The organism is Fodinicurvata halophila (assembly GCF_042651425.1).
In the GTDB taxonomy this organism is placed as follows: Bacteria; Pseudomonadota; Alphaproteobacteria; order Kiloniellales; family DSM-21159; genus Fodinicurvata; species Fodinicurvata halophila.
The window spans coordinates 510,711-966,616 of the sequence record NZ_JBHSCW010000003.1 but is presented as its reverse complement, the minus strand read 5'-3'; the positions used below and the strand labels follow the sequence as shown (position 1 = coordinate 966,616).

General features: G+C 60.3%; 429 protein-coding genes, 10 tRNA genes and 1 riboswitch (2 of these 440 cut by a window edge). Of the genes, 229 read left to right on the top strand and 210 right to left on the bottom strand.

Translation table 11 applies throughout. The features are described 5' to 3' along the window. The 8 genes in view from ccoN to ccoS are tightly spaced (at most 47 nt apart) and all read left to right on the top strand, a layout consistent with a single transcriptional unit that may run on beyond the window. Positions 1-12: the 3' end of a cytochrome-c oxidase, cbb3-type subunit I gene (gene ccoN / locus ACFOW6_RS09385; protein ID WP_382422076.1), read on the top strand. The gene continues 1,650 nt to the left of window position 1, outside the view; 12 of the gene's 1,662 nt are visible here — the last part of the coding sequence; the start codon falls outside the window, past its left edge; its stop codon occupies positions 10-12. Positions 13-18: 6 nt separating this feature from the next. Then, the gene (ccoO, locus tag ACFOW6_RS09380) at positions 19-768 is read left to right on the top strand and encodes a cytochrome-c oxidase, cbb3-type subunit II (protein WP_382422075.1); all 750 of its coding nucleotides are present in this window, start codon (positions 19-21) and stop codon (positions 766-768) included. A 5-nt stretch (positions 769-773) separates the two neighbouring features. Continuing rightward, complete coding sequence (locus tag ACFOW6_RS09375) at positions 774-944, top strand: cbb3-type cytochrome c oxidase subunit 3 (protein ID WP_382422074.1); 171 nt, start codon at positions 774-776, stop codon at positions 942-944. Beyond that, positions 935-1,819, top strand: a complete 885-nt coding sequence (gene ccoP, locus ACFOW6_RS09370) for a cytochrome-c oxidase, cbb3-type subunit III (RefSeq protein ID WP_382422073.1) — start codon at positions 935-937, stop codon at positions 1,817-1,819. The genes ACFOW6_RS09375 and ccoP overlap by 10 nt, the downstream gene beginning before the upstream one ends. A 2-nt stretch (positions 1,820-1,821) precedes the next feature. Continuing rightward, complete coding sequence (locus ACFOW6_RS09365; protein ID WP_382422072.1) at positions 1,822-2,037, top strand: hypothetical protein; 216 nt, start codon at positions 1,822-1,824, stop codon at positions 2,035-2,037. Between the two features lie 47 nt (positions 2,038-2,084). Beyond that, positions 2,085-2,936 (top strand): DUF2189 domain-containing protein, encoded by an 852-nt coding sequence (locus ACFOW6_RS09360; RefSeq protein WP_382422071.1) that lies wholly within the window; start codon positions 2,085-2,087, stop codon positions 2,934-2,936. Continuing rightward, positions 2,933-5,287: a cation-translocating P-type ATPase gene (locus ACFOW6_RS09355; RefSeq protein ID WP_382422070.1), complete on the top strand. Its 2,355-nt coding sequence runs from the start codon at positions 2,933-2,935 to the stop codon at positions 5,285-5,287. Before ACFOW6_RS09360 ends, ACFOW6_RS09355 begins: the two co-directional genes overlap by 4 nt. Beyond that, entirely contained in the window at positions 5,284-5,439 is a 156-nt protein-coding gene (ccoS, locus tag ACFOW6_RS09350; RefSeq protein ID WP_382422069.1) for a cbb3-type cytochrome oxidase assembly protein CcoS, read from the top strand. The genes ACFOW6_RS09355 and ccoS overlap by 4 nt, the downstream gene beginning before the upstream one ends. Before the next feature lie 12 nt (positions 5,440-5,451). Here ccoS and ACFOW6_RS09345 read toward each other — a convergent pair whose 3' ends face one another. From ACFOW6_RS09345 to ACFOW6_RS09335, 3 genes are all read right to left on the bottom strand, one after another. Further along, the gene (locus ACFOW6_RS09345; RefSeq protein WP_382422068.1) at positions 5,452-7,074 is read right to left on the bottom strand and encodes an adenosine deaminase family protein; all 1,623 of its coding nucleotides are present in this window, start codon (positions 7,072-7,074) and stop codon (positions 5,452-5,454) included. A 104-nt stretch (positions 7,075-7,178) separates the two neighbouring features. Next, entirely contained in the window at positions 7,179-8,753 is a 1,575-nt protein-coding gene (locus ACFOW6_RS09340) for a gamma-glutamyltransferase (protein WP_382422067.1), read from the bottom strand. Positions 8,754-8,799: 46 nt separating this feature from the next. Next, positions 8,800-9,609 carry an IclR family transcriptional regulator gene (locus tag ACFOW6_RS09335; RefSeq protein ID WP_382422066.1) on the bottom strand — a complete coding sequence of 270 codons (810 nt, stop codon included), beginning with the start codon at positions 9,607-9,609 and terminating at the stop codon, positions 8,800-8,802. 153 nt (positions 9,610-9,762) lie between these two features. On the opposite strand from ACFOW6_RS09335, the gene ACFOW6_RS09330 reads away from it, so the two are divergent. The 9 genes from ACFOW6_RS09330 to ACFOW6_RS09290 all read left to right on the top strand — a co-directional run bounded on the left by ACFOW6_RS09330 (position 9,763) and on the right by ACFOW6_RS09290 (position 24,596). Then, positions 9,763-11,289 (top strand): M81 family metallopeptidase, encoded by a 1,527-nt coding sequence (locus ACFOW6_RS09330; RefSeq protein WP_382422065.1) that lies wholly within the window; start codon positions 9,763-9,765, stop codon positions 11,287-11,289. Between the two features lie 78 nt (positions 11,290-11,367). Further along, on the top strand, positions 11,368-12,984 hold the full coding sequence (locus ACFOW6_RS09325; protein ID WP_382422064.1) for an ABC transporter substrate-binding protein: 1,617 nt from the start codon (positions 11,368-11,370) through the stop codon (positions 12,982-12,984). Positions 12,985-13,075: 91 nt separating this feature from the next. Then, positions 13,076-14,017 (top strand): ABC transporter permease, encoded by a 942-nt coding sequence (locus ACFOW6_RS09320; protein WP_382422063.1) that lies wholly within the window; start codon positions 13,076-13,078, stop codon positions 14,015-14,017. Continuing rightward, on the top strand, positions 14,017-14,901 hold the full coding sequence (locus ACFOW6_RS09315) for an ABC transporter permease (protein ID WP_382422062.1): 885 nt from the start codon (positions 14,017-14,019) through the stop codon (positions 14,899-14,901). The genes ACFOW6_RS09320 and ACFOW6_RS09315 overlap by 1 nt, the downstream gene beginning before the upstream one ends. 4 nt (positions 14,902-14,905) lie before the next feature. Next, positions 14,906-16,570 carry an ABC transporter ATP-binding protein gene (locus tag ACFOW6_RS09310; RefSeq protein ID WP_382422061.1) on the top strand — a complete coding sequence of 555 codons (1,665 nt, stop codon included), beginning with the start codon at positions 14,906-14,908 and terminating at the stop codon, positions 16,568-16,570. 37 nt (positions 16,571-16,607) lie between these two features. Next, entirely contained in the window at positions 16,608-17,777 is a 1,170-nt protein-coding gene (locus ACFOW6_RS09305; protein ID WP_382422060.1) for a M20 aminoacylase family protein, read from the top strand. Positions 17,778-17,798: 21 nt separating this feature from the next. Next, complete coding sequence (locus ACFOW6_RS09300; RefSeq protein WP_382422059.1) at positions 17,799-19,223, top strand: amidase; 1,425 nt, start codon at positions 17,799-17,801, stop codon at positions 19,221-19,223. 147 nt (positions 19,224-19,370) lie between these two features. Next, complete coding sequence (locus ACFOW6_RS09295) at positions 19,371-23,348, top strand: PAS domain S-box protein (protein WP_382422058.1); 3,978 nt, start codon at positions 19,371-19,373, stop codon at positions 23,346-23,348. A 138-nt stretch (positions 23,349-23,486) separates the two neighbouring features. Further along, positions 23,487-24,596 (top strand): NADH:flavin oxidoreductase/NADH oxidase, encoded by a 1,110-nt coding sequence (locus tag ACFOW6_RS09290; RefSeq protein ID WP_382422057.1) that lies wholly within the window; start codon positions 23,487-23,489, stop codon positions 24,594-24,596. A gap of 15 nt (positions 24,597-24,611) precedes the next feature. On the opposite strand, the gene ACFOW6_RS09285 is transcribed toward ACFOW6_RS09290, so the two are convergent. The 4 genes from ACFOW6_RS09285 to ACFOW6_RS09270 are packed head-to-tail and all read right to left on the bottom strand — an operon-like array spanning position 24,612 to position 29,513. Beyond that, positions 24,612-25,136, bottom strand: a complete 525-nt coding sequence (locus ACFOW6_RS09285) for a hypothetical protein (protein ID WP_382422056.1) — start codon at positions 25,134-25,136, stop codon at positions 24,612-24,614. Further along, positions 25,129-27,987 (bottom strand): sarcosine oxidase subunit alpha family protein, encoded by a 2,859-nt coding sequence (locus ACFOW6_RS09280; RefSeq protein WP_382422055.1) that lies wholly within the window; start codon positions 27,985-27,987, stop codon positions 25,129-25,131. The genes ACFOW6_RS09285 and ACFOW6_RS09280 overlap by 8 nt, the downstream gene beginning before the upstream one ends. Next, positions 27,984-28,250, bottom strand: coding sequence for a sarcosine oxidase subunit delta (locus tag ACFOW6_RS09275; protein ID WP_382422054.1), 267 nt, complete (start codon positions 28,248-28,250; stop codon positions 27,984-27,986). Before ACFOW6_RS09275 ends, ACFOW6_RS09280 begins: the two co-directional genes overlap by 4 nt. Positions 28,251-28,259: 9 nt before the next feature. Next, positions 28,260-29,513 (bottom strand): sarcosine oxidase subunit beta family protein, encoded by a 1,254-nt coding sequence (locus ACFOW6_RS09270; RefSeq protein ID WP_382422053.1) that lies wholly within the window; start codon positions 29,511-29,513, stop codon positions 28,260-28,262. 127 nt (positions 29,514-29,640) lie between these two features. Here ACFOW6_RS09270 and dctP (ACFOW6_RS09265) point away from each other — a divergent pair, with 127 nt between their 5' ends. Genes dctP (ACFOW6_RS09265) through ACFOW6_RS09255 form a run of 3 tightly spaced genes read left to right on the top strand, consistent with a single transcriptional unit; the run spans position 29,641 to position 32,447 of the window. After that, the gene (gene dctP, locus ACFOW6_RS09265) at positions 29,641-30,639 is read left to right on the top strand and encodes a TRAP transporter substrate-binding protein DctP (RefSeq protein WP_382422052.1); all 999 of its coding nucleotides are present in this window, start codon (positions 29,641-29,643) and stop codon (positions 30,637-30,639) included. Positions 30,640-30,659: 20 nt separating this feature from the next. Next, positions 30,660-31,160: a TRAP transporter small permease gene (locus ACFOW6_RS09260; protein WP_382422051.1), complete on the top strand. Its 501-nt coding sequence runs from the start codon at positions 30,660-30,662 to the stop codon at positions 31,158-31,160. Further along, positions 31,161-32,447, top strand: coding sequence for a TRAP transporter large permease (locus ACFOW6_RS09255; protein ID WP_382422050.1), 1,287 nt, complete (start codon positions 31,161-31,163; stop codon positions 32,445-32,447). On the opposite strand, the gene ACFOW6_RS09250 is transcribed toward ACFOW6_RS09255, so the two are convergent. After that, a complete protein-coding gene (locus ACFOW6_RS09250; protein WP_382422049.1) occupies positions 32,441-33,082 on the bottom strand; it encodes a TetR/AcrR family transcriptional regulator in 642 nt (213 codons plus the stop codon). The two genes, ACFOW6_RS09255 and ACFOW6_RS09250, sit on opposite strands and share 7 nt — an antisense overlap. 125 nt (positions 33,083-33,207) lie before the next feature. Here ACFOW6_RS09250 and ACFOW6_RS09245 point away from each other — a divergent pair, with 125 nt between their 5' ends. After that, entirely contained in the window at positions 33,208-35,622 is a 2,415-nt protein-coding gene (locus tag ACFOW6_RS09245) for a GcvT family protein (RefSeq protein ID WP_382422048.1), read from the top strand. Between the two features lie 148 nt (positions 35,623-35,770). Here ACFOW6_RS09245 and ACFOW6_RS09240 read toward each other — a convergent pair whose 3' ends face one another. Then, positions 35,771-36,598, bottom strand: a complete 828-nt coding sequence (locus tag ACFOW6_RS09240) for a (2Fe-2S)-binding protein (protein ID WP_382422047.1) — start codon at positions 36,596-36,598, stop codon at positions 35,771-35,773. A 246-nt stretch (positions 36,599-36,844) separates the two neighbouring features. Here ACFOW6_RS09240 and ACFOW6_RS09235 point away from each other — a divergent pair, with 246 nt between their 5' ends. The 7 genes from ACFOW6_RS09235 (at position 36,845) to ACFOW6_RS09205 (ending at position 47,886) form a co-directional block, all read left to right on the top strand. Then, complete coding sequence (locus ACFOW6_RS09235; RefSeq protein ID WP_382422046.1) at positions 36,845-38,935, top strand: TonB-dependent siderophore receptor; 2,091 nt, start codon at positions 36,845-36,847, stop codon at positions 38,933-38,935. Positions 38,936-38,959: 24 nt separating this feature from the next. Then, positions 38,960-39,757: an ABC transporter ATP-binding protein gene (locus ACFOW6_RS09230; protein WP_382422045.1), complete on the top strand. Its 798-nt coding sequence runs from the start codon at positions 38,960-38,962 to the stop codon at positions 39,755-39,757. 34 nt (positions 39,758-39,791) lie between these two features. Beyond that, the gene (locus ACFOW6_RS09225) at positions 39,792-40,649 is read left to right on the top strand and encodes an ABC transporter substrate-binding protein (RefSeq protein ID WP_382422044.1); all 858 of its coding nucleotides are present in this window, start codon (positions 39,792-39,794) and stop codon (positions 40,647-40,649) included. Next, positions 40,646-42,625, top strand: coding sequence for a Fe(3+)-hydroxamate ABC transporter permease FhuB (fhuB, locus tag ACFOW6_RS09220; protein WP_382422043.1), 1,980 nt, complete (start codon positions 40,646-40,648; stop codon positions 42,623-42,625). The genes ACFOW6_RS09225 and fhuB overlap by 4 nt, the downstream gene beginning before the upstream one ends. A 195-nt stretch (positions 42,626-42,820) precedes the next feature. Beyond that, positions 42,821-44,476, top strand: a complete 1,656-nt coding sequence (locus ACFOW6_RS09215) for a serine hydrolase (protein ID WP_382422042.1) — start codon at positions 42,821-42,823, stop codon at positions 44,474-44,476. A 43-nt stretch (positions 44,477-44,519) separates the two neighbouring features. Further along, the gene (locus ACFOW6_RS09210; protein WP_382422041.1) at positions 44,520-46,205 is read left to right on the top strand and encodes a ShlB/FhaC/HecB family hemolysin secretion/activation protein; all 1,686 of its coding nucleotides are present in this window, start codon (positions 44,520-44,522) and stop codon (positions 46,203-46,205) included. 172 nt (positions 46,206-46,377) lie between these two features. Further along, positions 46,378-47,886, top strand: a complete 1,509-nt coding sequence (locus ACFOW6_RS09205; RefSeq protein ID WP_382422040.1) for a M81 family metallopeptidase — start codon at positions 46,378-46,380, stop codon at positions 47,884-47,886. A gap of 73 nt (positions 47,887-47,959) precedes the next feature. Here the strand turns inward: ACFOW6_RS09205 and ACFOW6_RS09200 are convergent, their stop codons facing one another. The 4 genes from ACFOW6_RS09200 to ectA form a co-directional block, all read right to left on the bottom strand. Continuing rightward, positions 47,960-49,423: an aspartate kinase gene (locus tag ACFOW6_RS09200; protein WP_382422039.1), complete on the bottom strand. Its 1,464-nt coding sequence runs from the start codon at positions 49,421-49,423 to the stop codon at positions 47,960-47,962. 31 nt (positions 49,424-49,454) lie between these two features. Further along, complete coding sequence (locus ACFOW6_RS09195) at positions 49,455-49,841, bottom strand: ectoine synthase (protein ID WP_382422038.1); 387 nt, start codon at positions 49,839-49,841, stop codon at positions 49,455-49,457. 7 nt (positions 49,842-49,848) lie between these two features. Continuing rightward, on the bottom strand, positions 49,849-51,138 hold the full coding sequence (gene ectB, locus ACFOW6_RS09190; RefSeq protein WP_382422037.1) for a diaminobutyrate--2-oxoglutarate transaminase: 1,290 nt from the start codon (positions 51,136-51,138) through the stop codon (positions 49,849-49,851). A 64-nt stretch (positions 51,139-51,202) separates the two neighbouring features. Beyond that, positions 51,203-51,739 (bottom strand): diaminobutyrate acetyltransferase, encoded by a 537-nt coding sequence (ectA, locus tag ACFOW6_RS09185; RefSeq protein WP_382422036.1) that lies wholly within the window; start codon positions 51,737-51,739, stop codon positions 51,203-51,205. 266 nt (positions 51,740-52,005) lie between these two features. Here ectA and ACFOW6_RS09180 point away from each other — a divergent pair, with 266 nt between their 5' ends. Then, on the top strand, positions 52,006-52,497 hold the full coding sequence (locus ACFOW6_RS09180; protein ID WP_382422035.1) for a MarR family winged helix-turn-helix transcriptional regulator: 492 nt from the start codon (positions 52,006-52,008) through the stop codon (positions 52,495-52,497). Between the two features lie 77 nt (positions 52,498-52,574). Here ACFOW6_RS09180 and ACFOW6_RS09175 read toward each other — a convergent pair whose 3' ends face one another. After that, complete coding sequence (locus ACFOW6_RS09175; protein ID WP_382422034.1) at positions 52,575-52,844, bottom strand: TFIIB-type zinc ribbon-containing protein; 270 nt, start codon at positions 52,842-52,844, stop codon at positions 52,575-52,577. 99 nt (positions 52,845-52,943) lie between these two features. Beyond that, complete coding sequence (locus ACFOW6_RS09170) at positions 52,944-53,435, bottom strand: methyltransferase family protein (protein ID WP_382422033.1); 492 nt, start codon at positions 53,433-53,435, stop codon at positions 52,944-52,946. A 179-nt stretch (positions 53,436-53,614) separates the two neighbouring features. Between ACFOW6_RS09170 and ACFOW6_RS09165 the strand changes: the two genes are divergently transcribed. From ACFOW6_RS09165 to ACFOW6_RS09155, 3 genes are all read left to right on the top strand, one after another. Then, complete coding sequence (locus tag ACFOW6_RS09165) at positions 53,615-54,616, top strand: TRAP transporter substrate-binding protein (RefSeq protein WP_382422032.1); 1,002 nt, start codon at positions 53,615-53,617, stop codon at positions 54,614-54,616. 65 nt (positions 54,617-54,681) lie between these two features. Continuing rightward, the gene (locus tag ACFOW6_RS09160) at positions 54,682-55,218 is read left to right on the top strand and encodes a TRAP transporter small permease (protein WP_382422031.1); all 537 of its coding nucleotides are present in this window, start codon (positions 54,682-54,684) and stop codon (positions 55,216-55,218) included. After that, on the top strand, positions 55,215-56,489 hold the full coding sequence (locus tag ACFOW6_RS09155; protein WP_382422030.1) for a TRAP transporter large permease: 1,275 nt from the start codon (positions 55,215-55,217) through the stop codon (positions 56,487-56,489). Before ACFOW6_RS09160 ends, ACFOW6_RS09155 begins: the two co-directional genes overlap by 4 nt. A 40-nt stretch (positions 56,490-56,529) precedes the next feature. On the opposite strand, the gene ACFOW6_RS09150 is transcribed toward ACFOW6_RS09155, so the two are convergent. The 10 genes from ACFOW6_RS09150 to ACFOW6_RS09105 all read right to left on the bottom strand — a co-directional run bounded on the left by ACFOW6_RS09150 (position 56,530) and on the right by ACFOW6_RS09105 (position 66,097). Then, positions 56,530-57,378: an aldo/keto reductase gene (locus tag ACFOW6_RS09150; RefSeq protein WP_449267358.1), complete on the bottom strand. Its 849-nt coding sequence runs from the start codon at positions 57,376-57,378 to the stop codon at positions 56,530-56,532. Between the two features lie 68 nt (positions 57,379-57,446). Further along, the gene (locus ACFOW6_RS09145; protein WP_382422029.1) at positions 57,447-58,388 is read right to left on the bottom strand and encodes a 3-hydroxyacyl-CoA dehydrogenase; all 942 of its coding nucleotides are present in this window, start codon (positions 58,386-58,388) and stop codon (positions 57,447-57,449) included. Between the two features lie 7 nt (positions 58,389-58,395). Beyond that, complete coding sequence (locus ACFOW6_RS09140) at positions 58,396-59,082, bottom strand: SDR family oxidoreductase (RefSeq protein ID WP_382422028.1); 687 nt, start codon at positions 59,080-59,082, stop codon at positions 58,396-58,398. Continuing rightward, the gene (locus tag ACFOW6_RS09135) at positions 59,079-60,125 is read right to left on the bottom strand and encodes a cyclase family protein (RefSeq protein ID WP_382422027.1); all 1,047 of its coding nucleotides are present in this window, start codon (positions 60,123-60,125) and stop codon (positions 59,079-59,081) included. Before ACFOW6_RS09135 ends, ACFOW6_RS09140 begins: the two co-directional genes overlap by 4 nt. 15 nt (positions 60,126-60,140) lie before the next feature. After that, on the bottom strand, positions 60,141-61,484 hold the full coding sequence (locus ACFOW6_RS09130) for a flavin-containing monooxygenase (RefSeq protein WP_382422026.1): 1,344 nt from the start codon (positions 61,482-61,484) through the stop codon (positions 60,141-60,143). 1 nt (position 61,485) lies between these two features. After that, a complete protein-coding gene (locus ACFOW6_RS09125; RefSeq protein ID WP_382422025.1) occupies positions 61,486-62,445 on the bottom strand; it encodes an NAD-dependent epimerase/dehydratase family protein in 960 nt (319 codons plus the stop codon). 257 nt (positions 62,446-62,702) lie between these two features. Further along, a complete protein-coding gene (locus ACFOW6_RS09120) occupies positions 62,703-63,344 on the bottom strand; it encodes a TetR/AcrR family transcriptional regulator (RefSeq protein ID WP_382422024.1) in 642 nt (213 codons plus the stop codon). 161 nt (positions 63,345-63,505) lie between these two features. Continuing rightward, positions 63,506-64,708: a 3-oxoadipyl-CoA thiolase gene (pcaF, locus tag ACFOW6_RS09115; protein ID WP_382422023.1), complete on the bottom strand. Its 1,203-nt coding sequence runs from the start codon at positions 64,706-64,708 to the stop codon at positions 63,506-63,508. A gap of 7 nt (positions 64,709-64,715) precedes the next feature. After that, the gene (locus ACFOW6_RS09110; RefSeq protein ID WP_382422022.1) at positions 64,716-65,393 is read right to left on the bottom strand and encodes a CoA transferase subunit B; all 678 of its coding nucleotides are present in this window, start codon (positions 65,391-65,393) and stop codon (positions 64,716-64,718) included. Next, complete coding sequence (locus ACFOW6_RS09105; protein ID WP_382422021.1) at positions 65,390-66,097, bottom strand: 3-oxoacid CoA-transferase subunit A; 708 nt, start codon at positions 66,095-66,097, stop codon at positions 65,390-65,392. The genes ACFOW6_RS09110 and ACFOW6_RS09105 overlap by 4 nt, the downstream gene beginning before the upstream one ends. A gap of 125 nt (positions 66,098-66,222) precedes the next feature. Between ACFOW6_RS09105 and ACFOW6_RS09100 the strand changes: the two genes are divergently transcribed. The 7 genes from ACFOW6_RS09100 (at position 66,223) to ACFOW6_RS09070 (ending at position 74,860) form a co-directional block, all read left to right on the top strand. After that, positions 66,223-66,981, top strand: a complete 759-nt coding sequence (locus tag ACFOW6_RS09100) for an IclR family transcriptional regulator (RefSeq protein ID WP_382422020.1) — start codon at positions 66,223-66,225, stop codon at positions 66,979-66,981. A 212-nt stretch (positions 66,982-67,193) separates the two neighbouring features. Beyond that, entirely contained in the window at positions 67,194-68,321 is a 1,128-nt protein-coding gene (locus tag ACFOW6_RS09095) for a DSD1 family PLP-dependent enzyme (RefSeq protein ID WP_382422019.1), read from the top strand. A gap of 258 nt (positions 68,322-68,579) precedes the next feature. Next, positions 68,580-69,656 carry a TRAP transporter substrate-binding protein DctP gene (gene dctP / locus ACFOW6_RS09090; RefSeq protein WP_382422018.1) on the top strand — a complete coding sequence of 359 codons (1,077 nt, stop codon included), beginning with the start codon at positions 68,580-68,582 and terminating at the stop codon, positions 69,654-69,656. 122 nt (positions 69,657-69,778) lie between these two features. Beyond that, entirely contained in the window at positions 69,779-70,321 is a 543-nt protein-coding gene (locus tag ACFOW6_RS09085) for a TRAP transporter small permease (protein WP_382422017.1), read from the top strand. Continuing rightward, on the top strand, positions 70,321-71,598 hold the full coding sequence (locus tag ACFOW6_RS09080) for a TRAP transporter large permease (protein WP_382422016.1): 1,278 nt from the start codon (positions 70,321-70,323) through the stop codon (positions 71,596-71,598). Before ACFOW6_RS09085 ends, ACFOW6_RS09080 begins: the two co-directional genes overlap by 1 nt. Positions 71,599-71,627: 29 nt before the next feature. Next, complete coding sequence (locus tag ACFOW6_RS09075; RefSeq protein ID WP_382422015.1) at positions 71,628-73,007, top strand: aspartate aminotransferase family protein; 1,380 nt, start codon at positions 71,628-71,630, stop codon at positions 73,005-73,007. 350 nt (positions 73,008-73,357) lie between these two features. Further along, complete coding sequence (locus tag ACFOW6_RS09070) at positions 73,358-74,860, top strand: DUF6538 domain-containing protein (RefSeq protein ID WP_382422014.1); 1,503 nt, start codon at positions 73,358-73,360, stop codon at positions 74,858-74,860. A 269-nt stretch (positions 74,861-75,129) separates the two neighbouring features. Here the strand turns inward: ACFOW6_RS09070 and ACFOW6_RS09065 are convergent, their stop codons facing one another. Continuing rightward, positions 75,130-76,041 (bottom strand): DUF2971 domain-containing protein, encoded by a 912-nt coding sequence (locus tag ACFOW6_RS09065; RefSeq protein WP_382422013.1) that lies wholly within the window; start codon positions 76,039-76,041, stop codon positions 75,130-75,132. Positions 76,042-76,272: 231 nt separating this feature from the next. Between ACFOW6_RS09065 and ACFOW6_RS09060 the strand changes: the two genes are divergently transcribed. The 4 genes from ACFOW6_RS09060 (at position 76,273) to ACFOW6_RS09045 (ending at position 79,424) form a co-directional block, all read left to right on the top strand. Continuing rightward, positions 76,273-76,818, top strand: a complete 546-nt coding sequence (locus tag ACFOW6_RS09060) for a recombinase family protein (protein ID WP_382422012.1) — start codon at positions 76,273-76,275, stop codon at positions 76,816-76,818. Between the two features lie 329 nt (positions 76,819-77,147). Further along, on the top strand, positions 77,148-77,321 hold the full coding sequence (locus ACFOW6_RS09055) for a hypothetical protein (RefSeq protein WP_382422011.1): 174 nt from the start codon (positions 77,148-77,150) through the stop codon (positions 77,319-77,321). Between the two features lie 470 nt (positions 77,322-77,791). Then, a complete protein-coding gene (locus ACFOW6_RS09050; RefSeq protein ID WP_382422010.1) occupies positions 77,792-78,235 on the top strand; it encodes a hypothetical protein in 444 nt (147 codons plus the stop codon). Continuing rightward, on the top strand, positions 78,228-79,424 hold the full coding sequence (locus ACFOW6_RS09045; protein ID WP_382422009.1) for an AAA family ATPase: 1,197 nt from the start codon (positions 78,228-78,230) through the stop codon (positions 79,422-79,424). Before ACFOW6_RS09050 ends, ACFOW6_RS09045 begins: the two co-directional genes overlap by 8 nt. A gap of 421 nt (positions 79,425-79,845) precedes the next feature. On the opposite strand, the gene ACFOW6_RS09040 is transcribed toward ACFOW6_RS09045, so the two are convergent. Then, a tRNA-Gln gene (locus ACFOW6_RS09040) sits at positions 79,846-79,919 on the bottom strand. 357 nt (positions 79,920-80,276) lie between these two features. Between ACFOW6_RS09040 and ACFOW6_RS09035 the strand changes: the two genes are divergently transcribed. The 7 genes from ACFOW6_RS09035 (at position 80,277) to ACFOW6_RS09005 (ending at position 88,081) form a co-directional block, all read left to right on the top strand. After that, positions 80,277-81,422 (top strand): Ppx/GppA phosphatase family protein, encoded by a 1,146-nt coding sequence (locus ACFOW6_RS09035; protein ID WP_382422008.1) that lies wholly within the window; start codon positions 80,277-80,279, stop codon positions 81,420-81,422. Then, on the top strand, positions 81,419-82,147 hold the full coding sequence (locus tag ACFOW6_RS09030) for an RlmE family RNA methyltransferase (RefSeq protein ID WP_382422007.1): 729 nt from the start codon (positions 81,419-81,421) through the stop codon (positions 82,145-82,147). Before ACFOW6_RS09035 ends, ACFOW6_RS09030 begins: the two co-directional genes overlap by 4 nt. A 126-nt stretch (positions 82,148-82,273) precedes the next feature. After that, complete coding sequence (gene guaB / locus ACFOW6_RS09025; RefSeq protein WP_382422006.1) at positions 82,274-83,731, top strand: IMP dehydrogenase; 1,458 nt, start codon at positions 82,274-82,276, stop codon at positions 83,729-83,731. Positions 83,732-83,779: 48 nt separating this feature from the next. Beyond that, positions 83,780-85,096 (top strand): RsmB/NOP family class I SAM-dependent RNA methyltransferase, encoded by a 1,317-nt coding sequence (locus ACFOW6_RS09020; protein ID WP_382422005.1) that lies wholly within the window; start codon positions 83,780-83,782, stop codon positions 85,094-85,096. Next, positions 85,093-85,638, top strand: coding sequence for a GNAT family N-acetyltransferase (locus ACFOW6_RS09015; protein ID WP_382422004.1), 546 nt, complete (start codon positions 85,093-85,095; stop codon positions 85,636-85,638). Before ACFOW6_RS09020 ends, ACFOW6_RS09015 begins: the two co-directional genes overlap by 4 nt. A gap of 87 nt (positions 85,639-85,725) precedes the next feature. Beyond that, the gene (gene guaA, locus ACFOW6_RS09010) at positions 85,726-87,273 is read left to right on the top strand and encodes a glutamine-hydrolyzing GMP synthase (RefSeq protein ID WP_382422003.1); all 1,548 of its coding nucleotides are present in this window, start codon (positions 85,726-85,728) and stop codon (positions 87,271-87,273) included. 208 nt (positions 87,274-87,481) lie between these two features. Further along, positions 87,482-88,081: a 2'-5' RNA ligase family protein gene (locus ACFOW6_RS09005; protein WP_382422002.1), complete on the top strand. Its 600-nt coding sequence runs from the start codon at positions 87,482-87,484 to the stop codon at positions 88,079-88,081. 142 nt (positions 88,082-88,223) lie between these two features. Here ACFOW6_RS09005 and ACFOW6_RS09000 read toward each other — a convergent pair whose 3' ends face one another. Beyond that, positions 88,224-88,532, bottom strand: a complete 309-nt coding sequence (locus tag ACFOW6_RS09000) for a hypothetical protein (protein ID WP_382422001.1) — start codon at positions 88,530-88,532, stop codon at positions 88,224-88,226. 85 nt (positions 88,533-88,617) lie between these two features. On the opposite strand from ACFOW6_RS09000, the gene ACFOW6_RS08995 reads away from it, so the two are divergent. Further along, positions 88,618-89,661, top strand: coding sequence for a threonine aldolase family protein (locus tag ACFOW6_RS08995; RefSeq protein ID WP_382422000.1), 1,044 nt, complete (start codon positions 88,618-88,620; stop codon positions 89,659-89,661). A gap of 7 nt (positions 89,662-89,668) precedes the next feature. Here the strand turns inward: ACFOW6_RS08995 and ACFOW6_RS08990 are convergent, their stop codons facing one another. Further along, complete coding sequence (locus ACFOW6_RS08990) at positions 89,669-90,307, bottom strand: LysE family translocator (protein ID WP_382421999.1); 639 nt, start codon at positions 90,305-90,307, stop codon at positions 89,669-89,671. A 198-nt stretch (positions 90,308-90,505) separates the two neighbouring features. On the opposite strand from ACFOW6_RS08990, the gene ACFOW6_RS08985 reads away from it, so the two are divergent. The 3 genes from ACFOW6_RS08985 (at position 90,506) to ACFOW6_RS08975 (ending at position 93,646) form a co-directional block, all read left to right on the top strand. After that, positions 90,506-92,200: a hypothetical protein gene (locus tag ACFOW6_RS08985; RefSeq protein ID WP_382421998.1), complete on the top strand. Its 1,695-nt coding sequence runs from the start codon at positions 90,506-90,508 to the stop codon at positions 92,198-92,200. Continuing rightward, on the top strand, positions 92,197-92,616 hold the full coding sequence (locus ACFOW6_RS08980; RefSeq protein WP_382421997.1) for a hypothetical protein: 420 nt from the start codon (positions 92,197-92,199) through the stop codon (positions 92,614-92,616). The genes ACFOW6_RS08985 and ACFOW6_RS08980 overlap by 4 nt, the downstream gene beginning before the upstream one ends. A gap of 115 nt (positions 92,617-92,731) precedes the next feature. Beyond that, positions 92,732-93,646 (top strand): MBL fold metallo-hydrolase, encoded by a 915-nt coding sequence (locus tag ACFOW6_RS08975; protein WP_382421996.1) that lies wholly within the window; start codon positions 92,732-92,734, stop codon positions 93,644-93,646. 89 nt (positions 93,647-93,735) lie between these two features. On the opposite strand, the gene ACFOW6_RS08970 is transcribed toward ACFOW6_RS08975, so the two are convergent. Further along, positions 93,736-94,080 (bottom strand): DUF2794 domain-containing protein, encoded by a 345-nt coding sequence (locus tag ACFOW6_RS08970; RefSeq protein WP_382421995.1) that lies wholly within the window; start codon positions 94,078-94,080, stop codon positions 93,736-93,738. A 283-nt stretch (positions 94,081-94,363) separates the two neighbouring features. On the opposite strand from ACFOW6_RS08970, the gene ACFOW6_RS08965 reads away from it, so the two are divergent. Genes ACFOW6_RS08965 through der form a run of 3 tightly spaced genes read left to right on the top strand, consistent with a single transcriptional unit; the run spans position 94,364 to position 97,712 of the window. Then, positions 94,364-95,008 (top strand): tetratricopeptide repeat protein, encoded by a 645-nt coding sequence (locus ACFOW6_RS08965; protein WP_382421994.1) that lies wholly within the window; start codon positions 94,364-94,366, stop codon positions 95,006-95,008. Between the two features lie 7 nt (positions 95,009-95,015). After that, complete coding sequence (locus ACFOW6_RS08960; protein ID WP_382421993.1) at positions 95,016-96,347, top strand: outer membrane protein assembly factor BamB family protein; 1,332 nt, start codon at positions 95,016-95,018, stop codon at positions 96,345-96,347. Between the two features lie 12 nt (positions 96,348-96,359). Beyond that, a complete protein-coding gene (gene der, locus ACFOW6_RS08955; RefSeq protein WP_382421992.1) occupies positions 96,360-97,712 on the top strand; it encodes a ribosome biogenesis GTPase Der in 1,353 nt (450 codons plus the stop codon). A 14-nt stretch (positions 97,713-97,726) separates the two neighbouring features. Here der and ACFOW6_RS08950 read toward each other — a convergent pair whose 3' ends face one another. The 13 genes from ACFOW6_RS08950 to rpsF all read right to left on the bottom strand — a co-directional run bounded on the left by ACFOW6_RS08950 (position 97,727) and on the right by rpsF (position 109,593). Next, complete coding sequence (locus ACFOW6_RS08950) at positions 97,727-98,488, bottom strand: SDR family NAD(P)-dependent oxidoreductase (RefSeq protein ID WP_382421991.1); 762 nt, start codon at positions 98,486-98,488, stop codon at positions 97,727-97,729. After that, on the bottom strand, positions 98,457-99,002 hold the full coding sequence (locus ACFOW6_RS08945; protein WP_382421990.1) for a DUF2937 family protein: 546 nt from the start codon (positions 99,000-99,002) through the stop codon (positions 98,457-98,459). The genes ACFOW6_RS08950 and ACFOW6_RS08945 overlap by 32 nt, the downstream gene beginning before the upstream one ends. 22 nt (positions 99,003-99,024) lie before the next feature. Further along, positions 99,025-100,497, bottom strand: coding sequence for an amidophosphoribosyltransferase (gene purF, locus ACFOW6_RS08940; RefSeq protein WP_382421989.1), 1,473 nt, complete (start codon positions 100,495-100,497; stop codon positions 99,025-99,027). A 2-nt stretch (positions 100,498-100,499) separates the two neighbouring features. After that, positions 100,500-101,147: a CvpA family protein gene (locus ACFOW6_RS08935; protein WP_382421988.1), complete on the bottom strand. Its 648-nt coding sequence runs from the start codon at positions 101,145-101,147 to the stop codon at positions 100,500-100,502. 9 nt (positions 101,148-101,156) lie between these two features. After that, on the bottom strand, positions 101,157-102,551 hold the full coding sequence (gene radA / locus ACFOW6_RS08930; RefSeq protein ID WP_382421987.1) for a DNA repair protein RadA: 1,395 nt from the start codon (positions 102,549-102,551) through the stop codon (positions 101,157-101,159). 5 nt (positions 102,552-102,556) lie between these two features. Next, a complete protein-coding gene (locus ACFOW6_RS08925; RefSeq protein WP_382421986.1) occupies positions 102,557-103,321 on the bottom strand; it encodes an ABC transporter ATP-binding protein in 765 nt (254 codons plus the stop codon). Beyond that, positions 103,318-104,091: an MlaE family ABC transporter permease gene (locus ACFOW6_RS08920; RefSeq protein WP_382422108.1), complete on the bottom strand. Its 774-nt coding sequence runs from the start codon at positions 104,089-104,091 to the stop codon at positions 103,318-103,320. Before ACFOW6_RS08920 ends, ACFOW6_RS08925 begins: the two co-directional genes overlap by 4 nt. Continuing rightward, the gene (gene alr, locus ACFOW6_RS08915; protein WP_382421985.1) at positions 104,091-105,197 is read right to left on the bottom strand and encodes an alanine racemase; all 1,107 of its coding nucleotides are present in this window, start codon (positions 105,195-105,197) and stop codon (positions 104,091-104,093) included. The genes ACFOW6_RS08920 and alr overlap by 1 nt, the downstream gene beginning before the upstream one ends. Next, entirely contained in the window at positions 105,187-106,710 is a 1,524-nt protein-coding gene (locus ACFOW6_RS08910; RefSeq protein WP_382421984.1) for a replicative DNA helicase, read from the bottom strand. The genes alr and ACFOW6_RS08910 overlap by 11 nt, the downstream gene beginning before the upstream one ends. Positions 106,711-106,819: 109 nt before the next feature. Beyond that, positions 106,820-108,049, bottom strand: a complete 1,230-nt coding sequence (locus ACFOW6_RS08905; protein WP_382421983.1) for a class I SAM-dependent methyltransferase — start codon at positions 108,047-108,049, stop codon at positions 106,820-106,822. A gap of 230 nt (positions 108,050-108,279) precedes the next feature. Beyond that, positions 108,280-108,903: a 50S ribosomal protein L9 gene (rplI, locus tag ACFOW6_RS08900; protein WP_382421982.1), complete on the bottom strand. Its 624-nt coding sequence runs from the start codon at positions 108,901-108,903 to the stop codon at positions 108,280-108,282. Positions 108,904-108,923: 20 nt separating this feature from the next. Further along, positions 108,924-109,181 carry a 30S ribosomal protein S18 gene (rpsR, locus tag ACFOW6_RS08895; protein WP_382421981.1) on the bottom strand — a complete coding sequence of 86 codons (258 nt, stop codon included), beginning with the start codon at positions 109,179-109,181 and terminating at the stop codon, positions 108,924-108,926. Between the two features lies 1 nt (position 109,182). After that, entirely contained in the window at positions 109,183-109,593 is a 411-nt protein-coding gene (gene rpsF / locus ACFOW6_RS08890; RefSeq protein ID WP_382421980.1) for a 30S ribosomal protein S6, read from the bottom strand. A 365-nt stretch (positions 109,594-109,958) separates the two neighbouring features. Between rpsF and ACFOW6_RS08885 the strand changes: the two genes are divergently transcribed. The 6 genes from ACFOW6_RS08885 (at position 109,959) to mltG (ending at position 114,847) form a co-directional block, all read left to right on the top strand. After that, complete coding sequence (locus ACFOW6_RS08885) at positions 109,959-110,189, top strand: hypothetical protein (protein ID WP_382421979.1); 231 nt, start codon at positions 109,959-109,961, stop codon at positions 110,187-110,189. A gap of 163 nt (positions 110,190-110,352) precedes the next feature. Beyond that, entirely contained in the window at positions 110,353-111,309 is a 957-nt protein-coding gene (gene fabD, locus ACFOW6_RS08880; RefSeq protein ID WP_382421978.1) for an ACP S-malonyltransferase, read from the top strand. 28 nt (positions 111,310-111,337) lie between these two features. Further along, the gene (fabG, locus tag ACFOW6_RS08875; protein WP_382421977.1) at positions 111,338-112,075 is read left to right on the top strand and encodes a 3-oxoacyl-[acyl-carrier-protein] reductase; all 738 of its coding nucleotides are present in this window, start codon (positions 111,338-111,340) and stop codon (positions 112,073-112,075) included. A gap of 210 nt (positions 112,076-112,285) precedes the next feature. Then, positions 112,286-112,519: an acyl carrier protein gene (locus ACFOW6_RS08870; protein WP_382421976.1), complete on the top strand. Its 234-nt coding sequence runs from the start codon at positions 112,286-112,288 to the stop codon at positions 112,517-112,519. Between the two features lie 69 nt (positions 112,520-112,588). Next, positions 112,589-113,854, top strand: a complete 1,266-nt coding sequence (fabF, locus tag ACFOW6_RS08865; protein ID WP_382421975.1) for a beta-ketoacyl-ACP synthase II — start codon at positions 112,589-112,591, stop codon at positions 113,852-113,854. A 9-nt stretch (positions 113,855-113,863) separates the two neighbouring features. After that, the gene (mltG, locus tag ACFOW6_RS08860) at positions 113,864-114,847 is read left to right on the top strand and encodes an endolytic transglycosylase MltG (protein ID WP_382421974.1); all 984 of its coding nucleotides are present in this window, start codon (positions 113,864-113,866) and stop codon (positions 114,845-114,847) included. A 5-nt stretch (positions 114,848-114,852) separates the two neighbouring features. Here the strand turns inward: mltG and ACFOW6_RS08855 are convergent, their stop codons facing one another. Continuing rightward, positions 114,853-115,632: an SDR family NAD(P)-dependent oxidoreductase gene (locus ACFOW6_RS08855; RefSeq protein ID WP_382421973.1), complete on the bottom strand. Its 780-nt coding sequence runs from the start codon at positions 115,630-115,632 to the stop codon at positions 114,853-114,855. Between the two features lie 89 nt (positions 115,633-115,721). Between ACFOW6_RS08855 and ACFOW6_RS08850 the strand changes: the two genes are divergently transcribed. Together ACFOW6_RS08850 and gmk are read left to right on the top strand one after the other, a co-directional pair. Beyond that, the gene (locus ACFOW6_RS08850; protein ID WP_382421972.1) at positions 115,722-116,621 is read left to right on the top strand and encodes a YicC/YloC family endoribonuclease; all 900 of its coding nucleotides are present in this window, start codon (positions 115,722-115,724) and stop codon (positions 116,619-116,621) included. An 11-nt stretch (positions 116,622-116,632) separates the two neighbouring features. Continuing rightward, positions 116,633-117,271, top strand: a complete 639-nt coding sequence (gene gmk, locus ACFOW6_RS08845) for a guanylate kinase (protein ID WP_382421971.1) — start codon at positions 116,633-116,635, stop codon at positions 117,269-117,271. 3 nt (positions 117,272-117,274) lie between these two features. On the opposite strand, the gene rsmA is transcribed toward gmk, so the two are convergent. The 4 genes from rsmA to ACFOW6_RS08825 form a co-directional block, all read right to left on the bottom strand. Then, positions 117,275-118,120 (bottom strand): 16S rRNA (adenine(1518)-N(6)/adenine(1519)-N(6))-dimethyltransferase RsmA, encoded by an 846-nt coding sequence (gene rsmA, locus ACFOW6_RS08840; RefSeq protein WP_382421970.1) that lies wholly within the window; start codon positions 118,118-118,120, stop codon positions 117,275-117,277. After that, a complete protein-coding gene (gene pdxA, locus ACFOW6_RS08835) occupies positions 118,117-119,154 on the bottom strand; it encodes a 4-hydroxythreonine-4-phosphate dehydrogenase PdxA (protein ID WP_382421969.1) in 1,038 nt (345 codons plus the stop codon). The genes rsmA and pdxA overlap by 4 nt, the downstream gene beginning before the upstream one ends. A 42-nt stretch (positions 119,155-119,196) precedes the next feature. Further along, positions 119,197-120,759: a peptidylprolyl isomerase gene (locus ACFOW6_RS08830; RefSeq protein WP_382421968.1), complete on the bottom strand. Its 1,563-nt coding sequence runs from the start codon at positions 120,757-120,759 to the stop codon at positions 119,197-119,199. Positions 120,760-120,908: 149 nt separating this feature from the next. After that, on the bottom strand, positions 120,909-123,167 hold the full coding sequence (locus tag ACFOW6_RS08825) for an LPS-assembly protein LptD (protein WP_382421967.1): 2,259 nt from the start codon (positions 123,165-123,167) through the stop codon (positions 120,909-120,911). 289 nt (positions 123,168-123,456) lie between these two features. Between ACFOW6_RS08825 and ACFOW6_RS08820 the strand changes: the two genes are divergently transcribed. Both ACFOW6_RS08820 and ACFOW6_RS08815 read left to right on the top strand, forming a co-directional pair. After that, positions 123,457-124,962 carry a leucyl aminopeptidase gene (locus ACFOW6_RS08820; RefSeq protein WP_382421966.1) on the top strand — a complete coding sequence of 502 codons (1,506 nt, stop codon included), beginning with the start codon at positions 123,457-123,459 and terminating at the stop codon, positions 124,960-124,962. Between the two features lie 15 nt (positions 124,963-124,977). Continuing rightward, positions 124,978-125,433: a DNA polymerase III subunit chi gene (locus ACFOW6_RS08815; protein WP_382421965.1), complete on the top strand. Its 456-nt coding sequence runs from the start codon at positions 124,978-124,980 to the stop codon at positions 125,431-125,433. Between the two features lie 33 nt (positions 125,434-125,466). Here ACFOW6_RS08815 and ACFOW6_RS08810 read toward each other — a convergent pair whose 3' ends face one another. Further along, entirely contained in the window at positions 125,467-127,353 is a 1,887-nt protein-coding gene (locus tag ACFOW6_RS08810) for an ABC-F family ATP-binding cassette domain-containing protein (RefSeq protein ID WP_382421964.1), read from the bottom strand. Positions 127,354-127,486: 133 nt separating this feature from the next. On the opposite strand from ACFOW6_RS08810, the gene ndk reads away from it, so the two are divergent. Then, the gene (ndk, locus tag ACFOW6_RS08805) at positions 127,487-127,909 is read left to right on the top strand and encodes a nucleoside-diphosphate kinase (protein ID WP_382421963.1); all 423 of its coding nucleotides are present in this window, start codon (positions 127,487-127,489) and stop codon (positions 127,907-127,909) included. A gap of 54 nt (positions 127,910-127,963) precedes the next feature. On the opposite strand, the gene ACFOW6_RS08800 is transcribed toward ndk, so the two are convergent. Genes ACFOW6_RS08800 through purM form a run of 3 tightly spaced genes read right to left on the bottom strand, consistent with a single transcriptional unit; the run spans position 127,964 to position 129,882 of the window. Then, complete coding sequence (locus ACFOW6_RS08800; protein ID WP_382421962.1) at positions 127,964-128,086, bottom strand: aa3-type cytochrome c oxidase subunit IV; 123 nt, start codon at positions 128,084-128,086, stop codon at positions 127,964-127,966. Positions 128,087-128,142: 56 nt separating this feature from the next. Further along, on the bottom strand, positions 128,143-128,841 hold the full coding sequence (gene purN, locus ACFOW6_RS08795; RefSeq protein WP_382421961.1) for a phosphoribosylglycinamide formyltransferase: 699 nt from the start codon (positions 128,839-128,841) through the stop codon (positions 128,143-128,145). 3 nt (positions 128,842-128,844) lie between these two features. Then, a complete protein-coding gene (purM, locus tag ACFOW6_RS08790) occupies positions 128,845-129,882 on the bottom strand; it encodes a phosphoribosylformylglycinamidine cyclo-ligase (RefSeq protein WP_382421960.1) in 1,038 nt (345 codons plus the stop codon). A gap of 107 nt (positions 129,883-129,989) precedes the next feature. On the opposite strand from purM, the gene ACFOW6_RS08785 reads away from it, so the two are divergent. The 8 genes from ACFOW6_RS08785 to ACFOW6_RS08750 all read left to right on the top strand — a co-directional run bounded on the left by ACFOW6_RS08785 (position 129,990) and on the right by ACFOW6_RS08750 (position 140,052). Beyond that, entirely contained in the window at positions 129,990-131,165 is a 1,176-nt protein-coding gene (locus ACFOW6_RS08785) for a DUF2066 domain-containing protein (RefSeq protein ID WP_382421959.1), read from the top strand. Between the two features lie 20 nt (positions 131,166-131,185). After that, complete coding sequence (locus ACFOW6_RS08780) at positions 131,186-131,755, top strand: CDP-alcohol phosphatidyltransferase family protein (protein WP_382421958.1); 570 nt, start codon at positions 131,186-131,188, stop codon at positions 131,753-131,755. Next, positions 131,752-132,849 carry an AI-2E family transporter gene (locus tag ACFOW6_RS08775; RefSeq protein ID WP_382421957.1) on the top strand — a complete coding sequence of 366 codons (1,098 nt, stop codon included), beginning with the start codon at positions 131,752-131,754 and terminating at the stop codon, positions 132,847-132,849. Before ACFOW6_RS08780 ends, ACFOW6_RS08775 begins: the two co-directional genes overlap by 4 nt. After that, positions 132,846-133,577, top strand: coding sequence for a DNA replication protein (locus ACFOW6_RS08770; RefSeq protein WP_382421956.1), 732 nt, complete (start codon positions 132,846-132,848; stop codon positions 133,575-133,577). The genes ACFOW6_RS08775 and ACFOW6_RS08770 overlap by 4 nt, the downstream gene beginning before the upstream one ends. Beyond that, complete coding sequence (locus ACFOW6_RS08765; RefSeq protein ID WP_382421955.1) at positions 133,574-134,353, top strand: SDR family oxidoreductase; 780 nt, start codon at positions 133,574-133,576, stop codon at positions 134,351-134,353. The genes ACFOW6_RS08770 and ACFOW6_RS08765 overlap by 4 nt, the downstream gene beginning before the upstream one ends. Positions 134,354-134,452: 99 nt before the next feature. Then, positions 134,453-134,908 carry a hypothetical protein gene (locus ACFOW6_RS08760; RefSeq protein WP_382421954.1) on the top strand — a complete coding sequence of 152 codons (456 nt, stop codon included), beginning with the start codon at positions 134,453-134,455 and terminating at the stop codon, positions 134,906-134,908. 130 nt (positions 134,909-135,038) lie between these two features. Beyond that, the gene (locus ACFOW6_RS08755) at positions 135,039-137,765 is read left to right on the top strand and encodes a methyl-accepting chemotaxis protein (protein WP_382421953.1); all 2,727 of its coding nucleotides are present in this window, start codon (positions 135,039-135,041) and stop codon (positions 137,763-137,765) included. A 187-nt stretch (positions 137,766-137,952) separates the two neighbouring features. After that, a complete protein-coding gene (locus ACFOW6_RS08750) occupies positions 137,953-140,052 on the top strand; it encodes a sodium-translocating pyrophosphatase (RefSeq protein ID WP_382421952.1) in 2,100 nt (699 codons plus the stop codon). Positions 140,053-140,149: 97 nt separating this feature from the next. Here the strand turns inward: ACFOW6_RS08750 and ACFOW6_RS08745 are convergent, their stop codons facing one another. Beyond that, entirely contained in the window at positions 140,150-140,716 is a 567-nt protein-coding gene (locus ACFOW6_RS08745; protein WP_382421951.1) for an outer membrane protein assembly factor BamE, read from the bottom strand. A 119-nt stretch (positions 140,717-140,835) separates the two neighbouring features. On the opposite strand from ACFOW6_RS08745, the gene ACFOW6_RS08740 reads away from it, so the two are divergent. The 10 genes from ACFOW6_RS08740 (at position 140,836) to cutA (ending at position 146,370) form a co-directional block, all read left to right on the top strand. Then, positions 140,836-141,408, top strand: a complete 573-nt coding sequence (locus ACFOW6_RS08740; protein ID WP_382421950.1) for a ubiquinol-cytochrome C chaperone family protein — start codon at positions 140,836-140,838, stop codon at positions 141,406-141,408. A gap of 94 nt (positions 141,409-141,502) precedes the next feature. Then, the gene (locus tag ACFOW6_RS08735; protein WP_382421949.1) at positions 141,503-142,069 is read left to right on the top strand and encodes a YceD family protein; all 567 of its coding nucleotides are present in this window, start codon (positions 141,503-141,505) and stop codon (positions 142,067-142,069) included. Between the two features lie 112 nt (positions 142,070-142,181). Further along, positions 142,182-142,367: a 50S ribosomal protein L32 gene (gene rpmF / locus ACFOW6_RS08730; RefSeq protein WP_382421948.1), complete on the top strand. Its 186-nt coding sequence runs from the start codon at positions 142,182-142,184 to the stop codon at positions 142,365-142,367. Positions 142,368-142,409: 42 nt separating this feature from the next. Then, entirely contained in the window at positions 142,410-143,462 is a 1,053-nt protein-coding gene (plsX, locus tag ACFOW6_RS08725) for a phosphate acyltransferase PlsX (protein WP_382421947.1), read from the top strand. Beyond that, positions 143,462-144,436: a beta-ketoacyl-ACP synthase III gene (locus tag ACFOW6_RS08720; protein ID WP_382421946.1), complete on the top strand. Its 975-nt coding sequence runs from the start codon at positions 143,462-143,464 to the stop codon at positions 144,434-144,436. Before plsX ends, ACFOW6_RS08720 begins: the two co-directional genes overlap by 1 nt. Before the next feature lie 90 nt (positions 144,437-144,526). Then, positions 144,527-144,820: an integration host factor subunit alpha gene (locus ACFOW6_RS08715; RefSeq protein WP_382421945.1), complete on the top strand. Its 294-nt coding sequence runs from the start codon at positions 144,527-144,529 to the stop codon at positions 144,818-144,820. 41 nt (positions 144,821-144,861) lie between these two features. Then, the gene (locus ACFOW6_RS08710) at positions 144,862-145,263 is read left to right on the top strand and encodes a MerR family transcriptional regulator (RefSeq protein WP_382421944.1); all 402 of its coding nucleotides are present in this window, start codon (positions 144,862-144,864) and stop codon (positions 145,261-145,263) included. Between the two features lie 118 nt (positions 145,264-145,381). After that, a tRNA-Pro gene (locus ACFOW6_RS08705) sits at positions 145,382-145,458 on the top strand. Positions 145,459-145,478: 20 nt separating this feature from the next. Then, positions 145,479-146,015: a TIGR01244 family sulfur transferase gene (locus ACFOW6_RS08700; RefSeq protein ID WP_382422107.1), complete on the top strand. Its 537-nt coding sequence runs from the start codon at positions 145,479-145,481 to the stop codon at positions 146,013-146,015. A gap of 28 nt (positions 146,016-146,043) precedes the next feature. Then, the gene (gene cutA / locus ACFOW6_RS08695) at positions 146,044-146,370 is read left to right on the top strand and encodes a divalent-cation tolerance protein CutA (protein ID WP_382421943.1); all 327 of its coding nucleotides are present in this window, start codon (positions 146,044-146,046) and stop codon (positions 146,368-146,370) included. A gap of 27 nt (positions 146,371-146,397) precedes the next feature. Here cutA and ACFOW6_RS08690 read toward each other — a convergent pair whose 3' ends face one another. After that, positions 146,398-146,844 carry a CoA-binding protein gene (locus tag ACFOW6_RS08690; protein WP_382421942.1) on the bottom strand — a complete coding sequence of 149 codons (447 nt, stop codon included), beginning with the start codon at positions 146,842-146,844 and terminating at the stop codon, positions 146,398-146,400. Positions 146,845-147,072: 228 nt separating this feature from the next. Here ACFOW6_RS08690 and ACFOW6_RS08685 point away from each other — a divergent pair, with 228 nt between their 5' ends. Beyond that, the gene (locus ACFOW6_RS08685) at positions 147,073-148,353 is read left to right on the top strand and encodes an MFS transporter (RefSeq protein WP_382421941.1); all 1,281 of its coding nucleotides are present in this window, start codon (positions 147,073-147,075) and stop codon (positions 148,351-148,353) included. Positions 148,354-148,379: 26 nt separating this feature from the next. Here the strand turns inward: ACFOW6_RS08685 and ACFOW6_RS08680 are convergent, their stop codons facing one another. From ACFOW6_RS08680 to ACFOW6_RS08620, 13 genes are all read right to left on the bottom strand, one after another. Next, on the bottom strand, positions 148,380-148,715 hold the full coding sequence (locus tag ACFOW6_RS08680; protein WP_382421940.1) for a HesB/IscA family protein: 336 nt from the start codon (positions 148,713-148,715) through the stop codon (positions 148,380-148,382). Between the two features lie 77 nt (positions 148,716-148,792). Then, positions 148,793-149,272, bottom strand: a complete 480-nt coding sequence (locus tag ACFOW6_RS08675; RefSeq protein ID WP_382421939.1) for an SUF system Fe-S cluster assembly protein — start codon at positions 149,270-149,272, stop codon at positions 148,793-148,795. Then, entirely contained in the window at positions 149,269-149,736 is a 468-nt protein-coding gene (sufU, locus tag ACFOW6_RS08670; protein WP_382421938.1) for a Fe-S cluster assembly sulfur transfer protein SufU, read from the bottom strand. Before sufU ends, ACFOW6_RS08675 begins: the two co-directional genes overlap by 4 nt. Next, the gene (locus ACFOW6_RS08665; protein WP_382421937.1) at positions 149,737-151,008 is read right to left on the bottom strand and encodes an aminotransferase class V-fold PLP-dependent enzyme; all 1,272 of its coding nucleotides are present in this window, start codon (positions 151,006-151,008) and stop codon (positions 149,737-149,739) included. Between the two features lie 3 nt (positions 151,009-151,011). Beyond that, entirely contained in the window at positions 151,012-152,343 is a 1,332-nt protein-coding gene (gene sufD / locus ACFOW6_RS08660) for a Fe-S cluster assembly protein SufD (protein ID WP_382421936.1), read from the bottom strand. Between the two features lie 18 nt (positions 152,344-152,361). Beyond that, positions 152,362-153,111: a Fe-S cluster assembly ATPase SufC gene (gene sufC / locus ACFOW6_RS08655; protein WP_382421935.1), complete on the bottom strand. Its 750-nt coding sequence runs from the start codon at positions 153,109-153,111 to the stop codon at positions 152,362-152,364. A gap of 32 nt (positions 153,112-153,143) precedes the next feature. Continuing rightward, positions 153,144-154,598, bottom strand: a complete 1,455-nt coding sequence (gene sufB, locus ACFOW6_RS08650; RefSeq protein WP_382421934.1) for a Fe-S cluster assembly protein SufB — start codon at positions 154,596-154,598, stop codon at positions 153,144-153,146. Positions 154,599-154,628: 30 nt separating this feature from the next. Continuing rightward, the gene (locus ACFOW6_RS08645; protein WP_382421933.1) at positions 154,629-155,090 is read right to left on the bottom strand and encodes an SUF system Fe-S cluster assembly regulator; all 462 of its coding nucleotides are present in this window, start codon (positions 155,088-155,090) and stop codon (positions 154,629-154,631) included. A gap of 111 nt (positions 155,091-155,201) precedes the next feature. Beyond that, complete coding sequence (locus ACFOW6_RS08640) at positions 155,202-156,506, bottom strand: uracil-xanthine permease family protein (protein WP_382421932.1); 1,305 nt, start codon at positions 156,504-156,506, stop codon at positions 155,202-155,204. A 70-nt stretch (positions 156,507-156,576) separates the two neighbouring features. Further along, positions 156,577-157,218 carry a uracil phosphoribosyltransferase gene (gene upp, locus ACFOW6_RS08635; RefSeq protein WP_382421931.1) on the bottom strand — a complete coding sequence of 214 codons (642 nt, stop codon included), beginning with the start codon at positions 157,216-157,218 and terminating at the stop codon, positions 156,577-156,579. Beyond that, the gene (locus tag ACFOW6_RS08630; RefSeq protein WP_382421930.1) at positions 157,215-158,378 is read right to left on the bottom strand and encodes an MFS transporter; all 1,164 of its coding nucleotides are present in this window, start codon (positions 158,376-158,378) and stop codon (positions 157,215-157,217) included. The genes upp and ACFOW6_RS08630 overlap by 4 nt, the downstream gene beginning before the upstream one ends. A 117-nt stretch (positions 158,379-158,495) precedes the next feature. After that, the gene (locus ACFOW6_RS08625) at positions 158,496-158,738 is read right to left on the bottom strand and encodes an Lrp/AsnC ligand binding domain-containing protein (RefSeq protein ID WP_382421929.1); all 243 of its coding nucleotides are present in this window, start codon (positions 158,736-158,738) and stop codon (positions 158,496-158,498) included. A gap of 52 nt (positions 158,739-158,790) precedes the next feature. Further along, the gene (locus ACFOW6_RS08620; RefSeq protein WP_382421928.1) at positions 158,791-160,323 is read right to left on the bottom strand and encodes a DEAD/DEAH box helicase; all 1,533 of its coding nucleotides are present in this window, start codon (positions 160,321-160,323) and stop codon (positions 158,791-158,793) included. A 214-nt stretch (positions 160,324-160,537) separates the two neighbouring features. Between ACFOW6_RS08620 and ACFOW6_RS08615 the strand changes: the two genes are divergently transcribed. After that, positions 160,538-161,104 (top strand): hydrolase, encoded by a 567-nt coding sequence (locus tag ACFOW6_RS08615; protein WP_382421927.1) that lies wholly within the window; start codon positions 160,538-160,540, stop codon positions 161,102-161,104. Continuing rightward, positions 161,101-161,808, top strand: a complete 708-nt coding sequence (locus tag ACFOW6_RS08610; RefSeq protein ID WP_382421926.1) for an alpha/beta fold hydrolase — start codon at positions 161,101-161,103, stop codon at positions 161,806-161,808. Before ACFOW6_RS08615 ends, ACFOW6_RS08610 begins: the two co-directional genes overlap by 4 nt. 21 nt (positions 161,809-161,829) lie before the next feature. Here the strand turns inward: ACFOW6_RS08610 and ACFOW6_RS08605 are convergent, their stop codons facing one another. The 6 genes from ACFOW6_RS08605 to corA form a co-directional block, all read right to left on the bottom strand. Continuing rightward, positions 161,830-162,327 carry a hypothetical protein gene (locus ACFOW6_RS08605; RefSeq protein WP_382421925.1) on the bottom strand — a complete coding sequence of 166 codons (498 nt, stop codon included), beginning with the start codon at positions 162,325-162,327 and terminating at the stop codon, positions 161,830-161,832. Positions 162,328-162,381: 54 nt separating this feature from the next. Next, a complete protein-coding gene (locus ACFOW6_RS08600; protein WP_382421924.1) occupies positions 162,382-163,506 on the bottom strand; it encodes an energy transducer TonB in 1,125 nt (374 codons plus the stop codon). After that, positions 163,506-163,913: an ExbD/TolR family protein gene (locus tag ACFOW6_RS08595; protein WP_382421923.1), complete on the bottom strand. Its 408-nt coding sequence runs from the start codon at positions 163,911-163,913 to the stop codon at positions 163,506-163,508. The genes ACFOW6_RS08600 and ACFOW6_RS08595 overlap by 1 nt, the downstream gene beginning before the upstream one ends. Positions 163,914-163,918: 5 nt before the next feature. After that, positions 163,919-164,341, bottom strand: a complete 423-nt coding sequence (locus ACFOW6_RS08590) for an ExbD/TolR family protein (protein WP_382421922.1) — start codon at positions 164,339-164,341, stop codon at positions 163,919-163,921. Continuing rightward, positions 164,307-165,095 (bottom strand): MotA/TolQ/ExbB proton channel family protein, encoded by a 789-nt coding sequence (locus ACFOW6_RS08585; RefSeq protein ID WP_382421921.1) that lies wholly within the window; start codon positions 165,093-165,095, stop codon positions 164,307-164,309. The genes ACFOW6_RS08590 and ACFOW6_RS08585 overlap by 35 nt, the downstream gene beginning before the upstream one ends. Positions 165,096-165,202: 107 nt before the next feature. Then, a complete protein-coding gene (corA, locus tag ACFOW6_RS08580) occupies positions 165,203-166,375 on the bottom strand; it encodes a magnesium/cobalt transporter CorA (RefSeq protein WP_382421920.1) in 1,173 nt (390 codons plus the stop codon). A 112-nt stretch (positions 166,376-166,487) separates the two neighbouring features. Here corA and mnmA point away from each other — a divergent pair, with 112 nt between their 5' ends. Both mnmA and ACFOW6_RS08570 read left to right on the top strand, forming a co-directional pair. Then, positions 166,488-167,639 carry a tRNA 2-thiouridine(34) synthase MnmA gene (gene mnmA, locus ACFOW6_RS08575; RefSeq protein WP_382421919.1) on the top strand — a complete coding sequence of 384 codons (1,152 nt, stop codon included), beginning with the start codon at positions 166,488-166,490 and terminating at the stop codon, positions 167,637-167,639. A 175-nt stretch (positions 167,640-167,814) separates the two neighbouring features. Next, a complete protein-coding gene (locus ACFOW6_RS08570) occupies positions 167,815-169,416 on the top strand; it encodes a CYTH and CHAD domain-containing protein (protein ID WP_382421918.1) in 1,602 nt (533 codons plus the stop codon). Here ACFOW6_RS08570 and ACFOW6_RS08565 read toward each other — a convergent pair. Next, positions 169,413-169,940, bottom strand: a complete 528-nt coding sequence (locus ACFOW6_RS08565; RefSeq protein ID WP_382421917.1) for a SixA phosphatase family protein — start codon at positions 169,938-169,940, stop codon at positions 169,413-169,415. The two genes, ACFOW6_RS08570 and ACFOW6_RS08565, sit on opposite strands and share 4 nt — an antisense overlap. A gap of 184 nt (positions 169,941-170,124) precedes the next feature. On the opposite strand from ACFOW6_RS08565, the gene ACFOW6_RS08560 reads away from it, so the two are divergent. Further along, positions 170,125-172,263, top strand: a complete 2,139-nt coding sequence (locus ACFOW6_RS08560) for an RNA degradosome polyphosphate kinase (RefSeq protein ID WP_382422106.1) — start codon at positions 170,125-170,127, stop codon at positions 172,261-172,263. A gap of 11 nt (positions 172,264-172,274) precedes the next feature. After that, the gene (locus tag ACFOW6_RS08555) at positions 172,275-173,825 is read left to right on the top strand and encodes a Ppx/GppA phosphatase family protein (RefSeq protein WP_382421916.1); all 1,551 of its coding nucleotides are present in this window, start codon (positions 172,275-172,277) and stop codon (positions 173,823-173,825) included. Positions 173,826-173,988: 163 nt separating this feature from the next. Here ACFOW6_RS08555 and rnd read toward each other — a convergent pair whose 3' ends face one another. After that, the gene (gene rnd / locus ACFOW6_RS08550) at positions 173,989-175,143 is read right to left on the bottom strand and encodes a ribonuclease D (RefSeq protein WP_382421915.1); all 1,155 of its coding nucleotides are present in this window, start codon (positions 175,141-175,143) and stop codon (positions 173,989-173,991) included. A gap of 124 nt (positions 175,144-175,267) precedes the next feature. Between rnd and aspS the strand changes: the two genes are divergently transcribed. Further along, positions 175,268-177,055, top strand: a complete 1,788-nt coding sequence (gene aspS, locus ACFOW6_RS08545) for an aspartate--tRNA ligase (RefSeq protein WP_382421914.1) — start codon at positions 175,268-175,270, stop codon at positions 177,053-177,055. A 104-nt stretch (positions 177,056-177,159) separates the two neighbouring features. Beyond that, a complete protein-coding gene (locus ACFOW6_RS08540) occupies positions 177,160-177,546 on the top strand; it encodes a hypothetical protein (protein WP_382421913.1) in 387 nt (128 codons plus the stop codon). A gap of 4 nt (positions 177,547-177,550) precedes the next feature. Here ACFOW6_RS08540 and radC read toward each other — a convergent pair whose 3' ends face one another. The 3 genes from radC to sfsA all read right to left on the bottom strand — a co-directional run bounded on the left by radC (position 177,551) and on the right by sfsA (position 179,915). Further along, entirely contained in the window at positions 177,551-178,240 is a 690-nt protein-coding gene (gene radC, locus ACFOW6_RS08535) for a RadC family protein (RefSeq protein ID WP_382421912.1), read from the bottom strand. Between the two features lie 17 nt (positions 178,241-178,257). Further along, positions 178,258-179,073 carry a type I methionyl aminopeptidase gene (map, locus tag ACFOW6_RS08530; RefSeq protein WP_382421911.1) on the bottom strand — a complete coding sequence of 272 codons (816 nt, stop codon included), beginning with the start codon at positions 179,071-179,073 and terminating at the stop codon, positions 178,258-178,260. A 128-nt stretch (positions 179,074-179,201) separates the two neighbouring features. Further along, positions 179,202-179,915 carry a DNA/RNA nuclease SfsA gene (gene sfsA / locus ACFOW6_RS08525; protein WP_382421910.1) on the bottom strand — a complete coding sequence of 238 codons (714 nt, stop codon included), beginning with the start codon at positions 179,913-179,915 and terminating at the stop codon, positions 179,202-179,204. 94 nt (positions 179,916-180,009) lie between these two features. Here sfsA and ACFOW6_RS08520 point away from each other — a divergent pair, with 94 nt between their 5' ends. Together ACFOW6_RS08520 and ACFOW6_RS08515 are read left to right on the top strand one after the other, a co-directional pair. Continuing rightward, positions 180,010-180,453 carry a hypothetical protein gene (locus ACFOW6_RS08520; RefSeq protein WP_382421909.1) on the top strand — a complete coding sequence of 148 codons (444 nt, stop codon included), beginning with the start codon at positions 180,010-180,012 and terminating at the stop codon, positions 180,451-180,453. Next, positions 180,450-181,205 (top strand): competence/damage-inducible protein A, encoded by a 756-nt coding sequence (locus tag ACFOW6_RS08515; RefSeq protein WP_382421908.1) that lies wholly within the window; start codon positions 180,450-180,452, stop codon positions 181,203-181,205. Before ACFOW6_RS08520 ends, ACFOW6_RS08515 begins: the two co-directional genes overlap by 4 nt. 18 nt (positions 181,206-181,223) lie before the next feature. Here ACFOW6_RS08515 and ACFOW6_RS08510 read toward each other — a convergent pair whose 3' ends face one another. From ACFOW6_RS08510 to ACFOW6_RS08480, 7 genes are all read right to left on the bottom strand, one after another. Further along, a complete protein-coding gene (locus tag ACFOW6_RS08510; protein ID WP_382421907.1) occupies positions 181,224-182,465 on the bottom strand; it encodes a hypothetical protein in 1,242 nt (413 codons plus the stop codon). A 193-nt stretch (positions 182,466-182,658) separates the two neighbouring features. Further along, a complete protein-coding gene (locus ACFOW6_RS08505) occupies positions 182,659-183,063 on the bottom strand; it encodes a VOC family protein (protein ID WP_382421906.1) in 405 nt (134 codons plus the stop codon). A 70-nt stretch (positions 183,064-183,133) separates the two neighbouring features. Next, positions 183,134-183,219, bottom strand: a tRNA-Leu gene (locus ACFOW6_RS08500). Between the two features lie 59 nt (positions 183,220-183,278). After that, on the bottom strand, positions 183,279-183,473 hold the full coding sequence (locus ACFOW6_RS08495) for a hypothetical protein (protein WP_382421905.1): 195 nt from the start codon (positions 183,471-183,473) through the stop codon (positions 183,279-183,281). Beyond that, entirely contained in the window at positions 183,470-184,576 is a 1,107-nt protein-coding gene (locus tag ACFOW6_RS08490) for an AbrB family transcriptional regulator (protein ID WP_382421904.1), read from the bottom strand. The genes ACFOW6_RS08495 and ACFOW6_RS08490 overlap by 4 nt, the downstream gene beginning before the upstream one ends. Positions 184,577-184,619: 43 nt before the next feature. Beyond that, positions 184,620-185,798, bottom strand: coding sequence for an acetylornithine deacetylase (argE, locus tag ACFOW6_RS08485; protein ID WP_382421903.1), 1,179 nt, complete (start codon positions 185,796-185,798; stop codon positions 184,620-184,622). 131 nt (positions 185,799-185,929) lie between these two features. Continuing rightward, complete coding sequence (locus tag ACFOW6_RS08480) at positions 185,930-186,853, bottom strand: transcriptional regulator GcvA (protein ID WP_382421902.1); 924 nt, start codon at positions 186,851-186,853, stop codon at positions 185,930-185,932. A 145-nt stretch (positions 186,854-186,998) separates the two neighbouring features. Here ACFOW6_RS08480 and ACFOW6_RS08475 point away from each other — a divergent pair, with 145 nt between their 5' ends. Beyond that, positions 186,999-187,238, top strand: a complete 240-nt coding sequence (locus ACFOW6_RS08475) for a DUF1127 domain-containing protein (protein WP_382421901.1) — start codon at positions 186,999-187,001, stop codon at positions 187,236-187,238. A gap of 72 nt (positions 187,239-187,310) precedes the next feature. On the opposite strand, the gene ACFOW6_RS08470 is transcribed toward ACFOW6_RS08475, so the two are convergent. Further along, entirely contained in the window at positions 187,311-188,087 is a 777-nt protein-coding gene (locus tag ACFOW6_RS08470) for an NAD kinase (protein WP_382421900.1), read from the bottom strand. Between the two features lie 120 nt (positions 188,088-188,207). Next, positions 188,208-189,254 carry a GTP 3',8-cyclase MoaA gene (gene moaA, locus ACFOW6_RS08465; RefSeq protein WP_382422105.1) on the bottom strand — a complete coding sequence of 349 codons (1,047 nt, stop codon included), beginning with the start codon at positions 189,252-189,254 and terminating at the stop codon, positions 188,208-188,210. A 162-nt stretch (positions 189,255-189,416) separates the two neighbouring features. Here moaA and ACFOW6_RS08460 point away from each other — a divergent pair, with 162 nt between their 5' ends. Next, positions 189,417-189,749: a hypothetical protein gene (locus ACFOW6_RS08460; protein ID WP_382421899.1), complete on the top strand. Its 333-nt coding sequence runs from the start codon at positions 189,417-189,419 to the stop codon at positions 189,747-189,749. Between the two features lie 9 nt (positions 189,750-189,758). On the opposite strand, the gene ACFOW6_RS08455 is transcribed toward ACFOW6_RS08460, so the two are convergent. Together ACFOW6_RS08455 and ACFOW6_RS08450 are read right to left on the bottom strand one after the other, a co-directional pair. Continuing rightward, positions 189,759-190,625, bottom strand: coding sequence for an NlpC/P60 family protein (locus ACFOW6_RS08455; RefSeq protein WP_382421898.1), 867 nt, complete (start codon positions 190,623-190,625; stop codon positions 189,759-189,761). Beyond that, positions 190,622-192,697 carry a 4Fe-4S binding protein gene (locus ACFOW6_RS08450; RefSeq protein WP_382421897.1) on the bottom strand — a complete coding sequence of 692 codons (2,076 nt, stop codon included), beginning with the start codon at positions 192,695-192,697 and terminating at the stop codon, positions 190,622-190,624. The genes ACFOW6_RS08455 and ACFOW6_RS08450 overlap by 4 nt, the downstream gene beginning before the upstream one ends. A 247-nt stretch (positions 192,698-192,944) precedes the next feature. Between ACFOW6_RS08450 and fdhD the strand changes: the two genes are divergently transcribed. The 11 genes from fdhD to ACFOW6_RS08395 all read left to right on the top strand — a co-directional run bounded on the left by fdhD (position 192,945) and on the right by ACFOW6_RS08395 (position 201,839). Then, positions 192,945-193,850: a formate dehydrogenase accessory sulfurtransferase FdhD gene (gene fdhD, locus ACFOW6_RS08445; protein ID WP_382421896.1), complete on the top strand. Its 906-nt coding sequence runs from the start codon at positions 192,945-192,947 to the stop codon at positions 193,848-193,850. Next, entirely contained in the window at positions 193,847-194,461 is a 615-nt protein-coding gene (gene mobA, locus ACFOW6_RS08440) for a molybdenum cofactor guanylyltransferase MobA (RefSeq protein WP_382421895.1), read from the top strand. Before fdhD ends, mobA begins: the two co-directional genes overlap by 4 nt. Positions 194,462-194,534: 73 nt before the next feature. Further along, the gene (locus tag ACFOW6_RS08435) at positions 194,535-195,074 is read left to right on the top strand and encodes a DUF3305 domain-containing protein (protein ID WP_382421894.1); all 540 of its coding nucleotides are present in this window, start codon (positions 194,535-194,537) and stop codon (positions 195,072-195,074) included. After that, a complete protein-coding gene (locus ACFOW6_RS08430) occupies positions 195,067-195,732 on the top strand; it encodes a DUF3306 domain-containing protein (protein WP_382421893.1) in 666 nt (221 codons plus the stop codon). Before ACFOW6_RS08435 ends, ACFOW6_RS08430 begins: the two co-directional genes overlap by 8 nt. A 153-nt stretch (positions 195,733-195,885) precedes the next feature. After that, positions 195,886-196,482 (top strand): TorD/DmsD family molecular chaperone, encoded by a 597-nt coding sequence (locus tag ACFOW6_RS08425; RefSeq protein ID WP_382421892.1) that lies wholly within the window; start codon positions 195,886-195,888, stop codon positions 196,480-196,482. Positions 196,483-196,523: 41 nt separating this feature from the next. Then, entirely contained in the window at positions 196,524-196,724 is a 201-nt protein-coding gene (locus tag ACFOW6_RS08420; RefSeq protein ID WP_382421891.1) for a formate dehydrogenase, read from the top strand. A gap of 50 nt (positions 196,725-196,774) precedes the next feature. Continuing rightward, positions 196,775-199,663: a formate dehydrogenase subunit alpha gene (locus ACFOW6_RS08415; RefSeq protein ID WP_382421890.1), complete on the top strand. Its 2,889-nt coding sequence runs from the start codon at positions 196,775-196,777 to the stop codon at positions 199,661-199,663. 26 nt (positions 199,664-199,689) lie between these two features. Then, a complete protein-coding gene (gene fdh3B, locus ACFOW6_RS08410) occupies positions 199,690-200,286 on the top strand; it encodes a formate dehydrogenase FDH3 subunit beta (protein WP_382421889.1) in 597 nt (198 codons plus the stop codon). Positions 200,287-200,305: 19 nt separating this feature from the next. After that, positions 200,306-200,488 carry a hypothetical protein gene (locus ACFOW6_RS08405; RefSeq protein ID WP_382421888.1) on the top strand — a complete coding sequence of 61 codons (183 nt, stop codon included), beginning with the start codon at positions 200,306-200,308 and terminating at the stop codon, positions 200,486-200,488. 49 nt (positions 200,489-200,537) lie between these two features. Further along, on the top strand, positions 200,538-201,665 hold the full coding sequence (locus tag ACFOW6_RS08400; protein ID WP_382421887.1) for a formate dehydrogenase subunit gamma: 1,128 nt from the start codon (positions 200,538-200,540) through the stop codon (positions 201,663-201,665). Between the two features lie 39 nt (positions 201,666-201,704). Next, positions 201,705-201,839: a hypothetical protein gene (locus ACFOW6_RS08395; RefSeq protein WP_382421886.1), complete on the top strand. Its 135-nt coding sequence runs from the start codon at positions 201,705-201,707 to the stop codon at positions 201,837-201,839. Between the two features lie 40 nt (positions 201,840-201,879). Here ACFOW6_RS08395 and ACFOW6_RS08390 read toward each other — a convergent pair whose 3' ends face one another. Next, a complete protein-coding gene (locus tag ACFOW6_RS08390; protein WP_382421885.1) occupies positions 201,880-202,776 on the bottom strand; it encodes a LysR family transcriptional regulator in 897 nt (298 codons plus the stop codon). A 123-nt stretch (positions 202,777-202,899) separates the two neighbouring features. On the opposite strand from ACFOW6_RS08390, the gene ACFOW6_RS08385 reads away from it, so the two are divergent. The 5 genes from ACFOW6_RS08385 (at position 202,900) to ACFOW6_RS08365 (ending at position 207,697) form a co-directional block, all read left to right on the top strand. Then, positions 202,900-203,601 carry an isochorismatase family protein gene (locus ACFOW6_RS08385; protein ID WP_382421884.1) on the top strand — a complete coding sequence of 234 codons (702 nt, stop codon included), beginning with the start codon at positions 202,900-202,902 and terminating at the stop codon, positions 203,599-203,601. Positions 203,602-203,719: 118 nt separating this feature from the next. Further along, entirely contained in the window at positions 203,720-204,766 is a 1,047-nt protein-coding gene (locus ACFOW6_RS08380) for a TRAP transporter substrate-binding protein (protein WP_382421883.1), read from the top strand. A 99-nt stretch (positions 204,767-204,865) separates the two neighbouring features. Beyond that, the gene (locus ACFOW6_RS08375; protein WP_382421882.1) at positions 204,866-205,414 is read left to right on the top strand and encodes a TRAP transporter small permease; all 549 of its coding nucleotides are present in this window, start codon (positions 204,866-204,868) and stop codon (positions 205,412-205,414) included. Next, the gene (locus ACFOW6_RS08370) at positions 205,411-206,697 is read left to right on the top strand and encodes a TRAP transporter large permease (RefSeq protein ID WP_382421881.1); all 1,287 of its coding nucleotides are present in this window, start codon (positions 205,411-205,413) and stop codon (positions 206,695-206,697) included. The genes ACFOW6_RS08375 and ACFOW6_RS08370 overlap by 4 nt, the downstream gene beginning before the upstream one ends. A 22-nt stretch (positions 206,698-206,719) precedes the next feature. Beyond that, entirely contained in the window at positions 206,720-207,697 is a 978-nt protein-coding gene (locus ACFOW6_RS08365; RefSeq protein WP_382421880.1) for a dipeptidase, read from the top strand. A gap of 75 nt (positions 207,698-207,772) precedes the next feature. Here the strand turns inward: ACFOW6_RS08365 and fdhF are convergent, their stop codons facing one another. Genes fdhF through ACFOW6_RS08350 form a run of 3 tightly spaced genes read right to left on the bottom strand, consistent with a single transcriptional unit; the run spans position 207,773 to position 212,473 of the window. Then, a complete protein-coding gene (gene fdhF / locus ACFOW6_RS08360) occupies positions 207,773-210,538 on the bottom strand; it encodes a formate dehydrogenase subunit alpha (RefSeq protein WP_382421879.1) in 2,766 nt (921 codons plus the stop codon). Continuing rightward, positions 210,535-212,253 (bottom strand): NAD(P)H-dependent oxidoreductase subunit E, encoded by a 1,719-nt coding sequence (locus ACFOW6_RS08355; RefSeq protein WP_382421878.1) that lies wholly within the window; start codon positions 212,251-212,253, stop codon positions 210,535-210,537. Before ACFOW6_RS08355 ends, fdhF begins: the two co-directional genes overlap by 4 nt. A gap of 16 nt (positions 212,254-212,269) precedes the next feature. Next, complete coding sequence (locus tag ACFOW6_RS08350) at positions 212,270-212,473, bottom strand: DUF3553 domain-containing protein (protein WP_382421877.1); 204 nt, start codon at positions 212,471-212,473, stop codon at positions 212,270-212,272. Positions 212,474-212,628: 155 nt separating this feature from the next. Between ACFOW6_RS08350 and ACFOW6_RS08345 the strand changes: the two genes are divergently transcribed. Both ACFOW6_RS08345 and ACFOW6_RS08340 read left to right on the top strand, forming a co-directional pair. Continuing rightward, the gene (locus tag ACFOW6_RS08345; protein ID WP_382421876.1) at positions 212,629-213,264 is read left to right on the top strand and encodes a histidine phosphotransferase family protein; all 636 of its coding nucleotides are present in this window, start codon (positions 212,629-212,631) and stop codon (positions 213,262-213,264) included. A 186-nt stretch (positions 213,265-213,450) separates the two neighbouring features. Next, positions 213,451-214,515: a Fe(3+) ABC transporter substrate-binding protein gene (locus ACFOW6_RS08340; protein WP_382421875.1), complete on the top strand. Its 1,065-nt coding sequence runs from the start codon at positions 213,451-213,453 to the stop codon at positions 214,513-214,515. 86 nt (positions 214,516-214,601) lie between these two features. On the opposite strand, the gene ACFOW6_RS08335 is transcribed toward ACFOW6_RS08340, so the two are convergent. Beyond that, on the bottom strand, positions 214,602-216,314 hold the full coding sequence (locus ACFOW6_RS08335; RefSeq protein ID WP_382421874.1) for an ABC transporter permease: 1,713 nt from the start codon (positions 216,312-216,314) through the stop codon (positions 214,602-214,604). Positions 216,315-216,574: 260 nt separating this feature from the next. Between ACFOW6_RS08335 and ACFOW6_RS08330 the strand changes: the two genes are divergently transcribed. The 5 genes from ACFOW6_RS08330 to ACFOW6_RS08310 are packed head-to-tail and all read left to right on the top strand — an operon-like array spanning position 216,575 to position 222,178. After that, positions 216,575-219,280, top strand: coding sequence for a hybrid sensor histidine kinase/response regulator (locus ACFOW6_RS08330; RefSeq protein ID WP_382421873.1), 2,706 nt, complete (start codon positions 216,575-216,577; stop codon positions 219,278-219,280). Beyond that, entirely contained in the window at positions 219,277-219,759 is a 483-nt protein-coding gene (locus ACFOW6_RS08325) for a chemotaxis protein CheW (protein ID WP_382421872.1), read from the top strand. Before ACFOW6_RS08330 ends, ACFOW6_RS08325 begins: the two co-directional genes overlap by 4 nt. Positions 219,760-219,792: 33 nt before the next feature. Continuing rightward, positions 219,793-220,158 carry a response regulator gene (locus ACFOW6_RS08320; RefSeq protein WP_382421871.1) on the top strand — a complete coding sequence of 122 codons (366 nt, stop codon included), beginning with the start codon at positions 219,793-219,795 and terminating at the stop codon, positions 220,156-220,158. 50 nt (positions 220,159-220,208) lie between these two features. After that, positions 220,209-221,348 carry a protein-glutamate methylesterase/protein-glutamine glutaminase gene (locus ACFOW6_RS08315; RefSeq protein ID WP_382421870.1) on the top strand — a complete coding sequence of 380 codons (1,140 nt, stop codon included), beginning with the start codon at positions 220,209-220,211 and terminating at the stop codon, positions 221,346-221,348. Next, the gene (locus tag ACFOW6_RS08310; protein WP_382421869.1) at positions 221,345-222,178 is read left to right on the top strand and encodes a CheR family methyltransferase; all 834 of its coding nucleotides are present in this window, start codon (positions 221,345-221,347) and stop codon (positions 222,176-222,178) included. Before ACFOW6_RS08315 ends, ACFOW6_RS08310 begins: the two co-directional genes overlap by 4 nt. A gap of 56 nt (positions 222,179-222,234) precedes the next feature. On the opposite strand, the gene ctrA is transcribed toward ACFOW6_RS08310, so the two are convergent. Continuing rightward, positions 222,235-222,948 (bottom strand): response regulator transcription factor CtrA, encoded by a 714-nt coding sequence (gene ctrA / locus ACFOW6_RS08305; RefSeq protein WP_382421868.1) that lies wholly within the window; start codon positions 222,946-222,948, stop codon positions 222,235-222,237. Positions 222,949-223,187: 239 nt separating this feature from the next. Between ctrA and fliI the strand changes: the two genes are divergently transcribed. Together fliI and ACFOW6_RS08295 are read left to right on the top strand one after the other, a co-directional pair. Next, the gene (gene fliI, locus ACFOW6_RS08300; RefSeq protein ID WP_382421867.1) at positions 223,188-224,555 is read left to right on the top strand and encodes a flagellar protein export ATPase FliI; all 1,368 of its coding nucleotides are present in this window, start codon (positions 223,188-223,190) and stop codon (positions 224,553-224,555) included. Then, entirely contained in the window at positions 224,552-224,977 is a 426-nt protein-coding gene (locus ACFOW6_RS08295; RefSeq protein WP_382421866.1) for a flagellar export protein FliJ, read from the top strand. Before fliI ends, ACFOW6_RS08295 begins: the two co-directional genes overlap by 4 nt. A 42-nt stretch (positions 224,978-225,019) precedes the next feature. Here ACFOW6_RS08295 and ACFOW6_RS08290 read toward each other — a convergent pair whose 3' ends face one another. From ACFOW6_RS08290 to ACFOW6_RS08225, 14 genes are all read right to left on the bottom strand, one after another. After that, entirely contained in the window at positions 225,020-226,411 is a 1,392-nt protein-coding gene (locus tag ACFOW6_RS08290) for a hypothetical protein (RefSeq protein WP_382421865.1), read from the bottom strand. Positions 226,412-226,417: 6 nt separating this feature from the next. After that, a complete protein-coding gene (locus ACFOW6_RS08285) occupies positions 226,418-227,197 on the bottom strand; it encodes a MinD/ParA family protein (protein WP_382422104.1) in 780 nt (259 codons plus the stop codon). Next, on the bottom strand, positions 227,197-228,174 hold the full coding sequence (locus ACFOW6_RS08280; protein ID WP_382421864.1) for a flagellar biosynthesis protein FlhF: 978 nt from the start codon (positions 228,172-228,174) through the stop codon (positions 227,197-227,199). Before ACFOW6_RS08280 ends, ACFOW6_RS08285 begins: the two co-directional genes overlap by 1 nt. A 27-nt stretch (positions 228,175-228,201) precedes the next feature. Then, positions 228,202-230,331, bottom strand: a complete 2,130-nt coding sequence (flhA, locus tag ACFOW6_RS08275; protein ID WP_382421863.1) for a flagellar biosynthesis protein FlhA — start codon at positions 230,329-230,331, stop codon at positions 228,202-228,204. A gap of 40 nt (positions 230,332-230,371) precedes the next feature. Beyond that, on the bottom strand, positions 230,372-231,757 hold the full coding sequence (flbD, locus tag ACFOW6_RS08270; RefSeq protein WP_382421862.1) for a sigma-54-dependent transcriptional regulator FlbD: 1,386 nt from the start codon (positions 231,755-231,757) through the stop codon (positions 230,372-230,374). Positions 231,758-231,796: 39 nt separating this feature from the next. Beyond that, positions 231,797-232,645: a motility protein A gene (locus ACFOW6_RS08265; RefSeq protein WP_382421861.1), complete on the bottom strand. Its 849-nt coding sequence runs from the start codon at positions 232,643-232,645 to the stop codon at positions 231,797-231,799. A 38-nt stretch (positions 232,646-232,683) separates the two neighbouring features. Beyond that, on the bottom strand, positions 232,684-233,040 hold the full coding sequence (gene fliN / locus ACFOW6_RS08260) for a flagellar motor switch protein FliN (RefSeq protein ID WP_382421860.1): 357 nt from the start codon (positions 233,038-233,040) through the stop codon (positions 232,684-232,686). 3 nt (positions 233,041-233,043) lie between these two features. After that, the gene (locus tag ACFOW6_RS08255; RefSeq protein ID WP_382421859.1) at positions 233,044-233,826 is read right to left on the bottom strand and encodes a hypothetical protein; all 783 of its coding nucleotides are present in this window, start codon (positions 233,824-233,826) and stop codon (positions 233,044-233,046) included. A gap of 22 nt (positions 233,827-233,848) precedes the next feature. After that, the gene (gene fliG / locus ACFOW6_RS08250) at positions 233,849-234,871 is read right to left on the bottom strand and encodes a flagellar motor switch protein FliG (RefSeq protein WP_382421858.1); all 1,023 of its coding nucleotides are present in this window, start codon (positions 234,869-234,871) and stop codon (positions 233,849-233,851) included. Positions 234,872-234,889: 18 nt separating this feature from the next. Next, positions 234,890-236,578, bottom strand: a complete 1,689-nt coding sequence (gene fliF, locus ACFOW6_RS08245) for a flagellar basal-body MS-ring/collar protein FliF (protein WP_382421857.1) — start codon at positions 236,576-236,578, stop codon at positions 234,890-234,892. 237 nt (positions 236,579-236,815) lie between these two features. Further along, positions 236,816-237,136 (bottom strand): CtrA inhibitor SciP, encoded by a 321-nt coding sequence (sciP, locus tag ACFOW6_RS08240; RefSeq protein WP_382421856.1) that lies wholly within the window; start codon positions 237,134-237,136, stop codon positions 236,816-236,818. 131 nt (positions 237,137-237,267) lie between these two features. Then, positions 237,268-237,978: a flagellar hook assembly protein FlgD gene (locus tag ACFOW6_RS08235; protein WP_382421855.1), complete on the bottom strand. Its 711-nt coding sequence runs from the start codon at positions 237,976-237,978 to the stop codon at positions 237,268-237,270. A gap of 14 nt (positions 237,979-237,992) precedes the next feature. Beyond that, positions 237,993-239,867 (bottom strand): flagellar hook-length control protein FliK, encoded by a 1,875-nt coding sequence (locus ACFOW6_RS08230; protein ID WP_382421854.1) that lies wholly within the window; start codon positions 239,865-239,867, stop codon positions 237,993-237,995. Between the two features lie 331 nt (positions 239,868-240,198). Beyond that, positions 240,199-240,585, bottom strand: coding sequence for a hypothetical protein (locus ACFOW6_RS08225; protein WP_382421853.1), 387 nt, complete (start codon positions 240,583-240,585; stop codon positions 240,199-240,201). Between the two features lie 312 nt (positions 240,586-240,897). Here ACFOW6_RS08225 and ACFOW6_RS08220 point away from each other — a divergent pair, with 312 nt between their 5' ends. From ACFOW6_RS08220 to ACFOW6_RS08185, 8 genes are all read left to right on the top strand, one after another. Next, complete coding sequence (locus ACFOW6_RS08220) at positions 240,898-241,725, top strand: flagellin (protein WP_382421852.1); 828 nt, start codon at positions 240,898-240,900, stop codon at positions 241,723-241,725. 345 nt (positions 241,726-242,070) lie between these two features. Next, positions 242,071-242,898, top strand: coding sequence for a flagellin (locus ACFOW6_RS08215; protein WP_382421851.1), 828 nt, complete (start codon positions 242,071-242,073; stop codon positions 242,896-242,898). Between the two features lie 81 nt (positions 242,899-242,979). Next, positions 242,980-243,810, top strand: coding sequence for a flagellin (locus ACFOW6_RS08210; RefSeq protein WP_382421850.1), 831 nt, complete (start codon positions 242,980-242,982; stop codon positions 243,808-243,810). Between the two features lie 230 nt (positions 243,811-244,040). After that, a complete protein-coding gene (locus ACFOW6_RS08205) occupies positions 244,041-244,868 on the top strand; it encodes a flagellin (RefSeq protein WP_382421849.1) in 828 nt (275 codons plus the stop codon). 136 nt (positions 244,869-245,004) lie between these two features. After that, a complete protein-coding gene (locus ACFOW6_RS08200) occupies positions 245,005-245,475 on the top strand; it encodes a flagellar biosynthesis repressor FlbT (RefSeq protein ID WP_382421848.1) in 471 nt (156 codons plus the stop codon). Further along, entirely contained in the window at positions 245,472-245,834 is a 363-nt protein-coding gene (locus tag ACFOW6_RS08195) for a flagellar biosynthesis regulator FlaF (RefSeq protein ID WP_382421847.1), read from the top strand. The genes ACFOW6_RS08200 and ACFOW6_RS08195 overlap by 4 nt, the downstream gene beginning before the upstream one ends. A 4-nt stretch (positions 245,835-245,838) precedes the next feature. Continuing rightward, positions 245,839-246,759: a DUF1217 domain-containing protein gene (locus tag ACFOW6_RS08190; RefSeq protein ID WP_382421846.1), complete on the top strand. Its 921-nt coding sequence runs from the start codon at positions 245,839-245,841 to the stop codon at positions 246,757-246,759. A 348-nt stretch (positions 246,760-247,107) separates the two neighbouring features. Next, a complete protein-coding gene (locus tag ACFOW6_RS08185; RefSeq protein WP_382421845.1) occupies positions 247,108-247,608 on the top strand; it encodes a GNAT family N-acetyltransferase in 501 nt (166 codons plus the stop codon). Between the two features lie 93 nt (positions 247,609-247,701). Here the strand turns inward: ACFOW6_RS08185 and ACFOW6_RS08180 are convergent, their stop codons facing one another. Beyond that, positions 247,702-248,775: a GlxA family transcriptional regulator gene (locus ACFOW6_RS08180; RefSeq protein WP_382421844.1), complete on the bottom strand. Its 1,074-nt coding sequence runs from the start codon at positions 248,773-248,775 to the stop codon at positions 247,702-247,704. A 73-nt stretch (positions 248,776-248,848) separates the two neighbouring features. On the opposite strand from ACFOW6_RS08180, the gene ACFOW6_RS08175 reads away from it, so the two are divergent. Next, on the top strand, positions 248,849-249,934 hold the full coding sequence (locus ACFOW6_RS08175) for a class I SAM-dependent methyltransferase (RefSeq protein WP_382421843.1): 1,086 nt from the start codon (positions 248,849-248,851) through the stop codon (positions 249,932-249,934). 332 nt (positions 249,935-250,266) lie between these two features. Here ACFOW6_RS08175 and ACFOW6_RS08170 read toward each other — a convergent pair whose 3' ends face one another. From ACFOW6_RS08170 to ACFOW6_RS08155, 4 genes are all read right to left on the bottom strand, one after another. After that, positions 250,267-251,478 carry an MFS transporter gene (locus ACFOW6_RS08170; RefSeq protein ID WP_382421842.1) on the bottom strand — a complete coding sequence of 404 codons (1,212 nt, stop codon included), beginning with the start codon at positions 251,476-251,478 and terminating at the stop codon, positions 250,267-250,269. A 54-nt stretch (positions 251,479-251,532) separates the two neighbouring features. Then, a complete protein-coding gene (locus ACFOW6_RS08165; RefSeq protein ID WP_382421841.1) occupies positions 251,533-252,492 on the bottom strand; it encodes a ketopantoate reductase family protein in 960 nt (319 codons plus the stop codon). A gap of 42 nt (positions 252,493-252,534) precedes the next feature. Then, positions 252,535-253,932, bottom strand: coding sequence for a hypothetical protein (locus ACFOW6_RS08160; RefSeq protein ID WP_382421840.1), 1,398 nt, complete (start codon positions 253,930-253,932; stop codon positions 252,535-252,537). 252 nt (positions 253,933-254,184) lie between these two features. Continuing rightward, entirely contained in the window at positions 254,185-254,466 is a 282-nt protein-coding gene (locus tag ACFOW6_RS08155) for a hypothetical protein (RefSeq protein WP_382421839.1), read from the bottom strand. A gap of 152 nt (positions 254,467-254,618) precedes the next feature. Here ACFOW6_RS08155 and ACFOW6_RS08150 point away from each other — a divergent pair. The 4 genes from ACFOW6_RS08150 (at position 254,619) to ACFOW6_RS08135 (ending at position 257,417) form a co-directional block, all read left to right on the top strand. Next, positions 254,619-254,705 (top strand) — tRNA-Leu (locus ACFOW6_RS08150). Positions 254,706-254,820: 115 nt separating this feature from the next. Next, positions 254,821-254,907: transfer RNA gene (locus tag ACFOW6_RS08145), tRNA-Leu, on the top strand. 121 nt (positions 254,908-255,028) lie between these two features. Further along, entirely contained in the window at positions 255,029-255,901 is an 873-nt protein-coding gene (locus ACFOW6_RS08140) for an alpha/beta fold hydrolase (RefSeq protein WP_382421838.1), read from the top strand. Between the two features lie 85 nt (positions 255,902-255,986). Further along, complete coding sequence (locus tag ACFOW6_RS08135) at positions 255,987-257,417, top strand: DUF502 domain-containing protein (RefSeq protein WP_382421837.1); 1,431 nt, start codon at positions 255,987-255,989, stop codon at positions 257,415-257,417. A 6-nt stretch (positions 257,418-257,423) separates the two neighbouring features. On the opposite strand, the gene recG is transcribed toward ACFOW6_RS08135, so the two are convergent. Next, entirely contained in the window at positions 257,424-259,505 is a 2,082-nt protein-coding gene (recG, locus tag ACFOW6_RS08130; protein WP_382421836.1) for an ATP-dependent DNA helicase RecG, read from the bottom strand. 83 nt (positions 259,506-259,588) lie between these two features. Here recG and ACFOW6_RS08125 point away from each other — a divergent pair, with 83 nt between their 5' ends. The 17 genes from ACFOW6_RS08125 (at position 259,589) to fabZ (ending at position 281,256) form a co-directional block, all read left to right on the top strand. Next, on the top strand, positions 259,589-259,867 hold the full coding sequence (locus ACFOW6_RS08125) for an FAD assembly factor SdhE (protein WP_382421835.1): 279 nt from the start codon (positions 259,589-259,591) through the stop codon (positions 259,865-259,867). A gap of 2 nt (positions 259,868-259,869) precedes the next feature. Further along, positions 259,870-263,364, top strand: coding sequence for a transcription-repair coupling factor (mfd, locus tag ACFOW6_RS08120; RefSeq protein WP_449267357.1), 3,495 nt, complete (start codon positions 259,870-259,872; stop codon positions 263,362-263,364). 116 nt (positions 263,365-263,480) lie between these two features. After that, complete coding sequence (gene proS / locus ACFOW6_RS08115) at positions 263,481-264,806, top strand: proline--tRNA ligase (RefSeq protein ID WP_382421834.1); 1,326 nt, start codon at positions 263,481-263,483, stop codon at positions 264,804-264,806. Positions 264,807-264,809: 3 nt separating this feature from the next. After that, the gene (locus ACFOW6_RS08110) at positions 264,810-266,057 is read left to right on the top strand and encodes a lipoprotein-releasing ABC transporter permease subunit (protein WP_382421833.1); all 1,248 of its coding nucleotides are present in this window, start codon (positions 264,810-264,812) and stop codon (positions 266,055-266,057) included. After that, positions 266,050-266,739 (top strand): ABC transporter ATP-binding protein, encoded by a 690-nt coding sequence (locus tag ACFOW6_RS08105; protein ID WP_382421832.1) that lies wholly within the window; start codon positions 266,050-266,052, stop codon positions 266,737-266,739. Before ACFOW6_RS08110 ends, ACFOW6_RS08105 begins: the two co-directional genes overlap by 8 nt. 67 nt (positions 266,740-266,806) lie before the next feature. Next, the gene (dnaE, locus tag ACFOW6_RS08100) at positions 266,807-270,280 is read left to right on the top strand and encodes a DNA polymerase III subunit alpha (RefSeq protein WP_382421831.1); all 3,474 of its coding nucleotides are present in this window, start codon (positions 266,807-266,809) and stop codon (positions 270,278-270,280) included. A 192-nt stretch (positions 270,281-270,472) separates the two neighbouring features. Next, positions 270,473-271,336 carry a 30S ribosomal protein S2 gene (gene rpsB, locus ACFOW6_RS08095; RefSeq protein WP_382421830.1) on the top strand — a complete coding sequence of 288 codons (864 nt, stop codon included), beginning with the start codon at positions 270,473-270,475 and terminating at the stop codon, positions 271,334-271,336. Between the two features lie 50 nt (positions 271,337-271,386). After that, complete coding sequence (tsf, locus tag ACFOW6_RS08090) at positions 271,387-272,313, top strand: translation elongation factor Ts (protein WP_382421829.1); 927 nt, start codon at positions 271,387-271,389, stop codon at positions 272,311-272,313. Between the two features lie 67 nt (positions 272,314-272,380). Beyond that, complete coding sequence (gene pyrH / locus ACFOW6_RS08085; RefSeq protein ID WP_382421828.1) at positions 272,381-273,112, top strand: UMP kinase; 732 nt, start codon at positions 272,381-272,383, stop codon at positions 273,110-273,112. A gap of 3 nt (positions 273,113-273,115) precedes the next feature. Continuing rightward, positions 273,116-273,676, top strand: a complete 561-nt coding sequence (gene frr / locus ACFOW6_RS08080) for a ribosome recycling factor (protein WP_382421827.1) — start codon at positions 273,116-273,118, stop codon at positions 273,674-273,676. Between the two features lie 4 nt (positions 273,677-273,680). After that, positions 273,681-274,421, top strand: a complete 741-nt coding sequence (locus ACFOW6_RS08075; protein WP_382421826.1) for an isoprenyl transferase — start codon at positions 273,681-273,683, stop codon at positions 274,419-274,421. Beyond that, positions 274,345-275,244 carry a phosphatidate cytidylyltransferase gene (locus tag ACFOW6_RS08070; protein ID WP_382421825.1) on the top strand — a complete coding sequence of 300 codons (900 nt, stop codon included), beginning with the start codon at positions 274,345-274,347 and terminating at the stop codon, positions 275,242-275,244. The genes ACFOW6_RS08075 and ACFOW6_RS08070 overlap by 77 nt, the downstream gene beginning before the upstream one ends. A 5-nt stretch (positions 275,245-275,249) precedes the next feature. Further along, positions 275,250-276,425: a 1-deoxy-D-xylulose-5-phosphate reductoisomerase gene (locus ACFOW6_RS08065; protein ID WP_382421824.1), complete on the top strand. Its 1,176-nt coding sequence runs from the start codon at positions 275,250-275,252 to the stop codon at positions 276,423-276,425. Between the two features lie 132 nt (positions 276,426-276,557). After that, entirely contained in the window at positions 276,558-277,754 is a 1,197-nt protein-coding gene (gene rseP, locus ACFOW6_RS08060) for an RIP metalloprotease RseP (protein WP_382421823.1), read from the top strand. A 62-nt stretch (positions 277,755-277,816) separates the two neighbouring features. Then, positions 277,817-280,102 (top strand): outer membrane protein assembly factor BamA, encoded by a 2,286-nt coding sequence (gene bamA / locus ACFOW6_RS08055; protein WP_382421822.1) that lies wholly within the window; start codon positions 277,817-277,819, stop codon positions 280,100-280,102. A 1-nt stretch (position 280,103) separates the two neighbouring features. Beyond that, entirely contained in the window at positions 280,104-280,673 is a 570-nt protein-coding gene (locus tag ACFOW6_RS08050) for an OmpH family outer membrane protein (RefSeq protein ID WP_382421821.1), read from the top strand. Between the two features lie 88 nt (positions 280,674-280,761). After that, positions 280,762-281,256 carry a 3-hydroxyacyl-ACP dehydratase FabZ gene (fabZ, locus tag ACFOW6_RS08045; protein ID WP_449267356.1) on the top strand — a complete coding sequence of 165 codons (495 nt, stop codon included), beginning with the start codon at positions 280,762-280,764 and terminating at the stop codon, positions 281,254-281,256. A gap of 76 nt (positions 281,257-281,332) precedes the next feature. Here fabZ and gltA read toward each other — a convergent pair whose 3' ends face one another. Both gltA and gltX read right to left on the bottom strand, forming a co-directional pair. Further along, positions 281,333-282,655, bottom strand: a complete 1,323-nt coding sequence (gene gltA, locus ACFOW6_RS08040) for a citrate synthase (protein WP_382421820.1) — start codon at positions 282,653-282,655, stop codon at positions 281,333-281,335. Between the two features lie 84 nt (positions 282,656-282,739). Beyond that, a complete protein-coding gene (gene gltX, locus ACFOW6_RS08035; protein ID WP_382421819.1) occupies positions 282,740-284,158 on the bottom strand; it encodes a glutamate--tRNA ligase in 1,419 nt (472 codons plus the stop codon). Positions 284,159-284,370: 212 nt separating this feature from the next. On the opposite strand from gltX, the gene ACFOW6_RS08030 reads away from it, so the two are divergent. After that, positions 284,371-286,506, top strand: coding sequence for a ComEC/Rec2 family competence protein (locus ACFOW6_RS08030; protein ID WP_382421818.1), 2,136 nt, complete (start codon positions 284,371-284,373; stop codon positions 286,504-286,506). A gap of 1 nt (position 286,507) precedes the next feature. Here ACFOW6_RS08030 and lexA read toward each other — a convergent pair whose 3' ends face one another. From lexA to ACFOW6_RS07985, 9 genes are all read right to left on the bottom strand, one after another. Then, positions 286,508-287,230 (bottom strand): transcriptional repressor LexA, encoded by a 723-nt coding sequence (gene lexA, locus ACFOW6_RS08025; RefSeq protein WP_382421817.1) that lies wholly within the window; start codon positions 287,228-287,230, stop codon positions 286,508-286,510. A gap of 99 nt (positions 287,231-287,329) precedes the next feature. Next, positions 287,330-287,731 carry a Na+/H+ antiporter subunit G gene (locus ACFOW6_RS08020; protein ID WP_382421816.1) on the bottom strand — a complete coding sequence of 134 codons (402 nt, stop codon included), beginning with the start codon at positions 287,729-287,731 and terminating at the stop codon, positions 287,330-287,332. An 11-nt stretch (positions 287,732-287,742) separates the two neighbouring features. Beyond that, positions 287,743-288,012 (bottom strand): K+/H+ antiporter subunit F, encoded by a 270-nt coding sequence (locus ACFOW6_RS08015; protein ID WP_382421815.1) that lies wholly within the window; start codon positions 288,010-288,012, stop codon positions 287,743-287,745. Next, positions 288,009-288,500, bottom strand: a complete 492-nt coding sequence (locus ACFOW6_RS08010) for a Na+/H+ antiporter subunit E (protein ID WP_382421814.1) — start codon at positions 288,498-288,500, stop codon at positions 288,009-288,011. Before ACFOW6_RS08010 ends, ACFOW6_RS08015 begins: the two co-directional genes overlap by 4 nt. After that, positions 288,497-290,119, bottom strand: coding sequence for a monovalent cation/H+ antiporter subunit D (locus ACFOW6_RS08005; protein ID WP_382421813.1), 1,623 nt, complete (start codon positions 290,117-290,119; stop codon positions 288,497-288,499). The genes ACFOW6_RS08010 and ACFOW6_RS08005 overlap by 4 nt, the downstream gene beginning before the upstream one ends. After that, positions 290,116-290,460 carry a Na+/H+ antiporter subunit C gene (locus ACFOW6_RS08000; protein WP_382421812.1) on the bottom strand — a complete coding sequence of 115 codons (345 nt, stop codon included), beginning with the start codon at positions 290,458-290,460 and terminating at the stop codon, positions 290,116-290,118. The genes ACFOW6_RS08005 and ACFOW6_RS08000 overlap by 4 nt, the downstream gene beginning before the upstream one ends. A 3-nt stretch (positions 290,461-290,463) precedes the next feature. Beyond that, positions 290,464-293,295, bottom strand: coding sequence for a monovalent cation/H+ antiporter subunit A (locus ACFOW6_RS07995; RefSeq protein WP_382421811.1), 2,832 nt, complete (start codon positions 293,293-293,295; stop codon positions 290,464-290,466). A 164-nt stretch (positions 293,296-293,459) separates the two neighbouring features. Beyond that, complete coding sequence (locus ACFOW6_RS07990; protein ID WP_382421810.1) at positions 293,460-294,227, bottom strand: ABC transporter permease; 768 nt, start codon at positions 294,225-294,227, stop codon at positions 293,460-293,462. Next, complete coding sequence (locus ACFOW6_RS07985) at positions 294,224-294,991, bottom strand: ABC transporter ATP-binding protein (protein ID WP_382421809.1); 768 nt, start codon at positions 294,989-294,991, stop codon at positions 294,224-294,226. Before ACFOW6_RS07985 ends, ACFOW6_RS07990 begins: the two co-directional genes overlap by 4 nt. Continuing rightward, positions 294,986-295,089: riboswitch (TPP riboswitch) on the bottom strand. It overlaps the preceding gene by 6 nt. 81 nt (positions 295,090-295,170) lie before the next feature. Between ACFOW6_RS07985 and ACFOW6_RS07980 the strand changes: the two genes are divergently transcribed. Together ACFOW6_RS07980 and ACFOW6_RS07975 are read left to right on the top strand one after the other, a co-directional pair. After that, positions 295,171-296,310: an acetoin utilization protein AcuC gene (locus tag ACFOW6_RS07980; protein ID WP_382421808.1), complete on the top strand. Its 1,140-nt coding sequence runs from the start codon at positions 295,171-295,173 to the stop codon at positions 296,308-296,310. Positions 296,311-296,320: 10 nt separating this feature from the next. Next, positions 296,321-296,779, top strand: coding sequence for a DUF192 domain-containing protein (locus tag ACFOW6_RS07975; protein WP_382421807.1), 459 nt, complete (start codon positions 296,321-296,323; stop codon positions 296,777-296,779). Positions 296,780-296,808: 29 nt separating this feature from the next. On the opposite strand, the gene ACFOW6_RS07970 is transcribed toward ACFOW6_RS07975, so the two are convergent. Beyond that, positions 296,809-297,474: an O-methyltransferase gene (locus ACFOW6_RS07970; RefSeq protein ID WP_382421806.1), complete on the bottom strand. Its 666-nt coding sequence runs from the start codon at positions 297,472-297,474 to the stop codon at positions 296,809-296,811. A gap of 42 nt (positions 297,475-297,516) precedes the next feature. Continuing rightward, positions 297,517-299,139: a peptide chain release factor 3 gene (locus tag ACFOW6_RS07965; RefSeq protein WP_382421805.1), complete on the bottom strand. Its 1,623-nt coding sequence runs from the start codon at positions 299,137-299,139 to the stop codon at positions 297,517-297,519. 134 nt (positions 299,140-299,273) lie between these two features. Between ACFOW6_RS07965 and ACFOW6_RS07960 the strand changes: the two genes are divergently transcribed. The 4 genes from ACFOW6_RS07960 to ACFOW6_RS07945 all read left to right on the top strand — a co-directional run bounded on the left by ACFOW6_RS07960 (position 299,274) and on the right by ACFOW6_RS07945 (position 300,636). Further along, positions 299,274-299,350, top strand: a tRNA-Pro gene (locus ACFOW6_RS07960). 73 nt (positions 299,351-299,423) lie between these two features. Beyond that, a complete protein-coding gene (locus tag ACFOW6_RS07955; RefSeq protein WP_382421804.1) occupies positions 299,424-299,729 on the top strand; it encodes an ETC complex I subunit in 306 nt (101 codons plus the stop codon). Between the two features lie 21 nt (positions 299,730-299,750). After that, positions 299,751-299,827: transfer RNA gene (locus tag ACFOW6_RS07950), tRNA-Arg, on the top strand. A gap of 50 nt (positions 299,828-299,877) precedes the next feature. Then, positions 299,878-300,636, top strand: a complete 759-nt coding sequence (locus tag ACFOW6_RS07945; protein ID WP_382421803.1) for a hypothetical protein — start codon at positions 299,878-299,880, stop codon at positions 300,634-300,636. A gap of 20 nt (positions 300,637-300,656) precedes the next feature. Here ACFOW6_RS07945 and ACFOW6_RS07940 read toward each other — a convergent pair whose 3' ends face one another. The 5 genes from ACFOW6_RS07940 to ACFOW6_RS07920 form a co-directional block, all read right to left on the bottom strand. Beyond that, a complete protein-coding gene (locus ACFOW6_RS07940) occupies positions 300,657-301,106 on the bottom strand; it encodes an anti-virulence regulator CigR family protein (RefSeq protein ID WP_382421802.1) in 450 nt (149 codons plus the stop codon). Between the two features lie 45 nt (positions 301,107-301,151). Beyond that, a complete protein-coding gene (locus ACFOW6_RS07935; RefSeq protein ID WP_382421801.1) occupies positions 301,152-301,310 on the bottom strand; it encodes a hypothetical protein in 159 nt (52 codons plus the stop codon). Between the two features lie 107 nt (positions 301,311-301,417). After that, on the bottom strand, positions 301,418-302,647 hold the full coding sequence (locus ACFOW6_RS07930) for a threonine ammonia-lyase (RefSeq protein ID WP_382421800.1): 1,230 nt from the start codon (positions 302,645-302,647) through the stop codon (positions 301,418-301,420). A 25-nt stretch (positions 302,648-302,672) separates the two neighbouring features. Further along, positions 302,673-305,039 carry a penicillin acylase family protein gene (locus ACFOW6_RS07925; RefSeq protein ID WP_382421799.1) on the bottom strand — a complete coding sequence of 789 codons (2,367 nt, stop codon included), beginning with the start codon at positions 305,037-305,039 and terminating at the stop codon, positions 302,673-302,675. Positions 305,040-305,063: 24 nt separating this feature from the next. Continuing rightward, complete coding sequence (locus ACFOW6_RS07920; protein ID WP_382421798.1) at positions 305,064-306,104, bottom strand: proline racemase family protein; 1,041 nt, start codon at positions 306,102-306,104, stop codon at positions 305,064-305,066. Between the two features lie 242 nt (positions 306,105-306,346). Here ACFOW6_RS07920 and ACFOW6_RS07915 point away from each other — a divergent pair, with 242 nt between their 5' ends. After that, complete coding sequence (locus tag ACFOW6_RS07915; protein WP_382421797.1) at positions 306,347-307,678, top strand: malonyl-CoA decarboxylase; 1,332 nt, start codon at positions 306,347-306,349, stop codon at positions 307,676-307,678. 115 nt (positions 307,679-307,793) lie between these two features. Next, positions 307,794-308,549, top strand: a complete 756-nt coding sequence (locus ACFOW6_RS07910) for an alpha/beta fold hydrolase (protein WP_382421796.1) — start codon at positions 307,794-307,796, stop codon at positions 308,547-308,549. A 12-nt stretch (positions 308,550-308,561) separates the two neighbouring features. Here ACFOW6_RS07910 and ACFOW6_RS07905 read toward each other — a convergent pair whose 3' ends face one another. Next, complete coding sequence (locus ACFOW6_RS07905) at positions 308,562-309,188, bottom strand: extensin-like domain-containing protein (protein ID WP_382421795.1); 627 nt, start codon at positions 309,186-309,188, stop codon at positions 308,562-308,564. Positions 309,189-309,359: 171 nt separating this feature from the next. On the opposite strand from ACFOW6_RS07905, the gene ACFOW6_RS07900 reads away from it, so the two are divergent. From ACFOW6_RS07900 to ACFOW6_RS07870, 7 genes are all read left to right on the top strand, one after another. Further along, the gene (locus ACFOW6_RS07900) at positions 309,360-309,791 is read left to right on the top strand and encodes a PaaI family thioesterase (protein ID WP_382421794.1); all 432 of its coding nucleotides are present in this window, start codon (positions 309,360-309,362) and stop codon (positions 309,789-309,791) included. 180 nt (positions 309,792-309,971) lie between these two features. Then, the gene (locus ACFOW6_RS07895) at positions 309,972-310,688 is read left to right on the top strand and encodes a type 1 glutamine amidotransferase domain-containing protein (RefSeq protein ID WP_382421793.1); all 717 of its coding nucleotides are present in this window, start codon (positions 309,972-309,974) and stop codon (positions 310,686-310,688) included. Between the two features lie 218 nt (positions 310,689-310,906). After that, complete coding sequence (gene rplM / locus ACFOW6_RS07890; RefSeq protein WP_382421792.1) at positions 310,907-311,368, top strand: 50S ribosomal protein L13; 462 nt, start codon at positions 310,907-310,909, stop codon at positions 311,366-311,368. Positions 311,369-311,372: 4 nt separating this feature from the next. Next, positions 311,373-311,858: a 30S ribosomal protein S9 gene (gene rpsI / locus ACFOW6_RS07885; protein ID WP_382421791.1), complete on the top strand. Its 486-nt coding sequence runs from the start codon at positions 311,373-311,375 to the stop codon at positions 311,856-311,858. 106 nt (positions 311,859-311,964) lie between these two features. Continuing rightward, positions 311,965-313,008 carry an N-acetyl-gamma-glutamyl-phosphate reductase gene (gene argC, locus ACFOW6_RS07880; protein WP_382421790.1) on the top strand — a complete coding sequence of 348 codons (1,044 nt, stop codon included), beginning with the start codon at positions 311,965-311,967 and terminating at the stop codon, positions 313,006-313,008. Positions 313,009-313,038: 30 nt separating this feature from the next. Then, positions 313,039-313,581: a gamma carbonic anhydrase family protein gene (locus ACFOW6_RS07875; protein WP_382421789.1), complete on the top strand. Its 543-nt coding sequence runs from the start codon at positions 313,039-313,041 to the stop codon at positions 313,579-313,581. An 84-nt stretch (positions 313,582-313,665) separates the two neighbouring features. Continuing rightward, positions 313,666-314,457: a response regulator gene (locus ACFOW6_RS07870; protein ID WP_382421788.1), complete on the top strand. Its 792-nt coding sequence runs from the start codon at positions 313,666-313,668 to the stop codon at positions 314,455-314,457. Between the two features lie 9 nt (positions 314,458-314,466). Here ACFOW6_RS07870 and ACFOW6_RS07865 read toward each other — a convergent pair whose 3' ends face one another. Continuing rightward, a complete protein-coding gene (locus ACFOW6_RS07865; RefSeq protein ID WP_382421787.1) occupies positions 314,467-314,934 on the bottom strand; it encodes a hypothetical protein in 468 nt (155 codons plus the stop codon). 52 nt (positions 314,935-314,986) lie between these two features. Beyond that, complete coding sequence (locus ACFOW6_RS07860) at positions 314,987-316,807, bottom strand: PHA/PHB synthase family protein (protein ID WP_382421786.1); 1,821 nt, start codon at positions 316,805-316,807, stop codon at positions 314,987-314,989. Between the two features lie 252 nt (positions 316,808-317,059). On the opposite strand from ACFOW6_RS07860, the gene ACFOW6_RS07855 reads away from it, so the two are divergent. The 7 genes from ACFOW6_RS07855 (at position 317,060) to ACFOW6_RS07825 (ending at position 324,258) form a co-directional block, all read left to right on the top strand. Continuing rightward, positions 317,060-317,869, top strand: a complete 810-nt coding sequence (locus ACFOW6_RS07855) for an OmpA family protein (RefSeq protein WP_382421785.1) — start codon at positions 317,060-317,062, stop codon at positions 317,867-317,869. Positions 317,870-318,003: 134 nt separating this feature from the next. Then, the gene (locus ACFOW6_RS07850; protein ID WP_382421784.1) at positions 318,004-319,296 is read left to right on the top strand and encodes a homoserine dehydrogenase; all 1,293 of its coding nucleotides are present in this window, start codon (positions 318,004-318,006) and stop codon (positions 319,294-319,296) included. Between the two features lie 66 nt (positions 319,297-319,362). Then, entirely contained in the window at positions 319,363-320,334 is a 972-nt protein-coding gene (glpX, locus tag ACFOW6_RS07845; protein WP_382421783.1) for a class II fructose-bisphosphatase, read from the top strand. An 81-nt stretch (positions 320,335-320,415) separates the two neighbouring features. Then, complete coding sequence (gene recJ / locus ACFOW6_RS07840) at positions 320,416-322,140, top strand: single-stranded-DNA-specific exonuclease RecJ (protein ID WP_382421782.1); 1,725 nt, start codon at positions 320,416-320,418, stop codon at positions 322,138-322,140. A 110-nt stretch (positions 322,141-322,250) separates the two neighbouring features. Beyond that, positions 322,251-322,928: a DUF1194 domain-containing protein gene (locus ACFOW6_RS07835; RefSeq protein WP_382421781.1), complete on the top strand. Its 678-nt coding sequence runs from the start codon at positions 322,251-322,253 to the stop codon at positions 322,926-322,928. A 111-nt stretch (positions 322,929-323,039) separates the two neighbouring features. Then, a tRNA-Glu gene (locus tag ACFOW6_RS07830) sits at positions 323,040-323,115 on the top strand. Between the two features lie 570 nt (positions 323,116-323,685). Next, positions 323,686-324,258, top strand: a complete 573-nt coding sequence (locus ACFOW6_RS07825) for an OmpA family protein (protein WP_382421780.1) — start codon at positions 323,686-323,688, stop codon at positions 324,256-324,258. A 79-nt stretch (positions 324,259-324,337) separates the two neighbouring features. On the opposite strand, the gene ACFOW6_RS07820 is transcribed toward ACFOW6_RS07825, so the two are convergent. From ACFOW6_RS07820 to ACFOW6_RS07740, 17 genes are all read right to left on the bottom strand, one after another. Then, positions 324,338-325,969 carry an NTP transferase domain-containing protein gene (locus ACFOW6_RS07820; protein WP_382421779.1) on the bottom strand — a complete coding sequence of 544 codons (1,632 nt, stop codon included), beginning with the start codon at positions 325,967-325,969 and terminating at the stop codon, positions 324,338-324,340. A 1-nt stretch (position 325,970) separates the two neighbouring features. Next, positions 325,971-326,690 carry an XdhC family protein gene (locus tag ACFOW6_RS07815; RefSeq protein ID WP_382421778.1) on the bottom strand — a complete coding sequence of 240 codons (720 nt, stop codon included), beginning with the start codon at positions 326,688-326,690 and terminating at the stop codon, positions 325,971-325,973. Beyond that, a complete protein-coding gene (locus tag ACFOW6_RS07810) occupies positions 326,687-327,031 on the bottom strand; it encodes an XdhC family protein (RefSeq protein WP_382421777.1) in 345 nt (114 codons plus the stop codon). Before ACFOW6_RS07810 ends, ACFOW6_RS07815 begins: the two co-directional genes overlap by 4 nt. After that, positions 327,028-328,206 carry a vWA domain-containing protein gene (locus tag ACFOW6_RS07805; RefSeq protein WP_382421776.1) on the bottom strand — a complete coding sequence of 393 codons (1,179 nt, stop codon included), beginning with the start codon at positions 328,204-328,206 and terminating at the stop codon, positions 327,028-327,030. Before ACFOW6_RS07805 ends, ACFOW6_RS07810 begins: the two co-directional genes overlap by 4 nt. 120 nt (positions 328,207-328,326) lie before the next feature. Then, positions 328,327-329,280, bottom strand: coding sequence for an AAA family ATPase (locus ACFOW6_RS07800; RefSeq protein ID WP_382421775.1), 954 nt, complete (start codon positions 329,278-329,280; stop codon positions 328,327-328,329). Further along, entirely contained in the window at positions 329,262-329,579 is a 318-nt protein-coding gene (locus tag ACFOW6_RS07795) for a YdbL family protein (protein WP_382421774.1), read from the bottom strand. Before ACFOW6_RS07795 ends, ACFOW6_RS07800 begins: the two co-directional genes overlap by 19 nt. Before the next feature lie 56 nt (positions 329,580-329,635). Further along, positions 329,636-329,842 (bottom strand): YnbE family lipoprotein, encoded by a 207-nt coding sequence (locus ACFOW6_RS07790; protein WP_382421773.1) that lies wholly within the window; start codon positions 329,840-329,842, stop codon positions 329,636-329,638. A 70-nt stretch (positions 329,843-329,912) separates the two neighbouring features. Next, positions 329,913-332,933, bottom strand: a complete 3,021-nt coding sequence (locus ACFOW6_RS07785) for an intermembrane phospholipid transport protein YdbH family protein (protein ID WP_382421772.1) — start codon at positions 332,931-332,933, stop codon at positions 329,913-329,915. Positions 332,934-333,030: 97 nt separating this feature from the next. Beyond that, entirely contained in the window at positions 333,031-333,825 is a 795-nt protein-coding gene (locus ACFOW6_RS07780) for an FAD binding domain-containing protein (protein ID WP_382421771.1), read from the bottom strand. Positions 333,826-333,839: 14 nt separating this feature from the next. Next, on the bottom strand, positions 333,840-336,200 hold the full coding sequence (locus ACFOW6_RS07775) for a xanthine dehydrogenase family protein molybdopterin-binding subunit (RefSeq protein WP_382421770.1): 2,361 nt from the start codon (positions 336,198-336,200) through the stop codon (positions 333,840-333,842). A 4-nt stretch (positions 336,201-336,204) separates the two neighbouring features. Next, positions 336,205-336,672, bottom strand: coding sequence for a (2Fe-2S)-binding protein (locus ACFOW6_RS07770; RefSeq protein WP_382421769.1), 468 nt, complete (start codon positions 336,670-336,672; stop codon positions 336,205-336,207). 156 nt (positions 336,673-336,828) lie between these two features. Further along, positions 336,829-337,572 carry a CoxG family protein gene (locus ACFOW6_RS07765; RefSeq protein ID WP_382421768.1) on the bottom strand — a complete coding sequence of 248 codons (744 nt, stop codon included), beginning with the start codon at positions 337,570-337,572 and terminating at the stop codon, positions 336,829-336,831. A 36-nt stretch (positions 337,573-337,608) separates the two neighbouring features. Beyond that, entirely contained in the window at positions 337,609-338,820 is a 1,212-nt protein-coding gene (locus ACFOW6_RS07760; RefSeq protein ID WP_382421767.1) for a molybdopterin molybdotransferase MoeA, read from the bottom strand. Continuing rightward, the gene (gene moaC, locus ACFOW6_RS07755; protein WP_382421766.1) at positions 338,817-339,296 is read right to left on the bottom strand and encodes a cyclic pyranopterin monophosphate synthase MoaC; all 480 of its coding nucleotides are present in this window, start codon (positions 339,294-339,296) and stop codon (positions 338,817-338,819) included. Before moaC ends, ACFOW6_RS07760 begins: the two co-directional genes overlap by 4 nt. After that, the gene (gene trpC / locus ACFOW6_RS07750; RefSeq protein ID WP_382421765.1) at positions 339,296-340,099 is read right to left on the bottom strand and encodes an indole-3-glycerol phosphate synthase TrpC; all 804 of its coding nucleotides are present in this window, start codon (positions 340,097-340,099) and stop codon (positions 339,296-339,298) included. The genes moaC and trpC overlap by 1 nt, the downstream gene beginning before the upstream one ends. Then, positions 340,096-341,121 carry an anthranilate phosphoribosyltransferase gene (gene trpD, locus ACFOW6_RS07745; protein WP_382421764.1) on the bottom strand — a complete coding sequence of 342 codons (1,026 nt, stop codon included), beginning with the start codon at positions 341,119-341,121 and terminating at the stop codon, positions 340,096-340,098. The genes trpC and trpD overlap by 4 nt, the downstream gene beginning before the upstream one ends. Before the next feature lie 25 nt (positions 341,122-341,146). Then, entirely contained in the window at positions 341,147-341,728 is a 582-nt protein-coding gene (locus tag ACFOW6_RS07740; protein ID WP_382421763.1) for an anthranilate synthase component II, read from the bottom strand. A 141-nt stretch (positions 341,729-341,869) separates the two neighbouring features. Between ACFOW6_RS07740 and cueR the strand changes: the two genes are divergently transcribed. Together cueR and ACFOW6_RS07730 are read left to right on the top strand one after the other, a co-directional pair. Then, positions 341,870-342,277 (top strand): Cu(I)-responsive transcriptional regulator, encoded by a 408-nt coding sequence (gene cueR / locus ACFOW6_RS07735; protein WP_382421762.1) that lies wholly within the window; start codon positions 341,870-341,872, stop codon positions 342,275-342,277. A 109-nt stretch (positions 342,278-342,386) separates the two neighbouring features. Then, the gene (locus tag ACFOW6_RS07730) at positions 342,387-343,421 is read left to right on the top strand and encodes a divergent polysaccharide deacetylase family protein (RefSeq protein WP_382421761.1); all 1,035 of its coding nucleotides are present in this window, start codon (positions 342,387-342,389) and stop codon (positions 343,419-343,421) included. Here ACFOW6_RS07730 and ACFOW6_RS07725 read toward each other — a convergent pair. From ACFOW6_RS07725 to ACFOW6_RS07705, 5 genes are read right to left on the bottom strand one after another with little or no spacing between them, the layout of a single operon-like run. After that, positions 343,368-344,123 carry a TVP38/TMEM64 family protein gene (locus ACFOW6_RS07725; RefSeq protein WP_382421760.1) on the bottom strand — a complete coding sequence of 252 codons (756 nt, stop codon included), beginning with the start codon at positions 344,121-344,123 and terminating at the stop codon, positions 343,368-343,370. The two genes, ACFOW6_RS07730 and ACFOW6_RS07725, sit on opposite strands and share 54 nt — an antisense overlap. Next, positions 344,120-344,809: a gamma-glutamyl-gamma-aminobutyrate hydrolase family protein gene (locus ACFOW6_RS07720; protein ID WP_382421759.1), complete on the bottom strand. Its 690-nt coding sequence runs from the start codon at positions 344,807-344,809 to the stop codon at positions 344,120-344,122. The genes ACFOW6_RS07725 and ACFOW6_RS07720 overlap by 4 nt, the downstream gene beginning before the upstream one ends. A 6-nt stretch (positions 344,810-344,815) precedes the next feature. Further along, positions 344,816-345,820, bottom strand: a complete 1,005-nt coding sequence (locus tag ACFOW6_RS07715; protein WP_382421758.1) for an amidoligase family protein — start codon at positions 345,818-345,820, stop codon at positions 344,816-344,818. A 53-nt stretch (positions 345,821-345,873) separates the two neighbouring features. Further along, complete coding sequence (trpE, locus tag ACFOW6_RS07710; protein ID WP_382421757.1) at positions 345,874-347,379, bottom strand: anthranilate synthase component I; 1,506 nt, start codon at positions 347,377-347,379, stop codon at positions 345,874-345,876. A gap of 21 nt (positions 347,380-347,400) precedes the next feature. Further along, on the bottom strand, positions 347,401-349,278 hold the full coding sequence (locus tag ACFOW6_RS07705; RefSeq protein ID WP_382421756.1) for a SurA N-terminal domain-containing protein: 1,878 nt from the start codon (positions 349,276-349,278) through the stop codon (positions 347,401-347,403). A 173-nt stretch (positions 349,279-349,451) separates the two neighbouring features. Here ACFOW6_RS07705 and tpiA point away from each other — a divergent pair, with 173 nt between their 5' ends. From tpiA to ACFOW6_RS07645, 12 genes are all read left to right on the top strand, one after another. Continuing rightward, complete coding sequence (gene tpiA, locus ACFOW6_RS07700; RefSeq protein WP_382421755.1) at positions 349,452-350,231, top strand: triose-phosphate isomerase; 780 nt, start codon at positions 349,452-349,454, stop codon at positions 350,229-350,231. A gap of 87 nt (positions 350,232-350,318) precedes the next feature. Then, positions 350,319-350,717, top strand: a complete 399-nt coding sequence (gene secG / locus ACFOW6_RS07695) for a preprotein translocase subunit SecG (RefSeq protein WP_382421754.1) — start codon at positions 350,319-350,321, stop codon at positions 350,715-350,717. A 149-nt stretch (positions 350,718-350,866) separates the two neighbouring features. Beyond that, positions 350,867-352,492: a CTP synthase gene (locus ACFOW6_RS07690; protein ID WP_382421753.1), complete on the top strand. Its 1,626-nt coding sequence runs from the start codon at positions 350,867-350,869 to the stop codon at positions 352,490-352,492. A gap of 19 nt (positions 352,493-352,511) precedes the next feature. Next, complete coding sequence (gene kdsA, locus ACFOW6_RS07685; protein WP_382421752.1) at positions 352,512-353,360, top strand: 3-deoxy-8-phosphooctulonate synthase; 849 nt, start codon at positions 352,512-352,514, stop codon at positions 353,358-353,360. A 60-nt stretch (positions 353,361-353,420) separates the two neighbouring features. Continuing rightward, on the top strand, positions 353,421-354,695 hold the full coding sequence (gene eno, locus ACFOW6_RS07680) for a phosphopyruvate hydratase (RefSeq protein WP_382421751.1): 1,275 nt from the start codon (positions 353,421-353,423) through the stop codon (positions 354,693-354,695). Between the two features lie 159 nt (positions 354,696-354,854). Continuing rightward, complete coding sequence (locus ACFOW6_RS07675) at positions 354,855-355,193, top strand: FtsB family cell division protein (protein ID WP_382421750.1); 339 nt, start codon at positions 354,855-354,857, stop codon at positions 355,191-355,193. A 298-nt stretch (positions 355,194-355,491) separates the two neighbouring features. Next, complete coding sequence (gene pdhA, locus ACFOW6_RS07670) at positions 355,492-356,499, top strand: pyruvate dehydrogenase (acetyl-transferring) E1 component subunit alpha (RefSeq protein ID WP_382421749.1); 1,008 nt, start codon at positions 355,492-355,494, stop codon at positions 356,497-356,499. Positions 356,500-356,550: 51 nt separating this feature from the next. Next, the gene (locus tag ACFOW6_RS07665; RefSeq protein WP_382421748.1) at positions 356,551-357,948 is read left to right on the top strand and encodes a pyruvate dehydrogenase complex E1 component subunit beta; all 1,398 of its coding nucleotides are present in this window, start codon (positions 356,551-356,553) and stop codon (positions 357,946-357,948) included. Between the two features lie 27 nt (positions 357,949-357,975). Further along, entirely contained in the window at positions 357,976-359,343 is a 1,368-nt protein-coding gene (locus ACFOW6_RS07660; RefSeq protein WP_382421747.1) for a pyruvate dehydrogenase complex dihydrolipoamide acetyltransferase, read from the top strand. 19 nt (positions 359,344-359,362) lie between these two features. Continuing rightward, a complete protein-coding gene (gene lpdA / locus ACFOW6_RS07655) occupies positions 359,363-360,763 on the top strand; it encodes a dihydrolipoyl dehydrogenase (RefSeq protein WP_382421746.1) in 1,401 nt (466 codons plus the stop codon). Between the two features lie 4 nt (positions 360,764-360,767). After that, positions 360,768-361,724, top strand: a complete 957-nt coding sequence (gene lipA / locus ACFOW6_RS07650) for a lipoyl synthase (RefSeq protein WP_382421745.1) — start codon at positions 360,768-360,770, stop codon at positions 361,722-361,724. Between the two features lie 118 nt (positions 361,725-361,842). After that, complete coding sequence (locus tag ACFOW6_RS07645) at positions 361,843-362,283, top strand: type II toxin-antitoxin system RatA family toxin (RefSeq protein ID WP_382421744.1); 441 nt, start codon at positions 361,843-361,845, stop codon at positions 362,281-362,283. A 9-nt stretch (positions 362,284-362,292) separates the two neighbouring features. Here ACFOW6_RS07645 and ACFOW6_RS07640 read toward each other — a convergent pair whose 3' ends face one another. The 4 genes from ACFOW6_RS07640 to ACFOW6_RS07625 are packed head-to-tail and all read right to left on the bottom strand — an operon-like array spanning position 362,293 to position 365,173. Then, positions 362,293-363,030 carry a CPBP family intramembrane glutamic endopeptidase gene (locus tag ACFOW6_RS07640; protein WP_382421743.1) on the bottom strand — a complete coding sequence of 246 codons (738 nt, stop codon included), beginning with the start codon at positions 363,028-363,030 and terminating at the stop codon, positions 362,293-362,295. After that, on the bottom strand, positions 363,027-363,521 hold the full coding sequence (locus ACFOW6_RS07635) for a CinA family protein (RefSeq protein ID WP_382421742.1): 495 nt from the start codon (positions 363,519-363,521) through the stop codon (positions 363,027-363,029). The genes ACFOW6_RS07640 and ACFOW6_RS07635 overlap by 4 nt, the downstream gene beginning before the upstream one ends. A gap of 6 nt (positions 363,522-363,527) precedes the next feature. Further along, on the bottom strand, positions 363,528-364,016 hold the full coding sequence (locus ACFOW6_RS07630) for a phosphatidylglycerophosphatase A family protein (protein WP_382421741.1): 489 nt from the start codon (positions 364,014-364,016) through the stop codon (positions 363,528-363,530). Next, positions 364,013-365,173 (bottom strand): bifunctional 2-C-methyl-D-erythritol 4-phosphate cytidylyltransferase/2-C-methyl-D-erythritol 2,4-cyclodiphosphate synthase, encoded by a 1,161-nt coding sequence (locus ACFOW6_RS07625; protein ID WP_382421740.1) that lies wholly within the window; start codon positions 365,171-365,173, stop codon positions 364,013-364,015. Before ACFOW6_RS07625 ends, ACFOW6_RS07630 begins: the two co-directional genes overlap by 4 nt. 175 nt (positions 365,174-365,348) lie before the next feature. Between ACFOW6_RS07625 and ccsA the strand changes: the two genes are divergently transcribed. The 10 genes from ccsA (at position 365,349) to hfq (ending at position 376,839) form a co-directional block, all read left to right on the top strand. Further along, positions 365,349-366,056 carry a cytochrome c biogenesis protein CcsA gene (gene ccsA, locus ACFOW6_RS07620; protein ID WP_382421739.1) on the top strand — a complete coding sequence of 236 codons (708 nt, stop codon included), beginning with the start codon at positions 365,349-365,351 and terminating at the stop codon, positions 366,054-366,056. A gap of 95 nt (positions 366,057-366,151) precedes the next feature. After that, positions 366,152-367,138: a tRNA dihydrouridine synthase DusB gene (dusB, locus tag ACFOW6_RS07615; RefSeq protein WP_382421738.1), complete on the top strand. Its 987-nt coding sequence runs from the start codon at positions 366,152-366,154 to the stop codon at positions 367,136-367,138. Continuing rightward, a complete protein-coding gene (locus tag ACFOW6_RS07610; RefSeq protein ID WP_382421737.1) occupies positions 367,138-368,253 on the top strand; it encodes a two-component system sensor histidine kinase NtrB in 1,116 nt (371 codons plus the stop codon). The genes dusB and ACFOW6_RS07610 overlap by 1 nt, the downstream gene beginning before the upstream one ends. A 7-nt stretch (positions 368,254-368,260) precedes the next feature. After that, positions 368,261-369,703 (top strand): nitrogen regulation protein NR(I), encoded by a 1,443-nt coding sequence (gene ntrC / locus ACFOW6_RS07605; protein ID WP_382421736.1) that lies wholly within the window; start codon positions 368,261-368,263, stop codon positions 369,701-369,703. 61 nt (positions 369,704-369,764) lie between these two features. Beyond that, positions 369,765-372,068 carry a sensor histidine kinase NtrY-like gene (locus tag ACFOW6_RS07600; protein ID WP_382421735.1) on the top strand — a complete coding sequence of 768 codons (2,304 nt, stop codon included), beginning with the start codon at positions 369,765-369,767 and terminating at the stop codon, positions 372,066-372,068. 1 nt (position 372,069) lies between these two features. Further along, positions 372,070-373,458: a nitrogen assimilation response regulator NtrX gene (gene ntrX, locus ACFOW6_RS07595; RefSeq protein WP_382421734.1), complete on the top strand. Its 1,389-nt coding sequence runs from the start codon at positions 372,070-372,072 to the stop codon at positions 373,456-373,458. A gap of 33 nt (positions 373,459-373,491) precedes the next feature. Then, positions 373,492-374,868: a Trk system potassium transporter TrkA gene (gene trkA / locus ACFOW6_RS07590; protein ID WP_382421733.1), complete on the top strand. Its 1,377-nt coding sequence runs from the start codon at positions 373,492-373,494 to the stop codon at positions 374,866-374,868. Between the two features lie 45 nt (positions 374,869-374,913). Then, positions 374,914-375,765: a D-amino-acid transaminase gene (gene dat, locus ACFOW6_RS07585; RefSeq protein WP_382421732.1), complete on the top strand. Its 852-nt coding sequence runs from the start codon at positions 374,914-374,916 to the stop codon at positions 375,763-375,765. Beyond that, positions 375,758-376,417: an HAD family hydrolase gene (locus ACFOW6_RS07580; RefSeq protein ID WP_382421731.1), complete on the top strand. Its 660-nt coding sequence runs from the start codon at positions 375,758-375,760 to the stop codon at positions 376,415-376,417. Before dat ends, ACFOW6_RS07580 begins: the two co-directional genes overlap by 8 nt. A gap of 155 nt (positions 376,418-376,572) precedes the next feature. Then, positions 376,573-376,839 carry an RNA chaperone Hfq gene (gene hfq / locus ACFOW6_RS07575; RefSeq protein WP_382421730.1) on the top strand — a complete coding sequence of 89 codons (267 nt, stop codon included), beginning with the start codon at positions 376,573-376,575 and terminating at the stop codon, positions 376,837-376,839. On the opposite strand, the gene ACFOW6_RS07570 is transcribed toward hfq, so the two are convergent. Next, the gene (locus ACFOW6_RS07570) at positions 376,836-377,030 is read right to left on the bottom strand and encodes a hypothetical protein (RefSeq protein WP_382422110.1); all 195 of its coding nucleotides are present in this window, start codon (positions 377,028-377,030) and stop codon (positions 376,836-376,838) included. The genes hfq and ACFOW6_RS07570 overlap by 4 nt on opposite strands. On the opposite strand from ACFOW6_RS07570, the gene hflX reads away from it, so the two are divergent. The 4 genes from hflX (at position 376,953) to ACFOW6_RS07550 (ending at position 381,256) form a co-directional block, all read left to right on the top strand. Next, on the top strand, positions 376,953-378,182 hold the full coding sequence (hflX, locus tag ACFOW6_RS07565) for a GTPase HflX (protein WP_382422101.1): 1,230 nt from the start codon (positions 376,953-376,955) through the stop codon (positions 378,180-378,182). The two genes, ACFOW6_RS07570 and hflX, sit on opposite strands and share 78 nt — an antisense overlap. A gap of 148 nt (positions 378,183-378,330) precedes the next feature. Then, positions 378,331-378,618 (top strand): co-chaperone GroES, encoded by a 288-nt coding sequence (groES, locus tag ACFOW6_RS07560; RefSeq protein ID WP_382421729.1) that lies wholly within the window; start codon positions 378,331-378,333, stop codon positions 378,616-378,618. Between the two features lie 68 nt (positions 378,619-378,686). Continuing rightward, positions 378,687-380,345, top strand: coding sequence for a chaperonin GroEL (gene groL / locus ACFOW6_RS07555; RefSeq protein WP_382421728.1), 1,659 nt, complete (start codon positions 378,687-378,689; stop codon positions 380,343-380,345). A 95-nt stretch (positions 380,346-380,440) separates the two neighbouring features. Next, on the top strand, positions 380,441-381,256 hold the full coding sequence (locus ACFOW6_RS07550) for an inositol monophosphatase family protein (protein WP_382421727.1): 816 nt from the start codon (positions 380,441-380,443) through the stop codon (positions 381,254-381,256). Positions 381,257-381,268: 12 nt separating this feature from the next. On the opposite strand, the gene ACFOW6_RS07545 is transcribed toward ACFOW6_RS07550, so the two are convergent. From ACFOW6_RS07545 to ACFOW6_RS07490, 12 genes are all read right to left on the bottom strand, one after another. Then, positions 381,269-382,045: an SDR family NAD(P)-dependent oxidoreductase gene (locus tag ACFOW6_RS07545; RefSeq protein WP_382421726.1), complete on the bottom strand. Its 777-nt coding sequence runs from the start codon at positions 382,043-382,045 to the stop codon at positions 381,269-381,271. A gap of 34 nt (positions 382,046-382,079) precedes the next feature. Further along, a complete protein-coding gene (gene mazG, locus ACFOW6_RS07540) occupies positions 382,080-382,904 on the bottom strand; it encodes a nucleoside triphosphate pyrophosphohydrolase (protein ID WP_382421725.1) in 825 nt (274 codons plus the stop codon). A 21-nt stretch (positions 382,905-382,925) separates the two neighbouring features. Beyond that, on the bottom strand, positions 382,926-383,765 hold the full coding sequence (locus ACFOW6_RS07535; RefSeq protein ID WP_382421724.1) for a trypsin-like serine peptidase: 840 nt from the start codon (positions 383,763-383,765) through the stop codon (positions 382,926-382,928). Beyond that, on the bottom strand, positions 383,762-384,181 hold the full coding sequence (locus ACFOW6_RS07530) for a DUF1499 domain-containing protein (RefSeq protein WP_382421723.1): 420 nt from the start codon (positions 384,179-384,181) through the stop codon (positions 383,762-383,764). The genes ACFOW6_RS07535 and ACFOW6_RS07530 overlap by 4 nt, the downstream gene beginning before the upstream one ends. After that, the gene (locus ACFOW6_RS07525; RefSeq protein ID WP_382421722.1) at positions 384,178-384,966 is read right to left on the bottom strand and encodes an MBL fold metallo-hydrolase; all 789 of its coding nucleotides are present in this window, start codon (positions 384,964-384,966) and stop codon (positions 384,178-384,180) included. The genes ACFOW6_RS07530 and ACFOW6_RS07525 overlap by 4 nt, the downstream gene beginning before the upstream one ends. Beyond that, on the bottom strand, positions 384,963-385,763 hold the full coding sequence (locus tag ACFOW6_RS07520; RefSeq protein WP_382421721.1) for a TatD family hydrolase: 801 nt from the start codon (positions 385,761-385,763) through the stop codon (positions 384,963-384,965). Before ACFOW6_RS07520 ends, ACFOW6_RS07525 begins: the two co-directional genes overlap by 4 nt. A gap of 1 nt (position 385,764) precedes the next feature. Beyond that, the gene (metG, locus tag ACFOW6_RS07515) at positions 385,765-387,327 is read right to left on the bottom strand and encodes a methionine--tRNA ligase (RefSeq protein ID WP_382421720.1); all 1,563 of its coding nucleotides are present in this window, start codon (positions 387,325-387,327) and stop codon (positions 385,765-385,767) included. Positions 387,328-387,390: 63 nt separating this feature from the next. Beyond that, positions 387,391-388,530 (bottom strand): DNA polymerase III subunit delta', encoded by a 1,140-nt coding sequence (locus ACFOW6_RS07510; RefSeq protein ID WP_382421719.1) that lies wholly within the window; start codon positions 388,528-388,530, stop codon positions 387,391-387,393. Next, positions 388,527-389,168 (bottom strand): dTMP kinase, encoded by a 642-nt coding sequence (gene tmk / locus ACFOW6_RS07505; RefSeq protein WP_382421718.1) that lies wholly within the window; start codon positions 389,166-389,168, stop codon positions 388,527-388,529. The genes ACFOW6_RS07510 and tmk overlap by 4 nt, the downstream gene beginning before the upstream one ends. Positions 389,169-389,174: 6 nt before the next feature. Then, the gene (locus ACFOW6_RS07500; RefSeq protein WP_382421717.1) at positions 389,175-390,317 is read right to left on the bottom strand and encodes a D-alanyl-D-alanine carboxypeptidase family protein; all 1,143 of its coding nucleotides are present in this window, start codon (positions 390,315-390,317) and stop codon (positions 389,175-389,177) included. A gap of 84 nt (positions 390,318-390,401) precedes the next feature. Then, entirely contained in the window at positions 390,402-391,343 is a 942-nt protein-coding gene (locus tag ACFOW6_RS07495) for a septal ring lytic transglycosylase RlpA family protein (protein ID WP_382421716.1), read from the bottom strand. A gap of 85 nt (positions 391,344-391,428) precedes the next feature. Further along, positions 391,429-392,577 carry a lytic murein transglycosylase gene (locus tag ACFOW6_RS07490; RefSeq protein ID WP_382421715.1) on the bottom strand — a complete coding sequence of 383 codons (1,149 nt, stop codon included), beginning with the start codon at positions 392,575-392,577 and terminating at the stop codon, positions 391,429-391,431. A gap of 305 nt (positions 392,578-392,882) precedes the next feature. Here ACFOW6_RS07490 and ACFOW6_RS07485 point away from each other — a divergent pair, with 305 nt between their 5' ends. From ACFOW6_RS07485 to ACFOW6_RS07465, 5 genes are all read left to right on the top strand, one after another. Continuing rightward, entirely contained in the window at positions 392,883-394,652 is a 1,770-nt protein-coding gene (locus tag ACFOW6_RS07485; RefSeq protein WP_382421714.1) for an ATP-binding protein, read from the top strand. 71 nt (positions 394,653-394,723) lie between these two features. Continuing rightward, positions 394,724-394,813 (top strand) — tRNA-Ser (locus ACFOW6_RS07480). Between the two features lie 21 nt (positions 394,814-394,834). Beyond that, positions 394,835-395,890 (top strand): type III polyketide synthase, encoded by a 1,056-nt coding sequence (locus ACFOW6_RS07475; RefSeq protein WP_382421713.1) that lies wholly within the window; start codon positions 394,835-394,837, stop codon positions 395,888-395,890. A 10-nt stretch (positions 395,891-395,900) separates the two neighbouring features. After that, the gene (locus ACFOW6_RS07470) at positions 395,901-396,401 is read left to right on the top strand and encodes an isoprenylcysteine carboxyl methyltransferase family protein (RefSeq protein ID WP_382421712.1); all 501 of its coding nucleotides are present in this window, start codon (positions 395,901-395,903) and stop codon (positions 396,399-396,401) included. Further along, complete coding sequence (locus tag ACFOW6_RS07465) at positions 396,398-397,954, top strand: DHA2 family efflux MFS transporter permease subunit (protein WP_382421711.1); 1,557 nt, start codon at positions 396,398-396,400, stop codon at positions 397,952-397,954. The genes ACFOW6_RS07470 and ACFOW6_RS07465 overlap by 4 nt, the downstream gene beginning before the upstream one ends. 76 nt (positions 397,955-398,030) lie before the next feature. On the opposite strand, the gene ACFOW6_RS07460 is transcribed toward ACFOW6_RS07465, so the two are convergent. The 8 genes from ACFOW6_RS07460 to wecB all read right to left on the bottom strand — a co-directional run bounded on the left by ACFOW6_RS07460 (position 398,031) and on the right by wecB (position 405,484). Next, on the bottom strand, positions 398,031-398,876 hold the full coding sequence (locus ACFOW6_RS07460; RefSeq protein ID WP_449267355.1) for an SDR family NAD(P)-dependent oxidoreductase: 846 nt from the start codon (positions 398,874-398,876) through the stop codon (positions 398,031-398,033). Positions 398,877-398,908: 32 nt separating this feature from the next. Beyond that, positions 398,909-399,988 carry an NAD(P)H-dependent flavin oxidoreductase gene (locus tag ACFOW6_RS07455; RefSeq protein ID WP_382421710.1) on the bottom strand — a complete coding sequence of 360 codons (1,080 nt, stop codon included), beginning with the start codon at positions 399,986-399,988 and terminating at the stop codon, positions 398,909-398,911. 161 nt (positions 399,989-400,149) lie between these two features. Then, positions 400,150-400,815, bottom strand: a complete 666-nt coding sequence (alkB, locus tag ACFOW6_RS07450; RefSeq protein WP_449267354.1) for a DNA oxidative demethylase AlkB — start codon at positions 400,813-400,815, stop codon at positions 400,150-400,152. Continuing rightward, complete coding sequence (locus ACFOW6_RS07445) at positions 400,802-401,512, bottom strand: 2OG-Fe(II) oxygenase (protein ID WP_382421709.1); 711 nt, start codon at positions 401,510-401,512, stop codon at positions 400,802-400,804. Before ACFOW6_RS07445 ends, alkB begins: the two co-directional genes overlap by 14 nt. A gap of 99 nt (positions 401,513-401,611) precedes the next feature. After that, a complete protein-coding gene (locus ACFOW6_RS07440; protein WP_382421708.1) occupies positions 401,612-401,731 on the bottom strand; it encodes a DUF2474 family protein in 120 nt (39 codons plus the stop codon). After that, positions 401,731-402,741: a cytochrome d ubiquinol oxidase subunit II gene (cydB, locus tag ACFOW6_RS07435; protein WP_382421707.1), complete on the bottom strand. Its 1,011-nt coding sequence runs from the start codon at positions 402,739-402,741 to the stop codon at positions 401,731-401,733. The genes ACFOW6_RS07440 and cydB overlap by 1 nt, the downstream gene beginning before the upstream one ends. Before the next feature lie 12 nt (positions 402,742-402,753). Continuing rightward, positions 402,754-404,187 carry a cytochrome ubiquinol oxidase subunit I gene (locus ACFOW6_RS07430; protein WP_382421706.1) on the bottom strand — a complete coding sequence of 478 codons (1,434 nt, stop codon included), beginning with the start codon at positions 404,185-404,187 and terminating at the stop codon, positions 402,754-402,756. 136 nt (positions 404,188-404,323) lie between these two features. After that, positions 404,324-405,484, bottom strand: coding sequence for a non-hydrolyzing UDP-N-acetylglucosamine 2-epimerase (wecB, locus tag ACFOW6_RS07425; protein ID WP_382421705.1), 1,161 nt, complete (start codon positions 405,482-405,484; stop codon positions 404,324-404,326). A gap of 173 nt (positions 405,485-405,657) precedes the next feature. Here wecB and ACFOW6_RS07420 point away from each other — a divergent pair, with 173 nt between their 5' ends. The 8 genes from ACFOW6_RS07420 to ACFOW6_RS07385 all read left to right on the top strand — a co-directional run bounded on the left by ACFOW6_RS07420 (position 405,658) and on the right by ACFOW6_RS07385 (position 414,190). Further along, on the top strand, positions 405,658-406,755 hold the full coding sequence (locus tag ACFOW6_RS07420; RefSeq protein WP_382421704.1) for a mitochondrial fission ELM1 family protein: 1,098 nt from the start codon (positions 405,658-405,660) through the stop codon (positions 406,753-406,755). A 41-nt stretch (positions 406,756-406,796) separates the two neighbouring features. Continuing rightward, entirely contained in the window at positions 406,797-407,777 is a 981-nt protein-coding gene (locus ACFOW6_RS07415; protein ID WP_382421703.1) for a hypothetical protein, read from the top strand. Between the two features lie 31 nt (positions 407,778-407,808). Then, on the top strand, positions 407,809-409,026 hold the full coding sequence (gene metC / locus ACFOW6_RS07410; protein ID WP_382421702.1) for a cystathionine beta-lyase: 1,218 nt from the start codon (positions 407,809-407,811) through the stop codon (positions 409,024-409,026). A 127-nt stretch (positions 409,027-409,153) separates the two neighbouring features. Beyond that, positions 409,154-410,272, top strand: coding sequence for a flagellar motor protein MotB (locus tag ACFOW6_RS07405; RefSeq protein WP_382421701.1), 1,119 nt, complete (start codon positions 409,154-409,156; stop codon positions 410,270-410,272). A gap of 48 nt (positions 410,273-410,320) precedes the next feature. Next, a complete protein-coding gene (locus ACFOW6_RS07400) occupies positions 410,321-410,830 on the top strand; it encodes an RDD family protein (protein ID WP_382421700.1) in 510 nt (169 codons plus the stop codon). A 70-nt stretch (positions 410,831-410,900) separates the two neighbouring features. Beyond that, a complete protein-coding gene (locus ACFOW6_RS07395; protein ID WP_449267359.1) occupies positions 410,901-412,403 on the top strand; it encodes a circularly permuted type 2 ATP-grasp protein in 1,503 nt (500 codons plus the stop codon). Beyond that, positions 412,400-413,344 carry an alpha-E domain-containing protein gene (locus ACFOW6_RS07390; protein WP_382421698.1) on the top strand — a complete coding sequence of 315 codons (945 nt, stop codon included), beginning with the start codon at positions 412,400-412,402 and terminating at the stop codon, positions 413,342-413,344. Before ACFOW6_RS07395 ends, ACFOW6_RS07390 begins: the two co-directional genes overlap by 4 nt. 66 nt (positions 413,345-413,410) lie before the next feature. Then, positions 413,411-414,190, top strand: coding sequence for an arginyltransferase (locus tag ACFOW6_RS07385; protein ID WP_382421697.1), 780 nt, complete (start codon positions 413,411-413,413; stop codon positions 414,188-414,190). Positions 414,191-414,193: 3 nt separating this feature from the next. Here the strand turns inward: ACFOW6_RS07385 and ACFOW6_RS07380 are convergent, their stop codons facing one another. The 13 genes from ACFOW6_RS07380 to folK all read right to left on the bottom strand — a co-directional run bounded on the left by ACFOW6_RS07380 (position 414,194) and on the right by folK (position 427,253). Continuing rightward, positions 414,194-415,324, bottom strand: coding sequence for a TRAP transporter substrate-binding protein (locus ACFOW6_RS07380; protein ID WP_382421696.1), 1,131 nt, complete (start codon positions 415,322-415,324; stop codon positions 414,194-414,196). Between the two features lie 55 nt (positions 415,325-415,379). Then, a complete protein-coding gene (gene parC, locus ACFOW6_RS07375; protein ID WP_382421695.1) occupies positions 415,380-417,617 on the bottom strand; it encodes a DNA topoisomerase IV subunit A in 2,238 nt (745 codons plus the stop codon). A 66-nt stretch (positions 417,618-417,683) separates the two neighbouring features. After that, a complete protein-coding gene (locus tag ACFOW6_RS07370; protein WP_382421694.1) occupies positions 417,684-418,928 on the bottom strand; it encodes an NAD(P)/FAD-dependent oxidoreductase in 1,245 nt (414 codons plus the stop codon). Between the two features lie 48 nt (positions 418,929-418,976). Next, on the bottom strand, positions 418,977-419,720 hold the full coding sequence (gene recO / locus ACFOW6_RS07365) for a DNA repair protein RecO (RefSeq protein ID WP_382421693.1): 744 nt from the start codon (positions 419,718-419,720) through the stop codon (positions 418,977-418,979). 40 nt (positions 419,721-419,760) lie between these two features. After that, positions 419,761-420,642 (bottom strand): GTPase Era, encoded by an 882-nt coding sequence (gene era, locus ACFOW6_RS07360; protein WP_382421692.1) that lies wholly within the window; start codon positions 420,640-420,642, stop codon positions 419,761-419,763. 14 nt (positions 420,643-420,656) lie between these two features. After that, complete coding sequence (gene rnc / locus ACFOW6_RS07355) at positions 420,657-421,337, bottom strand: ribonuclease III (RefSeq protein ID WP_382421691.1); 681 nt, start codon at positions 421,335-421,337, stop codon at positions 420,657-420,659. A gap of 21 nt (positions 421,338-421,358) precedes the next feature. Next, positions 421,359-422,099 carry a signal peptidase I gene (gene lepB, locus ACFOW6_RS07350; RefSeq protein ID WP_382421690.1) on the bottom strand — a complete coding sequence of 247 codons (741 nt, stop codon included), beginning with the start codon at positions 422,097-422,099 and terminating at the stop codon, positions 421,359-421,361. Positions 422,100-422,159: 60 nt separating this feature from the next. Beyond that, positions 422,160-422,570 carry a holo-ACP synthase gene (gene acpS, locus ACFOW6_RS07345; protein WP_382421689.1) on the bottom strand — a complete coding sequence of 137 codons (411 nt, stop codon included), beginning with the start codon at positions 422,568-422,570 and terminating at the stop codon, positions 422,160-422,162. Further along, on the bottom strand, positions 422,567-423,361 hold the full coding sequence (locus tag ACFOW6_RS07340; RefSeq protein WP_382421688.1) for a pyridoxine 5'-phosphate synthase: 795 nt from the start codon (positions 423,359-423,361) through the stop codon (positions 422,567-422,569). The genes acpS and ACFOW6_RS07340 overlap by 4 nt, the downstream gene beginning before the upstream one ends. Then, positions 423,358-423,951 (bottom strand): DUF2062 domain-containing protein, encoded by a 594-nt coding sequence (locus ACFOW6_RS07335; protein ID WP_382421687.1) that lies wholly within the window; start codon positions 423,949-423,951, stop codon positions 423,358-423,360. Before ACFOW6_RS07335 ends, ACFOW6_RS07340 begins: the two co-directional genes overlap by 4 nt. Positions 423,952-424,018: 67 nt before the next feature. Continuing rightward, a complete protein-coding gene (locus ACFOW6_RS07330; protein WP_382421686.1) occupies positions 424,019-426,169 on the bottom strand; it encodes a RelA/SpoT family protein in 2,151 nt (716 codons plus the stop codon). A 146-nt stretch (positions 426,170-426,315) separates the two neighbouring features. Then, entirely contained in the window at positions 426,316-426,675 is a 360-nt protein-coding gene (gene rpoZ / locus ACFOW6_RS07325; RefSeq protein WP_382421685.1) for a DNA-directed RNA polymerase subunit omega, read from the bottom strand. Positions 426,676-426,734: 59 nt separating this feature from the next. Continuing rightward, complete coding sequence (folK, locus tag ACFOW6_RS07320; protein ID WP_382421684.1) at positions 426,735-427,253, bottom strand: 2-amino-4-hydroxy-6-hydroxymethyldihydropteridine diphosphokinase; 519 nt, start codon at positions 427,251-427,253, stop codon at positions 426,735-426,737. 144 nt (positions 427,254-427,397) lie between these two features. Between folK and ACFOW6_RS07315 the strand changes: the two genes are divergently transcribed. Together ACFOW6_RS07315 and ACFOW6_RS07310 are read left to right on the top strand one after the other, a co-directional pair. Further along, on the top strand, positions 427,398-428,039 hold the full coding sequence (locus ACFOW6_RS07315; protein WP_382421683.1) for a LabA-like NYN domain-containing protein: 642 nt from the start codon (positions 427,398-427,400) through the stop codon (positions 428,037-428,039). Continuing rightward, a complete protein-coding gene (locus tag ACFOW6_RS07310) occupies positions 428,036-428,719 on the top strand; it encodes a uracil-DNA glycosylase (RefSeq protein ID WP_382421682.1) in 684 nt (227 codons plus the stop codon). The genes ACFOW6_RS07315 and ACFOW6_RS07310 overlap by 4 nt, the downstream gene beginning before the upstream one ends. Before the next feature lie 29 nt (positions 428,720-428,748). Here ACFOW6_RS07310 and smpB read toward each other — a convergent pair whose 3' ends face one another. Both smpB and dapA read right to left on the bottom strand, forming a co-directional pair. Further along, on the bottom strand, positions 428,749-429,213 hold the full coding sequence (gene smpB / locus ACFOW6_RS07305; protein WP_382421681.1) for an SsrA-binding protein SmpB: 465 nt from the start codon (positions 429,211-429,213) through the stop codon (positions 428,749-428,751). Between the two features lie 23 nt (positions 429,214-429,236). Continuing rightward, on the bottom strand, positions 429,237-430,127 hold the full coding sequence (gene dapA, locus ACFOW6_RS07300; protein WP_382421680.1) for a 4-hydroxy-tetrahydrodipicolinate synthase: 891 nt from the start codon (positions 430,125-430,127) through the stop codon (positions 429,237-429,239). Between the two features lie 194 nt (positions 430,128-430,321). Between dapA and ACFOW6_RS07295 the strand changes: the two genes are divergently transcribed. After that, positions 430,322-432,346 (top strand): lytic transglycosylase domain-containing protein, encoded by a 2,025-nt coding sequence (locus ACFOW6_RS07295; RefSeq protein ID WP_382421679.1) that lies wholly within the window; start codon positions 430,322-430,324, stop codon positions 432,344-432,346. A gap of 32 nt (positions 432,347-432,378) precedes the next feature. After that, positions 432,379-433,374 (top strand): threonine ammonia-lyase, encoded by a 996-nt coding sequence (locus ACFOW6_RS07290; RefSeq protein ID WP_382421678.1) that lies wholly within the window; start codon positions 432,379-432,381, stop codon positions 433,372-433,374. 16 nt (positions 433,375-433,390) lie between these two features. Here the strand turns inward: ACFOW6_RS07290 and cysC are convergent, their stop codons facing one another. Together cysC and cysD are read right to left on the bottom strand one after the other, a co-directional pair. After that, positions 433,391-435,283, bottom strand: coding sequence for an adenylyl-sulfate kinase (gene cysC / locus ACFOW6_RS07285; RefSeq protein ID WP_382421677.1), 1,893 nt, complete (start codon positions 435,281-435,283; stop codon positions 433,391-433,393). Beyond that, a complete protein-coding gene (gene cysD, locus ACFOW6_RS07280) occupies positions 435,283-436,077 on the bottom strand; it encodes a sulfate adenylyltransferase subunit CysD (protein WP_382421676.1) in 795 nt (264 codons plus the stop codon). Before cysD ends, cysC begins: the two co-directional genes overlap by 1 nt. A gap of 258 nt (positions 436,078-436,335) precedes the next feature. On the opposite strand from cysD, the gene ACFOW6_RS07275 reads away from it, so the two are divergent. Together ACFOW6_RS07275 and ACFOW6_RS07270 are read left to right on the top strand one after the other, a co-directional pair. After that, positions 436,336-437,271, top strand: coding sequence for a sulfotransferase domain-containing protein (locus ACFOW6_RS07275; protein WP_382421675.1), 936 nt, complete (start codon positions 436,336-436,338; stop codon positions 437,269-437,271). 95 nt (positions 437,272-437,366) lie between these two features. After that, on the top strand, positions 437,367-438,269 hold the full coding sequence (locus ACFOW6_RS07270) for a hypothetical protein (RefSeq protein ID WP_382421674.1): 903 nt from the start codon (positions 437,367-437,369) through the stop codon (positions 438,267-438,269). Between the two features lie 55 nt (positions 438,270-438,324). On the opposite strand, the gene ACFOW6_RS07265 is transcribed toward ACFOW6_RS07270, so the two are convergent. From ACFOW6_RS07265 to ACFOW6_RS07240, 6 genes are all read right to left on the bottom strand, one after another. Beyond that, entirely contained in the window at positions 438,325-439,422 is a 1,098-nt protein-coding gene (locus ACFOW6_RS07265; RefSeq protein ID WP_382421673.1) for a mitochondrial fission ELM1 family protein, read from the bottom strand. Positions 439,423-439,665: 243 nt separating this feature from the next. Then, positions 439,666-439,839: a YMGG-like glycine zipper-containing protein gene (locus ACFOW6_RS07260; RefSeq protein ID WP_382421672.1), complete on the bottom strand. Its 174-nt coding sequence runs from the start codon at positions 439,837-439,839 to the stop codon at positions 439,666-439,668. Between the two features lie 135 nt (positions 439,840-439,974). Beyond that, on the bottom strand, positions 439,975-440,499 hold the full coding sequence (locus ACFOW6_RS07255) for a hypothetical protein (RefSeq protein WP_382421671.1): 525 nt from the start codon (positions 440,497-440,499) through the stop codon (positions 439,975-439,977). Positions 440,500-440,607: 108 nt separating this feature from the next. Beyond that, on the bottom strand, positions 440,608-442,119 hold the full coding sequence (locus tag ACFOW6_RS07250; RefSeq protein ID WP_382421670.1) for a sensor histidine kinase: 1,512 nt from the start codon (positions 442,117-442,119) through the stop codon (positions 440,608-440,610). Between the two features lie 9 nt (positions 442,120-442,128). Then, positions 442,129-442,899 (bottom strand): response regulator transcription factor, encoded by a 771-nt coding sequence (locus tag ACFOW6_RS07245; protein ID WP_382421669.1) that lies wholly within the window; start codon positions 442,897-442,899, stop codon positions 442,129-442,131. Continuing rightward, positions 442,892-443,338, bottom strand: a complete 447-nt coding sequence (locus tag ACFOW6_RS07240) for a hypothetical protein (RefSeq protein WP_382421668.1) — start codon at positions 443,336-443,338, stop codon at positions 442,892-442,894. The genes ACFOW6_RS07245 and ACFOW6_RS07240 overlap by 8 nt, the downstream gene beginning before the upstream one ends. A 353-nt stretch (positions 443,339-443,691) precedes the next feature. Between ACFOW6_RS07240 and ACFOW6_RS07235 the strand changes: the two genes are divergently transcribed. The 4 genes from ACFOW6_RS07235 (at position 443,692) to ACFOW6_RS07220 (ending at position 450,994) form a co-directional block, all read left to right on the top strand. Further along, complete coding sequence (locus ACFOW6_RS07235; protein ID WP_382421667.1) at positions 443,692-445,554, top strand: SLC13 family permease; 1,863 nt, start codon at positions 443,692-443,694, stop codon at positions 445,552-445,554. 24 nt (positions 445,555-445,578) lie between these two features. Beyond that, positions 445,579-447,006, top strand: coding sequence for an FAD-binding oxidoreductase (locus ACFOW6_RS07230; protein ID WP_382421666.1), 1,428 nt, complete (start codon positions 445,579-445,581; stop codon positions 447,004-447,006). A 75-nt stretch (positions 447,007-447,081) separates the two neighbouring features. After that, the gene (locus ACFOW6_RS07225; protein WP_382421665.1) at positions 447,082-449,079 is read left to right on the top strand and encodes a PAS domain S-box protein; all 1,998 of its coding nucleotides are present in this window, start codon (positions 447,082-447,084) and stop codon (positions 449,077-449,079) included. A gap of 106 nt (positions 449,080-449,185) precedes the next feature. After that, positions 449,186-450,994, top strand: a complete 1,809-nt coding sequence (locus tag ACFOW6_RS07220) for an acyl-CoA dehydrogenase (protein ID WP_382421664.1) — start codon at positions 449,186-449,188, stop codon at positions 450,992-450,994. 31 nt (positions 450,995-451,025) lie between these two features. Here ACFOW6_RS07220 and ACFOW6_RS07215 read toward each other — a convergent pair whose 3' ends face one another. Next, positions 451,026-452,072 carry an agmatine deiminase family protein gene (locus tag ACFOW6_RS07215; RefSeq protein WP_382421663.1) on the bottom strand — a complete coding sequence of 349 codons (1,047 nt, stop codon included), beginning with the start codon at positions 452,070-452,072 and terminating at the stop codon, positions 451,026-451,028. A gap of 92 nt (positions 452,073-452,164) precedes the next feature. After that, entirely contained in the window at positions 452,165-452,470 is a 306-nt protein-coding gene (locus tag ACFOW6_RS07210) for a hypothetical protein (protein WP_382421662.1), read from the bottom strand. A gap of 175 nt (positions 452,471-452,645) precedes the next feature. On the opposite strand from ACFOW6_RS07210, the gene ACFOW6_RS07205 reads away from it, so the two are divergent. Further along, a tRNA-Ser gene (locus ACFOW6_RS07205) sits at positions 452,646-452,736 on the top strand. Positions 452,737-452,767: 31 nt separating this feature from the next. On the opposite strand, the gene ACFOW6_RS07200 is transcribed toward ACFOW6_RS07205, so the two are convergent. Together ACFOW6_RS07200 and ACFOW6_RS07195 are read right to left on the bottom strand one after the other, a co-directional pair. Beyond that, positions 452,768-454,210, bottom strand: a complete 1,443-nt coding sequence (locus tag ACFOW6_RS07200; RefSeq protein ID WP_382421661.1) for an efflux transporter outer membrane subunit — start codon at positions 454,208-454,210, stop codon at positions 452,768-452,770. Beyond that, positions 454,207-455,906: the 3' portion of an efflux RND transporter permease subunit gene (locus ACFOW6_RS07195; RefSeq protein ID WP_382421660.1), read on the bottom strand. Its footprint extends 1,432 nt past the window's final position; only the last 1,700 of its 3,132 coding nucleotides appear in the window; its start codon lies off the right edge, out of view — the gene reads right to left on this strand; it ends in the stop codon at positions 454,207-454,209. Before ACFOW6_RS07195 ends, ACFOW6_RS07200 begins: the two co-directional genes overlap by 4 nt.

Sequence of the window (455,906 nt, the reverse complement as noted above, 5' to 3'; positions counted from 1 at the left end):
GCCGGGGAGTAAGGCCAGATGTTCGGTCTGCACTATAATCTTGAACGTCACTCCATCGGGCTGGCCATCGCAGTCATGGTCATTGCCAGCATCGGCGGGCTGGTGGAAATCGCACCTCTCTTCACCATCGACGAGACGGTGGAGGAGGATCCCGACATGCGTGTCTACACGCCGCTGGAGCTGGCCGGGCGCAACATCTACATCAGCGAAGGCTGTTACGCCTGTCACTCGCAGATGGTGCGTACGCTGCGTGACGAGGTGGAGCGCTACGGCCCCTATTCACTGGCCGTGGAATCCCAGTACGACCATCCGATGCTCTGGGGCTCCAAGCGGACGGGACCGGACCTGGCACGCGTCGGCGGCAAGTATTCCGATGACTGGCACGTGGCTCACCTGGAGGATCCGCGGGACGTGGTACCGCAGTCGGTCATGCCGTCCTATGCCTGGCTCAGTCGCAACAAACTCGACATGCAGGATCTCGACAAGCACCTGGCCGCGCTGCAGAAGGTGGGTGTCCCCTATACCGAAGAGATGATCGAGAACGCCCCGGAAGATGCCTATGGCCAAGCCAATCCGGACAGCGAACGCGCCGAGGGCGTCGCCGAGCGTTACGGCGAGGAGACCAATATCCGCAGTTTCGACGGGGATCCCGGCCGAGTGACGCAGATGGATGCCCTGGTCGCCTACCTGCAGATTCTGGGGCGCCTGACCGACGCCGCGGAGGACCAGCCGGAGCTGGATGATTCCGCGCTAGACGAAGAGGAGTGAGGCTCATGGATATCGATCACGAAACCCTGGTGGCCTTTTCCAAGTCCTTTGGGCTTTTCTATCTGCTGATCTTCTTTGTGGCGGCGGTGGTCTATGCCTGCTGGCCCTCGAACCGCGACCGTTTCGAGCGGGCCAAGCGCAGCATTCTCAACGACGAGGACGGGCCATGTCGGTAGGAGAGCGCGACCCGCACAGCGGGCACATGACCACGGGACATGACTGGAACGGCATCACGGAACTGAACCGGCCGGTCCCCAAGGTGGTCTGGTTTTTCCTCGCGGTCACGGTGATCTTCTCCGTCGTCTACTGGATCCTGATGCCGGCCTGGCCGCTGGGGGTAACCTATACCCACGGTCTGCTCGGAATCGACCAGCGCGACACCCTGGAGGAGCAGTTGGAGGAGGGCGCAGATCAGCAGTCCCCCTGGGCGGAGCAGATCCGGCAAGCGGATTTCGCCACGATCCGGGAAGAGCCACAGCTGATGGAAACGGTGCGCAAGACCGGAGCCACGCTTTTCGGGGATAATTGTGCTGCCTGTCATGGCCTGCAGGGCGATGGCGGGCCCGGCTATCCGAACCTGTCGGACGATGCCTGGCTGTGGGGTGGCGCGCCGGACGAGGTGCTGCATACCCTGAATGTGGGCATCAATTCCACGCATCCCGAAACCCGCGTCAGCGAGATGATGGCTTTCGGCGAGAACCGCATGCTGGGTCGCGACGAGATCCGCGATGTCGTGACCTATGTGCAGTCGCTGTCGGATCCCCAGGCCACGGCGGGGCGTCCGGAAGAGGCCCTGGCCAACGGCGAGACGATCTTTGCCGAGAACTGCGTCAGCTGCCATGCAGAGGATGGCAGCGGCATGACGGAAGTGGGTGCGCCCGACCTGACCGATGATTTCTGGATTTATGGCGGTGACCGCCAGTCGATCTACGATTCGATCTTCCATGGCCGTCAGGGACTCATGCCGCACTGGGATAATCGCCTGAGTCCGCTTGAGCTCAGGATTCTGGCGCTCTACGTGGCAGATCTCCTGGGCACGGACGGGGAGTGAGCATGACCGAGGCCCGGCACAGCGAGGTCCGCAGGAGCAGCAGGCGGACGCGCCTGATCGTCCTGCTGTCCGTGGTGGCGGGACTTGGGCTCTTTCTCGGGGCAAATGCGCACCTGCTCCATATTGCCTTCACGTCTCAGCCGGAGTGTGTGCCGCACAGCAAGACCGCGAAGGAACGCCAAGGGAGTGACTATCGTGCGGCCAAGTCCGCCTGTTGAGTGCCCGTGTTATGGTTGAGTGAACAGCAAGCAGAGCGAGAGATATAATGGCCAAGCTTCCCGATCCGGTTCCCCCGCTGCCGCGCGATGACAATTTCAGTCGTGCTCTGCCTGCTGCTGCTGCTTTCGACTGGCTGAAGGCCGGCTGGGCGGATTTCCGACAGCAGCCCGGACCCAGCCTGGCCTATGGTATCCTGGCCTTCGTGCTGTCGATCGTCCTCATCGGCGGGCTCTTTGCCCTTGATCTCGATTACATCCTCTTTCCGGCCATTGCCGGGTTCATGGTGGTGGGCCCGTTCCTGGCGATCGGACTTTACGAGAAGAGCCGCCTGATCCAGGAGGGGCGACCGGTCAGCCTGCGTGAGATGATCCTGGTGCGTGGACAGTCCATGGGCCAGCTGCTTTTTTCCGGGGTCCTGCTCTGCCTGCTCATGCTGCTGTGGATGCGGGCGGCCGTTATAATCTATGCGCTGTTTTTCGGACTGCAGCCGTTCCCCGGACTGGATGACGTCACCGGCATGCTGTTCACGACGCCGACCGGCCTGTGGCTGCTGCTGGTAGGCAGCCTGGTCGGTGGCCTTTTCGCCGCCTTTGCCTTTGCCATCAGTGTCTTTGCCATCCCCATGCTGCTGAACGAGAAGAGCGATGCGCTGACCGCCATGGGCACCAGCATGGCATTCGTCTGGAACAACCTGCCCGTGATGCTGACCTGGGGTGTCATCGTGGTGGTGCTTTTCGGGTTGAGCACGATCACGGGCTTCCTGGGGCTGGTGGTGGCCTTCCCGGTTTTGGGCCACGCGACCTGGCACGCATACCTGGCCGTACGCCAGCCGGAGCGCTACATGCGCACGACATCCTCGGGCCAGCCCGAAGAGGGATACAACGGAGCCGTTTCATGAGCTGCTGTTCCTCAGAAGCGGGGGACAGGAGGGGGGAAAGCAAGACAGCGGAAGAACGGGTACAGGGAGCCTCACCAGCATGGCATCCGCTTTCGGATGAGCTGCGGCTCGCCAGCCAACGCGTGGGTGCGGAAGAGCGGCAGGTCGAACTGTCGGTCCCCGATATTCACTGCGGCGGCTGTATCCGGGCCATCGAATCAAGCCTGGGCCAACTGCCCGGGATCACTCACGTCCGCGTCAACCTGACGGCCCGGCGTGTGACCGTCCGCTGGCACGAAGGCGAAAAGGGGGACGAGCCCCCTGCTTTCATGCAGCGCCTGAAGGACCTGGGCTATCCCGCGCACATTCATGAAGCAGGACACTCGGACAAGCGAAATCCCGCACTGGGACACCTGATCCGTGCATTGGCCGTGGCCGGCTTCGGAGCCGGGAACATCATGTTCCTCTCGGTGGCTGTCTGGTCGGGCGCCGAGGAGACAACACGGGATCTCTTTCACTGGATCTCCGCAGCCATTGCCCTGCCGGTCCTGCTCTATTCGGGCCGGGTTTTCTACTCTTCGGCCTGGAACGCCCTGCGTCATGGCCAGACCAACATGGACGTGCCGATCACACTGGGCGTCTTCCTGGCCTTTGGCATGAGCCTCTACGACACCATCCAGCAGGCACAGCATGCCTATTTCGATGCGGCGGCGATGCTGCTGTTCTTCCTGCTGGTGGGCCGCACCCTGGACCATGTGATGCGCGAGCGGGCCCGTTCGGCCGTGCGCGGCCTGGCGCGCCTTGCGGCCCGCGGGGCAAGGGTCGAGGGAGCGGACGGGCAGGTGAGCTATGAAGCCCTGGAGACCATCCGGCCCGGTCGGGTGGTGCAGCTTGCCGCCGGCGAACGGGTGCCTTTGGACGGCCGCGTGCTCAGCGGAAGCTCGGATCTGGATGCGGCCCTGGTCACGGGAGAGAGCACACCCTCTCCGGTGGGGCCAGGTGCACAGATCCAGGCTGGGACGCTGAACCTGACCGGCCCCTTGCGCATGGAGGTGACGGCTACGGTCGGCGACTCCTTCCTGGCGAAGATGATGGAGTTGATGGAAACGGCCGAAGCCGGTCGGTCCCGCTATCGCCGGCTGGCCGACCGGGCTTCGCGTCTCTACGCGCCCGTGGTGCATCTGGCCGCTCTCGGCGGCTTCCTGGGCTGGATGCTGGCTGTGGGCGACCTGCACCAGGCCGTCACCATCGCCGTGGCCGTCCTCATCATCACCTGTCCCTGTGCGTTGGGACTGGCGGTCCCCATGGTCCAGGTCATGGCGGCACGGCGGCTGTTCGAACAGGGCGTCATGATGAAGGACGGGTCCGCGCTGGAACGTTTGGCGGAGGTCGATCGCGTGGTGTTCGACAAGACGGGCACATTGACACTCGGCCAGCCGCAATTGCAGGCACCCGAAACATTCGATCCGGAACACCTAGCCCTGGCCGCCGCTCTGGGAGCGCACTCGCGCCATCCCTGTTCGCAGGCCCTGGCCAATGCCTCATCCGCCTCAGGCAAGACGTTGCCGACCTTCGACTCTCTGCGTGAAGTGCCGGGCTGTGGCATGGAAGCTCGGCTAGGCGGGGATCTCTATCGGCTCGGACGCATGGACTGGGCCGTGGAGAACGCCGAAGACCAGGAGCGGCTGCGGGAAACACGCCTGCGCGGCGAATCCTGCAGCGCCCTGTCGAGGAATGGAGACTTGCTGGAGGTGTTCACCTTCAGCGATCCTCTGCGTCCGGGGGCTCGGGAGGTGGTGGAGACCCTGAAAGAGCGGGGGATCGTTCCCGAGATCCTGTCCGGAGACGCTGCGGCCCCCGCAGAGCGGGTTGCCAAACTGCTGGGGATCGAGGAGCTGCGCAGCGCCATGATGCCTGATGACAAGTCGGCCCGCCTGAACGAACTCTCTCATCAGGGACACAGGGTGCTGATGGTGGGCGATGGCCTCAACGATGCCCCAGCGCTGGCGGCGGCGCATGTGTCCATGGCGCCCGGCAGCGCGGCAGATGTCGGACGCAATGCAGCGGACCTGGTCTTTCTGAGGGACAGCCTGCAGGCCGTGCCCGGCGCCCTCGATCTTGCGCGGCGAGCCCAGCGCCTGGTGCGCCAGAACTTCGCGCTGGCGATCGGCTACAACGCCCTTGCCCTGCCATTTGCCATGCTGGGGTATGTCACGCCGCTCTTCGCCGCGGTGGCCATGTCCTCCTCCTCCCTGCTGGTGGTGGCGAACGCCCTGCGGCTCGGCAGGATCAAATGGTGGGAGGGTGACCAAGCCCTTGACGCTGCGGCGACGGAAACACAGGCTTTCCGGAAACTGGAGGCAGCACAATGAACGTCCTGCTTTTCCTGATCCCGATCTCGCTGTTGCTTGGTGCGGTGGCGCTTGCGGCCTTCTTCTGGTCGCTGAAGAGCGGGCAGTACGACGACCTCAACGGGGCCGCCGAACGGATTCTCTATGACGAGGACGAACCGCCGCGCGACTGAGCCGAGGGCCGTTCAGTCCGCATCGTAGGCCGACAAGGGCGGCATGATGCCATCCCGCAGCAGTTCGGCCCGCTCGGCCTCGAATTCCCGGAAGGAGTCCTCCAGTTCCCACTGGAGGCGTGCACGCTTGTTGTCTCCCAGGAAGGCACGGCACTCGGCTGTCTCGGTTTGGCAGACCTCCACACGACGTGCATCCTCGAAATCGGCCCACAAGCTGTCGCCCGGCAGGAAGGCGGCTTCCAGGGCACGCCTGGCCAGGTGCTTCACTTCGCCGTAATCGAGATCGTAGGTTTCGACTGCCCGCTGGTATTCATGGGTCAGGTCGTTGCGCGAAACGCCTTCGTCATCGGTGGAGAGAATGATCGGTACACCATAGCGACGATAGGTCTGGAAGGGATGGTCGCGTCCTTCGACGCCCAGGATCTCCGCATTGCTGGTCAGGTTGACCTCCACTGTGATCCTTTCGTCCGCCATGCGGCGCAGAAGCCGTTCGGGCGCGGTTTCATAGCTGATATCGATTCCATGTCCGATCCGTGTGGCCCCGGCAATTTCAATGGCCTGGCGGATGTGATTGGAGAGATCTCGCGGTGGAACCAGTCCGAGCGTCAATTCGCCTGCATGCAGTGTCACGCCGACCTCCGGATACTGTTCGGACAGTCGTCCGACGATCTGCATCTGCTCTTCGTAGGTCTCGAGGACGAGGTCATTGTCCTCCGGGGCCACCAGATTCACGGCGACGACGCGCGGATCTCGTTCCGCCAGGGCAAAGGCAACCATGGACTGGGCCAGGACTTCGGCCGGAGGAACAGTGCGCAGGACCTGGGCTATATAGCGCACGGTAACAGGGCAATCTTCCTGCACTCCCAGGCTGCATCCCAGCTCTCGGGCGGCCGCGCGCTCCATCTCGTCGATATCCTCCCTGGCCTGAATGACCAACTTCTCCAGGCCTGCCTCGCGCAACGCGTTTTCAGCTTGTGTACCGGCACTTTCAAGTCCGAGTTCTTGCGCCATGGATCTCGCGGCACCGGCCTGGAAGGATTTCATCAACTCGAGATACCCGATGTTCTGGCGATCATTGCGTGCGACCACTTCCGCCAGCATGTCGCCCGCACGGCGGCCACTGATCTCGTCGAACCGCAGGAAAGTGGCGAAGAACTGATCGTGGCCCGAGGCCATGGCCAGGGGAGAGTCGAGCCCGGCGGATGCCGGTATGAAGTTGCGCAGGGACCAGGCATTCACCAGTGAATCCCGCGTCGTCATGCCCTCGGACAAAGCCCGGGAAAGTTCCGGCTGGGAATCCGTGCAGGGTGGGGATGCCAGGCGGGCCTCGTCCACGTTCAGGCAGAGGTCTTCCTCAAGGGCCCAATCCAGGTAGCTTTCGGCATAGACAGCGCCGCTCAGGTGATTGTGAAGGTCACCTCCCTTGGGCATGGCCTGCAGGAACATGCGCAGCTCCACAGGGTGATCCTTCAAACGGTCGAATGTCTCCGCCGTTACGACTGCCTCGTCCGTTTCCATATCCGGCGAAGCAGACGGCAGGCTCGAGCAGGCCGAAGTGAACAGGATCAGGAAGACAGCCGCCGCCAGTGGCGGCTTACGCGTGGAGAACTTCAGGCAAGGAACGGAGAAAATCATCGGAGATTGTACCTGTGGGTGGTTCTTGTCTTTCTGGCTGCGGCAGCCTGCCGCAAAGAGAGGGGAGGGTCCAGTGCGCTAGGCGGCGGTTTGGCCCGTACCCTTCACTTCGTCTCTGAGATGCTGTCGGCCCAGGCGGACATGATCTCGGTGCATCCCATGTTCTGGTTACCTTCGCGCATGACGGCACTCGGGCAGGCAAAAGCGAAAGGGAAGGCGGTGCGACGCGCCGTGACAACCTCGTACGTCTTGCGCAGAGCTTCCAGAATACCAGGGTCCAGCGTTTCGTCGGCCACGACCTGATCCAGTCCCGAGACATCGATGCGAGGGTGATGAAAGCTCTCCTCGAGGCTGAGACCATGATCCACCATGAGGGAAGAAAGCTGGGCGACGGCCGAGACGATCTTGCGCCCGCCCGAGGCGCCCAGCGCAAAACGCCTGTCGCCGTGCTCACCCAGCACAGGGCAGATGTTCATCAGGCAGCGCTTGCCTGGGCCAAGGGAGTTCGGGCGTCCCTGGACCGGGTCGAACCACATGATGCCGTTGTTCATAAGGAGGCCGGTGGAGGGAGATACCGTCCGTGCGCCGAAGATCGACAGCAGGGTCTGGGTCTGGGTGACCATGTTGCCGTTCCGATCCACCACCGAAAAGTGCGTGGTGCAGCCTGGCGCAGTTGCCGGCTCGCCGTGGTCGCCCATGCTCTCGAAGCGCTTTTCATAGGCAGCCTGGAGCGCTGCGGCATAGGCGCTGAAGCTTTCGGCATCTGGGGCGCCTCGGGGTTCGAACCTCTCGGACAGGACCTCGAAGGCATCGCGAAAGGTGGGGCCCGCCGTCATGTAAGGCGTGACGTGGAAGCGTGCGTCGCGATAGGCGAAGCTGAGCGGATCCTCGAAGCTTGCGTGATAGCTCCGCAGATCCTCGAGCGAGAGGCTGCCGCCCTTGGCCTGTATATCCCGTACCAGGGCGGCGGCAACGTCTCCTTCGTAGAACTCCCGGGCTCCCTTCTCGGCGAGAAGGGAGAGCGTTTCGGCCATCTTCGGATTGGGAATTCGCTTGTCCTCAACGCTCGTCCAGCCGGCGATGGTGGGCCATTGGCCATCTTCCAGGAACAGGGCAGCGGCATCCGGATCCTTCGCCAGAGACCGGGTGGCCGAAGCGATCATCAGGGCGGCGTACCAATCCACCTGGAAGCCCTTCCGGGCGAGCTCGACCGCCGGTGTGACCAGATCCTTCCACGGCAGGCGTCCGAAACGCTCGTGAGCCTTGCCGACCCCGTCGATGAGACCCGGGACGGCGACGGCGGTGGCACCCTGGACATTGCGGTCCTCCACCACGGCCTCCCAGGGAAACAGGTCGCCGGCCTTGCCGGTTCCGGCCAGCGGGTAGTCCTGCGGGTCCAGGGCAGCCGGTGCACGCAGGCCGTAGTTCAGGGAGTGTGCGCGGCTGTCTTCTGCCCGCCAGAGCATCATGGCACCACCGCCGGCCGGACCGCTCATCCAGGGTTCGAGTACGCCGAGCGCAAAGGATGTTGCAACGGCGGCATCCACGGCGTCGCCACCGGCGGCCAGCACTTCTGCACCGATGCGTGCAGCCTGACTGTGCTGGGCGGAGACAACGCCGGCTTCGGTTTTCACGACGGTCTTTCGGACCTGCTGCGTGGTGGAAAAGTTGTTGCTCAAGACGTCTGTTTCCTCCGGTTCTCGGGTCAGGTTCTGGATGGCTGCCTCAGCGGCAGATGTCGGCGGCCGCCTCGGAGATCAGTGGCGCGAATCGCGCCATGAATTCCTCCGGTTCCCATTCGCTGAGCGAGCCGGCAAGGTGGATGGCGCCGCAAGGGCGGCCGCTGGAGTCCGGCAGGGCGATCCCGATGGCGATCTCCCCGATCAGGATTTCCTCAAGGGTCAGGGCATAGCCCTTCTCCCTGGCTTCGGCCACCTTGTCGCGGATTGCCCCGGGATCGGTCAGGGTCTTGGGTGTGAAGGGAGTTCTGTCTGAGCGGGCAATGATATCCGCCACTTCCGCATCCTCCAGGCACGACAGTATGGCGCGGCCGCCCGAGGAACAGAAGGTAGGAACGCTGTGCCCCACCAGAGTGGCGTGGAAGGTCTCGCGCTTGCTCTGCATGCGGGCGGCATAGACGACACGGAGATCGTCAAAGAGGCTGAGGTCCACGCGCTCGCGTACATTGCGCCGCAATTCCAGCAACACCGGGGTGGCGCGCCTGACCAGGGGGTGCAGGCGCAGGTAATCCAGGGTGTGGTCCAGGGTGCGGATGCCCGGCAGAAAGCCGCGGCCCTGTTCGTCGCGGCGGATATAGCCCAGTTTGCGCAGGGTGTGAACGATGCGCTGGGCGGCGGAACGGTCTATCTGGGCCGAGTGCGCAAGTTCTGATAAACTCAACGGCCGATCACTGTAATGAAAGGCGGAGAGCACATCCAGAGCGCGAGCAATGGAGCGGGTGAACAGAGGGTCCTCCTGATATTCGTTATCGGATCCGGCCGCCCCGCTGTTCGGTCTCAGTACACTTCTGACCATCTCTGCTCGCATCTGTTGACAATGACTAAATGATGAATTTAACGTGACTGACAATGCAAGCGTATCGTCTAGCGATACAAAAATAAAATATTCAATTTGATCCCGGAGGCGTTCTGTGGATCAAATAGCGGGAAGGCAGGGGATCTAAACAGCATGGCAAGGCGCGTCGCCATCGGGGGGCTTCTACACGAAACCAATACCTTTGCTCCCACGAAAGCGGACTATGATGCCTTCGTGCAGGGGGGCGGCTATATCCCCATGACACGAGGCCAGCAGTTGTTCGAGGTGGCCCAGGGAATCAACCTTGGGGTTGCGGGGGCGATCGCGCACGGTCGAGAGGCCGGATGGGACATGGTGCCAACGCTATGGGCCGGTGCTATTCCGTCGGCCCATGTCACGAAGCACGCCTATGAAGCCATCGTGAAGGAAATCCTCGAAGGGATTGTGGCCGCCGGTCCGCTGGACGGCGTCTATCTGGACCTGCATGGCGCTATGGTCTGCGAACATCTCGACGACGGCGAGGGCGTGCTGCTGGAGCGGGTGCGTGACCTTGTCGGCGAGTCCGTCCCCATTGCAGCCAGCCTTGACTTGCATGGCAACATTACGGAAAAGATGCTTGCCATGGCAGATGTACTGGTAGGGTTCCGTACGTATCCGCATGTGGACATGGCCAGAACCGGCGAGCGTGCCGCGCGCCAGCTCACGAAACTCATGACGGAAGGCCGTCGTCCGGCCAAGGCGATGCAGCGTCTGCCGTACATGGTGACCATCCCCTGGCAGTGCACGGACCTGGAGCCCGGATCCCGCCTCTACCGGCTCACGGAAGACCTCGAAACCGGGGATGTCGTCAGCACCTCGCTCTTCATGGGGTTTCCTGCAGCGGACTTTCCGGAATGTGGACCCACGGTATTGGCCTATGGCGAAAGCCGGGAGGTCGCGGATGCGGCTGCCGAGCGTATTGCTGATGCCTACAGGCGGGCAGAACCTGAATATGCCGGGACCTCCTATGCGGCATCCGAAGGCGTTGCCAAGGCACAGGAGCTGTTGTCCCAGGGGACGCCCAGGCCGATCGTCCTGGCGGATACCCAGGACAATCCCGGTGCCGGCGGCGATTCCAACACGACGGGCATGCTGCGCGCCCTTGTCGAGGCGCAAGTCCCCAATGCGGCCATCGGGCTGATCGTGGACGGAGAGTCGGCGGCTCTGGCCCATGCAGCGGGCGAGGGCACCGAAGTCGAGCTTGCGCTGGGCGGGAAATCGAATGTCCCAGGTGATTCCCCCTACAAGGCCCGCTTTGTCGTGGAAAAGCTGTCCGATGGCCGGCTCACGGCGCCGGGGCCTTTCTATGGTGGCGCGCAGATGAACCTGGGGCCTTCCGCCTGTCTGAGGATCGGCGGTGTGCGTGTCGTTGTCTCGACGCACAAGGCACAGATGGCGGACCGGGAGATGTTCCGCTTCGCCGGTGTGGTCCCCGAGGAAACCGATATTCTTGTCGTCAAGAGTTCCACCCATTTCCGGGCCGATTTCGCGCCTGTGGCAGGGCAGATCCTGGTCTGCGTTGCCCCGGGGCCGATGGCCATCGATCCGGCCTCCCTGCCGTGGCAGCGGCTTGCGCCGGGACTGCGGCTGTCCCCGCTGGGTCCGGAGTTCAGAATGCAGGGCGCCGAAGGTGCCGGATGAGGCCCGAGGCGCCCTGTTCCGCCGAGACCAAGTGTCTCCAACAACGCGATCAACCAGAAACCAGCAGAGAGGTATATTATGACAGAACATTATAAGGCCAGGACCGGACGGATGGTCCGTCGGGGCGGTGTCGCAGCGGCGGCGCTGATGGCCATGACGATGCTGACGCCGGCGACATCCGTCGCCCAGGACGATCAGGAGACCATCACGGGTGTCATGCACTCGGGACTGCGTGTGCTGGACCCGATCATCACCACGGCCCACATCACCCGTAACCACGGCTACATGATCTATGACGTGCTGCTGGCGCAGGACGAGGATTTCCAGCCGCACCCGCAGATGGCCGACTGGGAAGTTTCCGACGATAACCTGGTCTACACCTTCACGCTGCGCGACGACCTCGTGTTCCATGATGGCGAGCCGGTGACCTCCGAGGACGTTGTCGCCTCCCTTGAGCGCTGGGGTAAGATCGACTCCGGCGGTCAGCAGATCTTCGACGTCACCGAAAGCCTGGAGGCCACGGACGAGAAGACGGTGACCTGGACGCTGAGCGAACCCTTCCCGCCAATGCTTCAGGTGCTGTCCAAGCAGTCTGCGCGTCCGGCCTTCATAATGCCGAAGCGTGTCGCCGAGACGCCGGCGGATTCCAACATCGAGGAGTACGTCGGCTCCGGTCCGTTCGTCTTCAACGAGGAGGAGTTCGATCCCGGGCAGAAGGTCGTTTACGACAAGTTCGAAGACTACGTGCCGCGCGACGAAGATCCGAACTGGATGGCCGGTGGCAAGGACGTCAAGGTCGACCGCGTCGAGTGGGTCACCATGTCCGACATGCAGACGGCCGTGAATGCGCTTGCCGAAGGAGAAATCGACTACATCGAGCAGGTCGAGGTGGACCTTCTGCCGATCCTGGAGGCAAACCCGGATGTGACGGTGGAACGGCGTGATCCGCTGGGCTATCAGACCATCGGACGCATGAACTTCAAGCATCCGCCGTTCGACAACGAGAAGATCCGTCAGGCGGCGCTGCTGGCGCTTAGCCAGGAGGATGTCCTGGCTACCATGATCGGCAACCCCGAATACTATGAGCTCTGTGGCTCGGTCTTCGGTTGCGGCACGCCGCTGGAGGATGAATCTGGTGCCGAAAGCCTGCTGAGCGGCGGGGATCCGGAAGCTGCCCAGGCGCTCCTGGAGGAAGCCGGTTATGACGGCACGCCGATCGTCCTTATGCAGCCGACCGACGTGGCCAGCCTGGATGACCAGCCGGTGGTGGCCGCCCAGGCCTTCCGCGAGGCCGGGTTCGAGGTCGACATGCAGCCGATGGACTGGCAGAGCGTTGTCAGCCGTCGCGCCAGCATGGATCCGCCGGATGAAGGTGGCTGGAACATCTTCTTCACCAACTGGCAGCTGCCTGAGGTGGCCGATCCGCTCATCAACCCGATGCTGAACTCGCGCGGTGATTCCGCCTGGTTCGGCTGGCCGGAAGACGAGCATATGGAGGACCTGCGCTCGCAGTACATCGATGCCGCGAGCGAAGAGGAGCGCAAGGAGATCGCCAGCGAGATCCAGGCCTATGCCCTGGAGACGGTGAACTACATCCCGCTGGGACAGTACTTCATGCCGCAGGCCCGCCAGAACAACGTTGTCGACATGATCCAGTCACCGGTTCCGGTGTTCTGGAACATCGACAAGGAGTAACTGGCTAGCTTTTTCGGACGGGTGGTGCCGCAGCTTGCACCACCCGTCCGTTTCCATTTGATTCAGGTGCCTTACAGAGGAAGAGCCCAAGATGCTTGGCTACATCATACGGCGCATCCTGGCGGTTATTCCCGTCATGCTGATTGTGGCGATATTCGTCTTCCTGATGCTCCGTCTTTCGCCAGGAGATCCCGCTGCCATTCTGGCCGGCGATTCCGCGACGACTGCCCAGATCGAGCAGATCCGCACGGAACTTGGCCTGAACGATCCATTGTACGTGCAGTTCGTAACCTGGATGGGCCAGTTGTTGCAGGGCGATCTCGGGACCTCGCTGATCTCCAAGACGGAGGTCACGGGCATGATTGGAAATCGCATTTTCCCGACGATCAACCTGGCGGTCATGACCATCATCATCTCGGTCCTGCTGGCCGTTCCCATGGGCGTCATGGCGGCCTGGAAGCATCGCACCTGGGCGGACTATCTGGTCATGAGTTTTTCCGTTCTGGGCTTTTCCATCCCGGTCTTCGTGATCGGCTATATCTTCATCGGCATCTTTGCCCTTGAGTTGCGGCTGCTTCCTGTACAGGGGTACGCTGCTCCCAGCGAAGGTATTCTGGAGTTCCTGCAGCGCCTGATACTGCCTTCCCTGACCCTGGCGACGATTTATGTGGCGCTCATCGCGCGCATGACCCGTGCCAGCATGCTGGAAGTGCTGGGCGAGGACTACATACGCACGGCGCGTGCAAAGGGGGTCAAGGAGAATGCGGTTCTCTTCCGCCATGCCCTGCGCAACGCGGCCGTTCCCATCCTGACCATCATCGGTATCGGTTTCGCCCTGCTGATCGGCGGCGTGGTGGTCACCGAAAGTGTCTTCAATATTCCAGGAATTGGAAGATTGACTGTCGATGCGATCCTGGCGCGGGATTACCCCGTGATCCAGGCCCTGATCCTGTTGACCGCCGGCGTGTACGTCCTGGTCAACCTGATCATCGACCTTTCCTATTGCCTGATTGATCCGAGGATACGCTACTGATGGCTAATGCTGCGCACCCCGTTTCCGCCTCGCAATGGCTGCTCGGCGCACTGTCCCTGCCGCGTAAGTGGCGCATCGGTGCCGGGCCCGTCACTGCTTTCCTGGTGCTTGTGATCATCGTGCTTTCGGCGATCTTCGCACCTTATTACGTGCCGTTCGATCCCATGGCCATGGAGGCCACGAAGCGTCTCCAGCCGCCCGGAGGAGACTATATCCTGGGCACCGATCCCTTTGGACGCGACATGTTCAGTCGCGTCGTCTATGGCGGCCGCATCTCGCTGCTCATCGGGGTTGGTGCTGCTGTTATCAGTGTTTTCCTGGGCTTGCTGATCGGGCTCGTGGCCGGCTTCTTCCGGCTTGCCGATGCCCTTATCATGCGCGTCATGGACAGCCTGATGTCCATTCCGGCAATCCTGCTGGCCATCGCCCTGGTGTCCCTGAGCGGCGCCAGCATCGGTTCGGTGATCATTGCGATTACCATACCCGAAATCCCGCGTGTCGTGCGCCTGGTGCGGTCCGTCGTGCTGAGCGCACGCGAAGAGCCTTACGTGGAGGCGGCGATCGCGCAGGGCTCCAGCATGCCGAAAATCCTCATCCAGCACCTCATGCCCAATACCATGGCCCCCTTGATCGTCCAGGGAACCTATATCTGTGCTTCGGCCATCCTGATCGAGGCCATCCTGTCCTTCCTGGGGGCTGGCGTCAGTACGGAGACGCCGACCTGGGGAAATATCATGGCCGAGGGGCGTGACTACTTCCAGATCAATCCAGGGCTGATCTTCTGGCCGGGACTGATGCTGTCGCTGTGCATCCTTTCGATCAATCTCATCGGTGATACTGCGCGCGACCTGCTGGATCCGCGCATGAAGAAACGGGAGGCCTGAGCCGATGAAGTTCAAGTCGCGTAGTTACGAGCAGGCCACGACAATTCTCGACATCAGGAACCTCTCGGTCAAGCTGCCCAACCAGCCGGACATCGAACCGATCCTGGACGGGATCAGCCTTAAGATCCGGGCCGGCGAAACAGCCTGTCTTGTGGGGGAGAGCGGATCAGGAAAGTCCGTGACCTCCCTTGCCGTCATGGGCCTGTTGCCCAAGGGCGCCCTGCAGGTCACTGGCGGGGAAATCAGTCTGCAGGACCGCGAGCTGCTTGGCTTGTCGAACAACGAGCTGAGACACCTGCGCGCCAGCAGCATGGCCATGATTTTCCAGGAACCGATGACCGCACTGAATCCCGTGATGAAGGTGGGCGATCAGATCGAGGAGGTCCTGAAGATCCACGCCAATATGTCGGCGTCCGAGCGCAAGGCGCGCGTGCTCGACATCATGGAACAGGTGCATCTGCCGGATGTCCGGCGGATCCATGGCTCCTATCCGCATCAGCTTTCGGGCGGACAGCGCCAGCGGATCATGATCGCCATGGCCCTCGTGCTGAAACCGCAGCTGTTGATTGCCGACGAGCCGACGACGGCGCTCGACGTGACCACGCAGGAGCAGATTCTCTCCCTGATCTCGGAATTGCAGGAAGTGCAGGGGACGGCTGTGCTCTTTGTCACTCACGACATGGGCGTGGTCGCGGAAATCGCCGATACCGTACACGTCATGAAGGAAGGCCAGATCGTCGAGCAGGCTCCTGTCGAGCAGCTGCTGCGGCAGCCGCGGAACGACTATACCCGCAAATTGCTGCAGGCTGTGCCCAGCCTGATTCCGCGCAAGATTCGTCCGCCGAAATCAGATGACCAGGTCCTGCAGGTCCGGGACATGACGAAAATCTATGGTGGCGGTGGCTTCTTCATCCAGCGTGAGGGTACGCTGGCGGCAGAGGATGTCAGCTTCTCCATTGCGCGCGGGCGCACGCTCGGCATTGTCGGAGAAAGCGGTTCAGGCAAGTCCACCGTGGCACGCTGCGTCATGCGCCTGATTGATCCGACGGAGGGCGAGGTACGCGTGGGCGGCCAGGAGATCGCCACGCTGAACCGACGCCAGCTGCGCCCCCACCGCAGGCATATCCAGATCGTCTTCCAGGATCCCTTTCGCTCTCTGAATCCACGCTGGAAAGTGGGGCGCAGCCTGGTGGAGGGACCACTGAACTACGGCACCTCGCGCGAAGAGGCCATGAAACAGGCAGGGGACCTGATGGAGCTGGTGGGCCTGCCGCGGGATGTACTGGATCGTTACCCGCACCAGTTCTCGGGCGGTCAGCGCCAGCGGATCGCCATTGCACGGGCGGTGGCCATGAAGCCTGATGTCCTGGTTGCCGACGAAGCGGTTTCCGCTCTCGACGTCTCGATCCAGGCCCAGGTGCTCGAGCTGCTGGGCGATATCCAGGACAAGCTGGGCGTGGCCATTCTTTTCATCACCCACGACCTGCGCGTGGCGGCCCAGATCTGTGACGATATCGTGGTGATGCAGGATGGCAGGATCGTGGAATACAACAGCGCCACGGAGGTGCTTGCCAATCCCAAGCATGAATACACGCGTGCCCTGACCGAGGCTGCCCCTGGACGGGAATGGGATTTTGCCAATTTCTGCGAGTTGCAGAAAACGGCCTGAGAAGGAGGGGGCACCCAACACAACACGGAGGTTACGCATGTCTGTCCTGCCACGCATCCAGGAGTTTGCCGAAGAGCTGAGCGCGATCCGGCATGATATCCACGCCCACCCCGAGCTGGGCTTCGAAGAAAGCCGCACGGCCAGCCTGGTCGAGGACAAGCTGAAGGCCTGGGGGGTGGACGAGGTGCATACCGGCATTGGCGGTACGGGCATCGTCGGTGTCCTGCACGGGAAGATGCAGGGCAATCGTTGCGTCGGCCTGCGCGCCGACATGGATGCCCTGCCGATCCAGGAGGCCACGGACCTGCCCTATGCCTCGAAGAACCAGGGCAAGATGCACGCCTGTGGGCATGACAGCCACACCACCATGCTGCTGGGTGCCGCGCGCTACCTGGCCGAGACGCGGGATTTTGCCGGCAAGGTCCATCTTATCTTCCAGCCGGCCGAGGAAGGTCTGGGCGGGGCACGCCGCATGCTCGAGGAAGGCCTGTTCGACCGCTTTCCCTGCGACGAGATCTACGGCATGCACAATGACCCCAACAGCCCGGAAGGGCGGGTCTCAGTGAAGATCGGCCCGGCGATGTCCGGGGCGACCTTTTTCGACATCACGGTCGAGGGCGTAGGCAGTCATGCCGCCATGCCACACCAGTCGCGTGACCCGATCATCGTGGCGACGGCCCTGGTGCAGCAATTGCAGAGCGTCGTCAGTCGCAATCGTCCGCCGGCCGAACCGCTGGTGCTGTCGGTCACGCAGATCCATGCCGGCTCGGCCTATAACGTGGTGCCCGGCACGGCGAGCATTGCCGGCACCATCCGCTATTTCTCGGACGAGCTGCGCGATCTGACCCATGAGCGTATCCAGGATCTCTGCGCCGGCTTCGAGAAGGCCTACGGTGTGACCATATCTGTCGACCTGCGCAACATCTTCCACGTGCTGATGAACGACCCGGACCTGGGCCGTGAATACCTCAAGGCGGCTGCGGATGTGGTTGGCGAGGAGAACGCCGTGGAGACAGATCAGTATGCCACGGGCAGCGAGGATTTCGCCGACATGCTGAAGGTCGTTCCCGGTGCCTATTGCCGTGTGGGGCACGCCGGCTCCGTACCGCTGCACAACCCGGGCTTCGTGCTGGACGATGGCATCCTGCCCATTGGCGCTTCCGTCATGGCGCGGGTCGTGGAGCGCCGCCTGCCGGTCACGCAGTAGCCTCCCGGCGGGGTGAGACCCATGACTGTCCTGGGTGAGCTCTACAGTCTGTCGGCCTCGACGCTGGTGTCCGCCCTTTCGGCCGGCGAGCTGACGGCCGAGACGCTGATGGAGAATACGCTTGCCCGGATCGCCGAGGTCAACCCGCGCGTCAATGCGATCATCTCGCTGAGGCCCGACGAAGATCTCCTGGGCGCTGCACGTGCACTGGATGAGAAGGGCCAGCCTGGTGCGCTGTATGGCCTGCCCATTGCTGTCAAGGACCTGGCCCAGACGAAGGGGGTGCGCACCACCTGGGGGTCGCCGCTGTTTCGCGACTTCGTACCGAGCGAGGACGATCCCTTCGTAAAGCGGCTCAAGGCGGCCGGCGCCATCGTGATCGGAAAGACGAACACGCCGGAATTCGGGCTGGGTTCACACAGCTATAACCCCGTTCACGGCGTCACAGGGAACGCTTACGATCCGACCCGTTCGGCCGGTGGCTCGAGTGGCGGGGCTGCTGTCGCGCTGGCGACGGGGATGCTGTCCCTGGCCGACGGCTCGGACATGATGGGGTCCCTGCGCAATCCGGCGGCCTGGAACAACGTCTACGGCTTCCGCCCGAGTTATGGCCTGGTGCCGGACAATCCTGCCGGCGAGCTGTTCCTGCACCAGCTGTCCACGAACGGTCCCATGGCGCGCTCGGTCCGAGACCTGGCCTTGCTGCTGGACGTGATGGCCGGGCCGGATCCTCGTTTGCCGCACAGCCTGTCGGCACAGCCTTCGTTCGCAGCGCGGCTGGACACAAGTCTGCAGGGCCGGCGTATCGGCTGGCTCGGTAACTGGACTGGTCACTATCCCATGGAAGCGGGCATCCTGGACCTATGCGAGACGGCTCTTGATGCCTTCGGGACACTGGGTTGTAAGGTCGAGAGGCTGGAGCCCCAGGTCGATCCGCATGCTCTCTGGCAGAGCTGGACAACGCTGCGATCCTGGGCCGTGGCCGGCAAGTTTGTCGGGCATTACGAGCAGCCGGAACGCCGCGCCCAACTCAAGCCCGAAGCGATCTGGGAGATTGAACGCGGCCTGGCATTGAGCGCACGGGACATACAGAAGGCCAGCGAGGTCCGGTCTGCCTGGTTCCGGGAGCTGGCCGAACTGTTCACGCAGTATGATGCGCTGGCCCTGCCGAGTGCTCAGGTCTTCCCTTTCCCCGTGGAGTGGGATTGGCCGCGCGAGGTCTCCGGACATCCCATGGACAGCTACCACCAGTGGATGGAGGTGGTCGTGCCGGCCTCTCTGGCCGGGCTGCCAACGCTCGGCCTGCCTGCCGGCTTCGGACCCCAGGGGTTGCCCATGGGGATGCAGCTGATGGGGCCGAGGGGCGGTGATGCCAGCATCCTTCAGCTGGGACATGCCTATGACCGACACACCGCTTGGCCGGTCGTAAGCGACGGAGTGAATTGAGTGTTCGGGTGCGACCAGGTTCTCCACTCTTCAGAGGTAGTTTAACACTGTTGGAGTGTTGTTCTTCCTGCTCTAGGATAACTTCCGAGACGGAAGATCAAAGGCGGTCGCCATCGTCTTTCCGGGGCTTCATCGCGAGGAGAGTGGTTGACCGAAAAAGCAATGGATAAAGCACACCAGCTATTCTTTGAGAACCATCCCGATCCGATCTGGATATTCGATTCCGAGACACTGGGCTTCCTGGACGTGAACCAGGCCGCCATCCACAAGCTCGGCTATTCGCGACAGGAGTTCCTGTCGATGACCATCGCCGACATCCGGGCTGCAGAGGATGTGCCGGCGCTCAGGAAAGCCGTGGGCGGACTTGGTGAAGGCGTGTTCGAGGGCGGTGTGTGGCCGATCTACGGTGCCGGCGGCAAACGCCTGTTCATCGACTTTCACTGGCGAACCATCGAATTCAATGACCGCAAGGCAATTCTGGCCGCCGCTCGCGACGTGACCCGCGTGATCGAGTTGGAGCAGGAGCGTGAGGAACTGCTTGCACGCGAAGAGGCAGAGCGTAACAAGGCCCAAATCGTGGCTGGCCAGTTCCAGGTCCTGTTCGAATCCCTTCCGGGAAAGTTCCTGGTTCTCGGTCCTGAGAATTTCGAGATCATTGCGGCCAGCGATGCCTATCTCGAGGCGACAAGGACACGCCGCGATGACATCGTGGGCAAAAATTTGTTCGATGTCTTCGGGGACGATCCGGCCACGCCGCACGCGGATGCGATGCGAAACATGCGGGCATCACTTGAGCGCGTGAAAACAAGACGGCGCGCCGACGTCATTGCCGTCCAGCGTTACCCGATCGCTCGTCCGGAGGATGAGGGCGGGGGACTCGAAGAGCGTTACTGGAGTCCTCTCAATGCGCCCGTTTTTGCTGCAGATGGGTCGCTCCTATATATCGTGCACCGCGTTGAGGATGTGACAGGGATCGTGCAGGAGAGGGCCTATCAGGTCGAAGAAGACAACCTTGATACTTACGAGGGAATCGTTCTGCCCGAACTGGAAGTGCTGGTCCGTTCCCGCGAACTAAAAAGAGCGAATCTTGAACTGCAGGAAGAGGTTTCGGAACTACGAAGCGCCCAACGCCTCCTCGGCATGGCGAGCTTCAAGCTTGAACTCGACAGCGGAGCCCTCGCTGTCTCCGAGAACTTTTACAATATCCTCGGAGTGAACTCAGACAGCTTCGGGTCCAGTTTGGAAGCTTATTCCAACCTGGTCCATCCTGCCGACAGGGAGGCCATGGTTGCGCGCATGGCGGCCGCCGAGACGGGGCAAGAGACCTATTTCGAGGCGCAGCAAAGGTTTGTCCGACCGGTCGACGATGCGATTGTTCATGCACTGGTGGTCTGTGAAGTCTCGGAGACATCCGCAGGACGCGTGCTGCATGGGCTGCTTCTGGATATCACGCGCCGCGTGGAGGCCGAGGAGGAACTTGGCCTGGCACGGCAACTCGTGGATCTGGCGGGTCGTACGGCCAGGCTGGGCGGATGGCGCGTGGAGCTGAACTCCCGCCAGCTCGTCTGGACATCGGAAACGGCGGATATCCACGAGTTGCCGCGCGGAACCGCTCCGGCGCTTGAAGAAGCGATCGACTTCTATGCTCCCGAACATCGTGAGCGCATTCGTGAAGTCTTCTGGAGGTGTGCCGAGACCGGACAGGCGTATGACGAGACCCTTCAGATCGTAACCACGACGGGCAGGCCCGTATGGGTGCGGACCATCGGCGAGCCCGAGCGTGATCCCGACGGTAACATCATCGCCATACAGGGAGCATTCCAGGATGTTTCCGAGCTGGTGAAGGAGCGCGACCGTTCGCAAGGACTGTCCAGGCGGCTCGTCGATACGCTGGAAAGCATCAGTGACGCATTTTTCACCCTGGACCATGAGTGGCGCTTCACCTTCATGAACAACCAGGCGGAAATCCTGCTGGACCGTACGCGCGACAGCCTGCTCGGCAAGGTGGTCTGGGAGGAGTTTCCGGATGCATTGAATACGGCTTTCGAGAGGGAGTATCGCCGGGCTCTGGACAATCAGGAAACCGTGCGTTTTGCCGAATACTACGCGCCTCTAGAGAAATGGTTCGAAGTGAACGCCTATCCGGCGCCCGATGGACTGGCGGTCTATTTCCGCGACATCACAGAGGAACGCGCTCTACAGGCCCAGCTTCGCCTACTGGAGACGGCTGTGTCACGCCAGAGCGATATCCTGCTGATCACGGAGGCCGCGCCCATCGACGCGCCGCATGGGCCGAGGATCGTCTATGTCAACGACGCCTTCACCCGGCGCACCGGCTACACGCGTGAAGAAGTGATCGGCAAGACACCGCGTATCCTGCAGGGCCCGAAAACCCAGATGACGGAACTCGCCCGCATACGCCGGGCGCTCGAAAAGTGGCAGCCGGTCCGGGCCGAGCTGATCAACTACAGGAAATCCGGCGAAGAGATCTGGCTGGAGCTGGATATCGTTCCCCTCGCGGACGAGAAGGGCTGGTACACCCATTGGGTATCCGTCGAGCGCGATATCACGGCCCGGAAGGCCGCAGAAGAGGCAGTCCGTCTCAACGAGGAGCGCTTCCGCCTTGTCGCCAGTGCGACCAATGACGTGATCTGGGACTGGGATCTGACCACGGACCGCATCTGGTGGAACGAGAGCATGGCCTCTCAGTTCGGCTATGATCGGGACACGCTCGAGCCAGGACTGGAGTCCTGGAAGAACCGGATACATCCGAATGACCAGGCACAGGTCGTCGAAAGTATCCATGCCGTGATCGAGGGGAGTGGCTCGAACTGGGTCGAGGAATACAGGTTCCTGCATGCCGATGGCCGCGAACTGATTGTCGTGGATCGTGGGTTTCTCATTCGCGACGAGGCCGGAAGAGCTGTCCGCATGGTCGGCAGCATGGAGGATGTGACGGAGCAGCGCATGCTGGACGAACGGCTTCGGCACTCGCAGAAGCTGGAGACGATCGGTCAGTTGACCGGTGGCGTGGCCCATGACTTCAACAATCTGTTGACGGTCATTCTGGGCAATGCGGAAGTCCTCAGCGACCGCCTTGGCGAAGATGAAACCCTGAAAGCGCTTGCCGACATGACAATTTCCGCGGCCGAGCGCGGCGCCGAGCTGACCAATAGGTTGCTGGCCTTCGCTCGCCAGCAAGCTCTGCAGCCCAAGATTGTGGACCTGAACCACATGTTGGTCGGGATCGAGCCGCTGCTCAAGCGAGCACTTTCGGAAGAGATCGAGATCGAAATCTCCCAGGGCGAAGCCATTCCCAGGATCGAAGTGGATCCCGGACAGTTGGAGGCGGCCCTGCTGAACCTGGCCATCAATGCACGCGATGCCATGGCCGAGGGTGGGCGCCTGGTCATTGAAACAGAGACTTTCGAGCTGGATGAAAACTCTGCTTCCGGCCACCTGGAGTTGGAGCCGGGGATTTATGTCGTGCTCTGCGTTTCGGACACTGGTGCAGGTATGGACAGCGAGACCCTCGAACATGCCTTCGAGCCGTTCTATACGACCAAGGACGTGGGCAAGGGCAGTGGCCTCGGTCTCAGCATGGTCTATGGCTTTATGAAGCAGAGTGGGGGGCAGGCCCGGATCTATTCCGAGGCGGGAGAAGGTACCACGGTTCGCCTCTATTTCCCGCAGGCGGAGAGTGATAAGGATCCGCCCGCACCCGAAGAAAGCCGAGAAGAGAAGGGCAGTACAAACGAACATATCCTCGTCGTCGAGGATAATGCCCTTGTCCGCGAGCACTTGGTCGGACTGCTCGACAGCCTGGACTATCGCGTGACCGATGCCGAGGACTCGGAACGTGCGCTGGCGATCCTCAAGAGCCGTTCGGATGTCGACCTGCTGTTTACGGATGTCATCATGCCCGGCGGCATGAACGGCTCCCAGTTGGCCGAGGCAGCCCGGGAGATTTATCCGGACCTGAGAGTCCTGTTCACCTCGGGGTACACGGAGAACACGATTGTCCAGAACGGACGTCTCGAACCGGGAATGCACCTGCTCAGCAAGCCTTACCGCCGGCATGAATTGGCGAAGAAACTCCGAGAGGTGCTGGACGCTTCCCACTGAGGGAGAGTTCGTCGCGGCGACCAGAAGACCGCGTGCGGCGGCATTGCCCTGCTTGCAAGCCCTTTCGATATTGGCGCAGTTGCGGTAGGCAAAGCATAGCAAAAGAACAATGCAACAGAGTGGAAGGCTGTAACATCCATGAGTGAGGCGCATCTTTTCACGCCCTTTTCCCTAGGCAATCTTGAGCTTCCCAACCGGATCGTGGTCGCCCCGATGTGCCAGTACTCGGCCGAGAACGGCTGCATGACCGACTGGCATACCCTGCATCTGGGACATCTCGCATTGTCAGGTGCCGGTCTCCTGACCCTTGAGGCTTCGGCGGTCGAGCCCGAAGGCCGGATTACCTATGGCGACGCCGGTATCTGGTCGGATGAGACGGAAGCGGCCATGGGGCGCGTCGTGGAGAGCATCCTGCGCTGGTCCGAGATTCCCGTGGCGCTGCAGCTGGCGCATGCAGGACGCAAGGCGTCCGAGGAGGTGCCCTGGAAGGGGCGCGCGCAGATCGCTCCGGGACAGGACGGCGGCTGGCAGACGGTGGCGCCTTCGGCGATTCCGTTCCTGGACGGTGAGAACTCGCCGGCTGCGCTGGATCGCGCGGATATTGAACGCTTGCGGAGGTCCTTCGCCGAGGCCGCAAAGCGTGCGGCACGCCTCGGCATGCAGTGTGTCCAGCTCCACTCTGCCCATGGGTATCTGCTGCACCAATTCCTTTCGCCACTGTCCAACAAGCGCAGCGACGACTACGGCGGAAGCCTGGAGAACCGGATGCGTTTCCCTTTGGAGGTCTTCGAGGCCGTGCGCGAGGCCTTTCCCGCGGAGCGACCCGTTACCGTGCGGGTTTCAGGGACCGACTGGGTCGAGGGCGGCTGGGATATCGAGCAGACGGTGTTCTATGCCCAGGCCCTGGAAGCACGCGGCTGCACGGCCATCGATGTCTCGAGCGGCGGTCTCAGCCCGAACCAGAAGGTCCAGGGAGGCCCCAGCTATCAGGTGCCGCTGGCGCGGCGGGTGAAGGAGGAAACCGGCATGGCGGTCATGGCGGTCGGCCTGATCACGGAGTTCGAACAGGCCGAGTCCATCGTCGGGACGGGCGATGCGGACCTGATCTCACTTGCCCGGGCTCTGCTCTACAATCCCCGCTGGCCGTGGCACGCGGCTGCTCACTTCGGCGCCACAGTGAGTGCGCCCAACCAGTATTTGCGCTCTGAACCGCGCCAGCACGCCGGTTTGTTCAAGCAAGCCGGCTGAGGACGGAGAAGAGGCTCAGCCCTTTCGCGTTTCCATCCAGTGCCAGATGTAGGGGCCGTAGGAAGCTTCCACATGAAGCCGGGCACAGTCCGGAGCACTGCGATAAAGCAGAACGCCGTTCAGTCCGGCAAAGCGCACGGCGGCCGAGGGGCTGCCCTCTCTCAGGTTGGCCGAGGTGGCTTCCATGACGATGTCCTCGACGGCCGCGCCCTGGATGTCGATCACCAGGCGGGCATCGTGGGCTTGTGTAGCGGCCCAGCCCTCAGCATGCCATCCGGCCTCGAAGTCGATCGGCTGTGGGGAGACCAGGAGCGCACGGTCGCGTGCCATGCGCACGCGATAGACCTCGTCGCTCGGAGCGACTTGCCACAAACCGACCTCGGAGCTGCCACCCGGCAGACTTTTCCAGGCTTCCTCCAGCAGTCCGCTGACCAGAACCTGGGAGAGACCTGTTACGACACGGGCCTGCCAGTCTTCGCGCGAAAGCCGGGCTGTCTCCCAGTCCGGAAAGGCTGTCCACTTGGCGGCGAAGTCACGCATGGAGGCGGTCTCCTTCGGGGTCGAGGGTACAGGGCTGGGTCACGGTGGCCCGTCGCCGGTTTCCGAGATGGTAGATATCGATGTCCTCCCCCTGGCGCTGGCGGCCCGAGGCAATCAGTGCCAGTGCGATGGGACGTTCGAGTGTCGGACTCCAGTAACTGGACGTCACGAAGCCCAGCGAGCGCGCTCCCTTCGGGCCATCCTCCACGGCATGGGCACCTGTAGCCAGGGGGGTGTCTCCTTCGACCTTGAGGCCGACCAGAGCCGGGCGATCGCTGCGCTCGGCTTCCTCGGTGAAGAGTGAGCGCTTGCCGACGTACTCGTTTGTTCGCTTGTTCCTGGGGCCGCTCATGCCCAGGTCCATCGGCATGGTATAGCCGTCAGTATCCTTGCCGGCGACAATGAAACCCTTTTCGGCCCGCAGGATCATCAGGCCTTCGGTCCCGAGCAACGTGGCGTCCAGCTTGTCACCCTCCGAGCGCATCCGCGCCCAGAGCGCGGCCGCGCGCGAGGCGGGAAGGGTGATTTCGTAGGAACGGTCCCCGGTGAAGCTGACCCGTGCGACGCGCACGCCGATCCCCTCGAACATACCGTTGAGGAAGGACATGTGGGGCAGGGTTTCGTCCGAAAGGTCGATGCCGAGCTCGAGATTGGCGACCAGTTCCTTTGCGCGTGGCCCCGTGGCCGTCAGCGTGGCCCATTCCGGCGTGGAATTGTGAATGACGACCCGAGCCGGATCGAAACGATCCTGGCGCCATTCCTCCAATCGCATGACCACGCCGGGGACATGCCCGGACGAGCAGGAGACGATGAAATGATCCTCGGCCAGCCGCATGACCACGCCGTCATCGTAGACAACGCCGTCCTCGTTCAGCATGAAGCCGTAGCGCACGCGCCCGGGCTTAAGGGTGGATAGCGTGTTGTAGGAATTGAAGTCCATCAGGGCTGCGGCCTCGGGGCCCATCACCTCGATCTTGCCGAGCGGCGAACCGTCGAACAGGCCCAGGGTTTGCCGGGCCTTGCGGGCTTCGCGCTGGATCTCCTGCTGGGCTTCGCCGGTGCCGTAGAAAGCCGGTCTCAGCCAAGGGCCGTATTCCCGGAAGGCGGCATCGGCGGCCCGGTGCTCGTTCTCCAACACCAGCCGCCGCATGGGCGAGAAGAGCTCCGCGCGACGACGTCCGGCGATGACGGGCAGGGGAACCGGTACGTAGGGCGGACGATAGGTGGTGGTGCCCACCTCGGGGATCGTGCGCCCCGTAACGGCGGCCATGGCGGCAAGCCCGTTCATGTTCGATGTCTTGCCCTGGTCGGTGGCCATGCCAAGCGTCGTGTAGCGCTTGAGATGCTCGACGGAGCGATAGTTCTCGCGGGCGGCCAGGGCGACATCCTTGACGGTCACGTCATTCTGGAAGTCGATCCACTGGCGCCCCTGGGATGTGGGATCGGGCCAAGCTGGCTCGATGCCATAGGAGGACAGGCCGTCCGTGGCCCGAGGCGTCTCTCCTTTGCCCGATCCGGCTGCGTGTCCCTGCTTCAGCACGTTGGCCAGATCGAACGCGCCATTGGCGGCGCCCGCGACCGTGATGCCGGCAGGCATCTCTTCGGGGACGAAAGCCAGGATGTCCTCGTCATAGCGCAGGCGGCCCTTTGCCTGGCAGTAGAGATGTACGCTGGGTGTGTAGCCGCCGGCGACCAGCAGGCAGTCGGCCTGCCTGCGCTGATCGTTCAGGACAACAGCTTCGACGACCTGTTGCCCCTGGACCTGCTGAACCGCTCTATCCGGCAGAACTTCGACACCCTCTGGAATGGGCATCTGCGGGGCCTGTCTTGAATCCGCAAGAACGACCTCTGCCCCTGCCTGCGCCAGCGCAGCTGCCACCGGATAGGCAGAGTCGTTGTTCGTGGCAATCACGATCCGTTCGCCCACCAGGATGTCATGCCGGCGCAGGTAAAACAGCGCCGCATCGGCGGACATGATGCCGGGACGGTCGTTGTTGGTGAAAACCAGCGGGCGCTCGATGGCGCCGGTGGCAATGACGATCTGCTGCGGACGGACACGCCAGAGCCTGTCGGCCCGGTCCGACCTTCTCTGCCACAGGCAAACCAGGTTGTGATCGTAGATGCCATAGGCGGTGGTGGAGCAGAGGCGTGTGACGTTCCTGGTTTCAAGCACATCGAGTGTACTGTTCAGCCAGTTCGAGCCATCCTGTTCATCGATCCTGCCGCCGCGATGCAGCAGGCTGCCGCCCGGCCGCTCCTGTTCGTCGACCAGCATGACCTCGCGCCCCTCCAGCGCGGCTGCCTGCGCGGCGGCGAGGCCCGCCGGACCGGCGCCGATGACGAGCAGGTCACAATGGGCCGAGCGCTGGGGACAGTCGGCCGGAGGCTGTGTTTCGGGGTCCAGTTGTCCCAGGCCGGCCATGGCACGGATGCGTGGCTCGAAGAGGTGCCAGTCCGGCCAGAGAAAGGTCTTGTAGTAGAACCCGGCCGGCAGGAAGCGCGAGAAGCGGTCCAGGAGGGCGTACCGGTCCTTTTCGGCGTTGGGACTTGCATTGATCGAGCGCACCTCCATGCCCTCGGCCAGAGGCACCGTGGTTGCACGCGCGTTGGGATGCCGTTCGCCGTCGAGGGTTATATCGACGATGGCGTTGGGTTCCTCGGCGCCCGATCCCCAGAGACCGCGAGGCCTGTGATACTTGAAGCTGCGGCCCAGGATGCGGATGCCGTTGGCCAACAGTGCGGAGGCCACTGTGTCGCCGGAACGTCCACTCAGGGAGCGCCCGTCGAACGTGAAGGACAGGGATTTGGAAGGCGATCCTTGCGCGCCGGTGCTCAGGCGTTTGGCCGTCATGTCCGGTCTCCCCGAAAGGCTTCGCTTGCGTGAACCTCGTGCGTCACCGTATCGCGTTCCATGACGAAGAACTCGCCGCAGGTCAGGTGAACCCAGATTTCGCGGGCGGGCCCCTTTACATTATTCTCCATGTGAAGGTAACGGGCCCATTGCTTTGCCGTCGTCTCCTCAGCCGGCTCGGGACGCTCGTTGCCGGCTTCACCGCCATAGAAGAATTCCGTTTCGTCGCGCGGCCCGCAGAACGGGCAGGAAAAACGCTGCATCATTGCCTCCTAGTGCGCGATGGCGGCGCCGGCCGCCTCGTCGATCAGCCGCCCGCGGGCGAAGCGATCCAGGTCGAAGGGGCGGCTGATTTCGTGGTGCTCTTCGTTGGCCATCAGGTGGGCGAGCAGCCAGCCGCCGGCCGGAATCGCCTTGAAGCCGCCGGTTCCCCAGCCGCCGTTGATGTAGAGGCCGGGCAGGGGCGTAGGGCCGATCACCGGTGAGGAATCCGGCACCACGTCCACGATGCCGGCCCACTGCCGCAGCAATTTCAGCTGCCCGAAGGCCGGAAACATTTCCAGCAGGCCCGAGAGGATCTCCTCCTGCAGTGGCGGGTTGCCGCGCTGGCCATAGGAGGGGATGCGGTCGAGGCCGCCGCCGATCACCAGTTCGCCCTTGTCCGACTGGCTGAGATAGGTGCCGGTTCCCATGTAGAGCAGCACCGTATCGAGGCAGGGCTTGACCGGTTCGGAAACCATCGCCTGCAGGGCGAAGGAGCGGACAGGCAGTTCGAAGCCTGCCTTTTCGGCCAGCACGCTGGAATGGCCGGCCACAGCCATGCCGGTGACGCCTGCCCGGATCTCCCCGCGTGTTGTTTCCACGCCGGCACAGCGGCCGTTCTCGACCAGGAAGCCCGTAACCTCGCAATTCTGTATTATGTCGACACCCAGCGCATCGGCCGCCCGGGCATAGCCCCAGGCGATGGCGTCATGGCGCGCCACGCCGGCCCGGCCCTGCCAGATGCCTCCGAAGATTGGAAAACGCGCATCCTCGTTCTGGTTGAGCAGTGGGACGCGTTCCAGGACCTGTTCGCGGTTCAGCAGCTCGGCATCGGTGCCGTTGATCTGCATGGCGTTGGTGATCCGCGCGGCCATCTCCATTTCCAGTTCGGAATGGGCCACAACGGCAATGCCTCTCTGGGAGAACATGATGTTGTAGTTCAGTTCGCGCGACAGCCCCTCGTAGAGCTTCAGCGCAAAGTCGTAGAGCGCGACGCTTTCCGGGTAGAAGTAGTTCGAGCGTATCACCGTCGTGTTGCGGCCGGTGTTTCCGCCGCCCAACCAGCCTTTTTCGATCAGGGCGACACGCTTCAGGCCATGGTTCCGGGCGAGGTAGTAGGCCGTCGCGAGCCCGTGACCGCCACCCCCGATCACCAGGGCGTCGTAGGAGGCCTTGGGATCCGCATCGCGCCAGGCAGGCCCCCATCCCGAATGGCCCTTCAGGCCTTCCCTGAACAACTGGAATGCAGAGTATTTGCTGGCCAAGAGTCTTTCCCTGCTATGGTTTCATTTGCTAATCATTGACATAGACAATAGCCTGGACACTAATGTCCAGACCAAATTTCCAATCCGGCCACAGGCTGGGAGGCTAACAAAGGGGAGACGTGAAATCATGATCAAGACTCTATCCACATTCGCCCTGGCTGCAGGGACTGCCCTGGCATTCAGCATGAGCGCCGCGGGCGCAGAGACACTCCGGCTGGCAACGGATTCCGGTGCCGAAGGCTCGCCCACCGCAGAGTCCATGGAACAGTGGGCCAACCTCATCGAGGAGGGTACGGACGGCGAGCTTGAAGTCGATATCTTCTATCAGAACGAGCTCGGCGGACAGCAGGAGGTTTTCGATCTGTTCGTGGCCGGTGACGTCGACATGATGATCAACTGGCCCATGACGTCCTATGATCAGCGCATTGCCATCGTTTATACCCCGTACATGGTCTTTACCTGGGAAGAGGCGAAGGAAGCCTACAGGCCCGGCGGCTGGATCAATGGCATGATGGACGGAATCTACCAGGACATCGGCCTCAAGTTCTTCGGTGCCTGGCCTGAAGGGTTCAACGGTGTTGCCACCAAGGACGAATACGCCACCACCGTCGAAGAGGCCGGGGACCTGAAGGTTCGGGTGCCGCCAATCTTCCCGATGGCCGAGACCGTTCAGGCCATGGGCTATGAGACCGCAACAATCGACTGGAGCGAGGTCTTCACAGCCATTGAGACCGGTGTCGTCGATGGCGATGCGGCCAATGTCATCTATTGGGATTACGAGTATTTCCGCGACACGCTGGACTATTATGTTCGCACCAAGCAGGCCTTCAACACGGGGATCATCTCGATGAACCTGCAGACGTGGGAGAACCTGAGCGACGCGCATCAGCAGGTCGTTCAGGACGCTGCCGTTACGGTGATGGAGGATCACTTCGAGGCGGCCCAGGAAATCGACCAGTCCTATGTCGAAAAGGCCGAGGAAGCCGGCATGACCTACATCGAGCCGGAGGAAGAAGAGATCAAGGCGCTGGCCGAGAAGGTTCGTGCCGAGGTCTGGCCGCAGATGGAGGAGGAAGTCGGCAGCGAGATCATGGACACCGTTCGTGAGAACGCCTCCGAACTCTAAGATCAGGGCAGTCGCCTCTCGTGCTTGCACGTTTCGACAGATGGATCGCCGCGGCATTGAATGCCGTGGCGATCCTGTGCAGCATCCTGGTTACGGGATTGCTGTTCCTTCTGGTTCTGACCCGGTATGTCCTGGGGTGGAACTTCTCGGCCGCCCATGACCTCAGCTTGCTGGCGGCCATGTTCCTCTACATGACGGGGGCCCTGATCGCATCCCGCCGCAAGGAGCATCTGACGGTGGATTACCTGCCGTCACGGCTGAACGGCGAAATGGCCAAGGCCGTGCACAAGACGGTGATCGCAGTGATCACCACCGTGATCTGCGCCCTGTTCGTCTACTGGGGATACGAGATGCTTGCCTGGGGGCTCCAGCGTCCACAGACCACGCCGGCGCTCAGGTTGCCGCTGTGGATTCCGCAGATGTCCATCGTGATTGCGGCGATAGGCTGTTTTGCCTATGCGGTGCGCGACCTGTTGCATGGGATTCGCGAGTTGCGACGGGCAAGGGCGTCGGAGGCCTGAATGGAAGGGCTTCTGGCAATCGGCCTGCTCATCGTCCTGATGGGCCTGGGCGTTCCCGTGGCCTGGTCCTTTGCGGGAACGCTCGCCTACCTTGTCTATATCTATGACGCGAACCTCAGCACGCTGCTGCTGCAGGGATTCCGCTCACTCAATTCCATCGTGCTTCTGGCTCTGCCGCTGTTCGTTCTGACCGGTTATCTGATGCAATCGGGGGGGCTGGCAGCACGCATCGTCAATTTCATCGAAGCGATCGTCGGCAAGCGGCGTGGCGGTTTCGGTGCCTCCCTGGTACTGAGCTCGGGCATTTTCGGGGCCATAGCCGGTACGGCAACCGCGGCGGTGGCTTCGATCGGGACCATCATGGTGGATCCCCTGGAAAAACGGGGCTATCCGCGCGGATATTCGGCCTCCCTGCTTGGTGTGTCCTCGCTGCTGGGGATCCTGATTCCGCCGTCCATCACCATGATCCTCTTTGCCGTGGTGACGCGCCAGTCGGTGGCGGCCTGCTTTGCCGCCACAATCGGCCCGGCCCTGTTGCTGATTGCCGGACTGATTCTGTTCAACCGCATCGCCGCAGGACGATGGTTCACCGAACAGAGCACCGACATCATCCAGAAAGGCGAACGCGGGAAAGCCGTTTTCAATGCGCTGCCCGCCCTAATGTTGCCCGTCATCATCCTGGGCGGCATCTATGGCGGTGTCTTTACGCCCACGGAAGCAGCCGCGGTGGCTGTCGTTGCGGCCTTGATCGTGGGCGCTCTCATCTACCGCGACCTGACCTGGAACAGCCTGGGCAGGAGCGTCATCTCGGCCACCGAGACGACAGGGACGATCATCCTGATCCTGCTGTTCTCCTTCATGATCAGTCGCATTCTGGCCTTTGAGCGGGTGCCTCAGGACCTGACCGAGGCGATCGCAGACTTTGCGGTAAACCCGTTCTGGACCCTTATCCTGGTGAATGCCGTGCTGGTGATCGCCGGGGCCTTGATGGACGATGTCTCTGTCACGGTCGTGATCGCGCCGCTGTTCATGCCGGTGGTAACTTCGGTGGGGGTCGAGCCGCTGCACTATGCGGCCATCGTCGGGACCTCCGTGGTCATCGGTGCCAACACGCCGCCGGTGGCACCGATTCTCTATATGTCCTGCCGGATCAGCAAGGTGCAGATACACAAGGCCATAGGACCGGTCCTGATGCTGCTGGGCCTCGTGGCCCTGCCGGTCATGCTGGTTACGACCTTCTGGCCTGCTCTCTCCCTGTTTTTCCCCAAGCTTTTCGGATTTTACTGAGCTGGCGTACTGGTGCCGTTCTTCAGAAAGGCGTGGAAGTCATTGATTTCCTGCTGCGTCGGTTCCAGCCCGGTAAAGCAGCGCAGGTAGCTGGCCAGGTAGGAGAGGCGAGTCTCCATGGGCTCGTCGATCTCCAGGGAATAATAGCCGATCTGCATGAAATAGAGCACCCGGGCACGGATGAAGGCCTCTTCCTCCGGGTAGCCTTGGCGCTTGAACATCTCGGTCAGCGCGTTCATGCGCAGGGTGTCGCCTTCGTCGACGACCTTGCGGACTTTGGCCGAGCGCCGGGCCCAGTCCCGGACGGCAATATCCAGTCGGGGGTCGAAGAGCTCTTCGTTGACCCAGCATTCGAAGACATTGAGAACGCCGCGACAGGCACTATCGGCCGGTCGTTCCGCACGCTCGACCAGGGAGCGGGTGTTCACGTTCTGCCAGTGTGCGAGCAGTTGGTCGAGAAGGTCCTGCCGGCTCTTGAAAAACCAGTAGAAGCTTGAGCGGGACACACCGAGGTTTCGCGCGATCACCTGAACCTTGACCTGGTCGATGCCGCCGGTCACCAGGATTTCGACGGCCATCTTGAGCCAGTCGCGTTTCGATGTGCGCAGGCTGCCTGGATCGATGTTCATACTCATTCCCCAAACCCTCCGGGATCTCGAGCCGGACAAGCAGGCTTGAGTTCTGGACACTTATGTCTAGACGCCGGCATGGCATCTCCTTAGGCTGTTTTCATTGGCTGTTCTATCGGAGGGCGTCTGGGATGAAAACGCAATACCGGGTTGTGGTGATCGGCGGCGGCGTGGTTGGAGCTTCGGTGCTCTATCATCTGTCGAAATTCGGCTGGACCGATGTGGCCCTGATCGAGCGCGAGGTGTTGACGGCAGGATCGAGCTGGCACGCGGCCGGTGGTTTCCATGCCCTGAACGCGGATCCCAATATTGCGGCGCTCCAGTCCTATACCATCGACCTGCTGAGCGAGGTGGGGGAGGAGTCCGGTCTGGATATCGGCATGCACATGACCGGCGGAATTTCCGTGGCCAGTGCGCCGGCCCGTTGGGAATGGCTGCAATCGGCCTATCGTACCTTCCAGACCATGGGGATCGAGGACGTTCACCTGGTGGGGCCCGAGGAGATCAAGAAGGCCTGCCCGGTCATCTCGACCGAAGGCATTCTGGGTGGTCTTCTGGCTGAGCGCGAGGGCTACATCGATCCGTCAGGCGTGGTGCATGCCTACGCCAAGGCCGCGCGTCAGCGCGGGGCCGAGGTAATCGAACACAATCGCGTGCTGGAACTGAACCAACGCCCGGATCTCAGCTGGGAGGTGGTGACCGAGAAGGGCACCATCCAGGCCGAGCACGTGGTCAACGCCGGCGGCCTCTGGGCCAAGCAGGTGGGCCGCATGGTCGGTCTCGAGCTGCCGGTGACGCCGCTGGAACACCACTATCTCGTCACGGACAACATTCCCGAGGTCGAAGCGCTGGATGGCGAGTTGCCCCTGATCGTCGACCTGGAGGGCTTCACCTACATGCGCCAGGAGCAGAAGGGCATGCTGCTGGGCATCTATGAGCTCAACTACAAGCACTGGAACATGGACGGTGCGCCCTGGAATTACGGTATCGAGCTGATCCAGGAAGACATCGACCGTATTTCCGAGGAACTGTCCATGGGGTTCCAGCGGTATCCCTGCCTGGAGAACGTGGGCATCAAGCGCTGGGTGAACGGCGCCTTCACTTTTTCCCCGGATGGCAACCCCTTGGTGGGCCCCGTACGCGGCGTGCCCAATTACTGGCTGGCCTGTGGGGTCATGGCCGGGTTTCTGCAGGGCGGCGGTGTCGGCAAGTCGCTGGCCGAATGGATGATCCAGGGCGAGCCGGAGAGCGACATCTTCGGCATGGATATCGCGCGCTATGGCGATTTTGCCTCCAACAAGGAGTATATCCGCCAGACCACGGGGCAATTCTATTCCCGGCGTTTCGTGATGACCTATCCGAACGAACAGCTGCCGGCCGGTCGCCCGCTGCGCAAGTCTCCGGCTTATGACGCCATGACGGCGGAAGGTGCGCGCTGGGGCTGTGTCTGGGGCCTGGAGGCACCGATCTATTTCGCCGAGCAGGATTTCGAGGAGACGCCGACCCTGCGCCGGTCCAATGCCTTCGATATTGTCGGCAAGGAGTGTCGCGGCGTGCGCGAGGGCGTTGGTCTGATCGACATCTCGGCTTTCGCCCGCTACGAAGTGTCCGGGCCGCAAGCGGAAGCCTGGCTTGACCGGATCTTTGCCAGCAAGCTGCCCGCACCGGGACGCACACGTCTGGCGCCGATGCTGGGACATGACGGCCGCCTAAAAGGGGATCTCACGCTCTTCAACCGGGGTGGTGGACGCTGGTGGATCCTGGGCTCCTACTATCTGCGTGAATGGCATATGCGCTGGTTCGAGGATCATCTGGACGAGGGCGTGGACATTCGCGACATCTCGGACGGCGTGGTCGGCCTTGCGCTGACCGGCCCCAATGCCCGGGCGCTCCTGGAGCGCGTGACCCACGAGGATGTCAGCAATGCGGGCTTTCCCTTCATGTCCTGCAGGCCCATGGATATCGGCCTCAATCGCGTCCTGGCCGCGCGCCTGTCTGTGACCGGCGAGCTCGGCTATGAACTGCACTGCGACGCCACCGAGCATGTCTCGCTGCGCGAGACCCTGAAGCAGGCGGGCCAGGACCTGGGCCTCGTGGAGTTCGGGTTCCTGGCGCTCAATTCCCTGCGTCTCGAGAAGAGCTTTGGCATCTGGTCCTGCGAGTTCACGCAAGGCTACACCGCCGGCATGACCGGCATGGATCGCTGGATCGCCTTCGACAAGGGCGATTTCGTCGGTCGCGACGCGGCCCTGAAAGAGAGGGACGCCGGCGGTGCCGAGGAGGTTCTCGTGACCCTCGAAGTGGCGGCCACGAATGCCGATGCCTCCGGCTTCGAACCGGTCTGGCACAAGGACAGGCGTGTGGGGTTCGTCACCTCGGGCAGCTATGGACATACCGTGGGCAAGAGCCTGGCCATGGCCCTGGTCGAGCGCGACGTGGCCGAGATCGGGACGGAGTTGACGACGCATATCGTGGGCGAGGAGAGGCCGGCCCGTGTCATCCCGCCGTCACCCCACGATCCAGAAGGACACAATATGCGCAGCTGAGATGGAAGGTGCGTATTTGCTGCCGGAGGTCTGCCGCAAGAAGCAGGCCTCCGGCAGTATGACTCCGGCGGCAATCTTCCCTGAAATGACCCGTGAAGCGAGATGGCCATCAGGGGAAGCCTTTGGTGCTGTGCAAGCTCTCGAGAAGTTATGACCCCTCTGCCGCAGCAGGAGCATGGAGTTCCCGTAAGCGGCTGTGCTGCTTATCCAGAGGTTCGAGCACACAGGTAGGACAGAGCTGCCCGCCTTCGACGGTGTAATAGCGACAGCAGCCGCCGCGGCTGACGAAGCTTCTCGGCCGTTGGGGCGTGCCCTCAGGGTTGGGAAGGGACAGCGATATGAACCCCAATTGCTTGTTAAACAGGCGTGAGCCGGGTCGCTTCACGACGGCCAGGGCCTTCTGCTTCGCTGTTTCTTCCTGGTCGAGGGCCTGCCCCACCAGCAGGAAGCCCATGGCCAGGGAATCGGCGATCAGACGCCACTGTGCCGCGGGGGCAAGGCGCGTGTCAGTTCGCAGGCGCTCGACGAGAGGGTCCATGCAGCTCTCCAACTGAGCCGACAGTTGGGCGGGCATGGCCTCCGGTTGCTCGGGAAATGCGGCTCCAGTTTCGTCAGCCAGGTGCAGATGCAGGTGCGAGGCCGCGGGGGTACTGGACTGCGCAGCCGGTGTTTGCGAAAGCTTCAGGTAAAGCAGGTCGGCATCGAGACGTGGCAGGGCTGTTTCCTTCAGGTAGACACTACCAAGCATCAAGGAGAGGCGGTAACTCAAGTTGGCCACAAGAAAGGCCGCTTGAGCACGCAGGTCCATGCCCGCCACTCGTTCGGCCTGCCAGGACAGAAGCGTCGCCAGGGTGTCGCTGCCCGTGTCGCAGAGCTCTCGCAGGCTCGACCAGCCTGTAGGGCGTTTCCCTGAGGAACTGGGGCACAAGGGAAAGTGCCGGTTCTGCCAGGCAAGAGCCTTTCTAAGGGAACTCATGGCCACCCCGCTCTCGCAAGCCAGTCACAGGCTGGGCTTGACGATTGATAATGCGAATGATTATGAGTCTTATACTCAGGGGCGGGCAATGCAGACTCTCACGCAGCCAAGGGGATCAAATGGTTGCCAATGAGAGTTACTATCATTTGCCTTCATGCCTTTCAATGAAGTCCTTTTCCGCCGCGGGGTGTGAAGTCGTGCTGGCTTGATCGCGTCGCGGTGGCTACAGCACAGGCGAGAGTTCACATGACAAAACATAGAAATCCCGGAAGACATCGTATTCTCTGGTCCATCCTCCCGTTGGCCGTGATGACCAGCGGATCGGCTCTGGCCCAGGATCAGGGCGAGATTACGCTCGATGCCATCGAGGTGGAGGCTGAGAGTGACCAGGGACTGGTTCAGGACGGCTATGTGCCGGTCTCGGGGCGCATCGGCTCCAAGTCGGAAACACCCTTTGTCGAGGTGCCGCAGTCGGTCTCGGTGCTTACGGAGAGCCAGCTGGATGATCGAAACCCGGCATCCTTGGAGGATGCCTTGGCCTATACGCCAGGGGTGCGCACAGGGGCTTATGGTCTGGATCCGCGCTTTGATGCGTTTTTCGTGCGCGGCTTCTCCGCGACCTACAATGGTGTCTTCCAGGATGGTTTGAGACGCTTTGCAAGTCCGACCGGATTGTTCAGGTCGGAACCTTACGGTCTGGAAGCGGTCGAGATTCTCAAAGGTCCGTCTTCATCTCTTTATGGGGCATCCACTGCAGGCGGGCTTGTCAATCTCGTGACCAAGAAGCCGACGGAGCACCCATTCCGAGAGGTTGAGCTTCAGGGAGGAAGTCATCACCGAAAACAGGCAAACTTCGATCTCTCAGGGCCCGTCACTGAAAAAGGTAACTTTCTCTATCGCTTGACAGGCGTGATCCGAGACAGTGGTACAGAGATAGATGGATTTCCCGACAATCGAGCATATATCGCCCCTGCATTTACCTGGAAACCGGATGACGATACGACCCTGACAATCCTGGGTGAGTACATGGATTCCAAAGTTGGGGGAACAGCCGCCTATTACAATGACCAGGATGGTGTCACGGATATCTATTCAGGTGATCCCGACTACAATGATTTCACGCAGCGCCAGTATCGAGCCGGTTACGAGTTCGAACACAGCTTTGACGATACCTTCACTCTCTTCTCTTCAGCCCGCTACGCAGGCCTCGACAACAATCTGGAATATGCCTATGTGACGGACCCGACAACCGACCCGGTCTCACGAGCTGCGGGTCGCAATGCCGAAGAACTCTCCACCTTTGTGACCGATAACTTCTTACAAGCCAAGTACGAGACCGGTTCCCTTTTTCACACTTCCGTGACCGGCCTGAACTACAGTTGGGTCGGCTATGAACAGGAACAGGGCTCGGGCGCTCTGCCGGGGCAGGGACAACCTCCGAAACTTTCGTTCACTGAAAAACAGGATCAGCGGCAATTCGGGCTCTACGCGTCTCACCGAATGGAGTATGACAACTGGATCCTGAACCTGGGCGGACGTTACGACTGGCTCTCTGCAGAGACCACAACACCTTCAGGAAGTGGCCGTAGCACGGTTGATCAGGAGGATGAGGAGTTCTCCTGGCGTGCGTCTCTTTCCTATCGCACCAATCTGGGATTTGTTCCTTATGTGAGCTATACGACGTCCTTCACGCCGAATGTCGGAACCCTCATGGGCGGTTCGCCAGCCAAGCCAACCGTAGCTGACCAGAAGGAGGTCGGCGTCAAGTACGAGGTGCCGGGCTACAATGCTCTGATCACGACCTCGCTTTTCGATATCCACCAAAGAGATGGGGTGGTTTTCGATGCGTCGTCAGGGGTCAACCAGCAAGTGCAGCTTGACTTGCGCTCCCGTGGTTTCGAGATCGAGGGTGTTGCGACGCTGGATAATGGCCTCGATCTCACGGCTTCCTATGCCTATACGGACGTCGAGATTGAGAAAGGAGCGCGGGGAACGGAAGGAAACACCCTGAACGGCATTCCGAAACACACTTTCTCGGTTTATGCCGACTACACCATCCAGGAGGGCAGTCTGGCAGGCCTCGGTGCGGGTGCTGGACTGCGCTACTCGGGGCAAAGCTATGGCAATGACCAGAACACCATCACGAACGATGCCAGGTTCTTTGCCGATGCATCGCTGCACTACGATCTGGGGAACTTCGATCCAAAACTTGCCGGTGCGCGTTTCCAGGTGAACGGCTATAACCTCCTGAATCAGGAAAAGGAGGTCTGTAACGCTGGCTATTGCTATCGCGACGAGGGGCGCAAGTTCATTGCCAGCCTGCGGTACCGCTTCTGAGCGTAGAGGGGAGCGCCAATCAAAATGCCTGAGGACTGGTCCTCCAGTGCGCCGGGGTTCACTGTAGAGGCTCTGGGCTACAGGGTTAGGGACACCTCCATCCTTAAGACCCTGAGCCTCTCGGTGAGCCCCGGGGGCGTGACCGGACTGATCGGCCACAACGGCTCGGGCAAGTCGACCCTGATGAAACTGATGGCGCGGCAATGGCGTCCGACGGAAGGCCGTCTGCTCTTTGCCGGACAGCCGGTCGGCGACTGGAGCGAACGGGCTTTCGCCCGTGAGGTGGCCTACCTGCCACAGGAGATGCCTGCGACCCTGGGGCTGACGGTGCGCGAACTGGGGGAGTTCGGGCGCTATCCCTGGCATGGGGCTCTGGGACGGTTCGGGGACCTGGACCGTGACAAGGTCGATACGGCCCTGGATCGTTGCGGATTGACCGATCTGGCGCGCCGGCAGGTGGACAGCCTGTCCGGGGGTGAGCGGCAGCGCGCCTGGATTGCCATGGCCCTGGCCCAGGATACGCGCTGCCTGTTGCTGGATGAACCGATCTCGGCGCTCGACGTGGCGCACCAGCTGGAGGTGCTCTCCCTCGTGCGCCGCCTGTCGCGCGAACAGGGCATGACGGTGGTCATGGTGCTGCACGACGTGAACCTGGCCGCGCGCTTCTGCGACGAACTGCATGCCCTCAAGCAGGGCAGGCTGGTGGTTTCGGGTGGGCCAGGGCACATCATGACCTCCTCCTGCCTGGGCGAAATTTATGGGGTCGAGATGACCGTGATCGATCATCCCGTGCTGGGAACGCCGGTGGCCTGTGCCGGGTAGGGGGATCTTCTCCGCACGCCGGCGGGCCGTGCTCATGAGCCTCGTGGCTGGCTGCCTGCTGCCGCGCGCACTCCTTGCGGCTTCGGGGCGCGAGTTGCGCGTGGCCTCCCTGGATTACGGGCTGGCCAATACCCTACTCTCCCTGGGGCATACACCTGTCGGGGTGGCGGCTGCGGAGAGCTGGTCCGAATGGGTGGTGGAGCCGCCCCTGCCACAACAGGTGGTGGACCTGGGCACCGACCGCGAGATCAACATGGAGCGTCTGGCCGCGCTCGAGCCCGACCTGATCCTGACGACTCCCTATGTGCAAGGATTGCGTGGCCGCCTGGAAGAGCTCGCGCCGGTTCTCTCCTTCTCGATCTATGACCGGGACAAGCAGCCCTATCGCAAGGCGCGGGAGGCCACCCTGGCGCTGGGACAGCGCCTGGAGCGCGAGGAACAGGCGCAGCAGCTTATCGAGCAGACGGAAAGCGCCTTTGAAGACCTTACCGGTGATTTCAAGGAAGCTCGCACCGGATCCCTGCTCCTGCTCCGTTTCATGGACGCCCGTCACGTACGCGTCTACGGCCAGGGCAGTCTGTTCGATGACGTGTTGCAGCGCATCGGCATTCCCAATGCCTGGCAGGGGGGCACCAATGCCTGGGGCTTCCAGACGGTCGGGATCGAGCAACTGGCGGACGCGGCGGGCCCGGAGACCCGGATCCTGACCTTCGAGCCCCTGCCCGGTGAGGTCATGCCCACCCTGGACAACAGTCCACTCTGGACTCGCCTGCCGCCCGTCGAAGCTGGACGCTTCTCTGTTCTACCCCCTGTACTGATGTTCGGCATGCTGCCGTCGGCCTTGCGCTTTGCCCGGGTTCTCTCACACCACCTCGAGGGAGAGGCGGCATGAGGACCGAGCCAGGAGCACGCACCCTGCCGCTGGTTTTCCTGCTGGCCGTGCTGCCGGCCGCGGGGATGACGCTCTGGTCGTTGGGGCCGGAGCTGCGGGATCTTTCTCGGGAGAATGCTGCCGGCTTCGATGCCGGCCGGCTAGTGCTGCTGTACTCCGATCTGCCGCGCCTTGCGACCTCCCTGCTGGCCGGGGCGGCCCTGGGTCTGGCGGGTACCATCCTGCAGCAGGTGCTGCGCAATCCCCTGGCTTCGCCCACCACGCTGGGCCTCTCGGCCGGGGCCAAGCTGTCCTTGTCGCTGGCCACGCTCTACGCCCCGGGGCTCTTCGTGCTGGGCAGCGATATGGTCGCCCTGGCCGGCAGCCTGGCAGCCGGGCTCGTGGTGTTGGCCCTGGGGGCCCGGCGCGATTTTTCTCCGGTCACCATGGTGCTGGCTGGCCTGGTGGTCAGCCTCTACTGCGGGGCGCTCTCCGCCCTGTTGATCCTGCTGAACGACCGCTATCTGGAAAGCCTGTTCATCTGGGGAGGCGGCTCGCTGCAGCAGCAGGACTGGTCGGTACCACTGTCCATGCTGCCGCGCCTGCTGCTTCTGGGCGGTATCGTCATGGTGATGGCCCGCCCGCTGGAATTGCTCAGCCTGCCCGATGAACAGGCGCGTGCCTTGGGATTGCGGACGGCCGCCATCCGTTGGGGCGGGGCGGCGGTGGCCCTCTGCCTGACCGCCGTGGTGACCTCGCTGGTCGGGGTGATCGGATTCATCGGCCTGGTGGCGCCGACGATTGCACGGCTCTGCGGGGCCCGGCGTTTTCGCCAACGCCTGCTCTGGGCCCCCCTGCTTGGTGCGGGGCTGCTGTGGTTCACGGACCAGGCAGTGCAGATCGCAGCCGGAAGTCTGGCCGATTTCCTGCCCACCGGCGCGGTGACCGCGCTCTTCGGCAGCCCCCTGCTGCTGCTCCTGCTGCCGCGTCTGCGTGCCCAGGAGCAACCGCCGTCCCTCTCCGGGGCCGCGCAGCCGATGCGGCGCGGCCATGGCTTCAAAGTGCTTGCCGTGCTGCTTGCTCTGCTGGCCCTTATGGCTGTCCTGGCGGTGCTGGGGGGACGCCTGCCGGACGGCACCTGGGGTTTTGTCTCTGGGCAATTGACCGGAGAGCTGTTGCCCTGGCGCCTGCCGCGCATGCTGGCGGCGCTGGCGGCGGGATTGATGCTGGCTGCCGCCGGCCTGATCCTGCAGCGCCTGACGGCCAACGAGATGGCCAGCCCCGAGGTCCTGGGGGTCAGTGCCGGCGCCACCATGGGCATGGCGGCTCTGGTCTTCCTGGTCACCGCGCCGGCGCTGCCGCTGCAGATGGGAAGCGCGGCCCTGGGAGCCATGGCGGTCCTGCTGGTGATCCTGGCCCTGGGATGGCGCAGTGGATTCTTGCCCGAGCGGATCGTGCTGGCCGGAATTGCGCTCAATGCGCTGCTGGATGCCGTGGTGGCCGTTCTCTCCGCGACGGGTGATCCGCGCGCCCTCAAGCTGCTGAACTGGATTGCCGGCAGCACCTATGGCGTAACCCTGGAGACCGCACTGCCTGCCTTGGGACTGGCCGTGCTGTTGCTGGGGCTGTGTACGCTCACGCTGCGCTGGCTCGATATCCTGCCGCTGGGGCGTGCTGCGGCGCAGGCCGTGGGCATTGCGGTGCAGCCGGCGCGCATCACGCTGTTTTCCCTGGCGGTGCTGCTGACCGCGGCCGGAACCATGATCGTCGGTCCCTTGTCGTTTGTCGGGTTGATGGCCCCGCATATAGCACGCGAACTCGGCCTGATCCGGGCGCGCAGCCAGCTGTTCGGCGCCGTCCTGGCGGGGGCGGTGGTGATGGTGCTGGCCGACTGGATCGGCCGCAACCTGGCCTTTCCCTATCAGTTGCCGGCCGGCCTGGTCTCGGCCTTGGTCGGGGCGCCCTTCCTGATGCTGCTGTTGCGCCGGCGCGGGTAAAACGCTCGCGCGTCAAGTGAAGCGGAGCTGCAAGATTCAATTGCTGCCCGAAGAAAAGGAGGTATAACGAAAGAATAACGGGAAACGGTCGCGCAAGGGGCCGTGTTCCTGTCGCATGGATATGACGGTGCCGGTGAGACTTGGTTTTTGCCCTGCCCAACAGTCTGCGTGACGGGATGAGCAGGGGGAATAAAGATGCAGCAGTCTTCTGGTTCCGGTCACAATCTGGGATCCTTGCATCTGTCGCGCCGTGGCGTGCTGCAGGGGCTGGGGGTTGCCACAGCGGCTACAGCTCTGTCAGCCACATCTTCCAGAATTGCTTCAGCGGACCAGGAGCGCGAGGCTGAGGTCCTGGAAGAGGCAACGCAGTCGCCACCGCAGACGGTCGGCGTCCTCACCTCGCCCGATCTCGTGGATGCGGCGCTCAACAGGCTGGATGAACTTTGCCGGGATATCCTGCAGCGCAGCGGCATTCCGGGCCTTGCGGTGTCCGTGGTGAGCGATGGGGAAACGGTCTTCACGGGCGGTTACGGACTGCGCCGCGTGGGGGCCAGCGGGACGGTCGATGGCGATACGGTGTTCCAGATTGCCTCCTGCTCCAAGTCCCTGGGGGCGACGGTTATTGCCCGTCAGGTCGCCGAAGGGCTGGTTGCCTGGGACACGCCGATCCAGCAGCTGCTACCCTGGTTCGAGCTGGCCGATCCCTGGGTATCGGAACATGTGACTCTCGGGGATCTCTATGCGCACCGCTCGGGTTTGTCGGATCATGCGGGCGATGACCTGGAGGATCTGGGTTACGACCGGCGCACGATCCTGGAGCGTCTGCGCCTGCTGCCGCTCCATGCCTTTCGGGCACACTATGCCTATACCAACTTCGGGCTGACGGCGGCTGCCGAGGCGGTGGCTGAAGCAGCCGGTCAGGACTGGGCCGACCTCTGCGCGGCACAGCTCTATCGCCCGCTGGGCATGAACCGGACAAGTTCGCGCTATGCGGACTATCGCGCGCGCGACAACCGTGCCGACGGCCATGTCCCTGTCGAGGCCGGTTATCAGCCGCTCTACCAGAGGCAGCCCGATGCCCAGTCCCCGGCGGGAGGGGTCAGTTCCAGCGTCCATGACATGGCCAGATGGATGGCACTCATCCTTCAGGGGGGCGACTACGAGGGACAATCTCTCATTGCCACGGACGCCTTGCTGCCCGCTGTTTCCGCACAGGTCATCTCATCGCCTTCCTTTGCGATGGATGCGCGGATCTCGACCTACGGCTACGGCTTCGGTGTCGGGACCGAACCCTCGGGGCGGGTGTCGCTCAGCCATTCCGGCGCCTTTGCCCTGGGTGTGGGCAGCAACTACCTGATGCTGCCGTCCCTGGGGCTGGGGATCACGGTGCTGACCAATGCTGCGCCCAGTGGGGCCGGGGAAGCCATTTCCGCCTCCTTCATGGATCTGGTGCAGTACGGGACGGTCACACGCGACTGGTTTTCGGCGTATCAGCCCTTGATGGCGCCCATCGTGGCGCCGGTGGGGGAACTGGTTGGCAAGTCACGTCCGGCAGGCGCGCAGCCGCCCGGACCCTCCAGTACCTATACGGGCCGCTATACCAACAGCTACTTCGGTGAAGCGCAGGTCGTGGAGAGAGCGGGTGGCCTCTATGTTGTGCTGGGCCCGCACTCGCAGGAAAGCCTGCTGGAGCCCTGGGATGGAAACAGCTTCATCTATCGTCCACGGGGTGAGAACGCCCCAGAGGGCTCTGTCTCGCGGGTCGCCTTTGACGCTGTGGACAACGGCATGGCCGGGGCCATGACCATTGAGTTCTTGAACGAAAACGGGCTGGGCCGCTTCACACGCTAGGGCCGACCTCCTTTCCCTGAGCAACAACTGGAAAAGAACAGTGATGATGTCTCGTGTGTCCTTCACAGTGCCACAGCTGTGCGTCCTCAGTCTTGCAGCCCTGGGTCTGCTTCTTGCCGATGGGAAGGCCTTGGCCCAATCCCGCACCATTCAAAGCCTGATCGTTGATCAGAACCAGGTGATTGAGCGTTTCCGCCAACCCCTTGAAGTGCAGCCCAGCCTGGATCTTGCGGTGCCGGTGGAACGGCGTGCACTGGTCGATCTGCCCGAGGAGGCCTACAGACTGAATCGCGTCGAGTTCAGCGGCACCGAGGTCCTGCCCTATGAAGATTTGCGGCCACTCTGGGTGTCTCTGGAGGGGCAAGAGGTCGGGCGCAGCCAGATCGAGGACCTGATCGTTGCTATTGAGCGTTACTACCAGGAACAGGACTATTTCGCCCGCGCCCTGGTAACGAAGTGGGACGTCGAGGCAGGCGTGCTAAGGATTCGGGTCTTCGACGCCTACATCGAGGAGATCCGCATCAACAGTGACATTCCCGATATCACACAGCGTTTGAAGCCCTATCTGGACCGGATCGCCGGGCAGGTGCCCTTGCGGGTCTCCCAGCTCGAGCGCGATCTCCTGCTGATCGAGGATCTCGAGGGCTTCTCGATCGATGCCTTGCTGGAAAAGGTCCCCGACAATGTTCAGGCCGGCCGCCTGACCCTGCAGCTCGATCGGGATGGGCCGGCCGGACGGGTCATGCTGAACAATGCCGTCTCTCCGGACATCGGGCCCTACCAGGCCATTGCCTACGGCGAGATCGGTGACTTCTTCGGCCTGTTCGAGAAGAATGCCCTGACCCTGATCACCAATCCCTTCGAGCCGAGGGAGTTCATGCTGGCGCAGTGGGAACAGTCCGCGCCGATCGGGAGCGAAGGCCTGCACTTCGGGTATTCCCTGGGCTATCTGGAATCCGTGCCTGGGGGCGAGGCGGCCGAACAGGATATCGAACAGGCGACGACCCTGAGCTCGTTCTGGCTGGAGCACCCCTTCCTGCGCCGCATCAAGTACAACCTGCTGGGACGTTTGAGCCTCTCGACCCAGGATGACCGCATCTGGGCTGGCTCCACGCGCGTCATAACCGACCGGCAACGTTGGGCCACGCTGAGTTCCAGCTATGACCAGACGTTCGGCTCATCGGCGTTCCTGGGGCGCTTGGCGCTCTCGCAGGGACTGGAGAGTCTGGGCGCCAGCGATGGCGAGGTCCTGGACGTTGCGCGTCCGGGAGGACGCCCGGACTTCACCCTGCTGTCCGCAGAGGGGCACTGGCAGCAAAGCCTTGACGACGACTGGAGTCTGGAGGCCTCGGCAATGGGTCAATTGGCTTTCACACGCCTGCCTCAGGCCGTGAGAATGAGCCTGGGAGACGACAGCTTCGCCCAGGCCTATGCACGCACGGGGGTCTCCGGCGACAGCGGGCTGGCCGGCGCGCTGACCCTTCGCTACAGCCTGGACAGTCTGCTGGAGGAGATACAGGGACTGTCCAGCTTCGCCTTCGTGGATCAGGGGTACCTGCACAATGATCCGATTGGGGCAGACTTTCGCTCGGCGCACTTGGGATCGGTTGGTGTGGGGCTGGCTTACCGGGATCTGGCACAGATCACGCTCACGCAGCCGGCCTGGTCGAGCGAGGACATCGAGGATCGCGGAACCCAGATCTTCTTTCAGTTAGGGTATTCCTTCTGATTCACGTGCCTGCAGGCGAATGGGAGCGGATGTGGTGTTTCCTGCGTTGACCTTCCCGCTACGCCCGCGCAGGCTTTTCCCAAGCAAGACCTGCTGCAAAGGGGATTCCACGGCTGTCCGGCCACTCCCGCAGATCTCACCCGCGGCCATAGAAGACTGAAGAGGAAATGCCATGCGCCTGCTTCTTGCCATGATGAAGCACGAAACCAACACCTTTTCCCCTGTACCGACGAAGCTGGAGCGCTTTGCCCGGCGTGGAAACGCCCCGCTGCGCGGTGCGGAGGCGGTGGCGGCCTATCGTAACACGGGAACGGTGCTCTGCGGGTACATGGATGAAGCCGAGGAAGCAGGCGCCGAGATCGAAGTGGCCATCGCGGCTGAGGCCTGGCCCAGCGGTCCCGTCGATGACGAGGCCTATCGCGTCATGACCGACACCATCTGTCAGGCGGTCGAGAAGGGCGGCTGGGACGGCATCCTGCTCGATCTGCACGGCGCCATGGTGACCGAGAGCCTTGAAGACGGGGAGGGCGCTCTGGTGCGCCGGGTTCGCGAACTGGCGCCCGACACGCCCATCGCCGTGGGGTTGGACATGCACGCCAACCTGTATGACGAGATCGTGGCCAACTCCAACGTGGTGGCCGGTTACCAGACCTATCCGCACATCGACATGTACGAGACCGGTCGCCGTGCCGGACGCGCCTTGCTCGGCCAGATCAAGGGCGAGATGAAGCCGACCCAGGCCTGGGCCAACAATCCCATGCTGCCGCATGTCATGCGCCAGGGAACGGACGATCATCCCAACAAGGAGATTCAGGCCCGCTGCATCGAGATGGAGAAGCAACCGGCCGTCCTGTCCGCGAGCCTGTTCGTCGGTTTCCCGCACGCCGACATTCGCGAGGCCGGTCTGTCGGCCGTGGTGGTGACCGACAACGATCCAAAGTTGGCAGAAACGCTGCGCGACGAGCTGCTGGAGATGGCCTGGAAGGCGCGTGAAGCCTTCGTCTATCATCCCGAGCCGCTGGCGGACTCCGTGGCGCGGGCCAAAGCCATTCCGCGGGATCCGCAGAAGGGCCCCGTGATCCTGTTGGACCATTACGACAATGCGGCTTCGGGCGGCACCATGGACACCACGGCGGTGCTGGCCGAGATCCTGAAGCAGGAGCTCGAGGACGTGGCGGTCTTCGGGATCTATGACCCCGAAGCCGTGCAGCAGGCCGTGGCAGCCGGGATCGGCGAAACGGTAACACTCAGGATCGGCGGCAAGATGGACATGCCGGCCATCCCAGCCGACAACAGGCCGCTCGAGGTGACGGGACGCATCAAGACGATTTCCGACGGGCGCTACCGCAACAAGGGACCGATGTACGCCGGGGTTGCCATGGACATGGGCACGGCCGTGGTCCTGGACACCGGCAAGGTGGACATCGTTGTCATTTCACGGCACGTCGAGCCGCACGACATCAACGTCCTGCTGAGCCTGGGCATCGATCCCCTGCAGAAGCGCTATGTCATGCTGAAAAGCCGTATCCACTGGCGCGCCGGCCTGAAGCATATCGCGCGCGATATTATCGAGTGTGCCGGCGTCGGCGTGTGCACCTCCGATTACAGCCAGCTGAACTTCTCGAAGGTGCGCCGGCCGGTCTATCCGCTGGATGACATCAGCGAGCGTCATGCATCATAGGACGTAATGCATGAAAAAGCGCCGGCCCAAAAGGGCCGGCGCTAGACGCGTGTGACAGCTGAGAAGGGCCGAGTCAGGCTGCTTGCTGACAGAGGGGCTCGACCCTACCGGTAAAAAAAGTCTCGTGAAGACTCTTGATCGCCTTGCTCAGGTCCTGGCGCTGGACCAGGAACTGGACATCCACGCTGCGCGTGTTCTGATGGGCGGCAACCACATCGACACCCGCAGCCTCCAGGGCATCCAGGCCCCGCGAAAGCACCCGCAGGCCATTGAGATTGCGCCCGATGACCGACGCAATCGACAGGGACCGTACTGTGATTTCGGCCGAAGGGTAACGCTCCTTCAGGTCATGCTCGACGCGCTTGATGGACTTCAACGAGGCGTCCACGTAGTGCGTGATGGTGTTGGCGTTCGAGGTCTTTGAGGTGATGCGGACCTTGTGACGGGTCAGTGCCTCCAGGATGGCCGCATCGTAACCTTTTACGCCCACCATATCCTGTTCGAACAGCTCGATGGAGTAGACGTCCAGGCCGGTCACGATCTCGGCCGAGCCCGACTCCGTCGTGCTCTCGTCGATCAGGGTCCCGGGATCCTCGGGCTCGAAGGCATTGGTCACGCGCAGGGGCACGCTGGCCTGTCGCAGGGTCTTGGCAGCCTTCGGGTGGATGGCCTCCATACCCATGTTCGACAGCTGATCGGCGACATCGTAGTTGGTGTGCCCCAGCTTGCAGACCGCATCCGCCCCCACGATCTTGGGGTCCGCCGAGGACAGGTGGAATTCCTTGTGAATGATGGCCTCGCGCGCCGAGGTCAGGGCGGCGATCTGCGAGAAGGTCACCTCGGAATAGCCGCGGTCGAATTCCTTCATCAGACCTTCGGAGCACTGGGCATAGCCCGTGACGATGGGCAGCTCGTTCTCGAGGTCGATGTCGGCAAAGGCCGATTCGATGCGTTCGCGCAGGCTGTGCTCCGCATCGTCGCGCCAGCCGCTCAGGTCCACGAAACGTGCATTCACGTCCATGCGGCGCAGCAGCATCGAGGTGACGAAGGCCGAATGGGCTTCGCCCAGGCCCGAGAGCAGTTCACGGATGACCAGCATGTGCTGTGACAGGCGGAAGTGCCCATAGGAGCACAGCCGCTGCAGGTCGATCAGGCAGCTGCGTGCACCCTCGATGCGTTCGCGCACGAAGTCGTCGGCAAAGCTGCGGTCAGCGGGATGCTCCAGAACCTTCTCGTGCGCTTCGCACATGGCCGTTGCCACCTTGCTGAGGGCATCCGACCAGCCATGGTCGCTGTCCGAGCTGGAGAAGAGGGCATAGACCCCCGGTTCTCCGGACTTCTTGTGCTCCAGCAGAAGGTCCGTGATACCGCCAAAGGCGGAGACCACGAAAATCCTGTTGTAGAGTTCGGAGCCGGTACGCTTGCCGACGAACAGGCTGTCCGCCAGCTCGCTTACACGCGACATGGAAGTGCCGCCGATCTTCTCGACGGTGTGCTTTCCGGCCGGTTGGCCGGCTTCAATGGATCTGTCAGTCATGGCTTTCCTGCCCCTTGGGGCAATTGCTGTGTCAGCTGTCAGCCGGGGCATAGGACCCGTCGGCCTGGTGTACTTCATTGCCGGTGACCGGCGGATTGAAGCAGCAGGCCATGACGAGTTCTTCCTCGGCGCGCAGCGTGTGCTTGTCGTGCTGGTCCAGCGCGTACATCACGCCGGGCTTGATCTCGTGGGTCTTGCCCGTGGCCAGGTCGGTGATCGAGCCTTTCCCCTGCATGCAATAGACACTTTCGAAGTGATGCTTGTAGTGGAAGGTGTGCTCGGACCCGGCTTCCAGGATCGTGATATGGAAGGAAAAGCCCATGTTGTCGTCGGCCAGCAGCATGCGGACCGAGGTCCAGCGTGCATCCGACACGGCGCGCGGGCCGTCCTTCAGTTCATTGAAATCACGAACGATCATTCCTGTCTTACTCCGCTGCGTGTTTCAGGCCGGTGCAGCTCAGCGCGGCCTGCTCGAGAATGTCGAGACCCGCCTTGAACTGCTCCATCGGCGTGGTCAGAGGTGCCAGGACCTTCACGACCTCGTCATGAGACCCCGAGGTCTCGATGATCAGACCGTTGCGGAAGGCCTCGGCACAGATGTCCTCGGCCAGTTCGCCCGAGCCGACATCGACGCCCTGCATCATGCCACGGCCTTTCAGTTTTGCACCCGGAATCCCGGCCGCAATGCGCTGAAGGCGTTCGGTCAGGACCTCGGCCTTCTCGGCGATCTCGGTTACGAAGCGGTCGTCGGACCAGAACTTCTCCAGCGCGACCCGTGCGGTCACGAAGGCGTGGGTGTTGCCGCGGAAGGTGCCGTTGTGCTCGGCCGGCTTCCAGATGTCGTGCTCCGGGCGCACCAGCAGGGCGGCAAACGGCAGACCGAAACCGGACAGCGACTTCGCCAGCGGAATCAGGTCGGGCTCGATGCCCATGTCGTCGAAGCTGAAGAAACTGCCGGATCGGCCGATGCCGGCCTGGATATCGTCGACGATCAGCAGGGCACCGTGCTTCTTCGCCAGGCGGGCGATGCCCTGGACCCACTCGGTCGAGGCGGCGTTCAGGCCGCCTTCGCCCTGGATCAACTCGACGATGAAGGCCGCCGGAGCGTCGATGCCGCTAGAGGGGTTGTCGAGCAGCATCTCGATCTGGGCCAGCGTATCCACGTCGTCACCGAAGGCACCCTCGTAGGGCATGCGGGTCACGTCGTTCAGCGAGACTCCGCCGCCGCCCGCGCGCTTGCTGGCGTTGCCCGTGGCCGCCAGCGCACCCAGGCTCATGCCGTGAAAGCCGTTGGTGAACGCGATGATGTTGTGTCGGCCGGTGACCTTGCGGGCCAGCTTCATGGCGGCCTCGACCGCATTGGTGCCGGTCGGGCCGGTCATCATCAGACGATGGGGCATGCTGCGCGGCTCTAGAATCAGGCGCTCGAAGGTCTCGAGGAAGGCCTGCTTCGTGTCTGTATACATGTCCAGGCCGTGGGCAATGCCATCACCGGCGATGTGGTCCATCAGGGCCTGCTTCATGTCCGGATCGTTGTGCCCGTAGTTGAGCGACGAACAGCCGCCCAGGAAGTCGATGTAGTTTCGGCCTTCCTGGTTTGTCAGCGTGCTGCCGCTGGCGCGCACGAAGACCGTGTCGAAAGAGCGGCAGTAACTGCGGGCCTCGGATTCACGGCGCGCAAAGATGTTGGTTTCGGCTGTGTTTACAGTCGACATTGGATTGTCCTTGGTGGATTCGGTGAGTGTGAAAGCGGTGTTCGTATCAGGAACCGCTGTGCGCTCAGGCGGCGCTTCGCAGCGCCTCGCGCAGGGAGATCGTCACCATGTATTCGGTGTCGTGCTTCCCCTCGAAGTGTTCGTCGCGCTTGAAATGGGCCTCGGTGCCGACGTCGGCGTCGGCACGACCTGCAAAGCGTGTGAACAGGGCCCAGGAGGCGTCGTTGTCCTGGGTGATGGTGGTCTGGATGCGCTGCACGTCCGCGCAGATATCGCGATCCAGCAGCTCGCTCAGCATGCGCTGGCCCAGACCCTGGCCGCGTGCGTCTTCGGAAACGGCAACCTGCCAGACGAAGAGTGTCTGGGGATCGTCGGGCAGCAGATAGCCGGACACCCAGCCGACGGCCTCGCCATCGAGCTCGGCCAAGACACAGGTGTCGCGAAAGTGATCGCACTGGATCAGGTTGCAGTACATCGAGTTTTCGTCGAGGGGCTTGCACTCCCTGATCAGCGACCAGACGGCGGAACCGTCAGCGTCCTCCGGCTTGCGCAACTTGATGGTCTTGCGCGGGACGACTTTGGGGCTGTCTTGCACGGTCATGTCCTCATGCTCTTAATTTGTTAGCCATACTAAATATATCTTTCTGACTCAAAAATCAAGAGGCGGCTATCTGAAAGGAAGAATCCTTGGTATGAGGGATATGGGCGTCTTTCATTCCATTAGGAAGGCTTACTATATATCTTCTCGCAAAGAGAGATAGTTAAGTGCTACAAACTGTATGGCCTGAGGGGACGGGCTGGAGATTCGAGGGAAAAGCGCCTACTCCGCAATCGTGGAGTCGTGGGCGGGACGTTACGAGGTCAGAAATGGACAGAACCGATCAGAGCCTGATTGCGATTCGCAGGATTTTCCGTGCAACCGAGCTCTATGGCCGTGAGCTTGCGCGGGCAGCCGGCCTGACTGCCGTGCAGATTCGGGTGCTGCAGATCGTCGAGGAAACGGGCCACGCCACGTCGAAAGAGATTTCGCGGCGCATGGGTGTGGCCCAGGCGACCATGACAGCGCTGGTCGACCGCCTCGCAGCCAAGGGGATGGTGGAGCGCCGGCGCTCCGAATCCGATCGGCGCCAGACCAATATCTTCATTACCGAGGAGGGGCGTGCCGCCGTCAGAAAGGCACCCGATCCGCTCCAGCAGCGCTACGTCAAGCAGTTCGAAGCCCTCGAGGACTGGGAGCAGGCGATGATCGTGGCCTCCCTCGAGCGCGTGGCCTCCATGCTGGATGCGGAGGAGATCGATGCCTCACCCGTACTCGACGTGGGCGAATTCGGCTCACGCGAAGCCAAGCCGCGGGCGTGAGGCGCTCGAGGCCGCCATTTGTCCGTAAGACCTCTTTCGCCTCTCGCTTCCCGGCAAGGCGTCCCACCCCTGTCAGGTCAGAAATCGAAGAGTTCACTGAGAAAGGACTCTTTCTTCTTCTTGCCCTGGTATCTGGAGTCGGATCTCGTGTCGCCCTGCCATGGGGAGGGCCCGCTCTGCGCTTGCTGTGCTTGCGGAGAGGGCTGCTGTGTCGCGGCAGAACGTTCGATGATCTTGTCCAATTCACCCCGGTCGAGCCATACACCGCGGCATTTCGGGCAATAGTCGATCTCGACACCACTGCGTTCGGTCATGACAAGTTGCTCGCCGTCGATCGGGCATTGCATGGCTGGACCTCTTCCTTTCGGTAACATTGCGTCTATTTTCCAGATTTCCAATTGGCCTGTGGCCGTGTACCTGGCAAGGGGGTGTCTAGGCGGTGCTTCCTAGATCCAGCGCCGTACCCGCTGCCTGTAGCTGCGATAGGCTGCACCGAATTTGCGCTCCAGATAGCGTTCCTCGCGCCGGATGACGCCGTAGTGCAGGAGGACGAGCAGGGGCAGGAGAAACAGCATCGTGACCAGACTGTTCACGGCCAGGGCAATGGCGAGGTAGAACAGCACCATGGCCAGGTACATGGGATTGCGGCTCCACCCGTAGATGCCGTCCGTTACGAGGGCCGTCGAAGTGCGCCAGGGTTCCACGGGCGTGCCGGCACGGCGAAAATGCAGCCAGGCCGCCAACACGATGAGAATGGCCAGTCCCGTCAGCACGACGCTGACCAGCCCGCGCGGAAGGAGCGGCAGCCCGGTAGGCATACGATACACCAGGAAATCAGTGGCAAGGCCGGCAGCCAGGATGGACACGAAAATCAGGGGCGGCGGCGCGATTACGCCCGCCGTCTCCCTGTCTGGCTGGCTCTGCGGGGGTTCAGGCATGGGGGCTCCGGAGGTTGGGCAGGAGGCGTGGGTGTCGGCTTGCAAGAACCTTCCATGGTGAATATGGAAGACAGGGTTGTTATAGTGTGCCCGGTTTCGCGCACTCCGGTCCAGCCTGCAAGGCAGGTCAGGGGGCGGGGAGCCGCAAAAAAATTCATAATTTCCGGGAGGATACAAGAATGACAGCAGAACTTGCGTGCATCGCACGCCGCCTCGGCCTGGCAGGGGTCTCCGTTCTCGCGATCACCGGCTTTGCCGCCGGTGCCCAGGCCCAGCAGACGATCACCGTCGGCCACAGTATTTCGGACGATTCGCACTATTCGGTGGGGGTCGACGCCTTTGCAGAAAAGCTCGACGAACTGAGCGATGGTGCCTTCACGGTGGACGAGAAGCCGGCCGGTGCCCTGGGCGGTGAGCGTGACATGATCGAGGGGCTGCAGATCGGCACCCTGGATGCGGTGATCACCTCAACTGGCCCCCTGGGCAACTTCGTGCCCGAGACCTATGTCCTGGACCTGCCCTTCCTGTTCGAGGACTACGCGCATGCGCGCTGCGTCCTGGACGGTGAGATCGGCCAGGACCTGCTGGACAAGGTCGGCGAGAACGACCTGGTCGGCCTGGCCTGGACCGAGAACGGCTTCCGCCACATGACCAACAATGTGCGCGAGATCCACACGCCCGAGGATGCCGCCGGCCTGAAGGTCCGGACCATGGAGAACGAGATGCACATGGCCGCCTTCGAGGAGATGGACGTGCAGCCGACGCCCATGGCCTTCCCCGAGCTCTTCACGGCGCTACAGCAGGGCACGGTCGATGGGCAGGAGAACCCCATTTCGGTGATCCTGACCAGCAACATGTGGGAAGTACAGGATCATCTCTCGCTGACCGGCCACGTCTATTCCCCGGCCATCATGCTGGCCTCTCCGGTGCTCTGGGACGGCCTGAGCGAAGAGGAGCGCGGCTGGTTCGTCGAAGCTGCCCAGGCAGGTGCCGAGGCCACCCGTGACATGGTTTCCAGGCTCGAGACCGAAGGTGTCGAAGAGCTGAAGGAAAAGGGCATGACGGTTGTCGAGGATATCGACACCAGTGTATTCCAGGAGGCGGTCGAGCCCTCCTATTCCACCTACACCGATGAGCACGGCAGCGAGATGCTGGAGCGCATCCGCAACAGCGACTGCTGATTTCCCTCCTACCAGGCCCTTTCCGGTGAGTGCACCGGAAAGGGCGAGCCGGGGTGTCTGACAGAATGCAACGTTTCCTGCGCGCCGCGGACTTCACCACGCGCCTGGCGCTGGTGGTTTCGGTGATGATGCTGATCATTGCCGTGGCCACGGGCTTCTACCAGGTGCTGACACGCTTCGTGTTCAATGCGCCCTCGACCTGGTCGGAGGTGCTGACCCGTTCAGCCATGATCTGGTCCGTCTTCCTGGCCATGGCGGCCTGCTTCCGCTGGGGGTACATGATGGCGGTGGAGGTGATCTATCAGCTCGTGCCGAAGCGGGGCCTGGTACTGGTGGAGGCTTTTGTGGGGCTGGCGTGCCTGCTGGTGCTCTGGATCCTGCTCTACTACGGCATTGCCATGACCCTGCGTGTCAGCAGCCAGACCCTGTCGGGCCTGTACATTTCCATCGCCTGGATCTATGCCGCCATTCCCGTGGGGGCAGCCTTTTCCATCCTGGCGGTTCTGGCGCGCTTGCTGGCCCAGTTCACCGGCCGGGAAGAGCTGGGCCGTGTGCGTGAGACGGCAGCCGAGACCGAGGGCAGGGAAGGGGGCTCCGCGTGAATCTCGCCATCGCCATCTCGCTGGTCGTGCTGTTTGCACTGGGCGTGCCCGTGGCGATCTCCATCGTCCTGGCTTCCGTCATCGGCATCGAGTTCTTTTCGCGCCTGCCTCTGCTGATGGTGCCCCAGCGCATGCTGGTGGGGATCGACAGCTTTCCCCTGATGGCCATTCCTTTTTTCATCCTGGCGGGCAACCTGATGGCCACCGGCGGCGTGTCCGAGCGGCTGGTGGACGTGGCCAAGTCGGTGGTCGGCGGCCTGCAGGGCGGGCTGGCCATGACCTGCGTGCTGACCTGCATGATGTTCGCCGCGGTCTCGGGCTCCAGTGTCGCGACCACCTTCGCCATCGGCTCGATCCTGATCCCGGCCATGGTGCGCCACGACTATCCCAAACCACTGGCAGCTTCGATCCAGGCCTCGTCCTCGGAACTGGGGGTTCTGATTCCGCCCTCCATCCCCCTTATTCTTTACGGGGTCAGTACCGACACCTCGATCGGGCGGCTGTTCATCGCCGGCATCGGGCCGGGCCTGCTTGTCGGCGGAGCATTGCTGACCTTCCTTTACATCTTCTGCCGCATCCGCGGCTATGGCCTGCGTGACCGCGAGGACAGATCCTCCTTCCCGCGGGCCTTCCGCCGCGCCTGGGCGGCCCTGTTGATGCCTGTGGTGGTGATTGGCGGCATCTACGGTGGCGTCTTCACGCCTACCGAAGCCTCGGCCGTGGCAGTGGTCTATGCGCTGATCGTCGGCGGGCTGGTCTATCGCGAACTGGGCTGGCAAAACCTCTGGCCGGTGCTGCGCAAGAGCGCGATCTCAACGGCCACCGTCATGCTGATCATCGCAGCGGCGGCCCTTTTCAGCTTCCTCATCAGCCGCTCGGGCCTGCCCTCCCAGATCGCCGGTTGGGTTACGGAGGTTTTCGACAACCCGGTCAGCTTCCTGCTGGCCGTGAACGTCATGCTGCTGATTATCGGCATGTTCGTGGAGACCTCGGCCGCCATCCTGGTGCTGGCCCCGATCTTCACGCCGATTGCCGTGCAGTACGGCATCGATCCGGTGCACTTCGGACTGATCGTCGTGGTCAACCTGGCGCTGGGCATGTTCACGCCGCCCTTGGGCGTCAACCTCTTCGCCGCCTGCGCCGTGGCCAACCTGTCCATCGACAGGCTGATCCCCTGGTTGATGCGCTTCGTCCTCGTGGTGCTCGCCTGCCTGATGGCGATCACCTACATGCCCTGGATCTCCATGGGACTGGTGGATCTGCTGTACTGAGACCGTTGGGGGGCTTGGCGCGTCAAGCCGGTTGCCCGTGTCAGAGGATCTCCAGCGGCTGTTTCCGGTCCGGCGCCGGGAAGGACCGGTCGAGCTCGGCAAGGTCCTGGTCCGACAGCTGGAGATCCAGGGCGGCGCGGTTTTCCTCTACGTGCCGCGGCGATCCGGCCTTGGGAATGGCGACCAGGCCCTCCTGGCGCAGCAACCAGCCCAGCGCCACCTGGGCGGCGGTGGCACCCAGCCGCTCGGCGATGCGTTTCAGCGACGAATGGTCGAGCATGCGCCCCTGTTCGATGGGCGAATAGGCCATGAGCGGAATCTGCCGTTCCCGGCACCAGGGCTGCAGATCCCATTCGATGCCGCGACGCGTCAGGTTATAGAGCACCTGGTTGACCTGTACCGCCGTGCCGCCCCGCAGCGCCGTCAGTTCCTCCATGTCCGAGACATCGAAATTGCTCACGCCCCAATGCCGGATCTTGCCGGCCTCGACCAGTTCCTCGAAGGCCTCGAGGGTTTCTTTCAGGGGTGTGCCGCCGCGCCAGTGCAGCAGGTAGAGGTCGAGGCGATCCGTGCCGAGCCGCTCCAGGCTGCGCTCGCAGGCCTTGATGGTGCCCTGCTTGCTGGCATTGCTGGGCAGCACCTTGCTGACCAGGAAGGCCTCGTCGCGGCGCCCGGCGATCGCTTCGCCCACAAGCTGTTCCGAGGCGCCGTTGCCGTACATTTCCGCGGTGTCGATCAAGGTGAGTCCGAGATCCAGGCCCAGGCGCAGGGCGGCGACCTCCTCTTCGCGCGAGCGCAGGCCGTCACCCATGTACCAGGTGCCCTGGCCCAGGGCCGGGATCGTTTCGCCGGAGGGAAGGGTGCGGGTGGGGATGGCGGAGTCTGGCACAGGGACCCCCTACAGATAGCGTGACATGGACAAGATCAGTATGAGGGTATAGTTGCGCCTCAGTTCCGTCACGCCATGTCTTTCAAGCATCTTCGCCGGTGTTCAATCAGGGACATGAGCATCCGGTCCCGCCATTCAACGCGCGCGTCCCATTCCTCCATGGGCAGAGCGCGGCGTCGCTGTGCCGTTACCTCGGCGACCAGGTCCGGGGTCCAGGGATCGTTCTGTCCCCGCTCAGCCCCCATGCGCGCATAGGCCGGGCCCATTTTTTGTGCGTGGGAGGCAATGCCGCCGCGGGTGTTGAGGTCGGCTGTCTCGAAAGGACCGGCAACTGACCACCGCAAGCCCAGGGCATGGGTCACCAACCGATCGATATCGGCAACATCGGCGATGCCGTCACGCACGAGGCAATAGGCTTCGCGCAGCAAGGCACCTTGCAGGCGATTGAAGATGAACCCCTCGATTTCCTCCCCAACCTGCACAGGCGACAGGCCACACCCCTCAAGAAAGGTGCGAGTACGCTCGAGCGTGTCGTGAGAGGTAAAGGGTGCGGGAACGATTTCGACCACCGACAGGAGATAGGGTGGGTTTGCCGGGTGGGCGACAAGACAGCGGGCGCGCCCCGGCAATTCCGCTGCTATCCGGGAAATCGGCATTGCCGATGAAGAGGACGCAAGGATCGCATGCGGAGGCGCCAGTCTGTCGAGTTCGGCAAAAAGCTGCTGCTTCAGGGATTGGTCCTCGGGCGCGCATTCCTGAACCAACGCCGCGCCCCGTACGGCTTCGGAGATCTCGGGTATGATGCCTATGCGTTCGATAATGGCAGCCGGCGTCTCGTCCAGCAGTCCGAACTCGTCCAACTGGTGCAGGCGCGCGGCGATTTCCGTGGGACAGTCAGAGCGCCGCTTCTCATCTGGATCCTGAACGTGTACGCCGTGGCCTGCGCGGGCAAAGACAATGGCGAAAGCCACGCCAATGCTTCCTCCTCCGATGATCGCGACGTCCGTCATCCTTACCCTAACCGACTGTAAGGCCGCCGCACACGTACAGCACCTGGCCCGTCACGAAGCCGCTACGGGAATCGAGCATGTAGCTGACGGCATGCGCAACATCATCGGGCGTGCCGACCCTGCGCACCGGCACCGATTCAACAATCTGTTGTGTCCGGGGCGAGTCCGGAGGATTGGCGCGGTCGAACAACTCGGTGCGAATGGGGCCCGGCCCGACTGCGTTGACGGTAATGCCGTGGGCTCCGACTTCCAGGGCCCAGGTCCGGGTCATTCCGATCAGGCCAGCCTTCGTCGCGGCATAGGCAGTGCGCAGTTCCTTGCCCAAGGCCGCGCGCGAGGACATGTTGACCACACGTCCAAACCCGGCAGCCTTCATTCCGGGCAGCAGGGCCTGGAAGCATTGCATGGCGCAGCGCAGGTTGAGCGCCATCGCGTAGTCGAACTCCGCAAGCGTCTGCTCTTCGATGGAGGCCGGAACGACGGCTCCGACGTTGTTGACAAGACGGGTGATCGGCCCGCCGGCGAGCGCCTTCTCAAGGGCATCGGCTGTCTGGGCCGGATCGGACAGATCGGCTTGGATGGCTTCGCCCTCCCGGTCGATCAAGACCGGTTCATAGCCATCGGCCCGGCAACGCGTCGCGCAGGCTGCGCCAATTCCGGCTGTCCCGCCGGTTATGAGGACTCTCTCCATCATACTGTGGCCACCGGTGTCACGGGCGAGCCCACGGCGCCGGGCAGCCTGAGCGGGGGCGCCGTCAGCAGAAACCGCGAGCGCCCTCTTTCTCGAAGCCAGGTTGCCAGGGGTGTCAGGTGCCAGAGTTCACCAAGCGGGATGCCGTTCTTGAACAGGCAGTGCTCGTGCAGGGGCAGGATGGAGCATCGGCCCGTTTCCGCCGGTGCGGAGGGAAGGGCTTCCACGGCGTAGTTATCGGCAATCAGTGCGGCGAGTCCGCTGTCGGAGATCCAGTCCAGCAGCCGGCGGTCGCGTCCATCCAGCGCGGATGCGGAGTTGTGCAGCCTGTCTGGGTCCGGCTTGCCATGCATGCCCAGCACGATATCGGCAAAGCCTGTGTGCAGGCAGACCATGTCTCCGGGTTCGACCTCGATCTCATCGCGTTCCAGGATTCCCATGAGCGTGTCATGGCCCACGAGGGTGCGATCGTCGCCCAGGTGGGCGCGCAGGTCGATCATGACCGCTCGGCCCTGTACGCCATGGGCGGCGATGGTCTCGATCCCCAGTGCAGCGGCCCGCGATGTGCTGCCCTCGGGCGGCTGTCGCGGAATGCCGGCTGCGGCCGCCTCTTGAGGTCCGACGATCTCCACGCCGGCGCGGAACCCATTATAGTAGACCGGCTCGGCAACGCCGTCGCCATCGGCATCGAAAAGCGAGCCGACGTGGCACAGGGCGTCCCACTGGGTCGAGTACTGCAGGTGAATGATGGCGAGGTCGTCGCAGAAGACGTCTGTTGCCTCGTCGGACGGCACCGCGTTGAAGTTGACTTGGCTCTCGCGCAGGTTGGGCCGCAGGATGGGCGGTCGGCGCCGCGGGTTCAGGTCGCTGCCTCCGGGATAGTCCAGCGGCAGCGACAGGCAGAAGGTGATCCCCTCCCGGACTTCGGCTGTACCCTGTCTTACCTTCTCGGGCGTGATCAGGTTCAGCCGTCCCAATTGATCGTCGGGGCCGAAGTCGCCCCAATTGGACCCTTCGGGGCGGTTTTTCCAACGCGTTTGCTCCATCCCGTCTTCCTCAGCCTATACGCCGGCCAGGCCTTCGCGCATATCGCGTTTCATCTGCCTGGAATAGTTACGGAAATCGACCTCCAGAGTATAGCGCGCCGAATTGACATAAGTCTTGCGCTGCCATTTCCGATGCGCCTCGACCTCGCGATGACGGATGTGGAAGTCGGGCAGTTGCACTTTGCCGGACAGAACGCCGGCGATCCATTTGCCCTGGGTCTCCACAAGCGGGATTGTGGGGCCAATCGGCTGTACCAGCCCGGCAAAGAACAGGCCCGGGTGGTCGAGGGAGATAATGCGGCGATAAAGCCGGCCGACGTCCGTGTCGGCATGGAAGAGCTCTTCTGAAAGGAAGGGGAAGTGGATGTTGTAGCCGGTCGCATAGATGATGGCATCGAGTACTTCTTCCGTGCCGTCGACAAATGCGACCCGATCTCCGCGCAGCTCCTCAACATTCGGTTTGATGGTTATGTACCCATGGCCGATATAAGGCAGGAGTTCCTGACTCAGTGTCGCGTGCTCACGCCACATTGGATGCTCGGGTCGCGGCAGGCCGAAACGACGCTGATCGCCCGTGAAAAGCCGAATCAGCCATGACAGGACCTTGCGGGTTGCCGGCGTGGGCAGCTTCAGCGTTCGAGCGATAAAGCCGGAGATCTGGTCCACGGGTCGGCCAAAAAGATACTTTGGCATCACCCAGGCACTGCGCCGGGTCGAGACGAAGACATGCTGGGCGCTGCGGCTGATATCGACGGCAATGTCGACGGCCGAGTTGCCGAGGCCAACCACCATGACGCGCTTGTCCTCGTAGGGGGCGGCAGTGCGGTAATAGTGGGAATGTATCTCCTTGCCATCGAACCTTCCTGGAAAGTCCGGCATCTTCGGATCGAAAAGATGGCCATTGGCCACGATGACCGTGCCGTACTCGTGATCCTCGCCATTCGTAAGGCGTACGCGGAACCTGTCGCCTACGGGCTCGATCGACTGCACCTCTGTCCTGAAACGGACAAGCTGGCGTATTCCGAAGTGATCGGCGTAGGATTCCAGGTATTCGAGGAATTGCGCGTGTGAGAGAAAATCCGGCAGTGACGGGTCGATGGGGAAATCGCTGTAGCCGAGATTGGGCCTGGAGGTGTCGATGTGCAGCGAGGCGTAGCACGAGCTTTGCCCATTATCGTTCTCGTACCGCCACATGCCGCCAATATCCGAGCCTTTCTCGAAAATGTCGAAAGCCAGGCCCGCCTCGTTCAGCGCCTTGGCGACGGTGATGCCCGATGATCCCGCGCCGACAATGCAGATATCGGCGGTGGTTTGAGCCACCTGGGTGGAAGTACGACTGAGTGTTGCTGAATCGGCCACGTCAGACACCCTTTTGATCGAGGTAGTCTGAAATCAACGTGTCGAGATCTCCGTCGGCGGCGAGCCCCAAGCGGGTGCCCCAGTGGGAGACGAAGCGGGAGGGCCAGCCATCGACGATTGCCTGCATCCTGGCATCCGCGGCATAGGTGATCTTTCCGGTGGCCCCGTATCGCTTCACTGCGTCGAACATCTCCGCCACCGTGACGGTGAGGGAGGGCAGGTTGAAGGCCCGCTTGGTCGGCAGGTCGCCTGACGGCAGGTCGTGCAGCTTGAGCAGGGCAGCAACGGCTGCTCCGGCGGAGCTGACCGGGATAGCCGTTTCCGGAGTCAGGGGTGCGGCCATGTCCAGGCCCTGAAGAGGCTCGCGAATGATGCTCGCGATACGGTCGGAGATGGCCGGTTGAGGCTTGCCCGGCCGAGTCAGGACGATGGGCAGGCGCAGGGAGCGTCCGTCAACCTGACCGTGACGGGAATGATCGGCGAGCAGCAACTCGTTGATCGCCTTGTGGCTTCCATAGGTGGTCTCCGGTTGGGGTGCCACCTCATCCCCGACACTCTCCGGCAACGAGCCGCCGAACACTGCGATCGAGGAGGTGAAGACAACCTTGGGGACGTTGTCGGCGCTTTCCATCAGCCTGCGCAGGGCATCCACGTTCACGGCAAAGGCACGTGCGGGATCCTCTTCGGCGTGAAACGTCAGATAGGAGGCGAGGTGGAACAGGCTGTCGAAGCCTTCTTCAGCAAGGGCAGCGACAAATGACGGATCGGCCAGGTCGCCCTTGCGCGTCTTGATTTCGATTCCAGGCATGGAAGGGGGCTGCACATCGACCACGTCCACCAGGCAAAGTTCGGTGATCGGGGTCTTCTCCTGGGCGCGAGAGACAAGCGCGCCCTGTTCGATCACGGCCTTGCTCAGGCGGTGGCCCAGAAAGCCCGCCGCGCCGGTGATCATCACGCGCATTATGGGAACTCCCCCTGTTCTATCGACTTTGTATTCTTGCCAGGATAAACATACTACTCAGTATCTTTTAGAGGAGGACTCGTTCACCTGTCAAGCACACGGCCGTGCGCAAGTGGTTGACGATAAGTCCGATTTCGCGAAAGGGCGCGTTTGAGCGAAGGCCCAAATGAGCAGGTCGCGCAGTGACGATGCGTGAAGGCAGTTCGCATCGTCGCAATGGTTGGCGAGGGCGATCAGGACAGCCCCACGGGGCAACGTCAGCGTGGCCGCAAACCCTCGATCAGCGGCAAGACCATCTTTTCCGCCAGTGCGGAGCGACTTTCGTCGTCGTCCTCGGGCCTCGGACGATACCATATGATCGACCATTGTAAGGCACCGAGAAGTACCTTTGAAGTAATGGAGACATCGACATTGGCGCCGGAGCCGTCCGAGATTGCTGCAGCAATTGCCTCCTTGAAGTGCGCCTCGAACCTGTCGCGACTGGCGATGAGCTCTGCCATCGTGTCGCGCTGGTCGGGCGTGGTCGCTTCGAAGCGGTGCACCTGTACACCCTGGGCCACAACGCTCTCGTAGGTGTGGTTCTCGAACATGGCGCGTGCATGGGCCATCAGCATGGCTTCCAGGACTTGCAGGCCGTTGCCCCTTGCTTCCAGAGCCGGTTCCAGGGCCGTGAAAAGACGAGCCATGCCTTCCCGATGGACGTCAAAGAACAGATCGGTTTTCGTTGGGTAGTAGTAATATATGCGTCCCTTGGAGCAGCCGAGACGCCGCGCCACATCATCGATGCTCGTTGCATGATACCCGCGTTCCATGAAGCAGAGCGCGGCCATGTCGATGACCTCGGCCTTGCGCCACCCGGCGCGACGCGACGTGTCGCCTGGTTGAACGGCATCCTGCATATTGGACCCGACTCCCTTCTCAGTACGCAGTGTACGTAACTCGAGAAGGTGGGGAAATCCATCAGGATCAACAAAGCAGCCAAGCACAAGTGGTGTTGAATGGAGACGTGCCTATAAGGACTGACCCATATGGTGCTGGACCCGTTGCTTTCCTTTCGAGCTCATACGCGCTCGAGCGCGATGGCGATGCCCTGGCCGACCCCGATGCACATGGTCGAGAGCGCGCGCCTACCTCCTGAGTGCTGCAACTCGAGAGCCGCCGTGCCGGTGATTCGTGTGCCCGACATCCCGAGCGGATGGCCCAAGGCGATGGCGCCGCCGTTCGGGTTGACCCCGGGATCATCGTCGGAGAGTCCTAGGAGGCGCAGGGTGGCGAGGCTCTGGCTGGCAAAGGCCTCGTTCAATTCGACCACGTCGAAATCCTGCTGGGACAGTGTGAGACGCTTCATCAGCTTTTTCGATGCCGGGGCGGGGCCGATGCCCATGACCCGCGGGGCCACCCCAGCTGTGGCGCCACCGAGGACACGGGCGATGGGCGTGAGCCCATGAGCTACGGCGGCATCCTCGGTGGCGAGGAGCACGGCGGCGGAGCCGTCATTCACACCAGAAGCATTGCCGGCTGTCACTGTCCCGCCTTTTCGAAAAGGTGTCGACAGTTTCGCAAGCGCCTCCAGGCTGGTGGCACGCGGGTGTTCGTCGCGCTCGAAGACAATCGGCTCGCCCTTGCGCTGGGGAATGGAAACCGGGAGGATCTCTTGGCCAAGGCGGCCGTTCTCCTGCGCCTGGGTCGCCTTTTCTTGGGAGCGCAGTGCAAAGGCATCCTGATCTTCTCGGGTGACGGCGTAATCCTCCGCCACGTTCTCCCCCGTTTCCGGCATGGAGTCGACGCCATACTGCGCCTTCATCAGCGGGTTGATGAAGCGCCAGCCAATCGTGGTGTCATGGATTTCGGCCTGGCGCGAAAAGGCCGTTTCCGCCTTGGGCATCACGAAGGGCGCGCGGCTCATGCTCTCGACGCCGCCGGCAACCACCAGATCCGCCTCGCCGCACCGGATTGCCCGCGCGCCGTTGATGATCGCATCCATGCCGGATCCGCACAGGCGGTTGAGCGTCGTTCCGGGTACGGAGTCGGGCAGACCTGCCAGCAAGAGGGCCATGCGCGCCACGTTGCGATTGTCCTCGCCGGCCTGGTTGGCGCAGCCATGGATCACCTCGTCCACGCAGGCTGGGTCCAGCCGTGGGTTGCGCTCGAGAAGCGCCTTGAGGGGGAGGGCGGCAAGATCGTCGGTTCGGATGGAGGCGAGGGATCCTCCGAACCTTCCGATCGGGGTGCGGATGTAGTCGCAGATAAAGACTTCGCTCATGGGGCCCTCAGAGCTCTGGCACGATCAAGTCGTCGACCTGGCCATCCTGCTCCAACCGGGCACCGGTTTGGGATTGGAGGTCGTCGAACGAAAGGTTCGGCAGCTTCTCGCGCAGGACGAAGTGGCCATCCGCGATGTCGATGACCGCCAGACTGGTATAGACGCGGGTTACGCAGCTGACGCCCGTCAATGGAAAGGTGCAACTTTCCACCAGTTTGGACTCGCCGGTCTTGGTTACGTGCTGGGTGGTGACCGCGACTCTTTTGGCGCCGTGGACGAGGTCCATGGAGCCGCCCACGGCCGGCACGCCCTTGCTGCCGACCCGCCAGTTGGCGAGATCGCCATTCTGCGCCACCTGATAGGCGCCGAGGATGGCGACATCCAGGTGGCCGCCGCGGACCATGGCGAAGCTGTCGGCATGATGGAAGAAGGCTGCGCCCGGGTTGAGGGTCACCGGTTTCTTGCCGGCATTGATCAGATCCCAGTCCTCTTCCCCGGGGGGAGGGGCCTCGCCAAAATTGAGAATGCCGTTCTCGGTATGAAAGATGACCTGGCGTTCCGGGGGTTGGTACTGTGCGACCATTTCGGGAAAGCCGATGCCCAGGTTCACATAGGCGCCGTCCGGGATGTCCTGGGCAGCGCGCCAGGCGATCTGGGCGTTGGAGAGATGCGGCAGCTGGGTCATGGATAGGTTACTCCGGCCCGGATCAAAAGTTCTTCCTGCTGTGGCTCGGGCACTTCGACAATCCGATCCACGAAGATGCCGGGCGTGATGACCTGCTCGGGATCGATCTCACCGGGTGCGACGATCCGCGAGGCCTGCACGATCGTGGTCGTCGCCGCAGCGCACATCAGCGGGGCGAAGTTTTGCGCTGCCTTGCGAAAGGTGAGATTGCCGTGCCGGTCGGCGCACTCGGCCTTGACCAACGCAAAGTCGGCTTTCAGCCAGCGTTCCTGAACGTAGGGCTTGCCCTCGAAGACCTCGACCTTCTTGCCTTCGGCCAGTTCCGTTCCGTAGCCGGTCGGCGTGTAGAAGGCCGGGATACCGGCGCCGGCGGCACGAATGCGTTCGGCCAGTGTGCCCTGGGGCACAAGCTCCAGTTCTATCTCGCCGGCCAGGTACTTTTCCGTGAAAGCGCGCGGATCCGTGGAGCGCGGGAACGAGCAGACCATCTTGCCGACCATGCCCGCATCGATCATGGCGGCGATGCCGACCTGTCCGTTGCCCGCATTGTTGTTGATGATGGTCAGGTTTCCGGGCCCCTTGTCGATGAGGGCATGGATCAGCTCGATCGGCGCACCCGAGCCGCCGAAGCCGCCGATCATCACCCGTGCGCCGTCCTCGAGTCCGGCCACGGCCTCGGCCAGGCGGGCCACTGACTTGTCCATCGATGTCTCCCTCTTGCCGTCAATGCAGACAGTCCTGCATCAACGCATACGAAAACGAGGCCTCGACGGCAACGCGGTTTGTGCGATATCAGATATTTGTTCGTATAACGTACAAATGACGAGTGATGGTTCACCAACGCGATACCATGGGCGGCCTGGCGAAGGGGCTTGCCGTTATCGAGACCTTTTCGGCCGAAAGACCGCGACAGTCGATCTCGCAAGTGTCCGAGGCCAGTGGGCTGGATCGTGCCACGGCACGGCGTTGCCTGTTGACACTGGCCCAGCACGGCTATGCGACTCATGATGGAAAGTTCTTCACCCTGACACCGCGTGTGCTGCGCCTGGGCACGGCTTGCCTCGCGGCCATGCCCCTGCCGCAGATTGTCCAGCCTTCGCTGGACCGCCTCTCGGACGAGTTGGGAGAGAGCACCTCGGTCTCCATCCTGGATGGGGATGAAATTGTGTATGTGGCGCGCGCCGCGCAGCGAAAGGTCATGTCGATTTCCCTGATGCTCGGCTCGCGCCTGCCGGCCTACTGTACCTCCATGGGCCGGGTGCTGCTGGCGGCATTGCCTGAAGAAGACGCTCGTTCACGTCTGGAACATGAACCGTTGCCGGCTCGAACTCCGCATACCATGACCGAACCGGATGCGCTCATGGCCGAACTGTCTCGAGTCCGGGAACAGGGCTACGCTGTCATCGATCAGGAAGTCGAGATCGGGCTACGCTCCATCGCGGTGCCGCTTTACAATGCCCAGGACAAGGTGATCGCGGCTGTGAACCTCGGCCTGCCGGCGATCAGCAATAAGGCTGAAGATCTTGTCCCCCGTTATCTGGATGCGTTACGGGGCATGCAGCGGGAATTGAAGGATGTGCTCCGATAACACTACAGGAAATAACGGCAGGGGCGCACAGTTTAAGGTTTTTTTGGATAGGGTGAGCTTGAGGCGCATTGTTGCATCAGCCTTCCCGATTACCGAGGAAGCATGAGACTCATTTACCAGAAAACCGAAGCTTAAGTTGCACTGACCTGTTGCTTGGCTGGATAGCTCAAGCGCAAAGCATAAGTATAATATAGAATTCTAGGAGTTTTATAATGTATTACACGGACAAGTATAATACTAATATTTTGGGAAAATCAGTTAAGGATATACTTACACCCAATATTGTTATAATGGAAGACGTTTTTAATAATAATATGAGAATATTTAACAATATTATATCAAGTAAGATATTCCATAAGCCTCACTGTAAAATGCATAAATCCTCCCATGTCGCAAAGAAACAGCTGGAAAATCCAAGTTCTATTGGGATCTGCTGCCAGACATTATCTGAAGCTGAAGCATTTTCCGGGAACGGAGTCAGGAATATATTCATAACGAATCAAATAACAGATCTTAATAAGATTAATATATTATCAGATTTGAGAAAGTATTCACAAGTAAGTGTGTGTGTAGATAACATGAATAACATAAAAGATATAAATACAATTTTAAGCAATAATGGCAGTTATATTGACTTAATGATAGAAATAAATTGCGGCGGAGGTAGGTGCGGAGTCAATTCATATGAAGAATTCCTGAATCAGTATAGGCTTATCAAGGAATTGGATCATGTCAATTTTAAGGGCATCCAAGCGTATAATGGGTCAAGTCAGCATATTTATGAACAGGAAGAGCGTAGCAGGGTGTCTGAGACAACTTATGGCATAATAAGAGAATACCTGAGTTGTCTGGATAAAGAAGATTATGAAGATTTGGAGATCAGTGGAGGGGGAACGGGGACACTCGAGTTCGATGTTGAGAGCGGACTCTATACGGAAACCCAGGCTGGTTCATACCTCTTCATGGACATGGATTACGCGCGGGTTGAGGGTGATTCGGAGAAGGGAGTCGGAGGATTTGATAATTCCCTGTTCGTCATCACGAGCGTGATCAGCAAACCAAGTCCGGAGATCGCTGTATGTGATGCGGGCCTTAAATCTCACTCGGTGGATAGCGGCTATCCCGTTGTGCATGGTGACAGGGAACTGACTGTAACCGGTGTCTCGGACAATCATTGTGTCGTAAAGGACCAGAATAATTCATTGGATGTAAATGACAGGCTCTTGTTGATACCGGGACATTGCGATCCAACCTGCAACCTGTACGACAAGTATCTGGTTATAAATAATCAAGTCGTAAGCGACGTATGGGATATAGATGCAAGGGGACGAAATATCTAAGGGGCGGAAACGAGGTTTCCTGACCCCGTCGCTTCAGCACAGGCTGGCTCCGTGGATCCACACAGGGAAATCCATTCAGGCCGTTGCCATTGGCAGACGCATTGCCCAGTGCATCAAACCTCCGACTCATGATCCCGGAAACCCACCGGGGGACGATAGTGGACGGTCGGGGTTGTGACAGAGGCCTATGATAATGCTAGCATCCCGGAAACGAACGATAATGATATAAGCCCATCTCACCAGACAGGGAGAGCAGAAATGAAAAATTGGCCAACAACCATTCTCACGGGTGCAATCGCCGCCACGGCCATGACGATGGCCGTGTCCGCCCAGGCGCAAGAATATCAAATGACGATCGCGACAATTGTGCCCGAAGATCTGAGCAACAACGAGATCTATCCCGCCCTTGTCCATTTTGAAAGCCTGGTGGAGACACGCACGGGCGGTGATCTCGAAGTGGAGGTCTTCGGCGGTGCCCAGCTTGGCTCCGAAGTAGAGACCGGCTCCCAGGTCCAGTCGGGAGGGCAGGCGCTTCAGTCGACCGTGATGTCCTCGGGTGCCATGTCCTCTTTCTACGAGAAGTATCAGGCGGTCACCACGCCCTTCCTGTTCGAGAGCTGGCGCCAGGCCTGGACCTTTTTCGATGGTAAATGGTTCGCCGACTTCATGGAGGGCGCCATCGAGGAAGCCGATATGCGCTATCTCGGAACCTTCGATGATGGCGGCGGCTTCGTTGCCTTCACCAACAACGAGCGTCTGATCAAGACGGTCGAGGATCTCGAGGGTCTCAACATTCGCGTCGAGGAGAATCCCGCCCACATCGCCATAATGGACGCCATGGGGGCGTCGGCGACGCCACTGCCCTGGGGTGAGGTCCAGACCGCGCTGGAAACCGGGCTGGCAGATGGTCAGTTCAACGCGCCGGTCGTCAACACGGCCTTTAACCTCGACGACGTGACTGACTACACGACGCTGACCGGCCATGTGTACAACACGCAGACCTGGATGGTCAGCGAGACCTGGTATCAGACCCTGCCCGAGGAGTATCAGCGGATCATCACCCATGCGGCCCAGGAGGCGATCCAGCTGGCACACGGCACCTCCGGCGCATTGGCGACAGCGAGCTGGCAGGAATCCTGCGAGATCTTCGAGGAGTGCTATGTCATGCCTGCCGACGAGCGGCAAAAGATGGCGGATATGGCGCGGCCGGCCTGGAAAGACTGGATCGTCAACGACTTCGGTCTCGAGGAGTCGCTGATTGACGAGCTCTGGGCCGAGGTCGATCGCGTCGGCGAAGAGCTGAAGGAACAGGACTACCAGCGCTACGGGCAGTAAACCGCATGCCGGTAGCGACGGCTATGTCCTTTCGGTCGTCGTTACGAACTGCTGAGCCGGACGCGCGGGATACCTCGCGCGTCCGGCTTGCGTCCTTCAAAGGCTGATTCGGGATTTTGCCCATGTCGGTTCTCAGTGTCGCCAGGCGAGTCAGCGATATCGTCAATCACGCTGCCGTCGTTGTCTGTATTCTCTGCGTTCTCGCCATGCTGGCGATTTCCTTTATCGGTTTTCTCTACACCGTCTTCACCGGCGGCGCGTTGAGCTGGACCTATTCGCTTGCGCGCGTCTTCCTGCCCTGGATCGGACTGATATCAACAACGATCGCCTTGTACTGGGGAGAGCACGTGGCGATGACCCTGTTCGTCAAGATGTTGCCCGAACCTCTGGTCAAGGTGGCCGCGATCATCTGTCTTGCGGTCATCGCCATCTACGCCTTGTTGATGATCTGGTACGGCTGGGAATTCTTTCTCAATGCGCGACAGACCTACATGGTCTCTCACATGATCCAGATTCCCCAGTATTTCACAGCCATCGCGGTCCCGCTGACCGGCGTTGTCACCCTCATCCACCTTGTGCGCGGCTTCGACCTGCTCGCGCACTTCGTTGCCCCTGAGGATGTCACCCAGCAGGCGCTCCGTGAACAGCAGGCGGAGGATGTATAATGGCTCCCGCACTTATCGTCTTCGTCCTCCTGCTGGCAGTCGGTACACCTGTCGCCGTCGTCATGGCCATGGCGGGAGTCGCCGGCAGCTATTCCATCGGTGGCGAGCAGATGATCAGCATCATCGCCGATCGCATGTTCGCGGGGGTTTCCGGCTATATGCTGATCGCGGTGCCGTATTTCATCTTTACGGCCGAACTCATGAATCAGGGCGGGCTGACCCAGAAACTGATCACCTTCAACAACGCGCTTCTCGGACGCATTCGCGGGGCGCTCAGTCACGTCAATGTGACGGTGTCGATCTTCTTCGCCGGCCTTACCGGGGCCGCGATCACGGACACGGTGGCGCTTGGCAAGATCCTGATCCCGGCCATGAAGAAGCAGGGCTACGATGCCGAGTATGCCGCGGCGATCACAGCGTGTTCGTCCATCATCGGACCGATCATTCCGCCCAGCGTGGTTATGGTGGTCTATGCCACGATCCTGCGCGATACCTCGGTCATCGATCTTTTTGCCGGCGGCATCATCCCCGGCCTGCTGATGGCCCTGTCGCTTCTGGTGATGAGCTTCGTGCTGTCCTGGATGCGCGGCTATCCCAAGCAGGATCCGACACCGGTGAGAGTTGCGGTCATCGCCTTTTTCTCGGCACTGCCGGCCCTGATCGTGCCTGTCATCATCCTCGGCGGCATCCTGACGGGCATGACGACGGTGACCGAGGCGTCGGGCTTCGCGGCGGTCTATGCACTGGCGATCGGCTTCCTCTTCTATCGCAACCTGACGTGGCGCAAGGTCTGGACAGCACTGGTCACCACGGTGCGCTTTTCGGGCGTCGTCTTCTTTCTGCTGGCGGCCTCGGCGGTGCTGAGCTGGTTCGTCACCCGCTCGGGCATTGCCCGCGATGCCGCTGAGCTGATCACCACCGTCTCCGATGTCGGGTTCATCCAGCTCATGATGGTGTGCGTGCTGCTGATCCTGGTCGGTACGGTCATCGACGTCCTGCCGGCGCTTGTGGTCGTCGGTCCGGTGCTGGTTCCGGCCATGATCAACCTCGGCTTCGATCCGCTTCACTTCGCGATTCTCATGATCGTCACCCTCAACATCGCGAATGTGACACCGCCCGTCGGTATGACCTTGATGACGGCCGCCCAGATTGCGAGAGTCCCCTATGAACGCGCGATCGTCGCATCACTGCCGTTCTATCTTTCGTTCATCACGGTGATCGTCCTGCTGGCGTTGTTCCCGGCGCTTTCGACCTGGATCCCCAGCCTTATCCGATAGGCGGTCCCGGCATCAGGAGCATGCCATCAATGTCGCGCAGCAATTCGCATATCATGGCCGAGTACCGTCAGCAGACGCCGGGTTCGGCGCGACTCTACGAACGGGCCAATCAGGTCTTTCCGAGTGGCATCACCCATGATTCCCGGCACATGAAGCCCTATCCGATCTATGTCGACCAGGCCGAAGGCGCGCATAAGCGCGACGTCGACGGCAACGACTATATCGACTACTTCGGCGGGCATGGCGCGCTGTTGCTGGGGCACTCGCATCCCGAAGTGACCGAAGCGGCACAGGCGGCACTGGCCCGCGGCACGCAGTATGCCGCGAGCCATGAGCCCGAGGTGATCTGGGGCGAGGCGGTCTTGCGCATGCTTCCAGGCGCCGAGCGGGTCCGGTTCACCGCCTCGGGCACGGAGGCCACGCTTCTCGCCCTGCGTCTTGCGCGTGCCTTCACCGGGCGGGACAAGATCGTGCGGTTCAAGGGCCACTTCCATGGCTGGCACGATCACATGACGTCGGGCTACGTCTCGCATTTCGACGGCTCGCCCACGCCCGGCGTGCTGCCGGAGGTGGCGGAGAAGACGGTGCTGGTCGATTCCGACGATTCCGCGGGCATCGAGGCCGCCCTGGGCCGCGACGATATCGCCGCTGTCTTCCTGGAGCCGACGGGCGGTTCGTTCGGTATGATCCCGGTCGCGGAAACGACTCTCCACGAGCTGCGCCGTCTCACGCAGGCAAATGGCTCACTCCTGATCTTCGACGAGGTGATCTCGGGGTTCCGCTGTTCCCCGGGGGGCGCGCAGCAGGCCTATGGCATTCAGCCGGATCTGACGACCCTTGCCAAGATCGTCGCCGGCGGTCTGCCCGGCGGCGCGGTCGCCGGCCGCAAGGACATCCTCGATTGGCTCGATTTCGCGGCGAGCGAGGCGGCCGGACGACAGAAGATCCTGCATCCGGGGACCTTCAACGGCAATCCCGTCTCCGCCGCGGCGGCCATCACGACGTTGCGGATCATCGAGACGACGGATGCCTGTGAGCGCGCCAACCGTACGGCCGAGACGCTTCGCCGGCGCATGAACGAGGTGTTGGCGGACAAGGGAATCGGCTGGTCAATCTACGGCACTTTTTCGGGCTTTCATGTCTTCATGAATCCGGAGGATCGCACGATCGATCCGATGACCTTCGACCCGTTGAGCGTACCCTGGAAGGAATTGAAGACCAAGCCGGCAGACGCCGCCAATGCGCTTCGCCTCGCGCTTCTGCTCGAAGGCGTGGATATCGGCGGCTGGCCGGGCGGGCTGACTTCAGCGGCGCATAGCGAGGCTGATGTCGAGGCGACGATCCAGGCGTTCTCGCGCGCCATCGACCGCCTGAAGGCCGAGGGCATGCCCAATGTGTCGGCGGCTTAGCAGGCTTCCGTAAACTGCGCTGCGCTCGAGGAAAAGGTCGAGGGTTATCGCGCTCGAACGGGCGGTGTGGTGCTGCCGGCTACCGGAAGGGTGCGCCAGCCGTTTCTGCCTGGCACGGTGTTTACTCGGGGCGATAGAGGACCGGCGTGACTGCTTCAGCAAAAGCAGAGTGCTGACATTCGTCACTCAGCAGCCTCAGTCCGCAAATATTCAACCTAGAGAATTGGCTGGGGGACCTGGAGCCGGAGACAGGGGGCGGATAAGGTGTTGATAGCGCCGATTTTTGTTGCGGCCCAGTGAGTTACGGGATACTACCCTGTCATACCGTACTGTCATACTAGGGGCCGAACGTGCCTGATTGTCGTTACCTTCTCCTCCGGGGTCATAGTTGGAACTTCCGCTTGAAGGTCCCTGCCGATCTAAAGAACAAGCATGGCCTGAAAATCCACATCACTGAACCACTTGGGACAAGGGACTTGAAGGTCGCGCAGGACCTCCGATGGGAACTCCGTGCTCACTGGACGAAAGAGTTCGCGCGACTGCGGGGAAAACCGATTGAGGAGCGAGCTAACGCGCGGGGAACCTACTGGACCACTCGTGAGCAAGCGGAGGAGGGCCTGTGGGGCAGGGACGACGATCTCATTGGTGTGGGGATTGACGTACTGGTCTCGGAAGTCGAACGGCGCACACGTCGATCAATCTACGATGATAGGAATGACCCTGAAACTGATTCCGATGTGATCGATCCGGAAACACAAGCGAAGATCGACGGACTGAATGACTTTAGGAAGTACCAGAGTGGCGAGGAGGTAACCCCGGCTCCTGTGTACGCCATGACCTTCAGTGAAGCTGGGAAAGCATATCTGGAGGCGAACAGGGGTGTACTGGTGGAGCAGACCCGGCTTCAGTATGAGACGGCGGCCCGGTTGTTTGCGGAGCATGTAGATGACAAACCTGTGTCTAAGGTGACAGCCAGGGATGCGGTGGCGTTCTTTGATATCATCCGCCGGTTCGACCCCTTGTGGGGCCGATCGCCCAAGACGAAGGAGCGAACCTTTAAGGAACTCCAGCGGCTCTATGGCAGCCATGAGACAGGCCTGTCGGTGAAGACCCTCAACCGATATGTAACCGCGCTATCGTGCATCTGGGAGCACGCCAAGAAGCGCCAAGAGGCGAGAGGTGACAACCCCTTTAAGGGTCAGTGGTCGCGAGTGACGAGAAAGAATTCACGACCCTACCGCCCGTTGACGGATGAAGAACTGGCCAAGCTATTCAAGTTGGTCCCGAAGCATCGCGTCTTGTGGGAAATCCCGCTTGTCGCACTCTACACGGGGATGCGCCTGAATGAGATTTGCTCGCTTCAATGGGCGAACGTGAGGCAAGAGGACGGTATCTGGTACTTCGACATTATCGCAGCCAAGTCTGAGGCCGGTGTTCGCGTGGTCCCGGTCCACAATAGGTTGGCGTGGCTTCTGGAGCGCCGGTCTAACGACCCAGCGGAGAGGGTTTGGCCTGAACTGACGCCTGGCGGTCCCGATGGCAAGTATGGCTGGAAAGTCAGTAAGCAGTTCACAGTGCACCGGCGAGCGGCGGGGATTGAAGGCGATGACCGTTGGCGGACGGCTTTCCATTCACTCCGTAAGAACGTCACCCGATGCTTTGAGTTGGCGCGTCTTCCGCAGACTGAGGCTGCTGAAATCATCGGCCACGAGAAACAAGGGATCACCTACCGTGTTTACAACCCGGATGGGCTGACGATGTTCCAGCGGAAGGAAATCGTGGAGGTGATCGCGTATCCCGGACTAGAGGCAAGCGGTGTGGTCGGGACCTGGCAGCAAGAGCGGGCAGCGTAGCGTGAGTCTTTGCCGGTAAGTAAGAGAGAAGGAAAGCGGGAAGACTCGTAGGGAGGACCTATGGAGTTGGCTATAACCTTGTGACGCTGAACAAAGCACTACAGAAGGTCAGCTACAAGGGTCTCGATTTGAGCCACCTTAGGGCACCTGAGATACCTAAGGTTGCTGCATAGAGAGCCTATGCTCCTAGAAATAATTCACGGAAAAATCTGAATGGGCAACCTCGATTGCCGGAAGGCAACGATCCCCCCTCGCCCCCTCATTCCGATTTAGCGAATCTTTGTTCTCCGCTCACCATCAGGTTTGGCCTCATACTTGAACACGTGAACGTGCTGCCATTGCATACTTTGATCAATCTTATGAAGCCCTTCCTGGACCATCTCATCTGCAGCGCAGCTCCCATAAAACACCGCTACAACCGCAGCTGCTGGCACACGAAAGAGATACACATCATGGCCATTGTAATCCCTTCCCGCCTGTTTTTCTGCATTCTCCAATAGCTCCAACCGCCGCCACTCTCTCTCTTCTGCCCACCCAAGACGCTTCTGGAACAAGAGCCGGGGAGGCACTCGTTCAATATAACCATCCCGGACATCATCTACATTTAGACGCTGGCCACCAATCCTTACCCAACCAGAGTTTACAGACACTGAGATTGGAGACTCCGTATATTCAACTTCTCTCATCTCTGACTGGAAAAAAGGGTGATCAGCGTCGAAGCAGATCATGACGCCTGAGCGCTCTCCACCGTACTTTTTCCACATGAGATTTGATTCAACTTTGGTTAAGCTGAATATACCAACTTCTTTATCTGCTTTCTCTTGGCACAGTTCTACAGCCCGTTTCGCTATCCATGTATCGTGCTCTTCTTCAGTTTTGAACGGTTCTTTATCCATTCTGAAAAGACCGGGAGCGGTTTCAGGGGTGAAGCGGTGGGCTGGAAAGGGATACATGAGAGCAGTTTCTAATATGTCTTTCGGTAAATCCCTCCCGATACCCAACGCCTCAGCGTCAGAAGCCGCTACCTCATAGTCTTCCTTTGCAAAGCTTTCATAGCGCCAATCCGGCAACGCTTCCTGTTCATCCTCAAATGCTTTCGGCTGCGTAAACCTGAATAGGCCGTTTTCCAAGAAAAGGGGGGAGGGCATAAATTTGAGGAAGAAGCCGTTCCACTCCACCATAGCCTTATACCTCCGATTCCCCGCTAATGAGTAACAGCATCGACGCTTCTCCTAGAGAACAATCTTAAATGGAAGGAAGCTCAGGAATCGAGTCTCGTATAGGTATACCCATACGAGGTGTCTCAGGGGAGCGGGACACCTAAGGGCTTTCTGTCTTATTTAGGTTGCTTTCTGATTTCTGATACAGTAAAGCAGTAGGGTCTAGAGCCTAATAAGACAAAGGAACAAACAATGGCCCGATACGGATATGCCCGCGTTTCCACCACAGAGCAGAACCTCGACGCACAGACGGCGGCCCTGGAAGCCGCAGGGTGCGACCTGATCCGCACCGAGACAAAGAGCGGTGCCTCAAGGGAAGGACGGGAAGAGCTTGCCCTCTTGCTGGACTTCCTGCGGACAGGGGATGAACTGGTAGTGACGCGCGTAGACCGCCTCGCCCGTTCCATCAGGGACTTGCAGGAGGTGGTTCACCAGGTGCGCACCAAGGGGGCTACACTGCGCGCCACAGAGCAGCCTATAGACACCTCTACGGCCGCAGGTAAGGCGTTCCTCGATATGCTGGGGGTCTTTGCGGAGTTTGAGCTGAACATCAGGAAGGAGCGCCAGCTGGAAGGCATTGCGAAGGCGAAGGAGCGCGGTGTCTACAAGGGACGCCCCGCGAAGATCGACGTGGACCGGGTGAAAGCGCTGCGTGATCAGGGTATGGGTGCTACGGCCATCGCCAGGGAGATGGGCATTGGCCGGGCTAGTGTGTATCGGGTACTGGACGAAGCATGAGGGGCAACGCAGAGGCGAGGTGATATGGGGCGGTGCCGATGGTGCCGCCCTTTGTGTATCAAGGGTGATCCAAGCACTGTCGGGCTAATCTAAAATGTTCCTCAAGCGGAACAATAGTATTCGTTAGTTCTTGCGGCCAAGAGACCGGCTTTGTTCCTTTAGGGAAACTATCAATAGAATAATTTATGTGAATGAAGTTCTTTTCTCTGGACTTGCACTATCGTTTGTCTAATAAACAATGAGGGCGCACGGGGCGTCCCACGAACGAACGAAGGAAAAAACCAGTGAAACGTTGGATCTACTTGCAAACGCGATTTGGTGAGTTGTACGTGGAGACCCTGAGGAGTGATGACACCCCGGATTGGCCGCACCCAGAAGGTAAGCGGTGGGGTGTGGTCAAGGATGAAGGCGAGTGGCTGGTCTACGCCGGATGGCTGGCAGCCGTGGTTAGCCCGGTGGGCGTGGTGAAGCGGAGGACGGCGGAGAGGGTGCAGCTGGTGTGAACCGAAAGGTGCAGTTGACTGCACCCTGATAAGGGGAAAGCTGCGACAAAGGCTATATTGCGTAGCTTTAGACTGAATGTCCCCGAAATAGGGCACCCCTTTAGCGAAGAACGGGGGACAGACCCCAGCGGAGTTAAAGACCGGGCGCGGCCAAGTGGCTGTCCCGGTCTTTTTCGTTCGCCTGTGTCCAATCCCCTGACCCCCGTAAGATCACACAACAACTAAGGTTTCTACCAATGACAACTCAATGCGCTGCCGCTGGTTGCGGCAAGGCGAGGAAGGGCTATGGCCTTTACTGTGGGGCGCACGGCAAGCGCGCCCTCCGACACGGACATCCGCTGCAAATTGGCATCACCAAGGGCGACCTAACGTCCTACAGAAAGGAAGTCCGAAAGTTCCTCGATGGGCGGGCTGATCCCGAAGCCTGGAACAAGGCGACAGACCGGTTAAGGCTGGTCGCGGATCGCTGCATGGAGACCGACCGGATGTTCAAGGGCGGTCGGGCGATGATCAGATGGGAAGTCCAGGCGGCCCGATTGTTCCTATCCGTGTGGCAGAACGTGGACCCCAAAGCGATCATCGAGACATGCGCCTCTATGGGGATGATATGGATACGGGAGCCCAACAGGTTTCAGAGCGATAAGGCGTTCGTGACGCAAGTTGCTAGGCGGTTCACGGGACTGAGCGAGCGGAACTGTGGGACGTGGTGGAGTGAGGCGACCCAGCAGGTTCACCGCGTGTATCGAGATATCCCGCCGCGTACGGCATTGATCCTGGGTCGCATGGTTCATGTCGCTGTCGGCGTGATTGGCAACCAGATCGTGAAGGTCCAGGCAGAGCGTGAGAGGGCTGAGAAGGAAGCCCGGAACGCGATGTTTACCGCACTGGCTAGTGGGGAAGCGGCCAATGTCTGACCGGCAGGAGGCCAAGAGAGCGACCAACGGGGCCATTCGGTCCGAGCAGGTGATCCACCGGGTAGAGTTCGCTGTGCCCGGAAGTGACACGCGGGTATCCAAGACGTACCGCCTGAGGGCCCCGACACTGGGGAAGCTTCTCGACAGCGAGTTCCCGGAGAGGCGACACCTGCTGTCCCCATGGTTGAGGCAACAAGAGACCGCGATGGTCTACGCAGAGACCGGCGTGGGGAAGTCCATGTTCGCTGCCAGCGTGGCCTTGGCTGTGGCAGGGGGCGGGGAGTTCCTAGGCTGGCGACCAAAGCTGCGGGAGGGAGAGCGAGGATACCGGGTGCTCTATGTGGATGGAGAAATGCACATCCAGGACATCCAGGACCGTATGAGAGTGCTGATTAAGGCTGTCCCTGGGGTGGACCTGGAGGCGGCCAGGGGGAACCTCCAGGTCCTTGCGAGGCAGCACCAGGAGCCTGGGACGGAGTTCCCATCGATCACCGATCCGGGCGGGATGCAGTTCTACCTAGAGCACGTGAAGACGGACAAGCCTGATTTGGTGATCCTCGACAACTTCACCACCCTAGGGGAAGTCGAGGATGAGAACGCGGCGTCTTCCTTCAATGCTATCCAAGCGTTCCTCCTGGGGCTGAAGACGTGCGGAGTAGCAACCATCCTGGTTCACCATGCGGGCAAGTCGGGTGACTTCCGGGGGTCTTCCAAGCTGGCGGCAACGTTCGAGACCATCGTGAAACTGGAGCGGCCCGGCCAGAACAAGGCTATGGGCGAGGCACGGTTCCGGGTGGACTGGGACAAGGTGCGGGCGGGAGGGCCTGATGCAGTGCTGAGGCCAATTCTGGCGAAGCTGGTGAGCCAGCCGGGGGGTGATGATGGGGAGCCGATGGGGGCCGCCTGGGAGCACGAAGCTGGCGACCTGGAGCGCCTGGAGGAGATTAGCCAGATGCTCCAGCGGGGGGACTTCACGACACAGACGGAGATTGCGGACTTCTATGGGGTAACAAAGCAAGCGGTTTCCAAGTGGGTGGAGAAGGCAGAGCGTATGGCTCTTTGGACCGAGGATCAGCGGCACCGCTGGCATGCGAAGGGTAAACAGATGCGGAGACTGGGGCGGACCCATGCCCCTGTTCGCCCCGGCCTGGAGGATGACGACCAGGAGGAAGATGATACCCCGTTCTGAGGGACCGGAGTGGACGAAACGTCAACCGGCTGTAACCCACGGGAACCCTAAGGTTGCGGCTTGTCGAGACCCCTTTGTCAACCACCCCTCGTCTATAGGCGGTTGACAACCACCCTGAAGCCCGCAGAAAACCTGGACTTTCGGCGGTTGACGTGCGGAAACACCGTTGCCGCTATCTTCGACGGGCTGGTAAACGCATGACGCGACGTGAAGGTGCAATTGCGTAGCGCGCTAGGGAGCGTATGACTGCACCTAATGGCTACCGGCGGGGCGCTGAGGTGTCCCCGCTGGTTGTCTATTCGGAAGACCTGTTAGGCATTTCGAGATACCGGCGATGTACCCCCGGACTGTCATACCAAGGTGTCATACCGGGGCCGATCCGAGGCCTTTAACTCTTTGAAAAACAAGGAAAATAGGAAGTTGGCTGGGGGACCTGGACTCGAACCAGGACTAGCGGAGTCAGAGTCCGCCGTTCTACCATTAAACTATCCCCCAGCAGAGGGATCGCCATGACCGGGGCAGGGCCCCGCATGCGTTAGAGCCTTATCTAGTCGAAGCGGCCGGGGGAATGCAAGCCCCCGGGCCCATGAAAATTTTCCCATCCTCCTCGCAGAGATTTTATTCCGATTCTGCCGGACGTTCGCGGAACTGCTTTACGGCCCGCGTGAAAGGCCGCATCGGAGCGCGCAAAAAATCACTGTCACACTCTGGTCATATCCGGGGTAAAGGCCTTAGAGTTGCGGATTGCTGAGCGGCGTGTCCCACAGCCGGATTCGAGGGAGTTCCCGGCGATTTCCGGCATGGCGGACCTGCCCGCTACCTTGCAGAACAGTCCAAGTCGGAGGATCCCGGGTGCCCGTCCAGAAGGAAGCCAACAAGCGCGTTGCCGCCGCTCCCAGCGGCCTGCGGCGCAGCCCTGCTTCCCCCGCTGCGCCCGCTGCCTCTACCTCTGCACGCCGGCAAGATTCGCCGGCGCCCCTTTATGCTGCTCTCGACCTGGGCACGAACAACTGCCGCCTGCTGATCGTTAGGGCGTGTTCGGACGGCTACCGTGTGGTCGATACCTTCTCGCGCATCGTGCGCCTTGGCGAAGGGCTGGGCTGCAGTGGTCGGCTCGGCGAAGCGGCCATGGCGCGCACCCTCTCCGCACTGCAGGTCTGTGCCGGGAAGCTGCAGTATCGCGGCGTGAGGCACCTGCGTGCCGTGGCCACCGAGGCTTGCCGTCGGGCCGATAACTGCGACGCCTTCCTCGAGCGCGTGCGGCAGGAAACGGGCCTGGCTCTGGAGATCATCTCCTCCGAGGAAGAAGCCTGCCTGGCGCTGCAGGGCTGCGCTCCCTTGCTGGCGCCGGACTGCCCCGATGCTTTGGTCTTCGACATCGGTGGCGGGTCAACGGAGCTGAGCTGGCTGACCTGTTGCGGGAATTCCCTTGTAAAGAACGGAGCCTTGGCCACGGGCAACCTGCGCGCCTGGCATTCTCTGCCCATGGGCGTGGTGACCCTGGCCGAGAAGTACGGCGGGCGGGATATTGAAAGCTGTGTCTACGAAGCAATGGTGGAGGATGCCCTGACGGCGCTGCACGACTTCGAGGCCATCGCCGGCCTGCAGTTCCTGGCGCAGCAGGGCAACCTCCAGTTTCTCGGAACCTCGGGAACCGTCACCACCATGGCCGGCGTCTATCTCGATCTGGATCGCTATCAGCGCCACAAGGTGGATGGCCTCTACATGAGTTCGGAAACCGCCGGGGCCGTGATCCGTGCCATTCGACGCATGTCCTACGATGCGCGAGTGGCCCACCCCTGCATCGGTGTGCAGCGGGCCGACCTGGTGATCGCCGGCTGTGCCATTCTGGACGCCTTCCTGCGCACCTGGCCGGTGGAACGCCTGCGCGTGGCCGACCGCGGCGTGCGCGAGGGCATACTGGCCGGGTTGATCGCCCAGGGACAGGGTGTCGCCGTCTCCCAGGACTTGCTGTCAGCTGCCAAGGCGGCCGAATGAGCACCAGGAAGCGCGGCAGTGGCAAGGGGCAGCGAGGCAGCGGCGGCGCTTCGCGTCGACTGCATACGCCGGTCCGCACGGCCAAGGGGCGGCGGCCTTCCTCGACGCGTTGGCTGCAGCGCCAGCTGAACGACCCCTATGTGGCCGAGGCCAGGGCCCGCGGGTATCGCTCGCGCGCCGCTTTCAAGATCCAGCAGATCGACGAGAAGGTGCGCCTGTTCCGCCGTGGACAAGTGGTGGTCGACCTGGGGGCAGCACCTGGCGGCTGGTGTCAGGTGGCGGTGGAGAAGACGGGCAATTCCGGACGGGTGATCGGCATCGACATCCTGGAGATGGACTCCATTCCCGGCGCCGAATTGCTGGAAATGGACTTCATGGACGAAGCGGCGCCCCAGAAGCTGCGCGACCTGCTGGGCGGCGGGGCGGATGTGGTGCTCTCGGACATGGCCCCGCCCAATACCGGGCATGCCCAGACCGATCACCTGCGCATCATGGCCATGGCGGAGGCCGCCCTGGAATTTGCCGAGGAGGTCCTGAACCCGCGCGGCAGCTTTGTTGCCAAGGTCCTGCAAGGCGGCACGGAGAAGGAGCTTCTGGATCGCCTGAAGCTCAATTTCGAGAAGGTGCGGCACCTCAAGCCCCCGGCCAGCCGCAGCGATTCCGCGGAACTCTATGTGGTGGCACAGGGGTTTCGCGGCAGCGGCCGCAGCGGTGGTCCAAACTGAACGGAGCGGCAATCGGTCGGGGGCTGTGACAGTCGCTGGGACTCCTTGTTAGGGCCCGGCTTTGCTCTTGTTAGGGCAGGGTCCTTGTGTAAGATGCACCGCCAATCCGAAATCAAGGCGGTTGGCATGCAGATTCGCGACGCATTCACCTTTGACGACGTGCTTCTGGAGCCGGCGGAATCTTCTGTTCTTCCCGGCACAGCGGACACGCGCACCTCTCTGACCTCCACCATAGAACTCGGCATTCCGCTGCTCTCCTCGGCCATGGATACGGTGACCGAGAGCCGGATGGCCATTGCCATGGCCCAGGTCGGCGGCATGGGTGTGATCCACAAGAACATGACCGTGGACGAACAGGCCGACGAGGTCCGCAAGGTCAAGAAGTTCGAAAGCGGCATGGTCGTCAATCCCGTGACGATCCATCCCGACGAGCCGTTGGCCAACGCCCTGGCGCTGATGGAGACCAACGGTATCTCCGGCATTCCGGTGGTCGAGCGCAAGACGGGGCGCCTGGTGGGCATTGTTACCAACCGCGACGTGCGCTTTGCCGAGAACCGTCAGCAGCCGGTTTCGGAACTGATGACCAAGGACAACCTGATCACCGTCAACGATGGCGTCAGCCGCGACGAAGCGCGCCGCCTTCTGCATCAGTACCGCATCGAGAAGCTGCTGGTGGTGGACGAGACCTACCGCTGCACCGGCCTGATTACCGTGAAGGACATCGAGAAGGCCCAGGCCCATCCCTATGCCTGCAAGGATCCCCAGGGGCGCCTGCGTACCGCAGCGGCCATCGGGGTCGGCGACGACGGCTTTCGTCGAGGCGAGGCCCTGGTCGACGCCGGTGTCGACGTGCTGGTGGTGGATACCGCGCACGGCCATTCCCGCGGTGTCCTGGATGCCGTGGGGCGGGTCAAGAAACTGTCCAACGAAGTTCAGGTGATCGCCGGCAACGTGGCCACCGGCGATGGCGCAAAGGCACTGGTCGATTCGGGCGCCGACGCCATCAAGGTGGGCATCGGGCCGGGGTCCATCTGCACGACCCGCGTGGTGGCCGGTGTCGGTGTGCCGCAGCTGACCGCCCTGTTCGATACCGTCGAGATCTGCCGTGCCCAGAACGTACCGGTGATCGCCGACGGCGGCATCAAGTTCTCCGGCGATCTGGCCAAGGCCATGGCCGCAGGGGCGGACTGCGCCATGATCGGGTCACTGCTGGCGGGCACGGACGAGAGCCCTGGTGAGGTCTTCCTCTACCAGGGGCGGACCTACAAGGCTTATCGCGGCATGGGCTCCATCGGTGCCATGGCGCGCGGTTCCGCCGACCGCTACTTCCAGCAGGAGGTGGCCGACAACCTGAAGCTGGTGCCCGAAGGCGTCGAGGGACAGGTGCCTTACAAGGGCTCGGCCGGCACGGTGATTCACCAACTCGTCGGCGGCCTGCGCGCCGCCATGGGCTATACCGGCAACGCCAACATCCATGACATGCAGCGCAATTGCCGTTTCCTGCGCTTGACCAACGCGGGCCTGCGGGAAAGCCACGTTCATGACGTGGTGGTGACCCGTGAAGCCCCGAACTATCGCAACTAGGGTGTCCGGGGATGCAGCAGGAACCCGGGGTCCTGGCAGGAAAATGACATGACGCCTGCGGCCCGCATGCAGGCGGCGATCGAGCTCTATGAAGGCATGAACGGTACGCAGCGCCCTTCGGACCGGGTTGCCGCGGACTATTTCAGGCAGCGCCGCTATATCGGCGCCAAGGATCGTCGCGACATCACGTTGCAGTGCTACGGCGCGTTGCGGTCCCATGCCCGGCTCGACTGGTGGATCCGGACCTGCGGGGCCGAGGTGACACCGCGCCGGCAGATACTGGCCTGGCGACTGCTGGCTCTCGGCGAAAGCCTGGAGCGCCTGCGCGAGCGTCTGGGCACGGGCAAGTATGCTCCGGCAGCACCGGATGGGGAAGAGATGGAACTGCTGCAGTGCCTGTCCACGCACACGCTCGACCATCCGGACCAGCCGATGGACGTGGCGCTGGAGATGCCGGAGTGGTTGATGGAGCCGCTGAGCCATGCACTCGGTGAACGGCTAGAGCTGGAACTGACCGCCCTGCGAGAGGCGGCGGTGGTGGATTTGCGCGTCAACACCCTGAAGGCCGAACTGCCCCAAGTCCGCACGGCGCTGGCGGAGGAGGGGATCGAGACCGAGCCCTGTCCCTGGTCGCCGTTGGGCCTGCGGATCGACGGCCGGCGCCCGGTCGCAGCGACCCGGGCCTTCCGCGACGGCCTGCTGGAGGTGCAGGACGAGGGCTCGCAGTTGGTTGCCCTGCTGGCCGATGCGCGGCCGGGCCTGCGCGTCTGCGACTTCTGCGCCGGGGCGGGCGGCAAGACGCTGGCCCTGGCCGCCGCCATGGAGAACAAGGGACAGCTGCTGGCTTGCGATGTGTTGGACAAGCGCCTGAATCGCTCCTCGGTCCGCCTGCGTCGGGCAGGTGTGCACAACGTGACGCGCCGGGCCCTGTCCAGCGAGCGCGATCCCTGGCTGAAACGACACAAGCAGAGCTTCGACCGCGTGCTGGTGGATGCACCCTGTTCGGGCAGTGGGACCTGGCGGCGCAACCCCGAGGGCAAGTGGCGCTTCTCGCCGGAAGACCTGTCCGAGCTTCTCGACCTGCAGGCACGGATCCTGGAAAGCGCTGCCCGGCTGGTAAAGCCTGGCGGGCGCCTGGTCTATGCCACCTGTTCCCTGCTGCGCGAGGAGAACGAACAGCAGGTGGAGGCTTTTCTCGCGAAGCATTCGGAGTTTGCCGTCCGGCCGGTCCGCACGCTCTGGACGGAGCTGTTGCCCACGACCCTGCCTGAGGGGCAGGGCGACTATTTGCGACTATTTCCCGCGGCCCATGGTACGGATGGATTCTTCGCCGCCGTTCTCGAGCGGCAGGAGGTAGAAGGATGAATGATACGGCCTTTCGCGTGCGCGAGGCGACCGCCATGGATGGCCAGTCCCTGGCGGAGATCCATGTGGAGACCTGGCAGGCGGCCTATGCCGGCCTGGTTCCCGATGACTACCTGGTGCGGCTCTCGGTGGACGATCGGACGCGCTACTGGCGGGAACTGGCCGCCCAGCGCAAGAAAACGCAGGTCTTGGTGGCGGAGAACGCCGCGCGGCAGGTTGTGGGATTCGCCGCCTGGGGGCGCACACGGTCGAAGGACCTGCCGTACCGGGCGGAAATCTATGAACTCTACGTCCATCCCGACTGGCAGAACCAGGGGGCCGGCCGGGCCCTGATGACCGCCGTGTTCGAGGAGATTGCGGCTGCTGGTGGGTTCAACGCCTGTCTCTGGGTGCTTTCGGGCAATCACAGCCGCTTCTTCTACGAGGCCATGGGCGGGCAGTCCGTCGGGCAGCGGCGCGAGCGCTTCGCCGGCGCCGACCTGGACGAGACGGCCTATGCCTGGCCGGACCTGATCGGCTGGCTGAGGAGCGTAAAGGGCTGACCTGCCGGTGGCGAGAAACTACAAGGGCGCAACATTTTCATGCCGTTGCGGCGGCGTTCCAGGCGAGAAGGACCTAAAGACACAGCCATGACTGATCGCATCCTGATTCTCGACTTCGGTTCCCAGGTCACCCAGCTGATCGCTCGCCGCGTTCGCGAAAGCGGTGTCTACTGCGAGATCATGCCCTTCAGCGTCGAGGAAGAGCGTATCCGCAGCTTCGCCCCCAAGGGGGTGATCCTCTCCGGCGGGCCGGCCTCCACCACCAGTGAGGGCAGCCCACGCGCGCCGGAGCTGATCTTCGAGATGGGGGTGCCGGTGCTGGGCATCTGCTATGGCCAGCAAACCATGGCGATGCAGCTGAGCGGCGAGGTCGAGGGATCGGACCATCAGGAGTTCGGCAAGGCCTTCCTGGAGGTCCGCAAGGCCAGCCCGCTGTTCGAGGGTCTATGGGACGTGGGCGAACGCCACCAGGTCTGGATGAGCCATGGCGATCGCGTGGCCGCCTTGCCGGCCGGTTTCGAGGTGATCGGCACCTCCGAGGGCGCGCCTTGTGCGGCTGTGGCGGACGAGCAGCGTCGCTATTACGGGGTGCAATTCCATCCCGAGGTGGTGCACACGCCGGACGGCGGCCGGCTGCTGGCCAACTTTACCCACAGGATCGCCGGCTGTCGCGGCGACTGGACCATGGCGGCGTTCCGGGAACAGGCCATAGCGGCCATCCGGCACCAGGTGGGTGACGGCCGGGTGATCTGCGGGCTTTCGGGCGGCGTCGATTCCTCCGTGGCGGCCGTGCTGCTCCACGAGGCCATCGGTGAGCAGCTGACCTGCATCTTCGTCGACCACGGCCTGCTGCGCCAAGGCGAGGCGGAACAGGTGGTCGAGGTCTTCCGCCACCACTACAACATTCCCCTGGTGGCGCGTGACGCCAGCGAGCTGTTCCTGGGCAAGCTGGAGGGCGTCGAGGACCCGGAGGAGAAGCGCAAGATCATCGGCAACACCTTCATCGACGTCTTCGACGAGGAGGCGGCCAAGGTGGGCGGCGCGGATTTCCTGGCCCAGGGCACGCTCTATCCCGACGTGATCGAATCCGTCTCCTTCACCGGCGGGCCGTCGGTCACCATCAAGAGCCATCACAATGTGGGGGGGCTGCCCGAGCGCATGCAGATGCGGCTGGTCGAGCCGTTGCGCGAGCTGTTCAAGGACGAGGTGCGCGTGCTGGGCCGCGAACTCGGCCTGCCGGAAAGCCTGGTCGGCCGTCATCCCTTCCCGGGACCGGGCCTGGCTATCCGCATCCCCGGACCTGTGTCGCGGGAGAAGGCGGACATCCTTCGCAAGGCCGACGCCATCTATCTGGACGAGATCGCCAAGGCCGGCCTCTATGACGCGATCTGGCAGGCCTTCGCCGTACTGCTGCCGGTGCGCACCGTGGGCGTGATGGGCGATGCCCGCTCCTACGATTTCGTCTGTGCTCTGCGTGCGGTCACCTCCACCGACGGCATGACGGCCGAGAGCTATCCCTTCGACCACGGCTTCCTGGCCGGTGCGGCGACGCGCATCATCAACGAGGTGCGCGGCGTCAACCGTGTGGTCTATGACGTGACCAGCAAGCCGCCCGGGACGATTGAGTGGGAGTGACGGGCAGGGGCTCTTTGTCCCTTGCACGAGTCGCGTTGCTCAATCCGCGGTGAAATGACTGGACCACGATCTGCGGCAGCTGCTTTCCTCAGCACGGCAAAAGACTGATCGGCGGGTCGTACACTGGGGATTGCAGACTGCTTGTTGAGCAGTCTTGCAAAATGTTCTCTATTTGTTCTAATTTCTCTCGCTCAGAACGAGAGACGCCATGGAGCATGGAAATACCCCCGCGCAAGGCAGGTTCAACTTTTACCAAGAGCTGCCTGCCAGGCCCAAGCGGCCGGAGCGGCTCGTCTTCATGCTTTTTCCGGATACTGAGACATCAGTCCATATCGAACGTTTCAGCCAAGGGTTCGTTTGCCGGAATCATCTGATCGGGACACGGCTCAGGCCGGACCGACTGCACGTCTCGCTCCATCACGTTCGAGACGACAAATGCCTGCGCACCAAGTTTGTCTATGCGGCGAAGAAGGCTGCGGAAGCCGTTTCAATGCGTCCCATAGAGGTGGCTTTCCGTTTCATCACGAGTTTTGAGGGCGGCAGGCCACACAGACGGCCGCTGGTGTTGCTCGGCGAGGGAGATGCGATGTTTGATCTCCACGGCGAGCTTGGTGCTGCCATGGTGGAAAACGGGCTGCAGGCCGCGAATCAATTTACGCCCCACATGACGCTGTTCTACGGGCCAAAGGCGATTCCCGTTCAATCCATCGAGCCGATCCGCTTCACGGTCCAGGAATTCGTTCTCATACACAGCGAGCTGGGGCTCGGGCGATATAATGTACTTGGTCGCTGGTCACTGAATGATTGAGGCTTTATCTCCGAAGCTTGGCCTGACACCAGCAAGTGGTCGCCTGATCGTGATGTGGCCTGCTCATGACTGCCACAGCATTTGCCCAACCCATGGATTAGGGCGGTGCTGGAAGGGCCAGAATCATTGACGAGAGACATGATCACAGACTCTGTACTCGTTCCAGTTTCATCATGCAGAAGACGCTGGCTATTCTCATGATTTTTCCGTCGCGGGCACTGACTTCCTTGGCGACATCCCGCCACGTCGACAGATCTGCTGCAACCTCTTGAATGATCTTGCGGACCGGGTTCAGTCCGAGGCCGAAAAATACCGAGACTTCCTCCAGAAGCTCGATCGAGCAGGTGCCTTCGTCGAGGTCGATGTTGGTCGTTAGAACCCGTGTCTTTAGATCACCGGGAATTGCTTGGACGGATTGGAAAATGCTCGTTGAGCTTGGAACTTCGATCATTCTGGTGCTAGCACTTCAAGGGACAGTCGAGTGACCGGCAGGCAACTGCTCGATGACAGCACTGAAAACATAAGCGATAGAGCGAATGATCGATCTGAGAAGCGACACTTGCAGCCGTCCCACGCCGGAGATGCGCACCGCCATGGCCGAGGCCGAAGTCGGGGACGACGTCTATGGCGACGATCCCAGCGTCAAGGCGCTGGAGGTCAGAACCGCCGAGCTGCTGGGCAAGGAGGATGCGGTCTACATGCCCACCGGCACCATGACCAACCAGGTGGCGGTGCGCACGCACACCGAGCCGGGAGACGTGGTGCTGCTGGACCAGGCGGCTCATGTCTATCTGCTGGAAAATGGCGCTTCCTCAGCCTTTTCCGGAGTGCTCCCGCGATTGCTGCCGGGGGTGCGGGGGATCTTCAGTGCCAGGGATGTGGAGACCTTCCTGGCGCCAATGCATCATTTCTTTCCACCGACCATCAGTGGGCCGGTGCGCCTGATCTGCCTGGAAAACACGCACAACATCGGCGGCGGTTCGATCTGGCCGCTGGAGGCGATCCGCGACGTGGCGGAACTCGGAACGGCGCACGGTGCCGTCCTGCACCTGGACGGCGCGCGGCTCTGGCATGCCACGGCGGCCACCGGCATTGCCGAGGCCGACTATGCGGCCTCCTTTGACACGGTCAGCGTCTGCTTCTCCAAGGGACTGGGTGCGCCGGTCGGCTCCTGCCTTGTCGGCTCGAAGGAGGTTATCGCCCGGGCGCGGCGTTTCAAGCAGCAGTTCGGCGGCGGTTTCCGCCAGGCCGGCATCATCGCGGCCGGCGCCCTGCACGCGTTGGAACATCACCATCCGCGTCTGCACGAAACGCACGACAATGCACGGCGTTTCGCCGAGGGATTGGCCGCCCTGCCGCAGATCGAGATCGATCCTGGGACCGTCGAGACGAACATCGTCCGCTTCCAGCTGACGGGTATCGATGCCGGGGATTTCGTCGAGGAGGCCTACCGCCGCGGCGTGCACATGCTGCCCTCGGGGCGCGACGGGGTGCGCGTGGTCTTCTATCTCGACATCCAGGTGCCGCAGGTCGACGAGGCCCTGTCTATCATCGAGAAGAGTCTCAAGGCTCTCGTTTGAGGCGTGTCTATTCCGTGACCCGCTTCCAGCCGGCGGCCAGGAGACCGGCCCCGATCAGCAGCGAACCGCCGGTGCGATTGAGCAGGCGCTGGGTCCGCGGGCGGCTGATCCTTTCCCGGGCGGCCGCGGCCAGCAGGGCGAAGGCCGCGGCGTTGATTGCAGCGAGGATGAGGAAGGTCACTTCGAGAATCGCCATCTGTGCCAGCACCGGCTGTCCGGAGACCAGGAACTGGGGCAGGAAGGCGATGAAGAAGACGATGCTTTTCGGATTGAGGGCGGTGACCGTGTAGGTGTGGAGGAACACGGGAAGGCCACCGCGCTTGGGCGCTGGGTTGTGCGGGCTCTCAGCCTGCTCCTGCGCGACCGGGGCGCGCCACAGCCGGATTCCGAGATAGACGAGATAGGCCGCGCCAATCCACTTCAGGATCATGAAGGCGCTGGCCGACGCCGCCAGGATCGCGCCCAGTCCCATCAGGGAGGCGGTCATGGCCGTGAAGTCCCCCAGAACGACGCCGGCCACGCTGGCGCCTGCGGCCTGGCGCCCCCGGCTGAGGGCATGGGATATGACGAGCAGCATCGTCGGTCCCGGGATCATGAGCAGGATGGTCGAGGCGGCGACGAACGCCAGCCAGTGCTCCAGAGTCATTGAGCTGTTCCCTTGCAAGCTTGCTTCAGAAATCCATACGGGAAGGCTCCTGGCAAGAGGGTTCCTTGTGGGAGGAGCCCCGTTGCTCCTGGAGAGGGATGGGAAGGGGTAGAGGCTGGATGGATTCCTGCTAGGATATCCTGAGCTTTATCCAAGGCCTCATGCGGATGGCGCAGCAAGCGACAGGGGTAAAAGGGTATGCGTTATCTCAAGCCCGGGTCGGGACTGGCCCTTCTGTTGCTGGCGTTTTTCTGGCCAATGACGGCCAGTGCCTTCGATGATTGCGCGGCAGGGGACTACCTTGCCGATGCCGATCCGCGTGTGGCCGGTATGGACCTGCCTTGTGACGAGGTTGAGCGCTTCACCATTGATACACCCAAAGGAGTGCGGGAGGTCCGCATTGTCTCCAGCTATGATTTTCCGGCTGTCGACTTGCGGGTGATGCGGCGCGAAGTCCGACGCAGCGTCGAGCGTTCCGCAGCGGCCCTGTCCGACGTAGGCAGGCTGGCGCCTGATGACTTGACGATTTGGCTATCGCACTTGCTGCCAACGGAAGAGGAGGAGAGTGGCGGGTATGCTCATGATGCCCATGGTGTTGCTGTAGAGACCTCCGATGGCTGCCTGGTTGCCGTTTATGCGGGTCTTACCGGCGCACGAGGAATGGCGTTCACGATGGCACACGAGTTCTTCCATTGCGTGCAGAAGGCCGAGATGCCGGTAAAGGCAAACCTTTCGGCCAGTGACTGGTGGGTCGAGGGCACGGCCGAATGGTTTGCGAACCTTGCATTTCCAGGGACTACACACAGCCAAGGATTTGTCGCGGGCTTCGACTCCCTCTCGGATCATGTGCCGCTGACCGCACTGGGGACCGACAGCGTGGTCTTCTTCTTCTGGCTGTCCGAGACCTTCGGAGCGCCGGCCGTGGCCGACCTGATGACGGCCATGCCTGCCGAGGAGGGTCAGTCCGCCCAGCAGGATGCGCTGGCGCACGTCCTGGCGCCGACTGACTGGCAGCATTTTGCCCAGGCGTACCTGGACCAGGACCTGCGCCTTCCTGGCGGCGGGGCCGTGGCCTCCACTCCCTTTCCGGGCGATATCCATGTCTGGAACCGCAGTCGTGAGCACAGCATCACCTTCGATCGCTTCGTGCTGGCCCGGGCGCAGTTGGAGTTTGCGTGCGGCCACTGGACGTTGCGGCGTGCCACGGAGAAGGGAACCTGGAAAGTGCGTGAGCCCTCATCCCGGGACTGGGTCGAACTGCCGGAAGAGCTCACGGTGGAGGAGGGCAGCGCGAAAAGGGTCCGGTTGGCCGGATACGGCATTGAGGAAGCGGAGGGGTTCCGGCTTGTGCTGGACGGGCGCAAGGATCCCTGTCGCGGATGTCTGCTGACGGCAAGGGATGAAACGGCCGACCACTGCCTGATCGGAGGCTGGGAGCTGGTGTCGGGCGGGTACGGCAAGGTGATCGAGCGCGAGCTGCGCGACACGGGTGTCTTCCAGGACCTGCAGTACCCTGATCTGCAACGCTACCTGATCCTGCAGGCCGATGGTCGTTACGAGCAGAGCCCCACGCCCGGCGAAGGCACGAGCTCCGTTCTCAGCGAGGAGGGCGAGCTGTGGCAGGGTCTGGCTTCGTTGGCGCTGGGCGCCGCGGGTCGCTGGTCCGTCGAGGGGGAGAAGCTCCGGCTCTGCGAAGCGGAGTCCACAGTAGACTTGAACCTGGAGATCTTCGAGCCGGACGGCGATGTCTCGCGCATCCGGGAAAACCGGGACAAGGGCGGGGATGTCCTGCTGCGCACACGTCGCTATAGCTGTGAAGGCAACAGCCTCTCCATGGAGGAAACCCTTCCCGGAGCGTCGTCGGTGACCTGGGAATACCGGCGCCTGGAGTGATCCATCTTGTCCCCGCGCCGGCTTTGCTTTATTGCCGCCCCATGTTCGGTCTTTTCTCGTTTTTCGGACGCTCCAAGGAATACCGTCGGCTGGACGATGCCTTGAGCCGTGCCGGCCTGGTGGCTGGCGGCGTGCCGGATGCCGTCAAGCTGACGATCATCAGGCTCCTCAAGGAAGAGGGAGGCACGGGCGAGGAGAACTGTGCCCGGGCCGCAAACGTCCTGGCCTACTGCCTGCTGGGGTCTTCTGACTACGCTGCGCATCACGGGGCCCAGGCCCTGACGGCCCTCGACGAAACCTGCCAGAACGCTCCAAAATACCCGGACTCCCTGGAGGCGCGCGTCATTGTTCTGACTTTGCATAGCGGTCTGGCTCACGAACAGGTACAGGAACGCTTCAGTTTCGAGACAGACTAACCTGCGCGCCCAGGCGGAAGGAATTTCCCGCCTGAAGGTTGTCATACCCAGCAAGCGTTCTCGCAATTGCATGCTGGATTATGTTTAATCGTGTCAGCCGAGAGGAGGCGTGGTGATGGCGATCGAAGATACTGCAATTGCCGAAGGATTGGTGCGTCCGCTGGTCAGGGCCTTCTTCGACACGCGCACATCCAGTCTCCAGTACGTGGTTCACGACCCTGCGACAAAGAAGGGCGTCATCATCGACCCGGTGCTCGACTTCGAGGAAAGGGCGGGCAGCACGGCCACCGTGAATGCCGATGCCATTCTGGACTACGTCCGTACGAAGCAGATCGAACTGGAATGGATCCTGGATACTCATCCCCATGCCGATCATTTCTCGGCGGCGGGCTATCTGAGGGAAAGGACGGACGCACCGATTGCCATCGGCGAAAAGGTCGTCGGTGTCCAGGAGTTCTGGAAGCGGCTCTACAATCTGGAGGACTTTTCCGCGGACGGGTCCCAGTGGGACAGACTGTTCGCCGATGGCGAGACCTTCCGCATCGGGGACCTGGAGGCACGGGTCATGCTCTGTCCGGGGCATACGCCAGCCTCCGTGACCTATGTCATCGGCGATGCGGCGTTCGTGCATGACACGCTGTTCATGCCGGACGGTGGAACAGCGCGTGCGGATTTTCCCGGCGGCGATGCCGGGCAACTGTGGGAGTCTATCCAGAAAATCCTTTCCTTGCCCGACGAGACCCGTCTTTTCACCGGTCACGACTACCAGCCTGGCGGCCGGGAGCCGCGCTGGGAGAGCACGGTGGCGGAGCAGAAGCGCGCGAACCTGCATGTCGCGGACAAGGATGCCGAGGGGTATGTGGCCCTGCGCGAGGCGCGCGATCGTACCCTGACCATGCCGAAGCTGATCCTGCAGTCCCTGCAGGTGAACATCAGGGGCGGCTGCCTGCCAGCGGCGGAGGACAACGATGTCCGCTATCTGAAGATTCCGTTGGACCGGTTCCGGGACATGTCCTGGGGGCAGACATAAGCCCTGTGAGGGTGACACGGGGCGTCAGGGCTGTCTTCTCCCAGTCCCCAGCCTTTGACCGCGCTGCTCCGTCCTCCAGCGTAAAACGCTCAGACCACTTCCAGCTTCTTGCGGAAGTAATCCAGCAGGTCCGTCAGCCGTCCCTTGCGGGCAAGCATCTTCTGGGTGTCGAAAAGCATGTATTCGGGAACATTGCCCGTCGTCTGCATGCGCTTGGCGATGGTGAACAAGGGCCTGTCGAAGCTGTGACGGAAAACGGAGAACATGGCCATGCCGGGCTTGTGGTCGATCGCATAGTCGCGCCATTCGCCGTCGGCGACCTGGTGACTGTAGAGGGACAGCAGGGCATCAAGCTCGGTTCTGTTGAAATAGAGCGGCGTGGCGCGTTGTTTGCGGTCGATCCGAATGTCTTCGAGCCGCACGACCTTTGCCATAGGCTGCCTACCTTCTCTTCCCTTCGCGCTCTTTTCGAGTGTCGCCCATTTGCCGCTGAGCGTCCACAGCCGATCTAACGCCGGCAAGCGGATGCCTGCATGATACAGAGTTAGAATTCATGCGCAATTTCCCTTATCAAGCCGGGGCAGGCAAGCTATGTTGCTGCGCGGCTGCCGGCAGGGTAAGGACGGCAGGCGCAGAGACAAGACAAGAGGGACCGGGCAGGCAGCGGATGATAACCGTCCACCCGGTTCCGTTGAATGTTCAAGCCGAGGGGCTGTCGTGAGCGATATATTCCGCGAAGTTGATGAAGAGGTCCGCCGCGACAAGTGGGTGGCCTTTGGAAAGAAGTATGGTGTCTACATCGGTATTGCCGTGGCTGCGGTCGTGCTGACGGTGGCAGGGAACGAGGGCTGGAAGGCCTGGCAGCAACAGCAGAGGACCGAAGCGTCCCAGCGCTATTTCGTTGCCAGCCAACAGACCGACGCCGAGGAGGACCCGGAGACGGCTCTAAGCGCGTTCGAGGAGATCGCCTCGGGAGATAGCAGCGGCTACAGCGTCCTGGCGGCCTTCCAGGAGGCTGGTATCCTGGCGCGCAACGGCAGTCCCGAAGAAGCCGCAGCAACGCTGGAATCCGTGGCGGGCAGTTCGGCTCCACAGGTGTGGCGCGGTGCCGCCCTGATCCAGGCGGCACAGTATCGCCTGGATATGGGGGATTATCAGGCGGCGGAGGATATGCTCTCGGAGCAGATCGAAAACCAGGGCCCCTATCGTCCGCTTGCCCTGGAGGTCGCCGCGCTGGCCGCCCTCGAGCAAGGCGATACGGCGCGTGCCCGCGAACATCTTGAGGCAATTGCCGATGACGCCCAGGCATCCGGCCGTGTGCGCCAGCGCGCCACACAGATGCTTGCCACCATCTCGGAGTGAACACGCGATGTCGAACAAACTGCTAAGCACACTGGCGCTGTCCGGGCTTCTTCTGCTTGGGGGCTGTGGAACCTTCGATGGCTGGTTCGGAGAGCCCGAGGCTCCGCCGTTGCCTGGTGAGCGTATCTCTGTGCTGGAAAGCGATCGCGCGCTTGAGCCCAATGCGGAAGCCCAGGACACGCGGGTCTCCGTGCCGCCTGCCGAGCGCAACAGGGACTGGGCCCAAAGCGGGGGCAACGCTCAAAACGACCTGCAGAACCTGGCGCTCAGCAGTTCGCTGAACGTGGCCTGGAGTAGCAGTATCGGGAGCGGCAACACCGAGAGCAATCGCCTGTTGGCGCAGCCGATTGTCGTAGGCGACACTGTCTATGCCATGGATTCCCATAGTCGCGTCTCGGCGTTCAACACCGGGAACGGTGGCCAGAAGTGGCGGGCCGACCTGTCGGGGGACAAGGACAGTGACGGCCGCTTCGGAGGCGGACTGGCCTATGCGGAGGGTACCCTGTACGCGACCACGGGCTTTGGCGAGGTCTTTGCCCTGAATCCGGCGAACGGGGAAGTGCGCTGGGAGAACACGACACTGCTGCCGATCCGTGCAGCGCCCACGGTGGCAAACGAGCAGGTCTATGTGATCTCTCTCGACAACCGGCTCTATGCCTTCGATGCCGACAGCGGCGAGCGTCTCTGGGACTTTGCTGGAATCGAAGAGGAGACCGCCTTCATTGGCGCCGCGGCGCCCGCTGCCAACGACAGCTCCGTTGTGGCGGCCTTTTCCTCGGGTGAGGTGGTCTCGGTAATGGCCCGAAACGGCCGTGCGCTCTGGGACGATGGCCTTGCCGGGTTCCGCCGTTCGGATCGCAGTCGGGACCTTTCCCACATTCGCGGCATGCCGGTCCTGGATCGCGGATTGCTGACGGCGATCAGCAATGCCGGCCTTATGGTGGCCATCGACCAGCGCCGTGGCCTGCGGGTCTGGGAAGCCGAAATCGGCGGGATTGAAATGCCCTGGTCAGCGGGCAACATGATCTATGTCCTGTCGAACAACAACGAGCTGGTCGCCCTTGTCCGCGAAGAGGGCACGATACGCTGGGTTTCGGAACTGCCGCGTTTCGAGGACCCGGAAGACCGCGAGGATCCCATTGTCTGGCACGGACCGATCATGGGAGGTGGGAACCTGATCGTTGCCAGCAACACTGGAGAGTTGCGTCTCTATCAGGCAGAGACCGGTGAAATGGCGGGCCGCATCAACCTGCCGGCAGGGGCTGCACTCACCCCGGTGGTTGCCGGCGAGACGCTGTATGTCATCACCGTGGATGGGCGCCTTCTGGCCCTGCGCTGAGTAAATCGTTCCATGGCTTTCACACTTGCGATCATCGGCCGGCCCAACGTCGGCAAGTCCACTCTGTTCAATCGTCTGGTGGGGCGAAGAGTGGCGCTGGTTGACGACCAGCCGGGTGTGACCCGGGATCGACGGGAAGGGCAGGGGCATCTCTTTGACCTTGAGTTCACGGTGATCGATACCGCCGGGCTGGATGACGTGAACGATGACAGCCTGGAAGCACGCATGCGGCGCCAGACGGAGCTGGCCGTGCGAGATGCAGATGCGGTGATCATGATGATCGACGCGCGGGCCGGCGTGACACCCTTGGACCAGTACTTTGGCGACTGGCTGCGACGCGGGGAGGTACCTGTCCTGCTGGCTGCCAACAAGGCGGAGGGGATTGCAGGTGAAGCCGGCCGCTTGGATGCCTACAGCCTGGGACTGGGTGAGCCCATTGCCCTGTCGGCGGAGCATGGGCTGGGGCTGGACGAGCTCTACGAGTTTCTCAACCCCCTGTTCCCCGAGGCCGAGGAGCCTGAGGAGGAAGAGGAGGAGTTCGGTCTGGAGGAAGACAGGGGGCCACTGCAGCTGGCTGTCGTGGGGCGCCCCAATGTCGGAAAATCCACCCTGATCAACAAGCTGCTGGGCGAGGAACGACTGCTGACCGGTCCCGAAGCCGGGATCACGCGCGATTCCATTTCGGTGGACTGGGATTTCAAGGGGCGCCCCATACGCCTGGTCGATACCGCCGGCTTGCGGCGGCGCTCGCGTGTCGAGGACAAGGTGGAGCGCCTGTCCATCGCCGATACGAAGCGCTCGATCGACTATGCCCAGGTGGTGGTTCTGGTTCTCGATGCAGGCCTGGGCCTCGAGAAGCAGGACCTGACCATCGCCCGTCAGGTCGAGGAGGAGGGCCGCGCCCTGGTGATCGCCGTGAACAAGTGGGATGCCTGCGAGGACAGGCAGGGCACCATGCGGGCAATCCGCGACCGCCTGCAGCGCTCGTTTCCGCAGACCAGGGGTATTCCTGTGGTTCCCATTTCGGCACGCGAGGGGCGCGGACTGCCGCGCTTGCTGGATGCGGTAATGGCGGCCTATGAAGTCTGGAACAAGCGCCTGTCGACAGGGTTGCTCAACCGCTGGCTCGAGGATGTGGCGTCAGCGCATCCACCACCGGCTCCTGGTGGACGGCGCATTCGCATGAAATACATCACCCAGGCGCGCACGCGCCCTCCGACGTTTGCCATATCCTGTTCGAATCCGACGGACCTGCCGGACTCCTACCTGCGCTATCTGGAGAACGCGTTGCGCGAGGATTTCGACATGCCCGGCACGCCGATCCGCATGCACCTGAAGAAGCCGAAGAACCCCTACGTTTCCTGAACCGACGCGCCCTGTCATGGACGAGGCAGGGCAATCACCTCGCCGGTGCGATCGTAGTCCGGCTGCAGGGGGGGCAGGAAAGCCGCAGCGATTTCCTCCGGTGTGCGCAGCGTCTCCGGATTTTCGCCGGGGAAAGCCTCGGCGCGCATGGACGTGCGGATAGGACCGGGCGAGAGCAGATTGGCCCTGATGCCGAACTTCTGCACCTCTTCGGCGTAGCTCTTCACGAGGGCGTCCAGGGCCGCCTTGGTGGCGGCGTAGAGAGACCAGTAGGCATTGGCCTTGCTGGCCTGTCCGGATGTGACGAAAAGGGCACGTCCAGCCTCGGAGAGGCGCAGCAGGGGGTCGAGGCTGCGTAGCAGGCGGTAATTGGCATGGACGTTGATCGTGAAGGTCTCCTCCCAGGTCTTTGGCGGAATGTGAGCGACAGGAGAGAGCACGCCCAGAGCGCCGGCATTGCCGACCAGGACATCCAGCTTTCCGTAGCGTTCGTAGAGAGCGGCTCCGATGCCGTCGATGCGGTCCAGTTCCGTCAAATCCAGCGGTACGAGGGTGGGCTTCAGCCCGCCGGCCTTGCAGATCTCGTCGTCCACTTCCTCCAGGGCACCCACGGTGCGGGCGACCAGGACCGTCTGCGCACCTTCCGCGGCCAGCAGTTTTGCGACGGCTCGACCGATACCGCGCGTGGCGCCTGTGACCAGGGCAACACGGCCGTTGAAGCTGCCGGATCGGGAGGTTTCACTCTCACCCGGAGAGGGGGCGTTGCTGTCCGCCATCCTGATCTTTCCTTTTCACCTGTCGAGGGCTGCAAAACAAGGTCCGTCCGGCATATTCCAGCAGGGCGGCGAAAGCAACGCCGATCACGAGGCCGAGCCCCGCATAAACCAGGCCTTCCAGGGTCAGCGGCAGCGCCGGCTGGAAATGCGCCGCCACCGAGCGAGCGATCTGGGGGTCCAGATGCTGCAGGAAAAGGAAGGGGCGACTCAGCGGATCACTCAGAAGAAGCGCTTCGTAGGCGGCTTCCAGCCTTTGATGGTCGGCCAGAGCCTGCCCGGCATCCTCCAGCAGTGTTCTCGTATAGGGGCCGCTCTCCCTGCTGGCGCGTTCGAGGAACTCTTCGGGAGCAAGGCCCTTGTCGCGGGCATCGCTGAGGAGGTTGCTGAGATCCGCACGCACCTGATCCAGTCGGCCGGCCAATTGTTGCCGGTACTGGACCTGGAACGCCGGGAACTGTCCGGCGGCCGCTGCGCCGAGGCAGCCGAACAGGGCATTTGTGATGCGCCCCAGCATGTCCGGCGCCTCGTGGTTCGCCTCAGGTCTTCTGAAGCTCGGTCAGCAGCGAGAGCTGCGGCGAGTCTGTGGAAGCGCGATCGGTTAGTTCGGTGGGGTAATCGCCCGTGAAACAGGCATCACAGAACTGCGGCAGCTGATTGTTGCGCTGTGTCTCGTCCATGGCGCGATAGAGGCCGTCCATGGAGATGAAGGCGAGACTGTCCACGTCGAGGTGCTTCGCCATTTCCTCGACATCCATCTGGTAGGCCATGAGTTGTTCGCGCTCTGGCGTATCGACGCCGTAGAAACAGGAATGTGCGATGGGGGGCGAGGCGATGCGCATGTGCACTTCGAGGGCGCCGGCCGTGCGCACCATCTGGACGATCTTGCGCGATGTGGTGCCGCGTACGATGGAGTCGTCCACCAGGATGACCCGCTTGCCCTTCAGCTTGGCGCTGTTGGCATTGTGCTTCAGGCGAACACCGAGATTGCGGATCTCCTGGCCCGGTTCGATGAAGGTGCGGCCGACATAGTGGTTGCGGATGATGCCGAACTCGAAGGGCAGGCTGCTCTCCTCGGCATAGCCCAAGGCGGCGGGTACGCCGGAATCCGGAACCGGGACCACGAGATCGGCGTCTACCGCACTTTCCCTGGCCAGCTCATGGCCGATATTCTTGCGCGCCTCATAGACAGACTTACCCTCCAGAACCGAATCCGGGCGGGCGAAATAGATGTACTCGAAGACGCAGAAGCGTTGCGGTTGCTTGGGGAAAATGCGCAGCGAACGCGGTTCGCCGCCGTCGAGCACCACCATCTCGCCCGGTTCGACCTCGCGAACGAATTCGGCGCCGATGATATCGAAAGCACAGGTTTCGCTGGCCAGCAGGTAGGACTCTCCATTGCGTCCCAGAACCAGGGGGCGCACTCCCAGCGGGTCGCGTACGCCGATAACCCCGTCGGCGGTCAGGGCCACCAGGGAATAGGCGCCCTCAACCTCCCTCAGAGCTTCAGCCATTCGCTCGATGATGCTTTCTCCTCTGACCGTGGCGATCAGGTGGATAATCACTTCGGTATCCGAGGTCGATTGGAACAGCGAGCCGCGGCGAACCAGTTCGCGGCGCAGTGTGTTCGCGTTGGTCAGGTTTCCGTTGTGCGCCAGGGCGAAGCCGCCGAATTCCAGGTCGGCGAAGAGCGGCTGTACATTGCGCATGATTGTGCCGCCAGAGGTCGAGTAGCGGTTATGACCGATGGAGGCATACCCTGTAAGCCGCGACATTACATGCTCACTGCCGAATATGTCGCCGACCAGTCCGATGTCGCGGTGGGCGTTGAACTGGCTGCCGTCGAAGGAAACCATGCCCGAGGCTTCCTGTCCGCGATGCTGCATGGCGTGCAGACCAAGCGCGGTGTGGGCAGAGGCATCGTCGGATGGCCCGTAGATGCCGAAGACGGCGCATTCCTCGTTCAGGTGATCGTCATCAAAGGGATGCGTACTCATGGACGTGTCTACCATCTTTATTGCTGCTGCTCCATCAGGCGGTTCATCTCGCGGCGCGAGTCATCGGTGTATCCGCTCTGCTCTTCCTCTTCGGTCTCGCCGTTCGACGTATCCGGCTGTAACGGCGGAACCGGATCGACGGTCTCCTGCCCCCTGGTGTCCTCGCCCGGCAGGACAAGTTCCTGGGGCACCACGTCGCGGATCAATTCGGCCCCGCTTTCCAGAAGAGGCAGGGCGCGGGCCTCCTGCACCCACTGAGGCCGATCGGCCGGTGGCATCAGCCAGGAAAGGACGAGCCACAACAGGCAGACGACCAGGGCACCTCGTGCCAAGCCGAACAGCAGGCCCAGGGAGCGGTCAAGGAAACCAATGCTGCTCTCGCGCACGCGCTTGCCTATGGTTCGTGAGATGAGCGAAAAGAAAAACAGCGCGACGAGGAACAGCACGAGACCTGCTGCAATATCCGCCAGAATCTCTATGGCAATGATATCACGGGCGATGGCCTGTGCGGGAAGGAAGAAATGCAGCGTCACCAGCGCGGCCCCGATCCAGGCGATGAGGCCAAGGAACTCGTGAACGAAACCACGGCTGAAAGCCAACAGGCCCGAGAGCACGAGCACGACCAGGATCGCGAGGTCGACGGCATTTATGGGCAGGTTATCCATGAGTATTCTCTAGTTCCTTCCAGAACCTGCGGCGATGCGTGCTACCAGATCCTGAAGATGCGCGATTTCCTGCAGCTCGATACCTGCAGGCGGCGTGAGTTTCCGTCCACGGCGCGGGGGCAGCAGGGCTTTGGTGAAGCCCAGTTTTGCCGCTTCCTTCAATCTGACCTCGGTCTGGCTGACAGCCCTGATCTCTCCGGACAGGCCAATCTCCCCGAAGACGACAACCTCCTCGGGTACGGCTGAATCACTGGCCGCGGAAACAAGAGCGGCGGCCACGGCCAGATCCGCTGCCGGCTCGTTGATTCGCAATCCGCCTGCAACATTCAGATATACGTCCTTACCTGCCATCACAAGTCCACACCGCGCTTCCAATACGGCGAGAACCATCGCCAGCCGTCCGGAATCCCAGCCGACGACCGTTCGGCGCGGCGTGCCCAGCGGCGAGGGACTGACAAGAGCCTGGATTTCCACCAGGACTGGGCGCGTCCCTTCCAGCCCGGCGAAGACCGAGGCTCCCGAGATATTGCCGCGCCGTTCCGCAAGAAACAGTTCCGAGGGATTGGTGACCTCGCTCAGACCCTCGTCCACCATCTCAAAGACGCCGATCTCGTCGGTCGCCCCGTAGCGGTTTTTCACCGAACGCAGAACGCGGAACTGATGTCCGCGCTCGCCCTCGAAGGTGAGAACGCAGTCCACCATGTGTTCCAGGACCTTGGGACCGGCGATCATGCCGTCCTTGGTGACATGCCCGACGAGCAGCAGGCAGAACCCGCGCTTCTTGGCCAGGCGGATCAATTCCTGTGACGCGGCGCGAACCTGGCCGACGGTGCCGGGAGCGGATTCCATATTGTCCACGTGCATGGTCTGTATCGAGTCGATCACAACCACGCGCGGCGGATCGGGGCGGTCCAGTGTTGCGATCAGATCCCGCACCGAGGTCTCGGCGGCAAGTTGCACGTGGGAGTCGGCGAGGCCCAGTCGCTTTGCACGCAAGCGTATCTGATCGATGGCCTCTTCCCCAGAGACATAGGCACAGATCTGTTCCTCCCGGTTGCTGGCCAGGGCAGCCGTTACCTGCAACAACAGAGTCGACTTGCCAATGCCGGGATCGCCGCCTACCAGCACCGCAGACCCGGGAACCAGCCCACCGCCACAGACCCGGTCAAATTCTCCGATGCCGGAGATGAAGCGCGGCGGCGTTGTCTCGCCTCCCTTGAGCTCGACGAATTCCACGGCACGCCCTTTCGAGCGCCCGCCGGATTTCAGGCCGCCGGGCGCGCTCTGCTGTGTCATCTCCTCGGCCAGGGTGTTCCATTCGCCGCAGCCGTCGCAGCGGCCGCTCCACTTGGGATGCACAGTGCCGCAGGACTGGCAGACATACTGGGTTTGGCGTTTCGCCATACGCGTTACAGCCGTATCTGGATGGGGCCTTCCGTGCGTCCGGTCACGAACTGCTCCACATAGGGGTTGCCGGGATCGTCGAGTGTCTCCGTCGCACCCTGCCAGACGATGTGCCCGTCGTAGAGCATGGCGACTTCGTCGGAGATGCGACGGGCACTGGCCATGTCATGGGTGATGCTCAGGCCGGTGAATCCGTAGTCCGTGATGCATTTGCGGATCAGGCGGTCGATCATGTCGCCCATGATCGGATCCAGGCCCGTCGTCGGTTCGTCGAAGAAGATGATGTCCGGCTGTGTAGCGATGGCCCGGGCCAGACCGACCCGCTTGCGCATTCCTCCTGACAACTCCGCCGGATAAAGGTCTGCGATATCGGCATCCAGTCCGACATCGGCCAAGTATCGAAGGGCGAGTTCCCGTGCTTTCCTGCGCCCCGTGCGCTCGACCTGCAAGGGATAGAAGGCGACATTCTCCCAGACCGGAAGGGAATCGAAGAGAGCAGCCCCCTGAAAGAGCATGCCGAATCGGGTACGGAAGTTCTCCAGGGCGCGGCCATACAGGCCGACAATTTCCTCTCCATTTACCCGGATACTGCCGGAATCCGGCTGTAGGATTCCCAGGATGCATTTCAGCAGGACTGACTTGCCGCTGCCCGAACCTCCGATGACCACAACGGAACTGCCCCGTGGGACATCCAGATTCACCCCCTGGAGGACATGGTTCCTCCCAAAGGAGATATGCAGGTCGCGAATCTCTATTGCGGCTGTGCTCATCGATCGAAGAATAGGCCTGTGACGATGTAGTTGGAGCAGAGGATGAGGATTGAGGCAGACACCACGGCGTTTGTGGTTGCCCTGCCGACCCCTTGGGCCCCGCCGTGGGAATGATAGCCGTGATAGCAGCCCATGAGCGTGACCAGCATGCCGAAGACAGCCGCCTTGACCAGGCCTGAGATCACGTCCTGGGCATGCAGGAAGTCTATCGTGTTATTGAGATAGGCACTTGGATTGAAGCCCAGGCTGTAGATGGAGACCAGGTAACCGCCGAACACACCGATGATATCCGCGATCAGCACCAGGATCGGAAGCATGATTATCCCGGCAATCATGCGGGGAGCGACGAGATACTTGTAGGGATTGGTGGCCAACGTCTTCAGGGCGTCGATCTGTTCGGTGACGCGCATCGTGCCGATTTCCGCGGCGATGGCTGCGCCAACCCGGCCGGCGACCATCAGGCCGGCGAGCACCGGCCCCAGTTCCCGGGTGATGGAGACCACGACGACATTGGGGATGGCGCTTTCCGCTGAGAAGCGGGCAAAGCCGGTGTAGCTCTGGAGCGCCAAAACCATGCCGGTGAAGATTGCCGTCAGGCCGACCACCGGCAGGGAATAATAGCCGATCTCGATCATCTGGCGCAGGATAAGCCGCGGATAGAAGGGAGGACGCACGCAGTGGGACAGGGAACGCCCCGTGAAGATGACCAGTCGTCCGGTGATCTGAAGGAAGGACAGGAAGGTGCGCCCCAGCGGCGTCAGGATGGGAATCACGTCGTGTGGTCCAGGTACTGTCTGTGATAACGGCGTCCGAGACTTGTCAGCATTTCATAAGCAATGGTTCCGGCCTGGCCGGCCAAGCTGTCTATGTCCTGATCGGGTCCCAGAAGATCAACGGATTGTCCCTGCTGCGCAAGCGCTTCCGGAAGATTGCTGACATCCAGTGAAATGAGGTCCATGGAAACGCGGCCCAGAAAAGGCAATTCATACCCCCCGATCCAGGCCCGGCCGGTGCTGGATAACGCGCGGTGCACTCCATCGGCGTAGCCTGCCGCAATTGTGGCGACACGCCGGGGCGCATCTGCCGTGTAGGTGGCACCATAGCCAACGCTCTCGCCCGAATCAATCTCACGCACCTGAAGGATGCGGACACTCAGCCGGACGACCGGTCGCATGGGGGACTCCAGGCCGGGCGTGGGATTTGCACCGTAGAGAGCGACGCCAGGGCGGACGAGTTCGAACCCGTAGTCGGGGCCCAGGAAGATGCCTGAGGAATTGGCAAGACTGGCCGGGATGTCGGGCAGGAAGGCACGGGCCTGCCGGAAACGCTCCTGCTGGGTTGTGTTCAGGGGGGCTTCCCGATCTTCCGCGCAGGCCAGGTGACTCATGAAGAGACGCAGATCCAGGCCCTGCACCAGTTCCGGATCTTCCTGGAGCCGGTGCCACTCCGCTCGCGACAGGCCAAGGCGACTCATCCCCGTGTCGAGGTGAAGGGCGGCCGGCAATGCCGTCTCAATGGTCAGACGGCGATAGCGCTCGATATCCGGCAGGCTGTTCAGCACCGGCCGCAGCTGGTACTCGGCGTAGTCTGTCTCGGCTCCCTCGAAAAAACCGCTCAGCACGTAAATCGTGACATCAGGCAGCAGGCTACGCAGGCGCATGCCTTCCTCGGGCAGAGCGACGAAGAAGGTGTTGGCTCCGGCCTCTGCCAGGGCTGGGGCCACGCGGTCCAGTCCAAGCCCATAGGCATCGGCCTTGACCACCGCAGCACAGCGGGCCGGTGCGGCCGCCTGGGCGAGGCGTCTGTAGTTCGCCTGCAGAGCCTCCAGGTCTATGGTCAGCAAGGCCCCTGCGCGGGCCGGGATGTCAGCGCACATCAGGCAGGCGGTCGTCGGGGACGAAGTCACTGAAGCGGGTGGTGTCACCATCGAAGGCGAGGGTCCGTATGCCAATGGGGCCGTGGCGCTGCTTGGCGATGATGACCTCGGCCAGGCCGTAGGCCGATTCGCAACGCTGCTGCCAGCGCTGGTAGCGTTCCTGATACTTGTCCTCGGCCTCGTTCTCGCGGTGCACCGGCTCGGCGCGTTCCAGATAGTACTGTTCGCGGAAGACGAACATCACCACGTCGGCATCCTGCTCGATCGAGCCCGATTCTCTCAGGTCGGCCAGCTGGGGGCGTTTGTCCTCGCGCTGCTCCACGGCACGGCTGAGCTGCGAGAGTGCGATCACGGGAACGTCCAGGTCCTTCGCCAGTGCCTTGAGCCCGCGAGTGATATCCGAGATCTCCTGCACTCGGTTGTCGGATCGAGAGCCGGAAGGCACCGACATGAGCTGCAGGTAGTCCACCACGATCAGGCTGAGTCCATGCTGGCGCTTCAGGCGTCGTGCCCGCGTGCGCAGAGCCGGAATGTTGAGGGCGGGCGTATCGTCTATGAAGAGGCGCAGGTTCTGCAGTTCGCGGCTGGCTTCGAAGATCCGCTCGAATTCCTCCTGATTGATCTCGCCCTTGCGCAGGGCGTCCGAACGCACCCCCGATTGCTCGGAAAGAATGCGCGAGGCAAGCTGGTCGGCCGACATTTCCAGGGAGAAGAAAGCCACGCTTTCGGGCACCTCATAGGGCTGTCCGTTCTCGTCCCGCTCGACACGCTTCGATCGCGCGACATTGAAGGCGATGTTGGTGGCGAGCGCCGTCTTGCCCATGGAGGGGCGACCGGCGAGAATCAACAGGTCCGATTTGTGCAGGCCGCCCAGAAGCTTGTCCAGATCGGTGAAACCAGTGGAAACACCGGCCAGTTCACCGTCACGACGATAGGCGGCTTCGATCATGCCGACGGCTTCGCTGAGCGCATTTCCGAAACCCTGCAAGCCACCTTCGGACAGCCCGGTTTCCGCCAGCTTGTAGAGGCGCTCCTCCGAGCTTTCGATCTGCTGCATCGCATCTGAATCGAGGGAGTGCTCATAGGCACTGTTGACGATCTCCTCGCCCAGTTCGATCAGTTCGCGACGCAGGTAAAGGTCGTGGATGATCCGGCCGTAATGCTTCACGTCCACGATATTGACGTACGAGGATTGCAGTTCGGCCAGGTACTTCGCGCCCCCCACCTCGGCCAGGGCCCCGTCCTGCTCGAAGTGGTTCTTCAAGGTGATGGCTGTGGCCAGCTGGCCACGCTCGATCAGGGTGCGACAGGCTTCGAAGAGCCGGGAATGCGCAGGATCGGTGAAGTGATCCGGCTGCAGAAAGCTGGCCACTTTCTCGTAGGCATGGTTGTTGGCGAGGACGGCCGCCAGCAGAGCCTGCTCGGCCTCCAGGTTGCTGGGTGGCATCCGTTCCGGCAACGCGGAATCCGCGCCCGAAACAGCGCTGAGATGTGTGCTGCTCTGTGCTTCCATGATCCTGAGTGTAACAGTTCCGTACAGCCGTGACGGCCTTCAGACCTGTGGATAAGATAAATCAGCGGGGATAACTTTGCCCGCCGAAAATTCTTCGGGGCACAAGGTGCTATTCGGCGGCCCGCATTCCCACGCTTCGCGTATTGTTCTCCCACTCGTACATGTAGTCGCGGGTTAGCGGCACGGCTTCGAGGTTCTTTGCAAGTTGGATCTGGAAGACTGCAAGGCCTTCGTAACGGAAGCCCATTTCACAGCCGGCCAGGTACATCTCCCACATGCGGCAGAATCGCTCGTCATAGATTCGGGCGACGTCCTTGCGATGCTTCTGGAAGCGTTCGTACCAGTGCCGCAGGGTTTCCGCGTAGTGCAGGCGCAGGATCTCGATGTCCGTCGTGATCAGTCCACTCTGTTCGATGACATTCGTCGCCTCGGAGAGCGAGGGCAGATCGGCCCCGGGGAAGATGTATTTGCGGATGAATGGATTGATTGGTGCCGGTTGATCCAGGCGCCCGATGGTGTGCAGCAGGCAGACGCCGTTGTCGTCCAGCAGGTCGCGGACCTTGGCAAAGAACTCATGGTAATTGCCCTTCCCGACGTGTTCGAACATGCCGACGGATACGATCCGGTCGAAAGGTCCTTCGACGTTGCGATAGTCATCGAGGCGGAAGTGGCAACGGTTCTGCAGGCCGGCCTCTGCAGCACGCTTTTCACTGAGGCTGTGCTGTTCGACGCTGAGCGTGACCCCCGTGACGTCACAGTTGGCAATCTTCGAGAGGTAGAGGCCCATGCCTCCCCAGCCCGAACCGATGTCAAGGACTTTAAGGCCGGGCTCGTTCAACAACATCTTGGAGGCGATGTGTCGCTTCTTGTCCTCCTGGGCCTGTTCCAGGGAGTTGTCCGGATCGGTGAAATAGGCACAGGAATACTGACGGTCGCTGTCGAGAAAGTAGTCGTAGAGTTCCCCGGACAGGTCGTAGTGGTGGGCCACATTCTTCTGGGCCTTGCCAACGGGATTGAACTGCTTCAGGCGTCTTGTCTGGCGCAGAAACTGGTTTGTTGCCTGAAACAGAGCCTGCGATTCCAGGCTGCCGTAATTGGAGAAGATGATATGAAGGACATGGCGCAGGTCTTCGTCGACCGTCAGCGTGCCTTCCATATAAGCTTCCGGAACACGCAGGGCGGGGTTGAGCGCGAGTGACCATTCCAGCGACTTGCGATGCAGTCTGATGGTGCAGCTCGGTTCCTCACCTGTGCCGCAGGTTTCCGTTTTCCCCTCTGCGTCTACAAGGCGGATGGTGCCGTGGTGCACCATCTTTGCCAGCATGCTCTTGAACAGCATTTTCAGGCTCCACGATCTTCAGAAGGCGCTTGCAGGTCATGCCCCAGACCCATTCCAGCCGCGCCTCTTTTTGCTCTCTGACGACTCGTATCATCACTCTTTCATAATTGTTTGCGTTTTAAAACGCGAAACGCAAGGGCCTGAGGGGCAGAATCTGTGAAATAAAAAAATGGCGACCCCTGAGGGCCGCCATTTTCCGGTATCGTTCTTGTAACCTTGAAGAGAAGGGGTCAGCTGCTCTCTTTGTAAAGCTCGTCCTCTTCACTTTCGGCCTCTTCTGCCTCTGCTTCCGCAGCAGCTTCGGCCTCAGCGGCTCGTTCGAGAGCCTCGGCTTCCGCTGCTTCTTCGCGAGCCTGCTGTTCCTCGAAGCTGACAAACTTGCCGGCTTTCTGCTGCAGTTCCGCTTCGCTCTCGGAACGAGCCACGTTGATGGTCACAACGATGGAAACCTCCGGGTGCAAGCGGACCCGAATGTCGTGCAGGCCCAAGGCCTTGATGGGCCGGTCCTGGATAACCTGGTTGCGCATTACCGAAGCACCGGCCTCGGTGATGGCTTCCGCGATGTCTCGCGAGGAGACAGAGCCGTAGAGCTGTCCCGAATCACCGGCTTGCCGAATGACGACGATCTGCAGGCCGTCAAGCTTCTTTGCAACCTCTTCGGCTTCCTGACGGCGCTTGAGGTTCTCGGCTTCCAGCTGGGCACGCCGCTGACGGAAGACTTCGAGATTGTTCTCGTTGGCACGCAGGGCTTTTTTCTGCGGAAGCAGGAAATTCCGGGCAAAGCCGGGGCGAACCTTAACCACGTCGCCCATCTGGCCCAGATTGTCGATGCGTTCCAGAAGGATAACTTCCATTGTTCTCTCCCGCTCAGCGATCAGCTGATGGTGTAGGGCAGCAGGCCGAGGTACCGCGCGCGCTTGATGGCGCGGGCGAGTTCACGCTGCTTCTTGGTCGAAACGGCGGTGATACGGCTCGGCACGATCTTGCCGCGTTCGGAAATGAACCGCTGCAGAAGCCGCACGTCCTTGTAATCGATCTTCGGCGCATTGGGGCCGGAGAAGGGGCATGACTTGCGGCGACGAAAAAAGGGACGGCGCGGCGCACCGCCGCGGCTTACAACCTGTACACTCATATCAATTCTCCTCCCGGCGTGGGCGTCCACCACCACGGCCACGATCGTCGCGGCCGCGCTCATCACGACGTCCGCCACGCCCGCGTTCCTCTCGTGACTGCATCATGGGCGAGGGCTCGGGATCCAGTTCCTTGACCTTCACGGTCATGTAGCGAAGCACATCCTCATTGTAGCGCATGACGCGCTCGAACTCATGAACAGCGGAAGAGGGGGCGTCCAGACTGAAGAGGACGTAATGACCCTTCCGGTTCTTCTTGATCTTGAAAGAGAGGTTCTTGAGGCCCCAGTACTCACGCTTGGCGATTTCGCCGCCCTGATCCTTGATCAATTGGGCGAATTCATCGGTCAACGCTTCCACCTGGGTCGCGGAAATATCCTGGCGTGCTATGAACACGCTCTCATAATACGGCATTTAAGCGCTCCTTACGGCTGTTAACGGCCCGGTGCCCCGGTTTCATCCGGCGGCGCTCCGGCCCTAGCCGATCCCGTCATTCCTGCATTCATGCCGAAAGAGAGGGAACCGGCAAGGAGAGTCAGATTTTCATGTCTGAGTCTGAGGGGGCGCACTATACATTTCCTGAGCGGCTCTGCAAGGACTTGTCGGGGTGCGCTCAGCGTAAAGGTCAGCCATTGGCCGGGGGATGGAGAACGCTGCCACGCTGGTGGAAATTCCTTACCGTGTCCGGCAAACCTTGTTTCACATAACCCCAGGTGTTCTGGCGGAACGTCATGGAACGGAACTTCGGCCCAGACATTCGGCCCAGACATGGAGCAGGAATGAGTGGTTTTCCGTGTTTCCTTAGGCAGGTTTCCGTCCTGGAACGCCAGTATCGTCTCCGGGTCGAGCGGCTGCTCCTGGGTTTGGCGACCATCAACTGGTTGGCCATCATTGACCGGTACGCGGAACCGCAAACACGAAGCCTGGTTGACGAGCGCAAGGCGCCCGACCGACGCTCCGCGGAGTGTGCCTCTGCCTGTCTGGGCCGATTGGAAACTGATCTGCAATGAGTTGGAGCGGCAAAGAACTCTTGCGTCAACTTCGTTTCGCGAAGAGGCTTCTGCACTGCAAGCGCACTGGCTTGACAGCTTCATGATCGGCGTTATCAGTAACGCCTGCTGCCGCGAGTATGGCAGCGAAAACAATGCACCTACAGCCAAGCGGGGATAGTTCATGCAGCGCGCCTTCGTTTTTCCCGGTCAGGGCAGCCAGAGCGTCGGGATGGGCCGGGAACTGGCCGACGCCTTTCCCGCGGCTCGCATGGTTTTCGAGGAAGTGGATGACGCTCTGTCCCAGAAGCTCTCCCACCTCATGTTCGAGGGGCCGGTCGAGGAGCTGACACTGACGGAGAATGCCCAGCCGGCCCTCATGGCTGCCAGCCTGGCGGTGGTCCGGGTTCTCGAGGAAGAGGGCGGCTTCCTGCTGTTCGAGAAGGCCAACTGTGTTGCCGGTCACTCCCTTGGCGAATACTCGGCCCTGGCAGCCCTGCATACGCTCAATCTTGCGGAAACGGCGCGCCTCCTGAAAAAGCGTGGGCAGGCCATGCAGGAGGCCGTCCCGGTCGGGACAGGTGCCATGGCGGCCCTGTTGGGCCTGGAGCTGGAAAAGGTGCAGGATATTGCGGAGCGCGCAAGCGTAGCCGACGATGGAAGCCGCCAGATCTGCACGACGGCCAATGACAATGCGCCTGGGCAGATCGTGGTCAGCGGCCACAAGGACGCGGTCGAGCGCGCCGTGAACCTTGCGGCCGAGGAAGGCGCAAAGCGCAGTGTTCTCCTGCCTGTATCCGCCCCTTTTCACTGCCCGCTGATGGCGCCGGCCGCTGACGTCATGGCCGACGCCCTGGCCGATGTGGTCTTTTCCGTGCCGTCGGTGCCGCTGATCGCCAATGTGACGGCGGCGCCGGTCCAGGAGCCCGAAAGTCTGCGCCGCCTTCTGGTGGAACAGGTCACGGGCATGGTGCGTTGGCGCGAAAGTGTGCTGGCCATGAAGGAGGCGGGGGTCGAATCGGTAGTCGAACTGGGGACTGGAAAAGTCCTGAGCGGTTTGACGAAGCGCATCGACCGGGAGCTTCGGGGCAGCTCGATCGGCACACCTCAGGATATCGAGGCTTTTCTGGAAAGCCTCTAACCGCGGTACAGCAAGGAAAGGCTTTGACATGTTTGACCTGACGGGACGCGTGGCGCTGGTGACCGGCGCTTCCGGAGGAATCGGGGGCGCCATTGCCCGGGCCCTTCACGAACGCGGCGCCAAGGTGGCCCTCTCGGGGACCCGGCGCGAGGCCCTGGAAGAACTGGCCGGGGACATGGGCGAGGGAACGGCTGCCTTGCCTTGCCGCCTGGACGATGCCGATGCGATCGCCGCCCTGCCGGGCCAGGTCGATGAGGCACTGGGGGGATTCGATATCCTGGTGAACAATGCCGGCCTGACACGTGACAATCTTGCCATGCGCATGAAGGACGAGGACTGGGAGCAGGTGCTGGCAGTCAACCTGACAGCAGCATTCCGGTTGAGCCGGGCCGCCTTGAAGCCCCTTATGAAGAATCGCTGGGGCCGGATTATCGGAATCACCTCGATCGTCGGCGTCACCGGCAATGCCGGCCAGACGAATTACGCGGCCTCCAAGGCTGGCATGATCGGTTTCTCCAAGTCGCTGGCGGCCGAGGTCGCCACCCGCGGCATCACTGTCAATTGCGTGGCGCCCGGCTTCATCGAGACAGCCATGACAGATGTTCTCAGCGAGGACCAAAAGACGAAGATGCTGGCCTCGATTCCCACCGGCCGGCTGGGGGCACCAGAGGATATTGCGGCCGCCTGTGTCTATCTCGCCAGTGAGGAGGCCTCTTACATGACGGGCCAAACCTTGCATGTTAACGGTGGGATGGCCATGATATAGCCGCCTTGGACGGTTTGAATGTCCAGGCAGGAAGACAAAGTCATGTCGCGAACGGTCGGGAGCGTTGGCAAGAAGTTCATACCTGTGCTAATACGCGCCGCCAATGTCGGCATAGCTGCGGTATCGAAGGCCTCGACAGCCGAGCATACCGTGCAGGGGACCGAATAAACGAAAGACACTTCAGCTTTAGCTTTTGGGGATTAGAGAATCATGAGCGATGTCGCGGAACGCGTGAAGAAAATCGTTGTTGAGCACCTCGGTGTGGAGGAATCCAAGGTCACGGAGGATGCCAGCTTCATTGATGACCTCGGTGCCGACAGCCTTGATACGGTCGAGTTGGTCATGGCGTTTGAGGAGGAATTCGGCTGCGAAATCCCCGATGATGCCGCTGAGAAGATCGTGACCGTCAAGGACGCGATCAACTTCATTCAGGAGAACGCCTGAGTTCGATTGGGACGTCCGGCGAATACCCGGACGTCTCAGTCCCTCTCGGGTGCTGAGTGTCTTTTCGGTATGAGAAGAGTTGTCATAACGGGCCTTGGACTGGTGACGCCGGTGGGAACCGGGGTCGAGCATGTCTGGAAGCAGCTGCTTGAGGGCAAATCGGGACTCGGCCCCGTAGAGGGCTTCGATACCTCCGATCTTCCTTCCAAGATTGCAGGGAAGCCGCCGGCTGGTAACGCAGCGGATGGCGGCTTCAATGCCGACGAATGGATGGAGCCCAAGGATCAGCGCAAGAACGATCGCTTCATCATCTACGGAATGGCGGCGGCCGAACAGGCGATCAAGGATGCCGGCTGGGAACCGCAGGATGAAGAGAGTCTGGAGCGCACAGGCGTGATGATAGGCTCCGGAATCGGTGGTCTCGAGACGATTTACGAGGGGGCGCTGACGGTGAAGGAGCGCGGTCCGCGCAAGCTGTCGCCCTTCTTCATCCCGGCCGTACTCATCAATCTCGTCTCCGGCCAGGTTTCCATCAAATACGGCTTCCAGGGGCCCAACCATTCGGTGGTGACCGCCTGCTCCACAGGGGCGCATGCAATTGGCGATGCCGCCCGCCTGATCATGATGGACGATGCGGATGTCATGATCGCAGGCGGTGCCGAAGCGGCAATCTCGCGGATTGGCCTGGCGGGTTTCTGCGCCTCACGCGCACTCAGCACTGGCTACAACGACACGCCTGAAAAGGCCTCGCGTCCCTGGGACAAGGGGCGAGACGGCTTTGTCATGGGCGAAGGCTCCGGGGTATTGGTGCTCGAGGAATACGAGCATGCCAAGAAACGCGGCGCCAAGATCTATGGCGAAGTAGTAGGCTATGGCCTGTCCGGCGATGCCTATCATGTCACGGCACCGCCGGAGGACGGCAGCGGCGGCTATCGCGCGATGCGCGCCGCCTTGAAGCGTGCCGGTATTTCGGCAGAGCAGATCGACTACATCAATGCGCATGGCACTTCGACGCCGCTTGGCGATATCATCGAACTGGGTTCGGTCAAGCGTCTCTTCGGAGAGTCCGTGAATCGCGTGAAGATGTCGTCCACCAAGTCGGCGATCGGTCACCTTCTGGGAGCGGCGGGGGCTGTGGAAGCCATTTTCTGTATCCTGGCGCTACGCGACGGTGTCGTGCCCCCGACTCTGAACCTGGATGAGCCTGCACCGGAAACGGAGGGCGTTGATCTGGTCCCACACGAACCCAAGGGATGGAAAGTGCGTTACGCCCTTTCGAACTCCTTCGGCTTCGGAGGGACGAACGCCAGCCTGATCCTCTCTGCTGCCGACTAATTCGCCGCTATGCGCGGGGTTCTCCGTTTTACTTTTGCCCTGATCGTCACTGGTGGCCTGCTGTTGGCTATTGCCGGCATCCTGGCCTATCAGGCCTATGAAGGTGACGGACCTGCCAGGGAGGAAAGCGTCGTCCTGATCGAGCGGGGCAGCGGTGTCCGCGCGATATCCGTTGAGCTCGAGGAAGAGGGGGTTATTGAAGATGCGCTGCTTTTCCAGGTGGCGGCCCGTCTCAGCGGCAAGGCGGCAAGTCTCAAGGCCGGCGAGTATGCCTTTTCCCCCGGTGCGTCACTGAGGGATGTCCTGGAAAAGCTGGAACGCGGCGAATTCATAGTACGCCAGGTCACCATCCCGGAAGGTCGCACATCCTACGAAGTCGTAGAGCTTCTGGAGGGCATCGAGGTGCTGGAAGGCGAGATTGGCAAAACTCCCGAGGAGGGATCCCTGCTTCCGGAAACCTATCACTATCAATGGGGCGATCAGCGCCAGTCCCTGATCGAGCGCATGCAGCGCGACATGCAGGAACTGATGGATGAACTCTGGCCGGAACGTGCCAACGACCTGCCCCTGGAAACGCCTGAGGAGGCGCTGACGCTGGCCTCCATCGTCGAGAAGGAGACCGCGGTTGCCACTGAACGCGCCCAGGTGGCAAGCGTTTTCGTCAACCGCTTGCGGCGTGGAATGCCCCTGCAGTCAGATCCGACGGTGATCTATGCCCTGACCGAAGGGAAAGGGCCACTGGACCGTGAGTTGACCCGTCAGGACTGGGAAGTCGAGGACCCTTACAATACCTATCACGTCAACGGTCTTCCGCCTGGCCCGATCGCCAATCCTGGACAGGCCTCCATCGAGGCAGTCCTTGATCCTGCTGAGACGGACTACCTGTACTTCGTGGCGGACGGCTCGGGCGGGCATGCCTTCGCGCGAACCCTGGACGAGCACAACAGGAATGTACGGAACTGGCGCCGTATCCGGGACGGTGAGGGCGGTTAGTTACCTCAGACCTTGCGCGGAAGGCGTGCAAGCAGTCCGTCTGTGAGGCCAGCCGGCAGCACGCCCAACAGCCAGGCCGCGAAATAGGTTGGAAAGGGAAAGGCGATACGTGCTCGATTCGCGGCCAGGCCGCGTGCGATGATTCCAGCGGCCTTCTCGGCCGACATGAGGAAGGGCATCGGAAAGTCGTTCACGTCAGTCATGGGAGTTCTGACATAGCCCGGACAGATGACGTTGACAGCAATGCCTTGTGGCGCAAGCTCCCCACGCAACGCTTCTCCCCAGACGCGCACCATCGCCTTCGAGCCGCAGTAGGCGGGCGCTCCCGGGAAGCCCCTGAAGGCTGCCAGTGAAGACATGAGGGCGATCTGCCCTCGGCCACGCTGTCGCATGCCCTCCAGGGCAGGCATCACGCTGTTCACAAGTCCGTTGCAGTTGGTCTCGAGGATGGCTCGTGTCTGATCGGGAGTTTCCCCGCCTTCCCCAGTGCCTGCAGAAATACCAGCATTCGCGATGAGCAGGTCAAGTGGCTGTCTGTCATCTGCCTGCCGGATCCACTCTGCGCAGGCGGTCTGCGAGGTGACATCCAGAGGGGCGGCGTGCACCTCGGCGCCTTTTCCCCGACAGCGTTCGGCTATCTGCTCCAGCCGCGCCTCGTTGCGCCCCGAAAGGGACAGGCAGGTCGTGTCCGTCGCGTAATACGCCGCCAGTGCGGCACCCAGGCCGCTGGAGGCGCCGGTGATCATGACGTGCCGGGGAGCGGGTAACTTGTTCCTGAACAGCATGGAATGCGTCCTCTGGCGGTTGCCGTTGCGTCCTCAGGCGGTTATTAAGTGGCGCCTTTCCTAAACAGACCGACGGTTGGTAGCATTTCATGACGTCTTCAGCCATTGCCTCCATGACTGGCTTCGCCCGCCAGCAGGGTGAATCCGACCATTTTTCCTGGGTGTGGGAGGTAAAGAGCGTGAACGGGCGAGGGCTCGAGCTTCGCCATCGCCTGCCCCAGGGCTTCGAGGGTCTGGAGCCGGAACTGCGGCGGCGCGTAAAGGAGCAGCTTCACAGGGGCAATGTGAACGTTTCCCTTACGCTCAGGAGACTGGCTCCGCAATCCAGTGTCACGGTCGACGAAGCATTGCTGCAGCGTCTCGCAGGCCTCTGCGACAGGCTATGCCAGGACTACGACGTAGCGCCGCCACGGGCCGACGGCCTGCTGGGCCTGCGTGGCGTCCTGGAAATCCAGGAGGAGGCGGAGGACGAGGAGTTTCGTCAGGAAATCGAAGGCTTGCTGCTAAAGGATTTCGAGTTTGCCCTCTCCGCGCTTGAGCAGTCCAGGCAGGACGAGGGACGGCGCATGGGCGAGCTGTTGCACACCCACCTGGAGCGGATTTCCCAGGGAATCGAGAAAGCCGAGTCGCTTGAAGCGGTTCGCCCGGAAGCAATGCGCGAGCGTCTGTCTCGTCTTGTCCAGGAGTTGCTGAATGCCTCTGCCGGACAATTGCCGGAAGATCGCCTGGCTCAGGAGGCGGCTCTGCTGGTCAGCAAGGCGGATGTGCGCGAAGAACTGGATCGCATGAAGGCGCATCTCTCCTCGGCACAGGATCTCCTGGCGGAAGGCGGCCCGGTGGGTAGACGCCTGGATTTTCTCTGCCAGGAATTCAATCGCGAAGCCAATACGCTTTGTTCCAAATCACCCGATGCGGATTTGACGGCCATCGGACTGGACCTGAAGACGGCGATCGATCAGCTGCGCGAGCTGGTACAGAACATGGAGTAAAGGGCACGAAGATGGGTGAAAGCAGCATCACGCGCCGGGGCCTCATGCTGGTCCTGTCTTCTCCCTCGGGGGCGGGAAAGACCACGATCTCGCGCGAGATCCTCAAGGAAGACGACAACCTTATCCTGTCCGTGTCGGCAACAACTCGGCCGAAGCGTCCGGGCGAGCGCCACGGAGTGGACTACCATTTCGTGAATGACGCCGAGTTCGAGGCCATGGTGGAGAAGGGTGAGCTGCTCGAACATGCCCGTGTTTTCGAGCGGCGTTACGGCACGCCGCGTAAACCGGTCGAGGAAGCCCTGAACGCCGGGCGCGATGTTCTCTTCGATATCGACTGGCAAGGCACCCAGCAGCTCAGCGGCAAGATGCCGAAGGACCTCGTCCGCGTTTTCATTCTTCCACCTTCGCAAGAGGAATTGGAGCGTCGGCTCCACACACGAGCCCAGGATAGCACGGAGGTGGTCAAATCCCGTATGGCCAAGGCGGCCGACGAGATGAGCCACTGGGACGCCTATGACTACATCATCGTCAACCAGCAGCTTGAGCGTTCGGTCGAACAGGTGCGTGCAGTCCTGACGGCAGAACGCCTGCGCCGCGAGCGGCTGCTGGGCCTCGAGGATTTTGTCCACCGCCTGCGCACGACGGGGTGACCTTCAGTTCTCCGCAAACCGGCGCGCCAGGGCACAGAAATCCTCGATTGCGAGTTCCTCCGCCCGGGCCGTCTCGGCGAGATCCAGTTCCTGCAGGATGTCCGTGGGTTTTGCGAACACGCTCTTCAGGGATTGGCGCAGCATCTTCCGCCTTTGACCGAAAGCCGCCGCCGTGACTTTCTCCAGTGCCTCCACGGGGCAGGGAGAGAGGGGATGCGAACGCGGGATCAGGCGGACGAGCGAGGAGGTGACCTTGGGAGGGGGCGTGAAAGCAGTGGGCGCGATATCAAAAAGCGATTCGGCTTCGCAGAGCCACTGAGCGAGCACCGCAAGCCGTCCGTAGGGCTTGCTGTGCGGCGAAGCCGTTATGCGCTGGGCCACCTCCTTCTGGAACATCAGGATCAGGCGGTCCAGCGAGCCGGACTCCCGGGCGATGGCGCGCAGCCAGGATATCAGAAGGGGAGTGGCCACGTTATAGGGCAGGTTGGCGACGATCCTGCGCGGGGGTCGACCCAGTTCCGAGGTCGGAATCTCGAGTGCATCACCCGCCAGCACTTCCAGGCGTCCGTCACTGACGGCTTGTATCTCTTCGAGGGCTTTCAGGCAGCGGTGATCCTTCTCCACCGCGATGACGTGGGCTGCTCCTGCTCCCAGAAGTGCGCGCGTCAATCCGCCGGGGCCAGGGCCGATCTCGATAATCGTGCCCTCGCCGAGAGGCCCAGCCGAACGGGCAATACGACCCGTCAGGTTGAGATCCAGCAGGAAATTCTGTCCCAGACTCTTCCGCGCCGCCAGTTCGTGGCGGGCGATGACCTCACGCAGGGGTGGAAGGCTCTCGAGGCAGCTCATGAGCTGTGTATATCGGCAGTACGTGCTCGTGCCATGCGTGCGGCGAGATCCAGGGCCGCCCGAAGGCTGGACGGGTTGGCCTGGTTCTGTCCGGCAATGTTGAAGGCTGTGCCGTGATCAGGGGACGTGCGGACGACCGGCAGGCCGAGCGTGACATTGACGGCCTTGTCGAAATCCAGCGTCTTGATCGGGATCAGAGCCTGATCGTGATACATGCAGAGCACGGCATCATAACGGCCGCGGGCTGTTTCGTGGAACAGGCTGTCGGCGGCGCGCGGCTCGTCAATGGGCATTCCCTTCGCCTGTAGATCCCTGACAGCAGGCAGAAGAAGATCGATTTCCTCGCGGCCCATGGAGCCTGCCTCTCCAGCATGCGGATTCAGGCCGGCCATGGCCAGACGCGGTGCTGGGATATCGAAATCCCGCTGGAGAGCCAAATAGGTGATCTCCGCGGCATGAACGATGCCCTCGCGTGTCAGGCGGGAGGGTATCTCCCGGAGCGGAACATGTACCGTCACTGGCACCACACGCAGTCGTTCCGACGCCAGCATCATGACCGGCCGAAAATCCAGCCCGCAAAGCTGGGCCAGGTATTCGGTGTGTCCTGGCTGGGAGAACCCGCTGCTGTAGAGGCTGTTCTTGTGTATCGGATTGGTGACCAGGGCCGAGGCCTGTCCAGTCCGGACAAGGTCATAGGCGAGGTCTATGGAGCGGATGACCATGGGGGCATTCCGGGAATCCGGAACACCAGGCCGACAGGGTGCCGGCAAGGGGAGGTCCAAAACCGGCAGTGCGTCCGGGAAAACATCCCGAGCTTGCACGGGCTCCTGGAGCCTGTGGATCGGCACTTCAACCTCCAGGCTCCTGGCGCAGGTCTCAAGGAGCTCTGCACTGCCGAGGAAAAGGAAGGGCGGGCACGTCGCTTGGTTGCGTTGGAGCCAGCACTTCAGTGTGATCTCGGGGCCAATGCCGGCGGGATCGCCCATGGTCAATGCGATGGGAGGATCATGCTGGGGCATGAGAGGCTCGCTCATCCTGTCCTGTGCCCTCCCGCAAGACCGGGAGCAGATCGGGCATCAGATCCGGATGTCAATGTTGGCGGACCGTCGCAGGTCCCGGAGATAGCGATCCGACTTCCGGTTGATCTGTTCCCGCCTCAGACTCTCGGCGACCTGTTGCTCAAGCTCGCTGAGCTCCGAGGTCTGTGGCTCCTGTTCGATGACCTCGACATCCTCTTCGGCCATCAACTGCTCGGCATCGGGCCCGTCCGAAGTCTCGGTCTCGCCGCTGGCGTCCTCTTCCTCTGTTCCTGACGGTGCTTCTTCCGCGCTCGGGCGTGGGTCGATATTGCTCTGGAATTGGGCGGCCACATCCGGCTCTGGGGGTGCCTGCCGCTGCTGGGGGGAGACGGCGGTAACAGGGTTTCCTGCCTGGTTTACGCGCTCGCATACGAAGAGAACACTGACGGCCCCACTCATTCCCAGCGGGGGGCTCGGCTGTTCGACGGGCAGCCGCAGCAGCAGGTCCTGGAGTTGCTCCGGCATTTCGGAGGCGACCACCTGTCCCATGTCGCCGGAGCCGGGAATGCCGATCTCCTCGGCGAGCTGGTTGGCCTCCTCACAGCTGTTGATCCCCTGGGTGCGCTCCGCCAACTCCTGCGCGGTCTGTTCCTCCTCGCCTTCGGGAGCTTCGACAATGATCTGGCTCAGGTGCAGCCGGGCATTGCGCAGTTCCTCGACGGTTGGTCCCTGGGGCTGGGGTTCCGGTTCAGGCTCCGGTTCGCGCGGTTCGACGCGCTCAACTTCCCCCTGGGCATTGATGCGCCGCCGGTCGATGAGGGCAATGATGTAGTAACCGTTCACGGCCTCGATGGGGCCGGCAAGGTCATTGCGGCGCATGTCCTCGACCTCGCGAGCGACATCGGGATCCAGCTCCGTGGGCAGGACCCAGCCGAGATCACCTCCGCGGGCGGCCGTCGGAGATTGCGAGAATTGCCGTGCCAGGCTTCTGAAATCCGCACCTTGCCGGACTTCCTGATAGACCCTTTCGGCCAGTTCGCGCACCTCTGCCTTCTCCGAAGGATTGTCAAAGGGCAGGAATATTTCCGCCACACGAACCTGCGATTGGTTGCTGGTCTGCTGGAACTGCTCCAGGGCGAAGTCGATCTCCTCCTGCGTGATCTGGACTTCGGGCACGACCCGTGCGGAGAGAACTCGGTTCCAGGCAATGGTGGCGCGCACCTGCTGGCGCAAGGTGGACGGGGCAATGCCGTTTTGCTCCAGCATGCGATCGAATTCTTCCACCGTGCTGCCGTTGCGCTGGGCAATCTCCTCGACGGCGGCTTCCACCTCGCTTTCCGGAACCTCGAGAGCAAGACGCTCGGCCTCCTGCATCTGCAGGCGCTCGTCGACAAGCTGACGCAGCACCTGCGGAGCCAGGTTCTGGCGCGTCTCCTCATTGTTGGGCAAGCCGCTGGAGAGAAGGGCCAGTTTCAGGCGCTGATCGAGATCCAGCTGTGAGATCACCTGGTCATTCACGACGGCGGCCGCACTCAGGGTCTCCTGTGCTCTTGCTTCCTGGGAGGCGCCTGCGGCTGCAACCAGGAAAGCACTGAGCGCGAGGACGAAAAATTTTCTCATAAGCTATACATCTCCAGCCACCCGGGACGGATCGTCTGAGGCATTCGGCACTCATAGATCAATTGTTTGACAGCTGAAATATAAATCCCAAGCATGCCAGGAACAATCAACCACGACATGGATACAATTCCAACTCACTTAACGGCACCCTACTCTGACTGGCGTCCTCCGACACCCTGTTCGGCACCGAACGCCCCGAGGTATTTTAGGCTAAGTCGAATCCCAAAGGTGTCTTCCGGCTGGATCTCGCGATTGCGAAAACGTCTGCGCTCAAAGCCCATGTAAAGCGTGCAGCATTCGTCCTCGTAAATCAGATTGGCGCCGGCGCGCGGGGTGTAATCGTTCTCGAAGTCGTGCTGGGCATAGATGCGTCCGCGCCAATGGTCGGTGAACTGACTGGACAGGGATATACGCACCTGTTCGCGAGCGCCATAGCGACTGCTTTCCGTGGTTTCCTTGAAATTCAGGTAACTGCCGGTGACGCGGAACTCTGGAATCCCGGCGCGAAAGCGCGCTTCCTGTTGGCGAAAACCCAAGTCTTCCTGATCGAGGCGAAAACGATAGAGCAGGTCAAGCTCCCGAAAGGGCTGAATGCGCACCCGACCCACATAATCCGAGTTCTTGGATCGCAGTCCGGTGCCTTCTGAAAAATCCTCATTCTCCTCGAAGCGATAGCTCTTGCCGATGAAGGCTTCGCTGTAGAACTGAGAGTAGGTCGAAAAGCTGTAATTCATGCCGAAGTCAATACGGCTGCCCTTATCGACGCGATCCAGCCCGGCAAAGCGGTTGAGCGCGAAGAGGTTGGTATCATCGAATTCGACATCCAGGCTGTCTTCATTGGGGATGTCGTCGTTGTTGCCGAAAGAGGGGGCGGCTACGGCCTGGACAATGGGCTCGAACGTCTGCTGGAAGTATTCCGACTGGGCAACCCAAGGATAGCGCCATTCCATCGACAACTGAGGAAAAACGCGACCGGTGAAATCGGAACCTTCGGAGGGTTGGGGATCGAAGGCTGTGGTGCCAGGATAGTGATCGTCGGTCCAGTAACCGTCAGTCCGCAGGCTGGCCCGCAGTGTGTAGACATCGCCGATGGGGCCCATGAAGGGCTGGTTCCAGGCCGTGCTGAGCGACAGGCGGCGAACCTCTCGTCCCTTCTCGCGCTGCAATGACAGCAGATTGGCATCCAGTTCGTAATAGCCGCTGCCCCACACGGGTTCGCTGACGTGATTCCAGTCCAGCATGGGGGCCACGATGGGCTGGCGGCTTGTGGAGACCAGGTCCGTCAGGGACTGATAGGCGAAGGCGTTGGCCGAGAAGTAGTTGCGCCCTTCCAGGCGTTCGGCGAAGAGACGGCTCTCGTAAAGCTGTTCTTCGTCTCTCAGATCGACATTGTAGACCTTGGGATAGCTCTCGTCGCTGGCGCGCCGGATGTCGAATCCCCCACGCCAAGTATCCGAGAAGTCGAAGCGGCCCATGGCATCAATGTGGCCGCGAAACTGATCTTCGTGAAGGACTCCGTGGGAGTCTATGCGATCAGCGCGCGTGCCCGAGAGCGTGGCCTCGAGTGTGCCGTTCTCGAAGATCTTGCGGAATTCCGTGGAGAGCTGCAGGCCCTGGTTCTGGGTGTACATTGGCGTGATGGTGACGTCGCTCGTGGGACCGGTAACCCAGTAATAGGGCACCTTTCCATACATGCCGAGGAAGTCTTCGCTGCCATACTCCGAGGCCAGGAGGCCGCTCTTCCGGTCGACCGTCCAGTCCGCGTGAGAGAAATAAGGGGTGTAGAAGGCGGGCACGCCGAAGAACTCCAGGCGCGCATTGCGATAGCGCATCTCCTGGGCTTCCTGATCATGTATGGCGCGATCCGCCTTGATCTGCCAGAGCGGGGCGGCGTCCGGATCCTCCTCGCAGGGCAGGCAGGGGCTGAAGACACCCTGCCGGAACACGGTCCTGTTGCCACTGGTGCGTACGGCAGTGTCGGCGGCGATGCGCGTGTCATCCAGTAACAGGATGCGGACATCCCTTACGAAGGCCTCCTTCATGTCGCTGGTGATCTCGACGTATTCGCCGAACATGACTTCACCGCTCGGCTCTACCAGCGCGACGTTCCCGCGGGCGGTGGCCACATCGGTGTTGGTGTTGTAAGTCACCGTATCGGCCAGAAGCACACGATCTCCCTGGGCAAGCTCCACGTTGCCGGAGGCCGTTATGATGCCCTCATCCTCATTGTTGGTGACTTCGTCGGCGCGCAACAGGGCGCGTTCGTCCCGCTCTTCTTCTTCGGTGTTTGCAGGAGAGCTGCCTGTCTGGGCTGCCACCGGGCTGGCCGATTCGATCATGAAGGGCGTAAGGAGTGCCAGGACGGCCGCCCCTGAAAAGAGAATATCCTTAAGTGTTCCAGAGTTCATGTGACTCTGAGGTCCCCTTGAGATCGCAGAGGCCACAGAGGCCTCTTGCCCGCCCGAGCCTGTTCCCCTGAACAGACCATTCACTGTCGCTTGAAGCGCAAAGCGGCGCCAGCGTCAACCGACCTCTTACCTATAAAGCAGAAAAAGCGGACTCGCACAGAATAAAGCTTTTCAGGGATAACGGCAGGCAGAGGCGCTTTCCCACTCAAGAGAGGCAGTTAGGGGTTTAGCTTGCCGGGCGCTCGTCTTATCTTCAAACCTGTCCGCCATGAACAGCGAGGAAAAGTAGATGCAGATCGGTTTTTCAGCCCCTGATATTCCCGGCAAGGGCACACTGGCCATAACCGTCCTGGAAGACGGCAAGCTCGGCGAGGCTGGTGCCGACCTCGACAGGAAAACCGGTGGAAGCCTGACGCGTGCCCTTAAGGCCAGTAGTCGCTTCAAGGGCAAGAAAAGCGAATTCCTCGATATTCTGGCGCCCCAGGGGGTGGATCTGGATCGCATCGTGCTGGCCGGTATCGGCAATCCCTCGGAGACCAGTGAGCTGGATTGGGAGGCCTTGGGCGGCAACCTGCTCTACCATCTCAACCAGGCAGGCGTGGGCGAGGCGACGCTGTTGTTCGAAGCCTTCGATGAGTCCCAGGTCGCGCAGGATCGTGCCGCAGCACTTGCAGGTTATGGGGCCAGCCTGCGCAGCTATCGCTTCGATCGCTATCGCACACGCGAAAAGCAGGAGAAGAAGCCAACCCTGGAAACGCTGACGCTGGCACTTAAGGACCACAAGCCGGCCGACAAGCTCTACAAGGATCTCGAGCGGACGGTGCCGGGCATCTTCATGGCCCGGGACGTGATTTCGGAACCGGCCAACGTGATCTATCCGGAAAGCTTCGTGCAGGAAGCCCGCAAGCTGGAAAAGCTGGGGGTCAAGATCGAGGTTCTCGGAGAAGCCGAGATGCGTGAACGCGGGATGCATGCCCTGCTCGGGGTCGGTGAGGGGTCGCAGCGGGACTCCCAGCTTCTGGTCATGACCTGGCCGGGTGCAGACAAGAAGGGCGAGCCCGAATTCCCTGTTGCCTTCGTTGGCAAGGGTGTCTGTTTCGACACCGGCGGAATCTCGATCAAGCCGGCTGCGAACATGGAGGACATGAAATGGGACATGGGCGGCGCCGGCGTCGTTCTGGGGCTGATGCATGTTCTTGCCTCGCGCAAGGCCAAGGTAAACGCCATCGGTGTCTGCGGGCTGGTGGAGAACATGCCCGACGGGCGGGCGCAACGGCCAGGTGATATCGTCACTTCCATGTCCGGACAGACCATAGAGATCATCAACACGGACGCCGAGGGGCGCCTCGTTCTGGCCGATGCGCTCTGGTACGTGCAGGAGCGCTTCAAGCCGAAGACCGTCATCGACCTGGCGACTCTGACAGGCGCCATCCTCGTCGCATTAGGCAAGTCTCAGGCCGGTCTTTTCTCCAACAACGACGAGTTGGTTGAAAGCTTGGAAAATGCCGGGAAGAATACATCGGAAGCCGTCTGGCACATGCCCATGGGGGAAGAGTTCGATCAGCTTCTGAACACGGATTCGGCGGATATGAAGAACACGGGCAACCGCTGGGGCGGTTCCATTACGGCTGCGCAGTTCCTCAAGCGCTTCATCCAGGAGGGGGTCTCCTGGGCTCATCTGGACATTGCCGGTGTCACCTGGTCGGAAAAGGACAAGCCCACGGTTCCCAAGGGTGCGACCGCACATGGTGTGCGTCTGCTGGACCGCTATGTCGCGGACACGTTCGAGAAATAGCGGGAAAGCGCTCTCGTGACGGAGGTTCGCTTCTATCACCTGACCGCAACGAACCTTGAATCCGCCTTGCCCAAACTGCTCGAAAAAACCCTGGAGCGCGGCAAGCGGGCGGTGGTGCTGGCCCGGTCGGAGGAGCGCGTGGAGGCGCTGTGCGCGCATCTCTGGAGCTACCATGACCGCAGCTTCCTGCCCCACGGCAGTCGCAGGGACGGGTTCGCCGAGCAACAGCCTGTCTGGCTCACTGACAGCGACGAGAATCCCAACGGGGCCCAGTATCTCTTCCTGACCGATGGGGCGAGCAGCGAGCAGATGGCGAGCTACGAGCTCTGTGCCCTTCTTTTCGACGGCCGTGACAGTGAGGCTGTTCAGGCAGCGCGCAGCGAATGGAAGCGTTGCAAGGAGCTGTCATTCGAGCTGACCTATTGGCAGCAGGACGAACAGGGCCGCTGGAACAAACGGGAGCCTGGCTGATTGACGGGATTCGGGTCGCTTCCGACCAGGTGATCAGCCAGCCTTCTCCAAGGCTTCCTGCGTCTGCAGCCAGTCTTCCTCAAGTTGTGAGATTTCCTTCTCGAGCTCGCCGTACGTCTTCTGCAAATCAGCGGCGCGTTCAGGATCGCTCGTGTAGAGATCCGGATCGGCCATTTCCGCTTCGAGTTTCCGTTTCTGCTCGGTTAACTTGGCGAGCTTGCGTTCCGTAGCCTTGGCAGTCTTTCGCAGGTCCGCCAAGGCTGCACGATTCTGCGCAGCCTCGCGCCGCTGTTCCTTGCGGGACGGGCCGGGGGCTGGAGGTGCATTTTCTTGCTGGGACCGCCTGCGCTCTGCCCGTCGCTGTTCCAGCAGCAGCTGGCGGTATTCCTCCATATCCCCCTCGTAGCTCTGCACGGAGCCGTTCTGTACGAGCCAGAGGCGCTCTGCCACCGTCTCAACCAGGTAGGCGTCGTGGCTGACCAGGATAATTGCTCCTTCGAAGTCATTGAGTGCTTCCATCAAGGCGTCACGTGCGTCGATGTCCAGATGGTTGGTTGGTTCGTCGAGGATCAGGAGATGTGGATTCTCCCGGCTGATCAGGGCAAAGAGAAGACGTGCTTTCTCGCCGCCACTCAACTTTTTCACGGGTGTTTCGGCATGGCCGCCCGAAAACCCGAAGCGTCCCAGATGATTGCGAACCAATTGAGGTTTGGCTTCGGGCATGAGCCGGGCAAGGTTCTCGATCGGTGTGGCGTTGTAATCCAACTCCTCGCTTTGATCCTGGGCAAAATAGCCGACACGCAGCTTTCCGGAATTGCGCTTGTGTCCGCCCATGGGGGTAAGCCGGCCGGCCAGCAGGCGAGCCAGAGTGGACTTGCCGTTGCCGTTGGCGCCCAGCAAGGCGATACGGTCGTCCATGTCCACGCGCAGGTTCAGGTTGCGCAGAACTGGGGGATTCGGCGAATACCCGGTCTCCACATTCTCGAGCGTCACGATGGGCGGTGCCAGCGGTTCGGGCTTTGGGAAGTTGAGCGAGACCTTGTGGTCATCCACTACCGTGGTCACGGTCTGCAGGCGCTCCAGCATTTTGAGCCGGGATTGGGCCTGCTTGGCCTTGTTGGCCTTGGCGCGGAAGCGGTCGACGAAGGCCTGCATGTGCCGGCGCTGTGCAAGGATTTTCGCGTTGTAGGCGGCTTCGTGCTCGAGCTTTTCCTGCCGGGTGCGCGCGAAGGTGTCGTAGTTGCCGTTATAGAGGGTGAGCTTGGCGCCCTCCAGGTGCAGGATATGATCCGGAATGCTGTTCAGGAGCTTGCGGTCGTGACTGATCAGCAGCAACGTCCCCGGATAGTTGGCTAGGTAACTCTCCAGCCACAGCGTTGCCTCCAGATCCAGGTGGTTGGTCGGCTCGTCGAGCAGGAGCAGCTCAGGCTCGGAAAACAGCAGGGCGGCCAGGGCGACCCGCATGCGCCAGCCACCGGAGTAGCTAGCGCAGGGGCGCTGCTGTGCCTCCTCGTCGAAGCCGAGACCTGCGAGGATGCGACTGGCGCGGGCAGGGGCGCTGTCGGCACGAATGCTCGTCAGTCGTTCATGGATCTCGGCAATGCGCATGGGGTCTGTTGCGCTTTCGGCCTCCTTCAGAAGGGCGGTGCGCTCCTGATCCGCAGCGAGCACGGTATCGATCAGGCTGGTCTGACCGCCAGGAGCTTCCTGCGCCACCTTGCCGATGCGCCGCCGGCCGGCCAGGGCGATGTGGCCGCTGTCGGGGGAAAGACTTCCGTCGATCAGCCGGAGCAGCGTGGTCTTGCCGCTGCCGTTACGGCCCACGATACCAACCCGCCACTTATCCGCCAGGGTGGCCGATGTCTTGGCAAAGAGCAGGCGCCCTTCAACATGATATTCAAGATTCTCGATATGCAGCATCGTCTAAACTGTTTCCCGACTCACTGGCGGATAGTCCATTGGCATGCGTAATTGGGCCCAGCGAGGTTGTCGTGGCCGGTGAGGGCCAGTATAAGGCGCGCGACATTCACGCCAGCAGGAGATTGACAAGATCATGGCCAAGGAACGCACACTCTCAATCATCAAGCCCGATGCCACCCAGCGCAACATCACCGGAAAGATCATTGATCGTCTGGAGAATGCAGGACTGCGCGTGGTCGCCCAGAAACGCCTCAAGCTGACCAAGGAGCAGGCAGAGGGCTTCTATGCGGTGCACAAGGAGCGTCCCTTCTTCAATGATCTTGTTTCTTTCATGACCTCTGGTCCGGTCGTTGTTCAGGTCCTCGAAGGCGATGATGCCGTCGCCAAGAACCGCGAGGTCATGGGGGCGACCAATCCGGCCGATGCGGCGCCCGGTACCATTCGCGCGGATTTTGCCGAATCCATCGAGGCCAACTCCGTTCACGGATCGGATGCGCCTGAAACGGCTGAGCAAGAGATCGCCTTCTTCTTCAAGGACGACGAAATCGTCGGCTGAGGCCTTGGACGGTGGCACGAAAAGGCGGGAGGCTCTCCCGCCTTTTTTCATGTCCTAGACCAGGATCAGGGCCATCAGCAGCAGGACGATCGCCACGATGGACGCTCCATAGGCGGCAAATTTCAGGAAACCGGTATAGGTCGCCTTGTGAGCCTGCAGCATGCGATCTTCGTTCATCTCGTTTCCCTGACACAATGAATCGGCTTGGGTGTCTATCTTCTGTGCCGGATTATCTAGGAAAAATCCGAGGGTCGCACAAGCTCGGCGGTCCCGGGATTGAGCAGAAGAGCGTCATCTTCGTTGAAGCTCCCTGTGAAATGGACCTTGTCCTCTCCAAGGCGGATGTGACTCTCCGCAATCAACTGGAGGCAGGTGGGATAGAGCTTGTGTTCAGCGCGGAGAACCCGGGCGGCAAGGCTCTCGGAGGTGTCCTCCGGTGAGACGGGCACGGCAGCTTGGCCAATGATCGGCCCACTGTCCACTTCGGTGCGGACGAGGTGGACAGTGCAACCATGCAGCCGGACACCTGCCTCCAGGGCCTTCTCATGGGTTCTGAGGCCGGGAAAGGCCGGCAGAAGAGAAGGGTGGATGTTGATCAGCCTGTTGTGCCAGCGCTCAATGAACCAGGGGGTGAGGATTCGCATGAAGCCGGCCTGGCAAATCAGGTCGGGAGCGGCACTCTCGAGCACTGCTGAGATCTTGCGCTCGAAAGCCTCCCGGCTGTCGAAGTCGCGGTGAGGAACGGTGGCTGTCCGGATACCGGCGGTCCCGGCGCGTTCGAGCGCCTGAACATCAGGCACATTCGAGACAACCAACTCTATGGAAACCGGATAGGAGGGAACGGCTGCCGCATCAAGCAGGGCCTGCAGATTGCTGCCGCGTCCGGAGACCATGACCGCGACGCGCAAAGGGCGATGTTCGCTCTCGGCCATGACTTATTCCAGGCGAACCGCCGGCCCCTCGCCGCGCGACACGATGCGGCCCAGTTCGATCACCTCTTCACCCTTCTGGCGGGCGACTTCGGCCACAGCTTCGGCCAATCCCGCCTCGGCCACCAGCACCATGCCGATACCGCAGTTGAAGGTTCTGAAGAGATCCGAACGTTCGACGTTGCCGTGTGTATGCAGCCACTCGAACACGGCCGGTAGCTCCCAGGAGCCGGTGTCGATCTCGGCAGCCAGCCCGGCCGGCAGGACGCGCGGCAGGTTCTCGACCAGTCCGCCGCCCGTGATGTGAGCCATGGTCTTGACGCCACCAGTCCCGAGCGCGGCGAGGCAGGTCGAGACATAGATGCGTGTCGGGGCGAGAAGCGTGTCCGCGAGTGTCATTTCCATGTCGAAGGGAGCTGGGGCCTCATAGGAGAGACCAAGATCGGACACCACCTTGCGAACCAGGGAGAAACCGTTGGAATGCAGTCCGTTGGAAAGGAGGCCCAGCAACACATCGCCCTCCTGGACGGTGTCGCCGGTGATCAGTTCAGAGCGCTCCACAGCGCCAACGCAGAAGCCTGCGAGGTCATAGTCCTCTTCGTTGTACATGCCGGGCATCTCGGCGGTTTCTCCGCCGACCAAAGCACAGCCCGCCTGGCGACAGCCTTCCGCAATGCCGGCGACGATCGCGCGTCCGGTTTCGGGGTTCAGGCGTCCCGTTGCGTAGTAGTCGAGGAAGAAAAGGGGTTCGGCCCCCTGGACGACCAGATCATTGACGCACATGGCCACCAGATCGATACCAATGCTGTCGTGCTTTCCCGCGGAAATGGCTACTTTGAGCTTCGTGCCGACACCGTCCGTCGTGGAAACCAGCAGCGGATCCCGGAACCCTGCGGCTTTCAGATCGAAAACGGCGCCAAAGCCCCCCAGGCCGCCCAATGCACCGGGACGGGTCGTAGCTGCGGCCAAGGGCTTAATGGCATCCACCAGCGCATTTCCGGTATCGATGTCCACGCCTGCGGCCTTGTAGCTACGCCCTGTCATCTGTGTCCTCGCGTTTGTATCGGAAGCCGTCTTGAAGTATGACATTCCTTATGTCCCGACGACCATCAACGGACGGGGCGAGCATAAGCATTCCAAAGGGCCATGCAATGTCGTTTCGCTCTCTTACACTCGCTCTTGCCGCGCTTCTGGTCATGGGCGCTGTGCTTGCCGGACAGCCGTATGCCAACGATCTTTATCGGGTCAGCGGCGTAGACGTCGATGTCGAGGCCTCCAATGCCGTCGAGGCTCGGGAGGCAGCAATGGCACTGGGCGAAAGCCGCGCGCTTTCCCGGCTGTGGGACCGGCTGGTTCCCAGTTCGGCCCGGAATCAGGTTCCCTCCCTAGGTGCTTCGGAGGTGACAAGCCTTGTCGAAGACCTCAGGGTGTCCGACGAGCGGACTACCAGCAATCGCTATATAGCCAGTCTGACGGTCAGCTTCCGTCCGCAGGCAGTACGCCAGATGTTGCGCGACGAGCGCATCCCCTTCGCCGAACAACGCAGCGAGCCGGTCGTGCTATTGCCGGTCTTTGAGCGCGGGGAAATGCAGACTCTCTGGCGCGACGACAACCCCTGGCTCGAGGCCTGGAATAATCATACCAATACCGGACTGGTGCCGCTCACAGTGCCCTTGGGCGATGCCTCGGCAATGTCCATGATTTCCGCCCAGGGCGCACGTTCCGGAGATCGCGAGGCTCTGAACCGGGTTGCCGAGGCCAATGGCACGGATAGCGTATTGGTGGCACTTGCCCGGGAAAGCGGTTCGCTCATACAGTTGAATGCGCGCCTTTACGAGGATGACGATGTCCGGGATATCCCGGTGGACTCCATTTCCCGACGCGAAGGCGAAGAATTGAGCCAAGCCCTTTCGCGCGCGGCGGAGGAAGTGTCCTCTGCGCTCCACGATATCTGGAAAGAGGAGAACGTCCTACGGTTCGACCAGCAGGAGACGCTGCTGGCAGAGGTGCCGGTCCGCAGCCTTGAGGATTGGGCACGGGTCCAGCGCAGCCTGGGGTCCACTTCTGCCGTGCTTGAATACGACGTGGTACGCCTTACCCGCAGTGAAGGTGTCGTTCGGGTGGTCTTTTTCGGCGGAACCGACCAACTCTCTCAGGCATTGGCACGCGAGGACCTGCGGCTGGTTCCGAGCGACGATCGTCAACTGCAGGAGGACGGCGCCATTTCCTCCGGGGCTGAGGCCGTTCGCCGGGCGAACCGCCCGCAGTGGCGGATTGTGAACGAGGATGATTTTGCTCGAGAGGGTCTCTCCAACGACGATGAATGACAACAGGGATGGGGCTGCGGATGCACTGGCGTGAAGGCCTTATCTGGCTGCCCAATCTTATCTCCCTGCTGAGGCTTTTCGTCGTACCGATCGTCGTCCTGCTTATGCTGGAATCAGCCTATGCCTGGGCGTTCTGGCTGTTCCTGGCAGCAGGTGTGTCCGATGCCGTGGACGGCTTCATTGCCAAGCGCTGGAAACTCTCTACAAAACTGGGGGCTTATCTTGATCCACTGGCGGACAAGGTCTTGCTGATCGCAATGTACATTACCCTTGGGTATCTGGATGAGATCGGAACCTGGCTGGTCATTCTGGTAGTTTCCCGCGATCTGCTGATTGTTGGAGGGGCCTTGCTGTATCACCATCTGACCCACGAGTTGAAGATGCAGCCCCTGTTCGTCAGCAGGCTCAATACCGTCGCACAGATTCTCCTTGTCGTCCTGGTCATGGCAAGACTGGGCCTGTCAATCGATGTCGGCAGCCTCGTGGAATCAATGGTGATTACGGCAGTGGCTGTGACCTCCCTGCTGTCAGGGGGTGCCTATCTGCTGATCTGGGGCCGCAAGGCCATAGGGCGGGAGGAGTTCCGGTGAGGAATCAGAAGGCCTTGGTATTCTGGGGCGTTGCCTTCGCGCTTACGATTCTGCTCATCTATTATCTCAGCGCGATTCTGCTGCCTTTCGTGGCAGGCATGGCGATTGCCTATTTCCTGGATCCCTTTTGCGACCGGCTGGAAGAGCGAGGCGTTTCGCGTACACTGGCGACCTGGATCGTGAGCCTCTGCTTCACCCTGGTGCTGCTCCTGCTGCTTGGTTTGATCATCCCGGCGGCGGTCATCCAGGCGTCCGACTTTGTCGCCAGGGTTCCCGAATACCTGTCCAGCCTCCAGGAAACGGTGAAGACGCTTAGCCAGCGCGTCGATAGCTCCTTCTGGGACGATATCCTCCAACGCGCCAGGCAGGCGACCAGTGAATCCGCCGGCAAGCTGACCGGTCTTCTCTGGACGGCTCTCGGTGGACTCTGGTCTGGGGGAATGGCGCTCATCAATCTGCTGAGCCTGTTGTTCCTGACGCCGGTCGTGTCCTTCTTCCTGTTGCGGGATTGGGACAAGCTGGTGCAACGGATCGACGGTTGGCTGCCTCGCGCCCAGGCACCGACGATCCGTCAGTTGGCGCGTGAAACCGACGAGATTCTGGCAGCCTATGTACGGGGCGTGCTTACGGTCTGCGTTATCCTGGCCAGCTTCTATTCCATCTCGTTGACTTTGGTCGGCCTGCAGAGCGGGTTGGTGATCGGCCTGATCTCGGGGTTCCTGTCCTTCATTCCCTTCATCGGTGCCTTGACCGGCTTCGTCCTCTCGGTTGGGTTGGCCCTGCTTCAGTTCGACAGCCTTCTGCCCGTTTTCCTGGTGGCCGGTATCTATGGTATCGGACAGGTGGCGGAAGGCAATTTCCTGACCCCCATGCTTGTAGGCGACCGTGTGGGATTGCACCCCGTGCTGGCGATCTTTGCCTTTCTCGCCGGGGGCGTGCTGTTTGGATTCACGGGGGTCATGCTGGCGCTTCCCGCGGCAGCGGTGCTTGGGGTCCTGGGACGCTATGGCCTGAAACGCTATCTCAGCAGCTCGCTTTACCGACAGGAACCTGAGGAACGCCTTGAACCACCGGCCGAAGGGCCAGTGTCATGAAGCAGCTGACACTGGAAATCGAACCACGTCCGGCATTGGGACGTGAGGATTTTCTCGTGTCTCCGGGGAACCGGGCGGCAGTGGAGTGGATCGATCGCTGGCCGGATTGGCCAGCGCCAACCCTGGCTCTCTCGGGACCGGCAGGCAGCGGCAAGACTCATCTTGCACAGGTCTGGCGTGTCAGAAGCCAGGCTCTGGCACTTGACGGCCGAGACCTGTTGCGTGCGGATCTTCCGTCCATGCTGGAGGAGGGGGGAAACTGCCTGATCGATCGGGCGGAGCTGCTGGCGGGTGATCCCCAGGGCGAGGAAAGCCTCTTTCATGTGTACAATCGGCTCAGCCAGTGGCAGGGGAATCTGCTGCTGGTGGGCCGTAGCCTGCCCATGCGCTGGCCCCTGAAGATGCCGGATCTTCGCTCGCGGCTGTCCACAGCCGTGCCCGTGGAGCTGGCCCTGCCGGACGATGCGCTGATGCAAGCGCTGCTGGTCAAGCTCTTCTCCGACCGACAGCTCCTGCCGGGCAAGGGCGTGATCGATTTCCTGGTGATGCGCATGGAGCGTTCCTATGCGGCAGCCAGCCGCATTGTGGCCGAGATGGACGCGCGTGCGCTCGAGGAACGGCGTGAGGTCCGCCTGCCACTGGCTCGGGCTGTCTTGAATGATGTTTCCATCGCAGAGGAAGCGGAGACTCTGTCAAACGAGAACTGGTTTAAGGAGGCGGAAGAATGAATCTTGGTATTGCCGGACGCAGAGCCTTGGTCTGTGCGGCCAGTCGAGGTCTGGGACGTGCGTGTGCAGAGGCGTTGGCCGCAGAAGGGGTGTCACTTACCATAGTGGCACGCAGATCCGAGGCTCTCGAGACAGCCGCTGCAGAGCTGCGCACGAGATATGGTGTCGAGGTACAGACGGTGGCCTGCGACATCACCACCGCTGAAGGGCGGGAACTGGCCCTCAAGGCCTGTGCGAAGCCGGATATCCTGGTCAACAATGCCGGGGGACCGCCCCCCGGGGATTTCCGGAACTGGTCCCGCGAAGATTGGATTGCGGCCCTGGATGCCAACATGCTGGCGCCCATCGAGATGATCAAGGCCACCATCGATCCGATGATGGACAACGGCTTCGGGCGGATCGTCAACATTACCTCGGCAGCCGTGAAGGCGCCCATTCAGGCCCTTGGCTTGTCAAACGGAGCGCGCGCCGGGCTTACGGGTTTCGTGGCCGGTCTGGCGCGGCAAGTGGTGCACCGCAACGTGACGATCAACAACCTGCTGCCCGGGCCCTTTGAAACGGACCGACTGCACTCGAACTTCGAGGCAGCCGCTGAGCGCAGTGGCAAGAGTATCGAGGAGGTGCGGGAGGAACGGATGAAGACCAATCCGGCCGGACGTTTCGGCAATCCCGAAGAGTTCGGTGAGGCCTGTGCCTTTTTCTGTTCCGTGCGCGCCGGCTACATAACAGGCCAGAATCTGGTTCTGGACGGCGGCAGCTACCCCGGCACCCTGTAAAGAGCCTGTTAAGCTGGGATGTGCGACAATGAAAGGAACGTCTTCCCTGCTCTTGCAGGGAGGGCGAGCGGTCTGTCCTGCTTATGAAACGGATCTTCTGTGAAGCGTGTCCTTCTGATCTCTTTCTTCCTGCTTCTCCTGGCAGCCGGCGGAATCGGCTATTGGCAATTCGGTCTGCCGGGTGCGGGTGAGGAGGATAGCCAGGCTGCACAGCCCATCTTGTCGGAGTATGTGGCGGTTCCGCCGCTGGTTGTGCCGGTCATCGAAGAGGGCGTGATTGTCGAACAGATACAGTTGCAGGTGGAACTGGAGCTGGCGGGGCAGACTGCATTGCACGAGGCGGAAGAGATGATGCCGCGTCTTGTCGATGCCATGCTGGCGCAGCTTCATGGCTTGATGTCCTACCGTCGTATCCGGGAAAATGAGAACGAGTTGCCTTTTCTCAAGAAAAGATTGCAGGTGGCCGTCGAGGACAGTTTTGAAGAAGGCCAACTGCGTGATGTGCTGGTGCGCGATATTTCCCGCCGTCCTCTGGGAACCGGCGTTCTGAACTGATTCCACGCGGGATGCTCGGGGTTCTGCTTAAAATCCACTCATGGCCATGCCATTAACCGGTCATCAAGACTTTCGTGCGAAACAGAAAAGCATGTCTGTCATGTAATGAATTGATCGGTTGGGAATACTCATGAAGCTCTGGCCATTTGCAAAGGGACGTTCCGAAGGGCGTGAAGCCTCTCAGGAGAGCGTTGCTGAAGAGGATGAAAACCTGACCCAGAACCAGGAGGAAGTCTCCGAGGCCGAGGCCGGCATGGAATCGGAGGATTCGCGCCAGGGTGGCGGCTTCATGCCGAACCTGGGGCGGATCGGTATTCGTGCGCGTCTGTACTGCGCCTTCGGAGGAGTGGTCGCACTCACGCTTCTGGCCAGCGGTGTCGCCTGGTTTTCTTACGGCAATGTCGAACAGGCTTACGGCAGTGCGACCCAGCGGGATGTGCCGGCCATGAATGCCTCACTTAGGCTGCGGGGGGATGCTTTGCAGCTGGCCTCCGATGCACCGCTGTTGGCACGAACGGCGAATGAGAGCGCCCGAAAAGACCTGACCCAGCAGATCGATCAACGAATCAAAGCCATTCGTGCGCGGATGGAGGAGCTCCAAGGCTATGGTGTCAGGAACGATTCCCTAGATCAGCTGAGCCAGGAAGTGGACAGCCTGTCCACGACCATGAACAGCCTGGATGAACGCGTTAGCCAAGCCTTGTCTCATGGTCAGGAGATCGCGCGCCTGGAAGAGGAAGCCGCCCAAAAGCACGAAGTCCTGTTGCAGCAGGTTCGCGACACACTCGATTCCGTGCAATTGAATTTCAAGACAGCTGTAGAGGACACCACGCTGGCAGCGGGTGATACCATTCGCTCTCTCGTGCGGCGTCAGGTGGGTCTTCTGCGCAATGCGCTTGATGCCCTGATTGATGCCAGCCACCTTTCCTCAATCCTGTCCCAGGCTCCCAATGTGGAGGAAGAATCCACCTTGGGAGAGATGGAGATGAAGTACATCACGCGTCTGGCAAGTTTCGACGGGAAGGTCCGCAGCCTGAACGAGCAGCTTGAGAATGAGGCCCTGGCGGCGGCCGTGGATGATTACGCGGCTCTTGGCAGTGGTGACGAAAGCGTGTTCCAGGCGCAGAAGGAGCTGCTCGCGGCACCGGCCTACTCGCGCTCTCGATATGCCCGGACCCTGCAGGCCAAGCTCGAGGAAGCGGTTGCCCTCAACAGCACCTTTCTCGATGAAATGGGTCCGGTCGTCTCCAAGGTCTACAGCCAGATCCTGGATGGGGCGGATGAGGCAACCAACAGTAATACCGAAGCTTTGTCCGAATTGATCCAGAATGACGTGGGCGCACTTTTCAGCCTCATGCGGGTCGAAGCGGAAGCCAATCTCATGCTGGGTGTCCTGACTCGCGTGTCCGCAGCCGGAAATGTTTCGGATATCGACGCACTGGAGCAGTCTTTCTCCCAGTCCAAGGAACGGGCGAGTGCTGCTCTGGCGGATTACAGCGATACGGAACTGCCACAGGCTTTTGCCGCCCTGTCCGCAGTTGGAGAGGGTGAGGGAGGCCTGTTCGAAGAGCGTAGGGCTCAAAGCAAGGCCCGCTTTCTAGCCACCACCGCTGCTCAAGAGGTTGACGGTGCCGTGGCGGGTTTGCGCGAGGGCGTGAGTACGGTCATCTCCGAAGTGGAATCGGGCCTGGAGGCCGGAACAGCTTCGGTCGAGAATGCGATCCAGACCAGCAAGGTCTGGCTGATCGGGATTGCTGTGGCCAGTATGGTCATCTCGGTGCTGATCGCCTGGCTCTATGTCGGCCGTCATCTCGTCGATCGGATCGCGCGCCTGTCGTATTCCATGAAGGAAATCTCCAGCGGGGACCTGACAGCCGATGTGCCGTCCGGCGGCCGCGACGAGATTGCCGACATGGCCAATGCCTTGGCGGTTTTCCGGGATAATCTGGCGGAAGCCGCCGAGGAGCGGACGCGCAACGAACAGGAACGCGCCGAGCAGTCCAAGCGTCGCCGCCAGGAGATGCTCGAATTGGCCGGAGCCTTCGAAAGCAGCGTAAAGTCCGTGGTCGACTCCGTATCCTCTTCCGCCAAGGAGATGGAAACCACGGCCGGCTCCATGAGCGATACAGCCAAACAGACCGGCGAACGTGTGCAAACCGTGGCTTCGGCCTCCCAGGAGGCCTCCTCGGATGTGCAGACAGCCGCGTCCGCCGCTCAGGAACTGGCAGGTTCCATTGCCGAAATCGGACGCCAGGTCGCTCGTTCCAACGAGATTTCCTCCAAGGCATCCGAGAGTGCGGAAGCCAGCAATACCCAGGTGGCCGGCCTGTCCGAGGCAGCGCAGAAGATCGGCGATGTTGTGAAGTTGATCCAGGACATTGCCGAGCAGACGAACCTGCTGGCACTGAACGCCACCATCGAGGCGGCGCGGGCCGGCGAGGCCGGCAAGGGCTTTGCCGTGGTGGCTTCGGAAGTCAAGAACCTGGCCAACCAGACCGCCAAGGCCACCGAGGAAATCTCACAGCAGATTTCCGGCATCCAGAATGCCACGGAAGACACCGTTTCGATGATCCAGAGCATTTCCGGGGTCATCTCGGAGATGAACGAAATCTCCACCTCCATTTCTGCGGCGGTGGAAGAGCAGGGGGCGGCGACGGACGAGATCGCCAACACCATGAACCGCGTCTCCGAGGGGACTCAGAAGGTCAATCAGAACATCGAGGAGGTCAGCGAGGATGCCCAGGGAACGGGTGCTGCCGCCAATCAGGTTCTGAGTTCTGCAGCAGAACTTTCCCGCCAGGCCGATACCTTGCGGGGCGAAGTTGACAGTTTCGTTGAGAAGGTTCGGGCAGGATAGGGTTTTGCCTCATAAAATGGCAAGAAAAGGCGCGGCTTTGGCCGCGCCTTTTTTGCTTCGGTAAGCTTTGTTGCACGTCTATCAGGTTTCTGTCATCGTTTCGGCGCAACTTCAAAATGCCGGAAAATCCGGAACCTGCTGGGGGTAACAGCAGTCTTAAATCAGGGAAGTGGGGGAAATTAACATCATGACTCTCGTGCTGGCCTTCGTTTTGCTTTGTGGCCTTCTCGCCGTTGTCTACGGAGTCTGGGCGTCGCGCTCCGTGCTCACTGCCAGTCCCGGCAGTGAGCGGATGCAGGAAATCGCCTCGGCTATCCAGGAGGGGGCAAGCGCCTACCTGAATCGTCAGTACCGCACGATCGGGATCGTGGGGCTCGTCATCTTCGTCATCATCTCTCTGATCCTCTCGATTGAAGTGGGGATCGGGTTCCTGATTGGCGCGGTGCTCTCGGCGGCTGCCGGCTATATCGGGATGCACGTCTCGGTTCGCGCAAACGTACGGACCACGGAAGCTGCACGCCATGGCCTTGCACGGGGCCTGGAGATCTCCTTCAAGTCTGGGGCGGTCACGGGTATGCTTGTCGCGGGCCTCGCCCTGCTTGCCGTTGCAGGATACTACGTGGTTCTGCTGCTCATGGGCATTGAGGGCCGCGGTATGATCGACGGCCTGGTGGCCCTGGGCTTCGGAGCGTCGCTGATTTCGATCTTTGCCCGACTGGGCGGCGGCATCTTTACCAAGGGCGCTGATGTGGGCGCTGACCTGGTGGGAAAGGTCGAAGCCGGAATTCCTGAGGATGACCCGCGCAATCCCGCCGTGATCGCCGACAACGTGGGCGACAACGTGGGCGACTGCGCCGGCATGGCGGCGGACCTTTTCGAGACCTATGCCGTGACCGTGGTGGCAACCATGGTGCTGGCCTCGATCTATTTCGGGGCCGAAACCGGCATGTTCATCTATCCCCTGGCCATTGGGGCCACCTGCATCATCGGCTCGGTGATCGGGACCTTCTTCGTCAAGTTGGGCAACAGCACCAACATCATGTGGGCCCTCTACAAGGGTTTCCTGGCCTGCTCTGTTATATCGCTCATTCTGCTTCTCCCCGTCACCGCCTGGGTGATCGGCCTGGGTGAGAGTTTCGAGGTTGCCGGCAAGAGCTTTTCTGGCTGGAGTCTCTATCTTTGCGGCATCGTGGGCCTGGTGGTAACCGGGCTGATCATCTGGGTGACCGAGTATTACACGGGCACCGAGTACCGTCCGGTGCGCTCCATCGCCAAGGCTTCGGAAAGCGGGCATGCCACCAATGTCATCCAGGGGCTGGCGGTGTCCATGGAAGCGACCGCCATACCGGCCCTGATCATCGTGGCCGGTATCATCTGCACCTACCTGCTGGCCGGCCTGTTCGGCATCGCCATTGCCGTGACGACGATGCTGGCGCTCGCGGGCATGGTCGTGGCCCTCGATGCCTATGGCCCGGTGACGGACAATGCCGGCGGGATCGCGGAAATGGCGGACCTGGAGGAAGAGGTGCGCAACACCACGGATGCCCTGGATGCCGTGGGGAACACCACGAAGGCGGTGACCAAGGGCTATGCCATCGGTTCGGCCGGCCTGGGCGCTTTGGTGCTCTTCACTGCCTACACCGAGGATCTCAGCTATTTCGCGGCGAACTCAGCCGACTATCCCTTCTTTGCGGGCGTTGAAGTGAACTTCGCCCTGTCCAACCCATGGGTGGTGATCGGCCTGTTCATCGGCGGGCTCCTGCCCTTCCTGTTCGGCTCCATGGGCATGATGGCCGTTGGCCGTGCCGGCGCTGCCGTCGTGGAAGAGGTCCGCAGACAGTTCCGTGAGGTCAAGGGCATCATGGATGGCAGCGGCAAGCCGGAGTACCGCAACTGTGTCGATATGCTGACCAAGGCGGCCATCAAGGAAATGGTGGTGCCGTCGATGCTGCCGGTGCTGTCGCCGATAGTGCTTTATCTGGTGATCTATGCCATTGCCGGAAAGTCGGCGGCCCTGTCGTCCGTCGGGGCGATGCTTCTTGGCATAATCGTCACCGGGCTGTTCGTGGCCATTTCGATGACCGCGGGAGGCGGTGCCTGGGACAACGCCAAGAAATACATCGAGGATGGCAATCATGGCGGCAAGGGATCCGAGGCGCACAAGGCGGCCGTGACCGGTGATACGGTCGGCGATCCCTACAAGGACACCGCCGGTCCGGCCATCAATCCGATGATCAAGATCGCCAACGTCGTGGCCCTGCTGCTGTTGGCTGTACTCGCCGCATAGGCGGGAACAGGGATCATGGCAAAAGAAGAGGGGAGGCTGGCGACAGCCTCCCCTTTCTATATTATCTCGATTGTTTCTCCGCAGGGGGTGGCTGCGATCAGAAGACGCCTCCGCTGCCTCCGCCGGCATCACCCGGTGCCCCCGGCGAGCCGGTGGTCGGTCCGGTGTTTCCGCGACCGGTGTTGTCATCGACGTTGAAGCGTCCGATGTTGCCAAGCAGCTGTTGCAGGATCGTGATATCCTGACCCTCTGTCGGTGTCTCGCGCTCTACGAGGTCGATTTCCTGGCCTTCAGCCAGGGTGTAGAGCTGTGTGTCTGAGACAACGTCGTTGGTGCTGAATTGGACCTTCAGCACCTTGCGCTCGAGGATGTCGGGCTTGAAGAAGGCCACCTGCTCTTCGCGCTGGCCGATATAGTACCAGACATCGTCCTGGAAGGTGGACATTGTCGAAGGCGTGCCAAGCAGGCTGACCACTTGGTTTCTGTTGCTCTCACCCGGGCGGATCTCAGAGATTGTCTCGTCTTCCGGCAGATTGCCGTGAACGTTGACCCGCGGTGAGCAGGCTCCTGCCATCAGCACCCCGGCTGCGGCAAGGGAGAGGAGAGTGAACTTCCCGACCCTTCCAGCCGGGTCGCGAAATGTCTTGCTTGCTGTTTTCTGCATGAGCCTACCAATCATCCTGCCGGTCAGGGGCGACGTTGCCTGTGCTTGATTAACGCCGGATAAGCGGGCATTTCAAGTGCCGTTGCACAGTCATCTCGTCAGCCTCGAGGATTTTCCCCTTGTTTCGTCGCATCTTCCCTAGGGACCCCGGAGAGCACGCGGCCAGTTCCCTGTACGAATCCATCATGCTGCAATCGCGCAGATCGGAATTCTACACCGATTATTCTGTTCCGGACAGTACGGAAGGACGTTTCGAACTTCTCCTCCTCCATCTCTGCATGGTGATTCGACGTCTCAGGCAAGAGAACAGCGAAGAGGCGCGCACCCTGTCCCAGGCCTTGTTCGATTTCTTCATCTACGACATGGATCAGAGCCTGCGTGAAAGCGGCATCGGAGATCTTTCGGTCGGACCGCGTCTGAAACGTGTGGGAGAGGCTTTCTATGGGCGTGTGAAGGCCTACGAGGAGGCGCTGGACGAAAAGCAGGACAGCGACAGGAACAACGCGCTGCGCGGCGCCTTGTTGCGCAACCTCTATGGCACTTCCGCCGAGGTCCCCCCGGGTGCTGTGCTCGACGCCATGACGAGCTATCTTTATCGTTTGGACGCTTTTCTTGCCGAACAGGAAACCCCATATATTCTTAAAGGTGAGGCAAGCTTCATCACGCCCGACACGGCCAGAGAGAAAGATTGACCTGCCAGGGCAGTTTGCATAGGTTCACGACTTTCTTCGACACGGACCTCACTCTCGATGCGAGGTGGAGGTTCATTTTTACTTCGGTTGATCCATGAGCCAGTTTCCGGAAACCGAGTTTTCAAGGCCTGTCAGCCTGTCTGGGCTAGGCAGCACGGAGACGATCCAGGAGATTGCAGCCGAAGCGGAGGAGCGGGATTCTCTGGTGCAGCGCTTCGAGCTCCTCTCACTGGATTACCTGGAAGGGGTGCTGAAGCTGAAGAAGGTCAGGGCCGGCCGTGGTCTGCACGTGAACGGAACTGTAAGGGCTGGTGTGGTACAGCAATGTGTGGTCAGCCTTGAGCCGGTGGAGGTGAAGATCGAGGAGGAATTTTCCCTTGATTTCGATCTGCTCTCGCCGGACGAGCAGGAAGTTACACAGGAGCTTCTGGAAGAGGAGGTTACCGTTGATCCGGAGGAGGACAGAGAGCCACTGAACGGGCAGATGCTGGATCTCGGCGAACTGCTGACCCAGCAGATGGCAATTGCCCTGCCATCCTTCCCGCGCAAGCCGGAGGCGGAGTTGGAACGTAGTCAGTGGGGCAGTGAAGCGGTTGAGGAGGAGTTTTCTGAGAAGGTTTCTCCGTTCAGTAAATTGAAGGAGCTCAAGAAAAACCGCTAGAGTAAAAGCGCCGCAGGCGTTAGGTAGTGGCGAGCCTGTTGGGCAATGGTATTTTGGATGAAACACAGCTAGCCGTGGAGTCACGGCCTGCATTTGTAAACGAGAGAGTGTCATGGCAGTACCCAAGAAGAAAGTCTCAAAGTCCCGTCGGGATAAGCGCCGGTCTCATCACGCCCTGAGCACGCCGGCATATGTCGAGGATCAGGAGAGCGGCGAGCTTCGTCGTCCGCATCACGTTGACCTCAAGACCGGCAAGTACCGCGGGCGTCAGATTCTTGAGCCCAAGAGCGAATACTGACGCATCGGCGGCGGCCTTACTGTTGCTTTCAGGATTTTAGCTGTGACTGAGCGTCTGACGCTGGCACTGGATGCGATGGGCGGCGACCATGCTCCGGCGATGGTTGTGCGTGGCGCCGAAATTGCGCGCACCCGCTATCCCCAGGTGGACTTCATATTCTTCGGCCGCGAGTCGGAGATCAGCCCGCTTCTCGACCGCATGAAGAAGCTGAAGGCGGTGTCGCGTATCGTGCATACGGACGAGGCCGTCTCCTCTGATGACAGGCCTTCGGTGGCCTTGCGCAATCGCAGGTCATCCTCCATGCGCATGGCGCTGGACTCCGTCAAGGAAGGTGCGGCGAAAGCCACCATATCGGCCGGGAACACCGGTGCTCTCATGGCGATGGCCAAGTTCGTCCTCAAGACGCTGCCGGGAGTCGATCGTCCGGCCATTGCGTCTTTCTTCCCGACGCTGCGCGGTGAGACGGTGATGTTGGACCTTGGTGCCAATGTCCAATGCGATGCTCGCAACCTCGTTCAGTTCACGGTCATGGGCAATGCCTTCGCCCGCTCCGTACTGGGAATCAAGGAGCCGACCTACGGGCTCCTCAACGTTGGTTCCGAGGAACTGAAGGGCCATGAGATCCTGCACGAGGCACGCCAGGAACTGAGTGGCCTGAATCTGCCCGGCCGCTTCCACGGCTTCGTCGAAGGCGACGACATTACCAAGGGCACGGTGGATGTCGTCGTGACCGATGGCTTTACGGGCAATGTGGCTCTCAAGACCGCGGAAGGCACCGCCAAGCTCTATACCGAGTTCCTGCGCGGGACGTTCCGGAGTTCTCTGCTGGCGAGCATAGGCTATCTCCTGGCGCGCCCAGCCATGCGCAAGCTGCTCAAACGTGTCGATCCGCGGCGTTACAACGGGGCTGTCTTCCTCGGCCTCAACGGCATCACGGTGAAAAGCCATGGCGGAACGGATGCCCTGGGCTTCGCGCACGCCATTGGCGTGGCAGTTGACCTGGCACGGAACGGTTGCCTGGAGACCATGGGGCGCGACTTCAAGGCTGTTGACCGGTCCACTCCCGACGAACCGGCTCAGGCGGCTGCTGTCTGATGCCATTTCGATCTCATGCCATCGGCTGTGGATCCTATCTTCCCAGCCGTATCATAACCAATTTGGATCTCGAGAAGACCCTGGACACCACGGACAGCTGGATTCGTGACCGGACCGGTATTGCCCAGCGGCACGTGGCGGCGGACGGCGAGACAACCTCCGACCTGGCGGTAGAGGCCGCCCGCAAGGTCCTGGAAAATGCGGGCCTTGCGTATGACAAGGTCGACCTGATCATCTGTGCCACGGCCACCCCGGATGAAACCTTTCCGGCTACGGCGACGCGGGTGCAGGATCGTCTCGGAATTCGCCAGGGTGCTGCCTTCGATGTACAGGCGGTCTGTAGTGGTTTTATCTATGGCCTGGCCGTTGCGGACAGCTTTATCCGTACCGGCATGGCCAAGAACGTGCTCGTCATCGGTGCGGAAACCTTCAGCCGAATCCTGGACTGGAGCGACCGAAGTACCTGTGTACTGTTCGGCGATGGGGCAGGAGCACTGCTGTTACAGGCTCAACCGGCCACCGGGGCCGAGGACGAGCCGGGGATACTGTCGACACATATCTATTCCGACGGACAACACCATGATGCTCTCTATGTGGATGGCGGGCCGTCGTCCACGGGGACGGTGGGGCATCTGCGCATGCAGGGGCGTGAGGTCTTCCGCCACGCCGTTGTCCGGATGTCGGAAGCCGTTGATGAAGCACTTGAAGAAAACGGCTTAAGTGATAGCGATATCGACTGGCTGATTCCGCATCAGGCGAATATGCGTATCATCGATTCCATGGCCAAGCGGTTGGGGTTACCCTCAGAGAGGGTGGTGGTGTCCGTCGATCGGCATGCAAATACCTCGGCCGCCTCGATTCCTCTTGCGCTGTGCGAAGCGGTCGAGGATGGCCGGATCAGCAAGGGCGATCTGATTTTGATGGATGCAATGGGCGGTGGCTTTACCTGGGGCTCCGCTTTGTTACGATGGTAACCCTTTTTTCTCACAGAACTGCCGCTCAGGGTGATTGACCGCTATAAATTAGTGGGATAACCTTTTGAAAAGTCTGGATTGGAGGCAGTTATGGCGGAAGGCACAGTCACGCGCGCCGATCTCGGTGAGGCGGTTTACCAGGAAGTCGGCCTTTCCCGAAATGAATCCATGGACCTGGTGGAAATGGTCCTGCAGGAAATGTCCGATACCCTTGTAAAAGGGGAAATGGTCAAGATTTCTTCCTTCGGTACCTTTTCCGTCCGCCAGAAGGGACAGCGGATCGGGCGCAACCCGAAGACGGGTGAAGAGGTCCCGATCCTTCCCCGCCGAGTGCTGACATTCCGGGCATCGCATGTACTGAAAAATCGCATCAACAAGAGTTGATGCGATTGTTTTATCGAAACACGTGAAGGCTCTTTTCGCTCATGGTGGCGGCACGGCAGGACGGCAAATCAGCGGCAGCGTTCAGGACCATCAGTGAAGTCTCCGACGAACTGAATGTTCCGCAGCATGTCTTGCGTTTCTGGGAAACGAAGTTTACCCAGGTGCGTCCCATGAAGCGCGGTGGCGGACGCCGCTATTACCGGCCCGAGGATATCGAGCTGCTGCGCAGTATCCGTGACCTGCTCTATCAGGAGGGGTTCACCATACGCGGCGTACAGAAACTTCTGCGCGAAGGTGGGGTGGCTGCTCTCGAGAATGGAGCTGTTTCCGGCGCCACTGTTGCCGGCCAGGTCGCGGCTGGCCTGAAGCCTGAAAAGGACCAGGCCCTGCGTGATATTCTGGGCGAGCTCAAGGAGATTTCCCGCCTGCTCAAGGGGTCGTGAGGTAACGCCCCAACTTTCCAATTGGCTGTGCTTGTCACGCCGGCGCTGTCTAGCTATACAGAGGCCCCTTGGTTCTTTTCCGTGCTTGACGAGGTCCGGAACGGAAGGGGTTTCCTACCGGAGCGTAGCGCAGTCTGGTAGCGCACCAGTCTGGGGGACTGGGGGTCGTGGGTTCAAATCCCGCCGCTCCGACCATTTGACAAGCCCGGCAGGGAATTCCCTGCCGGGCTTGTCTGCTTTCCGGGCAGAGATTATCTGTCAGTAACCCCGACAGGACAGAAGGCAGCAAAGGCATGGTGCAGACCACGGAACTGGAGAACGGCATTTACACGGCAGGCCAGATCTCACAGGAAGATATTCCGGATCTGGCAGAGGCCGGGTTCAGGACCATTATCAACAATCGTCCGGATGGAGAGGAAGCCGGGCAGCCGCCCTATTCAGACACTGAGCACGCGGCTCAGGCAAAGGGCATAAACTACTACTACATTCCCCTGACCCAGGAGACACTCACGCCTGAGAAGGTTGCGCGCTTTCGTGAGGCGATGGAAGAAGCGCCCCGTCCCGTTCTGGTGCATTGCCGTTCCGGAGCGCGCAGCACCCTTCTCTGGGCCTTATCTGAGGCACGCTACAACAAGCGCTCGACCCAGGACCTGATCGACGTGGCAGGCCGTCAGGGCAAGGATATTTCTTCGGCCAGTCCCCTGATCGATCACTACCGGGCCTGGGAAGACAGCGACGTCAAGGACGGTTAGGTATCAGGTACAAGGGGCTTATTCCGAGATGAAATGCGTGATGCTCTATGTGACCTTTGCAGATCAGGCTGCAGCCCGGGCGCTGGGGCGGAAACTTGTGGAGGCCCATCTGGCCGCCTGTGCCAATGTCTTCAGTGAGATGACGCCGATCTTTCGCTGGGAAGGTCAGATCCAGGAAGATAGCGAGGCCGTGATGATCGCCAAGACACGGGCAGAACTGGTGGAAGAGGCCACGTCTTTCATACGTCAGCACCACGACTATGACTGCCCCTGTGTCGTGGCTCTGTCTCTGGAAGGTGGCAATTCGGAGTTTCTCAGCTGGATTGTTCAGGAAACGAAGGATCCCGGCGCCTGAGGAAGGCCAGGCCTTCCGCTCTGATTGTTAGCTCAGCTTCGATTGGAAACGGCCATACTCGATCTTTGGACAGCGATCCATGACGACAGTCAGGCCGGCTGATCTGGCCTTTTCGGCTGCCTCCTCATGTCTGATATCAAGCTGCATCCATATGGTTTCGAGGCCCTTCTCCTTGGCGAGGGGCAGGGCTTCCTCCACCACTGCTCCAGCGGCTTCGGAGTTGCGGAAGATGTCCACCATCTGGAAGGTATCCGGGATCTCCGAAAGGGAGGCATAGACCTTTTCCCCCAGAATACTCTGGCCGGCCACGCCCGGATTGACTGGAATCACGCGGTGTCCCCTGGATTGCAGGAATGCCATCACCTGATGTGAGGGGCGCTCCGTCTTGGGGCTGGCGCCGACCATGGCAATGGTCCGGGCAGCCTTCAGAATATGCGGGATTTGCGTGTCGATGTGACTTGCGGCTTCCGTCATTGCGGAGAATTCCTGAAGTGATACGTGAAGGGGCCCTTGGCCTGTTCTTCTTTCATGGGACTGAGGTTGCCCCTGAAGGAGCCTTCTTGAAGGGGGGTGGCAGCATTTCAGCCATACGCCAGGGGCGGGACTGCCATGTCAAGCGGGTTGGCTGCTTGCCCAGCCGGCTGTGAGGTCCTAGCTTCTTCCTGCCTTGTAGAACACAAGAACAGAGGGAACGGCGAGGCCATGCAGGCAGATGCGGAAAGTACGGAGCATACACCACCTGGATATCCTGTCTGGAAGATCGCGCTACTGGTGGTTCTGCCGTTCGCAGGTGGCTATTTCCTGTCCTATCTCTATCGCACCGTCAATGCGGTCATATCTGGACGCATCATCGAGGATTTGCCCATTGATGCCTCCGATCTAGGGCTGCTGACGGCTTTCTATTTCCTGGCCTTTGCCGCCTTCCAGATGCCGCTTGGATTGTTGCTGGATCGTTTCGGGCCGCGTCGGGTACAGGCCAGTCTGCTTCTGGTCTCGGCTCTGGGGGCCTTCCTTTTCTCCATTGGCGTTACACTGTTCGAACTGTCGGTAGGGCGTGCCCTTATCGGATTCGGCGTATCGGGAGGCCTCATGGCCTCTCTGAAGGCCATCACCATGTGGTTTCCCGCGAAGCGCTGGCCACTGGTCAACGGCTGCTTCCTGGCCACAGGCGGATTGGGCGCTGTGGCTGCGACAGGGCCCGTGGAGGCTTTGCTGTCACTGACCGACTGGCGTGGGCTTTTTCTTGGCCTTGCGATTGCGACAATTCTCGTCTCGGCCGTGATCTTTCTTGTCGTGCCCGAGCGTCGGGACGTGGGGCGATCGCATGCCTCCTTCAGTGACCAGTGGAAGGGGGTCGTCACCATCTACTCGAGCCGTGTCTTCTGGGCCGTGGCGCCTTTGGCGATCGCCGTCCAGTCGGTCGGCTTTTCCATTCACGGACTCTGGGCGGGGCCCTGGTTGAGCGATGTGGGCGGCTTGGACAGTGCGGGCGTGGCCATGGTGCTCATGAGCATGGCATTGGCGCTGACAGCCGGTTTCGTCTTCACCGGCGTGGCGGCCGACCGTTTGCAATCCATGGGATTTACGCTGGATCAGTTGAGCGGATTGGGCGCGGCGCTGTTCATTGCCGTGCAGATACTCATCGTCTCGGGACTGGTGACGAGTGAAATCTGGCCCTGGGTCCTTTTTGGCTTCACCTCCAACATCACGGTCCTGTGCTATCCTCGCCTGGCACAGGCCTTTTCTCTGGAGATGTCGGGTCGCGTGAACACCTCGCTCAACATGATGGTGTTCATCAGCGCGTTTGTGTTGCAGTACGCGATGGGGGGCTTGATCGAATTGGCGGCCTCTGGCGGTGGCGAGAGCTACCCGCCCTCAGCCTACCGCTTTGCCTTCACGGTGGCCATTGTCCTCGAACTGGCCAGCCTTGCGTGGTTCCTGTTTGCAGTCCGGCGCCTATCGTCCCCGGCGCCAAAGGGATAACTCGAAGACGAAATAAGGCCTATGGCTCAGACGCTGAAGCTCTCACCGCAGCCGCAACGAGATTTTTCGTTGGGGTTGGTGAAGGTGAATCCGGACTCCAGCTTGTCTTCGACATAATCCATTTCACTGCCGAGCAGGAACATGGTGGAGGTCGGCTCGACAAAGATCTTTACACCCTTGTCTTCGATGATGTCCTCGAACTTCTTCTGTTCGCGGGCATACTCCACGTAATAGCTGAGCCCTGAACAGCCGCGTGTGTTGACGCCAACACGCAGTCCGAGGACGCCTTCCTCCGGGCTGTTGCTGATCAAGGACTTGACGCGGTCTGCCGCACGGTCCGTCAGTGTGAGAAGTGGGGCCATGAATTTTCGCTCCATCCTCTTAAAGCTCTCTTCCATGAATATAGCAATCAAACGCCATCAATAGAAGATGTGGATACTCAGAAGATGCCCAGCGCCAGCTTGGCATCCTCGCTCATGCGGTCCTTGTCCCAGGGAGGCTCCCAGGTCAGGACGACCGTCACCTCGCCTGTGCCTTCAACACTGGCCACCTTCTGGGCGACCTCGCCCGGCATCTGGCCGGCAACGGGGCAGGCGGGTGCGGTCAGGGTCATGGTGACATTGGTGTTGCCGTTGCCCTCGATCTTCAGGTCATAGATCAAGCCCAGGTCATAGATGTTGACCGGTATTTCCGGATCATAGACCTCTCGCAAGGCTTCCACGAGCTGTTCCTCGGTGGCGACGGGAACGTCCTCCGGCTTTGTCTCGCCGGCATGGGCGGTGGTGCCTTCCTCGGCTTCCTCCTGCATCCCGCCGGACCAGAGGTAGGGATTGTAGTGGGGCATGGCCGGGGGCATGCCTTCCATGTCCAGTGCGGGGTCAAAGACCGGTCGTTCCGGTTTGCGGTCGTCGCTTGTCATTCCGTCGTTACCTCCTGCTGGCCATCCAGTGCGGCAGACATGGTGTGCCAGGCCAAAGTGGCGCATTTCACTCGCACGGGGAACTCCCGTACGCCGGAAAGCACCTCCAGCCGCTCCAGGGCATCTTCATCACCGTCTTCGTCCGCTTCCGGCAAGGGCTCCTCCGTACAGAGCCTATGGAAGCGTTCGAAAAGCGTCCTGGCCTCGTCCTCTTTCTTGCCCTTCAGGATTTCCGTCATCAGGGACGCAGACGCCGTTGAAATCGCACATCCCTTGCCCATGAAGGCGCAATCCTCGATGACACCTTCCTCATCCACTCTCAAGTAGATGAACAGCGTATCCCCGCACATGGGATTGAAGCCATGCGCCGTCCGGTTGGCATCGTCCGGATGCCGGAAGTTGCGCGGGTGCTTCCCGTGATCGAGTATGACTTCCTGATAAAGGTCGCGCAGTTCGTCCAACATTCAGCCGAAGAGCTCCTTAACCTGGTGCAGCGCGTCCGTCAGTGTATCGATCTCCGCGCGCGTGTTGTAGAGGCCGAAAGAGGCTCGCACGGTGGCGGCGACGCCGTAGCGGTCCATGATCGGCTGAGCGCAGTGATGTCCCGCCCGAATGGCCACGCCGGCCCGATCCACGATGGTGCCGATATCGTGGGGGTGCGCGGCATCAAGCGTGAAGGAGACAATGGCCGCCTTGTTCCTGGCTTGGCCAAAGATCGTCAGCCCCTCGATCTCGGAGAGCCTGTTCTCGGCATAGGTGAGCAGGGCCTGTTCGTGCGCCGCCAGGGCCTCGAAATCCAGGGCGTTCATGTAATCCACGGCCGCCCCGAGACCGATGGCCTCCACGATGGCGGGTGTCCCGGCCTCGAAGCGATGCGGTGCCTGCTTGAACGTGGTGCGTTCGAAGGTCACCGAGGAGATCATCTCGCCGCCGCCCTGATAGGGGGGCAGGCTGTTCAGCAGATCCTTGCGCCCGTAGAGAACGCCTATGCCCGTGGGCCCATAGAGCTTGTGACCGGAAAAGGCATAGAAGTCGGCCCCCAGCGCCTGTACGTCCACTTTCATGTGCGGCACCGCCTGGCAGCCATCCACCAGAACCGGAACATCGCGTTCGTGCGCGGCGGAAATGATCTCAGGCAGGGGTGTCACGGTGCCCAGGGCATTGGAGACGTGTGTGACGGCGACCAGCTTCGTGCGGGGCCCCAACAGCTGCAGATAGTCCTCGAACAGGAAGTTGCCCTGCTCGTCGATGGGCACGACCTTTATCTCGATCCCCAGACGGTCGCGCAGCAGCTGCCAGGGAACGATGTTCGAGTGGTGCTCCAACCAGGAGATCACGATTTCGTCGCCGGGCTGCAGACGCGTCTGGCCGAAGCCGTTGGCCACAAGGTTGATGGCCTCCGTGGCACCGCGCGTAAAGACAATTTCGTCGGCGGAGTCGGCATTGATGAAGCCGGCAATCCGCTCCCGGGCGCCTTCATAGAGGTCGGTGGATTCCTGGCTCAACTTGTGCACGCCACGGTGCACGTTGGAATAACACCCCTCCATGACATCGTTCATGGCCTGGATCACCTGTCGCGGCTTCTGGGCGCTGGCCGCATTGTCCAGATACACCAGCGGACGGCCGTAGACCTCGCGATCCAGGATCGGGAAGTCTCTGCGGATCCGATCAACATTCAAGGCCGCTTCGAGATTGCTCTCGGTGGATGGGCGTTCCGGTTCGATGACGCTCGCCATGATTCAGTCGTCCTCCACCATGTCCAGCCACCTGCGCAGGCGCTGCTGCAGTGCTTCCTTCAGTGTGTCGTCCTCCAGCCCTTCGAGCGCCTCAGCGAGGAAGGATTCCACCAGAAGAGTGCGCGCGCGCCGTTCCGGCAGGCCACGACTGCGCAGGTAGAACAGGGCGTCGCCGTCCAGTTCGCCGGCTGTGGCACCATGGGCACATTGCACGTCGTCCGCATAGATCTCCAGCTCCGGCTTGGTATCGATTTCCGCCTTCTCCGAGAGCAGAAGAGTCTTGTTGAGCATCTTGCCATCGGACTTCTGAGCATCGCGGTCGACGACGATCTGTCCCTGGAAAACACCACGTGCCTTCTCGTCCAGGGCACCCTTGTAGGTTTCCCGCGTGGTGGTCTGCGGAACGTGATGGTGGATCACGCTGGTGGTATCACCGTGCTGCGAGCCGCGCAGGAGGTAGGCACCGTTCAGCGTAGCTTCCGCCTCTTCGCCGTTCAGGTGGACGTGCATCTCATGCCGGGACAGCGCGGCGCCCGTGGTGAGGCTGCAGGTCCGGTAGCGCGCCCTGGCGTCCAGCTCGGCGTGCAAGCTGGTGAGATGCCGCATCTCGGGTCCGTTTTCCAGGACGCGCACGTGCGACAGCTCGGCGTTCGCACCAAGCCGAACCTCCCACAGTGCGTTCAACAGGCCTGGCGTGGTGCCCGGACCGCCGTGGTGCTCGACCAACTGGGCGCGACTGTTCTCTTCCAGGATGACAAGGATACGCGGATGATGAGCAATGGCCTGTTCTCCCAGGCCGTCCAGGAAAAGGATTTCCAGGGGCTGTTCCAACTGCACGCCGGCCTGCAGGTGCAGGACCATTCCCTCCTCGAAGAGAGCCGTGTTCAGGGCCGTCTGGATATGGTTCTCGTCGCGCAGGATGCGTCCGAGCTCCTCCTGTAGCCACTGGGGGCGCTCCTCGAGCAGCTGAGAGAGCGGAGCAAACGTCACGCCGTCGGGAAGAGTCTCGAGTTGGCTGTGCGTCTCGGACAGCCGTCCGTCGGTAAAGGCCAGGCGGAAACGCGGCTGCTCGTCCGGCAGCAGGGAGGGAACCTTGTCCAGACTGACCTGCGGCGGAGCACTGCTGCGCGGATGCAGATCCAGATCCCGCAAGGCACGGGGCAGGTTGGTAAACTTCCACTCCTCCTTGCGGGTGGACGGCAGACCCAGTTCGCGGACCTTGTCCAGCGCCTGCGTACGCAGTTGTGTCAGCCAGGGCGGGCTGCCGTCGGGCAGGGCCGCGACATCGAAGTGCCGCTCGAAGACCGCGATATCCGTTGCTGCTTCTTTCGCCATAGTGTTCCTCGACCTCCTTCAGGCGGCCGTTTCAATGAACTGGCTGTAGCCGCTGGCCTCCAGTTCCTTGGCCAGTTCGGCATCGCCGGACTTGGCGATGCGCCCGTTGGCCAGGACATGCACCTTGTCCGGCACGATGTAGTTGAGCAGGCGTTGATAGTGCGTGATCACCAGCATGGACCGTTCCGGGCTGCGCAGCGCATTGACGCCGTCCGCAACTGTCTTGAGCGCGTCGATGTCGAGGCCGCTGTCGGTCTCGTCCAGAATGGCCAGGGCAGGTTCCAGCACGGCCATCTGGAGCACCTCGTTGCGCTTCTTCTCGCCGCCGGAGAAGCCCGCATTGACGGCGCGCTTCATGAACTCTTCCGACATTCCCAGGTCCTTGATGCGCTCACGCAACTGCTTCAGGAACTGCATGGCATCCAGCTCGTCCTCGCCGCGTGCCTTGCGGATGGAGTTGAGGGCTTCCTTCAGGAAGGTGCTGTTGGGGACGCCGGGAATCTCCACCGGATACTGGAATGCCAGGAAGATCCCGGCGATGGCCCGATCCTCCGGCTCCATTTCCAGGAGGTTCTGGCCCTTGAACAGGATCTCGCCTTCCGTGACGACATAGTCGTCGCGGCCGCTCAGCACGTAGGAGAGGGTGGACTTGCCCGAGCCGTTGGGGCCCATGATGGCATGCACTTCTCCCGCCGGGAGCGACAGGTCGACGCCTTTCAGGATTTCCGTTTCTTCAATGGTAACGTGGAGATTCTTGATTTCCAGCATGTTGCTATATTGCCTTAAAGTAGTTTCTCAAATCAGCCGACCGAACCTTCGAGGCTGATCCCGACCAGTTTCTGAGCCTCGACCGCAAACTCCATGGGGAGCTGCTGCAGGACATCTCGGCAGAAGCCGTTGACGACGAGAGCCACGGCATCCTCTTCGCTGATACCCCGCTGGCGGCAATAGAAGAGCTGGTCCTCGGAAATGCGGGACGTGGTCGCCTCATGCTCGACACGGCCCGAGCGGTTCTTGTTCTCGATATAGGGCACCGTGTGCGCCCCGCACTTCTCGCCGATCAGCAGGGAGTCGCACTGGGTGTAGTTGCGGGCGTTCTCGGCCTTGCCGCCGATGCGCACCAGGCCGCGATAGGTCTGGTTTGCATTGCCGGCAGAGATACCCTTGGAGATGATCCGGGAACTGGTGTTGCGCCCCTGGTGAATCATCTTGGTGCCGGTGTCCGCCTGCTGGTAGTTGTTCGTAATGGCGATGGAATAGAACTCGCCCACCGAATTGTCGCCCTTCAGGATGCAACTCGGATACTTCCAGGTGATCGCCGAACCGGTTTCCACCTGGGTCCAGGAGATCTTGGAGTTCCTGCCCTCGCAGAGACCACGCTTGGTCACGAAGTTGTAGATACCGCCGACACCGTTCTCGTCGCCGGGATACCAGTTCTGGACCGTGGAGTACTTGATCTCGGCATCATCCAGGGCGATCAGCTCGACCACGGCGGCATGCAGCTGGTGCTCGTCGCGCATCGGCGCCGTGCAGCCTTCCAGGTAACTGACGTAGGAGCCCTTGTCCGCAATGATGAGGGTCCGCTCGAACTGGCCGGTGTTCTCCGCATTGATGCGGAAATAGGTGGACAGTTCCATGGGGCAGCGCACACCCGGCGGGATGTAGACGAAGGACCCGTCGGTGAAGACCGCGGCGTTCAGGCAGGCATGCTTGTTGTCGGCGTGAGGCACGACGGAACCGAGATATTTCTGCACCAGTTCGGGATGGTTCTGCATGGCCTCCGAGATGGAACAGAAAATGACTCCAACCTCTTCCAGCTTCTTCTTGAAGGTCGTGGCCACGGAGACGGAGTCGAAGACGGCGTCCACGGCCACGCCGGCCAGCATCTCCTGCTCCTTCAGCGGGATGCCCAGCTTCTCGTAGGTTTCCAGAAGCTTGGGATCGACTTCGTCCAGCGACTTCGGCTTGTCGTCCTCCGACTTTGGTGCCGCGTAATAATAGGCGTTCTGGTAGTCGATCGGCGGGAAATTGACCTTGGCCCAACTCGGCTCCGGCATCTCCAGCCAGTGGCGGTAGGCCTTCAGCCGCCAGTCCAGCATCCACTCCGGCTCGTTCTTCTTGGCCGAAATGAACCTAATGATATCCTCATTCAGCCCCTTTGGAGCCGTGTCCATTTCGATGTCGGTGACGAAGCCGTGCTTGTAGCCTTCGCCCAGGTTCTTGACCTGTTCAACGGTCTCGACACTGGCTGCCATCTTTGATCACTCCTGTCATAGATCTTGTCGTCAATTGACCGGTCTCATGTCCGGCTTCTTGTCTTCTGTCGGTTCGCTCCACTCGAAGAAGTTCGGCGTCATGTCCGAGAGGCGTACGCCGTTCAGGGCGGTTCGAATGGCGCCGTTCACCTGATCCCAGTTGCCGCGCATGGGGCACATCGATTCCGATTCGCAGTGTCCGACCTGTCCGTCCACACAGGCCGTCAGGGCGATCGGTCCTTCCAACGCCTCGATGATTTCCGCCACGGTGATCTCTTCGGGGCTACGCCCCAGCCTGTAGCCGCCCGCGGCCCCGCGCTGGGAAACAATCAGACCGTCGCGCGCCAGGGCATTCAGGACCTTGGCGACCGTGGGAACGGGTACACCGGTTTCCTCGGCGATGTGTGGGGCCGTGCGTACGGTGTCCCGATTCCGGGCCATCTGGGCCAGAACCACCACCGCATAATCCGTCAGCCGGTTCAGTCGAAACATGACCTCTCCAATCCGGAGTTAATCAGTCTGGTTTCTGATTTACGTATTGCAGAGGAAAAATCAAGCACAAACCGGAACAGATTGGTCCGGTTTGTGCTGGGGTGGTGCATTTCAGCCGTGACTGCCGAGGATGGTTTCCGTTTCGCCGCCCTTGTGGCGTTCGGGAAGGACCGCGTGCAGGAAGACACCAATGATGGCGGCCAGGGCCATGGAAGAGACGGTGAAGGTCTCTCCGAACTCGAGTGTGGCGCCGCCGATGCCGATCACGAGGATGACCGAGGTGATCAGCAGGTTGCGCTTCTCGGAAAGGTCCACCTTGCCCTCGATCAGGGTCCGCATGCCGGACGAGGCGATCACGCCGAAGAGAGCGACGGAAACGCCGCCCATGACCGCATTGGGAATCGAGGAGAGCAGGGCGGCGACGGTGCCGACGAAGCCAAGGACCACGGCCAGGCAGGCGGCGCCACCGATGACATAGACGCTGAACACCCGTGTGATGGCCAGAACTCCGACGTTCTCGCCATAGGTGGTGTTGGGTGGTCCGCCCAGAACCGCCGCCAGCATGGTGGCCAGGCCATCACCCGCCAGGGAGCGATGGAGGCCGGGGATGCGCAGGAAGTTTCGTCCGACAACGCGGCTGAGGACCACCTGGTCACCGATATGTTCGGCAATGGTCACGATGGCGATCGGCACCAGGATTGGCAGGACCTGCCACGGGATCCCTTCGGCTGCCAGAAGGGCCAGGAAACCCTCGAAGTCCGGAACGCGCAAGAAGGAGGCTTCCTGAACCGGCGCGAAATCCACCAACCCGGCTACAAGCGCGGCAATATAGCCCACCGCGATTCCCAGCAGGATCGGGATGACCGAGAAGAATCCCTTGAGAATTAAGGTGAAGAAAATGATGCAAGCCATTGTGACTGCGGCAACAAGTAGCGAAGTGAGGCTGTAATCGCCACCGCCTACAGTGTTGTCGGCCATCTCGATGGCGACCGAGGCGAGACTGAGCCCGATGACCATGATCACAGGCCCGACGACGACCGGCGGCAGCAATCGCATCAGCCAGCCGACTCCGAAAGTCCGGATGGCCAGAGAGACCATCAGATAGACCAGCCCGGCGCAGAAGCAGCCGAAAAGGGCCCCGGGGATACCGGCCATGCCGGCGCCGGTGACGATCGGGGCGATGAAGGCAAAGGAAGATCCCAGATAGGCCGGGATTCGGCCGCCGGTCACCACGAGATAGAGCAGGGTGCCCAGGCCACTGGTCACCAGCGCCACGGCCGGCGGCAGGCCGGTCAGCAACGGTACGAGAACGGTTGCGCCGAACATGGCGAAGAGATGCTGCAGGCTCAAAAGGATCCAGGCCCCGGACGGCGGACGTTCGGATACGCTCAATGACCAGGTTTCCTGTTCTGACATGACTTGCCCCCTGTTTGTTGGTCCCCATGGTTCGCCCCTTGCGAACCGCTCAGGTGTTGTTCGATGGTCTCTAAAGTGTCCCGAAGAGACGGTCCCCGGCGTCGCCCAATCCGGGCAGGATATAAGCTTTCTCGTTCAGCTTCTCGTCTAGGGCCGCCGTGTAGATCGGTACGTCGGGATGCGCCTTTGCGAACACCTGGACGCCTTCCGGGGCGCAGACCAGCGTGACCAGTCTCAAATCTTCCCTGGCAATTCCGTTGCGCAGCAAAACGTCCACGGCATGCGCAGCCGAGCCGCCAGTAGCCAGCATGGGGTCGACCAGAAGGACACGCCCCGGGTTCTCCGGCAGCTTGAGGAAGTACTCGTGCGGCTTCTTGGTCTCGGGATCTCGGTAAAGGCCGATATGACCTTCGCGGGCGGAGGGAATCAGCTGCTGCAGTCCTTCGGCCATGCCAAGACCGGCGCGCAGGATCGAGACGATGGACAGCGGGCAGGCGAGGACCGGAGCCTCCATTTCCACCAGCGGCGTTTCTATCCGTTCCGTAGTCAGCGGCAGGTCGCGGGTGACTTCGTATCCGAGCAGCAGGGATATCTCGCGCAGCAACTGACGAAACAGGATGGGGGGCGTCTTCCTGTCCCGCATGAGGCTGAGCTTGTGCTGGAGCAGGGGGTGCGTGACGACGTGCAGGGAGGAGAAATCGTGTTCGCTCATGGGGCCTCTTTATGATCGTTTGCGGACGGCAAGGCAATCGCCGCGATAGCCCCGAGGGTGCTCAGAAGCCCCATGAAGAAATAGGCATGGCCCTGGAACTCACTGTAGAGCGGGCCGGCGAGGAAGAGCATGCCGCCCATGGCCAATCCCCCTGTGAGGGCGGCATAGAGAGTCTGGGCACTGGCAGCAAGTGCGGCTGGTGCGTGACCGGCGATGAAATGCATCGCCCCCAAGTGGGCAGCGGCGTAGGTGAAGGCGTGCAGGCACTGGAGCAGGCCCATGATTTCGGGAGAGAACGCAAGCGGCGTCAGGGACCAGCGAACTAGCCCGGCAAGGCCCGCCAGAATCAGCAGACCGCGAATCCCGAGTCGCCTCAGGAAGTAGGCGCCACAGGCAAAGAACGCGATCTCGGCGATGACGCCAAGGGCCCAGAGAGCTCCGATTGTCACTTCATCGAAGTCTATGCTGCGCCAATAGATGCTGCCGAATCCATAGTAGACCGCGTGACTGGATTGCAGAAGGGCCGCCGCAACAATGAAGCCCAGAAACGTCCTGTCCGCGATCAGGCTGCGCAAGGCGGCACGCTCCACTCCTCTTGCCTCCCACCGACCGGAGGGCAGCCAGCAAGCCGCGAGACCGGCGAGTCCGAGTCCCAGCATGATCAGCAGGACTATGCTGTCCGGCGAACTGCGTGCGATCAGCCAGCCACCGGCCGAGGAGGCGAGGATGAAGGTGAACGAGCCCCAGAGACGGATACGACCGTAGTCCAGCCCGTACGTTCGCACGGCCTTCATGCTGCGGCTGTCGCTGAGGGGAATGAGGGGATGGAACAGGCAAATGGCTACAAGCTGGGCAGCCAAAAGGGCCCAGAATCCGTGAAGGAAATGGAAGAGGCCGAAGACACAGAAGGCGCCTCCTGCCAGTAGCTGTGGCAGGTACACCCCATGACGCCAGCGATCCGCTGCATACCCGAAGAGCGGGGTGGCAAGGATTCTCAACCAGGCGGCACAGGCCAGGAGAATCGCGATGTCCGTGGAGGTGAGCCCCCGTGACTCCAGCCAGAGCGGCCAGAATGGCAGATAGATGCCAAGTGTGAGGAAGATGGCCGCCTGCAGCGAGGCGTAGGGGGCGGCCAGCTTGAGATTCGTTCCGAGACTCACGGGTAGGTTCGACCTGCTGCTGGAGACCGTCCTCAGCCATAGAGGATCGGGCTGGGAATTGCCAGTTCCACAATCCTGCCTTTTGTGCAGCGAGAGTTCGGGACGGCCAGGCTGGCGTCAGCCGAAAGCCTTGAAGGCGATAAGGGTAAAGGTGTCCTTGATACCAGGCAGGGTCTGGATAGATTCCGTCACGAAATGCCCAATGTCGGCATCGTCGTCCAGGTAGCATTTCACCAGCAGGTCGTACTGTCCGGAGGTCGAGTGGACCTCAGAGATCTGCTCTATATCCTGAACAAGTTCGTCGGCGACCTTGTAGGCTTCACCCAGCTCGCATTTGATCTGTACGAAGATGGTTTTCATGGTTCAAGGCTAGTCGACTGCGTCGTTTTCGGAAAGTGCAAGCGCGTTTCCGTCATGCACTGGCCGTCTGGGGGACGGGCCTCAAGAGGAAGGCCGGTGTGTGCTCACCGAAGGGAGATGTGCTCTCGTCGTTCTCCAGGAGCTCGGGATCCTTCTTGCGCGATTTCTTCTGACCCGAGCCGGGCTTGGCTTTCTGGCCGGTGGGCTTCTTGCTGCCCTTGGCTGCCTTTTCCGGTTTATCGGCAGTCTGCTTCTCGGACTCCTGCTTCTTTGAAGCTTGTTTCTCGGCGGCCTGTTCCTCGGAGACCTGCTCCTTTGCGGTGTCTTCCTTGGCCGTTGTCGAGGAGGCTGCAGACTTGCCGGACGCTGCCTTCTTGTTGGAAGTGCTCTTGCGTTGGCTGGGCGAGCTCTTGGCTTTCCGGTTCTCCGGTTTGTCCTCGCCAGAGACGGTTTCCACGCCTTGCGGGGAGATTTTCTGTATCTCGAAGCCGATCAGTTTCTGGACGCCATCGAGGTACTTGCCTTCGCTGGGAACGAACAGGGTGAAGGCCTTGCCGCTGCGCCCGGCCCGGCCGGTACGTCCGATGCGATGGACATAATCTTCGGCGTGGGTTGGCACATCGAAATTGAAGACGTGGCTGACGGCCGGAATGTCCAGGCCACGCGCGGCAACGTCGGAGCAGACGAGAATCTGGATCTCGCCCTTCTTGAAACTGTTGAGCGTTTCCATGCGGGCCGGCTGGGCCATGTCCCCGTGCAGGGCCTTGGCATTGAACCCATGACGCTCAAGCGAGCGCTGCAGGGTCGCTACATCGCGCTTGCGATTGGAGAAAATCAAGGCGCTTTGCATCTCGCCGGCTTCCTGTTTCAGGAGCTCACGCAAGGCGGCCCGCTTCTTCTTCGGCTCGGCTTCGCAGGGCAGCAGGCGCTGCGTAACGCTTGCCGCCGGCGAAGCAGGGGGTGCGACACTGATTTCCTTGGGGTTGCTCAGGAATTTCTCGGAGAGTTTGCGGATCTCGGGGGCCATAGTGGCCGAGAAGAAAAGCGTCTGACGCAGCTGGGGCAGGAGACTGACCAGCTTCTCCACATCCGGAATGAAGCCCATGTCCAGCATGCGGTCGGCTTCGTCGATGACCAGAAGCTTGGTGTCCGCCAGCAGGATTTGTCCGCGATCGAAAAGATCGAGCAGGCGACCAGGGGTGGCGATCAGCACGTCCACGCCGCGCTGGAGCAAGGCCTGCTGGTCCTTCATGGATTCCCCGCCGATCAGCAGGGCCATGGTCAGCTTGGAGTTCTTGCCGTACTTCTCGAAGCTGTCGCCAACCTGGGAGGCGAGCTCCCGCGTTGGCTCGAGGATGATCGAGCGCGGCATACGGGTTCGGGCCCGGCCGCTGCTGAGAATGTCGATCATCGGCAGGGTGAAGCCGGCGGTCTTGCCGGTTCCCGTCTGGGCCACACCCATGATGTCGCGTCCCATCAGGACGTAAGGAATTGCCTTTTCCTGGATAGGGGTCGGCTTGTCGTAGCCGGCGTCCTGTATGGCCTGGAGTGTCTCGGAACTCAGTCCAAGCTGTTCAAATGACATGTTGACTCTTAACTGTGGGGAAGTACTGCAGGCACTGTCGTTCTTGCAGTGACTGGGTTGGTCAAACGTTACGTTTTTCCATGGCCGTGTCAAGGGAGGCCTAATATAGCCTGCCTTTAAACAAGGAATATTGTACCCTTGTGGCGGAAATACAGCAGATTGTTTCTCGCAAGTCTATCTCATTTTTCTTTCGCTTTCATGAAGTAACGCACGAATGGTTTCTTCCGACCTACCCCGAAAGACCCTGTCAGCGGACCGCTCCTGCCTGATCACGATTGATGTACAGGACCGGCTTGCCCAGGCAATCGCGGATACGGAGAGCGTTCAGGCTGAGATCAGGAAGCTGCTCACGGCGGCCAGTCAGCTAGCGGTTCCGTGTGTCTTCACCGAACAGTATCCGGGTGGTTTAGGTGCGACCTTGCCTCAGGTGCGGGGGGCCGCGGAGCAGTCGGAGGTTGTCGAGAAGATAACCTTCAGTGCAATGGGCGAACCGGCCTTTCCGGCCTTTCTCGAGCGCGTGGAGCGCAGCCAGCTACTGCTCTGCGGAATGGAAACGCATGTCTGTGTTCTCCAGACAGCGCTGGACTTGAAGGGGGGCGGGCATGAGGTGTACGTCGTCGCGGATGCCTGCGGTTCGCGTGATCCTTGGCAAAAGGACACGGGATTGGCTCGCCTGCGCCAGGAAGGTGTCCGCGTCGTCAGCACGGAAATGGTGCTGTTCGAATGGCTGGAGCGCGCCGGCACAGAAAGGTTTCGTTCGTTGCTCGGGATGATCAAATGACAGAAAGAACGCCACTTGCCCTCTTGCCCGGTCTCCTGCTGGATGAGGATCTGTGGAGTCACCAGCTGGAAGAGCTCAAGGATGTCGCCGACATCCGCGTGGGCGATTTCAGTACCCAGAACAACGTCGCGGACATGGCCCAATCGGTCCTTGAGATGATGCCGGAGCGGTTCGCCCTGGCCGGCTTGTCGATGGGGGGATACGTGGCCCAGGAAATCATGCGCCAGGCACCGGAGCGGGTCGAACGCTTGGCCTTGCTGGACACCCGGGCATCACCGGACGAGGACGAGGTGGTCGCCCGCCGCAAGGACCTCATGAAGCTGGCGGAACGGGGCCGGTTCCGCGGGGTAACCCCGCGCCTCCTGCCGATGCTGGTTCACGAGGACAGGCTGGAGGACAGGGCCTTGTGCAATCGGATCCTGGCCATGGCGGAGCGCATCGGACGCGACGGTTTCATTCGCCAGCAGGAAGCCATTCTCAATCGTCCCGATTTCCGTCCGACCCTGGCCAGGATCACCTGTCCGACACTGGTGCTCTGTGGGCGCGAGGACAAGTTGACTCCCGTCGCGCTGCACAGGGAGATGGCCGCGGGGATCGCGACTTCACGGATGGTGGTGCTCGAGCATTCCGGCCACCTGCCCCCCATGGAGAAACCGGAAGAAACCACGGTCGAACTGCGCCGCTGGTTGACGGAGCAGGCCTGAGCCCGCCGGACTTCGTTCAGGTCATTGGAGCAGGGCCACTCCGGGATCAGGGCAGAGAGCAAGCCGACCCTCTCGTTCTCCGAACTCGGCCCGACAGTTCGGCAGGACCAGCCCCTCGCGTCTGAACCGTCCCATCAGTTGCGCGGCCGGCATGCGGGCAATTCGAACAGCTGCTCGCGGAACCGATTCGCCGAGCATGCTTTCGAAGCCCTGGACGCGCCCTTTCTGAATGCTTGAAAGCGCGGCAAGCAGGCGCTTTTCATCGCCGCTCAGGCAGCAGCTGCCCGGCTTTTCTATCACGATGATGCCCGGTGCCGAGGCCGCGATCGTCCGCATGAGTTGGTCCAGGTACTCCAGGGCATCTTCCAGGCCGGCGGCATGTGCCCCGTTCCGGAGGTTGCAGCAACGCCTTCCTCGTGCGCGCTGCTCCTCCACCCAACTGCGAATCATCCACAGCAGGAACTGGCCGGCGAAGGGCAGCTCCTGAAAACGGTCACTTTCTTGTCGTCCAGTATCCATGCGATATGGCTTTCGGTTGAGGAGAGATGTGCTCTCTTCGTTGCGGATTTGCGATCAGCGCAGGCGGAAGGCCAGTGGCACGCGGAACTCCAGGCGTGTCCGCTGAATCTCGTCCGGAGGCTCCGGCAGTGGACGCGCCCGTTCGATCATGGCCTCGACCTCGCGGTCCAGCAGGCTGTGGCCCGCACTCTGCTCTATGGAATAGTCGAGGACACGGCCTTCGCGGTCGATCACGAAGCGCAGGATGGCCGTGCCTTCCTGGCGTCGCTGGCGTGCGGCACGCGGGTAGTCCTTGTGCCGTTCGAGCCAGAGGCTGAGTTCGCCGAGATAGCGTTGCAGGGCATCGGCGGCTTCGGCATCTCCCGTCCCGGGGTCCTGGGTTTCTCCACCTGAGGTGGTTTCGGATGCCCCGGCTCCACTGTTGCCCAACGCAGCCTGCTCCTCTTGTTGAGAGCCTTCGGTCTCGGTTGGTTCTTCAGGTGCGGGCTCCGTTTCCTCCTGTGTGGTTTCCTGCGGCTCCTGCTGAGGGGGCTTGCGGGTCACCTGTCGGTTCTGCGGTTTTCTGGGCGGGGCCTGGTCCGGACGGCTTGGTGGAGTTGCCTGCTCGGTTTGCTCAGGCTCCTCCTCCGGAACGGCCTGTGCCGTCTGGGTCTCTGGCTCTGCCGCCTCCTGGGGGACCTGCTCCGTTGCTTCGGCCGTTTCGTTGACCTCGACAGCATCTGCGGTTTCGCTGGTCTCCGTGGCTTCCGCCATCTCTTCTTCGGGCACAGCGTCTGCGGTTTCTTCCCGGGGCTGACTTTGCTCCAGCGTTTCCTCGGATCTTGCCTCCGTCTGAACGTCCGACTGAGGGCGCGTTTCCGATTGGGACTCCGCGACAGGCGTTGTTTCGGCCATGATCTCGGAGGTTTCTTCCGCCTGCTGTGTTTCCTCGGGCACGGCTTCGCTGGCTTCCGAAGTCTCTTCCGGTGAAACCGCTGCGCTGGCGGAACGCACGGCGGCCTCCTGGAGGCTTTCCGCAGCCGTCTGTCCATCGCCCGCCAGGTCGAGCGAGATCTGTGTGCCACCGCCGGCCAGACTGGTTTGCTTATCCTGCTGCAAGCCGGAGAGCAGGAAGAAGGCAACGTGAAGGCCTACTGCAAGCGCCAGCGCCAGCAACCAGTGACGAAGAGTGATTTGCATCAGCGCCTGCTGTTTGTCAGAAGCGTGACCTGTTCCACCCCCGCCTGCCGCAGGCGGGACATGACCTGGACCAGTCGGGTGGATTCAAGGGCACTGTCGGCCTTGACTTCCAGGTCCACGGACTCCTCCTGCGAGAGGCGACCCGAAATCTCTTCCCCCAGCTGCTCGAGGGCAACTTCCGTATCCTCGAGCATCATTGTACCCTCATCCGAGATGAAGAGTGTAAGACGACGCTCTTCCGGAAGCGTTTCACTCAGGCTCTCGGGTGGCTCCACCGCGAGCGGGTCGCTTGCCGAGAGCTGACCGGCCAGCATGAAGAAGATCAGCAACAGGAAGACGATATTGATCAGCGGTAGTATGCCGGTCTCGCTGTCGATGCTGCGGGCTTTGGTGGAAGAGATACGCATGGGCTCTATTGTTCCGACAAGGAGATGTTGCGGCCGCCCGCGGCAGTGATTTCATCCAGAACGCGCACGGTTTGCTGCAAGGGTACTTCATTCATGGGGCGTACCAGGATACGTCGCTTCGGATCCTGCTGCAGCCGGCTTTCCAGAGTCGTGGCGAGTTCGCTGACGGACATCTGCTGGCCGGAGAGATCCACTTGACCGTTTTCATGCACACGCAGAAGCAGGGCCCCCTCCATGGTACTGCCAGTAGTGCTCCGGGCGGCCGGTGTGGATAGGGAGATGCTGCGCCAATCCATGAAACTGGAGGCCAGCATGAAGAAAACCAGGAGGATGAAGACGATATCGATCAGCGGGGTCAGGCGGACCAGACGGACAGCGGACCTGGTCCCTGCTTTATTCCGCAGGCTGAAGCCTCGCCCGGGCGACATCGTGGAACTGTCTGGAATCATGACTGCTTTCGGCTGAATAGAAGGCGCGCGTGAACACGCGGGTGACGCTGCTTTCGATGATATGGGTACAGTGGTCGACCCGACGTTCGAACCAGCTGAGCGCGAGGATGGCGGGAATGGCAACGGCCAGGCCCACGGCCGTTGTCAGCAGAGCCTCCCAGATACCGCCCGAAAGGACCGACGGATTCACCTGGTTCCCGGCCAGTTCCAGTTGCTGGAAGGCGGCGATCATGCCCAGTACCGTCCCAAAGAGTCCAAGCAAGGGGCTGAGGCTGCCGATCACCTCGAGGATGCGCAGATGCGCGCGCAGGGCGTTCAGCTTCTCGCCGGCGATGCGTTCCACCTCCTCGCGGACGAGCTGCTGTGAGAGATCGGCTCGGTTCATGCCGCGGATGGCTGCTTGCATGGGGGTAGCAGCTGGATGCCTAACGGCGTCCAGCAACCGCATTGCCGCTGCCGTATTGCCGTTCAGGTATTGATTGAGGGCATCGTCCAGGGGGCGTGTTTGACCCAGGCGCAGCCGCTGGAACTGGTAGAACTTCAGCAGAATCACGCTGAGGGCGACGACGGAGAGCACCAGCAGGATCGCGACCACGGGGCCGCCTGCAGTCAGAAGGTCCCCGAACTGGCCCAGGGAGGACAGCAGGCCCGGGTCCTCCTCGCCCAGGAACCGACCTGTTTCGGAATCCGGCATGGGAAGGGTATCCGTTTGAACGTAGATCTCGTCTTCCATACGGAAAAATCCTCTCGGGTCGGGGAGGGACGGTTAACGGGTGCGCTTGAGTGGCCTATTAGAGAGTCAATATTAGAATTGCCTCTCGTTTGCAACGAGAATGACTATCACTCGTTTTGACCATGCGCATCTTCGCGCCGCGAAAAGCTCTTGCGCCCGATCCACCCTTTCCTGTGAAAGAAGATCAACAGGGCCGCGGCCGTTCCCAGCATCAGGAGCCAGGCAAAGGGATACCCGAAGAACCAGCGCAGTTCGGGCATGTTGAGCGGGGAAACATCGGGGTCGAAGTTCATGCCGTAGATACCGGCAATCCAGCTGAGCGGCAGGAAGATCGTGGCAATCACGGTCAGTACCTTCATGACCTCGTTGGCCCGGGCGCTGGTGGCGGCCAGATGGGTTTCCAAGAGCCCGCCGGAGAGTTCCCGGTAGACCTCGATCATGTCTATGAGCTGTAGCGCGTGGTCATAGCAGTCGCGCAGGTAGACCCGGGTGTTCCGGGTAATGAAAGGCGTTTCCGGGTGCAGCAGGCTGTTGACCAGCTCCCGCTGGGGCCAGACGGCACGGCGCAACATAAGCAGTTCGCGTTTCAGGGCATGGATGCGCTGCATGCCGTCTTCCTCGTTCAGGCCCAAAACCTCGCTTTCCAGGTCCTCGAGGGTTTCGCCATAGCTCTCGAGCACCGGGAAGAAACTGTCGATCACTGTGTCGAGCAAGGCATAGGCCAGGTAATCGGCTCCGTTCCTGCGGATATGCTCCTGCCCGGCACGCAGGCGATTGAGGACGGGTTCGATGTGCTCATCCAGCGCATTGCGGAAGCTGATCAGGTATCCGTTTCCGACAATCATCGAGATCTGCTGGGTTTCAACCGTTTCTCCCTGTTGCAGGGCCTGGGTGGCGATGAAAAGGTGATCATCGTAGGGATCGGCCTTGGGACGCTGATGCAGATGGACGATGTCTTCCAGAATAAGCCCGTGCAGCCCCAGCCTGTCCGTCATGCGGCGCAGGCTATCCACGTCGTCGAGGCCGCGAACTTCGATCCAGGTCATCTCCGAGGTACCGATCCACTCAAGGGCCTCGACAAGATCGTCGCAAGGCTGCTCGTGAAGGCTTTCCGCTCCATAGCACAGGACCCGCACCTGCATGGGAGCGGCCAAGCCCTCGGGTTGCACGAGGGTGCCCGGGGGAGAGCCGGGCGGCGGCTTGCGCAGCCGGTGCCGGATACGGGGCTGAACGCGGGGCCGGGGAGCATGTTCAGCAGGGTGGGAACGTTGCGTTGTCATGCGGGCGATCTCCTTTCCACGCTGGCGGCAGGGGCGCTCTGTGCTGAGAGCAACCCAGGCAGGTCCACGCGACTGTTGCACAGGATGTGACGTACTCTATAGTGCCGGCACTATGAAGACTCTCGGATTTGACAAGGCTCCGGGCGACACGCGGATCGTGGTCGCCATGTCCGGCGGTGTCGACAGTTCCGTGACAGCGGCCCTGTTGCACGAGGCCGGTTATGAGGTCATTGGCATCACGCTGCAGCTCTATGACCACGGTATGGCGGTGGAGCGCAAGGGTGCCTGCTGTGCTGGCCAGGACATCTATGATGCCCGCCAAGTGGCCGACAGCCTGGGGATTCCGCATTATGTCCTGGATTACGAGAGCCGCTTTCGTCAGTCGGTCATCGATGAGTTCGCCGACAGTTACCTGAACGGGGAAACCCCCATTCCCTGCGTGCGCTGTAACCAGACCGTGAAGTTCCGCGACCTGTTGCAGACCGCCAGCGACCTGGGAGCCGATGCCCTGGCGACAGGTCACTACGTGCAGCGCAAGGAAGGCGATGGCGGTGCCGAGATGCATCGTGCCGTCGACCGCAGTCGTGATCAGAGCTATTTTCTCTTCGCAACAACGCAGGAGCAGCTTGATTTCCTGCGCTTTCCGTTGGGTGATCTGCCGAAGAGCGAGACGCGTGCACTGGCCGAGCGTTTCTCCTTGCCAGTTGCGGAGAAGCCGGACAGCCAGGACATCTGCTTCGTGCCCAATGGCTCCTATGCACGGGTGGTGGAGAAGCTGCGCCCCGGGTCCGTGGAATCGGGTGAGATCGTCGATCTGGACGGTCAAGTCCTGGGACAGCATAACGGCATCATTCACTACACCGTGGGACAGCGGCGCGGCCTCGGGATAGGAGGGGCCGAGGGGCCGCTCTATGTCGTGCGCCTGGAGCCGGAGACGCATCGCGTCGTCGTCGGTCCGAAAGCCGCACTGGCCAGAGACCTGGTGCGTGTACGTGAAGCCAACTGGCTTGGCCCCATCCCGTCCGGCAACGAGGGCATGCCTGTCGAGGTCAAGCTGCGATCGGCCCAAGAGCCAGTGCAGGGACGTGTCCATCTGTCCGGGACGGAAGACAAGGCGCGCTGCGAGGTGTGGCTCGACAGTCCCCAATACGGTGTCTCGCCTGGACAGGCAGCGGTCTTCTATCGGGGAGACCGGGTTCTGGGTGGCGGTTGGATCGATGCTACGGAACTGCGCAACGTCGAGGCCGCACGCCAAGTGGCCTGAAGTGAGCCAGAGCTCCTGATGGCCTGGGACAAAGCCGAGCCAACGCACATCCTCGCTTGCCGGTTGACAGCCCTAGGACAATGCGGCGAATATCAATAAGAGGCTGAAATATTTCAATTTTATTTCAGTTTTGTTGCAGCTGCCGTCTTCGTGTCCTTCAGGAACATTGCCGACCATGCCACTGGAACGTGAACTGAAACTGCGTCTTGCTCCCGATGCATTGAGACGACTGAAGCGGCATCCGGTCATCAGGGAGCAGGGCCGCGGAACCACCCTCAGCGAACGCCTGGTCAACAGTTACTTCGACAGTCCGGAGGGCCGGCTCCGAGCACTGGGTGCCGGTTTGCGGATTCGACGCAGTGGAGCCGAGCGACGGCAGACGCTCAAGATCCTGAAGTCGGAATACGCACGTCTTCTTGACAGCAACGGCCAGGGCGCGGGCAAGGAGGCGGCCAATGCCCTGCACAGTTACCTGGAGTTCGAAGCCTCGATAGATGGCGATCAGCCCGATCTCGAGCGTATGGACGATCCCGAGCTGAAGGACCAATTCCGCAGCGAGGGACTGTTCGAGCGGCTCGAGCCGGTGTTCACCACGGACTTCCATCGCTACAGCCACATGCTTGTAGAGGGAGAGAGCGAGATCGAGTTCGCGCTCGACGAGGGGGAAATACGGACCGGAGACCGGGTGGAACCACTCTGTGAAGCTGAGCTCGAGCTCAAGTCCGGCCGTGTGTCGGACCTCCTGAGGCTGGCGCTTCAACTCTGCGAGATCGAACCTCTCGCCCTGGAGATCCGCACCAAGGCACAGCGCGGATATACCCTGAGCCACGCCGATGGGGACTTGCAGGCCGATTTCGGCAGCAAGCCCGGCCTGAACAAGAAGGCCACGGTGCGCGAGGCATTTGGAGAACTTGCCGCGGCGGGGCTGTCTCACCTGCTGGGCAATGTCGCGGCCGTGGAAGAAGGGGGAAGTGCAAAGGCGCTGCATCAGCTTCGCGTATCCGTGCGACGCCTGCGCGCGCTCTTCAAGGTTCATGAACCTTTGCTGCCCGCCGAAATATTTACCTGGTTTGCGAACGAGCTGCGCTGGTTCCAACAGGAGCTGGGCCCGGCCCGCGAATGGGACGTCTTCATGGACGAGACGCTATCGCCGTTGCGGGCAAGGGTGCCGCGGGAGGCTTCGGACGAGTTGGGCAGACTTCGCAGGCAGGCGCAACGCCGGCGCGACAAGGCCTACAGCCGGGCCCGCAGCGCCTTGCAGGAGCCACGTTTCCTGCACTTGATCCTCCATCTCCAGCTGTTCCTGGAGGACGGAGAGTGGGGCAGCAGCGACAGTACCATGAAGGTCCGGAAATTCAGTAAGTCCGTGCTGGACAAGCGCCTCAAGAAGCTGCGCAAACTTGCCCGGAATCATGATGGCATGGCGGAGGGCGACCTGCACGAGATTCGCATTGCCGGCAAGAAGCTGCGCTATGCGATCGAGTTCTACCGCTCGCTCTACCCGCGCAAGCAGGTCAAGGACTACACGGCCTGCCTTGTGGCGCTTCAGGACAGCCTGGGAACGCTCAATGATGCGGTGACTGGCCGGAGGCTCCTGGAGGAACTGGACACAGGGCGCACCCGGACTGGGACAGCAGGCAGGACTGTGTCCCCGTCCTATGCCCATGGCCTCGTGCAGGGCTGGCAGGCGGGATTGATCGAACGCGACCTGCAGGACTTCTTGCGAATCTGGCAGCAGCTGGAACAGCAGCCACCTTTCTGGAAGAAGGGTGGCTAGTCCTCTAGGTCCCGGGGTCTGAGGAACAATTCCAGACGGCCCGTTGCTTCCTCCAGCATGGCCCAGTTGTCCATGGGAAAGCTCAACAGTAGAAAGGCGGCCGTGGGCAGCTTGCTTCTCAGTTGGGTCAGCTCTTTCGGATCCCGGGCCGTTCCGCAGAGCCGGAGACAAAGTTCATGCAGACCGGGGTTATGTCCTATCAACATCAGCCGCTGGATCGGCTCTTCCGTCTCCCTGCAGAGTTGCAGCAGTCGCTTGGCCGATGCCATGTAGAGGGTTCTGGTGACCTCAATCGGGAGGGGCCCGTCGGTCAGCCACTCCGGTGCCAGCAACGACCAGGTTTCGCGTGTGCGCTGGGCGTCGGAGCAGAGGACGCTGTCGGCTTCGATACCCCGGGCATGCAATGCGCGACCCATGGCGGGTGCATCCCGGCGGCCACGTTTTGCCAGAGGGCGCTCGATGTCCTCCAGGTCCGGATCATCCCAGCTTGACTTTGCGTGTCGCAGGACAAGGAGCTGTTTCAAGGTAAAGGCTTTTATCCGTGAGTGTGGGGGACGTGTACTATCCTTGCTGTCTGTTATCTTACTGTAGTCAAAGCTTGCTATAAATCCGATATTGCATCTTGTTCGAGAATGGCCTGAAAGCGAGAACGGCGTGAGGGACAATCAGACATCCGCCAGCAGGGACCAGATCCGCGGGGCCGAGCGCGTGCAGCCGGCACCGGAGGAATGGCCGGACGCGAATTCGCCCGAGCGCTTCATCAATCGCGAGCTTTCCTGGCTGGCCTTCAATGAACGTGTCTTGGACGAGGCTTTCAACAGCAATCACCCGCTGCTCGAACGTCTACGCTTCCTGTCGATTTCAGCCAGCAACCTCGATGAATTCTACATGGTCCGTGTAGCCGGCCTGAAGGGACAGGTGGGCGCAGGGATCAAGGACCTCAGCCAGGAAGGCTGGACACCTGCCCAGCAGCTGTCGGCCATCAACGCGCGCACCCAGAAGCTGATGCACCGGCAACAGACCTGCTGGATGGAGCTGAAGGAAGCCCTGCGCGAGAAAAACGTGCAGGTGCTCTCACGCGAAGAATTGACCGAGCGGGACCGCGATTGGGTCGCGGACTACTTCAATCGCCAGCTTTTCCCGGTCCTGACCCCCATTGCCATTGACCCGGCCCATCCCTTTCCCTTCGTGCCCAACCTCGGCTTTGCCATGGTTCTGCGCCTCAATCGGGGAGAAGACGTGGAGCCCATGACCGGGCTGATCCTCATTCCGCCGCAGAGCGAACGCTTCGTGCGCCTGCCCGGAAAGGCACTGCGCTTCGTGCGGATAGAGCAGATCGTGCGCCTGCACCTGCATCATCTCTTCCCAGGCATGGAGGTCAAGCAGGCAGGGGTTTTCCGGGTGCTCCGCGACAGCGACGTGGAAATCGAGGAAGAGGCGGAGGATCTGGTGCGGGTGTTCGAATCAGCGCTCAAGCGTCGGCGTCGCGGTTCGATCATCCGCTTGACCGTCGATCAGGGCATGCCGAATGACCTGCGCGAGTTTATCGTCTCCGAACTGGAGGCTTCCTCGGATGACCTGTTTCAGCTCAGTGGGCTGCTGGGGCTGGCCGATACCAAGCAGCTGATCACCGATGAACGCACGGATCTGCTGTTCGCCCCCTATACGGCGCGCTTTCCCGAGCGCATCCGCGACTACGAGGGGGATTGTTTCAAGGCGATTCAGGCGAAAGACATCATCGTCCACCATCCCTATGAATCCTTCGATGTGGTGGTGCAGTTCATCCGCCAGGCTGCCGCCGATCCCAACGTGGTGGCGATCAAGCAGACGCTGTACCGGACCTCGGAGGATTCGCCGGTCGTGAAGGCGTTGGCGGAAGCGGCGGAAGCCGGCAAGTCGGTCACGGCGCTGGTGGAGTTGAAGGCGCGGTTCGACGAGGAGCGCAACATTCGCTGGGCCCGCAACCTCGAACGTTCGGGGGTGCAGGTGATCTATGGCTTCATCACGCTGAAGACCCACGCCAAGGTTTCTCTCGTCGTTCGCCGTGAAGGAGGGGCCCTGCGCTCCTTCGTGCATTACGGAACGGGCAACTATCACCCCATCACGGCCAAGATCTATACCGACCTCAGTTTCTTCACGGCCGATCCAGCACTCTGCCGGGATGCAGCGCGCCTGTTCAACTTCATGACCGGTTACGCCAATCCCGGGGAACTGGAAAAGCTGGCGGTGGCACCAGTGAACCTGCGCGAAGCCCTGACCACCTATATCAATCGCGAGATCGCGTTTGCGAAGGAAGGCAAGCCGGCCGCCATCTGGGCCAAGATGAACTCGCTGGTCGACGGGGACATCATCGACAAGCTCTACGAAGCCTCGCAAGCCGGGGTGCAGATCGACCTTGCCGTACGCGGGATCTGCTGCCTGCGTCCCGGTATTCCGGGGCTGAGCGAGAACATCCGGGTGAAGTCGATCATCGGGCGCTTCCTCGAGCATTCGCGCATTCTCTGTTTCGGCAACGGCCATGAATTGCCATCACCGAATGCCCAGGTCTTCATTTCCTCGGCGGACTGGATGCCGCGCAATCTGAACCGGCGGGTGGAAACACTGGTCCCAATCGAAAACCCGACAGTGCACGAGCAGGTCATGGGCCAGGTCATGGTCGCCAATCTCAAGGACGAAACGCAGAGCTGGATCATGCAGCCGAATGGTGATTATCGTCGCAAGCAGGCCAGTGAGGAGAATTTCAGTGCCCAGTCCTTCTTCATGACCAACCCCAGCCTTTCCGGACGCGGCAGCGCACTCAAGAAGAAGCGCAAGCCCGGTGTCAGCCTGATCATCAACGAGAAGTAACGGTCGCCTACATGCCTGCGCATGCCGAACGTTTAACTGAACCTTCTGTAGCCGGTGGCCAGGAGACGGCCTTCAGTATCAGTTCCAGCAGTGAAGTGGGCCGTATTGGCGTGGTGGACATAGGCTCCAACTCCGTACGTCTGGTGGTGTTCGACAGCCTCAAGCGCGTGCCGGTCCCCCTGTTCAACGAGAAGATCCTCTGTGGTCTGGGGCGGGGCCTGAACAGCAGCGGTCAGTTGAATCCGGAGGGCGTGCAGCTCGCCCTGAACACCTTGAAGCGTTTTGTTGGCCTGGCGCGGGCCATGGAGGTGCAGCGCCTTGATCTGCTGGCCACAGCCGCCGTGCGGGATGCATCCAACGGCTCGTCCTTCGTCCAGGAGGTGGAGAGTCTCTGCGACATGCCCGTGCGGGTTCTTACCGGCGCCGAGGAATCCCGGCTTTCTGCCGAGGGCGTTCTTTCAGGCCAGCCGAACGCACGGGGATTCATGGGCGATCTCGGGGGCGGCAGTCTCGAAGTCGTGGCCCTTGGGGAAGGCGCGGGGGAGGCCTGGGCAACGCTGCCACTGGGTCCCTTGCGCCTGATGGATGCGGCTGGCGATGATCGCAAGAAGATCATGGCGAAGATCAATCACCAGCTGTCGGACCAGGCCTGGCTGTCCGAACTGAAGGGCCGGGACTTCTATGCGGTTGGCGGTGCCTGGCGGGCACTGGCGCGTATCCACATGGAACAGACTCACTATCCGCTGCACATGATCCACGGCTATTCCATGAACCAGGAAGAGGCTCTGGAATTGACGGGCCTGGTGAGCCAGCTGGGTAAGCGTTCCCTGGCGTCCATGACCGGCGTCAACAAGCGCAGGATTGAAACCCTGCCGTCTGCCGCCATGCTGATGCAGCGGATTATCGAGCTTGCCCGGCCGGAACGGATCGTCTTTTCCGCCTATGGTCTTCGTGAAGGCTGGCTTCACAATCTGCTAAGCCCCGAGGAGCGTGAGAGAGACCCCCTGCTTGCAGCAGCGTCAGACTGGGGTGCGCGAGAGGCGAGGTTCGGTGACCTGGGCGATCAGATCGCCGCCTGGTGCACACCGCTATTTCCGGATCGGGACGCGGAGGCCGAACGTCTGTGCCTGGGCGCTTGCCATCTGTCCGATGTCGGCTGGCGCTATCATCCGGACTATCGCGCGGAACACATTCTGCTGCGCATCCTGCGCGCGCAGGAGCTCTGTATCGAGCACTTCGAGCGGGCCTTCATCGGTCGTGCCCTCTACAGTCGCTATGGCGGAAGCAAGAATGCCGGCATCCTGAACTATACCCGGCAGTTGCTTTCCGAGGAACGGGTTCACATGGCCGATGCATTGGGACGGGCGTTGCGTCTTGCCTACACCCTGTCCGGTGGAGACCCCCAGATGCTGGAGGTGACGGTGCTGAAGCGGGAAGAGGACTGTCTTGTTCTGCAGATTCCTGCCGATGCTGCGGTTCCGCCAGGACAGATGATCGAAAAACGCCTGTCATCTCTGGCATCCGCTCTGAACATATCCAGGTCGGATATCCGGCAGGTTTGAAGAACAATTGTCTGCGGCTGTCTTCTTCCCGCCTTATCCCAGAACCTTGTATCGACTGGTTCCCTTGCACATCAACCATGACTTTTGTCAGAGCCACATCCAAGACTGGGCTGGATCTTTGGTGCCGCTAGACCGCCCGGCGGGGAAAAGAGGGAAGGCGTATTTAGTCGAGTGAGAGCACCTTCACAGATCGGTCCTCGGCCGACAGGGCTATCTTGCCCTGCTTCAGTTCCAGTGCGTACCGGCCAAAGATCTCCCGGCGCCAGCCTTTCAGGGCAGGTACGTCAGCCGCATCGTCCAGGGCAATCTGTTCCAGGTCGCTGACATTGGCCAGAAGCTTCTGGGCGATGTCATGCTCTTCACTTTTCGCCTTGAGCAGGACCTTCAGCAGTTCGATCAGGGCAGGAGAGGCGTCTTCCCGGTTGTCGGGGGCCGACGGTCCCTCGGGCAACTTGTTCTTCGGCAGGTTGGCCGTCTCCGAGATGACCGCCAGGATCTCGCGTCCGATGCGGCCCTTGGCCATGTCCCCGGAGAAACCTCGGAGACGGGCCAGCCCATCGGCGGTCTCCGGCCGATTGGAGGCCAGGTCATAGAGCTGTTCGTCCTTGAGGATACGACTGCGTGGCACATCCCGGCTCTGGGCTTCCTTTTCGCGCCAGGTCGCCAGAGCGCGCATCACGGCCAGGGCGCGCCTGTCGCGGGATCGGGATTTCAGGCGTAGCCAGGCCTTTTCGGGATCGTTCTCGTAGGTCTCCGGGTCGGCCAGCACGGCCATTTCGTCGCTCAACCAGCTTTCGCGCCCGTTCCTTTCCAGGCGCTTGCGCAGTTTCTCATAGACGTCACGCAGATGGGTGACGTCGGCCAAGGCATAGGACAGCTGCTTCTCGCCCAGGGGACGTCGGCTCCAGTCCGTAAAGCGGGCGCCCTTGTCGATGGACTTCGAAGTCAGGGCCGCCACCAGCTTTTCGTAGCTGACCTGATCGCCGAAGCCGCAGACCATGGCCGCCACCTGGGTGTCGAAGACGGGGGCGGGAACCGATCCCATCCTCTGGTAGAAAATCTCCAGGTCCTGCCGGGCCGCGTGGAAGACCTTGATTACGTCGGGATTCCTGAGCAGGGCATAGAGAGGATCGAGCTCGAGCCCTTCACTGAGGGGATCGATGATAACGGCTTCCTCGATGCCGCCCACCTGGATCAGGCAGAGCCTGGGCCAATAGCTGGTATCGCGCATGAACTCGGTGTCGATGGTGACGTAATCGGCACTTTCCTGGGCTGTACAGAAATTTTCGAGGCTCTGGGTGTCGGTGATGATTCGCATGCGTCGTCATATAGCCTGCCAGACAGCTGTCGAAAAGGGGCGTGTCGCGGCGGCCTTCACGTCTTGACAAATACCCTTCTTCGTTGCCTCTTGCCGCCGCCAACCCAAAGACGGAAGAAATCCCATGCATCCCTTTCGCACGCATACTTGTGGCCAGATTCGCGCGGCCGATGCCGGAACGCAGGTCCGCCTGTCCGGGTGGGTCCACCGCAAGCGCGATCACGGGCAACTGCTCTTCGTCGACTTGCGTGACCACTACGGGTTGACCCAGTGCGTGATCGATATCTCAGCCGAGATCTTCCCCCAGGTGGAGGACGTCCGGCTGGAATCGGTGGTGACCATCACGGGAGCCGTGGTGCGCCGCACGGAGGAGACGGTCAATCCCAACCTGCCGACCGGTGAGGTGGAGGTCCGCATCGAGAGCTTCGAGGTGCAGTCCCAGGCCGACCAGGTTCCGCTGCAGGTCAATTCCGAAGAGGATGCGGGGGAGGAATTCCGTCTGCGCTATCGCTATCTCGACCTGCGCCGCGAGAAGATGCAGCGCAAGATCACCCTGCGCAGCCAGGTTATCGATTCCATTCGCCGGCGCATGGTCGAGCAGGGGTTTCACGAGTTCCAGACGCCGATCCTGACGGCCTCCAGCCCGGAAGGCGCGCGGGACTATCTGGTGCCCAGCCGCCTGCATCCCGGCAAGTTCTACGCGCTGCCCCAGGCGCCGCAGATGTTCAAGCAGTTGCTGATGGTGGCCGGCTTCGATCGCTACTTCCAGATCGCGCCCTGTTTTCGTGACGAGGATAGCCGTGCGGATCGCTCGCCCGGCGAGTTCTATCAGCTCGACTTCGAGATGAGCTTCGTCACCCAGGACGACGTCTTCGCTGCGCTCGAGCCGGTACTCCAGGGGGTGTTCGAGGAATTTGCCGACGGCCGCAAGGTGACCCAGGCACCGTTCCCGCGCATTCCTTATCACGAGGCGCTGCGCAAGTACGGATCCGACAAGCCGGACCTGCGCAATCCCATCGAGATGCAGGAGGTGACCGACGCCTTCCGGGACTCCGGGTTCAAGGTCTTCGCCGGCATGATCGAGAAGGATCCCAAGGTCGAGGTCTGGGCTATTCCTGCGCCAGGCGGCGGCAGCCGGGCTTTCTGCGACCGCATGAATTCCTGGGCCCAGGGCGAGGGGCAGCCGGGACTGGGGTATATCTTCTTCCGTGAAGGTGAGGGTGCCGGTCCGGTGGCCAAGAACATCGGTTCCGAACGCACAGAGGCCATTCGTGCGCAGTTGAACTTGAACGACGGAGATGCGGTCTTCTTTGTCGCCGGCGTGCCCAAGAAGTTCGCTGCCTTTGCCGGTCTGGCCCGCACCCGCGTGGGACAGGAACTGGACCTGATCAAGAAGGGCGATTTCCGTTTCTGCTGGATCGTCGATTTTCCCATGTACGAGCAGGACGAGGACACCGGCCAGATCGAGTTTTCGCATAACCCCTTCTCCATGCCCCAGGGTGGCCTGGAGGCGCTGGAGAACGAGGACCCGCTGGAGATCAAGGCCTTCCAGTACGACATCGTCTGCAATGGCGTGGAACTGTCATCTGGGGCCATCCGGAACCATCTGCCCGAGGTCATGATCAAGGCCTTCCGGATTGCCGGCTATGATCGGGACGAGGTCGAGGCCCGCTTCTCCGGGCTCTTCAACGCCTTGCGCTATGGCGCACCGCCGCATGGTGGATCGGCTCCGGGCATCGACCGCATCGTCATGCTGTTGGCGGACGAACCCAACATCCGCGAGGTGATTGCCTTCCCGATGAACCAGCGGGCCGAGGACCTGATGATGGGGGCACCGGCCGCGGTGCCGCCGGAACGCCTGAAGGAGCTGCACCTGCGTCAGGTCCTGCCGCAGAAGCCTGCCGCCTCTTGACCCCTGGAAATCGGCGGACGCCGTCTTGCCAGGGCTTGCGGAAATCCTGGAGTTTCCCAGTTGTAGGAACAGTCAGTGCCATGCATGACGTGGGAGGAAGGGATATGTGCGGATTGCGCAGAGGGGTTCTGAGATTTGCCCCTGTCTTGATGGCCGGAGGGCTGCTGGCCGCGGCATTTCCCGCCTATGGCGGAGAGGCCGATGTCGTTGATGTCCAGGTTCACGGAGCCGAGGGAAGCTACAGCTTCCAGGTAACCGTTCGCCATGCTGATGAAGGCTGGGATCACTATGCCGATGCTTGGGAAGTTGTCGGTCCCGATGGAGAGGTCCTCGCGATTCGCGAACTGGCCCATCCCCATGTCGAGGAACAGCCCTTCACCCGAAGCCTTCCGAACGTACAGATTCCGGAGGGTGTCGAGACGGTCACGATCCGGGCCCGCGACAGCGTCCACGGCTACGGCGGCGAAGAGGTAAGCGTCGAGCTGCCGTGAGCTCTCAGAGCAATCCGAGACTGCGGAAACTGCTGTGGCCCTGACGGCCGATGATGATGTGGTCGTGAACTTCTATGCCCAGGTGACTTGCTGCAGTGCGGATCTGCTTGGTCATCTCGATGTCTGCCTGCGAGGGCGTAGGGTCGCCACTGGGGTGGTTGTGTACGAGTATCAGGGCTGAGGCGCCGAGTTCCAGTGCCCGCTTGACCACTTCGCGCGGATAGACGGGCGTGTGATCCACTGTGCCGCGCTGCTGGCGTTCGTCGGCGATCAGCTTGTTCTTGCGGTCGAGAAACAGCAGGTGGAAATTCTCGACCTTCTCGTGGGCGAGCTGCAGATGGCAATAGGTGAGAAGCTTGTCCCACGACGAGATCACGGGCCGTTCGTGGGCTTCCTCGCGAGCCAGGCGCTGGGCGGCTTCGGTGACCACCTTCACGGTGGCTGCACCGGAGGTGCCCATGTGCGGCACTTTCTGCAGCTGTTCGGTTGGCGCATTGAGGACGCCGCCCAGCGATCCGAATTCCCGGATCAGCGCCTTGGCCAGCGGCTTCGTGTCGCCACGTGTCTTTGCTGCGAAGAGCAGCATTTCCAGGATTTCGTAGTCGGCGAGCGCCGTGCTGCCACGCTCGAGAAACCTCTCGCGCAGGCGTTGGCGATGGCCGCTCGGGCCGTTATCCGCTGGCGGGCCGCTCACGGGCTCTCAGCGGCAGGTCAGGGCACGTCGACGTAGGGCGGAGCAGTCCAGCCCTTCGGCGAGTAGGTAAAGACCTCGTGACCGTCGGCCGTGACTCCCAGGGAATGCTCGAACTGGGCCGAAAGGGAACGATCCCGTGTCACGGCCGTCCAGCCGTCCTCCAGGATCTTCACGTCATAGCGTCCGGTGTTCACCATGGGCTCGATGGTGAAGAACATGCCTTCCTGCAGTTCGACTCCCGTTCCGGGCTTGCCGTAGTGCAGGACGCTGGGTGCCTCGTGGAAGACCGTGCCCAGGCCATGACCGCAGAAATCCCGCACCACCGAATAGCGATGCTCTTCCACATAGCTCTGGATGGCGTGGCCGACATCGCCCAGCGTTGCACCAGGGCGGACCGCCGCGATACCGCGCATCATGCCCTCGTAGGTGACCTCGACCAGCTTGCGAGCCTTCACCGGGACCTTGTCGCCGATCAGGAACATCCGGCTGGTGTCGCCGTGCCAGCCGTCCAGGATCACGGTCACGTCGATGTTCATGATGTCGCCGTCGCGCAGCTTGCGCTCCTCCGAGGGAATGCCGTGGCAGACCACGTGGTTGATCGACGTGCAGATGGACTTGGGAAAGCCCTTGTAATTCAGCGGTGCCGGGGTGGCGTTGTGCTCAAGGATGAAGTCGTGACACAGGCGATCCAGTTCACCGGTGGTCACGCCCGGTTTCACGTAGGGGGTGATATAGTCCAGTGTTTCGGCCGCCAGCTTGCCGGCGCGTCGCATCCCCTCGAAATCTTCCGCCGGATGAATTGTAATCCGTCGTTGCTCGCGTTGCGCAAGCATGGAGTCGTCCTGCTGCATTGGTTCCTGAACCCGATGGCGCCGATAATCCTCGGCAGTAAGTCACGAAACCCTAACTTCGCGCCTTTTCCGTTTTAGTTCAAGTTCAGCCCTGAAAGGCAATAAGGCTCTTATGCTCCTGTTGCCTGCAGCGTGAGCGGCCGGCGCAGTTGGATGCCTTCGGTCGTGATTTCGCAATCGTAGCAGAGGGCTTCGACGCCTGCTTCCAGGGCCTCCCGGAAACTGTGGGCATAGAGCGGGTCGATGTCCTCTGCAGGACGGAATCGGGTGCAATCCATGCGCTGAACGACGAAGAGCATGACGGCCCGATGGCCGTTGGCCACCATCTGCATCAACTCGCGCAGGTGACGGCTGCCGCGGGCCGTGACCGAGTCCGGAAACTCCGCCAAATCCCCCGTGCGACGCAGGTGAACGTTCTTGACCTCCAGGTAACAGTCCTGTCGCCCCGGTTCGCGCAGCAGGAAGTCGACGCGACTTTTCTCGCCATAGCGGACCTCGCGGCGGATGTCCCCGTAGTCGGCCAGCTGTTCTATCTTTCCGCTTTCCAGGGCTTCGGCGACCAGTCGGTTGGGCAGGTTCGTGTTGATGCCCACCAGATCCCCGTCCGCCCTCGAGATCTCCCAAGTGTAGGGGTATTTTCTCTTGCCCGCCCCATTCCAGGACAGCCAGACGGGTGATCCAGGCGCATCCAGTCCCAGCATAGATCCCGGGTTGGGGCAGTGCACGACGGTTTCCCGCTCGTCACCCTCAAGAACGACGTCGGCAAGGAAGCGTTTGTAGCGGCGCAGAAGGCGCGCTTTGTGCAGAGGAGAGGGAAATTTCATGAGCTGTTTCAACTCCCGCCCCATGGGACGATTTTTGATGCGTGAACGCCTGTTGAGCTTGCACTTTTAGGACGTTCGGCACAGTCTTGCACCTATGAATAACAGTCGACTGCCATACGTTCTTCCTGCCTTGCGCGCGGCCGCCGTTTCGGCAGGGATCCTTGTCTTCCTGGGCGCCTGTGCGCAAGACTCCCAGCGGCAGGTCCAGGAACAGCAGAGCCCCACTGTTTCGAGCACTCCACGCCAGGATGCCCGTCCGCCGCTGCTTATGGGCGATGGCATCTCGGACAAATGGCGTGAACAGGGCAGCGATGACGTCTCGGAACAGGATGCCCTGGAGAGCTGCAATGCTTATGCCAATGCCATCGTGGCCAGGGATCGGCGCATCGAGACCGACCGCAATGCCGGCCTGGATACGGGCGGGCCGCTCTCCGGCTCGTCGCAGCTGGGGGAGAGCATGCGGATTCAGGGCGAGAAGAATGCCTACGAACAGCATTTCTCGCAGTGCATGGAAAATCGGGGCTACGCGGAAGAGTGAGTGAACAGGAAAAGATCGTCACGGCCTGCCTGATCATCATCGGCAACGAGATTCTTTCGGGCCGAACACAGGATGCCAATCTCGGGTTTCTCGGGCGCCGGCTCAATGAAGAGGGCGTGCGGCTGGCCGAAGTGCGTGTCCTGCCGGATTCAATGGAGGTGCTGGTCCCAGCGGTACAGGAGGTAAGCCGCAGGTTCGACTACGTCTTTACTACCGGCGGGATCGGCCCCACCCACGATGACATCACAGTCGACTGCATTGCGGCCGCCTTCGAGGTGCCGGTCATCGAGCATCCGGAAGCCCGGCGTATCCTGGAGGAATATTACGGCGACGGCCTGACGCCGGCGCGCCTGCGCATGGCGCGCGCGCCCTCCGGCGCGAGCCTGGTGCCAAATCCGGTAAGTGGCGCACCGGGCCTCCGAATCGAGAATGTCTATATCTTTGCCGGTGTGCCCCGCATCATGCAGGCGCAGTTCGATGCCATCGCCCATGAGTTGAGCGGTGGGGCCCCGTTACTTTCCGAGAGCATTGCCGTCTCTCTTCCGGAATCGGTCGTGGCTGGCGGTCTGGCCGAGATACAGTTGCAACATGGCAACGTGGAAATCGGCAGCTATCCCTTCCAGAAAGGGGGGCGCTTCGGGACGACCCTGGTGGTGCGCTCGGTGGATGGGCAGGCCTTGCGCGCAGCTTCGGAGGACATCGTTGCTCTGGTGACCGCACTGGGTGGTGATTTGGACAGCAGCGTCGCCTGAGCATTCGGCCTTCGGCGGTCAACGCCCTCGGGCGCGTGGCAGTCCGTCCACGTAGTGGCCCTGGAAAAGCTGGATCCCGAATTTCTGACCGAACCGGATGATCTTCTCGTCCTGACAACGATGCAGGATGGTGTGCTCGGAACCGTTGCGCTGGACCAGTTCGTGCAGTTCGCGGGCGATGCTGTTGTTGAAGCGCCTTGGCCAGGAATCGTCCCAGAGCAGCTTGACATAGTCGACCTGGAGCTGGTGCCGGTCGACGTACGAAAAGCCATCGAGACGGATCCCGTCGATACAGAGGCGATACCCCTGCTGGCGCACGAAGTCCCTGGCAAAGGTGAAGTTCTTGTAGTCGCTGAAGACGTCGTCGTACTGAAGCTCGAGCATCAACCGCCCGCGCAGGCCGATGGGCATTTCCTGGTCAAACTTCAGGAACTTCTGCGAATGCAGGGTGGACACGTTGATGTTGATGGACACCATCTCTTTGCTGGAGCGCGAGGCCTCGTGCCGCAGGACGACAAGCATCCGCAGGTCCAGGATCTGGGTCAGGTACTTGAACAGCGCTCGGTTGTCCAGGAGGTCGGTTCCGGGTAGCAGGCAGCGCTCCACCTCGCGAATGGAAGTGTAGTATTCCGTAAAGACCGGTTTCGAGCGGAGATCTTCCGTCAGGTGGCAGGCGGATTGCTGACGCACCAGATCCGTGATGTCGGCGTTCTCCAGCAAACGCTCCAGTTCGGCCAGTCCCTTGCTGTCCAGGGGGCGGCGCTCTTCGAATCCCTCCGGAACCGTGGCTGTTCCTTCGGCATAGGCCCGCTGCTCGCGCACGGCCATATTGCGTATGTGCGAGAGGAACTGCTCGTAATAGAGATCCAGGGTGAATCGCAGGAGGATCTCCTCGCGCCTGAGCACCTCCAGCGAGACATCATGATCCTGAAGGAGACTGGCGAGCTTGCCTTCCGCGGCGTCCAGTGCCTTGAGCTGGCGGGTGAGCCCGATGAAGACGATGTCCTGATTGTGGAGGTGATAGATTTCACCCTCCAGAACAGAGAGGGATGTCTCGAAAACCGTGGCGATGATGCGCGCCTGATGCAGGTTGAATCCCTTCTCGGACAGCTTCGAGATTCGAAGGTGCACCGCCGTGCGCCCCATGCAGTGGCCCTTCAACTGCTCGACCTTGGACAGGAGAGCGACCGCCCTGTGGCGGCGAACCTGGTCCGAGGTGTCCGTTCCGACTGTCTTCTGTTGTGCTGTCGTAGACTCCACCAGTTTCCACCTATTGATTCTACTATGGCTGTTATTTTCAGCCATAAATTGATCGTTTTCTACCTACGCAAAGACACCGAGCGGCAAGCTGCATCTGTGATACCCAGATTAGTTGGGAAAAGGTGAAGATTATCTTACGTTGCCCACCACTTTGAGCCTCTGAAGGCACCGCGGTAACGAAGGAACAGGGGACTCAATCGCTTACGTCGCCCCGGAAGACGACATGAACCTTGTTGCCATCCGGATCACGGAGGTAAGCACCGTAATATCCCTCCCCGTAATGGGGGCGGGGTCCGGGAGGGCCCTCATCGCGGCCTCCGGCGTTCAATCCCGCCTGATAGGCTGCATCAACCGCCTCTGGCGAGGGTGCGGAAAATGCGACCATGCAGCCGTTTCCCACGGTTGCGGGTTTCCCGTCGAAAGGTATGTGCGCGTAAAAGACGGACAGGGAGGTACCGGGGTGTCCCCAGCAAGCGGCGTCGGGACCGCCATCGGGCTCGCTGTCCTGACGTTGCAGGCCAATAGGGCCCAAAAGCCCGTCGTAGAATTTTCCGGCACGTTCGAGATCCTGGGTGCCAAGCGTCACATGACTGAACATCGCGCTGTTCTCCTATCCAAAAGGTGTCTCAGAAGATGGAGAAAATGAGTCTCAGGGGCCGGATTTTCGATGGTGCGGACGGCGGGACTCGAACCCGCACGGGCTAGGCCCTCAGGATTTTAAGTCCTGTGTGTCTACCTGTTCCACCACGTCCGCAACTGTCCTGTTCTCTAGCAGTCGGATGCAGCGCCTGCAACGTGCAGGGAGTGGGGATGTCATTTTCTTCCGCGCCGCTGGCGCAGGTAGGCGATCAGCAGGAAACCGGCCACAAGCGCGATTGTCAGGGGAGCGACCACCACAAGCAGGGGCAGGGCGGCAAACAGCAGCGCCAGCAGTCCAAACCCGATGGCAAGCAGGATCAGGCAGAGCAGGACGCCGAAGGCGTTGCCCAGAATGTCCCTCCCTTTCATGGCAGGTCCTTCTCCTCTATGGCGGTCTCCTTCCTTTCCCCGATCCTCTGGTTTATCAGGCGGTATATGGGGCCGGCGCAGATGACGATCAGGGCTATGCGCACAATGTGGTGTGTGGCGACCAGCGCTGCATCGGCGCCAAGGGCAATGGCGATCAGGCTCATCTCTGCCAGTCCCCCGGGTGCGTAGGCGAGAACCAGGGGGGAGAGGTCCAGAGGTGTCAGCAGGACCAGGAAACCGGCCAGTCCCAGCGTGATCATGATCAGCAGCAGCGTGGCTCCCGCTGAATGCACGATGGTTCGCAGCACCATCCTGACGGTGGTGCCATAAAAGCGCGCTCCGATGGCCGTTCCGATCGCTACCTGGGCCATGGCAACGAGGTCCATGGGTGGTGCTGCACTGGTCCAGCCGAAAAGATGGACGATCGAACTGAGAACCATGGGACCGACCACAGGAGCTGCCGGGACCTTCAGGGCGCGGGCCCCAAAGAAACCGGCAATGGCACAAAGGCCTAGCAGGAGGTACGCCGTTATGCCGATATCATTCCAACCGGGGCCAACTCCGCCGGTCTGTCCCGGCTCCAGGTCGGAAAGCCAGTAGAAGCCGAAGGGAATGGCAATGACGATCAGCAGGATGCGGGTCGCATGGACCAGGGATATGACACGCGCGTCACCCCCGTAGTGACCGCCCAGCAAGACCATTTCGCTGAGCCCGCCGGGGGTGGCGGAAAAATACGCACTGGCAGAATCGTAGCCGCAGACACGACGGAAATAGAGATACCCGCAGGCCGTCGACAGGATAATATAGAAACTGACCAGGGCCAGGCTGCCGCTCCAGGCGCCTATGACGGACAGTATCTCGGGAGTGAAGCCGCTGCCCAGCATGACGCCGAGGATCGTTATCATGGCCGTACGCAGGCCGGAGGCCATGGCGATGGGGGCGCCCATCATCGCGGCCACGGTGGTGAACACCATGGAGCCGATCATCCAGGGCAAGGGAAGGTTGATGCTGAAGGCAAGCCAGCCGCCCGCCCCTCCGATAGCCAGGGCGAGCAGGATACTCAGCCAGCGTTGAGGAGTGCTCTGGTGGACTGCGGGTTTCACCTTTCCGGATCCAGGTGCAGGGAAAAGACGGGGTTCGGGTTGCTCAAGATGTCGTGGGGGCGTCGTCGAGTTTCTTCAGCAGGCGTTCCATGAAGGCTTCGCCACGCGCAACCTGTTCAAGGGAAATGAACTCGTCGGGCTTGTGCGCCTGCTCGATGAACCCGGGACCGCAGACGACAGCCGGAATGTCCCGGGCGGCAATCTGTCCAGCTTCAGTTCCGAAGGCGACCTTGGCCGTACTGTTCATTTCGGCCAGGGACTTGGCAAGGGTCACTACCTCGTGGTCGTCCGGCGTGTCGAGGCCGGCAAAAGTGGCCCCCTGTACGAAGGTGATGCCGGTCTCCGCGGCAATGGCCTGCATCTCGGGCTCGAGCTCCTTGTCCGCGTAGCCTTTCAGGTCGTTGAAGAGAAGCCGGGGGTCATCTCCCGGCAGGCAACGGAACTCGAACTCGAAGGAACAGTCCCTGGGGACGATGTTGACGGCAGTGCCGCCTTCGATGGTGCCCACGTGAACCGTGCTGAAAGGGATGTCGTAGTCGTGGTCGAAAGGCCCTTGCTCGGCCTTGAGGCGCCCCATCTCCACCAGGCGGTTGATCAGCCGGGCGGCATATTGAATGGCATTGACGCCCTGGGGGGCGAGGGATGAGTGGCATTCGTGGCCTCGCACATGGCACTTGAAGCCAAGGCGCCCCTTGTGCGCATTGACCACGTGCATGCCGGTCGGCTCTCCGATGATCGCGCAGCGCGGCCGGATTTCCTTCCGCGCAAGATGGTCGAGCAGGGGGCCGACACCGACGCAGCCGATCTCCTCGTCGTATGTGAAGCAGAAGTGAACCGGCAGGTTCCGTGCGTGTTTCAGGAATTCCGGGGCATAGACCAGGCAGAGTGCCACGAAGGATTTCATGTCGCAGGTGCCGCGCCCATAGAGTCGGCCGTCGCGTTCCGTAAGGGACCAGGGATCCTGGCTCCAGTCCTGGCCGTCGATCGGCACCACGTCGGTGTGTCCGGACAATGCGATCCCGCCGCGATCGGCCGGGCCCAGTGTGGCATATAGATTTGCCTTGCGCTGGTCCGGCGAATGCACGAGCTCGCTTTCGACACCCAACTCAGACAGGTAGTCGGCGATGAAGCTGATCAGGTCGAGGTTGGAATTGCGGCTGGTCGTGTCGTGGGAGATCAGCCGTTCAATCATGCGGCGGCTCTCGAGACGTATGTCAGACATGAATATCTATCCTCTTCCGGGAATGTCCGGAACATTCTCTTGTCATGAAGAAATCGGGAAGGCGCCGGGAACGGCAGACGCAGTTTGCAACATTCCTGGACTTTAGGCCCTTCGAGGGAAGGAAAAAAGGGTCAGGCCGTCTCTATGGCGGTTTCCGTCTTCCGGGCCTCCTCCTGGATCCAGTCGTGGAAGATCCGAACGTATTCCTGTTCCATCAGGCTTGGACGGGTGACGAAGTAATAGTTGTACCCTGTCGGAACCTCGGGACCGAAGGGTTTGACCAGGAGGCCCTTGTGCATGTCATCAACGGCAAGAGAGGCGCGCGCCAAGGCCACGCCCTGGCCAGCGATTGCCGCGGTCAGAAGCATGCTGGAATCATTGAACCAGGGGCCCCGCCGTGTCGCCAGTTCGGGAGCGCCGGCGATTTCCAGCCACCCCTGCCAGTCGACTTCGATATCACCGCCGAAGACCTCGTCATGCAGCAGGGTGTGGTGCTTCAGGTCCTGGAGCGAAGTAAGCGGCCTGGCGCCGGACAACAGGCTCGGACTGCAGACCGGGAACTTGCGGTCATGCATGAGGCGTTCCGTGTGCAACCCCGGATACTCTCCGATCCCAAAGCGCAGGCCAACATCGATGTCTTCACGCTCCAGGTCGACCACTTCGTTCTTGGAGGACACCAGGACGTCGATATCCGGGTACAACGCCTGGAAGGCGCCAAGACGCGGCAGAAGCCACTTGGCTGCGAAGGACGGCAAGGCGCTGACACGCAGGGTCGTTTCACTGTCATGCCGGACGAGCTGGCGTGTGGCATCGTTGATCAGGTTGAGGGCCTGCGTAAGCGGAGGCAGATAGTTCTGGGCGGCACCGGTCAGGACCAGGCTGCGACTTTGCCGCAAGAACAGAGGTTGCTGAAAGTAATCCTCAAGGGCGCGGATCTGGTGACTGATCGCCGCCTGGGTAACGTTCAGTTCCTCCGCCGCCTGGGTGAAGGACTTGTGCCTGGCGGCAGCCTCGAAGGCGCGCAGGGCATTCAGGGGAGGGAGCTGTCTCTTCATGATATGTCATTAGTGTAGCTAATCCATTGCATGAAATAATCCCGTTTGTCTTTCTCGTTTTCAAGGCGCAAGTTACTTTTCAACAAAAGAGCATGGGCCCGCTCTTTCAGAAACTATGACCTCTGGTTTATGAAAGGAACTAATCATGTCGCAGATTTGCGAAAGGCCGGGTCATGCCCAGGAGGTCCTGGCTCCAAGCCCCACACGCTACAGGACTATTCTGCTGCGGCTCCTGATTGTCGTGCTCGAGACCCCGGTGGTCTGGATGGAACGCTGGGAGCATCGTCAGAAACTGCGCGAACTGGATGACCGCATCCTGCACGATGTCGGTTTGAGTCGCGCAGATATTTACCAGGAGGCGCGCAAGCCCTTCTGGCGTCCATGAGACACATGCCAGACCCTGTTTGCCTGCGCTGACCGCCAATCCCGCACTCTGCCGGGTTGGCGGTTTCCTTCTTCAGGGTATGAACTGTTCCTTCAGGATTCGTTCCTCCAGATTGTGCTCGGGATCGAAGAGAAGGTGGAGTTCCGTCTTCCGGTCCTCTCGCACCCGGACCAGACGAACATTTCGAATTTCCGTGAAATCGGCCGTTGCGCTGACAGGGCGTTTGTCACTTTCGAGAATCTCCATCTCCACTTCCGCTCTCTGGGGCAACAGGGCGCCGCGCCAGCGTCGCGGGCGAAAGGCGCTGATCGGGGTGAGGGCGAGCAACGGAGTTCCCAGGGGAAGAATGGGGCCGTGGGCAGACAGGTTATAGGCAGTGCTGCCGGCCGGAGTCGCGACCAGAGCGCCGTCGCAGACCAGTTCCTCCAGGCGCACGACATCGTCGATCCGGATGCGCAGCTTGGCCGCCTGACGGCTCTGGCGGAAGAGGGCAACCTCGTTGATGGCCAGTGCTTCTGCCGGTGCGCCGTCGGTGGTTTCCGCTTGCATCTTCAGGGGATGCAGCGTGACCTTCTCGCTGCGTCCCAGGCGTTCGTACAGGTTATCCTCCCTGTACTCGTTCATGAGAAAGCCCACGGTGCCGCAGTTCATGCCGAAGATCGAGACGCCATCTCCGAACTGGGCATGCAGGGTTTCCAGCATGAATCCGTCCCCACCCAGGGCAATGATGATAACCGCGTCTCTGGGCGAGACGTTGGGGTATTGCTGTTTCATGCGCTCCGCTGCTGCCCGCGCTTCGACAGTGTCGGCATGCACGAAGGCAAGTGGAAGATTTCGGGGGTCGGACATGACGGAAGATGCGCCCTGCGATGATGACAGTGCGGCAAGTATAACGCGGCTGCCCGCGAGGAACAGCCCGGGCTGTTCCTCCGCCCGCGGTCACCTGGAGCCGATGCGGTGCAGGCGCGATCAGCCCCCGGTTACACTCATGTGGCGACTGGCAACACCTTGGGTGCGATCACGGTCGATGATGAAGTCGTGGCCCTTGGGCTTGCGTGAGATGGCTTCCCGAATGGCGTCCTTGACCAGGGTGTCGTCCTCGCTCTCGCGCAGGGGCTGACGGAGATCGGCAGCATCCTCCTGCCCCAGACACATATAGAGAGTGCCCGTGCAGGTCAGGCGCACCCGGTTGCAACTTTCGCAGAAATTATGCGTCAATGGCGTGATGAAGCCGATACGTCCGCCGGTTTCCCGGCAATAGGCATAGCGGGCCGGGCCACCGGTCTTGTGATCGCTCTCCTCGAGTGTCCAGTTCTTTGCCAGGTCGGCACGCAACTGTGAGAGGGGATAGTACTGGTCCAGGCGGTCCTCGCCGCCGATATCCCCCATGGGCATTACCTCGATGAAGGTGAGATCGAAGCCCTCGTCTCCGCACCAGGAGACCAGGTTGTCGATTTCGTCGTCATTGACGTTCTTCAGCGCGACCGTGTTGATCTTGACGGAGATCCCGGCGCGCTTGGCGGCCTGCAGGCCTTCCATGACCTTGTCGTACTTGCCCCAGCGGGTGATGGCCTTGAACTTGTCCGGGTTGAGCGTATCCATGGATACGTTGAGGCGCTTCACGCCACAGGCGGCCAGCTGGTCGGCATAGCGCGTGAGCTGGCTTGCATTGGTGGTCAGGGTCAGTTCGTCCAGGCGTCCACTGTCGAGATGGCGGGAAAGCCGCTCGATCAGCCACATGATGTTGCGGCGAACCAAGGGCTCGCCTCCCGTCAGGCGCAGTTTGCGAACGCCCAGGTCCACGAAGTTTGTGCAGAGGCGATCAAGTTCCTCCAGACTCAACACCTCGGACTTGGGCAGGAAGGTCATGTCCTCCGACATGCAGTAGACGCAGCGGAAATCGCAGCGATCCGTTACTGAGACACGCAGGTAGGTGATGGCCCGCTCGAAGGGATCGACAAGCGGGGCCTCCTGATTGGGCGCTGCGGTCTGCAAAGCTGTCTGGGTCTCTGTCATCATTTACCGCCTTGTAGCTTTCCTTGCCCCCATACCTGAATACGACGGGGCTGAACGATTCCTCGTGTTCGTCTAACATAAGTTTTTACCTGGGCAGCGACGAGTCCAAATTTTGTCGGGTTCGCTCAATCATCGAGAGGTCAAGAGTATGCAGGTCGGGCCATGAGCAATTCCCTGTTGCGCAAGATTCCGCCCGGCAGGCTTGTGGCACTGGTCGTGGTGCTGGCGTGCAGCGGCCTGCTCGTATACCTGCACTGGTCGGATCTCTTTCCGGGCGCTGCCAGGGAAGAGGCTGACGCTCAGCGTCCGAAAGATCCGGTGGAGCGCTGCATCACCGAAGAACGCGCCACGATAGATCGCATGGTCGAGGAAACGCCGGAGCTCGAAAGCCGGCGAGAGCTTTTCGTACAGCGTGCGGAGGCGCGCTGCGAGGCCACCGTCGGCTCCGGCAATTCGGCCCCGCCGGCCCAGGGGAGCGGTCAGGTGCCAGAGTGAAAGCACACCTCAGACTTCGGGGCGCCGCACGGTACGCAGCGGCCCGCCGTCCGAACGCGCGCGCTGATTCAGGGTTTCGAAGGGTTCGGTCACCACCTGCAAGGGGGCGGCCGTTGCATTGATCACACTGTCCGGGCCCAGAGCTATGGCCACATGCCCCGGCCAGTAGAGCAGGTCGCCACGATGGAAAGCGTCATCGAGGGAGCCGTATTCTCCCAGCGCGGGATCCTTCTCCTGCTGATCGCTGTCACGCGGCACATGCAGGCCAGCGGCCGCCAGAGAAAGCTGTATCAGGGCCGAGCAGTCGAGCCCCAGGCTGGAGCGTCCACCCCAGAGATAGGGGACTCCCAGAAAGTCCAGCGCCGTGGCTGTCCAGTCCGGTGCAAAGGTCTCGGCCTCCACCGCGTGGCGGGCATAGACCCATCCGCCCCTCTCCAAAAGCAGGAAGCGGCCATCACTCTCCTGCACATGCAAAGGGGTCTGCAGGCTCAGATAGCCGGTAATTGGGCTCTTTATATCGGGGGTGCTGAACAGGGGAGTTCGCGGAACGCAGACACAGTGAGTCGCTGCCGTGGCCAGCGGTGGCCCCAGATCCTGCTCATGCATGTAGCCAACGTAGCTGTCCGTCTGGCATTGGACCCATGCCCAGCCATTGTGTCGCTCGAACACCAGCAGCGCCTCGGACTGCATGAGCTGGCTATCCAGCGGCGCATCGTCTTCGGGTCGTCTCCGGAGATCGGCCAGGAGCGAGGATACGCTGGCCGGCTGGCCTTCGGTATAGCGCGTTGCCTGAACCTGCCCTTTCAGCCGAACATCTGCCAGATCCTCGCGGAAGGCAGCGCTGCGGGGATCAGGAGGGAGTGGGTCCTCATTCATGAATGCTCCCCGGAACCGGAATCGGCCACGTTCTTCTCCTTGTTCTTCTGCCGTTCCTCCCGCAGGCGCAGGTCTTCCTCGGTGGTGTACATGGCCGGGCGCGGTCCGGCGACCATCGGGGTGTTCTGATCCTCGAAGGTGGCAGTGACTCGGCAGTCCTCGCACATCCGGACGCGATCGATCTGGGATTGCTGCATGTACATGGAATGTACGCCGCTCAACTTCTCCACGATGCGCTCGATGGATTGCTTCACTCCGAAGGGCGTGCCGCAGCGAATGCAGTGGAAGGGCTCGGCCTCGTTCAGGGTGACCGGCTTCTTGGCCTCCTCCGTGAAGTCGATCTGAGGCACCAGCGTAATCACGTTCTCCGGGCAGGTGGATTGGCAGAGGCCGCACTGAACGCAGGCTTCCTCCTGGAAGCCGATCCAGGGACGATCCGGATCGTCCAGAAGCGCACCAACCGGACAGGCGGAAATGCAGGCCTGGCACAGCGTGCAGCCTTCCGTGTCAATCTCGATCCGGCCGAAAGGCGCCCCCTCCGCGAGGGGAATACGATCAACTGGGGTGGGGGCAGTGTCGTGCAAATGGCCCAGCGCCAGATAGCTGCGGCTACGCTTGGTTCCAATCGGCAGGAAATTACCCGCTGGAACAGGGGAGGAGTCGGACGTTTGCCACAGCAGGGCTTCCACCTGGTCGGGATCGATCTCATCGATAATGCGAATCTGTCCCCGGCCATGGCCCAGGCCTTCGGTGATGCTCTCGACCAGTTCCCAGGTCTCCTCCAGCACCGGCAGATCCTCGCGCTTGGAGGGGGGAAGGAGGATTGCCACCTCGGCTGCGCCGTAGGCCAAAGCGCAAAGGTAGATGTCGAAGCCGGCCTGGGTGATCTCATTGACCTCCACGGGCAGAACATTTGCCGGCAGGCCCTGGCCAAGGCGCGCCATGTAGGACAGAAGCTCTCGCCCGTGAGCACCGTCGTGCAGCAGCAGGACGGGGGTCTTGCCACCGTTCTCGCGATAACTGGAGAGCAGTACGCGAATCTTTTCTGCCAGGCTTGCGGTATCGGGCAGACGGTAATCCATGGCCCCCGTAGGGCAGGTCGCGGCACAGAGGCCGCAGCCGCCGCAGACGTAGGGGTCCACCTCGACGGTATCACCCAGGGACTGGATCGCAGACAGAGGACAGGCGTCGATGCAGCGGTTGCAGCCGTCCTGGCGGCTGCGGGAATGCGCGCAGATGGATTCATCGTAGCGCACGTAGCGCGGCTTCTCGAACTCCCCGACCAGTCCGCTTGCCTCCAGCAGGGCTTTCTGGACCGCGATCAGGTCTCCCGGATCGGGACGCAGGTACCCGTCCTGGCGGTCATGAGCGGGCAATAAGGGCGTTCCCCCGGAAAGATCGATCAGCAAGTCGCAGGACAGGCTGGTACTGCGACTCTGGCCTTCGAAGGAGAATCCCGAGCGTGAGGAAGGGCTGGGAATCGCGTAGTTCTCGATCTCGGCCTCGAAACCTCCCAGATGACCCTTCAGGTTCCGTATCCGGCCGGAGAAAACGGGGAAGCTCATGCGATCCGGTGGGATGCTGCCTTCATCCTCGGAGAGCAGGACCGTGACCTGGAGCCGGTCGCTCAACTGGCGTGCGGCTTCCAGCGCCTGCTCGGACGGGCCATAGATCAGGCAGTTGCCACCGGACGCCAGTGTGACGTTCCCGAAAGGCTGGGGCTCGACGGCAGCGGCGGCCAGCAGGGCCGCGATCTTGGGCGTGGCCTTCTCGGCATCCTTCGACCAGCCAGCCGTCTCGCGAATGTTCGTGAAGCTGACGGTTCCGCTGGACTCGAAGTCCTCGGCCACTTCGGAAAACAGCGGGGCTTCCTGGGTGCAGGCGACAAGCAGGTCCTCGCCGCTTTCCAGGGCGGCCTGGTAGTTCTCGATCTGGCTGCGGCAGAGTTGGGTGTTGAGAAAGAGCTCTCCGTCTCCTCCCGCCTTTCGGCAGGCCTTCTCGAGCCCCGCCTTGCCAAGAGGCATGGTCTTCTCGCAGTCGCAGACCAGTACGCGACGCTTGCGCATCTTCATGGCGCTATCTCTCCTGATGCCCTGATTCGAAGCCGGGCCTTTATCGTCTTGTGTCTTTGCACGATGCTAGAGCAAAGGCGAGGGAAATTGAAAGACCGCACTGTGCAAGACAGGGCGATTGTCGTCTGGGCGCACGCGATCCCATATAATGGGTTTTGAAGCAGTCGTTCCCTTAGCCACGAGGCGAGTTCGGCAAGCAATGGACGAAGACGGCAAAATGGCGAATGAACAGGCAGGAGAGACAAGGATGCTGCGCAAGGTGCGCATCACGGAAGGAGAGGTGCTGGACGAGTTCTTCGTGCGCCCCGACGTGGAGGACGAGCGCCTGGTCAGCAGGGTGCAGGGGATCGACCAGAATGGTGCGCCGATCGAAACGGACGTAGTCAGCGAGCGTCCGCTGACCCTGTACCTGAATCGCCAGGAGATCGTCACCATGATGACCATCGGCGATCATCCGGACTACCTGGCGGTCGGCTACCTGCTGAATCAGAACATGCTGCACGCGGATGACGAGATCATCGACATCGACCACGACGAGGAGCTTGGGATCGTTGTGGTGCGCACTACGCGCGAAACCGACTATGAAGAGAAACTGAAGAAGAAGGTCCAGACCTCGGGCTGTGCCCAGGGCACGGTCTTCGGCGACCTGCTCGAGAAGCTGGACGACATAACCCTCAGTTCAGACCACAATCTGAAGACTTCCTGGTTGCCGGAGCTGACGCGCAAGATCAACGGAATCCCCAGCCTCTACCTGAAAGCCGGTGCGATCCACGGCTGCGTTCTCTGTCAGGAGAACAGGCCGCTGATCTACATGGAGGATGTCGGGCGTCACAATGCCGTGGACAAGGTGGCCGGCTACATGTTCCTGCACGGCATTCCCAGTCGCGACAAGATCTTCTATACGACGGGGCGCCTGACCTCCGAGATGGTGATCAAGACGGTCCAGATGGGCATTCCCATCCTGGTCTCGCGCTCGGGCTTTACGGCCTGGGGCGTGGAACTGGCTCAGCAGGCCAGCCTGACCCTCATCGGTCGCTGTCGGGGCAGTCGCTTCATGGCCCTGGCAGGGCAGGAGCGGATTGTGTTCGATGCGCAGGAAACCTACGAGGAAGACAGCCGTCATCGGCGCAAGGCCGCCAGGGATGATGCATGATGGGCCATGCTGTTTGCGGAATACTTCTTGCCGGCGGACAATCCCGGCGCATGGGGGGAGGCGACAAGTGCCTGCGTGAACTGGCGGGCAAGACCATCCTGCAGCACGTCATGGAGCGCGTTAGCCCCCAGGTGAAGGCTCTTGCCATCAATGCCAACGGGGATCCGGCGCGCTTCGACGATTACGGGCTTCCCGTCGTGTCCGACAGCATAGAGGGCTTTGCCGGTCCGCTGGCAGGGGTACTGACCGGGATGGAGTGGGCTGCCGAGCATGTGCCGGGCTGCGAGTTGATCGCCACCTTTGCCACGGATGCTCCCTTTGTGCCGACAGATCTTGTGCCCCGTCTGCAGGCTGCGCTCGAGCGTTCGGGCTCGGATATAGCGGCCGCCTCCTCCGGAGGGCGGGCGCACCCGGTCTTCGGGCTCTGGCCGGTGGCTCTGCGCGAAGACCTGCGCGATGCCATGATCCGCGAGGAGGTCCGCAAGGTGGATGTCTTCACGGCGCGCTACAAGCTCGTCACGGTGGATTGGTCCAATGCGCCGCTCGATCCTTTCTACAACGTCAACCACCCCGAGGATTTCGACAGGGCCCTCGAATTGCTTCAACCCTGATTGCTGTTTTGTGAAAGTCGACTTTCGTTCTATTCTGAGCGGACAATAGTGGCTTCAATGCAGGACGTGTTTCGTGATTTCCACGGATGTAAGATTGCCGCTGGGGGTGGTTCTGGAAAAGCGCGAAAGCCGGAGCCGCTGGCTGGATCATGTCTGGCGTGCGGTAGAGGTTTTGCCCGGTGCGCCTCAGCGCGACCCTCTAGGCGATTGGGTTTCCCTCGGAGTTTTTGACCAGGGCGAGCGCTTCCATGCGGGGACGCTGGATCTCGAACTTACCCGCAAGATGACGGACGGTTATCGCTCGAACATCAGCCAGCGCACGCCGAGCGTCTACGTGGTCCTGCGTCAGCGCAGCACGAAGGGCGGGCAGGCGCCTCTCTATCCCTTTCATGTCACCGTCTGTCCTCTGGAGGCGGAATTCTATGCGGTGGGGGGCGAGGAAAGCGTAGAGGATGTTCCCATGCCGGAAGAAGTCATTGGCTTCGTGGAGGACTATATCCGGCGCTATCATGAGGAATTGCCTTTCCACAAGCGCAAGCGGGGCTCGAAGGAACGCGCGGAGAAGGGCAGTTTCGAGAGTTCGCAACCGGAAAGGCCGAGACGCGATGAGTGACGAGGATGCCACCTTCCTGAGACGCTGGTCGCTGCGCAAGCGTGGCAGCGAGGAGCAGGCGCGCCACAAACAGCAGGAAGAGGACGCGCAAGCGGAGATCGAGAAATCGGAACCTTCGGAAACGGGAGAGGAAGAGGTTGCGCAAGCCCCGGACGACTTGCCGGACCCGGAGACCCTGGGACGTGATGCCGACTGGTCGGCTTTCCTGAAGAAGGGCGTTCCGGAAAGCGTTCGGTACAGGGCGCTACAGCGCCTTTGGCGGTTGGACCCTGTCTATTCAAACCTGGACGGTCTTGTGGACTACGCCGATGACTATAACGACCCTGTCCTTCTCTCCCGCAAGGTGAAGACCTTGTTCCAGGTGGGCAAGGGCATGGTCCTGCCGGAGAGCGAGCAGAAGGACACAGCCGGTAAGGAAGAGAAAACCAGAACGACAGTCGAAGGGGAGTTGGCGGTGGTCCCGGCGGAGTCTGACCTGCCTGAAGCGGAGAGTGCTGCTGTCGCTGCCCCGGAAGCCCATTCCGATACACCGCTGAGCGAAAACAGCGAGTCTTCCTCCTTACGCAATCACGAAATCGCTCCTCAGGCGAAGAAGGCAGAGTCCCTTCGAGAAAAATCAGGGGACTCCGCTTTGAAGCGCCGTTGGGGGCAAAGCTGATCACTACCGTGGCAGGCAGAAGAGCTGTCTTGAATGCCGCAATGCAGCATCGCCTCTTATTGACAGGCGACTGAAAACCCGGCTCTAATTAAATTAGAACATTTAAAAATAACGGGCCGACATTATAAAAACAGGCTCGTCGGGAGAGATAGAGTGACAAGCGATCTCGAGGTCGCGGAGGAAGATCGCCTTAGGGCGGACTGGTATGGTCTGCTGGCGCGCCTTCTGGGCAAGGAACCAGAGGACTCATTTCTGCGCTCGTTGGCCGAACTGGAAGGTGACGACAGCGAAATGGGACAGGCTGTCGCCACGCTTGGCAAGACCGCTGCCCGGCTCACCTCCGAGGATGTGAAGCATGAGTACTTCGCCCTGTTCGTAGGGGCGGGGGAATCCGAGCTTCTGCCCTATGCTTCCTATTACAAGACGGGATTCCTGAACGACCGCCCGCTGGCACGTCTGCGCAGCGACATGCTGACCCTGGGTATCGCGCGCGGTGAAGGTGTCAGCGAGCCCGAGGATCATATCGCGTCGCTGTGCGAAATGATGGCGGCTCTGATTGCGGGCGACTTCGGGGACCCTCTTTCCCTGGAAGAGCAGAACGTCTTTTTCGAGAAACATTTCAGCGGTTGGGCGCAGCGCTTCTTCGAGGACCTGGAAGCGGCTCCCTCAGCCCACTTCTACATGCCTGTCGCGACAATCGGGAAAATCTTTCTGTCCATAGAAGCACAGGCCTTTGAAATGGCTGCATGATCGCCGGGCCGATCCGGAGACATGGTTAAGGAGAAAGTCAGATGAAGGATGAAGAAGTGAAATCCAAGAGCCGCCGCCGCTTTTTCCAGGCGGGATTGGGAACAGGTGTTCTCGGTGCCGCCGGAGCCGTGGCGCTCAATCTTGGCGACAACGAGGCGGAGGCTGCCGAAATCGGCAAGAAATCCGCCGGTTATCACGAAAGCGAGCACGTGCGGACCTACTACAAGCTGGCGCGCTTCTGAGCAGCTCCGAACAACGGAGCTCTGTGTAAGGCGAGATTGGGGAGAGGGCGATGCTTACCAGGAAATCCACGGGACCGGTAACAGGCTCCCATATGATGAAAGCCATGTCCGGCATGACCGGACGCGCTTTTGATCGGCGCACCTTTCTACGGCGCTCCGGCATGGCGGCTGGAGGACTGGCTGCGGTTTCCACGCTGCCGCTGGGACGTGTGCGCAAGGCGAATGCCCAGGAAAGCGAGGGCAGTGCCAGTAAGGTCGAGACGAAGAAATCGGTCTGTACGCACTGTTCTGTCGGTTGCACCGTGATCGCCGAGGTCGAGAACGGCGTCTGGACGGGACAGGAGCCAGGTTGGGACAGCCCCTTCAATCTGGGCACGCATTGCGCCAAGGGCGCTTCCGTGCGCGAGCATGCCCACGGTGAGCGTCGCCTGAAGTATCCGGTCAAGCTGGTCGACGGCAACTGGGAACGCATGTCCTGGGAAGACGCGATCAACGAGATCGGCGACAAGATGCTGGATATCTATGACTCCTCGGGTCCGGACTCCGTCTATTGGCTGGGATCTGCCAAGCACAACAACGAGCAGTCCTATCTGATCCGCAAGCTTGCCGCCTTCTGGGGTTCGAACAACATCGACCACCAGGCGCGCATCTGTCACTCCACTACCGTCGCTGCCGTGGCCAATACCTGGGGCTACGGCGCGATGACCAATTCCTACAACGACATCCACAATTCCCAGGCCATCTTCCTGATCGGCGGCAACCCCGCCGAGGCGCACCCCGTGTCGCTGCAGCATCTGCTGAAGGCGAAGGAGGAGAACAATGCGCCCTTCATCGTCTGTGATCCGCGCTTCACGCGCACGGCGGCCCATGCCGACGAGTTCGTGCGACTGCGGCCCGGCACGGATGTGGCGCTGATCTGGGGCATCATGTGGCATATCTTCGAGAACGGCTGGGAGGACAAGGAGTACATTCGCCAGCGCGTTTGGGGGATGGACCAGATCCGCGAAGAGGTCTCGAAGTGGACGCCGGAGGAAACCGAACGCGTGACCGGCGTGCCTGGCTCCCAGGTGGAGCGCGTGGCCCGGACCCTTGCCAACAACCGCCCCTTCACGATCATCTGGTGCATGGGCGGCACGCAGCATACCATCGGCAACTCCAACTGCCGCGCCTATTGCAACCTGGGGCTTGCGCTCGGGGTGATCGGAAAGTCCGGCGGCGGCACCAACATCTTCCGCGGGCACGACAACGTGCAGGGCGCGACGGACCTGGGCGTATTGCAGGATAGCCTGCCGGCCTATTACGGCCTGTCGGAAGGCGCCTGGCGTCACTGGGCGCGCGTCTGGGACGTCGATTACGACTATCTGGCCAAGCGATTCCCCGACAAGGAACTGATGGAAAGAGCGGGTTCACCTGTCTCGCGCTGGTTCGACCTGACCCTCGAGGCCAAGGAGGACATCGACCAGCCGGACAACCTGCGGGCCATGGTCTTCTGGGGGCATGCGCCCAATTCACAGACGCGCCTGCCCGACATGCGCAAGGCCATGTCCAAGCTGGACATGCTGGTGGTGATCGATCCGTTCCCGACATTCACGGCGGTCATGCATGACCGCACGGACGGGGTCTATCTGTTGCCGGCGACAACCCAGTTCGAGACGGTGGGTTCGGTAACGGCCTCGAACCGCTCACTGCAGTGGCGCGAGAAGGTCTTCGAACCGCTGTTCGAGTCCAAGGTCGATCACGAGATCATGTACCTCTTCGCCGAAAAGTTCGGCTTTGCCGACGAGATGTTCAAGAACATCGAGGTCAACGGCAAGGAGCCGCTGGTCGAGGACCTGACCCGGGAGTTCAATCACGGGACCTGGACCATCGGCTATACGGGCCAGTCGCCCGAACGACTGAAGAAGCACATGGCCAACCAGTTCACCTTCGACAAGACAACGTTGCGTGCCCATGGCGGCCCCTGTGACGGCGATTACTACGGCCTGCCCTGGCCCTGCTGGGGAACGGCCGAGTTCAACCATCCGGGAACGCACGTGCTCTACAACAACGACCTGCCGGTCAAGGATGGTGGCGGTGCCTTCCGTGCCCGCTTCGGCGTGGAGCGCGACGGCGACAATCTCCTGGCCGAAGGGTCTTACTCCGTGGGATCGGAAATCGAAGACGGCTATCCCGAGGTGACCATGGCGATGATGAAGTCCATGGGCTGGGACGAAGACCTGACCGACGAGGAGCGCCAGGTCATTGAGGAGATCGGCGGCGACGACGTCGATTCCGTGAACTGGAAAACGGACCTCTCGGGCGGCATCCAGCGCGTTTCCATCGAGCACGGCATTCAGCCCATGGGCAATGCCAAGGCACGCTCAGTGGTCTGGACTTTCCCCGATCCGGTTCCTCTGCATCGCGAGCCGCTCTACACGCCGCGCCGCGATCTCGTGGCCGATTACCCAACCTACGAGGATCGCCACATGCAGCGCCTGCCGACCCTCTACAAGTCGATCCAGGAGCAGGATTACTCGGAGGACTTCCCGATCATCCTGACATCTGGGCGGCTTGTCGAATACGAAGGCGGTGGCGACGAGACGCGCTCCAACCCCTGGCTGGCGGAACTGCAGCAGGAGATGTTTGTCGAGATCAACACGGTGGATGCCAACAACAACGGGATCCGCGACGGTGACATGGTCTGGGTGCATGGCCCCGAGAACGAAGCCAGGGTGCGCGTCAAGGCGATGATCACCGAACGTGTGGGACGAGGCGTGGCGTTCATGCCCTTCCACTTCGGCGGCTACTGGATGGGTGAAGACCTGAGGGACAAGTACCCGAACGGTGCTGACCCCTATGTCCTAGGTGAGGCCGGGAACACCGTCCAGACCTACGGCTACGACGTCGTGACCGGCATGCAGGAAACCAAGACAACGCTCTGCCGCATTGAGCTGGCGTGAAGCGGAAGGGGAGAGGAGAGAAGACCATGGCACGTATGAAATTTCTCTGCGACGCGGAACGCTGTATCGAATGCAATGCCTGTGTGACGGCCTGCAAGAATGAGAACGAGGTTCCCTGGGGGGTCAACCGGCGTCGTGTCGTGACCATCCAGGATGGCGAGCCCGGTGAGCGTTCGATTTCGGTGGCCTGCATGCACTGCTCGGATGCGCCCTGCATGGCCGTCTGCCCCGTCGATTGCTTTTACCAGACCGACGAAGGCGTGGTCCTGCATTCGAAGGATCTCTGCATCGGTTGCGGCTATTGCTTCTATGCCTGTCCCTTCGGGGCCCCGCAGTTCCCGCAGGCCGGAAACTTCGGCAGTCGCGGCAAGATGGACAAGTGCACCTTCTGTGCGGGCGGTCCGGAAGAGGACGGGTCCTCAGCCGAATTCAGCAAGTACGGTCGTAACCGTCTGGCCGAGGGCAAACTGCCGCTGTGCGCCGAGATGTGCTCGACCCGGGCCCTGCTGGCCGGGGACGGCGATGAGGTCTCGGATATCTATCGCGAGCGCATCGTGGCTCGCGGGTTCGGCTCCGGCGCCTGGGGCTGGGGCACAGCCTACGAGATGAAAGCAGGCGGCTGATTACCTTCGGGACTGAAGAATGAAGCTGTTAACATTACCGGCAGCGTTCCTTGCGCTGTCCGTCCTGTCCGCCTGCGATCCGGATGAGCAGGATCGCATACTCTATCACGAACCCGGAACTTATCAGGGCAAGAGCGATAGCGAGCTCTCTCAGGAGCAGGTGCGTGAATTGCAAAGCCGTGTCGAGCTCCAGGGGCGGTAGAGGGAGTCTGTGCTATGAAGGCATCATGGTCTGGAAAGAGGTACGAAGCATGAGTTTCTCAAGGATGGCTCTTACCGTTCCTGCTTTTGCCGTGATGCTTATGCTTGCGTTTGCAGCCCTGGGCCTGACGGCTCCTGCTGCCCAGGCGCAGTCCTCCGAACAAACCAGCGCCTCCTCCCAGGGCCCCCAGGGTGGTGCCGTGCCGGGTGAGAGCCTGGGGACCACGGGCAGTGCCGATCAATGGCGGGCCATTCGTGACGGATTGCAGGGGAGCGTCTCCATTCCCGACAAGAAAAGCGCCATTCTGATCCAGTCGGGTGGTGAGAACTGGCGTTCCATCCGCAATGGTCCCTTGATGACCTATGGATCCTGGCTGCTGCTGGGTACCATTATCCTGCTGGCGCTCTTCTATCTGCTGCGTGGCCGCATTCGCCTGGAGAAGGGACCTTCGGGAATTCGGATCGAACGCTTTGGCGCCCTGGAGCGCTCGGTTCACTGGATGACGGCGGTGTCCTTCATCCTGCTGGCGCTGACCGGGATCAATGTCCTGTGGGGCCGCCATGTGCTGTTGCCTGTGGTGGGGCCGGAAGCCTTCTCGGTCCTGACCATAGGCGGCAAGTATGTGCACAATTTCGTGGCCTTTCCCTTCATGCTCGGGGTTCTGCTGATGTTCGTGCTTTGGGTCGGCCAGAACATTCCCAACCGCCATGACCTGGTATGGTTCGCCAAGGGCGGCGGCATGTTCTCGAAGCATTCGCACCCGCCGGCACGCAAGTTCAACGGCGGGCAGAAGATCATCTTCTGGGCGGTGGCTCTCGGTGGGCTCTCTCTCTCCCTGTCCGGTCTTGCTCTCATGTTTCCCTTTGAGTTCGGTCTTTGGGCGAAGACCTTCGCCTTCCTGAACATATTCGGTGCCGGCCTGCCGGAGGCCGTACCCGGGGTGACGGAAATGCAGCTTAGCAATCTCTGGCATTCCATCCTGGGACTCGTCATGATTGCGGTCATACTGGCCCACATCTACATTGGCACCCTGGGCATGGAGGGCGCATTTGCAGCCATGGGCAGCGGCTATGTGGATGAGAACTGGGCTCGGGAACACCACAATATCTGGGTCGAGGAGATGCAGAGCAGTTCGGACAAGGCACCCGCTCAAGGGCAGGCCCAGCCAGCGGAATAGCCAATGGGCATACAGGAAACAAGCAAGAGAGGGGCGTCCATGAAGGCCTTTATTGCAGGTACGCTTGCGGCCGCAATTCTCGCTGTAGCTGCTGCCGTCGTGCTGGATGGTATGCTTCAGTCCTCGAGCGGTGTTGCCTTCTCGGCGGACAATGTCCGTTTGGGGGACCAGTAAGGTTTCAGTACAACGATTCCAGAATCTCGGTCGGCCGGCCTCAATCGGCTGAATCCCACACGCGATTGAGAAATTCCGTGAATGTCTTCAGTCCTGGCGAAGCCGAACTCTCGTCCCAGGCCGCACAGATGGGAATGCTGTGGGTGACGTCGTCCAACGGCTTGATGACGAGACCTCGGCGCTGGATATTGCGCACGCAACTGGAATAGACCGTCACGCCTGTGCCGGCTGCGACCAAACCGAAAATTCCTTCACTGCTCGAAGCTTCCTGCACGATCTTCGGAAAGAATCCTGCTTCATGGCAGAGCACGAACAGGCGTTCCCTGTGTGCGGCCCAGTAGTCCGTGGTTCCTAGGACAAAGGGTTCGTCCGCCAGGTCCGAGAGGCGCAGGCTCGATGAGTTCGCGAGAGGGTGCGAGGCCGGTAGCAGCGCCACATAGCTGTCGTAGTCGAAAGTGTAGTTGTGGATTCGGTCGTTCTCGAAGGATCCGATCAGGAACCCGATGTCGATGCGATGCTCCATCAGTGCAGTGCGCTGCATGGTCGTGGGCATGAAGGACAGGTCCAGGCGTATGCTGGGATGGTTCTCGCGAAAGGCGCGGATCAGTTCGGGAAGGCGCCCATTGATCGCGAAATCCATATAGGCAATGCGCAGTTCGCCAAATATGCCCTGGGCCGTATAGCGCGCCAGTTTCACGGCATGCTCCAGATGTCCGACACCGAGCTGCGCTTCCAGCAGGAAGGCGCGGCCCGCTTCCGTCAGTTCGGCTGAACGCGTGGTCCTGTTCAGGAGTTTCGTACCAACGGTTTCCTCAAGTTCACGTATCGTGCGGCTGAGAGCAGGCTGGGAAACGTGCAATCGCTCGGCTGCTCGGTTGAAATGAAGTTCTTCTGCCAGAACGATAAATGCGCGGACATGCCTTAGGTCGAGTGTCATATTGATAAGCTATGCGTTATTAATATTGCAGAAATTAATATTTTACTGATTAATATTGATCCATCAAGCTCCTGAATAAGGCGCCTCTCATAATTATTCAGACCTTAATTCAGGAGACACCTGATGACCGATACACTCGATCAGATGCTGACCCGTGCGTTCGAGGAGGCGCGGGGGCTCTACAAGGAGCGTGGGTTCCAGCGTCGCGTGGGGTTCGGTCGCAAGCCGGCGCTGGTGAACGTTGATCTCGCCAATGCCTGGACGCGTCCCGGAAACCCTTTCACCTGCGAGAACATAGACAATCAGATTATTCCCGGCGTGCAGCAATTGCTGGCGGCCTGTCGCCGCAACAACCACCCTGTCGTGCATGTCACCACCTGCTATCAGGTGGCTGATCGGGAAGATCCCCATACGGACATGGGGCTCTGGCACTGCAAGATCCCGGTTGAAGCGGTTCCCGAGAACCGCCCGGAGCTCTGGGCCATTGATTCCCGCATCGAGCCCATCGATGGCGAGCAGCTGCTCGTGAAGAAGCGGGCGAGCGCCTTTCATGGCACCTATCTGGCTGGTTTCCTGCGCGCGGCTGGTGTGGATACCATCCTCGTGACCGGCGTGACGGCATCCGCCTGTGTGCGGGAGACGATCTGCGACGGCCTTGCCGAAGGATTCCGCACCATCGCCGTTGAAGAGTGCATTGGGGATCGTATCCCCGGAGCCGTTGCCTGGAACCTCTTCGATATCGACGCGAAGTTCGGCGACGTGGAAAAGGTCGAGCGCTGCGTTTCCTACCTGGACGAAGTTGGCAGCAAGGTTGCTGCCGCCTGAGTCTGTCTTTGCGAGCCGGCCGGGTAAGGGCACTTGGCCGGCTCGCTGTAAAACCATCCAAGGAACAGTCGGACTGTTTCCGGCTGAAAGAAAAACCGAAACACAAGGAGATTGGGAGATGACCCATATAATGAAGTACGGCCTGTTCGCGCTTGCTGCGGGAACGGCCCTGAGCCTGACGTCGATGAGCGTGGCACCTGAGGCCGTTGCGCAGGACAAGGTCGAACTGAAGATGCACAGCCAGATCGTCGAATCGCGTCCGGAAGCAGAGTACCTGCAGGAATTTGCCGATCGCGTGAACGAGCGCGCAGAGGGCGAGTTGGAGATCCGTGTCTTCCATGCCGGATCGCTGGGTGTCAAGGACACGGACCTGCTGCGCCTCATGAAGAGTGGGTCCGTCGACATGGCCATGATGTATGGCGAGTACTACAAGCGGGACGCCCCGGAACTTGCTGCCGTTTACGTCCAGGGGGCGATCACCGAGCCCGAGCATCATCTGGAGCTTCTGCCGACCATTCGGGAGATCTACGAGGAAGCCTATGCTGATTGGGGCGTTACCACTGTCGGCGGTGTCGTCAGCCCGGTTTTCGATGTGGGTCTGCACTGCAACGATCCGGTCAACAGCCTTGAGGACCTGCAGGACAAGAAGTTGCGCGTCTGGGCCGGGCATCTGGTGGACACCTTCGATAAGCTGGATGTCGCATCCCAGGTGATTCCACAGAACGACATGTACGTAGCGCTTCAGACGGGTGTGGTGGACTGTGCCTACTACCTTTCGACCGTGGCGGAGACTGTCTCCCTGCAGGAGGTCACCGACTATGAAGCCTATCTGCATCCCTGGGCGGCAGTGCCCTGGATGTTCGGGGTCAATGACGAGGCCTGGGACAGCCTGTCCCCGGAACTGCAGGAGATCGTCCGCGAGGAAGGTGAGCGCATGTGGGAGAAGACTCGCGAGCGCGCCGTGGATGAGGAGCGTGAACGCGAAGCCCGCAAGGACCGTGAGGAACTTGGCATAACCATGCTCGAGCCCTTCTCCGACGAGGATGTGGCGAAGTTCGTGGAGGCTGCCAACGAAGCCTGGGCCGAAATGGCCGAGGATGCCGGTCCCAAAGGTGTCGAGTATTATGAGCGCATGCAGGAGGAAATCTCCGAACTGGATCGCTAATAGTCCGACCGAGAACCCCCCTTCCCCGTCCAGATCTGGGGGAGGGGGCTTCCGATTCACGAACAAGGGAACGACCACCGAAGTCGGTGGAATTCAACCATGAAAATTCTTGTGAACGCAGCCTATAGACTGGTTCAGTTGATGAATTTCCTGGGTGCGGCAGCCGCCATCGTGATGACCGCAATGGTCTTCACCGGCGCGGTGATGCGCTATTTTTTCGGAGCTCCCCTCAGGTTTTCCGACGAGATGGTTGGCCTGCTATTCATCTCCATGGCCTTCCTGGCCATTCCCCTGGGCGTCTTCCGCAACCGTCACATCACCATCGACATTCTCAGCCGCAATATACCGCGGCCCTGGGCGCATCTGGTCAATGCCGTCGCATTGCTGATCCTGATGCTGTTCTCGGCGGCCTTCATCATGACGTCCTACCAGTTCATGGATTTTTCACGGGAGATCACGGCGCGCTCGGATATTGGCAGCCTGCTGCTCTGGCCGTGGATGGCAATTATGCCGTTCTGCATGAGCGTGGCTTTCCTCGTGGCTGTCCTGCAGTTCCTGGATTCCTTCCGTGTCCTGGCGGGCAAGGAGAGTTTCTTTCCCGGTGAAGATGAAGCCGCCAGCGACGACACGGAGGAGGGAAGCCTATGACCTGGGGTATTCTCGCCGGTGCGTTGCTGCTCACCCTGGTTACAGGTGCCGTGCTGGGAGCCTCCCTTGGGCTGGCGGGGTTTGTCCTTCTGGAATTCCAGGCGGGTGGGGCCACGGATCTGGCGATCACGTCGGTGTGGAATGTCTTCACGGACTTCACCCTGAGTGCCGTTCCGATCTTCATCATCCTGGGGGATATCCTGCTGGCCAGCGGCGTGAGCACACGCATCTATAACGGTCTGACGCCGCTCTTTCATCGCATTCCCGGGCGACTGCTGCATACCAATATCGCGGTCACCACCATTTTCGGCGCCGTCAGCGGCTCCAGCACCTCCACCGCAGCCGCCATCGGCTCCGTCGGTTATCCGGAACTCTCGCGCCGCGGCTATGATAAGCCGGCTATCGTCGCTTCCCTTGCGGCAGGCGGTACGCTCGGTCTCCTGATCCCGCCCAGCCTCTCGCTTCTGATATATGGAGCCACGCAGAACGTCTCCATCGGCAAGCTGTTCCTGGCGGGCATCATCCCCGGTCTGATCATTGCTGTCGGCTTCAGCCTCTACCTGATGCTCGCCAGCCTGTTGAAGCCCGAACTGACGCCGAATGACGAGGAGAAGCCCGGATCCCGGGAGATTCTGCATGGACTGGGACAGATCTGGCCCTTGCCCATCCTGATCTTCTTTGTGCTTGGCACGATCTATCTGGGCTTTGCGACCGTTACCGAGGCTGCCGCCATGGGCGTAATGGCGGCGATTCTTCTGGGGTTCCTCTGGGGCGATCTGACGTTGAGGAAGCTATGGCGATCCTTCCTCAGCTCCACCGTCATCTTTGGTGCGATTGCCATGATCCTGCTGGGCACGATCATCCTGGCCCAGGCTATTAGTATTCTCGGATTGCCTCGGGACCTTGTGGACTACATCGCAACCCTTGGCCTCTCGAAATACGAGGTCCTGGTGCTGGTGGTCCTTGTCTATCTGCTGCTGGGGTGCTTCTTCGACGGCATATCCCTGCTGCTGATGACCTTGCCGATTTCCTTCCCGCTGATGATGGCGCTGGGCTTCGATCCCATCTGGTTTGGCGTGATCGTCACCATCCTGATGGAGGTCGGCATGATCACACCTCCCGTCGGCCTCAATCTTTTCGTGCTGGTGACCATGACCAATCGCGAGGTCGATCTGGGCCAGGCCTCATGGGCCACGGCACCGTTCTGGCTGGTGATGGTCCTGTCCGTGGTGCTTTTCACCCTGTTCCCCGAAATCGTCCTGTTCCTGCCAAGCTTTTACTGACGGGGCCAAAAAGGAGATATCCATGACCGCATCCCTGCATGAGCGTATTGTCGTGATCGACGGACTGATCGTCGCGAAATGGCACCGGCCGGTCTTCGAGGCCATGTATCAGGGCGGCCTGACGGCCGTGAACTGCACCTGCTCGGTCTGGGAGGATTTTCCGACCACCATGAAGGCAGTTGCCGACATGAAGCGGCAAATCCGCGAGAACAGCGATATCCTGATGCAGGTCCACACCACGCAGGATATCCGCAGGGCCAAGGAAGCCGGCAAGGTCGGGATCATCCTGGGATGGCAGAACAGCACGGGCTTCGGCGACTATCTTCCCCTGGTGGAGGTCTACAAGGAGCTGGGGCTCGGCATTGTCCAGATGACCTACAACACGGCCACGACGGTGGGCTCCGGCTGCTATGAAAGCCGGGACACCGGCCTGACCGATTTCGGACGCGAACTGATCGACGAGATGAACCGTGTCGGGATCCTGATCGACCTCAGCCATGTGGGCGAGCTGACCTCCAGGGAGATCATCGAGTACTCGAAACAGCCCGTGGCCTACTCGCACTGCCTGCCGGCGGCCCTGAAGGCACATCCGCGCAACAAGAGCGACGAGCAGCTGCGCTTCATCGCCCGGAACAACGGCTTTGCCGGGGTGACGATGTTCCCGCCATTCCTGGCCAAGGGGACGGAGGCCACCGTCGATGACTATGTCGAGGCCGTGGAATACGTGATGAACCTGGTGGGCGAGGATCGCACGGGCATCGGAACCGATTTCACTCAGGATCACGCCGACAGCTTTTTCACCTACATTACCCAGGACAAGGGCTATGCTCGGCGTCTGACGGAGTTCGGCGAGATCATCAATCCCGAGGGCTTCCGCCGGATCGAGGACTTTCCGAACCTGACGGCGGCGATGGAGAAACGCGGTTGGCCTGAAGGCCGCATCGAGAAGGTCATGGGCGAGAACTGGCTGAAGCTTCTGGAAGAAGTCTGGGGCGCATAACCTGGGGCTGCGATAGGAAAGGGGGCGGGCCTCTGCATTCCCGCCCCCTTTCCTCAGTACTCTGTTCTGTCGCGTCTATTCCGCAGCAACTGATTCGCGAGTTTCCAGCCGTGCCGCGCAGAACTTGAATTCCGGGATCTTGCCGTAGGGATCGAGCTGCGGGTTGGTCAGCACGTTGGCTGCCGCCTCGTTGAAGCAGAAGGGGATGAAGAGCATCCCTTCGGGGACTTCGCGGTCCTTGCGCACCTTGATCTCGATGGTGCCGCGACGCGTGGTGATCTTCACCATATCGCCAGGCTTGATTCCGCGCCGACCCATTTCCTTCGGGTTCATGGACACGATGGCTTCGGGCTCCAGGTCGTCCAGGACACCCGCGCGCCGCGTCATGGCGCCGGTGTGCCAGTGCTCGAGCAGGCGTCCCGTGCTCAACACCAATGGATAATCGTCATCCGGCACTTCGTCGGGTGGCACAAGATCCGTGGGCACGATCCGTGCCCGGCCGTCAGATGTCGGGAAGCGCTCGGAAAAGATGATCTCATTGCCCGGCTTGTCCGGCGCATCCGCCGGGTAGGTTACGGAATCCTCGCGCTCGAGCCGCTCCCAGGTGATGTTGGCCAGCGACGGCATGAGTTCGGCCATTTCGGCAAAGACATCACGCGGATGCGTGTAGTTCCAGTGCTCGCCCAGCCGATTGGCGAGCTCCTGAATCAGTTCCCAGTCCTGTCTGGCCTGGCCCGGGGGTGTCACGGCCGCGCGACCGATCTGGACCTGGCGATTGGTGTTGGTATAGGTCCCGGTCTTCTCGGCATGGGCCGAGGCAGGCAGGATTACATCGGCATGCCAGGCCGTCTCGGTCAGGAAGATATCCTGAACGACGAGCTGCTCCAGCTTAGCCAGGGCCATGCGGGCATGGGTCTGATCCGGGTCCGACATGGCCGGGTTCTCACCCATGATATACATGCCCTTGATCTCGTCCGCGTTGATGGCATGCATGACCTCCACGACTGTGAGGCCCTTGTTGGGATCAAGTTCCTTGCCCCAGAAGTTCTCGTATTCCTCGCGGACGACGGCATCCTCTACGGAACGATAGTCGGGGTAGACAATGGGGATCAGGCCCGCATCCGAGGCGCCCTGCACGTTGTTCTGGCCGCGCAGGGGGTGCAAACCGGTGCCCGGACGACCGATCTGCCCGGTTATCAGGGCAAGCGAGATCAGGCTGCGGGCATTGTCGGTTCCGTGGACGTGCTGGCTGATTCCCATGCCCCAGAAGATGATCGACTTTTCGGACCGGGCATAGACACGCGCGACGTCCCGGATTGTCTCGGCCGGAACTCCGCAGACCTCGGCCATCTCCTCGGGCGAGAAGTTGCGGATGCGCTCCTTCAGCTCCTCATAGCCGGTTGTTCGGCCCTGGATGTACTGCTCGTCCACCAGGTTCTCGTCGATGATCGTGTGGATCATGGCGTTCAGCAGAGCGACGTCCTGCCCAGGCTTGAACTGCAGCGTGTGGCTGGCATAGCGCGAGAGTTCCTGGGCACGCGGATCCATGACGATCAGCTTGGCCCCGTTCTTGGCCGCGGTCTTCAGGTAGGTTGCGGCCACGGGATGATTCTGGGCCGGACGCGCGCCCGTGACGATGATGCAGTCGCTTTCCAGCGCGGATGTGAAGGGTGCCGTGACCGCCCCGGACCCCATGCCTTCCATCAGAGCTGCCACCGAAGAAGCGTGGCAGAGACGGGTGCAGTGGTCCACGTTGTTGGTCCCGAAGCCGGTACGCACCAGCTTCTGGAAGAGGTAAGCCTCTTCATTGCTGCCCTTGGCCGAGCCAAAGCCGGACAGGGCTCCGCCTCCATCACGCTCGCGTATGGTCTTCAGCCCCCCGGCCGCTTTCTCCAGCGCTTCGTCCCAGGTGGCCTCACGGAAGTGGGTCCAGGGATTGGTCGGATCGACCTGGTCATCCCAGCGTTTGGGGGCGTCCTCGCGCCGGATCATGGGGACCGTCAGCCGCTGCGGGTGGTTGATGTAATCATAGCCAAAGCGGCCCTTGACGCAGAGCCGGTTCTCGTTGGCGGGGCCGTTCCGGCCGTCGATCTGGACGATCTCGTCGTCCTTGACGTAGACCTTGGTCTGGCAGCCGACACCGCAGTAGGGGCAGACGGAATCAACGGTCTTGTCCTCATAGACCGTGCGCTGGCCCGCCTTGTCGAGAAGGCTCGATTCCATCAGCGCCCCGGTCGGACAGGCTTGTACGCATTCACCGCAGGCGACACAGGTGCTCTCGCCCATGGGATCGTCGAAGTCGAACACCACCTTGGCATTATGTCCGCGATAGGCCATGCCGATGACGTCGTTGACCTGGACCTCACGGCAAGCACGAACGCAGAGTCCGCAATGGATGCAGGCATCCAGGTTGACGGCCATGGCGGGGTGACTGACGTCCGGGACAGGCCGATCGGCCGCGGGAAAGCGGCTGCCTTCGATGCCGATCCGTTCGGCCCAGTTCCAGAACTTGGAGTCCGGATCGTGGGAGGTTTCGCGTTCCGGCTGGTCGGCAATCAGCAGTTCGAAGACCATTTTCCGGGACATCCGCGCCCGCTCCGAAGCGGTGCTGACCTTCATGCCTTCGGTGGGCCTGCGGATGCAGGACGCGGCCAGCACCCGTTCGCCCTCGACCTCGACCATGCAAGCGCGGCAATTGCCGTCTTCGCGATATCCGGGTTCGGGAGAATAGCAGAGATGCGGTATCTCCGTGCCCATTCGGTCGGCAACCTGCCAGATGGTCTCGCCCGGCTCGGCCAGGACCTCCTGGCCATCAAGGGTGAACTTGATCATCTCGCTCATGACCGGCTCTCCTCCGGGAAATACTTCAGGGCACAGAGCAGGGGATTGGGAGCCGCTTGCCCCAGGCCGCATATGGAGGAATCCATCATCACCGTGGAAAGCTCCTCAAGCAGGTCCGTGTCCCAACTCTGAGCCTCGAGCAACTGGACCGCCTTTTCCGTGCCGGTGCGACAGGGCGTGCACTGACCGCAGGATTCATCCTCGAAAAAGCGCATCAGGTTGCGCACCACGTTCTTTATATCGTCCTGATCGGACAGCACGACAATGGCCGCGGACCCGATGAAACAGTCATAGGGCTGCAACGTGTCGAAATCCAAGGGGACGTCCCCGAGAGAGGCCGGCATGATACCGCCGGAGGCTCCGCCGGGCAGGTATCCCTTGAAACTGTGACCCTCGAGCATGCCGCCGCAGTATTCTTCGATCAGCTCGTGGGCGGTGATGCCGGCGGGGGCCAGCTTGACACCGGGCTCGCGCACGCGGCCGGACACCGAGAAGGTGCGCAGCCCTTTGCGTTCGTGCCGCCCCTGGGAGGTGAACCATTCGGCCCCCTTTTCCAGGATATCCCGGACCCAATAAACCGTCTCGACATTGTGCGAGAGGGTGGGCAGGCCGAAGAGGCCGACTTCAGTGGGGAAGGGGGGCTTGTGCCGTGGATAGCCGCGCTTGCCCTCGATGGATTCCAGCATGGCGGACTCTTCGCCGCATATGTAGGCGCCGGCACCGCGCCGGATTTCCAGGCGGCAGTGGTCGGCCAGGCCGTCGGCCTGCACCTTGGGAAGCTCTCGTTTCAGCATCTCGATGATGGCCGGATACTCATCGCGGATATAGATATAGCTGGTTTCGCATTCACCGACCCAGGCGCCGATCAGCATGCCCTCGATGAAGCGATGCGGGTCGGTTTCGAGATAATAGCGGTCCTTGAAAGTTCCGGGTTCACCCTCGTCGCCGTTGATGGCCATCAGGCGCGGGTGAACCTGGGACTGCATGATATGCCACTTGAGGCCGGCTCGGAAACCGGCGCCGCCGAGGCCGCGTAAATCCGATTCCCGCATGGTGGCAATGATATCCTCACGCGGCATTCCGCCGTTCAGGATGCGGCGAAGCAGGTCATATCCGCCTTCCGCCTGATAGGTCTCGAAATCCTTGTAGGCAGGGATTTCGGGGTGCAGTTCCTTGTCGTTGACTGCGCGGGTGATGCTTGCGCTCGTGGCATGATCGACATGGTGATGGCCGACTTCCGCCACAGGTGCCGTATCGCAGCGGCCCATGCAGGGAGCACGCAGGACACGTACGTTCGCATCGCTATTTTCCTTCAGTTCCTCGAGCAGCCGACGGGCTCCCATCATTTCGCAGGTCAGGGAGTCGCAGACGCGAATGGTGATCGGGGCAGGCGGCGCTTCACCTTCCTCGACGATGTCGAAGTGGGCGTAGAAGGAGGCGGTTTCGTAAACCGCAGCCAATGGCAGTTTCATTTCATCGGCCAAGGCCACGAGGTGTGCCGCCGAAAGACAGCCGTAGGTGTCCTGGATCAGGTGGAGGTGTTCGATCAGCAGGTCGGCCTGGCGCGAGCGTTCGCCCAGCAGGGACTGCACCTGCTCCAGTGCATCGGTATCGACCTGACGACCCTTGGGCGTCAGCGGCGCCTTCCGGCGACCCGAACCGGGATGTATCTGTCTTTGATCCTGGGAAGCTGTTGCTGTTTGCCCGTTGGACATCAATCAATCCATACTGTTACTTGTTATGGTTGGAGTTGGTTTCATCCCCTGCGAGTTGCAGGTCGATGACCGCCGCATTGATCGTGACCTTGCCGGCATTCTCGAAATTGACCGTGATCCGGTCTCCGATCACGGATTGAACCTGACCCAGCCCCCAGTCCTTGCGCGTCGGATGGTAGACAAAGGTCCCTGGAACAATATCACCCAGAAAGGCGGACATCCTGCCGCAGTGCTCCTTAAAATATTGTACCAACTCTACAAAGCAGGTGCCACAGACCCAAGGCCAGGAACGACACCGAAGGCGAACGAAGCGACACTTGCATAAGATCGGGGATCAAAGCACATTTCCATCCTTCTGAGAGAAAAGGGCTAAATATGGTTTCTTCTGCTGATTTTCGCCTTGCCGAGCTTCTGGCGTCCCGGCTTTGTCATGATCTTGTGGGGCCCGTCAGTGCCGTGGGCAATGGCGCGGAACTGCTGCAGGAGATGAGTCCCATGGATGCCGAAGCCGTTGACCTGATTGCCTCCAGTTCGGGGCAGGCTGCTAGCAAGCTGGCGTTTTTTCGGCTTGCCTACGGCGTTGCGGGGGAACGGATCAATTCCGTCGAGGATCTGCGCCCGGTGATCGAGGACTGGCTCAAGGAGGAGCGTCTCGAACTGCGCTGGCCGCAGGAAGGCGTACAGAGCCTTTCCGGCTATAACGGCAAGGTGTTGCTCAACCTGTTGGCACTCGCGCGTGAGTGCCTGCCCAGGGGAGGGGAGCTGGACCTTTCCCTTCGGGAGAGGGACGACCGTCTCGAGCTTGAACTGCAAGGCCAGGGTATTGCGGTGGAGTTGCGTGGCGATACAGCGGAAGGCCTGGCGGAAGAGGTCTCGACCGACAACCTGACGCCGCGCAATGTTCATGCCTTTTTCACGCGCCAGCTGGTCATTCGCACGGGAGGGGATCTGGAGCTCGAGGCGAGCTCGACGAAGTCAGGGTTGACGATCTCTGCACACCTGCCCCTGTGAACCATCCGGAGCAGGCGGCTCACGCAGTTCCCTCAACAACAGCCCCCCTCATTCAAGGAAAACGAGCAAGGCTTCATAGAGACGTGCTTCCTCATGAGCATGGGACTGATTTGCATTTACGAATGACACTGAGACTGCTACGCATTAAAAGAAAATGCCAACAGCAAACCAAGGGAGATAACAAGCATGAGCCATTTGTTACGGCGTATGACCTCCGCCACCACCGCCCTGGGGCTTGTCGGAAGCCTGGGCTTGGCGAGTGGTCTTGCCATGACGCTCGATATCGCCCCGGCACATGCCGAGGACGAACTGAACATCTATTCCGCGCGTCACTACGAGTCGGATGATCAGCTCTTCACGGGCTTCACGGAAGCGACCGGCATCGAAGTAAACATCATCGAGGGCAGTGACGAGGAACTGGTCACGCGGATCGTCAACGAAGGGGCTAACAGCCCAGCCGATGTGCTGATCACCGTGGATGCGGGACGCCTCTGGCGCGCCAACCAGGAAGAAATCTTCCAACCGGTTACCTCGGAGGTCCTTGAGGAGCGCATTCCCTCGAACCTGCGCCATCCGGACGGCCACTGGTTCGGCTTCTCCACGCGCATCCGTGCCATCTACTACAATCCCGAACTCGTGGAGGATCCGCCACAGACCTATGAGGATCTCGCCGATCCGCGCTTCGAGAACCTGGTCTGCATCCGCTCGAGCTCGAACATCTACAACCTCTCGCTCATGGCCTCCCTGATCGAGCATCATGGGGCCGAAGAAGCCGAAGACTGGGCCAATGCGGTGGTGGACAACTTTGCGCGCGATCCTCAGGGCGGCGATACGGACCAGATCCGCGGCGTAGCCTCCGGGGAATGCGGCGTGGCGGTTGCCAACCACTACTACTACATGCGTCTGGTGCGCTCCGATGACGAGGCCGATCAGGAAGTCGTCGAGAGCACGGAACTGGTCTGGCCGAACCAGGATGGTCGCGGTGCGCATCAGAACATCTCCGGCGCTGGTGTCCTGAAGAATGCGCCGCACAAGGACGCCGCGGTGAAATTCCTGGAATACCTGGCGACCGACGAAGCGCAGGCCTATTTTGCCAACGGCAACAACGAATATCCCGTTGTCGAGGAGGCCCTGGACAATGAAGTCCTGGAAGAATTCGGTCGTCCAAAGCTGGATGAGGTGAATGTTTCCGTCTACGGCGAGAATCAGCCGGAAGCCCAGATGATCTTCGATCGTGCGGGCTGGAAGTAAGAGAACGGCCTGAAGCGCCAGAGCTGCAGGCGAAAGGCCCTGTCCGCCGGGTGCGGGCAGGGCCTTTTCTCTTCGGTAGGTCGGTCCTATGCGTTGTGTCCCCGCCGCCCCGGCCGGGAGCGTGCAATGGCACGCGACAGGATAATCACCGGCAGCAGTCCGACAGAAACAATCATCAGGGCCGGCGTCGCCGCATATGCCAGGCGTTCGTCAGAGGCGAAATTGTAGGCCGTGATCGCCAGGGTGTCGAAATTGAAGGGGCGCATGATCAGGGTTGCGGGTAGCTCCTTCATGACATCCACGAACACCAGCAGGCCTGCGGTCAGCAGGCTGCCCCACATAAGCGGCGCATGCACCTTGGCCAGGGTCTCGAAGGGACCGTGACCCAGGCTGCGCGCGGCATCCTCCATACTGGGACGCACCTTGGTGAAGCCGGCCTCGACCGCTTGCAGGGAGACGGCCAGAAAGCGCACGAGGTAGGCGAAGACAATCGCGGCGATTCCGCCCGTCAGCAGCAGGCCGGTTGAAACCCCGAAGAGGCTCTCGAAAAGCGCACTGATGTTGTTGTCCAGCCAGGTGAAGGGCAACAGGATGCCGACACCGATCACCGAGCCCGGTATGGCATATCCCAGTCCTGCTATGCGATTGGCGGCAATGTTCACTGCCGTGGGACGTATGCGCAGGCTGTATGCCATGATCAGGGCCAGAGCCACGGCTAGGATGGCCGTGACGGCTCCCAGGATGAAGGTGTTGTAGGCCTGTGGAAGGTACTCGGATATTTGCAGGCCATTGTCCAGCGCCATGTTGAACAGCAGTCCCGCCGGCAGCAGGAAGCCGAAAAACACGGGAAGACTGCAGACCAGCAGAGCCAGCCAGGAACGCCAGCCGGAGAGTCTGTATTCCGGCAGATGCTGGTAGCGATTGGTGGTGTGGTGAAAGCGGCGCCGACCGCGACTGAGCCGTTCCAGCAACAGGCAGGCAAAGACGAACCCCAGCAGGATGGCGGCCAGCTGGGCCGCGGCCACCTGGTCGTACATGGAAAACCAGGCCCTGTAGATTCCCGTGGTAAAGGTCGGTACGCCGAAATACTGAACCGTTCCGAAGTCCGCCAGGGTTTCCATCAATGCCAGCGTCGTTCCGGCCACGATCGACGGGCGGGCAAGGGGCACGGCCACGCGCAGGAAGGCAGTCCAGGCGCTGCAGCCCAGGGTGCGACTGACCTCCAGTGCACAGGCGGACTGCTGCAGGAAGGCGGCGCGGGTCAGCAGGTAGACATAGGGGTAGAGCACGAGGAACAGCATGGTCGCCGCACCGCCCACGGAATGGATGTCGGGAAACCAGTAGTCCCGCGGCGTCTGCCATCCGAAGTATTCCCGCAGGCCACTCTGCAGCGGACCACTGTACTGCAGGAAATCAGTGTAGGCATAGGCCATGACGTAGGCCGGAACCGCAAGCGGCAGGATCAGGGCCCATTCCATGAAGTTGCGCCCGGGAAAGCGGCACATGGTCACCAGCCAGGCCGTGGAAACACCGATGACCACGACACCGCAACCGACGATCACCGCCAGCCAGATGGTATTGGCGATATAGTCGGGCAGGACGGTTTCAACCAGGTGTGACCAGACCTCCGACTGCGGCAGAAGCAGATTATAGACAACGGTCAGGGCCGGTATGGAGAAGAGCAGGGCCACGACCACCGAGAAGATATTCAGCAGTCCCGTGCGTCCGCGCCGACGCGTACGCATCGGAGCGTCGCGCAAGGGGCCTGTGATATCGATCAGATCGCTGCTCTGGCTCATGAAGATGCCGATACATCAAGGACTGCCGGTGGACACAGCCTTATCAGGGTTGGCGCATTTCTGAAAGTGCGATGCGTTATCAGGAGGCTTCGACAGGTCGGAGGCGGCGAAGAGTCGCGCAGGACAGCATGAGCGGAAAACGGCGGAATCTTTTCAATGCCGCTAACAGCCTTTTAACCCTTTGTCTGCCAGTATCGCCGGAAATTCGGACACACGCCGTCTGCTGGTCGGCGGCCCGGCGAGAAAAGCAGGTAATATCAATGGATGAACTTCTCCAAGAATTTCTGACGGAAACCAACGAGGGATTGGGATATCTCGATGTCGAGCTGGTCAAGCTCGAGCAGAATCCAAATGATCCCGATATTTTGTCGAACATCTTCCGGCTGATGCACACGATCAAGGGAACCTGTGGTTTTCTGGGCCTGCCTCGCTTGGAGGCCGTGGCTCATGCCGGCGAAAACGTTCTGGGCAAGGTGCGCGATGGTGACGTCGAGGTGTCCGCAGCGCTGGTTTCCATCGTTCTGGAATGCCTCGATCGAATCCGCTCCATCCTGTCCACGCTCGAGGAAACGGAAGCAGAGCCTGCCGGCGACGACAGCGAGCTGATCGCCCGTCTCGATACCGTTGCCGAAGGCTGGGATGCCGAACAGCTGGCCCAGCCGGTCAATGTCGAGAACCTGGAGACCAGCAGCGACACATCCAGCGACGATGTGCCAGCCGAGGATAGTCTCGTGACGACCGCCGGGTACGAGCCGACGGACGAGGAGATTACCGGTGACGCAGCAGGGGAAGATCCGCAGGAGGACGAGGAAGCAAAGAACGTGGTGGATATGACACGCTCAACCGATGCAACATCACCGGCCGCCCAGGAGCCGGCCACCTCCGAGAGAGACGGCAGTGAGAACAATCAGCACCGGGAATCCTCCGTGGCGAACCAGTCGATCCGCGTGAACGTGGAGCTTCTTGAAAACCTCATGACGATGGTTTCCGAACTGGTGCTGAACCGGAATCAGCTGCTGCAGATTCTGCGCACCCACAAGGACAGTGATTTCGCCGCACCGCTGCAGCGCTTGAACCATGTGGTTTCCGAGCTTCAGGAAGGGGTCATGAAGACCCGCATGCAGCCGATCGGCAATGCCTGGGCGAAACTGCCGCGCATCGTGCGTGATCTTTCGCAGGACATGCATAAGAAGATCGACCTGCAGATGAAGGGCGCGGACACTGAGCTGGATCGCCAGGTACTCGAGCTGATCAAGGACCCGCTGACGCACATGGTGCGCAACTCCGCGGACCATGGCCTGGAAACCACGGAGGGACGCCGGGCGGCCGGCAAGCCGGAAATCGGCACCATTGTCCTGAACGCCTACCATGAAGGCGGTCACATCATTATCCAGATCTCCGACGATGGGCGCGGGCTCAATACCGACAAGATCAAGGAGAAGGCGCTGGCCAACGGCCTGACGACCGAGGCTGAACTGGCGAACATGAATGAACAGCAGATCATGCAGTTCATATTCAAGCCCGGTTTCTCCACGGCACAGGAAGTGACCGCCGTTTCCGGCCGCGGCGTCGGCATGGACGTAGTACGCTCCAACATCGAGAAGATCGGCGGCAATGTCGAGCTGACCTCGAAGTACGGCAAGGGCACCAGCTTTACCATCAAGATCCCGCTGACGCTGGCAATCGTCTCGGCGTTGATCGTGGAAAGCGCCTCCGAACGCTTTGCCATTCCGCAGCTGGCCGTGATCGAGCTGGTGCGTGCTTCGGCCAATTCCGATCACAGCATCGAACGCATCAACGATACGCCGGTCCTGAGGTTGCGCAATCGCCTGCTGCCGCTCGTCAATCTCAGCGAGCTCCTGAAGCTGGAGCGCGAAGAGGATGCCAATGAGAAGGACCAGTTCATCGTGGTGGCCAAGGTCGGCACCTACACCTTCGGCATTATCGTCGATCGGGTGTTCGACACCGAGGAAATCGTGGTCAAGCCGGTGGCGCCGATCCTGCGCAATATCACGCTATTCTCGGGCAACACGATCCTGGGTGATGGCTCCGTTGTCATGATCCTGGACCCCAACGGCATCGCCGGCGAGACCGGAGAACTGACGGTTACAGAAGGCTTGGAAGAGATGTCGGAGCAGAAGGCTGCGAAGACCGACGAAAGCATGGCCATGCTGCTCTTCAAGGCCGGAAGCGAGGCGCCGAAGGCAGTGCCGCTCGGTCTTGTGGCGCGCCTGGAGGAGATCGATCGCGGGAGCATCGAGACATCCGGCAGCCAACCCGTGGTGCAGTATCGAGGCCAGCTCATGCCCCTGATCACCATGGATCCGCGCCAGAGCCTTGAGGGCACGGGCCGACAGCCGGTCCTGGTCTTCACCGACCGCAACCGCAGCATGGGCCTGGTGGTGGACAGCATCCTGGACATTGTCGAGGAGCCGCTGAAAATCGAGCTTGGCGGCGAGCACGAGGGCTATATCGGTTCGGCCACGATCGCTGGGAAGGCCACGGATATCATCGATACCGGCTATTTCCTGACCAAGGCCTATTCCGATTGGTTCCATGTGGAGAGCAAGCCAGAGAGCAGCTCTTCCGCCAGCCGGATTCTGCTCGTGGACGACAGTCCCTTCTTCCGCAATCTCCTGTCTCCGCTGCTTTCCTCGGCCGGCTATCACGTGACCACCGTCGGGGGAGCCGATGCCGCGCTTGAGCTTTGCGAAGCAGGCGAAGATTTCGACCTCATTCTCTCCGACATCGAAATGCCGGGCATGAGCGGCTTCGAGTTTGCCGAGGCTGTGAGGGCGAACCGCTGGGCGGAAACACCCCTGGTCGCCCTGTCGGGCCATGCCAGTCCGAACGATTTTGCACGCGGGCGTGCCGCCGGCTTCAGTGACTATGTGACGAAGTTCGACCGGGCCGGCCTGCTGACATCCCTGAATGAAACATTGTCGAGTATGCGAGGTGCGGCATGAGCGATCTGGAGCGCATGAAAACGGGACTCCTGGACGCGGAAGATGCGAAGGAATTCGTCACGTTCTACATCGGAGAGCAGCTTTTCGGAATCCATGTGCTGCAGGTGCAGGATATTCTGAACAATGTCCGGACCACACGCATTCCCCTGGCGCCACCGGAGATCACCGGTTCGTTGAATCTGCGCGGTCGTATCGTGACAGCCATCAATGTTCGCCTGCGGATCGGCTTGCCGCCCCTGCAGGGAAAGCATTCGGGTATGTCGATTGTGGTGGACCATCACGGTGAGCTTTACAGCCTGATGGTGGATTCCGTGGGTGAAGTCATGCCTCTGCAGGCTGCGGACTTCGAGCGCAGCCCGCCGACGATCAGCCAGCGCCTGAAGGAGTACTCCGAGGGGATCTATCGCCTGCAAGACAGGCTGCTGGTGGTTCTCAACATTGATCGCCTGCTGGATTTCGGCCGCGCTTCGGCGGCCTGAGGCCTGAACGGCCTTTAGCGTACGGGGAAGTAAATGAAAAGCTGTCTCATCGTGGATGATTCCAAGACAGTGCGCATGGTCGCCAAGCGCATCCTGGAGGAACTGAGCTTCACGACACGTGAAGCCAGGGATGGGCAGGAAGCCTTGCGGCTCTGCGAATCCGAAATGCCGGATGCAATCCTGCTCGACTGGAATATGCCCGTGAAAAGCGGCATCGACTTCTTGCGGGAACTGCGCGCCCTCAACGGCATTACGCAACCGGTGGTGATTTTCTGCACCACGGAGAACGGCATAACCCATATCCACGAGGCAATCGCGGCGGGGGCCGATGAATATATCATGAAGCCCTTCGACAGCGGGATCGTGGAATCGAAATTCACGCAGGTCGGGTTGCTCTGAATGGCCGAGCGCCCTTCTTCCTGCCTCGACTGCGCGCTGCGGAGGGGAACATGACCGGTCAGACACTCTCTTCGCGGCGGTACCGCGTCATGGTTGTCGACGATTCGGCGGTAATTCGCGGTTTGCTGACCCGTACGCTGGAAGAAGATCACGATATCCAGGTCACGGCTTCGGTTTCCAACGGCCAGATGGCATTGAATTCGCTGGCGCGTGAGCCGGTCGACGTGGTCGTCCTGGATATCGAGATGCCGGTGATGGATGGCCTGACTGCCCTGCCGAAGATCCTCGAGGCTTCGCCGAGGACCAAGGTCATCATGGCATCGACCCTGACCCGCAAGAACGCGGATGTCAGCCTGCAGGCCATGCGGGCCGGGGCCGCGGATTACATTGCCAAGCCTACGTCCAGTCTGGGACATCAATCCGCCGCCGACTTTCGTCGGGAACTGCGGACCAAGGTCAAGGCGTTGGCCGAAGCCGGGCGGAAGGAGCCTTCAGCTCCCACCCCGCGCCAGCCCGAAGCCCGCCGTGAGCAGCCGGCCGCCAGAGCAACCGCAGCCCCGACGCGGCCAAGCGACATGAACCTCCGTCCGCTTGGCGGCATGCCTCCGCGTGTGCTGGCGATTGGAAGTTCGACAGGTGGGCCGCAGGCCCTGTTCAAGGTGCTGGGGGACCTGCGCGGCGTGCTACGCGACCTGCCTGTCCTGATCACGCAGCACATGCCGGCCACCTTCACCACACTGCTGGCGGAACACCTGGCGCGCGTTTCGGGCCTGCCTTGCAAGGAAGGCGAAAACGACGCGCCCTTGCAGCCTGGCCATATCCATGTGGCACCGGGTGGGTATCACATGATGGCCGTCAGGAACGGTGCGGACAAACCTGTCATTCGCCTGACCGAGGAACCGCCGGAGAATTTCTGCCGCCCTTCCGTGAATCCGATGCTGCGCAGCCTGTCCGACATCTATGGGGCGCGCACGCTCGTGCTCATCCTGACCGGGATGGGGTCCGACGGGCTGGCTGGAGCGGAGAAGGTGGTGGCGAATGGAGGCACCGTGATTGCCCAGGATGAGGCGAGCTCGGTTGTCTGGGGCATGCCGGGGGCCGTGGCGGGCAGGGGACTATGCTCTGCCGTGCTTCCGCTCATGCAGATCGCGCCCTATCTGCGCGACAATATTCTGAGGACAGCGGCATGAAGCCCGATGATTTCGATTTCCTTTCCAGGTTCCTGAAGGACTCCTCCGGCCTGGTGCTGGGGGCGGAGAAGAGCTATCTGCTGGAAAGCCGTCTGACGCCACTGGTGCGCAAGTGGAAGTTGAAGGATCTCGACGACCTGGTGGGGGAGACCCGCAAGACCGGCAACAAGGAACTGCGCCGCGACGTGGTCGAAGCCATGACCACCAACGAGTCGTTCTTCTTTCGGGATAGCCGGCCTTTCGACCAGTTCCGGGATATCGTCCTGCCGCATCTCCTCAAGGCGCGGGCGTCGAGCCGCAGGATCCGTATTCTTTGTGCCGCCTGTTCCTCGGGGCAGGAACCCTATTCCCTGGCGATGCTGCTTGAGGAAAGCAGGCTGGACCTAAAGGATTGGCAGATCGACATTATCGGCACCGACATTTCCACCGAGATGTTGGACAAGGCGAGAAAGGGTCTCTACAGCCAGTTCGAGGTGCAGCGTGGGCTGCCCGTGAAGCTGCTGGTGAAGTACTTCGAACAGGTCGGGGATCGCTGGCAGATCGCATCGCGTTTGCGCGAGCGTATCCAGTACCGATACTCGAACCTGCTGGAGGACACCTCGGAGCTGGGCCGTTTCGATGTGATCTTCCTGAGGAATGTCCTGATCTATTTTGACCAGCAAACCAAAACGGACGTGCTTGGCCGTATCTCACGCCAGTTGGCGCCGGACGGGTTCCTGTACCTAGGTGGTGCGGAAACCGTTCTGGGGGTTTCGGATCGCTTGGCGCTCATGCCCGGCCAGAGGGGTATCTACTGCCTGAAGGAAGCGGCCAAGGCCGCTGTCGGCTAAGACGCCGCAAGCGCTCAACAGGTCTCCGGACAGGAGACCTGTTGAGACAGCGTAAGTCAGGCGCTGGCCAGCTGGCGCGTGTTCGCGGTTTCCTCGGCGGGCTCGCGAAGGACGTAACCGCGGCCCCAGACGGTCTCGATGTAGTTCTCGCCATCGGTGGCGTTTGTCAACTTCTTGCGCAGCTTGCACACGAACACGTCGATGATCTTGAGTTCCGGCTCGTCGATGCCGCCATAGAGATGGTTGAGGAACATCTCCTTGGTCAGGGTGGTCCCCTTGCGAAGGGAGAGCAGTTCCAGGATGCCGTATTCCTTGCCCGTCAGGTGCAGGGGCTGGCCATCCACTTCCACGGTCCGACTGTCCAGATTCACGCTCAGGCGGCCGGTGCGAATAATGGAATCGGAATGTCCCTTGGACCGCCGGACGATCGCCTGGATACGTGCGATCAGTTCGGTCTTGTGGAAGGGCTTGGTGATATAGTCGTCGGCGCCGAAGCCGAGGCCCTTGATCTTGTCATCCAGGCTATTGAGCCCGGAGAGGATGAGAATTGGCGTGTTGACCTTGGAAGAGCGCAGTCGGCGCAGGACCTCATAGCCATCCATGTCCGGCAGCATGAGATCGAGAACGATGATATCGTAATCATAGAGCTTGCCGATCTCCAGGCCGTCTTCCCCTAGCTCTGTAACGTCGCAGACGTATCCGTCAGTGCGCAGCATCATCTCGATACTGCGCGCGAGATTATTGTCGTCTTCAACCAAAAGAACCCGCATTTCTGGCTCCCCCAAATTCGCTTCTGCGTTGGTATATTAACCATTGTGACCAATTTGGGTTAACAATTCATTACCCGGAATCGCGATTTTTTTGACCGCACGATCCAGCGGCTATCCTTCTGGAGTCTGCGTGGAGCCGAAATCGCGCGGTACTTTACCGAAACTTAAGTTTCCAAGACGCAAAATGGCCCGAACGCAACGAACGATTCCTGCTCTTTTCCGGATATAAAGCGCTCCTCATGCAAGATTCGATTGAGTCCTTCTTTTCTGAGTTAAATCAGATACCTGAAAGTCGTTCTTATGGCCGAGTCTCGGGTGTTCAGGGCATGATGCTCGAGGTGTCGGGGCTCGAACGGGACCTGTCCATCGGGTCCCGGTGCGACGTGATCGGCCGTGGCAACACCCGGGTAACCTGTGAGGTTGTCGGATTCCGCGAAGCCCGTGCGCTCCTGTTGCCCTTCGGATCCCTGGAGGGGATCGGCATGGGCTGCAAGGCGGAACTGGCGGCGACCGAACCCATGGTGTGGCCCAGCAATGCCTGGCTGGGGCGTGTGGTTAACGCTCTTGGAGAACCGATTGACGGCAAGGGCCCCATCGCGTCCGGACAGTCTCCCTATGGGCTTCGCAGCGCACCGCCGCCGGCCCATGAACGTCGGCGTGTGGGACACAAACTGGATCTGGGAGTCCGAGCGCTCAACACCTTCCAGACATGCTGTCAGGGACAGCGCATGGGAATCTTCGCCGGATCCGGCGTTGGCAAATCCGTCCTGCTTTCCATGCTGGCCCGCTATACAACCTCGGACGTGAACGTGATCGGGCTGATTGGCGAGCGTGGCCGGGAAGTCCAGGAATGGCTGGAGGACGACCTGGGACCGGAAGGTCTGGCCCGCTCCGTCGTCGTGGTTGCCACCTCCGATGAGGCGCCGCTCATGCGCCGCCAGGCAGCCTACCTGACCCTGGCATTGTCGGAATTCTATCGCGACCAGGGACAGGAAGTCCTTTGCCTGATGGATTCCGTGACCCGCTTTGCCATGGCCATGCGTGAAATCGGTCTCTCGGCGGGCGAGCCGCCGGCCAGCAAGGGCTATACCCCAAGTGTTTTTGCCGAACTGCCCCGGTTGCTCGAACGTGCCGGGCCGGGAGGCGGCAAGCAGGGCTCGATCACCGGACTGTTTACTGTTCTCGTCGAAGGCGACGATCACAACGAGCCTGTCGCCGATGCGGTACGTGGCATCCTGGACGGCCATATCGTGCTGGAGCGCGCCATCGCCGAACGCGGGCGCTATCCCGCGATCAACATCCTGCGCAGCATTTCGCGGACCATGCCTGCCTGCAACACGGCGGACGAGGAGAAAATCGTCAATCGGGCGCGCCGCCTGCTGGCAACCTATGAGGATATGGCGGAACTGATCCGCCTGGGCGCTTATCGCAGGGGAAGCGATGCCGGCATCGACGAGGCGATCTATTACTATGATCGTATCGAGGAATTCCTGAAGCAGAGCAAGAATGAGCGTACCAACCTCGAGACAGGATATGCTGAGCTGGCGGAGCTGCTTGACGAGTCCTGGCCCCTGTCGGATGCGTCTGGTCAGGAGGATAGGGCGTGAACGGTCTTGAAAATCTGGTTCGCCTGAAACGCTGGAAACTGGATGAGCAGCGCCGGGCTCTGGCCGACCTGGAGGCGCTGGAAGAGAAGCTGCGCCATGACCTGGAGCGCCTGGAGGAAGAAATCGCCCAGGAAAAGAGTGCCGCCAATGCAGACGAAGAGGGCAGTCGGATTTTCCCCTTCTATGCCGCGACTGCCCTCAAGCGGCGCGATCGCCTGTGGGAATCGCTCAACAAGGTCAGTGCCGAAACGCTGCAGGCACGCGATTTTGTCGCGGACGCTTTCGAAGAGTTGAAGCGCTATGAGCAGACGTTGGAGAACATGGCCCAACGCCGTCGCGACAGTCTCCGCAAGCGCGAACAGAAGGAAATGGACGAGATCGGCCTGCGACTTCACCGCCAGCGCAGCGGCCCGGGAAAATGACGGCTGTTTCCCCGGTCTGTGGCGAACTGAAACGCAACGGGGTCAGGCGGAGACGTGCCCCTTGAGAGCATCTCCCGGCGGGGGCAGCGGGGACCAATCCGAGCCGGCATGGAAGGACAGCCGGCTTTCCAGCCCACTGGTTGCTCCGGCGGCCAGGAGGACCTCGTTCAGGCTGTCCTGCAGGCCCGGGTCCAGAGGGGTCCGGCTGCGCAGAATCACGTCAAAGCTCTGGCGCGCCAGCAGGCCGTCCAGTTGCAACGGGCCAAGCGCCTCGAAATCGATGTCCAGGACGAAGCGCGCCGGCTGAGCCGCTTCCGTGGGCTGCCCCTTGTTGCTCTCTTCACCACGCACATGCAGGCGGAGATAGGTCACCTGTCGTTCATCGAGCAGGGGGATGAGGAAGAAGCGCCACCCTTCGGAATCGCTCTTCGCGGACAGTTGGCGCAACCACTCGACATCGTGCCCGAGACGTTCGGACAATTCGGAGGCCTTGTGCGGTTCCTGGGGCAGGAGGCGGAAGAGAGCCGAGAGCCAGCCGGGATTCGAGCTGTTCTGTTTCAGGCCTGCAAGGAACCCTGCGATATCGCCCGCCAGGCCAGGACCTGGCTGCGGGAGTCCCGTGCGAGCTCTCACCTCGCCGGTGCCATGGTGTAGCAAGGCGGCGAGTGCAGGCCAGCTGTTGAACGACATCGCGGCGGGCCCCTGGCCCGAGAGCGTGCCGCTGCTTCCGCTGAGCGCGAGCAGGAGCAGTGTCCCGGACGGCAGGTTGGGCAGCTGGTTGACGCGCAACACGCCCGCGTCGGTTCGAACCAGGGATTGTCCGTTTGGCGTCTGTTCGACAAGTCGGCCCTTGGCAAACTGCTCTGCCGAGGTGAATTCACGTGGAAGCGTGCGCACAACCTCATCGAGGTCCTGGCCTGGATTGAGGCGCAGAACCCGCAAGAGCAGGGCCGTTCCCGACGCCGGCAGCTCCGTGCCTCCGGCAGGGAGGGGGCTTCGGGCCTCCACCATTCCGGAGTAGAGATGACCCAGGCTGAAACTGTCTTCCTGGATCGGAACAGGCAGGGTGGATGCCGGCGGATGCGGCTGGGTCGTTTGGACGGCGGTCCGGAAAGTTTGGTTGCGGGGACTTTCCGCTTTCCGATCGGGAAAGACCATGACGGACAGTTCAGTCCCGATATGGCGGATCTGGATGGTAACGCGTGTTCCGGGCGCCGGCGCCTTTGCCATGCGCAGGGTCAGTGTACCCTGTTCAGTCCGAACCTGGATCTGGCCGGGCGTATCGGATGCCAGCACCACGCCCTTCAGGCTGTGACCAACGACCAGCTGCAGCATCTGGGGTGGGGGATTCATGACCTGGGCGGGCGCACCTCCGGCTCCGAGAACCGCGGCGGGTCCTCCGGAGATGCGACTGGGTCCGCCCAGGTCGCTCATGTCAGCCTAGGTGGCCAGCTTGCGGGCCAGGTCGATGACGTCCTTGGCCGCATGCGTGTCGGGGTGGCGCTGCAACAGGGGCACCTGAGCCCGGATCGCCTCCCGCACCTTGGCATCCTTGCGGATGATTCCGGCCAGCGGCGGCGTGATCTTCAGGAAGTTTTCGCAGGCCTTGCGCAGCGTGTTGTAGGTTCGCTCGCCATCGCTGGTCGAATCCGCCATGTTGACCACGACAGAGATTTCCGTGGCGCTGTTCTGCAGCTTGCTGAGCTTGATGAAGGCATAGGCATCGGTCAGCGAGGTGGGCTCGTCCGTGGTCACCACCAGGCATCGCGAGGCCCGGCTGGCCAGGTAGCGCACCGTTCGTTCCACGCCGGCACCCAGGTCCAGGATAACGCGGTCATACTGGGCCGCGTGCTCGACCAGCCGCGAGCAGAGCAACATCAGCTTGTCGGTGCCGAGGGTTGCCAGGTTGCCGGAGCCGGAGCGGCCGGCAATGACATCGAAGCCTCCGAGGTCGTAGCGGCTGACGGCCACATCCATGGCGTAACGGCCGGCCAGGAAGCCGCCAAGATCCTTTTCCGGCGACAGGCCGAGCTGGACGTCCACGTTGGCCAGACCCAGGTCGCCATCGAACAACAGGGTCTTCTGGTTCTGGCGTGCAAAGGCATGCGAGAGCGTGGAGGCGAACCAGGTCTTGCCGACGCCTCCCTTTCCGGATGCGATCGCAATCATGTTCTTCCCGCTCTGGCGGGGGGCAGAGGAAGGATCGGTGACAACCTGCATCATGATGCTGTTCCTGTCGGTAGGGATTGCAGATCGGCTTCCATGTCGGGGAGCAGGAGCCGTGCCAGGGAAAGGGGACTTAGGCCGGTCAGGCCACTGCCGATGGAGGGGCCGATGCCGGCTCCCATGAGGGAAAGCTCGCCGGCCACACTGGCAGCCAACAGGCCCCCGTAGCGTCGGGCCGTGTCGATGCGTGAGGCAATCAGGTAGCGTGCGCCGATGGCGGAAAAGGCCTGGGCTATTTCCGCGTTCTCCAGCGAGTCACCGCCGGCCGGCAGCACCAGGACCACCTCGGCCCCGGACGCTTCGCGCAATTCCATCAGTTCGGTGCATTCCTGGTCGTCGAAAGGATTGACGCCGATGGTGTCGATCAGGATGCCATGATCGGCCGGGCAGTCGGTGACGGCCTGGAGCAGGCTGTCGGGATCGTTGGCGCGGCGTAGGGGCGTCTTGAGCGCCTTGGCGTAGGTTTCCGCCTGCTCGCGCGCGCCGGCACTTTCATGATCCAGGGTGATGAAGATGCTCTTGCGTCCGTTCAACAGGCGGCGGGCACAGAGTTTGGCCGTGGTCGAGGTCTTCCCGGCGCCGGGAGGGCCAACCAGGATATAGGTGCGTCCGCGGTTTCCGGAGTCTCCCGGCATCGCAGCAAAGCGCAGCGTTTCCTCGAATGCGCCGGCCAGGGCCAGGTCGGGGGAGAGACCGGCCACGTCTCCCGCCGCTGCCAGGAAGTGTTCCTGCAGATCGTCGGGCAGACGATGATAGGAGAAGGCCTCCTGGAAGGTCTGGGCGGTCCGGGCCGCGGCCCCGAGGGAAGTGGAGAGGCTGTCGTCCGGATCGCTGTCCACGGCCGCTGTAACGCGCACGCGTCCGTCCTTCATCTCTTCGGTGGACAGGATGGCGGCCTCGGGCCCCAGCAATTGGCGCACCTCTTCCATGGCCTCCGGCAAACTGCCCGCTGTGAAAGTGCGCATTCGCATGATGAGGGCGCTCCCGAAATCCGTTCGTTACAGCTGACCCAGGGTGCGGATCTTCGCCTTGGGATGAATCTCGTTCTGGGACAGGACGGCCGTGGTGGGGCGGACCCTTTCCACGATCGAGCGCACATAGGGGCGCACTTTGGGTGAGGTCAGCAGGGCAGGCGTTTCTCCCTGCATGGCAAAGCGTTCGAAGGACTTGCGCATGGTGGCGATGAATTCCTGGAGCTGTGAAGGCGCCATGGACAGCTGTCGGTCCTCGCCGTCACCTGTCAAGGATTCAGCGAAGGCCTGTTCCCAGTCCGGGGACAGGGTGACCAAGGGAACGATGCCGTCCTGGTTGGTATTGCTGCTGGAGATCTGCCGCGCCAGGCGGGCCCGCACGTGCTCGGTAATGGCGGTGACCTGTCTCGTGTAGCCGCAGGCTTCGGAGATTCCCTCGAGGATGGCCGGAAGGTCGCGAATGGAGACGCGTTCGGCCAGCAGGTTCTGCAGCACACGCTGGATGCCGCCCACGGAAATCTGGGCCGGCACCAGGTCGGAGACCAGCTTCTGGTCCGGCAGGTCCAGGTTGTCCAGGAGTTTCTGCGTTTCGGCATGCGAGAGCAGTTCCGAGGTGTTGTCCTTGATGATCTCGGTCATGTGCGTGGTGATCACGGTCTGCGGGTCGACCACGGTGTAGCCGCGGAACAGGGCTTCCTCGCGCGAGCTCGGGTCCACCCACATGGCGGGCAAGCCGAAGGTCGGCTCGCGCGTTTCCTCGCCGGCGAGCGGGATGCTCTCGCCCTTGGGGTCCATGATCAGCAGCATGTTGGGGCGCAGGTCTCCGCGGCCCACTTCGACTTCCTTCAGCTTGATCGCGTAATTGTTGGCCGGCAGCTGCAGATTGTCCTGGATGCGCACGGACGGTAGGACAAACCCCAGTTCCTGCGCCAGTTGGCGGCGCAGGGCCTTGATCTGCTCGGTCAGCTTCGAGCCCCCTTCGTTGGACAGCAGGGGCAGCAGTCCGTATCCCAGCTCCAGGCGGATCTGGTCCATCGCCAGGCTGTTGCTGATGGGTTCCTCGGCCACCGGGACGCTTTCCGTGGCCTGGCGTTCCTCATCGATCGCCAGTTGGGCGATGCGCTCGTGCTTGCGGGTGGTCAGCCAGGCGGCGGTGCCGGTCAGGATGGACAGAAGCACGAAGGGCAGGAAGGGAATGCCCGGCAGCAGCGCCAGGGCCAGCGTCAGGAAGCAGGACAGGCCCAGCGCTTTGGGGTAGCCGCTCAACTGGCTGAATATGGCCTTGTCGGCGCTTTCGGTCGAGGCAACCTTGGAAATCAGCAAGCCGGCGGCCGTCGAGACGATGAGCGCCGGAATCTGCGAGACCAGGCCGTCGCCCACGGTCAACACAGTATAGCTTTCGGCGGCTTCCCCGAAGCTCAGCCCCATCTGAGCCACGCCGATGACGATGCCGCCGATCACGTTGATGAAGGTGATCAGCAGGCCGGCGATGGCATCGCCGCGCACGAACTTTGCGGCACCGTCCATGGCCCCGAAGAAGTTGCTTTCGTTCTCCAGCTCCTTGCGGCGATCACGGGCCTGGTGCTCGTCGATCAGGCCCGAGGAGAGGTCGGAATCGATCGCCATCTGCTTGCCGGGCATGGCGTCCAGGGAGAAGCGAGCCGAAACTTCCGCTATGCGTCCGGAGCCCTTGGTGATCACCACGAAGTTCACGATGATCAGGATGGCGAAGACGATGATGCCGATAACGAAGTTGCCGCTCATCACGAAGTTGCCGAAGGCCTGGATGACCTGGCCGGCGGCATCCGTCCCTTCGTGTCCGTGGGCCAGGATCAGGCGGGTCGAGGCCAGGTTGAGCGACAGGCGCAGCATGGTCGCGATCAGCAGAACCGTGGGGAAGGACGAGAACTCCAGGGCCTTGCCGATGAACAGCGCCGTCATCAGGATCAGCACCGAATAGGTCATGGAGATCGCAAGGCTGATGTCCAGCATCCAGCTGGGCAGCGGCAGGATCAGCACGACCAGGATACAGACAACCCCCAGCGCCAGGGCGATCTCGCCACGACGGACGGTATCGTTCAGGCGTTGCCAGAGACCGGCAGCATTGAAACCGCCTTGCTGTCCGGAAGTGCTGCCGGTTTCGGAGTTGTCCGACACGTTCAGAGTCCCCGCATCAAGATGTTGTTGGGTTCAGTGATCACAGGAACGAGGTTCGCGGCTCGGCGTCCCCCGGCAGGGGAACCTGGAAGCCTTCCTCGTTGTACTGCTTCAGCTTGTTGCGCAGGGTCCGGATCGAGATCCCCAGGATGTTGGCGGCATGGGTCCTGTTGCCCAGGCAGTGCTGCAGGGTGTCGATGATCAGGTCGCGCTCGACCTCGGCCACCGTCCGGCCCACCAGCTGTGTGCCATCCTCCTGGCTGCCGGCTGCGGCCTCGGCCTTGCCGACGGCCCTGGAGACATCGGATCTTTCCTGCATCGGGCTCTGGCTGCCAGTCAACAGGATGGCGTCCGGGGTGATTGTTCCGTCACTGGCCAGCAGCACGGCGCGATGCATGGTGTTCTCCAGTTCGCGGACATTGCCGCGCCAGCTGTGCTGCTTGAGCAGATCCATCGCTTCCGCGCTCATGCCCGGCACGTCGACGCCGTTGGCCTTGGCGTACTTCTGGACGAAATGGTCGGCAAGCGCCGCAATGTCCGCGTGGCGCTGACGCAGCGGCGGCAGTTCCAGGTTGACCACGTTCAGGCGATAATAGAGGTCCTCGCGAAAATCTCCCTTGCGAACGGCCTCTTCCATGTCCCGGTTCGAGGTGGCCAGCAGGCGGATGTTCACCTTGATCGGCTGAGTACTGCCGACGCGGTCGATCTCGCGCTCCTGGATGGCGCGCAGCAGCTTGGCCTGCAGGCGCGGGTGCATCTCGGTGATTTCGTCGAGCAGCAGGGTGCCGTTGTTGGCTTCCTCGAACTTGCCGATGCGCCTGGCGACGGCGCCGGTGAAGGCGCCCTTCTCATGCCCGAAGAGTTCGCTTTCCAGCAGGTTTTCCGGAATCGCCGCGCAGTTCACGGACACGAAGCTTTTGGCCGCACGCTTGGACTTGGAATGGATATAGCGGGCCATGACTTCCTTGCCGGTCCCGGATTCACCGGTGATCAGCACACTGGCATCGGAGCCGGCCACCTGGTCGGCCAGCTTGAGCGACTTTGCCATGACCGGATCGCGATAGATGAAACTGGTGGTCTCCTCCGTCACGGCGGCCAGCACCGCGGCGATCATCTCGGGATCGGGGGGCAGGGGAACGAATTCCTTGGCCCCGGCCTTGATGGCCGCCGCCGCCTGTTGCGCCGACGTCTGGATGCCGCAGGCCACGACGGTGACCGATATGCGCTCCTGTTCCAGAGCTGCAACCAACCGGCCGATGTCGTGGGCGATGTCGACCATCAGGAGTTCGGCACCCTTGCCGCCCCGCAGGCTTTCCAAGGCGCTTTCCACGGAATCCACCTGTGTCACCTTGGCGCCCCGGTCGAGGGCAATCTTTCCGGCCGTGGCAATGTGCCCGTTCATGGAGCCGATGATTAACAGCCGCATCTTTTTTCTCCGTACTCTCGTGTCAGGTCCGGGTCGCGCTCAATCGAAATAGCGGACGCGCTCGGAGGGGGGTAAAATGGAATTCAGGGCAACCTCGAGACGCCGCGGGTTCTCCTGGCGTCCGATCGAGGCGGTGCCCATGGCATAGATCTGGTTGACCTGTGCCTCGACATCGGCGTTGCGTTCCAGCTTGCTGGCCAGCGGCGTGAAGACCATGTTGGCCAGCACAGCGCCGTAGAAGGTGGTTAGCAGGGCAACGGCCATGGCCGGTCCGATGGTGCTGGGATCCTCCAGGCGACCCAGCATCTGGACCAGGCCGATCAGCGTTCCGATCAGGCCCATGGCGGGGGCGACCTCGCCGGCACGGCGCAGGATGCCGGCCGACTTCATGTGGCGCTGCATGGTCGCATACACTTCACGCTCCAGGATCCGGGCGACGTCGTCGGCCGGAATGCCGTCGACGACCAGGGAGATCGCCTTGTGCAGAAAGGGGGTATTGCGCAAGTTCTGCATGTGCTTCTGGAGTTCCAGGACACTTCCCTGCTTGCGGGCCACGTCGGCCAGCGAGAGGATCTGCATGGCGGCGTCAGACGGCTGTTGCTGGCGGTAGGCAATGGCACGCAGCATGACGCTCTGGGCACGAACGACCTCTTTCAGCGTGTAGGAGATGCTGGTCACCATGAAGGTGCCGCCCAGCACGATCAGCATGGCCGGAATGTCGATGAAGGATCCCAGGGATCCTCCGAGGATCATGGCCGAGGTAATCAGGATAAAGCCGCCCGCCACACCCAGCAGGGTCGCGAAATCCAGTGTCACCCCGGCCTGGATCGGCCTGGGGGCTGGGGACGCCTGTTGTCCTGTGGAATTTGCGGCACTTGCGTTGGCCATTCATTCTACTCCCGGGAGCCTGCCTGGCAGACGCCTTACTAAGACCTGTCCGACTTGATGATCTCGGTCATGGTCACGCCCAGTCGATCCTCCATGACGACGACCTCGCCACGGGCTACAAGCCGGTTGTTCACATAGATCTCGATGGCCTCGCCGACCTTGCGGTCCAGCTCCACGACGGCGCCGCGGCCCAGCTTGAGCAGCTGGCTGACCTGCATGTTGGCCTTGCCGAGTACGGCCGAGACCTGGACCGGAATGTCATAGACGGCCTCCAGGTCCTGTGCGCTGGTCGGGGCGGCGATTTTCGACTCCTCGAGCAGGCCGTTCTCTTCGCCGGTGTTCACCGCGTCCTCGTTGTCCATGTTCTCGAGATCGAAGTTCTCTTTCTGTGACATTGGTCAGTTCCTTTCCTCTGCGGAGACGGGCTCCGCATCCTGAGTGTCGCTTTCTGGAGTGGGAAAAACCTCTGCGTCGCTGTCGGGCTCGGACTCCGGGATCTCCGGGGACGGTTCGACCTCGCTGTCCTCGACAGTCGGAACGAGAGTCTTCTCGATCAGTTCGCCGATATCCTGCCAGGCCCGTTCGCTGTCACGCTCGATGCCGCCGTCCGCCCATTCGATGCGGATATCGCCGGGCCGGATGTCCTGTTCCGCCAGCAACACGGTTTTTCCCTCGAATCCGGCGTTCTCCTTGATCTGTTCCATCTGGCTGCGCAGGTCGTCCAGCTGGCTGTCGTGAACCCGGATCACGATACGCGGCTCTTCCATCAATCGGGTGAGACTGCTTTCCAGGAGTCCGCGGATCTCCTGATCGCCCTGGCGTTCCACCAGCCGCGGGAAGAGCTTCTGGATCACCAGGATGCCCGCCCGCACGGCGTCGCCGTGGGCACGCTCCAGGGACGCCTTGATCTCGGGCTCCAGCCGGGAGAGCTGCTCGCCGATCTGCCTGAGACTCGCGCTCAGGCTTTCCTCGCTTTGCCGGGCATGCTCTTCCTGGGCCTGGCTGCGACCGTCCTGCAGTCCGGCTTCGTAGGCTTCCTGACGGGCTTCGGCCAGCTCGTCCTCGCCGTAGATCGGCTGTGGGGCGACCTCCTCCTCGACCTGCTCCTCATCGCCCGGCAGCTCAGGCTGAGCCGGGGCGTCGAAGTTCGTCTCGAAGAGGAATTTGCGTACCGCTGTCATTGGCGTGATCCCCGGCCGGCCATCAATAAACCAACTCGTCTTCGCCCTTGCTGTCGGCGATGACGATCTCGCCCTTGGAGGCAAGGTCCTTCGCCGCCTGGACGATGTAGAGCTGGGCTTCGTCCACTTCGCGCAGGCGGACAGGGCCCATGGCCTGCATGTCCTCGCGCATGATCTTGGCCGCCCGTTCCGACATGTTCTCGAAGAACAGGTTGCGCACGCTTTCCGAACCGCCCTTGAGCGCGGTGGCCAGACGGTCCTTCTCGATGGTGCGCAGCAGGGTCTGGATGCCGCCGGAGTCCAGCTTGATCAGGTCCTCGAAGGTGAACATGAGGGCCCGGATCTTCTCGGCGGACTCGCGGTTGCGCTCTTCCAGGGAGGAGAGGAAGCGCGTTTCCATGTTGCGGTCCAGGCAGTTGAAGATCTCGGCCATCATCTCGTGGGAATCCCGGCGGCTGGCGCGGGCGAGATTGGTCATGAACTCGTTGCGCAGCGTTTTCTCGACGTCTTCCAGCACTTCCTTCTGCACCGCCTCCATGCGCAGCATGCGCATGACGACTTCCAGGGCGAAGGGCTCGGGCAGGGACGAGAGAACGCGCGCCGCCTGCTCCGGCTTGACCTTCGACATGACCACGGCAACGGTCTGCGGGTACTCGTTCTTCAGGTAGTTCGCCAGGACCTGCTCGTTCACGTTGCCCAGCTTGTCCCACATGGTGCGGCCGGCCGGACCACGGATATCCTCCATGATCGCGTCGACCTTCTCCTTGTCCATGATCTTCATCAGCAGCCGTTCGGTGCTCTCGTAGTTGCCCACCAGCGTGCTTGAGCCCGAAAGCTGTCCTGTGAACTCGCCAAAGACCTTTTCGACCACCGGTGCACTCACCGTGCCCAGGTTGGCCATGGTCTGGGAGATCTCGCGGATTTCCTCGTCTTCCATCAGCGAGAAGACCTTGCTGGCATGATCCTCGCCGAGCGCGATCAGGAGCAGAGCCGCCTTTTCGGAGCCGTTGAGGGTGGAATAATCTTCACGTATGCGCCGTGCCATCTCTTAAGTCCTATACCCTCAGCGTTCCTGGTAGACCCAGTTGCGGATGATGCCGAGCGTCTCCTGGGGGTGCTTGTCCACCAGTTCGCTCACCTTGCGGATGGACGAGGCTTTGATCTGCCCTTCCACCTGGCTCATGTTCAGCATCGTCTCTTCCTCTTCCTCCCCCTGCTGCTCGCTGGGCACGGGCAAGTTGGCCTGTTGCGCGGCCTGGGGACCTGTCAGCAGGCTGGGATCCTGCAGTCCCGGGCCAGCCAGGGCCGGATGCTGGCCATTACCGGCGAGCGCCGGCGTTCCCTGCATGCTGCCACCGCCTTCGGGGGAGAGCAGGCGGGTGACCAGAGGGCGGACGACCAGCAGCAGCACAAGCACGGCAATCACGCCCAGGACCAGGACTTCGGCGATCTTCATCAGCTGGCCGCGCTCCATGCCCAGCAGGCGATTGTCTTCCACGCCGCCGCTCGGCATCACGTCGGCGAATGGCAGGCTGGCGATTTCAAAGCTGTCGCCACGTTCCGGATCGAAGCCCACGGCCGAGCGGGCGAGGGCGGCCAGGCGGTCCAGTTCTTCCTGGCTGCGCGGTTCGCTGACTGTTTCGCCCTCGGCATTGGTGGTCTGCGTGTCATTGACCATGACGGCCACGGACAGGCGCTCGATGTCGCCGCCTTCCTGGACGTGCGTGCGTGTGGTGCGGCTGATCTCGTAGTTGACGGTTTCCTCGGTCCGGTTGGACATGCTGCTGGCGCCAGGCTCTTCGCCACCGCCCAGGTCGGCATCCGGCAGGTTGTTGCCGACGGTCACGGCCTCCTCGCCGCCCTCGTTATCCTGCATCTGCTCCTCGACCAACTGCGTGGAACGGACAACCTGCCCGTCGGGATCGTAGATCTCGGAGTTCTCGGTGATGCGGTCGTAGTTCATCTCGGCCGCCACCTCGACGCGCACGTTGCCGATACCGACCGAGCGCTCAAGCAGTTGCTGAACCGACTGGGACAGGCGGTTTTCCATGGACAGGCGACGCTCCTCGGCGCCGCCGGTGAGACCGCCTGCTCCCTCGCCATCGTTGGTGCTGGCGAGCAGGTTGCCCTGGTTGTCGATCACGGCAACCTGGTTCGGGGTCATGCGCGGTATCGCCGAGGACACCAGTTGCTGGATCGAGCGGACCTGCTCCTTGCTCAGCCAGCCGTTGCCCTCCAGCGACAGAACGATGGAGGCCGAAGCCTCATTGCGGTCGCGGCTGAAGAGTTCGCGCTGGGGCAGGACCAGATGTACGCGGGCGCTCTTGACCTTGCCGATGTTCTGTATGGTGCGCGCCAGCTCGCCTTCCAGCGCGCGGACATGGTTGATGTTCTGGACAAAGTTGCTGGTGCCCAGGCTCTCGCCTTCATCGAAGATCTCATAGCCCATGGAGCCGCCATTGGGCAGGCCCTGTTCGGCCATGGCCAGGCGCATGCGGGCGACCTCGTCGGACGGCACACTGATGCTGCTGCCATCGGCGCTCAGCTGATAGGGAATGCCCTGGGCGTCCAGTTCACTGACGATCTGGCTGCTGTCGGAGGATTGCAGCTCGCTGTAGAGCAGCTCCATGTCCGGCTGCGAGACGCGCCCGACCAGATAGATGAAGAAGGCCAGCAGGGCAGCCGCCACGCCGCCCAGCACTGCCAGGCGGGCCGGACCCAGGCGTTTGAGTGTGTCAAGAAAGGTGTTCACGCGCAGCTGTCCCCTCTGCCGATCCATGAGGCCGCGCTCGTGAGCACAGGCCTTGTTACAAGGCAAGCTAGAGCTGTTTCGGTAAACAGCAGGTTAACGAGGGGAAATTTTTGCCCACCTGCCCGGGTGAGACTTCAGGAAAGCGCTGTGCCGCAAGTCACGGAGCGCGATCGAAAAGGGGCAGCCGCCGTCGGCGACTGCCCCCTGGGTCTTTCGGATCGTACCGATCCGGTACGATCATGCGGAATAGGAGGAATAGCCCTGCATCCCGGTTTCGTCCTCCTGGCGTCGATAGTCCTGCAAACGCGTGATGCGCAGGCCATAGAGGCCGTGCTCATCGATCAGTCTCTGCCACGACATGAACTCCTCCAGGGTGAGCGTATACATCTCACAGGCTTCCTCGAGGGTGATCAGGCCGGCGCGGACACCTGCCACCACTTCCGCCTTGCGCCGGATGACCCAGCGCTTGGTGTTGCGGGGAGGAAGGTCCTCTATGGTCAGGGGTTGCCCCAAGGGCCCGATGACACTGGACGGCCTACCTGGTCGTTCTGAATGCATCCGGTTGTCCTCTTCTTCTTATCCAGACGAGAACCGGAGCCTAGACCCGGGGGTCTTTAAAATTTCCTAATGCCCTGATCGATAAGCTCTGCTCCATCCATGGGCCATCGTTCCGGATGCATCGCACGCCCTCAGCCTTCGCCGGAAGGCGAGGGGATGTCGTGCACCTTCTTGACCTGGGAGAGTCCCACTTCTGCATTGCCGACCTTGAGGATGGCGCGTCCGTCCTCGGTTTCGATGCCGTCCACACGTCCGATCGTGGAGGTGGAGGAGGAGATCGGATTGCCGTCTGCATCCTTGGCCATGACGGCGTAGGAATAGGTGCCCGGCGGTACCTGGTTGCCGGCATCGTTCCGGCCGTCCCAGACGAATTCATGGCGTCCGCCCTGGGTCTCGCCGGAGATGGTGCGCACGATCTGCCCGCTGCTGTTCTGGATTCGGATGTCGGCGCTTTCGGCCTTCTTGCCCAGGTCATAGGCACCCAGAGCCATGCCGTTCTCCAACTGCAGCTTGTCGCCGTCGGCCTCGATGTGCTTGCCGATCATGTTCACGGCCGCGCCCATCTGGTTATAACCCTGCAGCTCGATCAGCTTCTCCAGGTTCTTGTTGGACGAGATCTGCTGCTCCACGCCGGCAAAGCCCACCAACTGCTCGGTGAATTTCTCGGTCTTCATGGGCTCCAGGGGATCCTGATTCTGCATCTGGGTGGTCAGCATCTTCAGGAAGTTGTCGAAGGTCTCGTCCAGACTCTCGCCACCGCCGAAGCGTGAGCCGCTGGTCTGGTTGCCGCTGCCTTGACTGCCTTGGGCGGCCTGGCTGTTCATGAGACTTGCGATATCCATGGTCTTCAGTTCCTTCAGACGCTCAGGTTGATCAGGCCGTGCCCGCCGCCGTGCCAGGGCGCGTCATCGCCCTCGTCGGGCAGGTCCGGCGCGTTGCCGTTGTTGGCCGTTGGGCTAGAGCTTCCGGACTCGCCGGACTGTCCCTGCTGGCCGTCAAAGGCCTGGTGCTGGCCGGCGGTGTCACGGGTGTTGAAGTTCAGGCTGCCGCTGTCGGTCTTGACCCCGGCATCGCCCAGGGCGCGTTCCAGGGCACGGACGTCGCGCTGCAGCAGGTCCAGGGTTTCCGGTCGCTCCGTGGTAATGGACGCGCGCAGCAGCCCGTCCTGCGAGAATTCCAGCTTCACGTCGACGCGCCCCAGCTCAGCCGGGTGCAGTTGCACTGAGATGCGCTCCTTGCCGGCCGCGGCCGCCTTGTGGATCTTCATGGCGATCTGGTCGGCGGCCGGGCCGCCCTGGCTCTTGGCGGCCTGCTGGGCCTGCAGCGAGGCCTGCTGAGCCTGCCCCGCATTGCGCAGCTGGCTCTCGAAGGACAGGGCATTCAGGCTTTCGGGACCGCGGCTGCCGCTCGAACTCGTCAGCGAGTCCTCGCGTCCCTGCAGCGAGGACAGAGCCTCGGCCAGCCGGTTCATGCCGCCAGCCTGTTCCGACAAGCGCGCCAGGCTGCGTTCCAGGGCGCGGGCGGCGACCTCGTTCTGCAGGGTCTTGCCGGCTTGCCGCAGGCTTTCATACAGTTCGGCGGCCTGCTTGTCGGACAAGGCCTGGCCGGTTTTCTGCCGGTTGGCGGCTTCCTCCTGCAGTTCCGCCGTCGGACTGCTGCCCGCCTGTCGGCTCGATTGCTCGCCGTCACGCGCGGCCTCCTGGCCGCGTGCAGCCGTCGGCAGGGCTTCCTCCTGCGGGTTGGTCTTGCCGTCCGACGCTGCGTTCATGCTCTTCGCTGCGGGCATTGTCTGGGGTTCGGCACCGGCTTGGGCGCCTGGGCGCGCTGCCTTCAGGCTGTCCAGCAGGCCGGCCAGTTTCTCGGTCAGCTGGGGAAGGGAAGGGATGGAGCGTGTCGTCTCGCCGTTCACCTGCGGGGCCGCGTTCAGCAGGTCCTTGAGGTTGATGTCCGCGCCCGGCTCGCCAAGGACGTCTCTCAGGGCGCCCAATTGTTCCTGCAGTCTCGTAAGGGACTCCGAATCGCCGCTGTCTCCCGGACCTCCGGCCTGTTGCAGACGGGCAAGACTGTCGCTGAGTTGGGCGAGCTGATCCTGCAGGCTTTCCGCCCCGCCTTCGCCGGTTGGGGCCGTCTGGCCGTCAAGGCGCTGCATGAAGGCGGCCAGCTCTTCGTTCAGATCCTGTAGCTGATCCAAGTCCTCGGACGTGGCCTGGGTGCTCTGATCCGGCGTCGCCTCCGCTGCGCGCTGCTGCAACCGGTCGAGGACGCCGCTTACGGCCTCCAGGGCGTCTTCATTGCCCTTGCCGTTCGTCAAGTTCGAAAGCGCCTGCAGGAGGCCGGAGGGCAGGTTGCCGTTATCCCCGTTTCCGGTCCCGGCCTGATGTGCCTGCAGTTGCTCGGACAGGTTCACCAGGGCGTCGGCCAGAGCCTTGAGCTCCTCCTCCGTGGCGGCAGGGTTTGCCGAACCCTGGTTCTGCGCGTGGGCGGTCGTCGCCAGGCCGGAGAGGGCGGCGCGCAGCCGGGACATGTCCGATCCGCTGCCTTCGCCGTTGGCCTGCCCCTTGCCGCCGAGGTTTGCCAGCAGCCCACGGACTGATGCGTCCGAGTCCTGCGCATTGCCCTGCAGCAGGGCCAGGAAGCCCCGATCACCCTGGCTGGCCTGGCCGGCCTGGTTGCCCTTGCCGGACACTGCCGCCATCAGGCCCTGGACCGATGATGATGTTTCGCTGATCACGTTCTTCTGCCTCTTGTGTCATCCGCACGCATGAAGTCAGTGAGGAGCAAGCAAGAGCCGGGCCAGATTTGACCATATATTCTGAATGCATTGAAATAACTGGGAGTTTCGAGATTGGAAACGGCTATCGGGCAGGTGTGCGAATGGGCAGGGAAGGGATTCACCAGCACCGTGACCCGGCAAGCCTTGCCGAGGAGGAAGCCAAGCCAATTCCGTCTTTATCTTGGGTGCCTAAAAAGGTGTCGGTGGAGGAAGCGTATCTAGCTGCCAACAGGCCAAAGAGCTTGAATAATACTCAATGAAAATCCCGAAACAGGTGAGCCTCAGGCACTTAAGCGACCAGCGACAGCCCTTCGCCAAGCTTGCCATTATGGTCCATGGTAGAGATCGCCTTGTCCACCTCTCCTATGGCTTCTGTCACGTCCGGAAGATTGCTTTCCAGCATCGCCCCTTTGGAATCTGCGATCCCCGGCATGGAAGACTTTTGCTCTTCCACGGCCTTCTGATAGGCCTCGACCTGCTTCTCGCTTGGGTACTGTCGTTCCACTTCCCCCGTTGCAGGGTCAATGATCTGAACCAGAACGACCTGGGCATCACGATCATAGTTTAGAACGGGGTTATACTGGACCTTGCCATCGACGACAGGGGGGGCGCCTGCTTGAGGGGTCTTCGATTCGGGTACTGGATTCTGGGACACTGTGACCATCGGCGGCTTCATCCAAGCCTGTCCCTCGGTTCCTATGGATATATTCGAAGTTGCCAGCATCGCTCTTCAGCGCCTCTGTCACAAACATGCGGATAGATACATCCCCAATGATCTAATAAACGGAAATGAGGTGTGAATCAAGAAAAAACTCCATATTCTGATCGAGCTCCTGAGTTCGATATCCAACTCATTGTAGACAGAGTTAAGAAAAAATATGCGTTAACAATTTTTTTACTATTTAAATTAACCAGTCATTAGAAATTTTCATCCTATTCTGACTGCGTTGGCCAATAGGGCCATAATTTTCCAAAAAGGATGAATGCAATGTCGATCATGAACTCTATCAACACCAACTCCGGCGCGATGATCGCGCTTCAGAACCTCAATAACACCAACAGTCAGCTTGCCCAGGTTCAGAACCGTGTTTCGACGGGTCTCCGGGTGGCCACGGCTCAGGACGATGGTGCCAGTTTTGCCATTGCCCAGGGGCTGCGTTCCGACATCAAGGGCATCGGGGCCGTCAACGAGCAGATCAGCAAGGCCAAGGGTCTGGTCTCGACCACACTGTCGGCCCTAACCTCGGTTTCCGATGGCTTGGGTGACATCCGTGAAACCCTCACCAAGATGGCAGACGAGAACAACTCGGCCGAACAGTTCGCGCAGTATAAGGCGGACTATGACAGCCAGTTGGCCGAACTCCAGAACTATGTCGATAATGCAAGCTATAATGGCACCAATCTGATCGATGCTGGTGGGGCTGCTGTAAACGTGATCGCTGATGCCAACGGCACCCAGTATACGCTTGCGGCCGTGGATGTGGACGCACAGTTGGCTGGTGTCACGGATCCTACGGATGCAGCAACGGCTCAGGGGCTAATTGCAGGCACGGACGCTACCTTTGATACCTTGGTTACGGCTGTGGATAATGCGCTGAACTCCTATGCCGGTGACGATCGCCGCCTGACGGGCCAGATGGAGTTTAACTCCAAGCTGAGCGACGCCATCGAGGAAGGCCTGGGCGCCACCGTGGACGCCGACCTTGCGAAGGAATCGGCCCGCCTCCAGTCGCTGCAGATCAAGCAGCAGCTGGGCACCCAGACCCTGGGGATCGCCAACCAGTCGCCGCAGATCCTGCTGTCACTGTTTGGTTAATATGGATTAGAGCAGATCTTTGAGTGTAAGAGGGCCGGTAGTTTCTGCTTCCGGCCCTTGCTTTTCTGAGGGTGGCAAAACTTAAACCCTAGTTTTGCGATCAGTGGCACCAAAGAACGAGATATTTGAATAGGTAAATTTTTTATCGTGGTCGCTTTTGATATCATAATCTTCAGATTATAGGGAATTGCATTTTCCTGCGCCAAAGCGCCATTTTGCCTCCTGAGAAAAATCTCCTTTTTAATCTTCTGTTAACTTTGTGGCTTCAGGAAATATTAAATCCCTACCTCCAGTCTCGTATGGCGTGGTCAATAGGCTACGTTTCATCCAGAAGGGAGAAAATCTATGTCGGTCATGAATTCGATCAACACCAATTCCGGGGCGATGATCGCCCTGCAGAACCTGAACTCCACCAACTCCGAACTGGCCTCCGTGCAGAACCGTGTCTCCACGGGTCTGCGTGTGGCCTCGGCTCAGGACGATGGTGCCAGCTTTGCCATTGCCCAGGGGCTGCGCTCCGATATCAAGGGCATCGGGGCTGTCAACGAGCAGATCAGCAAGGCCAAGGGCCTGGTCTCGACCACGATTTCGTCTCTGTCCTCTGTCTCCGACGGCCTGGGCGATATTCGCGAAACCCTGACCAAGATGGCGGACGAGAACAACTCGGCCGAGCAGTTCGCTCAGTACAAGGCGGACTATGACAGCCAGTTGGCCGAGCTTCAGAACTACGTCGACAATGCTGATTACAACGGCACGAACCTGATCGATGCTGGCGGTGCCGATGTGAACGTGATCGCCGATTCCGGTGGTACACAATACACGCTCACGGCGGTCGATATTGACGCCCAATTGGCAGGAATAACGGATCCTGCCGATGCTGCAACGGCCCAAGGTCTGGTCTCTGGCACTGATGCACTGTTCAATGATGCGGTGGGCGCTGTGAACGATGCCTTGAACACCTTTGCTGGCGATGATCGTCGCCTGACGGGCCAGATGGAGTTCAACTCCAAGCTGAGCGACGCTATCGAGGAAGGCCTGGGCGCCACGGTGGACGCTGACCTTGCGAAGGAATCAGCTCGCCTGCAGTCCTTGCAGATCAAGCAGCAGCTGGGTACCCAGACCCTGGGGATCGCCAACCAGTCACCGCAGATCCTGCTGTCACTGTTTGGATAAACAGCACTCTGAAGGAAAGAGGCAATAGCCTCTTTCCTCAATCAGCCAACAGGCTGTGAATACTCCAGAAAGGAATAGACCATGTCGGTCATGAATTCGATCAACACCAATTCCGGGGCGATGATCGCCCTGCAGAACCTGAACTCCACCAATTCCGAACTGGCCTCCGTGCAGAACCGTGTCTCCACGGGTCTGCGTGTGGCCTCGGCTCAGGACGATGGTGCCAGCTTTGCCATTGCCCAGGGGCTGCGTTCAGACGTCAAGGGCATCGGTGCGGTCAACGAGCAGATCTCAAAGGCCAAGGGTCTGGTCTCGACCACGATTTCGTCTCTGTCCTCCGTTTCCGATGGTCTGGGCGATATTCGTGAAACCCTGACCAAGATGGCGGACGAGAACAACTCTGCTGAGCAGTTCGATCAGTACAAGGCGGACTACGACAGCCAGTTGGCCGAGCTGCAGAACTACGTCGACAATGCTGAGTACAACGGCACCAACCTGATTGATGCTGGTGGCGCCGATGTGAACGTGATCGCCGATTCCGGGGGCACTCAGTACACGCTCGCAGCCGTCGACATTGATGCCCAGCTGGCCGGAATATCGGATCCTGTTGATGCTGCAACGGCACAGGGTCTGATCGACGGAGGGACTGATACGTCCTTTCATGATGCTGTGGGGGCTGTGAACGATGCCCTGAACACCTTTGCCGGTGACGATCGCCGTTTGACGGGTCAGATGGAGTTCAACTCCAAGCTGAGCGATGCGATCGAGGAGGGCCTTGGTGCCACGGTGGACGCCGACCTGGCCAAGGAGTCAGCCCGCCTGCAGTCGCTGCAGATCAAGCAGCAGCTGGGTACCCAGACCCTGGGGATCGCCAACCAGTCGCCACAGATCCTGCTGTCACTCTTCGGGTAAAGATAGTCAGTTTTTCTAGCCTTTGGGGGCCGGGAGCGCTTGCTTCCGGCCCCTTTTTCATGAGCGGATGATTTTAGCCTGCAAAAAGTGCCCAACTTGGACGGCAGTTTTTGCACGTGATGGTAGGTAGAATTGCCTACCTGTATAAAAATGAAATAATTTCAATGTGTTAATATTGGCATGGACCTTGCGGATCAACTCCTGACCTTCAAAGCAAAGGAGCTAAAGCAATGATCCAGAATTCGATCAACACCAATTCCGGGGCAATGGTTGCCCTGCAGAATATGAACAAGACCAACAGCGAGTTGTCACAGGTACAGAATCGCGTTTCCACTGGTCTTCGTGTGGCCACTGCTCAGGATGATGGTGCCAGTTTCGCCATTGCCCAGGGGCTGCGCTCCGATATTAAAGGCATCGGGGCCGTCAACGAGCAGATCTCCAAGGCCAAGGGCCTGGTTTCCACAACCCTGTCCTCTTTGACCTCTGTGTCTGACGGTTTGGGAGATATCCGTGAAACCCTTACCAAGATGGCGGACGAGAATAACTCCCCCGAACAGTTCGCTCAGTACAAGGCGGACTATGACAGCATGGTCGAAGAGCTTCAGAACTTCGTCGACAATGCTGAGTACAACGGCACGAACCTGATCGATGCTGGTGGTGCCGATGTGAACGTGATCGTAGATGCGGCGGGCACCCAGTACACACTTGCAGCGACCGACATCGATGCTGAACTGGCTGGTGTAACTGATCCTACAGATGCTGCAACGGCCCAAGGTCTGATTGACGGCACAGACACCACTTTCGACGATCTCGTGACCTCTGTTTCCAACTCTCTCAATGAATATGCCGCAGACGATCGCCGTCTGACGGGCCAGATGGAGTTCAACTCCAAGCTGAGCGATGCCATTGAGGAAGGCCTTGGGGCTACGGTGGATGCCGACCTTGCGAAGGAATCGGCCCGCCTGCAGTCCTTGCAGATCAAGCAGCAGCTGGGCACCCAGACCCTGTCCATCGCCAACCAGTCGCCGCAGAGCCTGCTGTCGCTGTTCGGTGGTTAAGTCCGTTAGCGGCCTTATCAGGCCGAAAGCACAGACAGGAGCAAGGTTTGATTAACCTTTCCGCGCTAGTCTCGAAGCGGGTTATGCCATCGGAATTCCCCAATACGGGGATCCGCTCACAGAACAGGAGATTTTGATGGGGCTTATACTTAAGTTGAAGAAGGGTGAGCATCTGATTGTCAATGGTGCCCTGATCCGCTTCGAGACGGCGTCCAAGATCGTTCTCAAGACCAAGAGTGCCGTGATGCATGATCGCCAGATCATGCGCCCGGAAGAGGTGACCACGCCGGGGGCGCGCATCTACTTCGCCATCCAGAACGCCTACATGGCCGAGGAGGGGGAGAGTGCCACCTATGTGGAGCAGGCGCGCGCGCGAATAGTGGATTTCCGCCAGGCCTCGGGCCTCTCCACGGTGCATGAAACCCTGGATCACATCACGGGTTTCCTCGAGAACACTGACTATTTCCAGGCGCTGCAGCTGACGCGACAGCTCCTGGAGTTCGAAGCCGCCTTGCTCGACATGGCGGATGCAGGAACCCCCACGGATCTGGACATCCAGGATGAGTTCCAGGCCGAGGAATCAGCTGAACTGGAGAAGGTTCAATGATGATGCAGAATCAGAGTGCCGTTGCGGCCTATGCCATGGCCGGCGAGGCGGTTCGCACGGACCGCTCCCGCGAACGTGATGCCGTTGCACGTGTAACCCGTATGCTTAAAGAAGCCCGCGAGAGCGGGGACCGTGTGGAAACGGCCAAGGCCGTGGCCACGCAGTACCGACTGTGGAGCATGTTCTTCACAGACCTGAGTGTGCCGGGCAATTCCTTGCCGGAACAGCTGCGCAAGCAGCTGACCACCATTTCGGCAGTGGTGCTTCAGAATGCCGACTATAAGCCAGGTGAGGAAGTGGATTTCGAGTTCCACATCAACGTCAATGAGGCCATCATGGAGGGCCTGCAAGGAGGCTGACACCATGAACAACTGGAACACGGTTGGCGCGCTGTTCGGCGTGCAGGCAGGTGGCGGTGGGGTTGGCGGCAGCCTGCCGCTCGGCGGCGGAGATGCGATGACGCAGTTCCGCACCGCCGAGCGCATGAAAGACAAGCAGATGGAGATGGTGCGCCAGGATCCCATGGTCAAACGCGACATCGCCGAGTTCAACAAGGCGCTGGAAAAGGCGGAAAGTCCCGAGGAGCTGCTGCAGAATCCGCGGACCCTGGAGTTCGTGCTGCGCGGGCTTGGCATGGCCGACCAGATCGGCAACGATGCCCTGGCCCGCAAGGCAATCTTGAGCGACCCCAATGACAAGGAGGGACTGGCCAATCGCCTACAGGACAAGCGTTATAAGGACGCCGCCAAGATGTTCAACTTTGCCGAATTGGGCCTCGAAGGTATCAAGAACCCGGAGGTGAAGAACAAGTTCATCGCGTCCTATACCCAGCAGCGTTATGAAGAGAAATTGGCGGAAACCAATCCTGCCATACCCGACGCCATGGCATTCCAGCGCGAGGCCAAGGAACGGGACTTCTCCAATCCTTATGATGTGCTGGGCGACCCGCTGATTCGACGAGTGGTTACCACGGCGTTGGGGTTGCCGGAACAGATTGCCATCCAGTCGGTGGAGGCCCAAGCACGAGCTATTACCAGTCGCATGGATCTGAAGGATCTGAACGATCCCAAATTTGTCGAGAAGTTTACCCAGCGCTTCCTGATGAACGACAAGCGCGCTGGTCAACAGGCCGGCGGCATGGGCGGGGCCGGTGGCGCAGGTGGAGCTTGGCAGACCAGCCTTCTGGGTGGTGTTCAGGGTGCGCAAGGCGGCTTGCCGGGCGTCGGCGGCTTGCCCGGCGCCGGCGGTGGTTTCTCCAGCGGTGGTGGTGGCATCCTGGTGTAGGAAGCTACTGTGCTGTCTGGGTCCGGTAAGGTTCGTAGACCTTTCTGCGAGGCTATCTTATTGTAGCGCCCGGATTGTTACATTCCAATAGGTTATAGATCTAAATTGATCTGTGGCAAAAGGAGTGTGCGCGAACTCTCAATTCTTGCGTTCGGACTTCAGCTCGTAGCTCTCCGGAGCGATCTTGACCTCTCAATCCTGAAGGCTGTTGCCCTTACGATCATCGGTGCCTGAAGCAACAATGGCAGGGTGGATACGAGTGACCCGATGTTCCTGAATCTTTCCTATGCATCGCCCAAGTTGCAAGTATGATATGTCCAGTCCCTGAGTGTACAAGTGGTGGTGGACATGGGGAGACAGGCGGATGAAGAAGCCCGCTTCATTGTGCGTACATATGAGGCTAGCGACGCGGAGGCCCTAACAGAGCTCTATCGACACTCGGTGCTGGTACTCGGGCGACGGGAGTATTCCCTGGAACAGGTGGAAGTCTGGGCCGGGCTTTGTCCTGAGCCGGCGGAACTGGACAAGCTGGCAAGCGATGGTCGTCGGCGCCTGGTCGCGACTGCAGCTGATGACCGTCCATTGGCCTTTGCCGATCTTGAGATGGATGGGCACATCGCCTTTTTCTATTGCACCCCGTGTGCGGCGGGCACAGGGGTAGCCGCAGCGCTCTACGACGCTCTTGAGGAAATAGCCCGACATGCCGGCGTGACACGTCTGTATGTCGAGGCCAGTGAGCTTGCGCGCCGCTTTTTCCTGAAACGGGGTTTCCGTGTCCTGACCCGTCATGATCTCGAGGTTGACGGTGTGGAGATCCACAACTACGCCGCAGAGAAGTTGCTCGAGTAGGCCTTCAGTATTGCGCAGGGATGGTTCGAAGTTCCCTGTAGGAGCATCTCGCCATGATGAAGTTTTTTATATCAGTTACATAGTAGATGCAGCTTATCCTGCATCCTTGCGTGGGACGAGTCGCTGGAAGCGCTGGCGGTAACGGGCAGGGGTGGTGCCGGTGCGGCGCTTGAAGAGGTGGCGGAAAAAGACGGGGTCCTCGTAGCCCACGGCGTGTGCGACCGCTTCCGTAGAGAGATCCTCTGTTTCAAGCAGCTGCTTGGCTTCCTCGACGCGCAGGGCCTGGACATATTCGACGGGTGTGTAGCCCGTGGCAGCGCGGAAGCGTCGCTTGAAGGTCCGTTCTGTCAGACCCGAGCGTTCGATCATGTGGCGCACCGGATGGGGTTTGTCATAATGCTCCGCAATCCAGGCTTGGCACTCGGCGATGATGGCGTCGGCATGCTGGCTGGGTCGTGCCATTACGGCGTAGGACAACTGGCCGTCGCTGCGATCGCCGAGCAGGAAGATCTTGGCGATATGCCGGGCCTCGGCCTCTCCGCAGAAGCGCGCAATCAGGTAAAGGGCCTGGTCTTCCCAGGCCGCGGCTCCGCCGCCGGTCACGATGCGATGCTCCGGACCCGCCGGGCAGAGAATACGCTCTGCCGCCAGTTGAACCTGCGGGTAATGCTCTCGGAACACCCCGATCGCGCTCCAGTGGGTTGTTGCGGGCTGATCGTCCAGTAGGCCGGCCTCGGCCAGGAAGAGCGAGCCGGTGCAAACCGAGGAAACCAGCGCGCCGCCTTCGAATTGTTCGCGTATCCAGGCCGCTTCTTCGGGCCAGCGTGCACATGGTGTTTCTCCGGGTGGCAGCGTCAGGTCGGTGACCATGACCAGGTCACTCTGACCGACCTCCCGAAGGCTTGCCTGGGGGGTGACCGGCAGGCCGATGGCTGACGGGAAAGGCGCGCGCGTGCGCGACACGATGCGCGGAACAATACGCCGGGCCGTGCTTTCCTCGCCTGTGAGTTCGCTCCAGGCCACGCCTACGGACAAGAAGACCTCGTAGAGGTTGTACAGTACTGCCGGCGTCGTCTCCGGCAGAGCCAGGAGGCTGACCGACAGGGGCGGAAGCGCTTTGCGAGCATGCATGTCGAACAATGGCACAAGGGCCCTGTTCCTGTCCATTCACGCCCTCGCGTGGGCGTACGGTGGCGGCGTATGCCATGCCCTGTTTCCATTGTCTGAAAGGAGAGAAAGCATGTCGTCCGTAACCGAACAAACCACCGATATGGAGCTGGCACAGGCGGAAGCCTTTGCGGAAAGGGTCATGGAGCTGATCGATTCCGGGGCCGTGGCGGTGATGATCTCCATCGGGCACCGCACGGGCCTGTTCGATACCATGGCCGATCTGCCCCCCGCTGGCAGTACCGAGATAGCTGCGCATGCGGGCCTGGCCGAGCGCTATGTCCGGGAATGGCTGGCGGTCATGGTGACCGGCGGCCTTGTCGCTTTCGATCCCGGTACCCAGAACTACCATCTGCCGGCAGAGCATGCGGCCTGCCTGACGCGCGCGGATCCCCTGGGCAACCTGGCGGTCTATGGCCAGCACGTCGCCATCATGGGGGCCATGCAGGAGTGCATCCTGGAAAATTTCATGAGCGGGTCCGGGACGAGCTATGACGACTATCCCGACTTCCACCAGATCATGGCCGAGGACAGCGGCCAGACGGTGACCGATCAGCTGTTCAAGACCATCCTGCCGCTGGCTGAGGGGGTTCAGGCGCGCCTGGAACAGGGTATCGAGGTACTGGATGCCGGATGCGGCCGCGGTTCAGCCCTGATCGCCATGGCGCAGCGTTATCCGCGCAGCCGTTTTCTCGGCTATGACCTCTGCGCGGATGCCGTCGCACATGCGCAGGCTGTGGTGGCAGAAGAGGGCCTGACGAATATCCGCTTCGAGCAGCGTGACTTGACGGGCTATTATGACCAGGCGCGCTTCGACTTCATCACCTCCTTCGACGCCGTGCACGACCAGAAGGATCCCCAGGCCCTGATCCGCAGCCTGCACGGCGCGCTGAAGCCGAACGGTGTCTATCTGATGCAGGACATCGGCGGATCGGCCCGCCTGGAGAACAACCTGGACTTTCCCATGGCCTCGCTGCTCTATGCCGTGTCCTGCGTGCACTGCATGCCGGTCTCCCTGGGCCAGGGCGGTGCGGGCCTGGGAACCATGTGGGGCTGGGAAACCGCCGAGGCGATGCTGAAGGCGGCCGGATTCCGGGAGGTGAAGCGCCACGTCCTGCCGCACGATCCCATGAACGTCTGGTTCGTCAGCCGGGTGTAGGAGGCGGACGGGAGATTGCCGCGGCATTCTACGGGGCTCAAGAGTCGCGTCCAGTCCTGCGCAGGCGGTGCGGTCGGACTGCGGAACGCAAATGCCTGTGCCGGCATGGTTCGAGGCTCGCCCCTGCGGAGCTCGCACCTCGCCATGAGGATAATTTTTCAGTATTATCAATAATCTAAAAACCACCCTCACCCTGAGGAACGAGCGGAGCGAGCCTCGAAGGGTCTCGTGCTCCGGCCGTGCGGTTGGCCTGCGTCATCCCCTGACACCGGCGGCCATGTCGGGGAAAATGCAGGGCGCCTCTGGTCTTGGGGGAAGCCGGTGGACGCCGCTCAGATACCTTCCTTGCCGCCGCCTCTCCGCTGTGCGGAGCGCACCATCACGAAGGCGAGGACCGTGGCCAGCGCCAGTGCACCGTAAAGCGGCAGGAAGCTGTCGAGCTGTCCGCCGACGGCCGAGAACAGGGCCGGGCCGACCAGCACACCCATGTAGGTCAGGAAGAGCGCGGCGGAGGTCACGTCACCGGCACGGCCCTCCGGTGCGCGCCGGGCGACCTCGGCGAGGAAGATTCCGTTCCAGCTGATCCCCGTTGCGCCCAGCAGCAGGAAGAGGCCCGTTGTCAGGCCGGCCGGCGTGGCTGCGGTGATCTGGGTGACGGCAAGCGCCGTGACGGCCAGAAGGGTCAGCAGGATCAACAGGGTTCCGGCTCCGTTGCCGAGGCGGTCGGCCAGCATGCCCCAGCCGACGCGGCCGACGGCTCCGGCCACCTGCACCGAGGCCAGCATGATGCCGGCATGGATCGGGCTGTAACCCAGGTCCTCGACCAGGATCACGACCAGGAAGGTGACGATGCAGAGCTGGATGCCGGCCAGCAGGAAGGCCGAGAGCGACAGCAGGCGCAGGGCCGGCTGCCCGAAGACCAGGCGAATGGCCTCGACGGGCAGTTTCGGTGCCTTGCCACCGCGCATGCGGTCACTGTCCCAATGGGTTCGCCAGGGCTGCAGGCTCGTGGCCAGGCCGAGAGCGAGCACGGCGCAGAGCAGGAGCGGCGCCTGCCAGCCCAGCCACTCCGCCAAGCCGGGGCCGATGAGGCCGGCCAGCATGCCCCCCAAGGGGACGCCGGTCTGCTTGAGCGAGAAGATCAGATTGCGGTGCGCCGGATCCGTAAAGCGCACCAGCAGGTGGGCGGCCGCCGGGTTGGGCAGGCCATAGGCCATACCCAGCACGATCGAGGCCAGGGCCAGGGCCGGCAGCGCGATGGCCGGTATCATGGCCAGGGACGCCAGCAGGCAGCCGCCGGTCACCAGCAGGAGGCCGAGCTGGCTTGTGCGGCAGGCGCCCAGGTTGCTGACCATCGGTCCGCCGAACAGGCTGGCCACCATGGCCACGCCATAGACCAGGCTGACCTGCAAGCCGATCAGGCCGGCGTCGATGCCCAGGGCACGGGCGGCGATCGGCGCGATGGCCGGCAGGATCAGCGTGGCCAGCGTGCTGATGACCTGAACGCCCGTGGCGGCCGCAATGACGCCGGTGCCTCGGATCATGCGCGCCCTCCCGGGCTGTGTACCTGCCTGGAGCTGCGTTTCATGTCGCGCGCTTCAGCCCTGGAACACCGGCTGCCTGTCCCGGCGGGCGGGGCGCAGGTCGTGGCTTTCCATGGCGTGAATGGTGTTCACGAGGGTGGCGTTGACCGGGGTCGGCACGTCCAGGCGCTTGCCTTCCTCGACCACGGACCCGTTGATGTCGTCGACCTCGCTGAGGCGGCCGGCCAGGCGGTCGAGCAGCATGGAGGGGCGTGCGCCCGGGATCTTGCGTCCGAAGGCGCGGACGTACTCGGCCGGATCGTCGAAGTCGAGCTTCACACCGGCGGCACGGGCAACATCCCAGGCTTCCTGCGCACAGGCGGCGGAGACCTGACGGGCGTAGGGATCCTCGGCGACCTCGCCGATCAGCAGGCCGGTGATGCAGCAGATGGAGCTGTAGGCCGCGTTGCAGACCAGCTTGGTCCAGATCATGTGGTCGGCGTCGGGATCGGCCTCGGCATTGAAGCCGGCATCGGACCAGACCTGCGCCACCTGCTGTGCACGTTCGAATTGCTCGGGATTGCGCGCGGCGATCCGCACGACTTCCCAGCCCGTATGGTCCACGCAGCCGGGGGCGGGAATCGAGGCGCCGAAGCCGCCGGCGATGCCCAGCAGGACCCGGTCAGATCCGACAATCTGCGCGGCCATTCGCGGCGCGTTCAGGCCGTTCTGCACGCAGAGCAGGTTCGTATCGGAGTGCAGCAGCGGCGCCGCGTCCGACAAAGCCGATGCCAGATCGCGCGTCTTCGTGGCCACGATGACAAGCTCGCAGGGGCCGACGTCGGCCGGATCGGTCGTCGCCTGCGGATGGGCGACCCAGTTGCCGGTAGCGCCGCTGATCTTCAGGCCCGCGCTGTGCACGGCCTCCATGTGCTCGGCCCAGCGGTCGATCAGCCAGACATCCTCTCCGTTGCGGGCCAGAAGAGCCCCGTAGATGGACCCCATAGCGCCCGCCCCGAGAATGGCGATCTTCATGCGATATCCTCCCGATCCTTGACCTCTTGCCGTCCGAGGCCGTTAGACGCCCGTTCCGTTAATGATCACTTCCATGCCGCCGACAATCAGGCCCAGTCCCGTGGCCGCCGTCAAACAGAACAATAGGTTCCAGCGATGGCCGATCACCCAGGGCCCCACATTGCCGTAGCGCGCCGCGACCAGAACGCCGGCGGTGAAGGGGGAACTGGCGACGGCCATGCACCAACCGGATGAAAGCGCCAGGGCCGAGGGCAGGGTGCTGGCGCCCGGCAAGGTGGTTTCGGCCAGCGCCGTGCCGATCAGGGTCGTCGTGATGATGGGGTTCAGTCCCAGCTGTCCCATCAGGATCACGGCCCAGATCGCGGCGGCGATCGTAAGGGGACGCGGCAGGATCTCCACCGTGCCGACCAGCCAGTCGCCGGGGATCGCGAAGGCCAGCAGGATGCCGAGGGCGGCCGTATTGCCGCTGACCCCGATTTCCGAGCGCTGGCTGGGCAGGAGGTACGCCAGGTAGCGGCGCAGGGTGCTGATTGTGTAGCTGCGCTCGTGCTCCGGATCGTCCTGGCAATCCAGCGGGATGTGGGTGTTCGCCCTGGCTTGCCGCATCAGCCAGGCGAGGGCGAGGAAGGGAATCGAGGCGATGACGCCCACGATGATTGTGGCATCGAAAAGCTCGGCCAGGCCGAAGGCCATGACGAAGATCGCTGCGACAAGACCCAGCAAGGGCAGGAAATCGCGCCAGCGTCCTTCCTTGGCTTGACCAAGGCTCGATCCGGGTCGGGGACGCGGGCTGGTCAGCCGGTCGAGAGCCCAGCCCCAGAGCAGGGTCATCATCGCCAGGCTGAAGCCGGAGAGGATGAAGACCGTGGTATCGGTTTGCGGCAGGCTGGCCATCACCACGGCAAAGGAGACCGACAGGGGGGACCAGACCGAGATGGTGGCAAAGCCGCGCTGGACGGCGATGATCATGCGGCGCCTGCGGATCAGGCGGCGCCGTTCCACCTCCTCGGGGGTGCCCTGGTCCTGATGAGTGGTCAGCGCGCGATGCACGAGTTCTCCCAGCAAGCTCATGGCCCCGATGCTGAGCAGCAGGGAGATCAGGTGTCCGCCGGCCGAGAGCACGATATAGCGTCGACCCGGCGGCTGGTGGACGATGACGTCGCCGCAACGTGCAATCAGACGGGAATACTCCGCCACCGCGCTCAACAGGGCCATCACGGCAAAGAGGGAGGCGATGAGCGCGCCCCGCGCTCCGGCCTCGATGGCCCAGGCCCAGCCGTCTTCACCTTGCAGCCAGCCGAATGCGAGCAGGCCGGCGCAGCAGAAGATGTAGATGTAGGGTGCTTTCCTGCTGCCGGGCAGTGCGGTCACCACGAAGATCAGGAAGGCCAATGCCGCTGCCGCTTCGACCCGGGGTAGGCTGAACAGGCCATCTGCCACGGTGCTGGCGATACAGGCCAGGCCAGCGATGCTCAGGACGCAGCGCCGGAGAGGCCCGATGGCTGTGGTGGCTGAACTGATGATGGGACTGTCCCGTGTGAAGCGGCTGACTGACTTGCGATTTGGTTCTTTTACCGCCTCTTATTGCTAGACCGGACGCGCGGGGAGCGCAATTCCCCGAGCTGCCACAGAGCTGCATACCGGGTCTTCGCGGAAAGCTTGGGTGGTGTGGGGGCGGGCAGTGTCCTGGGGTTATCGCTCGTTGCGGCGTTCGTCGTGCTCCGGTGTGGGCTCGGAGGTGTGCTCCTGCATCTGTTCGTGATGGCGTGCGTCGTGGCCGCTACGGTTGCTGTAGAAGACCAGCGCCATCAGGCCGCCGCCAACCAGCAGGGTCAGAACCACACCTCCCGAGAGGGCGACCCATCCATGGACCCCCAGGCTGACATCCCCCAGATTCATCCAGGTCGTGATGCCCCCGATGCAGGCGAGCAGCAGCAGGACGGCGAGAGCGGCATAGAGCAGGACTGTTTTCATGGGCCTTCCATAACACCTTGCCGGCATAGCAGCCAGACAGTCCCGCCGACCTGACAAAAATCGGTGTTCTTGCTCTTGTGCTTTGCAGCCAAGATCGTTAAGTAATCGCCTCTGTCGGACGGTGTTGTGTCCGCACCGATATGAAGTGTTTTGCGGCTGTGGCGGAACTGGTAGACGCGCAGCGTTGAGGTCGCTGTGGGGGAGACCCCGTGGAGGTTCAAATCCTCTCAGCCGCACCATATCTCTGGTGCAGAACGTTTTCCCGCGAACCCGTAAAAAGGGTTTGACAGGACGCCGGTCGATGGAGTGAAAGAAGGGCCTACCCTCCGAGTGCGAACTCGGAGCCCGAATGTCGCGGCTGTGGCGGAATTGGTAGACGCGCAGGTTTCAGGTACCTGTGGTGGAAACACCGTGGTGGTTCGAGTCCACTCAGCCGCACCATTCCTTTCCAGGGACTCCGGGACAATGTCGTCCGGCCCGACAATCCCTTCCAATCGTGCAAGCACCTGCCTTCAAAAGGCCCCTTTGTTTCGGCCAACTGCCGGCAAGCAGGGGGAGCACCATGTTTGAAGGGTTCGATACAAGACACGTTTCCACCGGCAGCGCGGAGATTCACTGTCGAATCGGCGGTGGGGGGCCACCTCTGCTGTTGCTGCATGGCTATCCGCAAACCCATGCGCTCTGGCACAAGGTCGCCCCTATGCTCGCAGAACGGTTTACCGTCGTGGCCAGTGACCTGCGCGGCTATGGCGACAGTGAACGAGTGGTCTCGGACGCGCGGCATTTCGCCTACAGCAAGCGTGTCATGGCCCTGGACCAGGTCAATCTGATGACGGCGCTGGGATACAGCCGCTTCGCGGTTGCCGGGCATGATCGGGGTGCACGTGTCGCCCATCGCATGGCGTTGGACCATCGCGAGCGCGTGAGCCGCTTGGCCCTGCTGGACATCGTGCCCACCTACGATGCTTTTGCCGCCACCGACACCTTCATGGCAACGGCCTATTTCCACTGGTTCTTCCTGATCCAGCCGTTCGACTTTCCCGAGCGCATGATCGGCAATGACCCCGAGTTGTTCCTGAGGCAATGCTTGAGTCGTTGGTCGGGCTCGATGGGCGCCTTTGCTCCCGAAGCCATAGCCGAATACCTGCGCTGCTTCCAGGATCCGGCGGTGATTCATGCCAGTTGCGAAGATTATCGTGCCGCGGCCTCGGTGGATTTGGAACATGACGCGGCGGACCGCGACCGTCGGATCGACTGTCCACTCCTGGTTCTCTGGGGTAAACAGGGGGTCGTCCACAAGGCCTTCGATCCCTTGAAGGTATGGCGTGATCGGGCTGTTTCGGTCGAAGGCAGGCCACTTCCCTGCGGGCATTTCCTGCCTGAGGAGGCGCCTGAGAAAACAGCGGGAGACCTGCTGGAGTTCTTCACCCGGTGAAGACACCACGCAGGATTTCCTGTAGTACTGCAAGTGCCTCTGCGCAAAGGTGGGGGTCGAGGACCAGTTGGGACTAGGACGAAGAATGGCGGACAAGCCTGGCTCGAAAAGAGCGCAACGACCGGAAACCGGTCCAGACGACGATCCACTGACCAAGATTGCGCCGCACAGCGGTTTTGTCGGGCGACTGCGCAACTATTTCCTGGTGGGAATCCTGATCACGGCACCTATTGCGATTACCATCTGGATCGCATGGGGCGTCATCGACTTTTTCGATAACCGCATAACACCTCTGATCCCGGAACCCTGGAATCCGGACACGTACCTGCCGTTCTCGGTTCCCGGACTTGGGCTGCTGCTGGCCCTGATATTCCTGACGATGGTGGGAATGTTCACGGCGGGCCTGATCGGGCGCGCCCTGATGGACAGCGGGGAGAGGCTGCTGGCCCGGGTGCCTATCGTGCGCAGCATCTATGGTTCGCTCAAGCAGGTCTTCGAAACTGTCCTGGCGCAGAATTCCCGCGCCTTTCGCGATGTGGTCTTGGTGGAATATCCCTATCAGGGTGTGTGGGCGATCGGTTTCGTGACCTCCGAGACCCGCGGCGAGGTGCAGCGCGTGACAGAGAACGAGGTCGTCTCGGTTTTCGTCCCGGCCACGCCGAACCCGACCACTGGCTTCCTGCTGTTCCTGCCGCGCGAAGAAGTGCATCAGCTGGACATGACCGTCGAGCAGGGCCTGAAACTGGTGATTTCCGGGGGAATCGTCGTGCCACCGCGCGGCGAGCCGCGGTCCCTGCCGGAAATGCTCCGGCAGCAGAAGCCGGCGCCGCAACGGGGACTGGGATTTGCAGCTCGCCTGCGGAACTATTTCCTGACCGGTGTCCTTGTGACTTCGCCGGTCGTGATCACCTTCTGGCTGGTCTGGGAAATCATCACCTTCGTCGATGGTCAGGTGAAGCCGCTGATCCCCATGAACTTGCAACCGACGCACTATCTGCCCGCCGGGTTTCCTGAAATCCCGGGGATCGGTCTGTTGGTGGCGATTGCCGGCCTGACCGTGATCGGCATGTTCGGTGCCGGAATCATCGGCCGGGCGATCCTGCGCACCTCGTCCTGGATCTTCGGTCGCTTGCCGGTGATCCGCAGCATCTACAGCGCCTTGAGACAGATCGTGGAGGCCATCCTGGCAAGCCAGTCGGAAGCGTTTCGGGAATGCGTTCTGTTCCAGTACCCCCGTCGGGGTTCCTGGGTGATCGGTTTCCTGACCGGCAAGACCGAAGGGCAGGTGCAGAATCTGACCGATACAGAGGTGATCAATGTCTTCATGCCGACCACTCCTAATCCGACCTCGGGTTTCCTGATGTTCGTGCCGAAGAACGAGGTCAAGCCCCTGACCATGACAGTCGAAGAAGGGCTGAAGATGGTGGTTTCGGGCGGCCTGGTTGTTCCCCCCGATCGCGGTGCGCTCGAGCCAGAAGAAACGGTGCCCCAGGGCGAGCACCAGCCAGCGACCTGACGCAGGTCAGCCCGAACGCAGGTACCTGACGGCACTGTCGCGTTCAAAGAGATAGAGCAGGATTCGCAGTGCCTTGCCGCGTTCGGTTTCCAGCTGCGCATCACGCTGCAGGATCAGGCCGGCATCATCCCGGGCAGCCAGCAGCAACTCCCCGTGCACGGCCGGGTCCGCCAGCCGGAATTCGGGAAATCCGCTCTGCCGTGTGCCCAGCAGCTCGCCAGCACCACGCAGCTTGAGATCCTCTTCGGCGATGCGGAAGCCGTCGTCACTTTCCCGCAGGATTCGCAGCCGTTCGCTGGCCACCTCTCCCAAAGGGTTTTGGTAGAGTAGCAGGCAGGTCGATTTTCCTGCCCCGCGTCCGACACGGCCACGCAGCTGATGCAGCTGGGCCAATCCGAAGCGCTCGGCATGCTCAATCACCATGACTGTGGCTTCCGGGACGTCGACACCCACTTCTATGACGGTGGTGGCGACAAGGATGGACAGCCGTCCTTCGGCAAAATCCAGCATGACGGCATCCTTGTCCTGGGATTTCATGCGACCGTGGACCAGGCCGACCTGTTCCGGAAAGGCCTGTTGGAGGGCCTCGTAGCGTTGTTCGGCCGCGGCCATGTCGACCTTCTCGGACTCCTCGACCAGAGGACAGAGCCAATAGACGCGCGCACCGCTGCCGAGTGCGCGCCCCACCGCCTGAACCACCTCGGGCAGGCGCTCAAGCGGCAGGGTGCGCGTGACCACCGGATGCCGTCCTGCCGGCTTTTCCGTCAGGCGCGAGGACTCCATATCGCCGTAACTGGTCAACAGCAGGGTGCGCGGGATCGGGGTGGCGGTCATCACCAGCGTGTCGATCCCCTTACCCTTGGCAGCCAGGGATAGACGCTGATGCACGCCGAAGCGGTGCTGTTCGTCGATGACGGCCATGCCCAGCTCCTTGAAGCTGATCGATTCCTGGAACAGGGCGTGGGTACCGATTACGAGCCGGGCGTCGCCGTTCTCGATTCCCTGCAGCAGAGCCTGGCGCGCCTTGCCCTTGTCGCGGCCGGTCAGGATGACTGTCTCCACTCCCGCAGCCTCGGCCAGAGGCTGGATGGTCTTGAAGTGCTGGCGCGCCAGGATCTCGGTGGGGGCCATGAGCGCGGCCTGGTGACCCGTTTCCACGACATCCAGCATGGCGAGCAGGGCAACCAGGGTCTTGCCGCTGCCGACATCGCCCTGGAGCAGGCGCAGCATGCGCCCATCGTCCGCCAGATCGGCGCGAATCTCCGAAAGGGCGGCCTGTTGGGCCCCGGTCAGCAAAAAGGGTAGGGCCGCCGTTGCCCTGGCGGCCAGGTCGCCGGGGGCCTTTTTCGAGGTTCCTGCCAGTTTCTTCTGGTTCAGGCGAATGATGCCTAGAGCGAGCTGGTTGGCCAGCAGTTCGTCGTAGGCCAGCCGCAGGCGGGCCGGTGCCTGGGCGGAAAGATCGTCCCGGCTCTCCGGGTGATGGGCTTTCTCGAGCGAGGCTTTCCAGGACTGCCAGCCCTGGCGTTTCAGGTAGGCAAGGTCGAGCCATTCGGGCAGAGCCGGTGCTCGGCGAACGGCTTCCCGGGCGGCGTTGGCAACCACGCGGGGCTTGAGGCCGGCCGTCAGGGGATAGATCGCCTCGACCTGGGGCAGTCGATCCTCGTCCTCGGGGGGAAGGACGTAGTCCGGGTGCGCCATCTGCAGGCGCCCATGGAAGCTGTCCAGGTTGCCGCTGACCAGGCGGGTTTCTCCGGACGGCAGAATGCGCTTGAGATAATCGGCCTTGGCGTGGAAGAAAACCAGTTCAAGCTCGCCTGTCGCATCGTGGCAGTCGACGCGATAGGGGTGCCGTGCGCTCGGTCCCGGCCTGTGTGCTCCGACGGTGATCTTCAGGGTGGCGACATGACCGGGTTCCGCCTGGTCCAGCGTTGGACGGTAGCGGCGATCGATCAGGTTGGAGGGCAGGTGCCAGCAGAGATCCACCACCTTTTCCCCGGCCAGGCTTGCGAACAACCGGGCGAGACGGGTACCGACACCCGGCAGCGTTTCCGTTTCCGCGAAGAGGGGATTGAGGATATCCGGGCGCACGATGCTGATGTTGAGGTCTGATTGAGCACTGACATTGCGGTCCTGACGGCCTATATCCTAGCCGGAGCTAAGGGAAGTACAAAATGAAAGACACTGAGGACCTCGAGGCGAAACGCAAGCGCCTGCGTTATCGCAGCTGGCACCGCGGCACCCGCGAGATGGACCTTCTGGTGGGGAGTTTTGCGGACAGGCGGCTCGAGGAACTGGATGCCGAACAGCTGACGCGATACGAAGAGCTGCTGCTGGAAAGCGATCCGGATCTCTACGCCTGGATGATCGGGCACGCCGAGCCCCCGACAGAGCTCGATCACGATGTCATGCAGATGATGCGTCAGTTCGAATACAAACCGCAGCTGGATTGAAGTTGAGAGATATACTGAAAAGTTCCGGGCGCAGCATTCTGAGCAACGTGCCCGAAGGGGTGGATGCCTGTGTCCTGATGCGCCTGCTGGAGCAGGATGCAGGGAAGTCTGGCGGCTTGCTGCATGTCTGCCGGGATGACGCCCGCATGGCACGCCTGGCCGAGACCCTGTCCTTCTTTGCACCGGACCTTGAGATCCTACGCATGCCGGCCTGGGATTGCCTGCCTTACGATCGGGTCGGGCCGCACCGGGATATCGTCTCCCAGCGCATTTTCGGGCTCAGTCGCCTGATCTCCGAGGATCCACCCCAACTGGTCCTGACCACGGTCAACGCCTTCCTGCAACGCGTGCCACCCAGGGAGCTGTTTTCCGGGCGCACCCTGACGGCTCGTCCCGGGGATACCCTGCCTCCGGAGCAGCTGACAGGCTTCCTGAACGACAACGGTTTCCAGCGCGTGGAGACCGTGGCGGAGCCTGGTGAATACGCCATGCGGGGTGGCATCATCGATCTCTTCCCCGCCGGCGAGGAGAATCCATTGCGCTTGGATTTCTTCGGCGACGAACTTGAAAGTCTCCGTGTCTTCGATCCTCTCTCCCAGCGGACTACGGGCAAGGCCGAGTCCCTCTCGCTGCTGCCCGTGAACGAAGTCGTTCTTGATGACGACACGGTGGAACGCTTTCGCAGCGGCTATCGCGCCGCATTCGGCGCGAAGGTCAGCGAGGACCCGCTCTATCAGGCCGTCAGTGAGAAACGCCGCCATCCGGGGCTGGAGCACTGGCTGCCCCTGTTCTATGAAACGCTCGCGCGGCTGAGCGACTACATGCCGAAGGCCGCTCTTTCCTTCGACCATCAGGCCGAGGAGGCGCGCGATGCGCGTCTGGAATCCATCCAGGATTTCCATGATGCGCGTCGGCAGATGGAAGGCCAGGAACAGATGGATGGAGCCCCCTATCATCCGTTGCCGACGGACCGGCTCTACCTGACGGCCCAGGAGTGGGACGAGGTTGTCGATGCACGTCACAGCCTGTTCTTTACGCCCTTTGACCAGCCGGCCGATGACAGCCGGCGCGTCGTCGATGCCGGCGGGCGACGGGCCGCCGACTTCACGACCCAGCGCAAGGAGTCCGAAGGACAGCTCTACAAGGCTGTGGCCGACTTCATCAGTCGAGAGCAGGGGCAGGGGCATCGCGTCGTGGTCGCCGGCTATAGTGAGGGGTCGCGTGATCGTCTGCATACCGTCCTGAAGGACCATGGACTGACCCGGGTGGCTCCGGTGTCCAGTTGGCAGGAGGCTTGGAACCTGCCGGCGAACCAGGTGGGTCTTGTCGCTCTGGGGGTCGAAAAGGGCTTTGGTTACGGAGACCTCACGGTCATCTCGGAAGCGGATATCCTCGGCGAGCGGATCGTGCGCTCCGCCTTTCGGAAACGGCGGTCCGACAATTTCCTGACCGAAGTCTCGACACTGCACGATGGGGACTACGTGGTGCATATGGATCATGGGATCGGCCGCTACGAAGGACTTGAGACGCTCGATGTGGGTGGCGCGCCGCATGACTGCGTGAAGGTAGTCTATCACGGCGGCGACAAGCTCTATGTTCCCGTGGAATCCATCGAGGTGCTATCGCGCTATGGCTCGCAGGAGAGCGAGACGGAACTGGACCGTCTGGGCCACGGCAACTGGCAGGCCCGCAAGGCCCGGGTGAAGGAGCGCCTGAAGGAAACTGCCGACCACCTGATTGCCGTTGCAGCGGAACGGGAGCTGAAGCAGGCCGAAACGCTGGTTCCTCCCGAGGGGGCGTACGAGGATTTCTGTGCCCGCTTTCCCTATCCCGAGACCGACGACCAGCTGCGTGCCATCGAGGACCTGTTGAACGACCTGTCCAGCGGCAAGCCCATGGATCGACTTATCTGTGGCGACGTGGGCTTCGGCAAGACGGAGGTGGCGCTAAGGGCCGCCTTCATCGTTGCCTTGTCCGGCAAGCAGGTGGCGGTGGTCGTACCGACCACGCTGTTGGCGCGCCAGCACTATGCAACGCTCAAGGAGCGCTTTGCCGGCCTGCCTGTGCGAATCGGCATGCTCTCGCGCCTGACCAGTGCGAAGGAGGCCGCCCAGGTCCGCCAGAGCCTGAAGGACGGAACCCTGGACATTGTCGTGGGCACCCATGCCCTGCTGGGCAAGACGGTGGAGTTCAAGGACCTGGGACTGCTGATCATCGACGAGGAGCAGCACTTCGGGGTGAAGCAGAAGGAGCGCCTGAAGGAGCTGCGCGCCGAAGTGCATGTCCTCACGCTGACGGCAACCCCAATTCCGCGAACCCTGCAACTGGCAATGTCGGGCGTTAAAGAGATGAGCCTGATTGCCACCCCGCCGGTGGATCGTTTGGCCGTGCGGACCTTCGTCCTGCCCTTTGACCCGGTGGTGGTGCGCGAGGCTATCCTGCGCGAGCATTTCCGCGGCGGGCAGTGCTTCTATGTTTGTCCGCGGCTGGAGGATATTGCGGGCGTCGAAGAGCGCCTGAAGAAGCTGGTGCCGGAGGTCAAGATCGGTGTGGCCCACGGACAGCTGCCCGGCGCGCAGCTGGAAGAGGTCATGTCGGCCTTCGTCGATCACCGTTTCGACGTCCTGCTGTCCACCAACATCGTTGAATCCGGCCTGGATATCCCTTCAGCCAACACGCTGATCATTCATCGCGCCGATATGTTCGGGCTGGCCCAGCTGTACCAGCTGCGCGGTCGCGTGGGGCGCTCCAAGCAGCGCGGTTATGCCTATCTCACCCTGCCGCAGGGCCGGATGCTGACGAAATCGGCCGAGAAGCGCCTGGAGGTGATGCAGACGCTGGATACGCTTGGGGCCGGCTTCACCCTGGCCAGTCATGACATGGATATTCGCGGCGCCGGGAACCTGCTGGGCGAGGAGCAGTCAGGCCATGTCCGCGAGGTGGGTGTGGAACTCTACCAGCAGATGCTCGAGGAGGCCGTGGCCACGGCCCGCGCGCGCCAGGAAGACGGGCCGGCCGAGACCGGCGAGGCGGACAGCTGGACACCACAGATCAACCTGGGTACGTCGGTCCTGATCCCGGAAAGCTATGTCAGCGACCTGCATGTCCGCATGGGCCTCTATCGCAGACTGTCCACGCTTGTCGACCGCAGCGAGATCGAAGCCTTCGCGGCCGAATTGATAGACCGCTTCGGCCCACTGCCCGAGGAAGTGGAGAACCTGCTGGAAATCATTGCCATCAAGCGACTCTGCCGGGATGCCGGAGTCGAGAAGCTGGATGCCGGACCGAAAGGCGCGGTGCTGTCCTTCCGTGGCGACAGTTTCGCGAATCCCGGCGCCCTAGTTTCGTTCATCGAACGCAATCCGGGCAAGATTCAGTTGCGTCCCGATCACAAGCTGGTTTATCGGCGTGCCTGGGAGCAGCCCAAGGAGCGCATGAAAGGGGTGCGGCAGCTTCTCGACAAACTCGTCCAGGCGGCCACCCGGCAGGCGGCCTGAATTTTGTTATCCTGCTGGTTTTGCGAAGCCATGGACAAGGTCCTGGGCTTTGCCTACTCTCCGCCACGTTTTATTGTTCTCTGACAGTCCGGTCCACATCATTTCCGAGGCACTCCATGCGCCGTTCAGCTTTTTTCCTGCCAACAATGAAAGATACGCCGAAGGAAGCGGAGATCGTTTCGCACAGGCTGATGCTGCGCGCCGGCATGATCCGTCAATCCTCGGCGGGTGTCTATTCATGGTTGCCGCTCGGGTATCGCGTCCTGCGCAAGATCGAAGACATCGTGCGGGAAGAGCAGGACCGTGCCGGGTGTCAGGAAATGCTGATGCCCACCATCCAGTCCGCCGATCTCTGGGTGAAGTCGGGTCGCTATGACGACTATGGACCGGAAATGCTGCGCATTCGCGATCGCCATGATCGGGACATGCTGTACGGTCCCACCAATGAAGAGCTGATTACCGACATCTTTGCCCACTCGGTACGCAGTTATCGCGAACTGCCCAAGCTGCTCTATCATATCCAGTGGAAATTCCGGGACGAGGTTCGTCCCCGCTTCGGAGTCATGCGCGGGCGCGAATTCCTGATGAAGGACGCCTATTCCTTCGATACGGATTCCGAAGCCGCCAAAGAGTCTTATAACCGTTTCTTCGTAGCCTATCTCAGGACCTTTGCGCGCATGGGCCTGAAAGCCATTCCCATGGAGGCCGACACGGGGCCGATCGGCGGCAATCTCAGCCACGAGTTCATCATCCTGGCGGATACCGGCGAGAGCCAGGTCTTCTGTGACCGGAACTTCGTCGACTACGATGTACTGGGAACCGATGTGGATACCGGGGACCCGAAACAGGTGGGGGAGGTGGTGGATTACTTCACCCGCCTCTATGCCCGCACTGACGAGAAGCACGATCCGGGAGCCTTCGAACAGGATGTCCCGGCGGAACGCCGCTACGAGGGGCGTGGAATCGAGGTTGGGCACATCTTCTACTTCGGCACCAAGTATTCAGAGCCGCTGGGGGCCTTCTATACCACGCGTGATGGCGAGGAGGCTCCGGTACACATGGGGTCCTATGGTATTGGGGTCTCGCGCCTGGTGGGTGGTATCATAGAGGCCAGCCATGACGACAACGGCATCATCTGGCCGGCCTCCGTCGCCCCCTTCGATCTCGGATTGATCAACCTGCAGGTGGACAACGAGGAGTGCACCCGAACTTGCGAGGATGCCTACAGCCGCCTGCAGCAGGCCGGCATGGACGTGCTCTACGATGACCGGGACGAGCGTGCGGGCGCGAAGTTTGCCGACATGGATCTGATCGGCCTGCCTTGGCAGCTGACCATAGGCCCGCGCGGATTGAAGTCGGGCCTCGTGGAACTCAAGAACCGCGCGACCGGCGAGCGGCAGGAGCTGTCGCTGGACTCCGCACTGGCCCAGCTGACGGCCTGAGCGATGGTTTTCGGCTCATTCGAACGTCTTCTGGCGCTGCGCTACCTGCGCTCACGGCGCCAGGAGGGCTTCATTTCCGTGATTGCGGGCTTCTCACTTCTGGGTATTGCCCTGGGCGTTGCGACCCTGATCATCGTCATGGCAGTCATGAACGGTTTCCGTCAGGAGCTGCTGAGCCGGATCCTGGGGGTCAACGGTCACATGACAGTCTACAGCAATCAGGGGGAAATGAGCGACTTCCAGTCGATTGCCGATCAGATCCGCAGCGTGGAGGGTGTGCAGCTGGTTACGCCGCAGATCCAGGGACAGGTGATCGTGACGGCCGGCGATCGGGCCGTCGGGGCGGCCGTGCGTGGGGTTGCTCCTGAGGATCTGGAGGATCGCGAGACCATTTCCGGCAACGTCATGGAGGGCTCGCTGGAGGATTACCTGGACGGAGAGGGTCTCCTGGTCGGTAGCCGTATGGCCCAGACTCTCCACAAGCAACCCGATGACACGCTGACATTGCTTTCGCCTCGCGGGTCGGAGACGGCTGTGGGAACCGTTCCCCGGATGAAGGGCTATCCGATTGCCGGGACCTTCGAGGTTGGCATGTACGAATACGACAACAGTTTCATCTACATGCCGCTGGAATTGGCACAGGTTTTCTTCCGTCTCCCGGACGCCGTCAACGCCATAGAGGTCTTCGTCGACAATCCCGATTCGGTCTGGGAGGTGCGTCAGGAAATCGCTGCGGTTCTTGGCAACGATTACCGGTACGTCGACTGGCAGCAGGCGAACTCCAGCTTCTTCAACGCCATCCAGGTCGAGCGGAACGTGATGTTCATCATTCTCTCGCTGATCATCCTGGTGGCCGCCTTCAACATTCTTTCCGGTCAGTACATGCTGGTGAAGGGCAAGGGGCGCGACATTGCCATTCTGCGGACGATGGGGGCGACGCAGGGCATGATCCTGCGCATCTTCTTCATGTCCGGCGCTTCGATCGGGCTCTTGGGTACCATAGCGGGCGTGATCCTGGGCATCGTCTTCACCGACAACATCCAGACCATCCAGGGCTGGGTCGAGCAGCTTTTCGGTACGGCCGTGTTCAATCCTGAGGTCTACTTCCTCAGCACGCTTCCGGCGGAACGTGATCCCACCGAAGTGCTCCAGGTGGTGCTGATGGCCCTTGGCATATCCTTCCTGGCACCCCTTCTGCCGGCCTGGCAAGCCGGCCGTCTGGATCCGGTGGAGGCGCTGCGCTATGAGTGACCAGACTCTCGAGCGCCTCAAGCTGGACCAGATCGTCAAGCACTACCGGCAGGGCGACCAGGTCCTCGAAGTCCTGAGCGGCGCGTCCATGACCCTCTACAGCGGAGAGATCGTGGCTCTGGTCGGTCCCTCCGGATCCGGCAAGTCGACCCTGTTGCATATCGCCGGCTTGCTGGAGAAGCCGGATGAAGGCCGGATCGAGATCGGTGGACAGGAAACCCAGGCGCTGTCTGATCGCGACAGGACCGCCATTCGCCGTCGGCGTATCGGCTTCGTCTACCAGTATCATCATCTGCTTCCCGAATTCACGGCCCTGGAAAATCTGGTCGTCCCGCAGATGATCGCCGGCCTGAAGCGGCGCAAGGCGGCCGAGCATGCCCGCGAGTTGCTCAAGCTGGTCGGTCTCGGCGAACGCATGGAGCACCGGCCGGCCCGCCTGTCGGGGGGCGAGCAGCAGCGTGTGGCCCTGGCCCGTGCCATCATCAATCGTCCCTCGCTGGTGCTCGCCGATGAACCGACCGGGAACCTGGACCCGGAAACGGCGGACAGCGTCTTCGGGCTGCTGGAGAAGCTGGTTCAGGGAACGGGTGTTGCGGCCATGATCGCAACGCACAATCTGGAGCTCGCTCGCCGCATGGACCGGGTGCTCCTGGTCGAGGACGGACAGCTGGTTCAAGGGTGAGTCTTTTCCGCAGCTGCAGATGCGATAGACTGCATCCAGTTCTTTCCGGCCGATGGAGTGCAGGGCCATGTCCCATTCCGATTTCGTGCATCTGCGTGTCCACAGCGCCTACTCCCTGTCGGAAGGAGCCATTCGTCTGAAGCAGCTGATCGGGCTTTGTCGCGATCAGGCCATGCCGGCCGTAGCCATGACCGACACGGGGAATCTCTTCGGCGCCCTTGAATTCTCCATGGCAGCCTGCGAGGCCGGAGTTCAGCCGATTATCGGGACCGTAATGGGGCTTCGTCTTGAGGCGGCGGGGCCATTCGGCGAGTCGAAGGGCGGACCGGAGAATATCGTCCTGCTGGTGCAGGATGAAGAGGGATACCGCAATCTTCTGAAACTGGTCAGCAAGTCCTTCCTGGAAACGCCAGACGGCGATCATCCGCATGTGTTGCTGGAGACTCTCAAGGCGCACGCTGGTGGGTTGATCCTGTTGACGGGCGGCGTGGATGGCCCGCTCGCGCGCCGCCTTCTGGCAGGTCAGGCCGATGCGGCCGAGTCGCTGCTGGCGCAGTTGAAGGACGCCTTTGCCGATCGTCTCTACATCGAACTGCAGCGCCACGGCCTGTCCGCTGAGGACGAAGCGGAGGAGCGGCTGATAAACTTGGCCTACAGCCATGACGTCCCGCTTGTAGCCACCAATGACGCCTTCTTCCCGGACCGGGAGCAGCATGAAGCCCATGATGCGCTGATCTGCATTGCTGAAGGGACCTATGTTGCGGAAAACAACCGGCGACAGTTGACACCGGAGCACTATTTCAAGTCCGCGGCCGAGATGCGCGAGCTGTTCAGCGACTTGCCCGAGGCGATCGACAATACGCTGGTGATCGCCAAGCGCTGCTCCTATTTCCCTGAGAAAGTGGATCCCATCCTTCCCGCCTATCCCAGCGAAGAGGGCCGCAGCGAGATCGACGAGTTGAAGGCACAGGCGCGCGAGGGACTGGAGCTGCGCCTGAAAGACCATGTCTTCTTGGCGGAGGACGACGAAGAGGCCAGGAAAGATAAGGAGGAGCCTTACAAGACGCGCCTGGAGTACGAGCTGGGTATCATCGAACAGATGGGTTTCCCCGGCTATTTCCTGATCGTCGCCGATTTCATCAAGTGGGCGAAAGGTCAGGGTATTCCGGTGGGGCCGGGCCGTGGTTCCGGTGCCGGCTCGGTCGTTGCCTGGGCATTGACCATTACCGATCTGGATCCCTTGCGGTGGGGCTTGCTGTTCGAGCGGTTTCTCAATCCCGAGCGCATTTCCATGCCGGACTTTGACGTGGACTTCTGCCAGGAGCGCCGGGACGAGGTCATAAGCTACGTTCAGCAGCAGTACGGCAGTGACAAGGTGGCGCAGATCATCACCTTCGGGAAGCTGCAGGCGCGTGCCGTGTTGCGTGATGTGGGCCGCGTCCTGCAGTTGCCTTACGGACTCGTGGACCGCCTGTGCAAGATGGTTCCGAACAATCCGGCCAACCCCGTAACCCTGCAGGAGGCCATAGATGGAGAACCGCGCCTGCAGGAGGCGATGGAGAGCGAAGAACAGATTCGGCGCATGATCGGCATCGCGCTGAAACTGGAAGGTCTCTACCGGCATGCGTCGACACACGCGGCCGGCGTGGTGATCGGCGACCGGCCACTCGACGAACTGATCCCGCTCTATCGCGATCCACGTTCGGAGATGCCGGTCACGCAGTTCAACATGAAGTATGTCGAGCTCGCCGGCTTGGTGAAGTTCGACTTCCTGGGCCTGAAAACCCTTTCGGTGCTGGCCCTGGCCCGAGACCTCGTCCGTACGCATCAGCCTGACTTCGACCTTGAGGGAATGCCGCTGGATGACGGGGCTGCCTATGAGCTGATGAGTCGAGGGGAAACGGTCGGCGTCTTCCAGCTGGAATCCTCCGGCATGCGCGATGCGCTGCGTCGCCTCAAACCCGACCGCTTCGAGGACGTGATCGCGATGGTCGCGCTTTATCGTCCGGGCCCGATGGAGAACATCCCCTCCTATATCCGCCGGAAGAAAGGGGAGGAGGAGCCGGATTACCTCTATCCGACTCTGGAGCCGATCCTGCGCGAGACCTTCGGGATCATGATCTACCAGGAGCAGGTCATGCAGATCGCGCAGGAGCTGGCCGGCTATTCCCTGGGGGCGGCCGACATGCTGCGCCGTGCCATGGGAAAGAAGATCAAGTCGGAGATGGATGCCCAGCGTGAGATCTTCGTCGAAGGCGCGGTGGCAAAGGGGGTCGAGGAAAAACGGGCGCGCTCGATCTTCGAACTGGTGAACAAGTTCGCCGGCTATGGGTTCAACAAGAGCCACGCGGCCGCCTATGCCCTGGTGGCCTATCAGACGGCCTACTTGAAAGCCAATTACCCGGTGGAGTTCATGGCGGCTTCCATGACCTTCGAACTGGGGAATACGGACAAGCTGAACGTGTTCCGGCAGGAGCTTGCCCGCATGGGAATTCCCCTGTTGACGCCGGATATCAACCGCTCGCACTCGGAGTTTTCCGTGGAGGTTCTGCCTGATGGCCAAGGCAAAGCAATCCGCTATGCCCTGGGCGCCATCAAGAATGTGGGCAGCTCGGCGATGGAGGCCCTGGTGCAGGAGCGTGAGGAAAACGGTGCTTTCTGCTCACTGTCCGATCTGGCCCAGCGGCTCGATTCGCGCATGATCAACAAGCGCGCCATAGAGAACCTGGCCTGCGCCGGTGCCTTCGACAGCCTCAACAGCAACCGACAGCAGGTCTATCTGGCGGCGGAAACCCTGGTGCGTCAGGCAGCCAGTGCGGCCACGGAACGCGATGCCGGCCAGTTCAGCCTGCTGGGTGGCAACTCTTCCGGGGAGCACGAGGATATCCGTCTTTCCCCGGTCAGCGACTGGCCTGCCATCGAACGTCTCCAGCATGAGTTCGAGGCCATTGGGTTCTATCTTTCGGCACATCCACTGGATTCCTACCAGAATCTGCTGGAACGCCGACGTGTTGTTTCCTATGCCGAATTGCCGAGAGCAGTACTGGGGGGGCAAACGCGGCAGGCACTGGCCGGGATTGTGGTTGCCAAGCAGGAGAGGACTTCGAAAAAGGGAAGTCGTTTTGCCTTTGTTCAAATGTCGGATGCCAGCGGTGTATTCGAGGTAACGGTTTTCTCCGAGACATTGGCACGCAGCCGGGACCTGCTGGAAGGCGGCCGCCCCCTGCTGGTCACGGTCTCCGTGGAGCGCCAGGCAGAGGGAGACGACCTGCGGTTGACCGCACAGGAGTTCGAGGACCTGGAGGAATCGCTCGCGAAAACGGCAGCGGGACTGAAGGTCTATCTTGAGGGCGATGCACCTCTACAGGACCTTCGCAACCTGCTGGACAGGGAGGCCAAGGGTCGCAGTCAGGTTACACTTGTGCTGACACTTGCGGATGGTCGCGAAGTCGAGATCGACGTACCGGGAGGCTTTGCCCTGTCGGTGGGGGGACGCCAGGCGATCAAGTCAATTCCGGGCGTTGTTGTCGAGGATCTCTGATCCCTCCCTGTTTCGCCGAACACGACGCGTCCCACTCTTGCTTTTTCCGTGGTTCAGCGCTATCACCCGCACCATCTGAAAACTCACGCAGGCTATTGCGATACGGTCCGCATATGGACCTTCGTTCCGGTGTTCGGGTTTGAGTAGACCCTCGGACGACTGGCCTGCGGCGGCATAACCGGAGAAAAGACCATGGCAGTACCCAGTTTTTCCATGCGCCAGCTTCTGGAAGCGGGCGTGCATTTCGGCCACACGACCCGTCGCTGGAACCCGAATATGGCACCGTTCCTGTTCGGGGAACGCAACGGTATTCACATCATCGACCTTGAGCAGTCTGTTCCCTTGCTGCACCAGGCGCTTGTCTTCATGCGCGAAGTGGCGGCCGGCGGCGGCCGCATTCTCTTCGTCGGCACCAAGCGCCAGGCAAGTGAAATCGTGGCTGATGCCGCGAAACGCTGCGGCCAGTACTACGTCAACGAGCGCTGGCTCGGAGGTATGCTGACCAACTGGAAGACGGTTTCCCATTCGATCCGTCGCCTGAAGGAACTGGAAGAGCTTCTGTCCCAGGAGCAGACGGGACTCACGAAGAAGGAAAACCTGAACCTGACCCGTGAGCGCGACAAGCTGGAGCGGGCGCTTGGCGGCATCAAGGAGATGGGTGGCCTTCCCGATGCACTGTTCGTCATTGATACAAACAAGGAGCATCTCGCGCTTCAGGAAGCCCGCAAGCTCGAGATACCCGTGATCGCGGTTCTCGACTCCAACAGCAACCCGAAGGGGGTGGCCTATCCGGTTCCAGGCAACGACGATGCCGTGCGCGCCATCAATCTTTATTGCGACCTGGCGGCGGACAGTGTCCTCGACGGCTTGCAGCAGAGCATGGCCCGTCGCGGAGAGGATGTCGGTGCCGCCGAAGAGGTAACAGAAACGCTGCCCGAGGAAAGCGCGGAAACCGATTTGCCTGCACCCGAAACTTCGGCAGCGGAGAGCAATATGCCCGCCGAGGGAGAGGAGCAGGAAACCGAAGAAGTCGAAAAGCAGCAGAGCGGTGCCTGAGGCAAGTGCGGCTTGTTTTTCACTGCAGAGATCTATTGAGGGATTGAGACATGGCTGAGATCACTGCGTCGCTCGTCAAGGAGCTGCGCGAGAAAACCGGTGCCGGCATGATGGATTGCAAGAAGGCACTGACGGAAACCGATGGCAACCTTGAAGAGGCCTTGGACTGGCTTCGCAAGAAGGGACTGTCGGCCGCCGCAAAGAAAGCCGGCCGCACGGCGGCCGAGGGACTGGTCGCCGTTGTCACGGAAAGTACCCGTGGGGCCATTCTGGAAGTCAACGCGGAAACCGATTTCGTTTCCCGCAATGATCAGTTCCAGGAGTACGTGAACAAAGTTGCCGGGATCGTGCTGGAGAAGGGCGCCGACATGGAAGCACTGGCGGCTACGGATTACCCCGGGACCGGAAGGAACGTGGCGGACGAGCTTACTCAGCTGATTGCCACGATCGGCGAGAACATGAGCCTGCGTCGAGCCGAGGTGCTCTCCGTGGACAAGGGTGTGGTCTCCGGCTACATACACAGCCCGGTGTCGGAAAGCCTGGGGCGCATCGGCGTAATTGTTGCTCTGGAATCCGAAGGCGATCAGGCCAAGCTGGCGGATCTTGGAAAGCAGCTTGCCATGCACGTCGCCGCAGCCAGTCCGATGGCCCTGGACCAGGACAGCGTGGACACGGCTATCCTGGATCGCGAGCGCGAAGTTCTGGCCGATCAGGCGCGTGCCAGCGGCAAGCCGGAAGACATCATCAACAAGATGGTCGAGGGGCGCCTACGGAAGTTCTACGAGGAATCTGTCCTTCTGGAGCAGACCTTCGTGATTGATGGTGAATCCAAGGTTTCGCAGGTACTGGAACAGGCTGAGAAAGATGTCGGGGCGCCTGTGAAGCTGACCGGATTTGTGCGCTATCAACTTGGCGAGGGCATAGAAAAGCAGGAAAGCGATTTTGCGTCCGAGGTTGCTGCCGCGGCAGGGAACTGAAGACGGTAACAATCGGGCGGCCAAGGGGTCGCCCGATTTTGCATGAGCGGCAGGGAGAAAGCCTCTAATGACGTCCGGCAAGCCTGAATACCGCAGGGTTTTGCTCAAGATCTCCGGTGAAGCTCTGATGGGAGAACGGGAATACGGGCTGGATTCCGCTACAGTTCAGCGCATTGCCGAGGAAGTCAGGACAGTCCACGAAATGGGCGTGGAGCTCTGTCTCGTGATCGGCGGAGGGAATATCTTCCGCGGACTCAGCGGTGCAGCCCAGGGGATGGATCGCTCGACCGCCGACTACATGGGCATGCTGGCCACGGTGATCAATTCACTGGCCTTGCAGAATGCGATCGAAGCGCTGGGGGTCCCAACGCGGGTGCAGTCGGCAATTCCCATGTCGGCTGTGTCCGAGCCCTACATTCGCCGGCGGGCGATCCGGCACATGGAGAAGGGACGCGTTGTGATCTTTGCCGCAGGGACCGGGAACCCCTTCTTCACAACGGATACGGCAGCCGCACTGCGGGCTTCGGAAATGAATTGCAGTGCCCTTTTCAAGGGTACCAAGGTAGACGGCGTGTATGATGCTGACCCGGTCAAGGTTCCTGAAGCCAAGCGTTATGATCGACTGGGATATCTGGAAGTGCTTTCGCGGGACTTGGGTGTTATGGACCATTCCGCCATATCCTTGGCACGAGAAAACCGTATTCCCGTGCTGGTATTCAGCATTGCAAAACCCGGCGCCTTCGCCGAAGTACTCTGTGGCGAGGGGCGTTACACGATCGTAAGCGATGGGGAAAGCTAGAGAATGGCCGACGATACCGATATCAAAGATCTACGTCGCCGTATGGACGGGGCCCTGGAGGCCCTGAAACGCGAATTCGGTGGCCTGCGCACTGGGCGTGCTTCGATCAGCCTGCTGGATCCGGTGATGGTGGAAGCCTACGGTACGCAGATGCCGCTTAACCAGGTCGGTACGGTGAATGTTCCTGAACCCAGGATGCTGACAGTTCAGGTCTGGGACCGGAAGATGATCTCCTCGGTGGAGAAAGCGATCCGCGACGCCGGTCTCGGTCTCAATCCGGCCTCGGATGGGAGTGTGGTCCGGGTCCCGATCCCGCCGCTTTCGGAGGAGCGTCGTGCCGAGCTGGCCAAAGTGGCGGCAAAGTATGCCGAAAATGCCCGAATTGCTGTGCGGAATATCCGGCGTGACGGGATGGAGGCCCTCAAGAAACTCGAGAAAGAGGGTGAGATCTCGGAGGACGAGCAACATAGCCGGGCAGAGGAAATCCAGAAGCTGACCGATGAGCACGTCAAGAGTATAGACGATGCCCTGGCAGCCAAAGAATCTGAAATCATGCAGGTTTGACCCGATGACGGCCCGGCCGTATCCGTTGGAAACGGACTACCCGCAGCATGTTGCGATTATCATGGATGGAAACGGCCGCTGGGCCACGCAGCGCGGCCGACCACGCAAGCTTGGGCATCTGCAAGGAGCGGAAGCTGCCCGGCGGATAGTCCGGGTCGCCAGTGAGATCGGGCTGTCCTATCTGACGCTCTTTGCCTTTTCCTCCGAGAACTGGCGGCGCCCCGGCGCCGAGGTATCCGATCTCATGGGATTGCTTCAGCGCTATCTTGGCGGCGAGCATCGGGACGAGCTCGAGGAACTGGATGTGCGCCTGCGCATTATCGGCCAGCGCGACCGACTGCCGGAGACCACGCGGCATGAACTTGAACGTATGGAAGCCGATACGGCCGACCACAAGGGGCTGACACTCGTTATCGCGATCAGCTATGGGGGGCGCACGGAAATTGCGACTGCGGCGCGCAACCTTGCTGAAAAGGTACAGTCCGGTGAGCTCGATGCGGGGGAAATCAACGAGACCCTGCTGCAACGGCACCTGGAAACCGATGATATTCCGGATCCGGACCTTCTGATACGCACGGGTGGAGAGAAGCGTATCAGCAATTTCTTGCTGTGGCAGTTGGCTTACAGCGAAATGGTCTTTTCGGATTGTCTCTGGCCAGACTTCGACCGTGAAGAGTTTCTTTCCGCCCTGTCCGAATACCAGATGCGTGAGCGGCGGTACGGTGCGCTTGTTTCCACAGGGTAAGGTCCCCGGAAACCTGAGCCGTAGGATTCTGGCGGCACTGGTTCTGATTCCGCTGGTTCTGGGTGCCCTTTTCCTCGGTCGTCCCTATAGCGACCTTTTCCTGCTGCTCGTGGTTATGCTCATGGCCTGGGAATGGGTGCATCTCTGCCATCCAGCCACGCATTCCCGGCTTGTCCCTGCCGCTTTCACCGTCTTTGCGGGACTGTCCTTCATGACCTGGTCCAGCACCACACCGTTGCTCGCGGCTGCCTTCATGGCTTCGGGCATGGCGGGACTCCTTGCTTTCGGATGGCTTTCAAGACACGGCAAGGCACGGCATGAAGGCTATTGGCTTGCACTTGGCGTACTCTACTGTGTGCTGCCTATTGTGGCGTTTCAGGGCCTGTACATGAAACCGGCCTATGGCGGTACGCTGGCAATCTGGCTGTTGCTTGTCGTCTGGTCGACCGATACGGCGGCCATGGCTGCTGGCAGAACAATCGGCGGCCCGCGACTGTGTCCCCGTATAAGCCCGAACAAGACGTGGGCCGGCTTGCTGGGCGGTGCCATCTTTGCCGGGCTTGTCGGGCTTACGGCGGGCATGATCTTCTCCTATGCTGTGCCCATGGCTTTGGCTGTCACGGCGGCGGTTCTTGCCTTTGTCGCACAAGCAGGCGATCTGGTGGAATCGCTGGTCAAGAGGCACTTCGACGTAAAGGACAGCGGTCGCCTCCTCCCCGGTCATGGTGGCATTCTCGACCGTGTGGATGGATTGGTGACAGCTTCACCCTGTTTGCTGGTTCTTCTGGAATGGCCATTGTTTGAAAGCTGGGTGACGGGATGACGATCATGAAGGAACCGCGGCGGATTGCCATACTGGGTTCAACCGGTTCCGTAGGGCAAAGTACCCTTGAGCTGATTTCACAGGCACCAGAGCACTATCGTGTCGAGGCGTTGAGCGCCTATCGCTCCGTAGAGCAACTCGCGGCACAAGCCAGAGCCTGCTCTGCGGCCTTTGCCGCGGTCGGTGATCCGTCCCTTTACAAGGAGCTCAAGGAGGCGCTTTCCGGAACCGAGACGGAGGTGGCAGCCGGTCCCGAGGCTCTGGTCGAAGCAGCCGCGCGCGACAGCGACTGGGTCATGGCAGCTATTGTCGGGGCTGCCGGCTTGCCTGCGACACTCGAGGCTGTGCGCCGCGGAGCCATGGTGGCCCTTGCCAACAAGGAATCACTTGTCTGTGCCGGCGCATACCTGGTCGAGGCGGCGCGGGCGTCCGGAGCGACGTTGTTGCCCGTTGATTCCGAGCACAATGCAATCTTCCAGGTTTTCGCGGCCGAGCAGAAGAATGAGATCGAGGAAATCATATTAACGGCGTCCGGGGGGCCGTTCCGGACCTGGAGTAGTGCCGAGATGGAAACGGCAACGCCCGAACAAGCCCTCGCGCATCCGAACTGGTCCATGGGGGCCAAGATTTCCATCGATTCAGCGACCATGATGAACAAGGGACTGGAACTGATAGAGGCTGTGCATCTGTTCGATCTACCGGACTCCCGGGTTTCGGTCGTTGTTCATCCTCAGTCGATCGTGCATGGGCTTGTGCGGTATAGCGATGGATCCCTGCTGGCCCAGATGGGTCATCCCGACATGCGAACCCCCATTGCCCACAGCCTGGCCTGGCCGGCGCGCATGAATGCCCCTGTGAAGCAGCTCAGTCTGACGCAGATGGCCCAGTTGACCTTCCAGGAGCCGGAGGATGAGCGTTTCCCGGCCTTGCGATTGGCGCGGGACAGTTTGCGGAACGGAACTGGTGCGACCATCGTCTTCAATGCAGCCAATGAAGTGGCTGTGGAGGGCTTCCTGGCGCATCGCCTGGGATTCATGGATATCCCCCGGGTTGTGGCGGACACGCTCGAGGCCTATATGCCAAACCCGCCCGAGAGCTTCGAGGCCGTTCTGGAAATAGACCGCGAGGCACGTGAGCATGCCCGGGCAGGCCTCGGCCAGAGCAAGGTCGCCACAGGTTGAAGCGAGGGCATGACGCACGGGCGCTTTCCCAATGGTCTGCCATTGGTGTACAAGGGACGAGCGTGCTGCAGGCGTGGAGTTCTCCGCGCTGGCAAGGAACTGTTGCGCGCTTTGAGGAGTTGAAGTCGGTTCATGCAATTTATTAGCGGTATCGGTGACTTTGTCATCCCGTTCCTGATCATCCTGACGGTTCTTGTCTTCGTGCACGAGTTAGGTCACTACCTTGTCGCGCGCTGGTGCGGGGTCCGTATTGATGCTTTTTCCATCGGGTTCGGCCCGGAGCTCTTCGGATGGCATGATCGCCGCGGCACACGCTGGAAATTCAGCGCAATCCCCCTCGGGGGCTACGTGAAGATGTTTGGCGATGCCGATGTCACCAGCCGTCCGGCAAGGGAATCCTCCGGGCAGCCGGATGGGAGCAGTGGGGCGGCAAGCGAGGAAACCGGCAGCTGGGCCGGGGGCAGGGAGCGCCCTCTGACAGCTGAAGAGCGGGCTGTTTCCTTCCATTACAAATCACTGGCTCAGCGCACCTGGATCGTGGCGGCTGGGCCTCTAGCGAATTTCCTCTTCGCCCTTGTGGTGCTGGCCGGCTTTTTCTTTACCCTCGGCCAGCCGACAACGCCACCGGTGATTGGAAACGTTCTGCCTGACAGTGCCGCTCAGGAAGCGGGCCTGGAAAGCGGTGACCGAATCCTGACGATCAACGGATCGGAGATAGAGCGCTTCGAACAGATTCAGCGGGTCGTCCAGCTCAACCTGAGCGAACCCCTGGACATGCAGGTCGAACGCAACGGTCAGACAGTCGCCCTGACGGTTACCCCCCACATCGTTCAGGCCGAGGACAATTTCGGCAATGTTCACGAAGTTGCGCGCGTGGGGATCACCGCCAGTGGCACGGAGTATGTTCGCTATGGCCTGTTGCAGTCCACTTGGATGGCAGCGGAGGAGACGGTCAGCCTCGTGGGGGCGACAGGAAAGGCACTGGGACAGATCATAACCGGCTCTCGCAGTACGGATGAACTGGGTGGGCCGGTCAGGATCGCGGAGATGTCGGGCTACGTGGCGGAAACGGGGCTTGTCTCGGTTCTCTGGTTCATGGCCGTGCTTTCAATAAATCTTGGCCTTATCAATCTCTTTCCTGTACCGATGCTGGATGGCGGGCATCTTTTGTTTTACGCTTACGAAGCCGTGCGCGGACGCCCGCTCGGCGAAAGGGCACAGGAAATCGGTTTCAGAATCGGCTTGGGCCTAGTACTGACACTCTTTGTATTCGTGACTTGGAACGATCTCGCAAGATTACAGGTATTTGATTTTCTTGTAGGCTCGTAACGTAGCAGGGGACGTGCGACAGCATGCGGATCTGTTTGCCGGATTCGGCTAGGGAGGTTTTCGTGGGGCTCAGAACTCTTTTTCTCGGGGGGATGCTGGTCGTAGCTTTGGCCCTGACCGGTATTTCGGATGACGTACGGGCACAATCCATCAATGAAGGTGGAATAATCGAGGAGATCCGTATCGAGGGCACACAGCGCGTCGATCCGGCCTCGGTGCAAAGCTACATGCAAGTGGAACCCGGTGACGAATTCGACCCGCTGACGCTCGATCAGTCTCTCAAGAATCTATATGATTCCGGCCTCTTCGAGGACGTCACGTTGCGGCGCGAAGGCAGTGCGCTGATCGTGACTGTCGAAGAGAACCCGATGATTAATCGCCTGGCCTTCGAAGGAAACCAGCGCATAGATGATGAGGAGCTGCAACGCGAAGTGCAGCTGCGTCCCCGGGTGGTCTACACGCGCACCAAGGTCCAGAACGACGTCGAGCGCATTCAGGACATCTACCGCAGCCAGGGACGCTTCGCGGCAACGGTCGAACCCAAGATCATCGAGCTGGATCAGAATCGCGTGGATCTGGTCTATGAGATCGACGAAGGCCCGCTCACCGGAGTGGAGTCGATCAATTTCGTCGGAAATGAAGCTTTTTCCGGCAGTACACTGCGCGGGGAAATCTCGACGCGGGAATCGGCCTGGTACCGCTTCATGTCCAGTTCCGACGTTTACGATCCCGACCGGCTTGCATTCGACAGAGAGTTGCTGAGGCGATTCTACCTGGAAGAAGGCTATGCCGACTTCCAGGTATTATCGACGAATGCCGAGCTCAATCCCGATCGCACGGGCTTTATCATAACCTTCACGGTAGAGGAGGGACCGCGCTTCGAGTTCGGGGAAGTGACGATCGAAAGCAATCTGCGTGATTTGGAGCCGGAGTCCGTGGAGGACCTGATCGATGCGCAGCAAGGGGATTGGTACGACGCGACCACCGTCGAGGAGGACGTTCAGGAACTTACCGACCGGATCGGCGAGCAGGGGTACGCCTTTGTCGATGTCCAGCCCCGGGCGGATACCGATCGCGAGAACCAGGTGGTGAACATCGTCTATGAAATCGGTGAGGGCCCAAGGGTCTTTGTCGAGAGAATCGATATCGAAGGCAATGTGCGCACCGTGGATGAAGTGATTCGCCGGGAATTCCGCCTGGCCGAAGGCGATGCCTTCAACCAGGCACGTGTGCGCCGCTCGCGACAGCGTATCGAGGATCTGGGCTTTTTCCGGACTGTGGAGATGGACACGGAAGAGGGGTCTTCCGAGGATCGCGTCATCATAAAGACGGAGGTCGAGGAACAGTCGACCGGTGAGTTGACGTTCGGTGCCGGCTTCTCCACGGCCGTGGGGCCCTTGGGCAGCGTGCAGTTGCGCGAGCGTAACCTGCTTGGGCATGGCCAGGACTTGCGGGCGTCCGTGAGTGTGGGCGGTACGGGCTCCGAGTTCAATCTGGGGTTCACCGAACCTTATTTCATGGATCGCCCCATTTCCGCCGGATTTGATATCTTCCGCATTACACGGGATCGCAACGAGTTCTCGTTCAAGGAAGAGCGGCGTGGCGGCAGTTTGCGGGCTGGCTACGACCTGACCGAGCACACACGGCAGGTTTGGCGCTATACCCTGGAACGCCGTGAAATCGACAGTGTCGACGATGATGCTCCAATTCAGGCCAAGCGCGAAGAAGGCGCTTCCTGGCGCTCCAGCATCAGTCAGTCCCTTATCTGGGACAGGCGTAACAATAAGCGGAATCCCACGGAGGGCTTCATCACCGACTTGACCACCCAGTTTACTGGGCTGGGCGGGAACGTCCGCTTTGTTCGCGCCAGTGCCGGCGGCAAGTACTATTTTCCTTTGGGAGACGAGTGGACCGTCTCACTTGGGGCACGTGGGGGTACGATGCATGGTCTGGGACAGGACACACGGATCAGTGACCGTTTCCAGTTGGGGGCTGATGAATTCCGTGGCTTTGACTACGGTGGCATAGGTCCCAGGGACGATGGCAGTGGGGACCCGCTTGGGGGCAATCACTTTGCCAAGGGAACTGTGGAGTTTATCTTCCCGCTTGGGCTTCCCGATGAATTCGATGTGCGCGGACGACTGTTCAGCGATTTCGGAACGGTCTGGGGCGTGGATGACGATACCGATGTCATCGGTGACAACCGCTCCATCCGTGTGTCCGTGGGGCCCGGCGTGTCGTGGGACTCTCCCTTGGGCTTGATCAACATCGATCTTGGCTTTCCAATCCAGAAGGAAAGCTATGACGAGACCCAGATATTCAATTTCAGTTTTGGGACACAGTTCTGATATGACACTCGGAAAATCCTTTCTTACCGGACTTGCAGCCAGTGCTTTCTCCTTATTGGTGATCATCGGTTCCGCTACGCAGGTTACCGCACAGGATGCCCCGCCAACGCCCAGCATTCTTGTCGTCGACCTGCAGCAGGTGATGAGAGAATCGGTTGCCATGAAAGGGCTGCGCGAGGAAGCCGAAGCGAAACGGAGCGAAATGGAGCAGAAGCTTCAGGAGCAGGAGCAAAGCCTGCGTGAGGAGGACGAAGCCCTTTCCCGGCAGCGAACGGTACTTTCTTCGGATGCTTTCGAGGAAAAGCGCAGTCAGCTTGAACAGAAGTTCGGCCAGTTTCAGTCGGAAGCCAACACGGAAATGGGGCGTCTGGACGAAGCCTATTCGGAAGCCGTGGGTGAAGTGGAATACACTGTGGTGAAGATTTCCGATGCGATCGCCAGCGAACGCGGTGCGAACATGGTGATCCCCAAGTCAACTCTGTTGCTGGTTCATGACGATTTCGAAATTACGGACGAAGTGATTTCGCGCCTGAACGAGCAAATGCCCAGTGTCTCAATGTCATTGGAATAGAACGCGAGGAAGGGCAGGCCACTGCTGTATCCTGACAGGAACCAGCAGCCAGCGCCTTTGTACAACGGAAAGCTAGGGGATCTCTGGCATGACGGCCTCTAAGGAAGCTGATTCCGTAAGCGTGGTGCAGAAGAAGCCTGAACTGCGTTTTGACGTTATGGAAGTGATGCGGATGATTCCGCACCGCTATCCGATGCTGCTTGTGGACCGTATTCTGGAGCTTGAGCGGAACGAGCATGCCCTTGGCCTGAAGAACGCAACCATCAACGAAGCTTTCTTCCAGGGGCACTTTCCCCGGCAGCCTGTGATGCCCGGCGTCCTGATCATTGAGGCCATGGCCCAGACTGCAGCTGTCCTGGTTGTCGAGACCCTGGAAGGCGCTGCAGCTGGAAAGCTCGTCTATTTCATGTCTATTGAACAGGCCCGCTTCCGCCGTCCCGTCGTTCCGGGGGACCAATTGCATATCCACGTCAGCAAGTTGCGCAACCGGGGACCGGTCTGGAAGTTCCAGGGCGAGGTCCGCGTGGATGACCAGATTGCGGCTGAAGCGGGCTTCAGTGCGATGATTCGCGAGGACGATTAGTTTGAGGAGGTACTGCGCTTTCGGGCAGAACTAAAAAGGGCGCCGATTGGCGCCCTTTTTTGGATCTGCGAGACTCTCAATTCGTTTTGTAAGATTCCGGAAGTTCGCGCCCCGTATTGCCCTGGTAGAGCTGGCGCGGGCGGCTGATACGGTGATTGGGGTCTTCGACCATTTCGTTCCACTGGGCGATCCATCCAACCGTGCGAGCCACGGCAAAAAGGGCAGTGAACATCGAAGTCGGAAAGCCCATGGCCTTCAGGATGATTCCGGAATAGAAATCGACGTTCGGGAAAAGCTTCTTGTCGACAAAGAAGTCATCCTCGAGAGCGATCCTCTCCAGCTCCATGGCAAGGTCGAGCAGGGGCTCGTCCTTGCGGATGCCCAACTCGTCCAGAACCTCGTGACAGCTTTTCTGCATCACCTTGGCGCGCGGATCATAGTTCTTGTAGACCCTGTGCCCGAAGCCCATCAGGCGGAAGGGGTCATTCTTGTCCTTGGCGCGTTCGATGAATTCGGGAATGCGGTCCTTGGAGCCGATCTCCTGGAGCATGCGCAGCACAGCCTCGTTTGCCCCGCCATGGGCCGGTCCCCACAGCGAAGCGATGCCCGAGGCAACGCAGGCAAAGGGATTGGCGCCTGATGAACCAGCAATCCTGACAGTGGACGTCGAGGCATTTTGCTCGTGGTCGGCATGCAGAATGAAGATGCGGTCCATTGCCCGGGCCAGGGTCGGGCTGATCTTGTATTCCTCCGCGGGGACGGAGAAGGTCATGTTGAGGAAGTTCTCAGCATAGTTCAGATCATTGCGCGGATAGACAAAGGGCTGCCCGACGGAATACTTGTAGGCCATGGCTGCAATGGTCGGCATCTTCGCGAGCATGCGGTGAGAGGCGACCATGCGCTGATGCGGATCCGTGATGTCTGTGGAATCGTGGTAGAAGGCCGAAAGGGCACCAACCACGCCGACCATCACCGCCATGGGATGCGAATCCCTGCGGAAGCCGCGGAAGAAGTAGATCATCTGTTCGTGGAGCATGGTGTGATAGGTGATGTCATGCTCGAACTGTTTCTTCTGCGGGACATCCGGCAGGTCGCCGTTCAGCAGGAGATGGCAGACATCCATGAAATCACAGTGTTCCGCCAGATCCTCGATCCGGTAGCCGCGGTGCATCAGGATGCCATTGTCACCGTCGATATAGGTGATGGCCGAATCACAGGAGGCGGTGGACGTGAAACCTGGGTCGTAGGTGAACATTCCCGTTTCGCCATAGAGCTTGCGGATGTCGATGACACGCGGGCCGACGGTGCCGTCGATGACCGGAAATTCCCATTGCTCGCCTGTGCCGTTGTCGGTCAGGGTGACCGTATTCTCGCCGTTTTCGCTGTTCGCTTTGGTCATCTTGCATTCCTTGTGTACAGGCTGTGGTCCATTTCTCTCTGGCCGGGCTATTGCGCTGCAGCATAAGCCCGGTTCGAAGGCCGATCAATCCGCAGCGACAGTGAAATTCTCCATGCGCTCGCGTGCATCCCTGAGACGTCCGAGGGCTTCCTCGCGTCCCAGAACGGCGGCGACCTCAAATATTCCTGGTGACACGCTGGACCCCGTCAATGCCGCCCTCAATGGTTGAGCGACTGTGCCCAGCTTCAGCTCTCGCTCTTCTGCCAGTTGCCGCACCCGATTTTCGATCACCTCTTCAGTCCACTCCTCGAGGTTTTGCAGGGCATCTATCAGAGCATCCAGCAATTCGGCTCCGCCCTTGGCAAGCAAACGCTGCGCCTTCTCATCGAATTCGAGGGGGCGCGCGAGGATATAGAAGCGCCCCAAATCAGCCAGTTCCTGCATGGTCTTCGCGCGCGGCTTCAACCCCTCCATTCCGGCCAGGAGACGGTCACGACCGACCTGGGAAACCTCTGAATAGAACTCCGAGCAGAGGATATCCACGAGACGGGCTGCATCGGCTTCCTTCAGGTAATGCCCGTTCAGGTTGGTCAGCTTGGCGAAATCGAAGCGCGCGGCGGAACGTCCAACCGCATCGAGGTCAAACCATTCGATCGCCTGTTCCGTCGGAATGACCTCTTCGTCGCCGTGCGCCCAGCCGAGACGCAGGAGATAGTTGCGCAAGGCTTCGGGCAGGAAGCCCATTTCCCTGTAGGTCTCCACTCCCAGGGCACCATGCCTCTTTGACATCTTGGCCCCGTCGGGTCCGTGGATCAGGGGAATGTGGGCAAAGATTGGCGGCTCCCAGCCAATTGCACGGTATAGCTGGGTTTGACGGAAGGCGTTCGTCAGATGGTCATCTCCCCGGATAACATGAGTTATCCCCATGTCATGATCGTCGACCACGACGGAAAGCATGTAGGTTGGTGAGCCATCGGCACGCAAGAGCACCATGTCATCGAGCTGCTCGTTCGCGACGCGGACCTTGCCCTGCACCTCGTCCTTGATAATGGTTTCGCCCTCCTGCGGGGCCTTGAGTCGAACCACGGGAGGAACGCCGGATGGGGCTTCCGAAGGATCGCGATCACGCCAACGGCCGTCGTAGCGCATAGGACGGCCTTCCTGCTTGGCCTTCTGACGCATTTCCTCCAGTTCCTCCTGCGAGGCATAGCAATAATAGGCCTGATCGACCTCCAGGAGGGCACGGGCTACCTCGGCATGACGTTCGGCACGCACCGACTGATAGACAGGGGGCTCATCCCAATCGAGGCCGAGCCATTGCAGTCCATCCAGAATTGCCTGGATTGCCGGCTCGGTTGATCTCTTGCGATCCGTGTCTTCGATGCGCAGGAGAAAGGAGCCGTTGTGATGTCGCGCATAAAGCCAGTTGAAAAGTGCTGTACGCGCCCCACCAATATGCAGAAAGCCAGTTGGGGAGGGGGCAAAGCGTGTCACGACAGTCATATACGAACCGAAATCCCTTGAATTCAGTACAAAACAAAGCCGGAGGAAATCACGTGCGCGCTGTCTAGCACATCTCTTCTCCCGACGCACGCGACAGGATCAGTCTGTTATCTATAGGGGTTTTAAGTTGAACAAAGCAACACTCACATATTAAGGTTGCAAAAGAGCTAAGTTTCGTCAATTCCCGGCTTTCCCAAGCTTAGAGGCCAGTCTTGAAAGCAGTTCTCCTGTTCCAGCACTTCCTGGCCGAAGAGCGTGAGCGTTGGGGGCTATGGCTGGTTGTCGGACTGGGATCCGGGATCGCTTTGTATTTTTCGCTTCCCTTCGAACCCTGGCCGTATCTGTTTGCCGTCACACTGCCGGCTACGGGGATTGCCCTGATGCTCGGACGCCGGCAACGCTGGCAGCCAGCCTATCCTGTCTTCATGCTGATGATGATTGTGCTGGGCTTCCATCTTGCCCAGGTGCGAACGCACATGGTCGCTGCTCCGGTTCTGGAAAAGGAAATGGCGGCCGTGTCCCTGGTGGCGGAGGTCATTGCCCTGGAGCCTGTCGCCGGGGGCGTTCGCCTGTTGCTGAAACCTCAAAGCATTGAGGGGCTCGAAGAAAAGATGTACCCGCACTATCTACGGCTGGTTAGTCGCGGTGACATTCCGCAACTGGACACCGGCAGCCGGGTAAATGCCCTGGCGTCTCTCGCACCGCCCCCGCCGGCCGCTGTTCCCGGTGATTACGATTTCGCCCGCAACGCCTACTTCAAGCAGATCGGGGCGGTTGGTTTCACTTACGGGCCACCTGACGTTGTGACCTCGCAAGTTTCGACTGAGCAGGTCTTTTCCAGAGGGCGCCGGCTGCAGGATACATGGCAAGGCTGGTGGAACGAACAGCGGCAGTTGCTGGCGGACACGGCCCTTTCCGAATTGCCGGGGCAGACGGGGGCTGTCACGGCCGCTTTGCTGACCGGCCAACGGGGCGCAATCTCCGAGGCGACGAACGAAGCCATGCGCCACTCGGGCCTGGCTCATCTGCTGGCCATTTCCGGCTTGCATCTGGGATTGATTGCCGGGACGAGCTTTTTCGTGGTGCGGGCGTTCCTGTGTCTCTGGCCTGCTGTTGCACTGCGCTGGCCGGTCAAGAAGATTGCCGCATGCTGTGCCCTGGCCATGGCTTTCTGCTATCTCTTTCTGGCCGGAGCCACGATCCCAACCCAGCGCGCGTTCATCATGACAGGACTGGTACTGCTTGCGGTGCTTCTGGACAGAACCGCCTTGACGCTGCGCCTGGTCGGCCTGGCGGCCCTGCTTGTCCTGGTTTTGTCCCCGGAAAGCCTGCTTGGGGCAAGTTTCCAGATGTCGTTCGCTGCCGTGACAGGTCTCGTGGCGGGTTACGAGATACTGCGCGAGAGAAAAGCCTCTTCCGGGAGTGACCAGGATGCTCGAGGAAGGTTGCAGAAAGTCTCCGGCTACTTCCTGGGCGTTGGAATCACCACGGTCATAGCCACACTCGCAACAGCGCCCTTCGCACTCTATCACTTCAATGGCCTTGCCAGTTACGGACTACTCGCCAATCTGGTCGCAGTTCCCCTGACCGCGTTTTGGGTTATGCCGGCCGCCCTGTTGGTACTGCTGGCCACTCCCCTAAACCTTGCCGAGCAGCTTCTCCCCTTGATGGGGGCGGGAGTGGACCTGGTACTCGATGTGGCACACTACATCTCCTCATTGCCTCAGGCGCGCCTGCTGGTTCCGCAAATGCCCCTGTGGGGCTTGTTATTGTGTGTCGGCGGAGGACTCTGGCTTTGCCTATGGGGGCAGTCCTGGCGCTTTGTGGGACTACCAGTCTTTGCGATCGGGCTTGGCACGCCTGTGATGGCCGACCCGCCGGACATCCTTGTGTCGGAAGGCTTCGAAGTGATTGCAGTGGCTGATCCCCAAGGGCAGCTGGCACTGTCGGACCTTAGAAAGGCGCGCTTTTCTTCAGGGCAATGGCTGGAACGCCGGGCCCAGGACGTGCCGCTTCGCTGGCCGGACACGGGCACTCAGAAGGGAGACTGGCTCTCCTGCGACGATCTCGGCTGCCTGTATCGCAAAGCCGGGACAGAGGTCGCGCTTGCACACACGGTTCAGGCTATGGTTGAAGATTGCCTGTCCGCGGATATCCTGATCACGCTGAAGGATATGCCAGCGACCTGCAGATCCCGGAAGCTCGATGGCGTCACCCTGACGCGCCTCGATCTCTGGCGAAATGGCGGATACGCCTTTTGGTTGAACGAGAAGGGAATTCGGTCCCTGAGTGTCAGGAAATGGCAGGGAGACAGACCCTGGAATCCCTACCGAAATCGACCGCAATGAGTCAGTACTTGCGGATCAGGCCAGCCAGCCGGCCCTGTATCTGCACGCGGTCCGGGGGAAAGAGGCGGGTTTCGAAATTCACGTTGGCGGGCTCGAGGGCAATGGCGCCTTGTCGTTGTCGCAGGCGTTTCAGCGTAACCTCTTCGTTATCGACCAGGGCGACGACTATTTCGCCGTTCGCCGCACGGTCCGTAACCTCGATGATCACGGTGTCGCCGTCGAGTATCCCGGCATCGATCATGGAATCGCCTTCGACGAGAAGAGCATAGTATTCACCATGACCCAGAAGGGTCTGTGGCACTTCCGTATAGCTGTCGGGGTCGCGAAGGGCTTCTATGGGAGTGCCCGCTGCAATCTTGCCGTAGAGCGGCAGGGATGAGGCTTCCCCCTTTCCTTCCGTTGTCTTTGCCGCAAGCATTGCTTCATCGAGCTGGGGCCGTGTGGCCGCAGTTTCCTGGCGTCCCCCTTCGATGACACTGGGTGAGAAGCCGCCGGCTGCCAGGTTCATCTCTCCGGGCAGGCGCAGGATCTCGATGGCGCGGGCACGATGCGGCAGCCGCCGGATGAAGTTGCGTTCCTCTAGGCCACTGATAAGGCGATGAATGCCGGATTTCGACTTGAGGCCCAGCGCCTCCTTCATCTCATCGAAAGAAGGAGAAACCCCATGCTCATTCAAATGGCGATGCAGGAAAAGCAAAAGTTCATGCTGCTTTTTGGTGAGCATCGCGGCCTCCGGTGCAAAAGATAGTAGAAAGGAACGAAACGTAAACTTCTAAAACGTTCTAGTATTGTTCCAGTGATTCGTCAAGCAACCGGAAGGAGGTCAGCGGATTTGCGTCTGGCTCTTCTCGTCGGCCTTGTCGAAAGTTGCCCAGCCGGCCTGGCTGTCTGCAGGTTTGGGAAGCTGGGACAGAGCCTGTTTTTGTCTGGCTCTACTTCTGTGCAGATGAGCTTTGGCGATAAGATAGGCTGTAACCGGGGCGACCAGAAAGAGAAAAATCGTGATAAGCAGTTCGTGAACGCTAAGAGTCTGTTTTACTGCGGAAAAATAGAGTATCGAGGCGATCAGCATGCCACCTATACCCAGTGTCGTGGCCTTTGTCGGAGCATGAAGGCGGGTCATGAGGTCCGGCAGCTTGCTGAGGCCGAAAGAGCCGACCAGCGCAAAGATGCCTCCGACAACGATCATCGCAGAAATCAGGATCTCAAGCAGGAGGTCAATCATTTCGCAACCTGTTACTCGATTATGTCGCCACGCATCAGGTACTTGCAGAAGGCGACGGTGGTAATGAAGCCGACCATCGCGAAGAGCAGGGCCGCTTCGAAGTTGGTCGTCGTTCCCTGCCAAATACCATAGAGGATGAACAGCGCGATGGTGTTGATGGTCATGGTGTCGAGCGCAAGAATCCTGTTTACGGAATCCGGTCCCGCGATCAGACGATGGAGATTCATCAGCATCGCAAGAGAGATGCTCGCAAAACCGAAGAGGATTGCATACTCGATCATTCGAAAATCTCCTTCAGTCGTCTCTCGTAACGTGACTTGATGCCGGACACAGTCTCTTCCTCACTGACAACGTCGAGGCCGTGCACCAGAAGGCTCTTGCCGTCCGTCGAGATGTCGCTGCTTACGGTGCCGGGAGTCATGGTGATCGTCCCAGCCAGTATGGCAATGGCCTCAGGTGTCCGGAGCTCCAGCGGGACAGTGAAAAACCGTGGTCTCAGGTCCCGGTTGCGACGGAAAAGGATCAGGTAGGCAACCTGGATGTTCGCGACCACAATGTCATAAATGGCCACCACCATGTACTCTGCGACCTTGAGAGGTCTGCGGATGACAGGCCTGTTTTCCCAGAAGGGGCTGGTCACGATAGGAAGAATGATGCCGAGGATCAGCCCGAGCACGAAAGTGGCCGGCGTGAACGCATTCATCAGCATCATCCAGACGAGGGTCAGGACAACCGTCATGAGGGGGTGAGGGAAGAGCTTGCTGATCATTGCACGTCCTCCTTGGAACCCTCTTCCATCATGGTGGTCTCACCGGAAGCTGAAGTTCCGGTAAGGGCTTCGGCCCCCAGGACAGCCTCGATATAGGCACCCCCGTCAAGGAGCTGTGAGGCCGTGACATCAAAATAGCGGCTGACGGGTCCAGAGAATGCTGTCAGCAGTGCGATCAGTGCAAGAAGATAGGTCGTTGCGGCTATCCCCAGGCCGTTTGAAGAGGCGTGTGCCAGCTTCGAGCCTGTTTCGGTGGTGGGAGGCGGTGAGTCCTTTGCGCCCTGGGCCGCACCGGCCGCCTGGCTCTTCCAGAAAAGCATGCTGCCGGCACGCGCAAAGCCCACGATGGTAAATAGGCTGGTGGTCAGTATGACCGCCCAGATCCAGGCGACATAAGGTGTGCCTGTTGCACCCTCGAGAATCAGCAGTTTGCCGACGAAGCCACTGAGCGGCGGCAAACCGGCCATGCCGATTGCGGCAAGGAAGAAGAGACCCGATAGCATCGCTTCATTGCGAAGCGGCAAGCCGAAGGCAAGCGTATCCCGCCCGTCGCTGCGACTGCTGATGACCAGTTCGGCGATCAGGAAAAGCGCACCGGTCACGAAGGTGCTGTGCACCATGTAATAGAGACCGGCAGATATCGATGGTTCGTTGAACAGTGCGAATGCCACCATCAGCGTGCCCATGGACCACACCACGGAAAAGCAGATGAGATCGCGCAGCGTACGCCCGGCCATGATTCCCAGCATTCCGACAACCAGGCTCACAAGAGCGGCGGGCATGATCCAGTCCTGGGCGATCCAGGCGCTGTCGCCAGCATTCCCACCGAAGATCAACGTATAGACCCTCAGGATGGAATAGCCGCCTACCTTGGTCATGATGGCAAACAGAGCGGCCACGGGTGCCGCTGCGGCGGCATAAGTACCGGGCAGCCAGAAGTGGAGGGGAACCAGGGCAGCCTTGATCGCGAACACGATCAACAGGAGGACGGCGCCGACTTGGAGGAGGGCCAGATCGCCGCTTTCAACCTCTCCGACCTTGAGCGCCAGATCGGCCATGTTGAGCGTTCCGGTGATCCCGTAGATCAGCCCTACAGCCACCAGGAAGAGCGATGACCCCGTCAGGTTGACGACGATGTACTGCATGCCGGCCTTGAGGCGGGATGCACCGGCGCCGTGGAGCATGAGCCCGTAGGAGGCGATCAGCAGAACCTCGAAGAAAACGAAGAGGTTGAAGAGATCCCCCGTAAGAAAGGCGCCGTTGATCCCCATGAGCTGGAACTGAAAAAGGGCATGGAAATGCCATCCGCGCCTGTCCCAGCCGTCGAGGCTATAGAGCAGCACGGCAAAAGCGAGCAGCATGGTGATCAGCACCATGACCGCCGAGAGCCGGTCGAGTACGAGCACGATACCGAACGGCGCCGGCCAGTTGCCCAGTTCGTAACTATAGGGACCATGCCCGGCGGCATAGACCAGCAGGCCAATGGATACGGCCGTCACCGCGAGAACTGAAAGCAGGGACAGGAAGCGTTGCAGCACCAGGTCCTGCCGGGCCAGGAGGACGATCAGAGCCGCCGTCAGGGCAGGCAGTACAACGGGAAGGATGGTCCAGTGCGTCATGAGGGGTCCTGCTGATCCGCCGTTGCGTTGTTCACACCGTCCTCACCCGTTTCCAGGTAGCCGCGCAGGGCCAGTACCACGGCCAACGCCGTCATGCCGAAGGCGATGACGATGGCGGTCAGGACCAGGGCCTGTGGAAGGGGGTCTGTATAGCCGACCGCGTCCTTCGAAATGATGGGTGGCAACCCGACGTTAAGGCGCCCCATGGAGAAAAGCACCAGGTTCACTGCGTGAGACAGCAGGGTCAGGCCAAGAATTACCGGAAACGTGCGCCCGCGCAGGAGCAGATAGATGCCGCAGGCGACGATCAATCCAATGCCGGAGGAAACAAGCAGTTCCATGTATCAGGCCTCCCCGCTTTTCGCTGCCTTTTCCTGGGCTTCATAGGCCGCATCGACTCGCTCTCCTATGCGCGAGAGATTGGCCAGGGCGAGCATGACCGCTCCCACCACCGTCAGGAAGACACCAATATCGAATAAGAGAGCAGTGGCCAGTTCGAATTCACCGATCACGGGCAGATGGACATAGGTGTAATCGCTGGTCAGGAAGGGGCGACCGGCAAACCAGGCTCCGACACCGGTAAGTCCGGCGGCCAGGACGCCTGCGCCGATGAGCCCGTGGTAGTCAATTCTCAACCGATGATGGGCCCACGAGAAACCACTGGCCATGTACTGCATCAGCAGGGCAATGGACACCACCAGGCCGGCAATGAAGCCGCCGCCGGGTTCGTTGTGGCCTCGCAGGAAGATATAGACGCCAACCATGAGGGCCAGAGGCAGCAGCACGCGTGTCGCGATCACCAGTATGAAGGGATGCGCATCCATGGCCCGTATGCCTTCGGGAACCCAGTTCGCGAGCCGGGTCTGAGCCGGTCCCCGCAGCGCGCTGTCTAGCAGGGCATAAATTCCCAGGGCCGCAATTCCCAGAACGATGATCTCGCCGAAGGTGTCAAAGCCGCGGAAGTCGACCAGGATGACGTTCACGACATTGGTGCCACCCCCGCCAGGCTTGGATTGCGCCAGGTGGTAGTCAGAGATCGTCTCGAAGCCGCGGGTCAAGACGGCATAGACCAGGCCGGTAACGCCGATGCCGGCAAAGCCGGCGAGTGTCAGGTCGCGGACTTTGCGAAATCCGGAGCTTTCCCTTGGAGTTTCCTTGGGCAGGAAATTCAGGGCAAGCAGCATCAGTACAACGGTGACCACCTCGACGGAGATCTGGGTCAGGGCAAGGTCGGGAGCCGAGAAATAGAAGAAGGTGAGGGCCACCACCAGTCCCACCACACCGATGAGGATCAGGGCAAAGAGCCTCTGGTGATGAAAAACCATCATTGCGCCGAGGACGGCGGCAAGAAGAACCCAAGCCACCAGTCCAGGCCAGTTGAACGGCACAAGTTCACGTTCGCCGGGCGCAGGGGGGGCAGCATTGAAGAAAGCCAGGAAACCGGCGGCGATGATCGCTGCGAGCATGATGGAGAGATAACGCTGCAGCGAGCCGTTGTGGGCCACATTGGTTAGCTTTCGCGCAAGCCGGGCAAGGGTGTCGATGGTCGTTTCGTAGATAACCTTGGCCTCGGGACGCGGGAATGCCTCTCGCACAGATTTCACCGGGTAGTAGAGTGCGAGCAGGATCAGGCCTCCGCCCAGTGCGATCATGCTCATGAAAAGCGCCGGCGTGAAGCCGTGCCAGATCGCGAGATGGTAATCCGGTGTGTTGCCGCCTGTGACCGCATCCGTGGTGACATGTACAAGCGGGCCGGCGATGAGGGCGGGCATCAGCCCGATCAGAACCACCAGGGAAACCAGGACAAAGACTGGAAGCCACATTCCGATAGGGGGGTCGTGGGGCTTGTGCGGATAGTCGTCTCGTACGGGTCCCAGGAAGACATGGAACACGAAACGCGCTGCATAGGCGACAGAGAGAACCGCTCCCAGTGTGGCGAAGACCGGGACGATCCAGCCCTGTCCCAGGTAGCTGGTGTGAACGGCTTCCTCCAGCATCATTTCCTTGGAGATGAAGCCGTTCAACAAGGGGATACCTGCCATGGAGGCGGCAGCCACCATGGCCAGGGTTGCGGTGATCGGCATCAGGGTCAGCAATCCACCGAGACGGCGTATATCCCGGGTGTGTGCTTCATGATCGACGATACCGGCGCTCATGAAGAGAGCCGCCTTGAATGTGGCATGGTTGATGATGTGAAAGACGCCGGCCATGGCCGCCAACGGCGTACCGAAGCCGAACAGCATCGTGATCAGGCCCAGGTGACTGACGGTCGAAAAGGCCAGCAGGGCTTTCAGATCATCCTTGAAGACCGCAATCCAGGCGGCAATGATCATCGTGGCCAGGCCGAAGCTGGCCACGATATAGAACCACTCCGGCGTACCGGAAAGGGCGGGCCACACGCGGGCTAAAAGGAAGACCCCCGCCTTCACCATGGTGGCGGAGTGCAGGTAAGCGCTGACCGGGGTCGGGGCCGACATGGCGTGGGGCAGCCAGAAGTGCAACGGAAACTGCGCAGACTTCGCAAAGGCCCCGGTGAGGATCAGCAGCAGGGCTGGCAGGTAGAGATCCGAGCTGCGGATCTGGTCACCCGCTTGCAGGATGTCCGAAAGGTTGTACGAGCCGGCAATCTGTCCCAGAAGGATCATGCCACCGATCAGGGCCAGGCCGCCGCCGCCCGTAACCGCGAGGGCCATGCGCGCGCCCTGACGGGCTTCCGGCATCTGTCGCCAGTAGCCGATCAGCAGGAACGAACTGAGACTGGTCAATTCCCAGAAAATCAGGAGCAGCAGGATGTTGTCCGACAGGACGATGCCCACCATCGCGCCCTGAAAGAGCATCAGGTAAACGTAGAAGCGCCCCATTGGATCCTGGGGACTGAGATAGAACCGTGCATAGAGGATAATCAGCAGCCCGATTCCGAGAATCAGCAGGGCAAAGAGGAAGCCCAGTCCATCGAGAAAGAAATTGACGTTGAGGCCAAGCTGGGGGAGCCACTCGAATCGTGCCTGCAGGACCTCTCCCCCGAAGACAGCCGGAGCTTGCACCAGCAACAGGATAAGGGCCACAAGCGTAAAGGAGCCCGTTCCGTAGGCACAGGCATTCCGCCCTCCACGAATCAGGAAAGCCGGAAACAAGGCGCCGATGAACGGCAGTAGAACAATTAAGGCGAGACTCATGCTTCCCCTGCAAAGCATCCAGCATCTTGTGGTGACGGCGGAGCCGTCGGCAATTGCCGCGCCAGATTAGTGACACGAACGGCGGAATCAAGAAAACCCGTACAGCAATGCGCGTTTTTCTGCTGAAGCTGTCGGCCAGGAAGCGGTCGCACCACACGTAAAGTTCATGGCTGGATGGCTTCGGCCGACCAGGGCAAGGCCCACCGGCAAACGCGATCGATCAGGAAATAGAGGCCAAGTGCCAGTGCGGCCAGGACCGCCAGTGCCGCGAACATGACATCAACCTGCATGCGGGCATTGGCATTCAGCATCTGGTGTCCCAGGCCGGCACTGGCCCCGACCCATTCGCCGATGATGGCCCCGATCGGGGCCACAGCCGCCGCCACACGAAGTCCCGAGGCGAGGGCGGGGAGCGCCGCAGGAATACGGATGTGTCGAAAGGTTGCCCAGTTGGATGCGCCGCAAGTTCGGGCAAGATCCAGCCATCCCGGTTCGGTGCGGCGCAGACCATCGTAGAAGGCCGTCGTCACGGGAAAGAAGATGATCAGGCTGGCCATCGCAATCTTGCTGGCCATGCCGTAGCCCAGCCAGAGCACGAGAATCGGGGCCAATGCGAATACCGGAATGGCCTGGCTGACCACGAGCAGCGGCAGAAGCCATAGCCGCAGTGGTCTGAATGCCGCAATCAGCAGGGCCGAACAGAGACCGATGATGGTGCCTAGCAGGAAGCCCAGCAGGATTTCGCTGAGCGTTATCCCCGCATTCCAGGCCAGACTCTGCCATCGCTCGACCAGCACCAAGCCAACCTGTTGCGGAGACGGCAGGATATATGCGGGTGCTCCTGTCAGCCAGACAGCAGCCTGCCAGATGACGATCAGTCCCAGCAGTATGACCAGAGGCCTGAGTTTCTGTCTGAGATGAATGGGGATCATTCCACGCTCTGGCCTTCTCGTTGTCTATCCATCGCCTGAGCGTGAGCTCTACGCAGGCTGTCGATCAGCAGCTTGTGCAGTTCCGGCATTTCCTCGGCTCCCGTGTCCCTCGGCGGATTTCCCGTTGGGGCGATGCGCTGAGTGATTTCCACAGGCTGGCCGGCCAGGACCAGAAGCTGATGTCCGAGACGCAAGGCCTCGAGAGGGTCGTGGGTTACCAGCAAGACAGTGCGGTCGTGAAAAACCTCGGCGGCCAAGTCCTGCAATTCCAGTCGGGTAATGGAATCGACGGCGGAGAATGGCTCGTCCATCAGGATTATGTCGCGCTCCTGATAAAGCGTGCGGGCCAGGGCCGCGCGCTGGCGCATTCCACCTGAGAGAGCGGCGGGCCGCTTGTCCTCGTGGCCGGCCAGGCCGACCCGTCGGATGAGCCCTTCGGCTCGTCCCGGATCGGGTGCCCGCCCCTGGAGCCGGTCACTCAGAGAGACATTTTCCCGCAGTCTCAGCCAGGGCAACAGAAGATCCTGCTGGGCCATATAGGAGAAATTGCCCCGCAAGGGCAGTGCGCCTTCACAGGTCACGGTTCCACTGTCCCGAGCCTCGAGTCCAGCGATGAGTCGCAGCAGACTGCTCTTGCCCACCCCGGACGGCCCCAACAGACAGGTTGTCTGGCCGCCGGGGATCTCGAGACTGAACTCATGGAACAGAAAGGCCCTCTTGAACGAAAGGCTGATCCTGTCGAGGGATATGGCGGGTGAAGACATGTGTGGACACACTTCCTACGCCGGCATGAACCGGTTCAGGTTCTGGGGTCGCGCCCGCAGGCGCCTCTCAGCCAGGACTGGCTCCCCCGGTGAATTTCGGTGCAAACTATGCCCGCTTCGGCCCAACTTTGCCAAGCGGTTCGTTTGCTTTGCACGTCAACCGAGTTAAATAGGCGCACATGGAGGGACAACAGGCATCACCACGCTTCATCGGCAGTGAGATCTACCGGCATTCCAGTTACGGGCGCTTGCATCCCCTGGCAATTCCGCGCGTGTCGACCTGCATGGATCTTTGCCGGGCTCTGGGCTGGCTTCCGGAGGAGGTCTACATCGACAGTCCGCGAGCCACTCCGGATCAACTGGCTCGTTTCCACAGCCCCGATTACATTGCCGCTGTTCAACGGGCCGAAGAGACACAGCATTGCAGCGAGGAGGTCAAGAAGCGCTTTGCCCTGGGGGTGAACGGCAATCCTGTCTTCCCAGAAATCTTCAGGCGGCCGGCGACTGCCTGCGGTGCTTCGATCGCGGCGGCCGACTGGCTTCTCGAAGGTATTCCCGTTTACAGCCCGGCGGGTGGAACGCATCATGGACGACCGGCCCGCGCCAGTGGCTTTTGCTATTTCAACGATCCGGTTCTGGCCATCCTCTCTCTGCTGGACAGGGGGATCGGCTCCGTTTTCTACCTGGATATCGATGCGCATCACGGAGATGGTGTCCAGGATGCCTTTCATGCCGATCCGCGTGTCTTTACTCTTTCCATACATGAAGCCAATCGCTGGCCCATGGACAGAAAAGCGGGGACCAGGCCTGGCCCTGGCGGCCTTCAGGACAGGGCGGGCGGCCACGCACGGAACATTCCGGTGCCCGAAGGATTCAATGACAGTGAATTCGCTTTCCTCTTGGAGGCGGCGGTTCTGCCGTTGATCGATCGTGTGGGGCCGGAAGTCATCGTGCTTCAGTGCGGCGCGGATGCCTTGGAAGATGATCCACTGAGCCGTCTTTCTTTGTCCAATCAGTCGCTCTGGAGCACGGTTGCCGCGCTGACTTTCCAGACGCGGCGTCTCCTGGTTCTGGGAGGAGGCGGCTACAATCCCTGGTCCGTAGCTCGTGCCTGGGTCGGGGTCTGGGCGACACTGAACGGTTTGGAAATTCCAGAGAGCCTTCCGTCGGCAGCCCGTGATATCCTGTCAGGCTTGCAGTGGCGACACAGCCGTGGGCGGAATCCACCTGAGGTCTGGTTCACCACACTTGCGGATCGCCCTCGCTATGGTTCGGTTCGCGAGGAAGTCAGAAATGCCGCGCGTCAGGTTCTCTCCTGAGGAAAGATGAATGTTTAAAAAAGCTTGTAAGGTTTTCTTTACACTCTCTGTCATTATCATCCTCGGGCTGCCGGTCGTGGCGCAGGAGGCAGAGCGCTCGCAACTGACCATCGAAACTGCGACCGGTGAGACCCATGAGTTCGAGGTGGAGCTCGCGGACACGAATGCGGAGCGTGCCCAGGGTCTGATGTTCAGACGTTCCCTGGAAGAGGGCACTGGGATGTTTTTCCTTTATCCCAGATCGCAGCGCATCTCCATGTGGATGAAAAACACTCTCATCCCGTTGGATATCATATTCATCGACGAGGGCGGTCAGATCGTTCGAATAGCCCAACGGACTATACCGGAATCGACTACGTCGATTCCCTCAGGAGGGCCGGCAAAGGCCGTTCTGGAGGTCAATGCAGGGGTGACTCAGCGTCTCGGGATTGACGAAGGCGATCAGGTTCACCACCCGGCTCTCCAGTGAAGTGAAATCAGGCTTGAGGTAATCCGAGATTATTTCTTCACCACGAGCGTCAGGCCGTCGGCAAAGGGCAACAGGGAGAGCTCGATTCGCCTATCGCCAGCCAGCTGGTTGTTGAAAAGCTTCAGGGCTTGTGTCGCCTTGCTCTGGTCGCTGCTTTCTGCTGCTACGCGTCCACTCCAGAGGACATTGTCGGCCATCAGCAGGCCACCGGGGCGCAGAAGTTCCAACGCCTTCTCGTAATAGCTCGTGTAGTTTTCCTTGTCGGCGTCCAGGAAGCAGAAGTCGTACGTTTCCTGTTCGCCGTTCGCGATCAGTTGATCGAGGGTCTCCAAGGCAGGTGCCAGCCGCAGGTCCATCTTGTGGCGGAGCCCCGACCTTTCCCAATAGCGTTGCGCAATGCCCGTATATTCCGCGCTGACGTCACAGCAGACGAGATGTCCGTTTTCGGGCAGGACTTCCGCGAAACACAGGGCGCTATAGCCGGTGAAAGTGCCGACCTCCAGGCCTTTTCGCGCTCCCATGAGGCGAAGCAGGAGGGCCATGAACTGGCCTTGTTCGGGCAGAATCTGCATTTGAGCTTCGGGCAGCCCTGCCGTTTCCTCGCGCAGCTCGCGCCGCAGATCGGTTTCCCGCAGGGAAACCTGGCGTATGTAGTTGAACAGCTCAGGAGTTACGGAGACGTGCTCGGTCGACATGACTTCTCTCTATTCTGTGTGCGCTCTTCCGTGGGCCTGCCTTCAGACAGCACCATCCCGTGTGGCGAGGAACCTCACGGCAGGGTAGGTGTCCTGTGCGTCCTGCAGATGCCAGGCATTCCGGGCCATGAAGACCAGCTCGCCTTCATGGTCCTCGGCCACATTGGAGCGGTTGGACTCGACGAATCCCTTGATGACTGCTGGGTCGTCAGCCTCCAGCCATCGGGCCGTGAAATAGATAGTCGGTTCGAAAATCACCGGGATATCGTACTCGGTGCGGATACGATCCGCCATGACATCGAACTGCAGGGACCCCACGACGCCGACAATCCAGTCGGCCCCCATCATCGGCTTGAACACGCGGGCCGCTCCTTCCTCTGCCAACTGCTGCAGGGCGCGCCCGAGATGCTTGGCTTTCATGGGGTCCTTGGGACGAACCTTCTGCAACAGTTCCGGAGCAAAGGCCGGCAGCCCCTTGAAGTGCAATTCCTCACCTTCGGTCAGACTGTCGCCCAGGTGCAGGTTGCCGTGATTGGGAATGCCGATGACGTCGCCGGCCCAGGCTTCCTCGGCCAGTTCCCGGTCCTGGGCCAGGAACAGCAGCGGATTGTGGATGTTGAGCGTCTTTCCGGTGCGGATCTGCTTCATCTTCAGGCCGCGCTTGAAGTGGCCGGAGGCCAGCCGGACGAAGGCAATGCGATCGCGATGCCTGGGATCCATGTTCGCCTGGATCTTGAAGACAAACCCGGAAACCTTTGGGTCGGAGGGCTGGACCATGCGTTCGGAGGCGAGCTGTGGGCGCGGTGGAGGGGCCAACTGCCCCACGCCTTCCAGCAGCTCGCGCACCCCGAAGTTGTTGATGGCGCTTCCGAAATACACGGGCGTCTGATGCCCGCCCAGGTATTCCTTAAGGTCGAACTCGGGGCAAAGCCCGCGCGCCATCTCGACGCCTTCGCGGAACTCGGCCAGCGTATCCGCGGGCAGCAGTTCGTCCAGTTTCGGGTCATCCACACCCTTGCAGGTCTCGCCTTCGTCGGGGCGTTCGCCCTTGCTGCGCTCGAGCAGGATCAACTGATCCTTGAACAGGTCGTAGCAGCCCTTGAAATGTCGCCCTGTGCCGATCGGCCAGCTGGCCGGTGTGACGGAGAGCGCGAGCTTCTCCTCGATCTCCTCGAGCAATTCGAAGGGATCACGGCTTTCCCGGTCCAGCTTGTTGATGAAGGTGATAATCGGAACGTTGCGCAGCCGGCAGACCTCGAAGAGCTTCAGGGTCTGGGCCTCGATACCCTTGGCGGCATCGAGAACCATGACCGCGGAATCCACGGCCGTCAGCGTGCGATAGGTGTCCTCGGAGAAATCCTCGTGACCCGGTGTGTCGAGCAGGTTGAAGGTGTTGTCCCCGTAGTCGTAGGTCATGACCGAGGTCCCGACGGAGATCCCGCGTTCGCGTTCCACCTTCATCCAATCGGAATGCGCGCCACGCCGCTGAGCGCCGCGCGCCTTGACCGCGCCGGCCAGCTGGATGGCGCCGCCGAACAGCAGAAGTTTCTCGGTCAGCGTGGTCTTGCCTGCGTCCGGGTGGGAAATGATGGCAAAGGTTCGCCTGCGATCGACTTCCGGGGGCAGGGGCCTGGCTGGATCCGCTTGGAGTAGATTCTCGCTCATGACTATCCCGATTGTCCTGTTGCAAAGGGGTGTATCCCAAAACGGACCAACGGAAAAGACCGGCACGCCGTAAATACATGAGTCTCATGCTTGCCAGTCCCCGGTCGAACGCATAATTTGCACGGCGACCGGTTCGGGGCGTAGCGCAGTCTGGTAGCGCATCTGCTTTGGGAGCAGAGGGTCGCAGGTTCAAATCCTGCCGCCCCGACCATGTTTTGCAATCTGGTGACCGGCGGAGCGGATGAATGCCGCGTCGGTTTCGGAAACGAGAGACGGGGTATGTCATGCAGGTTCGTATCTATCAGATGCCCAAGACCGCAATGCAGTCGGGTCGTGCGCTGACCAAGCGCTGGGTACTGGAATTCGAGCCACAGGAATCCTCGTCGATCGAGCCGCTCATGGGGTGGAGCTCGTCACGCGATACGCGCCAGCAGTTGCGCATCTGGTTCGATACGCGCGAGGAAGCCGAGGACTATGCCCAGAAAAAGGGCTATATGTACACGGTGGACAAGCAGCGCGAACGCGCGGTTCACCCAAAGGCCTATGCTGACAATTTCAAGTATACTCGGCTGTTGCGCTGGACACATTGACCGAGAGCCGGACGGTATCACGACCCCGTAGCTCAGCTGGATAGAGCAAGTGCCTTCTAAGCACTAGGTCGCAGGTTCAAATCCTGCCGGGGTCACCATTTTCCGGCGTCCATTGCGCCCCCGGGCCTCCCCAGCATGGGAAATCGAGATGAAGACGGTGGTTTTTCAGTCTCACCGAGAGGCGGACAGGCCCGAATGGATTGATCTCTGCATGCAGAGCGTACGCGACTGGGCCGAAACCCGGGGGCATGTGTACCGGTTCTACGGTGATGACCTGCTGGATCGCGTGCCGAACTGGTTCGTCGAAAACTCCGGAGGGCGCCGCCAGATCATGGCCGACCTTGGGCGTCTGCTAGTGGCACGCGAGCTTCTTGCAGATGGCGCGGACCAGGCAATCTGGTTCGATGCCGACACCCTGGTGTTTGCACCCGAAACCATGGATCTCAGTCTTTCAGAAGATCCCGGCTACGCTTTTGGACGTGAAGTGTGGGTCCAGCCCGCTCAGGACGGTCGTGGACTGAAGGCGCATCGCAACATCCATAATGCCGTCTGCCTGTTTCGGCGCGACAACGTCTTCCTGGATTTCTATATCCATGCCTGTCTCGTGATCATGGGGCGCGTTAGTGGCGGAGTGCCCCCGCAGATCATCGGGCCGAAGTTTTTGACAGCCCAATACAATATTCTTGGTTTCCCTGTTTTTGATACTGTGGGCGCTTTCAGTCCTGCCGTGCTGCGCGATATCCATCGCGGCGCAGGCCCGGCGCTTGACCTGCTGTGCCGCAAGAGTCTGACTCGTCCACTCGCCGCTAATCTCTGTGCCTCCTTGAGTGCAGAGGCTCCGGACATGAATGCTGTTTGCCAACAGCTGCTCTCTCAGGGGCCCGCTCTGTTTCGGCAGCAAAGCTGAGGCCTGGCTTGGCGGCGTGTTTAGAGGGCGTCACGCAGGATATCGACGATGATACCAGTGGCTGCCGTCACCAGCAGAACATCGTTCCCGACGACAATCCGCTCATAGCCCTGACGTCCCGGTAGCCGGCTGCGGAGATCGCCAGGAATCGCTTGCTTGGCGATGCCTGGGGGCAAGGGTTTGCCGCGTGCCAGGTTCTTGGCAATCCCGGGAGGCAGTGACTGGGTCCTATAGCCGTTCTCGCCGAAGTAATCCCGGATCAAGGCCACCTCTAGAGCCGTGAATGCGGCATCCAGAAGCCGTTCCTCGGTGTCGCGACCGTCATGGGAGGGTCTTTCCTGCTTCGCGCCAGGGCCCTTGTTGGTCGGCGGGCCTTTCCCCTGGCTGTTGCCTTGGGCAGCTGCGGGCAGGGTCGCCAGTGACAGAACAAGCACCGTTATCAGCGTGCGCAGGAAGCCTGTTTGTTGCATCCGGGCTACTCCAGAGGAGTGGATATGAAGCGCTAGACGAGACGATCAGGTCTTATCTGGGCGAGTTGGAGAGATCGGGTCACTGGCCGGAAAGCTCTCATCCAGGGCTTCGTCCAGGTCTTCCTCTTCTTCCTTCTCTGCCTCTTTCGGTTTGTCGTTCTGGTTTGCGGGGTCCTGCGGCTTCTTGTCCTTTTCCCGACTCATCGCACACTCTCCTTCTGACCGGGATCATATGATCGATCATAAAGATATGGGACTGATCGTCCGGTTCACCAACTTTCCGGAACCGATACGCTCTGGCATGAGGCCCACTAGATTCCGCCATCCACGGAGCGGGTAGAAAGAGCGCGGCTCTGGAATCCAGCGTTTGCAAGTGCGGAGATGATTTCCTGAACGTGTTCAATGTTGCGGGTTTCCACCACAACATCGACGTCGGCCCGTTTGGCGGGCACGTCTGCAAAAAGACGCTGGTGGTAGACCTCGATAATGTTGCCGCCGGCCGCACCGATGACCTCCGAAAGCTTGGCAAGCTGGCGTGGCTGGTCGATGATCTCGATGCGCAGCCGCACGACGCGACCGTCCCGGATCAGTCCACGGGCCAAGACCCCGGACAGCAGGCGTACGTCGATGTTCCCGCCGCAGATGATGGAGGCCACCTTGCGTCCCTGAAAGCGCTCGGGATGAGCGAAGAGCGCCGCCACCCCGGCCGCACCAGCGCCTTCAGCCACAATCTTCTGGCGTTCGACCAGATAGTGAACGGCCGTTTCCAGGGAGCCTTCGTCCACGAGGAGTATTTCGGAGACGAGATTTTCGATGATGGCTCGTGTCAGCTTGCCGGGTGATTTGACCGCGATTCCATCCGCCAGGGTGGTTCCCCCCGAGGTTGCAGGCTGGTCGTTCACTGCCTGGTACATGGACGGGAAAAGCTCTGTCTCCACGCCAATGATCTCGGTCGCCGGGTTAAAGGCTTTGATTGCCGTAGCGATGCCGGAGATCAGTCCTCCGCCCCCGATGGGAACCACCACACAGTCTGCGTCAGCAATGTCCCTCGTCAGTTCCAGTCCGATGGTGCCCTGGCCAGCAATGATCAGTGGATCGTCATAGGGGTGGACGAAGGTCAGATCCTCCGCTTCGCCGATTTCGCGCGCCGCCTGGGCCGACGCATCGATCGTTTCGCCCGTCTGCACCACTCTGGCGCCATAGGAGCGCGTTCGCTCCACCTTCGAAAAGGGGGCGAACTCAGGCATCACGATCGTGGCGGGTATGCCCAGCCGGTTCGCATGATAGGCCACGCCCTGGGCATGGTTGCCGGCGGACATGGCGATTACGCCCTTATGGCTCTGTTCCGCACCGAGATTGAGGAGCTTCCAGCAGGCCCCTCGATCCTTGAACGAGCCGGTGTACTGCAGGTTCTCCAGCTTGAGATGCAGATCGCAACCGAGTGTCTCGCTCAAGCGGGCTGCAGGAACCACGGGGGTGCGGACGATTTCCCCGGCAATGCCCTCAGCGGCCTTGCTGATGTCCTCTAGGGTGACGGTCATGAAAAGTCTTTCCTGTTTGTCTGTCTCAGTCTCCGGTTTCGGGAGTGAGCCGCATTCTATCGGCATCCTCTAGCGCGGGTGCGACAAGTTTGACGTAGCGTCCGTCGCGCCAGGGTTCGGCGAAGTTTCCGAACAAGGGAGAAAGGGGATTGCCGCTCTGGCCAGCAGCGGTCATGAAAAGAGATTCGTCCGGGTTCGACAGGTCGAAGACGGCCCGCAGTCCCGGGCCATGAACATGACGGAACAGGCTGGATTGGCGTGCACTGGGGGTTCCCCTGTTGATGGTGAAATCTCCGCCATCCGTGCCCACGTCAATTGTTGCCAGCTCCCCGAGCAAGGGCAGGCGACCGAAGAGGGGATGGGCCATATGGGTTCTGTGCCGGTCCTGCCATTGCAAGGCCTTGAGTTCCGAGGCGGTTTCGACAGACACGAGTGCGAGAGCTTCGTCCAGGCTTTCCTGCAGTAACTCTGAACAGTCGGCCGCAATCTCTTCGCACCATTGCCTGTCCCGAGTGAGGACCGTCTTGACGGCACGTGGATTCCAGTATCCCAGTTCACCGTAATAGCGTCCGAGCGGGCCTGCAAAGAGGGCATCCTGCAGGGTTTTCAACCAGGCCTGAAAGAGCAGTGGGGCCGCCTGGTCCCTTGCCATTTGTCCGTTCCAGTTGGACAGGAGTGCCTTAGCTTCCTCCTGCAGACTGTTCGCAGACTGAAACTCGAGCATCAGTGGCAGCAGGTCCCGGGCCATTAGTGAAAGGTGGTCGTTCTGCAATTCGGTCATATCCTGCAGGGTGTGGCTTTCCTTCTGCTCCAGCAGGGAAGCGATTCGTTCCGCGCGATAGGGCTCCGGCCAATGGGTGCCCAGATTGTGGGGATAATCAGGACCGGCGATACGGTTGTTCGCGTTCAGCAGCTGGCCTCCCTCGGGAGAACGGGCGTGGGGGAGTTCCTCAAAGGGTATGAAACCACTCCAGATATCGTTCCGATCCTTGGCATCGACCGGCCGGCTGCCGTCGTAGCCCTCTCGAATAGGAACAAGTCCGGGAGTGTAGAACCCAATCGTTCCCGTCCGGTCGGCATAGAAAATGTTCTGCTGCGGCCCGACAAAGCGGCGCATAGCCGCCTCGAAATCCGTCCAGGTTGCGGCCTGGTTGAGACGCACGAGGGAATCTGCCGTCGTATCTCCCTCCTGCAGGATGGGCCAGGCCAGGGCGATGACGCTCTGATTGCCGGCCGGCAGGACATCACCATCCCGCACATCGGAGACAACGGGACCGAAGCGGCCGTTACGTATTCTCAAACGCTCGTTGTCGCCAAACCGCACGGGAATGCTTTCCTCGCGACTTTCGAAGGGTTGCGGTCCCTCGGGTGTCAGGTAGGCGTCGGGGTTTTCGGGATCGAGTGTTTCCACCACGAGATCCTGGGTGTCGCTGTGGGTTGTGGTAATTCCCCAGGCGGCCTGCTCGTTGTGCCCGATGATCACCAGCGGCACGCCGGGAGCGGTCGCGCCGGCCAACGTCAGCTCGGGCGTTTCGATGCGGGCGAGAAACCAGGTGCCTGGCGCCTGCAGGCCCAGGTGCGGATCGTTCGCCAGAAGGGGATATCCACTTTCGCTTCGCGAACCGGACAAGGCCCAGACATTGCTGGCTCCGTGGTAGGCCTGAACTTCTTCCGGCAGGGCCTCCAATAGCAGGGCATGGGTTTCGCTCAGATCCATGGGGGCGGCGTCCAGTGTGGCCGGGCTGTCGGCCGGCAGCTCCGGTAAGAGCGTTTGCATCTGGGAATCCTCCAGCACCGTGTCCAGGCGCGCATTGCGGAGCTCCTGCCGCCAGTTCCCGGAAAGCTGGATGGCCATCATCTTGCCCCAGAGCACGGAATCCGCGGGGCGCCAAGGGTCCGGCTCGATGCCCAGCAGTGCCAGCTCCAAAGGCAACGGTGTTTGCCGGTGCTCGAGGAAGGCATTCACCCCGTCGGCATAGGATTGCAGAAGCGAGCGGGTCTCGCTCTCCAGATTGGCCACGGCCGCGTCCGAGAGACGACCGAACCCCAGAGTGCGCATCAGGCGGTCACTTTCCAATCCGGCAGAACCGATGACCTCAGCCAGACGCCCGCGTCCGATACGTCGCATGAGTTCCATCTGGGTCAGGCGCTCCTGGGCATGCACATAGCCGAGCGCAAACACCCCTTCTGCCAGGCTGTCACTTCGAATGGTAACCAGGCCCTCGGAATCACGCAGGATCTCTACCGGTTGCGACAGGCCGGGCAAGGCGTGTTCACCGTCCGTCTCGGGCAGGGAGGCATACATCCAGAGGCCGCCAATAGTGAGGGCGATGACCAGGGTCGCAGCCACTCCACAGGAAAGGTAGAGCAACCAGCGCAGCAGGTGTTTCATCAGGCGGGATCCGACAACAAGGAATCAGAGAGCACGATACCAGGTATCCGTCAGTGTGTAGCCTTCCGGAAAAGGATCTTCGGGGTCCAGGCCATAGTGGTGAAGTCCGGTGATCCAAGCACGTCCCTTCAGGCTGGGCACAATGGCCACAGTCCCATCATCGAGCGTGCTGACGGCCTCGATGCGGCAGATGAAGCGCGTGTCCAGGATGGAACGGCTGACATAGGTTTCGCCGGGCTTGATCTCGTCGCGTGCCGAAAGTACGGCAAGACGCGCCGAGGTGCCGGTTCCGCAAGGCGAGCGATCCAGCTTTCCGGGCGAGATCACTACAGTATTTCGGCCCTCCTTGTATCCATCCGCACCCTCGCGCACCGGTTCCGTGAACTGCACGAAGGTAATATCGCGAATACCCGGATTCTCTGGATGAACCACTGGATGCTGCTGTCGAGCGGCTTCCTTGATGGCCTCTCCCGTTTCCACCAGGCGACGGGCGTTCTCCCGAGTCAGATCCAGGCCCACGGCTCTTGCATCGACTATGGCGAAGAAGGCCCCGCCATAGGCGATGTCGAGGGTGATCTCGCCAACACCGGGAACCTTGCAGGAGGCGTCCAGCTTTACGACGAAACTGGGGACATTGGTGGTTCGAACGCTTCGGCATTTCCCGTCCGCACATTCGGCTTCCACCGCGATCACGCCGCCGGGTGTATCCAGCTTGAGGTGCGTGACAGGCTCCTGCATTGCGATCATGCCGGTTTCCAGGAGGACCGTTGCCACACAGATCGAATTTGAGCCCGACATGGGGGGATAGTCCGTGGGTTCCATGATGATGAAGCCGGCCTGGGTCTCGGGACTGCGGGGTGGGACGACCAGATTGCAGTGGACGAAGGCGCCGCCGCGCGGCTCCTTTATCAGGAAGCGTCTCAGGTCATCGCCTTGGTTCTGCAAATGGGTTTTCTGCTCGAAGAGGGTTTCGCCTGGTGGCGGCAGGACGCCCCCTGTGATCACCCGTCCGACCTCGCCTTCGGCGTGGCAACCCACCACAGATATGTCCCGTGACCATTTCATGGAAGCCTCCCTTGCTGGACCCGTAATCCTGTCACAGGACGCTACGCTTGTTCTTGGAGCAGTTCAGGTCTTTTGGCACGTAGCCGAACCGATTACATATCAGTCTCGTAAGGCGATGTCAGGCATGCAAGACGGAGTTTGAGCCCATGGCAAGGAATGGCAACAGCACCTCCTTTTTCGAACGCGCATGGGAGCGTTTGTCTCGAAACTGGAAAGAAGTTGCCTTCTCTGGTGCTAAGGGCATGAACCTGGATCTCCAGAAACCGACCAAGTCCGACATCACAGCTCTGAAAAAGCATCTTACCGCCTGCCTGGAGGCACCGGGCGGAGAAGTTTCGGCTCGGGCTCGGGCCGCCGACCTGGGGCGTCTCTATCTGCATCAGACAGCGAAGGGGCGGGAAGAGTTCCTTAAGGTGCTGGCCCGCGATTTCGGGGTTCGACGCGAAGCCGTGCAGTCGGCCCTCGGTAAGCTGGAGGACAATCCCGAGGACAGTCAGGCGCATTACCTGGCCGAACGGGAGCTCAAGGCGGCACTGACTCCGGATAGCATAAGAATACTAAGGCTCTTCAATAGCTTGCCGAATGGCGTCAAGTTTCTGGTAGACATGCGGGCCGATATATTGGCGCTTGAGGAACGGGATCCTGCCACGGAAGCGCTCAATGCCCATCTGAAGGACCTTCTATCCTCCTGGTTCGATCCTGGTTTCCTCGATCTCGAGCGGATCACCTGGAAGTCCAGCGCGGCGCTACTCGAAAAGCTGATTGCCTATGAAGCTGTCCATGAAATTCGTTCCTGGGACGACTTGCGCAATCGCCTGGATTCCGATCGGCGCTGCTACGCGCTGTTCCATCCCCGCATGCCTGAGGAACCGCTGGCCTTCGTCGAGGTTGCCCTGGGCGATGGCCTGGCCGGCAGTATCCAGCACCTGCTGGATGAAGCGGCGCCAGCCTTTGATACCTCCCGGGCCGATACCGCCATCTTCTACTCGATCTCGAACACCCAAAAGGGGTTGCAGGGAATCGCTTTTGGCGAATACCTGATCAAGCTGGTCGTACAGCGGCTGCAAACGGAAATGCCGCAGGTGCGCAGGTATGCGACACTCTCGCCGGTACCAGGCTTGTCGGGATGGCTGAAGAGTCTTTCGGATGAACGGATCGGAGCTCTCCTGCCGACCGACCAGCGCAAGGCGCTTTGCGAAGCAACCGGTAAAGGCAAATCCGCTGAAGCCCTTCAGGTGTTCCTGGCTCATCCCGAAACTCTGTTGCAGGATGATGTTGCGGAGGCGGTTAAGGAGCCATTGCTTGGGCTGACGGCACGCTATTTCCACGAAAAACGGCAGGACGGTCAGCCATTGGACCCGGTGGCGCGCTTTCATCTTCGCAATGGCGCGCGGCTGGAGCGGATCAATTGGCTGGGCGACAGTTCCACCCGAGGGCTGAGGCAATCCTTGGGGATTATGGTGAACTACGGCTACCGGCCGGATGAACTTGAGAAGAACCACGAGGTTTATGTGAACGAGGGTCGGATTGTTTTGGCCTCGGAAGTAAAGTCACTTCTAAAGAAAACAAAATAATACGCTGATGTATAGGGAAAATCCTGAATTCAAAATCTCCTGGTCCCGAGGATTGTCCTCTGCGGGGTTTCATCGGCTCGCCGCTTATGAGCGTCGACGGGAAGACAGTCGTCGCATGGCGGTTTGCGTGCACGGCCTGACGCGCACCGGCCGGGATTTCGATGCCCTCGCCAGTCACCTTCTGGAGGAAGGCTGGGCGTCTGCCTGCCCGGACATTGTTGGACGCGGGCTCAGTGACTGGCTCTCCGAGGCCTCGGACTACGGCTTGCCGCAGTATGTTTCGGACATGGTAGCGCTTCTGGCGCGGCTGGATGTCGAAGAAGTCGACTGGATTGGAACCTCGATGGGCGGACTATTGGGACTGCTGCTGGCCGCACAACCCGGCACGCCAATCCGACGCCTTGTTCTCAACGATGTCGGCCCTTTCGTTCCTTCTGAAGCATTGGACGCCATTGCAGGGTATCTGGGCCATGTTGGACCCTGGGCGGATATCGCGGAGGCGGAACAGGTCTTGCGCCGCGTCCATTCGGGTTTCGGGCCTCTCGACGATGACCAGTGGCGACACATCGCCGAGACCTCGACTAGGCGCAGTGAAGACGGACAACTGCGCTTCCATTATGACCCGTCCATCGCCCAGGCTTTCACGGACCCGCTGCAGGACATTGATCTCTGGCCGCAGTGGAAGCGGATTTCCCGCCCCACACTGGTCTTGCGCGGTGAGGAGTCCAGCCTGTTGACGGCTGAGACGCTCCGGCAGATGGAAAAAAGCGGCCCTCAGGCGGAGTCTGTGACCATATCTGGTTGCGGGCATGCACCATCACTGATGGACCGGAGTCAGATGGAAATCATCTCCGAATGGCTCGGTCGGTGAGTCCGAGCCGCTTTACCGGCAGAACCTCCAGCGCCCCATGTCGAAATGAAAATGGTCGTGGTGGTGGCGATCCCCGTCTGGGCCGATGACACCCTGGAACAGCTTGCAGGCGCCGCGATGGACATCCCGCAGGAAGGCTTCCTTGCGGCCACCGGCATTCCAGTGGTGCCTGACCGTGACCGTTTCTCCGTCCGCCATCTGAAAGCCGGCAATATCGATTGCATTGGCGAGTGCGTGCTCGCTGCGTGAACCGGCCTGGCGGTTGTTCCGGTTGCGGCAGGCGTAGGTGCCCCAGTGGTCGATGCGCGTAACGCTCTGGCCGAAATGTCGCTTCGCGGCGGGCTGCAGAACAGTATCTTCAAAGACCGAGAAGGTCGCTGCCAGCTTGCAGCTGGACTGGAAGCTCTGGTTTAGGCGGACCGAAGTGCGTGTGACCTCTACGCCGTTGGCGATGCCACAGCCGCCTTGCGGACGCTCGTGATCCAGCAGCCTGCCTTCGACATGACTGAGGGAAAAGGCCGCTCGGCAGACATCACTGTCCCGAGACAGTTCGGATATGGGAACGCCGTTGAAGAGGGCGTTGCTGGTGGGTGGTGCCTGCCTGGCAGGCTCGGGCTGCGGGCCTGCACAGGAGGTCACGAGCAACATTCCCAACACAACGAATGCGACACGGAACTGTGGCAATGACGTCAGATGAGGCCTCCTGTCGGGCACAAGTCTTCGAAAGCGACCCTTAAAAATCTGCTTTGCTTGCAGGAGTCGTGGCAAGCAGGAATGCTTGCGGGAAGCTCGACTGTCGCGGAGGGGAAGATGGCACAGGGGCGGATCACGCTCGATGAAGTCAATGAGATATCGGCCGGACTGACCTGGGTTCAGCAGCTGGGCCTGAAGGTGGAGGAGGTTGGTGACGGCACCGCACGCCTGCGGCTTCCGGGCACGGAAGACTTGCTGCGTCCTGGTGGCACCATCAGTGGTCCATCCATGATGACGCTCGCGGATTACGCCATGTATATCGCAGTGCTTGGCGCGATAGGACGGGTCGAGCTGGCGGTTACCACGAATCTTTCGATCAATTTCCTGCGCAAACCGGAAGTCGGGGATGTCCTCGCGGATTGCCGGTTGCTCAAGTGCGGCAAGCGCCTGGCTTATGGCGAGGTCTTGTTGACCAGCGAGGCGCTGGGACCCGAAGAGGTCGTCGCACATTGCACGGCCACCTATTCCATTCCCCCGGACCGGGAGTGAGGGTGTCGTATTTCCTGGTGCGTCGGGATTACCTGTGAGGCTTTTCGGTTCGCTTGTCCTCGGTGGTTGGCTGGCGCGACTTTATGCACCATCTCTGTTGCGAGTAAACGGACCGCTGCACTTCAAGGGCACCTTCAATGCCGTTGGGGAGGTGCGAGCGGACAGGAAAGGAAGAAGACGATGGCGAGCAAGACAAAGGTGCTTTTTGTCGTTACCTCGAATGACAGTCTTGGTGAGACGGGCAAGCCGACGGGCTTTCATTTCGAGGAGCTTTCCACACCCTATTACCTGCTGCGCGATGCTGGCTACGAGGTAGAGATCGCCTCGATCCGCGGTGGCAAGGCACCGATAGATCCCGGCAGCCAGAAGGCAAGAGGTGAGAATGCGCCCTCTGTCGAACGCTTTCTGGACAATGACGACGCGCAGACGAGGCTCGCTAGTACGAAACCTGTTTCGGAGGTGGCGGCCTCCGAATATGCGGCGGTTTATCTGCCCGGCGGGCATGGGACGATGTGGGATTTTCCCGAGAATGAAGCCCTGGGCAGGCTTTTGGCGGAGAGCTTCGAGTCAGACCGCATTCTGGCCTCAATTTGCCATGGAGCGGCCGGACTTCTGGCGGCCAGGCTCTCGGACGGTTCCCCCCTTGTGAAAGGGCGTGAGGTCAATTCCTTCACCGATGCGGAGGAGCGTGCGGTGGAACTTGACAAAGTCGTTCCCTTTCTCCTGGAAACGCGTCTGCGCGAACAGGGGGCAAACTTCCGTGGCGCCGATAACTTCAGGCCGATCGTGGTGAAGGACGGCAATCTTCTGACCGGCCAGAATCCGCCATCCGCGGAGCCGCTTGGCCGGCAGATGGTTGAGATGTTGAACAGTTCCGCCAGCCAGGCTGCCGAGTAGACTCACCACTTTGCCAGAAACAAGGAGCCAAACCCGTGACTCTCTAGGCATGTTTGGCCTCTAAAAAATAGGGTATTATTTTACCACTATGCTAACATGCGCGTTTTCAGGGCTTTTTGGGAATTGACAACAGGTCTATGTGCGCTTAGAAGCCGCACAAACGCACAGGGATACTCCTGTTGTACGATATTCCTCCAGTCGAATGAATGAAGGCTGCCATGAAGACCTACTCCGCCAAACCGGCCGAGGTCGAAAAGAAGTGGTATGTGATCGACGCTGAAGACATTGTCCTGGGCCGGCTTGCGAGCCGTGTCGCCAACATTCTTCGGGGCAAGCACAAGGCGATCTACACACCACATGTCGACACCGGCGACCATGTCATCGTCATCAACGCCGAAAAGGTGAAGCTTACCGGCAAGAAGCACAGTGATCGCCGGTTCTACTGGCACACGGGCTATCCCGGGGGCATCAAGCATCGCACTATGGGAGAGACCCTGGAGGGGCGCTTTCCCGAACGTGTGATCTACAAGGCCGTCGAGCGCATGGTGCCGAGCGGGCCGCTTGGCCGCGAGCAGTTGCGCAAGCTGCGTGTGTATGCCGGTACCGAGCATCCCCATGAGGCCCAGCAGCCGGAAGTGCTCGATATCGCCGCGATGAATTCCAAGAACAAGAGGGTCTGATCCCATGGCTGAAGAAACACAGACCTTGACCTCCCTGGATCAACTGAGCGAAGGCGGTCCCGCAGCCGTGGAAGAGGTTCAGGCCGAGCCGAAGATCGACGCGCAGGGACGTTCGTATGCCACTGGTCGCCGCAAGAACGCCATTGCCCGCGTATGGATCAAGCCCGGCAGTGGCAAGATCACGGTGAACAGGCGCCCTGTTGAGACCTACTTCGCGCGTCCAGTGCTGCGCATGCTGCTGAACCAGCCCTTCCAGGTCACCGATCGCTTGGGACAGTTCGATGTGATCTGCACCGTTGTCGGCGGTGGCCTGTCCGGACAGGCCGGGGCCGTGCGCCATGGTATCTCGCGCGCTCTGACCTACTACGAGCCGGGCTTGCGTCCTATTCTCAAGCAGGGCGGTTTCCTGACCCGCGACAGCCGCGAGGTCGAGCGCAAGAAATACGGGCGAGCGAAGGCGCGCCGCAGCTTCCAGTTCTCCAAGCGCTGAGGCCGTCCCATTCCGGTGTTTGCCGGATGCAAAGCAGGTATAGAGAAGGGCGGCCCCAAGTGGCCGCCCTTTTTGCATTCACACCAAAAAGCAGGGTCATCGTATCATGAGGGATATCGTTCGCGCCGGCATTCTCGGCGCCAGTGGCTATACCGGGGCGGATCTGGTCCGGCTTCTGGCCACGCATACAGGAGTTTCCATCAACCTGATGACGGCGAATTCCCACGCCGGCAAGCCCATGGCGGAAGTCTATCCGCACTTGGGCGGACTGAATCTGCCGGATCTCATCAAGTGGGAGGACGCGGACTGGAGTGACCTGGACGTGGTATTCTGTGGCCTGCCGCACGGCACGACCCAGGAGATCATCGCGACCCTGCCAGACAAGGTGAAGGTCGTTGATCTGTCCGCCGATTTCCGCCTGCGCAATCCCGACACCTATGCCGAGTGGTACGGTCACGAACACAGGGCGCCTCATTTGCAGAAGGAGGCAGTCTATGGGCTAAGCGAACTGAATCGCGAGCCCATTCACAAAGCACGACTGGTTGCCTGTCCTGGCTGCTATCCAACGGCAACGCTGCTGGCGCTTGTGCCGTTGGCGCAGAAACAGGTGATTCTGCCCGATGACCTGATCGTGGACGCCAAGTCCGGCGTGACCGGGGCCGGACGAGCGGTCAAGGAAGCGACGCTCTTCTCTGAGGTTGCCGAGGGCATGCATCCCTACAGCGTTTCTCGGCATCGTCATTCACCGGAAATCGAACAGGAGGTCGGCAACGCCTTCCGACAGGAGGTCAACGTCAACTTCACGCCGCATCTTGTCCCCATGAACCGAGGGGAACTGGTCACCTGCTATGTAAAGATGGCGCAAGGCACTGATGTCGCCACACTGCGCTCCACCTTGGCGGAACGCTACAAGGACGAACCTTTCGTGCGCGTCCTGCCCGAAGGGGCGACGCCGGCAACGCGTCATGTCCGCGGGTCCAATTTCTGCCTGATTGGTGTCTTTGCCGATCGCATCCCCGGCCGCGCCATCGTTATTGCCACGATCGACAATCTGGTGAAGGGTTCCAGTGGGCAAGCCATCCAGAACATGAACCTCATGTTCGGCCTGCCGGAAACCATGGGCCTGGAGCAGCAGCCGCTGTTCCCCTGACGACTGAAGATGCAAATGATGGAGTGACAAATGGCAACGATTCTTCCCTACAGGGGCATGGAGCCGCGCATCGACCCCGACGCCTTCATTGCGGAGACCGCTGTGATCATCGGCGATGTCGAGATCGGGCCCGCCTCGTCCATCTGGTACGGCTGTGTATTGCGCGGTGACGTCAATGCCATCCGGGTGGGGCGCAATACCAATGTCCAGGATGGAACCATCGTGCACTGCAACCATGATCCGAACGGGGATTACCGCGAAACGGGGGGTGGCATGCCGACCCATATCGGGGACAATATCACCATCGGGCACATGGCCCTGATTCATGCTTGCAAGCTGGAGGATGACTGCTTCATCGGCATGCGTTCTGTGGTCATGGATGATGCCGTGGTGGAGAGCCGGGCCATGGTTGCGGCCGGTGCCGTGGTCACACCGGGCAAGCGTGTGCCGAAGCACGAACTCTGGGCCGGCACGCCGGCTAAGCTGCAGCGTCAGTTGCGCGAAGAGGAACTGGAGTACTTTGCATACTCAGCAGATCAGTACGCGAAACTAGCCGCGAGCTATCGAAGCTGAGGATCGTCGCATCCGTTAACCGATTGCAAAGACCTGCCCCTTTATATTGCCTGTCGTCAGGAATATCCACACCGGGTGTCAGGCATGACAGAGGTCAAGGAACGTACGGCCAAGTCCATCGCAGCGGATGGAATGGCCGCTCACAAGAGTGAATTTCTGGCCGATGGGCTGGATGAAATTACCGCGATCGTTCGCGAAATCGGCAAGGTTCATGGGGAACAACGTTCCATGCGGCCTGTGCTGGAGCGTGTCCACCGACTTTCCCTGGACCTGAAGGGCGGTGCCGGCAGCCTGAACCTGTCTCTTCTCGGAATCGCAGCGCACCGGCTCGAGGACTATCTTGAAGCCGTGGACGAACCCTACGAGCGGCATCTCAACGATATCGAGATCTATCTGGATGTCCTCACGGAGCTGCTGGATAACGGGGGCGTTGGGGGAGAAAGCGCGGCTCATCTCGTGCGTCGCCTGCCGCCGCGGCGCGGGTTCGATGCTGAGGATATGGCGGTCTGCGAGATTGAGGTGCTTCTGGTCATGGACCGGGGGGTCGTCCGACGCATGATCGAGCGTGAAATTTCGGAATGCGGTTACCGTGTCACGTCGGTTTCGACACCCTTCCACGCACTGGAAATGATCGTCCGGACCCAGCCGGACCTGGTTATCATCTCCGCAGTTCTTGCCGATCTCTCCGGTGTGGACCTTGCTGCAGGCTTGAAAGCCATGCCGCAGACACGGAACACCGGGATGGCCCTCATTACCTCCTATGCCCGCGAGCACGACAGCTTGAAATACCTGCCCTCCGCCGTGCCGATCATCCGGAAAGGCGCGTCCTTCGCCGACGATCTCACCAGCGCACTGAACGATCAGTTCATTATCTGACAGCGACGATCAGGGAGCGCCCAGGCTACCCAACAGGGACCCGAAGGGACCCAGCCTGTTGCCTATAGCCTCCCAGTCCGTAGCCTCCTTGTCGGCCAGGATGTCGGGCAGGGGGCGCTCGTCGAGTTCGATATCGGCCAGCAATTCAGCCCGTGTGATTGCGCCACTCCCATCTTCATCGTAGCTGTCGATCAGGTCATCCAGTTTGAGTGAATTGGCAATGGCCCGACCGATAGAAAGCCGCGTCCGATCCTTTCCGGAAAGGCGCTCTTTCTTCCATTCCGCCCAACTGTTGAGTTCCTGGCGCAGGGTCTGCAGCTCGCCTTTATCGAGGCGACCGTCACCGTTCCTGTCCGCGTAGTTCCAGCCGTGGTCGATGCATTCCCGGGCCGGTGCTTCCTCGCAGAGCCATCCCCCGGTCTCGACCATCTCGTCGAAGCGTTCCACATCCGTGGCATGGCCCGTTGCGGGAAGCATAATGCCGGCCAGGAAGGCAATGACGGCTGTCCATCGGCCTCGGGGATGGCTGTTATTCAGCCTTGACGCGAACATAGGATCCTGGTGCCTCCTCGATTGGCTTCAGTTTGCCGCCGCCCGGTGTGCGGGCCGGCGTTTTCTTCGGACCGCTTTTGCGCGCAATCCACCTGTACCATTCCGGCCACCACGAGCCGGGGTGTTCTTCTGCATTCTTCAGCCAGGTCTCCGGGTTCTTGGGATTGCGGCTGTTGGTCCAATAGCAGTATTTGCCGGAAGCGGGCGGATTTATGACGCCGGCTATATGTCCAGAGGCAGCCAGAATGAACTTGACCGGCCCCTTGGCGAATTGGGTAAGGGCATAGGTGCCTTTCCAGGGGGCTATGTGGTCTTCGCGCGCGGACAGCATGAATGACGGTGTCTTGATCGCGCTCAGGTCGATGGGCACGCCCTTGAGTGTGATGCCGCCCGGTTCGATCAGCTTGTTTTCCTGGTACATGCGACGGAGGTAGAAGGAATGCATGGTCGCGGGCATGCGCGTGGAATCGCTGTTCCAGTACAGCAGGTCGAAGGGAAAGGGGTCCTTGCCGAGCAGGTAGTTGTTGATAACGAAGGACCAGATCAGGTCGTTGGCGCGCAGCATGTTGAAGGTGTTCGCCATGGCCGAGCCTTCCAGGTAGCCCTTCTCCTGCATCTTCTCTTCCAGCGCATTCAACTGTGCTTCGTCGATGAAGACGCCCAGTTCCCCGGCCTCCGAAAAATCGGTCATGGCCGTGAAGAAGGTGGTGCTCTTGATCTGCTCCGGGTCCGGGCCGGGATCCTCGGGCTTCTTGGCGTGCAGGTAGGCCATGGAGGCGGCCAGCAGCGTTCCTCCAAGGCAATAGCCGATGACATTGGCCTCCTTCTCGCCTGTTGCCTCTGTCATGGCGTCAAAGGCTTCGAAGAAACCTTGGGTCATGTAATCCTCGAAAGTCTTTGCCGCGAGTTTCTCGTCTGGATTGACCCAGGAAATGACAAAGACGGTGAGGCCCTGTTCGACGGCCCACTTCACGAAGGAATTCTTCTCGCGAAGATCGAGTATGTAGTACTTGTTGATCCACGGCGGGATAATGAGCAGTGGCGCCTTGTGAACATTCTCCGTCGCCGGCTCGTACTGGATCAGCTGCATCAGTTCATTCTGATAGATGACCTTGCCCGGCGTGATGGCAATGTTGCCTCCGACCTCGAAGGCCTCGCGGTCGGTCATGCTGATGGCGAGCTGGCCTTTTCCGCGTTCCAGGTCGTCCAACAGGTTCTGTAACCCGTTGACCAGGTTCTCACCGCCGCTTTCCAGGGTGGTTCGCAGAACCTCCGGATTGGTCATTACGAAGTTGCTGGGCGCGAGGGCGTCGACAAACTGGCGCGTATAGAAATCGACCTTCTGGGCCGTCTTGTCGTCCATGCCCTCGACTTCGTGCACCTGTTCCTGGATCCAGCGTGCCGTCAGAAGATAGGACTGCTTGATGAAGTCAAACAGCTGGTTCTCCTCCCAGGACGGATCCTTGAAGCGCCGGTCACCGCGCTCGGGCGTGACCACGGGATCGCTTTCATCGCCCATCATCCGCTGAGCCGTGGACTGCCACAGCTGAAGATACTGCTGCCAAAGTTCCATCTGGGCTTCAGCAATCTTGGCCGGGTTCGACATCATCCGCGACGTCATGTCGAAAAAGGCCTGGCCGATATTGAAGGGGTCGACCTGGGTATTGGGGGCTTGCTGGGCCTGACGCTGCAGGAAGTCATTGACGATCTTGCTACTGCGTTCCGCAATATCGGCCATGTTCCTGGACATTTGTACCGGATCGGGAACCTTGACCTCGCCTTCATTCTGGTCGGTCATGCTGTGGCCTCCTTGATCGATTGGCAGATTACTGATGCCTTAAGTGTGTATGAGGAAAGGCAATGGCCAGTGCGGATTTCCGACTTACCTTGCTCTTGCTTACGCGTCAGGGTAACAAATTCTCATATTGTTGCAGGCGCCCAGATGAAAACAGGAGTTGATATGCGTCGAGACAGCGCAGATTCCGTAACGCAGGGCATTCCGACAAGCAAACGAGCGCGGTGGCCTGCCTCCTGTTTGACGATGACGGCCGTGGCCGTGGTTCTTCCTCTGCTTGCGGCCTGTAGCAGCGTTGAGCAGACCTACAGCGAGTTTTTCGAGGAAGAGCCCATGCCGGAGCGGGTCCAGGTGGATGAGGAGGAACTGGAAGGCGGTACTATTCCGAATCTTTCAACCGTCCCCATGGAACGTCCCAGTCCCACGCCCGAACAAGAGCGCGAGAGACTTCGCCGCAGCTTGCAGGAGGATCACGAGCGCTCGAGAATTGAGCAGCCGCAAGAAACTCCGTCGTCAGATCAGCCTGGCGAGCATGACGTCGACTCTGACAACACCTCCTATCTCGATCGCAAGACAGGGAACGACCTGGCAGGACGGCTCGCTTCCAGTGAGCCGGAGTTCACAGGCGTCCAACTGGCCCAGATCACGGTGAACGAGGATGTGGTGACTGGCAGCGCGCGGACTCAGGAGGTGATGCAGGGGGCGGAGACAACCGAATTGGCCGGAGTGATCTATTTCCGGCATGGATCCCAGGCTCTGGACAGTCGGGACCACACTATCATCTCGCAGATCGCGCAGGCGGCGGATCAGGAGGGTGCACGGGTCCGGGTTGTGGGACATGCTTCAGCCCATACGCCGACCATGGATGTAGAAGATTTCCAGCGGGTCAACCAGGCAATGTCGCGCAAGCGGGCCGAGTCGGTGGCTCAAGCCCTGCGGCAGGCGGGACTCCGGTCTTCTGCCATCGAGGTGGAAGCGCGTGGAATTGATGAGCGTGTTTATGCCGAATTCATGCCAACCGGTGAGGCGGGCAACAGAAGGGTGGAGATTTTCCTTCTGTACTGACACAAGGACAGCAACGCGAGGCGGTCAGATATGGGCTGCCGGAGCTGAAGGTTTCGCGAGGTCGGAAACCTCTCCGGTGGCGTTGCGCGCATCAGAACAGTTAATGACGAACAGAACTTTTGGAAGTTGGTATTGTGACAGCATCACTCAAGCTTGGAATTGCAGGTCTGGGCACCGTCGGGAGCGGGGTGGTAAGACTTATCGAAGAAAACGGAACGGTTCTGGCGGAGCGGACGGGCAGGCCTTTGGTTGTGTCCGCCGTTTCTGCACGAGATCGCCGCAAGGATCGCGGTCTGAGCCTGGAAGGCGTGCGCTGGTATGACGATCCCCTCGCGATGGCTGCGGAGGAGGATCTGGATATCATCGTTGAACTGGTCGGTGGCTCGGACGGGATTGCGCTTGATATCGTGCGTACAGCCCTGGAGCAGGGCAAGTCGGTGGTAACGGCCAACAAGGCGATGATGGCACACCATGGAACCGAATTGGCACGGCTGGCGGAATCAAATCAGGCTGCATTGGCCTACGAAGCTGCCGTGGCTGGCGGTATTCCGGCTATCAAGGTCTTGCGGGAAGGCTTGGCCGCGAACCAGTTCGTGCGAATTCACGGCATCCTGAACGGCACCTGCAACTATATCCTCAGCACGATGCGGGATACGGGGCGCGAATTCGGCGAGGTTCTGGCGGAAGCCCAGAAACTCGGCTACGCGGAAGCGGATCCGAGCTTCGATGTGGACGGGATCGATGCCGCGCACAAGCTGGCCTTGCTGACGGCATTGGCCTTCGGAACAGAGGTCGATTTCGACTCCATACAGATGGAGGGCATCCGCAGCATTTCCTCAATGGATATCGCCTATGCCGAGGAACTGGGGTACCGCATCAAGCTGCTCGGCATGGCGCGCCGCAAGAACGGCCAGATCGAGCAGCGCGTTCATCCGTGCATGGTGCCACTGGATAACCCTCTGTCGCAGGTTGATGGGGTTTTCAATGCGGTGCTGGCGGAGGGTGATTTTTCCGGTCCCATCATGATCGAAGGGGCCGGGGCGGGAGAAGGTCCAACGGCGTCTGCGGTCGTAGCCGATCTCATCGACATCGCGCGCGGCTTGAAATTGCCCCCCTTTGCCGTGCCGGCGGACAAGCTGGAGCGGGCGGTGCCATTGGAGAGCGATGCGCACTTTGGTGCCTATTTCCTGCGCTTGCTGGTGGTCGACCGGCCTGGTGTCATTGCGGATATTGCCACGGCGCTGCGCGACGAGGAGATTTCCGTCGAGGCCCTTCTTCAGCGGGGCCGGGCGCCGGGAGAAGCGGTCCCTCTCGTGATCGTCACGCACGAGACCGGAGAAGCACAGGTGTTGCGCGCCCTCAACAGGATCGAGGAACTGGACAGTTGCCTTCAGGAGCCACGTTTCATCCGCATAGAGAGTAGCTGAGGACAACCACTCGAGGACAAGATTATAGGGAACCGGGAAATGGCCGCGACGGACAGTAAGAGTGTAATGGATCGCAACCTGGCTCTGGAGGTTGTGCGCGTAACGGAGCTGGCGGCGCTGGCTGCCTCGAAGCTCATGGGGCGGGGCGACGAGAAGGCTGCAGACACCCAGGCGGTCAATGCCATGCGGGCGGGCCTGAATTCGATGACCATCGATGGAACGGTGGTGATCGGGGAGGGCGAACGCGATGAGGCCCCGATGCTGTATATCGGAGAGAAGGTGGGGTCGGGAGGACCCCGGGTGGACATCGCGCTCGATCCCCTGGAGGGCACTACGATTACGGCCAAGGGCGGGCCAAATGCCCTGACTGTGGTGGCGATGGCGGAGGAAGGCGGCTTCCTCAATGCACCGGACGTCTACATGGACAAGATCGCCATCGGCGGCGACCTGCCCGAAGACCTGATCGACCTCGACGCGACGCCGGCGGAGAACCTGAAGGCGCTGGCCCAGGCAAAGAAGATGGATGTGGATGATCTCGTGGTGTGCATTCTCGATCGTCCGCGTCACGCAGAGCTGATCGCCAAGGTTCGCGAAGCAGGAGCACGCATCATGCTGATCGGGGACGGCGACGTCTCCGGTGTGATCGCGACCAGCCAGGCGGAAAGCGGTGTGGACATGTACATGGGCAGCGGTGGTGCTCCGGAGGGCGTGCTGGCTGCCGCGGCGCTGCGTTGCATTGGTGGCCAGTTCCAGGGCCGGCTGACCTTTCGCAATGATGACGAGCGGGCCCGCGCCAAGCGCTGGGGGATCACCGACATGGATCGCAAGTACAACCTGGATGACCTGGCGGGCGGAGAAGTCATGTTCGCGGCCACGGGCGTTACCGACGGCTCGATGCTGCGTGGAGTGCGACGCCAGCCAGGGGGAGCGATCACCCATTCCCTGGTCATGCGCTCCAAGAGCGGAACAATACGCTTTGTCGAAACCCGTCACAATTTTACCCGCAAGACCTGGTACGAAACCATGGCCGGACTTTGAGGCAGCGAGGTGGAATTGCAGGCGCCGCAAACACAGTGCTTTCTGGGGGTCCAACAGTCCTGTACCGGAAAACGCTGGCTGTTGCGCGAATGCGATGAACGGCTGTCCCTGGCATTAAGCCAGAGATTGGGTGTCCCCGATGCTGTTGGACGAATCCTGGCCTCGCGCGGCATTGATTTCGAACAGGCTGAACAATTCCTGGCACCCACTCTCCGCGAGATGATTCCCGATCCGCTTTGCTTGCGGGACATGGATAGGGCGGTTGAACGTTTGAAACGGGCGATCCAGCGCGAGGAGAAAATCGCTGTCTTCGGGGACTACGATGTCGACGGTGCAACTTCAAGCTCTCTTCTGAAGCTGTTCCTCGAGGCCATAGGACGTCCGCTCGAGGTTTATATTCCAGACAGGATCCGCGAAGGATATGGTCCGAACAGCGAGGCCTTTCTGACACTGGCGCAGAAGGGTGCGAGTCTGGTCGTGACCGTCGATTGCGGCATTACCGCCTATGAACCGTTGGAATTCGCGGCACAGCAGGGATTGGACGTGATCGTGGTGGACCATCACGTTGCGGAAACGAAATTGCCATCGGCAGTGGCGGTGGTGAATCCGAACCGTCTGGATGATTCCAGCGGACTTGGGCACCTGGCTGCTGTGGGGGTGACCTTCCTGTTGCTTGTGGCGTTGAACCGGGCCCTGCGCGCCGACGGATGGTATCGGGAGCAGGGGGTGCAGGAGCCGGACCTGATCCGCCTCCTGGATCTGGTGGCACTTGGGACCGTCTGTGATGTGGTTCCCCTGACCGGTCTCAACCGCGCCTTCGTGACGCAGGGACTCAAGGTGCTTGCCCAGCGACGCAATATCGGCCTGCAGGCCCTCTCCGATGTCGCCCGAGTGGATGACATGCCCAACGCGCATCATCTGGGGTTCATCCTGGGTCCGCGAGTCAATGCCGGCGGACGAGTCGGCGAATCCTCCTTGGGGGCGGAGCTTTTGACCTCCAAGGATGCCTCGCGGGCCTGGTCTTTGGCACAGCGCCTGGATGGCTACAATAGCGAACGCCGGGACATCGAAGCGCAAGTGCTTGAAGAGGCCATTCTGCAGATCGAGGCGCAGGGCAGTCCCGGCGATCTAGTCTTGGCTGTAGGGCAGGATTGGCACCCCGGCGTGATCGGCATTGTGGCGAGTCGTCTCAAGGAGCGCTTTGATCGGCCTGCCCTTGTCATTTCATTTGACGAGGAGGGGGTTGGAAAAGGCTCCGGGCGCTCCGTGCGTGGAGTGGACCTGGGGGCGCTCGTGCTTGCGGCCAGGCAGCAGGGGCTGCTGATCAATGGTGGAGGGCATGCCATGGCGGCCGGACTGACCGTTGATCGGGATCGCCTGGATGAGTTGCACGCGTTCATGTCCGATCGAATCGGGCACGTTCTCTTCGACATCTCGTACCAGCCGACACTCAAATTGGATGGGACACTCCAGTATCGGGCATCCCATTACGAATTCTATCAATCACTCGAGCAACTCGCCCCTTATGGAACCGGCAATCCCGAACCCCGATTCGCCATTCCCAATGTCCAGATCCTGCGGGCTGATGTAGTCGGCAGTGATCACCTCCGGGTTTTTGCCAGGACGGAAGCAGGGGACAGGTTGAAGGGGATCGCGTTTCGGTCTGTGGGGCGCCCTCTGGGTGATATGCTGCAGGCGAGCAAGGATCTTCCCATCCACTTGGCAGGCAAGCTGAGGCCTGACAGCTGGGCTGGCGCGGAAGCCTTGCAGTTCCATATCGAGGATGCTGCCAAGGCTTCGACGTGAACGTCGCATATCACAACCTGCACTGGACCTTCATGTCCCGGGTTAGGTTTTTACGACAACTCGTCTGCTTGCCGCTGTTCATCTGCTTCCTGATGATAGCCAGGCCGACAATGACGCTGGCGGCAGAGAATGTCGACCTGCAGCTTCTGTTGGCAGTGGACTCCTCCTCCAGCGTCAGTGATGCGGAGTTCGATCTGCAGATGCGCGGATTTGCCCAAGCGTTCCGCGATCCCGATGTCCAGGCCGCCATTCGCGGAGCCGGGGATCGTGGCGTCGCTGTTGCCATGATTCACTGGTCGGGGGCCGATAGCCAGGTCATTGCCCAGGACTGGAGCTTGCTCTTCGGTGCAGACGGCGCGAACTCCTTTGCCGATTCGTTGGACCAGACTCCGCGATATGTGGAGCGCGGCAGCACCGCGCTCGGCAGTATGCTTGACTATGCCGGAGCCATGCTTCGGGCAAGCCCGTATACGGGGCAAAGGCAGGTGATCGACATATCCGGCGACGGCCGCGCGAACCAGGGGAAGCCCTTGGCGCCGGAACGTGAAGCGCTGCTCACCCAGGATGTAACGATCAATGGCCTGGCCATCCTGAATGAAGACGACACCCTCGATCGCTATTATCGTGAGCAGGTAATCAATGGCACGGGGGCGTTTCTGATCACGGCCACGGACTACGAGGATTTCGCACGCGCCATTCGCCGCAAGCTGTTGCGCGAATTGGAAGGTGCTCCACTCTCGCATCGGCAGCAGCGGGGGCAAGGTATACAGCTTTCGCAAGGCAATTGAAGCTTTGAAGACGGCCTGGAGCGAAAGGAGTTCCTCTAGAAAAATGCCGAACTGTTGTTTCTGGGGTTGCTTTTGTCGGCATGGATCGTTATCTCACCACGCGTCTACAGCGTCCCCATCGTCTAGCGGTCTAGGACATCAGCCTTTCACGCTGAAGACACGGGTTCGAGTCCCGTTGGGGACGCCAATTTCCTCCAGTACGCTGTTCTCGCGAGCAAGATACGCACCCTGCTTGCCGGCCAACCTCGGTTAACGTTTCTTAACTATAGTTACGTCATGTCACTGTCTTTAGGTGGACATTTGTCGGCTGCGTTAAGAAAATTCCTTTCGAAACCTAGACAATACACGAGAGCCCACCTAAATATTTGGAAACAAATCAAATATGAAGGTCATACTGCACGTTGCATGGCAGGAGTGAAGTGTTACCTGAAGATAACAGGGGCGCCATCAGCGGTTTGAGAAACGCTCTGGCGTGGCTTCGGAGGGAGAGCCCATGTGTTGCTAACTCCTCTCAAGGCAAGAGGAATTGGGTGATCCGGATCCTGGAATGTGCTAAAGCGTGCAAAGAAGTTACAGGCCCCTGTGGTTTTAAAGTCGCACATGGCTATACTCTACAGGTGGTTTGAATAATGGAACTTCCATTAGTGGACATGAGAAGTTATGTTGCTCCATGATTTTCGGTATGATCCGTCCGCATGGGGTTCCTCGCAACCCTGAGCAAACGAGTTTATCAACCCAACCAGGGGGACCTCCAAAGATGACTTTACTTCGAAACACCTGCTTCGCTACAGCAGCTGCCGTCGCCCTTACAGTGGGCTTTGCGGCGAACCCGGCCCTCTCCGCTCAGGTCGATGACCGCGAGCATGGCTGGTGCAACGTCGTCACAAATATCCAACCGGAGAACGTGATTCGCTCTTCCAGCGGCAAGGCCGTGATTCAGGATTCTTCCTATCCCTGCGAACCACAGATGGCGGAAGAGCCTGAGCCGGAGCCTGAAGCACCTGAATCCTTCGTGGTCTACTTCGACTTCGACCGGTCCAACATTCGTCCGGATGCGGCCGAGACTCTGGTCGACGTGCTTGAGACAGCCGAAATGGAGGATGTCGACGGTTATGCTCTGACGGGTCACACCGACACCGTCGGTACAGCCGAGTACAACATGGCGCTGTCCCTGCGTCGCGCCGAGTCGGTCCGTGATTGGCTTGTCGATCGCGGCGTTCCGTCCGACGAGATCTCCGTCGCCGGCCGCGGCTTCTCCGAACCGGCCGTCCCGACCGGACCTGATGTTCGCGAGCAGCTCAACCGTCGTGTTGAGATTGTCTTCCAGTAAGGCGTAAGCCTTCCTGGTCAAGAAGAAACCGGCGCCTTTTCAGGCGCCGGTTTTTTCATGGGTGACTTCCGTGGTTTTCTCAGAGTTCGCCGTCGCGAAGGGCTTTCAGGTCCTGCGGGGCGTCGATGTCCGTGAGGACGGCTGCATCCTTCATGGGTACTTCTGCGACGAGATCAGGGTAATCTCCCAGCAAACGGCGGGCACCGATGTCGCCTGAAATCTCCATGATTTCCGCGAAGAACTCCTTGCCGATCAAGACGGGGTTTCCGCGCTTGCCCTCCCAGGTTGGCACGCAGATCTCGCGGCCCTCGACGGGATTGTAAGTGGCGATCAGGCGGTCGAGGACATCACTTCCGACTTCGGGCATGTCGCCCAGAAGGACAATCACGGCGTCAGTGCCCTCTTCCAGCGCCGAAAGTCCTGCACGCAGAGACGTGCTCAACCCTTCGGCGTACCTCTCGTTGTGAACGAAACGAACCGCCTTCCCCTCGAGGCTGCCGCGGACATTCTTGGCTTCATGGCCGGTTACAACAAGACACTCCGAGGCTTGCGAATTCAGCGCCGTCTCGACACATCTCTGAAGTAGGGTCTGCCCCTCGATTTCCTCAAGAAGTTTATTGCTGCTGCCCATGCGGCGTGACTGTCCCGCGGCAAGAACAAGCGCGATGACCTTTGGCAGGTGGGCAGTCTCATCTCGATTGACGGCCTGATTGCGGGGCAGGGGACGCGACGGAATTTCCTTGAGAAGCCCGCCAATGCCCATGGCCGTGACATCCTCGCGTCGAACGGGCAGATCGGCACAGAGGCGCCGCAGCACCCAGTCAAATCCGTTCAGTTTCGGCGACCTCGCGCAGCCCGGCAAGCCAACGACCGACTTGTCATCCAGGCTGGCGAGTAGCAGGAGATTCCCGGGATCGACCGGCATGCCGAAATGATCGATCCGGCCACCGCCCCTTACGACCGCGGAAGGGACCACGTCCTTGCGATCGATGATGGCGGAGGCCCCTGAGATCAGGATCATGTCCAGATCTTCGGCTGCCAGGCGGGAAACAGCGTCAGCCACCTCGTTCTCATCGTGAGCACAGCGGATTTCCCGCACGTTGGGGCTGCCCAATTGCTTGAGACGCTGGTTGATGGCGGACTGTGTCTTGTCCAGCAGGCTTTCCTTCATCCCTGCTACGCTGGTCTGGATCAGGCCTACCTTCTTTCTCTGGAAGGGGACCACGCGCACCGGCGCCTGGTCGGCAGCCGAGCAGATGGATTGGCAGGACTGGAGTGCCGTCGCGGGCGCCGCATAGGGTATGACCTTGATGGTCGCCAGCATCTGTTGAGGTTCGACAAGTTCCCAGGCTGGAAGGGTCGCGACCGTGAGTGCTTCATCCACGTTGTTGATCGCGTTGATGCTATCGGAATCGATAACCAGCAAACCGTGGATCGTAGCGGTGATGTTACAACGACCAGTCACTGCCGTGGTCAAGTCGGTGCCAGCCCCGGCAATGGCCTGCGCGAGCTTCTCTGCGGCCTCATCCTCATGGATATCGTCGTTCTCGAGCCGCGCAACCGTTATCTCTTCGATTCGTGCGGTGCGCAGAAGCTCTATATCATCGGCAGAAAGATGCCGCCCCTTCTTGAAGTTTACGGATCCCCGCTTCAGGGAATGCGCCAGCAGGGCCCCTTCTGCCTGGTCCACGGAAACGCGCGAGAATTGCATTTCATGCGTCCTTCGGAACTTTCCTCTGTATTTCCGCACCATGCAAGGCGGCTGTCAGTTCCGCCAGTATGGAAACGGAAATCTCGGAGGGTGCACGTGCCCCGATCGACAATCCGACCGGACCGTGGATGCGTTTCAGGGTTTCCTCATCAAGCCCAAGTTCTCGCAGGCGCTGCAGCCGCTTGTCGTGGGTGCGCGTGGATCCCAAGGCGCCAATATAGAATGCCGGGCTCTTCAAGGCGACCTCCAGGGCAGGATCGTCCAGTTTGGGGTCATGGGTCAGGGTGACTATGGCACTTCGGCTGTCCGGTGCAAGCTGCTCCAACGCTTCGTCGGGCCAGGACTGGAGTATCGTCAGGCCGGGGAAGCGCGCTGAGGTGCTCCAGGCCCGTCTGGGGTCGATCAGCGTTACTTCGTAACCCATCAGATCCGCCATAGGGCAGAGTTTCTGCGCGATGTGAACAGCCCCAACCACCATCAACCGGGCCGGCGGCAATAGGCATTCGGCGAAATAGTTCTCATCACTCAACAGGCCGCTACGGCCGCGGGCCAAAGCCTGTTGAGCCTCTTGCTGGAGACCTTCGGTAAGAACAAGATCGCCCTCGATCTGCCCCTGGTGAGTCAGCAGGTTCTGTTCACCAGTTTCGAGGTGAGTGACGACGCAGGCGGGTGTCTTTGTGCTGATCGCACCGCGCAGGCTTTTCAGCAGCGAAGCCTTCATTGATCCGCCACCAGCTTTTCCACATAGACGCGGACTGTTCCGCCACAGGCCAGGCCGACCTCCCAAGCGTCTTCGTTGCTGACACCGAATTCAAGCAGGCGCGGCTTGCCGTCCTGCATCGCCTGCCTGGCTTCCTCGACGACGGCTCCTTCGATGCAGCCTCCTGAAACGGAGCCCATCATGTCGCCCGTCTCGTCCACCAGCAAATGGCTGCCAACCGGTCGAGGGGAGGATCCCCAGGTTCCGACAACAGTGGCCAACGCGGCATTTCTGCCCTGCTCGAGCCAGTTCTCGGCAAGGCCAAGAATTTCCTCGCTGGCCGCAAAGAGTGGGTCCGTCATCTTTCCAGGCTCTCCTTCCAAGTATCCGCCGGTGCAGCACGCCTGATGCTGCCATTCTGCAAGGCATCAGCCAGTTGCCCCAAGCTTTCGAGATTGTGCACAGGCAGGAAATCGTCAACATGCGGCAACAGGGCCTTGGCCCCACCGGTACGGGGTTGATAGTCCTCGTACCGCAAAAGCGGATTGAGCCACATCAGGCGTCGACAGGATTTGTGAAGCCTTTCCGCTTCCTTCTGCAGGATACGATTGTCTTCCCGGTCCAGCCCGTCAGTGATCAGCAGCACTGTGGCACCTTGGGCCAGGACGCGACGCGACCAGTGGTAGTTGAAATGTGCAAGACAGCTGCCGATGCGCGTGCCGCCGTCCCAGTCCTGCGCTGTGCTGCCGATTGATTCCAGCGCCAGGTCGACGTCTTTCTCCTTCAAGGCTCGAGTCACATTTGTCAGGCGCGTGCCGAAGAGAAAGGAGTGGACCCTTTCCCGCTCTCCGGTCGTGGTGTGCATGAAGTGGAGAAGGATACGCGAATACCGGCTCATGGAACCGGAGATATCGCAGAGAATGACCAGCGGTGGTATCCGGTGACGTTGTTTCCGCCAGCTGAAGCGGATGGTCTCACTGCCGCTGCGCAAGGATTGGCGCAGGCTGTGGCGCAGGTCGATCCGTCCCGGGACGGGAGAGGTCTTGAAACGGCGAGTACGGACCTTTTCGAAGGGCAGACGCATGCGTGCAATGCGCGCCTTTGCTTCCTCCATTTCCTGCTGAGACATCTGCTCGAAGTCCCGGTGCTTCAGGCTGTCGTTCTCCGACCAGGTCAGGGCCGCGTCGAGTTCGTATTCCTCCTTCTGCGATTGCTGCTCTTCCTGGCTGTCCTGGTCGAACTGCAAGGCTTCCGCTACACGGCGGTTCAGGGCCTGTTGGGCGGAGTTGTCGGAGGCTTCCTCCAGCATGCTCGGCAGGAAGAGGGCACGCATCCGGTCCAGCAGACGAGGGTTGCGCCAGAAGACCTCAAATGCCTGATCGAAGATTTCCTGCTGATCGCGCCGGGTTATGCAGACGCCATGCAGCGCCCAGTAGAAGTCCTCGCGCCGTTGCAGACCGACCGCCTCGACAGCTTCGAATGCCTGCAGCACAGTAGAGGTGCCGACTGGGAGGCCGGCCGAGCGCAGAACACGCATAAACCGCAGGATGTTCTCCCCCAATCGCCCTTCATCCGGGCCTTGGCCTTCCTGTGAGCGCTCCAAACGAAGTCTCTCTACAGCGCCGGCAAAAGGATCACTTTGTTGCATGGTTGCGGTTTATGACCCTGCAAGGGCATCCTGCTTTATCTGCTGCAACAGGCGGGCAGCCTCACTGCCCTCAATCTTGGCGATATCATCCTGATACTTCAGCAGGACCCCCAGGGTGTCATCCACAGCCACACTGTCGAGACTGATCTTGTCCAGTTGGATGAGAGCTTCCGCCCAATCTATGGTCTCCGCGATGCCGGGGGACTTGAAAAGATCGGTATCGCGTAGGGCGTGAACGAAGGAAACAACTTCACGGCTGAGATTGGCGGGCACATCGGGGGCTCTCGAAGACAGGATTTTCTGCTCCCGCTCCATGTCCGGATAGTCAACCCAGTGATAGAGGCAGCGACGCTTCAGGGCGTCGTGGATTTCCCGGGTGCGATTGGAGGTCAGGATCACGATGGGCGGCTCGGAGGCACTGATATTGCCGATCTCCGGAATCGAGATCTGGAAATCAGAAAGCAACTCCAGCAGGAAGGCCTCGAAAGGTTCATCCGTACGATCCAGCTCGTCGATCAGCAGAACCGGCGGGCCTTCCGCAGCCGGTTTCAGAGCCTGGAGGAGTGGCCGTTCGATCAGGAAGTCCTCGGAGAAAATGTCCGCCACCAGTGAGGCACGGTCCTCGGTTCTTCCCGTGGCCTCTGCCAGGCGAATCTCAATCATCTGCCGCGGATAGTTCCATTCGTAGGCCGAACTTGCCAGGTCGAGTCCTTCATAGCACTGCAGGCGAATCAGTCTGCGTCCGAGTGTCGTGGCCAGAACCTTGGCCAGTTCCGTTTTGCCGACGCCTGCTTCACCTTCCAGGAACAAAGGACGCTTCAGCCTGAGGGCTAGATAGACCATGGTGGCCAGATTGCGCCCGGCAACATAGTTGCCGCTCTCGAGCAACGCCAGAGTGGCGTCGACGCTGTCTGGCAGAGCGAGGGGAGTCGGTGCACTATCGTTCACTGCTTCTGTATCCATTCTCCGTTCGGTTTCTTGATCCAGGTTCCGCTGGGAACCTTGTCCAAAATCTTTTCGAAATAGATCTTTCCAACTGATTGAACAGGGGCATCCTGCTGTTCGGCACGATCACGATAGACCTCGAGCCGTTCCTGGTTGATCTTGTCCACGGCGCTTTCCGCAGATGGCGTACGCGCCTCCATCAGGCCATCCCAGCGCTCTCCGGCATCTCCGCTCCTGCGGAGCTCTTCGGCTGACTGGGCCCAAGCCGTCGCACCCAGAACGGCGCTGCCCAGCAGGGCAAAAAGTAATGCGACCAAGAATGTTTTGCGAATTGTCATGTCCTCGTCCCTGTAGATGCCGTCATGAAACCTTCCTAGAAGATTTCGGATCTGGATTCGATATCCTCTTCCGCCTGTTCTTCAAGGCGCACTCGAACATCTGCGTCAAGCTTTACATTCAGGTTTATAGTGATGGGGTCCTTGGGTGCCTGAACGGCGACTGTCGGCTGACAAGCGGCGAGCAGTCCGAGTGCAAGGGCAGCCGCAATGACTTTCGAAAACTCTTTCTGTGGTCTGGTCACTTTGAAGCCTTCTTGCGATAAAGATTATACAATCCGAGCAGATTGTCCCTCGATTGTGGTGCCATCATGGTCATCGTACAAGTTCAAGCATTTCATCGAGGACATCCTGGGACAGTCGCTGACCCTCGGCGATGGCCTGGAGAATCGGCCCAAGATTGCCGCTCATATTGATGTTCAGATCGAAAGGGTGACCGTCAAGGACGTCCGGATTCCGTCCTTCCAGATCAATGTTGAGCCGGCTTTCCCCTTCTTGTGGCTTTTGGACCTCGACACGCAGGTTGTCGTAGTGGAAGTTCTCTAAAGCATCCAGCATCAGCATGACAGCCTCGCCACCCGAGGCCAGGGCCGAACGCACCTCTTCCGATTTGAAGGCGATACGTCCTTTACGTGAGGCTTCAAGATAGCCTTCGGGTATCTCGAACCCACTTCCACTCACAGTGACAGGGATTTCTCCTGTAAAGCGGCCCTCCGCCTCGAGGTTCTCAATTTCCAGCAGATTGACAAGTTGCTCGATACTGAGATCCCTTGCTTTGAGGAGAAGGCTGTGCCGCTTGTCCGTCAGGTCAAATCGCCCATTCTCGATCTGCAGATGACCATCGGCAAAATCCGCCTGTGCAGAAACGAGGTCAAATACAGGCAGGGCGGACGTGCTCTCAGAAAGAGCAAGCAGTCCCGAGACATTGTCAAATTCGAGTCCACCCAGCGCGATGGAGTGTATGGAGAAGGATTGAGCCTGCTCGGTACGCAAGGGGATCAGGTTGTCCAGGGCGAGGGAAGTGCTCAGACCCTCGATACTGATATCGTCGAGGCCAAAGTCGATCTCGGTGAGATAGAGTTGGCCGCGGGTCCCCAGTCCGTAGTCGTTCCAGGTGATATCCACGTTGATGGCGGCATCGCCTTCAACGTTCTTTAACATATTGAGAAGCGGAAACAGGCCTTCGGGTTGCAAGCCTCCACTGACGAACCGTTGCGAGGGCAGGGCGATTGTAGCCGTTCCGTTTCCGCTTTCCAGGCTGTGCCTACCTTTGGCGGACACTTTAGTGCCGTTGGCTGGGCTTTGCCCGGTCAGGGTAAAGGTCAGTGTCTCATCAATCCTGTCGAGGCGCCCTGTCAGATCGAGCTCTGTAAACAGGGCTGGGTCTGCGGTGCTGCTGAGCAAGCCGTGATCCAGTTGGATGAGAGGCGGGTCGTCATCGCTCTGCGGATAGTTCGCCCTTAGGGACAGGTTCTCCAGGCGCAAGCCGGGCTCGTCCAGTTTCACGCTCTCGAGCGTGCCTGACGCGGTTAAAAGAGGGATCGCCTCGGTTTCGGGCGCTGGATTGGCCTGGAAGTCCAGGGATAGGGCGCCGACCTCGCCGGTAAAGGGTGTGTCTCCTGTGCGGAGTTGTCGAAAATCAAATGGTTGAGCCCTGACCTTTCCGTTGACTGTAAAGCTGGGGGCACTTTCCGAAGTGTTCCGATAACTGAGCACGGAGTCCTGCAGTTCGAGCTCGGCTCGGGGTATGCCAAGATCGGCGGGCAGGGAAAGGTCCTGTGTCGAGAAGCGCCCTGTCTCTTTCAGGTTGATCTCAAGAGAACGGATCCCCTTACCCTTGAAATCGAGGGCTATCTGGCCTTCCGTGCGGCCGGCGGAGACCAGTGCGCTGTCGAGCTCTTCGAGATCGATCCGAATTGCAGAATGGCCCTCGTAGGATTCCGGGGATCCGGAGAGTTCGAAGGATCCCGAGATTTCATGAGGACCCAGGGATGCAAACGGCAGGTTCCTGACCCGGACCTCACTTCCTTGTGCCGTGAAGCGAGCCCCCTCCTGTTCGTAGCGGACCTTCAGGCCGGCGGAAACCTCGATGCTGCGTGTCCCCGTCAGCCGGATATCCGAGGACAGGTTCACGATAGGGGCTGTCGTGATGTCCCGAATGCGGAGAAAGGGCGTCTCCGCTTCCGCCTGCAAGAACTTAACGGTGTAGGTGTCCGAGAGCAGGCGCGCGGTCTCGTCTCCGTTCTCGATGTTCTCACTCGATCCACTTGCTTCGGTGGGGTCGTATTCGATCTGTGCTGTGTCTTCCAGTACGAAAGCAAGAGTGTTCGCCTCGAATGTGAAATGTCCCTGTGCCCGCGCGGCGACCTTGTCTGCCTGCCGTGGAAGAGCCAGACGCGACACCTCCAGTGCAAGATGTCCGCTAGCCCGGCTTTGCGAGAGAAGGGTGGCAAACTGCAGGGGTGTTTGTGAGTATTCCTCAGGAGCGGGCAGAGCGAGCTTGCCGTCAAAGGACAGCCTCGTTTCCAGGTCTTCATCCTGGGCCGGCAGTCCGGCGATGTGAGTGGCCCATTTGGCTCCCTGAAACAGTAAGGTTCCTTGCGTCTCCAATTGGGGAGATTGTTCTGTCCGTTCACCGGAAATCTCAAGCCGTCCCTGTGCCCCGAGTTCCGGCGCCCGCGCTTCCAGCCAACCTTTCCCTGACACAGGCAGGAGCCTGGACAAGGAAACCGTCATTCTCCCGGAAATCTTGGCCGCACTGCCTTCCGCGGAGTGTACTGAGAGCTCGAGGTTATGTCGTTCCGCTTCCATGCGCTGCAACTGTCCCTCGAACTCCACAGCATATGTACGGCCTTGAGCCTTCAGACTGTATCGTGCGTCTAGGAGGTGGATATCCGATGGCTCCCAGTCGCCCAGCAAGCTCTGCGGGTCGGGCGTGGACTGGACTGCCTCTGGCTGTGCCAGTGCACCTTCAGGTTCCGACACGGTGTTGTCGTTCGTATTCGTAGTAGGGAGGTCTTGCTCTAGCCTCAGGCCACGAATCTCAAGAGTGGGCAGTACTCCGGAAAGCAGTTCTGAGGGCGTATAGAGGATACGAGCCTGCTGGGCCTCGGCCCTTGAGAAAGTCTCGCTACTTAACCGAAGGTCTTCCAGGACGATTTCCCGGAAGCCAACCTCCGAAATCGTCAGCTCAGCTTCGATGCCGGCCTGTTCCAGGTAATAGGTGCTTGCCGCCTGCAGGATCGGCTTGCGCAGTGCCAAGGTCGCTGCTCCAGCAATCACCAGAACGAGCAGGACAGCGAGGACCGAGACGAGAGCTGTCTTTCTTCGAGACACCTGGCGAGCCCCATGCTGCTGCAAAGAGGGCCGAGTCCTGGGACCCGGCCCTTACTTAAGCATACCTGAAAGCTTTTCCGATCGGGCAGCCGTTGTGTCAGGCCAACTGCTGTACGGCCCGCCGCGCCATGACAGTGACGAGATGGGCCCGGTAGTCGGCCGAGCCATGCAAGTCGCTATTGAGGCCGTCAGCAGGCACTTTCACGTTATTGACGGCTTCGGCGGAAAAGTTATTCCGTAGTGCTTCCTCCATGTCGGGGACACGGAAGGCGCTGGGTGCAGCGCCAGTGACGGCCACGCGAATCTCGCCGTTCACCTCGGCCACGAAAACGCCGACCATGGCATAACGAGAGGCCGGGTTCGGGAACTTGGCGTAGGCTGCCTTCGTCGGAATAGGAAACCCTACCGAGAGAATCAGTTCCCCTTCCTCCAGGGCCGTTTCGAACATGTCGATGAAGAAATCATCGCCTTTGATTTCACGCTTGTCCGTCTTGACGGTAGCCCCAAGCCCCAGCACGGCCGCCGGATAATCCGCGGATGGATCGGCATTGGCAATGGATCCGCCCAGAGTGCCACGGTTGCGGACCTGAGGGTCGCCGATGCCGCGGGCCAGATTGGCCAGCGCCGGAATCTTCTGTTTGACCAGATCGTTGCCAGCGACGCTGGCATGCGTACTCATGGCCCCGATAACGATACGACCGTTCTCTTCGCTTATGCCGCTGAGATCGCGAATGGCTCCAATATCCACGAGATCTGTGGGATTGGCCAGCCGCTGCTTCATGGTCGGCAGCAGCGTCATCCCCCCAGCCAGGAAGGTGGCATCCTCACTGCCGCCACGGGCACGTACCGCGTCATCTACGGAGTTCGGTCGATGGTATTCGAAGTCGTACATTCTTTTGGCCTCCCTTATTCAGCAGCCTGCTGTATGCGGGTCTGGGCTATTCGCCAGACTTTTTCCGGGCTGGCCGGCATGTCGATTTCCTGCCCCAGGGCATCGGTGACGGCGTTCATGAGAGCGGCCGGGGCGGCAATGGCGCCGGCCTCTCCACAGCCCTTGACCCCGAGAGGATTGTGCGTGCACTCGCTGACCGTCATATCCACCCTGAAGTTGGGGAAATTGTCCGCACGTGGCATGCAGTAATCCATGTAGGACCCGGTGACCAACTGCCCGCTTTCCTTGTCGTAGACACAGTTCTCGTAGAGAGCCTGGCCGACGCCTTGGGCAATGCCGCCATGCACCTGGCCTTCGACGATCATGGGATTCATCACGCGCCCGAAATCGTCGACCGCGACCCAGTCCTTGATTTCCGTGATGCCGGTGTCGGGGTCGATTTCGACCTCGGCGATATGAACCCCCGCGGGATAGGTGAAATTCAGGGGGTCATAGAAGGCAGTCTCGTCGAGGCCGGGTTCCAGTCCCTCCGGGTAGTTGTGCGGGACATAGGCCGTGAAGGCGATCTCCGCCATGGTCTTGGACTTGTCCGTCCCCGACACGGTGAACTTGCCGTCCTTGAATTCGACATCGTCGGGACTGGCCTCCAGGAGGTGCGCCGCGATCTTGCGGCCTTTCTCGATAACCTTGTCGCAGGCCTTGGAGATGGCAGACCCACCGACGGCAAGCGAGCGGGAGCCGTAAGTGCCCATGCCCATGGGGATTTGTCCCGTATCGCCGTGGACGATCTCCACATTCTCGTAAGGGATGCCAAGCCTGTCGGCGGCCAGCTGCGAAAAGGTGGTTTCATGCCCCTGCCCGTGACTGTGCGACCCGGTGAACACGGAAACCGTACCGGTCGCATTGAAGCGGACCTGGGCGGACTCCCAGAGCCCGACCCCGGCGCCGAGCGAACCGACCACGGCAGAGGGGGCAAGTCCGCAGGCTTCTATATAGGCGGAGAACCCGATTCCCCGCAGCTTGCCGTTCCGCTCGGACTCGGTGCGGCGCTGAGAGAAGTTCTTGTAGTCGATCATCTGCAGCGCCTTGTCGAGGGCTGGTTCATAGTCCCCCGTATCGTAGTTGAGGGCTACGGGTGTCTGGTAGGGGAACTGCTCGGGCTGGATGAAGTTCTTGCGGCGCAATTCGGCCGGATCCATGCCCAGTTCCCGGGCGGCCACTTCGACGATGCGTTCCACCACATAGGTTGCTTCCGGACGGCCGGCGCCGCGATAGGCATCCACAGGCGCTGTATTGGTGAACATGCCCTTCACATTGCAGTGGATCGCCGGCGTGGTGTACTGGCCAGCCAGCAAGGTGCCATAGAGATAGGTGGGCACACAGGTCGAGAAGCTGGAGAGATACGCCCCGAGGTTGGCCTTGGTATCGACTTTCAAGCCCAGGAACTTCCCGCTGTTGTCCAGAGCCAGTTCCACGTGGGTGATGTGATCGCGGCCATGCGCATCCGTCAGGAAACTCTCGCCGCGCTCGGCGGTCCACTTCACCGGACGGCCGACTTTGCGGGAGGCCCAGGTGCAGGCTGTCTCCTCGGCATAGGCAAAGATCTTGGAGCCGAATCCACCGCCCACGTCGGGAGCCACGACACGTACCTTGGTCTCCGGCAGGTTCAGCACGAAGGCGCACAGGATCAGACGGAGGAGGTGCGGGTTCTGACTGGTGGAATAGACCGTATAGCTATCCGAGCCCGCATCATACTCGCCGATGGCTGCACGCGGTTCCATGGCGTTGGGCACCAGGCGGTTGTTCACCAGGTCAAGCTTGGCCACCGTGTCGGCCTTCGCGAAGGCCTCGTCGGTGGCAGACTTGTCGCCCAGTTCCCAGTCGAAGCAGAGGTTGCCGGGTGCCTCTTCATGGATCTGCGTGGCCCTTTCGGCTTCGGACATATCGATAACCGGGTCGAGTTCTTCGTAGTCGACCTCGATCAGATCTGCTGCCTCGCGGGCTCGTGCCTGGCTCTCCGCAATCACCATGGCCACCTGGTCGCCGACATAGCGTGCCTTGTCGCGAACCAGGGGATAGTGGGGCGGCGCCTTGTGAGGTTCGCCGTGACGGTCTGTGACCACCCAGCCGCAGGGCAGAGAGCCGACACCGTCGTCGGCCATGTCCTGTCCCGTGAATATTGCGACAACTCCGTCGAGCTTGCGTGCCTCGTCGGCGTTGACAGACTTCACCTGGGCATGGGCAAGTGGCGAGCGCAGGAAACAGGCATAGAGTTGTCCGGGCCTGTTCAGATCATCCGTATAATGCCCCTTTCCCGTCAGGAAACGATAGTCTTCCTTGCGTTTGACGGAGGCGCCAATTCCTGTATCCGGCATGGCTTCAACTCCTCATTTCCTGTGCGGCCGACTGAATGGCCTTCACGATGTTCTGGTATCCCGTGCAGCGACAGATATTGCCTTCCAGCCAGTGCCTGACTTCCTCGTCGCTTGGTTCCGGATTGTGTTGCAGCAGGTCAAGGGCACTCATCACCATACCGGGTGTGCAGTAGCCGCACTGAAGGCCGTGGTGTTCCTTGAAAGCTGCCTGCATGGGATGGAGGTCACCATTCTTGGCCAGGCCTTCGATGGTCGTGACTTCGGTGCCTTCGGCCTGGGCTGCCAACATGGTGCAGGCCTTTGCGGATTGCCCGTTCACATGCACGACGCAGGCCCCGCACTGGCTGGTGTCGCATCCCACATGCGTTCCGGTCAGGTTGAGGTGTTCTCGCAGGAAAGTGACAAGCAGAGTACGCGGGTCAACGGATTTGGAGACTTCCTTGCCGTTGACGGTCATGGAAACGGTGAGCATCGGCGTCTCTCCAGCTGTTTTTTGCAGTAAAGGCTTATTCCGCCTATCTTAATTGTACCGCATGTCTTGCGGTTTGGCCCTCCATCCAGAGCATCTGGTGTTGAGTTTGTGCTTCCTCTGTCAGGCGGTCAAGTGGGGTACCGTCAACTATCGCGTTCAGACAAAGAGGATCAGCAGCAGCACGACGATTATGGCCGCTCCGCCGATCCATACCGCCGGAGGCAATCCGCCGGCACTTTGCTTCGTCGAACTGGTCTCTCCCCGGCCGGGGGCTGCCTGTTGCGAGGAGGTGGATTGCGATGCTGCAGCGGCTGGTGATGCCTCCGCACTCTCGCCGACCGGCGGTTCTGTCGCCTGGTCCGAGGTTTGCGATGTGCTCGCCGCTGTTGCCTCCTCAGCCGGTGGAGTGGTTGCATCCGCCGTGTCAGCGGCAGCTGCAGACGAGGAGAGGGCATATTTCTCTGAAACTTGGCGCTCGAATTCCGAGAAGAATTCACTGGCCATCTTCTGGGCTGTTCCGTCGATCAGGCGCGAGCCCAGCTGGGCAAGCTTGCCACCGACCTTCGCATTCGCCTTGTAGGTCAGGACGGTCACCTGATCGTTTTCGGCCTGGAGATGTACGTCCGCACTGCCCTTCGCAAAGCCGGCCGCACCGCCTTTTCCTTCGCCGCTGATAGTATAACTCTCGGGCGGGTTCATGTTCGAAAGCGAAACGGACCCGGTGAAGCGGGAATTTACGGGCCCGACCTTGGCCTTGACCTTGGCTTCGAAGGAATGCTCGTCGGTCTTGTCGAGTTCCTCGCAGCCGGGAATACAGTTCCTGAGGATTTCTGGATCGTTCAAAGCCTCCCAAACGATATCGCGGGGTGCTTCGATACGATATTCACCGGTCATTTCCATGAAGGCCTCCCGTGGGTATTGGTTCGGTTGTGATTATCACATCGGATAAACTTGGTTATCCAAGCGCAGAATGGAAACCGCATCTCCTGCCTGGCGGGCAGGGTCATGCGGCGGACGGACGATAAGCGCCGTGCTGTGGGAAAGGGTGGAGAGCATCGAACTGTCCTGCCGCGGCGCGGCGCGGACCGTAAGTCCTCCCTCTGCATCATGCTCCAGAAGTGCGCGCATGTAGTCCTGGCGGCGGTCGTTCTCGGACAGACCTTCCACCAGTCTTGCCGTTTCCATTTTCTGCTTTCCCTCGGAAAGGCCCTGCATCCTGTCCAGGCAGGGCCTGAGGAAAACCAATGCGCAGACCAGGGTCGATACGGGGTTTCCGGGTAAACCCAGCATGGGGACTTCACCGAGTTGACCGAACAGCAAGGGTTTGCCCGGACGCATTGCAATCTTCCAAAAATCCATTCTGAGATCATGGAGGCCGCTGCGGATCAGGTCATGTTCCCCAACGGAAGCCCCACCGGTCGTCACCAGAAGATCAGCCCCCCTGGCTCCGGAGATCATGCTGTTGAGAGCCTCGGCATTGTCAGGTGCAATTCCGAGATTGAGGGCCGTGCCGCCACAAGCTTCGATGAAACTGCAAAGAGCAAGGCCGTTGGAACTGACGATTTGGGCTGGACCGGGTGCGTCGCCGGGCATGACGACCTCGTCTCCGGTGGCCAGGACTGCCACGCGCGGTTTGCGGTAAACATGAAGCCAGGGAACGTTCATGGCTGCGGCCAATGCCACATCCCTCACACTGAGGCGCTTGCCGGGGGAAACGCCGATGTCGCCCGCCTGGAAATCAAGTCCCTCGGGACGGACGTAATAGCCTTTGGGCACGGGGTTCCGGACCAGGACGCGCGCCTCTCCGGCTTCCTCCGTATCCTCCTGAATGACAATGGCATCCGCGCCTCTGGGAAGCTGTGCTCCCGTAAAGATGCGCACGGCGTGGCCCGGTCCCAGTTCTGCGGAGAAGGTCTCGCCCGCGGCAATATGTCCGGCCACCTCCAGCTCGACAGGAGCACCTGCCACATCAGCGGCACGCACGGCATAGCCGTCCATGGCGGAAACGGCTTTCGGAGGATGACTGACTCTGGCTGTGACGGGACGTGCCAGGACCCTGCCTCGAGCCTGGTCAAGGGAAACGAGCTCCTCGGGCAGCGCGGAGATCTTTTCGAGAATCCTCTGCAGAGCCTCCTCGACGGGAATCATTCCCTGACCTCATAGGTGCCAGACTTGCCTCCTGACTTGTGCACAAGGCGTATATTGCCGATCACCATTCCGCGATCCACGGCCTTGCACATGTCATAGACCGTCAGGGCTGCGACGTTTACTGCGGTCAGGGCCTCCATCTCGACGCCGGTACGCCCCTTGAGCTTACAGGTGGCTTCAATACGGACCATGCATGCCTGCTCGTCGAGCGTGAGATCTACCGAGACTGAACTGAGCGAGAGAGGGTGACATAGAGGAATCAGGTCTGCCGTACGCTTGGCCCCCATGATCCCGGCCAGACGGGCGACTGCGAGGACGTCCCCCTTGCCAATCTCACCCTCGGCAATCAATCGAGCGGTTTTTGCGGAGGTCTGGATTTCGCCCTGCGCAATAGCTACCCGTTCGGTTTCCTGCTTCTCGGAAACGTCGACCATACGAGCCTGGCCTTGTTCGTCGAAGTGCGTCAGCCGGCCCATCAGCTGGCACCCCCTCCCGACTGCAAGGCACGGGCTGCGTCTTCCACATTCTCCTGGCGCATCAGGGATTCACCGATCAGGAAAGCACGTGCGCCGGCCTTTGACAGGCGCTGGAGGTCTTCCCTCTCGTAGAGACCGCTCTCCGCAATCAGGAAGCGGTCTTCGGTGATCTTGGGGGCAAGTTTCTCCGTGGTGGCAATATCCACCTCCAGGGTCTTGAGATCCCGGTTGTTGATCCCGATTAACGGTGAGCCCAGGTTCAATGCCCGGTCCAACTCCAGTTCATCATGAACTTCAAGCAGAACGTCCATGCCAAGGTCCATGGCCAACTTCTCCATTTCCTCGGCCTGTTTCTGTGTCAACGCGGCCAGGATAAGCAGAATGCAGTCCGCGCCCAGGGCCCGGGATTCCAGGATCTGATAGGGCTCGAGCATGAAATCCTTGCGCAATACGGGCAGTGAACTGGCCGTGCGAGCCATGCGCAGGAAATCATCATTCCCCTGGAAATAGGGGATGTCTGTCAGGACGGAGAGGCAGGTCGCACCACCTCTGGTGTAGGCTTCTGCCAGCTCAGACGGATCGAAATCCTTGCGAATCAGTCCTTTGGAAGGAGAGGCTTTCTTGATCTCGCAGATCAGGGCATAGCCGCTTTCCGCGGATTTCTCCTTCAGGGCGCGCTCGAAGCCGCGCGTCTTGCCGTTTGCGGCGATGATCTTCTCGAGCTCGTCGAGGGAAAGAAGCTGTTTGCGCTCCTCGATGTGTCGCCGCTTATCGCTGCAGATCTGTTCCAGTACGTCACTCACGTGTGCAGCTCCGTGTTGGTGATGGCGACAAGCTGATCGAGGACGTTCCCGGCTCGACCGCTGTCAATGGCTTCCGCTGCAACCTGCAGCCCTTCCGCAAAGGTTTTCGATCGGTCGGCAACCACCAGGGCCCCCGCGGACGTCATGAGAATCGTGTCGCGCAAGGCTCCGGTTTCCCCTGCCAGGAAGGCGCGCAAGGCACGGGCGTTCTCCTCCGCATCGCCGCCGCGCAGTTCTTCCGGAGCGGCCGAGCGCAGGCCGTAGTCTTCCGGATGGATCTCGAAGGAGGAGATGTCACCCTTGTCCAGTGCGGTTACATAGGTCGTGCCTACGGAGGTCAACTCATCGAAGCCATGCTCTCCATGAACGACCCAGGCCTTCTCATGCCCCAGACCTTCGAGCACTTCTGCCAGAGGCTGCAACCAGTCGCGATTGAAAACCCCCAGAAGCTGTCGTCTGACCCGGGCCGGATTGCACAGAGGGCCCAGGATATTGAAGATGGTTCGGGTTCCCAGCTCTACGCGAGCCGGACCCACATGCCGCATCGCACTGTGATGGCGTGGTGCCATGAGAAAGCAGGTGCCCGCTTCCTTGAGGGCTCTCTGAACCAGTTCCGTTTCGGCCTCGATATTCACGCCAAGAGCAGTCAGCACATCTGCCGCTCCGCTCTTGGAGGAAAGCGCGCGGTTGCCATGCTTGGCAACAGGGACCCCACAGGCAGCCACCACGAAAGAGGCGGCAGTGGAGATATTGAAAGTGCCCTTGGCATCGCCGCCGGTGCCACAGGTGTCGACCGCGTTTGCAGGGGCATCGATGGAGAGCATCTTGCCGCGCATGGCACGGGCAGCACCTATGATCTCCGGGACACTTTCGCCGCGAACCCGCAAGGACATCAGGAAACCGCCGATCTGTGCCGGTGTCGCGTCGCCCGACATTATGATGTCGAATGCTCGTTCCGACTGTGTCTCGTCCAGCCTCTTGCCTTCAGCCACGACCCCGAGGAGCTGCTTGATGTCCGTCATGTCCTTTGTCACTGAAAATCGTCCTTCAGGCGTTTGTTCTTCGGGCCAGCCTTACAAAATTCGCAAGCAGTTCGTGTCCATATTCGGACGCTATGGATTCCGGATGGAACTGCACGCCATACAAGGGCTGCTCACGATGGCGCAAGCCCATGACCAGGCCATCATCGGTTTCTGCGGTTATCTCCAGACTGTCCGGCAGGCTGTTCCGGTCCAGCAGGAGTGAGTGATAGCGGGTCACCTTGAAAGGGACGGGCAGCTTCTCGAAGATATCGCTGCCCTTGTGCGATACGCTGCTGAGCTTGCCGTGCAGGGGTAACGGTGCGCGTATGACATGTCCACCCAGGGCCTGGCCGATCGCCTGATGGCCAAGACACACCCCGAGAATGGGAATGTGGCCCGCTGCTCTCTCGATCAGATCCAGGCAAATCCCGGCCTCCGTCGGCGTGCAGGGGCCGGGAGACAGGACGATTCCTTCCGGCGCAAGTGACATGACCTCTTCCGGAGTGATTGCATCATTGCGATGCACGACGGACTCTGCCCCAATCTCCCCGAGATAGTGATAGAGATTGTAGGTAAAGCTGTCGTAGTTATCGATCAGGACGAACATTGCCTATCTTCAATTCATCAAAGTGCGCAAAGGTCTTCATGTGTCGGTATCGGACCATCAGATGGCATTTGACCTTATTAGGTCCGTGAACTCAATGTATTACCATCGGATCTGCGGTATCTTCCGAAAAAGGAAAAGGCGATGAACATAGGTCAGGCAGCACAGAAATCCGGCGTGCCGGCCAAGACCATTCGCTATTATGAATCCGTGGGCCTGATTGATGCGCCCCAGAGGACGGCGGCCAGCTATAGGGTGTATCATGATCAGGAAGTTCAAATCCTGCGTTTCATTCAGCGAGCGAGAAGTCTTGGCTTCTCGGTGCATCAGGTTTCCGAACTCATGGCGCTGTGGAAGGACAGGGACCGCAGCAGCTCGCAGGTCAAGGCGCTGGCCCGGCATCATGTCGAAGAGATAGAGATGAAGATCGCCGAGCTCTCCGACATGCGGGATACGCTCATGGACCTGATGGACCGCTGTCATGGAGACAGCCGGCCCGATTGTCCCATTCTGAAGGAACTGGCGCGCGAGGCGGGTGACAGTAAGTCCTGAAAGAGGTCGTTCCTGTCGGGGCAGGAGAGACTTTACCCGACACCGAAGGCAGGAGTAACGTTGAACGCATTCCTGTCAAAACACGCCTGACAACGGAGATATCGCCAGTATGCAGGGTAAGCGTCTTGCCGTCTTTTCTTTGGGTATCCTGCTGACCCTGGGGCTGGCTGTCGCCATAGGTTTCTCAGGCATGGAGGATGCCAACCAGGAGGATGCCGAGGGAGTGGTACAGCAGACCTCGCTTGCTCCTGTGGAGGGGAAGGCCGAGTTGGCAGGCACCTGGCCGCTTCCGCAGCCTCGAGAATCTTCAAGGCCCGAAGTTCTGCAGCCACCCGAGATCCTGACCGAGAGAAACAAGGAAGAGGCGCCCTGGCGTCTCTATGGCGCTGCTGCGGATTTCCCCGACGGAACACCGCGGATTGCCGTCATCATAGACGACATGGGGCTGAACAGGTCCGCCGCCCGGAGAGCGGCTGAGCTGCCTCCGCCGTTCACCCTTGCGTATCTCAGCTATGCAGAGAATGTTGAGAAACTCATCTCGGATTCCCGGGCGCGCGGCCATGAGATCATGCTGCACCTGCCCATGGAGCCGATGAACGGGGAAATCGATTCGGGTCCCCGCACTCTTCTCTCGGAACAGGCTTATGAAGAGCGACAGCAGGATCTTGTCTGGGCCCTTGAGCGCTTCGGTGAATACGTCGGCGTCAACAATCATATGGGCAGCCGCCTTACGGCCAATCGGGATGCCATGAAGCAGGTTCTTGCGGAGGTGAAAGAGCGTGGGTTGCTGTTCGTGGATTCCCGGACATCAGCAGAGACGGTGGCCTTGGACGTGGCGCGCGAGCTGGGGGTTCCCTCGATTGGACGCGACGTTTTCCTGGACCACGAGCAGAGTCGCGAATTCATCGAAGCCCAGCTTGCCCATCTCGAGGACATCGCGCGCAAGCGCGGAAGCGCGGTGGGCATTGCCCATCCTCATGATGTGACCCTGGAGGTGTTGTCGGAATGGCAGTCGGACCTGAAGGAGCGTGGTTTCACGCTGGTCCCTGTGAGCGACATTGTGCGTGAGTATCAGGAACGGATTGCCCGGCTAGCGGAGACGCCCGCGGAACTGCCGGAAAAGCGCAGCCCCCAAAGCCAGTAGGGAGAGCGTCGTCAAAGCGGCAACGATCTTGGGTTCCAGCAGGGCTGCCGGCGTTATGCTCTCTCCCTGCTCGAGCGTCTTGCCAATGCCGTCGCCCAGGACGACCCAGACAAGGGTGCAGGGGAAGCCGCCGATGGCGGTTCCGAACACATAGACTTTCCACCTGACATCAAGAAGACCGGCTATGATATTGACGAGCCAGACTGGCATGACCGGCAACAGCCGAAGCACCATCATGTAGAGCAGCGCGTTGTCGCGAAAGGCTCCTTCCAGAGCCTGCGCCCTCGTGCCGGCAATTCTGGAGAAACTGTCCCGAAAGGTGTAGCGCGCGGCCCAATAGGGCAACAAGCCGCCGAGGGTTGGTCCGATGGACGAGAAAAGGGCGGCCTGCCATATCGGGAATACGGCACCGCTGATTACGGTAATAACGGCCACGGCCGGAACATTGAAGGCGGTGATCAACGTGAGGAAGACAAGATAGAAAACGCCGGACTTCAGGGGATGCTCGGCCGTGAAGCCTTGCAGCCGTTCCAGATGCTCCACGAAGAAGTCCAGGCTGAGTTTTTCCTGGAGGCCGGACATGAAATACACGGCGAGGCCGCTGATCAGCAGAAGTGCCGTGGCTCCCTTCTTGATCCAACCTCGGTGGCGGTAGAACCAGACCAGCACTGGTTCACGGTATGTCCTCGACTTCTCGGTCACTTGGAAAGGCGGTCCTGCTGATACTCACGAGCTGCGGCGACGAAGCTGCGAAAGAGATTCTGTTGCGATCCGTCAAAGACAAGCAGTTCCGGATGCCATTGGACGGCAACCAGGAAAGGTGCGTCCTTCTTCTCGACAGCCTGGATGATACGCGCTTCGTCCTTGGCAACAGTGGTCAGGCCTCGGCCCAGCTGGTCTATTGCCTGATGATGCAACGAGTTAACGCGACAACGATCCTGTTCAAGGATTGCCGCCAATCTGCTGTCCTTATGGATGTCGATCCACTTCTTAGGCAATGTCGTGCTCTGTCGGCGCAGGCCTTCATACTTCTGGTAGATGTCCTGGATGAGGTTGCCGCCCAGGAAAACGTTCAATATCTGCGCGCCCCGACAAATCCCGAAGACGGGCAGGTTACGCTTCAGCGCATATTCGAGGAGCTCGATCTCCATGCGATCGCGCTCCGGATCGATGCGTGTTTCCAGGATCAGGTCATGATCGTACAGACGCACGTCGATGTCATCCCCGCCGCCGATCAGAAGGCCGTCGAGCTGCTCCGGATCACAGCTCTTGCCGGGATAAAGACGCACAGAAGAGGCCCCCGCGCGCCAAAGCGCCAGGCGATTCAGATTGGCTGTGAACAGTGCTCGTCGGCGCGAACTGGTAACGGCTATGCGCGGTTTTCTCACGTCAGCTCACGGCTCCACCCACTGAGCCGACATCCGGGCCCAGTTTCCGTGGAAGACCTTGCTTTGATTCTGCAGGAAGGCTGCAGCCATTTCCGAAAGTCGGTCCTTTGCATGGGCAAGTTTTTCTACCTTCAGCCAGCGGTTCCATTCACCTGCCAGGCTCCATCCGGGTTTGTTGAAGGAGGCGTTCGGCAGGCGATAATGGAAAGTGGGGCGTGCCTTGATCAGGGAACTGGTGATCTGGCTAATGACCCTTGTCTCGTCGAGATGACGGAAGAGGGGGAGCATATCCAGTTCCCGGTTTCGTGTCGGGTTATACTGCAGGTAATCGTCTATGAGCTGTTCGCGAGTGGGACGATAGGACTTCTGCAGAATCAGTTTGGTATAGGAGAGCGGAAAGCGATCAATGAAGGGCAGGATGCGACGGGTCACGTCAATATTGATGGACTCGCGCAACCAGTCAGACAGAAGGCAATAGGCCTGAAGATGCCGTAGAAGATAGTCAGCATCCTTGGCTGCAACTTCGGGATTCAATTGAACGCCAAAGGCGTAAGCCCATGAGCTTTCCGTACCTTCCGCACCTTCTGCAATCAGATCGCCGACCAACTCATCGATAAGTGGGATCTGCGGATAAGGTATAGGCGGACCGACGATTTCAGTGGGCACCCAGCCCTGACTGAGATCTCCGATGAAGGATTCGGTACGGCGCAGCAGGTTGTTCAGCTTTTCTTCCTCGACCCATCCGCTCAACAGGCGTTTTGCCGTTTCCTCCTTGTCTTCCGAGGGATGAGCGTATCGAACGTCAAGCTTGCAGTCGAAACTGCCCAGTTGCGTATCTCGTACCTCGTAGTGATGCGGATCATGACTGATGATCTCTCCGCCGAAGCGCTTTCGAATCAACTCGGCGGATTGCTGCGAGGAGAGACTGCTGAACTCCAGTTCGATACCCACTTGGCGGGTCTGACCGTCTTCGTTCTCTGTCAGAGGCGGAGATTGTAGCGTCACAGTCATTGCATAGTCATATAGCGCACACCCCGCAGGGGGCAATACAGGATAGTACGGAGTCAGTTTCTCCGTGCAAAGCGCAGGGCTTCCTCGGCCGCACGGATCAGGGCGCGTGCCTTGTTCCGGCATTCTTGATACTCGGATTCCGGGTCGCTGTCGATCACGACACCGGCTCCGGCCTGAACGTACATGCGTCCGTCCTTGACGAGGGCGGTCCGCAAGGCAATGCAGGTATCCATTGAACCCTTGGCCCCGAAATACCCGATGGCTCCGGCATAGAAACCACGCCGATCGGATTCCAGTTCCTCGATGATCTCCATAGCCCGTACCTTGGGAGCACCGGAGACGGTCCCCGCTGGGAACCCCGCCATGAGGGCGTCGATCGCATCGTACTGGGGCGCAATTTCGCCCTCGACGTTCGATGAGATATGCATGACGTGACTGTAGTGCTCTATCGTGAACTGTTCTGTCACCTTGACCGTTCCGATCCTAGATACACGCCCCACATCATTCCGTCCCAGGTCCAGCAGCATGAGATGTTCAGCGCGTTCCTTGGGATCGTTCAGCAATTCCTCGGCCAGTGCTCGGTCCTCCGAGGGCGTGCTGCCACGCTTGCGGGTGCCGGCGAGGGGGCGAATCGTGACCGTGCCATTGCGTAAGCGCACCAGGATTTCCGGCGATGAGCCGACAAGTGAGAAATCCCCGAAATTGAGGTAGAAAAGGAAGGGTGAAGGATTGAGCCTTCGCAGTGCCCTATAGAGCGAGAAAGAAGGGAGGTCGAAGGGAACGGAGAAGCGTTGTCCCAGGACCACCTGATAGATGTCCCCGGCCGCGATGTACTCGCGCGCCTGTTCCACCATCTGCAGATAGCGTTCCTTAGGGATATTGGAATCGACTTCCAGCGTGACCTCCGGCAGGTCCGTCTGTTCCGGCTTCCGAGGGAGTTGTTGGTCGAAGTCCTCCAGGATGGCCTGCAATCGCTGGATCGCCTTGTCGTAGGCCTGTTCCGCATCGAGTTCCTCGTTTGGCCACACCGGAGTCAGTATGGTTACGACATCCTCCACGCGATCGAATACGGCCGTGACCGTCGGCCGCACGAAGATGGATTCCGGCAAGCCTAGGCTGTCCGGGTTTTCGTCCGGCAACTTCTCCATATAGCGCACCATGTCGTAGCCGACATAGCCGATCAGGCTGGTGGCCATGGGAGGAAGGTGCTCGGGCAGGTCCACTTCGCATTCCCGCACGAGCCGCTTCAGGTTTTCCAGCGGATTGCCTGTTTCCCTCTCGAAGGCTTCCGGGTCGACACGGGCCGTACGGTTGATCTCTGACGAACCCCTGCGCGCTCGCCAGATTAGATCGGGCTTCAGAGTAATGAAGGAATAGCGGCCGATTGTGGAGCCGCCTTCCACGGATTCGAACAGGAAGGAATAGGGCAGGGTTTCTGCCAGCTTCAGAAAGGCTGAAACAGGAGTTTCAAGATCCGTGACCAGGGTCGTCCAGACGAGTTGCGGCGTTTCGGCTTCCAAGTGGTCCCTGAATGTCTCGAACGCAGGATGAATCTGCATGGAGCGATCTTCCTTTACGGATCAAAAGGCAGGAGTAGCGCGTTCAAGCCGGTCTTCGTGAATGGTGACTTGATATTCACTTTCCAGACCGTGCCGGAACATGGTCTCCAAATCGTTGCGCAGGGACTGTTCGAGCTCGTTCTGCAGTTCGCTCTGGGCGCTTTCATTACCTGTCGGGGCGTCCGCGGGAACAATTTCCGTAAGGCGTGCTATGATCGGTCCCCGGGGACCCTGGCTGATGGCGGCCTCGTCTGTTTCCATGCCGAACATCTGGGAAACCAGCTCTCGGGAGGGTTCTTCGGCGGAGCGCAGGAGCGGTTCCGTCTGCCGAAGCGTCAAGTCTTCCTCCTCGGCAATGGCTGCGAGACTCTTACCGTTTTTTGCGCGAGAGAGAATGTCTTCAGCGGTTTCATTGGCTTGCGCCTCGCGTTGTTCACGCTCCCAGAGTTCTCGCACCTCGGAACGAACCTCCTCGAAAGGGCGGGGGGCCGGTTCTTCGACGGCGTCCACCTGCAGTACGAAGTAGCTATCTCCTTCCGAGGTTTCGATCAGCAGGCTTTCCTGGCCTTCGGAAAGACTGAAGGTCTCGGATAGGAAGTGCTCCCGATCGGGGAGCCCCTCGATCTGCTGCCCTTCGCGATTGCGGCCTTCGGAATCGATAGCTTCGATGGTCTGCAGCTCGAGATTCATTTCCTGTGCGGCCTCTTCTAGGGGAGCTCCACTCGCAAGCAGATCGTCCAGTTCGTTGGCCAGGCTGACGGTGGCTTCGACAGCCTCGTATTCGACAAGCTCATTCCGGATCTGCTCGCGCGCGGCTTCGAAAGAGGGTTCCTCTCCTTCCTGGATTTCATTCACGCGGATCACATGCCAGCCGAAAGAGCTCTCGAGCGGCTCCGTGACCCCGCCTTCCTCCAGAGAGAAGACATTCTCGGCAAGGCTCTCAGGCAGATCCCCCTGCCGCACGAAACCAAGTTCTATAGGCGCTTCGCCGCTGGTGTCCTCTATGACTTCAGTGAAGTCGCCGCCGTTGCGGATATCCTCGTACGCGGCCTGCGCTTCTTCCCTGCTATCAAACAGTCCCTGTTCCACCTGCCGTTCCTCGGGGACACTCAGTTCCTTACGGCGCGCCTCATACTCCTCGCGCAGCCGTTCCTCACTGATGCCGACCGAATCCCGGACATCGTCAGGAGAAAGGTGGATGTAGGAAACCCTGCGGTATTCAGGAGCCATGAAGGTGTCCTGGTGTTCTTCGTAGAAACTGCGCAGCGTTGCCTCATCGGGTGTCTCGACCCCCTCAACTGAGGAGCGTGGAATCACGAGATACTCGGCTATCCGACGTTCTTCGCGATACTGGCGGATCTGTTCGCTGAGGGCATCAGGAACCTGAAGCGGTGCTGCGAGGGCTGCGGTGATCTGGTTGACCGGGATGTCCTGGCGCAGGGAATTGATCAGTTGCTGTTCGCTCATCTGATTGCTGCGCAGCAGTTGCTGGAAGCGTGCACGATCAAACTGTCCTTCGCTGTCCTGGAAGGCTGGGGTGGAGACGAGAACTTGCCGTATCTGTTCCTCGGTCACGACCATGCCCATGCGATTGGCGTGCTGGAGCAGCAGCTGGTCTGCGATCAGTTGTTCGAGCACTTGGCGGTCAAGGCCGATTTGCCGGGCCATTTCGATCGAGAAATCCTCCCCAAGCATCTGGCGTTGACGGTTGTACGCTTCCATGAAGGCCTGGCGGTATGCATTGCTGGAGATTTCACGTTCTCCGACTTCGGCGACATTGTCCGGTTCCTGCTGTCCGCGGAAGATGTCCCCGACGCCCCAGAGTGCGAAGCTGAGAATCAGCAGCCCAAGAAGCGCGAAAAAAAAGACCTTGGCAACGATGCCTCGCAGTTTACCCATGAATAAGGATTCCAGTTCGGCCAGATAGGAGAGTTCAGCTGCCGGGAACGAGACCCCGACAATGGCGCGGCATCTTAGAAAGGGTGTGGCTATGGAGCAATATCATATCCGTGTTCTAGAGATTGAAGGAACGTCATGCTAGATAACCCACAACGGATAAAAGGGGAATCGTGATGAGGCGTAAGCTGATTGCAGGAAACTGGAAGATGAATGGCTTGAGCGAGGAGGGACTTCGCCTGACCGAAGCCATCGTGGAACGCAGGCTGCGTGCCATGGAACACGGCAGCGAGGACGCGGAGAGCTGCGAGCTTCTGATCTGCCCGCCCTTCACCCTGCTGGCGCAGATACGCCCCATGCTCGGAGGCACGGGTGTTTCTCTGGGGGCCCAGGACTGCCATCCGGCGGCTTCCGGTGCGCACACCGGGGATATCAGCGCACCGATGCTGGCGGATCTGGGTTGCGCGTATGTAATCGTGGGGCATTCCGAGCGCCGGCAGAACCACCGCGAAGACGATTCCCTGGTCCAGGCCAAGGCCCAGGCGGCCCTGGATGCGGGATTGACCCCGATCCTTTGCATCGGCGAGACCGAAGACGAGCGCGAGGCCGGAAAGACTCAGGAGGTTCTGCGGCGGCAGCTTTCGGGCAGTCTTCCGGAGCTGAAAAGTGGCGAGGCGACATCCCTGGTGATTGCCTATGAGCCGGTCTGGGCCATTGGCACCGGAAAATCGGCGAAGAACGAGGATGTTCGGGAGGCACATGCAAGTGTGCGCAGTTTCCTCGAGGAGCGTTTCGGCGCTGAGCTTGCACGGGAAGCGCGCCTGCTTTACGGAGGGTCGGTAAAGCCCGAGACGTCGGCAAGCCTGCTTGCCGAGGACGAGGTGGACGGAGCCCTGATTGGCGGGGCAAGCCTGAAGGCAGAGGATTTTTGGGCGATCGCCATATCTTGTCCCTAGAAACATCCGGCCTGACAGGTTACATAGCTGCGCAAGCAGCCTTAATGACTCACACCCGCTTCACAAGTTGATGGACCCATTTCCGTCATGATGCAGATTCTGTTGATCGTACACCTCCTGATCGTGCTGTCCCTGATTGGCGTCGTCCTGCTCCAGAAGAGCGAGGGCGGCGGACTGGGTATCGGAGGCGGCAGCGGCGGAGGCAGTGGCGGCATGGGCGGCTTCATGACCGGCCGTGGCACCGCCAATTTCCTCAGCCGAACGACAGCCATCCTGGCTGTCTGCTTCATGGCGACCAGCATTTCGCTGAGCATTCTGGCGGGAACACAGACACAGCCCACCTCGATTCTCGATGACATGGGCGAACAATCCGACACACCGGTACTTCAGGATGGCGGTGAGGCGGCACCGGAAGATGAGAGCGGCAGTCAGCCAGCTGCTGACGAAAGTGGCGAGTCTTCGGACCCGAGTGTCCCGATACAGTAGCCCGGGCCCTGGCCGCATGGGTGCGGGGCATGCCATCTGACGCGGCGATTTCGGCGTGTCATCTGTACAATGACAGAGATCGTATCCCGTGGCGGAGGTGCACAATATGCCCTTGCCGTAGGGGACGATTGCGAAGATAGTAAAGGCCCATGACGCGGTTTATATTCATCACCGGCGGCGTGGTTTCATCCCTCGGCAAAGGTCTGGCCTCGGCTTCGCTTGGTGCATTGCTCCAGGCACGCGGCTACAAGGTTCGGCTGCGTAAACTTGATCCCTATCTCAATGTCGATCCGGGGACGATGAGTCCCTATCAGCACGGCGAGGTCTATGTAACCGATGACGGGGCCGAGACCGATCTGGACCTCGGTCACTACGAGCGCTTTACCGGCGTGGCTTCGCGACGCAGTGACAACGTGACCACCGGGCAGATCTATTCCCGTATCCTGGCCAAGGAACGGCGTGGCGATTATCTCGGTGCCACGGTTCAGGTCATTCCCCACGTTACCGACGAGATCAAGGAGTTCATCCGCGGTGATATCGAGGATGAGGATTTCATCATCTGCGAGATCGGCGGGACCGTAGGCGATATCGAAAGCCTGCCCTTTCTGGAGGCCATACGCCAGCTGGGAAATGAACTGGGGCCGGCAAGCACGCTCTACATGCATCTGACGCTGGTGCCTTACATCGCCTCGGCTGGCGAGTTGAAAACCAAGCCCAGCCAGCATTCCGTAAAGGAACTGCAGGCTGTCGGGATCCAGCCCGATATCCTCGTGTGCCGTTCGGAACACGAGATCGACCAGGATGCGCGCCGTAAGCTGGCGCTCTTCTGCAATCTGCGAAAAGAGGCGGTGATCCAGGCGCTGGACGTGGACACGATCTATGCCGTGCCGCGTGCCTATCACGAAGAAGGCATGGATACGGTCGTCTGCCGCCATTTTGGATTGGATGACGCGGAACCCGAGCTTTCCATCTGGGACCGGATCACGGACACGGTACGTCATCCCGACGGTGAGGTGGCGATTGGCGTTGTGGGTAAGTACACAAGCCTGATTGATGCCTACAAGTCTCTGAACGAAGCTCTGATTCACGGTGGGATCGCGAACCGGGTCCGGGTTCGTATCAAATGGCTGGATGCAGAGATTTTCGAGAACCCCGATCGCCTCCATGAACTGGAGGACGTCAACGGAATCCTGGTTCCCGGCGGTTTCGGGGAACGCGGTACGCAGGGCAAGATCGAGGCTGCGCGCTTTGCCAGGGAACACAAGGTGCCGTATTTCGGGATTTGCCTGGGCATGCAGATGGCCGTCATTGAATCGGCTCGCAACATGGCCGACATGCCGCAGGCCGGTTCAAGCGAGTTCGGTGTGGCCGATCCCGCGATTGTCGGGCTGCTAACGGAATGGCTGCGTGGCAACGAGGTGGAAACGCGGACAGCTTCCGGGGATCTCGGCGGGACGATGCGACTGGGGGCTTATCCGGCGGTTCTGCTGGAAGGCAGCAAGGTCGAGAGAATCTATGGCCTGCAGCAGATCAGCGAGCGCCACAGGCATCGCTACGAGGTGAATGTGTACCACCGCGAGGCCCTGGAGCAGACCGGGTTGCTCTTTTCCGGACTGTCGCCTGATGGCAGTCTGCCCGAAATCGTTGAACTGCCGAGCCATCCTTGGTTTATCGGGGTTCAGTTTCATCCGGAACTGAAATCGAAGCCCTTCGAGCCGCATCCGCTCTTCATGTCCTTTATTCGGGCGGCCGTCGAGCAATCTCGCCTCATGTAGGCGGAAAGGACCTAGCGATATGAGTGAGCCCGTTACCGTTTCCATCGCCGACCTGAATATCGCCAACGATCGTCCTCTCAACATCATTGCCGGCCCCTGTGCCATGGAAAGCCGAGAGCACGCTCTTGAAATGAGCCAGGCTCTCAAGGAGATCACGGATGCCGTTGGGGTGGGACTTATCTACAAATCCTCCTTCGACAAGGCCAATCGGACCAGTCTCAAGTCCAATCGCGGTATCGGCATGGCCGAAGGCCTGCCGATCCTTGCGGAAGTCCGTGAAACGCATGGCTGTCCGGTTCTGACCGACGTTCACGATGCCACGCAATGTGCACCGGTCGGCGAAGTGGTTGATGTGCTGCAGATTCCTGCTTTCCTCTGCCGCCAGACGGATTTGCTGGTAGCTGCAGCCGAGACGGGATGCGCGATCAACGTGAAGAAAGGGCAATTCCTTGCTCCGTGGGACATGCGCAATGTGGCCGAAAAAATCCGTGCCAGTGGTAACAGCCGCGTGCTGCTGACCGAACGAGGGGTTTCCTTCGGCTACAATACCCTGGTTTCGGATATGCGGAGCCTGCCCATCATGGCGGCGCAAACCGGTTGCCCGATCGTCTTTGATGCGACGCACTCGGTTCAGCAACCAGGCGGGCAGGGCGGAACATCTGGGGGGCAGCGCGAATTCGTCCCCGTTCTCGCCCGCGCGGCCGTTGCCGTCGGGGTTTCCACAGTCTTCATGGAAGTACACCAGGATCCGGACAATGCGCCCAGCGATGGACCCAACATGGTCCATCTGAAAGATTTCCGCAATTTGCTGGAAACGCTTGTCGCCTTTGACAGATTGGCCAAGCAGGCACCTGCCAAGATAGCTTGACGGGAAATCACACTGGCCCATCGTTCCACCACAGACCTGCAACCCATCCAGAGGAAGACCATGAGCGCCATCACCGATATTCGAGCCCGGGAAATCCTGGATTCACGCGGAACCCCCACTGTCGAGGTCGATGTGTTGCTGGACAGCGGTGCATTCGGCCGCGCTGCCGTTCCCTCCGGGGCTTCGACTGGTGCGCATGAAGCGGTCGAGCTGCGTGACGGCGACAAGGCTCGCTATCTGGGCAAGGGGGTTCTGACAGCTGTCAATTCGGTCAATCACGAGATCTTCGATGCGCTGTCCGGGCGGGACGCCATGAACCAGGGCGAAATCGACCGGACAATGATTGCGCTGGATGGAACCGAGAATAAGGGACGCTTGGGCGCCAATGCCATTCTCGGGGTGTCCCTGGCAACCGCCAAGGCCGCTGCGGAAGAGAGCGGGCTGCCGCTCTACCGTTACCTGGGAGGCGTCTATGCCTCGAACCTGCCGGTCCCGCTGATGAACATCGTGAACGGTGGCGCGCATGCCGACAATCCTATCGATTTCCAGGAGTTCATGATTGCCCCGGTCGGGGCGTCGGGGATTGCCGAGGCTGTGCGCATCGGCGCCGAGGTGTTCCAGGCTCTCAAAGCGGCACTGAAGCGGGCCGGTCATAATACCAACGTGGGCGATGAAGGTGGCTTTGCGCCCGGACTGCGTTCCAGCCGCGAGGCACTGGATTTCATCACGTCGTCCATCGAGCAGGCCGGCTACAAGCCGGGCGAGGATGTGGTTCTGGCCCTGGATTGCGCCGCGAGCGAGTTCTTCGAGAAGGGCGGCTACAATCTCGCCGGCGAGGGACGGCGGCTCGGTGCGCCGGAGATGGTGGAATACCTCAAGGAATTGGTGGAGGCCTATCCCATCCTTTCCATAGAAGACGGCATGGCAGAAGATGACTGGGCAGGCTGGACCCAGTTGACGGAGCAGATCGGGCAGAAGGTCCAACTGGTCGGCGATGATCTCTTCGTGACGAATACCAAGCGCCTTCGCGAGGGTATCGACACACACGCAGGCAATGCCATTCTGGTGAAAGTGAACCAGATCGGCACCCTCACAGAAACGCTGGATTGCGTGGAGACGGCGTTGCGCAACAGCTTCGGAGCCGTGATGTCGCATCGCTCGGGGGAAACGGAGGATGCGATCATTGCCGATCTGGCTGTGGCAACGAATTGCGGACAGATCAAGACGGGGTCTCTGTCCCGTTCGGATCGACTGGCAAAATACAACCAGTTGATCCGCATCGAGGAGGAACTCGGCCGCCAGGCCCGCTATCCCGGCAGGAGCGTCTTCCGCTGACTGCCTTCAGGACGACTGCCTCTTCCAGCGGATTATTTCCGCTCGTGTGGCCCGATCCTGAGGGAGCATTGAGTCTTTTCCGCCACAGGCCTCTGTAGGAAATAGAATGCTGCGCATTTTCCTTTTGACGGCCGATTCGATGCGTGATTCGATCAGCACATGGCCGTTCTGAATGAAATACGCGATCGCATACGCCAGGTGGCGCCTCAGGTGCTTGCCGCCTGCGTCGTTGCCTATTTCGTTTTCCATGCCATTCAGGGAGATCGCGGACTGCTGGCCTATCTTCAGCTGACACAACAGCTGGAGGAAACAGAGGCCGTTGCGGAGGAGCTTTCTGAAAAGAGGAGCGCCTGGGAGCACAAGGTTTCGCTGCTGAAGCCGGGCAGTCTTGATCGCGACATGCTGGAAGAACGGGCGCGGAAGGTGCTGAACTACCTTCGCGAGGATGAAGTTGTTATATACCTGCCACGAGAGAATGCAGGTAATGGTGTAAATTAACCATTTTTTGGTTAATACGCATTATTTCTTTGTTTTTCAATACATTGATGAATAACTTGCCTCAGGGTCGCTTTATCCCTACCTTGATTGTAAGAGGCTACAATCACTGACCCTGACTAGGGCGATCATAGGGGAAACGCACATGGCCACCCGCGCATCTCAGGGGCGCAAGTCAACGGCGTCCGCTTCTTCCTCCGGTTCAGCCAGCAAGACGACCACCAATAAGACTGCCAAGAGTACCCAAAGCAAGTCTCCCAGGAAAAAATCAACGGCTTCCCGCAGCTCTCAGAAGGGCGGCGTGACACGTCAGGCGGACCTTGCCAAGAAAGAAAGCAAGGAGACCCTGCTTAAGCTGTATGAGGAAATGCTTCTGGTGCGCCGTTTCGAGGAAAAGGCGGGGCAGATGTACGGCATGGGGCTGATCGGCGGCTTTTGCCACCTCTACATCGGTCAGGAAGCCGTCGTGGTCGGTATGCAGGCAGCACAGACTCCCAGTGACGCCGTGGTCACGTCCTATCGAGATCACGGCCACATGCTTGCCACAGGAATGGATCCCAAGGGCGTGATGGCCGAGCTTACCGGCCGCCGTACCGGCTATTCCAAGGGCAAGGGCGGTTCCATGCACATGTTCAGCCGCAACAGGAAATTCTACGGCGGACACGGGATTGTCGGTGCCCAGGTTCCGATCGGGACGGGCATCGGGTTTGCCATGAACCACATGGGCGAAGACGGCGTTTGCGTGACCTATCTTGGCGACGGCGCGCTCAATCAGGGACAGGTCTACGAGTCCTTCAACATGGCGGCTCTCTGGAAGATTCCCGTCGTCTATGTGGTCGAAAACAACAAGTACGGAATGGGCACGTCCATCGAACGCTCCTCGGCAAAATCCACGGAGCTTTACAACCGCGGCCAGTCCTACGGCATCCCCGGTGTACAGGTGGACGGCATGGATGTGCTTGCGGTCAAAGCCGCCAGCGACAAGGTGCTCGAACACGTCCGTTCCGGAAAAGGGCCCTATATCATGGAGATGCTGACCTATCGCTATCGCGGTCACTCCATGTCCGATCCGGCGAAATACCGCTCAAAGGAAGAAGTGCAGCGGATGCGCACGGAGCAGGATCCGATCGAGCGTCTGCGCGCTGTCATGCTTGAGCAAGAGGTCGTTTCGGAAGGCGATCTCAAGGAGATCGACAAGAAGGTCAAGGAGGTCATCGGGGAGGCGGCCGAGTTTGCCCAGAACAGTGAAGAACCCGATCCCTCCGAACTCTGGACGGACGTCTATACAGAAGTTGCAGCGGCTGAATGAACAAGAATGCGGCCGCTGTCTGCGGCCGGACAGCACTCCCGGAGCGATAACATGCCCATCGAGATTCTGATGCCAGCCCTTTCCCCCACAATGACGGAAGGCAAGCTGGCAAAGTGGTTGAAGAAAGAAGGTGACGAGGTCTCCGCCGGTGATGTCCTGGCCGAGATCGAAACCGACAAGGCCACCATGGAGGTCGAAGCGGTCGAGGAGGGAACGCTTGGAAAGATCCTGGTGCCGGACGATACCGACAATGTGTCGGTCAACGAGGTGATCGCCCTTCTCCTGGAGGAGGGCGAAGATGCATCCGCGCTCGAGAAAGCCGCGTCAGGCAAGCAGGAGACGGCTGCCGAAAAGACGGGGGATGATGAGGACCAAGGCGTCGGCGAAGAAGACGCCTCGCCAAAGGCACCCGCCCAGCCGAAACAGGAAGACAGCACGCCAGCCGAACCCGAATGGGACGGTCCAACCGAGAAGCAGACGGTTCGCGAAGCTCTGCGCGATGCCATGGCTGAGGAAATGCGGCAAGATGAACGTGTCTTCCTCATGGGTGAGGAGATTGCCGAATACGAGGGCGCCTACAAGGTAACCCAGAACCTTCTGGCCGAATTCGGGCCGAAGCGTGTCATCGATACACCGATCACCGAGCACGGTTTCACTGGCCTTGGCGTCGGAGCGGCCATGTATGGCCTGCGTCCCGTCATCGAGTTCATGACCTTCAACTTTGCCATGCAGGCGATGGACCAGATCATCAATTCTGCCGCAAAGACCCTCTACATGTCGGGCGGGCAGATCGAGAATCCCGTGGTGTTCCGCGGCCCCAACGGGGCAGCCTCCCGGGTCGCGGCCCAGCATTCTCAATGCTATGCCAGCTGGTACGCCCACATTCCGGGACTCAAGGTCGTCTCCCCCTGGTCAGCGGGGGATGCCAAGGGGCTGCTCAAGTCAGCCATCCGCGATCCCAACCCAGTGGTCTTTCTGGAGAACGAGATTCTCTATGGCCAGTCCTTCGAGGTGCCGAAGAGTGATAACTGGACGGTCCCCATCGGCAAGGCCAAGGTGGTGCGTGAGGGCAGCGATGTGACCATTGTTGCGTTCTCGATCATGGTGAGCCGAGCACTTGAAGCTGCGGAACGACTCTCCGAAGAGGAGGGCCTGGAAGCTGAGGTGATCGACCTGCGCAGCCTGCGCCCGCTGGATACCCAAACCATCGTCAAGTCGGTTCAAAAGACCAACCGGATCGTCTCCGCCGAGGAGGGCTGGCCTGTGGCCGGAATAGGATCGGAGATGGCCGCAATCATGATGGAAGAGGCCTTCGACTGGCTGGATGCGCCGGTGGTGCGCGTGACCGGTGTGGATGTACCGCTGCCCTATGCAGCCAATCTCGAGAAATTGGCCCTGCCGCAGTCCGGATCGATCTTCGATGCGGCCAAGGGCGTATGCTATCGCTGAAAACGGGCCGGAAGGGAAGACCAGGAAATGCCGACAAACATACTAATGCCGGCGCTTTCGCCGACGATGACGGAAGGCACGCTAGCCAAGTGGCACAAGCAGGAAGGCGATGAGGTTTCGGCGGGGGACGTGCTTGCCGAGATCGAGACGGACAAGGCGACCATGGAGGTCGAGGCGGTCGACGAGGGCACACTGGGCAAGATCCTGGTGTCGGACGGGACCGAAAACGTGGCCGTGAACGAGGTGATCGCCATCCTGCTCGAGGAGGGGGAAAACCAATCGGCTCTCGAGGAGGCCGTCAATAAGGCACAACAGGGAGGTGGCGAGGCACCGGCCGCGGACAAGCAGCAGGTAGAGGCCAAGCCTCAGGAGCCCTCGGGCAAAAAGGCCGAAGGTGACAAGGCTGAGCAGAAGGCCTCCGAAGCCTCGGCCGAGAAGAAGGCTCCCGCCGGGAAATCCGACGACAAGGGCGGGCGGATCTTTGCCAGTCCGCTGGCACGCCGTATGGCCGAACAGGCCGGACTCGACCTCGCGCAGCTGAGCGGCTCCGGTCCCAACGGACGGATCGTCAAGGCGGATATCGAGAAGGCGATCGAGAGCGGCGTCGGCAAGCCCGAGGCGGCTCCGGCTGCAGCGGCTGCCCCGGCCCCAGCGCCTGCCGCCGCAGCGGCAACGGGGCCAAGCCCCAAGGAGCAGGCCGACATGTTCGGACTGTCCTATCACCAGGAGCCCTTGTCGGGCATGCGCAAGACGATTGCGCGCCGCCTGACGGAATCGAAGCAGACCGTCCCGCACTTCTACCTGACGATCGACTGCGAATTGGACGCCCTGCTGAAGACCCGCAAGGAGCTCAACGAGAAGGCCGAGGAGGGCAAGATCTCGGTCAACGACTTCATTATCCGCGCCGTGGCCCTGGCGCTGCAGAAGGTGCCGGCGGCCAATGCCTCTTATGACGAGTCCGGCATGCTGTATTTTGACCATGCCGACATCTCCATGGCGGTGGCAACGCCGGCCGGCCTGATCACGCCGATCATCAAGAATGCCCAGGCAAAGGGTCTGTCCACGATTGCCCGCGAGGCAAAGGAACTGGCCCAGAAGGCACGAGACAACAAGCTGAAGCCCGAGGATTATCAGGGCGGAACCTTCTCGGTCTCCAACCTGGGCATGTACGGGGTCAAGCACTTCGATGCTGTCATCAATCCACCGCAGGGGTGCATCCTGGCCGTAGGGGCTGGTGAGCAGCGCCCGGTGGTCAAGGATGGCGCCCTTGCGATCGCCACTGTCATGAGCTGCACGCTCTCCGTGGACCATCGTGCGGTCGACGGGGCCGTGGGGGCGGAATTCCTGGCCGCCTTCAAGAAGCTCATCGAAGATCCCATGACCATGCTGCTGTAAGGGCGGAAAGGAAGAAGCCGTGGCGGAAAACTCATTCGATCTGATTGTCATTGGCACAGGCCCCGGAGGCTACGTCGCGGCCATCCGTGCCGCCCAACTGGGCATGAAGGCCGCCGTGGTCGAGCGGGAGAACCTGGGCGGAATCTGCCTGAACTGGGGATGTATCCCCACCAAGGCTCTGCTGCGAACTTCCGAGCTCTACGGACACATGAACCACGCGGCGGATTTCGGACTTTCGGCCGACAAGGTCGGTTTCGATATCTCCAAGATCGTCAAGCGCTCCCGCGATGTCTCCAAGCAGCTGAACAGCGGTGTCGGTCATCTGCTGAAGAAGAACAAGGTGACAGTGATCAACGGAGAGGGACACCTGGAAGGCGGTGGAAAGATTTCCGTCAGCAAGGACGGCAAGAAGGTCGGAGACTACCAAGCCAAGCATATCATCCTGGCGACCGGAGCGCGCCCTCGGGTCTTGCCGGGCATTGAACCCGACAAGAAGCTGATATGGACCTATTTCGAGGCCATGGTTCCCGAAACAATGCCGAAATCCCTTCTGGTCATCGGCTCTGGTGCCATTGGCATAGAGTTCGCCAGCTTCTATCGCTCGATGGGAGCGGAGGTGACTGTGGTCGAGATTCTTCCGCAAATCCTGCCTGTCGAGGACCAGGAGATCGCAGCCTTTGCCCGCAAGCAATTCGAACAACAGGGTATCAAGATCATGACCGACGCGAAAGTGAGCGAGGTCAAGAAGGGCAAGAACGATGTAACCTGCAGCGTCGAGGACTCGAACGGCAAAACGCAACAGATCAAGGTCGAGCGCGTCATCTCTGCCGCCGGCGTCCAGGGCAACATTGAAAATCTCGGTCTCGACAAGACCAAGGTGAAGACCGATCGCGGGCTGATCCAGGCGGATGCCTATGGCGCCACCGGGGAACCGGGGGTCTACGCCATTGGCGACGTGGCCGGACCACCCATGCTGGCGCACAAGGCCAGCCACGAGGGCGTGGTCTGTGTCGAGCGGCTCGCCGGTCACGATCCGCATCCGATTGACAAGAACCTGATTCCCGGTTGCACCTATTGCCAGCCGCAAATCGCCAGTGTCGGCCTGACAGAAGCCCAGGCGAAAGAGGCCGGGCACGAGGTGCAGGTTGGTCATTTCCCTTTCATCGGCAACGGGAAAGCCATTGCCATGGGAGAGACAGAAGGTATGGTGAAGACCGTCTTCGATGCGAAGACGGGGCAGTTGCTCGGGGCGCATATGGTTGGCGCAGAGGTAACCGAGCTGATACAGGGCTATGTGGTCGCCATGAACCTGGAAACCACCGAACAGGAACTGATGCACAGCATCTTCCCGCATCCGACCCTGTCCGAAATGATGCACGAGAGTGTGCTTGACGCTTACGGACGTGTGATCCACTTCTAGAATTATGTCTGAACTCGAAACCAAACCTCGCGAGCGCCATCCCGAAAAGGCGCACAAGCCAGACAATCCGGTCCAGCGCCGCAAGCCGGAGTGGTTGCGCGTCAAGGCGCCGACTTCACGTACCTACCACGAGACGCGCCAGATCGTGCGTGATCACAACCTTTCCACGGTCTGTGAGGAGGCGGCTTGCCCCAACATCGGTGAATGCTGGGCCAAGAAGCATGCCACCATGATGATCATGGGCGACATCTGCACCCGCGCCTGCAGTTTCTGCAACATTGCGACCGGAAAGCCGGGCAACCTGAATCCCTTTGAACCCACCAACGTTGCGGCTGCCGTCAAGAAGCTGGGGCTGGAACACGTTGTGATCACGTCCGTCGACCGGGATGACCTTGAGGACGGCGGTGCCCAGCACTTTGCCGAAACGATCCAGGCCATTCGCGAAGCTTCTCCGGGCACGACGATCGAGATTCTGACACCCGATTTCCGCCGCAAGGATGATGCCCTGGAAGTTGTCGTCGCCGCCAAGCCGGATGTCTTCAATCACAACCTGGAAACTGTTCCCCGGCTTTATACCGAGGTTCGGCCAGGTGCACGCTATTTCCACTCGATCCGTCTGCTGGACAAGGTGAAGCAGATCGATCCCACCATCTTCACCAAGTCCGGGATCATGGTGGGCCTGGGCGAAGGGCGCGAGGAAGTGTTCCAGGTCATGGATGACCTCCGTTCTGCCGACGTGGATTTCCTGACCATCGGCCAGTACCTGCAGCCTACGGCGAAGCACCATCCCATCGACCGGTTCGTGACACCCGACGAGTTCAGCGAGTACGAACGGCGTGCCTATAACAAGGACTTCCTCGTCGTTTCTGCGTCCCCGCTGACCCGCAGTTCCTATCATGCCGATGAGGATTTCCAACGCCTGCGAAAGGCGCGGGAAGAGCGACTGGCGCTTTCGGCCTGAGTCTTTTCCGAAGGGGATAAGCTTTTGTGCTTTGTTGCGCAGGTGGAGTTTGCTAGGCAACCTGCGGCACTGGCACCCCTAATCTGATTTTCTCGACAAACCTTCGGATCATCCCTTCATGCCCGTTCATGCCGAGAAGAGGAAACTGCCTTATACACCGCGCCAACTCTACGACCTCGTGGCGGATGTGAAGCGCTACCCGGAGTTCCTGCCCTGGTGTTTGGCGGCTCGCATCAAGTCACATGAAGGCAACATCATTCTTGCCGACCTTGTTATCGGCTTCAAGATGCTGCGCGAGCGATTCACCAGTCGCGTGGAACTGCATGATGAAGATCCCGAAAACCTTAGAATCGACGTCAGTTACGTTGAAGGGCCTTTCCGCTATCTGAACAATCACTGGAGCTTCCTGGCGGACGAGGAGGGCTGCCTGATCGACTTCTATGTCGATTTCGAGTTTCGTTCCAAGCTGCTCCAGCGGGTCATGCAGCCATTGTTCAATGAAGCCGTCCGCCGAATGGTTGCCTCTTTCGAAGCACGGGCAAAGGAACTCTACGGCTGAACCGGCTGCTCAGGCGCTTGCCCCGAAAAGGGCAGTGTAAAGCAATCCCAGCATAATTGTGTTGAAGGCACTGTGCATGACGATGGCAGGCCAGAGAGATCCGCTTTTCTCGTAGACCCAGGACAGCATGAGCCCAACGACGAAAAGGGCTGGAATCAGGATGGCGATCCCGTGGAGCAACGAGAAGAGGCCAGCGCTGACGGCCATGGACAAGGGGAGGCCGAATCGAGTCTTCAGCCAGCCATAGAAAAATCCGCGAAAGACGACTTCCTCGACGACAGGGGCGACCAGTCCTGCCGCGAAGAGGGTCAGTAGAACGGGTCCGGCGGAGAGACTGCCCGGGTTGAGAAGATCGATCTGAGGGTTTTCGAGCGGCGCTCCCCTAAGGCTGCTCACCACAATGTTGACCACGGCAACTGCCGGGATTGCGGCAATTGCGAGCAGGATGCCCCGCAGTACCCATTTCTGCTCTGTTCGAACCAGTCCCAGGCTTTGCAGGGACAATCCACGTCTCATCACGACAACAAGCAGGAGCGCTGTCAGAATGATCACGGATTGCAGCAGGAAGGCGACGAGCACGAGTTGAAGCTGCGGTCCGTTCGATTCCGGCAGAGCCCTGAATCCCTGAAAGAAGACACTCATCAGCCAGGGCATGAGAAAGCGCACGCTGGCGAGGATGACGATCAACAGCAGCAGGACGTCTGTCAGCTTGACCCTGTAAAGCTCAAGGGAAACTTTCTGGCTCATCTGAGAACAGCCGCCTGCATCATGCTCAGGGCCTTCTTCAAGCTGGACTGGCGAACCGAATGGCGATCTCCGGAAAAGATCTCATGCTCTGCTTCGGACCTCGTCCCATTTTGGGCGAGTGCGAAGTGCACGAGGCCCACAGGCTTGTCGGGACTGCCGCCCCCTGGTCCCGCCACACCGGTAATGGACAGTGCGATCTGGGCATCCGGACAGCGCGCAAGCGCACCCTCAGCCATTGCTATAGCCGTTTCGCTGCTGACAGCGCCATGTCTCTCCAGCAGTTCGGAAGAGACGTCCAGCAGCTCTGTCTTGGCCTGATCGGAATAGACAATGAAACCGCAATCAATGACGTCCGAAGCTCCGGCCGCTTCTGTGAGAAGACCGCCGAGCAGACCGCCCGTACAGGATTCGGCGGTGGCAAGTCGAATCGATCGACCACGACAGTGCTCGAGAAGCTCGGCCGCAGCCTTCATCAGATCGTTGTTGAACATGGATGATTATCCCAAAAGCAGTGTGATGCCCAGACAGATGATAAGGCTGTAGCCCCCTGCGAAGAGGTCATCCATCATGACGCCCAGGGGACCCGCCAACCGGCGGTCGGCCCAACTTGCCGGCCAGGGCTTGACGATGTCGAAGAAGCGGAACAACAGAAAAGCTGCCGGATAGAGTTCCCATAGAGTGGCGACGGGCAAGAGAGCAAGCCATTGTCCGGCCACCTCGTCGATAACCACTTCCTTCGGATCGTGCTCACCGGCAGCCTGCATGTAGCTCCCGATTGCCCAGAGGCCGACGGGAAACAGTACAGCGATTCCCACCAGAAGGCCTGGCCATCCAAACAGCCACGCGAGGGCAGCAGCAGGAGGCAGGGCCGCCAGAGACCCCCAGGTTCCGGGGGCTGGGCGAATCAGCCCGCTGCCGAACCAAAGGGCCAGCCAGTGCGCCAGTCGGGCCTTTGAGCTGTTTTGCGATGGCGTCACATCTTTCATGAATTCACGGGCAGGGTCATGGTGGCAATGGCCTGGGCGGCGATGCCTTCGTCGCGGCCGGTGAAACCCAGTTTGTCGGTTGTCGTTGCCTTGATGCTGATACGTGCTTCCGGGATATCGAGTATCCGTGCCAGACGGGCGATCATCTGGCCCCTGTAAGGGCCGATTTTGGGAGCTTCACAGATGAGGGTCAGGTCCAGGTTGATCAAGCGTCCGCCGCGCTCTTTCACACGCCGATGGGCTTCCTCCAGGAATTGATGCGATGCCGCATCCCGCCACTGCGGGTCGCCGGGTGGAAAGTGGGTTCCGATGTCCCCGTCGCCCAAGGCACCGAGGAGAGCATCCGTCAAAGCATGCAGGCCGACATCTGCGTCGGAATACCCCGAGAGTTGGGCGTTGTGCGGAATGGAACAGCCGCAAAGCGTGACACTGTGGCCAGGTGCGAACCGATGGACATCGAAGCCGAAACCTGTCCGGGTTTCCATGGGGGGCAGGATCATCGCTTCCGCTCGTGTCATGTCGTCCCTGCTCGTAATCTTGAAATTGTACGGATCTCCCGCCACAGCTGCCACCGGCAGGCCCGCGGTTTCGGCTACAGCCGCATCATCGGTCAAACTGTCGTTTCCGCACGTGCGGTGCGCATTCAGGATACTCGCGAAACGAAACCCTTGAGGAGTTTGTGCCGCGGAAAGGCCGTTGCGATCGGGCCCCGAGGTCACCTCTTGTCTCGCCGAGAGCCGCTTGAGCGTATCGGTGATCGGCACGACAGGGATGCATCCCGCCGTATGTGCCAGTCCGTCCAGGACCCGATCGATCAGGTTACTGGAAACGAAGGGGCGTGCCGCATCATGTATGAGCACGATATCCGGATGGAAGTGGGTGAGGGCTTCAAGGCCTGCGCGTACGGAGCCCTGGCGAGTTTCGCCTCCGGCAACAAATGGAAGCAGGTCAAACCCCTGCACTGCCTTTTCATACAGTGCACTATCCGAGGGATCGATAACCACCTGGACGTGATCGATGCCAGGATGTTCCGTAAAGCGGCGCAGGCTGTGCGCCAGCAGCATGCGTTCGCCCAGGGGCAGGTATTGTTTCGGTCTTTCGGAGGAAAGCCGCTCGCCGCGGCCTGCTGCGACAACGAGGGCGACAACAGAGGGCATGTCCGGTTATCCAGTTCTTGTCTGCGGGGCAGTTTGCAGGCTGTCATAATGCCGGTCAGATGATGTATGTATTCTGGTCATGTCGAGCCTCTCCCTGATTTCCTCAGTTGCATTCCTGTCTCTCTTGCCGGCAGCCGTCCAGTCATGCCGGCGACGAGAGGGGGGGAGCGACCTGTTGTTCCACCTCCTGTTGCTGGTCGCCTTCGGTGGCGTGGCATCCTACCTAGTCTTTCGTGTCGCGGATGGCTGGGACAGCGGATTTTCTTTTACTCTCTGGGTTTCGGTTGCGTCGAGTCTTCTGGTCTTCTTTCTGCTGAGCCTGGCGCGAGAAGAGTCCAGGCGCCTTTCTGTCCTTCTGTTGCCTTATCTGCTCGGCCTCGCCGCCATTGCCCTTCTCATCACGCACACCGAGGGAAGCGCTGTTGCTCCAACAACGATCGAGAGCTGGCTGCTGGTTCACATCTCCGGCGCGCTGGTTGCCTATGCCTTTGCCACCCTGGCTGCTGTTGCCGCCGTGAGCGTCCTCTTGCAGGAAACAGCACTCAAGAAAAAACAGATAGGGTATCTCTCTGAACGGCTGCCGGCGCTGGCGGACGGCGAGAGACTGGAGAGAAGCCTGCTGTTGGCCGGTGAGGTCGTGCTTGGCATCAGTATCCTGAGTGGTATGGCCCTGCAGTACTTCCGGAATGGGTACCTTCTGGATTCCAATCACAAGACGCTGTTCTCGCTAGCGGCCTTTGCCCTGATCGCTGTGGTCATCCATTTACAGAGACACAGCAGCCTCAGGGGGCAGCGAGCCGGCCGCTGGGTCCTCTTGGGCTACCTTTTATTGACGTTGGCTTATCCCGGAGTGAAGTTCGTCAGTGGTGTCCTGCTTTCCTGAGCTGTCCCCATGTTGACAGTTTCACCTGTACAAGAAGCCGAGCAATGCTTATCAATCCGCTTACAAATTAGGCATCGGGGAATATTGCCTAAGCAATGAGCATTTCCATCGCCAATATCACCATCGAGGACCCTGTCTTCCTGGCTCCGATGTCCGGTATTTCGGATCAGCCGTTTCGGCGCTTGGTGCGCCAGTGGGGCTGCGGACTGGTCTTCTCGGAGATGATCGCCAGCGAAGCAATGATTCGCCAGACCCGGCAATCGATGAAGATGGCCACGGGGTGCGATGAGGAATCCCCCATGGCCGTTCAGCTGGCTGGGTGCGATCCGGAAGTCATGGCCGAAGCGGCACGCCTGAACCAGGATCGCGGGGCGGCTCTGATCGATATCAATTTCGGTTGTCCGGTGAAGAAGGTCGTCAACAAACTGGCCGGTTCTGCCCTGATGCGGGACGAAAAGCTGGCAGGAGATATCCTCTCGGCCGTAGTGCGGGCCGTGGACGTTCCAGTAACCCTGAAGATGCGTTTGGGATGGGACGATGAAAACCGCAATGCCCCGCGCTTGGCTCGCATTGCCGAGGACAGCGGGATCAAGCTGATTACGGTACATGGCCGCACACGCTGTCAGCTCTACAATGGTTCTGCCAACTGGCAGGCGGTTGCTGAGGTGGTGGCCTCGACCAGCTTGCCTGTCGTGGTGAACGGAGACATAGCCACGCCGGAAGATGCACGCATGGCCCTGCAGAAATCCGGGGCCCAAGGGGTCATGGTGGGGCGCGCGACCTGCGGGCGTCCCTGGTTGATCCGCCGGATTCAGGATTACCTGCGAACGGGGGCGCTTTCTCCGGAGCCTTGCCTGGAGGAGCGATGCGCCTGCCTGCTTCAGCATTACGATTCGCTGCTTTCCCACTATGGCCGTGAGCAGGGTGTGCGTATCGCCCGCAAGCATATCGCCTGGTCGCTCCACGGACTGAGGGGCGCAAATGCCTTTCGAGAGCGGATCAACAAGATTGCCAAACCTGAAGATGTGCAGACGGAAATCCGTCGTGTCTTTGCCGAGAATGCGGAGGTAGCGGCCGCCTGATGACGCAGACTCCTGAAGACAGCGACAGGACAGAAGACAAGGCGCGCAAGATCGATCCCGGATCCGTTCTGGGCGCTCTGGCGTTGCCGGTTTTCGTGCTTGACGAGAACAATCGCTTTGCCAGTCTCAACCTGGCTGCGGAGCAATTGTTCGCGGCGTCTGCAGCCACGTTGACGGGCCGCGAGATCACGTCGGTCCTGCCTTCTGACAATCCGTTGCTGACTCTTGTGGAGCAGGTGCGTCGCAAGGGTTACAGCATTTCCGAGTCGGACATCACGCTGGAATCCCCCAAGATTGGGTCACATCTCGTGGCGGCCGAGGTTTCGCCGATTCCCGAAGAGGCCGACACCATAGCGATCTGCCTGTCCGTGCGTTCCATGGCCCGTCGCATGGAAGACCAGTTGGTTCATCGCAATGCGGCACGGTCGGTGACAGCCATGGCGGCCATGCTGGCTCATGAAGTCAAGAATCCGCTCTCGGGTATACGCGGGGCCGCGCAATTGCTGGAAAGTTCGGTTGCCGAACAGGACCGGGAGCTCACCCGGCTGATCTGCGAGGAATCTGATCGCATCGTAGGGTTGGTTGATCGCATGGAGATGTTTTCCAGCCAGCAACCCATTGAGCGCAAACCGGTCAATATTCACGAGGTGCTCGGACACGTCCGTCGTCTGGCGGAGAATGGATTCGCGAAGAATGTCCGCTTCGTGGAAAACTACGATCCCTCCTTGCCCGAGGTTCTCGGCAATCGCGACCTCTTGATCCAGGCGCTTTTGAACCTTGTCAAGAATGCGGCCGAGGCCGCGGACGGTCGCGCCCCCGAGGTGCAGTTGCGCACCGGTTACCAACAGGGCGTCCGCTTGGCGGTTCCCGGAGGCGGAGCTCGTGTCGACCTGCCGCTCATGGTGGGAATTCAGGATAATGGCCCCGGTATTTCCGAAGAGATGAAATCCAGTCTGTTCGATCCATTCGTCACCAGCAAGCCGGATGGCAAGGGGTTGGGACTGGCCCTGGTTGCCAAGATTGTCGATGACCACGGTGGTATGATCGAGGTGGACAGTGAACCACGCAGGACCCTGTTCCGCTTGATGCTGCCCATGGCTGATGAACGCGGGTGAGGCAGCGATGACCAAGGCAACCATATTGGTCGCGGACGATGATCGTGCCATCCGCACCGTGATTACCCAGGCGCTGGGGCGCGAAGGCTATGAAGTACGTACGACCGGAACGGCGGCGACCCTGTGGCAGTGGATCGAGGCGGGTGACGGAGATTTGGTGATCACCGATGTCATCATGCCCGATGAGAACGGCCTCGACCTTATCCCTCGCATCAAGAAACACAGGCCCGACTTGCGGGTGATCGTCATGAGTGCGCACAAGACGCTGCTGACAGCCGTCAAGGCTACGGAGCGTGGGGCCTTTGAGTACCTGCCCAAGCCATTCGACCTGCACGAACTCATTCAGGTTGTCGATCGTGCTCTCACGGAACCGCAGGCTTCGAAGGTAATGCCTGAAGAGGGCGGCCAAGCGGAGGAGGATCTGCCACTGATCGGGCGCTCGCCTGCCATGCAGGAAATCTATCGCGTGCTGGCGCGCCTCATGGGAACCGACCTGACGGCCATGATCTACGGAGAGTCCGGGACGGGCAAGGAACTGGTGGCGCGTGCGCTGCACGACTATGGCAAGCGCAGCCATGGCCCATTCGTACCGGTCAATATGGCGGCGATTCCGCGTGAACTGATCGAAAGCGAACTTTTTGGCCACGAAAAAGGGGCTTTTACCGGGGCGACCGCCCGGTCCGCCGGCCGTTTCGAGCAGGCCTCGCGCGGTACGCTCTTCCTGGACGAAATCGGGGACATGCCTCTTGAGGCGCAAACCCGCCTGCTGCGGGTCCTCCAGGAGGGCGAGTACACGACTGTGGGTGGGCGCACGCCGATTCGGGCCGATGTACGGATCATAGCGGCAACGCACCGGGACCTGCGCCAAATGGTTCGCGGCGGGCTTTTCCGCGATGACCTCTTCTATCGTCTCAATGTGGTCCCGATTCGCCTGCCTCCCCTGCGTGAGCGCAGGGACGATATCCCGGAACTGATACGTCATTTCATGCAGGAAGCCCAGAAACAGGGGCTGCCGGCCAAGGTGATCGAAGCCAGCGGCATGGATCTGCTCAAGTCGTACAAGTGGCCGGGGAATGTCCGGGAATTGGAGAATTTCATCAGCCGTCTGATGGCGCTTTATAGCCAGGAAGCCATAACGGCGGAAATCATTCGCTCGGAATTGAGCGAACTGGTCGTGTCCGAAAATACACAGACTGCGTCATCAAAGTCACTGGGTGGGGTCGTCGAGCAGGTTCTCAAGGAATACTTCGATGCTCATGCCGAGGAACTACCGGCCTCTGGTCTCTATGACCGCGTCCTTCGCGAGGTGGAAAAGCCTCTGATAGAATTGACGCTGGGCGCCACGCGCGGCAACCAGATCAAGGCTGCCCAGGTACTGGGCCTGAACCGGAACACTCTGCGCAAGAAGATCAACGAACTGGAGATCGAAATCGTCAAGGGCCTTAAATAGACTGTTGCTTCATGGCAACAATCGCTTGATGGCGGCTATCATGATGGCTTAGAGATGGTCTATGGACGATTCAGATTCCCCGGCTTCTGAAAACGGCAAACTGCCCTTGCGCATGTACAGGCGGCTCAAGGCCTGGTCCCAGCGCTACGGTCTCGAACGCAAGTTTTCCGCCCTGCTGTTGCTGGCGGCCGTACTCAGCGGCATAGCGACCTTTGCCGCCATGACCGGACGCCTGCCGGGAGCGGGGGATCCGCGCAGCATCCTGCTGCTCCTCGTCCTGGACCTAGTGTTCCTGGTTTTTCTCAGTGTCCTGATTATACGCCGTCTGGTCCAGCTTTGGGTTCAGCGCAGACGAGCCGCCGCCGGAGCGCGTCTGCATTCACGGCTCGTGGGCCTCTTTGCCCTGGTGGCCGTACTGCCGAGCATGATCATCGTGATCTTTGCCGTGATGCTCTTCGAGTTCGGACTGCAATCGTGGTTCAGCGACCGGGTCAGCACTGCGATCCGGGAGTCGCTCCAGGTGGCCCAAGCCTATGAGGAAGAGCACAAGCGAAACATCATGTCGGATGTCCAGGCTATGGCCAGCGACCTGAATCGCTCAGGGCGCATGCTGTCCATGGACTCCAATCAGTTCGCCCAGTTTGTTGCCAACCAGGCGGCAGTACGCTCCCTGACAGAAGCCACGGTTTTTCAGCCCTCGGGCCGGATCATGGCCCAGGTCGGCATAGGTTCGCTGTTCCAGGTCAAGCCGGATGTCCCTGAATCTGCATTCCAGCGGGCCGGGGAGGACAGGGCGGTCATCCTGACCGACGAGAACGACAACAGGGTGCGCGCCCTGGTCAAGCTCGACATCTTTGTCGATACCTACCTGCTGATCGGACGACTGATCGACCCGGATGTCCTGGCGCACCTGGAGAAGACCTCGACGGCCGTTCAGCTCTATGAGCAGCTCGAAGGTGAACGCGCCGGCCTGCTGGTCACCTTTGCCCTGATATTCTTCATTGTGGCCATTCTTCTGCTGCTCGCGGCGGCATGGGTCGGGCTGGCCTTCGCGGACCGGCTCAGCAAGCCGATCGGGCATCTGATCTCGGCTGCCGACAAGGTGGGGGCAGGGGACCTGAGCGCCCGTGTCGAGCGCTTCAATCCGGATGACGAGGTCGGGTCGCTGGCCATGGCCTTCAACCGCATGACCTCGGAACTGCAGCATCAGCAGGAACAACTCCTGAAGGCCAACTGGCAAATAGAGGCCCGCCGGCGGTTTATCGAGACGGTCCTGTCCGGCGTGTCGGCGGGCGTGATCGGTCTCGACCGTTCCCACCGCGTCACTGTTGCAAACCGCTCGGCCTGCGAACTGCTCTCCCTCAGCGAAGACCAGTTGCATGGTCGTCGATTGAGCAATCTGTCTCGGGATGTGCGCACCCTTATAGATCTGGCGGCCCGCAAACCTGGAAAGGTTCATGAGCGCCAGGTAACGCTGACCCGCCGGGATGGCTACAGCCGCACCTTCCTGGTCCGCATTGCCGCGGAGCATGACGAGGACAATATCATCGGTTTCGTGGTGACCTTCGACGATATCTCGGAGCTTCTGTCAGCCCAGCGGAAAGCCGCCTGGGCCGATGTGGCGCGCCGAATTGCCCATGAGATCAAGAACCCGCTGACCCCGATTCAGCTATCGGCCGAACGGCTCAAGCGGAAGTATCTCAAGCAGATCGACGAGGATCCGGAGACCTTCAACGCCTGTATCGAGACCATCGTGCGGCAGGTTGGGGACATCGGGCACATGGTGGACGAGTTCTCTTCCTTCGCGAGAATGCCCACGCCCGCCATGGCGCAGCACGACCTCAGACAGCTGATCAACGAAGCGGTCGATCTCTACAAGGCTTCCGGCAGCGACATCGAAATCTCGGCGAACCTGCCAGACGAAGCTGCGGATTGTCAGGTGGATCCCGCCCAACTTCGCCAGGTTCTGACCAACCTGATCAAGAATGGCTCGGAGTCCATTTCGGAACGCCAGCAGGAAGAGCAAGCGCGTGGACTGTCCGACATCGAATCCGGCGAAATCGGCATCACCCTGGAAGAAGAGAACGAACACTGGGTGATCCGGATCACGGACAATGGGAGAGGCCTGCCCGCAAGCCAGCGCGAGCGCTTGACGGAACCCTATGTCACGAGCCGCGAAGGGGGAACCGGACTTGGCCTGGCGATCGTGAAGAAGATCATGGAAGACCATGGCGGACAGATTGCTCTTAGTGACCGAGAGGGGGGCGGTGCGCTTATAAGACTCCGGCTCCCGAAACCCGAACAGGGCAGGAATACCGGTCCTCACCTGGAAGGACCGGCATCAGATAACTTGGCAAGGGTATGAGATGGCGAACGATATTCTGATCGTTGATGACGAGGCTGATATTCGTCTTCTGATCGAAGGGGTTCTTCAGGATGAAGGCTATGAAGCCCGCAGTGTGGCAGATAGCGATGCGGCGCTGGAGGCATTGCGGACCCGGCGCCCTCACCTCGTCATCCTTGATATATGGCTGCAGAATTCCCGCCTTGACGGGCTGGGCCTGCTGGAGGTCATAGAGAACGAGCATAGTGGCGTACCGGTGGTCATGATCAGCGGCCACGGAACGATCGAGACCGCCGTGAACGCCATCAAGCTGGGGGCCTACGACTTTATCGAGAAGCCCTTCAAGGCTGACCGTATGCTCCTGATTGTCGAGCGGGCCATCGAGGCTTCGCGCCTGCGACGCGAGAATGAGGAACTGCGCCTGCGCGGCGCCCCTGAAACCGAGTTGATCGGCAAGAGTACTGCGGTCAACCAGCTACGGCAATCGGTCCAGAAGGTTGCTCCGACGGGCAGTCGCGTACTGATCACGGGAGCAGCGGGAACCGGCAAGGAAGTCGTAGCGCGCCAGTTGCACGGACATTCGCGTCGAGCCAACGGACCGTTCATCGTGCTGAATTGTGCGACAATGCATCCGGACCGTATGGAAAGCGAACTGTTCGGTCAGGAAGGGGACGGCAATTCGGAAGGTGGCACCGGCAACAAGATTGGAACCTTCGAGAGGGCCCATGGGGGAACCCTGTTCCTGGACGAGGTGGCCGATATGCCGCTGGAGACCCAGGGCAAGATCGTCCGCGTCCTGCAGGAACAGACCTTCGAGCGGGTCGGGGGCAGTCGTCGTGTCGAGGTGGATGTGCGCGTCATCGCCTCGACGAATCGGGACCTTTCCGAGTTGATCGGCGAAGGACGCTTTCGTGAGGATCTCTATTACAGGCTCAACGTAGTGCCGCTGAAAGTGCCGTCCCTGCGCGAGAGACGCGAGGACATTCCTCATCTAAGCCACTATTTCATGTCGCGAACTTCGGATAATTCCGGTTTGCCCATGCGTGAAATCAGTGAGGATGCCATGGCCATGCTGCAGACCTATGATTGGCCCGGCAATGTCCGACAGTTGCGCAACATGATCGACTGGCTGCTGATCATGGCTCCGGGCGGTGTCGCCGAGCCGATTACCGCCGACATGCTGCCGCCGGAAATCACCTCGAAGTCCTCGGCCGTGTTGTCGGGGGCGAACAGCAGCGATATTCTGGCGCTTCCCCTGCGGCAGGCGCGGGAGAAATTCGAAAAGCAGTATCTGGAAGCCCAGATCAATCGATTCAGCGGGAATATATCTCGAACAGCATCCTTCGTGGGCATGGAGCGCTCGGCATTACATCGCAAGCTCCGGCTTCTGGGCATCAATCCCGAGCGCTAGGACCTCGGAAAAGCGCATGAAAGTGATCTGCCAATGAAAGTGATCGTCTGCGGGGCCGGTCAGGTCGGGTTCAACATCGCCCGTTACCTGGCAAGCGAGAATGCTGACGTAACCATCATCGACCAGTCCCCGCAGTTGATCCAGAAGATCAGTGATCTTCTGGATGTCAGCGGTGTCGTGGGCTTCGCCTCACATCCCGATATTCTCGAGAAAGCCGGAGCCAGGGATGCTGATATGCTGGTTGCCGTGACCTATGCCGATGAGGTGAACATGGTCGCCTGCCAGATCTGTCATTCCCTGTTCGAGATTCCGACCAAGATCGCTCGTATCCGTCATCAGAGTTACCTGAACCCTGTCTGGTCCGACCTCTTTTCCACGGACAACCTGCCGATCGACGTTATCATCTCTCCGGAGCTGGAGGTCGCCAAGGCCATCGAGCGTCGCCTGCGCGTTCCCGGCGCTTTCGACGCGCTCTCCATGCTGAAGGACAAGATCAGCCTGATCGGTGTGCACGTGCGCGAAGAGACCCCGATCATCAACACGCCTCTACGACAGCTGACCGAACTGTTTCCGGAGCTGCACATCCTGATTCTCGCCATCCATCGGAACGGCAGCGTGATTGTCGCCGGCGGTGATGACGAGCTCATGCCGGGTGATGACGTCTATTTCGTCTGCCATAACGCTCATCTTGACCGCGCCATGATGAGTTTCGGGTATGAGGAGAAGGAGGCGAGGCGGGTTGTCCTGATCGGTGGCGGGAATATCGGCCTCAATCTCGCCCAGCGCGTTGAGGACAAGCACCCACAGGTTCAGTTGAAACTGATCGAGATCGACAAGAGCCGGGCCGAGAAAGTGGCGCAAAGCCTGTCCCGATCCGTTGTCATTCATGGCGATGCGGTGGAACTGGATATTCTCAACGAGAGCAATATCAGCACGGCTGAGACAGTGATCGCGGTTTCCAACGAGGACGAGGTGAATATCCTGTCCTCCCTGTTGGCCAAGAAGCAGGGCTGCCGAAGGGCTATTACGCTCATCAATTCCAGTTCGTACAACCAACTGGTCAGCGGTCTCGGTATCGACACTATCGTCAGTCCGCGGGCTATTACGGTTTCCACCATTCTTCAACATGTGCGTCGTGGCCGGATCCGTTCTGCCTATTCCCTGGCCGATGGCGTCGGAGAGGTTCTGGAAGCTGAAGTGCTTGAAACCTCGGCTCTGACGAATCAAGCTCTGCGTGACGCACCGCTTCCGGATGGTGTCGTGATCGGGGCTATCTTCCGCAATAAAGAGGTGATCATTCCGCGCGGCAAGACGGTCATCAAGGCTGGTGACTTGGTTGTCCTGTTTGCCAAGCCCGCGGCCGTCAAGAAGGTCGAGCGCCTCTTCTCCGTAAAACTCGAATTCTTCTAAACAGTTTCCGAGTTCACTATCGCTTTTATCTGGGATAACAACACCATGCCTCGCATAGCCTATGTCAACGGTCAGTACTTGCCGCACTCTGATGCCAGTGTGCATATCGAGGATCGCGGGTATCAATTCGCTGACGGCGTGTACGAAGTCGTGCCCGTCATGTCCGGAAAGCTGGTGGATGAGGCCCGTCACCTGGACCGGTTGGAGCGCTCGCTGTCCGAACTGCAAATGGATATGCCTATGAGTCGCCGGGCACTGCAGCTGGTTTGCGACAGTGTGATAGAGCGCAATTATCTGACTAACGGTTTCGTCTACATGCAGGTAACGCGCGGTGTCGCACCTCGAGATCATAAGTTTCCCAAGGGAATCAAGCCGGCCATCGTCATCACTGCCAAGCAGACGAAGCCGCAGAGTACGGCTGTCCTGGAGGATGGAGTTGCGGTCAAGACCGTCCCAGACATCCGCTGGCGTCGCCGCGATATCAAATCCATATCCTTGCTGCCCAATTGCATGGCCAAACAGGCCGCCGTCGAGGAAGGTGCCTTCGAGGCCTGGATGGTCGAGGAGGATGGAACCGTCACCGAAGGCTCGTCGACGAATGCCTGGATCGTGACGAAGGATGGCATCCTCGTCACACGTACAGCGGATCACGACATTCTCAATGGAATTACGCGCATGGGCTTGCTGGAGGTGGCTGCGGAGGCAGGTGTGCAGTTCGAGGAAAGACCTTTCACGCTGGAAGAGGCCTATGAGGCACGCGAGGCCTTCCTGACATCCAGCACGAACCATGTCACCCCGATCACGCGCATTGACGATCGCTCGGTTGCCAACGGCAAGCCCGGCTCCGTAACCATGAAACTGCGCGAAGCCTACCTGGATCGTATTGCCCGTGAATGACATCACTCAGCACGGCAAGCCGCGTGCTCTGCTCTTTGACTGGGACAATACGCTTGTCGATACTTGGCCTACGATCCATGCGGCCCTTCATGTCACCTTCGAACGGTTTGGCATGCCTCCTTGGTCATTGGACGAAGTGCGGCAAAGGGTGCGCGTTTCAGCACGTGAAGGTTTTCCAAAGCTCTTCGGGGATCGCTCCAACGAGGCCCTGGATGTTTTTTACGAAGCGTTCAAGGCGCAACATATCGAGCAGCTGAGCGTACTCGAGGGGGCCGCGGAAATGCTTTCCGGCCTGCACGAAGCCGGGTTCTACCTCGGGGTCGTCAGTAACAAGTCCGGACCGCTTCTGCGTCGCGAAGTCGACCATCTTGGTTGGGCCCGGTATTTCAGCAGAGTGGTTGGGGCCACGGATGCGGAGCGCGATAAGCCGGCTGCGGAACCTGTGCAGCTGGCTCTGGCGGAGTCCGGTGTGATGCCCGGAAAAGATGTCTGGTTCGTGGGTGATACCGATATCGATCTGATCTGTGCGCAAAACGCCGGCTGCGTCCCGGTCCTGCTGCGCGCGGAACCTCCAGGCCAGCAGGAATTCGAAGAGGTCGTGCCACGCTTTTATGTCTGTGATCGTCGCTCTCTATTGGCTCTGCTGCGATAAATCACTATCTAGAAATTGTGCGGCTTTTTCCGGAGGTCTTTCTGCCATATCGCGATAGATCATTATCTGGTAAACGGTGCGCTTACAGTGCTGTAAGAGATAAGCAGCAAACCCCGTGAATCATAATGAACTGACTTAAAGGAAAGGGGGAACCAATGGCCGGCGAGAAATCCCAGAATGTGCAGGATGTTTTTCTGAACAGCATCCGCAAGAACAAGATTCCGGTCACAGTATTCTTGGTAAATGGCGTGAAACTGCAGGGGATCGTTACCTGGTTCGACAACTTCTGTGTACTGCTGCGTCGCGATGCGCATTCCCAGCTTGTCTATAAGCACGCTATATCAACGATCATGCCAAGTGGTCCTCTTCAGCTTTTCGAGCCTTCCGAGAAGGAGACTGAGGAAGGCGGTGAGGAGGCTTAACGGGTCCCTACTTGACGGAAAATCCTCCAGAAGAAACGAAAACGGCCGGTAGCGGCAGGACTGTGGAGGGCGAGGTTTGCCTCGTCATCCATGCGGTCGAGAAAAAGCCTGGCGTGGCGCACAGCCATGCCGAAGCCCGGCTTGAGGAAGCCGTCGGGCTTGCCGCTGCCATCAATCTTCAGGTTGCCCATTCAGAAGTTGTCCGGCTGGACAAGGTGAGACCGGGAACCCTCATCGGAATGGGCGTGATCGAACGCCTGCGCAGCCTCGTTCAGGAAACCGGGGCGGTCGTTGTCATAGTCGATTCAGCTCTTACCCCTGTCCAGCAACGCAATCTGGAACGCGAGCTGAATTGCAAGGTTATCGACCGGACAGGTCTGATTCTCGAGATCTTCGGTGCACGTGCCCGTACCAAGGAAGGACGCCTCCAGGTTCAACTTGCGGCCTTGAACTATCAGCGTTCACGCCTCGTGCGTTCCTGGACGCACCTGGAACGCCAGCGTGGTGGTGCCGGCTTCATGGGCGGGCCCGGCGAACGCCAGATCGAACTCGACCGACGCATGCTGGACGATCAGATCATTCGCCTCAAGAAAGCCCTGAAGCAAGTTCGGCGTACGCGGTCTTTGCACCGCACCGCCCGGCAGCGTGTGCCTCATCCAGTCATTGCCTTGGCCGGTTATACGAATGCCGGAAAGTCGACGCTGTTCAACCGGTTGTCCTCGGCGAATGTCAAAGTGGAGGACCAGCTTTTTGCCACGCTGGATCCGACCATGCGGAATATCCGGTTGCCATCGGGGATGAATGCCATTCTCTCGGACACCGTGGGTTTCATCACGGATTTGCCGACGGATCTGGTTGCGGCGTTCCGTGCCACCCTGGAAGAGGTGGTGGAAGCTGACATCATCTTGCATGTTCGCGATATCTCGCATCCCGAGACGGAACTCCACAAGCAGTCAGTCCTTCAGGTTCTCCACGACCTCGGAGTTACGGGCGAAGAAGCGCCGGAGTCCAAGCCGATCATCGAGGTCCTGAACAAGATCGATCTGTTGGACGAAGACTCCCTCAAGAGCTGGCGCAACCTGGCCGACCGGGCGCCGGGACAGGCCCTGGTTTCGGCTGAAACCGGAGAAGGTTTGAATTTTCTTCAGGAAATCATTGAGCAGAGGTTGCGTGAGAGAGATGAACTCCTATCTCTCGCCATAGATCTGAAGGATGGCGCAACCTTGGCCTGGTGCTACGAGCACGGGCGGGTTGTTTCCCGTCATGACGATGACAGCAAGGCACATATCCGCGTGTCCATGGATCCGGCGAACGCCGCACGCCTGAAGGCTTACACAGACTGAGAGCCAATGCCCAATGACCTTTGCGATGGTTGACTCATCTAGGGCGAGAGCTAGTATGTCGGCCTTGTTAGCACTCTACGCGGATGAGTGCTTAATCCTTTCATGAAACATACCGTCGTCACCACAGTCCTTAGCGAGGAGAAAACAAATGAAATTTCGGCCACTGCATGACCGCGTCGTTGTTGAGCCGTTGGACACCGAGGAAACGACCGTTGGCGGAATCATTATTCCCGATACGGCAAAGGAAAAGCCCATGCAGGGCAAGGTTGTCGCGGTCGGCCCTGGTGCCCGTGGCGATGACGGCAAGGTCGTCGCGCCTGATGTCAAGACTGGTGACACCGTGCTCTACGGCAAGTGGTCCGGCACGGAGGTCAAGGTCGATGGCAAGGAAGTGCTGATCATGCGCGAGAACGACATCATGGGGGTTCTGGGCTGATCACCGGATCGTCCGAACCTCTTCCGGAAGCAAACCAGTCCCAACAAAGTTTCAAGGAGTAACCGAGTATGGCAGCCAAAGATTTGAAGTTCGGCGGCGATGCACGCCAGCGCATGATGCGTGGTGTCGATACCCTGGCCGATGCGGTCAAGGTGACGTTGGGTCCCAAGGGTCGCAACGTGGTTCTCGACAAGTCCTTCGGTTCGCCGCGCAGCACCAAGGACGGTGTGACGGTGGCCAAGGAAATCGAACTGTCCGACAAGTTCGAGAACATGGGCGCACAGCTTGTGCGTGAGGTGGCCAGCAAGACCAATGACACGGCTGGTGACGGAACCACCACGGCGACCGTGCTGGCGCAGACCATTCTGCGCGAGGGCTCCAAGGCCGTCGCTGCGGGCCTGAACCCCATGGACCTGAAGCGCGGCATCGACGAGGCCGTGAAGGCTGTTGTCGCGAGCCTGCGCAAACAGTCCAACAAGATCTCCGCTTCCAGCGAGATTGCTCAGGTTGGCACGATTTCGGCCAATGGCGACAAGGAAATCGGCGAGATGATCGCCGAAGCCATGCAGAAGGTCGGTAACGAGGGTGTAATCACGGTCGAGGAGGCCAAGTCGCTCGAGACCGAACTCGAGGTCGTCGAGGGCATGCAGTTCGACCGCGGCTATCTCTCCCCGTACTTCGTCACCAACTCCGAAAAGATGCTCTGCGAACTGGAGAACCCCTACATTCTCATTCTAGAGAAGAAGCTCTCCAACCTGCAGGCCCTCCTGCCGATCCTCGAGTCGGTGGTGCAGTCCAGCCGTCCGCTGCTGATCATTGCCGAGGATGTCGAGGGCGAGGCTCTGGCCACCCTGGTGGTCAACAAGCTGCGCGGCGGCCTCAAGGTCGCGGCCGTCAAGGCCCCCGGCTTTGGTGATCGCCGCAAGGCCATGCTTGAGGACATCGCGGTCCTGACCGATGGCCAGGTGGTTTCCGAGGATCTGGGCATCAAGCTGGAGAACGTGACCCTCGACATGCTGGGCAGCACCAAGCGTGTGTCCATCACCAAGGACGAGACCACCATCGTTGAGGGACAGGGCAAGAAGAAGCAGATCGAAGCCCGCGTGAACCAGATCAAGGGCCAGATCGAGGAGACTTCCTCGGACTACGACCGTGAGAAGCTGCAGGAGCGGCTGGCGAAGCTGGCCGGCGGTGTTGCCGTCATCCGCGTCGGCGGTGCCACGGAAACCGAGGTGAAGGAGAAGAAGGACCGCGTCGACGACGCCCTGCACGCCACGCGCGCAGCCGTCGAGGAAGGCATCGTTCCAGGCGGTGGCGTTGCGCTTCTCCACTCCACCAAGGCACTTGAAAAGCTCAAGGTGGCCAATGAAGACCAGAAGGTTGGTGTGGACATTGTCCGCAGGGCGCTCCAGGGACCGGTGCGCCAGATTGCCGAGAACGCCGGCGTCGATGGCGCTGTCGTGGCCGGTAAGCTGCTGGAAAGCAAGGACCAGAACTGGGGCTTCGATGCCTACAAGGGTGAGTACACCGACCTGGTGAAAGCCGGCATCATCGACCCGACCAAGGTCGTGCGTACAGCCCTGCAGGACGCTGCCTCCGTTGCGGGCCTTATGGTAACCACGGAAGCCATGATCGCCGAGAAGCCGGATCAGAAGGAAAGCGGCGGTGGAGCCGCTGCCGGCGGCGGCGGAATGGGTGGCATGGGCGATATGGGTATGGGTTTCTAAGACCCACCCGTACATGCCAGGTATTTTTGCGGAGCCGCGGGAGTTATCCTGCGGCTCTGCTGCTTTCTGAGACATCCAGTGTACCAACCCTGATCATGCCAGCCTTCGATCCGGAAAGAGTTGCGGAACTTGTTCGTCAAGCTGCCGCGGAGTTCGTGCTCCCACGATTCCGGCGCCTGGAGAAGGGCGACGTCCGGGAAAAGCTCAGAGGCGAACTCGTTACCGTTGCAGATTTGGATGTCGAAACCTTCTTGTCAGAGAAACTCAGAACTCTCTGGCCCGGTTCGGTCGTGGTGGGGGAAGAATCCTCCGAGGATGTTCCCGAGGGGCTGGAGGAACTGAGAGGCGAAAAACCGGTCTGGATCATCGATCCCGTGGATGGCACCGCGAACTTTGCGGCCGGCAATGATTGCTTCGCCATCATGATAGCCTTGGCAGAACGGCGAAGCCTGCGGGCGGCATGGATTTATGCGCCTGTACAGGATGTCATGCTGCATGCGGAAGCCGGGCAGGGGAGTTGGAGGAACGGGAAGCGTCTCTGTCAGCTGCAATCTGCGGCCAGCAATCAGGACCTTTGCGGCACACTGCATTTCGGAACCTATGGCAATCCCGAGCTGGTTCGACGCTTCGAGAGAAACCGTCGAAATTTGCGCACGCTGAAGAGTCTGCGCTGTTCCGGGCATGAATATCTCAGATTGGTTAGTGGCGAGAGCAGTTTCTCTCTCTTCACGCGCACGAAGCCGTGGGATCATGCGCCGGGTGTGCTGATCTATCGCGAACTCGGGGGACAGGCGCGCCACCTACCGGAAGGCCAGGACTATGACGTCGGCAGTTGCGAGCCGGGCCCCTTGCTGCTCGCACCGGATGCGGCTAGCTGGAAAGCGGTGAAGAACAGACTGCTCGCTACCTGACAGACACCGTGATCAGTCCTCGGAAGGATAGAGGGCAAAGGAATTGAAAGACTGGGCCGTGGGCATGACTTCGATACGGTTGATGTTCATGTGTGGCGGCAGGGTTGACGCCCAGAAGACTGCTTCCGCGATATCTTCTGAACTCAAGACCTTCAGGCCCTCATAAACGCCACGTGCCTTTTCCTCGTCGCCCTTGTACCGCACCTTCGAGAATTCCGTTTCCACCATTCCCGGCTCGATCGAGGTCACGCGCAGGTCGGTGCCTCCCAGGTCCGCTCGCAGGGTCAGGGAAAAGTGATTGGCGAACGCCTTGGTGGCCGCATAGACATTGCCGCGCGGCGCCGGGTAGTTACCGGCCACCGAACCGATGTTGATAATATGTCCTTCGTTTCGTTCGGTCATGCCGGGCAGCAGTGCATGGGTAATCTGGAGCAGACCGGTGACGTTGGTGTCGATCATGGTGCGCCAGTTTTCCAGCTCGGCATCTTGGGAAAGTTCTCCCCCTTGTGCGAGACCGGCATTGTTGATCAGCAGGTTGATATCCGAGAATGCAGCGGGCAGGGACTCGACAGCTGTTCTGATCGATGTTTCGTCCTGCACGTCGAGGGGCAGGGCACAGGCCTGCTCGCCAAGCTCTTCCTTGAGAGCCTGCAATCGATCCTCTCGCCGGCCGGTGATTACGACTTTCGCGCCTTCCGCCACCAGACGCCTGGCGATGGCTGCACCAATGCCGGCTGTGGCGCCCGTAATGAAAGCAATCAGGTTTCGGGTATCATATCTCGAATACATTCAGGGCCTTCCATTATAAGCTTAATCTTCCGATTCAATCGAATGAGGACGAACAAGGCTTCTTGGCATCCTGCCAGGCCTCTTCCATGATTTCGAGTGAGCTCTCCTGCATATCGGCTCCGCGCGCTTCGAGCAGTTCGGCCATGCGAAAGAAACGCTTCTGGAACTTGTTTGTGGTTCGATTGAGCGCACTCTCCGGATCGACCTTCAGGTGCCGCGCGAGATTGACGACGGCGAACAGCAGGTCACCGGTTTCTTCCTCAATGTACTCTCTTGGAGAATCGTATGAGAGTTCATGCCTAAGCTCTTCTAATTCCTCTGTTATTTTATCCAGAACAGGTGTGAGTTCAGACCAATCAAAGCCTGTCCGCGCTGCACGGGACTGCACCTTGCGGGCACGCACGAGGGCGGGAAGGGCCCTGGGAATATCGTCGAACAACTCCAACTGGCCTTTTTCCTTCCGCTCAGCGGCTTTCAGGTCCTCCCAACTCTCGCGTTGTGCTTCGACTGTCATCCCGGTGTCATCGCCGAAGACATGTGGATGACGAGAGATCATCTTGTCGGCAATGACACCGGCCACGTCCTCGAACGCGAACAGCCCGGCTTCCTCTGCCATCCGGGCATGGAAAATCACCTGGAACAGCAAATCCCCCAATTCCTCTTTGAGTGCCGTCATGTTCCGGTCCTCGATGGCGGCGATTACTTCATAGGTCTCTTCGAGCGTATAGGGTGCAATAGACTCGAAGGTCTGCTGAATATCCCAGGGACATCCATGTAGTGGATCGCGCAACTGCGACATGACCTGAATTAGACGGTTTGTGTTGGGGAGGTTCGATTGGGGAGGTTGTTGCGCAGTCACAAAGCACCTTTTGACTAGATTTCAGGGAATCAGGTTTCGCGTGCTCAGTTGTTCACGAAAATTCACTGAGGGAACGGCGACACCATAATCCTGCGCGCCGTATGTGCGAACCGCAACGCTGACTCCGAGGATCCTGTAATCCCCATCCTGAGTTTTCAGCAACAAGGCGGAACCGGAATCCCCGCGGGTTGCGTCGCAATCATGCAGAAGAATCCGTCCACTTTCAGCTGTGCCTTCAACCGAGCAGCCGCTGTGCGCTGCGAGAAGATGGGCACGATCCTGGCTGTAACCGGCGCGCAGTATGCTGGCTCCCTCCGGGAGCTTCAGCTTTTCGCCCTCACGCGCAAACTCATGGACGGAAAGCGGCTTGAGTGGGATTTCGTTCACCAGCTCCACCAGAGCCCAGTCATTGGACAGGGCTTCGCCATTGGCTGTGCCATACTCAAAATCATCGGCGACATGGATGTTTCTGGCAATAGAATGGGCAACATAGTCGTCTCTCTTGTAGCCGGCAACAAAGTGAATCTCCTGGGCTGCAAGAGGGCGGCCGTTGCGGGAATCGTACATGCAGTGCGCTGCCGTCAGAACAAACTTCGTTGCGATCAGTGTCCCAGTGCAGAATCCTCCAGCGGTGCGATTGATGCGGCCTATGGACGACCAGGGCCAGGCGGAACTGTCGATTGGCTTCCGGTTGTCGGTTCCGAGAATGCCGGGAAGATCCTGACTGTCCTGGGCGAATGAAGGGGGCGTTAGAACCGATATGGCGGCACAGAGAAGGGCAATGCTGGAAAGCCCGATCCTTGCGCCCCCATACCATGTTTTTCGCATAATGTATATTATGGAAAATATATGCAGTATCATTCCGTTCTCTCCAGAGAGCGTGACAGGTCGCGTAGCCATCGACGTACGCGCCGCCTGTTGACCCCAAAATCATAATATCCCGTCAGAGCTCGGCTGTAGATGACGAGGCCGCTGAGCTGCGGTTGTTCATTTTGCTGAAGGCTCCAGACTTGGATCACGTCCTTGAATCCGAAGACAGGTGACCGTTGCTCGTATATGTCGGCTTCCCTTTCCGCTTGGGCCTGGTAAAGACAGCTGATCCGCGGTTGCGCGAGTACGATATTCCTGAAGCTGGTGCGCAAGGCTGCTACGGTAAGTGGATAGAGCGGCGATCGACTCCCGGCGATATCCTCCCGGACACCGTCGGGAGCAGCGACATGCCAATTGGGTGTAGCCGGCGGAGAAAGAGCCAGGACATCCGTTTGAGCTGTGCTCACTCTTCACACTCCAATGTCAGCCCATCATAGCCAGGCTGTACACCGCTCGGACACAGCGCCTTCACCCGTTCATAGTCCATAGTGTGGTTCATGTGAGTCAGGACGGCCCGCCGAGGTTTGACTTCCTCGATCCATCCGAGAGTCTTTTCCAAATGCGCATGGGTTGGATGTGGATCCAAGCGCAGGCTATCGACGATCCATAAATCAAGGTCTTTTAGGTATTCCATGGCATTATCCGGAAAATCTACGACGTCGGTCGAATAAGCCATACGCCCGATACGAAAGCCGGTTGTCTCAATATTGCCATGCGATTGGCGAATCGCTGTCAGTTCCAGACCTTCCGCCTGGAAGGTGCCGTAGTCGACTATCCGGTCGGAAAGCATCGCGGGATACAGCCGGCTATTGGTATGGGTCGACTCAAAGGCATAGGAGAACTTTCGGCTAAGTGTCTCATGCGTGTCGCGGGTCATATAGGCTGGAATGGGCTCCTTTCGGCCATAGGAGAAAGCTCTCAGGTCATCCAGCCCATGGGTATGATCGGCATGGTCGTGTGTGAAGAGAACCATGTCGATCCGCTCAATTCCCTCGCTGAGGATCTGCGAGCGCAGGTCCGGTGAGGTATCGATCAGGATGCCAGTCCCCTGCCCGGTCTCGACATGTATCGAGCAGCGGCGGCGCCGATTCTTCGGATTGTCGGGATTGCACTCGCGCCAATCCCCCCCTGGCTTTCCTGTTGCCAGAGGCACCCCTCCGGAGCCACCACAACCGAGTACACGGACCTTCATGCGGAGAGATCGGCTTGTTCTCTGGCGGCCTTACTGAAGAGGCGGTCGAAGTTTTCGCTCGTGCGCGCAGCGATTTCTTCCGGGGACACCCCCTTTATGTCCGCCAGCTTCTCCGCCGTGTGCACGACATAGGACGGCTCGTTCCGCTTGCCGCGCTTCGGGACTGGCGCCAGGAAGGGGGAATCGGTTTCGACCAAAAGGCGATCCATCGGGACGTTACGGACGGTTTCGCGAATTTCGTCAGCCTTCTTGAAGGTTATGATACCTGCCAGGGAAATATAGAAGCCGATCTCAAGGGCTGCTTCGGCCAGAGCGGGACCCGCAGTGAAACAGTGGATGACCCCCGGATAAGGCCCCGACTGATACTCTTCACGCAGGATGGCGATGGTGTCCTCATCGGCATCGCGCGCATGAACGATCAAAGGCAGGCCGCTTTCACGTGAAGCACTTATGTGAGCACGAAAGGAAACCTGCTGGGCCTGGCGCGGACTGTTTTCGTAGTAGTAATCGAGGCCGGTTTCCCCGATACCGACCACTTTCGGGTCCTGGCTCAATTCCAGAAGGCGCTCCGCATCCTCCAATCCTTCCCGGCCTGCTTCGTGCGGATGAACCCCCACAGAGCAATAGAGCTCGGGAAACCGACGTGCAATCCCCAGGACCTGGTCGAATTCGGACAGTTTCGTGCAAATCGTTACCAGTCGTTCGACGCCATTCGAACGAGCGCGTGCAACGATCTCATCCAGATCCGTGCCTTCACGTTCCAGGTAATCCAAGTGGCAGTGAGAATCTACAAGCATATCAGGAAGTTTCCTGGCTTTCTTCAGGTTCAATATAACGTGGGAATATCCCTTCAGGCTTGGGCAGAACCTCACCCGGCTGAAGACTCGCTTCAATATAGGCAAAGCTGCGCTGTTCGCCTGATACATTCAACTGATCGAGCAGACGTTCCATGGCATGGGGCATAACCGGCTGGATAATCAGGGCCAGTCTCCGCACCGTATCGGCCAGTACATAGAGCACCGTCCCCATGCGTTCGCGATCGCTCTTGCGCAATATCCATGGCGCCTGCTCATCCACATAGCGGTTGGCATCGCCAACGATCTGCCAGATGGCTTCCAGGCCGCGATGAAAGGTTTGCTGCGCGAATTCCCGACGTACGGACTCCAAGACGCCAGCGGCCTTGTCCAGCAGGATACGGTCTGCCGAATGGTACTCGGCCGGTGCCGGTACGGTTGCATCGCAATTCTTGTAGATCATCGAGAGTACGCGCTGCGCGAGGTTCCCAAGGTCGTTCGCCAGATCACCATTGATGCGTGCCACCATGGATTCATGACTGATATAGCCGTCCGATCCAAAGGGCACTTCCCGAAGAAGATAGTAACGCACCTGGTCAAGACCGTAGTTTTCGACCAAATCCTGCGGGCGCAGGACGTTGCCGAGCGACTTTGACATCTTCTCACCGCGATTCATCAGCCAGCCATGGGCATAGACCCGACGCGGAAGAGGCAGATTCGCCGCCATCAGAAAAGCCGGCCAGTAAACAGCATGGAAACGCAGGATATCCTTGCCGACCATGTGCACGTCTGCTGGCCAGAACGTGCTGAAATTTTCGCTGTCCGTGTTCGGATAACCGACGGCGGTGATATAGTTGGTCAGGGCATCCAGCCAGACATAGACCACATGGTCGGGATCATCCGGAACCGGAATCCCCCAATTGAAGGTGGTTCGGCTAACGGACAGGTCCCGCAGCCCTCCCCTCACAAAGGAGATCACTTCGTTTCGTCGGCCTTCCGGCCCGATGAAGTCCGGATTCTCCTCGTAGAACTTCAGCAGGGGCTCCTGCCAGCGTGACAGGCGGAAGAAGTAGGACGGCTCTTCCAGCCATTCCGCTTCCGCACCGGACGGCGCGATCATCCGACCTTCTTCGTCACGGCTCAGTTCGTCCTCGTTGTAGAAGGCTTCGTCCCGCACCGCGTACCAGCCTGCATAACTGCCCAGGTAGATGTCCCCGGACTCTGTCAGTGCCTTCCAGATCGCCTGTACGGCCTTCTTGTGCCGCGCTTCGGTTGTCCGGATGAAATCATCGTTGGAATAGTTCATCTGGCGAGCGAGGGCCCGGAAATTCTCGCTGACCTCGTCGGTGAACTTCTGTGGCTCCATGCCGGCTTTATGCGCGGATTTCTCGACCTTCTGGCCGTGTTCGTCGGTTCCCGTCAGGAAGTGCACACGGCGGCCATCCAGACGCATGAATCGCGCCAGCACGTCACAGGCCAACGTGGTATAGGCATGCCCAATATGGGGCACGTCATTCACATAATAGATCGGTGTTGTGACGTAGTAGCGATTCTGATCACGCGTCATTGCTTTATGTCGACTCCCGACTGGCGATTTACCTGAGAATACGAGGATCCGGAGAGGCAGGCTTCAGCCTGACATTCCCTGCAGGCGCCCGAAAGCCGTGATGAAGGCCTGCTTGCGATCCAGACTCGCACGCTCGGTTTGCTGAAAGAGCTGGGTGAGGTTTTCCCATAGCCTCATCCAGTCCGCAAGTTCACGTCGTGGTGCAAGGCGGCGCATGATCTCGTTCTCTCCCGCCAGAATTTCCTCCGGCGCGCCATTTACGGCACGCATCCGAATAAGCCGCCCCAACCACCAGAGAATCAGATCACTCATCGTGCGAAACAGGCTGCCCTGGCTGTCCCGGGCCAGGATGTCGCCAATCTGGTGCAGCGTCTCGGTGTCGACCTGAGGCAATTGACTCATCATCCCGACCAATTGCCGATAGAGATCCAGCCCTCCTGCCTCGTAGAGGTCAAGAGCCCGGCCGATGCTCCCTTCCGAAAGCCGAGCCAGCGCTGCTCTGTTGTCCTGATCCAGTTCCGGCAGATGAGCTTCCAGAAGCTGCTCCACGATTTCGGTATTCAGAGGCGGAAGAGCCAGGTGCCGACAACGAGAGCGTACTGTGGGCAGAAGACGTCCCGGATTGTGGCTGACCAGAACAAGCAGCGTCTTTTCCGGAGGTTCCTCCAGGATCTTGAGAAGGGCGTTGGCTGCCTGCTGGGTCAGCTCGTCAACCGGGTCTATGATCCCTGCGCGCCAGCTTCCGTTGGAGGCCGTCATGTGCAGGAAGGATGTCAGCTGACGCACGTCCTCCACCGGGATTTCCCGCTTCAGGCGACCTTCCTTGTCGGCCTTGCGTTCCAGAACTCGAAGATCGGGAAAGCTGCCGGATGCGACCTGTTGAAATACCCTGTGTTCAGGAGAAATCTCAAGACTGGCCGCGTCTTCCAGGGGAACAGTCGGCAGTTCTTCGCCGAAGAGACCTGCCGTTTCCGGCACTCCACCCAAGTCATTGGCAAAGATATGCCGAACCACCCGATAGGCCAATGTAGCCTTGCCGATACCCCTCGGTCCCGTCACGAGCCAGGCATGCGGCATACGCTGCGCCTGAATGGCGCGCCGGAAGATGTCTTCCGCGTCCCGCTGCCCGAGAAGGCCGGCGGTTTCGCGCGGGTGGGGGACGGACTCAACCTCGTCGTCCGTTTTATCGTTCTTGCGGGTCATTCCTGAACCGACAGTCCGAACATGTCACTGACAGCGCGAAGCATTGTCCGAGTGACCAACTCGGCGGGCTGGGCCCCGTCCAGTATGGTGATCCGGGCGGGATTCTGTTGTGCCCTCTCCAGAAAGCCTTGTCGCACGCGTTCATGAAAGGCCGTGTCCATGCTCTCGAAGCGTATCTCATGGCCCTTTCGCGCGCGAGCACGCCTCAGCCCATCCTCAACAGGCAGGTCGATCAGCAAGGTCAGATCCGGTTGGAAGTCTCCCAACGTAAAGGCATGCAGCTGATCCAGTTCCTTCAAAGACAGGCCGTGTCCATACCCCTGATAGGCGTAGGTGGAATCACTGAAACGGTCACAGACGACCCAGCTGTCGTTGGAAAGTGCGGGCCAGACAAGGCTTCGCAGATGATCCCTGCGCGCCGCCAGGACCAGAAGAGCTTCAGTTTCGGCATCCCAACGCCCGCTGGCTCCTTCGACGATCAGTCGTCGAATTTCCTCGGCTCCTTCACTGCCGCCGGGTTCGCGCGTTCGCAGGACCGACAGGTGTTGGCTTTCGAGATAGCGGCAGAGCGCTTCGATCTGCGTGGTCTTACCGGCCCCTTCCCCGCCTTCGATTGTTATGAAGCGCCCCTGCTCCATCAAATCTCACGGGGACCCGAAAGCCAGGTATTTTCCGGCTGCGAAGAGACGGCCGAACAGCCCTGCCTGTTCGACGGACTTTCCGGCCACAAGCTGGATTTCCTGCTCCGGCATGTCGGGTGCCGAGAGGATCAGGGTCCCTATGGACTGCCCTTCCTGGATCGGAGCCGGCACAGGCCCGTCATAGACAATACGAGCATTGAGTTCATCTCGGGCTGCATGTGGCAAGGTGACAACGAGATCCTTTTGCGTGACCAGAGGAACCGTGTCCTCGGCCCCCAACCAGACTGTGGCCTCGTCGATGGGCTCGCCCTGCTGAGCCAGGTTGAAATTCTCGAATTCACGGAAGCCCCAGGACAGCAGCCGGTCGGCTTCTTCGGCACGCTGGTTAACGCTGTCGAGGCCGGTAACAACCATGATCAAGCGCTGTCCATTCTGTACTGCGGAGGCTGTCAGACCGTAGCCGGCTTCCTCGGTATGGCCGGTCTTGAGGCCGTCCGCTCCAATATTCCGGTAGAGTAGCGGGTTGCGATTTCCCTGGCGTATATCGTTCCAGGTGAATTCCGTTTCCGAATAAATCTCGTAATATTCGGGAAAGTCCTCGATTACCCGGCGAGCCAAGGTGGCCAGATCGCGCGCGGACATGCGGTGATCAGGATCAGGCCATCCGGTTGCGTTGGTGAACGTGCTGTTCTGCAGGCCGATCTCTCGCCCTTTTTCGGTCATCTCGCGGGCAAAGGCCTGTTCACTCCCGGAAATCCCTTCGGCCAGGACGATACAGGCATCGTTGCCAGATTGAACGATCACTCCGCGCAGAAGATTCGCTACGGAGACTTCCTCGCCAACTTCCACGAACATCTTGGAACCGCCCTTGCGCCAGGCCTTTTCACTGACGGGCAATTTGTCGTCCAACGAGAGTCGTCCCTCGTCCAGACGATCGAAGACCATGTAGCTGGTCATGATCTTGCTCATGGAGGCCGGAGGCATGGGTTTGTTGGCATTCTTCTCGAAGAGAACGCTCCCGGTTTCGAAATCGACCAGTATGGCCTCGCGTGCTGCTGTCTCAAAAGCCTGGGCAAGGGGCACGAGACACAAGATCGAAAGCAATGTTCCAAACAGTATGGCGATAGACCGGGGCAACAAACGCATCAGTTCTCCCTCTTCGGCTGGAAGCAAGGTTTCAGGTTTCCTGTTTCCAGGCAGGCTATAACCAAAACGGGCCGGAAATATGACTTACTGAACGACAACATGAGACTGTTTGTAGCCACTGGAGATCAGATTCTCCAGCAAACCGTCCGCATCATTCACGGATGCCACTGGACCGAGCTGCACACGGTAGAACTCCCGCCCATCGACCGAAGCCGGTGCAATACGGACATCTCCGTGGGTGGAAAGGCGGTCCGCCAAACGCGTGGCGTTTGAATACTGCGTGAAAGAACCGGCCTGGATATAGAGATCGCTGGAGCCAATCGACTGTTGGGAAACAACCCCGTCAGGCTCCGGCAACTCTTCCTTTTGCTGCGAGTCCTCCATTAGGCGTTCCGTGCTGACAGAGGATACCGGTGCAGCCGCTACTTGCTGTTTCACCGGCTCGACATCTTCCGGGCGATACACGGCCTCCTGGACCTTGGGTTCGGAAACGGCCTTGCCCTGGGCTGCGGCAGCCAGTTGTCGGCTTTCGGTCTCCAGAACGGTCACGCGTACCTTTGCGGTCCCCTCTTTCTCGAACCCAAGCAATTGGGCGCCGCGTTTGGAGATATCGATGATCCGGTTGTTCGAGAAGGGACCGCGGTCGTTGATGCGCAGCTTCAACGAGCGGCCGTTCTCCAGGTTTGTCACACGTACCATGCTGGGCAGAGGCAGGGTCGGATGTGCTGCCGTCAGGTCGTGTTGGTCATAGGTTTCCCCGTTCGCGGTCCTTTTGCCATGGAAGCCCGGTCCATACCAGGAAGCGATGCCCGTCTCGTCGTACCGGTAGTCGACGACAGGATGATACCAGACTCCGCTGACCTGATAGGGTTGCCCGATCTTGTAGGTGCCGATCTGGCCGGAACCACCGTTGTCGCGAACCGACTTGGCGGTATGAGCTGCCAACTGGACTTCAGAACAGCCTGCAACCACCAGTCCCATGACTGCGAGGAGCAGCATGGAAAGGATTAAGCGTATAGACGGCATCTTACATATTCCCCCGATATCCGGCCCTCTTGTCGAGAGGGAAAACCAAGCAGTCCTTCCATCCAGATATATCCCATACTCCTGGTTAATTCTGATCGCGAATATGCTGCAACAGCTTCATGCTCGGAAAGGCGTCTGCAGGAATGCCGCGGCTTTCCTGATATTCCCGTATGGCACTGCGGGTCATGGGCCCAACACGTCCGTCTGCAGGTCCTGCGTCAAAGCCCAGGCGCCCGAGCCGTGTCTGCATCTCCTCAACCTGGTCCACACTGAGACGAATATCCTCTTCCGGTGCCGAAACCGTCAACTCGGGGCCGCCAACCAGTCGGTCGGCCAGATGGCCGACTGCAATGGCATAGAAAATAGAGCGGTTCCACTGCAGGATGCGGGTGTAGTTGTGATAGACGAGAAAGGCGGGCCCCTCATGCCCAGCCGGCAGTAGAACGGCCGCCTCGCGATCGTCCGAAGGCAGCGTTGCCCCATCGGCCCCGCGTATGCCGAGGGTCTTCCACTCGTCGATCGTCTTGCGTGTTTCCGGCATCGTTTCGATGGAAACCAGGTTCCAGTCGAAGTCAGCGGGAAGGCGAACTTCCTGCCCCCAGGTCTCGTCTCCGCGCCAGCCAATGGAGCTGAGGAAATTGGCGGCGGAGGCAAAGACATCGGGCATGCTGCCCCAGATGTCGCGGCGGCCGTCCCCGTCGGCATCGGTCGCGTAGGCTGTGAAGGTGGAGGGCATGAACTGAAGATGCCCCATGGCCCCGGCCCAGGAGCCTTCCATGCGCTCCGGACTGATGTCTCTGGAATCCAGGATGTGCAGGGCGTGCATCAGCTCCTCCCGAAAGAAGGCACTGCGCCGCTCGTCATAGGCCAGCGTCGCCAGTGCGGAAATTACGGGAAAACTGCCAAACGTCGCGCCATAGTTGGTTTCCAGCCCCCAGAAGGCGACGAGAAAGCGCGGCTGTACGCCGTAACGTTGCTCCACATCCTGCAGGAGGGGTCGATGGCGCTGGAGCAGCCGGCGCCCTTCCTCAATCCGTTGGTCGCTTACGGCATTGGACATGTAACGCCAGAAACTCAGCGTGAATTCCGGCTGGCTGCGGTCCAGTTCTATGACGCGCTCAAGCGGTGTGACGCGATCAAAGGCGCGATCGAACGTCTGTGCCGAAATTCCCTCTCTCAAGGCGTCTTCCCTCAACTCCGCAACCCAGCGCTCAAAGGACAGATCCCTCTGCATTCCGCCGGACGATCCTGAGGGGGTGGACTGTGAGGCATCAGTATTGGAGGTAGGCCGGGACGACTCACTGTCCACGGCGGACGCACTGCAGCCTCCGCCCGCTAGCGCCAGAAAGGACAGCAGTAGAAGCGGTCGCAACCGCGGAAGGATATAGCTCATGAACCCCTGCCATTTGAGAGTACTGCTATTTATTGCCATGAAAGCCGGATTCCTGGCAACGCTGCATTCACGAGGAAGCGCGGTTTATCCGCAGGGCACTGCGGGTTTGGTAAGAAATGGTAAGTTTTTTGCGATAAATTGCGGGCATGGGAATCACGAATCACAGCAAGCGTAGTCTGTTCTGGCTTGCCGCAACTCTTTTGTTTGTTGTGGGCACCAGCCTGTCGATCCTGATCGCCTGGCGTGTCGAGGAGAGCATGGAGGCGCAATTGCATACCCGTGCCGATCGGGAGGCGTCAAAGCTTGTGGCGCTGGTCGACCTGACCCTGATCCAGGCAGAAGGGTTCCTGCGTGCCTCTTCCTCCCTCTTCACTGCCTCTGACGAAGTTACCATGGCCGAGTTCGCGCGCCTGGAACACAGCCTGCGCGCCGGGGAGTTGGCCTATGGTTTCGATAACCTGGCCTTTGCTGAGATCGTGACGCTGAATGAGCGTGAAGCGCTCGAGGAGAAATTCGGGTTCGAGCTCATGTCGTTTCTCAATCCCTCGCATACAGCACCGAGAAGGCGACAACATGCCGTCATCACGATGACAACCGGCATTCCGAGCATCTTCCTGCGCGGTACGGATATCGCCAGCCAGAGCGATGTCGGAAGTGCCATCTTCCAGGCATTCGATGCACCGGGAGAAATTGTCATGAGCCGCGCGTTCCGTCATGCAGAACGTTGGTGGGGTGTCATGGCAGTGGCCGTTACGAATAGCGATGACGAAGGTGTCCTGGTTGGCCTCCTGGATCTCTCCCGGCTGTTTCAAACGCTCGATAGAACAACTCCCGACGGATTGGAATTGAGACTGGAGCAACGCCTGGATGCCCAGGAGTCCCATGTGCGGAACAGTCTTGTCCTTGGACGTGAGGAGCCTCCACCTAAAGCCTTGCGAACTTTCGATTACGGTCTGGTTCATGGACAGGCAAGTCTGCGATTCCATTGGGACCTCCTCCCCGCCTTCGATGAAGAGCACCGTGAGGAACTTGGCCTGATGATTGCGGGCGCCGGCACACTGTTGAGTTTGCTGCTTTCGCTGCTGATCGGGCTGCTGCTGCAGCAGAACATGGTGATTCGAGAGCGCGTGACGGAACGGACCTCGGAACTGGCACGAGCACGTGATACCGCCGAGCGTGCCAACCGTAGCAAGACGGAGTTCCTGGCGGCCATGAGCCATGAACTGCGTACGCCGCTGAATGCCATTATAGGCTTTTCCGAACTGTTGCGTGACGAGATGTTCGGTTCGCTGGGAAATCAGCGCTATCGGGACTATGCCTCGGACATTAATGAAAGCGGCCAGCACCTCCTGGCCCTGATCAACGATGTGCTGGATGTAGCCAAGGCGGAATCCGGCAAGATTGAACTCGCCACGCAGCAGGTTGACCTGGAGAGACTGCTCCGGTCCGTGGTGCGCCTGATGTCCGACCGCGCCAAGAATGCTGAACTGACTCTCTCCTGTGACATCGAAGAAGCACTGCCGCAGATACAGGGGGACCTCCTGCGGCTCAGGCAGGTCATTCTGAATCTCCTCTCCAATGCCATAAAGTTCACTGGGCCGGGAGGGCATGTCGAAGTGGGAGCGAGACGAGAGCCTGACGGTAGTATATGCCTTTATGTAATGGATAATGGCGTTGGCATGGATCCGGAGGAGGTCGAGGATGCGCTTTCTCCCTTTACCCAGTTGGACAGCTCTCTCAGCCGGAAATTCGAGGGAACCGGACTCGGCCTGCCTCTAACCCGGAAACTGGTGGAGCTTCACGGCGGACGACTGGAGGTGGAGACGGCACTGAACAAGGGAACAACAGTCAGTGTGATTCTGCCGTCAGTGCGCTCTATCCCGGTAGAAGATCGTCAGGTTGCAGGGAAGAAGTAACTGAAATTTGCCCGGCGGCCTGCCTCGATGCCCTTGCTGAGCGCCGGTCAGCTGCTTAGAAAGAAGGGATCGGAGGGGTGGCAGAGTGGTCGATTGCACCGGTCTTGAAAACCGGCAGGGGTTAACGCCCCTCGTGGGTTCGAATCCCACCCCCTCCGCCATTTCTGCGGGGTCCATTCGGAATGATCGATATCGCCCTTAAAGGGCTTGGTACCGCCCTGCCCCAACACAGATTGTTGCAATCTGACGCCTTTACTCTGGCGCGCGACATGTTCCAAAACCGCTTTCCAGACTTCGATCGTCTTGCATCTGTGTTTACGAATGCGGGGATCGAAAGCCGGCCGATCGCGATGCCGCTCGACTGGTATCTCGAGCCGCGTGGGTGGGATGAGCGAAATGCGGCCTATGTCGAAGTTGCAAGTCAGCTCTTCGCTCAGGCGGCGTGCAACGCCTTGGTCGCAGCTGGCATCAAGGCTGCCGATGTTGATGCCATTATCACGGTGAGTTCGACGGGAATTTCCACTCCGACGCTCGAGGCGCGCGTTGCTTCCGAGCTCGGATTCAGGCCAGACGTCCTTCGCGTGCCTGTATTCGGATTGGGTTGCGCGGGTGGCCTTAGCGGTCTGGCGCTCGGCGTTCAATTGGCCCGGGCCAATCCGGGCGCCTACATTCTGGTCGTGGCTGTGGAACTCTGCACGCTGTCGTTCCGCAAGGACACCCTGACCAAGGCCAACATTGTCGCCACGGCCCTTTTTGCCGATGGCGCGGCCGCTGTAGTACTCACTGCGGCGCGGGCGTGCGATCGCTACATCGTGGGGACAGGCTGTCAGCATACATGGCCTGCGACGCTTCCCATCATGGGCTGGGACGTCGCCAGCGATGGGCTCGAGGTTGTCTTCGATCGTGATATCCCGTCGTTTATACGCAGCCAAATTTCTCATGTAGTAGACAGTTTTCTGGAACGCCTGTCTCTGACACGTGAGGACATCGCTCGCTTCAGCTTCCACCCCGGTGGGACGAAAGTGCTGGAGGCGCTTGAGGCTACGCTTAACATCAAGCCTCGTTCGCTCGATTTAGAGCGCGACGTGCTTCGCGACCATGGGAATATGTCGGCGCCAACTGTCTTGTTCGTCCTCGATCGTCTGTTGGCAAACTCTCCGACTGACGGCATCAACCTGATGTCGGCCCTGGGGCCCGGGTTCAGTGCTGTTGCCGTCCCTATCACCGTCCGGTCCTGAGACCCCGACCATGCCCCTTGCCACTCTCGTTCTGGCCGCTGTCACACTCCAGCGCCTTGCTGAACTCGCGCTATCCAATCACAATACAGCTCGCCTGCTCGCACATGGCGGCGTCGAGAAGTCACCCCGCCATTATCCGGTAATCGTTATTCTGCATGCCGCCTGGCTGGCGCTGTTGTGGGTCGTGGCTGCCAGCGCGACCGTCGATCTGTCGTGGCTGGCTGTGTTTGGTGTGCTGCAGGGACTGCGGGTGTGGGTTATCTCGACTCTCGGTAAGCGCTGGACAACCCGGATTATCGTTGTCCCAGGGGAGACACGGGTGCGTCGTGGCCCCTATCGCTATGTCGACCATCCCAACTACTTGATTGTGGTGGTCGAGTTCATCGCTTTACCGATGGCGCTTGGCCAGCCTCTGGTCGCAATCGTCTTTACCGTTCTTAATGCTGCAGTGCTGTGGGTTCGCATTCGCGCCGAGGAGCTTGCACTGGATGAAGCAGAGCCGCACCGATGAGCAGTTCGCCTACGCCAACAGAAAGTGCCGCTCCGCCTGCCAGCTTGGCCGTATGGATCTGTTTTCTTGCCATGTGCCTAGGCATGTTCATGGCAATTCTCGATATACAGATCGTAGTGACGTCGCTGCCAGCGATAGCCCAGGCACTCGATATCCCAGAAAATCAGATGAGCTGGGTGCAGACAGCCTATCTCATTGCCGAGGTCATCGCCATCCCGTTGACCGGGTTGCTTACGCGTGCCTTGTCGCTCAGGGGATTGTTCCTGATCGCACTCTCGACATTCACGGCAGCCTCGACTGCCTGTGCGTTCGCAACGGGTTTCGAGGGTCTGGTGGCTGCACGCATCGTGCAGGGCTTCGCAGGCGGCTGCCTGATTCCGCTGGTATTCTCCTCTGTCTTTCTGATGTTTCCAAAATCCAGTCAGGGAGCAGCGACCACGATCGCCGGCGCCATGGCGGTTCTGGCACCGACTCTTGGACCGACAATTGGTGGCTACATTACCGAGACTTACAGCTGGATGTGGCTGTTCCTCGTGAACGTTGGGCCTGGTGTGCTTGCGGTGGTGATGGTCGCGGTCCTGGCACCACGCGAGCGCGGCGGTTGGGGTGTGTTGCGGCGGATCGACTGGATTGCCGTTGGCTGCCTCGCCATTGGGCTGACGGCTCTTGAAATCGCACTGAAGGAAGGGCCGCAACAGGGTTGGATGACGGCTCCAGCACTACCGCTTGCAGTCATCTTCCTGCTCGCGAGCGTCGGGTTCCTGGCACGATCACTGCGCCATGGCGAGCCCATCGTTGATTTGCGATTGTTTGGTGAGCGAAACTTTGCGGCGGCGAGTGTGATCAGCTTCCTGTTCGGGATCGGGTTGTTTTCGACTGTCTATCTGATGGCGATGTTTCTTGGCCTTGTACGGAATCATGATCCGCTGGCGATCGGGTTGGTGATGCTGGTGACAGGTGTCGCACAGCTCATCGCCGCTCCAGCCGTTGTCCAGCTCGAACTGCGGATCGACGCGCGGCTTTTAACCGCGGCTGGCCTCGCGATCTTTTCGGCAGGGCTCGCCATGAGCGGTTGGCAAACGCCCGCAACGGATTATGAAGAGATGTTCTGGCCGCAGGTCGTACGTGGCATTGGCATCATGTTGTGCCTCATACCGCCAACACGGCTGGCTCTGGGCAAACTTGACACGGCTCGCGTGCCCGATGGCAGCGCCCTGTTCAATCTCATGCGTAATCTCGGTGGTGCCATCGGCATCGCGATGACGGACACAATTTTATGGCAGCGCGCGCCACACCATGCCGATGCATTCGAACGCAAGCTAATGGTGGGTGACGCCGAGGCGGCAAAATTCGTTGGCTTGCCGCTCAATCTCCTTCCGCCCTCGGGCGCGGCGCCATCGGCGCAAGACATTGCATTGGCCCAGCCCCTCGTGAAAGCTGCCGCTCTTACGCTGGCGACCAACGAGGCGTGGCTGATGCTGGCTGGAGTGATAGCGGCGGGCCTGCTGGTGCTGCTTTCGGCGCAACGGGTTGACAGTAATAGACGATGGTGACGAAGGTATGGCGCAGTTAATATAGGGGCATACTTCTCTGCTACCTTGCTGACAGGGTACCCGGAAGTCACCGACCTCAGAGACTGTCCACGACACCGCCATCCACACGCAGCGAGGCGCCAGTGGTGGCAGACGCCTGTTGGGAACAGGTGTAGATGATCATGTTGGCGACCTCTTCCACTGTTGACGGCCGCTGAATGATCGAGGACGGCCGGTCGGCCATGACGAAGTCCCGGCCGACTTCCTCCAGCGTCTTGCCGGTCTGCTCAACCTCGTCCTTCAGCATCGCCACCACCCCTTCCGAAAGTGTCGGTCCCGGCAGTACGGAATTAACGGTGACGCCCGTGCCCGCCATACGCTTTGCCAGACCACGCGCGATCGAGGTGACCGCAGTCTTGGTGAAGCCGTAGTGGATCATCTCCGTCGGGATGTTGAAGGCGGATTCCGACGATACAAACACGACACGGCCCCACCCCGCTTTTTCCATACCGGGCAAATAAGCACGCGAAAGGCGCACCCCGGACATGACGTTCACTTCGAAGAAGCGGGTCCATTCGCTGTCCGGCGTCTCGAAGAAATCCTGCGGCTCGAAGATGCCGAGGTTGTTGACGAGAATGTCGCACGCCGGGTGCGCCGCCACCAACGCCTCGCATGTTTCTGCCGTTCCAAGATCGCCCGCAAAGCCGGTTATGTCGGCGCTTGGCGCCTCTGCTTTCACGGAGGCGATGGCGGCATCGACATCTGCCTGCTGGCGACCGTTGACCACGACCGCTGCCCCCGATGCCGCCAGCCCCTTTGCCGAAGCAAGACCAATCCCCTTCGTCGATCCGGTAACGATAGCTTTCTTGCCTGTTAGATCAATTCTCATGGCACTCTCCTTTTCCGGTGACAGGGCACGCAGCAATAGCGTCAAATGCCCCAAGGATTCGCCGTTTTTCCCTGAATAACAACAGCTTAGAGAAAAATTTCCGTGGCCTGCTTCCACAGTTCGTGGGCAAGCTCCTCTGCAGGCCGGGCTTGGCTCAGGCGCGCCGATTGTCCGGCCCAGGCCTGCAGGCGGGAGAGGTCGTTGTTCTTCGCGGCCTCACTGCGCATGGCCTGGGTCAGGCTGCGCTGGATGGGATAAGGGGCTGGCTCCGGCGCCTCCGGTGCATGGGCAGCCTGCAGGTAATCATTGATCAGACTGCGTCCGGCCCGGCCCGAAAAGGCGCGCGTGAGGCGTGTGCCCTCGGGATCGGCCTGGCCGATCCCTTCGCTCCAGGCTGTCGGCAGTGCGGCTTCGGGGGTGCGCAGAAAGCCCGTGCCGATCTGCACGGCCGAAGCGCCGAGGATGAGTGCGGCGGCAATGCCCCGTGCATCTGCGATGCCGCCCGTCGCGACCACCGGACGCTCCACGGCATCAACCACCGCCGGCAGCAGCGCGAAGAGCCCGACGCTCGCTGATTCCGCAGTTTCGGCCTTGAATGCACCACGATGCCCCCCGGCTTCCATGCCCTGCGCCACAATGACGTCTGCGCCGGCCTCTTCCGCCGCGCGGGCTTCCGCCACGGTGGTCACCGTCGCAAACCAGCGAATTCCTTGATCTTTCATGCGACGAACATAGTCGGGAGGGTAAAGCCCCATAATGGAGGAGATGATGGGCGGCCCAACGTCCAGCATCGCCTCGCATTGCGCGTCAAAATCCGGGGCAGCAGCATCGGCTGCCTCCGCTCCGACTTCCGGCCCCCACTCGGAGAGAAAACGGCCGAGAGCTACCTCCCGATCCCTGTCCCGTGAAGGCGCAGGATCGGGGACCCAGAGATTCATCTGAAACCCGCCATTGCTCTTGGCACGAACATCGCGCGCCCAGCTGCGGATGGCGTCCGGCTGCATCAGCAGTGCCCCGCAGGCTCCAAGTCCACCGGCGTTGGCGACGGCCGCGGAGAGCGCCGGCGGACAGGCCCCGGCCATGGGCGCCAGCAGGATCGGGATGCGCAAGCCATGACCGGAACAGAAAGCTTCTGCGCGCGCGACAGGGTGATGTGCGTTTGCCAAGACTCCACCTCATATAAAAAAAGAAAGAGCAGGTCAGCATCTTATTCCGATTCCATGTTAAATCACTGCATGAATTGGACGTATGGAGCCGTTTCACGGCGTCGCCGGTTCAGAACAAGGCCCTGGCATCCCTAGTCATGCCTGAGGTCAGGGAGAATGGCCTACCTCGCCTTGCGGAAGGTCAGGTTGATGCGCCGGTCTCCGACCAGGGGATGGCGCCCCTCCTCCAGTGGCTGGATGCCATGGTGATTGAGGCGTGACGGACCACCCCAGACAAGTGCGTCACCATGGGTGAGCAGGATCTTCTGTGTCCGGTCACTGCGCTTTGGTCCACCGAAGAGAAATGTCGCGGGCAATCCTAGGGAAAAGGAAACAATGGGGGCAGAGAAATCCTGCTCGTCCCGGTCCTGGTGCAGGGTCAGGCGCGCACCGGGTCTGTACTGATTTATGAGGCAGGAGTCCGGCTCGAAACCGGGATACCCGGCATGCTCCGCAGCTGAGCGGGCAAGTCGTCGAAAGAGAGGGGGCATGGCCGGCCAGGTCTTGCCGCTTTCCGGATCCCGGTCTTCGTAACGATAGCCGTTTCGGTCGGTTAGCCAGCCGTAGCGACCGCAATTGGTCATTTCGACCGACATTTGCCGGCCACCGGGCGTGCTCATCCGGCGGAACGGTGCCTGTTTCGTGACCCGCTCGAGCGCGGCTAGTATGTCCTGCGTTTCCGAGGCCGCAAATCCTCTAAACAGAACCGCGCCAGGCGCGAAGCTGAAGGGCTCATCCTCCGCATTGAAGAGTCCGGGCAGAAGGGGGGAGCTGTCAGAGGGCATCATGAAAGATGATCCCTAGTATACTGCGCTGTCCCGAGCGGACCTTGCTGACTCCATGTCGCAGCTTCACGCGGTAGGGACCACGCTTGCCCTGCACAGGCCTGTGATTCACGGCGAAGACGACTGCATCGCCCTGCCCCAGCGGCACGACGGAGGCCCGACTCTGCATACGGGGGCGCTGCTCCGTTATGACGAACTCGCCTCCGGTGAAGTCCTCTCCCGGAACCGAGAGCAGAACGGCCACCTGCAGGGGAAAGACATGCTCGCCGTAAAGATCCTGATGCAGGCAGTTGTAGTCGCCGGCTTCGTAGTGCAGCAGTAACGGAGTCGGCCGAGTTTGGCCGGCTGTGTGGCAACGGTCCAGGTAGCGGCCGTGCGTGTCCGGGAAGTTTCCAGCGAGTCCCAGCCGATCGTTCCAGCTGCTCGCAAGTCCCGCAAGGGGCGGATAGAGCGACTCTCGCAGGTCCTGCACGAGCGGCGGCAGTGGATAGTCAAAATAGCTGTATTCCCCCTGCCCGAAGCCGTGCCGGGCCATGACGATACGGCTGCGGAAGCGTTCACGCTCCGCGTACAGGCCAGCAAGCGTCCTGCAGTCTTCAGGGGAGACCAGTGTGGGCAGGATCGACCAGCCTTGGGCGTCGATTTCCTCCAGAAGACCTGCCCAGTGATCCCAAGTCTCCGGATCTGTCGTCATCTCCATTGCGCTTGTTCACCCGCGTCTCGCTCCATGCCACGAAACTGCCGACACATGCGAAAGCCGTCACTCCGGATCTTGCGATGGCTGCCTGCAGTCCGGCTGTTAGAGTCCCAGTCCCCATCGGATCAGATAGGCGATGGCGGCGAGGACAAGAACCCCAGCACTCCAGAGAGCGACAAACCAGAGCAGGCGCTTCCAGAGCGGTCCCCCCTGCCCGGTCATCAGTGATACCCTTCCTCCGGATCCACCTTGCCTCGGAAGACCCAATAGGCATAGGCCGTATAGGCTAGGATAATGGGCAACAGGATAACCGCGCCGACCAGCAGGAAGGCCAGGCTGCTGTCCGGTGCAGCAGCCTCCCAGATCGTGATGGACCGGGGAACAATGTAGGGGAAAAGGCTGATGCCCAGACCGATATAGCTCAGAACAAAGAACCCCAGGGAGAAAAGGAAAGGCGCTATGTCCTTCCGCCTGCGAATGCTCCAGAAGATTCCGAGAGTGAAGACTGCGATCAGGAGGGGCACGGGTGAGACGAAGACGATATTCGGCCAGCTGAACCAGCGATCCGCGATATCCTTGTCGAACACAGGTGTCCAGATGCTGACCACGCAGATAAGTGCGACCACGACCACGGTCAGGCCGGGAACGGCACGTCTGAACGTGTTCTGCAGATAACCGCTGGTCTTCATCACCAGCCAGGTTGCGCCCAACAGGGTATAACCGCAGATCAGCGCCACGCCCGTGAGGAGCGTGAAGGGCGTGACCCAGTCGAACCAACCTCCCGCATAGGCACGGTCGACAACGGCAAACTCCTGTATGAAGGAGCCGAGGGCCAGCCCTTGGCAGAACGCCGCCAGCGTCGAGCCCAGGGCAAAGCCGTAGTCCCAGCCCAGTTTGTTCTTGGCCTTGAAACGGAATTCGAAGGCCACCCCCCGAAAGATCAGACCGATCAGCATGGCAATGATCGGCGCGTAAAGCGCCGGCATCAGGACCGAATAGGCCAAGGGAAAGGCTGCAAAGAGCCCGCCGCCGCCAAGCACCAGCCAGGTCTCGTTGCCGTCCCAGACCGGGGCGACGGAGTTCATCATGATGTCCCGGTTCTGCTCGCCCTTGATGAAGGGAAAGAGGATTCCGACACCCAGATCGAAGCCGTCCAGAATAACATAGGCCAACACCGCGATGGCCAGGAGCATGGCCCAGATAAACGGAAGGTCGAATGCGAACTCGAACATGACCCTGCTCCCCTATTCCTTGTACTCGGGCTGAGGTACCGACTGGCTGTGCTTTTGCTGTAACGCAGGCCCGGGCATAAGGCCGGCCGTACGCGTGAAGTCTTCTGGAGCCTGGGTTTCCGGTTCTTCCGGTGTGGGGGATTTCCCCATCTGCTTCAGCATGTAATAGACCCCGGCCCCGAAAATAATCGCATAGGCAACGATGAAGGCCAGCAGGGAGATCGCGACCCCGGGAGCTCCGATGGGTGACACGGATTCACTGGTGCGCAACAAGCCGTAAACGGTATAGGGCTGCCGTCCGATCTCGGTGACAAACCAGCCAGCTAAAACGGCTACGATACCCGAGGGCCCCATGAGCATAACCCAGCGATGAAATCCGGGCGCCTGATACAGCCTGTGCCGCCAGCGCAGATAGAGGCTGGCGAGACCTGTTCCGATCATCAGGAAACCGATTCCCACCATGACCCGGAAACTCCAGAAAACAACCGGCACGTTCGGCCAGTCCTCGCGAGACCAGTTGTCGAGACCGGGAACTTCACCATCCCAGCTGTGAGTCAGGATCAAGCTGCCGAGGCGTGGAATTTCCAGGCTGTAATCCACTTCCCCCGCCTCGCTGTCGGGCAGGCCAAAGAGAATGAGCGGCATTCCCCGGCCGGTCTCGTAGTGCCCCTCCATTGCAGCGACCTTGGCCGGCTGATGCTCCAGGGTGTTGAGGCCATGAAAATCCCCGACCACCGCCTGTATGGGGGCCACGATCGCGGCCATCCACATGGCCATGGAGAACATGATCCGCGCGGCTTCGTTGCCGCGTTCGCGCAGGAGGTGATAGGCGCCCACCGCGCCCACGACGAAGGCCGTGGTCAGATAGGCCGCAAGCACCATGTGCACGAGCCGGTAGGGAAAGGAGGGATTGAAGACAATGGCCCACCAGTCGTCGGGCACGAACTGGCCGGCCGCGTTGAAGGCATAGCCTGCGGGGGTTTGCATCCAGCTGTTCACGGACAGGATCCAGAACGCCGAGATGACCGTACCGACCGCGACCATCAGTGTGGCGAAGTAGTGCAGCCCTTTGCCGACCCGGTTCATGCCGAACAGCATGACCCCCAGAAAACCGGCCTCCAGGAAAAAGGCCGTCAGGACTTCATAGCCCATCAGGGGGCCGAGTATGGGGCCTGTCTTGTCGGAAAAGACGCTCCAGTTGGTGCCGAACTGATAGCTCATGACCACACCGGAAACCACGCCCATTCCGAAGGTTACGGCGAATATCTTGATCCAGTACTTGAACAGCCGAAGGTAGACCTCCCGACCGGTCCAGAGCCACAGTCCTTCAAGAACAGCCAGGTAACTGGCCAAGCCGATCGAAAGAGCCGGGAAGATGATATGGAAAGCGATCGTGAAGCCGAATTGGATCCGCGCAAGCAGCAAAGCGTCCAAGTTTTCCAGCATAAGGCCAGGCTCCTTGCAACCGACTTGTCTGTTCCCGTCAAAGGGGATTGTACACGCTTGCTTGCCTGTTTGAAGTGACAGTGATGGTCCTGCGACAAAGCGCACGGCCTGCGGGCATTCTGAGCAATGAGAGCGGTCAGGATATGAAAGCGGGAGACAGGCTGGCTCGGATCAGATGAGCAATGCGCGGTGCAGCCTGGCCGTCGCCGTATGGATTGGTTGCCTGCGCCATGGTCTGGTAGTGGGATGGCTGTTCGAGCAAACGGGTGACTTCGGAGAGAATGCGCGCTGGCCTGTTGCCCACCAGACGCACCGTACCGGCCTCAACCGCTTCCCGACGTTCCGTACTCTCCCGAAGCACGAGGACCGGCTTGCCGAATGCCGGAGCCTCTTCCTGCACCCCTCCACTGTCGGTCAGTACGATTTGCGCGCGGCTCATGGCATAGACGAAGCTGGTGTAGGACAAGGGAGGGCAAAGGCGAATATTTTTCCTCTTCTTCAGCGTCTCCCCCAGACTTGCCCGAACTGCGGGGTTCAGGTGCAATGGAAACAGGAGCACAAGTTCGGGATAGCGTGTGGCAATGTCATTCAGGGCATGGCCGAGATTGCGAAAGCCTTCTCCGATATTCTCACGCCGATGGCCCGTAACCAGAATGAAAGGTCGGCTGTCAGCCTGTCCCAAGTGACGTTGCAGTTCTTCTTCCAATTCATACTGTTCGACGGGATTTCTTTCCCAGCGATTCTGCAATTGCTTAAGGGAATCGATCACCGGGTTTCCGGTAACGTGGATCCTCTCTGCGCTTATCCCTTCGCGCAATAACGCCTGTCGATTGTCTGACGTGGGGGCAAAATGCAGATGACTGATGCGCGAAATCATCTGGCGATTGGCCTCTTCCGGAAAAGGAGCTGCAAGGTTCCCGGTTCGCAGGCCGGCCTCCACATGAGAGACCGGGATGCGTCGGTGGAAACCGGCCATGGCTCCGGCCAGGGTCGCATTGGTGTCCCCCTGCACGACAATGTGGTCGGGGGCTTCGCCCTGCAGGATGGCTTCCAAGCCTTCCAGCGTCCGGCTGAGTGTCATCGTCGAGTTCTGGTTTTCCCGCATGACGTCCAGGTCGTGATCCGGATGAATTCCGAACAGTTCGAGTACGGGAAGCAGCATTTCTCGGTGCTGGCCCGTGGAACAGACGCGGGTTCTGAGCCCTTTCCAGGCGCTCGCTTTCAGGGCAGTAATCACAGGCGCGAGCTTGATCGCCTCCGGCCTGGTTCCCAGAACGACAAGAACAACTTTCTTCATGAGCCCCCGGCTTTTATGTTCTTGCGCCTGCCGAGGGCCCTGAGGCTCCTGATCAGACGTGGAATCTTTTCGCCTATGCAAATGTTAGTTTAATAAAGTTTTCGGCAAATGATAGTCAAAAAGCATAAGCCGTTTCACTGGCTGGTGGTACGGTGCTTGGAGGGCAAGAAGACATGACCGCGGTTTCCTCACATCCAGGAACCGCTCCCAGGGTCTGGCTGGTGATCGGGGACAAACTTGGGGACAATGCCCAGGTCGAGGTGGTTGCCGAAGCCTTGGGATGGCCCGTGGAACGGCGAAATCTGCGCTTCCGGCAGCGCTACATATATGGCAAGCCACGTTTTCGGCCTTCACTTTACCATATCGACGAACGGAACTCTGATGCTCTCGAGCCGCCCTGGCCCGATTTGGTCCTGACCATCGGGCGTCGGCCTTCCATGGCTGCGCTGTGGATCAAGCGCCAATCCGGTGGGCGGACGAAACTCGTAATTATCGGACGGCCCAAGAAGTATATCGACGAGTTTGACCTGGTGATCGGCACACCCCAATACCGCCTGCCGCAACGAGACAATATCGTGAACATGGATCTGCCCCTGATGCGGGCGGACTCCCAACGTTTGGAGAGCGAGGGCGAGGACTGGCGCGACGTCATGGAGACGCTTCCCCGTCCCATTACTGCAGTTCTGGTGGGTGGGCAGACACGTCCCTTCCGCTTCGATACGGCCGCAGCCGAGGACCTGCTTCACAGGGTCACGCAAACCCCGGGAACCGCGGAGGGCACCCTCTATATCACGACCAGCCGGCGAACCCCCGAAAAGGTGGTCCGGATGCTTGAATCGTCACTGCCCGGTAACGCCAGGTTCTTTCGCTGGGAAAGCGGACGGAGCGACAACCCCTATTACGGTTTGCTGGCCTGGGCTGATCGCTTCGTGGTAACCGGGGACAGCATTTCCATGATGGTCGAAGTGGCCCGCTTGGGGCGCCCCCTTGCAATTTATCCCCTGCCCTACAGACGCAGTCCCGTGGTGACCTTCTACGAGAGGATGACCGGCCTGTTGCACGGCAACACCTCCTGGCGCTGGTTGGGTGAGTTCCTGAGCGATCACGGGCTGATTGGATACCCACGACGGCTGACAGATCTCCACGACCGGCTCGTCACCCAAGGGCGTGCCGTGATTCTTGGAGCACCTTTCATTGCCCCTCCTTCCCTGGTTGACAGGGACCTGGAGCAGGCCGCTCATGCGATACGCGGCCTGTTCACAGAGACCTGAGCCCCTGTCCCGTACGCTGCTCGGCTGCTGGCGGGTTTTCTTTGCTGTGGACAAGTGCATTTGCTATCCAGCCTTCAGGGAAAGAAGGGAAAAGAGCCGTGTCCGCAAAAGCCTGCGTTTTCATTCATACAAATCCCAAGCAGATGATGGGAGCCTTGGTCTCCCAGTATTCTCTCAAGCGCAATTCGAAAAATCCGGACGCCTTTGATGTGCGGATAATCTCCACCGAGGACTTCCCTTTCCTGGCGCGCAAGGAAGGCCAGCCATTCCTGCGCAACGGCGGCTCCAGGGTCTGGCACATGGATGACCTGCAGTCCTTTACGCCATTGCGGTTCACGCCTCCCGAACTGATGGGATATGAAGGACGAGCCGTCGTGATCGATCCGGACATTTTCGCCGTTGGCGACATCAACGAACTGTTTGATCGCGACATGCAAGGCAAGGCAATCTTCTGCCGATCGCGCTCAGGCAAGCGCCCGAGCGAGACCGAGTGCATGGCGACCAGCGTAATGCTTCTGGACTGCGCGAAACTGGAGCATTGGAAAGTCGAGACACAGTTTCAGCAGCTTTTCGACTATGAGATGGATTATGCCGACTGGATCTGCCTGCACAAGGAAGACCGGGAGATGATCGGCATTCTCGAGAATTGCTGGAACGACCTGGACCATCTTGATGAGAACACGAAGCTGCTGCACAACACCAAACGCCAAACGCAGCCGTGGAAAACCGGACTACCGGTAGATTTCATCTCGGCCAATCGCCGTTTCAGGTTCTGGAAGCCAAAAAGCTGGCTGCAGTCCCTGCGCACGAGGGTCCTCGGTTTGTCCCCGTACCACGGCCAGTACCGCCGACACCCCGATCCCAAGCAGGAAGCCTTTTTCTTTACTCTTCTGGCGGAATGCTTCGACAAAGGCATCGTTACCAAGGCGCGTCTGGAAGAGGAAATGGCATCCAATCACATCCGTCACGACGCCCTGGAGATGATCGCGCGCTATCGTCCTGCTGTTTCCACCGCATCGTGACCCTTCCGGTTCCAACCTACAGGATTGTCCCTTGAGCAAGTCAGATCGCACACCCTCCGATCCGGATATGAAGTTTGATACCAAGTTGGCCCATCTTGGACGCCGACCAACGGCCAAGGGGGGACATGCTGTCAATGTTCCGGTCGTGCACGCATCGACCATCCTCTTCGATACTGTCGAGGAAATGGAGGAGGCAACCCGCCACCGCGCCCATCCAAACTGGGTTCACTATGGGCGTGGCGGAACACAGACACATATCGCCCTTCAGGAAACGGTTGCCGAGCTTGAAGGCGCGCATGCAGCCTTGTGCGTTCCCTCGGGGCTTGCTGCCGTGGCCGTGGCAATCCTCTCCCAGGTGCGCCAGGGCGACCACCTTCTGGTAACCGACAGCGTCTATGCCCCTACCCGTGCTTTCTGCGAGGGTTTCCTGAAAAGCTTCGGCGTGGAGACGGACTACTACGATCCGCTTGATATCGAGGACTTGCGGGCGAAGCTGCGTCCGGAAACCCGAGTGATCTATACGGAAGCACCGGGTTCCTTGACCTTCGAGATGCAGGATATTCCGGCCATCTGCCAGGTTGCCCATGCGCGTGACACTGACACCAAGGTGATCCTGGACAATACTTGGGCAACACCCATGTATTTCAAGTCGTTCGCGCATGGTGTTGATATCTCTGTTCATGCAGGAACCAAGTATATCGTAGGCCATTCCGATGCCATGCTCGGGCTGGTCCTGACCAGTGAGGAAACCACGGCCTCCGTCCATCGCCAGGCAAATCTTCTGGGCTACGCCTGTGGTCCCGACGATATCTATTTGGCCCTGCGGGGCCTGCGCACCTTGAGCGTTCGCCTGGAACGCCATCAGCAGAACGCGTTGGCTCTGTGCACTTGGTTGGCAGGCCGCAGCGACGTCAGCCGTCTTTTCTATCCCGCCCTGCCCGATGACCCGGGACATGCTGTCTGGAAACGTGATTTCCTGGGCGCGAGCGGGTTGTTCGGAGTGGAACTGGAACCGGTGGGCAAGGAAGGCATAACCGCGTTCCTGAACAGCCTGGAGCTTTTCGGAATGGGCTATTCCTGGGGCGGTTATGAAAGCCTGGCGATCCCCACGCATCCCGAGGATTATCGAACCGTCACCCGTTGGGAAGGCCACGGGCCTACGCTTCGCCTCCATGCAGGATTGGAGGATCCGGACGACCTGATCCGGGATCTTGAGCAGGCGTTTGGCCAGTTGAATGCGGCCAAATGAACTGAATCGCAGGAACTCGTCTCGACTGTAACGCCTTCTTAACTCTCGCTCTGCAAGAGTTCGACTGCTTTTCAGGCGGTGTTTCTGACGCGCCCTGATCCTTTGCAGTTTTCTGGATAAGGCATTTATGGCGGATTCTGATACTCAGCGTCCGATTCTGATCAAAAAGAAGAAGAACGGGCATGGCCACGGGCACCATGGAGGCGCCTGGAAGGTAGCCTATGCTGACTTCGTGACCGCCATGATGGCCTTTTTCCTCCTGCTGTGGCTGATCAGCAGCACTTCGGAAGAGCAAAAGGAAGGCATCGCCGATTATTTCTCTCCCAGTATGATTTCCACTGACTCTTCCAGTGGCTCGGACGGAGTGCTCGGTGGTGAGACGATCACGGCCGACGGCGCCGCCACCGATACGCGCAGTCCCATAGGCTTCGGCATGGGGCTGCCATCCCGTGAAACCGAAATTGTCGACGGCGCGGCCTCCGATCAGGATCGTCCACAAGAGACGCAGTCTACATCGGACGTTTCCCAGCAGGCAGCACTGAACGAGTCCTCACTCGAGAAAGCGAAAGAGGAATTGCGCCGTCGCCAGGCACAACAGGACGCCGCAGCGTTTCGGGACGCGGAAGACAGATTGGAGCAGGCTATCGAGGGGAACGCCGAACTGGCAGCCCTAAAAGAAAATCTACTTGTGGAACAAACCGAGGAAGGCCTTCGGATCCAGCTGATAGACCAGCAGGGTACGGACATGTTCCCCTCGGGTAGTGCATCGCCCCACGATCATACCCGTCGGCTGCTGGCAATGGTCAGTCAGGCCATCCAGGATATGCCCAACAATATCTCCATTTCCGGCCATACGGATTCCACCCCCTACAGGAACGGTAGCGGTTATACCAACTGGGAGCTTTCCAGTGATCGTGCGAACGCCAGTCGCCGCGCGATGATTGACTCGGGGCTGGACAGAAGCCGGATCGAAACTGTCGTGGGCAAGGCAGATCGGGAACCCCTTGATCGGGAAGATACAACAGCACCGCGCAACAGACGGATTTCGATTGTCCTTCTGCGCCAGGACAACGAAGCTCTCGAAACTCTTCCCGCAGGTGCCGGCACGGCCCAAAGCGACATGGAAGAGGCCTCAGGCCAAGCCGAGAGCACGCCTCCCGAACCGACCCCCCCAGAGACCGAGAGCGAGGCTCCTGCCGATCAATGGCGCGAGCCCTTGCCTGCCCCTTCCCTACTGGCAAACTGACGCTATCATTCCGATATCATGGGCCATGTTTTCGTGAAGGATCGGAAAATGACAAGCAGGTCCCTGAGCCTCTCCGCAAGACGCAATGATCAACAGGCGGACGAAGCGGCGTTCAATGCCCGCGACCGCAGACTCTACGAATCCATCGTAGTCCTCCGCATATTGGGCTACCTGATCGATGTGGTCTTCATCGCTGTCCTGACGGGGATCGTGGCGATCCTGCTATGGATCATAGGCATACTTTCCTTTGGACTGCTCATGCCACTTGCGGCCCTGGTCGTGGCGATCCTTCCTGTCGCTTACCACACGTTGACCATTGGCGCCTACGGTGCCACTCCCGGCATGCGGTTGACAGGGCTGGAGGTCAGAACACTGGAGGACGGGTCACCGCCCAGCTATCTGCAAGCATTCGTAATGACGGCGCTGTTCTATCTCAGCATCGGTGTCACCAGTTGGATCATTCTGATCGTTGCCTTCTTCAACGAAAGGCGCCGTCTCATGCATGATTTCTTCTCGAATCTCGTTGTCATGCGCCGCAACCCGCCTGATCAGGGATAAGGTGGATTTCGCTCAGATAGCGGGGGTTACACAGCATCGAGGAATGCTTCATACTGATTGCCTGCAGTCCATGTTTTTCCGCTGTTTTAAGAGAGGTGAGGTGAAGATATCCACGACAGATCTGTTCTCCGCCTACCAGACCAACGATCTCTACTGCGAGCTTTTCGGAAATGTCGCACGCGCGCTTCGTCCCGATACCGAAGCCGTCATTTCCCGCTTGTCCGCCCTGGACCCGGAAAGACTGAAGGAACGGGCACGGGATGCCGAACGCGAGCTCTATAACCTCGGCATCACTTTCACGGTTTACACACAGAAGGATGTGATCGATCGCATCCTGCCGTTCGATGTACTCCCGCGCGTAATCGATGCGCAGGACTGGCAGACGATCAACGAGGGGGTCGTCCAGCGGGTCAGCGCAATAAATCATTTTCTGCACGATATCTATCATGAAGGGCATATCCTGAAGGACGGAATCATCCCCGCTGAACTGGTTCTTGGGAATTCGAACTACCGGCCGGAAATGGAGGGACTTACGGTTCCCTATGGGACCTATGCTCATATCAGCGGCATCGATATCGTGCGTGGGGAAGACGGACGCTTCCGGGTGCTGGAAGACAATGCACGGACGCCCTCGGGCGTCTCCTACGTTGTGGAGAACAGGCACTTGATGCAGCGAGCCTTTCCCGACCTGATGGAGGGGATGGGCATACAACCGGTTTCGAACTATGGCCAAAAGCTCCATGAAGCGCTTGTGGATGTCGCACCTCCCCATATTCCGGAGCCTCAGGTGGTTCTGCTATCTCCCGGCAGTTATAATTCAGCCTACTTTGAACACATCTTCCTGGCCCGCGAGATGGGTGTGCCTCTGGTCGAGGGACGCGATTTGACTGTCGAGAACGACCGTGTCTACATGAAGACGATCAGCGGTCAGCGACCCGTGGATGTCATCTATCGTCGCCTGAATGACGATTTCCTGGATCCGCAGGTCTTCAATCCCGACTCCCTCCTGGGCTGTCCTGGACTGATGACGGCCTATGCAAAGGGCAACGTCACTCTGGCCAATGCGGTGGGCACCGGTGTGGCGGATGACAAAGCTGTCTATGCCTATATGCCCCGTATCATAAGCTATTACCTTGATCAGGATCCCATTCTCGATAATGTCGAAACCCATATCTGTCGCGAAAGGGAAGGGCTGCAGTATACACTCGACCACCTTGAGGAGCTGGTTATCAAACCCGTCGGAGAAGCCGGAGGGTATGGCATAACGGTAGGCCCCAAGGCGAGCCCCGAGGAACTCGAGGCCTGTCGCGCAAACCTGCAAGACAATCCCGCCAACTACATCAGCCAGCCCATGATCAATCTTTCCGTTTGTCCGACCCTCACGGACGAGGGGATCGCACCGCGACATGTCGACCTGCGTCCCTTTGCCGTGACAGGCCGGGATACCTGGGTATTGCCCGGCGGATTGACTCGTGTGGCTTTGCGCAAGGGCTCGATTATCGTGAACTCAAGTCAGGGCGGTGGCTCCAAGGATACCTGGGTGCTTCAGGCGACGCAGGATAGTCAGCCATGACACCGCTTCTCTCACGTTACGCTGCCTGTATCTACTGGATGGGCCGTTATATCGAGCGTGCCGAGAACCTTGCCCGCATACTCGATATCAATGAGACCTACAGTCATGACAGTCGGGGGGGACAGAACTGGAAATCCATTGTCGAACTCTACAACGAGATGGAGCGGTTCGAGACGTATTACGATACTTACGAGGATGAGAACGTTCTGCGCTTCTATGTGCTCGACAGCCGCAATCCCTCCTCGCTCGTCTCGTCCATCCACACGGCACGGGAGAATGCACGGACACTGCGTCCGCTGATCTCCACGGAAATGTGGGTGCATCTGAATATATTCAGCAACTGGACACGTGGGTTGCGCGAGGAGGATCTCTCGGAAGGCCGGCTATCCCGCATGTGCGCGCATGTCCGGGAGGAATGCCAGGCCCACACCGGCATTACCGAGGGCACCTTCTATCGGGATGAGAGCTGGTACTTCTATCAGCTCGGCCGAATGATCGAACGCGCTGATCAGACCACACGACTGCTGGACATCAAGTATCATCTGCTTCTGCCCAGCGTGCAGGATGTCGGTTCTCCGCTGGATGTCAGCCAGTGGAACGCGTTGCTGCGTTCCGTAGCGGGCTACCACGCTTTCCGGCGTGTGTATCCGAGTGGCTTCGCGGTCCCCAATGTGGTGGCCTTCCTTCTGTTCAACGAGTCCTTCCCGCGTTCTGTGCGCGCCTCGATCGGTCAGTTCGAGAGCCAGTTGACTGAACTCCGGCACAGGTACCATCTGAAAGGCGGGGCGGAGGCTCTGGAGGAATTGGATGAATTGCGCGCGGTGCTGAGCGAGAGCAAAGTGGAGACGGTCCTGTATCATGGACTTCATGAGTTTCTCGACTGGATACAGCAAAGGATCATTTCTGTTGGAAACAGGCTTTCGGCGGATTTTTTTATCTAGGAATCAAGGATATCTGCACAGCCCTTCTGGCTGCCGTGAATTCTGGTGCGGAAGGAAGTTTTAGGAATGCCCCATGAATCACCTCACCTCCTGACGCATCCGCGGGAAGAGGAACTGCAGGAAAAGGGTTCCGAGCGGCCCGAACTGTACTTCATGGTCACTTCGGAATCCCCCTGCCCCTATTTGCCGGATCGCTATGAACGTAAATTGATCACGGACCTGCACGGCAGCAATGCCCCTTCCCACCATGCACGTCTGTCCCGGGCAGGGTTCCGGCGCAGCCACCACTATGCATATCGGCCTGCCTGCAGAGGCTGCAATGCCTGCATTCCCGTTCGTATTCCGGTCGCACGCTTTGCGGCCAGCAAATCGCAGCGGCGCATTCTCAGAAAGAATGCCGACTTGAACCTGATTTTCCGTCCGCCCATGGCGACGGCAGAGCAATACAGCCTCTTTTCACGCTACCTGGACGCCCGCCACGGTGAAGGCGAAATGGCGGAGATGACGTTTTTCGACTATCGGGCGATGGTGGAGGATACCAATATCCGGACCGAAATGGTGGAAGCACGTGATTCGGAAGGTGAACTTCGAGGAGCCTGCCTGACGGATGTCCTGGAAGACGGCCTGTCCGCGGTCTACAGCTTCTTTGCACCGGAGGATGAGCGGCGCAGTCCAGGGCGCTATTTCATCCTTGCCCTGGTCCAGGAGGCCCGGAAGCGTGACCTCCCCTACCTCTATCTTGGGTACTGGATCGCACAATCCCCCAAGATGGCCTACAAGAGCGACTTCCGTCCCATCGAGGCACTCGGGCCCACAGGTTGGGCGGAACTGCCGGCTGGAGATTGATACCTATTCTGATCCTGATTTCTCGGCCGTGGGAAAGCTGTATTTCAGCTGTCGCGCCTTAAGCAGTGCCATGTCGGTATATTTTGACCAGCCCAGAAAGTCCTCACGAAAGCGCAGGATGCTCTGGAACACTTCATTGCTGAAGGAATTAGCCGTGGCAAAATCGTTCATGACCTCACCCGAGAGGTCAGCCAGAGCGATTAAGGTTTCCTCATTGAAAGAGAAGAGCTCGACCCCCTTATCCTCGACCATGTGCCTCAAAGCGCGCTGGTTGTTCGCCTGAGCCGTAACCTGCGCCTGGCGGTGGGCAAGCTCGGCCGCCTTTTGCAGGATCGTGCGTTCCGAGGCATTCAGGTTCACCCAGACATCCAGATTGACGAAGGCGTCGAGTAGAACGGCAGGAGCTTGCCACCCGGGATATCCATAAGACCAGCCACTCTCCGGCAATCCCAGCCTCTCGTCTGCATGGGGGCCCATCCAGGAGGCAGCATCTATAGCACCGGACTCAATGGCCTGGTCGATTTCGCTACCAGGTAACAGGACAACACTTGCACCGGCAGCCTTGCAGACTTCACCTCCCAGGCCGGGCATCCGAATGCGTAAATCGGCCAAGTCCGAGATGGATGAAATCGAACGACTGAACCAACCGGCCATCTGCGGACCCGTGGACCCACAGGGCAGGAACTTGCAGCCGACATCCCGGTAGGCACGGTCTGCCAGTTCCCGTCCGCCTCCGAGTTCCAGCCACGCATCAAGCTCATTTGAGGTGAAGCCGAATGGAATGCCGGAGAGAAAATCCGCGGCCGGCAAGGCCCCCTTCCAGTAGTAGGGCGCACTATGTCCAATGTCTATTTCACCCGACTGAACGGCATCCATCGTTTCAAATGCGGAGATATCCTTGCTGTCCCACTGGATTTCGACGGCGAGCGTCCCTTCCGAGAGAAGCGCGACGTTTTCGGAGAAATAGACAGCCCCCGCACCAGGACCCTGCGTATCCTGTGGCCAGGTTGTCTGCATGCGCAGCAGCTTGCGCTCGCGCGCAAGAGCCGGGCTGGGAAAACCGGAAAGCCCACTTCCCAGCGCCACTGTGCTGCCGCCGAGCAGACTGTTTTTCAGAAAAGCACGGCGCTGCATGAGACCTACCCTGTTCCTGATGCCCCCAAGTCCAATGTGAAAGCGATTCTATAGCCTAGTCAAACCTGTTGGAACTCGAAAATCCCCGGGGCGCCAATCGGCCTGCCTGTCCGCGTTTGCCCTGCCATTCCATGAGATTGGACTCGGTTCGAATGCGCCCCGGTCCAGCGGACCAGGTCAATCCCTCTTCAAAGCGGAACGTCTTGATATCGGAAAGACCGCCATCCTTGTATCGTTGCAGGATAACGCCCCGTCCGCGCGTCATTTCTGGCAGCTCCTCGCGCGAAAAGATTAGCAACTTCCGGTTATCACCGACGACCACGACGGCATCGTCACTATCCGACACAGGGCGGCATATGGCAGCTTCTGCCCCTTTTGCCGGATTGAGGACCTGCTTGCCGTTCTTTGTCTGCGCAACGACATCCTCTTCGGAAACCAGAAAACCGCGGCCATCATCCGAAGCCAGAAGCAGCTTGCCCGACGGCGTATAGACCTTGAGGGCTACAATATCCTGGTCGTTCGGAAGATCCACACTCAAACGCAACGGCTCGCCAAAGCCGCGTCCTCCCGGAAGCTTGTCGACACCAAGGGTGTAGAAGCGCCCGTTCGTAGCGAACAGCAGTATCTTGTCCGTAGTATGAGCCTTGAGTACGTGCTTCTGCCGATCTCCGTCCTTGTAGCGCGTTTCGGAGAGATCGTCGTGATGTCCCTTCAATGCGCGAATCCAGCCCTTCTCGGACAGCAGAACGGTCACGGGCTCCTTGTCGATGACGGCTTCCAGGGGAATGACCACGGCAGCGGGTGCCGTACCGATTTCCGTGTGGCGTCGTCCCAGAGGTGTTTGCGTCGAGAACTCCTGTTGCAACCCAACGATCTGGTCATCGATGACCCGCCAGCGTCGCTCGCCGTCTTCCAGCAAAACGTTCAGGTCGGCCTGCTCCTCGGTCAGCCTCTCGTGTTCGCGACGCAGCTCCATTTCCTCCAGGCGCCGCAAGGAGCGCAGGCGCATGTTCAGGATGGCATCGGCCTGCGTATCACTCAGCTCAAAGGTGCGGATCAACTCGGCCTTGGGGTCATCTTCCTCGCGGATAATGCGGATCACCTCATCCAGGTTGAGAAAGGCGATCAGGTAGCCGGAAAGCACTTCCAGGCGGCGTGCGATCTGATCCAGTCGGTTTCGCGTCCTTCTGAGCAGAACCGTCTCGCGGTGTGTCAGATAGGCTTGCAGAACTTCACGCAGGTCCATCACCCTGGGGGTGTTGTCCGCGTCCAGCACGTTCATGTTCAGCGGAATGCGCACTTCGAGGTCGGTCTGGCGGAAGAGGGATTCCATCAGAACCTCGGGATCCACATTCCGGCTGCGAGGTTCGAGAACCAGTCGCACCTGTTCATCGGACTCGTCCCGCACATCGGCGAGCTGGGTCAATTTCCTTGCACCCAGCAGGTCCGCGATCTTCTCCACCAGCCGCGCCTTGGGCACCTGATAGGGAATCTCCGTAACGACAATCTGATAGGTCCCGCCCTTCAGAGATTCCGTGTTCCAGCGCGCGCGCAACCGGAACGCGCCGCGGCCGGACTTATAGGTCTCCAGCAGGGTTTCACGACCTTCCACCAATATGCCGCCCGTCGGAAAGTCCGGTGCCGGCATGCGCTCCACCAGGGCTTCCACGCCGGCTTCCGGGTGTGCAATCAAATGGCGCAGGGCCTCGCAGATTTCCGATACGTTGTGCGGCGGAATGGCCGTAGCCATGCCGACTGCAATCCCCTGTGCTCCATTGGCCAGAAGATTGGGAAAGGCAGCCGGCAGGACCACCGGCTCCTGCGCTTCGCCGTCGTAGGTCGGGCGGAAATCGACGGCATCCTCGTCTATGCCCTCCAACAGGCGCATGGCAACCGAGGTCAGGCGCGCTTCGGTATAACGCATCGCTGCTGCGTTATCGCCGTCGATGTTACCGAAATTCCCTTGCCCGTCGACCAGTGGATAGCGCAGCGAGAAATTCTGGGCCAAACGTACCATGGCGTCATAGATTGCCTGGTCCCCGTGCGGATGGAATTTACCCATGACATCACCAACCACACGCGCTGCCTTCTTGTAGCCGTGCTCGGGGTCCAGGCGCAGGAGTTGCATGGCATGAAGCAAACGCCTGTGAACCGGTTTCAGGCCATCACGTACGTCAGGTAGGGAGCGCGACATGATCGTGGACAGCGCATAGGAAAGATAGCGCTCTGACAGCGCGTCCACCAGGCGGACATCCTGTACATTCGGACTATCGGCAGTCGGCGTCGAAGTCATCGGCTCCTCGTCATCATAAGGCCATATATGGTAGGCTTGTCGCGTGTCACCGACAAGCAGTGGATATCAAAAACGTGTGCTTCGATAGGGAGCCGGATCCACGCAAGGAGGCTCACCGGCAATCATCTCAGCAATCATGCGCCCGGTTCTCGCCGCGAGGGTGAGTCCAAGGTGGCCGTGCCCGAAGGCCAGAAAGGCATTGGGCGTACTCGCCACAGGCCCTATCACCGGAAGGGAGTCGGGCATGGAGGGGCGAAATCCCATCCAGCGTTCTCCCCGCTCGACATTGAGCTCGGGAAACAGCTCTTTTCCACGCCGGGCCAGGACGTTTGCCCGTTTCCAGTCAGGGGGAGCATTCAATCCACCGAACTCGACGGTTCCGGCGAGGCGCAGTCTGCTCTCCAATGGCGTACAGGCCAAGCCGGTTTCCGGTACGTAGACGGGCCGCGACAATTCGATGCCGGGCTGGCTTACGGTATAATGATAACCGCGTTCCGTATCGAGCGGCACGTTGGCGCCGAGCCTGGCTGACAGGCTCCGCGACCAGGCTCCGGCTGCAATAAGCAGGCAGTCACAGGAGTGTTCCCCCTTGTCGGTTCGCACGGCTCTTACCCGTCCGCCCGCATCCTTCAGAATATCCTCTGCCTGTTCCTTGCAAATGACTCCGCCGTTCCGGACAAAGGTGTCGGCCAAGGTGGTCGTGAGTTTGTAACTGTCCACCACATGAGCCACGCCGGGGTAATAATAGCCTCCGGCTATCTTCGGGGACACCGCCGGCTCGAGTTCCCTGAGCTCGCCAGGACTTAGATTTTGCACGCTCACACCATGGCTTTTCTGCAAGCCTGTGGCATAGGTGGCATCGTTCAGCGAACGCCTTGAAAGATAGACCCCGACCCACCCGCGTTCCACCAACAGGGCTTCGGCACCCGCGTCCTTGAGAAGTGGCCGGAAGTCCTCGATGCATCCCGAAAGCAAACGGGCCAGCTCGGACGTGATGCGTTCGGCTTGCTGCTTTTGTCCCGCCCTGATGAAGCGAATCAGCCACGGAGCGATTTTCGGCAGATAGCCCCAGCGGATGCGCAACGGGCCCATGGGATCCAGCAGCATGCCAGGCACCTTGCGTGCAATGCCGGGCATGGCAATCGGAGTTACGGACTCGCTGGCCAGAACGCTGGCATTGCCGTAGGACGCCCCTGCCCCAGGTGCCTCTCGCTCCAGCAGGGTTACCGCGTATCCCTTGCGTTGGAGGTAGAGGGCGCTGCAGACGCCAACAGCACCAGCGCCGACGACAATGACATGCATCTGGGACATCAGGTCTGTTGATCCCGGAAACGGATGAACGCGGAGACGAAAGCTAGTTCAAGCTGCACAGGAAGAAAAGTGCTGTGCAAGTCTCACTCTCACCGGGGGAAGCGGCCGGTCCCGAGGGCCGAAGACGCTCTTCTCCAGGAAATACCCCGTGAGTTGCAGTCCTTCCAGAATCTCCTGCGTCCCTCCCTGTCCCCGTCCTGACAGGAAGCCAGGAAGCGGCAGAAGCTTGTCGCGATAGGGCGTTCCGGCTGACAGCGACACGGCACGCCCGCTGCGAGGGCTGACATAGGCCAGTTGATCGTTGTCCCCCCCGGCCGCGCATTCTTCCAGATCAAGGCCGAAGCCAAGTTCACTGAGCAGCAAGAGTTCCCATTTGATATAGATCTCACCCCAGTACTCACTGTCCAGCGATTCGATCAGGGCCAGAGAGCCATTGAAAATGGCTGCATGAGGCTCGCGTTCCGGAAGGGCTGCCTCGCAGAGAGTCACGGCGGACTGAAGGCAATTCAGGCTGGCCGGAAGGTCCATGAAGCGCGCCGCGTATCCTCGGTTCAATTCCAGGGTGAAGTGACCGAGGTGATCGGGCAGCCGAGCCTTCCACGTGGCATCCACCAGGTTACCAGGTTGCAGCACTGGGCTCATGCGCCGTCCCTGCCCCCCGGGAACCAGCCCGGCATGGTGTCCGTTCTTCTCGCACAGCAGATGCACGACGGCAGCCGTCTCGCCATGCGGTCGGGCCGCCAGTACAATGCCCTTATCCTGCCATTCGATCATGACGACATGATGGGACAAACCCGTCTCTTTGAAAAGCGAGCAGGCGTCCCCTGCCCTTTCAGAGATCGAAATCGAGCCCCCACTCCCGATAGCGGGACGGGTCGTCCACCCAGCGTTCGCGGACCTTCACGAACAGGAAGAGATGGACTTTCGTCTCAAGGAGAGTTTCCAGTTCCATCTGGGCTTGGGAGCGCACCTTGCGAATGGTGGCTCCCTTTGCCCCGAGAGCGATCTTCTTCTGGGCGTCGCGCTCCACGTAGATTGTCTGCTCCACGCGAATGGATCCGTTGTCGAAACTCTCCCAGCTCTCGGTCTCTACCGTCAGGGAATAGGGAAGTTCCTCGTGCAAATTCAGGAAAAGCTTCTCGCGCGTGATCTCGGCGGCCATGAGGCGCTCCGAAAGGTCGGACAGCTGATCCTCTGGATAGAGCCAGGCCTCTTCCGGTATCCGCTGGCACAGCCAATCCAGGACGTCTTGAACGCCATCCCCGGTTTTCGCCGATATCATGAAGGTCTGCTCGAAAGTGGCACGGTCGTTCAATGACGCAGCCAGTCCGAGCAGCCTGTCCCTGCGCACGGAATCGATCTTGTTCAGCATAAGGGCCAGTGGGGTTCTCCGCTGTCCCAGCCGTTCAAGGAGATGACCTGTCTGTTCGTCTTCACCGGACCGATTGGCATCGTGCATGAAAAGTGCAAGATCGCAATCCTGAACGGCATCCCACGCCGCTTGCACCATGGAGCGTTCCAGGCGACGCTTGGGTGAAGCGAAGATCCCGGGCGTGTCGACAAAGACGATCTGGCAATCATCCTGCAGGGCTATGCCGCGCACCCGCGTGCGCGTGGTCTGTGCCTTGTGCGTGACGATGGAAACCTTTGCCCCGACAGCATGATTTATGAAGGTCGACTTTCCCGAGTTGGGCAACCCGATGAGAGCGACCATTCCACACCGCTGTGTCATTCCGAATGCCCTTGCAGTTGATCGAGGAGTTCTCTGGCGGCCGACTGTTCGGCGACACGTTTCGAACGCCCCTGTCCCTGGCCTCGTCCCAAGCCTTCAACGTCCACTTCGATCGTGAAAACAGGGTCATGAGCCGGCCCACTGCGATCCACCTCACGATAGACCGGCAGAGGATAGCCGCGCCCCTGGGCCCATTCCTGAAGCCGGGTCTTGCTGTCCTGAGGCGGACTGATATCGGCACGAACCAGGTCGCGCCAATCCCGCTCTATGACTCTGCGCGCGGCCGGCAGGCCGCCATCGAGATACAGCGCGCCCAGAAGAGCCTCACAGACATCCGATAGAATGGCCGGATTGTTGCGTCCGCCGCTTTCCTCCTCGCCGCCCGAGAGGATTATGTGCTGTGCAAGCCCCCATTTTGCTGCCACCTGGGATAGTGTTTCCTGCTTGACCAGGGCAGCAAGCCTGCGGGCCAGCATGCCTTCCGGCTCACGCGGAAAGCTTTCCAGCAGCATTTCACAGACAACCAGGGCCAGCACCCGGTCACCGAGGAACTCCAGGCGTTCATAGGAACGGCGTTCCCCACGGCTGGAATGCGTTAGCGCTTCCTCGACAAGTTCCGGGTTGGAAAAATCGTGTTGCAGCAGACCGGAAACAAACTCGGCAGTGGCTGCCTGCATGTGTGGAAATCTCCGAAAGATTCAGTCTATCGGCTGGAAGATGCGATCAAAGCGAATCGCGGAAGGCCAATTCCAGATCTCCCAGAAACGGGCAGACCCATTGTTGGAGAAGAAGATAAACTCCGCTCGCCCCACGAGGTTCTCCTTCGGGATGAAACCGACGTTCCTGGAGCGACTGTCCTGGCTGCTGTCGCGATTGTCGCCCATGGCAAAGAAATGTCCCTCAGGAACCGTGAAGACAGGTGTGTTGTCGAAGACTTCATCACTGCCGCGTTCCCATATCAGGTGCTCAACTCCATTGGGCAAGGTTTCCCGGTATTCCGTGATCCGGACCGGGAAGCCACCGCTGCGAACCATTCCCTCTCCCAACTGTTCGCGCTCTACAGGCTCGCCATTGATGTAGAGCAGACCGTCACGCACTTGTATCTTATCTCCGGGCAAGCCAATGATGCGCTTGATATAGTCGGTCCTGTCGTCCGAGGGCAGCTTGAAGACGGCAACATCACCGCGCTCCGGCTCGCTCGCGAATATCCGTCCTTCGATCGGCACCAGGCTCATGGGAAAGGAATGACGGCTGTAGCCATAGGAAAACTTGGAGACGAAAAGGTAGTCCCCGACCATCAGGGTTGGCAGCATGGATCCGGAGGGAATGGAGAAAGGTTCATAGGCAAAGGTGCGCAGTACGAGTGCTATCAGAACAGCGTAGAGAACAGTACGCAGCGTTTCACCAATGCCGCCGCTTTCGGTTTTCTTTTTCGTCATGGTCGAAGTCATCCTTGGCCCACCCCACCCAGAATCGTGGCAATACGTGAGGGTATACCCTTAGACATCCTGCGTGGGAACTGCAGAGATGATCACCAGCGCCTGAGCCCAAGGATAATCATCGGTGATAGTAATATGAATTTGCGGCACCATGCCCTCTGGCGTCATTTCCTGCAGGCGCCGCGCAGCCCCTCCCCTCAGGTCCAGGGTCGGTCGCCCACCGGGTTCGTTGACAACTCCAATATGCTGCCAATGCACACCCTGTCGCGGCACTCCGGTACCCAAGGCCTTGGCCGCGGCCTCCTTGGCTGCAAACCTCTTTGCATAGCTTGCAGCCCGTTCAGCTCGCCGGTCCGACTTCCGTCGTTCCGTTTCGGTAAAGACCCGTTCTGTGAAGCGGCTTTCAAAACGCACCAAGGTTTTTTCAATTCGCCGTATATCCAACAGATCATTGCCGATACCCAGGATCAAGATGGTTCTCCTTCCCGCTGCGCGATCAGGGTCCTGTCTCGCCCAGACTCCATCGCTGAGCGCATGCGCGCCAATACGGCCGACAAGCCCTCGAAAACCGCTTCGCCGATCAGGAAATGGCCAATATTGAACTCCACGAAGTCGCTGATTGCAGCCATTCTCTCGGCTGTTTCGTAGGTCAGCCCGTGTCCGGCATGGCATTCCAGACCCAGCTTCGATGCCAGGCGCGCCGCGTTCTCCAAGCGCAGGAACTCTTGCTTTGCTTCACGGCTTTCGGCGCCTGTCCTCCAGAAAGCTTCGCAATAGGCACCGGTATGCAATTCCACAATGGGAACGCGAAGTTCCCTTGAAGCCTCGAGCTGTTCCTCCTCTGGATCGATGAAGAGCGATACACGGATTCCGGCCTCGGACAGGGTCTCTGCGTATGGCGCGAGCTGACGCTTCTGGGCGCGGACTTCAAGGCCACCTTCGGTGGTAACCTCTTCTCGCTTTTCCGGCACCAGGCAACAGGCGTGAGGTCGGGTTTCAAGGGCGATGGAAAGCATCTCCTGAGTGGCGGCCATTTCAAGATTGAGCGGTCTGGAGATCTCCTTCTTGAGGCGCATGATATCCTCATCCCGGATATGCCGACGGTCTTCGCGCAAATGAGCGGTTATGCCGTCAGCGCCACAATCGATCGCCTGGAGCGCGGCTGCCACGGGATCCGGATGCACGCCACCGCGCGCATTTCTCAGCGTCGCAACATGGTCAATGTTGACCCCCAGTCTCAGACGGGGCAGAGATCCGCTCATTCCGCAGTCTTCCTCTTCTGTTTTGCGTACTCGCGGGCCTTGCGCAACTGCAAGCGCCTCTTGGCCTTTTCCAACCTCAAATGCCTGGCCTTCTGATACCCTTCGACCAGGCGATAAATGATCCAGAAGAACAGAGACCATACCACCAGCGCCGTGGGAAGACTGCCGACCAGCATGGGAAGCAGAACCTGACTCGGATGATCGAAGATATAATTCATCGAGATATGCTGTGGCAGCGTCTCGATCATATCCGCATGCCCAAGGATCCAGCGCCCCAAAGAGAATGTCCAGGCCCAGATAAAGGGAAAGGTCCAAGGATTGCCCACGACCGTGCCAATTGCCGAAGCCAGAAGGTTTCCACGCAGTAAGAGGGCGATCAAACCACCCCCCAGAAAATGGAAGCCCAAGAGGGGCGTGAAGGAGATTGCAGCCCCCGAAGCAAATCCTGCGGCAATGCTGTAGGGGGTCGAAGGTATGCGCCCCAGCCTATGTCCTACGTATCGTGCGGATCGTTTCCAACTGCGGCGCGGCCATATGGCGTTACGCAAACGCTTGAAGAATGGCCGGGGAGAACGAGGACGAAACAACATCGGACTCAGGAAATCAGGTTGGTTCGCTGCACGGGGTGACGAAAGGGCATGAAACCTTCACTAAAGCTTAGCCGCGAGCTCGCTCAACCGAAGAAATGGCGGGCATGGTCCTAAGTGCTGCAATGATATTGGTGAGATGCTTGACATCGCTAACTTCCAGGTCAATCAGCATTTCAAAGAAGTCCGTTGAGCGACTGATGATCTTGAGATTGGAAATGTTGCCCTTGCTCTTGCCAATCACCGTGGACAGCGACCCCAGTGTACCCGGCTCATTGGCAACCACCAGGTGAAGTCGCCCGGTAAAGCCCTCCTCACTGCTGTCGTACTCCCAGCTTATGTCCACCCAGCGTTCCGGAGTATCATGAAATGACTGCAGTGTTTCGCAGTCGATCGTGTGGATTGTCACCCCCTTTCCTGTCGTGACGATGCCGACGATCCTGTCGCCCGGCAGGGGGTGGCAGCAATGCGCAAAGTGAACGGCCATGCCGGGGATCAGTCCCTTGATCGGAATGGAATGATCGCCCGACTTGCTGCGGCGCGCCCGGTTAATGGGAACGACCTTGTTGGGCTTCTCGTCTTCCTTGGCGCCAGGGAAAACGGATACCAGAACCTCTCGTGCGGTCATGTTGCCCTGTCCGACCGCCGCATAGATATCCGAGACATGCTCGGCCTTGAACTTCTTGAGAACCCCGGCCACACCCTTATCCGTCAGAGTGTAACCTTCCTGGCGAAAGGTGCGGTCCAGCAGCTCCTTGCCCAGGTTGACGAACTGGTGGCGTTGTTCCTGCCGGATGAAACGACGGATGGCCGCCTTGGCCTTGCCGGAAACGACATAGCTCTCCCAGTCCGGTGAAGGTGTCTGGGCCTTGGAGGTGACAATGTCGACCTGATCTCCGTTCTCAAGAATGGTACGCAGTGGCACCATGCGTCCGTTGACATGTGCGCCGACACAGCTATTGCCCACTTCCGAATGCACGGCATAGGCGAAGTCGATGGGCGTGGCCCCCCGTGGCAGGGCAATAAGGTCGCCCTTTGGGGTGAAGCAGAAAACCTGGTCCTGGTACATCTCGAGCTTTGTGTGCTCGAGAAACTCTTCCGGATTGGAGGCGTGCTCCAGGATATCCAGAAGTTCCCTGATCCACCGGAACTGTCGTCCTTCCATGGGCAGTTCAGGTGCATCGGGCGCTTGCTTGTAACGCCAGTGAGCGGCAACACCGAATTCCGCCACATCATGCATGGCCTCTGTACGAATCTGCACCTCGATCCGTTGCTTCAAGGGGCCAATCAACGAGGTATGCAGGGATTGATAGCCATTCGGCTTGGGGGTGGAGATGTAATCCTTGAATCGTCCCGGCACGACCGGATAGCGTCCGTGCAAGGCGCCAAGCGCCTGATAGCATTGCCCTACGGTGGTCACGACGATGCGAAAGGCCACAATGTCGGCGAGCTGCTCGAAACCGACATTACGATGCTGCATCTTGCGCCAGATCGAATAGGGCGCCTTGACCCGGCCGAATACCTGGGCATCGAGGCCATCCTCCTGCAAAACGCGGGTGAGTTCGCTGACCACCTTGTCGGTGACATCGTCGTCCGAGCTTTTCAGGTATTCCAGCCGCGCAATAATGGAATCTCTTGCATCCGGGTTAAGTTCCGCGAACGCCAGGTCATCCAGTTCATCCTTGAAACGCTGAAGGCCGATGCGTTCCGCCAGTGGAGCATAGATATCCATCGTCTCACGTGCGATCCGCCGTCGCTTTTCCTCGGACTTGATGAAATGCAGCGTTCGCATGTTGTGAAGGCGATCTGCCAACTTGACCAGGAGGACCCGAATATCCTCCGACATGGCCAGCACAAGCTTGCGAAAGTTTTCCGCGTGCTTGCTCTTTTCCGACTGAAGTTCGAGCAGGCTGAGCTTGGTCACTCCATCGACCAGACGAGCAATATCCTCGCCGAAGAGCGACTCAATGTTTTCCAGGGTGCCGTCCGTGTCTTCGACCACGTCATGAAGCAAGGCGGTGATGATCGAATCGCCGTCAAGCTTCAGCTCCGTCAGGATGCCGGCCACCTCGATGGGATGAGAGAAGTAAGGATCACCGGATGCCCGCTTCTGTGATCCATGCATTTTCGTCGCATAGACATACGCCCGGTTCAGACGATCCTCGTCCACACCAGGATCATAGGACTTCACCCTCTCAACAAGCTCAAACTGCCGCAGCATTCCCTCAGACAATCCCATAAAAACGCCTGCTTACACTATAGCACGTAAGTACAGGCGTCCCACCTGCAAGCACCATCCCTGCTGGACAGTTTGCGCGGCCAGGAAGAGAAACAGTCTGTTGCGAAAGGGCACCGATCGGAAGAGGGTTACTCGCCCTCTTCCTCGGCTTCCATGTCTGGCGACGAGGTTTTGGTGAGTACCGATTCGGCTTCAGCCGATTGAAGGCTGGCCGTCAGCATATCGGTTTCACTCATATCCTCTTCTTCAGGCTCGTCAGCTTCCACATGATGCTGAAGCCCTGAAACCAAGGAGTTCCTCAGCGCTTCCGGATCGACTGTCGTATCGGCGATCTCGCGCAGGGACACGACAGGGTTCTTGTCATTGTCTCGTTCGACAGTGATCGGAGATCCCGCAGAAATCTCCCGCGCTCTCTGAGCAGACAGCATCACGAGTTCAAAACGATTGGGTACCCTGAGGATGCAATCCTCAACGGTGACGCGTGCCATGATAAATATCTCCGGAGTCAGGTCTTACGCTTTATGTGACTATAAAAGCCAGTCGGAGTTCACGCAAGCGCACGAATCTTCTGCCCCTCGGGCAAGCTCTCGATCAGGCTGTCGATCGTCTCCCCGCTATTTGGATGGCGCCAATCCGGGGCAATGTCGCGGAGCGGGTAGAGAACAAAGGCACGCTCCTTCATACGCCGATGCGGTAATTCCGGAACCCGACCGGGAGGCGTAACCAATCCATTGAAATCAATGATATCCAGATCAAGCAAACGTGCCTCGTTCCTGTGTTGCCGGACCCGCCCGAAGCGCGCCTCTATTCCGTGCAGTTCCGCCAGAAGCGTCTCGGGACTCAGTTCGGCGGGTGGGGCCAACTGGACCATGGCGTTGATGAAATTGGGTTGTTCCGATGCCGGCACAGGTGTTGTTTCGAACCATCGCGAACAGCGCACAGGGAAAAGCCCTGTCGTCTCCAGGGCCTTCAGGGCTGCTTCGCAGGTTTGCAGCGGGTTGCCGTACTCCGGATGGTGCAGATTGGAGCCGAGAGCAACAAGGATCACGGCCGGCGCCTCATTCATTCCAAGGAAGTGTTGCGCTCCAGGAGAACGCATGTCAGTTTGGCTCAATTATCTGAGCTTTCTCACATATTTATTGCTCGTGAAAGCCAATTTCGAACTGTGTTACGACATTACTGTCATTTGTCCCTGGAAAGGCTGACTTGAATGAATTTTTATCCGGAAGAGAAAATTGCGCTGTTTATTGATGGTTCCAATCTTTATTCGACTGCACGGTCTTTGAATTTTGATATAGATTACAAAAAACTTTACCAAGTATTCGCGAATGAAGCTCGTCTAGTCAGGGCTTTTTACTATACAGCATTCATCGAGGATCAGGAATATTCTCCTCTGCGCCCCTTGATTGATTGGCTGGACTATAACGGTTACACGATGGTGACCAAGCCGGCCAAGGAATTTACTGACGGTTCCGGTCGACGCAAGCTCAAGGGTAACATGGATATCGAACTTGCCGTCGACATGATGGAACTTTCGGACAAGATCGACCATGCTGTCCTTTTCTCCGGAGTCGGAGACTTCCGGTCCCTGGTCGAAGCCGTTCAAAGGCGCGGTGTGCGAATCACCGTGATTTCCTCCATTCGTGTGCAACCTTCAATGATAGCGGATGAGTTGAGGCGTCAGGCGGATCAGTTCGTGGACATCAGCACCTTGAGGAACCAGATTGCACGCTCGAGCGGGTCCTCGGACGCCCAAAGGCGTCGCCAGGATACATCTTCCGATGATGAGGATCTGGATGCAGAGTTCCTGGACGAAGAAGAGTCCTACGAAGAGGATTACGCCTCCGAGTGAGGCACGGTTATTCCCAGAGCAAATTGCTGCTGCAAATGACCACCTTCTGTCCCGAAGCAAACTGCAGTCTCTGCCCTCGCCTTGCCGAATTCAGAGCAGAGAACAGGCGGCAGCATCCTTCATTCCACAACGCACCTGTGCCATCCTTCGGTGCGGCGGATGCAAGACTGCTCATCCTGGGGCTGGCCCCGGGTCTAAAGGGTGCCAATTGCACAGGGCGCCCCTTCACTGGGGATTTCGCAGGAGACCTGCTCTATTCGACCCTTAAGGAATTTGAGTTTGCCGTTGGATCTTACGACAAGCATGCGGAAGACGGCCTGCAGCTCAGGGACTGCAGGGTCGCCAATGCCGTCAGATGCGTCCCCCCCGCCAACAAGCCGACCTCGCTTGAAATCCGTACCTGCAACACCTTTCTGCAAGCAGAGCTGGCCGCCTTGCCTCAGTTGCGAGTGGTCATCACTCTGGGGCGCATTGCCCACGATGCCATGCTGATGGCCTGTGGCGTGAAGCGAAGCCACTACGCTTTTGGACATGCTGCTCATCATGAGCTTCCAAATGGGCTGCAGCTTGTCGACAGCTATCACTGCTCCCGCTACAACACCAATACGGGACGTCTTACCGAGACAATGTTTCACGAGGTCTTCCGGAAGACGCAAGAGCTGCTTCGGCAGGAAGGCTGACTGGCAAGTCTCCCCGGCCCTGTTCGAAGTCAGCCCTTCTCGCGCAACAGGCGCGCCTTCTGTCTTTGCCAATCGCGCTTCTTGATGTCTTCGCGCTTGTCCTGCTTGCGTTTTCCCTTGGCCACACCCAGGGAGAGTTTCGCCAGCCCACGCTCATTGAAATAGATAGACAAGGGAACAAGGGTATAGCCATCGCGCCGAACCTTGCCGAAAAGCCGATCCATCTCCCGTTTATGAACCAGCAACTTGCGCGGCCGTTTGGGGTCATGTCCGAAACGGCTGGCCGGACCGTATTCGGAAAAGTGTGAATTGATCAGATAGAGCTCGCCATTCTCTTCACTGGCATAGGACTCATTGATCGAGGCGCGCCCATAACGCAGAGACTTCACTTCGGACCCGGTGAGGACCATCCCTGCCTCGACCTTTTCCTCAATAAAGAAGTCATGAGTCGCTCGCCTGTTACTGGCGACGACGCGCTGCGGTTGCTTGCTCATGAATAGAAGTCAGATATGTCTTTTCACTTCAGGAGGCCGGCGGAAACCATGGCTTCCCGAATCAGGGTTTTCGTATGCTCTGTAACCGGAATCAAGGGCAGGCGAAGTTCGTTCTCAAGCTTGCCCAGCAGGGACAGCGCATATTTGACGGGCTGCGGACTGGGTTCCGAAAAGAGAGCCGCATGCAAAGGCATCAACCGGTCGTTGATCTCCTCGGCACGCTGGTGCTCTCCGGCGTGCCAGGCGCGCTGAAATTCAGCACAGAGCGCCGGCGCAACATTTGCCGTGACCGAAATGCATCCATGCCCGCCCTGTGCCATGAACGGCAGGATGGTTCCGTCCTCGCCGGAAACCTGGGTAAACCCCTTCTTGATGGCAAGGCGTGTAACGGCCGGACGAGTCAGGTCGTTGCTGGCATCCTTCACACCGACGATGCGCGGACAGTCATCGGCCAGACGTGCCATTGTCTCGACATTCATGTCGACGACCGACCGACCGGGAATGTTGTAGATCAGGATCGGCAGACTGGAGGCATCATGAACAGCCTTGAAATGCTGATACATGCCTTCCTGATTCGGCTTGTTGTAATAGGGCGTAACAACAAGAGCCGCATCGGCGCCCGAGGCTTCCGCATGCTGTGTGAAATCTATGGCCTCAGCCGTGGAGTTCGAACCAGCCCCTGCAATCACGGGAACACGGCCTTCAGCTGCTTCGATGCACTTTTCCACCACCCGTTTGTGCTCACTGTGCGTAAGAGTCGGGGACTCCCCGGTGGTGCCGCAGGGCACCAACGCGCTGGATCCCTCCTCGATTTGCCAGTCCACGAACTCCGCAAAACAGTCGTAGTCGACGTCGCCGTTGCGGAACGGAGTTACCAGGGCGGGCATCGAACCCGTATACAGTGGGTGGGTCATGAAAGTCTCACTTTACAGAAGAGCCTGGCCCCTTCATTCCAGGACCCGGAAATCGGCCAGACGATAGCGCTCTGTCCGGGTTGCTGCAAGCTTACGTGCCTTGAAAAGCCCACCATTCTCCGGCTTTCGTTTGAGCAGGTAATGGCTTGTGATAGGTTATCCTCCCAGTACCTGCACCGAAGGAGATTCGGTCAATGAGCCTCATGTCCCTGTTCCTTGCCCGTTCTGTTACCTTTCTCGCGATCATATTGGTTGTTCTGTCCGCCGGCGCACACGCGTCGGGCAATGAACTTTCGACCAGTGATCGAGAACTGCTATCGCAATCGCTTGAGCGCATCGACCAGGGGGCGCCGGAGGAGACGCGCTATGTGGCCGCCAACGTGGACAGTCCGCTTGCCGGCAAGCTGATCCAGTGGTACCGCCTGCTGCGTTACGGGGATCGTCAGGATTTTGCGGAAATCAGTGCCTTTCTGGAAGAAAACCCGGACTGGCCCGGACAGATCACTCTGCGCCGAGCGGCCGAGAAGACAATGCCCGAAGGCATGCCTCCGAGTGAACGCGTTGCCTGGTTCGAGCGGTACCCTCCGCTATCCGGAGAGGCCTCGCTGAAGTATGCGCAGGCCCTTGCCTATACGGCAGATGGAGAGACGATTGCCCGAGAGGTGCGCCGCATATGGCGTGAGACGAACTTTTCGCAAAGCGATGAACAGGAATTCCACGAGGAATTCTCTTCTCACCTGCGGGAGGCTGATCACCTTGCACGGCTCGAGCGGCAAACTCGCGCAGGGCAGGAACAGCCAGCCCTGCGCACCGCGGCCCGCCTGAGTTCGGGCCATGAACAGCTTGTCCGCGCCCAGATCAAACTGGCGCGACAGGAGCCCGGGGTGGACGAGGCGATCCATGCCGTCCCGGATCATCTCCAGGATCATGACGGTCTGCTGTATGAACGTGCGCGCTGGCGTATGCGCAAGGACCGCATCCACGACGCCCTTCCCCTTCTGAAACGACATGACACGAGCCTTGGAGAGGCCTCCAGTGAACGGTGGTGGTCCCTCAAACACTGGGCGGCGCGGGACCTGCTGGAAGATGGACATGCGCGCGAAGCTTACGACCTTGCAAGTTCGCACGGCCTTCAGTCTGGCGTCGGCTTCGCGGAAGGCGAGTTTCTCTCCGGATGGATTGCCTTGCGTTTCCTGAACCGCCCTTCGGATGCCTATCAGCACTTCGAGCGGCTTCACCAAGGGGTGACAACCGAGATCAGCCGCTCTCGGGGAGCCTATTGGGCCGGACGTGCGGCCGAAGCACTCGGGAATGCCGAGCTCGCGCACCGCTGGTTCTCCACCGCAGCTGAACTCGACAACAATTACTATGGCCAATTGGCAGTCGCCGAAACGGGCCTGATGCATGAAAGCCAGGAGGAGATGCCGACGGTTACCTCCGAGCAGCGTCAGTCGTTCCTGGCCGGTGACCTGCCCCGGGCGATTGCGATTCTCGATGGCATCGAGCGCGATGATCTCTCCGACTATTTCTTTGCCTCTCTGCGTCTCAGAGCAGAGACTGGAGCAGACTACAGGCTGATCGCCGAACTGGGCATGAAGCGGGGACACACCGACCAGGCTGTAAGCACGGCCCGGCGTGCCGCATACAACGGCATCAATATGCCGGACTACCTCTATCCTATTCCCGCCTGGATAGAGGAAAGTGATCCTCTGGCCCCTATTCTGCTGGCCCTGATGCGTCAGGAGAGCAACTTCGAGGTAAAGGCCGTCAGTCACGCTGGCGCGCGAGGGGTTATGCAGGTCATGCCGGGCACGGCTCAGCAGGTGGCCGCAAGGATGAACATCGCCTACGAACCTGCCCGCCTGACCAGCGATCCGCGCTACAACATCCGTCTCGGACGCAATTACCTGGAAGAGATGCTGGATCGCTATCAGGGCTATCTGCCTCTTGTCCTGGCTGCCTACAACGCCGGACCTCATCGCGCCAGCGACTGGATCGAGCGTTTCGGCGATCCCCGGGATCCGGACATAAATGCCATCGACTGGGTGGAACAGATATCCTTCAAGGAAACGCGCAATTACGTTCAGCGTGTCTCAGAAGCCGTTATCGTCTACAGGCGCAAGCTTCAAAGGCACAGTCGTCTTTATGACGGGCTGCCTCACCCGCCGCAGACAACGCGCAATCTCGACGCCATGGCAGAGAGTGGCTCGGCCAACTGAACTGTCGAACGTCCGCAACAGAGGAAGTTCACATGAACACGCCTGCCTCCGTGATCCTTCCGTCCTTCACGGACATCGAAGCTGCCAGCCAACGCCTGGAGGGACAAACCGTCAGGACGCCCCTGCTCGAGAACGCCACCCTGAACGAACAGCTCGGGGGGCGTATTCTGCTGAAGCCGGAGACATTACAGAGAACGGGGTCTTTCAAGTTTCGTGGCGCCTTCAATCGCTTGTCCCTTCTTGATGAAGACCAGAGGCGCAAAGGTGTGGTCGCCTACTCCTCGGGCAATCACGCCCAAGGGGTGGCGGCAGCGGCTCGTATCCTGGGGATCGAATGCACGATCATCATGCCCAAGGACGCTCCCTCGCTTAAGATCGCCAACACGCGCGGCTACGGAGCTGAAGTGGTGCTCTACAATCGCAGGACGGAAAGCCGGGAAGAGATCGCCGACGACCTTCTTGAGCGCAGCGGAGCTACACTGATCCGCCCCTTCGACGATCCTCAGATCATTGCCGGTCAAGGAACTTGTGGGCGGGAAATATACCAGCAGGCTAGGGATCTCAACGCTTCCGTCGACGCGGTGCTTGTCTGCTGTGGTGGCGGAGGTCTCACCTCCGGCATTGCGCTGGCGACTCGCAACATGTCTCCGGAAACGGAAGTCTATGCGGTGGAGCCCAAGGGATTCGAAGACACTGCCAGATCCTTGGCCGCAGGCACGCGCCTGGAAAACGACCCGTTAGCAGAATCGATCTGTGATGCGCTGCTGACTCCCTCCCCTGGCGAGATCACCTTCACCCTCAACCAGCAACTTCTTTCAGGCGGGCTGGTGGTAAACGATGAAGAAGTGCGTCAGGCCATGGCCTTTGCATTCCGCAATTTGAAACTCGTGGTCGAGCCCGGAGGCGCCGTGTGTCTGGCAGCGCTGCTGTCCGGGCACTTCGACGCAGTGGGCAAAACCGTTGCCATAACGCTCTCCGGCGGCAATGTAGACCCGACTTTCTTCGCCGAAGTCCTTGCCGCCGGCTAAGCGAAAAGGTGGGGTTTTACTCCACCCGGAAGGTGCGGTCTATGTAGTCCACGACCTGCTCGACACAGGACGCCAGGTCCTTCGCATCGGTGTCCACCACCAGTTCGGGGGTGGCAGGCGCTTCATAGGGAGCGCTGACGCCCGTAAAGTCCAGGATCTCCCCCGCCCGGGCCTTCTTGTAGAGCCCTTTCGGATCCCGTCTCTCGCAGGTGTTCAGGTCCGCACTGACATGGATTTCGTGGAAGGCATCACTGTCGATGCGATTGGCGGCACCGCGGGCACGATCACGATCAGCCTGGTAGGGTGAAATGAAGGCTGTGATGCAGATAAACCCGGCATCGGCGAACAAAGCGGCGACCTCCCCCACCCTGCGGATGTTCTCGGTACGCTCTTCCGGAGAGAAACCCAGGTTGGCGTTCAGGCCCGCACGCACGTTGTCGCCGTCCAGCACATAGACCTGGTGCCCCTTCTGGAAGAGATGCTTCTCCACTTCCATCGCCAGGGTCGACTTGCCAGCACCGGACAGCCCGGTAAACCAGAGTACGCCGCCCTTGTGGCCGTTGCGAACGACGCGGTTTTCCCGTGTGATTGTGTGCTCGACGGAATAGACGTTGGTGGACCTGACGGTCAGGCTCTGTCGCTGATCAGGATAACCTTCCATGGAGATCAGGCCACCACCGACCAGGTCGTAGTCCTCGAGCAGGACAAAACGTCCCGTCTTGTCGAGCGAGACATGCTCGTCGAACGCCAGCACCTCGCGCGCCCGCAGAACCACCTCGCCGATCATGTTGCGCTCGAGCTTGGTTCCCGGGCGATGTGCCAGGCTGTCGGTGTCGATCAGGGTATCGATACCGACCACCGTCACGTTGGCCGTCTTGGTGGCTAGCTTCAGCGTATAGCGTTTGCCAACCTCCAGTGGCTTGTGACCCAGCCAGAACAGACGTGCCCGAAAGACCGTCGAGAGCACCGGTGGATCTTCCACATGGCTGATCATCTCCCCGCGCTCCACGAAGAGTTGCTCTTCCAGGGTCAATCCGATGGACTGGCCGGCGTGGGCCTCCATCAACGGCGGCGCGTCCCAGATATCCAGGGACTTGACGCGGGCGGTCTTGTTCGAGGGCGAGAAGAGAATCTCGTCGCCTGGCCGGAGCACGCCCGCCTCGATGCGCCCGACAAGAATGCGGCGCTGGTCGAAGTGATAGACATCCTGAACGGGCATGCGCAGGGCCTGCTCCGAAGGGACCGTGACCGAGTGGAAGCGATCCAGTGCCTCCAGGATGGTCGGTCCCTTGTACCAGGGTGTGGACGTGGATTTCTTGGCGATGTTGTCACCTTCTCGGGCCGAGATCGGCACGATGAAGCTGGGTTCGACGCCAATGCCGTGCAGGTAGGCCGTCACATCCCGGACAATCTCGCCATAACGATCTTCCGAATGATCGACCAGGTCCATCTTGTTGATGACCACGGCCACCTGTTTCACGCCCAGAAGGTGCAGCAGATAGCCGTGACGGCGGGTCTGCTCGCGCACCCCCTCTTCCGCGTCCACGACGAGCAGGGCCGCGTCCGCGGAGGCCGCGCCACTGACCATGTTCTTCAGGAACTCGCGATGGCCCGGCGCGTCGATAATGACAACATCGCGCTTCGGCGTCTTGAACCATATCTGCGTCGTGTCGATGGTTACGGCCTGGTCCCGCTCGGCCTGGAAGGCGTCCAGGACGAAGGACCACTCCAGGGCCATGCCGCGGCGATCGCAAATCGCCTTGAGTTCCTCAAACTTGCCCGTCGGCAGGCTGTCCGTATCGTACAGCAGGCGACCGATCAGGGTCGACTTGCCGTGGTCCACATGGCCGACCACGACGATCTTGAAGGTTTCCCGCAGCATGTCGAGAGAAGAGCTGGAATCCTGCATTACATGTATCCTGCGGCGCGGAGGCGCTCGAAAGCGTCCTCGCTGTCATGGTCCATCGTTCGGCCGGCGCGTTCCGGCGTCCTCGTCGTCTGCAATTCCTCGATGATCTCCTCGATGGTCGAGGCATTGGACTCGATGGGCCGGGTGATGTCCTTCTCGCCGAGAGAGCGGTAACGCATGCCGTTGCGTGCAAAATACAGCGGCACCACAGGGATGTTCTCGCGCTGGATATAACGCCAGATATCCACCTCGGTCCATGCGAGCAGCGGGTGGATGCGTACGTGCGTGCCCGGCGGGAACTCTGTCTTGTACTGCTCCCAGAACTCCGGCGGCTGGTCCTTGTAATCCCATTCCCCGCTTTCGCCACGCGGACTGAAGACGCGCTCCTTGCTGCGCACAGCCTGCTCATCACGGCGAATGCCCAGGATGATCCCGCGGAAGTCATGGTCCTCGATGACACGTCTGAGTCCCAGGGTCTTGCGCGCAGCGGCCCGGGCGTTGTGAGTCAACTCTGGATCGGTTTCCTCATAGGGCGGACACTCGGCGTTGATATAGTTCAGGCCCCACTCCTTCACGTAGCGATCCCGGAAGGCATAGACCTCGTCCAACTCGTTACCGGTATCCAGCAGGATCACAGGAAAGGGAACACGTCCGTAGAACGCCTTGCGCGCAAGCCAGATCATGACGTTGGAATCCTTGCCCAGCGACCACAGCATCGACAGGGGTTTGATGCGGTTGTAGGCTTCGCGCAGAATATAGATGCTCTGCGCTTCAAGTTGGTCGAGATGATTCATGGCGTGGGTTGGATCCGCTGATGGGTTATGAAGCAGGGCAAGAGGTAGCTTTTCTGCACAGGAGGCTCAAGGGCAAAGCAAGCCCAAAGGCACACATATCTTTGTAGATACATATTTTTAACATACGATGTATGTCTAAATGCCTCCATACCGACCCGGCCGTGGCAATGTTCGGCCATCAGGTCGGATTGCACCACGAAGCCGAGCTTGCTATAGCTGCCAACCAGATACTGACTGACTCTTTTCCTGGAAATACCCATGCGCGTCTTACTGAAGAAGATCAGCCGAGAGCTGACCTTGCTGATTCTCTTTTTCCTGCCCAAGGAAAGAAAGATTGCAATCGAACGACATCAGCGCGGCAAGGAAGAGTACAGGAAACTCCGTCTGGCAGATGCCGTAATCGTTTCCTTCGGAAAGAGCGGGCGGACATGGTTGCGCGTCATGCTCTCTCGCTTCTATCAGGTGAGGCATGGCCTTTCCGAGCGCCATCTGATCGGCTTCGACAATCTACATCGCAGGAACCAGGAGATTCCCCGACTTTTCTTCACGCACGACAACTATCTGAAAGATTATACGGGCAATGCGGACAACAAGTCCGACTACTATGACCGGAAGGTCATCCTGCTCGTGCGCAATCCGGCCGATACAGCCGTTTCTCAGTATTTCCAGTGGAAATACCGCATGCGGGACCGAAAGAAATCTATCAATCAGTACCCGCAGGGTATGGAAGATCTCTCGGTATACGACTTCGTCATGGACGAAAAGGCCGGCCTCCCGAAGATCATTGGCTTCATGAATATCTGGGCGCGGGAGATGGATCACATAGAGAACATTCTCATCGTACGTTACGAGGACATGCGGGAGGATCCAGGCACTGCACTGAAGCAGGTGACCAGCTTCATCGGCACCGAGGCAAATGACGACCAGGTAGAGGAAGCAATCCGCTTCGCTTCAATCGAGAATATGCGCAACATGGAAAGCAACCGCACCTTCTGGCTGAGTGGAAGCCGCATGGTTACGCGCGACAAGAGCAATCCGGACGCGTACAAGGTCCGCCGTGCCAAGGTGGGCGGCTATCGGGATTACTTTGATGATGAGCAAATCCGGCAGGTCGAGGACTACATCAACACCCACCTGAGCCCTGTGTTCGGATACAATACGAACCAGCAGCATTCAGAACAGGCCGGTGCCTGATCATCGGTCGGAAGTGAGACGATACGTCAGCTTGCGGGGCGTCATACTATCTGTTAAGAGCAATTATCATCTACGAAACAGGAGTTACGGCTGCTGTGAAAGCTACCGTTTTCATCCATACCAATCATCGCCAGATGATCGGCGCGCTGGTGTCCGAGTACACCATTAAGCGCAACTCGAAGAACCCCGACAAGTTCGACGTTCAACTGATTCACACGAAGGATTACCCCTTCCTCAAAGACAAGGAAGGGCAGGAATTCCTGCGTGACGGCTATACCCGTCCCTGGCGCTATGAGGACCTTCAGTCCTTCACGCCGTTGCGGTTCATGCCGCCTGAGCTGATGGGATACGAAGGCCGTGCCGTGATCATGGATCCCGATATCTTCGCCGTTGGTGATATCTGGGAGCTACTGTCCCGTGACATGGGAGGCCATGCCATCATGTGCCGAGCCCGCTCGGGGGCAAAGGGCCGTGAAGGTTGCATGGCCAGTTCGGTCATGTTGCTGGAATGTGCAAAGCTGACCCACTGGAAGTGCGAGGAGCAGTTCAACAAGCTCTTCACCGGCGAACTCGATTACATGGACTGGATTTGTCTGCGCACCGAGCCGCGGGAGAGCATCGGCATGCTCGAACCCTACTGGAACGACTTCGATCGCCTGAAAGCCGATACAAAGCTGCTGCACAACACTCGGCGCCTGACACAGCCCTGGAAGACAGGTCTTCCGATCGATTTCACGCCGGCTGATAAATCCCGTCGTTTTCCGGTTCTGGGATGGCTCATGCGCTGGCGGCGCAAGCTGTTCGGTGAGCATGCCTTGCTGGGGCGGTATCTGCGCCACCCTGATCGCAATCAGGAACGCTTCTTCTTTGCCATGCTCAAGGAATGCCTGGACCAGGGCATCGTCACCGAAGAAATGATCCGTGAAGAGATGGGACGCAATCACGTGCGCCACGATGCGTTCGAAGTGATGGACCGCACTCCGAAAATGGCAGCATAGGGACAACAATCTCGTATGTTGTAAAGATAGAGGGGCGCTTTCTGCGCCCCTTTATCTATGCGGCTTTCACGCCTGTATAGTTTGGAAAAAGCGCGTGTACACGCTGCACTGCGCGAGAGATATCCTCCAAGGGAGGCGGAAACTCGAGCGGGTGTCCTTCCCCGAGCCAGACAGCGCGGCCACTGGAGATAAGGTAGTCGTGGATGATGCGTATGTCGCGGGTAATGCGCTTGGGCCCGAGATACATGCCGGCCAGATAGACAAATGCCCTGAAATCAAAGCTGTCTCTTGGTTTTCTGAGATATTTATCAAGAAAACCGTGCTTGCCTGGCAAGGTTCTGCGCATGGCGCGCCACCCCTGCCCGAGATCGAAGAGATAGACGGGTTTTCCGGTGGCACAGGCCTCTGTCATCATTGAAACGCTGTCCGCGGTCACGATGATTCGCTCTGCCAGCCCCAGGAAAGCGAAGTAGGGATTGGCTTCTGCATTCGGGCGCCATTCATAGAAATAGCAAGGTACGTCGATCGTCTGCTTGAGCACTTCAATGGTATCCGGACGTGTCCGTGCGCTGGTGGTCACTAGGAGAGAGGCACCATACTGGCGTGCTAGGTGGCTCGCCTGTTCACCCAGACGCCTTGCTGCGGCGCGATCATAACTGTACGGCCCGCTGTTGCCGCCAATCACCAAGGCAATGTAGGGCGATGGCATATCCTGAAGCTCTCCCCGCCATTGCTCGGCATCTGCCTCAAGCCGCTCGCTCGAAACCCTGTGCAACGGGGTCTTGTTCTGCAAGATACGAGGATGATTGGGCAGGCGATACTGCGGTGTGGTGATCACCAAGTCGAAGCGATCGAAGTCTGCCCAAGGCCGTCCGATATGAATCAATTTCACTTGCTTCTCGGACTTCGCCTGCGCCTGTATCCAGCGGCAGATCGGTTCGTTACGTCGTCCCGCCGAAATGACAAGGTCCGGCCACGGCGGTTCAAGATGACTGGAGCGTTCGGGAACGGTCCCTGCCAGGGTTGGTCCGTGTGTCAGATTGACCAGGAGTTCATAGCTCCTGTAGGCAAAACGACGTATCTCATAGGGCCAACCCAATGCCTCCGCAAGGGCGAGAACCTGCGAGTTGTCACCCGCCCGATGCCCCATCATCAGCCAGACAGTTGGAGGTCCTGTTTCCCGCGATTGTATCCCGCTCAAACTCGATAACTTTGCATATTTCCGGAACGATGATTCTGCTCCCGGCTTACACCGGCGACAGGCTTCGATTACTGGACTGCACCGCTTCCGTCAAACCTTGCGGTGTCACGGACTTGCCAATCGTTTCCGGAACGAAGCAGGCCCTGCCGAAGCGACTCACGGCAAGGCTCTGATTGCAAAAACGAATTTCTGTTCCTAGTTGCCGACTCGCACGTCGTCGTCACTGGTTAGATAGCCGACAGCGGCGCCTGCGGCACCGCCTATGAGAGCTCCCGTCACAAGGCTGCCTCCGGCGAGCGCCCCGATGGCTGCCCCGCCCGCACTACCGATTGCACCCCCACTCAAAGTTCGCTGGGTTGTCGTGTCCATTCCGGAACAGGCCCCCAGAGAAAGTATCAAAACTGATGCCGCAAGCATTTTAAGCGGAGTCATCTTTCATCCCCCCGATTTAAGATAGATCTGAGTATTGCAGAGAAAAAAGGCAAAAATCCGGCAAGAAGCGGCTCATGCAAATGCGCGATATTCTTGCTGGCCGCTTTCCTTGGAGCTATGCATGGAATTGTCTCCGGCCTCCTTGCGGTTCCGCGAAGCCGCAAGAAGCAGCATGTCCTCCACACCGTTTATTTCGTCGGTTCGCCCCTCGATATAATCAACGGCCACGGGCAGCCAGGATGCTCCGGAAAACTGCCGGTACTGCTTTTCCAGTTTCCTGAGCAGGCCTTGAAGGAAGGCATCGTGAGAATTGCTTGCCTGATGATCCCCCGCAATATCGAGCACACCAAAAGTCTGCTCGTCTATCCGGATATGGTATGCGTGTGCTGCGGCTCCCTCCAGAACTCTGGAAGTCAGGGCTTCGGAAATTCGCTCACTGAATTTCAGGACATAGAAACGATAGGGCGTACGCAGCTGCTGCAGTCGCCGCAGAGCATCTTCGAGGCGGGCTTGATGGAACGGTGAGCCCCTTCCGGCCTGCGGACTGCGGGGAGCGAACGGTTCCTTCGGAGAAGGGCGGCCTGGACCAGCGTACATGGAATGCTCTCGCCATTGGGTGACAGGAATCCATTTCTAACACTTGTCCTGAGGCAGATCAGAGGCAAGGCTGTGACAAGAATGGAACCCTGTCTTCTTGGCCGGCCCTCAAGAAGAAAGCGGGAGAGTGATTCTGACGCACAGGCCGCCTTCCGGGCGATTGTATGCTTCGACCGTACCTCCTATGGCCTCGACATTTCGGCGAACGACCCAGAGGCCAATTCCGAAATTCGGAAGCTTGACCGAATGCTGCGGCAGCGAGGAGGGCACCTCCCCCGGACGATGGGAATAATTGCGCTCAAAGATGCGATCGAGGTTCTCAGGGGGAACACCAGGCCCCTCGTCCTCGATGCTGAGAATCGCCTCATTACCTTCGCTGTAGAGAGAAACCATCACAAGCCCGCCATCGGGCGAGAAGCTGATTGCATTGTCGATCAGGTTCTCCGCAACGGTTTCCAGAAGCTCTGCGCCACCGAGAACCTCGATCCCTTCCGAGATATTGGCGCGCACGACGGCATGGCTCTGCCCTTCGGTGCCCTCTGTATAGGGCGTCAACAGAGTACTCATGAGTGCGGAGAGATTAATCTGTTCGCGAGGCGGATTCAGCAGTTCGGCTACCGTCTCTTCCATGCGTCGCGCAGCCCCCACCAGGCTGTCGAGACGAACCACCGATTGCTCGACAACTTCCAGGGCACGTTTGCCCTTCGTGTTCTCCGGCGGAATCGCCCTGTGCAGGGGCTCTATGGCCTGGGAAATGACCGCGATGGGTGCCTTGAGAGCATGCGCATTCTCTTCGGCCGCATCGCGTATATCCTTCGCGGATTTCTGCAACGTGTTGACCATGCGATCAAATTCCCGTGCAACATCGGACAGTTCCGGTACGCGATTCAAGCTGGAAAAGGATATCGAAGGCGTTGCGTGAGAGCGAATTTGGTTGGCAAGCAACGCAAACTTCCTGAGGCTGTTCCACAGGCCGAGGAACATCGCCATGACCACCAGCGCCATGAGGAGGTAAATCGCTGCCGCCACCCGTACCTCGGGCATCTGCCAATAGGACCGCCCGAGAGATGACCGGAGCAGCTCCGATGTGGCATGAGAGGTGATGATTGCCCAACAGCCCTTGGGAGCGTTGACAGGCGTGATTGACGTCAGGAACTCCTCACCGCCTTCCGGATTGCGATACCTCACGGAAAGCGGCTGTTGTCCGCGGCAGGTGTCCTCGAGCTGCCCCAGGATATCAGGCGTTATCAGTTCCTCGAGTTCCGCTTCCAACTGCTCCGCGGCCTGGGATTGCGACGAAGCTACATAGTAGAAGCTGTCATACCCCTGCTCACCTTCCGGACGGAACAGCAGGCGAACCCGCATGCCCCGTACGCCCAGATCGGAAAGCGTCTCGTGCAAAACCATCGCGTCCTGGCCCTCGAACCTTTCAAGGAAGGGGCGCAGGCTGCGACCTACCAGCCATCCCTGTTCCTGGACACTGCGCAACAGCAACGTTGCTCGCTCCTGGTCCGCAAGACGCAGCTGCCCGTAGATAATCACCGGCACGGCGATGAAGATCAAGAGAAGCAGCAGGAACTTGGCGGCGAGTGAGCGCGGTATCCTGGAGAGGGGACGCAAAGCGGCCTCTTAGCTTTCCGGCATGCGCCAGCGATAGCCGAAACCGGGATAGTTCTCGATTTCGTCAAACTCCGAATGCAATTCCCGGAACTTCTGGCGGATGCGCTTCATGAAGGTTCGCACGTTCGCACGATAGCCTTCCGGGCCGGCACCGGCAAGAAAGCCCTGCCCGTGCACCAGGTCGTATATTTCCCTGTAAGTTACATCTTGGCCAGCTCTCTGCAGCAGCAGGTGAACGATCTTGAATTCCGTCAGGCTGAGATTCACGCGCTCCCCACGCCAGAAGGCCCGGCTGCTATCAAGGCGCAATTCGAGCTCCCCATGGCGGATGATTTCGGCATTCTGCCCATCCACGGCCTCGCCCTCGCCTGTCTGCTTTGTCTTGTTGCCGGAAAGGATAAGATCAATGCGCTTATGCAGGATGGCAAAGCTGCGCGATTTTTCCACGAAATCGACAGCGCCGCTAAGAAGGGCCGCCTCTTCATAGATCTGCTCACTCAGTGCGGTCAGGAAAATAACGGGGGTCTCATAGCCCTCTTCACGCATGCGCTTGAGTACTTCGATGCCGTTCATCTCCGGCATGCGCCAGTCAAGCAGGATCAGATCGGGGGAGCCACTGTCGCCAATCCAGTCAAAAAAGGAAGCACCCGCTTCGAACATCTCGACGGAATACCCGGCTTCCTTGAGGTTCTCCGATAGGGTCTCACGAAACAGCGGGTCATCGTCCACCACTGCGATTTCGATGTTCTTGCTCGTCTGTACGGTTTCAATGCTACCCATGTTGGTAACTCCCAAGCTTTTGCAGGCAGCCTTCCATGGTGGCATCCCCAGAGGGCGTGACTTCATAGGTCAATGCCTGCAAACGGCGATCGCGCAAAGAAGGGTAAAAAAACAGTCGCAGTTGACAGTCTTCTTGTTGGTAGCTCCAGACAGTTGCCGGTGCTTCCTTTCTTACATCAAGGGGTGGCCCCATACGCCCAAGAGTTTCTTCCTCATTCAGACCAACCAGTTCATCAGGATTGAGTGGTTTCGTGGGTTTTCTGGGACCTGCAGAATCAGGGCTGCTCCGAACAGGCTCGGTTGACGACACATCATCTGCAGCAGGATCTGCCGTCACTCCAGACTCATCGGCGCCGCTTCGCCTCTCCTCCCACGGCAGGGATTCACATCCCGTCAGCAGGAATGCGGCGAGGAGTATCGTGCTTGTTCGAAAGGCCATGATTGCGTCTGAAGCCAGCCCCGGAGTTCGATTTCTGATCACAGTCTATCGTAAGTAGGCATTATTGCTAAGTTTTTCCAGAGGGCTGACAGGCAGTCATGAAAGGTGTACTGCCCTACCCTCAGGAGAAACAAGCTGCAAGACATCATAGTCCTTTTCCACTGTGACATATAGAGGGCATTAAGGGGATGAATTTCACCGGTTGAGGAATAGCGAATTGCATGCCGGTTTATGCGCACGCTATTTTCTCCTGAAGCAAGATAACGAAATTACTGGAATCCATCCTTATTCCCCGGAGCCAGGCTTGGCAGGGGCTCTACGCAATTCGCAAACAGGCACTCACAGGAGTCTCTATGACCCCCGAACAAGGGTTGGTGCTGGGAATACTGGGATCCGCCATGCTGCTCTTCATCTGGGGGCGCTGGCGCTATGACGTGGTTGCCGTACTCGCTCTTCTCGCGGCCGTCGTTGCTGGTCTTATTCCCATGGATGAAGCCTTCATGGGGTTCGGCCATCCAGCTGTCATTACCGTAGCGGCAATCCTGATCCTTAGTCGCATGCTATCGCTCTCAGGGGCGGTCGACATCCTCGCGCGGCATGCCATCCCGGCGCGTGGGTCGCCAACACTGATGATTGCCGCCTGTTGCACCCTGGCTGCCGTCCTGTCCGCTTTCATGAACAATGTCGGCGCCCTGGCGCTGCTGATTCCTGTGACGCTGCAAGCCGCGGCCAAGAACGACATTCCCCCAAGCCGCTTCCTCATGCCCGTTTCCTTTGCATCCATTCTGGGCGGCATGACCACCATGATCGGCACGCCGCCGAACGTCATCGTGGCAAGCTATCGTGCGCGCAGCGATGGGGAGTCGTTTTCGATGTTCGATTTCACTCCGGTCGGCATGACAGTGATGCTTGTCGGCGTTGCATTTGTCTGCCTCGTCGGGTGGCGATTCATCCCGAAAGCCAGAGAAGGGGCTCATGCGGATCAGAATCTCTTCGAGAACATCGCTTCCTATGTCACGGAGGCCCGCGTCACCGAAGACGCCAAGGCCAAGGGCAAACGTCTGGTCGAGATCGAGCGCGAACTTGACGAACTGGAAGCAGTAGTCATCGCGGTGGTTCGCAATGATCAGCGAATTCTCGCACCCAATCGCTATCAGCGCATTCAGGAAGGAGACGTCCTGATCCTGGAGGCCGATCCGGAAGGTCTGGCCAAATCGATCCCTGCCCTGGGGCTGGAGCTCGTCGGCGAGAAGGCTGAAGACGAGCAGGATATGGAAGGCCAATCCCACCAACAGGAATCTGGCGAACAGGAACAAGCCGCCGCGCAGAACATTGAAGCCCAGAAGCTGCAATCGGAAGAGGTTCGCCTTGTCGAGGTCGTTATTCTACCCAACAGCCGTCTGATCGGAAACACGGCCAAGGGACTGCGCCTGCGAAGCCGCTTCGGGATCAACCTTCTGGCAATCTCCCGCCAGGGGAGCACCAGTGGCGAGCGTTTGCGTTCCACGGTATTTGCCGCAGGGGACGTCCTCCTGTTGCAGGGCGAGGAGGACAGGATTGCCAGTTTCACCAATTCCTTCGGCTGCGCTCCTCTCGGCAAGCGTGAAATCAAGCTTCCACAGATCAAGGAGGCATTGAAAGCCGGAGCTCTCATGCTCGGAGCCGCTGGCCTGGCTGCATCCGGCCTTGTTTCCGCCGCCGTGGCGTTCGTAACCGCAGCCGTTCTGGCCGTCATCTTTCGCCTCTTGCCGGTGCGCGAAACCTACGAGGCACTGGATGGCTCGGTCATAGTCCTGCTCGCGGCGCTCATCCCTATTGCCAACGCCGTAGGCAGCACGGGAGCCGCGCAGATTATCGCGGAGACTCTGGTCAACGACCTAGCCGGCGGCAATCCCGTTCTGACCCTCGGATTACTGCTTGTCGTCACCATGATTCTGACCGATTTCATGAACAACGCCGCGACGGCGGCAGTCATGAGCCCCATTGCCATCTCCCTGGCTTCGCAGCTTTCGGTCAATGCAGACACCTTCCTCATGGCCGTTGCCGTCGGAGCATCCAGTGCTTTTCTGACGCCAATCGGACACCAGAACAACACCCTTATCCTGGGGCCGGGTGGGTATCGATTCAGCGATTACTGGCGTATGGGGCTGCCTCTGGATATTGTGATCGTCAGTATCGCCATCCCCATGCTTTTGCTGGTCTGGCCGCTTTCGTGAACCTGCAGGCAGAGTGAAACCGAGATGTCCAGCTGCCCCTACGACGACTCGCGCATTCATGCAGCTCTGGAAGAGATCACGGGCCCTCAAGGTATCCTCACTGCGGCTGAAGACCTCGAGTCGTACGTCAGGGATCAACGCGGCAAGTATCATGGCAGGGCGTGTGCCGTCGTCTTTCCTCGATCCACTGAGGAGGTCTCCCGGATCGTGCGCTTCTGCAGCAATGAAGGTATCGGCATGGTGCCCCAGGGGGGCAACACCGGGCTGGTGGGCGGATCGGTGCCCGACGAGAGCGGCCGCGAGATCATTCTGTCTCTCAAGCGCATGAACCGAATCCGGGCAATGGACTCGGAGAACTTCACCCTGACCGTCGAGGCCGGCTGCATACTGCAGGATATCCAGAATGCCGCCGCTGAGGCGGACCGTCTTTTCCCGCTGTCCCTTGGTGCCGAGGGAACCTGCCAGATTGGCGGGAACCTCTCCACCAATGCCGGCGGTGTCCAGGTGCTGCGCTATGGCAACGCACGGGATCTGGTGCTCGGCCTTGAAGTCGTGCTTGCGGATGGGCGTATCTGGAATGGTCTTCGCGGCCTGCGCAAGGACAATACCGGCTATGACCTCAAGCAACTCTTTCTCGGTGCAGAAGGCACATTGGGGATCATTACGGCCGCTGTCCTGAAGCTTTATGCAAGGCCTCGTGAGATTGTGACAGCCTTGGCCACCGTTCCCGATCCTGATTCTGCCGTCAGCCTGCTTTCAAGACTCCGAACCGCTTCGGGAGAAAGCGTGACTTCTTTCGAGCTCATGCCGGCGCGAGGGATAGAGTTTGCCTGTCGACATATCGAGGGTTGCCGCAATCCCCTGGACGCCCCCTCCCCCTGGTACGTGCTCCTGGAGCTGTTCGGCGGGCGCGAGGGCAGCGACCTCTCCGAGACCCTCCAGGAGGCATTCGGTGCGTGTCTGGAGGAGGGGCTTGTCCAGGACGCCGTACTCGCACAGAATGAAAGCCAGCGCCGCGAACTTTGGCGCCTACGCGAGGGGCTGGTGGAAGCCCAGAAGCATGAAGGCGCCTCCATTAAGCATGATGTTTCCGTTCCCGTCTCGGAGGTGCCCGCGTTCCTGGCCGAGGCTACGAAAATCGTTACGGATCTCGTGGAGGGCGCCCGTCCTGTTCCTTTCGGTCATCTCGGCGATGGAAACATTCATTTCAACATCTCCCAGCCGGAAGGCATGGATCCTAGAGCCTTCCTCGCCCGCTGGGACGAGGTGAATCGTCATGTGCACGATGTTGTAGCTCGACTTGGCGGTTCCATTTCCGCAGAACACGGCATAGGCCAGTTGAAGCGAGAGGAAAACATGCGTTTCAAGTCCGAGGTCGAAATCGACCTCATGCGCAGTCTCAAGTATGCCCTCGACCCTGAAGACCTCATGAATCCCGGAAAGCTCGTCTGAGACCACGGCAAGGCTCCGTTAACCATTTCCGGATAGCCTAGGCTGTTACCGGAATCTGTAAATGGAGCCGTGATCATGCTGGCCTCCCAATCGGACGCCACACTCAAGGAACTGATCGAGACAATGGGAACCCCGGTTTTCATTGTCGAGATCGAGGACGGTCCGGCTTTCCGCTATCTGGCCTCAAACAGCTGTCATGAAGAGATGACGGGATTGAAAGACGACATCCTGTCAGGGCACAGACCCCATGACGTGGTGCCTGCGGAAACCGCGCGGGATGTGGAAGAGCGTTACGCGGAATGCCTGGCAAGAGGCGAGCGCATCCAGTACATCCAGCATTACCAGCTGCCCACGGGATGGCGCTGGTGGCATACCAACCTGACGCCTGTGCGCTCCGAGGACGGCAGAATCGTCCGTCTGGTCGGCATCTCCACGGATATCACCAGTCAGAAGCAGTTCGAGCAGGAGCTCGGAAAGAGCCGCGAGCGTTTTCACCTCGCTCTCAACAGTGCGAATGACGGCCTGTGGGACTGGGACGTGCAATCCGGTCATGTCTATTACTCTCCTGTCTGGTGCAAACTACTCGGCTACGACACCGAGCAGCTTCCCGAGCGTATCGAAACCTGGTTCGACCGGATCCATGAAGACGATGCATCTGAAGCGCACCGTTTACTGGAGGCACACCTGAAGGGAGAAAAGGACAGTTTCGAACATGACCAGCGCCTCCGAGCACGCAACGGCGACTACATCTGGATCGCCGCCAAGGGACGCGCCTATCACGACGAGGAGGGGCAAACCGTAAGGATCGTCGGGACGATCAGCGATATCTCCAAACGCAAGTCGGCAGAAATGGCGCTTGAATCCAGTGAACGGCGTTTTCGCGATTTGATAGAGGGGTCGTTGCAGGGAATCTGCATTCACCGGGGTTACAAGCCGCTTTTCGTGAACGAGGCCTTCGCTCGCATTTATGGTTTCAACAGTCCCGAGGAGGTCCTGGAGCTGACGGATATCCTCGGCCTGATTCCGGAAAAGGATCGCGAGACGGCCTGGCAGCGATGGCTCTACAGTCTCGAGGATCACAATCATCAGTTCACCACACAGGCACGCAACCTGACGGCCGAGGGTCACAGCATCTGGGTTGAGGTCATGGGACGGGCCGTGGAGTGGATGAAGGAGCCTGCCCAGCAGATTACCGTCATCGATATCACCGACCACAAGCACTTCGAGCAGGAACTTCTCTACAGCAGGGATACGCTGGAATCCCAGGCAGAGGAACTGAAGCGCCTGGCCGAGGATCTCGAGGTGGCGCGACAGGACGCAGAGCGTCAGGGCGAGGTCGCTGAAGCTGCCAACAGGGCCAAGTCACATTTCCTGGCCGCCATGAGCCATGAACTGCGTACGCCGCTCAACGCCATCCTCGGCTTTTCGGAGATCATTGCCAATGAGTCTTTCGGCAAGAACAGCGTTCCGGAATATACCGAGTATGCCCGCGACATTCAGGAAAGTGGCCGTCACCTGCTGGAACTGATCAACGACATTCTGGACCTGGCCAAGATCGAAGCGGGGCGTCTGGAACTACATCCTGTTTTCCTGCATGTGGACGAAGTGCTCGAGCCCTGCCTGCGCCTGAACCGTGTTCGAGCCCAGGAAAAGAACCTTACAATGAACATGGAGATCATTCCTGGCGCGGAACAGATTCGGGCAGACGAGCGAGCCATAAAACAGATTGTTTTCAACCTTCTGTCCAACGCAATCAAGTTCACACCAGAAGGCGGCTCCATCTCCGTGCGGATCAGCAACACACCAGCTGGCGAGATTGCCATAGCCGTCAGCGACGATGGTGTCGGGATTGCGAAAGAGGACATTGAGCGGATCCTCAGGCCTTTCGAGCAGGCCGACAACAGCTATCAGCGAGGCTCTGGAGGTACCGGGCTCGGGCTCTCCCTCGTACGCTCGCTTACAGAGTTGCATGGCGGGCGCCTGGAAATCGAGAGCGAGCCGGAACGCGGGACGACCATGCGTGTCTATTTCCCATTGGAATGCGAACAGCCGAAACTGCGCGCGGTCTCCTGATCAGTGCATTTACCTATTCGCGCCAAGCGCATAATGTGCGATTGGACAGATCTGGTCATGCCCACTACCCTTCCCTCATGCAGTCCCCAATCCCAAGAGGCAGCCAATGAGCGACTTCACCCCCGCTCTCCCGGATATGCGCTTTACTCTGCAAGCCATAGCCCGGGTAGATCGCCTCTTCGGTCTTCCTGCCTATGATGAACTCTCTCAAGATCTGATCGACAGCGTTCTGGCCGAAGCCAGTCGGCTGGCCCGGGATATCGTCGCTCCGACAAATCACACGGGAGACCTGCAGGGAAGTCGGCTCGAGAATGGGGAAGTTCGCACGCCCGATGGATTCCGCGAAGCCTATCAGCGCTATGTCGAAGGCAACTGGAACAGCCTGCCCTTCGACCAGGCCTATGGCGGCCAGGGCCTGCCGTGGGTTCTCGCAATCGCAATACAGGAAGTCTTCGATGCGGCGAACATGAGCTTTGGCCTCTGCTCCCTTCTGACCCAGGGAGCGGTGGAGCTGATACAGGCGCATGGCTCCGAGGAGCAGCGCAATCTCTACCTGCCGCCCCTGGTTTCCGGACGCTGGACCGGGGCCATGACGATGACGGAACCTCAGGCGGGATCCGATATCGGCGCCGTGCGCACCCGTGCAGTGCGCGAGGAAAATGGCTACCGTCTGTTCGGCCAGAAGATCTACATCACCTATGGTGATCACGACATGGCCGAGAACGTCATTCATCTGGTTCTGGCGCGTACCGACGATGCACCACCCGGCACAAAGGGGCTCAGCCTGTTCATCGTCCCCAAGAGACTGCCGCAATCCGATGGAAAGCCAGGCAAACGCAACGATATGCAGTGCGTGTCGTTGGAGCACAAGCTCGGCATACACGGGTCCCCCACCTGCACCATGTCCTACGGCGAGGACGAGGGGGCGGTCGCCTATCTGATCGGCGAAGAGAATCAGGGTATGGAGTGCATGTTCACGATGATGAACAATGCTCGGCTCTCGATTGCCGCTCAGGGGGTCGGCATTGCAGAACGTGCCTATCAGCAGGCGCGCCGTTTTGCCTTCGAGCGTATTCAGGGCAGACCGTTCGGACAGCCCGGAGGCGAGTCCGTCGCCATTATTCGCCATCCCGATGTGCGCCGCATGTTGATGACCATGAAGGCCAATACCGAGGCTGCACGTGCCCTTGTCTACTACACCGCAACGGCCATCGACCTTTCCCGCAACCTCCCTGATGAGCAGGCACGCAATGAAAGCCGCGTGAACGTATTGGACCTGCTGACTCCGGTCGCCAAGGCCTGGGCCACCGATACGGGGTGTCACGTTGCCTCTCTCGGCATCCAGGTCCACGGCGGCATGGGTTTCATTGAAGAAACAGGTGCGGCGCAACACTTCCGGGATGCGCGCATTGCTCCGATCTATGAAGGTACCAACGGCATCCAGGCGCTCGATTTGATCGGTCGCAAGATCATGCGCCACAAGGGAGCGCCGGCCCTGGCATTCCTGGAGAAGGTCCGTGGAACCATAAAGGCCCTTGAAAGGGAACGTGACGAAGATCTCAGTGCCATTCGGCGCAGTCTCGAAGAAGCTTGCGAAGCCTTTGAGCAGGCTACGAATTGGCTTATGGAGGTATGGGAAGAGCGGCCTCTGGAAGCTGCGGCAGGAGCAACACCCTACCTGAACCTGCTCGGCACGCTGGCCGGTGGCTGGCTGCTGGCTGAGGGGGCACGAAAGGCTGCGGTCATCTGTGCCGAAAGCGATTCCAGCGACAGCGAGAACAACTACTATTTCAGCAAGCTGCGCACGGCGCGCTTCTTCGCCGACAACATACTGCCGGCCAGTGAAGCCCATGCTGCCGCAGCTATACGCGGTTCGGCCGCGATCACCGATATTCCCGAGGATTATTTCTGCTGAGGAGTGGCTGCCGCGAAGGCTTCGCCCAGCTTCACGCGCCGCTCTCGCTACCAGGACTCATGAACTTGGGTTGCTGCAGGGTAATGCAGTGAATGCCTCCACCCCCTTGCAGGATATCGAGTACAGGCAGCTGTATTACATCGCGCCCCTTGAAAGCGCCGGCCAGTACCTTGTGCGCCCGGTCATCGGCCGGATCCTCGAAAGCCGGCAGGATCAGACCTCCGTTCGGGGCGTAGAAGTTGATATAGCTCAAGGGCAGGCGTTCGCCCTTGTCGTTGTATCGCGCTCGAGGTTGTGGGACCTGGATTATCTCCAACTCCCGGCCTTGTGCATCCACGGCCGCCTCGAGCGCTTGCCTGTTGGCGTTGAGGCGTTCGTAATTCTCGTCATCCTCGTTATCGCAGGCCAGAACGGCAACGGCCCCGGGTCGAATGAAGCAACAGACATTGTCTACGTGTCCGTCTGTATGATCGCCGGCCAGCCCATAAGGCAGCCAGATCATCCGATCCGTTCCGGTGTGACGCAGTAGAATGTCCTCTATTTCCTCGCGTGATTTTCCGGGGTTTCTGTTGTCGTTGACGATGCTGGGCTCGACGGCGACCAGGGTTCCCTCCCCGTCGGTATGAAAGGCACCGCCTTCCGTAACCAGTCCAGGCGTATATCGGCTGATGCGCAGGTGATCGAGGACAGCATCCGGCACCGCGGCGTCCAGATCATAGGGCAGGAAGCGCTCTCCCCAGCCATTGAAGTCCCATCTCACGCCCATAATCCGACCGATGGCGTTCATGACGAAACTTGGCCCATTGTCGCGTATCCAGGAATCGTCGTGTTCGACCGGAAGGCACGCCACACCACTACCGCATTTCAGGGAAATGTCCGCCATATGATCCGGATTCGCGATCATGGTGACAGGTTCGAACCGAGCAATCGCCTTGGCTATATCGGCGTAGTTCTCACGAACCTCTTCGATGTGCTTTCCCCACAGGTCATCGCGGGAAGGCCAAGCCATCCAGCACCGGGCGTGGGTTTCCCATTCCGGCGGCATCCGGAAGCCATCACTACGTGGATCACTGCTCACGAATCACCCGTACTCCGTTCTTGGCGGAAAAACTTTAGGCAAGGATCCGCATGATTGTCCAGTTGTCCCCAAGATTTCGGACCAGATTACCCTCAGCGTTGACGCCTGCGCCCAAGGCGCACGAGAAGCAGGCACAGGGCACCGACTCCCAGGAAAAACGGCACGGCCGGCAGTCGCAGCACTTCAAGTAGAGCGGGATCCCACAAAGGCGGCCAGAGATAGCGCTCGATGACAGCCTGCACGAGATTCAGGCTTCCGGGATCCAGACTGTACCAGAGAGCGCCGCCCTCGCGGAAGGTGAACTCCCCTGTCGACCGCCAGGCAAGTCCTTCCAACAGAAGGCAAAAACCGCCAACAATCAGGAAGAGCCACCCGAGTATCCTGAAAAAACCACACACGTGATCATCCCCTCCCTATCTGCGTCTTTGCGAACAGTAGATCATGGCAAGAAGACCGTCATCCACTGCCCTTCCGTTCCCTGTACTTGCGGGATTGCATAGACCGAGGGCCTCGGCTATGTTCCCGCTCCATCGCAACGGTCCGGAGCCAACGGTGTCGTGTTGCGCAAAAACCGGTGAGGTGGCCGAGTGGCTTAAGGCGCACGCCTGGAACGCGTGTAAGGGTTAATAGCCCTTCGTGGGTTCGAATCCCACCCTCACCGCCATATGCCCCGATTTCTCCTCCTTCCCTTGGCGTCACTGTCCTTCACTCGACGCCAGTTCTTCTTCCTCCGGCAGGCCACTGCCCAGTGCTGCATAGAGATTGACGGCTTCAAGGCTGAGTTGTCGCTCCGCTTCCGCCAACTCCTGCTCCGAAGTAGTCAGTTCACGTTGACTGTCCAACACATCGATGAAGGATGCAAAGCCCTGCCGATAAAGCTCCTGGGATTGCTGGTAAGCCAGACGATTGTTCTCGACAGCTTCCTCCAGCGAACTGAGGCGCAACGCCGTGCCACGGTAGTTCAGAAGTGCATCCTCTACCTCCTGTAGCGCATTCAGCAGAGTTTCTCGATAGTTCAACAGCGCCTGCGTGGCACGCTCTTCCGCAGCTGTGACCGCTTCCCGACGCTCGCCCCCGTCATAAAGCGGCATCTGGAGCAGCAGTGAAAGCGACCCCATGAGCGTGTTGACGATGTTCTCCGTTCCGACACCGCCACGCGTGAGAGATATGGAGCCGGGGATGGTCAGTCGCGGATAGAGTTCGGCCGTGGCAACGCCAATTTCAGCCGTGGCAGCGGCAATCTGCAGCTCCGCTGCCCGAAGATCCGGTCGATGCCGGACCATGTCCAGGGGGACACCGACGGGGCTTCCATCCTCCACGTCCGGCACAGGAGCCTCTGGAGACAATAGCTCGACCAGGGCTCCAGGTGGTTGATCGGTCAGAACAGCCAGAGCGTTCTCAAAACTCTGGATATTGCTGCGCAAGGGGCCGAGATCGGCCTGCAGGGAGGCAAGCGCGGCACGAGCACGCACCTCATCGAGCCCCGGGGCCAAGCCGCTGGCGACCCTTTGCTGCACCAATTCCAGGGTCTGTTCCTGAAGGTCCAGCGAACGTTGCGTCAGGGACAGGCGAAGTTGCTCGCCCCGCAGGTTGATATAGGTGCGTGCGATTTCAGCCGTGGTCAGACGGACGGCTTCACGCTGCAGCGCCTCTTCCCGTTCTGCCCGAGCCCAGGCCGCCTCCTCGCTGCGCGCCAGTCGTCCGAAAACGTCTATCTCCCAGCTTCCATCAAGAATGGCCTCGAGAGATCCCGAGCGTGTATGGTCTTCGGCCCCTAGATTGCGTGATATGGATCCACCGCTTTCGCCGCCGATCTCGAAATTCGGTCCTGTTTGGGCCGTTACCCCTCGTGCCTGGGCTCGGGCTTCACGGACCCGGCTGGCCGCCGCCCGTATTTCGAGATTCTCCTCAAGCCCGAGTTCGACCAATTCGGAAAGCTTTGGATCGTTGAACAGTTCCCACCAGTAATCACTGGAAAAACTGCCCTGAAAGCGGCTGGGAATCGGTGCGTCGTAGGAGGTAGGCACCTCCGGCTCAGGTGGCTCGAAATCCGGCCCGACTGTCGTACAGGCGCTCAACGCCGCTATGGACAGAAGAACGGACCAGCGACGGAGAAGAGGAAAAGCTTCATGAATCAAGCCTGCTTCTCCTGTTCCGTTCTAACGACCTCCAGCTCTTTCTCCAGAGCGCGTCCGAAATCTCCACGGCTGCGGGCCAGGGGAGCAATGAGCTGATAGATCACTGGGGTCAGCAGCAAAGTGGCGAAGATCGCGATGCCGAGCCCTCCGAAAATCACCCAACCAATCGAAGTCCGTGCCTCACTTCCGGCTCCCCCACTGAGAATCAGGGGAACGGCCGCCAGAATTGTCGAAAGCATGGTCATGACCACGGGGCGCAGGCGAATGGAAGCTGCTTGAAATGCGGCCTCCCTGACAGACAAGCCGCGATCGCGCAGCTGATCGGCAAATTCGACAATCAGGATGCCATTCTTGGCCATCAAGCCAATGATCATGATAAGGCCAATCTGGCTGTAGATATTGAGGGACGTGCCGGTTAGCCAGAGCGAGAGAACGGCGGCAGCCAGCCCAAAGGGAACCGTAAGCATCACGACGATGGCACTGGCAAAGCTCTCGAACTGGGCAGCCAGGACCAGAAGCACGACAAAAAGAGCGATGGCGAAGGTGATCATTGTGTCGCTGGCGGCTTCCTCCAACGCCTCCGCCTGCCCCAGAAACACAAGACTGTAGCCGTTGGGCAGGATCTCATCGCCAAGTGCCTGCACATCGCTGGCAGCCTGATTGAGCGAATAATCCTGCGAAAGCCCGGCCTCGATCTCGATCGCCCGCCTTTGCCCACGCCGTTCCAGCTCTGGTGCGATGCCGCTTTCCCGGATCGTGATGAGAGAAGACAGAGGGATAACATCCCCTTCGCGTGTCGTTACGAAGAGGTTATTGAGATCGTCTGTATCCTGAACGGTTCCAAAGCGGGATTCCAGATAGACTGGGACAGCCTCGTCCTCGACATTAAGCTCGGTGACCTGTGAGCCATCCACCATGGTGCGAAGAACACTGGCTATGCTGGAAATATCGATCCCGAGATCCGCGGCTCGCTCCCGGTCAATATCCATCGAGAGCTGTGGCTGCGTCGTGGAATATTCCATGCTCGGCGCATTTGCCAATGGCAGTTCCTCGGACATGGCTGTCATGAGCTCCTCGGAGGCTTCGGCAATGCGCTCGTAGTCCGGTCCTGTGACGGCGAACTCCAGGTCCGATCCCCCTGTGCGTATGCTCAGACTGTTGGGATTGACAATATAGCTGCGCGCGCCGGGAATATCGTTGAGGGCCGGCTGCAGGCTATCGGAGATTTCCTGTTGGCTGCGCTCGCGCTCACTCCAGGGGGCCAGAGGCGCAATGATGAAGCCGGCATTGGGATCCCTGCGCCCAACGATCGAGAGCACGCTGCGAACCTCTCCGCTTTCCACAAGGGGCTCCAGCAATGTTTCCGCCCGGCTGACCTGACGATCCGTGTAGCCGAGATTTACCCCATCGGGACCACGCATCGAAATGACCAGAACTCCGCGGTCCTCCTGAGGAACCAGCTCCTGATCGAGGTTCAGATAGACAAGAGCCGTTGAAGCCGCCAGTGCAAGCGCCGCTCCGCAAAAGAGAAGCGGTATCTTCATTATGGCGGCCAGCACCTTCTGATAAAGCCGTGCAATCCAGCTGCCCATGGCCTCCATCCCATTGCGCAGCCGTCCGCCCTCGATGGATCTGCGCGTCTGGGATGGAATCAAGCGGGATGCCAGCATGGGACACAGGGAAAGCGCCACAAAGG

Excerpts from the sequence above, each read along its gene's own strand:
- ccoO (WP_382422075.1), top strand. The coding sequence starts at position 19 with ATGTTCGGTCTGCACTATAATCTTGAACGTCACTCCATCGGGCTGGCC.
- ACFOW6_RS09375 (WP_382422074.1), top strand. The coding sequence starts at position 774 with ATGGATATCGATCACGAAACCCTGGTGGCCTTTTCCAAGTCCTTTGGG.
- ccoP (WP_382422073.1), top strand. The coding sequence starts at position 935 with ATGTCGGTAGGAGAGCGCGACCCGCACAGCGGGCACATGACCACGGGA.
- ACFOW6_RS09365 (WP_382422072.1), top strand. The coding sequence starts at position 1,822 with ATGACCGAGGCCCGGCACAGCGAGGTCCGCAGGAGCAGCAGGCGGACG.
- ACFOW6_RS09360 (WP_382422071.1), top strand. The coding sequence starts at position 2,085 with ATGGCCAAGCTTCCCGATCCGGTTCCCCCGCTGCCGCGCGATGACAAT.
- ACFOW6_RS09355 (WP_382422070.1), top strand. The coding sequence starts at position 2,933 with ATGAGCTGCTGTTCCTCAGAAGCGGGGGACAGGAGGGGGGAAAGCAAG.
- ccoS (WP_382422069.1), top strand. The coding sequence starts at position 5,284 with ATGAACGTCCTGCTTTTCCTGATCCCGATCTCGCTGTTGCTTGGTGCG.
- ACFOW6_RS09345 (WP_382422068.1), bottom strand. The coding sequence starts at position 7,074 with ATGATTTTCTCCGTTCCTTGCCTGAAGTTCTCCACGCGTAAGCCGCCA.
- ACFOW6_RS09335 (WP_382422066.1), bottom strand. The coding sequence starts at position 9,609 with ATGGTCAGAAGTGTACTGAGACCGAACAGCGGGGCGGCCGGATCCGAT.
- ACFOW6_RS09330 (WP_382422065.1), top strand. The coding sequence starts at position 9,763 with ATGGCAAGGCGCGTCGCCATCGGGGGGCTTCTACACGAAACCAATACC.
- ACFOW6_RS09325 (WP_382422064.1), top strand. The coding sequence starts at position 11,368 with ATGACAGAACATTATAAGGCCAGGACCGGACGGATGGTCCGTCGGGGC.
- ACFOW6_RS09320 (WP_382422063.1), top strand. The coding sequence starts at position 13,076 with ATGCTTGGCTACATCATACGGCGCATCCTGGCGGTTATTCCCGTCATG.
- ACFOW6_RS09315 (WP_382422062.1), top strand. The coding sequence starts at position 14,017 with ATGGCTAATGCTGCGCACCCCGTTTCCGCCTCGCAATGGCTGCTCGGC.
- ACFOW6_RS09310 (WP_382422061.1), top strand. The coding sequence starts at position 14,906 with ATGAAGTTCAAGTCGCGTAGTTACGAGCAGGCCACGACAATTCTCGAC.
- ACFOW6_RS09305 (WP_382422060.1), top strand. The coding sequence starts at position 16,608 with ATGTCTGTCCTGCCACGCATCCAGGAGTTTGCCGAAGAGCTGAGCGCG.
- ACFOW6_RS09300 (WP_382422059.1), top strand. The coding sequence starts at position 17,799 with ATGACTGTCCTGGGTGAGCTCTACAGTCTGTCGGCCTCGACGCTGGTG.
- ACFOW6_RS09290 (WP_382422057.1), top strand. The coding sequence starts at position 23,487 with ATGAGTGAGGCGCATCTTTTCACGCCCTTTTCCCTAGGCAATCTTGAG.
- ACFOW6_RS09285 (WP_382422056.1), bottom strand. The coding sequence starts at position 25,136 with ATGCGTGACTTCGCCGCCAAGTGGACAGCCTTTCCGGACTGGGAGACA.
- ACFOW6_RS09280 (WP_382422055.1), bottom strand. The coding sequence starts at position 27,987 with ATGACGGCCAAACGCCTGAGCACCGGCGCGCAAGGATCGCCTTCCAAA.
- ACFOW6_RS09275 (WP_382422054.1), bottom strand. The coding sequence starts at position 28,250 with ATGCAGCGTTTTTCCTGCCCGTTCTGCGGGCCGCGCGACGAAACGGAA.
- dctP (WP_382422052.1), top strand. The coding sequence starts at position 29,641 with ATGATCAAGACTCTATCCACATTCGCCCTGGCTGCAGGGACTGCCCTG.
- ACFOW6_RS09255 (WP_382422050.1), top strand. The coding sequence starts at position 31,161 with ATGGAAGGGCTTCTGGCAATCGGCCTGCTCATCGTCCTGATGGGCCTG.
- ACFOW6_RS09250 (WP_382422049.1), bottom strand. The coding sequence starts at position 33,082 with ATGAGTATGAACATCGATCCAGGCAGCCTGCGCACATCGAAACGCGAC.
- ACFOW6_RS09245 (WP_382422048.1), top strand. The coding sequence starts at position 33,208 with ATGAAAACGCAATACCGGGTTGTGGTGATCGGCGGCGGCGTGGTTGGA.
- ACFOW6_RS09240 (WP_382422047.1), bottom strand. The coding sequence starts at position 36,598 with ATGAGTTCCCTTAGAAAGGCTCTTGCCTGGCAGAACCGGCACTTTCCC.
- ACFOW6_RS09235 (WP_382422046.1), top strand. The coding sequence starts at position 36,845 with ATGACAAAACATAGAAATCCCGGAAGACATCGTATTCTCTGGTCCATC.
- ACFOW6_RS09230 (WP_382422045.1), top strand. The coding sequence starts at position 38,960 with ATGCCTGAGGACTGGTCCTCCAGTGCGCCGGGGTTCACTGTAGAGGCT.
- ACFOW6_RS09225 (WP_382422044.1), top strand. The coding sequence starts at position 39,792 with ATGAGCCTCGTGGCTGGCTGCCTGCTGCCGCGCGCACTCCTTGCGGCT.
- fhuB (WP_382422043.1), top strand. The coding sequence starts at position 40,646 with ATGAGGACCGAGCCAGGAGCACGCACCCTGCCGCTGGTTTTCCTGCTG.
- ACFOW6_RS09215 (WP_382422042.1), top strand. The coding sequence starts at position 42,821 with ATGCAGCAGTCTTCTGGTTCCGGTCACAATCTGGGATCCTTGCATCTG.
- ACFOW6_RS09210 (WP_382422041.1), top strand. The coding sequence starts at position 44,520 with ATGATGTCTCGTGTGTCCTTCACAGTGCCACAGCTGTGCGTCCTCAGT.
- ACFOW6_RS09205 (WP_382422040.1), top strand. The coding sequence starts at position 46,378 with ATGCGCCTGCTTCTTGCCATGATGAAGCACGAAACCAACACCTTTTCC.
- ACFOW6_RS09200 (WP_382422039.1), bottom strand. The coding sequence starts at position 49,423 with ATGACTGACAGATCCATTGAAGCCGGCCAACCGGCCGGAAAGCACACC.
- ACFOW6_RS09195 (WP_382422038.1), bottom strand. The coding sequence starts at position 49,841 with ATGATCGTTCGTGATTTCAATGAACTGAAGGACGGCCCGCGCGCCGTG.
- ectB (WP_382422037.1), bottom strand. The coding sequence starts at position 51,138 with ATGTCGACTGTAAACACAGCCGAAACCAACATCTTTGCGCGCCGTGAA.
- ectA (WP_382422036.1), bottom strand. The coding sequence starts at position 51,739 with ATGACCGTGCAAGACAGCCCCAAAGTCGTCCCGCGCAAGACCATCAAG.
- ACFOW6_RS09180 (WP_382422035.1), top strand. The coding sequence starts at position 52,006 with ATGGACAGAACCGATCAGAGCCTGATTGCGATTCGCAGGATTTTCCGT.
- ACFOW6_RS09175 (WP_382422034.1), bottom strand. The coding sequence starts at position 52,844 with ATGCAATGCCCGATCGACGGCGAGCAACTTGTCATGACCGAACGCAGT.
- ACFOW6_RS09170 (WP_382422033.1), bottom strand. The coding sequence starts at position 53,435 with ATGCCTGAACCCCCGCAGAGCCAGCCAGACAGGGAGACGGCGGGCGTA.
- ACFOW6_RS09165 (WP_382422032.1), top strand. The coding sequence starts at position 53,615 with ATGACAGCAGAACTTGCGTGCATCGCACGCCGCCTCGGCCTGGCAGGG.
- ACFOW6_RS09160 (WP_382422031.1), top strand. The coding sequence starts at position 54,682 with ATGCAACGTTTCCTGCGCGCCGCGGACTTCACCACGCGCCTGGCGCTG.
- ACFOW6_RS09145 (WP_382422029.1), bottom strand. The coding sequence starts at position 58,388 with ATGACGGACGTCGCGATCATCGGAGGAGGAAGCATTGGCGTGGCTTTC.
- ACFOW6_RS09140 (WP_382422028.1), bottom strand. The coding sequence starts at position 59,082 with ATGATGGAGAGAGTCCTCATAACCGGCGGGACAGCCGGAATTGGCGCA.
- ACFOW6_RS09135 (WP_382422027.1), bottom strand. The coding sequence starts at position 60,125 with ATGGAGCAAACGCGTTGGAAAAACCGCCCCGAAGGGTCCAATTGGGGC.
- ACFOW6_RS09125 (WP_382422025.1), bottom strand. The coding sequence starts at position 62,445 with ATGCGCGTGATGATCACCGGCGCGGCGGGCTTTCTGGGCCACCGCCTG.
- ACFOW6_RS09120 (WP_382422024.1), bottom strand. The coding sequence starts at position 63,344 with ATGCAGGATGCCGTTCAACCAGGCGACACGTCGCGTCGCGCCGGGTGG.
- pcaF (WP_382422023.1), bottom strand. The coding sequence starts at position 64,708 with ATGAGCGAAGTCTTTATCTGCGACTACATCCGCACCCCGATCGGAAGG.
- ACFOW6_RS09110 (WP_382422022.1), bottom strand. The coding sequence starts at position 65,393 with ATGACCCAGCTGCCGCATCTCTCCAACGCCCAGATCGCCTGGCGCGCT.
- ACFOW6_RS09105 (WP_382422021.1), bottom strand. The coding sequence starts at position 66,097 with ATGGACAAGTCAGTGGCCCGCCTGGCCGAGGCCGTGGCCGGACTCGAG.
- ACFOW6_RS09100 (WP_382422020.1), top strand. The coding sequence starts at position 66,223 with ATGGTTCACCAACGCGATACCATGGGCGGCCTGGCGAAGGGGCTTGCC.
- ACFOW6_RS09095 (WP_382422019.1), top strand. The coding sequence starts at position 67,194 with ATGTATTACACGGACAAGTATAATACTAATATTTTGGGAAAATCAGTT.
- dctP (WP_382422018.1), top strand. The coding sequence starts at position 68,580 with ATGAAAAATTGGCCAACAACCATTCTCACGGGTGCAATCGCCGCCACG.
- ACFOW6_RS09085 (WP_382422017.1), top strand. The coding sequence starts at position 69,779 with ATGTCGGTTCTCAGTGTCGCCAGGCGAGTCAGCGATATCGTCAATCAC.
- ACFOW6_RS09080 (WP_382422016.1), top strand. The coding sequence starts at position 70,321 with ATGGCTCCCGCACTTATCGTCTTCGTCCTCCTGCTGGCAGTCGGTACA.
- ACFOW6_RS09075 (WP_382422015.1), top strand. The coding sequence starts at position 71,628 with ATGTCGCGCAGCAATTCGCATATCATGGCCGAGTACCGTCAGCAGACG.
- ACFOW6_RS09065 (WP_382422013.1), bottom strand. The coding sequence starts at position 76,041 with ATGGTGGAGTGGAACGGCTTCTTCCTCAAATTTATGCCCTCCCCCCTT.
- ACFOW6_RS09060 (WP_382422012.1), top strand. The coding sequence starts at position 76,273 with ATGGCCCGATACGGATATGCCCGCGTTTCCACCACAGAGCAGAACCTC.
- ACFOW6_RS09050 (WP_382422010.1), top strand. The coding sequence starts at position 77,792 with ATGGAGACCGACCGGATGTTCAAGGGCGGTCGGGCGATGATCAGATGG.
- ACFOW6_RS09045 (WP_382422009.1), top strand. The coding sequence starts at position 78,228 with ATGTCTGACCGGCAGGAGGCCAAGAGAGCGACCAACGGGGCCATTCGG.
- ACFOW6_RS09030 (WP_382422007.1), top strand. The coding sequence starts at position 81,419 with ATGAGCACCAGGAAGCGCGGCAGTGGCAAGGGGCAGCGAGGCAGCGGC.
- guaB (WP_382422006.1), top strand. The coding sequence starts at position 82,274 with ATGCAGATTCGCGACGCATTCACCTTTGACGACGTGCTTCTGGAGCCG.
- ACFOW6_RS09020 (WP_382422005.1), top strand. The coding sequence starts at position 83,780 with ATGACGCCTGCGGCCCGCATGCAGGCGGCGATCGAGCTCTATGAAGGC.
- ACFOW6_RS09015 (WP_382422004.1), top strand. The coding sequence starts at position 85,093 with ATGAATGATACGGCCTTTCGCGTGCGCGAGGCGACCGCCATGGATGGC.
- guaA (WP_382422003.1), top strand. The coding sequence starts at position 85,726 with ATGACTGATCGCATCCTGATTCTCGACTTCGGTTCCCAGGTCACCCAG.
- ACFOW6_RS09005 (WP_382422002.1), top strand. The coding sequence starts at position 87,482 with ATGGAGCATGGAAATACCCCCGCGCAAGGCAGGTTCAACTTTTACCAA.
- ACFOW6_RS09000 (WP_382422001.1), bottom strand. The coding sequence starts at position 88,532 with ATGATCGAAGTTCCAAGCTCAACGAGCATTTTCCAATCCGTCCAAGCA.
- ACFOW6_RS08995 (WP_382422000.1), top strand. The coding sequence starts at position 88,618 with ATGATCGATCTGAGAAGCGACACTTGCAGCCGTCCCACGCCGGAGATG.
- ACFOW6_RS08990 (WP_382421999.1), bottom strand. The coding sequence starts at position 90,307 with ATGACTCTGGAGCACTGGCTGGCGTTCGTCGCCGCCTCGACCATCCTG.
- ACFOW6_RS08985 (WP_382421998.1), top strand. The coding sequence starts at position 90,506 with ATGCGTTATCTCAAGCCCGGGTCGGGACTGGCCCTTCTGTTGCTGGCG.
- ACFOW6_RS08975 (WP_382421996.1), top strand. The coding sequence starts at position 92,732 with ATGGCGATCGAAGATACTGCAATTGCCGAAGGATTGGTGCGTCCGCTG.
- ACFOW6_RS08970 (WP_382421995.1), bottom strand. The coding sequence starts at position 94,080 with ATGGCAAAGGTCGTGCGGCTCGAAGACATTCGGATCGACCGCAAACAA.
- ACFOW6_RS08960 (WP_382421993.1), top strand. The coding sequence starts at position 95,016 with ATGTCGAACAAACTGCTAAGCACACTGGCGCTGTCCGGGCTTCTTCTG.
- der (WP_382421992.1), top strand. The coding sequence starts at position 96,360 with ATGGCTTTCACACTTGCGATCATCGGCCGGCCCAACGTCGGCAAGTCC.
- ACFOW6_RS08950 (WP_382421991.1), bottom strand. The coding sequence starts at position 98,488 with ATGGCGGACAGCAACGCCCCCTCTCCGGGTGAGAGTGAAACCTCCCGA.
- ACFOW6_RS08945 (WP_382421990.1), bottom strand. The coding sequence starts at position 99,002 with ATGCTGGGGCGCATCACAAATGCCCTGTTCGGCTGCCTCGGCGCAGCG.
- purF (WP_382421989.1), bottom strand. The coding sequence starts at position 100,497 with ATGGTAGACACGTCCATGAGTACGCATCCCTTTGATGACGATCACCTG.
- ACFOW6_RS08935 (WP_382421988.1), bottom strand. The coding sequence starts at position 101,147 with ATGGATAACCTGCCCATAAATGCCGTCGACCTCGCGATCCTGGTCGTG.
- radA (WP_382421987.1), bottom strand. The coding sequence starts at position 102,551 with ATGGCGAAACGCCAAACCCAGTATGTCTGCCAGTCCTGCGGCACTGTG.
- ACFOW6_RS08925 (WP_382421986.1), bottom strand. The coding sequence starts at position 103,321 with ATGAGCACAGCCGCAATAGAGATTCGCGACCTGCATATCTCCTTTGGG.
- alr (WP_382421985.1), bottom strand. The coding sequence starts at position 105,197 with ATGTGCGCTGACATCCCGGCCCGCGCAGGGGCCTTGCTGACCATAGAC.
- ACFOW6_RS08910 (WP_382421984.1), bottom strand. The coding sequence starts at position 106,710 with ATGGAAGCACAGAGCAGCACACATCTCAGCGCTGTTTCGGGCGCGGAT.
- ACFOW6_RS08905 (WP_382421983.1), bottom strand. The coding sequence starts at position 108,049 with ATGCTGTTCAAGAGCATGCTGGCAAAGATGGTGCACCACGGCACCATC.
- rplI (WP_382421982.1), bottom strand. The coding sequence starts at position 108,903 with ATGGAAGTTATCCTTCTGGAACGCATCGACAATCTGGGCCAGATGGGC.
- rpsR (WP_382421981.1), bottom strand. The coding sequence starts at position 109,181 with ATGAGTGTACAGGTTGTAAGCCGCGGCGGTGCGCCGCGCCGTCCCTTT.
- rpsF (WP_382421980.1), bottom strand. The coding sequence starts at position 109,593 with ATGCCGTATTATGAGAGCGTGTTCATAGCACGCCAGGATATTTCCGCG.
- ACFOW6_RS08885 (WP_382421979.1), top strand. The coding sequence starts at position 109,959 with ATGAGTGGTTTTCCGTGTTTCCTTAGGCAGGTTTCCGTCCTGGAACGC.
- fabD (WP_382421978.1), top strand. The coding sequence starts at position 110,353 with ATGCAGCGCGCCTTCGTTTTTCCCGGTCAGGGCAGCCAGAGCGTCGGG.
- fabG (WP_382421977.1), top strand. The coding sequence starts at position 111,338 with ATGTTTGACCTGACGGGACGCGTGGCGCTGGTGACCGGCGCTTCCGGA.
- ACFOW6_RS08870 (WP_382421976.1), top strand. The coding sequence starts at position 112,286 with ATGAGCGATGTCGCGGAACGCGTGAAGAAAATCGTTGTTGAGCACCTC.
- fabF (WP_382421975.1), top strand. The coding sequence starts at position 112,589 with ATGAGAAGAGTTGTCATAACGGGCCTTGGACTGGTGACGCCGGTGGGA.
- mltG (WP_382421974.1), top strand. The coding sequence starts at position 113,864 with ATGCGCGGGGTTCTCCGTTTTACTTTTGCCCTGATCGTCACTGGTGGC.
- ACFOW6_RS08855 (WP_382421973.1), bottom strand. The coding sequence starts at position 115,632 with ATGCTGTTCAGGAACAAGTTACCCGCTCCCCGGCACGTCATGATCACC.
- ACFOW6_RS08850 (WP_382421972.1), top strand. The coding sequence starts at position 115,722 with ATGACGTCTTCAGCCATTGCCTCCATGACTGGCTTCGCCCGCCAGCAG.
- gmk (WP_382421971.1), top strand. The coding sequence starts at position 116,633 with ATGGGTGAAAGCAGCATCACGCGCCGGGGCCTCATGCTGGTCCTGTCT.
- rsmA (WP_382421970.1), bottom strand. The coding sequence starts at position 118,120 with ATGAGCTGCCTCGAGAGCCTTCCACCCCTGCGTGAGGTCATCGCCCGC.
- pdxA (WP_382421969.1), bottom strand. The coding sequence starts at position 119,154 with ATGAGCGAGCCTCTCATGCCCCAGCATGATCCTCCCATCGCATTGACC.
- ACFOW6_RS08830 (WP_382421968.1), bottom strand. The coding sequence starts at position 120,759 with ATGAGAAAATTTTTCGTCCTCGCGCTCAGTGCTTTCCTGGTTGCAGCC.
- ACFOW6_RS08825 (WP_382421967.1), bottom strand. The coding sequence starts at position 123,167 with ATGAACTCTGGAACACTTAAGGATATTCTCTTTTCAGGGGCGGCCGTC.
- ACFOW6_RS08820 (WP_382421966.1), top strand. The coding sequence starts at position 123,457 with ATGCAGATCGGTTTTTCAGCCCCTGATATTCCCGGCAAGGGCACACTG.
- ACFOW6_RS08810 (WP_382421964.1), bottom strand. The coding sequence starts at position 127,353 with ATGCTGCATATCGAGAATCTTGAATATCATGTTGAAGGGCGCCTGCTC.
- ndk (WP_382421963.1), top strand. The coding sequence starts at position 127,487 with ATGGCCAAGGAACGCACACTCTCAATCATCAAGCCCGATGCCACCCAG.
- ACFOW6_RS08800 (WP_382421962.1), bottom strand. The coding sequence starts at position 128,086 with ATGAACGAAGATCGCATGCTGCAGGCTCACAAGGCGACCTATACCGGT.
- purN (WP_382421961.1), bottom strand. The coding sequence starts at position 128,841 with ATGGCCGAGAGCGAACATCGCCCTTTGCGCGTCGCGGTCATGGTCTCC.
- purM (WP_382421960.1), bottom strand. The coding sequence starts at position 129,882 with ATGACAGGGCGTAGCTACAAGGCCGCAGGCGTGGACATCGATACCGGA.
- ACFOW6_RS08785 (WP_382421959.1), top strand. The coding sequence starts at position 129,990 with ATGTCGTTTCGCTCTCTTACACTCGCTCTTGCCGCGCTTCTGGTCATG.
- ACFOW6_RS08780 (WP_382421958.1), top strand. The coding sequence starts at position 131,186 with ATGCACTGGCGTGAAGGCCTTATCTGGCTGCCCAATCTTATCTCCCTG.
- ACFOW6_RS08770 (WP_382421956.1), top strand. The coding sequence starts at position 132,846 with ATGAAGCAGCTGACACTGGAAATCGAACCACGTCCGGCATTGGGACGT.
- ACFOW6_RS08765 (WP_382421955.1), top strand. The coding sequence starts at position 133,574 with ATGAATCTTGGTATTGCCGGACGCAGAGCCTTGGTCTGTGCGGCCAGT.
- ACFOW6_RS08755 (WP_382421953.1), top strand. The coding sequence starts at position 135,039 with ATGAAGCTCTGGCCATTTGCAAAGGGACGTTCCGAAGGGCGTGAAGCC.
- ACFOW6_RS08750 (WP_382421952.1), top strand. The coding sequence starts at position 137,953 with ATGACTCTCGTGCTGGCCTTCGTTTTGCTTTGTGGCCTTCTCGCCGTT.
- ACFOW6_RS08745 (WP_382421951.1), bottom strand. The coding sequence starts at position 140,716 with ATGCAGAAAACAGCAAGCAAGACATTTCGCGACCCGGCTGGAAGGGTC.
- ACFOW6_RS08735 (WP_382421949.1), top strand. The coding sequence starts at position 141,503 with ATGAGCCAGTTTCCGGAAACCGAGTTTTCAAGGCCTGTCAGCCTGTCT.
- rpmF (WP_382421948.1), top strand. The coding sequence starts at position 142,182 with ATGGCAGTACCCAAGAAGAAAGTCTCAAAGTCCCGTCGGGATAAGCGC.
- ACFOW6_RS08720 (WP_382421946.1), top strand. The coding sequence starts at position 143,462 with ATGCCATTTCGATCTCATGCCATCGGCTGTGGATCCTATCTTCCCAGC.
- ACFOW6_RS08715 (WP_382421945.1), top strand. The coding sequence starts at position 144,527 with ATGGCGGAAGGCACAGTCACGCGCGCCGATCTCGGTGAGGCGGTTTAC.
- ACFOW6_RS08710 (WP_382421944.1), top strand. The coding sequence starts at position 144,862 with ATGGTGGCGGCACGGCAGGACGGCAAATCAGCGGCAGCGTTCAGGACC.
- cutA (WP_382421943.1), top strand. The coding sequence starts at position 146,044 with ATGAAATGCGTGATGCTCTATGTGACCTTTGCAGATCAGGCTGCAGCC.
- ACFOW6_RS08690 (WP_382421942.1), bottom strand. The coding sequence starts at position 146,844 with ATGACGGAAGCCGCAAGTCACATCGACACGCAAATCCCGCATATTCTG.
- ACFOW6_RS08685 (WP_382421941.1), top strand. The coding sequence starts at position 147,073 with ATGCAGGCAGATGCGGAAAGTACGGAGCATACACCACCTGGATATCCT.
- ACFOW6_RS08680 (WP_382421940.1), bottom strand. The coding sequence starts at position 148,715 with ATGGCCCCACTTCTCACACTGACGGACCGTGCGGCAGACCGCGTCAAG.
- ACFOW6_RS08675 (WP_382421939.1), bottom strand. The coding sequence starts at position 149,272 with ATGACAAGCGACGACCGCAAACCGGAACGACCGGTCTTTGACCCCGCA.
- sufU (WP_382421938.1), bottom strand. The coding sequence starts at position 149,736 with ATGTTGGACGAACTGCGCGACCTTTATCAGGAAGTCATACTCGATCAC.
- ACFOW6_RS08665 (WP_382421937.1), bottom strand. The coding sequence starts at position 151,008 with ATGGCGAGCGTCATCGAACCGGAACGCCCATCCACCGAGAGCAATCTC.
- sufD (WP_382421936.1), bottom strand. The coding sequence starts at position 152,343 with ATGGCGAAAGAAGCAGCAACGGATATCGCGGTCTTCGAGCGGCACTTC.
- sufC (WP_382421935.1), bottom strand. The coding sequence starts at position 153,111 with ATGCTGGAAATCAAGAATCTCCACGTTACCATTGAAGAAACGGAAATC.
- sufB (WP_382421934.1), bottom strand. The coding sequence starts at position 154,598 with ATGGCAGCCAGTGTCGAGACCGTTGAACAGGTCAAGAACCTGGGCGAA.
- ACFOW6_RS08645 (WP_382421933.1), bottom strand. The coding sequence starts at position 155,090 with ATGTTTCGACTGAACCGGCTGACGGATTATGCGGTGGTGGTTCTGGCC.
- ACFOW6_RS08640 (WP_382421932.1), bottom strand. The coding sequence starts at position 156,506 with ATGTCAGAACAGGAAACCTGGTCATTGAGCGTATCCGAACGTCCGCCG.
- upp (WP_382421931.1), bottom strand. The coding sequence starts at position 157,218 with ATGAGCGAACACGATTTCTCCTCCCTGCACGTCGTCACGCACCCCCTG.
- ACFOW6_RS08625 (WP_382421929.1), bottom strand. The coding sequence starts at position 158,738 with ATGAAAACCATCTTCGTACAGATCAAATGCGAGCTGGGTGAAGCCTAC.
- ACFOW6_RS08620 (WP_382421928.1), bottom strand. The coding sequence starts at position 160,323 with ATGTCATTTGAACAGCTTGGACTGAGTTCCGAGACACTCCAGGCCATA.
- ACFOW6_RS08615 (WP_382421927.1), top strand. The coding sequence starts at position 160,538 with ATGGTTTCTTCCGACCTACCCCGAAAGACCCTGTCAGCGGACCGCTCC.
- ACFOW6_RS08610 (WP_382421926.1), top strand. The coding sequence starts at position 161,101 with ATGACAGAAAGAACGCCACTTGCCCTCTTGCCCGGTCTCCTGCTGGAT.
- ACFOW6_RS08605 (WP_382421925.1), bottom strand. The coding sequence starts at position 162,327 with ATGGATACTGGACGACAAGAAAGTGACCGTTTTCAGGAGCTGCCCTTC.
- ACFOW6_RS08600 (WP_382421924.1), bottom strand. The coding sequence starts at position 163,506 with ATGCAAATCACTCTTCGTCACTGGTTGCTGGCGCTGGCGCTTGCAGTA.
- ACFOW6_RS08595 (WP_382421923.1), bottom strand. The coding sequence starts at position 163,913 with ATGCGTATCTCTTCCACCAAAGCCCGCAGCATCGACAGCGAGACCGGC.
- ACFOW6_RS08590 (WP_382421922.1), bottom strand. The coding sequence starts at position 164,341 with ATGTCGCCCGGGCGAGGCTTCAGCCTGCGGAATAAAGCAGGGACCAGG.
- ACFOW6_RS08585 (WP_382421921.1), bottom strand. The coding sequence starts at position 165,095 with ATGGAAGACGAGATCTACGTTCAAACGGATACCCTTCCCATGCCGGAT.
- corA (WP_382421920.1), bottom strand. The coding sequence starts at position 166,375 with ATGACAACGCAACGTTCCCACCCTGCTGAACATGCTCCCCGGCCCCGC.
- mnmA (WP_382421919.1), top strand. The coding sequence starts at position 166,488 with ATGAAGACTCTCGGATTTGACAAGGCTCCGGGCGACACGCGGATCGTG.
- ACFOW6_RS08570 (WP_382421918.1), top strand. The coding sequence starts at position 167,815 with ATGCCACTGGAACGTGAACTGAAACTGCGTCTTGCTCCCGATGCATTG.
- ACFOW6_RS08555 (WP_382421916.1), top strand. The coding sequence starts at position 172,275 with ATGCCTGCGCATGCCGAACGTTTAACTGAACCTTCTGTAGCCGGTGGC.
- rnd (WP_382421915.1), bottom strand. The coding sequence starts at position 175,143 with ATGCGAATCATCACCGACACCCAGAGCCTCGAAAATTTCTGTACAGCC.
- aspS (WP_382421914.1), top strand. The coding sequence starts at position 175,268 with ATGCATCCCTTTCGCACGCATACTTGTGGCCAGATTCGCGCGGCCGAT.
- ACFOW6_RS08540 (WP_382421913.1), top strand. The coding sequence starts at position 177,160 with ATGTGCGGATTGCGCAGAGGGGTTCTGAGATTTGCCCCTGTCTTGATG.
- map (WP_382421911.1), bottom strand. The coding sequence starts at position 179,073 with ATGCTTGCGCAACGCGAGCAACGACGGATTACAATTCATCCGGCGGAA.
- sfsA (WP_382421910.1), bottom strand. The coding sequence starts at position 179,915 with ATGAAATTTCCCTCTCCTCTGCACAAAGCGCGCCTTCTGCGCCGCTAC.
- ACFOW6_RS08520 (WP_382421909.1), top strand. The coding sequence starts at position 180,010 with ATGAATAACAGTCGACTGCCATACGTTCTTCCTGCCTTGCGCGCGGCC.
- ACFOW6_RS08505 (WP_382421906.1), bottom strand. The coding sequence starts at position 183,063 with ATGTTCAGTCATGTGACGCTTGGCACCCAGGATCTCGAACGTGCCGGA.
- ACFOW6_RS08495 (WP_382421905.1), bottom strand. The coding sequence starts at position 183,473 with ATGAAAGGGAGGGACATTCTGGGCAACGCCTTCGGCGTCCTGCTCTGC.
- argE (WP_382421903.1), bottom strand. The coding sequence starts at position 185,798 with ATGTCTGACATACGTCTCGAGAGCCGCCGCATGATTGAACGGCTGATC.
- ACFOW6_RS08480 (WP_382421902.1), bottom strand. The coding sequence starts at position 186,853 with ATGAAGAGACAGCTCCCTCCCCTGAATGCCCTGCGCGCCTTCGAGGCT.
- ACFOW6_RS08475 (WP_382421901.1), top strand. The coding sequence starts at position 186,999 with ATGTCGCAGATTTGCGAAAGGCCGGGTCATGCCCAGGAGGTCCTGGCT.
- ACFOW6_RS08470 (WP_382421900.1), bottom strand. The coding sequence starts at position 188,087 with ATGTCCGACCCCCGAAATCTTCCACTTGCCTTCGTGCATGCCGACACT.
- moaA (WP_382422105.1), bottom strand. The coding sequence starts at position 189,254 with ATGACAGAGACCCAGACAGCTTTGCAGACCGCAGCGCCCAATCAGGAG.
- ACFOW6_RS08460 (WP_382421899.1), top strand. The coding sequence starts at position 189,417 with ATGAGCAATTCCCTGTTGCGCAAGATTCCGCCCGGCAGGCTTGTGGCA.
- ACFOW6_RS08455 (WP_382421898.1), bottom strand. The coding sequence starts at position 190,625 with ATGAATGAGGACCCACTCCCTCCTGATCCCCGCAGCGCTGCCTTCCGC.
- ACFOW6_RS08450 (WP_382421897.1), bottom strand. The coding sequence starts at position 192,697 with ATGAAGATGCGCAAGCGTCGCGTACTGGTCTGCGACTGCGAGAAGACC.
- fdhD (WP_382421896.1), top strand. The coding sequence starts at position 192,945 with ATGCTGCGCAAGGTGCGCATCACGGAAGGAGAGGTGCTGGACGAGTTC.
- mobA (WP_382421895.1), top strand. The coding sequence starts at position 193,847 with ATGATGGGCCATGCTGTTTGCGGAATACTTCTTGCCGGCGGACAATCC.
- ACFOW6_RS08430 (WP_382421893.1), top strand. The coding sequence starts at position 195,067 with ATGAGTGACGAGGATGCCACCTTCCTGAGACGCTGGTCGCTGCGCAAG.
- ACFOW6_RS08420 (WP_382421891.1), top strand. The coding sequence starts at position 196,524 with ATGAAGGATGAAGAAGTGAAATCCAAGAGCCGCCGCCGCTTTTTCCAG.
- ACFOW6_RS08415 (WP_382421890.1), top strand. The coding sequence starts at position 196,775 with ATGCTTACCAGGAAATCCACGGGACCGGTAACAGGCTCCCATATGATG.
- fdh3B (WP_382421889.1), top strand. The coding sequence starts at position 199,690 with ATGGCACGTATGAAATTTCTCTGCGACGCGGAACGCTGTATCGAATGC.
- ACFOW6_RS08405 (WP_382421888.1), top strand. The coding sequence starts at position 200,306 with ATGAAGCTGTTAACATTACCGGCAGCGTTCCTTGCGCTGTCCGTCCTG.
- ACFOW6_RS08400 (WP_382421887.1), top strand. The coding sequence starts at position 200,538 with ATGAGTTTCTCAAGGATGGCTCTTACCGTTCCTGCTTTTGCCGTGATG.
- ACFOW6_RS08395 (WP_382421886.1), top strand. The coding sequence starts at position 201,705 with ATGAAGGCCTTTATTGCAGGTACGCTTGCGGCCGCAATTCTCGCTGTA.
- ACFOW6_RS08390 (WP_382421885.1), bottom strand. The coding sequence starts at position 202,776 with ATGACACTCGACCTAAGGCATGTCCGCGCATTTATCGTTCTGGCAGAA.
- ACFOW6_RS08385 (WP_382421884.1), top strand. The coding sequence starts at position 202,900 with ATGACCGATACACTCGATCAGATGCTGACCCGTGCGTTCGAGGAGGCG.
- ACFOW6_RS08380 (WP_382421883.1), top strand. The coding sequence starts at position 203,720 with ATGACCCATATAATGAAGTACGGCCTGTTCGCGCTTGCTGCGGGAACG.
- ACFOW6_RS08375 (WP_382421882.1), top strand. The coding sequence starts at position 204,866 with ATGAAAATTCTTGTGAACGCAGCCTATAGACTGGTTCAGTTGATGAAT.
- ACFOW6_RS08370 (WP_382421881.1), top strand. The coding sequence starts at position 205,411 with ATGACCTGGGGTATTCTCGCCGGTGCGTTGCTGCTCACCCTGGTTACA.
- ACFOW6_RS08365 (WP_382421880.1), top strand. The coding sequence starts at position 206,720 with ATGACCGCATCCCTGCATGAGCGTATTGTCGTGATCGACGGACTGATC.
- fdhF (WP_382421879.1), bottom strand. The coding sequence starts at position 210,538 with ATGAGCGAGATGATCAAGTTCACCCTTGATGGCCAGGAGGTCCTGGCC.
- ACFOW6_RS08355 (WP_382421878.1), bottom strand. The coding sequence starts at position 212,253 with ATGTCCAACGGGCAAACAGCAACAGCTTCCCAGGATCAAAGACAGATA.
- ACFOW6_RS08350 (WP_382421877.1), bottom strand. The coding sequence starts at position 212,473 with ATGTCCGCCTTTCTGGGTGATATTGTTCCAGGGACCTTTGTCTACCAT.
- ACFOW6_RS08345 (WP_382421876.1), top strand. The coding sequence starts at position 212,629 with ATGGTTTCTTCTGCTGATTTTCGCCTTGCCGAGCTTCTGGCGTCCCGG.
- ACFOW6_RS08340 (WP_382421875.1), top strand. The coding sequence starts at position 213,451 with ATGAGCCATTTGTTACGGCGTATGACCTCCGCCACCACCGCCCTGGGG.
- ACFOW6_RS08335 (WP_382421874.1), bottom strand. The coding sequence starts at position 216,314 with ATGAGCCAGAGCAGCGATCTGATCGATATCACAGGCCCCTTGCGCGAC.
- ACFOW6_RS08330 (WP_382421873.1), top strand. The coding sequence starts at position 216,575 with ATGGATGAACTTCTCCAAGAATTTCTGACGGAAACCAACGAGGGATTG.
- ACFOW6_RS08325 (WP_382421872.1), top strand. The coding sequence starts at position 219,277 with ATGAGCGATCTGGAGCGCATGAAAACGGGACTCCTGGACGCGGAAGAT.
- ACFOW6_RS08320 (WP_382421871.1), top strand. The coding sequence starts at position 219,793 with ATGAAAAGCTGTCTCATCGTGGATGATTCCAAGACAGTGCGCATGGTC.
- ACFOW6_RS08315 (WP_382421870.1), top strand. The coding sequence starts at position 220,209 with ATGACCGGTCAGACACTCTCTTCGCGGCGGTACCGCGTCATGGTTGTC.
- ACFOW6_RS08310 (WP_382421869.1), top strand. The coding sequence starts at position 221,345 with ATGAAGCCCGATGATTTCGATTTCCTTTCCAGGTTCCTGAAGGACTCC.
- ctrA (WP_382421868.1), bottom strand. The coding sequence starts at position 222,948 with ATGCGGGTTCTTTTGGTTGAAGACGACAATAATCTCGCGCGCAGTATC.
- fliI (WP_382421867.1), top strand. The coding sequence starts at position 223,188 with ATGCAAGATTCGATTGAGTCCTTCTTTTCTGAGTTAAATCAGATACCT.
- ACFOW6_RS08290 (WP_382421865.1), bottom strand. The coding sequence starts at position 226,411 with ATGAGCGACCTGGGCGGACCCAGTCGCATCTCCGGAGGACCCGCCGCG.
- ACFOW6_RS08285 (WP_382422104.1), bottom strand. The coding sequence starts at position 227,197 with ATGCAGGTTGTCACCGATCCTTCCTCTGCCCCCCGCCAGAGCGGGAAG.
- ACFOW6_RS08280 (WP_382421864.1), bottom strand. The coding sequence starts at position 228,174 with ATGCGAATGCGCACTTTCACAGCGGGCAGTTTGCCGGAGGCCATGGAA.
- flbD (WP_382421862.1), bottom strand. The coding sequence starts at position 231,757 with ATGCGGCTGTTAATCATCGGCTCCATGAACGGGCACATTGCCACGGCC.
- ACFOW6_RS08265 (WP_382421861.1), bottom strand. The coding sequence starts at position 232,645 with ATGGCCAACGCAAGTGCCGCAAATTCCACAGGACAACAGGCGTCCCCA.
- fliN (WP_382421860.1), bottom strand. The coding sequence starts at position 233,040 with ATGTCACAGAAAGAGAACTTCGATCTCGAGAACATGGACAACGAGGAC.
- ACFOW6_RS08255 (WP_382421859.1), bottom strand. The coding sequence starts at position 233,826 with ATGACAGCGGTACGCAAATTCCTCTTCGAGACGAACTTCGACGCCCCG.
- fliG (WP_382421858.1), bottom strand. The coding sequence starts at position 234,871 with ATGGCACGGCGCATACGTGAAGATTATTCCACCCTCAACGGCTCCGAA.
- sciP (WP_382421856.1), bottom strand. The coding sequence starts at position 237,136 with ATGCATTCAGAACGACCAGGTAGGCCGTCCAGTGTCATCGGGCCCTTG.
- ACFOW6_RS08235 (WP_382421855.1), bottom strand. The coding sequence starts at position 237,978 with ATGGATATCGCAAGTCTCATGAACAGCCAGGCCGCCCAAGGCAGTCAA.
- ACFOW6_RS08225 (WP_382421853.1), bottom strand. The coding sequence starts at position 240,585 with ATGAAGCCGCCGATGGTCACAGTGTCCCAGAATCCAGTACCCGAATCG.
- ACFOW6_RS08220 (WP_382421852.1), top strand. The coding sequence starts at position 240,898 with ATGTCGATCATGAACTCTATCAACACCAACTCCGGCGCGATGATCGCG.
- ACFOW6_RS08215 (WP_382421851.1), top strand. The coding sequence starts at position 242,071 with ATGTCGGTCATGAATTCGATCAACACCAATTCCGGGGCGATGATCGCC.
- ACFOW6_RS08210 (WP_382421850.1), top strand. The coding sequence starts at position 242,980 with ATGTCGGTCATGAATTCGATCAACACCAATTCCGGGGCGATGATCGCC.
- ACFOW6_RS08205 (WP_382421849.1), top strand. The coding sequence starts at position 244,041 with ATGATCCAGAATTCGATCAACACCAATTCCGGGGCAATGGTTGCCCTG.
- ACFOW6_RS08200 (WP_382421848.1), top strand. The coding sequence starts at position 245,005 with ATGGGGCTTATACTTAAGTTGAAGAAGGGTGAGCATCTGATTGTCAAT.
- ACFOW6_RS08195 (WP_382421847.1), top strand. The coding sequence starts at position 245,472 with ATGATGATGCAGAATCAGAGTGCCGTTGCGGCCTATGCCATGGCCGGC.
- ACFOW6_RS08190 (WP_382421846.1), top strand. The coding sequence starts at position 245,839 with ATGAACAACTGGAACACGGTTGGCGCGCTGTTCGGCGTGCAGGCAGGT.
- ACFOW6_RS08185 (WP_382421845.1), top strand. The coding sequence starts at position 247,108 with ATGGGGAGACAGGCGGATGAAGAAGCCCGCTTCATTGTGCGTACATAT.
- ACFOW6_RS08180 (WP_382421844.1), bottom strand. The coding sequence starts at position 248,775 with ATGGACAGGAACAGGGCCCTTGTGCCATTGTTCGACATGCATGCTCGC.
- ACFOW6_RS08175 (WP_382421843.1), top strand. The coding sequence starts at position 248,849 with ATGTCGTCCGTAACCGAACAAACCACCGATATGGAGCTGGCACAGGCG.
- ACFOW6_RS08170 (WP_382421842.1), bottom strand. The coding sequence starts at position 251,478 with ATGATCCGAGGCACCGGCGTCATTGCGGCCGCCACGGGCGTTCAGGTC.
- ACFOW6_RS08165 (WP_382421841.1), bottom strand. The coding sequence starts at position 252,492 with ATGAAGATCGCCATTCTCGGGGCGGGCGCTATGGGGTCCATCTACGGG.
- ACFOW6_RS08155 (WP_382421839.1), bottom strand. The coding sequence starts at position 254,466 with ATGAAAACAGTCCTGCTCTATGCCGCTCTCGCCGTCCTGCTGCTGCTC.
- ACFOW6_RS08140 (WP_382421838.1), top strand. The coding sequence starts at position 255,029 with ATGTTTGAAGGGTTCGATACAAGACACGTTTCCACCGGCAGCGCGGAG.
- ACFOW6_RS08135 (WP_382421837.1), top strand. The coding sequence starts at position 255,987 with ATGGCGGACAAGCCTGGCTCGAAAAGAGCGCAACGACCGGAAACCGGT.
- ACFOW6_RS08125 (WP_382421835.1), top strand. The coding sequence starts at position 259,589 with ATGAAAGACACTGAGGACCTCGAGGCGAAACGCAAGCGCCTGCGTTAT.
- proS (WP_382421834.1), top strand. The coding sequence starts at position 263,481 with ATGCGCCGTTCAGCTTTTTTCCTGCCAACAATGAAAGATACGCCGAAG.
- ACFOW6_RS08110 (WP_382421833.1), top strand. The coding sequence starts at position 264,810 with ATGGTTTTCGGCTCATTCGAACGTCTTCTGGCGCTGCGCTACCTGCGC.
- ACFOW6_RS08105 (WP_382421832.1), top strand. The coding sequence starts at position 266,050 with ATGAGTGACCAGACTCTCGAGCGCCTCAAGCTGGACCAGATCGTCAAG.
- dnaE (WP_382421831.1), top strand. The coding sequence starts at position 266,807 with ATGTCCCATTCCGATTTCGTGCATCTGCGTGTCCACAGCGCCTACTCC.
- rpsB (WP_382421830.1), top strand. The coding sequence starts at position 270,473 with ATGGCAGTACCCAGTTTTTCCATGCGCCAGCTTCTGGAAGCGGGCGTG.
- tsf (WP_382421829.1), top strand. The coding sequence starts at position 271,387 with ATGGCTGAGATCACTGCGTCGCTCGTCAAGGAGCTGCGCGAGAAAACC.
- pyrH (WP_382421828.1), top strand. The coding sequence starts at position 272,381 with ATGACGTCCGGCAAGCCTGAATACCGCAGGGTTTTGCTCAAGATCTCC.
- frr (WP_382421827.1), top strand. The coding sequence starts at position 273,116 with ATGGCCGACGATACCGATATCAAAGATCTACGTCGCCGTATGGACGGG.
- ACFOW6_RS08075 (WP_382421826.1), top strand. The coding sequence starts at position 273,681 with ATGACGGCCCGGCCGTATCCGTTGGAAACGGACTACCCGCAGCATGTT.
- ACFOW6_RS08065 (WP_382421824.1), top strand. The coding sequence starts at position 275,250 with ATGAAGGAACCGCGGCGGATTGCCATACTGGGTTCAACCGGTTCCGTA.
- rseP (WP_382421823.1), top strand. The coding sequence starts at position 276,558 with ATGCAATTTATTAGCGGTATCGGTGACTTTGTCATCCCGTTCCTGATC.
- ACFOW6_RS08050 (WP_382421821.1), top strand. The coding sequence starts at position 280,104 with ATGACACTCGGAAAATCCTTTCTTACCGGACTTGCAGCCAGTGCTTTC.
- fabZ (WP_449267356.1), top strand. The coding sequence starts at position 280,762 with ATGACGGCCTCTAAGGAAGCTGATTCCGTAAGCGTGGTGCAGAAGAAG.
- gltA (WP_382421820.1), bottom strand. The coding sequence starts at position 282,655 with ATGACCAAAGCGAACAGCGAAAACGGCGAGAATACGGTCACCCTGACC.
- gltX (WP_382421819.1), bottom strand. The coding sequence starts at position 284,158 with ATGACTGTCGTGACACGCTTTGCCCCCTCCCCAACTGGCTTTCTGCAT.
- lexA (WP_382421817.1), bottom strand. The coding sequence starts at position 287,230 with ATGCTCACCAAAAAGCAGCATGAACTTTTGCTTTTCCTGCATCGCCAT.
- ACFOW6_RS08020 (WP_382421816.1), bottom strand. The coding sequence starts at position 287,731 with ATGATTGACCTCCTGCTTGAGATCCTGATTTCTGCGATGATCGTTGTC.
- ACFOW6_RS08015 (WP_382421815.1), bottom strand. The coding sequence starts at position 288,012 with ATGATCGAGTATGCAATCCTCTTCGGTTTTGCGAGCATCTCTCTTGCG.
- ACFOW6_RS08010 (WP_382421814.1), bottom strand. The coding sequence starts at position 288,500 with ATGATCAGCAAGCTCTTCCCTCACCCCCTCATGACGGTTGTCCTGACC.
- ACFOW6_RS08005 (WP_382421813.1), bottom strand. The coding sequence starts at position 290,119 with ATGACGCACTGGACCATCCTTCCCGTTGTACTGCCTGCCCTGACGGCG.
- ACFOW6_RS08000 (WP_382421812.1), bottom strand. The coding sequence starts at position 290,460 with ATGGAACTGCTTGTTTCCTCCGGCATTGGATTGATCGTCGCCTGCGGC.
- ACFOW6_RS07995 (WP_382421811.1), bottom strand. The coding sequence starts at position 293,295 with ATGAGTCTCGCCTTAATTGTTCTACTGCCGTTCATCGGCGCCTTGTTT.
- ACFOW6_RS07990 (WP_382421810.1), bottom strand. The coding sequence starts at position 294,227 with ATGATCCCCATTCATCTCAGACAGAAACTCAGGCCTCTGGTCATACTG.
- ACFOW6_RS07985 (WP_382421809.1), bottom strand. The coding sequence starts at position 294,991 with ATGTCTTCACCCGCCATATCCCTCGACAGGATCAGCCTTTCGTTCAAG.
- ACFOW6_RS07980 (WP_382421808.1), top strand. The coding sequence starts at position 295,171 with ATGGAGGGACAACAGGCATCACCACGCTTCATCGGCAGTGAGATCTAC.
- ACFOW6_RS07975 (WP_382421807.1), top strand. The coding sequence starts at position 296,321 with ATGTTTAAAAAAGCTTGTAAGGTTTTCTTTACACTCTCTGTCATTATC.
- ACFOW6_RS07970 (WP_382421806.1), bottom strand. The coding sequence starts at position 297,474 with ATGTCGACCGAGCACGTCTCCGTAACTCCTGAGCTGTTCAACTACATA.
- ACFOW6_RS07965 (WP_382421805.1), bottom strand. The coding sequence starts at position 299,139 with ATGAGCGAGAATCTACTCCAAGCGGATCCAGCCAGGCCCCTGCCCCCG.
- ACFOW6_RS07955 (WP_382421804.1), top strand. The coding sequence starts at position 299,424 with ATGCAGGTTCGTATCTATCAGATGCCCAAGACCGCAATGCAGTCGGGT.
- ACFOW6_RS07945 (WP_382421803.1), top strand. The coding sequence starts at position 299,878 with ATGAAGACGGTGGTTTTTCAGTCTCACCGAGAGGCGGACAGGCCCGAA.
- ACFOW6_RS07940 (WP_382421802.1), bottom strand. The coding sequence starts at position 301,106 with ATGCAACAAACAGGCTTCCTGCGCACGCTGATAACGGTGCTTGTTCTG.
- ACFOW6_RS07935 (WP_382421801.1), bottom strand. The coding sequence starts at position 301,310 with ATGAGTCGGGAAAAGGACAAGAAGCCGCAGGACCCCGCAAACCAGAAC.
- ACFOW6_RS07930 (WP_382421800.1), bottom strand. The coding sequence starts at position 302,647 with ATGACCGTCACCCTAGAGGACATCAGCAAGGCCGCTGAGGGCATTGCC.
- ACFOW6_RS07925 (WP_382421799.1), bottom strand. The coding sequence starts at position 305,039 with ATGAAACACCTGCTGCGCTGGTTGCTCTACCTTTCCTGTGGAGTGGCT.
- ACFOW6_RS07920 (WP_382421798.1), bottom strand. The coding sequence starts at position 306,104 with ATGAAATGGTCACGGGACATATCTGTGGTGGGTTGCCACGCCGAAGGC.
- ACFOW6_RS07915 (WP_382421797.1), top strand. The coding sequence starts at position 306,347 with ATGAACCTGGATCTCCAGAAACCGACCAAGTCCGACATCACAGCTCTG.
- ACFOW6_RS07910 (WP_382421796.1), top strand. The coding sequence starts at position 307,794 with ATGGCGGTTTGCGTGCACGGCCTGACGCGCACCGGCCGGGATTTCGAT.
- ACFOW6_RS07900 (WP_382421794.1), top strand. The coding sequence starts at position 309,360 with ATGGCACAGGGGCGGATCACGCTCGATGAAGTCAATGAGATATCGGCC.
- ACFOW6_RS07895 (WP_382421793.1), top strand. The coding sequence starts at position 309,972 with ATGGCGAGCAAGACAAAGGTGCTTTTTGTCGTTACCTCGAATGACAGT.
- rplM (WP_382421792.1), top strand. The coding sequence starts at position 310,907 with ATGAAGACCTACTCCGCCAAACCGGCCGAGGTCGAAAAGAAGTGGTAT.
- rpsI (WP_382421791.1), top strand. The coding sequence starts at position 311,373 with ATGGCTGAAGAAACACAGACCTTGACCTCCCTGGATCAACTGAGCGAA.
- argC (WP_382421790.1), top strand. The coding sequence starts at position 311,965 with ATGAGGGATATCGTTCGCGCCGGCATTCTCGGCGCCAGTGGCTATACC.
- ACFOW6_RS07875 (WP_382421789.1), top strand. The coding sequence starts at position 313,039 with ATGGCAACGATTCTTCCCTACAGGGGCATGGAGCCGCGCATCGACCCC.
- ACFOW6_RS07870 (WP_382421788.1), top strand. The coding sequence starts at position 313,666 with ATGACAGAGGTCAAGGAACGTACGGCCAAGTCCATCGCAGCGGATGGA.
- ACFOW6_RS07865 (WP_382421787.1), bottom strand. The coding sequence starts at position 314,934 with ATGCTTCCCGCAACGGGCCATGCCACGGATGTGGAACGCTTCGACGAG.
- ACFOW6_RS07860 (WP_382421786.1), bottom strand. The coding sequence starts at position 316,807 with ATGACCGACCAGAATGAAGGCGAGGTCAAGGTTCCCGATCCGGTACAA.
- glpX (WP_382421783.1), top strand. The coding sequence starts at position 319,363 with ATGGATCGCAACCTGGCTCTGGAGGTTGTGCGCGTAACGGAGCTGGCG.
- ACFOW6_RS07835 (WP_382421781.1), top strand. The coding sequence starts at position 322,251 with ATGACGCTGGCGGCAGAGAATGTCGACCTGCAGCTTCTGTTGGCAGTG.
- ACFOW6_RS07825 (WP_382421780.1), top strand. The coding sequence starts at position 323,686 with ATGACTTTACTTCGAAACACCTGCTTCGCTACAGCAGCTGCCGTCGCC.
- ACFOW6_RS07820 (WP_382421779.1), bottom strand. The coding sequence starts at position 325,969 with ATGCAATTCTCGCGCGTTTCCGTGGACCAGGCAGAAGGGGCCCTGCTG.
- ACFOW6_RS07815 (WP_382421778.1), bottom strand. The coding sequence starts at position 326,690 with ATGAAGGCTTCGCTGCTGAAAAGCCTGCGCGGTGCGATCAGCACAAAG.
- ACFOW6_RS07810 (WP_382421777.1), bottom strand. The coding sequence starts at position 327,031 with ATGACGGACCCACTCTTTGCGGCCAGCGAGGAAATTCTTGGCCTTGCC.
- ACFOW6_RS07805 (WP_382421776.1), bottom strand. The coding sequence starts at position 328,206 with ATGCGTGTTCTGCGCTCGGCCGGCCTCCCAGTCGGCACCTCTACTGTG.
- ACFOW6_RS07800 (WP_382421775.1), bottom strand. The coding sequence starts at position 329,280 with ATGGATACAGAAGCAGTGAACGATAGTGCACCGACTCCCCTCGCTCTG.
- ACFOW6_RS07780 (WP_382421771.1), bottom strand. The coding sequence starts at position 333,825 with ATGTACGACTTCGAATACCATCGACCGAACTCCGTAGATGACGCGGTA.
- ACFOW6_RS07775 (WP_382421770.1), bottom strand. The coding sequence starts at position 336,200 with ATGCCGGATACAGGAATTGGCGCCTCCGTCAAACGCAAGGAAGACTAT.
- ACFOW6_RS07770 (WP_382421769.1), bottom strand. The coding sequence starts at position 336,672 with ATGCTCACCGTTTCCATGACCGTCAACGGCAAGGAAGTCTCCAAATCC.
- ACFOW6_RS07765 (WP_382421768.1), bottom strand. The coding sequence starts at position 337,572 with ATGGAAATGACCGGTGAATATCGTATCGAAGCACCCCGCGATATCGTT.
- ACFOW6_RS07760 (WP_382421767.1), bottom strand. The coding sequence starts at position 338,820 with ATGATTCCCGTCGAGGAGGCTCTGCAGAGGATTCTCGAAAAGATCTCC.
- moaC (WP_382421766.1), bottom strand. The coding sequence starts at position 339,296 with ATGGGCCGGCTGACGCACTTCGACGAACAAGGCCAGGCTCGTATGGTC.
- trpD (WP_382421764.1), bottom strand. The coding sequence starts at position 341,121 with ATGACGGACATCAAGCAGCTCCTCGGGGTCGTGGCTGAAGGCAAGAGG.
- ACFOW6_RS07740 (WP_382421763.1), bottom strand. The coding sequence starts at position 341,728 with ATGTTCGTCCTGATCGATAACTACGACAGCTTTACCTACAATCTCTAT.
- cueR (WP_382421762.1), top strand. The coding sequence starts at position 341,870 with ATGAACATAGGTCAGGCAGCACAGAAATCCGGCGTGCCGGCCAAGACC.
- ACFOW6_RS07730 (WP_382421761.1), top strand. The coding sequence starts at position 342,387 with ATGCAGGGTAAGCGTCTTGCCGTCTTTTCTTTGGGTATCCTGCTGACC.
- ACFOW6_RS07715 (WP_382421758.1), bottom strand. The coding sequence starts at position 345,820 with ATGACTGTGACGCTACAATCTCCGCCTCTGACAGAGAACGAAGACGGT.
- trpE (WP_382421757.1), bottom strand. The coding sequence starts at position 347,379 with ATGCAGATTCATCCTGCGTTCGAGACATTCAGGGACCACTTGGAAGCC.
- ACFOW6_RS07705 (WP_382421756.1), bottom strand. The coding sequence starts at position 349,278 with ATGGGTAAACTGCGAGGCATCGTTGCCAAGGTCTTTTTTTTCGCGCTT.
- tpiA (WP_382421755.1), top strand. The coding sequence starts at position 349,452 with ATGAGGCGTAAGCTGATTGCAGGAAACTGGAAGATGAATGGCTTGAGC.
- secG (WP_382421754.1), top strand. The coding sequence starts at position 350,319 with ATGATGCAGATTCTGTTGATCGTACACCTCCTGATCGTGCTGTCCCTG.
- ACFOW6_RS07690 (WP_382421753.1), top strand. The coding sequence starts at position 350,867 with ATGACGCGGTTTATATTCATCACCGGCGGCGTGGTTTCATCCCTCGGC.
- kdsA (WP_382421752.1), top strand. The coding sequence starts at position 352,512 with ATGAGTGAGCCCGTTACCGTTTCCATCGCCGACCTGAATATCGCCAAC.
- eno (WP_382421751.1), top strand. The coding sequence starts at position 353,421 with ATGAGCGCCATCACCGATATTCGAGCCCGGGAAATCCTGGATTCACGC.
- ACFOW6_RS07675 (WP_382421750.1), top strand. The coding sequence starts at position 354,855 with ATGGCCGTTCTGAATGAAATACGCGATCGCATACGCCAGGTGGCGCCT.
- ACFOW6_RS07665 (WP_382421748.1), top strand. The coding sequence starts at position 356,551 with ATGCCCATCGAGATTCTGATGCCAGCCCTTTCCCCCACAATGACGGAA.
- ACFOW6_RS07660 (WP_382421747.1), top strand. The coding sequence starts at position 357,976 with ATGCCGACAAACATACTAATGCCGGCGCTTTCGCCGACGATGACGGAA.
- lipA (WP_382421745.1), top strand. The coding sequence starts at position 360,768 with ATGTCTGAACTCGAAACCAAACCTCGCGAGCGCCATCCCGAAAAGGCG.
- ACFOW6_RS07645 (WP_382421744.1), top strand. The coding sequence starts at position 361,843 with ATGCCCGTTCATGCCGAGAAGAGGAAACTGCCTTATACACCGCGCCAA.
- ACFOW6_RS07640 (WP_382421743.1), bottom strand. The coding sequence starts at position 363,030 with ATGAGCCAGAAAGTTTCCCTTGAGCTTTACAGGGTCAAGCTGACAGAC.
- ACFOW6_RS07635 (WP_382421742.1), bottom strand. The coding sequence starts at position 363,521 with ATGTTCAACAACGATCTGATGAAGGCTGCGGCCGAGCTTCTCGAGCAC.
- ACFOW6_RS07630 (WP_382421741.1), bottom strand. The coding sequence starts at position 364,016 with ATGAAAGATGTGACGCCATCGCAAAACAGCTCAAAGGCCCGACTGGCG.
- ACFOW6_RS07625 (WP_382421740.1), bottom strand. The coding sequence starts at position 365,173 with ATGCCCTCTGTTGTCGCCCTCGTTGTCGCAGCAGGCCGCGGCGAGCGG.
- dusB (WP_382421738.1), top strand. The coding sequence starts at position 366,152 with ATGAGCATTTCCATCGCCAATATCACCATCGAGGACCCTGTCTTCCTG.
- ACFOW6_RS07610 (WP_382421737.1), top strand. The coding sequence starts at position 367,138 with ATGACGCAGACTCCTGAAGACAGCGACAGGACAGAAGACAAGGCGCGC.
- ntrC (WP_382421736.1), top strand. The coding sequence starts at position 368,261 with ATGACCAAGGCAACCATATTGGTCGCGGACGATGATCGTGCCATCCGC.
- ACFOW6_RS07600 (WP_382421735.1), top strand. The coding sequence starts at position 369,765 with ATGGACGATTCAGATTCCCCGGCTTCTGAAAACGGCAAACTGCCCTTG.
- ntrX (WP_382421734.1), top strand. The coding sequence starts at position 372,070 with ATGGCGAACGATATTCTGATCGTTGATGACGAGGCTGATATTCGTCTT.
- trkA (WP_382421733.1), top strand. The coding sequence starts at position 373,492 with ATGAAAGTGATCGTCTGCGGGGCCGGTCAGGTCGGGTTCAACATCGCC.
- dat (WP_382421732.1), top strand. The coding sequence starts at position 374,914 with ATGCCTCGCATAGCCTATGTCAACGGTCAGTACTTGCCGCACTCTGAT.
- hfq (WP_382421730.1), top strand. The coding sequence starts at position 376,573 with ATGGCCGGCGAGAAATCCCAGAATGTGCAGGATGTTTTTCTGAACAGC.
- ACFOW6_RS07570 (WP_382422110.1), bottom strand. The coding sequence starts at position 377,030 with ATGGGCAACCTGAAGATTGATGGCAGCGGCAAGCCCGACGGCTTCCTC.
- groES (WP_382421729.1), top strand. The coding sequence starts at position 378,331 with ATGAAATTTCGGCCACTGCATGACCGCGTCGTTGTTGAGCCGTTGGAC.
- groL (WP_382421728.1), top strand. The coding sequence starts at position 378,687 with ATGGCAGCCAAAGATTTGAAGTTCGGCGGCGATGCACGCCAGCGCATG.
- ACFOW6_RS07550 (WP_382421727.1), top strand. The coding sequence starts at position 380,441 with ATGCCAGCCTTCGATCCGGAAAGAGTTGCGGAACTTGTTCGTCAAGCT.
- ACFOW6_RS07545 (WP_382421726.1), bottom strand. The coding sequence starts at position 382,045 with ATGTATTCGAGATATGATACCCGAAACCTGATTGCTTTCATTACGGGC.
- ACFOW6_RS07535 (WP_382421724.1), bottom strand. The coding sequence starts at position 383,765 with ATGATACTGCATATATTTTCCATAATATACATTATGCGAAAAACATGG.
- ACFOW6_RS07525 (WP_382421722.1), bottom strand. The coding sequence starts at position 384,966 with ATGAAGGTCCGTGTACTCGGTTGTGGTGGCTCCGGAGGGGTGCCTCTG.
- ACFOW6_RS07520 (WP_382421721.1), bottom strand. The coding sequence starts at position 385,763 with ATGCTTGTAGATTCTCACTGCCACTTGGATTACCTGGAACGTGAAGGC.
- metG (WP_382421720.1), bottom strand. The coding sequence starts at position 387,327 with ATGACGCGTGATCAGAATCGCTACTACGTCACAACACCGATCTATTAT.
- ACFOW6_RS07510 (WP_382421719.1), bottom strand. The coding sequence starts at position 388,530 with ATGACCCGCAAGAACGATAAAACGGACGACGAGGTTGAGTCCGTCCCC.
- tmk (WP_382421718.1), bottom strand. The coding sequence starts at position 389,168 with ATGGAGCAGGGGCGCTTCATAACAATCGAAGGCGGGGAAGGGGCCGGT.
- ACFOW6_RS07500 (WP_382421717.1), bottom strand. The coding sequence starts at position 390,317 with ATGCGTTTGTTGCCCCGGTCTATCGCCATACTGTTTGGAACATTGCTT.
- ACFOW6_RS07495 (WP_382421716.1), bottom strand. The coding sequence starts at position 391,343 with ATGCCGTCTATACGCTTAATCCTTTCCATGCTGCTCCTCGCAGTCATG.
- ACFOW6_RS07490 (WP_382421715.1), bottom strand. The coding sequence starts at position 392,577 with ATGCAGAGGGATCTGTCCTTTGAGCGCTGGGTTGCGGAGTTGAGGGAA.
- ACFOW6_RS07485 (WP_382421714.1), top strand. The coding sequence starts at position 392,883 with ATGGGAATCACGAATCACAGCAAGCGTAGTCTGTTCTGGCTTGCCGCA.
- ACFOW6_RS07475 (WP_382421713.1), top strand. The coding sequence starts at position 394,835 with ATGATCGATATCGCCCTTAAAGGGCTTGGTACCGCCCTGCCCCAACAC.
- ACFOW6_RS07470 (WP_382421712.1), top strand. The coding sequence starts at position 395,901 with ATGCCCCTTGCCACTCTCGTTCTGGCCGCTGTCACACTCCAGCGCCTT.
- ACFOW6_RS07465 (WP_382421711.1), top strand. The coding sequence starts at position 396,398 with ATGAGCAGTTCGCCTACGCCAACAGAAAGTGCCGCTCCGCCTGCCAGC.
- alkB (WP_449267354.1), bottom strand. The coding sequence starts at position 400,815 with ATGATGCCCTCTGACAGCTCCCCCCTTCTGCCCGGACTCTTCAATGCG.
- ACFOW6_RS07445 (WP_382421709.1), bottom strand. The coding sequence starts at position 401,512 with ATGGAGATGACGACAGATCCGGAGACTTGGGATCACTGGGCAGGTCTT.
- ACFOW6_RS07440 (WP_382421708.1), bottom strand. The coding sequence starts at position 401,731 with ATGACCGGGCAGGGGGGACCGCTCTGGAAGCGCCTGCTCTGGTTTGTC.
- cydB (WP_382421707.1), bottom strand. The coding sequence starts at position 402,741 with ATGTTCGAGTTCGCATTCGACCTTCCGTTTATCTGGGCCATGCTCCTG.
- ACFOW6_RS07430 (WP_382421706.1), bottom strand. The coding sequence starts at position 404,187 with ATGCTGGAAAACTTGGACGCTTTGCTGCTTGCGCGGATCCAATTCGGC.
- wecB (WP_382421705.1), bottom strand. The coding sequence starts at position 405,484 with ATGAAGAAAGTTGTTCTTGTCGTTCTGGGAACCAGGCCGGAGGCGATC.
- ACFOW6_RS07420 (WP_382421704.1), top strand. The coding sequence starts at position 405,658 with ATGACCGCGGTTTCCTCACATCCAGGAACCGCTCCCAGGGTCTGGCTG.
- ACFOW6_RS07405 (WP_382421701.1), top strand. The coding sequence starts at position 409,154 with ATGGCGGATTCTGATACTCAGCGTCCGATTCTGATCAAAAAGAAGAAG.
- ACFOW6_RS07400 (WP_382421700.1), top strand. The coding sequence starts at position 410,321 with ATGACAAGCAGGTCCCTGAGCCTCTCCGCAAGACGCAATGATCAACAG.
- ACFOW6_RS07395 (WP_449267359.1), top strand. The coding sequence starts at position 410,901 with ATGTTTTTCCGCTGTTTTAAGAGAGGTGAGGTGAAGATATCCACGACA.
- ACFOW6_RS07390 (WP_382421698.1), top strand. The coding sequence starts at position 412,400 with ATGACACCGCTTCTCTCACGTTACGCTGCCTGTATCTACTGGATGGGC.
- ACFOW6_RS07385 (WP_382421697.1), top strand. The coding sequence starts at position 413,411 with ATGCCCCATGAATCACCTCACCTCCTGACGCATCCGCGGGAAGAGGAA.
- ACFOW6_RS07380 (WP_382421696.1), bottom strand. The coding sequence starts at position 415,324 with ATGCAGCGCCGTGCTTTTCTGAAAAACAGTCTGCTCGGCGGCAGCACA.
- parC (WP_382421695.1), bottom strand. The coding sequence starts at position 417,617 with ATGACTTCGACGCCGACTGCCGATAGTCCGAATGTACAGGATGTCCGC.
- ACFOW6_RS07370 (WP_382421694.1), bottom strand. The coding sequence starts at position 418,928 with ATGTCCCAGATGCATGTCATTGTCGTCGGCGCTGGTGCTGTTGGCGTC.
- era (WP_382421692.1), bottom strand. The coding sequence starts at position 420,642 with ATGGTCGCTCTCATCGGGTTGCCCAACTCGGGAAAGTCGACCTTCATA.
- rnc (WP_382421691.1), bottom strand. The coding sequence starts at position 421,337 with ATGCAGGCAGCCACTGCCGAGTTTGTTTCCGGTCTGCTGCAACACGAT.
- lepB (WP_382421690.1), bottom strand. The coding sequence starts at position 422,099 with ATGACGAAAAAGAAAACCGAAAGCGGCGGCATTGGTGAAACGCTGCGT.
- ACFOW6_RS07340 (WP_382421688.1), bottom strand. The coding sequence starts at position 423,361 with ATGAGCGGATCTCTGCCCCGTCTGAGACTGGGGGTCAACATTGACCAT.
- ACFOW6_RS07335 (WP_382421687.1), bottom strand. The coding sequence starts at position 423,951 with ATGTTGTTTCGTCCTCGTTCTCCCCGGCCATTCTTCAAGCGTTTGCGT.
- ACFOW6_RS07330 (WP_382421686.1), bottom strand. The coding sequence starts at position 426,169 with ATGCTGCGGCAGTTTGAGCTTGTTGAGAGGGTGAAGTCCTATGATCCT.
- rpoZ (WP_382421685.1), bottom strand. The coding sequence starts at position 426,675 with ATGGCACGCGTCACCGTTGAGGATTGCATCCTCAGGGTACCCAATCGT.
- folK (WP_382421684.1), bottom strand. The coding sequence starts at position 427,253 with ATGAATGAGGCGCCGGCCGTGATCCTTGTTGCTCTCGGCTCCAATCTG.
- ACFOW6_RS07315 (WP_382421683.1), top strand. The coding sequence starts at position 427,398 with ATGAATTTTTATCCGGAAGAGAAAATTGCGCTGTTTATTGATGGTTCC.
- smpB (WP_382421681.1), bottom strand. The coding sequence starts at position 429,213 with ATGAGCAAGCAACCGCAGCGCGTCGTCGCCAGTAACAGGCGAGCGACT.
- dapA (WP_382421680.1), bottom strand. The coding sequence starts at position 430,127 with ATGACCCACCCACTGTATACGGGTTCGATGCCCGCCCTGGTAACTCCG.
- ACFOW6_RS07295 (WP_382421679.1), top strand. The coding sequence starts at position 430,322 with ATGAGCCTCATGTCCCTGTTCCTTGCCCGTTCTGTTACCTTTCTCGCG.
- ACFOW6_RS07290 (WP_382421678.1), top strand. The coding sequence starts at position 432,379 with ATGAACACGCCTGCCTCCGTGATCCTTCCGTCCTTCACGGACATCGAA.
- cysC (WP_382421677.1), bottom strand. The coding sequence starts at position 435,283 with ATGCAGGATTCCAGCTCTTCTCTCGACATGCTGCGGGAAACCTTCAAG.
- cysD (WP_382421676.1), bottom strand. The coding sequence starts at position 436,077 with ATGAATCATCTCGACCAACTTGAAGCGCAGAGCATCTATATTCTGCGC.
- ACFOW6_RS07275 (WP_382421675.1), top strand. The coding sequence starts at position 436,336 with ATGCGCGTCTTACTGAAGAAGATCAGCCGAGAGCTGACCTTGCTGATT.
- ACFOW6_RS07265 (WP_382421673.1), bottom strand. The coding sequence starts at position 439,422 with ATGATGGGGCATCGGGCGGGTGACAACTCGCAGGTTCTCGCCCTTGCG.
- ACFOW6_RS07260 (WP_382421672.1), bottom strand. The coding sequence starts at position 439,839 with ATGGACACGACAACCCAGCGAACTTTGAGTGGGGGTGCAATCGGTAGT.
- ACFOW6_RS07255 (WP_382421671.1), bottom strand. The coding sequence starts at position 440,499 with ATGTACGCTGGTCCAGGCCGCCCTTCTCCGAAGGAACCGTTCGCTCCC.
- ACFOW6_RS07245 (WP_382421669.1), bottom strand. The coding sequence starts at position 442,899 with ATGGGTAGCATTGAAACCGTACAGACGAGCAAGAACATCGAAATCGCA.
- ACFOW6_RS07240 (WP_382421668.1), bottom strand. The coding sequence starts at position 443,338 with ATGGCCTTTCGAACAAGCACGATACTCCTCGCCGCATTCCTGCTGACG.
- ACFOW6_RS07235 (WP_382421667.1), top strand. The coding sequence starts at position 443,692 with ATGACCCCCGAACAAGGGTTGGTGCTGGGAATACTGGGATCCGCCATG.
- ACFOW6_RS07230 (WP_382421666.1), top strand. The coding sequence starts at position 445,579 with ATGTCCAGCTGCCCCTACGACGACTCGCGCATTCATGCAGCTCTGGAA.
- ACFOW6_RS07225 (WP_382421665.1), top strand. The coding sequence starts at position 447,082 with ATGCTGGCCTCCCAATCGGACGCCACACTCAAGGAACTGATCGAGACA.
- ACFOW6_RS07220 (WP_382421664.1), top strand. The coding sequence starts at position 449,186 with ATGAGCGACTTCACCCCCGCTCTCCCGGATATGCGCTTTACTCTGCAA.